Genomic DNA, 441,175 nt, shown 5'->3' on the forward strand with positions numbered 1-441,175 from the left:
GGGTGCCGGTGACGGTCACGTGATCGGTGCGGACGAAGTCGCAGCGCAGCGCGCGCAGGCGAGAGGCCAGCACGGCCAGCCGCCGCGGCTGCAACCAGTCGTCGCCGTCAAGGAAGCAGAACGTCTCGCCCTCGACGAGCGCGAGACCCTGGTTGCGGGCGCTCGCCAGGCCGCGCGGCGTCGGGTTGTGCACCACCCTGGCGCGCGGGAACCGGTCGGCGTAGTGCTGCATGAGAGCGCGCGTGTCGTCGCGGGAGCCGTCGTCGATCGCCACGAGCTGCAGATCGTGCGGGTCGTCGAACTGCCGGGTGAGGGTCTCGAGGGTCGTCCCGATGTAGGGTCCGGCGTCCTTCGCGGGAAGGATGACGGTGACGAGGGGCGTGCGCACGGAACTCCCGGGGTGGGCGGTGTGCGGAGATCGTCGCAGTCGCGCGTGTCCGGTCGGCGACGTCACGGTGAACGGCGGGTGACGCGAGGCGCGGCAGGCACAACGCTGAGGTGTGGTCCGCACCCGAACGAACCACACCCCCAGTGCGTTGCACTGCCGGGTGCGAGCACCCGGGAAACCGACACCGTGCGGTGCCGGCCCACCCCGCGGTTTACTGGCCCCCACCAGCGGGCCGAGGGGTGTGCGTCGAGAGCGACTCCATGAAGATCAACACTCAACACGTAACATGATACATACCTCTCCACGAGATGCCGAATCGATGCGGGGAGCCGCGTCGATTGGCGCGGTCACCCGGCATCCGCGACCATGGACCCCATGCTCTGGCCGTTCGGAACGATCTGGCGACCGGTGCGACGGCGCCGCCGGAGCACCGGGATCGACCTGCGCTGGCTGTCCGCGCGCACGTGGACAGAGCGCTGGTATCCCCAGGGCATCGACGTGGGCCGGCTGCGCGGACGACGCACGCTCGCGGTGAGCTGGTTCCGCCAGGACAGGGCGGGCCGCCACCTCGCCTCCCGGGTCACGATGATCGACCTCGACCGGTCGCGTCACCTCGACGTGGTGCTCGCCGTCCCCGGGGAGGACGGCCGCCTGGAGCCCGCCCCGATCCACGCCGGCGGCCTCGCGTGGTTCGACGACCGCTTGTTCGCGGCGGCCACGGGCCAGGGGATCTGGGAGTTCGACCTGGCGCGGCTCCGCCGGGTGCGCGGCTCCGACGCCCACCGCCTGGCCGGGAGCCGCCGCCGCGGCGGTCGCAGCACCGTGCTCGTCGCCGTGCGCACGGCGCAGCACCCGGTCGACCTCCGCTGCTCGTTCCTCGGGCGGGTGTTCACGGCCGACGGCACTCCCCTGCCCCGTGTGCTCATCGGCGAGTACCGCGGGAACGACCGCGGCGTGGTCGGCGAGTTCGACATCCCGAGCGCCGCGCAGCCCCGCTTCGTGGAGCGCGACCGGGTCGCGCCCGGCCTCCGGCACCTGCAGGGCGCCGTGCGCTGGGGTGAGACGCGCTTCGTGTCGCAGTCCGATCTGCTGCACCCCGGAGCCCTGTGGACCGATCGCGACGGTTCCTGGCGGCGACACCCCGTTCCGCTGCCCGCCGGATGCGAAGACCTCGCCCTCGACCCCGAGGCGGGGGTGCTGTGGACGCTCGGCGAGCACCCGTGGCGACGCGTCGTCCGCGGCATCCCCTTCTCCGCGCTCGACCTCCCCGGGTGAGCGGCGGCGGCTGGCACATCGGCGGGCGAACGTAGACTGAGGGAGTGAAGAAGCCCGCCCCCCTCCTCGTCTACACCGTGCTGCGCCTGCTGGCATTCCTCGTCCCGCTGGCGATCCTGTGGTTCTTCTTCCCGATCTTCCGCGAGTTCTGGTGGCTCGCCGCCATCTTCGCCGCCCTCATCGGGGCGAGCATCTCGATGCTGTTCCTGCGCACGCCGCTGTCCGACGCCTCGGCGCGTCTGCACGAGCGGCGCGAGGGCCGCGTGTCGGGTCAGCAGGCCGATGCCGATGCGGAGGACGAGGCGATCGACGCCGCCCCCGACGAGACCCGCCGCGACTGAGCCCTTCCGCGGTCAACCGACGGACGCGGAGATCGCGACGGACGCCCGGATCACGACGGACGCCGAGACCAGCCGATGAACGTCCAGATCAGCCGACGAACGCCCAGAACAGCGCGCCCGCGTAGAGCAGCGACGTGAGCGAGGTCAGGGCCAGTGCCGTCACCAGCTCCCGCGGCTGACGGTACGTCCAGACGATCAGCACGGCGGGCAGCCCCGCCAGCAGCGCGAGCAGCGCGATCCACGCGATCGGGAACAGCAGCGCCAGGAACACCGCGATCCCGAACGGCGCGAGGACGAACAGGGTGAACAGCACCTGGGTCGCACGCCGCCCGATCAGCACCGTGAGCGTGCGCTTGCCGACGGCGCGGTCCTGCTCGATGTCGCGGAGGTTGTTCGCCAGCAGCACCGCGCACGCGAACAGGCCGGCCGCGATCGCCCCCAGCCACGCCTGCTGCGGGAGTGCGAAGATCTGCACCCACGTGGTGCCGAGCGTCGCCACCAGCCCGAAGAACACGAAGACGAACACCTCGCCCAGGCCGTAGTAGCCGTAGGGGCGCTTGCCGCCCGTGTAGAACCACGCCGCGACGATGCACGCGGCGCCGACGGCCAGCATCCACCACTGCTCCGTGCGCACCACGATCGCGAGGCCGACCGCCGCGGCGAGCGCGAAGAACACGAGCCCGATGATCAGCACGGTGCGCGGCTTCACCCGCCCGGAGGCCGTCAGCCGCGCCGGACCGACACGGTGGGCGTCGGTGCCGCGGACCCCGTCGCTGTAGTCGTTCGTGAAGTTCACGCCGATCTGCAGCAGCACCGCGACCGCGAGGCAGGCGAGGGCGATGACCCAGTGGAACTCCGGCCCCGTGCTGCGCGCGGCGCCCGTGCCGATCACGACCGGCGCGACCGCCAGCGGCAGGGTGCGCAGTCGTGCGGCGCCGATCCAGTCGGAGACGGTGACCGGACCGGCCTCGACCACGGGCCGCTTGGCCGGGTTTCCGCTGGTGTGCGGTCGGGTTCGGGTGCCGCTCTTCTTCTTGCGCCGGGAGGATGCTGCCACGCACGAAATCCTAGTCCGCGCGGCGAGGGGACCCTCAGCGGTGCGGGTTGCTGTCCTTGCCGTCGAGCCACAGGGTGTCGGACGCATCGCTGTGGGAGCCTGCCGTGCCGACGTGCTTGTCGCTGATCTTCGGTCCCTTGAGGATGACGTGGGTCATGGCCTGCGCGTGACCGTGGCCGAGACCGTACTCCTGCTTGAGCCACGTGAGCACGACCGTGGACTTCGTGCCCTCGTCGAAGCCCTGGGCGCGGGCGAGCTCGATGAACTGGCGGGGCGTGAGCCCGGTCTGGGTCTCGACCTTGTCGAGGTAGGCCTGGAAGGACATGGGTTCTCCTGATCAGTCGTTGTCGAGGAAGGTCTGGACGATGGTGGCGGAGGCGTGGATGCACAGGATGCGCAGCAGCCCCTCCCCCGCGTTCGTGAAGCCGTGCGGCGTGAAGGCCGCGACCGTGGCGGTGTCGCCCGGTCCGGCGAGGAGGGTCTGGTCGCCGACGCGGAGGCGGACGGTCCCCTCCAGCACCACCCAGGTCTCCGAGTACGGGTGCCAGTGCAGCCCTGGACCCTCGCCCGGCTGATTCTCGACGAAGAAGTAGGAGACGTCGGCGCCGTGCTCGGCCCCGACGAACCGGCGGCTGCGGCCGGTGCCGATGCGGAGGTCGGCGTCGCGGACGAGCGACGAGGGAGCGGGTGTGGTGGTCATGTGCCCAGTCTCGACAGCGCACCCGCGGGCCCCTAGTGTTTCGATGTGGATCGAAACACGGCACCCATCGAGGGGCGGGAGCACCCGGATCACCGGGTCGAGTTCCACCTGAGTCCCGGTGACATGGAGGCGGTGCGCTTCGGTGTCTCCCCCGGCCACGAACTGGCCCACGCCGTCCGCGCTCTCCTCCGCTTGGCGGCGCATCCGCTCCAGTGGGGGTGGCTGCGCGGCGTGCGCGAACGGCTGCCGCGCGACGGCTTCGCGCTGCTCGCCGCGGTGATCGGCGACGACGGCTACCTTCCCGACTTCCTCACCACGACCCCGCGGTGGGACCTCACCCCGGAGGCGGAGCTCGCGGCGTTCCGCACGACCGCGCTGGAGCCCATGCGCGTGGACCTCGGAAAGATGGTGCAGCGCTCCGCCGGCCGTCGACGCGAGGCGCTGCGGGACATGCGGGACGATCCGGCGCGGGCCAGGGCGCGGATCGCCGACGCCTGGTCGGAGCTGTGGGAGGTGGCGCTGGACCCGGTCTGGCCGCAGCTCGAACGACTCCTGCGCGCGGACATCGCGGTGCGGGCGCGCGCGATCGCCACGTCGGGCATCGCGGGGATGGCGAGCGACCTGCATCGGCAGGTGTCGTGGGGCGACGGCGCCGTGCGGGTGTCGCTGCGGCGGCACAGCGAGCGGGTCGACTGCCGCGGCAGCGGACTGGTGCTCGTGCCCTCCGTGATGTCGTCGTGGGGCTGCATGGTGCTCACCGAGCCGCCCGCGCAGCCGACCCTCTTCTATCCGGCCCGCGGGGTCACGGCCGGGTGGGCGCGCGACACCACCGAGGTCGAGTCGGCCCTGGGTGCCCTGCTCGGCCCGGCCCGCGCCGGCATCCTGCTGCGGGCGGGCGCCGAGCGCACCACGTCGCAGGTCGCCGTGGAGGCCGGGATCGCGGTGTCGACGGCGTCGCACCACCTGACCGTGCTGCGGGAGTCGGGGCTGATCGCGAGCGAGCGCCGCGGCAGCCGCATGCTGCACCTGCGCACCCCGCTCGGCGAGGCCGTGGTCGGCGCGGCGCTCTGACGCGGGCGGGTCAGCGCGCGGTCGTTCGACCGCGCAGACAGCGGCGACGCGACGCGGATGCCGGCCGACGGTGCGCGCTGCGGCGGTGGACTACTCCCCGGCGCCGACCGGGATGATCGGGCGGTGCTCGTAGTAGGTCTGCAGCACCACCGTCGTGCGGGTGCTCACGTTGGCGGCGAGCCGGACGTCGCGCACGAGCTGCTCCAGGTCGCGGGGGGTCGGAACGCGGACGAACAGCATGTAGCTCGCCTCCCCCGCGATGGAGTGGCAGGCCTCGATCGCGCCCAGGTGCTCGAGCAGCTCCGGCGCGTTGTCGGGCTGGGCGGGGTCGAGCGGGGTGATCTCGATGAACGCCGACAGCGGAGTGCCCACCTGCTCCGGGTCGAGGATCGCTCGGTAGCCGGAGATCACCCCGCGCGTCTCCAGGCGGCGCAGGCGGGACTGCACGGCGGAGACCGAGAGGCCGACGGCCTCGGACAGCTGGGACAGCGTGGCGCGGCCGTCACGGGAGATCGCGGCCAGGATCGCGCGGTCGACAGAATCATCCATGGCTGTAAGATTATCGTCAGGATTCCGTATTCGCCGGAATCTTTCCGTTAAACACTGCGATCGGAGGTTCCGATGTCCCTCGTTTCCGCCAACAGTTCCGCTGTCCAGGCCATCGTCGGCGAACCCGAGGTCGTCGAGGACGCGTCGACCGCCGAGCAGTCCGCCGCCTGGACCCAGCTGAAGTCGGCCGCCATCGCGCTGCGCGAGCTGCAGATCAAGGACGGCTCGATCCCCGAGGCCGCGCACCACGACGACGCCCGCGCGCTCGTCGGCGCGATCACCGCGAGCATCCGCGCACTCGCGCCCGCCTTCCCGCACGATGCCGACTACCTCGCCGCGTCCGTCGCCGACTTCGAGCGCTGGGCGTCGGAGGACTTCGGCGTGCCGGACTTCCTCGACTCCCTCGTGGCCTTCCAGCCGCAGCAGCACCGCATCGACGGCATCCGCCACCTCGTGGTCTTCCCGATGTACACCCAGAACGGCTCCAGCGATCGCCTGGTCGAGGCGCTGATCGTCGAGACCATCTGGCCCGAGTTCATCGCCGCGCTCGAGGCCGGCGACTACGGCAACAAGCTGTTCGTCTCGCTGCGACTCGTCGACTTCACCCCGGGCTACGACACCAACTCCGCCGTGCTGTTCCCCGAGACCGTCGCCATGCGCGAGATCCCGACGTTCACGTGGGGCGCCATCTTCCAGGACCGCGAGGCCGCCCGCTACCGCCGGGTCGTGCGCGCCGCCGCCGGGATCACGAACCTGGAGCTGCCGGAGCGCGCCGCCGCGATGCTCGACGACCAGGAGATGGCCGAGAAGACGTTCGTGATGTGGGACATCATCCACGACCGCACGCACATGCGCGGCGACCTGCCGTTCGACCCGTTCATGATCAAGCAGCGGATGCCGTTCTTCCTGTACTCGCTGGAGGAGATGCGCTGCGACATGACCGCGTTCCGCGAGTCGGTCAAGATCGAGCGCGCCCTCGACGCCCGCGTGGCGGCGGGCGAGGAGCTCACCGAGACCGAGCGCGAGATGCACGAGTACGCGCACCTGGTGCAGTACGCCGTGATCTTCGACCGCATCTTCCGCTTCGCGATCACCGGCACCCGCGTCCGCAACTACGACGCGGTGGGCGGCCAGCTGCTGTTCGCGTGGCTGCACCAGCGCGGCGTGCTGCACTGGACCGACACGGCCCTGGCGTTCGACTGGGACAGCGTGCCCGACGCGGTCGTGGCGCTGGGTGATGCGATCGACGACCTGTACTGGCACTCGATCGACCGTCCGAAGGTCGCGCACTGGCTCGCCGCCTACGACCTCGTGCGCGGCACGCTCACCCCGCACCCCGCCTCGCAGTGGGCACGCGGACTCTCGGACGAGATCCTCGCCGGCGCCCCGAAGGGCTACACCGACGCGGTGATGGACGACGAGTTCCCCCTGTCGATGTTCTTCGAGACGCTCGACAAGAAGATGAAGCCCGTCATCGAATCGACGGTCGGCATCCGCGGCACGGACGACTGATCCGCACCGCCACCGTTGTGACGCTGGGGCGCACAGCCTCTGCGGCCGGAGACCCGAATCCGGGTCCGGCCGCAGAGGCCTTCTCGACAGGAGGAGAGTGATCGCATGACCGACACCACGCCGCACGGACCGCGCGGACGCACCGTGCTCCTGGCCGGGGCCACCAGCGCCGCGGGACTCGCCGTCACCCGGGCCCTGCACGACGCCGGCGCACGGGTGGTCGCGACCGGCCGCTCGGCCGAACGCCTCACCCCTCTCGCCGACGCGGGAGCCGAGACCCGGGTGGCCGATGCGACCTCCCTCGCGGAGATGACCGCGCTCGCGGAGCGGCTCGGACCCGTCGATGCCGTGGTGCCGCTCGTGGGCGGCTGGCGCGGCGGCGGAGGTCTCGCGGGACAGAGCGACGAGGACTTCGACGCGCTGCTCCCGGCGCTCGAGGCGGTGCGGGCGACCAGCCGGGCCTTCGATGCGGCCCTGCGCGCCTCGCCGGCCGGGCGGTTCGCGGTCGTGTCGTCGACGGCGGTCGCGCGCCCCCTCGCCGGTGGCGCGAACTACGCGGCGGTGAAGGCGGCGAGCGAGGCGTGGACGCGCGCGGTCGCGCACGGGTACGCGAAGGCCGCGCGCGACGCCGGCGAGCCGCTGCGCGCCGCCGCGGTGGTGTTCCGCGCGAAGGCGCTCGACCCCGCCGCCCTCGCCGCCCGGGTCGCGGCGTTGTGGGAAGACGACGCGGCCGAGCTCAACGACCGGATCATCGACCTGGACTGAGCCTCCGACGTCGCGCGGACTACGGGCGACGGACGGGCGGGCTGCGGACGCGCGGGCTGCGGACGCGCGGGCTGCGGACGGCGGGCTGCGGACGGCGGACGGGCGGGCTGCGGGCGGGCGGGCTCCGGGCGGGGCTGCGTCCGTGTGGGTCAGCGGGACTCGGGCGGGATGCCGCGGACGACCGGGGGCGCATCGGGGTGATGGCCGTGCGCGCGGCCGTCGCGCGCGTCGCCCGTCTCCTGCCGCTCACCGAGAGGATCGTGTGCCGCGGGGTCGGTGCCCTCGTCCGTCGCGTCGGGCGCCTGATCCGGCGCCGTCGCGTACAGCTCGGTGAGGTGACGGTACGACCGCGTGAAGAACGCCAGCGTCGCCGCGACGACCATGATCAGTCCTGCGAACAGGCAGATGAGGGCGATGCCGCGCGCCTCGCCCTCGCCGAGCAGCCACCCCCACTGTCGCTGCCCCTCGGCGGTGTCCATGTACGGGATCACGACGTACTCCGCGATCGGCGCGATGAGGAAGGCCGTGATCGGGGCGGCCGCGGCCTCCATCGCCGCCGCCGTGCCGAACACCCGCCCCTGTCGCGTGAACGGCACGACCTTCTGGATGACCGTCTGCTCGGCGGCCTCGACCGGAGGGACCAGCGCCATGTACACCCACATGCCCAGCACGTACAGCGGCCACCACTCGCGCAGCATGAAGATCGCGCCGAGGAGTCCCATCGCGATCACCACGAGCAGCATCGTGCGCACCGGTTTCTTGCCGAGGCCGAACTTCGCGACCAGCCCGCCGCCGATGAGGAAGCCCGTGGAGGAGAACGCGAGCGCGAAGCCCCACATCTGCGCATCGAACAGCGTGAGGCCGTACGGGTCCATGAGCGCCATGTAGACGCCGCCGATGAGGTTGTTGAACGTGGAGAACACGATGAGGGCGAACAGCCCGGGCGCCTGCCGGATGGCCTGCACGCTGCCGCGGAAGTCGACCGCGCTCTTCGCCTCGGGGTCGACCTCCGGCTCGGACTCCGGGATGCGGATGAACAGCAGGTGCGCGAAGGTGAGCGCCATCGCCACGATCGCGATCCCCAGCGTCCACCCCATGCCGAGGAACCCGATCGACAGGCCGGAGAACACGCTCGTGACCAGGAAGGCGATGCCCTGCACCGTGCCCACCAGGCCGTTCGCGTTGGCCCGCTTCTCCTCGGGCACCAGCAGTGTCACCGTGGTGGACAGCGCGATGTTGCGCAGCTGCTCGATCACGCCGCCGAACAGGATGATGCCAGAGAACAGCCAGAACCACGGGCCGCCCAGGTCGAGCAGCGCCGCCTCGGGCTGCCACACGTAGAGCACGCCCGCGATCAGGAACGCCACCGCCGAGATGACGCTCGACAGCAGCATGACCCGGTGCTTGCGGTGCCGGTCGACGATCGTGCCGAAGAACATCGCGAAGAACGCGACGAACAGCATGTAGGCGCCGCCGATGATCCCGGTGGCCAGCACCGACCGCGTCTCGATGTACACCCAGAACGTGAGGGCGAACCAGAGGAAGCTCGTCGTCACGTTGGCGATCAACGTGTTGACGAGGACGTTCGCGAAGGCCGTCTTCGCCGCGGTGCGCTCCATGGGTTCGAGGGTAGGGCGGGGCTCGGACATCCGGTAGGGGAACCGCGATTAGGCTTGACCGGTGAGCATCCCCCATGACCCCGCTCTGCGGGGCTTTGCCAGCGACAACTACTCCGGCATCCACCCCGAGGTCCTCGCCGCGATCGCCGCCGCGAACGGTGGCCACCAGGTGGCGTACGGCGAAGACGCCTACACCGCCCGCCTGCAGGAGGTCTTCCAGCAGCACTTCGGCGAGGGCGTCCAGGCGTTCCCGGTGTTCAACGGGACCGGCGCGAACGTCACCGGCCTGCAGTCGATGCTGCCGCGCTGGGGTGCCGTGATCGCCGCATCGACCGCGCACATCAACGTCGACGAGGGTGGCGCGCCCGAGAAGATCGGCGGCTTCAAGCTGCTCACCGTGCCCACCGACGACGGCAAGCTCACCACCGAGCTCATCGACCGCGAGGCGTGGGGCTGGGGCGACGAGCACCGCGCGCAGCCGCTGGTCGTGTCGATCACGCAGTCCACCGAGCTCGGCACCCTCTACACGGCCGACGAGATCCGCACGATCGCCGACCACGCGCACGAGCGGGGCATGAAGCTGCACCTCGACGGCGCCCGGCTCTCCAACGCGGCCGCCGCACTCGACCTCCCGCTGCGCGCCTTCACGCGCGACGTCGGCGTGGACGTGCTGACGTTCGGCGGCACGAAGAACGGCGCCATGCTCGGCGAGGCCATCGTGGTGCTGAACCCCGCCGCCGCCGACGGGCTGCCCTACGCCCGCAAGTTCAACATGCAGCTGTCGTCGAAGATGCGCTTCGTCTCGGCGCAGCTGATCGCGCTGCTCGAGGGCGACCTGTGGCTGCGCAACGCCCGGCACGCGAACGCCATGGCCGCCCGGCTCCGCTCCCGCATCGAGGCGGGGCTCGCCGACGGTTCCGTCGCCGGTGTCGAGTTCACCCAGCCCACCCAGGCCAACGGCGTCTTCGCGACGCTGCCCGAGGGCGTTGCCGACCGGCTGCGCGACGTGTTCCGCTTCTACGACTGGGACGCGGCCCGGCGCGAGGTGCGGTGGATGTGCGGCTTCGACACCGAGGAGTCCGACGTGGACGCCTTCGTCGACGCGCTCGGACGCCTCACCACCGCCTGAGCGGTCTCAGTCGTCGACCACGCGCGTGAACTCCTCGCGCGTGGTGCGCAGGTGCGCGCGCATCGCCGCATCGGCCGCGTCGGCGTCGCCCCGCCGCACGGCATCGAGGATGCGCTCGTGCGCGTGCCAGCTGGACTCCTTCACGAAGTCGAAGCTCATCAGGTCGACGGGCTCGAACATCCGCACGCGCGCCTCTTCCACCGCGTCGCGCACGAACGTGTTGCCCGACGCCGCGGCGAGCGCGAGATGGAAGTGCGTGTCGGCGATGCGGGACTCGGCCTTGGTGGCCGCCCCCGCCAGCTCGCTCTGGGCGAGGGTCATCGCCTCCAGATCCGCCGTGCTGCGTCGCGCCGCCGCGAGCGCCGCCCCACCGGACTCGACGATCTCGCGGAACTCGGTGAGCTCGCCGATCTCGGCCGAGCGCGTGCGCACCTCGTCGCGGATGAGCCGCGGATCCAGCGCCGCGTCCTGGACGATCGCCCCGCCGGACGCTCCCCGGGTGATGACGATCTGGCCGCTCCCCTCCAGGATGCGCAGCGCCTGCCGCAGCGTCTCGCGCGAGACGCCGAGCTGCTCCGCCAGACGCCGCTCCGGAGGCAGGCGGTCGCCGGGGCGGATGCGGCCGAGCGCCATCTCCCGGCGCAGGAACCCCGCCACGGCCTGATAGCCCGACACGGGGTGCAGCACGGCGCGGGAGAAGTCGTGCGGCGCGTCGTCACGCTCGCCCATGGCCACTCCTCCGGTCAGAGGGGAAGACCGGCGCGGTCCGTGCCGACGACCTGCTTCCCCGTGAAGAAGTCAAGCACATCGTCGTCGCCGTGCCCGCCCAGGCCGCTCGCGCCGAAGAAGCTCTGCGCGGAGGCCGGCGACATGTCGAGCACACTCGTGCCGTTGACCTTCACCTCGCCCGCGACCAGGCGGGTGCCCAGCGCCGCGGCCCCCTCCTGATCCGCCCCGAACACGTAGCCGGCGAGGCCGACCTGGCCGGTGTTCGCCAGGCGCACGGCCTCGTCCTCGTCGTCGTAGCCGCCCACGAGCAGCATCGGCCCGAACACCTCGTCCGCGAGCCCCGGGCCGTCGAGCACCGCCACCGTGGGGGCGAAGAACCATCCCCGTTCCGGCACCGCGGACACCCGCAGCAGCTCGGCGCCGGCGGCCGCCAGCCGGTCCCGCTGGTCGTCGAGCTCGTCCCGCCGGGCGGCGAAGGCCACCGGGCCGACCTCGGTCGCGTCGTCGAGGCTGGATCCGATGGTCCGGCGGGCGAACGCCGCGATGAGCAGACGGGCCAGCTCGTCGCGCCGGGCGCGGTCGACCAGCACTCGACGCGGAGCCTCGCACCACTGCCCCGACAGCTTCAGGACGCCGTCGGCGAGCGCCTCCGCCGCCTGCTCCAGGTCGGCGTCGGCCCGCACGATCGCGGCGTTGTTCGAGCCGAGCTCCAGCTGCAGCCGGGCGAACCGGGGCGCGGCCGCGGCGGCGATGGCGCGGCCGGTCGGCGTGGAGCCGGTCATCGAGATCGCGGCGATGCGCTCGTCGGCGACCAGGGCACGGCCGACGCCGCCGCCGCCCTGCACGAGTCCGACGACACCGTCGGGAATGCCCGCCTCGTGCACGCCCTCCAGCAGCAGCTGCGCGCTCCACGGCGAGAACGACGAGGGCTTGAGCACCACGGTCGCTCCGGCGGCGAGCGCGAAGGCGGTCTTCTTCACGGCCATCGCGCTCGGCGCGTTCCACGGCAGGATGAGCGCGGTCGGTCCCCACGGCACACGGTGCAGTCGCACGCCGCCCTGCTCTGCGGGGAGCTCCGCGACGTCCCCGCGGACGGCGGCTCGGCGGCCGGCGTCACGCAGGGTCGCACCGTTGGCCCCGCCGAAGAGCCGTGTCACCGCGAGCGGCACCCCGCTGTTGAGCGCGTCGAGGCGGGCGATCTCCTCGGCACGGTCGTCCAGCCACGCGGCCAGCGCCCCTAGCCGGACCGCGCGCTCTTCGGGAGCGAGACCGCGCCAGCGGCCATCGTCGTGCGCCCGACGGGCGGCGGAGACGGCCCGGTCGACCTGCTCCAGGGAGCTGGAGGCGGTGGGCACGAGGGCCTCGCCGGTGTTCGGGTCGTGCAGCCAGGAGCCGTCGGCCTCCGGACTCTCCTCGGCGACGCCGCCGATCCAGGTGCGCAGGGCGGGGAAGGTCATCTCAGATCCGATCGAAGTAGCGGTGCAGGTCCCAGTCGGTGACGCGGGACATGAAGGTGGACCACTCGTGGTCGAGCAGGATGCGCTGATGCGAGATGAGCTCCGGCGTCAGCAGCTCCTGCACGAACGCGCTCTCGGCGAAGAGCGCTCCCGCCTGCCGCGGGTCAGCGGGCATGGCGCTGTCGCCGGGGAGGTCGTAGGCGCTGCCGCGCACCGGATCGCCGAGCTCGGCCCCCGTCCGCATCCCGTCGCGGGCCGACGCGAGGATGCCCGTGAGCGCGAAGTACGGGTTGGTGTCGGCGCCGGGCAGGCGGAACTCGAACCGGAGCGCCTGCGGCGAGTGTCCGACCACACGCACCGTGGTGGTGCGGTTGTCGAAGCCCCAGGTGCGCCCGCTGCCGGCGACGTCGGTGGAGTTGCTGCGGCGGTACGAGTTGACCGTCGGGGCGTACCACGCCATCAGCGCCGGCGCGTGCTCCAGCGCCCCGGCGATCGCCGAGCGCATGCGGGGGCTGAGGTGATCGGGGTCGGAGTCGTCCCAGAAGAGTGCCGTGCCCTCGTCGTCGACGAACGACACGTGCACGTGGCACGACGAGCCCGGCTGGTCGTTGAGCGGACGCGCCATGAAGGTCACCGACATGCCCGCCCGGGCGGCGGTGTCACGCACCGCGAGCTTGTACAGCGCGTGCCGGTCGGCCATCTCCAGCGGGTCGCCGTACTCGAACGTCATCTCCCACTGCCCGAGACCCCACTCGCTCTGCGCGGCCTCGACGAGGATGCCGCTCGCGCGCAGGTCGGACCGCAGCCTCTGGAAGAACGGCTCGTAGAGGTTGCCCTCGTGGATCATGAAGTCGGAGGGGGTGAGGGTCGTCGGATCGAGGTCGCGGAACCCCGAGCGGCGCAGCTCCCGCGGGTCGTTGCGGAACAGGTAGAACTCCAGCTCGGTGCCCGCGAGCGGCGTGAGACCGAGGTCGCGCAGGCGCGCCAGCTCCTGCTTCAGGATCACCCGCGGCGACAGCGGCATCGGCTCGTGCGTGTGCACGTCGACCGGGTCGGCGAGGCAGATCGCGACACCCTCCAGCCACGCCGCAGGACGCAGGGTGTCGAGGTCGGGGAGCAGCGTGACGTCGGGCACGCCGTTGTGCATGCCGCACAGGGCGAAGCGGTTCTGGTCGATCAGCTCGAGCCCCTGATCGATGTCCCATGCCCACGCGCAGGTGCAGATGTCGACGCCGTTCGCCACGACCCGGCCGAAGCCCTCGACGGGGATGCGGCGACCGACGAGCCGACCTTGGAGGTCGGGCGTCGCGACGATCACGGTGCGGATCCCCGCGGCCTCCAGTTCGTCCGGCGCCAGGCGCACGTCGTCGATCATCGCGTCAGCCACCCTCCGTCGACGGGGAGCTGGATGCCGTCGATCCAGGACGCCTCGTCGCTGAGCAGCCAGGATACGGCCGCGGCGATGTCGCTCGGCAGGCCCACCCGCGGCACGAGCAGCCGCTGCTTCATGAACTCCAGCGCCTCGGGGCTGGTGACGCTCTCGTAGTCGAAGAAGTCGGTCGCGATGGGGCCGGGGGCGACGCAGTTGACGCGGATGTTCTTGGCCGCGAGCTCGACCGCGAGCGCCTTGGTGAGCATGGGCACGCCGCCCTTGCTGGCGTTGTAGTGCGGCTGCGCGGTGCCGGTGCTGGTCACCACGACCAGTGCCTCCACGGTGGAGAGGTTGACGATGGCGCCGCCGCCCGACTCGGCGATGAGCGGCGCCACCTCCTGCGCCACGAGGAACTGGCCCTTGAGGTTGATGTCGAAGACGAAGTCCCACGCCTCCTCGGTGAGCGTCTCGAACGAGTGCTCGGTGACCACGCCGGCGTTGTTGACGAGCAGGTGCAGGGCTCCCCACGCCTGGGCGGCCTGCGCGACCGCGGCGCGGATCTGCTCGCGCGAGCGCACGTCCACCACCGCCGCGAGCGCCGTGCCGCCGGTCGCCTCGATCAGGCGCACGGTCTCGGCGGCGCCCTCGGCCGAGACGTCGGTGACGAGGATGCGTGCCCCCTCGCTCGCCAGGCGGAGGGCGGTCTCGCGGCCGATCCCGGATCCTGCGCCCGTGATGAAGGCGTTCCTGTCTGCGTGTCGCATGGTGTCTCTCCTTGTTCGTGCGTCTGCGGCGCCTAGGCGACGCTCTCGGTTGCGGGGGTGGGGGCGACCGCGGTGTGCGCGGACGCCTGATCGACGAGCCAGTCGAAGACCGGGTCACCGCCGAAGGTCTCGGGGTGCCACTGCACGCCCACCACCGGCAGCCCGTCGAGCTCGATCGCCTCGACGACGCCGTCGGGCGCCCAGCCGGTCACGGTCACCCCGGCGCCGGGGGCGTCGACCGCCTGGTGGTGGAACGAGTTCACGCGGGTGCTCTCGCCGTAGAGGCCGTGCACGACGCTGCCCTCTGCCGTGCGCACCTCGTGCACCCGGTGGGCGCGGGGGTAGGCGTACGAGCCGTGCGACTCGCCCTCGCCCGCGGCGAGGTGCTGATGCAGGGTGCCGCCGCGGACCACGTTGAGCAGCTGCGCTCCCCGGCACACCCCCAGCAGCGGCAGCGCGCGCTCGATCGCGGCGAGGATCAGCCCCGACTCGAACTCGTCGCGTTGCGGGTCGACGAGGGGCGTGAACGGGCCGGGGGTCTGCCCGTACCGGCGCGGGTCCACGTCGTCGCCGCCGACGATGACGACGCCGTCGAGCCGCGCCACGAGTTCGGCCGGGTCGGCATCCATGGGCAGGTGCACGGGGAGGCCGCCGGCGCGGAGCACCGAGGTGGCGTACTCGCTGAGGTACGCCTCCAGCGGGGCGTCGGCGAAGCCGTACGGGGCGCCGATCGCCGCGCCGCTGGTGCGACGACCGGAGATGCCGATCAGGGGCCGGGGCAGGGCGGGGAGACTGATGATGTCCATCCTTCGGTTTCGGGGTCAGGCGTTCTCGTCGAAGCGCCGCACGATCTGGGCGTAGGCCGCCGGTGCGCTCGCCCGCATGATCGCCGCCTGCACCAGCCCGATCACCGGGGCGATGATCACGACGGCGACGAGGGTGATGCTGATGACGCCCCACGCCGGGTTGCCGTCGGCGTCGACGTCGCTGACGAGCAGCGGGAAGTTCGCGGCGATGAGCACGGCGGATACCGCCAGCCCGAGCAGGCCGAGGCCCGGGGCGATCACGGTGTGCCAGGGGCTGCGCAGGGCGCGGGTGCGGGCGAAGTACACGATCACGGCGAGGCAGGTCACGGCCATGAGGATCACGATCGCGAGGGTGCCGATGCCGGCGAACCAGGAGAAGATGTTCTCCGGCGCGAAGCCGAGGATGGCGAGCAGGGCGATCGCGACGCCCGAGGTGGCGACCTGCACGAGCGAGGCGACGTGGGGCGATCCGTGTCGGGTGTGCACGCTGCCGACGCGGTCGGGCAGCACGCGGGCGTTGGCCATGGCGTGGTGGTAGCGGGTGAGCACGTTGTGCAGCGAGAGCACCGCCGCGAACATGCTGCCCAGGAACAGCAGGGCCACGGCGACCGAGCCGACCGGGCCGAGGTACTGCTCGGTGACGCGGGTGATGAGGGTCGTGGGGTCGGCGGCGGCTTCGTCGATCACGTCTCCCTCCCCCACGCCGACCACCACGGTCCAGGCGGCGAACGCGTAGAAGACGCCGATCACGATCGCGGAGGCGTAGGTGGCGCGCGGGATGGTGCGCTCCGGCGTGCGCACCTCGTCGCGGTACACCACCGTGGACTCGAACCCGATGAAGCTGGCGATGGCGAACATCAGCCCGAGCGCGGGTGCCCCGGAGAGCACGTTCTGCAGGACGAACGAGCCGAAGGTCACGCCGTCGGCTCCGCCGGTGACGAGGATGACGAGCCCCAGCAGGACGACGATCCCGATCTCGGCGAGCAGCACCACGACGAGCACGCGCGAGCTGAGCTCGATCTGCCGGTACCCGAGCGCACCGACCAGCGCGACCGAGACCAGGGTGAGCAGCCACCAGGGGATCTCGGGCCCGCCGAGCAGCGCGATGCTCGATGAGATGGTGGCGCCGAGGTAGGAGAACACCGCGATCTGCACGGTGGTGTAGCAGACCAGGGCGAGGTAGGCGGCGGCGAGGCCGGGGGTGCGACCGAGTCCGTGCGTGATGAACACGAAGAAGGAGCCGGCGCGGGGCAGGTAGCGGCTCATCGCGGTGAGGCCGACGGAGAAGAGCAGCAGGATCACGGTGGCCACGAGGAACATGACCGGGAAGCCGATCCCGTTGCCGAGCAGGTAGCCGATCGGCACGATGCCGCCGACCACGGTGAGGGGCGCGGCAGCGGCGATCACCATGAAGGTGACGGCCACCGCCCCGAGGTTGCCGCGGAGGTTGCGCTCGCGGGGTTGTTCTGCGGAGGGCGACGTCGTTGTCGAAGCATCCATGTCGAAGCATCCTTTGCCGATTGGATCAATGGTCTAATCTTTAGCCCATTGATCGGCGACAGCGCAAGACTTTTCCACGTAACGGCGATCATCCCCGTCCGCCGAGGCACGACGAACAGCGCGACGCCCCGCTCCCGGGGCCGTCAGCGCGCGGTCAGCGCAGCAGGCCCAGGCTCGCCAGGGCGTGCCGGATGAGCGTGCCCCGGCCGCCCTCCATCTCGGCGGCGACCGCGTCGGACGCGGCGGCCTCGGGAGAGAACCAGGTGACCTCCAGCGCGTCCTGCCGCGGCTCGCACGTCCCGGTCACCGGCACCACGAACGCCAGCGACACCGCGTGCTGGCGGTCGTCGTGATAGGCACTGACCCCGGGGATCGGGAAGTACTCCGCCACCGTGAACGGCAGCGGCTGCGGGGGAAGGAGCGGGAAGGCCATGGGCCCCAGGTCGTTCTCGACGTGACGGAACAGGGCGTCGCGGATCGTCTCCCCGAAGCGCACGCGACCCGACACGATGGTCCTGGTCATCTCCCCCATCGGCGTGGAGCGCAGGAGGATGCCGATCTCCGTGACCTGACCGGAGCCGTCGGTGCGGACCGGGATCGCCTCGACGTACAGCATGGGAAGGCGTCGACGCGCCTCCTCGAGTTCCACGTCGCTGAGCCAGCCGGGGTTCGCGTCCGGCGCCGGCGGAGTGGCGTCGCGGAACGCGCCGAGGCCCTCGTCGTCGGGCTCCGGATCGGGATCGGGTGTGCGCACCGCCATGCGTCCTTTCTATCAGCACCCTCCGACGAGGGACACCGGCGGCGCGTCGGTGCCGCCTGGCAGGATGACGGGGTGAGTGAGATTCTGACGATCGACGACACCGCCACCCGCTGGTCGACGGCGGAGCGCGCCGGGCTCCCCCTCGTGGTCCTGCTGCACGGGTACGGCGCCGACGAGCACGACCTGTTCGGGCTCGTCCCCTACCTGCCCGGCGGACTCGCCGTCGCCTCTGTCGCCGCACCGCTCGCGCCGCCGTGGCCCCAGCCCGGACGCTCCTGGTACCCGATCGAGGGCCTGGACGGGCGCAGCTCGACCGCCGTGACGCTCGCGGCGGAGGCGTTCCTCCGCTGGCTCGACGCCGCGGCGGGCGACGCCCCGTCGGTCGCGCTGCTCGGGTTCTCGCAGGGCGCGGCCGTGTCACTGCAGGCACTGCGGCTCGCGCCGGAGCGCTTCGACGCCGTGGTCGCACTGAGCGGCTATGTCGCACCGGAGCCGCTGCCGGGCGACGACGCCCTGACGGAGCTCCGGCCCCGCGTGTTCTGGGGGCGCGGCACGCACGACGACGTGATCCCTCCGGCGCTCATCGACCACACGGCCCAGTGGCTGCCGTCGCACGCCGAGCTGTCCGGCCGCGTCTACAGCGGCCTCACGCACAGCATCTCCGAGGACGAGCTCGGCGACGTGCACCGCTTCCTCACGACCTGGGTCGACGGGATCGACGCGGATCAGGCGGAGGGGTCCCGCCCGTCCTGACCGCGCTCCCCCGGGACTCCCGGGTCGACCGGAGTTCCCGGGTCCGCCGCAGCTTCCGGGCGCTCCCGCTCACCCCCGTCCACCCCGTCCTCCGGATGCCCCGGGTCTCGCTCGCCGTCCGGCCCGCTCGGGTCCGCCCGCTCGGAGCCGCGGAAAGCGACCGAGAGAGCCACGCCGATCGCCAGACCGATGCCGATGCCGAGGGCCCAGTTCTTCATCGCCATGCCGAGGGACACGCCGATCGCCACGCCGAGCGCGAGGCCGACGCCGAGGCCGGTGCGTGCCCGGAGTTCCTCCGGGCTGGGGTTCCGATCCGCCATGCCTCCCACGCTACGCATCCGTCGCGGTGCCGGCATCCCCCGTGCGACGGAGGCGCGACACGCCCGGGAGTTGCGAACGCCGACACGCCCGGGTATCGTCGTGGCGTCCTGTCCGCCGTGTCTGGAAGTCCTTTGATCTGAATCGTCGCCTCCGCGCTCCTCTTTCCGCGCGCTGACCCGACGATCGCCGACTCCCCGGCAGACCCCGCCCTCCGGGTGCGACCCGTTCGCGCCACCCCGGGCCCCGGTGTCAGTGCACCCCCGCACTCGACAGGAGACACCCCGTGTCATACCCCACCACCGTTCATCCCTCGGTCGTGCTCGACCGCCTCACCTACACGTGGCCCGACGGCTCGGTCGCACTCGACGGCGTCTCCGGAGCCTTCGGGTCCGGGCGCACCGGCCTGGTCGGACGCAACGGCGCCGGCAAGTCCACCCTGCTGCGCCTGATCGCCGGCGAGCTCACCCCCACGTCCGGATCCGTCTCCACCTCCGGCGAGGTGGCGTACCTGCCGCAGCAGTTGACGCTCGACGTCGACCGCCGCGTGGCGGAGCTGCTCGGCGTCTCCACCGCGCTCGACGCGGTGCGCGCCATCACCGCGGGCGACGTCGATCCCGCGCACTTCGACGCGGTCGGCGACGACTGGGACATCGAGGCGCGCGCGGAGGCCTCCCTTGCGGAGGCCGGACTCGCCCCCGCGTTCCTCGATCGCACCGTGGGTGAGCTGTCGGGCGGCGAAGCCGTCCTCGTCGCGATCGCCGGGATCCGCCTGCGGCGCGCGCCGATCACGCTCCTGGACGAGCCGACCAACAACCTCGACCGCGACGCCAGGGCGACGCTCGGCGCGATGGTGCAGGCGTGGAAGGGCACGCTCATCGTGGTCAGCCACGACCTGTCGTTGCTCGAGCTGATGGACGACACCGCGGAGCTCTACGGGCAGACGTTGAGCGTGTTCGGCGGGCCGTACTCCGAGTGGCGCGCGTGGCTGGACGCCGAGCAGGACGCGGCGCGGCAGGCCGAGGTCGCCGCGGCGCAGGCGCTGCGCAAGGAGAAGCGGCAGCGCATCGAGGCGGAGGTCAAGCTCGCCCACCGCGCCCGCACCGCCAAGAAGGCCGAGGTCGAGAAGCGCGTGCCGAAGATCATCGCACATGGCAGGAAGATGGCCGCCGAGGTGTCGGCGGGCAAGCTGCGCACCGAGGTCGGGGCGAAGGAGGAGGCGGCCCGCGCCGCGCACGACGAGGCCGGGCGCCGGATCCGCTCGGACGACACCATGAAGATCGAGCTCCCCGACCCGCAGGTCTCCCGCGCGCGCCGCATCGCCGAGCTCGGAGACGGCGAGCGCTCCTGGATCGTGCAGGGCCCCGAGCGCGTGGCGCTGATCGGTCGCAACGGCGCCGGCAAGACCACCCTGCTCGAACAGCTCGTCGCCAGCGGTGTTCGCGCCACAGGAGATCGGGACCCCATCGCAGCGGCTCCACCCGGTGTGGCCGATTCCGGGCCTGACCTCCCGAGGGACGACCGGCCGGAGTTGCGGGCGGAGGCGTTCACCGACCGGATCGGCTACCTTCCGCAGCGCGTGGACGGCCTCGACGAGGGCGCGTCGGTGTTCGACAACATCGCCCGCCGGGCCCCGCACGTGCCGGAGAAGGAGCTGCGCAACCGCCTGGCCCGGTTCCTCCTCCGTGGAGCGACCGTCGAGCGCCCGGTCGCGGCGCTGTCCGGGGGCGAGCGGTTCCGCGTGGCGCTGGCGAGACTCCTCCTGGCGGACCCGGCGCCCCACCTGGTGGTGCTGGACGAGCCGACCAACAACCTCGACCTGGACACGGTCGATCAGCTGGTCGAGGCGCTGCGCACCTATCGCGGCGCCGTGCTCATCGTCAGCCACGATGATGCGTTCCTGCGGCGACTCGACCTCGACCTCACCCTCGAGATCGACGCGGAGGGTGCGCTGCAGGAGACGGCGCTCCCGCCGTCGTGAACGCCCGGGTCCCGCGGCGTCGTCCGGCGGCGCGGGACCCGCACGCGACTCAGACCGACACCGCCAGAGGCACGGCGACGACTGCGTAGAGGATGCCGAGCAGAAGGGTGTGCACGACGCAGAAGCCCACGGCCTCGGTCACTCGTCCCGGCGCCGCGAAGTGCGCGACGAGCAGCCGCGCGAACCTCATCGGGCGCGCGAGGTCCCACGAGTTGAAGCGGATGTGACGGCCGAGATAGATGCCGAACGACACGAGCACGAGAACGGCGGCGACCACCAGCCAAGAGTCCGCACGGGTGAAGGGGGCGGCGTCGTCCTCGTACCAGATCGCCACCACGAGCATCTGGACCACGAAAACGTTGACGAGCGCGTTCAACACCCCGGACATCGCCAGTGCCAGGGTCGCGACGATATCGAACCACAGCGGCACCACGTCGCCCTCGCGGCGGTGCGTGAAGTTGAGCTCCGTGATCAGGTAGGCCGAGTTCGGCAGGAGCAGTAGCCACACCACGGCCCCGATCACCAGGATGATCCAGGGGACGGGCGACGAGGCGCGGGCATCGACGGCGACCTCGATGGCGAGGGTGGCCGCCAGAACCAGGGCCGGCGCGGCAGACAGCGCCAGGTTCAGCACCATAGGCCGATACAGCGGAACGCGATACACCGGCGCGCGCAGCAGGACCAGGGCGAGCGCATACAGGTTCAGAGCGACCACCCCCGCCCCCATCAGCAGGACCGCCGTCACGGCGTCGGCGTGGGGGTCGGGACGGCGTGCGAATCGTCGTGCTGCGTGTCATCGGGACGAGCGGTCGCCGCCGCGGGCTTCTTCGCCGCCTTCGCCGCCTCCCGGGCGGCATCGGCCGCGGCCTTCGCGGCTGCATCGGCGGCCTGTGCCTCGTCGAGGTGCGCCTGGGCGATCGCCCCCGTGACGACCGCCGCATAGATGTCGCCGCCCGCGGGTTGCGGATGGATGCCGTCGCCGGCGAGGTCGTCAGGGTAGGGCGTGATGGCACCGTCCCAGTCGGCGACCGTGACGTTCGGATACGCGGCGGCGAAGTCGGCGAGCGTCGCGTTGCCGCCCGGGATCCAGCTGCGCTGCGCGTGCGCGTTCACGAACACCAGGGTGCGGTCCGGGCCGACGATCCCGAGGATGTCGGCGAGCAGGTCGGGATCGACGCCGCCGTTGGTCGCCAGCCCCACGACGACCGTCGGACGCAGGGCACCGTCATTCGCGAGCGACGACAGGATGCCCGTGGCCGGCCACATGCTGCGCGAGACCTGGGCGTCGATGGCGATGCCGGGCAGCGCGTTCTGCAATTCGGGCGCGGCGGCGAGCATGACCGAGTCGCCGACCGCCGTGATGTCGGTGCCGAGGATGGGCGGCGGCGTCGCCGCGGTGCTGGTCGGCGAGGGCGAGGGCGAGGGCGTCGGACCGGAGTCGGCGCCGGAACCCGTCTGCGGCGACGCGGCCGGGGCGGGGGCGGCGTGGGCGATCGCCTCGCGGCCGCGCTCGACGAGGGCCTCGGCCGCCGAGGCGTAGTCATGGCCGATCGCGATGCCCGCGCTCGCGACCGCCAGCACCCCGACCACGAGCGCCGGCAGCACGACGTGTCGACGGGGAAGCGGCGGATGCACGCGCAGGCCGCGCCGGAAGGGTGTCTCGACGAAGGCGTAGGAGAGCGCGGCGACGAGGATGGACAGCGCCGCCGTCACGACCGCGACGAGCAGTGGCTGCGCCGCGAGCGGAGTGGCCCCCAGGATCAGCAGCAGCGGCCAGTGCCACAGGTAGACCGCGTACGAGCGCTCGCCCAGCCAGGACAGCGGGGCCGCATCCAGCACACGGCCGAGCGGCGGCACCGTCGCCGCCGACCAGATCAGGCCGAGAGCGGCGAGGCTGGCCAGCGCGAGGCCGCCGTGCGCGGCAGCGGGAGATGCGTCCGACAGCACCACGGCGAGCGCGACCAGCACGCCGAGCGAGGCGACGCCGAGAGCCGTCCGCGCCACGGCCTGCCGACCGGTGGCCATGCGCACCTCTCCCGCTCCCATCCCGACGGCGAGAGCGACGCCCAGCAGCAGTCCGAACGCGTGGGTGTCGGTGCCGAAGTAGGCGCGGGTCGGCGATCCCAGCGGCGGCGCCGACAGCAGCACCATCGCCCCCGCTGACAGCACGGCCAGCACGAGGGCGAGGACGACGACGGTGCGGCGACGCCAGCGCACGACCACCAGCAGCAGGACCAGCAGCAACGGCCAGATCAGGTAGAACTGCTCCTCGACCGCCAGCGAGCACAGGTTGGTGAACAGGTCGGGCTGGTCGGCTTGGAAGTAGTCGCCGTCCGCGGCGATCGCCAGCCAGTTCGAGCTGAACGTGAGAGCGCCGATCAACTGACGCCGGATGCCCGACAGCAGGTGCGGAGCGACCAGGAAGGCGAGCGGGATGCAGACGGCCAGCACGAGCGCGAGTGCCGGCAGGATGCGTCGGGCGCGCCGCGCCCAGAACGCGCCGAGCGACACCCGGCCGGTGCGCGCGCGTTCGCGCAGCAGGAGTCGGGTGACGATGAAGCCGCTCACGACGAAGAAGACGTCGACGCCGATCAATCCGCCGGGCACCGCAGCGGGGAGGAGGTGGTAGCCGAGGACGGCGACGACGGCCAGGGCGCGCAGTCCGGTCAGCCCGGAGACGCGAGAGGAGGGGGACGCCGAGGCGGCGGAGGAGGAGGCGAGGAGAGGCATGAGGATGTCACTTCGATTCGGACGGTAACACGCTAGACGTTACCCGGTATTCCTGAGTGCGCCCCTGTCGCGCCGGGGCGAGCGCCCGTCGGCCCCAATGTCGGCGGCGTCCACGAAGATGGGGGGATGAGCGATGTGCTCGAACGCTTCACGCCCGCCACCCAGGACTGGTTCCGCGGCGCCTTCACCGCGCCCACTCCCGCTCAGGCGGGGGCGTGGGAGGCGATCTCGGCGGGCAAGCACGCGCTCGTGGTCGCGCCGACGGGCTCCGGCAAGACGCTGTCGGCGTTCCTCTGGGCGATCGACAGCGTGTTCCGCGAGCGCGCCGAGGCGCCCGTGGACGCAGACTCCGGGCGCACGCGCATCCTCTACATCTCCCCGCTGAAGGCGCTGGGTGTCGACGTCGAGCGCAACCTGCGGTCCCCGCTGATCGGGATCGGGCAGTCCGCGCGGCGACTGGGGCTCGCCGCCCCCGCGGTCACGGTCGGGGTGCGCTCGGGCGACACCACCTCCAGCGACCGGCGCAAGCTCGTGTCCGACCCGCCCGACATCCTCATCACCACACCCGAGTCGCTGTACCTGATGCTCACCAGCCGCGCCGGGGAGACCCTGCGCGACGTGCACACCGTGATCATCGACGAGGTGCACGCCGTGGCAGCCACCAAGCGTGGCGCGCATCTGGCGGTCAGCCTGGAACGCCTCGACGCGCTGCGGGCCGCGCACGGCAACGAGAAGCCGGCGCAGCGGATCGGGCTGTCCGCCACCGTGCGACCCCTCGACGAGGTCGCGCGGTTCCTCGGCGGAGCCGACCCGGTCGAGATCGTGGCCCCGCCGGCGTCCAAGACGTTCGAGCTGGGCGTGGTCGTGCCGATGGACGACATGACCAACCCGCCGCCGCCCCCCGGTGCGCCGCCCGAGGCACCGGGGATCGACGCGGAATACACCGAGGTGACCGGTTCGGTGTGGCCGCACGTGGAGGAGGCGATCGTCGACCGCATCCTCCAGAACAACTCGACGATCGTGTTCGCGAACTCCCGCCGCCTCGCGGAGCGGCTGACGGGACGCCTCAACGAGATCTACTCCGAGCGGATCGGGGTCGCGCTTCCCGACGCGTCCGTGCCCGCGGCGATGATGGCGCAGGCGGGGGCGACCGCGGGAGCGGATCCGGTGCTCGCGAAAGCCCATCACGGTTCGGTGTCGAAGGAGCAGCGGGCGCAGGTCGAGGAGGAGCTGAAGTCGGGCGTGCTGCGCTGCGTCGTCGCGACCAGCAGCCTGGAGCTGGGCATCGACATGGGCGCGGTCGACCTGGTGATCCAGGTCGAGGCTCCGCCGTCCGCCGCGTCCGGGCTCCAGCGCGTCGGGCGCGCCGGGCACCAGGTGGGCGAGATCAGTCGCGCCGCCCTGTTCCCCAAGCACCGCGGCGACGTGCTGCACACGGCGATCGTCACGGAGCGCATGCTCGCCGGCAAGATCGAGGCCATCCAGGTGCCGCGCAACCCGCTCGACATCCTCGCGCAGCAGACCGTGGCGGCGAGCGCCCTCGGTGCCATCAGCGTCGAGGAGTGGTTCGAGACCGTGCGGCGGTCCGCGCCGTTCCAGTCCCTTCCGCGCTCGGCGTACGAGGCCACGCTCGACCTGCTCGCCGGCCGCTTCCCCTCGGACGAGTTCGCCGAACTGCGGCCGCGTCTGGTGTGGGATCGCGACGCGGGCACGCTGACCGGTCGCCCCGGGGCGCAGCGCATCGCGGTGACCAGCGGCGGCACGATCCCCGACCGCGGGCTGTTCGGGGTGTTCGTCGCGGGCGAGTCGACCGGGGCGCGGGTCGGCGAGCTCGACGAGGAGATGGTGTACGAGTCGCGCGTGGGCGACGTGTTCACGCTCGGCACCACGAGCTGGCGCATCGCCGAGATCACGCACGACCGCGTGAACGTGATCCCCGCGTACGGCCAGCCGGGCAAGGTGCCGTTCTGGCACGGTGACGGGATCGGCCGGCCGTTCGAGCTCGGTGAGGCCCTGGGCGCGTTCTCCCGCGAGGTCTCCTCCGCCTCACCGGAGAAGGCGCAGCAGCGGCTGATCGAGGCCGGGCTCGACGAGCAGGCGCGCGCCAATCTGATGGCCCACCTGACCGAGCAGCGCGAGGCGACGGGCACCCTGCCGACGGACCGCACCCTCACGGTCGAACGCGGTCACGACGAGGTCGGCGACTGGCGCGTGATCCTCCATTCCCCGTACGGCATGAAGGTGCACGCGCCCTGGGCCCTCGCGATCAACGCGCGGGTGCGCGAGCGGCTGGGCGTCGAGGGCTCCGCCGTGGCGAGCGACGACGGCATCATCGTGCGCATCCCCGACGCCGAGGCCGAGCCGCCCGGCGCCGAGCTGTTCGTGTTCGACCCCGACGAGCTGGAGCAGCTCGTGACCCAGGAGGTGGGCGGTTCGGCGCTGTTCGCCTCCCGGTTCCGCGAGTGCGCGGCGCGGGCGCTGCTCATGCCCCGCACGAACCCCAACCGGCGCACGCCCCTGTGGCAGCAGCGGCAGCGGTCGGCGCAGCTGCTCGAGGTCGCCCGACGGCACCCCACGTTCCCGGTGATCCTGGAGACGCTGCGCGAGGTGCTGCAGGACGTGTACGACCTGCCGTCCCTGCGCAAGCTCGCGACCGCGATCGGCGACCGCCGCGTCCGGCTCGTGGAGACCCAGCCCGGCCAGCCCTCCCCCTACGCCCGCGACCTGCTGTTCGGGTATGTCGGCGCGTTCATGTACGAGGGCGACTCGCCGCTGGCCGAACGCCGGGCGGCCGCCCTCTCCGTCGACCCTGCGCTGCTGGGCGAGCTGCTGGGCACGGTGGAGCTGCGGGAGCTGCTCGACCCCGACGTGATCGCGCAGTTCGAGCGCGAGGCGCAGCGCCTCGACCCCGAGCGGCGGGTGCGCGGTCTGGAGGGCGTGGCCGACCTGCTGCGCATGCTGGGCCCGCTCGACGCCGACGAGGTGTCGGCGCGACTCGACCCCGACTCGACCGCCGGCGCCAGCGCCGCGACGCTGCTGGATGAGCTGATCGGCGCCCGCCGTGCCATCCCGGTCACCGTGGCCGGTGTCGCCAGGGTGGCCGCGATCGAAGACGCCGGTCGGCTGCGCGACGCCCTCGGCGCGGCCCTGCCCACGGGGATCCCGGTCGCGTTCCTCGAGCCGGTCGCCGATCCCCTGGGCGACCTGGTGGCGCGGTACGCCCGGACGCACGGGCCCTTCACGACCACGGCCGTCGCGACCCGGTTCGGTCTCGGCGCCGCGGTCGCCCGGCACACGCTGCAGCGCCTGGAGACGAACGGTCGTCTGACCAGCGGCTACTTCCTGCCGACCGCGGCGGGCAGCGGCGACGACCTCGAGTGGTGCGACACCGAGGTCCTGCGACGGCTGCGCATGCGCTCGCTCGCGGCGATCCGCGGCTCCGTCGAGCCGGTGTCGCCGGAGGCCTACGCGCGATTCCTGCCCGACTGGCAGCACCTCGGTCGGCCGCTGGAGGGCATCGACGGCGTGCTCACCGTGATCGAGCAGTTCGCGGGCGTGCCGATCCCCGCGAGCGCGTGGGAGTCGCTCGTGCTGCCGTCGCGGGTGCGCGACTACTCCCCCGCGATGCTCGACGAGCTCACGGCCGCGGGCGAGGTGATCTGGTCGGGCCACGGCACGCTTCCGGGCCGTGACGGCTGGGTGTCGCTGCACCCCGTCGACCTCGCCCCGTTCACGCTTCCCGAGCCCGACGCCGAGATCGCCGCGGACTCCCTGGAGGCCCGGCTGCTCGACGCCCTCGCCGCGGGCGGCGCCTACTTCGCGGCGCAGCTGAAGGACATGTCCGGAGCCGAGAACGAGCAGTCGGTGCTCGAGGCGCTGTGGGCCCTGACCTGGTCGGGGCACGTGACGAACGACACCTTCGCGCCCATCCGCTCGCTGCTCGCGGGCGGGTCGCAGGCGCACAAGGTGAAGCGGCGTGCCCCCCGCGCGCGCACCTACCGCGGGATGTCGCTCACGCGCACGGCACCGCGGCCGACCTCGATCGGCGGACGCTGGTCTCTGCTGCCGGCGATCGAGACGGATGCCGCGCGACGCGCCACCGTGACCGCCGGGCTCCTGCTCGACCGCTACGGCGTGGTGACCCGCGGCGCGGTGCAGGCGGAGGGCGTGCCCGGCGGTTTCGCCCAGGCGTACCGCGTGCTGGCGGGCTTCGAGGAGGCGGGACACTGCCGGCGCGGTTATGTGATCGAGAAGCTCGGCGCCGCGCAGTTCGCGGCCTCGGCGACGGTCGACCGGCTGCGCACCTACGCGGGGCTCGCGGATCCGCCGCCCCGCACGGCCGTGACCCTCGCGGCCACCGACCCCGCGAACCCCTACGGCGCCGCGCTCGGCTGGCCGAAGCTCGACGGCGTGTCGCACCGGCCCGGGCGCAAGGCGGGCGGTCTCGTGGTGCTGGTCGACGGCGCGCTGGTGCTGTCGCTCGAGCGCGGCGGGCGCACGGTGCTGTGCTTCACCGACGACCCCGAGGTGCTGCGCGCCGCGACCGCCGACCTCGCGGCGACCGCCCGCGACCGCCGCCTCGACACCCTCACGGTGGAGAAGGTCAACGGCGAGGGCGTCTACGGCACCGAGCTCGCGGCCGCCCTGCAGGAGGCCGGGTTCGTGCAGACGCCGCGGGGGTTCACGCTCCGCAAGGCCGTCTGAGCACTCCCGCGCGCTCGTCGCCGCCACCCCGCCCGCCCGACACCTACCCTGGAGCCATGGTCAGAGAGTTCAGCGCCGGCGTCCGCACCCTGTTCCGCGGCTTCGGTGTGTGGCGCACGCGCCCGGGGCTCATGGCGCTCGGGCTGATCCCCGCGGTGATCGCCGTGATCGTGCTGGCCGCCGCGATCATCCCGCTCATCATCGGGATGCCGTCGATCTCGTCCTGGCTGACGCCGTTCGCCGACCGGTGGGGCGAGCCCTGGCGCGGTCTGCTGCGCACGGCCGTCGGTCTCGTGGTGGTCGCGGCCGCCCTGGCCCTGGCCAGCTCGGTGTTCAGCGCCCTCACCCTCACGATCGGCGACCCGTTCTACCAGCGCATCTGGCACGCGGTCGAGGTCGACCTCGGCCACCCGCCCGCGACGGACGGCGGCGGGTTCTGGACCACCGTCGGCGAGGGCCTGCGGCTGGTGGTCCTCGGCATCCTGATCGCGCTGCTCGTGCTGGTGCTCGGCCTGATCCCGGCGGTCGGCGGCGTCCTGGCCCCGGTGATGGGCGTGATCCTGACCGGACGGCTGCTGGCGCGCGAGCTGACCGGGCGCGCGTTCGATGCGCGTGAGCTCAGCCCGTCCGACCGCGCTGTCCTGTTCTCCGGCAGCAGGGCGCGCGTGCTGGGCTTCGGCGTCGCGACGCAGCTGTGCTTCCTGATCCCCGGCGGCGCGATCGCGGTGATGCCCGCTGCGGTCGCCGGGAGCACGATGCTCGCCCGCGACATGATGACCCGCCGGCCCCTGCCCGCGGCGACCGCCCCGTCCGATGCCGCCGCTCCGCCCGCCGTGACGCCGCCCTCACCGGACGGGAGGCGCTGATGCCCGAGGGCGACACCGTCTTCCGCACCGCACGGCGTCTCGACGAGGCACTGGCGGGTGCCGAGGTCACGCGCTTCGACCTGCGCGTGCCCCGCTTCGCGACGGTCGACCTGACCGGACAGCGCGTGCACGCGGCGGTGCCGCGCGGCAAGCATCTGCTGCTGCGCATCGGTGACAGCACACTGCATTCCCATCTGCGCATGGACGGCGCCTGGTTCGTGTACCGCGCCGGCGAGAGGTGGCGGCACCCGGCCTTCAAGGTGCGCGCGATCGTGGGCACCGCGGAGCGTGAGGCCGTCGGCGTGGACATCGCGGAGGTCGAGGTCGTCCCCACCCGCGACGAGGGTGAGCTGGTGGGCTACCTCGGACCGGATCCGCTCGCCGCGGACTGGGATGCGGCCGAGGCCGTGCGACGACTCGGTGCCGACGCCCGCAGCATCCACGTGGCGCTGCTCGACCAGCGAAACGTGGCCGGGTTCGGGAACGAGTACGCCGCGGAACTCCTGTTCCTGCGCGGAATCCTCCCGACGACGCCGACGGCCGACGTCGATGTGGCCGCGCTGCTCGACCTGGGTGTGCGCACCATCCGCGCGAACCGCGACCGCCGCCACCGCACCTTCACCGGCATCGATCGTCCGGGCCAGGGGACATGGGTGTACGGACGTGCCGGACGCCCGTGCCGCCGCTGCGGCACCCTCATCCGACGGGGCGAGCAGGGCGCCGATCCCACCCGCGAGCGCATCACGTTCTGGTGCCCGCGCTGCCAGCGCTGAGCCGCATCCATCCGGGGGAATGAAAACACCCCGCCCGTGGTTGTTGATATATCCGGAGAACTCCGGAACACGGGAGGAATCGTGGGCAAGAACTACGTCGACATCGAGAACGACCACGGGGCGACGCTGCGGTACCGCAAGCACGCCAACGGTCGGGGTCTCGTCGCGCACGGCGCGAAGGTGCACCCCAAGGCACACATCGAGGCGGGCGCCTACATCGAACCCGGCGCGCGCGTCGGGGCGGGAGCCATCATCGCGCGCGGGGCGTGGATCGACGAAGACGCCGTGATCGGCGAGGGCGCGTACATCGACGCGCACGCGCACGTGGGACCGGGGGCGGCGGTGGGCGACCACGCGCACGTCGGCGTCCGCACCGACATCGGACCCGGCGCCCGCATCGTTCCCGGCGCCCGCATCGGCGACGACGAGACGGTCGCCGCCGGCCTCACGGTCGCCACGGATCAGAAGGGCCTCTGGCTGGCCGCCTGACCGCGACTCGGGCAGGGCCGGGCCGCACCGGGCATCACCGCCCGGCGGACGGTCACTCGCCGTCGGACGAGGATCGCCGACCCGTCATCACGAGGTCGAACGTGCTGCTGTTCGTGCCCAGGTAGTTCACGTGGACGGAGGCGGCCACGACGTTCTCGCCGTCGTGCAGCAGGCCCCGCGGCACGGTGAACGTCACGGGGTCGTCCGTGGCGTTGTCGGTCGAACGCCCGACGTCTGCGAACGTCTCACTCGTGGGCTTCTTCGACGCGAGGTGCGAGGTGCCGATCAGGGCGCCGTTGACCCAGACCGCGACGCCGTCATCGGCCCTCGTGCTCACCGTCACCGTCGACAGCTCCTCGACGTCGTCCAGCTCCACCGTCTTCCGGAACAGCATCGCCCGCGCGCGGTTCTCCGGCGGCGGGCCGAGGTCGATCGGCGTCTGCACGCCCTTGCCCCACCCGAGCGGGGCCGTGCCGGTCTGCCAGTCGTCGTCGTCGAACGCCGCGCTCTTCCACCCGCGCGGCCACGCGCCGAGCTCGTTCCACACCTTCCAGTCCGACCCGCCGCGCAACAGCACCCGGTCGTCCGTCGGCGTGAGGTCGAGCGGGAACGTGAAGCGGCCGTCGTAGTCCTTCTCGTACTGCCGCAGCGTGGGCGAATACGTGTGGGCATCGACCGTGCCCGCGGCCGGGTCGACGGTGTAGTACCGCAGCCACCCGTCGCCGCCGTTGGCGCGGCCCTGGTAGTTCGACAGGATCTGCGGCACGGGGCGCCCGCACGCGTTGAGGTCGCTGCGCCGCGCCTCGCCCGCGTCTCCCACCGCCCAGTGCCCGTTGACCACCATCGCGATGGAGCAGTTCTGCGAGATGAAGTCCCGCCACAGGTCGACCTCGGTCACCGGGGTCACGTCGGTGCGCTCGGTGGCGGTCGACCGCGCGCCGCCCGTGGTGATGAGACCGTGGACGGCCAGGATCACCGTCCGGTCGGGGTGCGCGTCGATCACGCGCTGCGCCCAATCCAGTGCGTACGCGGGCGTCTCGTACTCGAGGCTGAGCAGCAGCAGCTTCGTGTCGCCCACGGTCAGCAGGCTGTAGTTGTCCTTGTTCTGGCGGTCGATGCCGTCCTGGCCGAACTGGTCTTGACCGAGGTACCCGCCGTACGACACGGTCGCGCTGTTCCAGGTCGCATCGGCGTAGCGGCTCGGCGGGAAGTACTCGTCGTACGTGCTCGACTCGCCCGTCGTCACGTCGAGGTCGTGGTTGCCCGGCAGCACGGAGCTGGGCACCCCGGCGTCGTCGAGGATCGCCATCGCGCGGCTCGCGCGCTCCCACTGGTGCACGTCGGGCCAGGAGTCGACGAGGTCGCCCACCTGGATCACGAACTTCGTGTTGAGCTGCTCACGGGTGTCGACGATCCACTGCGTCTGCGCGTTCAGGCTCTGCGCGAGCTCGTCCGAGACGGTGTACTTCTGCGTGTCGGGCAGCACCACGATCGTGAAGGGCTCCGGACGCTCGCGCTCGTCGTCCCCGGCGCTCGTGATCGCCGCCGGGGAGGCCAGCACGAGTCCCCCGAGCACGGCGAGCACCCCGCCGAGCACCCGCACACCGCGGCTCCTGCGCATCGCAGAGCGCATCTCCCCACCCCCGTTCGCCGTCGATCCCCACGATCGACCGCCCGCCCTCTCCGTCCCACAGCGGAGGTGCATCCAGGGTCACAGGTCGGACGCCGAATGCACAACGGGCAGTATGACAGGACCACGCCCGATCAGAGCAGTCGGCGCTCCGACGCCCACGCGGTGAGCTCGTGCCGGGACGACAGCTGGAGCTTGCGCAGCACCGACGACACGTGCGTCTCGACCGTCTTGATGGAGATGAACAGCGCGGCGGCCACCTCCTTGTAGGCGTAGCCGCGGGCGATCAGCCGCATGACCTCCTGCTCGCGCGCCGACAGCCGATCGAGCTCGTCGGTCGCGGTGGCCGTCTCCCCGGCGACCGCGCCGAACGCGTCGAGCACGAACCCGGCCAGGCGCGGCGAGAACACCGCGTCGCCCTCCGCGACCGCGTGCACGGCCGCGCTCACCTCGCCGCCCGACGAGCCCTTGGTGATGTAGCCGCGGGCCCCGGCACGGATCACCCGCACCACATCGGCGGCGGCATCCGACACGCTCAGCGCGAGGAACCGCGTGCTCGACGGCAGCGATCCGCGGATCACCGCCTCTCCCCCGGTCGCGTCGTCGCCCGCACCACCGGGAAGGTGCACGTCGAGCAGCACCACGTCGGGCTGCGTCTCGGCGATCACCGCGACCGCGGATGGCACGTCCGCCGCCTCGCCCACCACGGTCACGCTCGCGTCGAGGTCGGCGCGCAGCCCGGAGCGGAAGATCGAGTGGTCGTCGACGATCACGACGCGGATGCGGTCAGCCACGGGTCTCCTGTCCGAGCGGGGTCCGGTCCTGCGCGGGAGCCGCCGGCAGGGTGAGGTGCACCTCGGTGCCGCCGTCGTCGCTGCGCACCGCGCCCGACCCGCCCGCCCTGCGCATGCGGCCGATGATCGACTGGCGCACGCCCAGGCGGTCGCCGGGCACGTCGTCGAGGCGGAAGCCGCTGCCGCGGTCGCGCACGTACACGTCGACACCCCGCGCGCTGCCCTCGATGTACACCGCGACCTCGCCGCCCGCATGCCGTGCCGCGTTCAGCATCGCCTCGCGGGCGGCCGCCGCCAGCTCCCCGCTCGCCCGCTCCGCGGACAGCCCGGCCGACACCACCTCGATGCGCACCGGGTGGTCGAGCTCGAGCGCGGCGGCGTAGTCGCGCAGGTCGGTGGACAGGTCGCTGTCGGCCGGGGCGTCGCCGTCGTACAGCCAGGCGCGCAGCTCGCGCTCCTGCGCGCGGGCGAGCCGGGCGGCCTCGCTCGATGCGCCGGCGCGGTTCTGGATGAGCGCGAGCGTCTGCAGCACGGAGTCGTGCAGGTGCGCCGCCATCACGCTGCGCTGCTCCTCCCTGATGCGCCGGATGCGCTCGCCCGCCAGCTCGCGCCACCGCGGGATCAGGGACGACGAGACCACCGCGATCAGCCCGCCGAGCGGCAGCAGCGCCAGGGCCACCCCGGAGCGGGCGATGGGCCAGGACAGCAGCAGCAGTGAGACGAGCCCGAGGAGCAGCACGGCGAGGATCCGCACCCACACGGTGTGCCGGGGGCCGCGGGCCGTGTCGGTGCGGTCGATCAGCGTGGCCCAGAGCCCGGCGGCGGTGGCCCCGAGGGCGGTGCCGCCGACGACCACGGCGGCGACCGAGGGCGGGATCGACCCGTCGAGCGCCTCGCTCCCACCCCGCCACACCACGATCACGAGGGCGCCCACCGCGGCCGGGGCGAGCAGCAGCCACGCGACGGGAACGCGACGGGTGGGCGCGGCCTCCCCCTCCGCCCACGGCATGAAGGCCCAGCACCACGCATACAGCAGCACGCCGGCGCCGCCACACAGCGTGAGCGCGAGGAACAGCGCCCTGACCATCCACGCGCGCACACCCAGGTGGCGCGCGAGCCCGGCGCTCACCCCGGCGACCAGGCAGTCGCGGTCGCGCGCCAACGGCGGCCGCGTCGACACGGGGACGCGACCGGCGGGCGCGGGGGCGGACGCCGAGGAGGACATACCGTCATCCAATCATCCGTCGCGCCGTCCGGGGGCTCCCCCGACGCGGAACCAGGGTCCGCTCAGGGGTTCCCCCGATGGTCGCCCGGCCGCGGCGGACGGCAGGATCGAAGCATGACGATTCCGACCGCTCCCCCGCCGCCCGCCGATCCCGACACCCCGGTCGACGGCGCCGCGCCCTCCGGACGCACCGCTCCCCGCGGCGCCGAGCGCTTCCTGCTGTGGGTCGCCGGTCTCGGGGTCGCGCGCTCCGATGGGTGGCTCGGCGGCGTCGCGGCCGGCATCGCCGCACGGCTGCGCATCGACCCGCTGATCGTGCGCGGGGTGCTCGTGGTGGCCGCGCTGTTCGGACTGCCGGTGATCTTCCTCTACGCCGTCGCCTGGGCGCTGCTGCCCGACACCGACGGCCGTGTGCACCTGCGCGACCTGCTGGAGCGCCGGTACGAGCCGGTGCAGCTGGGCATCCTCGCGATGGCGATCGTCGGCCTCCTGCCCACCGCACCGCTCACCGGGCGGCTGTTCGGGCTGGGCTACGAGAGCTGGTCGGCGCTGTCCCTCTTCAGCTGGATCGTGGGCCTGGTGCTCGCGGCCGGCCTGCTCTTCCTGATCGTGCGCGCTGCGAGCCGCACCCCGGGCGCTTCCGCGCCGGACCTGCCGATGGCTTCCGCAGGTCAGGCGGCCCCGGGCGCGTCCGCCCCCCTCGCGGGTTCGGGTCCCGCCGAGGGGGCGGACGCCACCTCCGTCCCGCCGTCGACGCTCGACTCCGCGGCGGCGACCCCCGCGGACACCGAGCCGCTCGCCGACACCGGCCTCCTCCCGCCCGCCCCTCCCGCGCCCCTGCCGCCCGGAGCGAACGACCCCGCCGCGCTGGAGGCGTGGCGCGCGCAGCACGCGGCCTGGAAGGAGCAGGACCAGGCGTGGCGGCGCCAGCAGCAGGATGCGGAGCGTGCCGCCAGGGATCAGCTGCGACGGGAGCGCCAGGCCGAGGCCGCGGTGTTCGCCGCGGAGGCCGCCGAGCGACGACGCGTCCGCCGGGCGTCGAACCCGCGTGCCGGTTTCGCCGCGGTGATGGCCGCGCTCGGACTCGCGATCGTTGTCGGTGCGGGCGTGGGGCTCGCGGTGGGCGAGGGCCTGGGCGGAGCGCTCGGGCTGCTGTCGGCCGCGCTCGTGCTCGCGGTGTCGATGATCGTCGCCGGGGCACTCCGGCGCCGCAGCGGCTTCCTCGCGTTCGCGACCATCGCGGCGCTCGTCGGCGGCCTCGTCGCGGGCGGCTTCGCGGCGGTGCCCGGCACCACGCTGGGGTACGCGTCGATCTCGAACAACCAGCCGGCGCAGGTGCGTCAGCCGTTCGGCGACCTGTACGTGCAGCTGCACGCGCACGACGACGGACCGCGGCCCATGCTGATCGACAAGGGCTCCGGTCGCACCGAGATCTTCGTGGACGAGGGAGTGCGCCTGGCGCTGCGCGGCACGGTCGGCGACGACGTCGAGGTGAGCTGGATCCGCGTCGACCCCGAGGCCGGCCGCATCACCGACAGCGGCACCTGGCCCCTCACGCGCGACGACGGCACCTGGACCGTGTCGGAGGACATCACGTCCGGCTCCGGTTCGCCGACCACCGTGCAACCCGTCACCATCCACCAGACCAGCGGCGTCATCGCCATCACGGTCCAGGAATCACCGGAGGACGACCGATGAGCACCGACACGATCACCACCCCGCGCACCCGCTGGACCGCCATCATCTGGGGCGTGGTGCTGGCCGCGATCGCCGGAGCCGCCCTGTGGGTGCTCGCCGACGACGACCGCCGCGCCGCCCTCGCCGACGGAGTGGGCACCCTCACGCCCGCCACCATCCTCACCGTGGTGCTGCTGAGCGCCGGTGCGCTGCTGCTGGTGGGTGGAGCCGCCGGGCTCGTGCGGCGGGGCCAACGCCGGCGGACGGAGGGCGTCGCGGCGTTCGCCCCCGATGCGGCCGAGGCGCCGGTCGCGCACACCGCCGAGTAGCCTGGACGGCATGGCGCACCAGGGACGACGACCCGCGAAGGGTTCCGGCAAGGGCACGCCCCCGCGCCGGAACCGGGCCGTCCCCGGTGCGCGTCCGCGCCCCGGGGCGTCGAAGAAGGCCCCGGCGCCCGCGACCCGCAAGGTCGTGTTCGACGCCGCACCCGCCGCGGCGGAGGAGCCACGCACGTTCCGGCTGGGCGCGGTGCCCGGGGCCACTCCCGGCACCTGGATCGACCGGTGGAAGCAGCGCCTCCCCGACGTGCCGCTCGAGCTCGTCCCGATCGAGGTCGCCGCGCAGCGCTCGGCTCTCGACGACCTCGACGCCGCCCTCGTCCGCCTGCCGCTCGACGACGCGTCGTTGCACGTGATCCCGCTGTACGACGAGGTGCCCGTGGTCGTGTCCGCCGCGGACTCCCACCTGATGGCCGCGGACGAGCTCACCCCGGACGACCTGGACGGCGAGGTGCTCATCGCGCTGAGCGACGACGTGTGGGGCGGCCTCGCGCTCCCCGGGACGACGGCCGCGCGGTTCGCACCCCTCGCCACGTCCGACGCGATCGCCACCGCCGCCTCGGGCGTGGGCGTGGTGATCGTGCCGATGTCGCTCGCACGCCTGCACCACCGCAAGGACGCCGACCACCGCGTGCTGGCGGGCGGCCCCGTGTCGACCGTCGCGCTGGCCTGGCGCCGCGACCGGACGACGCCCGACGTCGAGGCGTTCGTCGGGATCGTGCGCGGACGCACCGCGAACTCGTCCCGCTGAGCGCGTCGGCGCCGTCCCGGCCCCTCGTTAGAATCTCCTGATGGCCTCGCTCCTCTATGTCTGCGTGCGTCCCGAGGTCGGGGCGGCCGACGCCGAGCACGCCTCCTTCCGCCGGGCGCTCGGCGTGGACGTGGTCGACCGGCTCGACCTCCTGCATGAGCCGCTGAGCCCCGCGCATCTGGAGCGCTACCGGGGCATCGTGATCGGGGGATCGCCGTTCAACGTGAGCGACCGGGTGAAGAGCCCGACGCAGCAGCGCGTGGAGGCCGATCTGGAGACGATCGCGCACGCCGCGACCGCGGCCACCGTGGCGGCGTTCTTCACGTGCTTCAGCATCGGCGTGCTCACGCGGATGCGGGGCGGCGAGGTGGTCACGACCATGCCGGAGCCGGCGAGCGCGACCGTGATCCGCACGACGGCGGAGGGCGACGCCGACCCCGTGTTCGGGCCGAGCGGGCCCGCGCTCACGGTGTTCACCGCGCACAAGGAGAGCGCCGCGGCCGTGCCTCCGGGCGCGGTGCTGCTCGCCACGAACGACGCCTGCCCCGTGCAGGCCTACCGGGTGGGGTCGCACCTGTACGCGGCGCAGTTCCACCCGGAGCCCACGCCGCGCGACTTCGCCGACCGGATGACGTTCTACCGCACCACGGGCTACTTCGACCCCGAGCGGTTCGACGCCGTGCAGCGGGAGGTGCTCGCGGCGTCGGTGACCGAGGGGGCCGCGCTGCTGCGACGCTTCGCGGAGACCTTCGCCTGAGCCGTCACCGCGCCCTCACGCGGAGGCGCCACCGCGCAGCAGCTCGATCCGCTCGCGGAGATACGACTCCAGGGGCATGAAGCCGCCCGCGGTGCTCCACCGCACCGACGGCACCCCATCGACGAGGGCGAGCGGGCCTGAGGAGCCGCCCGCGTCCACCCCGGCGACGTCGATCACGCTCCAGCCCACGTGCACCACCTCGCCCTCCCGGAAGCCACCGCGCAGGGCCTCCGCTCGGCGCTCGGCGCGCGCCCGTGCCGACTCGGCCGTGTAGCCGCGGCGTCCGGGGTCGGCCGCCCGCAGCACCTCGGCGGTGGCGAGGGCGTGCGTGTCGGTGAGCAGCAGCACGCCCAGATGCCAGGCGTCCCCCACGCGCACGATGCGGCGGCCGCGCCAGCGCGACTCCCGTTCCTCGCCGAGCCCCTCGCGCGGCACCCCGGCGAGCGCGGCCACCGCGTCGGTCAGCAGGGCGGAGGCGGAGGTCACAGCTCCCCCTGCCTGGTGCGGTCGGCGAGGGCGGGCCCGACCACCGGAGCGCGGTCGCCGCGGAGGGTCATGCCGATCAGCGGGTACAGCAGCACGGACAGCATGCCGGCACCGACGAGCGCCGCGGCCGTGCCCGTGTCGAGCATGTCCTGATCCACGCCGATGCCAGTGACGGCCACGATGATGGGCAGACCGGTCGCGGCGAGCAGGCCCAGGGCGGTGCGGTCGCGCAGGCCCGCTCCCGTCGGCGCGGACAGTTGTGCGGCCGACCCGCGGAACACCAGCAGCGCGACCAGGAACACCGGCACCAGCGCCAGTGCCGTCGGCGACGACCGCAGCGCGTCGAGGTCGAACGTGACGCCGGTGTAGAGGAAGAAGATCGGCACGAGGAAGCCGAACGCGATCGCCTCGATCTTGCTCTCCACCTCCTCGGCGTCCTTCTTCGGGGCCCGCGCCATGATGATCCGCCAGATCGCGCCAGCGACGAACGCCCCCAGCAGCATGTCGAGGTCGAGCATCACGCTGAGTCCGACCAGGGCGGCGATCAGCAGGATCACGAACCGCACCCCGAACTGGTCGGAGGTGTGCAGCGTCGCCCGCACGATGCCGTGCAGTCGCCCGTGCGGCATGCGGTGGGCGATCAGGACGGCGAGTCCGGCGAGCACCACGAAGGTCAGCAGGACCGCGGTCGCCAGGGGCGTGGTCCTGGTGCTGAGGAACAGGGAGATCGCGATCAGCGGCAGGAACTCCCCGACCGCCCCGATCGTGCTGATCGCCCGGCCGAACGGGGTGTCCAGCTCCCGCGCATCGCGGAGGATCGGCATGAGGGTGCCGAGGGCGGTGGAGCTGAGGGCGATCCCGATGACGACCATGCCCTCCCCCGGCGCGAAGAAGAACCCGAGCCCGATCCCGAGCAGCACGCTGAGCAGCCACCCGAGCGACGCCCGCGCGAGCGGCTTCCCGGCGACCGTGCGGAAGTCGATCTCGGAGCCGGCGACGAAGAACAGCACGGCCAGGCCGAAGTCGCTCAGCTTCTCCAGCAGCGGACCCGGCTCGACCCAGCCGAGCACGGCGGGGCCGACGAGGATCCCCAGCACGAGCTCGAACACGATGATCGGCACGCGCACGAGCGGCCGGACGCCCCGGGCGAGCAGAGGGGCGGCGACCGCCAGCAGGGGGATCAGCACCAGGCCGACGTCGCTCGCGTCCACGGTCTCAGGGTAGCGACGCCCCCGGCGATTCGCTCCCCGCCCGCGCGACACGGCAGAATCGAGGCACACCCTGGAGGAGCCCCCATGAGCCAGCCCGATACCGCCCGCCTGCTGATCGCCTGCGACGACCAGCCCGGCATCGTCGCCGCGGTCGCCGGCGTGCTCGCGCGGCACGGTGCGAACATCATCTCGCTCGACCAGCACTCCACCGACTCCGAGGGCGGACGCTTCTTCCAGCGCACCGTCATCCACCTCCCCGGTCTGGCCGCCGCGCGCCCCGCGCTCGAGGCCGACATCGCCGACGTCGCGGAGCGCTTCGGCATGGAGTGGTCGCTGCACGACGTGTCCCGGCGCAAGCGCGTCGCGATCTTCGTGTCGAAGTACGACCACTGCCTCATGGAGTTGCTGTGGCGCACGCAGCGCGGGCAGCTCGACATCGACATCACCATGGTCGTGTCGAACCATCCCGACCTCGCCGAGGCCGTGCGTTCGTTCGGCGTGCCGTTCGTGCACATCCCCTCGGGCGACAAGCAGGCCATGGAGGAGCGACAGCTCGAACTGCTGCAGGGCAACGTCGACCTGGTCGTGCTCGCCCGCTACATGCAGATCCTCACGGACGACTTCATCACGCGCCTCGAAGCCCCCGTCATCAACATCCACCACTCGTTCCTGCCCGCGTTCATCGGCGCCAACCCGTATGCCAGGGCCAAGGAGCGCGGCGTGAAGCTGATCGGGGCGACCGCGCACTACGCCACGGCCGACCTCGACGAGGGGCCGATCATCGAGCAGGACGTCACGCGGGTGACGCACTCCGAGTCCGCCGCCGAACTGCAGAGCCGCGGCGCCGACGTCGAGCGCCTCGTGCTCGCCCGGGCCGTGCAGTGGCACGCCGAGGACCGCGTGATCGTGCACGGCCGCTCGACCGTCATCCTCTGACCCGCTTCACTCCCCCGGGAGCCCGGCGAGCACGTCGACGGCGAGACCGTGGGACGCCGCGGTGGGGAGTGACGGTCGTACCTTCATGCCGAGTCCTATAGGAGCGGCATACAACGACTGAAGTCGGCCGCACAGTATCACGTTACAGGTGATATGTCTGTAGGCCGAAGACCCTACATGCAGTTTCTGGCTCCCGTCTAAGAATGGGAACGGAGAGTCGACCTGGCCTCCGTATCAGAAATGGAGACGAAACGATGAGGACAAAGAGAACGACGAGACTGGCGATCTATGCTGCGCTTCTCTCCGGTGCGCTCGTGGCATCCGGAGTCACGGCGGCCAGCGCGGAGGAACGTGATCCTGTAGCGGATGCCATCGCACAAGCGCCGCTGAACGCACAGGTCATCAACGATCAGCACGAGTCGGCTTCGGTCGACTTGAGCACAGGGGAGGGCGCCCTGGTGGCGGAGAACGCACACCATCAGGAAGCGAGCATTTCGTACGACCTCGACTCGGGACCGTCGCTCACGCTCACAGCTCAGGACAGCAGAAGTTCAAACGGCGCGGATACCACCGCGCAGGTGCTCTCCGATGGGAGCGCGCGGCTTCTGACGGTATTCACTGACGCTGATTCGAATCTCGTGTCCAAGTACGCTACCGAGATTCCGGAAGGGTGGGCTGCTCAGAAGCGTTCAGATGGAGGCTACGACATCGTTCCCGGCCCTGTTCTCCGTGACGCTCTGGGGAAGCACGGACTCAGCGGCGAATTCGTTCTGGCAACAATCGACGCTCCCTGGGCCGTCGATGCCAACGGCGCGGAAGTTGCAACGTCCTTCGAGCTCGTCGGGAACCAACTCCTGCAGAGAATCAAACCGGACGCGAACACCGCTTTCCCCGTGACCGCTGATCCTCGCGTCGTTGGCCACGGTTACTACTTCTCGATCTATTACAACAAGTCCGAAACCCGAAGCATGCGAGACACAGGCGCCGTTGTCGGGTTCATTCTCGCCGCGGGTGCAGCGATCGCAGCGCTGCCTGGCGGGGTAGCTGTCAGCGCCGTGCTGTACACGGTTGGTGCGGGCGCAGTTGCGGCGATCGCGACCGTGGCAGGCAACGCGTCCGGCGAAGGTCGCTGCCTCAAGCTCGACGTCCCGTCGTTCATTCCCACGAGCGTGAAGTGTTAGGTTTGCCCGCATGCTCTGGGTGATGATGTCTGCGATGTTCTTCTTGGTGGTGTTCTTCGCCATCGCGAGCAGGTCACATAAGAAGCACCGCAAGAACCGACGTACGCCGCGCGAGTAGAGCCGGCAGTGGGCGTAGTTCCGCAGCGATCGCCCGCGCTTCCGCCCGACGGGAGTGCGGGCGTTTTGCTGCACAGACCGACACGGGTGCACTGAGATCGCCAACGAATCACTCCCAGGCATGCCGGTTTTCCCGAATCCGGCTATCAAGCTCAGAGGTCGCACGGGATAGTCGATCAGGCAGCCTCTCGTCCCGGATCCACTCGACGAGGACACGCCCATCGACAAGCCCGGCGGCGAGCTCGGCGAACACGTCGGCGGCGGTGGTGCCGCGGGCGAGCGGAGCCGCCTGACCCAGCCACAGCGACTGCAGCTCGCCGAGGTTCTGCTCCCCGGCCGCCGTGCGGAAGCGCCCCGTGAGCCAGTTCTGCATCGGGAAGGGCGCGATGGTGCCGCTCGCCTCGATCGCCCGCACGGCGCGGTTGCGGGCGCCGCGCGCGAGCCGTCCGCTCATCGCCCGGGTCAACACGGTGTCGTCCGCCGCGGTCGCGCGGATCGCGTCCCGGTGCGCCGCGGTCGCCGCGGACTCGTCCGTGGCGAGGAAGGCCGTCCCCACCTGCACGCCGGCGGCACCGAGGGCGAGGGCGGCCGCGACGCCGCGGCGGTCCGCGATGCCGCCCGCCGCGATCACCGGCACCCCGACCGCATCCACTACCTGCGGCACGAGCGCGAACGTCCCCACCAGGGACTCCTCGGCGGGACGCAGGAACGACACCCGGTGTCCGGCGGCCTCCGCTCCGGTCGCCACCACCGCATCCACACCGGCCTCGGCGAGCGCGACGGCCTCCGCCACCGTCGTGGCCGTGCCGACGATCCGGATGCCCCGGTCGTGAGCCTCCGCGACGACCTCGGGCGACGGCACGCCGAACACCACGCTGAGCACCGCCGGGGCGACCGCCCAGATCGCGTCGAGCTGCTCGTCGAGCGGCGGGACGTAGCGCTCCGGCCGCGTCGGCACGGCGACCCCCACGGCCTCGTAGAACGGCTGGAGCGCCTGGGCGAAGACCGTGTGCTGCGGGTTGGGCTCGACCTCGTCCCCGGTCGGCAACCAGATGTTCAGCGCGAACGGCCGGTCGGTCGCGGCGCGCAGCTCGGACCCGGTCGCCCGGATACGGTCGCCGTCGTAGCCATAGAGGCCGAACGACCCCAGGCCCCCGGCGTTGCTCACGGCCGCGGTGAGCGCGACGGACGACAGCCCGCCGAAGGGACCGAGGACGATCGGGTGCGTGATGCCGAACAGGGTGCGCAGGTCGCTCATGCTTCGACGTTACGCCCGCGGCGGACGGCCGCGGGCGGGACGACGCCCCCTGCTAGCCTCGGTGGCAGAGAGCGGGGTGTGCACATGCGGCAGTGGATCGGGCAGATGCTCGGCATCGTCGCGACCGCGCTCGGGCTCGTCGCTCTTCCCGATGCCACCGCGCTCGGGCTCGCCGTGGCCCTCCTCGCGGTCACCGCGATGACCCTCGCCGTCGTGCTGAGCGTGCGTCAGCGACCGGAGGCCGACGCCCCGCATCCCCTCCGCGCCATCGACGTCGGCACTCTGCTGCCGCAGAGCGACCCGGATGCCGCGGGGCATCCGCGTCCGCGGGCGCCGGGAGTCGCGATCGCCGCGTAGCCCGTTCCGACGGGAGCGCGCGGCCTTCGCCGACCCTTCCCGACCTCACGAACGGACACCCGTGGACATCTTCGCCTTCCCTCCCCTCGCCGCGCTCCTGAACGCGGCCTATACGGCCCTGACCGGCCTCTCCACCGCCCTCGAGCCCCTCGCCGGCCCGTCCGCCGCGGCCCTCGCCGTGGTGCTCGTCACGCTCCTGGTGCGTGCCCTCCTCATCCCCGTCGGCATCTCGCAGGCGAGGGCCGAGCAGACCAGGGCGCGCCTCGCTCCCCGGCTGCGCGAACTGCAGCGTCGGCACAAGAAGAACCCCGAGCGGCTGCAGAAGGAGATGATGGAGCTCTACCGCTCCGAGAACACCTCGCCGTTCGCCGGGATGCTCCCCGTGCTGGCCCAGGCCCCGGTCGTCGGGCTGCTCTACACGCTGTTCCTGCGACCCGAGATCGCCGGACACCCGAACGACCTGCTGGCCCACGACCTCTTCGGCGCCCCGCTGGGCACGAGCCTGGTCTCCGCACTGTTCGGCGGCACCGCGACCCCGGCGACGTTCGCGGTGTTCGGGGTGCTGCTGGCGGTGATGATCGCGGTCGCCGAGGTCACCCGGCGCGTGTTCCGCCCCGCGCCCGTCGAGGGCGACGACTCGCCGCTCAGCTCGCCCGGGGTGCTGCGGGCGATGTCGGCGCTGCACTACCTCACGGCCGTGTTCGCGGCGTTCGTCCCGCTCGCGGCCGCGCTCTACCTCACGGTCACGGTCGTGTGGACGCTCGTGCAGCGCGTGGTGCTCCGCCGGCGGTTCCCCCTGCCGGAGCCCGCCGCCGCCCGCGCGTGACCTCGGGGTCAGTCAGGCAGCGGGATCGGGGCGGTGAAGGGGCCGGACGGCTCCTCACCCCTCCGGCCCCGGCGCACGCCGAGGGTCGTCCCCACGCTCGCGGCGATCACGAGCGCGACGGCCAGCAGCCGCAGCACCGTCGCGTCCTGCCCCAGGAGGAGCCATCCGGCCAGCGTCGCGAACGCGGGCTCCAGGCTCAGCAGCACCCCGAACACCCGCTGCGGCAGGCGACGCAGCGCCGCCAGCTCGAAGCTGTACGGGATGACCGACGACAGTACGGCCGTCACCGCGGCCAGCAGCAGCAGCGACGGGTCGGCGGCGACCGTCGCGGCCGCGGGCACACCCACGGGGATCAGCAGCACCGCCGCCACGACGAGCCCCATCGCGAGCCCGCTGCTGCCGGGGATGAGGGCTCCGACGCGGGCGCTCATCCGGATGTACATCACCCAGAAGCCGGCCGCGATCAGGATGAACACCACGCCGAGCGGGTCGAGGGGATCCGCGCCGATCAGGCCGTCGATGCCGAGCAGCGCCATGCCAAGCAGGGCCACCGCGACCCAGACGGCATCGGCGAGCCGCCGGGTGAGCACGGCCGCGAGCACGAGCGGGCCGAGGAACTCGATCGCCACGGCCGGCCCGAGCGGGATGCGGTCGATGGCGGCATAGAAGAAGCCGTTCATCGCGGCGAGCGACACCCCGAAGAGCACGGCCGCGAGCCACTGCTGCCGCGTCCACCCCCGCACCCTCGGGCGCACGAGCACGACCAGCAGCACCGCGGCGATCGCGACCCGCAGCGAGGTCACGCCCCAGGGGCCGAGGACGGGGAAGAGCTGCGCGGCGACGGCGGCCCCGAACGGCAGCGAGAGGCACGAGCCGATGACGAGCGCGACCCCCACGAGGGTGCCGGATGCCGCGGGTTTCTGCACCATACGAGCTTAGGCGGCGGGAGCCCGTCGCCCCGCCGCCCACGCAGCTCGATGGGGCCTCAGAGGGCCTTGCCCCCGGTCACCGCGACGACCGTGCCCGAGACGTACGACGACTCCTCCGACGCGAGGAACACGTAGGCGCCGGCGAGTTCGGCCGGCTGTCCGGCGCGTCCGAGCGGGGTGTCCTGCCCGAAGGTCTCCAGGCGCTCGGGACCCCACCCGGTGGCGGGGATCAGCGGCGTCCAGATCGGCCCGGGCGCCACAGCGTTCACGCGGATGCCGCGCGGGCCCGCCTCCTCGGCGAGCGCCTTCACGAACGCGACCTGCGCGGCCTTCGTCATGGCGTAGTCGATCAGTCCCGGCGAAGGCTGCGCCGACTGCACCGATGAGGTGACGATGATGCTGGCGCCGGGCTCCAGGTCGGGGAAGGCGGCGCGCGCGGAGAAGATCAGCCCGGCCAGGTTCGTGTCGAACACGCGGCGCATCTTCTCGGTGTCGAGGTTCTCGAAGCCGTCGATGTCGTGCTGGTAGGCGGCGTTGAGCACCAGGACGTCGAGTCCGCCGAGCTCGGTCCGCGCCCGGTGCACCGCGTCGGTCGCGAAGGCCTCGTCCCGCACGTCGCCGGGGATGCTGACGCCGGTGCGTCCGGCCTCGCGCACGAGGGCCAGCGTGTCCTCCGCGTCGTCCTGCTCCTCGGGCATGTGCACGATCGCGACGTCGGCACCCTCCCTGGCGAAGGCGATCGCGACCGCGCGGCCGATGCCCGAGTCACCGCCGGTGATGAGCGCGCGTCGCCCCTCGAGCCGTCCGTGGCCCACGTACGAGGACTCGCCGTGGTCGGGTTCGGGCGTGGTGCGCTCGGTGAGTCCGGGCTGATCCTGGCTCTGCGCCGGGAAGCCCTCCTCGCGGTGCGCGTGCCGGGGGTCAGTGAGGCCGCTGTCGCGGGTGGTGTCGGTCATGTCCGCTCCTCCTGTGTCGAGTGGCTGTCGTGTCGTGCTCGGATCGAGCATCACGGCAACCGCCGACCGGGGGCAGGGGGTTGACACCTCAGAGCGGCGGTGTGACCGGGGTGTCTCCGCCCGGCTGCTCGCCCGCCTCCGCGGGCTCCGGCACCAGGTACAGGCCGCTGGGGGCGTTGGCGGTGAAGGCGAGCGCCTCGATCCAGGCGCGGTTGATCGAGGGCTGCCGGCTGCCGAAGTACTTGAAGACGAGCGAGCTGCCCGGCTGGATCCACACCGTGGTGCGTCCGCCGCCCACGCTCGCGTCCTCACGCCAGCTGAACGGGAACGGCTCCCCCCGGCGCAGCTTCGCCGTGATCACGAGCTGCAGGTGCGTGAGGGCGCGATCCTCGATCTCGCTCTTCACGCTTCCTTCGTAGATGAACTTGCCCATCGGGTGATGCTCCTCGGTCGATCCGGTTCCCGCCCGGCCACCGCCGGGATCGTGCCCTGGGGGTAGCGTAAGCCCTCGCCCCGGGCGGGCCGCAACTCCGCGGGCCGAGTGGCTGCCTGGAGCGCGCGAGGCACGGAAGTCAAGCCCCGCGCGCGGGAAGCCGGAGCGGACTAGCCTCGGGGCCATGACACCCGAGGAGGGCACCGCCATGAACGCACGCCACATCGACGACCGTCCCGACGAGGGCTACACGCCCGGCACCACCCACGCCGAACGGGGCGCCGGCAACCCGCGCCTGCGCGTGCGCCGCGACGACGAGCGCACCGAGTTCGCCCTCGACGTCGACGAGGTGCGCATCGGATCGGCGGCGGGCAACGAGCTGCGCCTCGCCGACACCGAGCCCGTGCACGCCACGGTGGTGCACGACGACCGCGACGAGTACGTGGTGACACTGCACGCCGACGGGGAGATGAACTCGAACCCCGACGCCGACGCCACGCACCCCGGCGAGCGCACCGAGACGCTGCGCACCGGCTCGCGGTTCACGGTCGGCCCGTGGGAGCTGGTCTTCGCCCGCGACGAGTTCGCCGACCACGGGCGCCCCTACGGCGGACGCCTCGGCGGGGAGTACTCCGACCAGCCGCTGCAGCCGCCGCGCCCCGACTACGACGGCGACGGCGAGCGCGCGCCTCAGTCGGACTCCGACGCCGAGGTGTGATGCGGCGTCCCCACGGGCTTCGATTCGGCTGACCCGCGCTGACGCAGGTAGATCGCGAACGCGACCATGGTGCCGACGGCCAGGAACTCGGACTGCCAGTTCTGCAGCGTCCGATCCCAGAAGTCGGGCGAGACCACGTAGTCCAGCCAGGTGATCGCCGCCGCGCCGTGCTGCGCGTTCTCCGCGTTCATCACGACGGTCCCGGCGAGCGACTGCGCCAACCACGACAGCAGGAACACCGCCCCCATCACGATCAGCAGCGAGTTGCCGAACACGGCGGCGCGCCACCCGCCCGCCCTGGCCCATCGCGGGGAGTCAGGGCGGGCGTGGCGTCCCACCAGCTGATCCGCGTCGCTCCCCGGACCCTCGTCTCCCGGTTTCTTCGACTCGGGTGAACCGCGCTGCACGAACCAGATCGTCGCAGCGATGAACAGGAAGAACTGCAGGAACTCGGACTGCCAGTTCTCGGCCACGTCGACCGCGAAGTCCGACGACCACACGAAGTCGAGGAAGCCGATCGTGGCCTGCCCGTGCTCCACGAGCTCGTCGTTGTTGCGCAGGTATCCGGCGATCGACTGGCCGATCAGCGCCGCCGCGAACAGCGCGAGGAAGAACAGGCTGAGGGCGTGATCCCTGATCCGGCTCCGCACGGTCATCGACCTCCCAGCGGCAGCGCGATCATGATCGCCAGCCCGACCGCGATGATGCCCGCCCACGTCCAGAAGACCGCGCGCATCCCCGCGGTGTCCCGCGTCTGCTCTCCCATGTCCGCCTCCTCGCGATGTCCGATGGACCGACCCTCGCCGGACCGGACGACCACCGGCAGGGGCTTGACGCCGTCGCTCTCCTTGTCAATCCCCTGCGTCCGTGTCGCCCCGTCCCCTACCGTCGGATCAGGCGCCGCGGCGGGACGCGTGGCGCGACGACCGAGATGAGAGGATCGCCCATGACGCGCACGTCCGAGAGCAGCGAGCGATGACCGCGCCGAACGAGACGCCCGAGCTGGAGCGGCTGAGCGAGCTCGCCCGCACCCGCGGTCTGCGGGTGAGCGTGGCGGAGTCGCTCACGTCCGGGCGGCTCGCGAACACCATCGGCGCCGGGGAGAGCGCGTCCGACTGGTTCGCGGGCGGCATCGTGGCCTACTTCACCGAGGTCAAGGAGCGGGTGCTCGGTCTCACGCCGGGAACCGACCCCACCTCCGCGGCGTGCGCCGAGCAGCTCGCCACCGGGGCCCTGCGGCTGTTCGAGGCGGACATCTGCGTCTCGACCACGGGTGTCGGTGGCCCGGGCCCCGAGGGCGGCCACCCCGCCGGCACCGTGTACCTCGGCTGGGCGACCGCGGAGGACTCGGGCCACCGGCGGCTCGCGCTCACGGGCGACCCCGACGAGGTGCTGTCGGCGAGCGTCGACGCCGCGGTGCGGCTGCTCGCGTTCCACGCCGAGGGCCTGCACCCCGCGGGGCCCCGCCGCGGGTCGGGCGGCGAGGACTAGCGGCCCGGCACGAGGCCGATGCGCAGCGGGGCTCCGGGGGCCGCCGCTTCGGTGAGGGCCGCGTCGATGTCGAGCAGCGAGCGCACGGCGCCGACCGCGTCCGCGAAGGGGTAGGCGCGGCCGCGACCGGCGAGGAACGCGACCGCGTCGGCGAGGTCCTGCGACGTGTAGTTGTGCATCCCGGTCACGGTGACCAGGCGCCGCACCACGGCCTCGGCATCCACGGGCACCGGCTCGGCGGGGAACACGCTGCCGACCAGCACGACCGTGCCACCCACCGCGACCCCGGCCAGTGCCTCCGCGACCGCGTGCCCCGACGCCTCGATCACGACGTCGGGCTCCCGGTCGAGCGCGGTGGCCCCGAAGCGCGCGGCGAGGGCCCGTCGCGCGGGGTCGGGGTCGCGCACCTCCACCACCGCCCCGTGTTCGACGGCGATCGCCGCGGCGGAGAGCCCCACCAGCCCGGCGCCGTGCACGCGCACCGTCGCGCCGTCGAGGGGCATGTCGCGCGCGGCCCTGGTCACCGCGGCCCACGCGGTCGCCGTCGCACAGCCCGCCGGCGCGAGCACCGCGGCGGGCAGTGACTCCGGCACCCGCGCGACCGCCGTCCCCGCGCGCAGCTGCACGTGGCTGGCGAACGCGCCGGTGAGGTCGCCGTGCACGCCCACCCTGTCGTGGCCGTACTTGCCCAGGTCGCGGCACTTCTGGGTGAGCCCGCGGCGGCAGCGGTCGCACGTGCCGCACGACACCGTGACCGACCACACCACGCGGTCGCCGAGGCGCAGCGGGGCCCCGTCGGTCGCGTCCGCTCCGGCGTCGCCGAGCGCGATGACCCGCCCCACGCTCTCGTGCCCGAGCACGAGCGGGGTGGGGGCCGCGCGCCGCCCTTGCACGGTGTGCACGTCGGAGCCGCAGATGGTCGACATCTCGACAGCGACCAGCACGTCGTGGTCGCCGAGGGCGACGCCGGGCACCGCGATGGTCTCGTGCGGGTGCCCGTCGCCGATCCACACCATGGCGGTGGCGGCGGGGCGCAGGGCGACGTCCCTCCGGTGACCGGGCGGGCGGATCAGCACGGTTCCCATGGCCGGATGCTCAGCGCGCGGAGACGGTGGGCAGCAGGTCGCGCTGGGCGAGCGCGCCGCGCAGGGCGGTGACGTCGGCGAGCACGGCGTGGGCTCCCGCGCCGCTCAGGGCTGCGCGGTCGTGCGCGCCGGTGAGCACGCCCGCCACGAACCCGGCCCCGGCGCGGCGCCCGGACTGCACGTCGCTCACGGTGTCGCCGATCACCGCGACCGCGTCCACCGCCGAGGCCCCGCAGCGCAGCAGCGCGGCGAGCACGAGGTCGGGCGCCGGACGGCCACGACCCGCGTCCACGGGCGAGAGCGCCACGTCGACGAGGTCTCCCCATCCGAGCCCGTCGAGCAGCGCCTGCCGGGTCACTGGTGCGAACCCGGTGGTCAGGACCACGGCGAGTCCGGCGTCCTTGAGCCCCTGGATCGCGTCCGCGGCCCCGGGGATCTCGGTCACGCCGTGTTCCGCGACGATCTCCGCATAGGCGTCCTCGAACGCGGCGGTGGCGCGCTGCGCGGCGGCGAGGTCGCCGTCGGCGAGGTGCAGGAAGACGTCGAGCTTCGACTGACCCATGGTGGCGCGCACGTGGTCGAGCGCTTCCTCCCACGGCAGCCGCGCGGCCACCCCGGTGCGCTCGGCGGCGCGCTGGAACGCCTGCTCCACCACGCCGTCGTCGCGCACGGTGGTGCCGGCCATGTCGAGGACGACGAGTTCGATCGGAGTGGTCATGGTGTTCCTTCCAGGGCGGGTGCCCGGCCGAGGGCCGAGGCGAGGGTGAGCTCGGCGAGTCCGAGCCCGCAGGTCATGCCGATGCCGGTGGTCGCGGCGATCACCAGGGTGCCGTCGTCGCCGCGGTCGACGAGGAACTCGCCCGGGGCCTTGGCGTACACGCCCTGCCACCGCTCGATCACGCGCGGCTCCGGCATGTCGAACAGCGCCAGAGCCTCCGCGAGGAACGCGGCGAACGCGGCCTCGGGCTGGAACGGCGCGGGAGCGGTCGCGGTCGCGTGCGAGTCGCCCAGGATCAGGGTGCCGTCGGGCAGCTGCGTGTACATCTGGTTGAGGTCGAGCGCGGCGAGGTCGGGGCGTTCGGCGTGCAGGCGCTCGCGCAGCGCCGCGGCCTGCGGGGTCGCGGCGAACCGGCCGTAGCGGATGAGCGACCACCCGGTGAGCAGGGGCGCGTCGAGCGGTCGCGGGAGGGTCGCCGCGACCCGCATCATGTCGAGGGCGCAGCGGGCGACACCGTGCCGCTCGGCGACCTCGGGCAGCAGCTGGTCGAGGTCGTGGTTCACGGCGACGACCACGACCCCGGCATCGATGCGACCGCGCGTGGTCTCGACCCGTCCGTCGGCGAGGCGGGTCGCGGCGGTGCGGAAGCGGAAGTCCACACCGTTCGCGGCGAGGTGGCGCACGATCGCGGCGGCCGCGGTGCGCGGATCGGTCTGCAGGTCGGCATCGATGAGCGCGCCACCGTGCAGCCCCTCCGCGCGCAGCGGCGCCCGGCGGCGCAGTTCGGCGCTGTCCAGCATCCGGATGCCGCCATCGTGCGCCGCGGCCTCCAGCACGTCCAGCTCGTCCCGGTGCCTGGCGGCCACGAGCGTGCCGGACTCGCGCAGCCAGAACCCGGCGTCGCGGGCGAGCCGCAGCCACAGCTCGCGCGAGGTGTCGGCGTAGCGCCGCGCGTCTCCGCCCTGGGCGCCGATGCACAGGTGCCCGAAGTTGCGCACGGTCGCACCGACGGGCCGGTCACTGCGGTCGAGCACGATCACGCGCAGCCCCCGGCGGACGGCGGCGTACGCGGCGCCGAGCCCCACGATGCCCGCACCGATCACGACCACGTCGGCGGCGTCGTTCGCGCGGGTCATCGGAACACCTTCCTCATCCACATCGCGAGACCCTCCACCGCGAGCACGGTCACCAGGATCATCAGGACGATCGCGGTCACCGTCTCGTAGCGTGAGCCCTGGCTGGCGTTCAGCAGGTAGTACCCCACGCCGCCACCGCCGACGATGCCCAGGATGGTGGCGGCACGGATGTTGGTGTCGAGCATGTAGAAGCTGTGCCCGATCAGCGCCCTGGTCCCCTGCGGCACGGTGGCGGCCGCGTAGGTCTGCAGGCGGGTCGCACCGACCGCACGCAGTGCGCGCTCCGGTCCGCGGTCGACCTCTTCGAGGGAGTCGGCGATGAGCTTGCCCAGCAACCCGATGCCGCCGATCGCGAGCGCGATGACGCCGGCCTGGGCGCCCAGTCCCGTGATGACGACGAGCACGATCGCGAGGATCAGCTCCGGGATGCCGCGGATGCCGACGAGCAGCAGGCGCGCGGTCCCTCGCGCGGCTCCGTTCGGGGCGACGTTGCGGGCGGCGAGCGAGCCGAGCAGCAGGGACGGCAGCAGGGTGAGCACGGTCGCGGCGAGCGCGATCGCGACGGTCTCGCGCATGGCCTCCAGCATCGCGGGCGCGTCGTAGTTCCCGAACGACGGCGGCCAGAAGCGCGCGGCGACCTCGGGGAGCTTGGCCCAGAACGTGAAGAGGTCGAGCCAGGTGATCTGGCTCACCGCGACGCTGCCGATCACGACCAGGACGGCGGCGACCCCGGCGAGGGTGTGGCGCACGCGCTGCGCGGTCCAGGGGCGGCGGAGGGCGGTCTGCGGTGTCGCTGCCCACTCCGACCGGGCGGCGGTGGGCGCGGTCGTGCGGCGCAGCCGGGGGTGCACCAGGCGGTCCATCCAGGAGCGCGTCTGCCGCTGCTCGCCCAGCATGGCCCCGCGCACGAGGCTCGACACGACCTCCATCGCGATGCACAGCGCGAAGATCACGAGCGCGATGCCGAGACCCTTGCCGTAGTTGAGCGCCTTGAACGCATACGACATCTCCAGACCGAGCCCTGCGACGCCGACGTAGCCGAGGACGACGCTGCCGCGCAGGTTGATGTCGTTGCGGTGCAGCACGGTCGCGACCCAGCTCGGCAGCACCTGCGGGAGGATGCCGGCGGTGAACTCCTGCAGCTTCGAGCCGCCCGCGGCCCGGATCGCCAGCCGCGGACCCTCGTCGATCTGCTCGATCGCGTCGGCGAACATCTTGGAGATCATGCCGATCGAGTGGATGCCGATCGCGAGGATGCCGGGCAGGGTGCCGAGCGAGAACATCAGCACGAACGCCATCGCGAGCACCACGTCGGGCAGGGCGCGGGTCAGCACGCCGACGAACCGCGCCGCGGCGCGCCAGCCCGCTCCCGGGGTGGTGTTGGAGGCGGCGAGGTAGGCGATCGGCACCGACAGCACCGCGGCGAGCAGGGTGCCCACGAGCACGAGGCCCACCGTCAGCGCGATGAGCCACAGGAGCTCGCCGGGCTCCGGGAAGGAGAGGCCGCCGACGCGGGCCAGGAAGTTCTGCGCGTTGCCCCAGCTCTGCACCATCGCGGGGATCGAGATGTCGACGTCGCGCACCGCGAGCACACCGAGCACGACGAGCGCGACGAGCGTGAGTCCCGCGGCGATGCGCTCCGGCGAGGGCCGGCGCCGGGGCGCACGGGCCGCGACGGTCGCTCCGCCCGATCCGGTGGGGGCGCCCCCGCGCGGTGCCGCGCCGCCGCGGGTGCCGGGCGCCGCCGCCGTGTCCAGGGCCGTCATGCCACGCCCGCCGGGGTGGCTGCGTCGGCGAGCTCGACCTGCACGGCCGTGATCTCTGCGGTCGTCGTGGCCACACGTCCGTAGATCTCCATGACCTCCGCCTTGCTGAGGCCGTCGGTGGGGGTGTCGAGCACGACCTCGCCGTGCCTCAGCCCCACGATGCGGTCGGCCCAGCTGATGGCGAGGTCCACCTGGTGCAGGCTGCACACCACGGTGAGCCCCTCGTCGGCGGCGATGCGGCGGATGAGGGCCATGACCTGCTCGCTGGACTCGGGGTCGAGCGAGGCGACGGGCTCGTCCGCGAGCAGGATGTCGGGCTTCTGCATGAGCGCACGGGCGATGGCCACGCGCTGCTGCTGTCCCCCGGAGAGGGTGTCGCTGCGCTGGTACGCCCGGTCGAGCAGCCCGACCCGGTCGAGGTGTTCGAGAGCGGTCAGCCTCGCGCTGCGGGAGTAGCCCCAGAGCCCGAGGCGGGGGCCGCGCACGCGCGAGAGCGAGCCGGTGAGCACGTTCTCCAGCACGGTCAGCGACGGCACGAGCTCGAACTGCTGGAAGATGAAGCCGACGCGGCTGCGCAGGTCGCGCAGCGCCCGACTGCGGAGCGCGGGGACCGCGGCGCCGAGCACGTCGACCGTGCCGGCGGTGGGCACCTCGAGCCCGTCGAGGTGTCGCAGGAGCGTCGACTTCCCTGAGCCGGACAGGCCGAGCAGCACCACGATCTCGCCGCGGGCCACGGTGAGCGACACGTCGCTCAGAGCCGTGGTGCTGCCGAAGGTCTTGGTCACGCCGTCGAGGCGGATGAGGGTGTCGGTGGCCGCGGTCATGGCATCTCCTTGTCGTGCGGTCGGGTCGGGTGGGAGGCCCTTCGTCCCGCTGCGCTCGCTCAGGAACCGCAGTCGGGTTCCTGAGCGAGCGCCGGCGAGACGACGGGCGTGTCAGGCCGTCAGGCCTTGCACTGCTCCGCTTCGGTCTCGGCGCAGATGTCGCGGATCAGGTCGTAGTACGCGTCGTCGACCGGCTTCGTGGCGTAGAACACGCTGCGGAACGCGTCGGAGTCGGCGCCGTCGATGCCCGCGGCGATGATGTCGTCGATCGTGACCTCGCCGAGCGCGTCGACGAGCTCCTGCGCGACCTCGTCCGGGAGGGACGAGGAGTAGACCAGGGGCGCACCGGGCACCATGGTCTCGTCGATCACCTTCACCTTGTCGGACTTCTCGACCTCGGAGTCCTCGGCGAACCCGACCTCGCACTCGACGCCCTCGCCGACCTTCTGCACGCTCACGTCGTGCTTGCCCGCGAAGACCGGCGTGATGTCGGCCTGGGGGTCGATGCCCGCCTCGAGCAGGTTGTAGGAGGGGAAGAGGTAGCCGGAGGTCGACGACGGGTCGACGAAGCAGACCTTCTTGCCGGCGAAGTCCTTCAGGCTGGTGATGTCGCTGTCGGCGGGGACGATCGCCTGCGAGTAGTAGCCGGGCTCCTGGCCCTCCTCGGTGATGATCGACGAGATGGGCGTGAGCTTCGCGCCGTTGTTGGTGGCGGTCACGTAGGTGAAGCCGGAGAACGACGCGACGTCGACCTTCCCGGCGACGGCGGCCTCGATCAGCGCGGCGTAGTCGGTGGACTCGTGGTACTCGACGGTCTTCCCGGTGACCTCGGCGATGTAGTCCATCAGGGGCTGGTAGTTGGTCTCGGTGTCGACCGAGTCGGGCACGACGCCGAAGACCAGCGTGTTCTCGTCGACGGCGAACCCGCTCGCGCCGGCGGACTGTGCGTCGCCGGGGGCGTCGGTGGCCTCGGCCGTTCCGGCACAGGCGGCGAGGCCGAGCGCGAGGATCGCAGCGCCGGCGAGGGCGGGGAGAGCACGGAGCTTCATGGTGGACCTTTCAGGGTGGGAGGGGTGATCCTCGACGACTCTGACAGGCCCGGTCTTCAGATGTATACCTATCTCGGAAGAGTTCAGGGCGCGTTCACCCGCCATTCGCCTGGGTGAACACTCACCGACCATCCGCGGCCTCCGCCCGATGGCGAAGTAATGTACCTATGTGGCCGAAGCTGTGTACACCCAGATCGCCGACGACCTGCGCGCCCGGATCACCGACGGCACGCTGCGCCCCGGCGACGACGTACCCACCGAGGCCGAGCTCGCCGAGCGCTGGCACACCTCCCGCGGCCCGATCCGCAACGCGCTCGCGGCGCTGCGCGCCGAGGGGCTGATCGAGACCGGTCGCGGACGCCCGGCGCGCGTCGTCGCGCGCAAGGCGAACCAGGCGGTCGACGTGTCAGTGCCGTTCACGCGCTGGGCGCGCGAGCTCGGCGTGACCCCCGGCGCCGAGACGCAGGAGCTCAGCCTGCGCCGCGCCGGCGACCTGGGTCCCGCGCTCGGCGTGGGGCGCGACGACACCATCGTCCGCGTCGTCCGCCTGCGCCTCCTCGACGGGCGGCCGACCATGCTGGAGCGCCTCGCCTACACCGAAGACGTCGGGCGTCGGCTGTTCGAGGTCGATCTGGACGAGGTCTCGATCACCGAGTACCTGGCCTCCCTCGGGCATCCGATCGTCACGCTGCGGCACGAGATCGATGCGGTCGCAGCCGACGAGCAGGACGCGAGCCTGCTGCGGGTTCCGCGGGGCGCACCGATCCTGCGACTCACGCGCACGTCGCGCGACGCCGACGGACGCGTCTTCGAGGCCTCGGAGGACCGCTACCTCAGCGAGGTGGTCCGGTTCACGGTGGCGGCGTCCGGCATCTCGACCGATGGGCACTTCATGCGCGCCGTGGGTGCGTGAGGAGAGGGATTCGGCCGCAATGGAAAGGGGCCGGAAACAGATTCGCGATCGCGGGCACGGGAGTGTTCAGAAGCCAGAAAGATCGCGCCCGCGATCGCAGCGCTGGGGACGCTTTATCTGGGGAGCTTTCAGCATATGCCGGTGCGAATTGGGCTCTGAAGTGCCGAAAGTCGAGACCTTTTTAGACTTTCGTCTAGGTCTGTTCGCGCGCACGCAGCGCACTCTGCCACTGTAGCGCCTCAGGCCACCGGCAGTGCGGCCGACACGAGCCAGTGCCCGTCGACCTCCCCCGCGCTGAACTCACCGCTCGCGCCCATGACGCGCTCGGCCATGCGGCCGAGGCCCGTGCGACTCGACGAGAGCTCGCGGCGGGGCGTGGTCGGAAGGGGACTGCGCAGGGTCAGGTGCGCGGTGTCGTCGTCCACGGCGAGACGGATCTCGACCGTGCCCTCGCCGGCGTACTTCAAGATGTTGGTGGCGGACTCGCGCACGATGCGCGCCAGCACGATCTCCACGGCGCGCGGGATGCGCTCGTCGCCCGGGTCGCCTTCGCACACCACCGTGTGCCCGGCGGCCGCGAACTCGGTGCGTGCTTCGTCGATCGCCGCGACGAGGTCGCCCGTCGGCATGCCTGCCGACCGGGGCCCGTCGTCGGCCAGTTCGATCACGAACCGGAGATCGGTCATGGCCTTGCGCGCGGCCACCCGGATGGCCTCACGCGAATCGTCACTGGTTCCGGGGTCCTCGAGCATCTGCACGTGCAGCGACACCACCGTGAGGTGGTGCGCGATGCTGTCGTGCAACTCGCCGGCGATCCATCGCCGCTCGGCGAGCACTGCTTCGCGTTCCTGTTCGGCCGCTGCCTCGAGCTGACGCTCCAGGCGGCTGCCGCGTGCGAACGCGATCCGCAGCGCGAAGCCGACGGCTCCCGCGACAGCGGCGAAGACGAGGTAGATGGCGACGTTCACGCCGGCGTCGGCGTCGCGCATGGCGACGACGGCGGCAGCGACGAGGAACGCGCCGGTGTACGACAGGATCAGCGAGGTCCAGCCGAGTCGCATGACCAATCCGGCCGCGACAGCGGCGGCGGTCAGGACCTGGTACTCGGTTCCTGCCAGAAAGGAGAGCGCGAACACGACGCCGAGGGCGCATGTCGCGATGAGGGGCTTCCAGAGATAAAGGGCGAAGACTGCCGTCGAAGAAATGCTCACCACGAGGACGGCCGGGTTCACACCCGGAGTCACGATGAGGCCGATCAGATCGACGGCGATAGTGATGGAGATGATCACCAGAACGACGATGCGTTCGATAGCGGTGAGTTTCTCACCTCGGACCAGCCGGAGTGTATCCGCAGACCCGCGAATCGAATGGTCGAAGGCCATGGTTCACTATCTCCTATTCGCCAGGTACTCTAGCGGACGAGACCAAAGAACTTGCTAACCTGCTGCCAGAAAGTCATTACGTTCACCTCCATTTTGTAGTCGTTTGTCGATGTCTGTATTCATCTTCTCGACGACGCTGAGCGCGCACATCTGTCTTGAGTCCAGACCTCGATGGCCAAAGGTCTACAGCGCGGATCCGCGGGTGCAGCGCGGTTAGGCTTCCTCCATGCAGGAAATCCGCGTCGTGATCGTCGATGACGATCCACTGGTCCGCTCCGCGCTGTCCCACTTCGTGTCGCGCGCGCCGGAGATCACGGTCGTGGCGCAGGCGGAGGACGGTCGCGAGGCCCTCAGCACGGTGGAGCGGGAGAAGCCGGACGTCGTCATGATGGACGTCCAGATGCCCGAGATGAACGGCATCGAGGCGACGGCGGCCATCGCGCAACGGTGGCCCGATGTGCGGATCCTCGCCGTGACCACCCTCGACGGCAGCGACACGGTCCTGCCGATGCTGAGCGCCGGGGCGTCGGGCTACCTGCTCAAGGACTCCAGCGCGGAGGACATCGTGACCGGCGTGCGCGAGGTGTTCGCCGGCCAGAGCTCGCTGTCCCCGCGCATCGCCTCCATGCTGATCCGGCACGTGCGCGACTCCACGCCCGCCGCGACCGCCGCCGATGCCCTCGAACCGCTCACGGACCGTGAGGAAGAGGTGCTGCAGTGCCTCGCGAAGGGCATGTCGAACGCCGAGATCGCCAAGGCGCTCATCGTGTCGGAGGGCACGGTCAAGGCGCACCTCGGGCGCATGATGTCGAAGTGGCACCTGCGCGACCGCGTGCAGATCCTCGTCACGGCCGCGCACGCGGGACTGGTCACCTTCCGCTGACCCCGTGCCTCGCGCGGCACGCGGGCATTCCGCTGGCGCACCGCGCGCGCCGCGGGGATCCGGGAGAGTGCTCACACCTGCATCCATCTCCGGACCGTCGGCGTCGACGGTCCGAGGGCTGTCGTTCTTCCACCCCGCGCCATCTCCAGAATGGAACCGCGGGGGTCACAGCGCAAGCAGCGCGATGCCGGTCAGCACGATGAGCGAGGCGCCCACCCGCCACCCTGGCCGCGACTCCCTGAGCACGACCGCGCCGAACAGGCTCACCAGCACCACGCTCACCTCGCGCAACGGCGCGACCAGCGCGACCGGAGCGATCTGGATCGCCGACAGCACGAGGATGTACGACAGGGGCGACAGCACACCGAACGCCAGGATGCGGCGCCACTGCGCACGCCCGAGCGCCCACACCGCGGGCCAGCGGCGACGGACCGCGATCGAGTAGAACGGCACCTGCAGCAGGGTCGTGCCCACCATGAAGGCCACCGGCGACAGGCTCCACGTGCGCACCGCATGCGTGTCCCAGATCGTGTACACCGCGATCGCCACGCCCGTCAGCAGCCCGAACACCAGGCCGAGGTCGACGCCCCGCCCTCCGCCGCTCCCCCGGTCGACCAGCCCGACCGCCACCACGCCGACGATCACCGCGGCGACGCCGACCAGGGCGATGCCCGACGGCCGCTCCCCCAGCAGCACCACCGCGACGATCACCGACAGGAAGGGACCGGTCCCGCGCGCCGTCGCATACACGGTCGACAGGCTGCCCTCGCGATAGCCGCGCTGCAGCACCGCCATGTACACCACGTGCAGCACGGCCGAGACACCCACCCCGAGGGCGAACGAGGCGAGGTCGGACGTGCCGAGGCCCCCCGTGAACGGCACCGCCCCGATCCACACGGCCGTGCTGGCCACCGCGCCCCACCACAGGAACGGCGAGCCGGCGCGGCTGATGCCGTGCGCGATCACGTTCCAGGCGGCGTGGGCGACGGCGGCACCGAGGACCAGGACGAAGGCGAGTGGGGACACGACAGACCCTTCCGTTCGGCGCAGGCACGACGAACAGGGTCCTCCGGGCTTTTGTCCTGTCAGATGACGGCCCGCTCACGGGAGCGGACCGTGGCGCCGCTCGGACCAGACGGGTGCGGACCCCGGAACCCTAGGCGCTATCGGGACCACCCTAGCCGTCCGAGGTGAACCGGAGGGGAACGCCGGTCGCGACTACGCTCGAAAGACACCCCGCGCAGGAAGGTCATGCCCATGCCCGTCACCCCGGTCGCTCTCGCCCACGCCGATGACCTCGCCGACTTCGTCGCCGCCTCCCCCTCCAGCTATCACGCCGCGGCCGAGGTCGCCCGTCGCCTGGAGGACGCCGGGTTCACGCGGCTCGACGAGCACGACGCGTGGCCGTCCGCCGCGGGCGGGCGGTACGTCGTGGTGCGCGACGGAGCCGCGATCGCCTGGGTCGTCCCCGCCGACGCCACCGCGACCACGCCCGTGCAGGTCTTCGGCGCCCACACCGACTCCCCTGGCTTCAAACTCAAGCCGCAGCCCACGACCGGTGTCCGCGGGTGGCTGCAGGCGGCGGTCGAGGTCTACGGCGGCCCGCTGCTGAACTCCTGGCTCGACCGGGAGCTGCGCCTCGCCGGTCGCCTGGCCCTCGCCGACGGCCGCGTCGTGCTCGCCGACACGGGCGCCCTGCTGCGACTGCCGCAGCTGGCGATCCACCTCGACCGCGGCGTGAACAACGGCCTCGCGCTCGACAAGCAGACCGAGACGCAGCCCGTGTGGGGACTCGGCGACCCGTCCGAGGCGGACATCCTCGCGGAGCTCGCGGGCTCCGCCGAGGTGTCGGCGTCTGACATCCGCGGCTACGACGTGGTGGTGGCCGATGCGGCACGCGGCGCGGTGTTCGGCAAGGACAGCGCCTTCTTCGCCTCCGGTCGCCTGGACGACCTCGCCTCCGTGCACGCCGGCGTGGTGGCGCTGCAGGCGCACGAGCCCGCCGCTGGTGCGCCGATCGCGGTGCTCGCCGCGTTCGACCACGAGGAGCTCGGGTCGGAGTCGCGCTCCGGCGCGGCCGGCCCGTTCCTGGAGGACGTGCTGGAGCGGGTCTACGACGGGCTGGGCGCCGACGCGTCGGCCCACCGTCGGGCCTACGCCGCGTCGTGGTGCCTGTCGAGCGACGTGGGCCACTCGGTGCACCCCAACTACGTCGGCCGCCACGACCCCGTGGTGCAGCCGGTGCTCGGCTCCGGCCCCATCCTCAAGCTCAACGCCAATCAGCGCTACGCCACGGACGCGGTCGGCAGCGCCGCCTGGCGGGAGTGGTGCGAGCGCTCGGGCGTCGCCACGCAGGAGTTCGTGTCGAACAACGGCGTGCCCTGCGGCTCCACCATCGGACCGATCACGGCGACGCGCCTGGGCATCCGCACGGTCGACGTGGGCATCCCGATCCTGTCGATGCACTCGGCGCGGGAGCTCGCCGGCGTGAGCGACCTGCACGACCTGACACGCGTGGCCGGAGCGTTCTTCGCCGGCTGAGCCCCGCACCGGCGCAGCAGTGCCATCATGAGCAGATGACCGACATCAGGCCGGCTCTCATCGAGCGCGCAGGCATCGAGATCATCCCCGAATCCGAGCGGACCGCGAAGCCGCGCGACCTCTTCTGGCCGTGGTTCGCCGCGAACGTGTCGGTGTTCGGCATGTCGTACGGCTCGTTCGTGCTCGGCTTCGGCATCTCGTTCTGGCAGGCGACGCTCGTGTCGGTGATCGGCATCGTGGTGTCCTTCCTGCTGTGCGGGCTGATCGCGATCGCGGGCAAGCGCGGCTCCGCGCCGACCATGGTGCTCTCGCGGGCGGCGTTCGGCGTGCAGGGGCAGAAGATCCCCGGCATCGTCTCCTGGCTCACCTCGATCGGCTGGGAGACGTTCCTGGCGATCATGGCCGTGCTCGCCACCGCGACCGTGATCACGCAGCTCGGCGGCGACGGCGACAGCCTGTGGCTCAAGATCGTCGCGACCGTCGTGGTGGCCGCGCTCATCGTCACGGCCTCCGTGCTGGGCTATCACACGATCATGCGCCTGCAGTCGGTGCTCACCTGGGTCACCGGCGTGGTGACCGTGCTCTACATCGTCCTCGCGATCCCGAGCATCGACCTCGGCGTGGTGCTCGCGCGTCCGGACGGCGGCATCGGGCAGGTGATCGGCGCACTCGTGATGGTGATGACCGGGTTCGGCCTGGGCTGGATCAACATCGCCGCGGACTGGTCGCGCTACCAGAAGCGCACGGCCTCCGACGGCGCGATCGTCGCCTGGAACACGATCGGCGGCTCGGTCGCGCCGGTCATCCTCGTCGTGTTCGGCCTGCTGCTCGGCGGCTCCGACGACGACCTGCTGAACGCGATCGCGGCCGACCCGATCGGCGCCCTCGCGAGCATCCTCCCCCTCTGGGTGCTGGTGCCGTTCCTGCTCACCGCGGTCCTGGCCCTCGTGTCGGGCGCCGTGCTGGGCATCTACTCCTCCGGCCTGACCCTGCTGAGCCTCGGCATCCGCATCCCGCGCCCGTCGGCGGCCGCGATCGACGGGGTCATCCTCACGCTCGGCACGATCTACGTGGTGTTCTTCGCGACCGACTTCCTCGGCCCGTTCCAGAGCTTCCTCATCACGCTCGGCGTGCCGCTCGCCTCCTGGGCCGGCATCCTGATCGCCGACATCCTCCGCCGCCGCGCCGACTACGACGAGCAGGCGCTGTTCGACAGCCGCGGCCGCTACGGCGCCTGGGACTGGACCTCGATCGTCACCCTGGTGGTCGCGAGCGTGATCGGCTGGGGATTCGTGCTCAACGGCTTCGCCGAGGCCGCCCCGTGGAACAACTGGCAGGGGTATCTGCTGTTCCTGGTCGGCGGCGCTGACGGCGACTGGGCGTACGCCAACCTCGGGGTGTTCTTCGCGCTCGTGCTGTCGTTCGTCGTGACCTGGTTCGCCAGGGCGGGGAAGATCCGCCGGCAGGAGGCGGCGTGACCACGACCGCCGGCCCGGGTTCACGGGACGCCTGGCTGGTCGTGATCGACCCTCAGCACATCTTCGCCTCGCCCGACTCCGCGTGGGGGTCGCCGTTCTTCGACGACGCGATGGGCAACATCCGGCGGCTCGCCGACGCGTTCGGCGACCGCGTGCTGGTGACGCGGTGGCTGCCCACGGCCGACCGCTCCACCTCCTGGGGCGACTACTTCGCCGCGTGGCCCTTCGCCGACCGCCCGGCCGACGACGCACTGTTCGACCTGGTTCCCGCGGCGCGCGGGCTGTCCCCGCACCCGACGCTCGACCTGCCCACGTTCGGCAAGTGGGGCGCGGAGCTGGAGGCGGTGGTGGGACACGGCGCGCCGGTGGTGCTGGCCGGCGTGTCCACCGACTGCTGCGTGATCTCCACGGCGCTCGCTGCCGCGGACGCGGGGGCCCTGGTGACCCTGGCCGCCGACGCCTGCGCCGGTTCCACGGCGGAGAACCACGCCGCCGCGGTGCAGGTCATGAGCCTCTACCCGCCGCAGATCACGGTCGCCGAGACGTCCGCCCTCCTGTCTCGCTGACCCCGCCTGCGGGGTGGAGGACGGGCCGCGCGAGGCCCACCCGGGCGCGTTTTCGATCCGGCACCGCGACCGGGGCACCGCGACCGGGGCACCGCGACCGGAGCGGACGGGGTCAGGCGGCGGCGCGGACGGCGGCGGCGATGTCGGCCGGGGAGCCGCGCCAGGGAGCGCCGTGCCCGGGGAGCACCCACGACGCGTCGAGCGCGGCCAGCCTGTCCAGCGACGCCAGGGCCTCTGCGGGTGCATCCGTGAAGGGAGCCGGCTGGGCACCCTCGCGCCCGGTGAGCACATGCCGCGTCGTGAGCGCGTCGCCCACGAACACCGCGTCGACCGCCGGCACGTGCACCGCGATGCTGCCGGGCGAGTGGCCGGGCAGACCGACGACCACCGGGGCGCCGGGCAGGTCGAGCACCGCGCTGTCGTCCACCTCGACGACCGAGGCGACGTGCGGCGTGCGCAGCGCGTTCTTGCGCAGGCCGTAGGCGAGGAAGCCCAGCATCGGGAGCGGGCGCGCGGGCCCCATCGGCGTCCGGGGCTTCTCGCCCGTGCGCACGCGGTGGGCGTCGGCGGCGTGGATGATCACGGGCACGCCGGTCTCGCGGCGCAGGCGTTCGGCGAACCCGATGTGGTCACTGTCGCCGTGGGTGAGCACGAGACCGCGGACGTCGGACAGCGGACGACCGATCGCGGACAGCTCGTGCTGCAGGTCTTTCCAGTGTCCGGGCAGACCGGCGTCGATGAGCGTGATGCCCCCGGGCAGGTCGATCAGGTACGAGGCGACGATGTCGTTGCCGAGGCGGTGGAGGTGCGGGGCGAGCTGCATGGCGGGTCCTCTCGGATGATTGCGATAGCTACGATACGTAGCTATGATGGCTACTGTCAATAGCCATCACTGGAGGATGCATGCCGACCCCCGAACGCACCACGACCGACGCGATCGTGACCGCCGGACGAGAGATCCTCGAGGCGTCCGGTCCCTCGGGCCTCACGATGCAGACGGTGGCGACGCGCGTCGGCGTGCGCGCCCCCTCGCTCTACAAGCGCGTGAAGGATCGCGAGGCACTGCTCGCCGCGGTGGCGACCGCCACGGTCGACGCGCTGGGCGAGCGCCTCGAGGGGGCCGGCGACGACCTCGCCGAGCTCGCCACCGCCTACCGCGCCTTCGCGCACGCGCACCCCGAGGGCTTCCGGCTGATGTTCGCCGCACCCGTGCCGCAGGAAGCCCTCGAGCGCTCGGCGGCACCGGTCATCCGGGCGTGCGCGACCACGGTCGGCGACGACGACGCCCTCGACGCCGCCCGGCTCTTCACCGCCTGGGCGACCGGGTTCCTGCAGATGGAGCTCGCGGGCGCCTTCCGCCTGGGCGGCGACGTCGACCGCGCCTACGCCTACGGCCTGCGGCAGCTCATCGGCGGCCTCTCCCGCTGAGCCCCTCCCCGGGCCCGGGCCCGCAGGGACGGCCGCGATCGCACGGAGCGCCAGGACACACCCGCCCGCACCGGCGATTCGACCGGTCGGAATACTGGCACACTGTTGCCGGGAGGGTCCATGAGCACCGATGCGCACACCGGAGAGTCCGTCCACCCCACGAAGGCCCGGAAGCCCTGGCACCGCACGAAGGTGATCGTGGTGATCGTGGTGGCCGTCGCCGCCGTGGTCGCCCTCATCAGCAGCCTCACCCCCTGGCCGTCCGCCATGGTCATCCGCGCGGTGTTCACGAAGGGCGGCGACGAGACCGCCGCCGAGATGGACAAGCACGTGCCCGACGCCGCGCTCGACGTGCAGCAGGGGATCGCGTACGGCGACGCGGGCACCGACACGACGATGGACGTGTTCCGCCCGGCCGACGCCGACGGTCCACTGCCGACCGTGGTGTGGATCCACGGGGGCGCCTGGATCTCGGGCGAGAAGGAGAACGTCGACCCGTACCTCCGGATCCTCGCGGCCGAGGGCTACACGACCGTCGGGGTGAACTACACGATCGGGCCCGAGGGCGTGTACCCGCTCGCCGTGCGGCAGCTCGACCAGGCCCTCGCCTACATCGACGAGCACGCCGCGGAACTCGGCATCGACCCCGACCAGATCGTGCTCGCGGGCGACTCCGCCGGCAGCCAGCTCGCCAGCCAGATGGCCACGCTCATCACCAACCCCGACTACGCCGAGATCGTCGGCATCGACCCGTCGCTGAAGGCCGACCAGCTCGCCGCCACGATCCTCAACTGCGGCGTGTACGACCTCGCAGCCCTGGCCGAGCTCGACGGCATCGCCGGCTGGGGCCTCAAGACCGCGATGTGGGCGTACTCGGGCACCAAGACCTGGGCGGAGGACTCCACCGGGTCGACGATGTCGACGCTCGACTGGGTCACCGCGGACTTCCCCGCCACCTACATCTCCGGCGGCAACGGCGACGGTCTCACCTGGCTCCAGTCGATCCCGATGGCGAAGCGCCTCGAGTCCCTGGGTGTGGAGGTGACGACGCTGTTCTGGCCGATGGATCACGAGCCCGCCCTGCCGCACGAGTACCAGTTCCACCTCGACCTGCCGGATGCCCGGACCGCTCTGGACGAGACGATCGCGTTCCTGGCGAAGCACACCACCCGCTGAGAACATTTCACTCCTGTGACGGTCGCCACGAAAGTGATATGTTTTCCGCATGCACCCGGAGAACCAGCGCGCCCTGGAAGACGGCATCGTCACCGACCTCACCGGACGGATGACCTACGGCTCGTACCTCGCCCTGGATCAGCTGCTCACCGCACAGCACCCCGTGAGCCAGCCGGAGCACCACGACGAGATGCTGTTCATCATCCAGCACCAGACCACCGAGCTGTGGCTCAAGCAGGTGCTGCACGAGCTGTCCTCCGCGCGCACGCTGCTGGCCGCCGACGACCTGCGTGAAGCCCTCAAGCGCATCGCCAGGGTCAAGAAGATCCAAGACGTGATGACGCAGCAGTGGTCCGTGCTCGCCACCCTCACCCCGACCGAATACGCGCAGTTCCGCGGCTCACTCGGCACCTCGTCCGGCTTCCAGTCGGTGCAGTACCGCGCCGTGGAGTTCGCGCTGGGCAACAAGAACGAGAAGATGCTCGGCGTCTTCCGCGACCATCCCGCGAACCTGGCGCTGCTCACCGCCGAGTGGGAGAAGCCCACGCTGTACGACGAGTTCCTGCGCTACGCCTCCCGCCGCGGACTACCCGTTCCGGCCGAGATCCTCGACCGCGACGTGCGCGAGCCCTACCGCGAGACCCCGGCGCTGGTCCTCGCGATCCGCGCCATCTACCAGGACCCCGGCACGCACTGGGACCTGTACGAGGCGTGCGAAGACCTGGTCGACCTCGAGGACAACTTCCAGTTCTGGCGGTTCCGGCACCTCAAGACCGTGTCGCGCACGATCGGCATGAAGGTCGGTACGGGCGGCTCCAGCGGCGTCGGATTCCTGCAGCGCGCCCTCGACCTCACGTTCTTCCCCGAGCTCTACACCGTCCGCACCGAGATCGGCGGCTGAGATGCACGCCGCGACGTACTTCGACGGCACCCGGTGGCGCGAGGGCGTCGTCGAGGCGACCGCGGAACACGTGCGGCTCCGCGCCGAGACTCCTGCCCCCGGCCTCCCCCGCGTCCCCGGCGGGGTCGTCGGCGGCTTCACCGACCACCACGTGCACCTGCAGCTCGTCGACCACGCCCTGCTGCGCACCTCGCGCCTCGCCCGGGTCGACGACCTGGGCGGGAACCCCGCGGTGCTGCGTGAGCTCGCGGTGCACAACTCGGCCACCCCCGATCACGCCGTCGAGGTCCGGTACGCCGGAGCGTTCCTCACCCCGCCCGGCGGCTACCCGTCCGACCGCGACTGGGCCCCCGCGGGATCGGTGCGGGAGGTCGCGGACGAGGCTGCCGCCGTCGCCGCGGTCGAGGATCTCGCGGCCGCCGGGGTCGCCCTCCTCAAGGTCGCCGGCAACAGCACGGCCGGTCCGGTGTTCGCCGACGCGGTCGTCCACGCGATCATCGAGCGCGCGGACGCGCACGGCCTGCCGGTGGTCGTGCACGCCGAGGGCCCCGGCGAGGCGCAGCGGGCCGTACGCCTCGGAGCCGCCCGCCTCGCGCACGCGCCGTTCACCGAGCGCCTCGACGACGCCGAGGTCGCCCGCCACGCGGCCTCGGTCTCCTGGATCTCGACCCTCGCGATCCACGACCCCGCCGCCCTGCGCATCGCCGTCGACAACGTGCGACGGTTCCACGCCGCCGGGGGCACCGTGCTCTACGGCACCGACATGGGCAACGGCCCCACCCCGGTCGACCTCCACCCCGCCGAGCTCGACGCCCTCCGCCGCGCTGGGCTCGACGACGCCGCCCTGCTGCGCGCCCTCGCCCCCGTGGACCCGCGGCAGCCCGGCGCGCTGCTGCTCCTGCTCCCGGACGGCTCGACCGATCCGTTCGACGCCCGCCCGCTGACCGCCGCCGACCTGAAGGTGTGACATGACCGACCGTTCCTCCGACGCCGCCCTGCTCGACGCCGCCCGTGCCCTCGACGCGGCCGACCCGCTCGCCGCGCAACTCGACGCGTTCGCAGAGGCGCCGGGGGTCACGGCCTACCTCGACGGGAACTCCCTCGGCCGCCCCCTGCGGGACATGCCGGAGAAGCTCGCCGCGTTCGTTCACGAGGACTGGGGCACCCGGCTCATCCGCTCGTGGGACGAGCAGTGGATGGCGCTGCCGATGCGCCTGGGCGACCGCATCGGCGAGGTCGCGCTCGGGGCGGCCGCCGGGCAGACCGTGGTGGCCGACTCGACCAGCGTGCTCATCTACAAGCTCATGCGCGCCGCGGCCGCCGCCGACCCCGCCCGCACGGAGCTCGTGATCGAGACGGGCAACTTCCCCACCGACCGGTTCCTCGCCGAGGGCGTCGCCGCCGAGACGGGGCTGACCATCCGCTGGCTGGAACCCGACCCGGTGCACGGCGTGACGGTGGACGACGTGACGGCCGCGGTGTCCGACCGCACCGCGCTCGTGTCGCTCAGCCACGTGGACTACCGCTCGGGCGCGCTGGCGGACATGCCGGGCATCACGGCGGCGGCGCACGAGGCGGGGGCGCTCATGATGTGGGACCTGTGCCACTCGGCCGGCGTCGTGCCGATGCAGCTGGACGCGTGGGGCGTCGACCTCGCGGTCGGCTGCACCTACAAGTACCTGAACGGCGGCCCGGGCTCCCCCGCGTTCGCGTACCTCCGCCACGGGCTGCAGGGGGTGCTCCGGCAGCCGATCCAGGGGTGGTGGAGCGCGGAGGACATCTTCGCGATGGGGCCGGAGTACGTGCCGAGCGGCGACATCCGGCAGCTGCTCAGCGGCACGCCGCCCGTCACCTCGATGCTCGCGATGCAGGGGATGCTCGACCTGATCGAGCAGTCGACGATCGCGGGGGTGCGGGCCAAGTCGCAGTCGCTGACCGATCTCGCGGTGCGCGCGTACGACGAGGTGCTCGCCCCGCTCGGCGTGCGGCTGCTGAGCCCCCGCGACTCCGCGCGACGCGGCGGGCATGTGACGATCGGCCACCCCGACTTCCGCGACGTCACCCGCCGGCTTTGGGCGGACGGCATCATCCCCGACTTCCGCTTCCCCGACGGCATCCGCCTCGGACTCTCCCCGCTCAGCACCTCGCACGTCGAGACGATCACGGGCGTGCTGGCCGTGCGCGACGCCCTGGAGCCCGATGACGACTGAGGCGGCGCCGACCGCCGTGCGCGACGACATCGATGCCCGCCCCGGCAGCACGGCGTCGCTGCTGCGGACGCTGATCGGGCTGTATCTGCGGCCCCTCGGCGGCTGGATCTCCGCCGCGCATCTCGTGCACCTCGCGGGCGAGCTGGGGATCCCGGCCGCCCAGGCCCGCACGGGCGTGACGCGCCGGAAGCAGAAGGGGCTGCTGCTGGCCGAGCGCGGCGAGACCGCGGGATACCGCCTGAACCCGGAGGCGCTGCCCATGCTGGAGCGCGGCGACCGGCGCATCTTCACCATGCGGCAGATGGGCGACACCGACCCGTGGTGCCTGGTGTCGTTCTCGATCCCGGAGAGCGCCCGCAGCGTGCGGCATCAGCTGCGTCGCCGGCTGCAGTGGATCGGCGCGGGCGTGGTGTCGCCCGCCCTGTGGATCTGCCCCGGTCACCTGCGCGACGAGGCGACGCAGATCCTGGAAGAGCTCGGCGCGCGGCAGTGGGCGACGCTGTTCGACGCCGTGGCCCCCGCTCCCGCCGGCACCCTCGTGGAGGCGGCAGCGCAGTGGTGGGACCTGGGTGCGCTGCGGACGGAGCACCTCACCTTCCAGGCGTCGCTCAGCACGCTGCCACCCGAGCCGTTCGCCGCGTACGTGCACCTGCTCGACCGGTGGCGCGTGCTGCCCTACACCGACCCCGGGCTGCCCGCGTCGATGCTGCCGGCGGACTGGCCCGGCGCCCGCAGCGTGGAGCGGTTCACGGCGCTGTCGGCCGAGCTGTCCGCGCCGGCGCTGGCGCACGTGCGCGCCGTCACGGCGGCCGCGGTGGATCGGGCGGATACCCCGGATCCGGCGGTGGCGGACCGGCGCTGAGGACGCACCGGCCCGCCGCCCACGGCCTCAGGCGGTCCCGGCCACCTCGGCCAGGAACCCGGTGACGTGCTCCTGCAGCCGGACGATCCGCAGGTCGCGCGCGAGCTCCCGGTCGTAGCCCTGGTACGCGAGGGGCGGCAGCATCCGCACCGAGCGGTTGCACTCGAACCCGGCGCAGGCCAGCACGCCGACCGAGTCGCCCTTGCGTCCGGCCGGACCGGCCTTGCGGGCGACGAACAGCTGCACGTCGCTGCGGAGGGTCACGTCTTCGCACCAGGAGCACTGGGCGCGGGCGAGCACCCGCTGTTCGGCGCGCTGCAGCAGCACGCCCACCGGGGCATCGTCGACCCAGGTCACGACGTAGGCGCGACGGGGCTGCTTGGGGTCGGTCCAGCCGAGGAAATCGAGCCGATCGAAGTCGATGTCGGCGAAACCGGCGGGCAGGGTGAGGTCGGAGACCTCCTTGCGGGAGGCGTTGAGGAAGGAGGCGCGGATGTCGCGCTCGTCGAGGGGACGCATGGGAGTGTGCTTTCGGACGGTCGCCGTGCGGCGATTCGGGTCAGATGGAGGACCCCGGACAGGAGCCGGGTACGGTGCAGCACCGGGGACGGGGGTTCCGCCTCCGGCCGGTCCTCAGCCTCTGCCCGCGGCGCTGAACGCGCCTGCGGCTCCGCTCCGCGCCCCGAGGGCGCTCATCGACGACAGCACCCGGCGAGCCTACACCCGATTGTTTCGCCCGATGTCGCCCGCCCTCGCGTCCCGCCGCCCGCGCCGCCTACTGTGGCCGGAACGCCGAACCGAAGGAGACCACCGTGTCCACGTCGCCCCACCGCCTGTCACCCCTCGAGGTGAGCGAGCGTGCGACGTGCATGTGCCGCGCGGGTGGCCGCTGCTCCTCCATCGCACCGGGACACGCGCTGCACCTGATCCAGGCACGCCTGGCCGCCGCCACGCCCGCCGACTGGGCGGACGCGCTGGTCGAGTCCGCCGATCCGGTGACCGGCGACCTGGTCGTGCGCACCCTCGACGGCACCGCGCACGCCCTGTGGAACGGCTCCGGCGCCGCGCTCGAAGCGGCCGTCGGCACCCCCGTCGCCCTCCACCTCCCCTACGGCGTGCTGGCCGTGGGAGACGCGCGCTTCAACGTCGCCACCGTCTGACGGCGACCGTCCTGCCGCGTCAGGCGCTCGCCATCATCATGTCGCGCACGGCCATGCACGCGTTCATGCACGCCTGGCACGCCTGCGCGCAGAGGCGGCAGACGTCGCTGTGATCGGCGTGCTGCATGCACTCGTCCATGCACATCTGGCACATGGCGATGCACGCGTCGAGCATCGCCATCATCGTCGCGGGGGTCATGCCCTGCATCCGCAGCATCGACCGCATCATCGTGTGGCACATGTCGGCGCAGTTCATGCACGCGGGCGCGCAGTCCATCAGCTGCGTCGAGCACACGGTGCACGCCTGCTCGCACGCGGCGCACGCGTCCATGCAGGCCTGCAGCACCGCCATGTCCATCATCGCCATGTCGGGCATCGACTCCATGCTCTTCGACATCGCGCCCATCATCGTCGCGTCCATCGGGCTCCGCTCCCTTCGTCGAGGACAGCGGGCAGGACCACCCGCCTGGCGCCAGGCTAGCCGCTGCGGGGGCTCGCGTCGATGGGGGCGGAACGCTGACACGGCAGGGAGCGATTGTCAATCCCGTGGACCCTCGTCACGGCCGATGCGAGGCTCGGAGAGCAATCGATCCGCCGAGGAGAGGAGCCCCACATGAGTGGCGCAGACGACATGAAGAACTCCGCCGAGAAGCTGGGCGGGAAGGTCAAGGAGGGCGTGGGCAAGCTCACCGACAACGAGAAGCTCGAGGCCGAGGGCCAGGCGGATCAGGTGAAGGCCGACGCCAAGCAGGCCGGCGAGAACGTGAAGGACGCCGCAGGCAAGGCCGGCGACAGCGTCCGGGACGCGTTCGACCGCTGATCCCGCCCCGCTGATCCCATGAAGAGGGGGAGGCTCGCCGGACCGGCGAGCCTCCCCCTCCGCACACGGGTCAGACCTTGCGGCTGCCGCTGATCGCTCGGATCAGCCAGGCGATCACGGCGATAGCCAGGAGCACCAGACCGACCCACAGCAGGAACTGGAGCGACTGCACCAGTCCTCCGGTGATCGCGAGGATCACGGCGATGACGATGACGATGATCAGGAGGATGTTCATCGGTCTTTCCCTTCTCTGGGGGCGCGGGCGCCCGACTGCGGTGCCCTCACGCTAGACCGCACGGACACCCTCGTTCGAGGGGGTTGACTTCCACCCTCCGAGTGCGCGAAGGAGCAGAGCAATGCCAGGAGCACGCAACAACTCCCTGAAGGACCCGGAGCTGTACGAAGAGCTCCGCGACGACGGAGCCTCGAAGGAGAAGGCCGCACGCATCTCCAACGCCGCCGCCAGGGACGGCCGCAGCACGGTCGGCCGCCGGGGCGGGAAGCACGGCGACTACGAGGACTGGACGGTCGCCGAACTGCGCAAGCGGGCCAAGGAGATCGGACTGACCGGCTACAGCGGGAAGCGCAAGGCGGAGCTCATCTCCGCTCTGCGTAACCACTGAGGCGGGATGGCGCGCTTCGGGATCGAGGAGGAGTTCCTCCTGCTCGATGAGAACTCGCTGCTGCCCGTCGGCCTGTCCGGCGACGTCCTGGAGCGCATCGGCGACCGCCCGCTGACCGGGCGGGTGACTACGGAATACCTGGCGTCGCAGCTCGAGTGCCTCACCGAGCCGGTGTCGACCGCGGAGGCGGCGCGGCGCCAGTTGCGTGGCCTGCGCAGCCTGCTGGGCGAGCACGCACGCGCCCTCCACGCGGTGGCCGCCCCGACCGGGAGCCCGTTCACCACCGCGCGCTCGCCCCGGCTCTCCCCGTCACCGCACTACGACGACGTGGCCCGGCGGCTCGCGCACCTGACCCGCGAGCACGAGGTGAACGGCCTGCACGTGCACGTCGAGGTGCTCGACGAGGAGGAACGGGTGCGCGCGCTCAACCGCCTGCGCGGCTGGCTCCCGCTGCTGCTCGCGCTGAGCGCCAACAGCCCGTTCGCCCACGGCCTCGACGCGGGCTTCGCGAGCTGGCGGAGCATGCTCATCCGGCGACTGCCCTCATCGTGGTGCCCACCGCGGTTCCACGACCTCGACGACTACCGCGCCCGGGTCGGGCAACTGCTCGCCCTGGGCACGATCGGCGAGGCCAGCTCGTTGTCGTGGGCGGTGCGGCTGTCCGAGCGATACCCCACCGTCGAGGCACGGATCGCCGACGCGCAGCTCACCGCCGACGATGCCGTGCTGTCGGCGCTGCTGTGCCGGGCGATCGCGCTGAGCACCGAGCAGCGGCTGGCCGAGGAACGCATCGACGCCCTGGACGCGTCGGTGTGGACGGCGGCGCGGGCCGGGATGGGCGCGCGCATCGTCGACCCGCTGTCGGGCGAGGTCGCCGACGCGTGGGCGGTCGCGGAGGGCCTGCTCGCCGAGATCCGCCCGGTGCTGCAGCAGCTCGGTGACGAGGCCGCGGTCGACGAGGCCCTGGGACGCCTGCGCGCGGAGGGAACCGGCGCCGAGCGGCAGCGGACCGCCTACCGCGACGGCGGTCGCGAGGGGCTCACGGAACTGCTCCGCGCGGGGACGGCGACCGCGTCGGCCTGACCCGCCCCGGCGTCCGCGGCCGGGAGTAGGGTCGGCTCGTGGCCTCCTTCGCCCCCCTCCAGCGGCTCGTCATCGCGATCGCGGTGCTCGCGTCCTTCGTGACCTTCCTCGACGGCACGGTGGTGAACGTCGCGCTGCCCGCCATCAGCCGTGAGCTCGGCGGCGGCATCACCACGCAGCAGTGGGTGGTCGACGCCTACCTCATCACCCTGAGCGCGCTGATCCTGCTGGCGGGGTCGCTGTCCGACGCGTATGGCCGGGTGGTGGTCATGCGCATCGGCCTGATCGCGTTCGGCATCGCCTCGATCGCGGTCGCCGCGGCGGTCGACCCGCTCATGCTGATCATCGCCCGCGCGGCCCAGGGCGCGGCGGGTGCCCTGCTCGTGCCGAGCTCCCTGGCACTGATCACGGCCACGATGCGCGGCGACGTGCAGGCGAGGGCCATCGGCGTCTGGACGGCCTTCACGACCGCGGCGCAGCTCGTCGGGCCGCTGCTGGGCGGGCTGTTCGTCGACTTCCTGTCGTGGCGGTTCGTGTTCCTCATCAACGTGCTGCCCATCGGCGTCACGCTGCTGCTGCTCGCTCGGCTCCAGCTGCCCGAGCGGCCCCGCGGCGTCGGGGTGGACTGGTGGAGCGGTGCGCTGTGCGCCGTGGGACTCGGCGCGGTCGTGTTCGCCCTGATCGAGCAGCCGAACCTCGGATGGGGCTCGCCCGCGATCTGGGTCCCTGCACTCGCGGGCGCCGCCCTGTTCGCGGCGTTCCTGCTGCGCCAGCGCCGCTCGGCCGCCCCGCTCATGCCGCTGTGGCTGTTCCGCGTGCGCGACTTCGGCTGGGGCAACCTCGCGACGCTGTTCGTGTACGCCGCGCTCTCGCTCAACGGCTTCGTGGTCGGGGTGTACCTGCAGCAGGGCGCCGGGCTCAGTGCCACCGCCGCGGGTCTCGCGAGCCTGCCGATGACGATCCTCATGATCCTGGTGAGCTCGCGCGCGGGAGGGTGGGCGGGGCGCTGGGGTCCGCGCATCTTCATGACGATCGGCCCGCTGATCATGGCGGCCGGTGCGCTGATGCTGCTGACCGTGTCCGCCGAGTTCGACTACTGGTGGCAGGTGCTTCCCGCCATGGTCGTGATGGGGCTGGGCCTCTCGCTCACGGTCGCTCCGCTGACGGCCGCGATCCTCGGCGCGATCGACGAGAACCACTCGGGCATCGCCTCGGCCGTGAACAACGCGGTCTCGCGCGTGGCCGGGCTCCTGGTGGTGGCGATGCTGTCGACGATCGTCGGCGGCGCCCTCGACCTCGACGGTTTCCACAGCGCCGCCTGGGTCACGGCCGCGCTCCTGGTGCTGGGCGGCGTGGTGTCGTGGATCGGCATCCGTCGCAACCCGTCCGAAGACCCGACGGCCTCCGCGGAGGGCGCCCCGGCTCCGGCCCCGCCCGTGCCCGGTCGCGGCTGAGAGCACGAGACGTCCGCGCGCAGGAGCGCGGTCGCTGCATGCCTCCCCGACGGCTCGGCGTCAAGTCCCTGGCTCCGTTCGCGCGCCCGCGCGATGATGCCGGTGATCGATCCGATGGGAGCCCCTCCACATGACCGTCTCCACCCTCGACACCGACACCGCCGTCGGATTCTCCCCGCGCGGCCCGCTGTCGGCCGCCGTGCTGTCCTGCCTCGTCCACGGCGACGACAGCGTCGACCTGCCGGAGCTCGCGGCGACCGCCGTGGCCGAGACCACCGACGTCGTCCGCGACGACGACATCCAGCTCGCCCTGTTCGTGCTGTACGCGTCGTCGTACGGATCGCTTCCCGCGCTCGACGCATCGCGGGAGTGGGACGCGGGCGTCATCACCGCCCGCCGCCTCCTGGAAGACGCGTTCGAGGCGGCCCTGCGCGAGACCGTGCCGGTGCCGGAGCTGCCCGAGCCGACGGTCGACGCGGTGGGCCGGGCCCTGTTCGCGCTCGCCGCCGCCGACACCGGACCGAGCGTGGCGCGCTACATCGCCAAGAAGGCCACGCGGGAGCAGGCGGAGGAGTCGCTGATCCTCCGCTCGATCTACACGCTGCGCGAAGCCGACCCGCACTCGTGGGCGATCCCGCGTCTGACGGGCCGGGCGAAGGCGGCCCTCGTCGAGATCCAGTCGGACGAGTACGGCGGCGGCCGGCCGCAGCGCGTGCACGCGGAGCTGTACGCCAGGGCCATGCGGGCCGCCGACCTCGACGACACGTACGGCGCCTACGTCGACGACGCCCCCGCGATCACGCTCGCCTCGCACAATCTGATGACCCTGTTCGGGCTCAACCGCCGGCTGGTCGGCGCGATCGTCGGGCACCTCGCCGCGTACGAGATGACGTCGTCGATCCCGTGCCGCTTCTACGCGGACGGGCTGCGGCGCCTCGGCTTCACCGACGAGGTGGCCGCCTACTTCGACGAGCACGTGGAGGCCGACGCGGTGCACGAGCAGATCGCCGCGCGCGACCTCGCCGGCAGCCTGGCGGAGGACCGCCCCGAGGTGCTCGGCGACATCGTGTTCGGGGCCGCCGCGTGCCTCACCGTGGACGGCTGGGCGGGACAGCACATGCTCGACGCCTGGGCGGCCGGCGCCTCGGCGCTGCGCGGGCGGGAGTCGTCATGAGCGGTCGCGACGAGCCGGTCACCGTCACCCCATACCCGGACGGGCCCCTGCTCGTCCGCGGCGACATCGAGCTGCGGTCCGCGGACGGCGCGCTGATCGACCCCGGCCGCCGCACGGTCGCGCTGTGCCGCTGCGGCCTGTCCGCCGTGAAGCCGTTCTGCGACGGCACTCACAAGGCGGCCGGCTTCCGGACCGACGACGAGGGGCCGCGTCAGCCCTCCGGCCAGTAGTAGCTGTCGGGCAGGGCGCGCGCGCCGAAGATCGCCTGCCCGACCCGCACGCACGTCGCCCCCTCCTCGACCGCGATCTCGTAGTCGCCCGACATCCCCATCGACAACTCCCCGTCGCCGATCAGGTCGGGATCGTCCGCCCTGGCGCGGTCGCGGAGCTCGCGCAGCACGCGGAAGCACGCGCGCACCCTGGTCTCGTCCGGGGTGAGGATCGCGAGCGTCATGAGCCCGCGCACCCGCAGCGACGAGTACACCGGCAGTGCCTTCAGGAACCCGGACAGCTCCGTGGGCGGCATGCCGAACTTCGAGTCCTCCGCGGAGGTGTTCACCTGCACGAACACGTCGAGACCGCGACCGGCCGCCTGCAGCCTTCGGTCCAGCGCCTCGGCGACCCGGAGCCGGTCGAGTGCCTGGAACTCGTGCGCGAACGCGGCGACATCGCGCGCCTTGTTGGTCTGCAGGTGTCCGATGATCGCCCACGAGACGTCGAGGTCTTCCGTCTCACGGTGCTTGCGCACGGCCTCCTGCACCTTGTTCTCGCCGAGGAGCCGCAGCCCGGAGTCGATCGCGATGCGCACCCGCTCGGTCGGCACGGTCTTGCTGACCGGCAGCAGCCGCACGCTCGCGGCATCGCGCCCGGCGCGGTCGGCGGCGGCGTCGATGCGCGCGCGGACGGCGGCGACGTTGGCTCGGAAGTCGGCGACGGTGGTGGCCGTGGGGTAGCGGGCGGAGGCGTTCTCCTCGTCGACTGACTTTGACATAGGCCAAAATCTAACATAGCTTCGAGTCACGCCGCGCGCCCGCCGGCCGTCGCCCTCTCTCCGAAGGAGTCCGCCCATGACCGTGCCCGGCCTGTTCTCCGACACCGCCCTGATCACCCCGCGCCTGCGCACCGAGGTGCCCGGCCCCCGCAGTCGCGCGCTGCACGAGAGGCGCCTGCGCGTCGTGCCCCGCGGCGTCGGCAGCGTGCTGCCGGTCTACATCGAGCACGCCGACGGCCCCTGGGTCACCGACGTCGACGGCAACCGCTTCCTCGACCTGGGCAGCGGCATCGGCGTGACCACGATCGGGCACACCAACCGCGCGGCGGTCACCGCGGCGGCGGATCAGCTCGACCGCGTCACCCACACCCTCTTCACGGTCACCCCCTACGAGGGCTACGTGCACCTCGCGGAGCTGCTCGCCGCGCACACCCCCGGCGACCACGAGAAGCGCACGATGCTCGCGAACTCCGGCGCCGAGGCCGTCGAGAACGCCGTGAAGATCGCCCGCAGGCACACCGGCCGCCGCGCCGTCGCCGCCCTCGATCACGCGTTCCACGGCCGCACGAACCTGGCGCTCGCGATGAACCACCGGGCCGTGCCGTACGGGGCGGGCTTCGGCCCGTTCGCGCCCGATGTGCACCGCGTCCCCAACTCCTACCCGTACCGCGACGGCCTGAGCGGCGCCGAGGCGGCGGCCCGCACGATCGGCTACCTCGAGCAGCGGATCGGCGCGGGCGACCTCGCCGCCGTCATCGCCGAACCCATCCAGGGCGAGGGCGGCTTCGTCGTGCCCGCCGACGGCTACCTGCCCGCGCTGCAGGAGTGGTGCACGCGCCACGGCGTGGTCTTCATCGCCGACGAGATCCAGACCGGCCTGGGCCGCACGGGCACCTGGTTCGCAAGCGAGCACTTCGGCCTCGTGCCCGACATCGTGCTCACCGCGAAGGGCATCGCGGCCGGACTGCCGCTCGCGGGAGTGACCGGCCGCGCCGAGATCATGGACGCACCGGACCCCGGCGGACTCGGCGGCACGTTCGGCGGCAACCCCGTGTCGATCGCCGCGGCCGTCGCGGTGTTCGACGAGCTCGCGGAGGGCGAGTTCTTCGACGACGCTGACCGCATCGGCGCGCACCTGCGGGCACGGCTGACCGAGCTGGCGTCGCGCCACCGGATCATCGGCGACGTCCGCGGGATCGGGGCGATGCAGGCGTTCGAGCTGAGCGAGCCCGGCACCACGCGGCCCCTCGCGGGTGCCGCGACGGCCATCGCGGAGTTCGCCGCGCAGCGAGGCATCCTGCTCCTCACCGCGGGCAGCGACGGCAACGTCATCCGTTTCCTCCCCACGCTCACCACGACCGACGCGCAGCTCGACACGGCGGTGAGCGTGATCGACGACGCCCTCGCCGCACTCGGCTGACCGCGACTCCCACCCGACCAGGAGACCCATGAGCGCATCGACCCCCACGCGCACCGCCCTCGCTCTGCGCCATGTCGCGTTCGAAGACCTCGGCATCCTCGCGCCGCTGCTGGAGGAGCGCGGCTACCGCGTCCGGTATCACGACGCCGGCGTCGACGAACTCGACCGGGCCGAGGTCGCCTCGGCTGATCTGGTGGTGGTGCTCGGCGGCCCCATCGGCGTGTACGACGACGACCGCTACCCGTTCCTCGCCCCCACGAAGGACGCCCTGTCGGCACGACTCGCGGCGGACCGTCCCACGCTCGGGATCTGCCTCGGCGCCCAGGTGCTCGCCGAGGCGCTGGGGGCTCGGGTCGCCCCGACGGGCGGCGTCGAGATCGGGTACGCGCCGGTGGACCTCACCCCGGACGGGCGCACCTCACCGCTGTCGGCGCTGGACGGCGAGCCCGTGCTGCACTGGCACGGTGACGCCTTCGAGATCCCCCCGGGCGCGCGCCACCTCGCCCGCACGCCCGGCTTCCCGCACCAGGCGTTCTCGCGGGGTCGTGCACTCGGGCTGCAGTTCCACGTCGAGGCCGACCACCGCACGATCGAGCGCTGGCTGATCGGCCATGCGCACGAGCTGCACCACCGCGGCATCGACCCCCGCTCGATCCGGAGACAGGCGGCCGCGCACGGCCCCCGACTCGAGCACCGCGCGCGTACGGCGATCGGAACCTGGCTCGACGAGGTCGAGCCCGCGCACTGAGAAGGGGCCGGATCCCCCGCGGATCCGGCCCCTTCCCGCGTCGTCACGCGGCGCGACGCAGCGGCACCGTCGGGAAGTCGATCGGCACGTCGAGCGCGAGGTTCACGTAGTTCGTGAACAGGTTGAGCGCCACCTGGCCGATCGTCTCGACGATCTCCTCGTCGCTCCAGCCCTGGGCGCGCACGGCGTCGACCTCGGCGGAGCTCACCTGCCCGCGCTGCTCGACCACCGCGAGCGCGAAGGTCAGCAGGGCCGCGGTGCGCGGGTCCTCCGAGGTGCCCTCCTGCGCCGCGGCGAGCGCGTCGGCGGAGAGCCCGGCCTTCTTGCCCAGCGCGGTGTGCGCCGCGAGGCAGTAGCCGCACGAGTTGCGGTTGGCGACGGCCACCGCGATCTGCTCGCTGAGCGCGGCTCCGAGCGAACCGCCCCCGTAGGCGCCGAACGCGCTCCACATGCTGGTCAGCGCGGCCGGGGAGTTCGCCACGGCCCGGAACATGGCGGGGACGGCGCCGAACGCGGCACCGATCTGGTCGAGCTGGTCCTTGACGGGTCCGGTGGCGGCGTCATGGTCGATGAGAGGGACATTGGGCACGGGATGCTCCTTTGTTCGATCGGGCCGGGTGTCGACCCGCCCTCAGTCTTCTCGAATCCCCCGGACGATACGCATCACCCGGTCTTGCATTCACCGCAGATCGTCCAGAGAATGAAGAGGTGCCACCCCTCGACCGCCTCACACCCCTGCTCGATCGGTTCCGCGTGCGCACGCGGCTCTTCCACACCGGGCCCCTGTGCGGAACCACGGAGTTCGCGGCGAGCCGAGGACAGGGGTTCCTGCACGTGCTGCGCCGCGGCGAACTGGAGCTGACGTATCCGCGCGTCGACGGCGGCCGTGCGCGCGAGCGCATCACCCGCCCGAGCCTGCTGTTCTTCCCCCGCCCGCTCGACCACACGTTCCTCAACGCCCCGACCGCGGAATCCGACTTCGCGTGCGCCACGATCGACGTCGACGGCGGTGCCACCCACCCCCTCGTCCGCACGCTGCCGCCCGTGATCGTGCTGCCCCTCGACGAGGTCGCCACCCTCTCCCCCGCGCTCGACCTGCTGTTCGCCGAGGTCGACAACGTCCGCTGCGGTCGCCCGCTGCTCGCCGACCGCCTCTTCGAGGTCGTGCTGATCCAACTGCTGCGGTGGATGCTCGACCACCCCGACGGCCTCGCCCTGCCGCCCGGGCTGCTGCCGGGCCTCGCCGACGAGCGGCTCGCCCCCGCCCTGGTCGCGATGCACGAGGCCCCCGGAGAGGCCTGGACGCTGGAGGCCCTCGCCCGCCGCGCCGCCCTGTCGCGCAGCGCCTTCGCGGCCCGCTTCAAAGAGGTCGTCGGCCGGGCGCCGGGCGACTACCTCACCGAGTGGCGGCTCACGATCGCGCAGGAACAGCTCCGCGCGGGCATGACGGTCAGCGCGGTCGCCGCGGAGCTCGGCTACGCGAGCGCCTCCGCGTTCTCCCGGGTGTTCACGCAGCGTCTCGGCCACTCGCCGCGTGCGTGGCTCGGTCTCGCCGCGTAGCCTCAGCCGCCCGCCGACATCGTGGCGGTGAGCCCGGAGACGACGCGGTCGAGCTCGCCCTCCGTGAGCGAGGGGTGCACGGGGATCGACAGCACCTCGGCCGCGGCCCGCTCGGTCTCCGGCAGCTCCACGCCCTGCGCGTAGCGCGTGAGAGACGGCAGTCGGTGGTTCGGGATCGGGTAGTACACGCCCGTGCCCACGCCGTGCTCCTCGCGCAGCGCCTCCCGCACGCGGTCGCGCTCCCCGTCCGCGATGCGCACGGTGTACTGGTGGTACACGTGCTCCGCCCCCTCCGCGACCCGCGGCACGGTGAGCCCGTCGATGCCGTCGAGCGCGGCGTCGAGCACGGCCGCGTTGCGCTGCCGCTGCGCCGTCCACGCCGCGACCTTGCGCAGTTGCACCCGGCCCACCGCCGCGTGCACCTCGCTCATGCGGTTGTTGTAGCCGACGATCTCGTTGGCGTACTGCGTCTCCATGCCCTGATTGCGCAGAAGCCGCACACGGCGGGCGATGCCCTCGTCCGCACAGGCGACCATGCCGCCCTCGATCGCCGTCATGTTCTTCGTGGGGTACAGGCTGAACATCGCGAACGACCCGATCGTGCCGGCAGGGCGACCCCGCCACGACGCGCCGTGCGCCTGCGCGGCGTCTTCGAAGATCGCGAGGCCGTGCGCCGCGGCGACCTCTTCGATCCCGTCGACCAGGAACGGGTGGCCGTACAGATGCACCGGCATGACGCCCTTCGTGCGCGGAGTGACGAGTGCGCGCACGTGCTCCGGGTCGAGGGTGAAGTGCACGGGCTCGATGTCGGCGAACACCGGGGTGGCGCCGGCGAGCACGACCGAGTTCGCGACGGCGGCGAACGTGAACGACGGCACGATCACCTCATCCCCCGGCCCGACGCCCGCCGCGATCAGTCCCAGCAGCTGCCCGCTCGTCCCGGAGTTCACGGCCACGGTCGTGCGCCCGCGGAGGAACTGGGCGGCGAACTCCTCCTCGAACGCCGCGACCTCGGCGCCCTGCGCGAGCATGCCGCTGCGCAGCACCCGCTCGACCGCAGCCACCTCCTCATCGCCGATCAGGGGTTTCGCGGCGGGGATGAGCTGGTCGTGCATGGCGGTGTCCTTCGTCGTCTGGGTCGGCTCGGGCGAGCCGGTCTGGAGGTGGAGGCAGGAATCGAACCTGCGTACACGGTCTTGCGGACCGCGACCTGGCCACTCGGTCACTCCACCGGGTCTCTACGGCGTCAGCTCCCCGGCGGAGAGTAGCCCTGGAGGAACCCGCCGAAGCGCCGCAGTGCATCCACCAGCACCGGCGCCTCCGGCAGGAACGCGATCCGCAGGTGGTCGGGCCGCGGCCAGTGGAACCCGCGGCCGTGCGCCAGGAGGATCCCTTCCGCGTCGAGCAGGTCGAGCACCAGACGCTCGTCGTCGAGCACCGGGTAGCGCGCGGGGTCCAGCCGCGGGAAGAGGTAGAGCCCGCCGCCCGCCTCCGTCACCTCGACACCGGGGATCGCCCGCAACGCGGCGGTGGCGGCGTCGCGCTGCACCGTGAGCCTGCCGTCGGCGGCGACCAGGGCGTCGAGCGAGGTGTCGTGCTCCAGCGCCGCGGTGATCGCGTGCTGCGCCGGCACGGAGGCGCACATGCGCAGCGAGGCCAGCAGCCGCAGTCCGGACAGGAACGGGTCGTCGAGCGCGAAGCCGCAGGTCACCGCCCACGCGGCGCGGTACCCGGCGACGCGATGGGTCTTGGACAGTCCCGCGAACGTCACGCACGGCTGATCCGACGCGACCGCCGCCATCGACAGGTGCGCGTGCCCGGGATAGACGACCCGGTCGTAGATCTCGTCGGACAGCAGCAGGAGCCCGTGCCGTCGCGCCAGCTCGGCGATGCCCTCCAGCGTGCGCCGGTCGTACACCGCGCCCGTGGGGTTGTTCGGGGTGATGACCACGATGGCCACCGTGCGCGGGCTGATCAGCGCGGCCATCGCGTCGAGGTCGGGCAGCCAGCCCTCCTCCTCGACGCAGGGGTAGTGCACCGCGGTGCCCCCGGCGAGCACCGTGGACGCCGTCCACAGCGGGTAGTCCGGACTCGGCACGAGCACCTCGTCACCGGGTTCGAGCAGCGCCTGCAGCACGAGGCCGACCAGCTCGGAGACGCCGTTGCCCACCGTGACGTCGTCGAGGTCCACCCGCGGGAAGCCCGTGCGCCGGGCGTAGTGCGCCGCGATCGCCTCCCTGGTCTCGACCAGGCCGAGCGACTCGGAGTATCCGTGCGCGTGCGGCAGGGCGGCCCGCAGCGCCTCCACGATCACCGTCGGCACCTCGAACCCGAAGGGCGCCGGGTTGCCGATGTTGAGCCGCAGGATCTCCTCCCCGCGGGCCTCGAGCTCCGCGGCCCGCGCGGCCACCGTGCCGCGCAGGTCGTACTGCACGCCGTCGAGCCGCGACGAGCGCCCGACGCGCAGCACCCCGGTCATCCCGCGGACTCCCGCCCCGCGACCGTGACGACCGCCGCGACATCGTCGGCCAGGCGCTGCAGGTCGTCGTCGTCGAGGTCGTGCACCGTGAGGCGGAGGTGGCGGGCGCCCGGCCCCCCGTGCTCGAGCGCGAAGTCTGCTCCCGAGCGCACGAGCCAGCCGCGCGCGGCGAGACGTTCGGCCGCGCGCGCGGCATCGTCGTGCGCGTCGAGCCACACGTTGAGCCCGGCCCCGTCGTCGGCCGCGATCCCGCGCTCGCGCAGCAGTGCGACGAAGTCGGCGTGGCGGGCGGCGTAGTGCGCGCCGGCCCTGGCGATCTGCTCCCGCACATCGGCATCGCGCAGCATGCCGGCGGCGAGACGCTGCATCACGTGACTGACCCACATCGTGCCGGGGCTCAGTCGCAGGGCCAGGCGTCCGGCCGTGACCGGGTCAGACGCCGTGACAGCGAGACGCAGGTCGGGCCCGAGGAACTTCGACACCGAACGGACCAGGGCCCAGCGCTCATGGGTGGGGGCGATGATGCTGGCGTAGGGCGTGGGGGCGAGCAGCGAGAAGTGGTCGTCCTCGATCAGCAGCACGTGCGGGTAGGGGGCGAGCACGGCGCGCAGTTCGGCCGCGCGCGCGGGGGTGATGCTCGCGCCCGTCGGGTTGTGGGCGCGGGGCGTGCAGACGATCGCCCGCACCCCGCTGTCGAGGGCCGCGCGCACGCCGTCGACCGTCATCCCCTCGGCGTCGACCGGGATGGCGACGGGGGCGTATCCCGCGAGCCGCGCGGTCTGGATGCTGGAGAGGAAGCACGGGTCCTCCAGCCCGACGCGGTCACCCTGCACGAGCGTCTGGGCGAGGAGCCGCTCGACCGCGTCGACCGCCCCCGCCGTGACCGAGAGCCGGAACGGGCGCGGGTGGTCTTCGGCGATCCACGTGGTCGCCCATTCCGCGAGCTCGGGGTCGATGACGGACTCGCCGTACAGCACGTGCTCGGGGCGCACGGTCGCGAACGCCGCGGCGAGGTCGGGCAGCAGCGCCGCCTGCGGGTTGCCGCTGCCGATGTCGCGCAGCACGGTGCCCGGCGTGAAACCCTCGTCGGGACCGGTCCCCGGGCCGAGCACGGTGGTGCCGGTGCGCCCGCCGGTGGCCGCGATGCGCGCGACGACGAGGGCCCGGTAGGCCGCCAGCACCGTGTTGCGGTTGACGCCGAGGCGCTCGGCGAGGGTGCGCACGGGCGGCAGCTGGTCGCCGGCGGCGAGGGCGCCGCGCTCGACGAGGTCGCGGATGCTGTCGGAGATCTCAGCGGCGGTCGACCCGGCGATCCGGTCGTGGAGGGGATCGCGCGAGTCTTCCGAGGCCATGCCTCGACCGTAGGCCAGATATTGACCTATGTCAAAGTCGGGCTAAGGGCGGTCGTCCACCTCCACGCCGTCCTCCCGCTCCTCCTCACCAAGGTCGGTGACGTCGACCTCCGGGGCGTCGCCCTCGCCGTTGTTCGCCGTCGGCGGTTCACCGTGGAACCCGGTCGTCTCGTCGCGTCGCTGATCGGACATGTCTCCTCCTCGGGGTCGGATGTCCCAGCATCGGCCGACCGGACCTGCGCGCACCAGCACCTTGACAGGACGCGCGAGCGTGCGGCACCCGCGCAGGTGGAGCCCAGGGAGGGGCGATACCGTGCAGGGGACCCCCGCACGATCACCGCGATCCCCCGACAGAGGACACGATGACCCACGGCACCCTCGCCCTCGCCGCCCCCCAGTCCGGATACGAGGGCTTCATCGGCTGGGTCCTCAGCCTGATCGAGTCGCTCGGCGAGATCGGCGTCGGGCTGGCCGTGCTCATCGAGACCTTCGTGCCGCCGATCCCCTCGGAGGCGATCCTCCCCGCCGCCGGCTTCCTCGCGTACGACGGACGTATGAGCGCCTGGGGCGCCTGGGCGGCCGCCACGATCGGCGGTCTCGTCGGGGCCTGGATCTGGTACGCGATCGGTGCCGCGATCGGCCGGGACCGCACACGACGCCTCGTCGGTCGCATCCCCCTGCTCGACCACGACGACTTCGACAAGGCGGAGGCGTTCTTCCAGCGGTGGGGTGGCCGCGCGGTGCTGCTCGGCCGGTGCGTGCCGCTGGTGCGCTCCTTCATCTCCATCCCGGCCGGCATCGAGCGCATGGCCCTGTGGCGCTTCACGCTCTACACCACCATCGGGTCGGCGGTGTGGAACGGCATCTGGATCGGCCTGGGCTTCGCGTTCGGCCCCGCGATCCGCCCGATCCTGGAGCAGTGGAGCGGCCTGCTCTCCGACATCGCGGTCGGCGCCATCGTTCTGCTGCTCGTGGTCTTCATCGCGCTGCGCATCCGGCGGCGGATGCGCGAGGCGGCCGCGCGGCGCGAGCAGGAGGAGGGGCCGGCCTGACGCCGACCCCTCCCGCCATCAGTTCCCGGAGCGCACGCCCTCGAGCGACGGGTAGTCCACGTACCCCTCGGCCGTGGAGCCGTAGAAGAGCTCAGGACGCGGCTCGTTCAGCTCCGCGCGGGTGCGCCAGCGCTCCACCAGGTCGGGGTTCGCGATCACCGGGCGGCCCGCCGCGACCGCGTCGGCCCACCCCTCCGCCACCAGCTCCTCCGCGGACTCCCGCGTGGTGGGCACGCCGAAGCCCGTGTTGACGATCAGCGGCGCGCCCGCCACCCGGCGGAGGTGCTGCACGAGGTCGCCCGATGGCTCGGCGTGGAGCACGTCGAGGAACGCGAGGCCGAGCGGCGCGAGCCCCTCGGCGACCGCGGTATAGGTGGCCCGCACGTCATCCGCGTCGTCTTCCAGAACACCCTGGATGCCGTGCTGCGGCGACAGGCGGATACCCGTGCGGTCCGCGCCGACCGCGGCCGCGACGGCCGCCGTGACCTCGATCGCGAAACGCGCGCGGTTCTCGGGCGACCCGCCGTAGCGGTCGTCGCGCACGTTCGACACCGGCGACAGGAACTCGTGCACCAGGTAGCCGTTCGCGCCGTGTACCTCGACCCCGTCGAAGCCCGCGGCGATCGCGTTGCGCGCGGCCTGTGCGAACTGCTCCACGACCACGGGGATCTCGTCGAGCGTGAGCGCGTGCGCGACGGGAAGGTCGCGCTTCCCCTCCGGCGTCCGGGTCTGGCCGGGGGCGGCGAGGGCGCTCGGCCCCACGACGCGCGGCTCACCCGAGATGGCGGGGTGCCCGACGCGTCCGCCGTGCATGAGCTGCATCACGATCGTGCCGCCGGCCGCGTGGACGGCGTCGGTGATGCGACGCCACCCCTCGATCTGGGCGGGGGTGACGATGCCCGGCTGACCCGGGTAGGACATGCCCTCACGGGCGGGCCAGGTGCCCTCGGAGACGATGAGGCCCTGCCCGGCCCGCTGGCGGTAGTACTCCTCCATGACCGGCGTCGGCACGCCGTCGGCGCCGGCACGGGTGCGCGTGAGGGGCGCCATGACGACGCGGTTGGACAGCGGCAGGGCGCCGAGGACGGCGGGGTCGTAAAGAGTCACAGTGGGGACCAATCCCCGCAGCGCCCGCGGTATTCCCGCTTAGCCGCCGCCGAGGTCGGCCAGCAGGGTCGCGAAGTGGTCGAGGTCGGCGGTCGACCACTTCCGCAGTCGTTCGCCGATCCGCCCCTCGTAGCGGGAACGCGCGAGTGCCACCCGCTCCTGCGCGAGGGGCGTCGCCACGAGCCGACGGGCACGACGGTCCTCCGGGTCGGGGATGCTCTCGACGAGCCCGAGCTGTTCGAGCTGCCGCACCTGCCGGCTGACGGCGGACTTGTCGGTCTGGAGCCGCTCGATGAGGGCACCCGCCGTCGCCGCCTTGCCCGACAGGATCGAGGTGAGCACCTGATAGCCGAGCGGCTGCAGCTCGGGGTGCACCGTCACCGCGGCCTCGCGCCAGGCGACGCGGATGCGGGCGATCAGTCGCCCGAGCTCGTGCTCGACGCGCACCACGGCGGCGTGATCGACGTCGATCTCCGACGACGCGGAGGTGTCGACGGCGCCCTCGCCGGGGGCGGGGTCGGACGGGGCACTCATGCCGCCAGTGTACGGCGAAGCCCCGCCACCTCCGGGGTGGCGGGGCTTCGCACGGGCGGCGTCACACCTCCGACAGCAGCCGGAAGGCCTTGGACGCGGCCTCGATCTCGCGCGGCGTGAGCTGGTCGATCACGGCCCGCAGCCGGGTGCCGTACTCGCGACGGACCTCGGCGAGCGCGGTGCACGCCCCCGGGGTCGCGGTGAGCACCCGCAGCCGCCCGTCACGCTCGTCGGGATGGGAGTCCAGCAGCCCCAGCTCCTCCAGCATCCGCACCTGGCGGCTGACGACCGACTTGTCCATGTCGAAGCGCTCGGCGAGCTCGTGCGCATTGGCCGACCCGGCCCTGTCGATGAACGTGAGCAGCTTGTACCCCGCCACCGGGAGCTCCGGGTGGACCCGGGCTGCGGATTCCTTCCACAGCGACCGGGTCCGCGCGAAGATCAGGTTGAGGTGCGCCTGCAGGTCGCTGAGCGCCGTGTCGACGTCGGCAGTGCCGACCGCGTCGGGGGCGATCATCTCAGCGCTCCCGCGTCCGATCCTCGCGCTCGAGCACGCCCACCGTTCCCGTGCTGGTCGCCGGCTCGGCCCGCGTGGTACGGATCATGCCCGTGGAGAGCGAGGCGCCCACCTCGGCCTCCGACACCTCGATGACCGACTCCTCGGCCTGCTCGCGCAGCTGCTCCGCGGCGTTCTTGGTGGACAGCGGCTTGTTCTTGATGAACGCGATCGCGATGATCGAGATCACGGCGAGCGGGATGGCGATGATGAACGCGTCGGCGATGCCGTGGCCGTAAGCGCTCTCGACGATCGAGCGGATGGCGTCGGGCAGCTGGCCCACCTTCGGCACGTCGCCCGAGGCGAGGTGCTTCAGCGCGTCGACCTCCGCCTGACTCGACGGCGTGAAGCCCTCGAGCCCGTCCTTGACGTACGTCGCGACGCTCGAGGAGAGCAGCGATCCCATCACGGTCACGCCGATGGTGCCGGCGATCGTGCGGAAGAAGTTGACGTTCGACGACGCGGCGCCGAGCTGACGCGGATCGGTGTCGTTCTGCACGATGAGGGTGAGGTTCTGCATGACCATGCCGAGGCCGGCCCCGAGCACGAACATGTAGACGGCGACCAGGATGAACGGGGTGTCGTAGCGCAGCGTGGACATGAGGCTCACGCCGACCGTGGCGAGCACGGAGCCCGTGAGCATCCAGCCCTTCCACTTGCCGAAGCGGCTGACCAGCTGGCCGATGATGATCGACGCACCCATCTGCCCGATGATCATCGGGATGGTCATGAGGCCGGACTCGGTGGGCGTGGCGCCACGGGCGAGCTGGAAGTACTGCGCGAGGAACACCGAGGTGGCGAACATCGAGACGCCGATCGCGATGGAGGCGATGACCGACAGCGTGAACGTGCGGTTGCGGAACAGCGACATCGGCACGATCGGCTCCTTCACGAAGAACTCGACCGCCACGAACCCGGCGATGGCGACGCCGGCGATCACGGCGAGCACGATGCTCGTCGAGGAGTCCCAGTCGAACTGGTTGCCACCCATCGACACCCAGATGAGGAGGCTGGACACGCCCACGGCCAGGAGCACGATGCCGAAGTAGTCGATCGACACCTTCGTGTCGCGCTGCGGCTTGGGCAGGTGCAGCGTGAACTGCAGCAGCACGAGCGCGACGATCGCGAACGGGACGCCGACGAAGAAGTTGGCGCGCCAGCCCCACGCGTCGGTGATGACGCCGCCGAGCAGCGGGCCGCCGATGGTGCCGAGGGCCATGATCCCGCCGACGACGCCCATGTACTTGCCGCGCTCGCGCGGCGAGATGATGAGGGCGACCGCGATCATGACCAGCGACATGAGCCCGCCGACGCCGATGCCCTGGATCACCCGCACGGCGATGAGCATGTTCGTGTCGGTGGAGAACCCGGCGATCACGGTGCCGACCGTGAAGAGGATCAGCGAGATCTGGATGAGCACCTTGCGGTCGACGAGGTCGGCGAGCTTGCCCCAGATCGGGGTGGAGACGGCGGTGGCCAGCAGGCTCGCGGTGATGACCCAGGTGTACTGGGACTGCGTGCCGCCGAGGTCGGCGATGATGACCGGCATCGAGGTCGACACCACGGTGCCCGAGAGCACGGCGACGAACATGCCGACGATGAGGCCGGAGATCGCGGTGAAGACCTCGCGGGCCGAGCGCGTGGCGTCGGCCGGAGAAGAAGAGGTGTGTGACAAGGGGGAACGCTCCTGCGTAGAAAGTTGATCGAGATCAACCATACGCCGATGGTTGCGAAAACGCAACTATCCCGGGAGTCCCGTCCGCGTCAGCCGCAGAACGCCCCCAGCGACTCGTGCAACTGCTCCACGGCCTGGATCGTCTCCGGAGACTGGAGGTCTCCCAGTCCATCGATCTGATCGGCACCCGAGGCGATCACGTCCCCCAGGTGGCCGTCGATCCCGGCCGCCAGATCGTCGAGCGTCGCCACCAGCCGATCGCGCGCGGCATCCGCCTGTTCCGCGGTCGCCCCACCCTGGTCGAGCAGACCCTGGTACTGCGCGTAGGCGTCGTCGATCGTGGCGCACGCGCCCTGCACATCGACCCCGAGGGCGTCGCCGGCCGCCTGGGTGACCTGCGAGCAGCCCGCGAGGAGCCCGGCGGCGAGGAGGAGGGGGACGACGGCGAATCGGCGCATGACCCGAGGGTAACCCGGGCCACCTGGACCGATCCTGACCCGCCGCCCCCGCGGGGTCAGCCGCCCGACGGGTTGTCGAGCGGGCGCCCCTCGTCGTCGGTGGTCTCGCGCTCCAGCACCTCGTCCGTCGTGTCGCCGCCCTCGTCGGGAGCGCCACCCGAGGCGGTGTCGGCCTCTTCGTCGGCCCCCGGCGTGCCCTGCGTGTTCTGCGGATCACTCATGTCGTGCCTCCTCTGTCTGGTGCCCCGACGCTACGCGCGCGACCACGGCCGAGCGCAGGGGCTTGACCGCCGTCGCGCCAGGCCCCACACTCCCGCGAGCACGAGCCCGCCCGTCGAGCACCCAGGGGTCAGTCGGCCCAGAGCCGCTCGATCGGGACGGCCGCGCCCAGGATGCGCTCGGCGGCGCGGTGACCGGACAGCATCGCGGCCGGCACGGTCGCGGGGTCATCTGTCCAGGTGGCCTCCCCGGCGAGGTGCAGCACGCCCCCGATCGGCGTCGCGAGATCGTCGTGGTCGGCGGTCGTGGAGCCGAGCGTCATGTACGCGTACGAGCCGTGCGCGAACGGGTCGTCCTGCCACGCGGTGCGGTGCACGGCCACCGGCTCCACGGCCCGGTCGCCGTACAGCCGCCGCAGCTGCGCCATGACCGAGGCCACGACCTGCTCGTCTGCCCAGTCCCTCGTCGCGGTCGCCGCCGGCCCCGCCGCGAAGGTCAGCAGCGTCGGACGCCCGTGCGCCGCGGTGAGGTCGTACCAGGAATGCCACCAGCGGCCCTCCGGGCCCTGCTGCCGGATGGCGTAGACGCCCTCATCCCAGAACCGCTCGGGAAAGCGCAGGAACACCTTCTCGAACGCGTTCATGCGCAGCCGTCCGAGCGCGTCGGCGTTGGCCGAAGGCAGCGGGGGCACGATGTCGACCGCCCCGGAGTGGAGCACCCCGACCGGCAGCGTCACCACGGCGGTGTCGCCCGCGAACACGCCGCGCCCCGTGTGCACCAGCACCCCGTCGGTCCAGTCGACGGCCGTCACCACGTGGCCGAGCCGCACGTCGAGACCCTGCGCCAGCCGTTCGGGCAGCGCGCCGTACCCGTCGGGGAACACGACCTCGTCGCCGTCGATCTGGTCGTCATCGAGCCCGTGCGCCGCGAGGCCCTCGATCCACGCGCCGTACTGCTCCTCCGCGCGGTGCTCCAGATACTCGCGCACGCGCTGGGTGCGATCCGCATCCCACCCCTGCCGCGCCAGGGCCTCCTCCGTGGCCTCGCGGTACGAGGCCTCGGGCGCCGACGCCGCGATGACCTCGGGCAGGACGGCATCGACCGCGTGCACGTCGGCCGCGAAGGCACGGGCGGCCTCATCGGGCAGCCGCCGCCCGTCCACGCCGTAGTTCGCGATCGGACGACCGTCGACCTGGTAGCCGCCCACCGTGAACTCGACCGTGCGCATGCCGAAGGCCGCGGCCGCCGCCGCCACCGGGCTCCCGTCGACGCCGTGGATCCACGAGGCGCCGAGGTCGGTGGCGCCGTCCGTCCGATCCGTGTGCACGCGACCGCCGACGCGGTCCCGAGCCTCCAGCACGACCACCGTGCGCCCGGCATCCTGCAGCAGCCGTGCCGCGGTCAGTCCCGCGACCCCGGCTCCGACCACGACCGTGTCGACCCGTTCCATGATTCCTCCCGCGGCGGGACATCGGCGTCCTCGCCTCGACGATACCCATCGCCGCCCGCCGCCACCCCTACTGTTGACGTCAGCCGGCAGCGCCTCGCCGCGCGGACCGGTTTGGAACCGGATGCGGCCGGGATGCGGATACCTCTTGTGACCAACGACAACGACATCATCCGTGACTCGCTCACGTCGGCGGAGCGCTTCGCCGAGATCTTCGAGCGACATATCACCGCCGTCACCGCCTACGTCGCGCGGCGGGTCGGCCCCCACGCCAGCGACGACATCGTCAGCGAGACCTTCCTCGCCGCGTTCCGTCGGCGCAAGCGCTACGACATGACCAGGACCTCCGCGCTCCCCTGGCTCATGGGGATCGCGACCAAGGTGCTCGCGCAGCACCGGCGGGCGCAGGCCACGCACTGGCGCGCACTGCACGCCGCGTTCGGCGCCGGCGACGAGGACACGGTCGACGACCTCGACCGCTCGATCTCCCGGCTGGACGCCTCGGCCCAGCTGGAGGATCTGTTCCCCCGGATCGCCGCACTGTCGGCCAGGGACCGCGAGGTGCTGTTCCTGCACGCCTGGGGCGATCTGACCTACCCGGAGATCGCCGCGGCGCTCGGCATCCCCATCGGCACGGTGCGCTCCCGGCTGAGCCGCATCCGCGCGAAACTCTCCGCGCCCCCACCGCCGGCACCCGCGCGCCTCGCGCACGCCCCCCGCTCGGCCACCACACACATCCGCTACGCAGAGACGGAGTCCGCTCATGGACATCTTTGACCAGGTCAGGGAGATCCGGCCCACCTATCCCACCTCCCCCCAGGCGCCCCGCCGGGCGCTGCACCAGGAGATCGCCCGCTCCCGGCGCTCGCGCCCCCTCCGCCGCATCGCGGTGGTCTCGCTCGGCGGTGCCGCCGTCGCCGCCGCCGTCGTGACCGCCATCGCCGTGGCGCCGCCCGGGGTCGTCAGCCAGCCACAGGCCGCGTCGGCCGCCGAGTACCTCACCGAGACCGCCGCGTCCATCAGGGCCGCCGCGGCTGCGGCCCCCGCCTCGGAGATGACCGCGGTCACCATCACCACCAGGCACCTCGGGATGGTCGGCGGCCCGAACACCGTGTTCGCACCCTTCGGCGACATCCGCGCCGGAGCCACCGGCGCCGTCGTGTCGCAGTGGAGCGGCACGTACCGGCTCGACGCCGACGGCACCCTGCACGTCACCGACCAGATCCGCTTCCACTCCACCGACGTCTACGGAGACGAGGCCGCCGTGGCGGCCGCGTGGAACGACTACTACGGCAGCACGGAGATCGGCCCCCTCGGCACGCCACCCGTGGCCGAGGACCCGCACTCGGCGGACTCGCCGCCGGAGACGCTCCCCGTGTCGCCCGCGGACTTCCCGCACGATCCCGCCGCCTTCCTCGAGGCCTGGACCCAGGGCATGAGGGATCTGATGGACGCGGAGATCGCCGAGTCCGCGGAACTCGTCGACGGCGACCTGGAGGCGAGCGGGATCCTCGACCGGACGTACGAGCGGTACGACGTGCCGGCCGCCGAGCACATGCTCTCCACGCTCTCCACCTCGACCCTGCTGCACACGGGATCGCCGGAGTACCGCGCGACCTTCCTCGAAGCCCTCGCCCTCGCTCCGGGCATCACGGTCGAGGAGGACTCCACGGCGGTCAAGGTGCTCGCCTACGCCTCCGACGAGCAGCGCTATCGGCTGTCGATCGACCCGGCGGCCGGTGCCGTCGTCCAGATCGACGAGTTCCTGCTGGCCGTGCCGGGACAGCTGTGGAACCGCCACACGAAGGACGACCCGCCCGTCGAGGTCGGCTCGGCCCCGTTCCTGCCCGACGGCATCCCCTCCCGGTCGAGCACGTTCCGCTCCGCTCCTGCGAGCTGAGCCGCCCTCGCCCCACGGCGCCCCTCCCCGGTCCACCGGTGGAGGGGCGCCGTCGTCGCCCCTCCACCGCGCAGACCTCATCTATTGTTGAGGTCGAGCGAAGGGAGCGCACGATGGAACCCGAAGACCTGCTTCCGATCGGCGAGGTCACCCGGCGCACCGGCGTCGCCCCCTCCGCGCTGCACTTCTACGAGCAGCTCGGCCTCATCTCGTCGACGCGCACCGCGGGGAACCAGCGCCGCTACCGCCGGCACATGCTCCGCCGCGTCTCGCTGATCGTCGTCGCCAAGCGCATCGGCATCCCGCTCAGCGAGGTGCAGGAGCTGTTCCAGACGCTGCCCATCGACACGCCGCCCTCGCACGCCGACTGGCGCCGGGTCGCGAAGCTGTGGCGCACACAGCTCGAGGAGCGTCGCACCCAGCTGGAACACCTGCAGCGCGAGCTCACGGGGTGCATCGGCTGCGGCTGCCTGTCGCTCAAGGCGTGCCGCCTGCTCAATCCCGACGACACCCTCGGCGACGACGGTCCGGGCCCCCGCCGCATCTGACCGGGCACGCCGCGCTCGACGTTCGTCCAGCGCGGATCCGACGATCGGCCAGACCTCTGCGCCGGGCCGCCAGGCCGTCCGAACGGCGTTGTGCCGGTAACGAGTAACCCTTTACCTTCTAGACGGCACACGTCCATCCGTGTTGCCGTCCTCACGGTCGCGGGCTGTCCCGACAGCCAGGCGCGGGTGCGCGTCCGCGAGGGAACCGATCATCACGTCGTCGCACGGTGTCGTCGCGCCGGCGTGATCGACCAACCATTGAAGGGATACCCGTGGATTCCACAGCAGCAGTACTCTCGCGACCACCCGGTCGCGTGCGCCGATTCACGAGCATGCTCCTGGCATCGCTCTTCGTCACCTCGGCACTGGTCGGGGTGAGCACGCTCGGAGGCCCCGCTCCGAGCGCCGAGGCCACCCAGAGCTGGGGCACGACGACGCTTCGTCAGACCAACCAGTTCTTCGCCTATGTCAACGCCGGCGAACAGCTCACCGGCGACATCTCGAAGCTCGTGCGAGGGGTCGATCCCAGTCGGCCACGCTCCGGGCCACATCGCCGTCCGGTGAGACGTTCGAGTGCACCGTGGCCGCCGACGCGGTCGTCGGCACCGCCTGCACGTTCGGCACCCAGACGGCGGCGGTCAGCGGCATCTGGACGATCGACTTCGTCCGTCCCGTCGCCGACTCGCAGGCCGCCGCCGGCACCTTCCAGTGGAACATCACCGTCAGCTCGGGCGGCACGCCGATCCCCGGCCGCGTGTGGTCCGACGACTTCATCATGGAAGACACGGAACCGGCGACCTTCGACCTCTGGTACGTCGGCTCGACGGGCTACCAGTACCGGTCAACGTACTCGGACTTCCGCGGCATCTCGAGCCGGTTCCAGGTGAACCAGTTCGGCAACGTGCTGCCAGGGACGTGCACGCCGTACTACGGCAGCGCGGCCATGGGAGCGCCCACCGGCTCGGAGATCCCCGGCATCGAGCCGAGCGACTCGTGCGGTGTGCCGTACCACATCTTCTTCGAGACGCCCGCGGCCGACCTCCCCGCGTCGGCTTCTGCCGTGGACGGCAGCCACTTCGTGCTGCCCGCGCCGGAAACACCCGACATCTCCGGCTTCGCGTTCGCGCCCGCCGGCAACGACACGCGCGCCGGCACGTTCACCTTCACCACGAGCGGTCACGTCGGTTCGGTCGACCTCTGGGTCGACGCGGACGCCGACGGCTTCTACGGAACCGCGGGCGATCGCCTGATCGCCGTGGCGGTCAACGGGGACGGCGTGCAGACGGTGTCCTTCGACGGACTCGACGCCTTCGGAGCACCGATTCCCGCGACGACGCAGTTCGCCGCGCGCGCCGGTATCTCCAAGGCGGGTGAGATCCACTTCGTCAACTCCGACATCGAGAGCCGCGGCGGCGTCTCCGTGACCGCGATCAACGGCCCGGCGGCCGGGTCGTCCACCCTGTACTGGAACGACACGACCCTGGAGCTCGCGAATCACCGCACGGACTGCCTTCCGCCCGTGATGGACGGACGGGCGGGGACCGCGAGCGCTGTCCCCGGCGGCGTGCACGGCTGGCCCTGCGACTTGAGCATCCAGCCCAACAACGCGAACAACGGCGTCGACGGCCCCTGGGGCGACGTGCGCCACATCGACGACTGGACCTTCACGCCGGTCGACGAGCAGGAGCAGATCATCGTCGCACCCGCGGCGAACTACACCGTGGTGAAGTCGTCCGACCCGGCCGACGGCGAGTCGGTCCAGTCGGGTGATGTGGTGACCTACACGATCGACGTGGCACAGGTGGGCAACGTCCCCGCGGACGCCACGCTCACCGACGACCTCGCGAACGTGCTCGACGACGCCGCGTACAACGGCGACGTCACCGCCAGCACGGGAACGGTCGACGTGACCGGAACCACCCTGTCGTGGAACGGCACCCTCCCCGTGGGCGGGACCGCGACGATCACCTACTCCGTGACCGTCGACGACATGTCCGACCTGCCCGCGGGCGACTACAGTCTCGGCAACGTGGTCACCAGCCCCGGCTGTGCGACCGCGGACGACTGCTCGACGGTGCACCCGATCGGCGCGTACTCCGTGGTGAAGACCTCGGACCCTGCGTCCGGCACGACCGTGTCCGATGATCAGAAGCTGACGTTCACCGTCACCGTCACCGAGACCGGTCAGGGTTCCGTGGACGGCGCGACGCTGACCGACGACCTCTCCGACGTGCTCGACGACGCCACCTGGAACGACGACCTCGTCGCCTCCGCCGGCACGGTGTCCTTCGACCAGGACAGCGAGCAGCTGGACTGGTCGGGCGATCTGGCCCCCGGCGCCGTCGTGACGATCACCTACTCGGTGACCGTCACCGGAGACGGCGACCAGTCGCTGATCAACCAGGTCACCAGCCCCGGGTGCGCCTCGCCCGAGACGTGCGGCACGACGCACCTGTACGGCACCTACTCGGTGGTCAAGGAGTCCGACCCCGCGTCGGGCACCGACGTGGCCCCCGGTGACACCATCACCTACACGGTGACCGTCACCCAGGCGGGTACGGGCGCGGTCGACGCCGTGCTCACGGACGACCTGACCGGGGTGCTCGACGACGCCGTGTGGAACGGCGACCTGGCGGCCGACCTCGGCACCGCGTCGTTCGATCCCGCGACGAACGCCTTCACGTGGAACGGCACGCTCCAGCCGGGCGAGGTGGCCACGATCACCTACTCGGTCGGGGTCAGCGGCGCCGGAGACACCGACCTGCTCAACGTCGTCACCAGCCCGGGCTGTGCCACCGCCGACGTCTGCTCCACGGAGCACTTCGTCGGGGCGTACTCCGTGGTCAAGACGTCCGACCCCGCACCGGGGACGGCCGTCGAGCCGGGGGACGTCATCACCTACACGGTGACGGTGACGCAGACCGGCAGCGGGGCGGTGCAGGACGCCGTCCTCACCGATGAGCTGCCCGAGGTGCTCGACGACGCCACCTGGAACGACGACGCGGAGGTCTCCGCGGGTGACCTCGACTACGACGAGGACACGCAGGAGCTGAGCTGGACCGGCGACCTGGCCGTGGGCGACGTCGTCACGATCACCTACTCGGTGACCGTGACCGCCGCGGGCGACACCAGCCTGACCAACACGGTCACCAGCCCGGGCTGCCTCACGCCGGAGGACTGCACGACGAACCACCTCGCGGGTTCCTACTCCGTCGTGAAGGACTCCGATCCCGCCCCGGGCACCGACGTCGCCACGGGTGACACGATCACCTACACCGTGACCGTCACCCAGTCGGGCCTCGCCGCCGTGACGGGCGCGACGCTCACGGACGACCTGTCCGAGGTGCTGGACGACGCCACGTGGGACGACACGACCACCGCCACCAGCGGTGCCGCGACGTTCGACCCGGCGACGGCACAGCTCGCCTGGACGGGCGACCTGGTTCCCGGCGCCGTGGTGACGATCACCTACTCGGTCACCGTCGTCGAGGGTGGCGACACGACGCTCACCAACGTCGTGACCAGCCCCGGCTGCGAATCCGAGTCGGTGTGCACCACCGAGCACTACACCGGCACCTACGCCGTCGTGAAGAGCTCGGACCCGGTGTCGGGCACGACGGTCGCGGCCGGCCAGGTGATCGACTACACGATCACGGTCACGCAGGACGGTGCCGGATCGGTGGCCGCACTGCTGTCGGACGACCTGACCGGTGTCTTCGACGACGCGTCGTACAACGGCGACGTGGCGGCGAGCCTCGGCACGGTGGCGATGGACGGCGCGAACCTCACCTGGAACGCGACGCTCGCGCCCGGCGAGATCGCGACGATCACGTACTCCGTGACCGTCGGGGCGATCGGATCGGGTGACGGGCAGCTGCCCAACGTGGTCACGAGCCCGGGCTGCCAGAGCGAGACCGACTGCGCCACGGTGCACCAGGTCGGCGCGTACACCTTCGAGAAGACATCGGACCCCGCACCGGGACGGGTCGACCGCGGCGACGTGATCGACTACACCCTGACGGTGCGCCACACCGGCGTCGGACCGATCCCCGGTGCGCGGATCCTCGACGATCTGACCGCGGTGCTCGACGACGCCACGTACAACGACGATGCGGTCGCGTCCGCGGGGACCGTGACCCGTGACGGCGTGGACCTCACCTGGACCGGCGACCTCGTCGCGGGTGACGTGGTGACGATCACCTACTCGGTGACCGTCACGGGCAACGGCGATGGCGACATCGACAACGTCGTCACCACCGACGACCCGCGCGGCGGCTGCGCGGCCAACGAGCCGTGCCGCACCGAGCACGACGTGCCGCCGATGCCGGGCCTGGCCACCACCGGTGGCGAGCTGCCGGTGTGGTCGGTGCCGATCGCGCTCCTGCTCCTGCTGGTCGGCAGCGGCGTGTACGTCGTCGCCCGCCGTCGTCGGAGCGACATGAACGCCGAGTAGTCGACGGTGCTCGACGGGAGCGGGGTGGCCATCCGGCCACCCCGCTCTCGTCGTCTGCGGAGCCGCTTCGACGCATGCCGTGCGGCGTATGCGGGCCGGGTTAGCCTGAGGACAGCGATCGGCATCCGCCCTTGGCTTCCACAGCTCAAGGGCTCCCGATCGACAGGAGAGCATCATCTCTCTCACCCGAACCGCCTCCCCCGCCTCCACCCTCGGCCCCGTCCGCCAGACCTACGCGGGCACCGCCGAATTCCCCCCGATGACACGGGCGTACCGCGACGTGCAGCAGGTGGTGAAGGAGACCGGGCTGCTGCAGCGCACCCCCGTGTTCTACTCGCTCGTCGGCGGCGCCCTGCTGCTGGCCCTCGCCGGGTGCGTCACCGGCTTCCTGCTGCTCGGCGACAGCTGGTTCCAGCTGCTCATCGCGGCGGCGCTAGGCATCGTCTTCACGCAGATCGCGTTCCTCGCGCACGAGGCGGCGCACCGGCAAATCCTGTCGTCCGGTCCCGCGAACTTCCGCCTCGCGCGCATCCTCGCCGGGATCGTCGGCATGAGCTACCACTGGTGGGACTCGAAGCACACCCGCCACCACGGCAACCCGAACCAGGTCGGCCGTGACCCCGACATCGAGGTCGACACGATCTCCTTCCTCGAGACCGATGCCGCGCAGTCCCGCGGCCTCGTGCGGCTGATCACCCGCAAGCAGGGCTGGCTGTTCTTCCCGCTGCTCACGCTCGAGGGCCTCAACCTGCACTACATCGGCCTCAAGCACCTGCTCACCCGCAAGAACGTGAAGGGCCGCTGGATCGAGCTGTCGCTCATCGTCGCCCGGTTCGCGATCATCCTGATCCCGGTGTTCCTGATGCTGCCGCTCGGGATGGCGTTCGCGTTCCTCGGGGTGCAGCTCGCGGTGTTCGGCGTGTACATGGGCGCGTCGTTCGCCCCCAACCACAAGGGCATGCCGATCATCGCGCCCGACGCCAAGCTCGACTTCTTCTCCAAGCAGGTGCGCACCTCGCGCAACATCCACGGCGGCCGCTGGGTCACCTGGCTCATGGGCGGCCTGAACCACCAGGTCGAGCACCACCTGTTCCCCAACATGTCGCGCCTGCACCTGGCGAAGGCGCGGGAGATCGTGCGCGACTACTGTGCCGCCAACGGCATCGCGTACACCGAGACGAGCCTCGTGCGCTCCTACGCGATCGTGATCGACTACCTCAACCGGGTGGGGCTCGCCGCGCGCGACCCGTTCGACTGCCCCGCCGCCGCCCAGCTGCGCCGCGCCTGACCGCCGCCGGCCGACCGGGGGCGCCCTCGCGGCGCGGGAGAATGGACTCCATGTCCGCGCGTTCTCCCCAGCGACTGCTCTCCTCGGTCCGCCGGCTGCTGCACACCGACCCGTCGAGCGTCGCGCACACCGAGGCCCTGCCCGTCATCGACGAGCGCACCGTGCCGCGCGTGCTCGACCTCGCGACCCGCATCGGCGAGTCGATGTTCGCGGTGGGGGCGTCCGCGCACGAGGTGACCCTCGCGATCACCCGCGTGTGCGAGGCCTACGGGCTCAAGGGCGTGCAGGTCGACGTCACCTACAACTCGATCACGGTGTCGTTCCACCTCAGCGGGGAGGTGTGGCCGGAGACCCTGGTGCGCGTGGTGCGGGTCGCCGCCCCCGACCACGCCAAGCTGCAGCGCGTGCAGGCCCTGGTCGCCGACATCGACGCCGGGCTCGACCTGGAGTCGGCCCGCACCGCCTTCCGCGTGATCCGGCGGATGCCGTTCCGCTACCAGCAGCCGGTCGTGATCGTGGCCCGTGCGCTGCTCGCGGTGGGCGTGAGCATCATGCTGGGCGCCTCCCCGATCATCGTCGGGCTCACGTTCGTCGCGGCCCTGTGCGCCGCGCTCACCCAGGCCGGGCTCGCGCGGCTGCGGGTGCCCCTGTTCTTCAGCCAGATCGCGGGCGGGTTCGTGACGACGGTCGTCGCGGTCGCGGTGTCCGCGCTGGGCAGCGCCGGCGTCGAGCCCTTCGTGGGCATCCGGCCGTCGATCATCGTCGCGTCCGGCATCGTGCTCATGCTCGCCGGACTCACCGTGGTCGGTGCAGCGCAGGACGCGATCGACGGTTTCGCGCTCACCGCGGGCGGTCGCATCCTCGACCTCACGATGCAGACCCTCGGGGTCGTGATCGGCATCCTCGTCGGACTGGAGCTGGGCGGCGTGCTCGGCTTCACGATGGGGCTGCCCGACGACCCCGCCCCGTTCGGGCCGCTGCTGAACCAGTTCGCCGGTGCCGTCATCATCGCGGTCGCCGTGGCGGTGTTCAACGGCGCGGGACTGCGGATCATCCTGGTGAGCGCGCTGCTGAGCGCCCTGACGCTCGCCGGGTACGCGGGCACCGTGGCGCTGCACCTCCACCCCGCGGCGGCGAGCGCGGTCGGCGCGCTGCTGGCGAGCTTCGTCGGCATGCTGATCGCGCACAACCTGCACGTGCCGTCGGTCGCGGTGACGACGGCCGCGATCGTGCCGCTCGTGCCCGGGGTCGCGGTGTTCCAGGGGCTGCTGGAGATGGTGCACGCGGCGGGCACTTCCGCCGGGATGCTCGCCACGGGCGGCTCGCTCATCGACGCCGCGGTGATCGGCATCGCGCTCGCCTCCGGCGCCTCCCTCGGCCTCTACCTCGGCACCCCCGTGCGGGCGACCCTCGCGGGCGTCGCGAAAACCAGGGCGCGCGTGCGGCGCTGACGCGGGCGCGGCGGCTCAGGTCGCGCGAGGGGTCGCGGTGAGGTCGAGCGCCCACTCGTTCACGGTGAGGTCGGCCCCGCGGAACCGCTCGGTCGCCACGCCCACGAGCTCGAACCCGCCGCGGCGGCACACCGCGTTGGAGGCCGGGTTGTCGACCGCGGGGAACGCGAGCAGCAGCCTCCGGCCCTCGTGGTGCTCGCGCGCCTCCGCGACGAGGAGGGACAGCGCCCGCGCAGCGACCCTCCGCCCCTGCGCCGCGGGCAGCACGAACCACCCGGTCTCCCATGAGGGGCCCGCGCTTCCCTCGACCTTCCACCGCCCGATCGAGCCGAGCGGCGTACCGCTCTCGTCGACGATCGCGAACATCCGCGCCTCGCCGTCGCGCTGCAGCCGGAGGTACCGCTCGTGACGCGCCAGGATCTCCGCCTCGCTCTCCGGTCCGTTGAGATGCGCGGTCATCTCCGGGGTGTTGGCGGCGTGCAGCAGCGGCAGGTCGGCGGGCGACCACGGCCGCAGGGCGAGGGTGTCCATGCGGGGAGTCTGCCGTCGACCTCCGACATCCGCGACCGATGTCGGAGGTCGCGCCTACCGTCTCCCGCATGCCAGATCCCGTGCCGACGTGGTGGGCGAGACGCCAGTTCTCGCGCGGTGCCGCCGTGCCCTACGCGGTGGGCACCTACCGGTCGGCGTGGTCGGCGTATCCCGAGCTCGTCCGCCAGTACCACCCGGAGCTGAACCACGGCATCGCGCTGTCGCAGGTGCCGCTGGCCGCCGACGTGCTGCTGTGCTGGGAGTGTCCGCTCGGGCACCGGTTCGCGGCCACCCCGACCGAGCAGCGCGAACGACCGGGGCGCGTGCGGCGGCGTTCGTCGTGGTGTCCGGAGTGCTCCGCGCTCGCCCGCCCGCAGCCGGTGGTGCTGGGCGAGGCTCGCGCGCTGCCCGCCCGCCCGAAGAAGCCCGCCCCCGCGCTGTGCACGAAGACCCCCGACCTGCCGAAGGGCACCCCGTTCCTCAGCGCGTGCGCGCCGAAGCCCGCGTCGGCGGCCGAGGCGAAGCTGCGCGCGATGCTGCGCGACCGGCTGGAGTTCACCGATGGCCTCAACGCGATCAAGGTCGTGTGGCCGTTCTTCCGGCACGCCGAGGTGTGGCCCGACATCCTGCTGCCCGAGCTGCGGGTCGCGATCGAGTACGACTCCGTCGGCCGTCACGGGCTCGAGCACGTCGGCAAGCGCGAGGAGGCCGACCGCCGCAAGGACCGCGCGGTGCGGGGCGCCGGCTGGGAGGTCGTGCGGCTGCGCACCGGTCCGCTCGAACCCCTCGGCCCGTACGACGTGCAGCTCACGGGGCTCGGCCGGGCGGCGATCGATCGGCTCGTCGAGCGGCTCCGCGAGATCCGGGGCCCGCTCCTCGTCGACCCGTATCTGCGCGCGTGAGCGCCGCGCTCCCCCGGCGATGTCCCGCGCTTGGTAGCCTGACGACCACCCCGACCCGACCCCGAAAGGCCGCCCCGATGCTCGGCGAGACCGTCACCCTGAACGCCGAGCGCGGCGTCACGCTCACCTGCTACGTGCAGCCCGTCGACGGCGAGTTCGCCGGGGTCACGGCGCGCCCGGCCGTGCTGATCCTCCCCGGCGGCGGCTACCAGTACTGCAGCGACCGGGAGGCGGATCCCGTCGCCTACCCGTTCCTCGCGGCGGGGTATCAGGCGTTCGTGCTGCGCTATTCGGTCGGCGATCAGGGAGCCTGGCCGCGCCCGCTCGACGACTACGAGCAGGCGATGGCACAGCTCACGGCGAACGCCGAGGCGTGGCACCTCGACCCGACGAAGATCGCCGTCATCGGGTTCTCCGCCGGCGGGCACCTCGCGGCGGTCGCGGCGACCATGGCCGAGCACCGGCCCGCCGCCGCGATCCTCGGCTACCCGGTGATCCTGCCGGAGATCGCCGACCGCTGCCGACCGGGCATGCCCTACCCGGCGGAGCACGTCACGGCCGACACCGCCCCCACCTTCCTCTTCCACACGCGCGACGACGACGTGACGGTCGTGGAGAACACGCTCGCCTTCGCCTCCGCGCTGGCCGGAGCCGGAGTGCCCTTCGAGGCCCACGTCTACTCGTACGGTGCCCACGGTTTCTCGACCGGGGCGGCGCACCTGAACCCGCGCCCCCTCTCGCCGCGCGCCCGGAGCTGGGTTCCCGAGAGCATCGCGTGGCTCGACGAGACCCTCGGTGCCCTCACCGCCTCCGGCATCGGCGAGCCGCGGCTGTCGTCCGATAGAGCGACGGGCGGGCGCACACCCGCGTGATTCCGGGACTGGCCGAACGGTCGAGTCCGCACTTCCTCCGGGATGTTGAACCGCACGCCGCCCGCGCGCTTGACTCGGCGTCATGACACACAGCGCCAAGCAGGACTTCGGTGACTTCGTCGCCGAGCACCGCCGCGGGACGGCGGCGGTCCGGCAGCTGAACGTGCTGCTCACGCTGGTCGTGGGCACCGTCGCGATCCTCCTGTTCCTGCTCATCCTGCTCGCGGCGCTCGGTCGGGCCGACCGCTGGGCGACCGTCGCCGTCCCGATCGCCGCGATCGCGCTGATCCCGGTCTGGATCGCGGCGCTGGTCATCCGCTACCTCCCGCTGAACGGACTCGGGATCGCCGCGATCGTCACGGCGATCGGCGCGGTCGCGACGCTCGTGCTCGATCCGGCGATCACGTCGATCCTCGGCGAGCCCGCACCCCTCCCGGCCGATCTGTCGCGCTGGCAGTCCGACACGATCGACGCGAACGTGCTGTTCCTCGTGGTCGCGGGGCTGGTGGTGGTGAGCGCCGCGCTGGGCGTCGCCTCCGTGGTCCAGGCGCGCATCACCCGGGCCGAGGCCAGGGCGCTGCGCACGCCATCGGGTCGGGTCTGACGCGGAACTACTCGGACGCGGACCCCCGGGCGGAGGGTGCCGTCCGTCCGCCCGCGGACTCGTCCGGCGGTGTCGCCCCGACCGCAGCGTCCGCGGCGTCGGCGGGGATCTCCCGCACCCGGCGCAGCGCCGAGAGCAGGACATAGCCGAGCTGCGCGGCGAACACCCCGGTGCACAGCACGATGCACGCGTCGACTCCTACCCCGGCGGCGACCACGGCCCCGAGCGCCGCGCCGACCGGGCGGGCCCCGTACGTGGCGACGACCAGCACCGACGACACCCGGCCGATCATCGACACCGGGGTCACCGCCTGACGCAGCGACGTCGTGCCGATGGTCCACAGCACCGGCCCGAGCCCGAACAGCAGATACGCCGCGAACGCGAACGCCGGCGCCGGCACCCACAGCGTCGCAGCCATCAGGAGCGCGGCGGCGAACCCGCCGAGCGGCCCCAGCATCGTCAGAGCGCCGAGCGCGAACCGTCGCGACAGCACCGGGGCGAGCAGTGCGCCGATCACCATGCCGCCGCCGTACACGGCCATCGCGGCGCCGACCGTCGCGGGGGTCATGCCGAGGCGGTCGAGCGTGTAGACCACGAACACCGACTGCAGCAGAAACCACCCCACGTTGAACACGAAGGAGGTCACGATCATCGGCCGCAGCAGCGCATGCGAGAACGCGAAGCGCAGTCCCTCGCCGATGTCGCGCCAGGGTGTCGTGCGGGGTGCGGCCACGCGGGCGGGGATGTCGGTGCGCGCGAGCACGGCCAGCGCGGCCAGGCAGGCGACGGTCGCCACGACGAACGCGGTGTCGGCGCCGCCCAGCGACACGATGGCACCGGCGACGGCCGGCCCCCCGATGAACGCCGCACTGCGCCCGAGCTCCAGCCACCGGTTCGCGTCGACCAGGCGATCGCGCGAGACGGTGCGCGGAACGGCGGCGGGCACCGCGACGCTGATGCCCATGGTGCCCACGGCTCCCGCGAAACCGAGGGCCAGCAACGACTCGAAGCGCAGGGCGTCGAGGGCGAGGAGGACGATCACCGCCACGAGCGTGCTCGCGCGCAGCGCCTCGGACAGCAGGAGGAGCCGGCGCGGAGACGAACGGTCGACGAGGAGCCCGAACGGGATGGCGAGCAGCAGGAACGGGAGGGTCTGCGCGACCTGGAGCAGCGCCGTGCCCGCGGCGTCGGCGCCCAGCAGCAGCACGGCAGTGAGCGGGACGGCCACCAAGGGGATCTGCTCGGCGAACTGGGTGAGGACGCTCGACCAGGACAGTCGCGTGAACGCCGGAGGCAGCGGAGGGCGGGGGGATCGCGGGTGCATCCCCTCAGCCAGCAGTCCGCCGCCCGAGGTTCTGGCGGGTATCGGACGCGGCATTCCCCACGGCGGCCGCGGATAGGTTGGGAGTCCCACCCGGAAGGACACCCATGACCCCCGTCGTCACCGCCCTCGACCATGTCCAGCTGCCCGCGAAGAACCTGGACGAGGCCATCGGCTGGTACTCGGACGTGCTCGGTTTCCGCGTGCTCACGCACTACGGGACCTACGCCATGCTGCGCCTGGACCCCGGCCTCGACCTCATGCTCTGGGAGGCGGCGGAGTACACGCCGATGCGGGTCACCGTGGACGGCGACACGAAGCCGGCCCTCTTCCTCAAGACGGAGCGCTTCGACGACCTGGCCGCGCGGCTGCGGGCGTCCGACACGCAGATCGCCAGCATCGAGGACCTGGGCTTCGCGCGGTTCCTGAAGTTCTGCGACCCGAGCGACAACTTCCTGGGCGCGATCGCGTTCGCGGGGGAACCGTCCAACGGCAGCGAGAGCGGAACGTCCGCGGGCGCAACGTCGGAGTGAGCGCGAGCCCCGGCGGGTGAGCGCAACCGGCTTGCGCGATCTTGCAAGGACTTGCGTACACTGAGCGCATGTCGAAGCGTCTGGCAGAGGTGGCCCGCAAGGTCGGCGTGAGCGAGGCGACGGTCAGCCGCGTGCTCAACGATAAGCCCGGCGTCTCGGACGCCACCCGGCAGGCCGTGCTCACGGCGCTGGACGTGCTGGGCTACGAGCGGCCCACGAAGCTGCGCGGCGAGCGGGCGCGCCTGGTCGGTCTCGTGCTGCCGGAGCTGCAGAACCCGATCTTCCCCGCGTTCGCCGAGATCGTCGGCGGTGCGCTCACCCAGAACGGCTACACGCCCCTGCTCTGCACGCAGAACGCCGGCGGGGTCACCGAGTCCGACTACGTGGACCTGCTGCTCGCCCAGCAGGTCTCGGGCGTGGTGTTCCTCGGCGGCAACTACACCCAGGCCGACGCCGCACACCAGCACTACGAGCGCCTGCGGGCGGTGAACCTGCCGACCGTGCTCGTGAACGCGCGCGTGCCGGAGCTGCCGTTCCCCACCGTCTCCACCGACGATGTCGCCGCCGCGGAGCAGGCCGTGCTCCACGTGCATCAGCTCGGGCACCGGCGCATCGGTCTGCTGCTCGGGCCGGACGACCACATCCCCTCGCGCCGCAAACTCGACGCCGCCCGCCGACTGCTCGACCAGCTCGGCTCTCCGCTCAGCGACGAGCTCGTGGCGCGCGGCCTCTACTCGCTCGAGTCGGGCCAGGCGGGGGCCGCGCGACTGTTCGCCGCCGGAGCCACGGCCCTGGTGTGCGCGAGCGACCCGATGGCGCTCGGGGCCGTGCGCGCCGCCCGCCGAGCCGGGCTGTCCGTGCCGGGCGACGTGAGCGTGGTCGGCTTCGACGACTCGGCGCTGATGAGCTGCACCGAGCCGCCGCTGACCACCGTGCGCCAGCCGATCGAGTCGATGGGCCGGGCCGTGATCGAGCTGCTCCTCGCGCAGATCGCGGGCACGCCGCAGGCCGCCGACGAGCTGCTGTTCGAGCCCGAGCTCGTGCTGCGCGCCTCCACCGGTCCGCTGCACTGAATCGGCGGCGTTCCGCCGCTCCTCCCCCGCGGGCTCCCCCGGGGGCTTTCGCACGCCCTCGAGTCCTTTCTGTTTTTCATTCTTTTGTCCGGTTCTTGCGTTAATCTCTTCGGAAAGCTACATTCAACTCATCACCGTCGATGAGGAGACCCGTGGACACCGACGTTCTGCGCAGCACCGCCCCCGCTTCCCGGCCCGTCCCCCCGACGGACGAGGGCTGGTGGCGCACCGCGGTGATCTACCAGATCTACGTGCGCAGCTTCGCCGACGGGAACGGCGACGGCATCGGCGACCTCGCCGGCGTCCGCTCCCGCCTCGGGTATCTGAAGAGCCTCGGCGTGGACGCCCTCTGGTTCACCCCCTGGTACCGCAGCCCCCTCGCCGACGGCGGCTACGACGTGCAGGACTACCGCGCCATCGACCCGCGCTTCGGCACCCTGGAGGAGGCCGAGCTGCTGATCGCCGAGGCACTCGAGCTCGGCATCCGCACCATCGTCGATATCGTGCCCAACCACATCTCCGACCGCCACGAGTGGTTCCGGCAGGCACTGGCCGCCGGCCCCGGCAGCCCGGAGCGGGAACGGTTCTGGTTCCACCCCGGCCGCGGCGCCGACGGCTCCGGCATCCCCACCAACTGGGTGTCGAGCTTCCAGGGCGAGACCTGGACGCGCACGCGCAACGCCGACGGCACACCGGGCGAGTGGTACCTGCACCTGTTCACGCCGCAGCAGCCCGACCTCAACTGGAACCACCCCGACGTGCGCCGCGAGCACGAGGAGGTGCTGCGCTTCTGGTTCGACCGCGGCGCCGCCGGTGTGCGCATCGACTCCGCCGCCCTGCCGGTGAAGGACCCCGCGCTGCCCGACCTGCCCGCAGGCTCCGCCCCCGCGGAAAACCACCCGCACATCGACCGCGACGAGCTGCACGACATCTACCGCGAGTGGCGGGCCGTGGCCGACGACTACGCCGGAGAGCGCGTGCTCGTCGGCGAGGTGTGGCTCGACGACGCCGAGCGCTTCGCGCGGTACCTGCGACCCGGCGAGATGCACACGGCGTTCAACTTCGGGTTCATGACCCAGCCCTGGGACGCCGCGGCCATGCGCGCCTCCATCACCCGCACCCTCGCCGAGCACGCACCGGTCGGCGCCCCCGCCACCTGGGTGCTGTCGAACCACGACGTCACGCGCCCCGTCACCCGCTACGGGCAGGCCGACTCGTCGTTCGCGTTCGAGCGCAAGCGCTTCGGCACCGCGACCGACACCGCGCGCGGGCTGCGGCGAGCGCGCGCCGCAGCCCTCCTCGTGGCGGCGCTGCCCGGCAGCCTGTACGTGTACCAGGGCGACGAGCTGGGGCTGCCCGAGGTGGAGCTGCCGCTCGACGCGATCGAAGACCCGATGCACTTCCGGTCGCACGGCGTCGACCCCGGCCGCGACGGGTGCCGGGTGCCGCTGCCGTGGGCGGGCGACGCGAGCCCGTACGGATTCGGCGGTGCCCCGTGGCTGCCGCAGCCCGCCGACTGGGCCGGGCTCACGGTCGACGCGCAGGAGCTCGAGCCCGCCTCCACCCTGCACCTCTACCGCGCGGCCATCCGGCTGCGCCGCGAGGTGCGCGACCTGGCGAACGGCGAGCTGTCGTGGCTCGAGCTCGGATCCGACGTGCTCGCGTTCCGCCGCGGCGACGACACCGTCAGCATCACCAACCTCGGTGCGACGCCGATCCCGCTCCCCGCCCACCACGCGGTGCTGCTGTCCAGCACGCCCCTCGACGGCACCCTGCCGGCCGACGCCACCGCGTGGCTCACGCTGCGCCCGGCGCGCACCGGTCGCGCGCCCCACTGACCCGCACCACCCGATCCGCATCACATGGAAGGACAGACGATGAAGTCACCGAAGAAGGCCCTTGTCGCCGGGATCGCCGTGCTCGCCACGGCGGGCGCACTGGCCGGATGCTCCGCGAACGACACCGGTTCCGGCTCCGACGGCAGGCTCGAGCTGCGCGTCGCGACGTTCCCGCCCGGCGCCGACGCCGCCGCGTACGACGCGTTCGCCGCCCAGGAGAAGCAGTTCGAGAAGGAGCACCCCGACATCGACATCATCGGTGTCGAGTACGAGTGGGAGGGCCCGACGTTCGCCGTGCAGCTCGCGGGCGGCAGCCTCCCCGATGTGTTCACCGTGCCGTTCACCGACTCCAAGACGCTGCTGGAGAACGGCCAGCTCATGGACGTGACCGACGCGATCGACGAGCTCGGGTACACCGACAAGTTCAACCCGATCATCCTCGAGGGCGTCACGGGCGACGACGGCAAGATCTACGGCTTCCCCCGCCAGGCCTACGCCGCCGCGCTGCACTACAACCGCGACCTGTTCGAGCAGGCCGGACTCGACCCCGACGACCCGCCGCAGACGTGGGACGAGATCCGCGAGGCCGCCAAGGCCATCACCGACGCCACCGGTAAGGCCGGCTACGCGCAGATGGCGATCAACAACACCGGCGGCTGGCAGCTCACCTCGCAGACCGTCGCGCGCGGCGGCCGCACGCAGACCGACAACGGCGACGGCACCGCCGAGTCCACGATCGACAACGACGCCACCAAGGCCGCCCTCCAGTTCCTCCACGACGTGAAGTGGGAGGACGGGTCGTTCGGCTCCAAGGTCGACCTCGACTGGGGCACCATCAACCAGGAGTTCGCCGCGGGCAACATCGGCATGTACACCTCGGGCTCCGACATCTACACCGCCCTCGTGCGCGACTTCGGCATGGACTCGGAGATCTACGGCATGACGGTCGTGCCGATGGAGGGCGACGACCCCGGCACGCTCGGCGGCGGCGACATCGCGGTGATCAGCCCCACGGTCGACGACGCCACCAAGGACGCCGCTGTCACCTGGATCGACTGGTACTACATGCAGAAGCTGATGGACGAGGACGCGGCCGTGCAGGACGCGAAGACCCTCGACGAGTCGGGGCAGGCCGTTGGTACCCCGCTGCTGCCGGTGCTCAGCCGTGAGCTGTACGACGAGTCGCAGGTGTGGATCGCGGACTACATCAACGTTCCGGTCGACCAGATGAAGCCGTTCAGCGACCGCATCTGGGACCAGACGCCCGTGGGCGAGCCGAAGGTGAAGACCCAGGAGGTCTACGCGCTGCTCGACGCGGTGGTGCAGACCGTGCTCACCCAGCAGGACGCCGACATCGACGCCCTGCTCGCCCAGGCGCAGACCGACGCCCAGGCGAAGCTCGACGAGTAACGCTCCATGACGATGACGCTCCCCGAGCAGCGGGCGGCGGCGGACACCCCTCCGCCGCCCGCTGTGCGCCCGACCCGTCGCCGCTCGCCGCTCACGTGGCTGCGCGGCGGCGGGCTCGCGAACCTCGTGTTCGTGCTGCCGATGCTGTTCGTGTTCGTGTTCTTCTCGTGGTCGCCGATCGTGCAGTCCGTGATCATGAGCCTGCAGAAGACGAACCTGATCGTCTCCGAGTGGGTCGGGTTCGACAACTACCTCGCGGTGATCGGCGACCCGGAGCTCGGCCGTGCCGTGCTCAACACGCTCTGGTTCGCGGTGCTCGCGCTGCTGTTCGGCTTCCCGCTGCCGCTGCTGATGGCCGTGCTGATGAGCGAGGTGCGGCGCGGCAAGGGCATCTACTCCGCCCTCGCCTACCTCCCCGTCGTGATCCCGCCCGTCGTCGCGGTGCTGCTGTGGAAGTTCTTCTACAGCGCCGACCCGTCCGGCGTGTTCAACACCGTGCTCGGGTGGGTGGGCATCCCGCCGCAGCCGTGGATCCAGGACGCGGTGCAGGCGATGCCGTCTCTCGTGCTGGAGGCCACCTGGGCCGGGGCCGGCGGATCGATCATCATCTACCTGGCCGCGCTGCTCGGCGTGCCGCCTGAGCTGTACGACGCGGCAGAGGTCGACGGCGCCGGCATCGCGAAGAAGGTGTGGCACGTCACGCTGCCGCAGCTGCGCGGCATCCTCTTCATCATGCTGATCCTGCAGGTGATCGCCACCGCGCAGGTGTTCCTCGAGCCGTTCCTGTTCACGGGCGGCGGGCCGGCGGGCGCGACCAAGACCGTGCTCCTCTACATCTACGACAAGGCGTTCCGGAACAGCCTGGGCGGCGACTACGGCGAGGCCACGGCGGTCTCGGTGCTGCTGGCGATCGTGCTGGCCGTCCTGTCCTGGCTCTACTTCCGACTGACCGACCGCTGGAGCACGACGTGAGCCTCACCACCCGCCTGTCCTCCCGCGCCGCGGAACGAGCGGCCGCCCGAGCCGCCGACGCCGTGGGCGACCGCACCGTGATCTCCGCCTCCGAGCGTCGGCGCCCCGGCATCCGCGTCGGCCTCACCCTCACGCACGTGTTCCTCGCGGTGGGTCTCGTGGTGGCCGGTCTCGGGCCGATCCTGTGGCTCGCGAAGTCCGCCGTGACCCCCACCCAGGACACCCTGCAGCAGCCGTTCGCGCTGTGGCCGAACGGCATCGACTGGGCGAACCTGGAGACCGCCTGGAACGACATCCACATCGACCAGTACTTCCTGAACACGGTGGTGATCGCGCTCGGCGCGTGGTTCGTGCAGCTGTTCGTCGCGACCACGGCCGGGTACGCGCTGTCGGTGCTGCGACCCCGCTACGCGCCGATCCTGAACGCGCTCGTACTGGCGACGCTGTTCATCCCCGGGATCGTGCTGCTGGTGCCGCTGTACCTGACGATCGTGAACCCGCCGCTGCCCGGCGACGTGAACCTGCTCAACAACTACCTCGCGGTGTGGCTGCCGATGGGGGCGAACGCGTTCAACATCCTGCTGGTGAAGCGCTTCTTCGACTCGCTGCCGCGCGAGGTGTTCGAGGCGGCACGCACCGACGGTGCCGGGCCGTTCCGGCTGTTCTGGTCGATCGTGCTGCCGATGTCGAAGCCCATCCTCGGCGTGGTGTCGGTGTTCGCGATCATCGCGGCGTGGAAGGACTACCTGTGGCCGATGCTGGTGCTGCCCGACCCCGCGGTGCAGCCGCTGTCGGTGCGGCTCCCGGCGGTGCAGTCGCAGACCGAGCTCGACGTGTTCCTCGCGGCCCTCGCGATCGCGACGCTCATCCCGATCGCGATGTTCCTGCTGTTCCAGTCGGTGTTCCTGCGCTCCGCGGGACTGGGCGGCGCGGTCAAGGGCTGACCGCGCCCCGACGGGGCCGGCGCCGCGACCGTCGCTCAGTGGCCGTGTGCGAGCTGCTGCACGACGACGACGAGAGCGCCGAGCCCCACGAGGATCCCCATCGCGATCAGCTGCTTCCATCCGCTCAGGCCCGTGCGGCGGACCGCGACGTAGCCGATGACTCCCAGGATCGCCAGGTACACCACCGACGCGATGGTGAGCGCGGTCTGCAGCTCGATCCAGTCGAGCACCGCCGCCAGCAGGACGAGCAGCGGGATCGCGGCAGAGCCGATGGCGGTGCCGGTGAGCCGGAGCAGCTCCGTCAGCTCGGCCCCGCGCGGGAAGCGGCCGTGGGTCGCGAGGTGCGCGATCAGGTCGGCCGCGAACCCGGCGAGGGCGATCGCCACGATGCCGACCAGCAGGGTGACCGTGGCCCGCGCGGCGCTGGTGTGCTCCGCGTTCGCGTTCTGCACGAGCACGATGGCGAGCCCGGTGAAGGTGGCGTACACGCGCTCCTTGAGCGCGGCCCGCTCGACGGCCTCGTCGCGCGGCGGCCGAGAGGGGGCGGGTTCCGGCGAGCTCATGTGCGGGATGCTACCAACACGGGACGGCGTTCAGGCGGCCTGGGTGGCCTCGGGCTCAGGCGAGGAAGGAGCCGAGCGCGTCGAGGAGCCCGCGCGTCCCGGCCTCGCGCCCTGGTCCGTCGTCCCAGAACCGGTCGAGGAAGACACCGTGCTCGGTGTGGGTGAAGCGCGTGCCGAGGTCGACCGCCTCGAACTCCAGGGATGCGACCGAGGTCGACATGTGCTCCCCGTCCAGCCACATGTCGTACGCGGTGACGATCCGCACCCGGTCGACGATGTCGGTGTAGGTGGCCACGTACCGCGACACGGGTCCGTCGTGGAACCGCCCCTCGTGGACGTCGCGCCCGCCGACACGGAAGTCGAACGCCCACTCCCGCTCCTCGATGGCGTCCGCGTCGCCCCACCATCCGCGTTTCTGGTCCTCGTCCGCGAACGCGGCCCACACCCGGTCGAGTGGAGCGGGGTAGTCGCGGGTGAGGGTGAATCCGGAGTGCGCGAGCCGGTGCTCCGTCGTCATCGCGGTGCCCTATCGCGTCAGGGTGACGTGGACGACGCCGCTCTCGGCCGCTTCCGTCGTCACGGTGTAGGTGTTCTCGAAGCCGGTCAGGTCGTCCCACAGGCGGTATCCGCGGCCGAGGAAGAGCGGCGCGACCAGGAGGTGCAGGTCGTCGACGAGTCCCGCGCGCAGGAACGCCTGCGCCGTGCGGTACCCGCCGCCGATCCGCACGTCGAGGTCGCCGGCGGCGTCGGACGCCTCGGCGAGCACGTCCTCGATCGCGGCGTCGCGGAAGTGGAACGTGGTGCCGCCGTCCATCGGGATCGATGGGCGGGGGGCGGTGCGGGTGAGCACGTACACGGGGGTGCCGAATGGCGGGGTGTCGCCCCACCAGCCCTTCCAGTCGGGGTCGTCGGGGTGGGAGTGGAGGCCGAACATCCCCGCGCCCATGATCTCGGCGCCGACGCCCTGGAAGAAGGCGCGGGCGTAGCGGTCGTCGACACCGGTGGTTCCGGTGCCGCTGGTGTCGCCGAAGATCCTCTCGCGGAACGTGCGGGTGCCCGCGTAGGCCGCGGTGAGGCGCCCCCAGTCCTCCCCCATGGGGCTGTCGGGTGTGAGGTCGGAGGGCGTGTAGCCGTCCAGGGAGGCGAACAGGTCCATGCGGACGCGGGTCATGTCAGTGCTCCTTCGGGGCGGTGCGGGCGAGGTGGATGCCCAGCCGGTCGGCGCTGTGCTCGGCCGGTGTGCGCTGCTGGCCGAGCCAGAGGTGGAGCACGTCGAGGCCGCCGGGGCGCAGGGTGACGGTGCGGACCCTGCCCTGCTTCTCCGACGTGATCACCCCCGCGGCCTCCAGGACTCCGAGGTGCTGCAGCAGCGAGGGCAGCGTCATCGTGAACGGCGCCGCGAGCTCCGAGACGATGGCGGGCGATGAGGCGAGCCTCTCGACGATCGCCCGGCGCGTGGGGTCCGCGAGGGCGCGGAGCACGGCGTCGAGGTCGTCGGGATACTTAGGCATATACCTAAGTATTAGGCGGGGTGCCTCTCCCGTCAAGACCCTTCGCCGACGCCGAAAGAGGCGAGCGCCTCGTCCACGACCTTCGCCGGGACACCGATGGCGGTGTGACCGTCTTCGATGTCCCACAGCGTGTTCTGCAGCAGCCGCGCGCGCGTCCACGCGGCGGCGCGGCGGCGATCCAGGTCGAGCATCTCGGTCAGGATGTCGAAGCGGCGGCGCACGAGACCCACGGCGTCGGCCGCCCCGCCGGCACTCCACCGGCTGTCCAGGGCGGGCCAGAGGTCGAATCCGGGATCGCCCACGAGCGGCTCGGGGTCGATCGCCAGCCACGGCGCACGGTCGGCGGCGAGCACGTTGCCGTCGTGCAGGTCCCAGTGCAGGAGGCGATCTCCGGGCTCGGGCTGCACCTCCGCGACGGTGCGCACCCACCGGTCGAGCCGCGTGCGGTCGTCGCCGTCGAGCACCCGCGCCGCGGCCGGCGCCGCCTCGATCATCTCCGCCGCGACCACCCCGAGGCGCGGAAGACCCTCGGGGGCGGGTGCGCGATGCAGCTGCCGCAGCAGGTCGCCGATGACCCGGACGACCTCGTCGTCGTCGTCGATCGCGGCGAGTGGTCGCTCGGCATCCAGGCGCTCGAGCAGCATGGCACCCCGGGTTTCGTCGCTGTCCAGAAGGCGGACGGCACCCCGTCCGTCCCAGCGGGTGAGACCGAGGATCGCCGCCGTGGTCTCGGGGCGCGGCACCTGCAGCTTGAGCGCGGCCGGGGCGCCCTCCTCGCCGCGCACCGGCACGACGATGCCCGCCTCCCCCGCCCGCACCTCGCCGTCGGGTCGCAGCGCCCACCGCTGGAAGAGCTCGCGCGCGACCGCGGGGACGGCGCTCACCCACTCCCTGGTCGCGGCGTCGCCGGCCTCGAACCGCTCGCGGATCGGACGCGGAAGAGCGAGTCGGTCCTCGTTGGTCATGCTCGCCAGTCCATCACAGCGCGGTCGGCACGTCGCGTCGATCCCGGTCCGCGGACCCCTGGGCCTCCTCCGGGATCCGTCGCCGCAGCACGACCCCCGCGACGACGAGCGCGACGCCGAGGACGCCCGCGATCGCGAGGGCTCCGACCGCGAGCCCGTCGCGGAGTGCGACCCGCTCGTCGGCGCCGGCAGCGACGAGCGTCGACGTGACCGCCCCGCTGAGAGACGCGACGACCGCCGTCCAGACCGCACCGCCGATCATCCCGGTCGAGTTGGCGAGCCCTGACACCACGCCGACCTGGTCCGGCGCGGCGCCGGACATCGCGAGGCCCATGATCGGCGGGAGCACGGTGCCGATGCCGAGGCCCAGCAGGAGCAGCGGAACGAGCACGTCCGCCAGGTAGCCCCCGTCGACGGGCACGTGCGAGAGCAGCAGCGCACCCGCCAGGAAGACCAGGAGTCCCAGGACGAGCGCGATCCGCTCGCCGAAGCGCGCCGTGACGAACGGGGCGAGGAGGATCGAGGCGATCGCGGTGACGACCGTCAGCGGAACGAACGACAGCGCCATCTGCATCGGGGCGTATCCGAGCACCTGCTGCAGAAGCAGGGTCGCGAGGAAGAAGGAGCCGTAGAGGGCGCCGGTGACCAGGAACTGCACGACGTTCGCTCCCGCGACGTCGCGATCCTTCAGGATGCGCAGGGCGAGCAGTGGCACCCGCGCGGTGCGCTGCCGCACGACGAACGCGATCAGCAGGACGACGGCGACGCCGAGGGCAACGAGGGTCTGGCCGCCCCAGCCGAGGTGCTCGGCCGTGATGACGCCGTAGACCGACAGCGACACCGCCGACACGAGCAGACCGGCACCGAGGATGTCGAGTCCGGCGGTCAGACCGGGGCCGCGACCGCGGGGCAGCAGACGCCAACCGACGACGAGGCTGAGCAGTCCGATCGGGAGGTTGATGAAGAACAGCCACTGCCAGCTGGTCAGCTGCATCAGCACCCCGCCCACGAGGAGCCCGAGCGCACCGCCCCCGGCGAACGTGAAGCTGTAGAACCCGATGGCCCGCGTCTGTTCCCGCTGGCCGGTGAACATGGTCACGATCAGGGCCAGGGTGACCGCGGTGATCATCGCAGCGCCGCCGCCCTGGGCGAAGCGCGAGATCACGAGCATCGTGGCGTTCGACGACAGCCCCGCCGACACCGAGGCGACGGTGAAGACGGACACGCCGATCAGCAGCACGCGCCGATGCCCGATCAGGTCGCCGAGGCGTCCGGCGAAGATCAGCAGACCGCCGTACGCGAGGAGGTAGGCGTTGATCACCCAGGACACCCCGGCCTGGGTGAACCCGAGTTCGCGCTGCATCACCGGCAGCGCGACGTTGACGATGGTCTCGTCGAGGACCGTCATCAGGGTGCCGATGCAGAGGACGCTGAGCGCCGTCCAGCGGGCGCGGGCGGAATTCATGGTGGTGGCCCTTCGATAGGGAAGTGAGGTGGTCAGACAGTAGCAGATGATCTATTTCTAGACGATATAAGTGCGATGCTATTCTGTCGACATGATCGCGCGCACGGTGAGCGACCTCGTGGTGCAGCTGCAGCTGCTGACCCGGTCGATCGAACAGCAGGCCACCGCGCAGTTGGAGACGCAGGACACCACGCTGCGCACGGTGAGCGTCCTCCTCTGCGCCGCAGCCGGCGAGAAGACGCAGAAGGAACTCGCGGAACTGGCCTGCCTCGACAAGTCGACGATGGTGAACACCCTCGATGCCCTCGAACGCGCGGGACTGGCCGAGCGGCGCGTCCTGGCGGAGGACCGCCGTGTGCGGATCGTGGAGGTCACCGACCGAGGGCACGCGATCGTGTCGTCCACCGCCGGCGCCCTCGACGACCTCTATTCGTCGCTGCTCGACCGCCTCCCGGAAGAGGACAGGGAGCCCTTCCTGCGCTCCCTGTCCCGGCTCACGCAGGCCCCGTCGCCTCAGCCGGCGGACGCCGTCGCAGGCTGACGGGCCGGTCGCGTGGCCCTGACCATCGCGTATCCCCACGTCGCGAGACCGAGCAGCGGACCCCAGAGCCAGAACGGGAACATGAGCAGCAGATAACCGGTCTCACCGATCGATCCCGTCCCCTCGACCGCGAACTGCAGCCCGGCAGCCGTGAACAGGACGCTCACGACGCTCGCGGGGATGATGGCCAGCGCGGGCGGGACCCGTCGCCCTCCGAGGCCGGCGAGGCTGCGCGGGAACCGGAGACCCCACGGACGGATGAGGCCCAGCGTGAGCACACCGCCCGCCAGCATCCCCGCACCGAGCACGAGACCCACCACCCGGACGGTGGGCTCTGCGGCGAAGAGTTCCGCGCTCCCCCCGAAGAGCGGCCACGGCGTCAGCCAGCTTGCCCGCGCGACGACATAGGGCAGGGCGCAGGCCCCCGCGGCGACCGTGAGCGACCGGCGGTGTCGGAGCACCGCGATGGCCAGCCGCCCCCGGGCACCAGCGGCCTCGCCGATGGTCCAGATCAAGAGACCGGCGGACGCGACGACGTGGACGAGCGGGACGGCGGCGCCCGGGAGCATCGCACCGAGTGCCTCCGCGACCCGCGGCACGAGCTCGCCCGATCCGGTCGCGAGCGCCGCCGCGGCGACACCGATCAGCCCAGCCCCGAGCAGAAGCCCCCTCCAGGGACGGCGAAGCGCCACCAACACCACCAGGGCGACGATTCCCCCGACCACGCTCACCGCGAAGGCGTACCCCGCAGCCGGGATGATGCCGCCGGGCGTCGTCAGTGCAAGCAGCAGCGCGGCGACCAGCGCCGCCGTGCGGACGAGCCACGGAGGAACACTGCGGAACACCGCCCTGGCGACCAGCGCACCGACCGAGAGGACGAGCGCGGCCAGCGCACCGATGAGCGAGAGGGCGCGTTCGACCCCGGCGCCGAGGTGGCCCGCGAGACTGGAAGGCAGCGGATCGATGCCCGGGACGACCATCGTCGCCAGGGTGAAGGCGGCGACGGCCAGGGCGCCGGCGGCCACGGCGACGAGAGTGCAGAGAGTGACGGGGCGACTCAGAGGTGACATGCCTCCACGCTAGGAATCCGCGGATCCCCCGACCTCGCCCGCAGGAGGCGTCACCCTCACCCGTCCGGGTGATCCTTCCGGGCCCGCCCGGTCACCCGCGCGGACGCAACAGCCCGTTCTCGTACGCCCAGATGACGACGTGCACGCGGTCGGGCACGTCGAGCTTGGCGAGCACCGCCTTGACATGCGTCTTCACGGTGTTCGCCGACAGGAAGAGCCGACGCGCGATGTCGTCGTTCGAGGCGCCGGTGGCCAGCGCGCGCGCCACCTCCCGCTCCCGCGGGCTGAGCTGTGCCAGCACCTCGGCCGGATCGACCGTCGGTGGGTGCCCCGTCACGCACGAACCCCAGCAGCGCCGCCGTCGCGCGCGGCGACAGCACGGACCCCTCCTCGGCCACCGTGACCGCGGCGTCGGCGAGCGCCTGCGGTGTCGCATCCTTCGTGAGGAAGCCGCTCGCGCCCTCGCGGATCGCGGCGTACACGTACTCGTCGAGGTCGAACGTGGTGAGGATCAGCACGCGGAGGCGGGGACGGATGCGCAGGATCTCGCGCGTCGCGGCGATCCCGTCCATCCCGGGCATGCGGATGTCCATCAGGACCACGTCGACGGCGTGGGCGCGGACGTGCTCGACGGCGGCCTCGCCCGACGCGACGGCGACGACCTCCGCGATGCGCGCGTCCCGTTCGAGGGCCAGCGCGATCGCGGTGCGCAGCAGCTCCTGGTCGTCCACGAGCAACACCCGCACACTCATGCCGCGCTCCGCGTCACAGGGAGGTCGACCTGCACGCACCAGCCCGCGGGACTCCGGGGTCGTGCGGTGAGCGTGCCACCCGCCAGCCGCACGCGTTCGGCGATCCCGATCAGCCCGATGCCGCTGCCGAGGTCGGACTCGGCAGGACCAGTGCCGCCGTCGTCGGTCACCGTCGCCCGCAGCCGGCCGGGGAGCCAGCGGAGGCGCACGTCGATCACGACCGGGGCCGACGTGTGCCGCAGGGCGTTGGTGAGCGCCTCCCGCACGGCGTGATGCAGCGCGAGGGCGGCGTCGGCGCGCAGCGGACCCCGCTCGCCCGACTCCTCGAGCAGCGCCCGCACCGACGGAGTGCGCACGCTCTCCACGAGGGCCGCGAGGGAGTCGACCGTGGGCAGCGGTTCACGCGGCGCCTCCGGTGCCACGGTCGACCGCATGCTGCGCAGCGCCTCCCGGCCGGTGTCGACGACGATCGCGAGGGAGGCGTCGCTGCGGGCGGGATCGTCGTCGCGCGTCAGCCGAGCGACCTCCGCCTGGGCGATCATGACGGTCACGGCGTGGGCGACGACGTCGTGCAGGTCCCGGCTGATGCGGGCGCGCTCATCCGTGATCGCACGCGCGACGCGGGCCGTGGCGCGCTCCTCCGTCTGATCCCTGCGCACGCGGACGACGAGGCCGAGCGCCCAGGCGGCCGCGATCGCGCCGCAGAGGCCGACGAACGTGCCGAGCCGGAAGTCGCCGAGGTGCGGTTCGACCACCGCGATGAGGGCGGCGCCGCCGATGCCGCCCGCCAGCGCCAGCATCGGGAACGGCCGACGCGAGCGCGCGGCCACCTGGCCGACCACCAGCAGGTAGGCCGCGGCCGACGGCAGGAAGGCGGTGGGGACGGCGGCGGTCTGCGACAGGAGGACGAGGACGAGCATGACCGCGTCGGCGGCGGCGAGGGCGGCGAGGGGATGACGGATCGCGACGAAGGTCGCGGCATGCACGAGCAGGCAGAGGGTGACGACGATGGCGAACGCGAACGGCTCGGGGCGGAACGCCGGGTCCCCCAGCACGGCGAGGCTCGATGGCAGCAGCACGATTGCGGCGATCACGGCGACGAGGAGGTCCACGCGCACCCAGGCGCGCCCCGTCGACTCGACCGCCCTGGTGTCCGACCTCATCGTCCTCATGCTTCCATCCCGCGGGCTCGCGCGGCTCACCCGGACGGGTGAGTTCCGCGGCCTCCGCCGCCGTGCCCACCCGGTGTCGCGGCGGATGGGCGGAACCCGCGGAGGGCCGCGTCCAGCGCCCCGCGCATCGCGGTGCGCCTCCCCTCACCGTCGACGCCGCGGAGAGCGGCGTCGATTCCGGCGCCCTCGACCGCTCCCAGCGCCGCTCCCACCATCGGCGCGACGTCGGCGGCGCCCGCGTCGGTGCGCGCCGAGATCTCCCGGGTGAGCGCGCGCGCCAGCGCCAGGAGCTGAGTGGCGAGGGCGCGCGGGAACTCGCCGCGAGCCCCGAGGGCCGCGCGGATCGATGCCTGCCGAGCGAGCGCCTCGTCGGTGGTGGAGGCGTCGATGAGCACTCGCAGGGCCTCCTGCACGCGGTCGGCGGCGTGCGGTGAGGCACTGTCGTGGGCGGCGCCCAGGGCGAGCGCCGTGAAGTCGTGCACGTGGGCGAAGAGCACGTCCTCCTTCGCGGGGAAGTGCACGTAGAAGGTGCGCTCCGAGACGTTCGCGTGGCGCGCGATCTGGGCGACCGTCGTGGCGTCGTACCCCTGGGCGTGGAAGAGCTCGGACGCGCTGGCCAGCACGGCCTGTCTGGTCCGCCGGCGTCGGGCCTCGTGCCCGTTCTCGTGCGCCTCTCGCATGGGTCGAGCCTAGCGTCGCCCCGCCATAAGTTTGCAGATCTGCAATCTTTCGTCCATGCTGTGATCATGGATGCCGACCCCCGCCTGTACGTGGTCACCGGAGCGGACTCCGGCCTCGGCCGCGCCGTCGCCGACCGGCTCTCCGCTCAGGGCCGGGTGATCACGTGCGGCATCGGCGACACGGTCGACGTCCGTGCCGACCTGGCGACGCCCGAGGGCCGCGCGCGGCTGCGCATCGAGGTCGACGCGCGCAGCGGCGGCCGCGTGGACGGCGTCGTCGCGGCGGCCGGCATCGGCGCACCGCGGGTGGAGACCGTGGCCCTCAACTACTTCGGCGCCGTCGCCGTCCTGGAGGACCTGCGGCCGCTTCTCGCCCGGTCAGCCGCCCCCGCCGCCGCCGTCGTGTCCTCGTCGTCGACGCTGAACCGCGGGAGCGGGGCACTGGTGCGGGCGTGCCTGCGGGGCGATGAGGCGACCGCGCGGCGCGTGGCCGCAAGGCTCATCCGCACGCGCCGCGGCAGCCAGCTCTACCGCTCCAGCAAGATCGCTCTCAACCAGTGGATCCGGACCGCCTCCGTGCGGCCGGAGTGGGCGGGTCGCGGCATCGTCGTGAACGCGGTCGCACCGGGGATCATCGCCACGGAACTGGTGATGCGGAACTGGGAGCGCGAGCGGCGCCTGCTGGAGACGGCGCTGCCGCAGCCGCTGGGGGCACCGGGGCCGGTCGCATCCGTCGCCGCCCTGCTCGCCCATGCCGTGTCCGCCGAGAACCGCTTTCTGACCGGCCAGGTCATCTACTGTGACGGCGGGACCGATGCCCTGACGCGGGGCACCCGACCGCAGCGGATCTTCCTGCGCTACCGCCCCCGCGAGATCCGGACACTGCTGCGGGAGTCGCGCCGGCTCAGCGCGCCGCCGTCGCCGACCCGCCCGGACCCCGCTCGGGGGGCGGGCAGCTGAAAGGATGTGTCCATGATCGAGGTGGACGGTGTCACGGTGCGCACGGGCGACCTGACCCTCCTCCCGGCCGTCACGGTGTCCGCGCAGCGGGGCTCCGCGCTGGTGATCCGCGGGGCGAACGGCTCGGGCAAGTCGACGCTGCTGCGTGTGCTGGCGGGCACCCGCATGCCCTCGCACGGCCGTGTCCGCATCGGCGGAGAGCCGGTGGCGCCGCGTGATCCCGGGTTCCGCCGCCGCGTCGCCGCGATGATCGGCCTGCCGCCGACCGCGCCCGACCTCACGGTGTTCGAGCACGCCCTCCTGGTGGCGACGACGTGGACGGCCGATGCCGCCGGCGCCGCGGAGCAGGCGCGGCGCGTGCTCGCCGAGCTCGGGCTCACCCCCCTCGAGCAACGTTTCCCCCACGAGCTGTCGTCCGGTCAGACGCAGCTGTTCGGCATCGCGCTCGTGCTCGCGCGGCCGTTCGAGGTGCTGATCCTCGACGAGCCGGAGCAGCGCCTCGACCCTGAGCATCTGGAGACGATGATCGGCGTGCTGCGGGCGCGCCGCGCCGACGGTGCCGCCGTGGTCGTGTCGACGCACAGCCCCACGCTCGCGGAGGCGATCGCCGACCAGACGCTCTGGCTGGACGCGGCAGCGTGAGCACCCGCGTCACCGCGGCCGTGCGGGTCTGGCGTTCTCGGAGCGCCCGCACCCGTGCCGACCACGCGTACGCAGCGTACCTCGGGCTGCTGGTGGCGCTGGTGGCGGTCGTCCCCCTCGTCCGCGCAGCGTGGCTGGGTCTGACCGGTCCGCAGGCGACGCTCGCGCTCACCTCGGGCGAAGCGCCTGGCGCGACCGTCGCGATCGTCGCCGGGCTGTGGGGCGGGGCCCTGCTCTGTGGCCCGAAGAGGGGACCGGCACTGCGGGCACCGTTCCTGACGCATGCCCTCGCCTCCGCCGAGCTCGGCAGGACGGACGTGTTCCGTGGTCCGGTGCTGCGGGCCGGCGTCGTCGTCGCGACCCTGACCACCGCGTCGGCGGCGATGGTGGGCCTTGCCGTGGCCGCGAGCCATGGAACCGGGATGCTCGATGTCACCGTGTTCGTCGTGGCGGGCGCGCTGGTCGGCGTCATCGCGACGATCCTGTGGCTGATCGGCCAGGTGTTTCCTCGCGCGGCGTTGCCGGGTGCGGCGGCGGTCGTCGCCCTCGGCGCCGCGACCACGGTCACACCGGGTCTGCGGCCGTTCACGCCCTGGGGCTGGGCCGGGCTCGCGTTCCCCGCCGGCGACGCACTTTCCGCGCTCGCCGCGCTGGTCGCGCTGAGCGCGCTGGCCACCGCGCTGTCCACGACGGTGCCGATGCTGCTGGATCGGTTGGAGCTCACCGAGCTGCTCGCCCAGTCGCTGCGCTGGGACTCGGCGACCGTGCGGGCGACGGGGATGGACTTCGGGGCCGCGGCCGCGGTCTACCGGACTCCCCCGCGGTTCGGTCGACGGCTTCGTGCCGTGCGGCCGCACCGATGGTCCGCGGTCGTGGTGCTGCGCAGCGACGCGATCGGAGCCGTGCGCACGCCCGGTCGGCTCCTCCTCGGTGTGGTCGCCGTTGCCGGCGCCGGCGTGCTGGGCGCGTTCGCCGTGGGCGCGTCGGGGCAGCAGTGGGCCTGGGGTGCGGCGGCCGGCGTGCTCCTGTTCGCCGGGCTCGGTCCCCTCACCGACGGGATCCGGCACGCCGTGGCCGCGGCCGCCGATCTGCCGCTCTATGGGATGAGCGACGAACGACTCCTCGCCGGACACGCCCTCTTCCCGGTGTCCGTCTCGACCGCCGTGCTGCTCGTGGTGGCGGCCGTGTGCGCGGCCGCGACGGGGTCGACCGTCTGGCCACCGGTCCTCGGAGTGCTGCTCCTCGGACTGCTCGGGGTCCTCACGCGGCTGGCGACCGCACTCCAGGGGCCGCTTCCGCCCGCGCTGCTCGCGCCGATGCCGACGCCGATGGGCGACCTCGGCGGCGCCGTGCGCTTCGCCTGGGCGCTCCAGGGGGTGCTGCTCGCGGGGCTCGCGGGCGCCGCGACCGCGATGATCGCCGTCACGCCCGGTCTCGCACTGGGGACCGCGGTCGTCCTGATCGGGCTCTGCGTGCGCCGCTGGCGCCACCGGTACTAGGACCACCGGTGCGGGCCGTGCCGAGCGTGCCGAGACCCGGCCGCGGTCAGCTCAGGCGCTCCGTCAGGTGCACCGTGACACTGTCGCCGTCGGTCTTGCCGATGCGCCGGCGGACGGCGGCCGCGACGGGGAGCTTGTGCGTGCCGTCGCCGAGGGCCATGAACGCGCCGCGGAAGGGTTCGCCGTCGACCGTTCCCGCGACCTTCACGAGGCCGCGCGTTCCGAACACCGTCGCGGAGTCGGGCAGTTGCACGCACGTCCAGGTGTCGCCGTCGCGGACCTTGCCGAGCGTCGCGGTGAAGGTGATGTCGAGCGGAGTGCTGTTCGTCATGATCGCTCCCGTGCAGTTCAGAGGAAGAGCCCGACGATGGCGCCGGTGAGCACGAGCTTCACGACCCAGTCGAGCAGGTGGACACCGGCCGCGGGCACGGCCGTGTTCTCGTGGATCACGCCGCCCGAGAGCAGGGTGAGGGGAAGCACGGAGAGCGCGAGCCCGAGCAGCGCTCCGGCTCCGGCGCCGTGCCACCCCGCGGTCGCCATGAGCCCGGCGATCAGCCCGGCGGCGAGCAGGCTGCGGACGACGACCGTGAGCATCTGCACGGCGACGGGGAGCCCGGGGCGCGGGGTGCTGGTCCGTGCGATGAGCGTCGAGACCGCGGGGATGGCGTAGAGCGCGGCGCTGGCGAGGAACGAGGCCACCGTGGCGAGGGCGATGCCGAGGACGATCATGAGCGGCTCCTTTAGTACCGATTGGTACGAAACTACGCTCGGCATAGAGAACTGTCAAGTACTAAAGTGGGCGGTATGACCTCGCGCGCCTCCGGCCCCGGCCGCCCGCCCGGACTCACCGGCGACGCCCTCCTCGCCACCGCGCGCGACGTGTTCCTGGAGCACGGATATGCCGGGGCGTCCATGGAGGAGGTCGCCCGACGGGCCCGCATCTCCAAGGCCTCGCTCTACCGTGACCACTCCTCCAAGACCGAGCTGTACACCGCGGTCGTGCGGCAGTGGGCGGCCGCGGGCCGCGACGCGATGCGCCCGGCGCTCGAACGGCTCGCCGCCGACGACGATGTGCGCCGCGGCCTCACCGAGCTCGCGGAGACCATGCGCGCGGGGATCCTGAGCGAGCCCGTGCTGCGGATGCGACGCCTCGTGATCGCCGAGGCCCCGGCCCACCCCGAGGTCGCGCGGCTCTACCTCGAGGAGAGCTGGAACCGGAACATCCAGAACCTCGCCGACACGCTCGCGCAGCTCCCCGTCGACCGCGGGCTGCAGATCGACGATGCGCACGCCGCGGCCTCCGAGTTCACGTGGCTCGTGATCGGGCCCGCCCTGAACGCGCAACTGCTGGGGGTCGACGAGACGGGCGGCCCAGCGCCCCGCGCGGTGGACGCGTTCCTCGCCCGCTACGGACGGCCCTGACCCGCGCCTGCATTGTCCTCCGTCGGCGCGGATCTGGAAAGGCCCTCAGTTCGCCCCCGGGTGCGGGGCCACGCTGGCCGGGCTCTCCGCAGCCCCGAGAGCCACGTCACGACACGGACGAAGCGAGGTGATCAGCCCGACCCCGATTCACTGCGACACCCCATCGACGTTTCACATCGCTGAAAGGAAGAGGAAATGAGAGCAGTCGTCTACGAGGGTCCGCGCTCGGTCAACGTCACCGACGTACCGGACGCACGGATCGAACGTCCGACGGACGTACTCGTCCGGATCACCACCACGAACATCTGCGGGTCGGACCTGCACATGTACGAAGGCCGCACGAGCTTCGAGACCGGCCGATGGTTCGGTCACGAGAACCTGGGCCAGGTGATCGAGGTCGGCGACGGAGTCGACAAGGTGAGGGTGGGCGACTACGTCGCGATCCCCTTCAACGTCGCCTGCGGGCACTGCAAGAACTGCGAGCGCGGCTTCACCAACTACTGTCTGACCGCGCAGCCGGTGCCCGAATGGGCGGGTGCCGCGTACGGCTTCGCCGACATGGGTCCGTGGGCGGGCGGGCAGGCCGAACTCCTGCGCGTGCCGTGGGGGGACTTCAACTGCCTGCGACTGGGAGAGGATGCCGAGGAGAAGCAGAACGACTACGTGATGCTCGCCGACATCTTCCCCACCGGCTACCACGCCACCGAGCTCGCGCACGTGAAGCCCGGCGACCAGACGGTCATCTACGGAGCGGGGCCCGTCGGATTCATGGCGGCATACTCGGCGATCATCAAGGGCGCCGGCAAGGTCATGGTCGTCGACCGGCACCCCGACCGCCTGCGGAAGATCGAGGAGAACGGAGCGATCGCGATCGACGACTCGGCGGTGGATCCGGTCGAGGCGGTCACCGAGATGACGATGGGGCTCGGCGCGGACAACGGATGCGAGTGCGTCGGCTATCAGGCCCACGACCCCGGCGGCGCCGAGGATCCCACCCTCACGCTGAACCGGCTCGTGAAGTCGGTGCGGTTCACCGGTGAGATCGGCGTGGTCGGGGTGTTCATCCCGCAGGACCCCGGCGCCTCGGACGAGCTGGCGAAACAGGGCAAGCTCGCCTTCGACTTCGGGGAGTTCTGGTTCCGCGGCCAGAAGCTCGGCAGCGGCCAGTGCCCGGTGAAGAAGTACAACCGGGCGCTGCGCGACCTCATCGCCGGAGAGAAGGCGACGCCGTCACGGATCGTCAGCCACGACCTCTCCCTCGAAGAGGCCCCGGAGGCGTACGAGCACTTCGACAAGCGCGACGACGGCTGGACGAAGGTCGTCCTCCACCCCGACCAGGCACCGGACGCGGCGTGACGGACCGGGACTGAGTCGCAGCAGGAGTCGAACAGGAGGGTGAGGCGATGGCGACGAGCGGCGCACCGGAGCCCCGACCGCAGAAGGGCCGCAGCACGCGCGCGGAACCCGGACGCGCCGTGGCGTTCAGCGACGCGATCATCGCGATCGTCATCACCCTCCTCGTGCTCGACCTCCGACCACCCCGAGCGGAGCCGGGCGAGCTGCTGACCGCGCTGCTCGAGGAGTGGCCGACCTACCTGGCCTATGCGGCGTCATACGCCTACCTCGCCGTCATCTGGCTGAATCACAAGGCCGCCTTCACCCGCATCCGCGAGATGGACCGCGGTCTGCAGTGGGCGAACCTCGGCATCCTCGCAGCCCTGGCCCTGATCCCGTGGCCCACCGCGGTGATCGCCGAGACGGCGCGGACGGGCAACCTCACCGACGAGCGGATCGCGGTCGCGCTGTATGCCCTCATCGGAGCCCTGCTGTGCTCGGCCTGGCTCGTCTTCTTCTCGCATCTGGCGCGGCATCCCGACCTCACGAACGACGACGTGGAGGACTCGTACTTCGCGCACGAGCGACCGCGCGCGCTCATCGGCGTCGCCCTCTACCTCGCCGCCGGGCTGCTCGGAGTCCTCGTGCATCCGCTGGTCGCGTCCGTGATCTTCCTCGCCATCCCCGTGTTCTACGGCATCACCAGCCACGGGCACGACCGGGCGCCCCGGCCTTTCCCCCGGGAGAAGCAGGACGAGCGTTGACCCCAGGACGGGACGAGGGTGACGGTGGGCTGTGACCCCCGTCCTGGGCCACGCATCATCAGCGCGTGAACAAGAGGACACCGGCCAAGATCGCCGCAGTGACCCCGATCAACGCGGGCCATCCGCACCAACTCCCCTTCGGGGGCCTGCCGGTCGCCGGTGGCATGCCCAGCCGCGCTCGGATCGCGTCTGCCTTGGCCTCGAGCTCTTCCGAGCGATCCTGCAGGTGGAGGGGGGACCCCTCCGGCCATCGCATTCGATCGCGCGAGATGCTCTCGAGTTCGATGCGGATCTCCTCCAGCTCCCGCCGAAGCTCAACGGCCTCTTCGGGGTCGATCTCGTCGTGCCGGTCGTGAGTGTTCACCGTGTCGTCCATCTCGCATGAGCGATGCCCCGGGAGAAACGTGGGCTCTGACCCCTAGATCCTCGCCAGGATGTCCGCCTTCTTCGCCGCAAACTCCTCCTCCGTCAGCACGCCGGCGTCACGGAGCGCCGCGAGCTGCTGCAGCTGAGCGGTGAGATCCGGCGCAGCGGCCGCCGGCGCGGGAGCGGCGGACATCGGCGCCTGAACGACCACCGGTGCCGAGGCCTTCGCCTCCTGCTCCTGCATTGCGCCGAGGATCACCGAGCGGAACTGCGCCGCCTCGTCCCTGCTCACTCGGAAGGTGATCGTGTTCACCGCGGCACCCGCCGAGGTCTGCACGTCGACGGCGTAGTACTTCAGGCCGTCCTTGCGGCTCGTGACATTGGTGACGTGCTTGAGCAGAACCATGTCGTGCTCGTCCTTGCCGCCCTTCACCCCGGTCGCCAGCAGCGAGACGCCACCGGTGAGCACTCCGGCAGTGATCTTGCCGCCGGAAACCCCGCGCGGGCGCTCCCACTCGAGCCGGTCCGCCCACAGGCGCACCTTCGCGTTCCGGCCGTCAATGTGGCTCTCCAGCTCGATGATCGGCCGCGGCTCTGCGGCTACCGTCATCACAGTTTCAGCCGGGGCCACGGACGCAGCGGGTGACACCCCAGGGACCGCGGCGCGCGCCTTGTCCATGCCCGCCTGGGCCGCCTGCGAGGCGGCATCCTTCACCTTGTCGAACAGGCCCATGTCTTCTCCTTCGTGGGGTCTCTCTCAGCTGAGAGTAGCGGAGGCCATCCGCGTGCTCGCGTTCCGTCTGGGGTCGGGCAGCACCCGATATGCTCGCGATGACCCGGCAGTGCGCTGTCCTCCCGGGATCTGGGAGGAGAGCCCGATGATGACGAACGCTGAGGTGCGCCCTGAAGCTGCCGCCGAGACGGTGAAGTACGAGACCAGGAGCGTTCAGACGGTCCGCGGCACCGAGAAGCTCATGACCGCGAAGTGGGAGAAGGACGGCTGGGAGCTCGTCACCCAGAAGACCGGCAGGATCCGCACCGAGCTCGTCTTCCGCCGCCCCAAGCCGCCGTTTCCGTGGAAGCCGCTCGCGATCATCGGCGGCGCGCTGGTGGTCCTCGGCATCTTCATCGGGATCATGGTCGCGGTCACCGGCGATGACAAAGAGGGCAGCCCGGCACCGGCAGACACTCCCAGCTCCGAAGCCGTCGCGCCGCGAGACGAGCCGTCGACGGAGCCCGAGGAGCCCACCGTGACGGCTCCCGCCGAGGAGACTCCGCTGACGATCGAGAACAACGCCGACCTCGCGGCGCTGCTCACGGGTCCCCAGGACGGCCCGACCGTTGAGGCCTTCGCCGCGCAGTACGCGGGCCAGCTGATCGAGTTCGACGGCGCGATCGGGGCGATGAACCCGCATGAGGGCTTCACGACCCGCTACGACATCCTCATCGCGAACGGCGACTACAGCGAGACCCATTCGAACGGTGGTCCGAGTTTCCAGTTCCGCGACGTCAACATCACGAACGACCTGCACCTGACCGATGACGCGCCGGACACGATCGGCGTCGGCGACAACCTCCACGTCATCGCTCGCGTCGGCTCGATCGACGGTCAGCTCTTCCTTCTCGAGCCGGTACAGACCAGCGTGCGCTGAGCCGCCATCGCCCGGAATGGCGACCGGCGAACGACAGATCGATCCGCTCAGCACCGGCGCATTACCGGAACCGTCACCCCGGACAGGACGAAGGCCCCGCATCCAGAGGAGTCGGGGCCTTCGTGGTGGCGGTGACGGTGGGATTTGAACCCACGGTAGGGGGTTACCCTACACAACTTTTCGAGAGTTGCACCTTCGGCCGCTCGGACACGTCACCGCGGATCAGTTTACGACACACGGGGCGGCCGCGCGAATCGAGCGGTCACCAGGCCGCGGCGACCGCGGCGTGGGTGCGGAGGATGCCCTCGGTCGAGCCGGCGGGGGCGCGACCGATGCCGCACTCGGTGGCGACGCCGAACGCCGGCACGTACGGGGCCGCTGCGGCGATCCGTCGACGCGCGCCCTCCTCGCCGTCCTCCCGGTGCACGAGGCCGAGGTACAGCTCGTCCACGGGCTCGAGCTGTGCGAGCGGGGCGAAGTAGGCCGCGTCGTCGTGGGCGATCGGCACCGGGAGGTGCAGCCACGTGAGCGGTCGGGAGCTCGCGGCGGCCACGGCGTTCGCGTAGCGCACGAGGTTCCCGGCGTCGGACGGCTCGAAGAAGTGCTTCTCCCCCGCGTCGCCGTAGCAGAGGTGCACCCCCACCTCGACGTCGGCGGGCACCGCGTCGACGAGGGCGGCGAGGCGCGACACCAGCCCGTCGAACGGGTCGCCCGGCCACCACGCCTCCATGACCGCGCCGTAGCCCGACGCGCGTTCGATGATGCCCATCTCGCTGGCCACGTCCCACTGCACGGCGAGGTCGTGGTGCGGGATCCCGGCGAGGATCTCATCGAGCTCGCGCAGGATGGCCGCGGTGTACACCGGCTCGATCGCCGCGCGGTCGTCGCCGTGGAAGAACGAGGAGATCACGGCGAGCGGCGTGGGCAGCGACACCTGGAACCGGGTGCCCGGCGCCACGGCACCCTCCTCGCGGAGCCGGGTGAACAGGGCATACGACTCGAGAGCCGCCTCGGCATACCCGAGCGGGGGCAGCTCGATGCGCGCGGGGTCGACGCCCTCGGCGAGGCGGAGCCCCCGCGCGTCGATGCCGGCCGGGAAAGGGATGGGCTCGTCGCCGATCCGCTCGATGCCGTCGGCCCGGCCGATCACGTCGGGCTGGAACATGATCCAGTGGAACCGCTTGCCGACCTCGCCGTCGGGGAGGCGGCGCAGCCTGTCGCCCAGCAGCTCCGCCGCCGTGCGCATGGTGGTCTCGGCGTCGTCGTAGTTCACACTGCCCACGAGAAGGGCACCCTGGGGCTGCGTCATCGCCCCAGGATATCGGTGGGGTGCGGCGCGACCGCCCGCGCCTTTTGCCCGGTCGTGGCGCCCGGCACCTCCGCACCAGCCGGTTAGGATTGCCTAAGAACCCGCCGTCTTGGGGTGGCATCGACGGGAAGGACAGCAGCATGGCATTCATCACCTCGGAGGCTCTCGCCGACACCGGCTACGTCGTCCTCGACGACGACACGAGCCCCATCGATCCCGCCGAGTGGCGCGACCTGGAGTACGTCGGCTGGCGCTCGTCCGGCATCACCCGCTTCGCCCCGCTCACCAGCTACGCGGGCGACATCGACTGCAACGGCTTCTGGAACCGCACGCCTCCCCGCACCGACAAGGACGGCGTGTGGATCGACGCGCAGGTCGCGATCGCGCCGACGCTGCAGAGCCGGGCGCTGGAGCCGGGCGCGGGCATCGGCCGGTGCCGCGTGATCGAGCTGCAGCCCAACGACTACGCCGACGCGATCTACAACCTGCACCAGGACGACAACAACCGGCTCAACGAACCGGGCACGGGCTGGGTGGTGCGCGGCTACGTCAACCTCACCGACGACACGGAGTCGATGCTCATCCTCCGTTCCGACCGCTTCGACCCCGCGACCGAGGTGCGTCTGGCCCTGCACGCCGGCTCCCGCATCGTGATCGACACGCAGCAGTTCTGGCACGCCGTGTGGCACCGCGGCGCGGCCCCGCGGTACGCCCTCATCACGTCGTGGACCAGCGGCCCCGAGCTCGACGCCTACATCGCCGCGCACCACGGAGACCCGCACCCGCCCACCGTCGAGCTCGACCCGCGCCTGGTCGAGGCCGCGCAGGTGGAGATGCACCGCCGCATCGAGGAGCGCCGCCGCGCGTTCGAGGCGCAGGGCATCGTGATGGAGCCGCCCGTCGACATGAGCGTCTGACCTCGATGTCCCGCCGCGACGCCGGTCGCGCGACGCCTCAGAGCGTGCGACCGCCGTCGAGCCGCACCACCCGGTCCACCGTTCCCGCGGGGGGATCCACGTGCGAGATCAGCAGCACCGTCTGGGCGCCCGCGGCGTCGAGCAGGTCGCGCAGCAGGGCGTCCGAGGCGTCGGGGTCCACGCCAGCGGTCGGCTCGTCGAGCACCAGCACCGGGAACCCCCGGAGCAGCGCGCGGGCGAGGGCGATGCGCTGCGCCTGGCCGCCCGACACCAGCGCCCCGCGGTCGCCCACCCTGGCGTCGAGGCCCCCGCGCTCGCGCGCCCACGCCCCGAGCCCCACGCGGCCGAGCGCGTCGAGGAGCTCCGCGTCGGTCGCGGTGTCCCTGGCGAACAGGAGGTTCTGCCGCAGATCCTCGTCGAACAGCTGCGGGTGCTGCTCGCACAGGCCGATCGTGCGGCGCAGCGCCGGACCCGACAGTGCCGCGGCGTCGCGCCCGTCGATGCGGTACTCCCCTGTCACGCGGAGGAACCCGACCAGGGCGGCCGCGAGCGAGCTCTTGCCCGCACCGCTCGGACCGGTCACGAGCACGCGCTCCCCGGGCCGGAGGTCGAGGTCGACGCCGCGCAGTGCCGGAACCCCTCCGGGCCAGTGCGCCGCGACCCCGCGGAGCGTGACCCGCGGTGTGCCGTCGAACGCGACATCCTCCCCCGCGTCCGTCCGCAGCTCCGACGGCATGCGCTCCGGCAGCACGTCCACGATGCGCTCGGCGCTCGCCCGCACGCTGCGCCACGAGGCCGCGGCGATCGGCACGGCCCCGAACACCTCGAACACCACCATCGGCACGAGCACCGCGACCGCGAGCCACGGCGCATCGATCGCCCCGGTCGCGAGTCCCGGCGCGGCCGCCGCGAGCGCCCACACCGACGCAGCCCCCGCCACGAGCGACACGGTGCCCGCGGCGACGGCCTGGGCGACCGAGGCCCTGCTCACGACCCGGCGCAGGGCGGCGTCGGCCACCCGGATGCGCTCGCGCGCCTGGCCCTCCGCCGCGTAGGCGAGCAGCACGTCGAGACTGCCGAGGTAGTCGACCAGTGCCGCCGACACCTCGGCGCGACGGGCAGACACGGCCGACTCGGCCCGGGAGCCGAACACCCACCCGAGCCCGATCGCGGCGAGCGCGGCGACGACCAGGCACACGGCGAGGGTCAGCGCGGCCGCGGGCGACACGAAGGCGAGGAACCCCACAGCCCCCACGGCGACGAGCGCCGACACCGCGAGCGGCTGCACCACCCGCAACGGCAGGTTCTGCAGATTCTCCACGTCGTCGACGAGCGCCGTGAGCACCTGTCCCCGGTCGGTCGCGCCGAGCCCCGCGGGAGAGAGCGGGATGAGGCGGCGCACCAGGTCGGAGCGCGTCGAGGCCAGCTGCCGCAGCGCCGCATCGTGCCCGCTGAGCCGCTCGAGGTAGCGGGTCACGGCGCGGGTCACGGCGAAGAACCGCACCCCGACCACGGCCACCGACAGCGGCACGAGCGAGTCCACGATCGAGGCGCTCACGATCAGCCAGCCGCTCACCGCGAGCAGGCTCACGGCCGCGCCCGCCGACAGCACGCCCCAGATCAGGCCGGGCAGGAACCGCGCGACGGGCGGCTGCGCCAGGCGGAGCACCTCGCGCACCCGCCGGGCCCTGGTGGTCTCGCTCATGCGCTCACCCCCAGGGCGACCACGCGGTCGGCGATGTCGCGCGCCGACCGGCGGTGGGAGACCAGCACCACGGTCGCTCCGGCGTCCGCCCGCGCGCGCAGCGAGGACCACAGCCGCTCCTCCGTGGCGGGGTCGAGCGCGCTGGAGGGTTCGTCGAGCGCGAGTACGGCGTGCGGCATCCCCGCCTGGCGGTAGAGCGCCCGCGCCACCGCGACCCGCTGCGCCTGCCCGCCCGACAGTCCGCTGCCCTGCACGCCGAGCTCTCGCGCGGGGTCGATCCCCTCGGCGCAGGCGGCGTCGAGCGCCCTCCGCACCCGCTCGGCATCGGGCTCCGGGTCGCCGAGGGCGACGTTGTCCGCCACCGTGCCGCGGATGAGCCCGGGCGTCTGGCCCGCCCACGCCAGCCACTCCGACGACGCGAGGCCGCGGACGTCACGCCCGGACCACGTCGCCTCGCCCGCGAACGGCACCGCGCCCCGCAGGGCCGCCAGCAGACTCGACTTGCCCGCGCCGCTCGGCCCCTCGATGAGGGTGATGGTGCCGCGCTCGGCGGTGAACGACACGGGCGGCAGGTCGCGCACGCGCAGCTGCTCCACGACGAGGGCGCCGTCCGTGGGGGTTCGCGACTCCGGAGAACGGACGGCGGCTGCGCCGGGGACCGCGCCGGAGGCGCTCACCGCGGCAGGCGCTCCCGAGTCGTGTACGCCGGAGCCGTCGCCCCGCGCCTCGTCGAGCACCGCGAACACGTCCTCGGTTGCGGCGACCCCCTCCGCCGCCGCGTGGAACTGCACGCCCACCTGCCGGATGGGGAGGAAGGCCTCGGGCGCCAGCAGCAGCACGAACAGCCCGACCTCGAGCGTGAGCTCGCCCGACAGCAGCCGGAACCCCACCGCGACCGCGATGAGCGCCACCGCCAGCGACGACAGCAGCTCCATGGAGAAGCCCGACAGGAACGAGAACCGCAGCACCTTCATGGTCTCGCGACGGTAGTCGTCGGCGGTGGCCTCGATGCGGTCGGCCGCTCGGGCGTCGCGGCCGAACAGGCGCAGCGTCGACAGTCCCTGCACGGTGTCGGCGAACCGGGCGGCCAGTCGCTGCAGCGTCTGCCACTGCCGCTTCTGCACGGTGCGGGTGGCGATGCCGATCAGGATGAGGAATAGCGGGATGAGCGGCAGGGTGATGAGGGCCGTGAGCCCGCTCGGCCAGTCCTGCCACCACATGACCGCGACCAGCACGGGTGTCGCGATCGCCGTGAGCACCAGCTGCGGGATGTACCGGGCGAAGTAGGCGTCGAGCGCCTCCAGCCCGTGCCCCGCGGTCACCGCGAGCGCCGTCTGGTTCCGCTGCGCCAGCCACCCCGGCCCGAGGCGCCCGACGGCCGCCACGAGCGCGGAGCGCAGCTGCATGCCCGTGCGCGCGGCCGCCCGTGTGCCCGCGGCGTCGGATGCGGCGATCAGCACCCCGCGCACCAGGGCCGTCGCGAGCAGCGTGAGCAGCACCACGGTGACGTCTCGGCCGGCGATCGCTCCCGTGATGGCCTCGGTCAGCAGCCAGGCGAACGCGATCGTGACCGCGGTCTGGGCGACGCCGATCACCGCGGAGGCCGCGAGGTACCCACGGGCGGCGGCCGCGTAGCGCAGCAGTCTCGGGTCGACGGGGTTCATGCGGGGGCGATCATCGGGGGCGGGGCAGGGTCACGCGTGGGCCGGCGCCCCCTCGATCGAGCTGCGGGTGACGCGCTTGCGGAACACCCAGTATGTCCAGGTCTGGTACGCGATGACGAGCGGCAGCGCGATCAGCGCGGTCCAGGTCATGATCTGCAGCGTGTACGGGGTGCTCGACGCATTCGCGATCGTCAGGCTGAACGCCGGGTCGATGGTCGACGGCATGACGAACGGGAACAGCGCGGCGAACAGCATCACCACGGCCGTCAGCACCGTGACGATGCCCGCGGTGAAGGCCTGGCCGTCTCGGCCCCGCAGCGACAGCACGATCGCGGCGAGGAGCGACACCGCGGCGATGGCACCGGCACCCGCGACCAGCCACAGCAGCGGCGCCTCCCGCCCCGCGGCGAGGAAGTAGGTCCACAGCACCGTCGCGGCGGCGGCGATCACGGTGGGCACGGCCGCGCGGGCGGCGAGCTTCCGGGCATCGGCGTGCACCTGCCCGTCGGTCTTGAGCGCCACGAACAGCACGCCGTGCAGGAAGAACAGCAGCAGGGTGGTCACGCCGACCAGCAGCGCGTACGGGTTGAGCAGCGAGAAGAAGCCGCCGACGTAGATGTGGTTCTCGTCGATCGCGACGCCCTGCACGATGTTGCCGAAGGCGACGCCCCACAGCAGCGCGGGCACGACGGAGCCGATCACGATCATCCGGTCGAAGCCCTGCTTCCACTTCCTGCTCTCCCGCTGATGGCGGTACTCGAACGAGACGCCGCGCAGGATGAGCGCGAGCAGGATGAGCAGCAGCGGCAGGTAGAACCCGCTGAACAGGGTGGCGTACCACTCGGGGAACGACGCGAACAGCGAGGCGCCGGCGACGATGACCCACGTCTCGTTGAGGTCCCACACCGGGCCGATCGTGTTGATGACCTGCCGGCGGGAGACGTCGTCCTTGCCGAGGAACGGCAGCGACATGCCGACGCCGAAGTCGAATCCGTCGAGCACGAAGTACCCCACGAAGAGGAAGGCGACGATCCAGAACCAGAGCGTTGCGAGATCCATGATGCTCCTTCCTCTCAGTACACGACCGACGGCAGCTGAGCCGTCTCCTCATGGGGCTGTTCATCGGTGTCCGGCCCCTTCTGGGCGGCCTTCACGATCAACCGCACCTCGACCACCGCGAGGGCGGCGTAGATCGCGGTGAAGGCGATCAGCGAGATGAGCACCTCGACACCGCTGACACCGGGCGAGACGCCGTCTCGCGTGGACATCAGCCCGAACACGATCCACGGCTGCCGGCCCATCTCGGTGAACACCCAGCCCATGATGTTGGCGGCGAGCGCGAGCGGGAACGACCAGATCGCGACCTTCCACATCCACGGGGCGACCGGCTTCTTGGCGTTCTTGCGGGTGACCCAGAGGCCGGCGACCGCGACGAGGGCGGCGGCCATGCCGAGGCCGATCATCCAGCGGAACGACCAGTACGTGACCCACAGGATCGGGGCGAAGTCGGTCAGGCCCGTGGCGGCGTAGGTCTGGGCGTACTCGGCGTTGAGGTCGTTGATGCCGTGCACGCACGCGTCGAGCGTGTGCGTCGACAGCAGCGACAGCAGGTATGGGACGCGGATGGAGAACAGCTCGGAGCTGCCGTCCGGCGTGCCGAGCGTGAACAGGCTGAACGAGGCGTCCGGTCCGCACACGGTGTTGAACGTCGCCTCGGCGGCGGCCATCTTCATGGGTTGCGCGGCGTACATCGCCAGGCCCAGCTGGTCGCCGGTGAGCACCACGCCCGCGGTGGAGAAGATCATGGCCCACAGCCCGAACTTGAGCGAGACGCGCATGGTGTCGAAGTGCTGGCCCCGCGCCAGGTGCCAGGCCGAGACCGAGATGACGACACCGGCGGCGAACATGAGCGCGCCGAAGATGGTGTGCGGGAAGGCGGCGAGCGCCACGGGGTTGGTCAGCAACGCCCAGAAGTCGGTGAGCTCGGCACGGTTGGTCGCCTCGTTGAACGTGTAGCCGACCGGGTTCTGCATGAACGCGTTCGCCGCGATGATGAAGTACGCCGACAGGATGCTGCCGATCGAGACGCACCAGATGGTCGCGAGGTGCAGCTTCTGCGGCAGCTTGTCCCAGCCGAAGATCCACAGGCCGATGAAGGTCGCCTCGAAGAAGAAGGCGAGGAGACCCTCGAAGGCCAGCGGGGCTCCGAACACGTCGCCGACGAAGCGGGAGTAGTCCGACCAGTTCATGCCGAACTGGAACTCCTGCACGATGCCGGTGACCACGCCCATGGCGAAGTTGATCAGGAAGATCTTGCCGAAGAAGCGGGTGAGGTGGAGATACTGCACCTTGCCGGTGCGCACCCACGCCGTCTGGAAGATCGCGGCCACCAGGGCCATGCCGATCGTCAGCGGCACGAAGAGGTAGTGGTAGACGGTCGTCAGCCCGAACTGCCATCGGGACAGGACGAGCGGATCAAGCCATTCCATGCGCGACTCCTCTTCTGTCGGACTGCTGCGTCGTGGTGTCGCGCAGCTGCACCGTGCACTCCGATGGGCTCTGAGCGTCGCGCACGCACGCGGCGACGAGCGGTCCCCCGGCCTCGGTCAGCACGCTCTGCATGAGGCCCAGGTGCACCTGGCACAGGAGCGGGCGGTCTTCGGGACGGCCGGCGGCGTGCGGGCACGGGCTCAGGTCGACCGTCAGCACCCGGTCGTCGACGACCGGTTCGAAGCCGCTCTCCTCCAGGTGCTCGACCAGGGCGTCGAGCTGGTGCACGGCGTCACGGCCGAGGGCGCTCGGGGCCGCGGAGGGCACCACGCTGCGCAGCAGGTCGCCGCGACGGGCCGCCGCCTTGGCCTTGTCCCTGGCGACCGGGCTCGATGCGTCGGACGCACCGGTCGCGGCGCGGTAGAGCGTGCGCGGGCGGCCGCGGGTGGTGCGGTGCTCCACCTCGGGGATCACGTAGCCGCCCTCGATGAGGCGCTGCAGATGCTCGCGGACGGTGTTGGCGTGCAGGCCGGTGGCCGCGCACAGTTCGCCGATCGTGAGGTGCCGGGACGCACCGGTCACCCCCGCCTCGAAGAGCAGGTGCAGGATGCGCACCCGGGAGTAGCTCGAGATCGGTCCGCAGACGGACCCGCCGTTGGACATGTCTCCATTATTCTGGCGATCCACACCCCTGTTGGGGCACCGGGCCGTGAATAATCACCCGGGCGATAGGGATGTCTGATCCCGCCGATAGCCTGGGGGCATGGCCACCCGGAAACCCGCTCCCCCTGCGTACGTGTGCACGGAGTGCGGGTGGACGACGGCGAAATGGGTCGGCCGCTGCGGCGAGTGCCAGCAGTGGGGAACCGTGCAGGAGCAGGCCGCCCAGACCGGCATCCTCCGACGCGTGAACGCCCTCGCACCCACCGCCGATCGCGCCGCCCGACCGATCACGCAGATCACGACACAGGACGCACCCCGGCGCACGAGCGGGGTCGGCGAGTTCGACCGCGTGCTGGGCGGCGGCATCGTGCCCGGCGCCGCCATCCTGCTCAGCGGCGAGCCGGGCGTCGGCAAGTCCACGCTGCTGCTCGAGGTCGCCGCGCAGGCGGCACGTGCCGGGCGGCGGGTGCTGTACGCGAGCGCCGAGGAGTCCCCCGCTCAGGTGCGGCTGCGCGCCGAGCGCACCGGTGCGCTGCACGACGAGCTGTACCTGGCGAGCGAGACCGACCTCGCCACGATCCTCGGTCACATCGACGAGGTGCAGCCGCAGCTCGTGATCGTCGACTCCGTGCAGACGGTGTCGTCGTCGCTCACCGACGGCGCGGCGGGACAGCCCAGCCAGGTGCGCGAGGTCGCCGCGACCCTCATCCGCGTCGCCAAGGAGCGGGACCTGCCGATCATCATCGTCGGTCACGTCACGAAAGACGGGCAGGTCGCCGGCCCCCGCGTGCTGGAGCACCTGGTCGACGTGGTGTGCCACTTCGAGGGCGACCGGCAGACGTCGCTGCGCTTCATCCGCGCGCTCAAGAACCGCTTCGGGCCGACCGACGAGGTGGGGTGCTTCGAGATGACCGGCGACGGCATCGCCGAGGTGCCGGATCCGTCCGGGCTCTTCCTGTCTCAGGGGGCGTCCGAGCCCGGCACGTGCGTCGCGATCTCGCTGGAGGGCCGCCGCGCGCTGCCGGTGGAGGTGCAGGCGCTCACGGTGCCCAGCAACGCCCCGAACCCCCGGCGCATCGTGCACGGCCTCGACGCGTCGCGCGTCGCGATGGTGCTGGCCATCCTGGAGCGCCGGGCCGGGGTGCCCACGGGCAGCCTCGACGTCTACGTCTCCACGGTGGGCGGCGTGCGGTTCACCGAGCCCGCGGCCGACCTCGCGATCGCGATCGCGGTGGCGGGGTCCATCCAGATGATCTCGGTGCCGCGCACGGTCGCCGCGGTGGGCGAGCTCAGCCTGGCGGGCGAGGTGCGGCCGGTCACGCAGGCCGCGCAGCGCCGGACGGAGGCGGCGCGACTGGGCTACGAACAGGTGGTCGACGACCGGTCGAAGACGCTGCGCGCCGCCCTGGGCGACATCCGCTCGCGGAACGCGGCCCGGCGTCCCGACCGCGACATCCCGCCGTTCTGAGCCGCGGCGCCGCGATCAGGCGTCGAGCGCCTTGAGCAGCTCGACCGGATCCGCCTGCATGGGATGGGGACCGGCGATGTCGAGGAACACGGTCGTGATGGGGTGGGCGGAGAGGAATCGCCGCAGCCAGGCCGCGTCGTAGATGCCCACACCGGGCGGCAGGTTGGCCGGCTTGTTCTTCGCGTCGCTGAAGAGCAGCAACGCCAGGTCGCCCGTGTTCGGGTCGCGGTACGTCCACACCTCGCCGCCGTCGAGCGGGTTGTCGCGCGCACCGGGCTTGATGAGCGGGACGACGGTCGTGCCGTGCCGCAGGGCCAGGGCGACCGCAGCCACGTCCTGCTTCTCCAGGGCCACCGCCAGCGCCTCGGACCGGAAGTCCTCGGGTGCGGGCTTCTTCTTGCCGGACTTCGCCTTCTTCGCAGCCATGTCTCCAGCTTAGGCATCGACACGACGAGCGCGGCTCCACGGCGACCTCCGGCCGGCGCGGGAAAAAGATTGGGGCCCTCTCGAGTCCTCCATTGGGGACTGGGGTACTCGAGAGGGCCCTCGGACTCTCGAGCGGCGGTGTCGAAGCGCTGGGGACGCTGTAGTTCGACGCCACTGGGGATGGCTTATGCCGCATAGGCGGAGAGTCATGTCTATGGTATCCCAAAGAACGACTCGTGTCAGCACAAGAGGCCCTCCGACGCGAAGGTCGCCGCAATTCGGATCGGTTGCCGCAGCAGACGAAGCAATCCGAAGCCGCACGGCCGGATCGCCCGCAAAGCCGTAGCGTGCGATCAGTAGAGCAGGAACTGCGCCGTCGTGGCGCTGGGGAAGCCGCCGATCGACACGGCCACATGGTACGACGCGCCGCCACCGGGCGCCCGCTGCCGGTTCTCCTGCGCGCACGTCTCCACGCTCGACCGGGTGCGGTCCCACACCACGGGCTCCTTGCTCACCACGGTCGATCCGGCGGTGAGCGTCGCGATCATGCTGCTCGGGTTCTCCTGGCAGTCCGTCGACCGCCACCACACGTCCGCGCCGCTCGACACCGTGAACACCTGGGTGCTCGACCCCACGTCGATCGTGCAGTCCGTGGTGCCCTTGTTCGTCAGCGAGATCGACAGGCGCGGGGTGACGCCCGCCGCGTAGGTGTCGGCGTCGGTGACAGCCGTGACCTCGATGTTCTTCGCCTGGCAGGCCACGACAGCGGGCGTCTCGGAGGCGCTCGGAGTGGGCGCCGGGCTCGCGGAACCCGTGGGCGGCGGCGGCGTCTCGGTCGTCGAGGAGGACGTCGGCGCCGGGGTCGCATCGGTCGCGGCGGCCCAGGGGCGCGCGACCAGCAGCCACACCGACACCCCGATCACCGCGAGGACCAGGATCAGCCCGAGCAGCACCACCAGACGCCGACGACGGTAGACGGCGGCGGAACGACGGGGCATGGTTCCAGGTTAAGCGATCGAGCCCCGCGATCCTGGGAGGCGTCGTGCGCCCGTCGGGCCTCAGAGCACCTTGAGCATCCGGGTGTTGCCGAGCGTGTTCGGCTTGACGTGCGCCAGGTCGAGGAACTCCTCGACACCCGCGTCTCCACTGCGCAGCAGCTGCGAGTACACGTCGGGATCGACGACCTGCTCGCCGATGGGGGTGAAGCCGCGGCGGCCGAAGAAATCCACCTCGAACGTGAGGCAGAACAGGCGCGTCAGTCCGAGTGCGCGCGCGTTCTCCTCCAGGCGCTCGACGATCGCGCGACCGATGCCGTGGTGCAGCCAGTCGTCGCGCACGAGCAGGGTGCGCACCTCGCCGAGGTCCTCCCAGATGACGTGCAGGGCGCCGCAGCCGATCAGCTCGCCGTCGGCCTCCGCCACCACGAACTCCTGCACCGCGCCGTACAGCACCGCCAGGTCTTTGCCGAGCAGGATGCGCTGCTCCACGAGCGGCTGGAGCAGGTTGCGGATGCTGACGATATCGGCGCTGCGGGCGGGCCGGACGATGTAGTCGCTCACCCGACCAGCCTAGAACCGCACCCTCCGTGCGCCTCCCAGACACGAGGAAGGGGCGGATGCCGCAGCATCCGCCCCTTCACGTCCGGGCTCACGACCCGGGTGGGATCAGTCGTTGCCGGTGATCGCCAGGTCGGGCGTGCCGGCGATCGCGCCGCCGCCGGTGTTGACACCGACCGCAACCTTCTCGCCGCGCGGACCGTGCTCGAACAGGAACTCCCCGTCCTTCGCGTCGACCTTCACGTGATCGCCCGAGTCGAGCTCGCCGTGCAGGATCTTCTCCGACAGACGGTCCTCGATCTCGTGCTGCATCGCGCGACGCAGCGGCCGGGCGCCCAGAGCCGGGTCGAAGCCGATCTCGATCAGACGCTCCTTGGCGGCCTGCGACAGCTCGATCGTCATGTCGCGGTCGAGCAGACGCTCGCCGAGGCGCTTCGTGAACAGATCCACGATCTGCACCAGCTCGTCCTTGCTCAGCTGCGGGAAGACGATGATGTCGTCGACACGGTTGAGGAACTCGGGCTTGAAGTGCCGCTTGAGCTCTTCGTTGACCTTGCCCTTCATCCGCTCGTAGCTGGTGGCGTTGTTGCCCTCGATCTGGAAGCCCACGGGACCGCCGGCGATGTCGCGTGCACCGAGGTTGGTGGTCATGATGATGACCGTGTTCTTGAAGTCCACGATCCGACCCTGACCGTCGGTGAGGCGACCCTCTTCAAGGATCTGCAGCAGCGAGTTGAAGATGTCGGGGTGGGCCTTCTCGATCTCGTCGAACAGCACCACGCTGAACGGCTTGCGCCGCACCTTCTCGGTGAGCTGACCGCCCTCTTCGAAGCCGACGAACCCGGGAGGGGCACCGAACAGCCGCGAGACGGTGTGCTTCTCGCCGAACTCGCTCATGTCGAGCGAGATGAGCGCGGCCTCGTCGTCGAACAGGAACTCCGCGAGCGCCTTGGCCAGCTCCGTCTTTCCGACGCCCGTGGGGCCGGCGAAGATGAACGAACCGGAGGGGCGCTTCGGGTCCTTGAGGCCCGCACGCTGACGACGGATGGTCTTGGAGAGGGCCGCGATGGCCTCCTCCTGACCGATGACGCGCTGGTGCAGCGCCTTCTCCATGAAGACGAGTCGGCTGGACTCCTCCTCGGTCAGCTTGAACACGGGGATGCCCGTGGCCTGCGCGAGCACCTCGGCGATCAGGCCCTCGTCGACGACCGCCTGGGTCGCGACGTCGCCCGCACGCCACTGCTTCTCGAGGCGCAGCCGCTCGGCGAGCAGGCTCTTCTCCTCGTCGCGCAGCGACGCGGCCTTCTCGAAGTCCTGCTCCTCGGAGGCGAGCTCCTTCTGCTCGCGCACGGCGGCGATCTTCTCGTCGAACTCCCGCAGCTCGGGCGGGCTCGACAGGATCGACAGACGCAGGCGCGCGCCGGCCTCGTCGATCAGGTCGATCGCCTTGTCGGGAAGGAACCGGTCGGAGACGTAGCGGTCGGCGAGGTTCGCCGCGGCCACGATCGCGCCGTCGGTGATCTGCACCTTGTGGTGCGCCTCGTAGCGGTCGCGCAGCCCCTTGAGGATGTTGATCGCGTGCGGCAGCGTCGGCTCGTTCACCTGCACCGGCTGGAAGCGGCGCTCGAGAGCGGCGTCCTTCTCGAAGTGCTTGCGGTACTCGTCGAGCGTGGTGGCGCCGATCGTCTGGAGCTCACCGCGGGCGAGCAGCGGCTTGAGGATGCTGGCCGCGTCGATCGCGCCCTCGGCGGCACCCGCACCCACGAGGGTGTGGATCTCGTCGATGAAGACGATGATGTCGCCGCGCGTGCGGATCTCCTTGGTGACCTTCTTCAGGCGCTCCTCGAAGTCGCCGCGGTAGCGGGAACCGGCGATGAGCGAGCCGAGGTCGAGCGAGTAGAGCTGCTTGTCCTTCAGCGTCTCGGGCACATCGCCCTTGACGATCGCCTGCGCCAGGCCCTCGACGACGGCGGTCTTGCCGACGCCGGGCTCACCGATCAGGACGGGGTTGTTCTTGGAGCGGCGGGAGAGGATCTGCATGACCCGCTCCGCCTCCTTCTCGCGCCCGATCACCGGGTCGAGCTTGTTGTCGCGCGCGGCCTGGGTGAGGTTGCGACCGAACTGGTCGAGCACCGCGGAGCCACCCTGGGCGCCGGCGGGCGAGTCGTTGGTCTGCGCGCCGACCGACGCGGGCTCGCGGCCCGGAGCGCCGGACAGCAGCTGGATGACCTGCTGGCGCACCTTGTTGAGGTCGGCGCCGAGCTTGACCAGCACCTGGGCGGCCACGCCCTCGCCCTCACGGATGAGGCCGAGGAGGATGTGCTCGGTGCCGATGTAGTTGTGGCCGAGCTGCAGGGCCTCGCGGAGGCTGAGCTCGAGCACCTTCTTGGCGCGCGGCGTGAACGGGATGTGGCCGGTCGGCTGCTGCTGACCCTGGCCGATGATGTCCTGCACCTGCTCGCGCACGGCGTCGAGGGAGATGCCGAGCGACTCCAGCGCCTTGGCTGCGACGCCCTCGCCCTCGTGGATGAGGCCGAGCAGGATGTGCTCGGTGCCGATGTAGTTGTGGTTGAGCATCTTCGCCTCTTCTTGGGCGAGGACGACCACTCGACGGGCTCGGTCCGTGAATCTCTCGAACATGTTGACTCCTTATTCGCACGGGGCGAAGACGCATGAAGCGCTTGTACATCGAGAGTAACGACCAGGAATGCCGGGTATGCCCGTGTTCGCCGTGGGCATAGCGGGGGCTTGACCCGTTTATCGACAGTCGTTATGTTAACGAAAGTCGATAACCCCCCGATCTCCAGGAGGAGCCCATGCTCGCCACGGACAGACGACCCTCGCTCGCCGACGGCATCGCCCTCGGACTGATCGCGACCGGAGCCGTGAGCGTCGGAATCGGTGCGATCGTCGCCGTCGCCCAGGCCGCCGCCACCCTGTTCTCGCCGTCGCCGACGATCGCGATGCCCGTGCACGACGTCGACCTCATCGCCCTCGACGGCGTGGCCGGGATCGAGGGCGCCACCGTCGACTCCGCACTCGTCACCCTCACCGCGCCGCCCACCGCCGCCCGCTGGCTGCTGCTGCTGGAGACGGCGCTGCCCGCGCTCGCCACGGTCGCCCTGTGCGCGGTGGTCTGGTGGCTGGGCGTGTCCCTCATCCGCTCCCGCCCGTTCCGCGCCTCGCTCGGGTGGATGTTCGCGGTCGCCGCCTGCCTGCTGATGGCCGGCACGCTGCTCGGGCAGTTCGCCGGCGGCATCGGCCGGGCCGAGATCGTGAAGGATCTGGCCGCGACCGAACCCGGCGTCGAAGACGTGCTGTGGACGCTGCTCGTGCAGTTCGACCTGGCACCCGTGGGGTGGGCGTTCGCCCTGGCCCTCGTGGCGGGCGTGTTCGCCGTCGGCCGCCGCCTGCAGCGCGACACGGAGGGGCTGGTCTGATGATCACGTTCGGCTCGGAGGCCGTCTGGCCCTCGCTGCTCAACATCGCGATCGCCCTCGCCGTCGGCGCCGCCGTCGTCGCCCTCGTCGTCTGGAACAGCCGCCGGCGCGGCAGCCGCACGGTCACCCTCGATGCGGCGCTCACGCTGTCGGGATGGTGGGTGATCCTGTCGGCACTCGGCGCGATCGCGGTCGTCGTCAAGGCGTTCGCGGTCGACTGGGCAGAGCTGCACGGGCGGACCGTCGTCTTCCTCGACTGGCCCGCCGCCCTCCCCTGCTCCGAGTTCGGCGACGGTGCGCACACCGCCCTCACCTGCGGCGGCACGGAACTGACGGACTTCACCGTGGGCAACGCCTCGCTCGGACTCCGCCTCCTCGCCGCGGCGGCACAGCTCAGCAGCCTGGCGCTCGCCACGGTGCCCGCCGTGGTCCTCGCCCTCATCTGCTTCCACACGCTGCGCGGGCGCGCGTTCTCCCTGGTCGTGACCCGTGCCCTCGTCGGCGGCGCGGTCGCGCTCGTGGTGCTCGGCGTGGCATCCGACCTGTTGAACGGGATCGCCGCCACGGCGGGCCTGCGGGAGGCCCTCCCGATCGGCAGCCCGTGGTACCCCGCGGCGTATCAGCTCACCGTGACGCCGCTGCCGTTCGCCGCCGCGCTCGGCCTGCTCGCCCTCGCCGCCGTGTTCCGGCAGGGCATGCGCCTGGAGCAGCAGCGTGCCGCCCTGGAGAAGGAGACGGAGGGGCTGGTGTGAGCCCGGCCGAGAGCGACGAGGAGTTCACCGGCATCCACTGCCGCCTGGACGAGCTGCTCGCCGAGCGCGGCATGACCCTCACCGAGCTGAGCGCCGCGGTCGGCGTGAGCATCGTCAACCTGTCCGTGCTCAAGAACGACCGTGCCCGCGCGATCCGTTACTCCACGCTGCGGGCGATCTGCGAGGCGCTGGAGTGCGACGTGGGCGACCTGCTCGTGCTCGCGGCCCGCTGACGCGGAGCATGGATGCGCCTCCGCACGCAAGCCCCTTCTATGAATCTGCTGTGGCGCACTAGCGTCGTCCGCATGAAGAAGCCAGCACCCGCGGCCCGCCCGGCCGCCCGCCTCGCTGCCCTCGTGCCCGCCGTCGCGCTCGCCCTGTCCCTCGCCGCGTGCGGCGGACCGGCCCGCCCGTCGTCCGACGAGGTGGCCGAGGGGATCCAGAAGGTGTTCGCCGGCACGAGCCAGGAGCAGGCGATGACCGACGAGGCCGCCAGCTGCCTCGCCGACGCCCTGGTCGACTCCGAGCTGAGCGACGAGACGCTCACCTACATCGCCAACGGCGAAGACAAGCAGAAGGACGAAGCCGACAAGGCGCTCACGACGCAGATCATCACCGACAACCTGAACGAGTGCGTCGCGCCCTGACCCCCCGAACCCGGAGCATGACGGCTGCGGAGGGGCGGCCGTCATGCTTCGTCATATCCGCCCAGGGAATTCCCAGCCAGCTCTAGCGTTGAGCCTCATGGCGCGCATCCCGGCGCGCCGCGATCTCTGGAGTCCCCACCTCGATGAGCACCACCGCACGCGCCCAGAAGGCGCCAGACACCCGCGGGCCGGTCCGGAAGCTGCTGACCTCGTTCGGCTTCCAGATCATCGCCGCCCTCGTCCTCGGCATCGCCGCCGGCCTGATCGGCCGTCAGCTCGGCGCCACAGCCGAGAACCCCACCGGCCTGTCCGCCACGCTCGACACGATCGGCAGCTCCTACGTCACGCTGCTGCGCGCGGCGGTCGTCCCGCTGATCTTCACCGCGATCGTCGCGAGCATCTCCAACCTGCGCCGCGTGCAGAACGCGGCACGCCTGGCCGGTCAGACCATCCTGTGGTTCGCGATCACCGCGTTCATCGCCGTCATCATCGGCATCGGGCTCGGCCTCGTGATCCGGCCGGGCAACCGCGCCGGCGAGGGCCTCGAGCCCGGCGACCCCTACACGGTCGGCACGTGGTGGAACTTCCTCCTCGGCCTAATCCCCCAGAACTTCCTCGGCCTCACGGTCAGCACCTCCCCCGGCGCGACCGAGGGCGCGTTCACCTCCACGGTGGGCTTCAACATCCTGCAGGTGATCGTCGTCGCCGCGGTCGTCGGCATCGCCGCTCTCAAGGCGGGCAAGAAGGCCGAGCCGTTCCTCGTCTTCACCGAGTCGCTGCTCAAGGTCATCCAGCGCGTGCTGTGGTGGATCATCCGCATCGCCCCGATCGGCACGTTCGGCCTCATCGGCTCCGCCGTCATCAAGTACGGCTGGGAGAAGCTCGCGTCGCTCGGCTGGTTCGCCGCCGCGATCTACATCGGCCTCGCTCTCGTGCTGTTCGTGGTCTACCCGATCCTCGTGCGCACGCACGGCCTGTCGATCAAGCAGTACTTCTCGGGCGTCTGGCCCGCGGTGCAGCTCGCGTTCGTGAGCCGCTCCTCCATCGGAACGCTGCCGCTCACGGAGCGCGTGACCGAGCGCAACCTCGGCGTGCCCCGCTCGTACGCCTCGTTCGCGGTGCCGCTCGGCGCGACCACGAAGATGGACGGCTGCGCCGCGATCTACCCGGCCATCGCCGCGATCTTCGTCGCCCAGTTCTTCGGCATCGAGCTGAACTTCGTGCAGTACCTGCTGATCGTGATCGTCTCGGTCGTGGGCTCCGCCGCCACCGCCGGCACCACGGGCGCGGTCGTCATGCTCACGCTCACGCTGTCAACCCTGGGTCTGCCGCTCGAGGGCGTTGGTCTGCTGCTCGCGATCGACCCGATCCTCGACATGGGCCGCACCGCGGTCAACGTCGCGGGCCAGGCGCTGATCCCGACCATCGTCGCCAAGCGCGAGGGCATCCTCAACGAGGAGCTCTACAACGCGCCGCGCGAGGGCCTGCCGTTCGCCGATGACTCGTCCGACGACGACGCCCCCGAGGCCGACGCCGCCTCGGACAGCGCGCCGGAGCCGGCCGGCGCCCGCTGACCCGTCACGCCGGAACGCCCCGTCTCCTCCGGGAGGCGGGGCGTTCTCGTGTGCGGGGTGCGAGGCGACCGCGTCAGACGCGGCCCTGCTGACGCGTGGCGCCGCGCGTGTCCATCGCCAGCTCCTCCGCATCCATCGCGGTCAGCAGCTCCCGCATGACCTCCTCGTCGAGGTTGCCCGCGTCGCGCTCGGCGACCAGGATCTCCCTCCGCACCTGCAACCACCCCTTCGACAGCGCGACCAGGTCGTCGAACGACGGACGGCTCGAGGTGTCCTCCACCCGCTGCGCCTCGTCGGTGTCCTTCTCCACCCTGGTCATGCGCTTCGTGAAGGCGTCGAACACGCTCAGGTCGACCGCACCGTGCTTCTGCTCCCACTCGACGCGCTTCTGCGCCAGGTACTCCTTGCCCGCCTCCCGGCTCTTGGCCTTGACCGCCTCGAGCGCGGCCTCGTCCTTCGCGTGCTCGGCGTCGCCCCGGATCCCGAGCCGCCGGATGAGCAGCGGCAGCGTCAGCCCCTGCAGCAGCAGCGTGCCCACCGTCACGATGAACGCCACGACGACGATCGCGTGCGAGGCCTCGGTGTCGAGCGTCGCGAGGTCGGCCGCGGCCACCGCGATCGCGAGCGTGACCACGCCGCGCATCCCCGCCCAGGAGATCACGGCGTTGTCCTTCCACGTGAGCTGGAGTCCGGCCATGCGCTCCCGCACGATCTGCGTGCGCAGCTCGTCCGCGCTGTACTGCCGCCAGCGCCGCGACCGCCGCCGACGCTCGTCGAACTCCCCCGAGGCGATCCCCCGGTCCATGCGCGCGAGCCGACGACGGTCCTGGAAGTTCGCCCACGCGCTGGTGGGGTAGATGTACAGGGGCCGCACGAGCAGCACCACCACCAGCACGGCGAGGGACAGCAGCAGGATGCGCCCCACGGACTCGCTGCTCAGGTCGCGGAGCACCCGCGGGAACTGCAGCCCGATGTACGCGAACACGAAGCTCTCCAGCAGCAGGTCGGCCGACAGCCACAGTGGCGCCTCCTGCTGCCTGGTCGTGTAGTCGGTGCGCGGGGCGTTGAACCCCACGTACAGTCCCATCGCCACGACCGCGAGCACACCGGAGCCCAGGAGGTGCTCGGCGATGCCGTACGCCCCGAACGGCGCGAGCAGCCCGAACGTGCCGATCACGACGGGGTCGCTGATGCGCATGCGCAGCTGGTGGAGCACGATCCCGAACACGAGCCCGACCGCGACGCCGACGCCCACCGCGACCAGGAACTGCCAGACCCCGTCCCACACCGTCAGGGTGGCTCCGGCGAGGATCGCGGCGAATACGCGGTACAGCGTGAGCGAGGTGGCGTCGTTGATGAGGCTCTCGCCCGACAGCACCGTCATGATGCGCCGCGGGAGCCCGAGACGGCGGCCGATCGCGGCGGCGGACACGGCATCGGGCGGTGCGACGATCGCCCCGAGCAGCAGCGCACCGGGGAGGGTCAGCGACGGCAGGATCCACCACGCCACGAGGCCGACCGCGAGCGCGGTGAGCAGGACGAGCCAGATGCCGAGCCGTCGGATCTGCGGCAGGCTGCGCTTGAAGCCGACGAACGACACATCCAGCGCGGCGGAGTACAGCAGCGGCGGCAGCACCAGGCCAAGCAGCAGGTGCCCGTCGATGGACAGGTCGGGCACGATCGGCAGGAACGAGGCGGCGAGCGCGACCACCGTCACCAGCAGCGGCGCCGGCCACCCGCGCCAGCGCGCGAACGCGGCCACGGCGACGGCTCCGACGAGGACGTAGAAGATCCCGGCTTCCATGGGGGAAGCGTAGCGTCGTCCGAGGACGGGTCAGCGGGCGGGGCGACGCCGCGCGGGCGTGCGGGCGGTCTCCGCGTCGAGCGCGTCGCGGAGTCCGGCATTCTCGTCCTGCAGGTCGAGCACACGGGCGATACCGGCGATGTTGAGCCCGTCGCCGCGGAGCTCGGCCGCGCGTCGCAGCCGCTCGATGTCGTCGTCGCTGTAGCGGCGCGTGCCACCGTCGCTGCGGGCGGGGACGAGCAGCCCCTTGCTCTCGAAGAGGCGGATGGTCGCCTCCGGCAGGTCGACGAGCTGGGCAGCCACGGCGATGCCGTAGACGGGTGTGCGCGAGTCGCGTGCGGTCATCCTGACGTGTCCTCGGATCGGGGTTGCGAGATCGGTCATCTCGTTCTATAACAAATCTATACCCCACGTGCAGATAATCTGCACACCACCTCAGCCCATACGGGCCGCACGAAAGGAGAACCTCATGGCACTGACCTTCGATCCCTTCAGCCAGCTCGATCGCTTCGCCGCGAGCGTGCTGGACTCCGTTCGCGCACCCCGGTCGATGCCGGTGGACCTGTACCGCGACGGTGACCGCTACATCCTGCACGCCGACCTCCCCGGCGCCGACCCGGGCTCGATCGACGTCGACCTCGACGGCGGTCAGCTCACCATCCGCGCCCAGCGCACCGCCGACACGCGCGAGGGCGTGCGGTGGCTCGCCCGCGAACGCGGCGCCGGCTCGTTCCTGCGCCAGTTCTCGCTCGGCGACGGCGTCGACCTCGACAGCATCAGCGCCTCCTACGAGAGCGGGGTGCTGTCGGTCGTGATCCCGGTGAGCGAGCGCGCCAAGCCGCGCAAGATCGTCGTGGAGTCCGGCGAGCAGCGCCAGGCCATCGACGCCTGACCCGCGGGGGCGGCGCCCACGCGCCGCCCCCGTCCTTCCCTTTCCTCCTCCCCGCAGAAAGGACGACCCATGGCCCTCTCCCCCACCCTCGATCGCTTCCTCGCCGGCATGGAGTACCCGGCGACGCGCGACGACCTGCTGCGCGAGGCCACCCGCGACGGACTCGACGCCGACGACCGTGCCGTGCTGCGCACCCTCCCCGAGCAGAGTTACAGCGCCGCCTGGCACATCCGCTACCGCCTGGCCCGCGCCGCGCTCCGCGAGTCGCTGACCCCCGCCGCCCGGGCCGCCTGAGCCCGCACCCGCGCGGTCGCGTCACGGACGCACCGGTGCGAGGCCGGGAATGCGCGCGCGACGTCTCGGGTTGCACCCGGGGATGAACGACGTCGCCCTCTCCGTCCTCGACCTCGTGCCGGTCCGCTCCGGCCAGACCAGCGCCGAGGCCATCGCCGCCTCCCTCTCGCTCGCCGAGACCGCCGACCGTCTCGGCTACCGCCGCTACTGGTTCGCGGAGCACCACAACATGCCCGCGGTGGCCTCGACCACGCCCCCGGTGCTGATCGCCGCGGCGGCCGCGCGCACCCGACGGCTGCGCCTGGGCTCGGGTGGCGTGATGCTGCCGAACCACGCACCCCTCATCGTCGCCGAGCAGTTCGCGGCGCTCGAGGCCATCGCGCCGGGACGCATCGACCTCGGTCTCGGCCGCGCGCCCGGCAGCGACCCCGTCATCACGCAGCTGCTGCGCGGCAGCGGCACCACCAGCGACGTCGAGCAGTTCCCGCGTCACGTGCAGGACATCGCGGCGCTCTTCTCCGCCGACGGTGCCACGGTGCGCTTCACGTCGGGCGGCGAGTACACCGTGCGGGCCACCCCCGCCGCGACCGGCGTGCCCGAGGTGTGGCTGCTCGGGTCGAGCGACTACTCCGCGCAGCTCGCCGCCTCGCACGGACTGCCCTACGTGTTCGCCAACCACTTCTCCGGCCAGGGGCTGGAGCGCGCGCTCGACCTGTACCGCACGAACTACCGCCCCAGCGAGGAGCACCCGGAGCCGCGCACGTTCCTCACCGTCAACGCGGTCGCCGCCCCCACCGCGGACGAGGCCGAGCAGCGCGCCCTCCCCCAGCTGCGGATGATGGCCCGGCTGCGGCTCAACCAGCCCCTGGTGGCGCTGGAGACCGTGGAGCAGGCACTCGCCGCGGCCTCCGACGCCGCGACCGACCAGGTCGTGCAGGCCGCCCGGTCGCGGTGGTTCGTCGGCACGGGCGAGTCCGTCGCCGCAGAGGTGCGGGCCTTCGCCACGCAGCACGGCGTGGACGAGGTCATGCTCTCGCCCGTCGCCGGAGCGTTCGAGGCCGAGCCCGCCGACACCTCGCCCGGACGCACGCAGACGCTCGAGCTCATCGCGACCGCCTGAACCCGGCGCGAGGGGCTGGCCCCGGCCGACTCCGAGGCGTAGCCTCAGCGGCAGAGAGAGGGGTTCGACGATGAGCACCAGGACACTCGCACTGTGGGTCGCCTACGGCCCGAACGGCGTGGTCGGCAGCATCCGCCATGACGACGAGGGGTACGCGGTCACGATGGCCGGGGCGGACGCCGTGGCCGGGACCTACCCGAGCCTCGCGTCGGCGAAGGGGGCACTGCATGCGCGCATGGCTCCCGGCAGCGCGTGGCCGCTGTTCCAGGAGCACTGACCACCGCGACCGTCGCTCGAGACGCGCCGGGGCCCTCGGTCCCGGCACGTGCTCGAGCCCCGAAGCCCGGGGACGGGTGTCAGGACTCGGGCTCGCCGGAGAGGATGCCGCGCAGCCAGTCGCGTGCCTCGATGAACACGTCGTCGGAGTAGCGGTCGGGGTACTGCACGATCTGCCGGTCGGCACGCGGGTACGACCCGAGGAACACCACGCGCGGGCTGAAGCGGCGGATGCCGAGCAGGGCGTCGGCCATGCGCTCGTGCTCGATGTGACCGTCGGCGTCGATCACAAAGCGGTAGCGGCCGAGCTCGTCGCCGATCGGGCGGGACTCGATGAGCGAGAGGTTGATGCCGCGGGTGGAGAACTGCTCCAGCATCTCCAGCAGCGAGCCGGGGTGGTCGTGGGGCAGCTCCACGATGAGGGAGGTCTTGTCGGCCCCGGTCGGCTCCGGGGAGCGCGTCGTGCGGGTGACCAGCACGAAGCGCGTGACGGCGGCCGCGTTGTCGCCGATGCCCTCTGCGAGCACGTCCACGTCGTAGTGCTGCACGATGCCGGGGGCCGCGATCGCCGCCTGGGCGGGCAGCGAACCGTCGAGCACGCCGATCGCCGAGGCCACGTTGCTCGCCGCCGGCACGTGTGAGTGCCGCGGCAGGTGCTCGCCGAGCCAGCCGTGGCACTGCGCGTACGCCACGGGGTGCGCCGCGATCACCTCCACCTGGTCGAGCGTGGTGCCGCGCGGGGCGACCAGGACGAAGTTGACCCGCACCAGGTACTCGCCGATGATGCGCAGCCCGGGGAGCGTCGCCAACGCGTCTTGCGTGGTGGAGACGCCGCCCTCGATCGAGTTCTCGATCGCGATCATCGCGGCGTCGCTGCGGCCCTCCAGCACGTCGTCGAGCGCCTCGCCGACGTTGTGCACGGGACGCCACACCTGCCCCCTGGCCTCCGCCACCTGGTCGAGTGCCGCCTCGGTGAAGGTTCCGGCTGGTCCGAGATAGCTGTAGGTGCGGCGATCGGTCACGGCGTTCAGCCTAGCCCTCGCTCGCGCACCGGCCTCCCGGATGTCAAGCGGATGCGCGCATCCGGATCACGGGGCAGACTGAGAGGATGAGCAGTCGTGCCGGCCTCCCCGCGGAGGAAAGTGACCTGATCGACGTCGACGAGCTGATCGCCGCCTACTACGACCGCGTGCCCGACCCGACGGTCCCGGCCGAACGGGTCGTGTTCGGCACCAGCGGCCACCGCGGCTCCTCGCTGACGAAGAGCTTCAACGAGAACCACATCCTCGCCACGACGCAGGCGATCGTCGACTACCGCGCCGCGCAGGGCATCACAGGGCCGCTGTTCCTCGGCCGCGACACGCACGCCCTGTCGCTGCCTGCCGAGCGCAGCGCGATCGAGGTGCTGCTCGCGAACGGCGTGGACGTGCGCGTCGACGCCCGCGACTCCTGGGTGCCGACGCCCGCCCTGAGCCACGCGATCCTCACGTACAACAGGGGTCGCGCGACCGACGACCCCGGCCGGGCCGACGGCATCGTGGTCACCCCGTCGCACAACCCGCCCCGCGACGGCGGCTTCAAGTACAACCCGCCGCACGGTGGTCCCGCCGACACCGACGCCACGGGCTGGATCGCCGACCGCGCGAACCAGCTCATCGCCGACGGCCTCACCGAGGTGAAGCGCGAGCGGTTCGCCGACGTCGACTGGGACGCGATCACCGGGTACGACTTCCGCGACGCGTACGTGCGCGACCTGCCGTCGATCATCGATCTCGACGCGATCCGCAGCGCGGGCGTGCGCATCGGCGCCGACCCCCTCGGCGGGGCGTCGGTGGAGTACTGGGCGCTGATCGCCGAGATGCACGACCTCGACCTCGACGTGGTGAACCCCGAGGTCGACCCGACCTGGCGTTTCATGACCCTGGACTGGGACGAGAAGATCCGGATGGATCCGTCGTCTCCGTCGGCGATGGCGTCCCTGGTCGCCCGCAAGGGCGACTACGACGTGCTCACCGGGAACGACGCCGATGCCGACCGGCACGGCATCGTGACCCCGGATGCGGGGCTCATGAACCCCAACCACTACCTCGCCGTCGCGATCGACTACCTCTTCTCCCACCGCGAGCAGTGGCCGCGCGACGCCGCAGTCGGCAAGACCCTCGTGTCGTCGATGATCATCGACCGGGTGGCGGAGTCGCTAGGCCGCCGTCTGCTGGAGGTGCCGGTCGGGTTCAAGTGGTTCGTGCCCGGGCTGCTCGACGGCACGGTCGCGTTCGGCGGCGAGGAGTCGGCCGGTGCGTCGTTCCTGCGCCGCGACGGCTCCGTGTGGTCGACCGACAAGGACGGCATTCTGCTGTGCCTGCTCGCGGCGGAGATCATCGCGGTCACGGGCAAGACCCCGTCGGAGCGCTACGCCGAGCTGGAGCAGGCGTTCGGCGCCTCGGCGTATCAGCGCGTCGACGCCCCGGCGACGCCGGAGCAGAAGGCCACGCTGGGCAAGCTGGCGCCGGAGTCGGTCACCGCGACCACGCTGGCCGGCGAGGACATCACGGCGAAGCTGTCGCACGCCCCAGGCAACGGTGCGGCGATCGGCGGGCTCAAGGTGCAGACCGAGCACGCGTGGTTCGCCGCCCGCCCGTCGGGCACGGAAGACGTCTACAAGCTCTACGCCGAGAGCCTGCGCGGCCCGGAGCACCTCGCCGAGGTGCAGGAGGAGGCCCGCGCCGTGGTGTCCGCCGCTCTCGGCGACTGACACCCGGGCGACCCCGGCGGGATCGGAACGGCCCCGGACGCGGGTGGGGACGTTCGCGATCCCGCGCAGGGGTGGGACCGGAGGGCGGGGCGGTTCAGTCCGCGTCGGTGGAGGAGCCGAGCAGCTCGCGCACGCGACTCGACACCCGGTGGAACTCCGGCGTCTCCAGCACCTCGGCGTACCCGCGGCGGGCCGGGAGGTCGACCCGGTGCTCCTCCAGGATCCGGCCGGGACGCGGACTCATCACGATGACGCGGCTCGCGAGGTAGACCGCCTCGGCGACCGAGTGCGTCACGAGCAGGACGGTGGTCCCGGTGGCGCTCCAGATGCGGTTCAGCTCCACGTTCATGCGCTCGCGCGTCAGGGCGTCGAGCGCACCGAACGGCTCATCCATGAGCAGCACCCGCGGCTCGTGCAGCAGCGCGCGGCACAGCGAGACGCGCTGCTGCATCCCGCCCGAGAGCTCGTGCGGCAGCGACTTCTCGAAGCCGGTGAGACCGGTCATCTCGATGAGCTCGTCGGCACGGGCCTGGGCCTTGCGCATGTCCATCCCGCGCATCTCGGCCTGGAGGAGGATGTTGCCGCGGACGCTGCGCCATTCGAGGAGCGCCGCGCGCTGGAAGACGTACCCGATGTCCTGCCGGGGACCGCGGACCTCGTCCCCGCGGAGGCGGATGCTGCCGCGGCTGGGAGCGGTGAGTCCCGCCACGGCTTTGAGCAGCGTCGACTTGCCGCATCCGGACGGGCCGGCGATGGAGAGGAACTCGCCCTCCTCGACGCGCAGGTCGACCCCCTCGAGCGCGGTGACCTGACGGCGCTTGGAGGCGAACGTGATCGCCAGGTCGGAGACCTCCAGCGCGGGGCCGGTGGGCGTGCCCGCCGTGGCGCGCGCCTGCTGATCGTGGGTGAGCATGAGATCCGACCTCACTTCCCGGGGGTGAACGCGTCGTCGTAGTAGGTCTCGACGTCACCGTCGCCGGAGATGAGGCCCGCCTTCGACAGCACCTCGAGCGTGGCCTCCCAGTCCTCGGCGGCATTCGCTCCGGGAGCCTGCCCCTCGGTGGCGTCGGTGTGCAGCAGCTCGATGGTCTCCTCCCACTGGTGCAGCAGCACCTTCTGGGCCGGCATCTGCGGGTCCTTGCCCTCCATCGCGGCGACCGCGGCCTCCGGGTCCTCCTGCGCGGCCTCGAACGCCTCCGAGGTCGCGGCGACCAGCGCCTCGACGAGTTCCGGGTCGTTCTCGATCGTGTCGTTCGGGGCGATGAGGCCGTTGCTGAAGAAGTTCAGCCCCGCGTCGGAGTAGCGCAGGTACTCGACGTCCTTGCCGCTCTTGTCGGCGATGGTCGGCCCCTGGTCGTGGGCGAACCCGATGAGCCCGTCCACCTGGCCGGAGAGCATCGCGGCGATCTTGCCCGCGGCGTCGAGGTTCTGCTGGGTCACGTCGCCCTCGTCGAGCCCGACCGCCTCGAGGTACATCGGGAACGTCGTGGTCGGAGCGTCGCCGGCGGAGACCGCGATGGTCTTGCCCTTCAGGTCCTCCGGACCGGAGATGCCGGAGTCAGCGAAGACCTGCACGGCCGACGGCGTCGTCTGGAGGAAGACGCCGACGCTTTTGATCCCGACGCCCTTGTCGATGTTCGCGAGGACGGCGGGGGTGTCGGCCCAGCCGAAGTCGACCTGGCCCTGTCCCACGGCCTGGGCGGTCTTGGTCGAGCCCTGCCCCGCCTTGATCGTGAGGTCGATCCCGTGCTCCTCGAAGATGCCCTGGTCGACCCCGTAGTAGAACGCGGCGTGCTCGCCGTAGGGGTACCAGTTGAGCATGAGCGTGACCGGGGTGAGCGCGTCGGTGTCGTCGCCGCCCTCGCCCGCCGGGGCCGAGGAGCCGCCGCACCCGGAGAGGGCGAGCACCGCCGCGGACGCGAGGGCGATGGAGCTGAGGATGGTGCCTGACTTCTTCATCAGTGCCTTCTTTCGTGGGTGCGAGGGGGGTCAGAGTCGGACGGTGGCCGCGGCGACGTCGCGCTTGGACGCGTGCCACGGGATGAGGAAGCGCTCGGCGACCTGGATGATGCCGAAGAGGATCACGCCGAGAAGCGACATGATGATCAGCGCCGCGAAGAGCATCGCGGTGTCGAGGTTGCCGTTGGCCTGCAGGATGACGTAGCCGAGCCCCTCGTTCGCGCCGACGAACTCGCCGACCACCGCGCCGGTCACCGCGAGCGTGGCGGCGACCTTCAGTCCGGACAGGAGCTCGGGGAGAGCGGCGGGCAGCCGCACCTTGAGGAAGGTCTTGAAGCGGCTCGCTCCCATGGTCGACGTGAGCTGGAGGATCTCGGGATCGACGGTGCGCAGACCTGCGAGGCCCGAGATGACGACGGGGAAGAACGCCATGAGCACGGCGACGAGGATCTTGGGCTCGGCGCCGAACCCGAGCCACACGACGAACAGCGGCGCGATCGCGATCTTCGGGATGACCTGGGCGAACAGGATCACCGGGTAGAGCGTCTGCTCCAGGCCGCGGGAGTAGACCATGAGCACCGCCACGAGGACGCCGACGACGACCGCGATGACGAATCCGATCACGGTCTCGTAGGTCGTGACCCAGGTGTTCTGCGCCAGGTAGGCCGCGTTGTCGGTGAAGGCCGCCCAGGTGTCGGCGGGCGACGGGATGATGAACGCCGGCACCCACCCGAGGCTCGTCGAGACCCACCACAGGGCGATGACCGCGAGCACGAAGACGAGCGGGTGCCAGTGGCGGCTCCACCAGCGGACGATGCCCGCGGGCTCGGGTCGGTCGGCGGCCAGCGCCAGGGTCATGGTCGCGTTGGGGGCAGACGACATGTGGTCCTCGACATCTTCGTGAAGGATTCGGGAAAGCGCATTCCCGAGCGATGTTGCGAGTCTATGCCGCCGGTTCGCTCGTGTCAACGCGCGCGGTTCGTCGAGGCGCGTGAGCTCGGGGATCCCCGACGGGCGTGCGGTCACCGGGAGCGCGCGAGGGCGGCGCCGGCGACGCGGAGCCAGCGGGCGGGGTCCGCGAGGGCGCTCTCCCCCGAGCCGGCGAGGACCGTGAGGGAGACGGTCGCGGCGAAGATCCCGACGTCGGCGTCGGGCGTGATGCGCCCCGCCGCGAGCAGGGGGCGTGCGCCCGCCGCGGCCGCCATCCCCGCGAGGAACGACGGCACCTTCCCGTCGCCGGACTGGCCGTCGTACGACCCCTCGCCCGTGACTACCACGTCGGCGCCCCGGACGGCGTCGGCGAGGCCGATGAGCTCCGCCACCTCGGCAGCCCCCGGGGCGAGGACAGCACCCCAGCGCACGAGGGCCGCCCCGGTGCCGCCCGCCGCTCCGGCGCCCTGGTGCTCCGCGTCCACGTCCAGCAGCGACGCGAGCCGGGCGAGCGCCGCGTCGACACGGGAGATGTCGCCCGGATCGGCCAGGCCCTTCTGCGGACCGAAGACCGCCGCGGCGCCGCGTGCGCCCGTGAGCGGATTCGTCACATCGGTGAGCACCCGCACCTCGGGAGCCGCCCGCAGGCCGTCGAGGTCGACGGCCGCGACGTCGTCCAGGCCCCGGGCTCCGGGCGCGACCGGGCGTCCCGCGCCGTCGAGGAAGCGGGCGCCCAGAGCGGTGAGCATGCCGATGCCGCCGTCGGTCGACGCGCTGGAGCCGATGCCGAGCACCAGCCGCGAGACGCCGTGGTCGAGCGCGGCGACGATGGCCTGCCCGAAGCCCGTGGTGTCCGCGTCCCACGGACGCGGCGCGGCGAGCAGCTCGATGCCCGACGTGGAGGCGATGTCGACCACTCCGGTGCCGTGCGGCGCACCGTCGTCGGGCGGCAGGAGGAGCCAGGACGTGTCGTGCGCGTCGCCGGCGGGACCGGTGACGCGCACGGGCATGCGCCGCGCCCCGGGGACGGCCGCCGCGAACGCCGCCACCGTGCCCTCCCCGCCATCGGCCATCGGGCGATGCACGAACTCTGCGTCGGGCTCGACCTCCGCCCACCCCTCGGCGAGTGCCTGCGCCGCCGCAGCCGCGGTGATGCTGCCCTTGAAGCTGTCGGGCGCGAGGACGACCCGGGTCACGCCGCTCCCGGGGTGCTGTCGCGCACGACCACCTCGAGCGCGAGCGGCGGCTGGGTCCAGTCGTCGTCGACGATCGCCCGGAAGGCCTCGTACCCGGCGTCGCTGAGCGGCACCCGGACCGTGGTGAGCGCGGGGGTCACATCCCGGCTGGACGGCACGTCGTCGAAGCCGCACACCGCGATGTCCGCGCCGACCTCGCGCTGCGCCGCACGGATCGCCGCCATCGCACCGATGGCCACCACGTCGCTGATCCCGAACACGACCGTGCCCGTCGGCACGCCCGCATCGAGGGCCGCGGTCATCGCCGCCGCGGCGGACTCGCGTCGGAAGTCGCCGCGGACGGTCTGCGCCACCGCGCCGCCGCCCTCCTCGAAGCCCGCGCGGAACCCGGCGAGGCGGTCGTCCGAGGTGCGCACGCCCTCCGCCGCCCCCACGAGAACGGCCGAGCGGTACCCGAGCTGTGCCATCCGGCGGCCGAGGGCCGTGGCACCGGCGCGGTTGTCGATCTCGACGCGGCGCGCTCCCTCGGCCTCCGCGCCGAAGGCCACGACACGTCCGCCGAGTCGGATGAACTCCGCGAGCTCTCGGGCCGTCTCGGCCTGCCCCTCCTCCTGCGTGCGTGACGCGGCGAGGATGAGGCCCTGCGGCCGCTGCCCGCGCAGAGCCCGCACGATCCGCGCCTCGCGGGCGGGATCGCGCTCCGTGATCGCCACGGTGACGACGAGACCCTGCTCGTCGGCGCCGCGCGCGACGCCCGAGGCGATGAGACCGAAGTAGGGATCGGCGATGTCGGCCACGAGGAGGGCGATCACCGGCGAGCGCCCCCGTGCGGTCGCTTGGGCCGAGACGTTGGCCGTGTAGCCGAGGGTCGCGGCGGCGGCCTCCACCCTCTCGCGGAACGCGGCAGCGACCTTGCGCTCTGACCCGTTGAGCACCCGCGAGGCCGTCGCGAGCGAGACGCCGGCCTCGAGGGCGACGTCGTGCAGGGTGGGCGCCGGACCGCGGGCGTGGCGAGGACGACGCGCGGTCGGCGGCTCCGCCGGGGCGGCTGGCGTGGTCATGCCCAGAGCCTACCGGCGGGCGCCTCGGGCCCCTCGGCCGGGGTCATGCGGGCCGGCCGAGGTAGGCGCGGAGGGCGGCGGCCTCCCCCGCGAGGTGCGCGGGGTCGTCGTCCGGGACGAACTCGAGCAGGGCGTCGCGGGGCGGTCGCTCCGCCGCAGCCGCCTCCGCGGCGACGCGCGTCCACAGCGCCTCCCGGGTGCGCAGCGGGTGCCGCTCGGTGCGCGGCCACCAGGAGAACACGTGCACGGCGCTCACGTGGGCGGCGAGCCGCCGGTACTCCTCGAGCGCCTCGGCATCGGGAGCCCCGACCGTCGGCTGCCAGTAGCTCGACAGCGCCGGATGGCCGACCTCGGCGAGCACCCGGAGGGCGGCCTCGGCCGTGTCGGCGAGGGTGCCGGAGTGGAACTCGAGGGCGAGCCCGATCCCGCGGGCGGCCGCCTCGACCGCGGCGGCGCGGAGGCGCGTGACCACCTCGGCGCGCTCGCGAGGCGTCGCCGCGGCGGCTCCGGTCGAGCCCGCCCACACGCGCACACGGTCGGCCCCGAGCGCGGCGGCGCTGTCGAGCACGGCCGTGAGAGGCTCGGCCGACCCCGCACGGAAGTACGACCCGTAGGACGCGACCGCGAGCCCGGCGTCGGCCGTGAGCCGCGCCACCTCTTCGGCACGCGCGACATCGCCGGGCGGCACGTGCACGTCACCGCCCCACTCGATCACCTCCAGGCCCGCGGCTGCCGCGAGGGCGACGATCCGGGCGGGCTCGAGCGCGCGGAACGTCACCGAGCACAACCCTGGGCGCATCCCCGTCATGGCCTCATCATCTCAATCCCCCTCGTCGACGGGACCCGGTCACGGTGGCACGACCGGCGGTCATCGCAGGTGCGGGGAGACGGTCGCGGCGAACGACTCGGCCGTGCGCCGGACCACGGCGCGCGGATCGGCGGCCCAGACGTCCGCGCGGAAGATCTCGACCTCGATGTCCCGGTCGTAGCCGGTCGCCCGCACCGCGCGGGTGAGCACGCCGAAGTCGATCACCCCCTCGCCCGGATAGTGCCGCGACAGCAGCGGGTCGGCGGCGAGCGGCGTCTTCCAGTCGCACACCTGGTACGTGGCGATGCGGCCCTCGCGCCCGGCGCGCGCGATCTGATCGAGCACCTGCGGGTCCCACCAGATGTGGAAGGTGTCCACGGCGACCCCCACCACGGCCGGGTCGAAGTCGGCGGCGATGTCGAGCGCCTGTCCGAGCGTCGACACCACGGCGCGGTCCGACGCGTAGAGGGGATGCAGCGGCTCGATCGCCAGGGTCACGCCGGCGCCGCGGGCATCGTCGGCGAGAGCTCCGATCGCGTCACGCACGCGCTCCCTGGCGCCGACGAGGTCGCGCGACCCCTCGGGCAGCCCTCCCGCGACGAGCACCAAAACCGCCGTCGACCCCTCGGCCCCCGCCGCCGCGAGCGTCGCGGTCTCCTCGATCGCCCGCCGGTTGTCGTCGAGCGCGGCCTCGCGCGCGGGGCCGGCCGGGAGCGTGAAGAAGCCGCCCCGGCAGTGCGTGCTGAAACGCAGCCCGGAGTCGGCGAGCATGCGCGCCGCCCCCGCGAGGCCCACGTCCTGCACGGGCTCCCGCCAGAGGCCGATCGCCGGGAGCCCGGCCTCGGCCGTGACCTGCAGCGCCGTGGCGAGGTCGGCGTGCTTGATCGTGGCCTGGTTGAGGGAGAGACGCGGGTCGGGGAACGGGGCGGTCATGCGTCGACGCCGTTCAGCCGGAGGAGGCCGTGCCACCGCTCACGGGCGAGCTCCGGCCGCTCCAGGGCGAGCGCCGCGTTCGCGAGCTCCACGACGCGACTGAGGTGCGGGAGGCTCCGGGCGGAGTGGAGTCCGCCCACCATCTGGAACGCCGGCTGATGGCCGTTGAGCCACGACAGGAAGGCCACGCCCGTCTTGTAGTAGTAGGTCGGCGCGGCGAACACCTGCCGGCTGAGCTCCTCGGTGGGCCCGAGCAGTGCGAGGTAGCGGTCGGGGTCGTCCGCATCCAGCGCCTGGATCGCCGCCGACGCCACGGGGGCGATCGCGGCGAAGGCCCCGAGCAGCGCATCCGAGTGCCCGTGCGAGGCCGGCGTCGCACTGCCGGAGCCCAGGCTGTCGCCGCCGATGAGGCCGACGTAGTGGAAGTCGTCGCCCGTGAACATCCGCACGCCCGCGGGGAGCCGGTCGCGCACCCAGACCTCGGAGTCGGCGTCGAGCAGGCTCATCTTCACCCCGGCGATCGCGTCGGGGTGCTCGGCGATGATGTCGAGCAGCACTCGTGCCGCTTCTTCCCATCCGGCCGAGCCGTCCGCGGCCGCCGTCGGCGCGAAGTACCCGGCCAGCTCGGGGTCGAACGCGGTGCCGAGCCAGTGCAGCACCACGGGCGCGGACGCGCGGGACAGCACATCCCGGTACACGCGGCGGTAGTCGTCGGCGCTCTCGGCCGCCCTGGCGAGGTGTCGCGACGCCATGAGCACCGGCCCCGCTCCCTGCTCCTCGGCGAAGTGCAGCTGCTCGACGTACGCGTCGACGATGCGATCGAGCGGGATGTGCGCGTCGTCGACCTGATCGGTGTTGACCCCGACCACGACCGACCCGCCCTCCTCGCGGGCGACCTCGGCGCTGCGGGCGATGAGCTCGCGCGTCGCGACCGCGTCGAGCCCCATGTTGCGCTGCGCGGTGTCCATCGCATCCGCGACGCCGAGCCCCCACGAGTACACGTTGCGGCGGAACGCGAGCGTCGCGTCCCAGTCGATGTCGGCGGGGCGTCCGGGGGTGTTGTCGGCGTGCGGCTTCGGCACCACGTGGGCCGCCGCGTACGCCACCCGGCTGCGCAGTGGTCCGTCCGGCCGGGTCACGGCGTCGGGCGCACGCAGCTCGACGCCGGAGGTGCGCCCGTCGGCGGCGAGCAGACGGAGGGCGCTCATGCCCGGTCCAGCGTCAGCGGTTCGAGCACGATCTTGCGGCCCTCGGCGCTGGACGCCAGGCCGGCTTCCGCGAACTGCACGCCGCGGGCCCCCGCCAGCAGGTCGAACGGGTAGTCGGTGCCTTCGACGTAGGACACCAGGTACTCCTCCCACTGCTGCCGGAAGCCGTTCTGGAAGACCTGGTTGGCGGGCACCTGCTGCCAGTCGGCGTCGTAGTCGTGGTCGTCCTCCAGGTCGGGGTTCCACACCGGCTTGGGGGTGGCGTTGCGGGGCTGGATCTTCGCGCCGAAGAGTCCGACCACCGCGGAGCCGTGCGTGCCGTCGACCTGGAACTCCACGAGCTCGTCGCGGTTGACGCGGACCGTCCACGAGGAGTTGATCTCGGCGACGACGCCGCCCGCCAGCTCGAAGATGCCGTACGCCGCATCCTCGGCCGTCGCGGTGTACTGCTCGCCCTTCTCGTCCCAGCGGTCGGCGATGTGCACGGCCGCCTGGGCGTAGACGCTCGTGACCTCGCCGAAGAGGTTCTCGAGCACATAGTTCCAGTGCGGGAACATGTCGGTGATGATGCCGCCGCCGTCTTCCGTGCGGTAGTTCCAGCTCGGTCGCTGCGCGGGCTGCCAGTCGCCCTCGAACACCCAGTAGCCGAACTCGCCACGCACCGACAGGATGCGCCCGAAGAATCCGGAGTCGATGAGGCGCTTGAGCTTCTGCAGGCCGGGGAGGTAGAGCTTGTCGTGCACGACGCCGGTCTTCACGCCGGCGTCGCGGGCGAGCCGGGCCAGCTCCAGCGCCTCCTCCAGCGACTCGGCGGTGGGCTTCTCGGTGTAGATCGCCATGCCCGCGGCGATGGCTTTGCGGATCGCGGAGGCCCTGGCCTTCGTCACGAGGAAGTCGGCGTAGATCTCCCACTGCGGGTCGGCCAGCGCGGCGTCGAGGTCGGTCGTCCAGTCGGCGATGCCGTGGGCTGCGGCGAGTTCCGCCAGCTTGGCCTCGCTGCGGCCGACGAGGATCGGCTTCACGGTGACCCGCGTGCCGTCAGCGAGCTCGATGCCGCCCTGGTCGCGGATCGCGAGGATCGAGCGCACCAGGTGCTGCCGGTACCCCATGCGCCCGGAGACGCCGTTCATGATGATCCCGATCTCGCGGGTCGTGGCCTGTGCCATCTCGGTCCGTTCCTTTCGGTGGAGGGGGATGCGCGGCCCGGATTCGAGGATGCGGGTAAGCGCTTTCCGAGATCATGGCACGAGAACGTCCACCCCGCAACCGCGGCGGACCTCGGGCGCGCACGGCCGGCCGCATCACCGCGCCGCCCGCCGGGTCACGCTTCCGGCGGCGACCCCGTGCTGGCGCGCACGTGCAGAGCCGGGGCCAGCGCCACCCGCTCCGCCGGGCGATCGATGCCGTCGCGCAGGCGGTCGCGGAGCAGCTCCACGGCGCGGCGGCCCACCTGCGGCTTCGGCGGGCGCAGCGCGGTGAGGGGCGGGGCCCCGTTCATCGCGATCTCATCGTCGTAGGCGAGGAGCGACACGTCGCCCGGCACCCGCCACCCCGCATCCACCAGGTGCTGCTGCAGCAGGAGCGCCTGCGGGTCGGAGTGCACGAGCAGCGCGGTCGTCGCCGTCGCCCGGATCTCGTCGAGGAGCGCGGCGACGAAGGGCCCCACCGCCGATCGACCCATGCGGTCGAGGGCGACCTCGCGGTCGACCCCCGGCTCGAGACCGAGCTCCTCGACCGCACGGCCCCACCCGCGGCGCAGGGCGGCGGAGGTCGGCGACTGGGGCGAGGTGAGGATGCCGACCCGCCGATGGCCGAGGCCGGCGAGATGACTCGCGGCGAGCGCTCCCCCGAACGCATGATCGGTGACGACGCTCTCGAGACGCGTCAGCGCGAGCACGTCGGGCGCGCGACGCTCGACGAGTACGACGGGCAGGGGCAGCGCATCCAGCCAGGCGAGGAGGGCATGACCGTCCGCGCCCGCGGTCTCGGGAGCCACGATCAGCCCGTGGACCGTCCCCGACGCGACCAGGGCGGAGATCTGTCGGCGCTGGTCGGCGGCCGCATAGCTCGCCCCCCGGAGCACGATCTGCGTGTCGGTCTCGATCCCCGCCACGCGGGCGCCCTCCACCACCTGCGGCCAGTAGTAGCTCAGCGACGGCACCACCATGCCGAACCGTCGCGGAGCGGACAGCGGCCGAGTCGCGGCCGGGTCGAGGGTGCTGCGGAGCGTGGCGCCGCCGTGCACGCGCGTGAGGAGCCCCCGCTCCGCGAGGTCGGCGATATCGCGGCGGATCGTCAGCTCGGCCACGCCCAGGTCGCGGGCGAGCGCCGACACCCGCACGGCCCCCGCGCGCCGCAGCTCGTCGAGGATCCGCTCGCGGCGGGAGATGCCGAAGCGCGGCGCCTCCTCCCCGCCGCTCACGTCGCGGCCTCCCCGTGCGTCGTGGATGCACGGCACCGCTCGGCCGAGCGGGCGCGGTGTGGGATCGGCATCGGGACTCCTTGTTCGAGTGTGTTCGATCATGACAGACCGTGTTCGTTTCCGTTGCGCGCACCGCCCCGCCGTCCTTCACTGGAGCGGCGCCGACGTCCGTCGCGCAGGCCCCGAGGAGACCATGTCCGCCCGCCCCACCGTCCTCGTCGCGATGTCCCCCGATGCCTGGGACCTCCTGTTCGACGGCCCCCGTCGCAACCGGCTCGCGGCTCTCGCCCTGATCGACGACCCCGTTCCCGTCACCGCCGTCGACGCCGCCGCCCCGCAGGAGCGCCTGGCCCGGGTGGAGGCGCTCGTCACGGGGTGGGGCGCGCCCGCGCTCGACGAGGCGGCCCTGGCCCGGCTCCCCCGGCTGCGCGCGGTGTTCCATGCCGCCGGGAGCGTCCGCGGCCTCGTGTCCGAGGCACTGTGGCACCGCGGCATCCTCGTCACCTCCGCCGCCGACGCCAACGCGGCCCCCGTCGCCGAGTACACCCTCGCGATGATCCTCCTCGCCGGCAAGCGAGCCCTCGTGCCCCTGCGGACGGCCGACCCGCAGCACGACCTCCGCACCGGCGCCCGCGTCGGCGGTCGCATCGGCAACCTCGACCGGACGGTCGGCATCGTCGGGTTCTCGCGCATCGGCCGGCGCGTGGTGGAGCTGCTCCGGCCGTTCCCCGGCATCGAGGTGCTCGTCGCGGATCCGTTCGCCGATGCGGCCGAGGTCCGGGCCGCGGGCGCCGAGCTCGTGCCGCTGGCGACGCTGCTCCCCCGCGTGGACGTGCTGTCGCTGCACGCTCCGGCGCTCCCGGCGACCCGCGGCATGATCGGACGCGCACAGCTCGCCGCCCTCCGCGATGGCACGACCATCATCAACACGGCCCGCGGAGCGCTCCTCGACCACGACGCCCTCGCCGACGAGTGCGCGGACGGACGACTCGACGCCGTGCTCGACGTGACGGAACCCGAGCCCCTGCCCGTGGACTCGCGGCTGCTGCAGCTGCCGAACGTCGCGGTCACCCCGCACCTCGCCGGCTCGCTCGGCAGCGAGACGCGGCGGCTCGCCGATGCGGCCCTCGACGAGCTGGAGGCCTGGATCGCCGGGGCTCCCCCGCTCCACCCCGTGCGCCCGGCCGACCTGGAGCACGGCGCGTGAGCACTCTCCCCCTCCCTCCGGAGGACCGCGACCTGTCGCCGTACACCGGCTGGGGTCGCGCGCACCTCCAGACGGTCGCCGACGCCATCCTCGACGGGGCCGCCCGGCACGCGAGCCCCACGGGCGCCGGTGTGCGCTATCCGGGCCGCCCTGGCGGGTTCGGCCCCGCGGTCGACGCCCTGGAGGGCTTCAGCCGCACCTTCCTGCTCGCCGCGTTCCGCATCGCCGGAGACCCCGACGGCACCGGCGACCTGGCCGCGCGGTATGCGCGCGGACTCGCCGCCGGAGTGGACCGGGGGAACCCGGAGCGCTGGCCCCGGCCCGACGAGGTCGATCAGGCGAAGGTGGAGGCCGCAGCCCTCGCCGTCGGGCTCCACCTCACGCGGGACACCGTCTGGGCTCGACTCGACGACACGGCACGCACCCGCACGATCGACTACCTCGCCGGGTTCATCGGAGGCTCGTACCCGCCGAACAACTGGGCCTGGTTCCGCATCCTCGTCGAGCAGTTCCTGGAGAGCGTGGGCGGCCCGTTCTCGACCGAGGACCGCGGGGCCGACTTCGCCCTGCTCGACGGGTTCGAGCGGGCCCACGGCTGGACCTCCGACGGCGCCGCGCGCTCGTTCGACCACTACGCGGGCTGGGCGCTGTCCTTCTATCCCGCGATCTGGGCCGACATGGTCGCCGACGATCCGCGGCACAGCGCCCGGATCGCCCGCTCCCGCGCCCGCCTCGACGACTACCTCGACGACGCCCTGCACCTCGTCGGCGCCGACGGCGGACCTCTGATCCAGGGCCGCAGCCTCACGTACCGGTTCGCGTCGGCGGCGGCGGCGGGCGCTGCGGCCTTCACGGGCGGATCGCGGCACGGCCCTGGCCTGCTGCGCCGCGCCATCAGCGCCCAGGTGCGGCACTTCGTCGACCGCGGGACCCCGGACGCGTCCGGCGTGCTCCCGCTGGGCTGGCACGGCGCGTGGCGGGCGCTCGCGCAGGACTACTCGGGCCCGGGGTCGCCGTCCTGGGCGGCGAAGGGGCTGTTCGTGCTCGCGCTGCCCGCCGCCCATCCGGTATGGACGGCCGTGGAAGAACCGTTGCCCATCGATGCGGGATCGTTCGCGCGGGTACTCGCCGCGCCCGGGTGGCTCGCGAGCGGCACCCAGGAGGACGGTGTCGTGCGCATCGTCAACCACGGCACCGACCACGGCGTTCCGGGAGAGCGGCATCCGGACGCGCCGCTCTACGCGAAGCTCGGCTACTCGACGGCGACCGCGCCCGTGCTCCGCACGCCCGGACTGACGGAGCCGCTCGACGGCACCGCCGCCCTGGTGCGGGACGGTCGCCCGAGTCACCGCTCCGGCTTCTCGACCGGGACGCTCTGCGAGCACGAGGGCACGCTGCTCGGCGGGTCGTCGGGGCGGGTGCACTGGCACCAGGAGTTCGTGTCGGCGTTCGACGTGGGCGGCGGTGCGGCGGCGCGCGTCACCGAGACGGGGCCGGTGCTCGACGTCGTGTCGGTCGTGCGCGGCGCCTGGGAGGTGCGGCTGGTGCGTGTCCGCGACGCGGAGGGGGAGGCGGCCGCGACGCGGGTGCGGGAGGGCGACCAGCTGCGCGTCGGGGGATGGGCGCTGTCGGGAGAGGATCTCGTCGAGGACGGCCCGGGGAGCGTGTCCGCCGGAGCCGAGGCGGGGAACGCGTCGCACGGCAGCGGGCGGCCCGGCGGTCGCGCGCCCGCGCGGCACAGCCGCCTCGTGGAGCTGCACGGCACGGACGGGGCGGCCTCGGGCGTGCGGGTCGAGTCCGACGTGACGCCCCTGGCCCCGCGGACGGCGACACCGTGGCTCACCGTTCCGGCGCGCCCGGGGGCCTGGGTGGCGGTGGGGGTGCTGCTCGGCGTGGCCTCGGCGTCGCCGCAGCTCACCCCGCAGGAGGGCGGGTGGCTGGTCGTGTGGGCGGACGGGTCGACGACCGCGTTCGACGCGGAGGAGCTGCTGCCGCCCGGCTGACCTCAGCGGTGCGCGGTGCTGTCGCGCACGAGCAGCCGGGTGGGCACGATCGCACGGTCGCCGTCCGCCGCCGGGTCCGCTCCCTCGATCGCCGCGACGAGGGCCCCCACCGCCCGCTGTGCGAGAGCGGAGAAGTCCTGGCGGATGGTGGTGAGGGGCGGCAGGTAGTCCGCGGCATCCGGCACGTCGTCGAACCCCACCACGCTCACGTCCGCGGGCACACGGCGTCCGGACTCCGCCAGGGCCCGCAGCAGACCGAGAGCCATCTGGTCGTTCGCGCAGAACACGGCCGTCGCGGGAGCCAGCGCGGCGCCTGCCGCGAATCCCGACCGCGAGGTCCAGTCGCCGCGGACCACCGCGGGCGCCGCGATCCCGCCCGCGGCGAGCGCCTCCCGCCATCCCCGCTCGCGCTCGGCGGCGGCGAAGGAGTCGGCGGGCCCGGCGAGATGGTGCACGGTGGCGTGTCCGAGGCTCAGCAGGTGCGCCGTGGCCGCGGCCGCCCCTCCCGCGTGATCGCTGTGCACGACGATCGCCCCGGTCTCGGCGGGCGCGTCGACCACCACGAGCCGCAGACCCGGAGGCCGCGGGGCGGACGGCACGAGCGCGGAGGCCTCGTTGAGGACGACCGCGCCGTCGACGCCCTGGTCCGCGAGCTGGGCGAACGCCGCCTCGACGCCCTCGGACGCGGTGACCACGGTGAGGGCGTAACCGCGTTCGGCCGCCGCCTCGGCCGTGGCCTGCAGCATGCGGGAGTTGCCGATCGTCGCGAGGGTGGTGACGACGAGGCCGATCGTGTGCGAGCGGCCCGTGCGCAGGGCTCGCGCGGCGCGGTGCGGCCGGTAGCCGAGCTCTGCCATCGCCGCCTCGACGCGGGCACGCGTGGCCGGATCGACCCGCGGGCTGCCGTTGACGACGCGCGACACCGTCTGGCCCGAGACTCCGGCGCGCGCGGCGACCTGGGCCATGGAGACGCGGGCGGCGTCCGGCGCGGCGGATGCGGAGGCGGGGGTGTCTCGTGCCACGCGTCCTCCGTTCACAACTCCGTCATGTTGACGTTATCACGCGCGGAGACCTACCATGTTGACGTGAACACGCCCGATTCCCCTGAGATGCGGACGCAGGTCCTCGGTGCCGGCGTCGTCCGCCGCGCCACGACCCTCGCCGACGGCCGCGACCTCTTCTACTACGACGACCCCGGCACCGCCCTCGGCGCGGAGCGAGCCGTCGACGCCCGCACCCTCGCCCCGCGACCCGACACCGCGACCATGCGGCTCGACGTGCTGACGGGCGACTGGATCACGGTCGCCGCGAATCGGCAGAACCGCGTGATGATGCCGAGCGCCGACGCCGACCCGCTCGCCCCGCAGACCCCGGGCAACCCGTCCGAGGTGCCGTCGCGCTACGACGTCGCCGTGTTCGAGAACCGCTCCCCCGCGTTCGGCCCCGCGCTCGCCGAGGCCGTGGGCGCCGCCCCCGCCGCCGCCGACGCCCCGCGCGGGCTCGACGACCTCGACGCCCCGGGCCTCGGCCGCACCCGCACCGCGGTCGGACGCTGCGAGGTCGTGTGCTTCAGCCCCGAGCCCGCGGGATCGTTCGGCACCCAGACCGTCACGCGCGCCCGGACCGTGATCGAGGCGTGGGCCGACCGCACCGAAGCCCTCTCCGCGCTGCCCGGGATCCAGCAGGTGTTCCCGTTCGAGAACCGCGGCGCCGAGATCGGGGTCACGCTGCCCCACCCGCACGGCCAGATCTACGCCTACCCGTACGTGACGCCGCGCACGACCCGCACGCTCGACATGATCGACCGCACCGCGCCCGACCTGTTCGCCCGCATCCTCGACACCGAGCAGAGGTCCGAGCGCGTCGTGCTCCGCGGCGAGCACTGGACCGCGTTCGTGCCCTTCGCCGCCCGCTGGCCGCTGGAGGTGCATCTGATGCCGCACCGCCACGTGCCCGACCTCGCCGCGACCACCGACGCCGAGCGCGACGAGCTCGCCCCGCTCTACCTGCGCCTGCTGCGCGGGGTCGACGCGCTGTACGACACCCCGACGCCCTACATCGCCGCGTGGCATCAGGCTCCCGTGCGCGTGGGCCGCGACAGCGTGCGCCTGCACCTGCAGCTGACGAGCCCCCGCCGCGCCGCCGACCGGCTCAAGTACCTCGCCGGCTCCGAAGCGGCGATGTGGGCGTGGGCCGCCGAGGTCACGCCGGAGCAGGGGGCCGAGCGCCTCCGCGACGCCATCGCCCGCACGGACGCCGTGGACGGAGTCTCCGCATGACCGCGGTGCGGGAGGCCGAGGCCCAGTTCGCGACCCTGACCGGGCACGGGCCGGACGGCGTGTGGTCGGCTCCCGGTCGCGTGAACCTGATCGGCGAGCACACCGACTACAACGACGGCTTCGTGCTGCCGTTCGCGATCCCGCAGCGCACGGCTGCGGCGGTCGGCGGGCGCGACGACGGTCGGCTCCGCGTCACCTCCACGTTCGCGGACGAGCCCGTGGAGGTCGCCCTCGACGACCTCGACCGCCTGTTCCCCACCGCGCCCGGGAGCCGCCCCGCGGTGCCGGAGTGGGCCGCGTACCCGCTCGGGGTGGCGTGGGCGCTGCGCCGGGCGACGGGGGTGCCGGGCCACGGCGCCGACATCGCGATCGCGTCGACCGTGCCGGTGGGCGCCGGGCTGTCGTCGTCGGCCGCGATCGAGGGCGCCACGTCGTCCGCGCTGAACGAGCTGTGGGGCACCGGGCTCGACGCGGTGGCCCTCGCGCGCATCGGTCGCACGGCCGAGAACGAGGCGGTCGGCGCCCCCACCGGGATCATGGACCAGATGTCGTCGATGCTCGGCGAGCCCGACGCCGCGATCTTCCTCGACTGCCGCTCGCTGGAGGCCGAGGTCGTGCCTCTGGGCATGGCCGCGGCCGGGCTGTCCGTGCTGGTGATCGACACCCGCGTGAAGCACGCCCACTCGACGGGCGGCTACCGCGCGCGCCGCGAGTCGTGCGAGCGCGGCGCCGCGGCGCTCGGGGTGCCCGCGCTGCGCGACGTCGCGGTGGCGGACCTCGCCCGCGCGCAGGAGCTGCTCGACGACGAGACCTTCCGCCGCGTGCGCCACATCGTCACCGAGAACCAGCGCGTGCGCGACACCGTCACCGTGCTGCGGGCGGAGGGCGCGCGGGCCATCGGCGGCCTGCTCGTCGCCTCGCACGCCTCGATGCGCGACGACTTCGAGATCTCCACCCCCGAGCTCGACGCCGCGGTCGACGCCGCGCTCGCCGCCGGTGCCCTGGGGGCGCGCATGACGGGCGGCGGCTTCGGGGGCGCGGCGATCGCGCTCGTGCCGCGCGACGAGGTCGAGGCGGTGACGACCGCCGTGCGCGCCCGGTTCGCCGAGGCCGGATACGCCGAGCCGCACGTGTTCACCGTCAGCCCGTCCGCAGGTCCGCGCCGCGACGCCTGACACAATGAGTGGTCGAGCCGCCACGGTCGCGGCAGGAGAGGAACGCATGTCCTGGATCGTCACCGGCGGCGCCGGCTACATCGGCGCCCACGTGGTCCGCGCTCTCGCGGAGGCGGGTCTCACCCCGGTCGTGCTCGACGACCTGTCCAGCGGCGTCGCCTCGTTCGTGCCGGAGGGCGTGCCGTTCGTGCAGGGCAGCATCCTCGACCGCGACCTGGTCGAGAAGGCCCTGCGCGACCACGACGCCGACGGCGTGATCCACGTGGCCGGGTACAAGTACGCGGGGGTCTCCGTGCAGCGCCCGCTGCACACCTACGCGCAGAACGTCGAGGGCACCCGCGTGATCCTGGAGGCCATGCAGCCCGCCGGCGTCGCGAACATCGTGTTCTCCTCCTCGGCCGCCGTGTTCGGCACGCCCGACGTGCCGCTCGTGGTGGAGGACACCGCCAAGAAGCCGGCGAGCCCCTACGGGGAGTCGAAGCTGATCGGCGAGTGGCTGCTGCGCGACCAGGCCATCGCCACCGCCGACAGCGAGCGGCCGCTCCGGCACACCTCGCTGCGCTACTTCAACGTCGTCGGCTCGGCCGACCCCGCGGTGTACGACGTGAGCCCGCACAACCTCTTCCCGATCGTGTTCGAGGCGCTGCTGGAGGGCCGCACCCCGAAGATCTTCGGCGACGACTACGACACCCCCGACGGCACGAACGTGCGCGACTACGTGCACGTGGGAGACATCGCCGCCGCGCACGTGGCAGCCGCGCAGCGCCTCGCGGCGGGCGAACCCATCGAGCCGGCGTACAACCTCGGCTCGGGCGACGGCCTCAGCGTGGCGCAGATCATGGACGCGGTCGCCCGGGTCACGGGCATCGACTTCACGCCCGAGGTCGGCCCTCGGCGCCCGGGCGACCCCGACCGCATCGTGGCCACCGGAGAGCTCGCAGCGCGCGACCTCGACTGGCGCATGCGGTACACGGTCGACGAGATGGTGCGCACGGGCTGGGAAGCACGGCGGGCCGCCGGCGCCTGAGCCTCACACGTCGCGGGTGCGGATGGGGTAGAGCCAGAAGCACAGCCACGCGAGCGCGGTGAACCCCAGCGGGATCACGGCCAGCATGAGCCGGATGGCGCCGTCGACCGTGTCGGGCTGCGCCTCGCCGAGCGTCGCGTCGAACCCCGACGCCGTGAGCACGACCGCCGCGACGATCGCCTGCAGCACGACGGAGCCGCGGACGACGAAGCCGTTGACGCCGAAGTACGCGCCCTCCCGCCGATGCCCCGTGCGCGTCGCGTCGTCGTCGATGATCTGCGCCAGCACGACCTCGAGCAGTTGCAGCAGCCCGCCCACGCCCACACCCACCGCGACGCCGACGAGAGCCGCTCCGAGCACCGACGTGGGGATCAGATACCCGAGCACCGCGACCCCGAACACCGCCACGCTCCACAGCAGGGCCGTGCGGGGGGAGGTGCGGCGGACCACCGTGCTCCACAGCACGATCGACGGGATCGCGGTCACGAAGATCGCGCCGAGCAGCAGGCTGCCCTCCCCCTCCGCCGCACCCAGCGAGTACCGCACGTAGAACGGGACCGACGCGAGGATCACCGCGATCGAGGTCTGCACGCACAGCGACCCCAGCACGTACGGCACGAACGCCCGATTGCGGAACGTGTAGGTGAGCTGGTCGCGCCAGCGCATCGCCTCCGACGCCGCCTCCGGCACGCGCCGCTCGATCATGCCGCCGAAGAACGACCACGCCAGCAGCACGAGGCACACCCCGGACAGCACGAGCGCCATGCCCGGCCAGCCGATCGCGTCGTACAGTGCCGGGGCGCCCGCCGTGCCGAGCACCATGCCGAGGATCGCGAAGATCTGCCGCGGCACGTTGCCCCGCGCGCGCTCCTCCGTCGTGCGGAAGATCTCCGGGAACAGCGCCGAGATGTTGAGCACCACCACCACGAACGCGATGTCGTAGACCGCGACCACCACCAGGAACCAGGCGATGAGGCCGTCCGCGGGCAGGTCGGGCGGCATCCACACCAGCGCGAACGCCACCACCAGCGGCACGATGCCGAGGCCGATCCACGGGATGCGGCGGCCCCACGGCGTGCGGATCCGGTCGGACAGCGCGCCCACCAGCGGGTTGAGCGCCGCGTTCAGGATGCCGTGTGCGACCATCGCGACGGCCACCCAGGTGGCGGGCACCGCGAGGTGCGACACGTAGAAGTAGACGACGAACGCGGAGAACGTCTGCGTCATCAGCTGCGTGGGGAACCCGGACGCCCCGAACGCGATCGACTGCGCCCGCGTCGGGGCCGCGTCGAGGCGACGGTCGCGCAGCCGGTCCGCGAGCGCCGTCACCGGGCCGCCCCGCGCTGCAGGTCGCGCAGGTCGCGCCAGCCGACCCGCACGAGGCCCTCGTCGTCGATCGTCTGCTCCACGAGCGGGTCGTCGAGCAGCCGCAGCTCGTAGCCGCGCTTGGCCGCCCCGAAGTCGACGGCGGCGCGCAGCTCGGCGCCGTCGGTCATCGGGTGCAGGTAGATCTCGGTCACGCCGGGCGGCACGGCCCGCAGCACGTCGAGGAACCCGTCGCGCACCCGCTCGTACGTCTCCTCCTGCGCCGTGCCCTCACCGGCCAGCTCGAACGGGTGCGTCCACAGCCGGTCGATGATCTCCACGCCGAGCGCATCGGCGGCGGCCGTGGCCTCCGCGAGCTTCGCCTGCAGCTCCTGGTCGGCTTCCGCGCCCTCCCGGTACCGCGGAAGCCGGAACGGCAGGCCGAGCCGGGCGGCGAGCTCGAACACCGGCCGCAGGAAGTCACGCCCGCTCTGCAGTCCGTAGACCGAGCCCATGTGGTTGTCGAGGTGTGTGACGTCGACTCCGGCGTCGAGCGCGGCCTGCACCTGCGCCGCCAGCTCGGCGGCCACGTCGGCCTCGGATGCCCCCTGCTCGACCGCGGCGACCTCGTTCGGGAAGAAGCCGTCGCCGTCGACGAGGGTGGTGCCGGGGCCGGTGAGCGGACGCCACCGGTAGCGCCGCCACTCGCTGGTGAGCACGAGGTGCACGCCCACATCGAGGTCGCGTCGACCGGCGGCGAACGCGAGCGCCTCGGGCGCCCAGGCGCACGGGACCATGACGGTCGCGCTGTCGATGCGGCCCCGCTCGAGGAGGCTCCCGATCGCCGTGTTCGCCGCGTGGCACATGCCGAAGTCGTCGGCGTTGAGGATGATCGCCCTGGCACCGGACGGGAGGCCGAGCCGGTCGGCGAGCGGGGGCGGAGTGGTCATGGCGGGTCCTGTCGTGGTCAGCGGCCGGGTCGCGGGGTGGCGGCCGCGGGGGTGAGGAGACGGGAGAAGACGAGCGCGCGCAGGGCGGAGGCCGCCTCGCCCACGACCCCGACGAGCGGAGCCTCCGGGCCGAACGCCGAGACGAGGAACCGGAGCGGCAGCTGCGCGGCGAACTCCTCCGCGACGCGGTCGACCGCCTCCACGAGCGCGGGGTGCGCGGCCTCGCCGCCGAGGATGAACGCTTCGGGGTCGAGCACGAGCGCCACGGTGCCCGCCGCCACCACCAGGCGCCGGCCGATCTCGGCCACCAGCTCGCGCGCCTTCTCGTCGCCCTGCTGCGCGGCTTCGAGGTGGGCCAGCAGCGGCGCCCGCACGTCGAGACCCAGACCGAGCGCGAGGTCGTGCACCACCTCCTCCCCCACGACGGGGGCGCCGATCGGCAGCGGCGACTGCGGCAGGTACATGATCTCGCCCGCGACACCCGAGAAGCCCCGGTGCAGCAGCCCCTCGATCACGATGCCCGCGCCGAGGTCGTCGTCGAGCAGGAACAGGGCGAAGCTGCTCAGCTCGGCCCCCGCCCCCGCCGTCAGCTCCGCGAGCGCGGCCAGGTTCACGTCGTTCTCCACCTGCACGGGGCACCCGAGCGCCGTCTGCAGCGCCGAGCGGAACGCACCGCCGTCCGGGCCCTGGTCGTCGCGGATGCCTCCGTCGGCCGTCACGATGCCGGGCACCCCGACCACCGCGAGGTGCAGCGGGCCGCGCGTGGACTCACGGCACGATGCCACGAGCCCGGCGATGTGCCCGACCCGGTCCCCGGACGAGGGGAACGGCGCGTGCTGTTCGGCCCGCACGGTCCCGGTCGCATCGACCAGCACGACGTGGGCGGCATGATGGTCCACGTGCACCGCGGCGGCGACCCCGAGCAGCGGGTGCAGGGCCACGCGCCCCGCGGCGGGACCCCGCGCACCGCGGTCGACGCCGGCGGCCGCCACCGCACCTCCCGCCTCCAGCATCCGCAGCACCTGGGTCACGGCCGTGCGCGACAGCCCGGTCGCCGCCATCAGCTCCGCGCGCGTCTGCGGACCGCTGTCGGCGAGCCGCTCCAGGATCGCGCGGCCGTTGAGCGACCGGAGCAGGCTCTGCGGTCCGGCAAGGGGTCGTGACATGCGGCTGATCCTCGGAGGTGTCGATGCTCGTGGTTCGGCTCGGGTGCCCGGCCAGCATGCTACATCCGGCCGCGTGCGTCCACCCCGATTCCGCCGTCGCCGCACGCACGTAGGGTGGAGGGATGACGTCCTTCGTGATCCGCGACGCCCGCGCCGACGACGCCGATGCCGTGGCCCGAGTGCACGTGCGCTCGTGGCAGACCGCCTACCGCGGCCTGATCGACCAGGAGGTGCTCGACGGGCTCTCGGTCTCGGAGCGCGCCGAGGGGTGGCGGCGGATCTTCGCCGACCCGCTGCCCACGAGCCTGGGCACGCTGGTGGCGGTGCGCGACGGCGCGGTGATCGCGTGGGCGTCGTTCGGCTCGGGGCGCGACCCCGACGGTCTCGACGACGCCGAGCTGTACGGCATCTACGCCGACCCGGACACGTGGTCGACGGGCGCGGGTCATGCGCTGCTCGAAGCCGCGGAGGCCCGCATGATCGAGGTCGGGCACACGCGCGGCTACCTGTGGGTGCTCGACGGCAACGACCGCGCCGACGGGTTCTACGCCCGGCACGGGTGGGAGCTCGACGGGGCGACCAAGATCGACCAGCGCCCGCAGTTCACGCTCCGCGAGCACCGCCGCGTCAAGCTCCTCGGCCCGCGCTGAGCCCGGACGGCCCGGGGCCGCCCGTCAGTCGATCGCGCTCATGACGTGCTTGAGGCGGGTGTAGTCGTCGAAGCCGTACTGGGACAGGTCCTTGCCGTAGCCGGAGTGCTTGAAGCCCCCGTGCGGCATGTCCGACACGAACGGCAGGTGGGTGTTGATCCACACGCACCCGAAGTCGAGGTCGCGCGAGAACCGCATCGCCCTGGCGTGATCCGTGGTCCACACCGATGCCGCGAGCGCGTACGGCACGCCGTTGGCGAGGGCCAGCGCCTCCTCCTCGGTCTCGAACGACTGCACGGTGAGCACGGGTCCGAAGATCTCGCCCTGCACGACCTCGTCGTCCTGCCGCACACCGGTCACGATCGTCGCCTCCCAGAAGTAGCCGCGGTCGCCCTGCCGGCGGCCGCCGGTGGCCACGGTGGCGTGCGCGGGGAGGCGGTCGATGAAGCCCTGCACCTGGGCGAGCTGGGCGGCGCTGCTGAGCGGTCCGTAGAGCACGCCCCGGTCGTGCGGGCCGCCGGTGCGCGCGTGCGTGCGGGCGCGGGCGACCAGGGCCGCCACGAGCTCGTCGTGCTTGGACGCGTGCACGAGCACCCGGGTGGCGGCCGTGCAGTCCTGCCCTGCGTTGAAGAACGCTCCGGCGACGATGCCCTCCACGGCGCGGTCGAGCGCCGCGTCGGCGAACACCAGTGCGGGGGCCTTGCCGCCGAGCTCCAGGTGCACGCGCTTCACGTCGTCGGCGGCCGATCGGGCGACCGCCATGCCCGCGCGCACCGAGCCGGTGATCGCGACCATCTGCGGCACCGGGTGGGCGATCAGCGCGGCGCCGGTGTCGCGGTCGCCCAGCACCACGTTGAACACGCCGGGCGGGGTGTGCCCCGCGACGATCTCGGCGAGCAGCAGCGTGGTGAGCGGCGTCGCCTCCGCGGGCTTGAGCACCACGGTGTTGCCCGCGGCGAGCGCCGGCGCGATCTTCCACACCGCCATGTTGAGCGGATAGTTCCACGGGGTGACCTGCGCGATCACCCCGATCGGCTCGCGGCGCACGAACGACGTGTGTCCGGCGACGTACTCCGCGGCGGCCCGCCCCTCGAGGCTGCGCGCGGCACCCGCGAAGAAGCGCAGCTGGTCGATGGACTGCTCGATCTCGTCGGCGACCAGCGTGGCGCGGGGCTTGCCGGTGTCGCGGGACTCCAGGTCGGCGAACTCCTCCGCCCGCTCGGCCATCTCGTCGGCGATGCGGAACAGGGCGAGCTGGCGCTGCGCGGGCGTGGTGTCACGCCACTCGGGGAACGCGGCGGCCGCGGCGGCGACGGCCGCGTCCACGTCGGCGGTGTCGGACAGGGGGATCTCGCCGTACGGCTCCTCGGTCGCCGGGTCGATCAGCGGCAGCCGTCCCGGTCCGTGCGCGGGCACGGCGCGGCCGCCGAGGAAGTTGTGCAGGGGCTCGGTCGTCGTCGACGGGGTGTGCATGGCGCCATGGTAGCCACTCGAACGCGGAATCTGAAGGATGACGAGGGTCGAACGACGGAATCAGTTGCGACAGCCCCCTGAGAATGTCACTATCGGTACATGACTACGACGCCGCAGCCGCCCCTCGACGACATCTCCAAGCGCATCGTCGAGCTGCTGCAGGATGACGGCCGCCGTCCCTACTCCGAGATCGCGCGCGAGGTCGGACTCAGCGAGGCCGCCGCCCGCCAGCGGGTGCAGCGCATGACCGAGGCCGGGATCATCCAGATCGTCGCCGTCACCGATCCGCTCCGGCTCGGCTTCCGGCGCATGTCGATGATCGGCATCCGCGTCTCCGGCGACCCCCGCGCGATCGCCGAGGAGCTGACCGCGATCACCGAGCTCGCGTACGTCGTCGTCACGCTCGGCACCTTCGACATCCTCGTCGAGGCGGTGTGCGAGGACGACGACCACCTGATCGACCTCATCGCCACCCGCATCCGCACCATCCCCGGCATCGTGCAGACCGAGAGCCTGCTCTACGCCGGACTGTACAAAGACCTCTACAACTGGGGAACGCGCTGACGCGTCCCCGCACCCGGGAGTGAACATGGGCACCACGGTCTTCGAACGCCGGCGTCCCGCGCCGTCCGTCATCGACGAGTCCCTGCGCGACACCGCCCTGTCGGTCTTCTGGCTCGACGACGTCGACCGCCCGACGCATCCTCCGCTGCGCGGGACGGCGCACGCCGACCTCGCGATCGTCGGCGGCGGCTACACCGGGCTGTGGACCGCGATCAGGGCGAAGGAGCGCGACCCCGGGCGCACGGTCGTGCTGCTCGAGGCCTCGCGCGTCGTCTGGGCCGCGTCGGGGCGCAACGGCGGCTTCTGCGAGGCCAGCATCACGCACGGCCACGAGAACGGCGTGAACCGGTGGCCGGAGGAGATCGACCGGCTCGAGGAGCTGGGGCGGCAGAACCTCGACGGCATCGAGGACACCGTGCGCCGGTACGCCCTCGACGCCGAGTTCGAGCGCACGGGCCAGCTGGCCGTGGCCGTGGAGCCGCACCAGGTGGAGTGGCTGCGCGAGGAGGAGGGCTTCCTCGACCGCGACGCGGTGCAGGCCGAGGTGCACTCCCCCACGTTCCTCGCGGGCGCGTGGGATCGGGAGAGCACGGCCCTCGTGCACCCCGCCAAGCTCGGCCTGGAGCTCGCGCGCCTGGCCGTCGAGCTCGGCGTGCAGATCCACGAGCACACGATGGTGCGCCGCATCGAGGGACCCGACGCCGGCCCGGTCACCCTCGTGACCGACGGCGGACGGGTGACCGCGGAGAACATCGCCCTCGCCACGAACGTGTTCCCTTCGCTGCTGAAGCGCAACCGGCTCATGACGGTGCCCGTGTACGACTACGTGCTGATGACCGAGCCGCTGTCGGCGGAGCAGCTCGACGCGATCGGCTGGCGCAACCGCCAGGGCCTCGCCGACAGCGCCAACCAGTTCCACTACTACCGGCTCACCGCCGACGACCGGATCCTGTTCGGCGGCTACGACGCGGTCTACCACTTCGGCGGCAAGGTGCGCCCCGCGTACGAAGACCGGATGGAGAGCCACCGACGCCTCGCCTCCCACTTCTTCACCACGTTCCCGCAGCTCGCCGGGCTCCGCTTCACGCACCGCTGGGCGGGGGCGATCGACTCCTCCAGCCGGTTCTGCGCGTTCTTCGGCACGGCCCGCCGCGGACGCGTGGCCTACGCCACGGGATTCACCGGGCTCGGGGTGGGCGCCGCCCGGTTCGCCGCCGACGTGATGCTCGACAAGCTCGCCGGGGAGGAGACCGAGCGCACGGACCTGCGCATGGTGCGCGAGAAGCCGATCCCGTTCCCGCCCGAGCCCGCCGCCTCGATCGGCATCAACCTGGTGCGCGCCGCGATGGACCGCGCCGACCACGACGGGGGACGACGCGGCCCGTTCCTGAAGACGCTCGACGCCCTCGGCATGGGGTTCGACTCGTGACCGCGCTGACACCGGGCACGCCCGTGGACGCGCGCGCCGTCGCCCTCGCGCACGAGCCCCTGCCCGCGGACGAGGTGCGCGACGGAGCGCCGACCGCGGCGTACGCCGTGCTCGACGCCACGGACGGGACGGAGATCGGCGTCTGGGAGATGACGCCGGGCGCCGCGAGCGACACCGAGGAGGACGAGGTGTTCGTGGTGCTGTCTGGCCGCGCGACCATCGAGTTCACCGAGCCCGCGCTGCCGTCTGTCGAGGTCGGGCCCGGGTCGGTGATGCGCCTGTCGGCCGGCATGCGCACGGTGTGGACGGTGACCGAGACGCTGCGAAAGGTCTCCCTCGCGGTCTGAGCCTCAACCGCGACGGACCTCGGCGTGCGGCATGCGCTCCGCCATGATCCGCACCGCCTCTGGATTGTCGTCGACCAGCACCGCGTCACGGCCCAGCGCCGACGCCACCGCCCCGGTCGTGCCGCTGCCCGCGAAGAGGTCGAGCACGCGATCGCCCGGACGGCTCGACGCCGTGACGATGCGCCGCAGGATCCCCTCGGGCTTCTGCGTCGGATAGCCCGTCTTCTCGCGACCCGTGGTGGGGACGATGGTGTGCCACCACACGTCGGTGGGGAGCTTGCCGCGCGCCGCCTTCTCCGCCGTGACCAGACCGGGAGCCATGTACGGCTCGCGGTCGACGTCGTCGGAGTTGAACACGTACGTGCGCGGGTTCTTCACGTACACCAGGATCGTGTCGTGCTTGGTGGGCCAGCGCCGCCGCGACTTCGCCCCGTAGTCGTAGGCCCAGATCAGCTCGTTGAGGAAGCAGTCCCGCCCGAACACCGCGTCGAGCATCACCTTGGCGTAGTGCGCCTCCCGGTAGTCGAGGTGCAGATACAGCGTGCCGTCGTCGCCCAGGAGCCGCCACGCCTCCTCCAGCCGCGGCATCAGGAAGGCGCCGTAGTCGTCGAAGCTGTCGTCGTACGCGCGGAGCATGCCCCGCACCCGCTCGTACGCGTGGCCGTGGAACCCGTGCCGCACCTCGGCCTCCGCCGCCGCGGGTTCGGAAGTCCGCGGATCTGCCTCCGCATCAGGCCCGTCGGCACCGGGGGCCTCCGGGTCGGCGGGGTCGTGAGGAGTCGTGAACGTCCGCCGTGCGGTCACGACCTGCCGCTCGCGCGCCCGCCCGGTGTTGAACGGCGGATCGAGGTACACCAGCGTGAACGATCCGGACGGCAGGGTCGCGGCGACGGCGAGGTTGTCGCCCTCCACGATCTCGACCGCACCCCGCGGCGCCCCCTCCGCGGCGACGGGACGGCCCGCGCCCGCGTCCGAGGTCGTCACGGCACCCGGTGCAGCCACGCGTCGGTGGAGAACTTCGACTCCACCAGAGCCTCGGCGTCGGCGTACTCCTCCGGCGTGATCGTGCCGTCTTCGGCGGACGTGAGCGAGCGGAACGTCTCCACGAACCGGTCGATGATCTCCGCCCGCTCGAGCCCGGTCTGGCTGCGCAGCGGGTCGACGCGCTTCGCCGCCGACGTGGTGCCCTTGTCGCTGAGCTTCTCGCGGCCGATGCGCAGCACCTCGGTCATCACCTGACCGTCGATGTCGTACGACAGCGTCGCGTGGTGCAGCACCCCGCCGTTGGCGAGACGCTTCTGCGCGGCGCCGCCGATCTTGCCGGTGGGGCTCGCGATGTCGTTGAGCGGCTGGTACACCGCGTCGATGCCGAGCGAGCGCAGGGCCTGCAGCACCCAGTCGTCCAGGAACGCGTAGGAGTCGGCGAAGGTCATGCCCGCCACGAGCGACGCCGGCACGTACAGCGAGTAGGTGATGATCTGGCCGGCCGCCATGAGCATGGCCCCGCCGCCGGAGATGCGGCGCACCACGTCGAACCCGTGCCGGGCCGCGCCCTCCGGGTCGACCTCGTTGCGGTACGACTGGAACGAGCCGATCACGACCGCCGACTCGTCCCACTCCCAGATGCGCAGCGTGGGACGACGACGCCCCTCGCCCACGCGCGACGTGAGCACCTCGTCGAGCGCGAGGTTCATGCGCGGGGAGACGGCCCTGTCGTGCACGATCTCCCAGTCGAAGTCGCGCCAGCCCGGCGCGGTGACCAGGGCACGTCGCACGGCGGTGCCGACCGCCTCCGGCGTGAAGCCGAGCAGCTGCGCCCCCTCGGGGAGGGCCCCGCGGACGGCGGCCGCGATCGCGGAGGCGTCGGACTCCACGGGCAGACCCTCGACCGCCGCATTGATGTCGTCGAGCGCCGAGTCCGGTTCCAGGAAGAAGTCGCCGGCGAGCCGGAACCGCGCGATCCGGTCGTTCTCCACCTCGAGGTCGACGACGACGAGCTTGCCCCCAGGGACCTTGTATTCACCGTGCACGACTCCAGCTTAAGGCGCGCCGTGCCGCGCGGGTCAGCCGCCGAGCACCACCACGCGCTCCCCCGCGCGGATGGGCGTGGAGTAGCGGTTGCCCGGTGGCGGCAGCGGGCACACGAACTGGTCGGAGAACGCGCACGGCGGCAGGTAGGCGCGCGTGAAGTCGAGCACCGCCGTCCCGTCCTCGGCGGGCTCGTCGATCGGGAGGAAACGGAACCGGTACGTCTCCAGGCCGCTGGTGCCGTCGGAGAACACCGCGCTCAGCGTGCCCTGACCGGTGCGGGTGACCGTGAGGGTGTGCGGGGCTGCGGCGAGCGTGAAGTGCAGGCGCCCCGCCACGTCCGTCTCGCGCGAGGCGCCGTCGACCGAGGTCACCAGGATCCGCTCGCCCGGCGTCGGCTCGAACGTGGCTGGCAGCCGCCACCGCTCGTCCGGGGCGTAGGCGTCGATCGCCGTGAACCACTCCCGCTGCGGGCGCGCGGGGTTCCACACGCGCAGCGCGATCGCTCCGTTGCGGTCGAACACGCGCAGCTCGCGGCGACCCAGACGCAGGGTCTGGGTGCCACGGAGGGTGACGCTCGACCCCGCCTGACCGAGCTCGGTGCCGCGGATGCCATCGTCGCCGGCGAGGGCCCAGAGCCCGGGGATGCCGTCGACGGCCGCGGGCTCGCTGATGAGCCAGTTCGTGGACTCGAGCGCGGACGGCCCGTACTCCGCGCCGGCGTAGCGCTCGCGCGCCGCATGCCATTCGTGCCAGTCGCTCCGGAAACCCATCGCCGCGCGCCCTCCCGTCCCTGCTGCGGATGAGCCCGAATCTAGGTCGCCGACGCCGGGCGCGGCGCGCTCGCGTCACACTCCTTCACCGCGCGTCATCCCGCGTCACAGTCCGCCTCGGTCGCGTGCGGGTCCGGGTGCGGACGGGCCGGTGCGGGTGCGAAAAGGGGCCCACGAGGCCGGGCGGAGGGCCGATAACGACCTCGCACCGGGGTCGCCGCCCGGCAGCGGGGGTGTCAGCGGGCGGGGATGTGCGCGTCGAGCCACGCGAGCACGTCGGCGCGCACCTCGTCCTGCTGCTGCTCGTTGAAGATCTCGTGGCGGGCGTCGGGGTACACGAGGGTCGTGACGTCGGTGAGGCCCGAACGGCGGCGGTACTCGTCGGCGAGCTTGTGGACGCTGCGCGGACCGCCGACCGGGTCGTCGCGGCCGACCAGGAGGAGCATCGGCAGGTCGCGGGCGAGGTGCTTCGCCGGACGCCCGTAGAGTCGCGCCGCGTCGAGCGGACCGAAGAGCTTCAGCAGGGGCACGCCCGTGGTGAGCGGGTCCTCCTCGAAGGACTTCCACACCGCGGGGTCGCGGCTCAGCCACTCGTATCCGGTCGCGTCGTCGGCGGCCCACGCGGCGTTCAGCGGCGCGGGGTTCAGCGACCGCGGGGTCCGCAGTGCCGAGCCGGAGAGGATCACCGCGTCGTACGCCTCGGCGTGCTCGTTCACGAGCATCTGCGCCAGGAACGACCCCCACGAGTGCCCGAGGAGCACGAGCGGCAGGCCGGGGTTCTCGTCGCGGATGATGCCGGTGAGCTGCCAGATCGCGTCCTTCGCCGCCCGGAGTCCGCCGGGGCCGAGCCGCCCCAGCTTCTCGGGGTCGCCGTGCTGACGCAGACCGGTGCGCCCGTGGCCGCGGTGGTCGTCGGCGTACACGTGGAAGCCCGCGCCGGTGAGCGCGGCGATCAGCGCGGGATAGCGGCCGGCGTGCTCGCCCACGCCGTGCAGCAGCTGCACGACGCCGCGGGGCTCGCCCGCAGCCGGGTAGACGTCGTAGACGATGGCGATGCCGTGGGAATCGGTGAACTCGCGGGTGTCGGTCACGCTGCGACCCTACCGGTCGCGCCCCGCGAGCGCGTCCCTGATCGCGACCGCGATGTCGCGGTCGGTGACCTCGTAGCCGCCCACGCCGTCGGACGCCGAGCCCATGCGCACGCCGCCCTCGGCGACGACCGTGCGCTTGGCGGAGAAGTGGAGCGCGTCGATGCCGGTCTCGGCGAGCACGGGGGCACTCGCGACGTCGACGCCGCTGCCGGCCATGACCTCGATCGCGCCCTCGGCCGCGGCGACCAGGGCGCGCAGCGTGTCGATGCCGTCGATCGCGGCGGACGCTCCGCCCGAGGTGAGCACGCGGCGCAGCCCGAGCTCGCGCGCGCTGCGGAGCGTGGCGACCGGGTCGGCGGTCACGTCGATGGCGCGGTGCAGCGTGACGGGTGCTCCCCCGGCGGCGTCGCGGAGACGGGCGACGGCGTCGCGGTCGAGGCGGCCGGCGGCGTCGAGCACGCCGATCACGACGCCCGCGGCCCCCGCGGCGATCGCGTGGCGCACGTCGCGCTCGGCGACCGCGAGCTCGTCGGCGTCGTAGTGGAAGTCGCCGGCGCGCGGACGGATCAGCACGTGCACCTCCGGCCCGTCCGCGGCGGCGGCGAGCGCGAGCTCCACGGTCCCGGGCGAGGGGGTGAGGCCGCCGAGCGCGAGGGCCGTGGCGAGCTCGACACGGGCGGCGCCGATCTCTGCGGCGATGCGCACTCCGGCGGGGTCCTGGACGGCGAGTTCGAGAGCGAGGGTACGGGTCACCCGTCCATTCTGCCGGGTGGATGCGCGACGGCCCGCCCACGACGCCCGAATATTAGATAGACTAACTAAGTATGTCTGCGCCCGATGATCTCCTCGCCCTCACCGCCACAGACCTGCGCCTGGCCACGTTCCGGCTCGCCCGCCGCCTCCGCTGCGCCCGCGCCGCCGACACCATGAGCGACACCCAGCTCGCCGTGCTCGCCGATCTGCGCATGAACGGCCGGCGCACGATCTCCACCCTCGCCGAGCGCGAGCGCGTGACCGCCCCCTCCATGACCAGCATCGTCAACGGGCTCGAGGAGCAGGGCTACGTCGCCCGCACGCCCGACGAGGACGACCGCCGGCGCGTGCAGGTCGACATCACGCCCGCCGGCGCCGAGATCGTGGTCGAGACCATCCGCCGCCGCGACGAGCTGCTGGCCGACATGCTCCGCGAGGTCGACTACACCGAGGCCGAGCTCGCGATCCTGCGCGATGCGAGCGCCCTGATGCGGAGGGTGGTCGAACGATGAGCGCCATGTTCCGCTCGTTCGCGAACATCAACTACCGCATCTGGTTCGCGGGCGCCCTGGTCTCCAACGTCGGCGGCTGGATGCAGGCCACCGCGCAGGACTGGGTCGTGCTGACCGAGCTCACCGACAACGACGCGACCGCGATGGGCATCACGATGGCCCTCCAGTTCGGGCCGCCCCTCGTGCTCGTGAGCCTCACCGGCTGGGTGGCCGACCGCTTCGACCGCCGCCGCATCCTGCTCGCCACGCAGGGCTCGCTGCTCGCGCTGGCGATCGCCGTCGGCTCGCTGCTGCTGGCCGGCGTCATGACGCTGCCGATGATGTTCGCCTTCGCGCTCGGCTTCGGCATCGTCAACGCGTTCGACGCCCCGGCCCGCCAGGCCTTCGTGTCCGACATGGTCTCCGCCGCCGACACCTCGAACGCGGTCGCCCTCAACTCCGCCTCGTTCAACCTCGCCCGCATGGTGGGCCCGGCCGTGGGCGGCCTCCTCATCGTCGCGATCGGCTCCGGGTGGGTGTTCATCGCCAACGCCGCCACCTTCCTCGCGATGATCCTGGCCCTGCTGCTGATGCGCGCGAACCTGCTCGCCCCGCGGCCCAAGCACCGCAACCGGGGCGGGCTGGCCGAGGGCTTCCGCTACGTGTGGGCGCGCAGCGACCTCAAGGTCGTGTTCGTGACGGTGTTCCTGATCGGCGCGTTCGGCATGAACTTCCCGATCTTCGCCTCCACCATGGCCCTCGAGTTCGGTGCGGGAGCCGACGGCTACGGGGTGCTCAGCTCGGTGCTCGCGATCGGCTCGCTGATCGGCGCGCTGCTCGCCGCCCGCCGCGACACCGCGCGCGTGCGGGTCGTGATCCTCGCCGCGGGCGGGTTCGGCATCGCCGCGTTCGTGTCGGCCGCCATGCCGAGCTACCTCGCCTATGCCGTGACCCTCACCTTCACGGGCTTCATGATCGTGACGCTGCTGACCACGGCGAACGGGTACGTGCAGATCACGACCGACCCGGCGCTGCGCGGACGCGTGCTGGCGCTGTACATGGCCGTGATCATGGGTTCGACCCCGGTCGGCGCGCCGATCGCCGGGTGGGTCGCCGACACGTTCGGCCCCCGCGCCGCGATCATGCTGGGCGGCACGGCGGGCTTCGTCGCGTGCGCCATCGGCGTGCTGTGGGTGCTCACCTCCGGGCGCCTGCACCGGCACGAGACCAGCCGCTTCCTGCTCACCCTCGACGAGACGCGGCCGCTGCGGGTCGTGCAGCCCGTCGAACCGGTCGACTTCACCGAGAAGGCGACCGTGACCACGCCGATCCGCACGGTGCGCCGCGACGACGGCGAGTGACGACCGCGGCGTTTTGTCAACGCCCTCCGCGTCATCCGCCCCACGCCGTACGGTCGGGCCATGGACGACAACATGAGCACCCCCCACCCCCAGGACCCGGCCGAGGGCGCGCCCGACGTCGACGTGCCCCAGGAGGACGGCCAGGGCGACGGCACCGGCGGCGCGATCCAGGGCGACAGCTCCCGCGGCGAGTCGACCGGCGGCGCGATCCAGGGCAGCTCCGGCCCCGGTCACGCCCCGCTCGGCGGCTCGGAGAACACGGAGGACGGCCTCGACGCGGACAACCCCGCCGAGGAGGACACCCTGAAGACGCTCGACCCGGACAACCCGCCGGCCTGAGCGCTCCCGCACACGGAACCGCGGACGGGACGACCGGAGACCGGTGCCCGCCCGCGGATCCTTCGCGTGCGTGTGAGGCGCTCAGCCCGCCAGCACGAGCTTGAGCTGCTCGACCGCCCAGTCGAGCTCGGTCGCGCGGATCACGAGCGGCGGGGCGATGCGGATGGTCTGGCCGTGCGTGTCCTTCACGAGCACACCCCGCTCGGACAGCTTCTCCGCGACCGCGCGGCCCGTCCCGATCGCCGGGTCGATGTCGACGCCGGCCCACAGCCCCGCGATGCGCACCGCAGTCACGCCGTGGCCGATGAGCGGCTGCAGCGCGGCCTCCAGGTGCGCACCCAGAGCCCGTGCGCGCTCCTGGAACTCGCCCGTCTGCATCATCTCCACCACGCGCAGCCCGACCGCCGCCGCGAGCGGGTTGCCGCCGAACGTCGATCCGTGCTCGCCCGGGCGGATCACGCCCAGCACGTCGCGGTCGCCCACCACGGCCGACACCGGGAGGATGCCGCCGCCGAGCGCCTTGCCGAGCAGGTACAGGTCGGGCACGACGCCCTCGCGGTCGCACGCGAACGTCTCGCCCACGCGGCCCAGTCCCGCCTGGATCTCGTCGGCGATGAACAGCACGTTCTTCGCGTCGCAGATCTCGCGGATGCGGCGCAGGTAGCCCTCCGGCGGGATCACGACCCCGGCCTCGCCCTGGATCGGCTCGACCAGCACGGCCGCGGTGTTCTCCGTGATCGCGGCCTCGATGGCGTCGGCGTCGGCGAACGGCACCCGGTCGAAGCCCGGCGTGTAGGGGCCGAAGTCGTCGTGCGCGGTCTCGTCGTCGCTGAAGCTCACGATGGTGGTCGTGCGCCCGTGGAAGTTGCCGTTGGCCACCACGATGCGCGCCTCACCCTCGGGGATGCCCTTCACGCGGTAGCCCCACGCGCGGGCGACCTTGATGCCGGTCTCCACGGCCTCGGCGCCGGTGTTCATCGGGAGCACGAGCTCCTTGCCGCACAGCTCGGCGAGCGCCGCGGCGAAGGGCTCGAGCGTGTCGCTCTGGAACGCCCGGCTCACCAGGGTCACGCGGCCGAGCTGCTCCGTGAGGGCGGCGACCAGGGCGGGGTGGCGGTGACCGAAGTTCACGGCCGAGTAGGCGGCGAGCAGGTCGAGGTAGCGCTTGCCCTCCACGTCGGTGACCCACGCGCCCTCGCCCCGCGCGATCATGACCGGCAGCGGGTGGTAGTTGTGCGCGACGTGCGGCTCCGCGTGCGCCGTGACCTCAGCGGCCGCCGCGGTCACCGGCTCGACCGCGGTCACTTCGCACCGCGCAGTTCGAGCGTGCAGCACTTGATGCCGCCGCCGCCGAGCAGCAGCTCGGACAGGTCGACCGTGATCGGGTTGTAGCCGCGCTCGCGCAGCTGCTGCTCGAAGCCCTTCGCGCGCGGGGAGATGATCACGTTGTAGCCGTCGCTGGACGAGTTGAGGCCGAACACCGCGCCGTCCTCGTCGGACACCAGGATCGCGTCCGGGAAGCGCCGCTCGAGCTCGGCCCGGCTGGCGTCGTCGAAGGCACCGGGCAGGTAGGCGATGTTGGCGCGCTCCGGGCCGCCGTTCTCCACACCCTGCACCGGGTCGAGCACCGCGATGGCGGTGTCGAGGTGGTAGAAGCGCGGGTCGACGAGGTTGAGCGACACGACCTCGCGGCCGAACACCTCACCCACCTCGCGGTGGCTGTCGCCTGTGGAGCGGAAACCGGTGCCGGCGAGAATCACGTCACCCACCAGCAGGAAGTCGCCCTCACCCTCGTTGACCTCTTCGGGCAGCACCGTGTCGTAGCCGTTGGCGCGGAACCAGTCGGCGAACGCCGGGGCCTCGCCCTGACGCTCGACGAAGCGGAACTCGGGCACGTACGCGCGGCCGTCGATCAGGAAGCCGCCGTTGGCCGTGTAGACCATGTCGGGGTATCCGGCGAGCGGCTCGATCAGCTCGACCTCGTGGCCCAGCTCGACGTACAGGTCGTACAGCTTCTGCCACTGCTCGACCGCACGGGCCGTGTCGGTCGGCTTGGCCGGCTCCATCCACGGGTTGATCGAGTAGTTCACCGTGAAGTGCTCTGGACGGCACATCAGGTAGTGGCGGCGGTGCGCGGTGCGCGCAGGGGCGGTGGTGACGGCGGTCTCCGGCGTCGACATGGATGCTCCTCGTGTGAACGGGCGCGGCGGACGCTGTCCAGGGGCCCGGCGGTCCTTCGACCCGTCGCTCGCGCGGGAGCGGGTGCGGGGAAGATGCGACTCGGGCACGCCGGTGACCATTGTGCCACCCGCGCCTGACCGCCCGCCAGATCCCGCGCCGCCGCGCTCAGGTGCCGCGCACGACCAGCTTTCCGACCACGTGCCCCTCCTGCAGCCGGGCGAGCGCGGCCCCGGCCCCGGCGAAGTCGTAGGTCTCGGCGATCACCGGCACGAGGCTGCCATCCGCCACGAGCTCGAGCAGCCGGGCGAGCACCTCGGGCCGGGGCGTCGCCGCGAGCGGGCGGATGCGCCGCGACCCGAGCGACAGCACGACCGCCCTCAGCATGCGCGGGATCGGACCCAGCACGGGCCCGCCGTCGCCGGTGACCAGCACCACGCGGCCGCCGGGCACCACCAGTCGCTGCAGCTGCCGCAGCGGGATGCCGCCCGCGACGTCGATGATCGCGTCGAAGTGCCCCGCGGGCAGCTCGCGCAGGGGCGTGACCCGGTGGTCGAACGTGCGCACGGCCCCGAGGCGTTCGATCAGCGGCTGGTTGCGGTCGCGGCACGACGCCCACACCTCGGCCCCGCGCAGCGCGGCGAGCTGCACCGCGAACGTGCCGACCCCGCCCGACGCCCCGATCACCAGCACCCGCGGGGTGCCGCCGTGCAGTCCGACCCCGCCGAGGTCGAGCGCCTGCCACGCCGTGCCCCCGGCGACCGGGAGCGTGGCGGCGACCTCGGGCTCCACGCCCGGCGGCAGCGGCACGAGCCGGGCGGCCGGCACCCGCACGTACTCCGCGAGACCTCCGCCGCCCACGAGCTCGCCGACCACGTGCTCGTCGAGCTCGGCGCCCACCACGTCGGGCCCGACACCCACGACCGTGCCGACGACCTCCATGCCGCGCACGGGATGCTTCGGCCGGGTGAGCCCGAACGCCGGTCGCACGAGCAGCGGATCGCCGAGCAGCAGCCGCACGTCGCCCGCATTGAGCGCGGTGGCCCGCACGCGGAGCAGCACCTCGCCGTGGTGCGGCTGCGGCAGGGGGAGGCGTTCGAGCGCGACTCCGTCGGCGGGGCCGTAGGTCTCGCGACGCCAGGCAGCCATGCGGGCGGTCATGCGGAACCTCCGGGGGCGCTCGGATAGGAGAACAGCTCGTCGAGCCCGACGCCGAAGGCGCGAGCGATCTGGAACGCGAGCTCGAGCGTGGGCGAGTATTTCTGCTGCTCGATCGCGATGAGCGTCTGGCGCGTCACACCGACGGTCTTGGCGAGCTCGGCCTGGGTGAGCCCTGCCCGCTCGCGGTGGGCGCGGATGCTGTTGGAGACGAGGGTGGGCTTGACCATCACACGAGCCCCCGCCGGTAGGCGATCACCCGGGCGATGCCGCCGACCACCGCGGCCACGAAGAACCCGAGGAACATCGTGTTCGCGATCCAGAAGACGTCGGCTCCGATCCCGCACAGCACGATCACGCCGAGTCCGGCGATCGCCACGAACGCCTGCTCCACGCGGGCGCCCATGCGGCCGATGTCGCGGTCGCGGATGTCGGAGCGGCCGACGCCGTCGGGGTCGCGCATCCCAGCCAGGATGCCCCAGGCGACGCTGAGCAGGATGGTGCCGACGATGCCGCCGCCGATGCTCCAGAGCATGAGCGGGAACCAGTCGACCGCGGTGAGCGGCCCGCCCGCCGCCTGCTGCAGCACGAGCACCACGTAGGCGACGAGCACGATCGGGCTGATGATGAGCCCCGCCCAGACATTGCGTTCCTCGTAGACCATGACGCCCTCCGAATGTAAAGGATTCTTGACATGAGGCTACGCCCGGCGGGTGCTCGTGTCAAGAATCTTTTACACACCCGGCGGTGCCGGATCGAAGACGCGCCGGACACGCCCGCGGAACGCACCTTTTCGACCCCGCGCCGGTGGGCGCGGCGGGCGGGGGCGGGGTCAGATGACGGGAGCACTCCAGGGGTCGAGGTTGCCGTAGCGGTGCGCCGTGATGGAGATCGACTGCTCGTGCACGAACGGGAGCAGCTCGATGCGGGCGGCCGCGGTCACCTCCGCGTCGTACACCGCCAGGTCGGGGTCGCCCGCGGTCGCCGCCGCCAGCGACGCCCGCAGCGTCGCGACCGCCTCCCGGCCGCCCACCAGACGCACCCGGTCGTACCGCGCGCCCGCGCTCGCGCCCTCCGCCGGCTCCTCCTCCGCGGGCAGCAGGCGCTGCATCCACTCCTCGTCCGACTCCAGGAAGACCACCGCGTCGAGGTCGCCCAGCGCGTGCCGCACCCCGGCCGGGAGCCCCACCGGGGTGGAGAGCACGAAGCCCGCCCCCGCGCGGACCCCCGCGATCACGACCCGCAGCACGTCCTGCAGGCGTGCGTCCTCGGTCGCCCTGATCTCCACGTGCCCCGGGCGGTAGCGGAACAGGTTGCGCTCCACCTCCAGCCGCGACACGTCGCGCACCCGCCCGAACTCGCGGTCCCAGGCCAGGGCATCCGACAGGGCCGCGCGCCGCAGCCACTCGAAGGCCTCGTACGCCAGCGACGGCTGCGCCGACTCGATGAGCGCCGTGATGCGCGAGTCGAGTCCCCGCAGGTGCAGGGTGCTCGATGCCGCGCCCCCGGGCTGCGAGCGCCACGTGCCGAGGCCGATCAGGTGGTTCGGGCCGCCCGGCTTCGCACCGGGGCCGACCGACGACCGCTTCCAGCCGCCGAAGGGCTGCCGCTGCACGATCGCCCCCGTGGTGCCGCGGTTGACGTAGAGGTTGCCCGCCTGCACCCGGTCGAGCCAGAGCGACAGGTCGTCGGGGTCCTGCGTGTGGAGCCCGGCCGTGAGGCCGTACGCGACCGCGTTCTGCAGCTCGATCGCGCGCGCGAGCGTGGGCGCGTGCATGATGCCGAGCACCGGGCCGAAGAACTCCTCGAGGTGGAAGCGCGACCCCGGCTGCACGCCCACGCGCACGCCGGGCCGCCACAGTCGTCCGCTCTCGTCGCCGTCCACGGGGGCGGGCTCGATCAGCCACCGCTCGTCGCCCTCCAGCTCGGTGAGCGCCCAGGCGAGCTTGCCCTGCGGCTGCTCGATCACGGGGCCCACCTCGGCCGACGGATCCGCCGGCCAGCCCACGCGCAGGGAGCGGACCGCGTCGGCGAGCTGCCGGGCGAAGCGCTGCGAACGGCCGACCGGGCCGACGAGGATCGCGAGGGAGGCGGCGGAGCACTTCTGCCCCGCATGCCCGAAGGCGCTCTTGACCAGGTCGGCGACGGCCAGGTCGAGGTCGGCGGACGGCGTGATGATCATGGCGTTCTTGCCGCTGGTCTCGGCGAGCAGCGGCAGGTCGGGGCGCCACGAGCGGAACAGCGCCGCCGTCTCCCACGAGCCGGTGAGGATCACGCGGTCCACGGCCTCGTCGGTGATCAGCGCCCGTCCGAGCTCGCCCTCCTCGATGTCGACCAGGGCGAGCACCTCGCGCGGCACGCCGCCCTCCCACAGGGCCTCGGCGAGCGCGGCGGCGCAGCGTCGCGCCTGCGGGGCGGGCTTGAGCACGACGCCCGAGCCGGCGGCGAGCGCGGCGAGCACTCCTCCGGCCGGGATCGCCAGCGGGAAGTTCCAGGGCGGCGCGACCACGGTCACGCGCGCCGGCTCGAACACCGCACCGGAGATCGCGTCGAGCTCGCGGCACGTGGAGGCGTAGTAGCGGGCGAAGTCGACGGCCTCGCTGACCTCCACGTCGGCCTCGGCGAACACCTTTCCGGTCTCCGCCGCGGCCACCTCGATCAGCTCCCCGCGCCGACCGTCGAGCGCGGCGGCGGCCCGCAGCAGCACCTCCGCGCGCTCCGCCGCCGGACGCGAGCCCCACGACGCGGCCGCGGCGCGCACGCCCCGCACGAGGCGCCCGAGCTCGTCGGCGTCGTCCACGCGGGCGGCGGCGAGCACGGCCTCCCCCACGGTCGAGTCGGCCAGGCGACCGCGGATCCCGTCGGCCCATTCCCGGTTGGCGGGCAGCGCGAGGTCGGTGTCCTGCGCGTTGGCGAAGCCCGGAGCGCCGCCCGTGTCCTCACCGCGCTCGCGGGCCGCGTACACCGCCGTCTCCAGGAAGGCCCCGGTGTCCGCGCCGTCGGTGCCGCGGGCGATGCCCAGCACCGCCTGCGTCAGGTCGGCCTCGGGGATCGGGGCCGCGGCGGTCGGGCGGACCGACTCGTGCACGGGTGCGAGCCGGTCCTGCGTGCGGCGCGGTCCGCGGAGCAGGGTCGCGTCCGTGGAGCGGTCGAGGGCGTCGAGGAACCGGTCGCGCTCCCGGGCGAACAGCCCCTCGTCCTCGTGTAGCCGGAAGGCCGCGGACAGGAAGTTGTCGGACGACGCGTTCTCCTCCAGCCGCCGCACCAGGTAGCTGATGGCCACGTCGAACTCGGCCGGGGCGACCACGGGCACGTACAGGAGCACCGCCCCGACCTCGCGCGACACGGCCCGCACCTGGCCCTGCGCCATCCCGAGCAGCATCTCGAACTCGATCGCGTCGCGCACGCCGCGCTCGCCCGCGAGCAGCCAGGCGTAGGCGATGCCGAACAGGTTGTGCCCGGCGATCCCCAGCTTCACGGCGGAGGTGTGCGCGGGCGTGAGCGCCCAGTCCAGGCAGCGGAGGTAGTTCGCGTCGGTGTCGAGCTTGGTGTCGTAGGTCGCGGGGGTCCAGCCGTGCAGCCGCGCCTCGACGTGCTCCATGGCGAGGTTCGCGCCCTTCACGAGCCGCACCTTGATGCGGGCACCCCCGTGGGCCACGCGGTCCTGCGCCCACGCGGTCAGCTCCTGCAGCGCGGGCAGCGCGTCGGGCAGGTAGGCCTGCAGCACGATGCCGGCCTCCAGCCGCGCCAGCCGCGGATCCTCCAGCAGCCGCGTGAACACCGCGATCGTGAGGTCGAGGTCGCGGTACTCCTCCATGTCGAGGTTGATGAAGGTGCCGTCGTCCGCCGCGGTCAGGTACAGCGGCAGCAGACGCTGCACCACGCGGTCGACGACGGCGTCGAACCCCCACATCGAGATGCGGCTCATGATGGCCGACACCTTGACCGACACGTAGTCCACGTCGGCGCGGCGGATGAGCTCGTGGATGCCGTCGAGCCGGCGCTGCGCCTCGGCCTCGCCCAGCACCGCCTCGCCCAGCAGATTGAGGTTGAGCCGCGAACCCGAGGCACGCAGCCGCTCGATCGCGGGGCCGAGCTTGGCGGGACGCGCGTCGACCACGAGGTGCCCGACCATGTCGCGCAGCGCCCGCCGCGCGATCGGCACGACCGGGGTCGGCAGCACGGGCGCGACACCCCCGCCCAGACGCACGGCCGAGCGCAGGTACCAGGGCAGGAACTCGGGCACGATCGGCGCGATGCGGTGCAGGCGGGCGGCGGCCGCGGTCAGGCTCTCCGGGCGCATCACCCCGTCGACGAAGCCGAGCGTGAAGGGCAGGCCGTTCGCGTCGCGCAGCACCCCGGCCAGGCGTGCGGCCGCGGGGTCGACGTCGGCCGCCGCGGCCTCGATCACCCAGCGGCGCGCGAGGTCGATCGCACGGTCGGAGAGGGGGGCGGACGACGCGGCATCCGGCGGGAGCTCGGCCATGATCCTCAGCCTATGACCGGGCCCCTGTTTCGGCGGGAGCCCGGGCCGCACGACCTCGCCCCTATGCTGTTGCCGTGACCACGACACCGCCGGAGGGGACGGCGCCGCAGGGCCGCAGCGACGCGTCCGCCGCCCGGGCCAGGGTGCTGGGGTGGGCGCGGCGCAGCATCGACCTGATCCCGACCCCGTGGCTGCTCACCGGCGCGGGGGCGCTGCTCCTCGCCGGCACCGCGGTGTTCGGCGGGCTGGAGGCGGCCGCGGTCGACCCGATCCCCGAGGTCGCGGTGGGTGAGACGTACGCGGGGTCCGACCTGGAGCTGACGGTCGTGGCGGTGGAGCTGCGCGACGACCGCGGGCAGACGTGGGTGTTCCCCGAGGAGGAGAAGGGCGAGCGCGTGCTGGTGGTCACGGTCGACGCGGTGAACACCTTCCACGCCCCGCGCGGCTCGACCTCGGGCGTCCCCGAGTCGGCGGTGGTCGACGGCATCCGCATCGAGGGCCTCGACGAGAAGGGGCAGGTGTCGCGGGCCGACGACGGACGCGGGGCCCCGACGCTGCAGCCCGACGTCCCCGCACGACTGCTGCTCGCCTGGCTCGTGGGGCCGGACGACTACCGGGAGGGCGAGGAGCTCACGCTCACCCTGCCGGACTCCACGCACGCGGTCGGCTCGCGGGTGATCCGCGGGGACTACTGGACCGACGTGCGGGTCGGCGCGACCCTCACGGCGCGGATCGGGGAGGAGACGGCACCGTGAAGAAGCACGTCCTCGTGTGGCTGCTCACCGCGGCGCTGCTCGCCGGCGCGTGGGTGGTGTCGAAGGTCACGCTTCCGGACGACGCCGCGACGGCCGCGTTCCCCCGGGTCACGCGGATCGGCGAGGAGGCCGCCGTGCGCAACCTCGTCGTGACGATCACCGACGTGCGCCTGGCCGACCGGGTCGAAGACGCGGACGGCTGGTCGGCCGACGGCACCTGGCTGGTGGTCGACCTGGAGGCCGCGTCCGCCGTGACGCAGGACCTCAGCACCCTCTCGCTCGCGCAGCTCACCATCGGCGACCGCACGTTCAGCGCCACCGATCGCGGGACGACGTTCGCGCAGCAGCGGCTGGTGACCGGCGTCCCCCGCGCGGGGAGTCTGGCGTTCGAGCTGCCAGACGACGTCACGGACGACCGCGCCACCCTGCGCCTCGGGGTCGCGGGCGCCGGCATCGGCGAGGTCCTGCTCGACGGGGTCGTCGACCTGCCGCTCGACCTCGCCGACCTCCCGGTCGAGGCCGCCATCCTCCTCGACGAGAACGGGTGGGCCCGCGGATGACGATCCCGCCTCCGCCGCTCCCGCCCGCGCCCACGGTCGAGCCCGCACCGGTGCCGCGTCGGCCGTCGTGGTGGCGTCGCAACGCCGTCGCGCTCGTCGCCCTCGCGGTGCTCGCCCCGGTCACCGCTGCGGCCGTCGGCTGGCAGGAGTGGTATCAGTACTTCGGGTTCGGGGCCAGGGCGGTCACCGCGATCACGGTCGACGAAGACGCCTCGGCCGACCTCGCCGGAGCCGAGTGGGGTCCGGTGCGCGGGGGCGAGATCGACGACGTGAGCGGCCTCGACGTCCCCGACGGCACGCGGCTGATCGCCGTGGCGGTGCCGGTCGACGCGAGCACCGCGGGCATCGGCTGCGAGACCCCGAAGCTGGTGGAGCGGGCGACGGGCCGCGAGTGGCGCCCCGTGCGTCTGGAGATCGGGCTGCTGTCCGACCCGGACGAGCCGGAGACGTGCCTGAGCGCAGAGGCCGGGGAGTACGAGCTGGTCGTGCCGTTCGTGGTGCCGGACGACGCGGAGGGCCCGTTCTGGGTGGACGTGCGACCCTACGACGCGGGCGGCTCGTTCCTCAGGTTCGCGTTCGAACTCTGACCCCCCACGGCATCGCGCGGCGGGGCGGCGACGACGGCCGCGGCGACCGCGTCGACCGAGGAGGGCAGCAGCCCCGCGGCATCGGCGACGGCGCGCATCTCCGCCTCGGCCGCGGAACCGGTGGTGGTGTCGGAGCGCTCCTGCTGCTTGCGTCGCAGTCGCCCGAGCGTGGCGTCGTACGCGCCGCTGATCACGGCGATGCGCACGGGCTCGATCAGCAGCATCGGGACGAGGGACACGAGGGGCGTCGCGACCGCCCAGAAGACGAAGTCGTGCGGACCGATCAGGCGGGTGAGACCGAAGGCCAGGTACGACTCGAGCGCCTTCACCACCACGTACAGCAGGGCGTAGGACGCGACCAGGAGCGGGCCGGCCCGCCACATCAGCAGCAGCGCGCGACCGATCGGGCGGAACCGGGCGCCGAGTTCGTCGCCGAGGTCTCTGAGCCGGCGCACGAGCGGGTTGGGGATGGCCTCGGCGTGCTGACGGAACCGCGACAGGAACCGGCTCTCGACGCGCAGCTTCTCGGCCACGATCGCCTGCCCGAACACGACGCCGGCGATCGTGAGCCACGCCAGCGGCGCCAGCAGCACCGGACCGGCCTCCGACAGCACCCAGCCGACCCCGTCCCACAGCCACCGCAGCGGCGCGACCGCGTCCAGCAGTCCCTCGCGCACGTCTTCCAGGACCGCCATCGCGGCTCGGCTGTCGACCCAGGCCTTGATCGCGTCGAACACGTCGCCGAGCACCATGACCGAGAAGAACACCCAGACGACCTCGAAGTACACCGCCACGGGCGAGAGCCAGGCGGCGAGTTTCGGCGACCACTTCGACCACGCCCATCGCCCGGCGAACGCGACGACGATGATCGCGATCGTCCAGACGTTGAGGGGCAGGTTGAGCACCGTGTCCTCGGAGCCGACGGCCGGTTCGCCGTTGACGCTCGCCGTCCAGATGATCCCGGAGCGCACCTCGAGGGCACGGGCCGAGTAGGTGCGCACGTCCTCGCCGAGCAGGCCCTGCGCCCAGTACACGGCGAAGAAGGGGAGGATCCCGGCGAGCAGCGCGGTGAGGAACGTCCGGCGCCGGTCGGCGGCGGACTCCGGGAGCGGGGCGACCTCCTGCAGGTTGCGCAGCCCGTCGCGCAGCACCAGGAACATGGCCACCAGGCTGACGAGCCGGGCGAGGATCGCGATGGGCAGCACCAAGAAGCCCAGCGTGGCCGAGGTGGCACCCACGAAACCGGCGATCTCGGTGATCACGTAGTGCACGAGGACCCCGGCCAGGTACCACGCCATGAGCGCGGGCCAGTGCCGCAGCAGCACGCGCCCGGCGGTCGTCAGGATGGCCAGCACAGCGTCAATATATCGGCAGTGCGCCCGCCGCGCGCCTGATCAGTTCCAGACGCTGGGGGCGGGCGTGCGCACGGGCGGGAGGGCGGACGCCGCCGCCCAGTCGTGCACCCAGGCGTCGATCTCCGGCACGCCCTCCGGCTTGCCGACCGCGGCGAACAGCTCCTCGTTGCTCACGGTGCCGCCCGTGCGCCGCAGCACGCGCGCCCGCACGATGGCCCTGGCGTACACCTCGCCGTCGACCACGGCCCGGTGCTCCAGGAACAGCGCCCTGTCGTCGTGGCCGATGAACCGCGACTGCACCTCGAAGCGCTGCCACAGCTGCAGCGACTTGCGGAACGTGATGGTCTCGCTCGAGACGACCGCGTACCAGCCGCGCTGCTTCATCACGTCGAACAGCCCGGTGCGGATCAGGTGATCCCAGCGGCCGAGGTCGAACAGCGACAGATAGCGGCCGTTGTTCATGTGCCGGAGGATGTCGAGGTCGGTGGGGAGGGTCGTGACGGTGACGCTGCTCACCGCGGTCGGGTCGAGGGTCTTCCCCTGCCGCACGCGACGCCGCGCGCCGAGGATCACGAGGAGGGTCCGCCAGATCACGTTCACGAGGGACGATCGTAGCCAGCGGCGCACGAACCGTGAATATCGTTGTGCGGTTCCTCCAGGCCGTTCACCCGCGCGTCACCCCGCTCCGCGCCGATTTCGAGTTTTCACGGGCCGCGCGTAGAGTCACCGCATGAGCGCCGAAGCCCAGCCCGAAGTCATCGTCCGTCCGGTCCGTGATGTGGATGCCGAAGCCCTCGGTCGCGTGCACGCGCAGTGCTGGCACGAGACCTACGATCACCTGATCAGCAAGGCCGCGCTGGAGAAGGTCTCGCCCCGCCGCATGGCCGAGCTGTGGACGCACTGGGCCGCCCAGGGCCCCGACTTCAAGATGAACGCGGCCCTCGTCGACGGCGAGATCGTCGGCTTCGTCGGCTCCGGCCCCGCCCGCGACAAGGACGCCCCCGCCTTCCGGGAGCTCTACTTCATCTACCTGCTCGACGCGTACCACTCCACCGGCATCGGCCAGAAGCTGTTCGACGCCGCAGTCGAGAAGGACGAGCCGCTCTACCTGTGGGTCGCGGAGGACAACCCCCGTGCGCACCGCTTCTACACGCGCAACGGCTTCCACCTCGACGGCGCCTCGCACACCGAGCCCTTCCTCGGCGAGACGCTCACCGAGGTCCGCTTCGTCCGTCCCTGACGCGTTTCGACCGGGAGAACCCTCGTGACGGCGGCGATCCTGGTCGGACTCACGGGCGGGATCGCCGCGGGGAAGAGCACGGTCGCGCGCGCCCTGGCCGCGCACGGTGCCCGCATCGTGGACGGTGACGCGGCCGCCCGTGCCATCGTCGATCCCGGCACCACGGACGGCGCGGCGCTGCTCGACCGGATCACGGCGCTGCTCGGGGCCGAGGTCCGCACGGCGGACGGGTCTCTCGACCGGGCGGCGGTCGCGGCACGCGTGTTCGACGATCCCGCCCTCCTCTCCCGCTACAACGCCCTGCTGCGCCCGGCTCTGCTGGCCGAGGTGGCTGCGCGCATCGCCGAGGCCCGCCGCGAACCGGGTGTCGTGGTGCACGAGATCCCGCTGCTCAGCCGCACCACCGCCCCCCTGCCCTGGACGTACGACCGGGTCGTGACGGTCGAGGCCGCCGAGGCCATGCGCCTGCGCCGGTTGCGGGAGGAGCGGGGGCACGATGCGGCCGAGGCCGAGCGGCGGCTCCGCGCACAGGGCGCCGAGGCCGACCGGATCGCGATCGCCGACGAGGTGCTGCGCACGGACGGCACCCTCGCCGACACTCTCGCCGCGACGGCCGTGCTGTGGGAGCGGCTCAGCGCTGCGCGTCCGCCGCGGTGACGATCTCCGCCAGCGCGCGCTCGACATCGCCCCGGTCGTAGCCGAGCAGGGCGGTCTCCACGGGGTCCGGCTCGTACGCGATCACCGCGCCGCGGCCCTGCACGATGAAGCGGTCGGGCTGGAACGGATGCTCCTCGTCGCGCTCCTCGATCGTGTGCGCGCTGCCGGCGGCGTCGGCGAGCAGCTGGAAGTAGTCGCGATACGTGAGGTTCGCGTCGCCCACCAGGTAGGCCCGCCCGCCCTCGCCCGCATCGAGCGCGCCCTGCACGGCCTGCGAGAGCGAGCGCACCGACAGGTAGTTGGTGCCGCCCGGCGGGGCGAACAGCGCGGGTTCGTCGAGCTCGCCGCGCGTCCACGCGATCATGCGGGCGAACCGCCGCAGGCCGCGCTCATCGGCGCCGACGATCGACGGCGGGTTCAGGGTGATCGCCGCGAAACCGTCGTCGCTCAGGGCGCGGGTGCGCTCGTCGGCGTCGCGCCGCGCCGCCACGTAGGGGATCCGCTCCGCCCACTCCGGGTGCAGCTGGTGGTAGTAGCTGCCGATCTGCACGAACCGGCCGACGCCCGCGGTCTTCGCGAGCGCGGCGAAGCGCGGCACCCCGACGCTCTGCGTGCGCTCCCAGAACGCGTCGTCCTCCTGCGCGGCGGGCACGTGGCGGATGTCGTTGCCCGCCGCGAACACGACCGCGTCGAAACCGTCGAGCAGCGCGGCGGACCCGGCGTCGGTGTAGTCGCCCCGGAGGCGCGGCATCCCGGCGATGGCCCGGGGGTCGCGCTCGGACGGCTCGCGCCGCGCCATCACGGTCACCGCGTCACCGCGCGCGGCGAGGTCGGCGGCGACGTGACTGCCGATCATCCCGGTCGCGCCGACCACCAGCACCCGGCTCATGCGAACACCGCCCGGCCGTCGGAGATCACGGGCGTCCCGTCGCGCCGCAACTCGAAGTCGCCGCCGTGCCACGACTCGACCTCGAGCACATCGCCCGGGATGACCGGACCGCTGAACCGGCCCCGTAGCGAGCGGAGGTCGGCCGGATGCGCGCCCTGCTCGGAAGCGAGGACGAGGGTGGTGGCGGCGAGCGTGCACAGCCCCTGGAGGATCGGCACGGTCTGCCCGATCCGCGCGGACGCCGCGGGATCGATGTGGATGTGGTGGCGGTCGCCGGTCAGCCGGTACAGGGCGGCCTGCGTCGGGAACGTCGTCACGGCGGCCGTCGCACCCACCGGTCGCTCGTCGGTGGCAGCCCGCGCCGGGCCCCGTCCCCCACCGAACCCGCCCGCACCGGGCGCGAACAGTGACCAGGTCGCGGTGAACTCGGCGCACTCCACGATCACGTCGAACACGGCCGCGGAACCCTTGTCCCACACGTCGCCAACGCGGGCGGACAGCCGCAGCTCGCCCGAGCGCGGCAGCGGCCGGTGCACCTCCAGCGTCTGCGAGCCGTGCACGGCGCGGTCGTCGAACGCCCCCGCCTCGGCGAGCACGTCGGGCGCCCACTGCGCGAGCGTCAGCCCGAACGACGGGAGCACGCGCAGACGGTCCTCGAACACGAGATCGAGGTCGGTCGCGGCGGCCCCGACCGACAGCGCGTAGAGGATCGCGTCGCGCTCGTCGTAGCCGACTGTCCGCTCGCCGAGGTCGCGCCCGGCCCAGTCGCCCGCGCTCATGCGCCGTACACCGGCTCGGGGGCAGCAGCTTCGGCGACCAGGGCCCGCACCGCCTCGCCGACCTCGGCCGCGTCCCACCGCCGATCCCGGTCACGCCGGGGCCCGTGCCGCCATCCCTCTTCCAGGCAGAGGCGGCCGCCCTCGATCTCCAGCACGCGGCCGGTGACGTCGCAGTCCGCGCTGGCGAGCCAGGCGACCACGGGCGAGACGTTCGCCGGGTCCATGCGATCGAAGCCGTCCGCGGGCGCGGCCATCGCGTCGGCGAAGGGCCCCTCGGTCATGCGCGTGCGGGCGGATGGGGCGATCGCGTTGACGTGCACGCCGTACCGCTGCAGCTCGGCGGCGGCCACGAGGGTGAGGGAGGCGATGCCGCCCTTCGCGGCGGAGTAGGCCGCCTGCCCGATGCTGCCCTGGAGCCCGGCGCCGGACGAGGTGTTCACGACGCGGGCGACCGGCTGCCGCCCGGCCTTGGCCTCGGCACGCCAGTGCGCGCTCGCGTGGCGCAGCGGCGCGAAGTGCCCCTTGAGGTGCACGCGGATCACCGCGTCCCACTCGTCCTCGCCGGCGTTGACCAGCATGCGGTCGCGCACGAACCCGGCGTTGTTCACGAGGATGTCCAGTCGTCCGAACGCCGTGAGCGCCTGCTCGACGAGGGCCCCGGCCTGCGCGAAGTCGGCGATGTCGGCGCCGTTCGCGATCGCCTCTCCCCCGGCGGCCTCGATGAGCTCGACGACCTCCTGCGCCGGACCGACCGAGACGCCGTCACCGTCGAGGGTCGTGCCGAGGTCATTCACGACCACCTTCGCCCCCTGGCGCGCGAGCTCCAGCGCGTGCTCTCGGCCGAGGCCGCGACCAGCACCGGTGACGATGGCCACGCGGCCTTCGAGTATTCCTGCCATGGTCGACTCTCCTTCGAGCGGCGTCGGCGGACGCGGGTGGGATGCGCCCGAGCATACCAACCAAGCAATTGCTAGGGCAAATGCACGGTGAGGGTTCCGTCGATAACCAAGCAACTGCTAGGGTGCTTGAGCAAACGTTAGGTTAGGTGTCCGATGACGATCACTTCCGCCCTGCACCCTCGCGGCGTCCGCACCGTCACGATGGACTACCCGCCGGTGAACGCACTCCCCGTCGCCGGGTGGTTCGACGTGGCCGCCGCGATGCGCGAGGCCACGGCCGACGCCGAGACCCGCGTCGTCATCCTCCGCGCCGAGGGCCGCGGGTTCAACGCGGGCGTCGACATCAAGGAGATGCAGCGCATCGAGGGCTTCTCCGGCATCCTCGGCGCCAACCGCGGCTGTTACGAGGCGTTCAAGGCCATCTACGAGTGCGCCGTTCCGGTCATCGCCGCCGTCAACGGTTTCTGCCTGGGCGGCGGGATCGGCCTCGTCGGCAACAGCGACGTGATCGTCGCCTCCGACGACGCGACCTTCGGCGTGCCCGAAGTGGACCGCGGCGCGCTCGGCGCCGCCACCCACCTGGCCCGCCTCGTGCCGCAGCATCTGCTGCGCTCGCTGTACTTCACGAGCCGCACGGTGACGGCGCAGCGTCTCGCGGAGTTCGGATCCGTCGACGCGGTGGTGCCACGCGCCGACCTCGACGCGACCGCGCTCGCGCTCGCGGAGGAGATCGCCGCGAAGGACCCGCGCGTCATCCGCGCCGCCAAGGAGGCGCTGAACGGCATCGACCCGATCGACGTCAACCGCAGCTACCGGTTCGAGCAGGGCTTCACGTTCGAGCTCAACCTCGCCGGCGTCGCCGACCAGCACCGCGACGCGTTCGTCGCGACCGGCGAGAACCTGACGACATGACCACCGCCGGATCCGCCGCCGATCTCGCGCCGCTGATCCGCGACGGCATGACGATCGGCGTCGGCGGCTGGGGTTCACGGCGTAAGCCGATGGCCCTCGTGCGGCAGATCGTGCTCTCCGGGGCGCGCGACCTGCGCATCGTCAGCTTCGGCGGACCGGACGTGGGCCTGCTCTGCGCCACTGGCCAGGCGTCCGAGATCGTGCACGGGTTCGTCTCGCTCGACAGCATCGCGATCGACCCTTACTTCGCGGACGCCCGGCAGTCCGGCGCGGTGCGCAGCGTGGAGTACGACGAGGCGATGCTGGTCGCCGGACTCCGCGCCGCCGCCCGGCGCCTGCCCTTCGAGGCCACCCGGGCGGGGGCGGGCTCGGACGCCGTCAGCCGCAACCCCCAGATCCGCACGATCACATCGCCCTACGCCGACGCCGAGGTGCTGGTGGCGATGCCCGCCGTGCCCCTCGACCTCGCCCTGCTCCACCTCGACCGGGCCGACGCCGCCGGCACCGCCGTGTGCCTCGGGCCGGACCTGTTCTTCGACGACCTGTTCGCGGGCGCGGCGGCGCACACCGTGGTGAGCGTGGAGGAGGTGGTGGACACCGCCGCGCTGTGGACGGGGCTCGGCCCCACGGCGCGCTTCCTCGACCGCACGCTCACCGACCGGATCGTGCATGCCCCGGGCGGAGCCGGGTTCACGGCGCATCCGCCCCATCACGACCGCGACGAGGAGGGGCAGCGCGCCTACGCCGCCGCGGCCGCCTCGCCCGCGGACCGTGAGGCGTATCTGACCCGGTTCCGGGCGGGCGAGCTCGCCCCGCGGACGAGTGAGGCGGCGACACAATGACGGCCACGCGCGCCGAGGTCGCGATCGCCGCGTGCAGCGACCTCTTCCGCGGCGCGGGCACGATCCTCGCGAGCCCCGTCGGCATCGTGCCCACCGTCGGGGTGCGGCTCGCGCGGCTCACGCACGCGCCCGGCCTGCTGCTCAGCGACGGCGAAGCCACCCTGTACGCCGACACCCCCGCCGTCGACGAGCCGTTCCGCGAGCCGGAGGCGCCGCTCCCCTACGCGCAGCTGTTCGAGCTGATCGCCCGCGGTCGCCGCCACGTGATCATGGGGGCCGCACAGCTCGACCGCCACGGCGACCAGAACCTGTCCGCGATCGGCGACCGCGACCGTCCCACCCGGCAGCTGCTCGGCGCCAGGGCCGCCGCCACGAACACCGTCAACCACGCGACCAGCTACTGGGTCGCCCGCCACAGCCCGCGCGTGTTCGTGGACCGGGTGGACGTGGTCACGGGCGTCGGGCCGGCCAGGGCGCGCACGGCCGGGGCCCACCGCTTCCACGACGTGCGCCGCATCGTCACCGACCTCGCGGTGCTCGACCTGACCGGCCCCGGCGCCACGGTCGCCCTCGTCAGCCTGCACCCCGGCGTGACCCTCGACCGGGTGGTCGCGGCCACCGGCTTCCCGCTGCACATCCCCGCCGTCGTCCCCGAGACCCGGCAGCCCACCGCCGAGGAGCTGCGCCTGGTGCGCGAGCGTCTCGACCCCCGCGGACTCCGCGACCGAGAGGTGATCGCATCATGACCACGCCCCCGCAGCTCTCCACGCCGCTCACGCGCCTGACCGGCGTCGACCATCCGATCGTGCAGACCGGCATGGGCTGGGTCGCCGGCGCCCGCCTGGTCACCGCCACCGCGCAGGCCGGAGCGCTGGGCATCCTCGCCTCCGCCACCATGACCATCGACGAGCTCGAACGGCAGATCATCGAGGTGACCGAGCGCACCGACCGGCCCTTCGGCGTGAACCTGCGCGCCGACGCCGGGGATGCCACCGAGCGCGTCGAACTGCTCATCCGGCACGGCGTGAAGGTCGCCAGCTTCGCTCTCGCCCCACGACGCGAGCTGATCGAGCGACTCAAGGACCACGGCGTGGTCGTGATCCCCTCGATCGGGGCCGTGCGGCACGCCGAGAAGGTCGCGGCGTGGGGTGCGGACGCCGTGATGGTGCAGGGCGGTGAGGGCGGCGGTCACACCGGTGCCGTGCCCACCTCGATCCTGCTGCCCTCGGTGGTCGCGGCCGTCGACATCCCCGTGATCGCGGCCGGCGGCTTCCACGACGGACGGGGTCTCGCCGCCGCGCTCGCGTACGGCGCCGCGGGGGTCGGGATGGGCACGCGGTTCCTGCTCACGAGCGACAGTTCGGTGCCCGAGGCCGTGAAGCGGCGATACCTCGACTTCGGGCTGGACGGCACGGTCGTCACCACGAAGGCCGACGGCATGCCCCACCGCCTGCTGCGCACCGAGTTCGTGGAGGGACTGGAGGGCGGAAGCGGGGTGTCCCGCCTGCTGCCGACGCTGCGCCGGTCGTGGGAGTTCAAGAAGCTGAGCGGCCTGAGCTGGCCGCAGCTGGTGCGGGATGCGGTGTCGATGAAGAAGGCGACCGGGCGCTCCTGGACGCAGATGACCCTCGCCGCGAACACTCCGATGCTGCTGAAGGCCGGGCTCGTCGACGGCGACACCTCCGCGGGCATGCTCGCCGCCGGCCAGGTGGTGGGGCTGATCGACGACCTCCCCAGCTGCGAGGAGCTCGTCGACCGCGTGGTGCGCGACGCCGTGGCCCACCTCCGCGCCGCCGCCTCCTGCGTCCTCGCCTGAGCCCCGGGGAGCCGCGCCCCCCGGGGCCCGGACGCACGCCATCCGCGGGTCGTCCGTCGTCAGGCCCGGATGCGCAGCCTCAGAGGCGCTCGATGATGGTGACGTTGGCGAGACCGCCGCCCTCGCACATGGTCTGCAGACCGTAGCGACCGCCGGTGCGTTCGAGCTCGTTCAGCAGCGTCGTCATGAGACGGGTGCCCGTCGCGCCGATCGGGTGACCGAGGGCGATGCCGCCCCCGTTCACGTTCACCTTCTCGTGCGGCACCCCGGTCTCGCGCATCCAGGCGAGAACGACCGACGCGAAGGCCTCGTTCACCTCGAACAGGTCGATGTCGTCGAGGCTCATGCCCGTGCGCTCCATCGCGTACCGCGTGGCGGGGATCGGCGCGGTGAGCATGAACACCGGGCTGTCGCCGCGCACCGACAGGTGGTGGATGCGCGCGCGGGGCGTGAGCCCGTGGTCCTTCACCGCCTGCGCGCTCGCGACGAGCACCGCGCTGGAGGCGTCGCTGATCTGCGAGGCCACGGCAGCCGTGAGCCGTCCGCCGGGGGTGAGCGTCTGCAGGCCCGCCATACGCTCGAGCGAGGTGTCGCGGCGCACGCCCTCGTCGCGGTCGAGCCCGTTCAGCGGGGCGATCTCGCCGTCGAACCGACCCTCGTCCTGCGCTCTGGCCGCCCGCTGATGGCTCTCCAGCGCGAACCGCTCCATCTCCTCGCGCGTGATGTCCCACTTCTCGGCGATCATCTCCGCGCCGACGAACTGCGAGATCTCCTGCCCGGGGTAGCGCTCCTGCCAGCCCGGCGACTCGGCGAACGGCGTGGTGAAGCCGTATGCCTCGCCGGCCACCATGGCCGAGGAGATCGGCAGCTGCGACATGTTCTGCAGACCGCCGGCGATCACCAGGTCGCTGGTCCCGCTCATCACGGCCTGCGCGGCGAAGTGCACGGCCTGCTGGCTCGAACCGCACTGCCGGTCGATCGTGACGCCGGGCACGTGCTCGGGGAAACCCGCGACGAGCACGGCGGAGCGACCCACGTTGCCCGCCTGTCCTCCGATCGTGTCGGTCGCGCCGATGATCACGTCGTCGAGCGCGCCAGGGTCGATGCCCGTCCGCTCCACGAGCGCCTTCAGGCTGTGCGCGCCGAGGTCGGCCGGGTGGATGCCGGACAGCGAGCCGCCCCGCTTCCCGACGGGCGAGCGGACCGCGTCGACGATGTATGCCTCTGCCATGGTGTTCCTTCTCTCCGGGTTCACGCGTGCTGACTGCTGACGGCGACGACCTCGCCGGTCATATAAGAGGAGTATGCGCTGGCGAGGAACACCATGACGTTGGCGACCTCCCAGGGTTCCGCGGCCCGGCCGAACGCCTCGCGCGCTTTCAGCTGCTCCAGCAGCTCGGGCGAGGTGACCTTCTCCAGGAACGGGTGCATCGCGAGGCTCGGTGACACGGCGTTCACGCGGATGCCGTGCGGCGCGAAATCCATCGCCGCGCTGCGGGTGAGCGCCATCACGCCGGCCTTCGCGGCGGCGTAGTGGGCCTGCTCCACCTGCGCGCGCCAGCCGATCACGGACGCGTTGTTGACGATGACGCCGGCCGTGCCCGCCGCGACCATGCGGCGGCCGACCGCGCGCAGGCACCGGAACGTGCCGGTGAGGGTCACGTCGATCACCCTGTCCCACTGCTCGTCGGTCATGTCGAGGATCGACACCGACCCGCCGAGCCCGGCGTTGTTGATCATCACGTCGATCGCGCCGCCGTCCTCCGCGAGGTCGAGGAGGGCGGCGACCTGGTCCTCGACGGTCACGTCGCACACGGCGGTGCGCACGCGGTCGGCGCCGAAACGGTCACCCAGCTCGCTCTGCGTCTCGGCGAGGCGGCCGGCGTGCGTGTCGCCGAGCACCACGAGCGCCGCGCCCTCCTCCAGGCAGCGGACCGCGGCGGCCTGACCGATGCCGGCTCCGGCGGCGGCCGTGATGACGACGCGCTTCCCGTCGAGCAGGCCGTGACCGGGGACGTAGGCGGGGGCGGAAGAGCTCATGGGCGGGCCTCTCGGGGTAGGCCGAGCACGCGCTCGGCGATGACGGTGCGCTGGATCTCGTCGGAACCGCCGTAGATCGTGTCGGCGCGGCTGAACAGGAACAGCGTCTGCAGGTCGTCCAGCGCGTAGTCCGCGCCGACCCGCAGGGCCTCGGGTCCGGCGACCTCCATCGCGAGCTCGCCGAGCGCGCGGTGCCAGTTCGACCACAGCAGCTTCGCGACGGAGGCGCCGTCGCCCTGGGCACCGCCGAGCGTGCGGAGGGCGTGCTGGCGGATCACCTCCAGGTCCATGCGGGCGCGCACGAGGCGGTCGCGGATCACGGCATCGTCGATCGCGCCGGTGCGCTGCGCCGTCTCGATCACGGCGTCGAGCTCGCGACGGAACGCGATCTGCTGCGCGAGGGTGGAGACGCCGCGCTCGAAGCCGAGGGTCGCCATCGCGACGCGGAAGCCGTTCCCCTCGCCGCCTACGACGAGGTCGGCATCGGTGCGGGCGTCGTCGAAGAACACCTCGTTGAACTCGCTGGTCGCGGTGAGCTGCAGGATCGGGCGCACCTCGACGCCGGGCTGGTCCATCGGCACGAGCAGATACGACAGACCCTGGTGGCGGCTCGATCCCGGTTCGGTGCGGGCGATCACGAAGCACCAGTCGGCGTGCTGCGCGAGGGACGTCCACACCTTCTGCCCCGTGACGGACCACTCGTCGCCCGTGCGCTGAGCCTTGGTCGCCACCGCGGCGAGGTCGGATCCGGCGCCCGGCTCCGAGTAGCCCTGGCACCACAGCTCCTCGACCGCGACGATGCGCGGCAGGAAGCGGGCCTGCTGCGCGGGCGTGCCATGCGCGATGAGGGTGGGGCCGAGCAGCTCCTCCCCCAGATGGTTCACGCGGGCGGGGGCGTCGGCGCGGGCGTACTCCTCGTGGAAGATGACCTGCTGCGCGATGCTGAGTCCGCGGCCGCCGTGCTCGACCGGCCAGCCCACGCACGTCCACCCCGCAGCGGCCAGGTGCCGGTTCCACTCCAGGCGCGCCTCGAAGTCCTCGTGCTCGCGACCGGAGCCGCCGCGGCCGCGCAGCGCGGCGAAGCGACCGGTGAGGTTCTCTTCCAGCCAGCCGCGGATCTCGGCGCGGAATCGCTCGTCCGCGTCGTGCTGCGTCGCGTCCATCTGTGCTCCTCATCGAGTCGTGGTCTTCGGCGGACCGTTCCCGTATAGTATCAAACTAAACCAAGCGATTGTTTGGTTTCGCTCCCGGGAGTTCAGAGAGGAACCCGCCATGACCGACGACTCGGACGCCGTGGTCACCTACGAGGTGCGCGGCGCGACCGCGATCATCCGGCTGAACCGCCCCCAGTATCGCAACGCCCAGAACTCGAAGGTCACCTACGCCCTCGACGCCGCGTTCACCCGCGCCGTGGACGACGACGCCGTGAAGGTCATCGTGCTCGGCGGGAACGGGAAGCACTTCTGCGCCGGGCACGACATCGGCACCCCCGAGCGCGACATCGACCAGAGCTTCGAGCGCAGGGCCGTCATCTGGTGGGACCACGTCGGAGCCCAGGGCGTCGACTCCCGCTTCGCCCGCGAGTCCGAGGTCTACCTGGGGATGTGCCGCCGCTGGCGCGAGATCCCCAAGCCCGTGATCGCGATGGTGCAGGGTGCCTGCATCGCCGGAGGGCTCATGCTCGCCTGGTCGTGCGACTTCATCGTCGCCTCCGACGACGCGTTCTTCCAGGACCCGGTCGTCGCGATGGGCATCCCCGGCGTCGAGTACTTCGCACACCCCTGGGTGACCAACCCCCGCGCGGCCAAGGAGATGCTGTACACCGGCGACCGGATGCCCGCCGCCCGCGCGCACGAACTCGGCATGGTCAACCACGTCGTCCCGTCGTCCGAGCTGGAGCAGCGCACGCTCGAGCTCGCCGAGCGCATCGGCCGCATGCCCCGACTCGGGCTCGCCCTCGCGAAGAAGGCCGTGAACCAGGCGGAGGATCTGCAGGGCCTGCGCCCCGGCATGGACTCCGTGTTCGGGCTGCACCACGCCGCCCACGCGCACAACGCCGAGGTGGGCGGCGACTCCCTCGGCGGCGTGGACGTGCGCACCATCAAGGCCGACACCGCGGACGGAGCATCCCGATGAACCTCGACCTCACCCCCGCGCAGGAGGCCTTCGCCGCGGAGGCGCGCGCCTGGCTCACCGAGCACGTGCCGTCCACACCGCTGCCCTCGATGGACACGGCCGAGGGCTTCGCGGCGCACCGCGCGTGGGAGGCCGAGCTGGCGGAGGGCCGCTGGTCCGTCGTCTCCTGGCCCGAGCAGTACGGCGGCCGCGACGCCGGAATCACGGAGTGGGTGCTGTTCGAGGAGGAGTACTACCGCGCGGGCGCCCCGACCCGGGTGGCGCAGAACGGCATCTCCCTGCTCGCGCCGATCCTGTTCGAGCACGGCACCCCGGATCAGCACGAGCGGTACCTGCGCGCCATGACCGACGGCTCGCTGATCTGGGCGCAGGCGTGGTCGGAGCCCGGAGCGGGCAGCGACCTCGCCGCGATCCGCAGCACCGCCCGCCGCGACGACGACCGCGGCGGATGGGTGCTCAACGGCCAGAAGATCTGGAGCTCGCGCGCGGTGTGGGCCGACCGCGGGTTCGGCCTGTTCCGGTCCGACCCCGAAGCGCAGCGGCACCGCGGCCTGACGTACTTCCTGTTCCCGATGGACGCCGAGGGCATCACGGTGCGGGCGATCGCCCAGCTCGACGGCACGACCGGGTTCGCCGAGATCTTCTTCGACGACGTGTTCGTGCCCGATGAGGACGTGCTGGGCGCTCCCGGCGACGGATGGCGCGTGGCCATGAGCACCGCGGGCAACGAGCGCGGACTGTCGCTGCGGGCGCCGGGACGGTTCCTCGCCGCGACCGACCGCCTGATCGCACTGCAGTCCGAGCGGGGCGCGACCGGCGAGGATGACGCCGTGGTGGACGCCTGGATCGGCGCGGAGGCCTACCGGCTGTTCACGTGGCAGACCGTGAGCACCCTGCTCGACGGTGGTGCGGTCGGCGCGGAGGGCAGCATCAACAAGGTGTTCTGGTCGGAGCTCGACGTGCACATCCACGAGACCGCGCTGCGCATCCTGGGACCGGAGTCCGAGCTGCGCGGGGAGTCGGCGGTCGACGGCGGGCGCTGGGTCGACGACTACCAGTTCGCGCTCGCCGGTCCCATCTACGCGGGCACCAACGAGGTGCAGCGGAACATCATCGCGGAGCGGATCCTCGGACTCCCCCGCGGCGGAGACGGAAGGCGCGCCTGATGCGGTTCCTGCCCACGGAAGAACAGACCGCGTTCGCGGAGGCCATCGACGAGATCGTGGAGGGCGCGGGCGGCGCCGACGTCGCACGTGCCTGGGCCGACGGCGACACCGCCCCCGGGCTCGCCCTGTGGGCGCAGTTCGCCGAGCTCGGGCTGCTGGGGCTGCGGGTGAGCGAGGAGGCGGGCGGCTTCGGCGGCACCCTCGGCGACCTGGTGGTGGTGTTCGAGCGGCTCGGCTACCACGGCGTGCCCGGCCCCTACCTGGAGACGGTCGCGCTGCTGCCCTCCCTGGTGGACGACGGGACGCGGCAGGCCCTCGCCGCGGGAGCCATCGCCACCGCGGCGGTCGACGGTGTCGCTCCCGCCGCCGTGGACGCCGCCGTGGCCACGCACCGCTACCTCGTCCGCGGTGACGCGCTGCACGAGGGCGAGCCGGGCGCAGAGCTGACCTCGGTCGCGCCCACCCGGCGTCTCGCCCGGCTCTCCCCCACGGGAGCCTCGACCCCGCTCGTGCCCGGCGCCCTCGACGCGGCCCTGAACGAAGCAGCCCTCGCCGCCGCCGCGCTGCTCGTGGGCGCGGGAGAGCGGCTGCTCGCGGAGGCCGTGTCGTACGCGAAGGTGCGCGAACAGTTCGGCCGTCCGATCGGGGAGTTCCAGGCGCTCAAGCACCAGCTGGCGGATGCGCGGATCGCGCTGAGCTTCGCGCGGCCGCTCGTGTGGAACGCGGCACTGCGCGCCGACGAGCCCGACGAGGACCGGGCGGTGTCGGCCGCCAAGGTCGCCGCGGGCGACGCCGCGCTGCGCGCCGCGCGCACCTCGCTGCAGGTGCACGGCGCGATCGGCTACACGGCCGAGCACACGCTGCGGATCTGGCTGGGCCTCGCGCCCGCGCTGTCCGCGGCGTGGGGCACGCCGGATTTCCATCGGGCGCGCATCGCCCGCGACATCCTTCCGAAGGAGCGGTGATGTCTTTCGAACCCGATGAGGATCAGCAGGAGCTCGTCGCCCTCGTGCGCGGGATCCTGAGCCAACGCGCCGACAGTGCGGCGACGCGTCGGGCCCTGGAGTCGGACCAACGGTTCGACGCCGACCTGTGGCGTCTGCTCTGCGAGGAGATCGGCATCGCCGGCATGGCCGTCCCCGAGGAGCACGGCGGCGCCGGCTTCACACTGCGGGAGGCGCAGCTGGCGCTGGAGGAGATCGGCTACGCGCTCGCGCCGTCGCCGTACCTCGGCTCGGTCGCGATCGCGGCGCAGGCGATCCTGGCCGCGGGCGATGCGGAGGCGTCCGCCCGACTGTTGCCCGGCATCGCGGAGGGATCGTCGGCGGCGGCGCTCGTGTGGGCCAACCCGTCCGGACGCTTCGCCCCCGACCGCATCGACGTGCACGCCGAGGCCGACGGGGAGGCGTGGACGCTCACCGGCACGGCGGGCTTCGTGCTGGACGGGCTGCCCGCCGACGTGCTGGTCGCGGTGGCCCGCACCGCCGACGGCCCGCGTCTGTTCGAGGTGCTCGACGTCGCGGCGGTCGCGCGCGAGGACGACCCGACGATGGACCAGACCCTGCGGCTCGCGACCCTCCGGTTCGACGGGGTCCCTGCCCGTCCGCTCGGCGACGGCGATCCCGCCGTGCTCGACGACGTGCGGGCGCTCGCGCTCGCGGCGGTCGCGGCGGTGCAGGCGGGCACAGCGGCGCGGGCCCTCGACGACACCGTGGCCTACGCGCAGCAGCGGGTGCAGTTCGGACGACCCATCGGCTCGTTCCAGGCGCTCAAGCACCGCATGGCCGACCTGCACGTGCGGGTGGAGGTGGCGCGCACCGCGTCGCGCGCGGCCGCCGACGCCCTCGCGTCCGGCGCCCCCGACCGCGCGGAGCTGGCCACGATCGCGAAGGCCGTGTGCTCGGAAGCGCTCACCCGGGTCGCGGGAGAGATGATCCAGCTGCACGGCGGGATCGCGATCACGTGGGAGCACGACGCGCACCTGGTGTTCAAGCGCGCGCACGCCCTCGGCACCCTGTTCGGCACCCCGCGCGAGCTCCGCGCCGCCGCCGAGCCCTGGGCCCTCGCACGCCTCTGACCGCAGCCCTGGCGGCGGCCTCAGCGGCGGAGCGGGGTGGTCTCGGTCCAGTCGGTGTACTTGCGGCGCTCGCGGAACAGCCAGCGGCCGTCCACCCGCACGAGGTCGTCGTCGTAGCGGTCGGCGAGGGTGAAGCGGATGCGTCCCTCCGAGGTCTCGCGGATGTGGTGCGACAGGCAGGCCGTATGCACCCGGGCGGTGTCGCCTCGCACCTCCACATCGCTCGGAGACAGCGCGTGACTGGTCGCCACGAAGGCCGTGAGGGCCTCGAACGCCGCGACCAGCTCCGCCGTCCCCCGCGGCGTCTCGGCCGGGTGATCGGCACGCGGCCGATACAGGAGCATCCGCCCGTCCGGCACGAACAACGACGCCATGTCGGCGAACCTCCGCTGATCGGCGTAGCGCCCGTACCGCAGGATCGTGCGGGTGATGTCGAGCCAGTCCGCGAACTCGGCCGTGCTCACCGGGGTCCCTCCGCGCGTCGACGGTGCAGCGGTGTCGCGGCGTCCGCGGCCCAGGTGGTGCGTCGGCGGTCAGGCTCCGCAGCCGGCAGCGGCTCCACCGCCACCAGGGTCTCACGGCTGCGCCGGGCGAGCTCCTGGTAGATGCGCACGCCGTTCCGCTTCCACTCCTGCGCGTCGTCGTCGAGGAGCCCGACCACCCGCGCCGGGGCTCCAAGCGCCTTCGACCCGGGCGGGATCACGGTGCCCGCGGTGACCACGGCACCTGCGCCCAGCAGCGCGTCCGCCCCGATCTCGGCGCCGTCGAGCACGGTGGCCCCGATGCCGATCAGCGCGAACGACCCGATGCGGCAGCCGTGCAGCACCGCACCGTGGCCGACGTGGCTGTGCGGGTCGAGCACCGCGTCCGCACCGGGGAACGCGTGGATGACGCACGAGTCCTGCACGTTCGACCCCTCCCCCACGACGATGCGACCGAAGTCTCCGCGCAGGCTCGCGAAGGGTCCGATGTAGCAGCCGCGACCGATCACGACGTCACCGATCAGGCTCGCGGTCTCGTGCACGAACGCGGTCGGGTCGACCACCGGCACCACGCCGTCGAACGCGTACGACGGCATCAGGCGACCTGACCGCCGTCGATGACGAAGTCCTGTCCGGTGCAGTAGCTGCTGGCCGGGCTCGCGAGGTAGGCGACGAGTGCCGAGATCTCCTCGGGCCGGCCCGCGCGCGGGATGGGGATGCGTGAGATGAACCCGACCCCCGCCCGGGTGTCCTCGGTGATCATGGGCGTGTCGACGGCGCCGGGACACACGGTGTTCACGCGGATGCCGCTGCCCGCCAGCTCGCGGGCCAGCGCGTGGGAGACCCCCCGCAGCCCCCATTTCGACGCCGAGTAGGGCACGCGGTTGGCGTAGCCGGCGACCCCGGCCGTCGAGGCGATGTTGATGATCGAGCCGCCGTCGCCCAGGAGCGGGAGCAGCGCCTGCACGCCGAGCATGGGGCCGATGAGGTTCACGTCGAGCGTGAGACGGATGACGCGCTCGGCCGTTTCCGCGAGCGGTCCTTCGGGGCAGAACCCGGCGTTGTTCACCAGCACGTCCACGTGGCCGAACCGCTCGCGCGCAGCCTCGGCGACCGCGCCCCACGCGTCGGCGGAGGAGACGTCGTGCGCGAGGCCGATCGCGCGATCGCCGTACGCGGTCGCGACCTCCTGCACGGCCGCCCCGTCGAGGTCGGTCAGCACCAGGTCGGCGCCGAGCTCGTGGAACAGAGCGGCGTGCGAGCGGCCCTGCCCTCCGGCGGCGCCGGTGATGACGGCGACGCGTCCGGTCAGGTCGATGACGGGTGTTGCACTCATGGGGTTCCTCCGCGATAGTGATCGAACAAACGTTTGCTTGAGAGATGGGAGACGGCATGCCGCGCCTGCACCACATGGGCATCACCGTGAGCGACACGGCGGCGGCCGCCGCGTTCTACGCCGCCGCGACGGGCGGCACGGTGACCGGCCCCCTGGTCAAGAGCGGCCCCGCGGTCGAGGCCGCAACCGGACGCCCCGGTGCCGAGATCCTGCTCACGTTCGTGCGGCTCGACGACGGCGTCTTCCTGGAGCTCGCGGAGTACCGCGGGGTCGACGCTGCGCGCATCGACCCGCACAACGGCCACATCGGCGCTGCCCACCCCGCGATCACGGTGCCCGACATCGCGCAGAGCCTCGCGCGGCTGGCGGAGCTCGGCCACCACCCGCTCTCGGCGGTCATGACCGCGACGGCCGGACCGCTCGACGGCTTCCGCTACGTGTACGTGCTCGGGCCCGACGACGTGCGGGTCGAGCTGCTGCAGGAGCCTCATCCCGGCACCGCCTGACCGGCGCCGTCGAGCAGCCGCAGGTCGGCGGGGTCCAGCGTCAGCTCGACCGCCGCGACGGAATCCCGCACGCTCTCCGGCCGGCTCGCACCGGGGATCGGGATCAGCACGGGCGATCGTGCGAGCAGCCACGCCAGCACCACGCGCTGCGGGCTGACGTCGGAGCGCGCCGCCACCTCGGCCACGGGCGCCGCCGCCCCGCCGAGCGCCTTCGCCTGGCGCATGCCGCCGAGCGGACCCCACGCGAGGAACGCCAGGCCGTGCTCCTCGCAGCGCCGCAGCACGGGCTCGCTCGACCGCTCCAGGAAGCTGTACTCGTTCTGCACGCTCACGAGCGCGTCGCCGAGGACGCCCCGGGCGAGGTCGAGCTGCGCAACGTCGACGTTCGACACCCCGACCCGCACCACGACCCCGTCGTCCACCAGCTGCCGCAGGGCCCCCATCGAGTCCGCATAGGGCACGCGCACGTCGGGCCGGTGGTGCTGGTAGAGCGGGAGCGCGTCGAGTCCGAGACGCCGCGCCGAGGCACGCGCGGCGGCGGCGAGATGCGCGGGCGTGCCGTCCACCCACCACGTCGCGGCGGGCCCGCGCGTGTGGCCGCCCTTCGTGGCGACGACCACGCGGTCCCTCGCGTCGGGGTGCCGGCGCAGCGCCGCGGCGAGGGCGCGCTCGTTCACGCCCATCTCGCTCGACGGTCCGTACGAGTCGGCGGTGTCGAACAGCGTGATGCCGGCATCGACCGCGGCGTGCACGGCGCGGACGCCCCGCTCGACATCCGACTCCGGGGTCTGCGTGAGCGTCATCGCGCCCATCCCGAGCGCCGAGACCCGCAGGTCGCCGAGCGCGCGCTGCGGCATCATCGGCCCACGACCGTCCAGCCACCATCCACCGGCAGGCACTGGCCGATCACGTGCGTGGCATCGCGCAGCAGCCAGATGATCGCGGCGGCGATCTCCTCGGGATCGGCGAGACGGCCGCGCGGCGTGCGGCGCTCGACCGCGGCGAGGTCGTAGCCGCCGGCCACCAGCTCCTGCACCATCGGGGTGAGCGTGTGGCCGGGGGCGACCGCGTTCACGCGCACGCCGAGCGGCGCCCACTCGACCGCGAGGTTCTCCATCAGCTGCCGCTCCGCCGCCTTCGCCGGACCGTAGTCGGCCTGGTTCGCCCAGCCGCGATAGGCCGTGGTCGACGACACCATCACGATCGACCCTGGTTCTCCATCGAGACGCCGCACGAGGGCCCGCGACACGGCGAGCGCCCCGACGACGTGCACGTCGTACAGCAGCCGCAGCCGGTCGAGGCCGATCTCCAGCGCGGGCATGTACGCCCCGCGGATTCCGTGGCACACGACCACGCCGCCCACGGGCGCGCGTTGCCAGGCGCGTTCCATCGCGGCCTCGACCGCCGCCTCGTCACGCAGGTCGACCGCCTCGGAGCTCACGTCGTCGTGGGCGCTCGGGCTCAGGTCGAACACCGTCACGGTGAGTCCGCGCTCGCGGAGCAGCCGCACCACCGCGTCGCCGATCCCGCTCGCTCCCCCGGTGACCACGACGTGGTCGGCGGGTCGATCCTGCGCCTGCTCCGGCATCATCCAGCTCCCTCGCTGCTCGCCCTCCCGGGCATGCTACTGTGATTCCCAAACAAGCGCTAGGTTTAGCGTCGGTCGCGCGAAGGAGCGGGAATGGCGGACAAGCAGGTCAGCATCGAGGAGGCGATCGGCACCCTCGAGAGCGGGATGACGGTCGGCATCGGCGGGTGGGGGTCGCGGCGCAAGCCCATGGCCCTGGTGCGCGAGATCCTGCGCCGCGACATCACCGACCTCACCGTGGTGGCCTTCGGCGGCCCCGACGTGGGGCTGCTCGCCGAGGCCGGGCGCATCCGTCGCCTCGTCTACGGCTTCGTGTCGCTCGACAGCATCCCGCTCGATCCGCTGTTCACGCGGGCGCGCGAGCGCGGGGCGATCGAGGTCGAGGAGTACGACGAGGGGATGTTCGTCGCGGGGCTGCGTGCCTCGAACGCCCGCCTCGACTTCCTCCCGATCCGCGCGGGCCTCGGCTCCGACGTGCTCCCGGCGAACCCTCGGCTGCGCACCGTCCGCTCCCCCTACTCCGACGCCGAGTACGTCGCGATGCCGGCGCTCCCCCTCGATGTCGCCCTCGTGCACGTGAACCGCGCCGACCCGCAGGGCAACGCGCAGTACCTCGGCCCCGACCCGTACTTCGACGACCTGTTCGCGATGGCCGCGCAGCGCACGATCGTCTCGGCCGAGAAGGTCGTGCCGACCGCCGCACTGCTCGACGAGGGCTCGTTCCACACGCTGCTGTTCAGCCGCCTCTACGCCTCCGCCGTGGTCGAGGCACCACGCGGGGCGCACTTCACCACGTGCGCGCCCGACTACGACCGCGACGAGGCGTTCCAGAAGCACTACGCCGCATCCGCCAAGGACCCCGACGCGTGGGCGGAGTTCGCGCGCACGTACCTGCACAGCGACGAGGCGGGGTACCACGCCGCCGTCGCCCGCTTCCACGCCGACCGAGGAGAGTCATGACCACCGTCGCCCCCACGCCCGCGACCGTCGCCACCACCGCCGAGGTCTGCGTCGCGGCCTGCGCCGACACCTACCGCGACTCCGGCGAGGTGCTCGCCCACGCCGTCGGGATCATCCCGTCCCTCGGCGCCCGTCTGGCCAAGCTCACCACGGCGCCCGACCTGGTGCTCAGCGACGGCGAGGCCTTCTTCCTCAGCGGTCCGCCGATGCCCGGCGACACCGCAGCCCCCGCACCGACGATCGAGGGGTGGGCGCCGTTCCGCCGCATCTTCGACATCCTCGCGACCGGCCGACGCCAGAGCATGATGGGCGCCAGCCAGATCGACCGGCACGGCAACCAGAACATCTCGCTCATCGGCGACTGGGACCGCCCCACCAAGCAGCTGATCGGCGTGCGCGGGGCTCCGGGCAACACGGCCAACCACCGTGTGGACTACTGGGTGGCCCGGCACAGCCCCCGCGTGTTCGTGGAGTCGGTGGACATGGTGTCGGGTGTCGGCACCGACCGTGCGGCCGAAGCCGGGCTGGAGCACCACCGCCTCGGCGTGATCGTCACCAACCTCGCCGTGCTCGGCTTCGACGCGGACGGCATCGTGACGGTGCTCTCGGTGCACCCCGGCGTCGACCCGCAGCTCGTGGCGGACAGCACCGGCTTCGCGCTGGATGCGAGCGCCGCACCCCTCACGCGCACGCCCGACGCGGAGGAGCTGCGGCTGATCCGCGACGTGCTCGACCCGCGCGGCACCCGCAGCCGCGAGGTCGCAGACTGACGCGGGCTCCGCTCAGTCGGAGAGGAGGCCCTTGTGCAGCAGGTCGAGGAAGTTGTCGGTCAGGCTGGCGGCGGTGTGCCCGCGGCCGGGCCGGTACCACGCGACCGTGGACCACACGGCGTCGCGGATGAAGCGGTAGGCGATGGGCGCGTCGATGGAGTCGCGGAACACGCCGACCTTCTGCCCTTCACGGATCTGCGACAGCCACAGCTCCTCGATGCGCTCGCTGTTCTCGCGCAGGAACTCGAAGCCGGGCTGGCGGCCGAGGAACGACAGCTCGTTCTGGTAGAGGCCGACCGCGTCGGGCTGGCTCTCGATCGTCGTGAAGGCGTGCGCGATGAGCTTGTCGAGGATGTCGCGGGGGCTGCCGCCCTCGGCCACGATCTCCTCGAACCGATCGAGCAGCCCGGTCATGAAGCTGCCCAGGATCTCCTGGAGGATCGCCTCCTTGGAGGAGAAGTGATGGTAGAGGCTTCCGGAGAGGATGCCGGCCTCGTCGGCGATGTCGCGGACCGTGGTCGCGGAGTACCCGCGCTTGGCGATCAGGCGCGCGGCGATCGAGAGGATCTGATCGCGCCGCTCGGAGCTCTGCTCCTGGCGGCCTCCGCTTTTGGTCGTTGCCATTGCTGCTCCTTCACAGAAAATCTCACAAGCGCTTGCTCAAGTGTGCCGCATGCGAGCGGTTTCCCGAAACATCCCTTCGGAGTGTACGCATGATCTGGGAAAGGACGTCCATGACAGTCTCGGAAGCCACCACGGTCCCCGCCCTCCTCACGGAGATGGCGGCGCTCGGCGATCACCCCGCCATCGTCGACGGCGACGTGACGATCGGCTACGCCGAGCTGCGGGACCGCGTGGAGGACGTCGCCCGCGCCTACCTGGCGCAGGGCGTGGCGCCCGGCGACCGCATCGGTCTCTGGGCGCCCAACCGGTACGAGTTCATCCTCGCGATGCTCGGCGCCCAGCTGGTCGGGATCGCGGTCGTGCCGTTGAACACCCGCTTCACGGGTCACGAAGCCGCCGAGATCCTCGCCCGCTCCCGCGCCACCGCGCTCGTGCTGGCGGACGGCTTCCTCGGCAAGTCCTACAGCGAGATGCTGCGCGATGCAGCGGCCGAGCGCGGCGGGGACGGCCCGGTGTTCCCCGGGCTCCCGCACCTCCGCACCGTGGTCTGCCTGGACGGCGACGGTGCCGGCGGGCTGCTGTCGTGGGACGCCTTCCTCGCCGGCGGTGGAGCCGTGGCACCGTCACGGGTGGCCGAAGCTGCCGCGGCGGTCGGTCCGGACGACATCATGGACGTGCTGTTCACCTCGGGCACCACGGGCGTGCCCAAGGGCGTGCTCAGCGCGCACCGGCAGACCCTGTCGGTCGCGCGCGCCTGGGGCCTCGGAGCCCGCCTCACGCCGGAGGACCGCTACGCCGTCGTGAACCCCTTCTTCCACGGCTTCGGCTACAAGGCGGGCATGATCACGTCGCTCATGGCCGGCACCACGATCTACCCCCTGGCCGTGTTCGACGCCGACCGCCTGCTCGACCTCGTGCAGTCCGCCCGCATCAGCGTGCTGCCCGGCGTGCCCACCATCTTCACATCGCTGCTCGACCACCCCCGCCTCAGCGAGTACGACCTGTCGTCGCTGCGGTTCGCGATCGCCGGGGCCACGGCCGCCCCCGCGACGCTCTTCCACGACATGGTGAACGTGCTCGGCTTCGAGACCGTGGCCCAGGCGTACGGCCTCACCGAGTGCGTCGTCGCCACCCTCTCCCGCCCCGGCGAGTCGCTGGAGCACACGGCCCAGACCACCGGACCCGCGGTCGAGGGCGTGGAGATCCGGGTCGTGGACGAGAAGGGGAACGACGCGGGGGTCGACGTGGACGGCGAGATCCTGCTGCGCGGCCCCAATGTGATGCTCGGCTACTTCGAGGACCCGGCCGCGACCGACGCCGTGCTCGACGCGGACGGCTGGTTCCACACCGGCGACGTCGGCCGTCTCGACGAGCACGGCTGCCTCAAGATCACCGACCGCCTGAAGGACATGTTCATCGTCGGCGGCTTCAACGTGTACCCCGCCGAGGTCGAGAACGCGCTGCGCAAGCACCCGGCGGTGAACGAGTCGGCCGTGATCGGTGTGGACGACGACCGGCTCGGCACCGTCGGCCGCGCCTACGTGCTGCTGCTGCACAACGCGGAACCGCGCCCCGACGCCGCCGAACTCGAGACCTTCTGCCGCCGGCACCTGGCGAACTTCAAAGTGCCGCGCGAGTTCGTGCTCGTGGAGGACTTCCCCCGCAACGCCACCGGCAAGATCCTCAAGTCCGAGCTCCGCGACCGCGCCTGACCCGCCGCGGTCGATTGGCCCGCGCGACCCCCGGCCGGTAGCCTTCGAGGTCGGCCACGGGGAAGGACGGGGATGCGGGGACACGACCGATCGGCGGGGATCACGCGACGCACGGCGATGCGGGCGGCGGTGTGGACGGTACCGGTGGTGGCGGTGACCTGCGCGGCGCCACTGGCGGCGGCGTCCACCGCGCGCCCGGCGGTGCAGATGCTGCCCGTCACCATCGACCGCGCGACCTTCACCTGGCCGGGAGCGGTGGTCGGCAACCCTGGGACGACGCCGATCACCGTGACGTGGTCGGTCGCGGTGTCACCCGAGCTGGACTGGATTACCGGGCCCACCACGGGCTCGACGACGGTCCCGCCCGGCTCGTCCGCCACCATCGCGGCGGGGGTGCAGGGATTCCCGGTCGCCGCGGCGTGGCCCACCACGCTCACCCTCACGGTGCTGCGCGACGGCGGCAGCGAGGATCACAGCCTCGTGTTCCAGGCCGAAGAGGCCTGACCGGGATCCGGGGCTTCAGCTCAGGCGCTCGAGCACCATCGCCATGCCCTGGCCACCCGCGGTGCACATGGTCTCGACCGCGAACTGCTCGTCTCGCTCCCGCAGCGCGTTGATCGCCGTGGTCGTGATGCGCGCACCCGTCATGCCGTAGGGGTGGCCGAGGGCGATCGCGCCGCCGTTGACGTTCACGCGCTCCGGATCGATGCCGATGTCCGCGATGGACGGCACGACCTGGGCCGCGAACGCCTCGTTGATCTCCAGGAGGTCGATGTCGCCGATGCTCATGCGGGCGTGGGCGAGCGCCCGCTCGACGGCCTGCACGGGACCGAGCCCCATGATCTCGGCCGACAGCGCCGACACCCCGGTCGACACGATGCGAGCGAGCGGGGTCAGCCCCAGCTCGGCGGCTCGGGTGTCGCTCATGACCACGAGCGCCGCCGCCCCATCGTTCAGCGCGCAGCAGTTCGCGGCCGTCACGGTGCCGTGCGGGCGGAACACGGGCTGCATCCCGCTGATGCCGTCCAGGGTCACCCCCGCGCGGGGGCCGTCGTCGGCCGAGACTAGCGTGCCGTCGGTCAGACGCACGGGAGTGATGTCCTTCTGCCAGAAGCCGCGGGCGGCCGCGGCCTCGGCACGGTTCTGGCTGAGCACGGCCCACTCGTCCTGGTCGCGCCGGGAGACGCCGCGGAACGAGGCCACGTTCTCGGCGGTCTCGCCCATCGCGATGTAGATGTCGGCGAGCTCGCCGCGCGCGCGCGGGTCGGACCACACGAACTCCGGGTCCTGCGCGTCCCGGGCGGTGCGGGCAGCGGCGTCGGCCCACCGCGGGTTCTTGGTGTCGGGCATGCCGTCGGCCTTGCCGGACCCGAACTGCGACACCGCCTCGACCCCGGCCGACACGAACACGTCGCCCTCGCCTGCCTTGATCGCGTGGAAGGCCATGCGAGTGGTCTGCAGCGAGGACGCGCAGTAGCGGTTGACGGTGGCGCCGGGCACGCCGTCCCACCCGAGCTGCAGCGCGACCATGCGGCCGATGTTGTACCCCTGCTGACCGGCCGGCTGCGCACACCCCATCATCAGGTCGTCGATCTCGGCGGGGTCGAGTCCCGGCACGGCTTCCACGGCGGCGCGCACCATCTGCGTCGCGAGGTCGTCGCCGCGCATGTCCTTCAGGCTGCCCTTGAACGCGCGGCCGATGGGCGAGCGCACGGCGGAGACGATGACGGCTTCGGTCATGAGGGGGTTCCTCCAGAGTCGGGCAGGCTGTCGGCCTGCCGCACGATGTCGGCGTTCGGGGTGTGGGCGAGGAAGGCCGGCCATTCGCCGCCGCCGTCGACCGGGATCACGGCACCGGTGAGGTGCGCGGAGAGGGGGGAGGCGAGCACGACGCACACGGCCCCGAGTTCGGCGGGGTCGGCGAGACGTCCGCGCGGGATGGTGCGCGCGATCTCGGCGTATTGCTCGGGCGTGCCGTAGTGATCGGCGGCGCTCTCGGTGTGCACGAGCCCGCTGCTGACCGCGTTGACGCGGATCTCGGGGGCCCACTCGACGGCGAGGCTGCGGGTCAGGCTCTCCAGTGCCGCCTTGGCCGCCCCGTAGACGGCGGTGCCCGGACTCGGACGGCGCGCACTGATCGAGGTGATGTTGACGACACTGCCCTTCGCTGCGCGCAGAGGCTCGAACGCGGCGCGCGTGGCGACGGCGGCCGAGAGGAAGTTGATCTCGGTGATCGCCTGGAAGTAGCGGGGCGAGCCCGCCTCGAACCGGCCGAAGGGGGAGCCGCCGACGTTGTTGACGAGTACGTCGAGCCGTCCGTGGCGCTCGGCCACGTCGCGGATCCACGCCTCGTTCTGCGCCGCGTCGCGCACGTCGACGGGGCGGAAGGAAGCGCGGCGCCCGTCGCGCTCGGGAACCCCGTCGGGCTCGGAGCGCCCGCAGAACTCGACCTCGGCCCCGGCGTCCAGGAACGCGTCGACCACGCCCCGGCCGACACCGCGACCGCCGCCGGTGACCGCGACGACCTTCCCCGCGAAATCGATGACCAGACTCACTGCGCACTCCTCCGTACCGCGCTCCGGTGCGACGGCCTGTCCATGCTACCAACCAAATGCTAGGTTTGTTGCATGGGTCACGAAGACGTACCTCCCCGCTCTCCGCGCACGATCGTCGTCACCGGCGGTGCGCTCGGCATCGGTGGCGGCATCAGCCGCCGCTTCGCCGCTGAGGGCGACCACGTGGTGCTGGTCGACATCGACGCCGACGCCGCTGAGGCGACAGCGTCGGAGATCGAGGAAGACGGCGGGAGCTGCACCGCGCTCGTCGGCGACATCACCCGGGACGACACGGTCGCCCGCCTGGCGGCCCACGTTCAGGAGCAGCACGGTCATGCGGAGGTGCTCGTCAACAACGTCGGCGACTTCCGCCCCGCGAAGTCATTCTTCGCCAAGAGCCCACCGGAGCAGTGGCAGCGGTTGCACGAGCTGAACCTCTGGCACGTGTTCGCGGTGACGCACGCCCTGCTGCCCGGAATGATCGCGGCCGGCCGCGGCAGCATCGTGAACGTGTCCACCGTGGAGGCCTTCCGCGGCATCCCCGGCAACGCGGTGTACTCCGCCTACAACGCCGGCGTGTCCGCCTTCACCAAGAGCCTGGCGGTCGAGCTCGGCCCCTCCGGCATCCGCGTCAACGCGATCGCCCCCGACCTCGCCGACACCCCTCAGACACCGGCCGAGCTGATGCTCGCCGGACGCGACCCCGCTCTGCTGCGCTCCTGGCTCCCTGCCGGGCGCTTCGGTCGACCGGAGGACTTCGCGGGCGTGGTGGCGTTCCTCGCCTCCGACGACGCCGCCTTCGTGACCGGACACACCATTCCGGTCGACGGCGGCACGCTCGCCGCCTCCGGCTGGTACGGCCGCGCGGAGGGCCGCGGCTGGACCAACCTGCCGGATCGAGCATGAACCTCGCGGAGCTGGTCGATCGTCAGGAGATCCACGCCCTCGTGCTCCGCTACTGTGCTGCGGTCGACCGGGCGGATTGGGGCGCGGTGCGTGCGGTGTATGCCACGGACGGCGTCGACCACCACACCGGTTTCTCCGGTGACGCCGACGCCTACGTGGCCTGGTTGCGCGAACGGACCGCGGTCTTCGACGGCACTGCGCACCTCACCGCCAACCACACGGTCGAGCTGCTCGGCGACCACGCGTACGCGGAGACCTCCGGCACCGCTGTGCACTGGGGATCCCCGGCCGAAGACGAGACCCGCAACTTCACGAGCGGCTTCCGCTACCTCGACCACCTGCGCCGCGACCCGGACGGCTGGCGGATCGTCGAGCGCCTCGCGGTGCGCGACTGGACCCGGTCCGATGCCGGGCGCCTGCGCGATCCCGAGGGCGACGGCCCACGCGGACGGCGAGGACCGGACGACCCCTCCACCGCGTTCCGGGAGCGGGTGCGGACGACAGCCGAGAGCGCGAGGAGGATGACATGACCGCGGACATCGAACGGCGGCTGCGGCTGCTGGAGGACCGCCTGGAGCTCATCGACCTGGAGGCGACGTACGCGCGCTCGTTCGACGAACGCGACGGCGCCGCGTGGAGCGCGCTCTTCACGGACGACGGGGTGTACCAGTCCCGGCCCGTAGGCGACGCGCCGCCCGTCACGTTCGTACAGGGTCGTGTTGCGCTGGAGGCGTTCTGCCGCGACGCCCCGTTCTCGGGCATCCACTTCCTGCACCTGCCGCAGCTGCGGTTCGACGGCGACCGGGCGACCGCCCGCGTGCACCTCGAGTTCCACGGCGACCACCCGGCAGACCCGGGCGCACCCCGCGTGGCGATGCGCGGGTACTACGACGTGGCGTATCGCCGGGTGGACGGTCGCTGGCGCATCGCCCACCGCGTCACCACGGCGTTCGGACGCGAACAGACAACGGTGCTCGGCTATCCGCCCGCGGCCGTGCTGCCGGATTGATCCGAGCGGAGGTCGGGCGAGATCACGGTCAGGCGTGGCCCCTGTCAGACGGGGAGGACGAGCCGGAACCGCTCGCAGAGCACGGGCATGTCCGGGGCGTAGCCACGCGGGTTCTCGGAGTGGGTGCGCCAGTAGCGCTCGTGCACCTCGCGCCAGTGCTCCAGCGTGCGGTCGCCCTCCCCCTCGGCGAAGGCGTGCGCGGCATCGACCCGGTCGAACGGCACGACCTCGAGCGCGGTCGTCTCGATCACGGCGCGCGGCTCCCCGCGTCCGTCGAGGATGATGCTGAACTCGCCCACCTCGGGCAGCGGGTCGCCGGTTGCCTCGTAGTCCCACAGCGACGACGCGGTGCCGACCTTCACACCGGCGAGCACCAGCGCGAGCAGCTCGTCGGCGTGCGCCGGGGTGGCACCGAACGCCCATGCCTCCGGCACCGCTTCGGGAAGGTGCGGCAGCGCCGCCCTCGCGTCGCGCCAGTACTGCTCGATCCCCGCACCGTCATCCACCCGCCCAGACTAGCGGCGGACACCCCCGGGACCGCCTGCCGTCACGCGACCGCGCCGAAGTACGCCCGCTGCAGATCCTCCAGGGACACGTCGGCCGCGGCGCCCGCGAGCGTCGTGCGGCCCATCTCTATCACGGCCACCTCGTCGGCGATCGCGACGGACTCCTGCACCGCCTGTTCGACGAGGAGGATGCCGATGCCGGTCGCCTTCAGCTCGTGCACCCGCTCCATGACCTCCTTCACGATCACGGGGGCCAGGCCCTGGCTCGGCTCATCGAGGATCAGCAGTTTCGGCTTCGCCATGAGCGCCTGCCCGATCGCGAGCATCTGCTGCTGTCCGCCCGACATGCTCGCAGCCGGGAGGGCCCGCTTGCTGCCGAGGATCGGGAACAGCTGGTAGATCTCGTCGACCGAGGAGGCGAGGCCGCGCTTGCCGAGGCGTCGCGAGAAGCCGCCGAGGATCAGGTTCTGCTCGATCGTCAGCTCACGGAAGACCTTCTTGCCCTCCTGCACGTAGGAGATCCCGCGCGCGACCCGCTTGTGCGGCGCGTCGGCGAGGGGCGCCCCCAGGTAGGAGACGGACCCGCCCGTGACCCGGTTCAATCCGGTGATGGCACGCAGCGTGGTGGTCTTGCCGGCGCCGTTGCGACCGAGCAGCACCGTGATCTCTCCCGACCGCACCGTGAGCGACACGTCGCGCACCACGGTCAGGTCGCCGTAGCCGGTCTGCAGCGCCGACACCTCCAGCAGCACGTCACTCATGGTCGCCGCCTCCCGCCGCGTTGGTCTCCGCCGTGACGCCGAGGTACTCCTCCATCACGCGCGGGTTGCTCTCGATCTGCTCCGGTGTGCCGTGCGCCATAACCGCGCCCTGGGCGAGCACGTAGATGTCGTCGGCGAGACGCAGCACCAGCTGGAAGTTGTGCTCCACGAGGATCACGGTCATCCCGGCGTCGCGCAGCCGGCGCACCAGGCTCTCCAGCACCTCCAGCTCGTCCTCGTCGAGGCCGGAGGCGACCTCGTCGAGCAGCACGACCTGGGGCGAGGCCGCGAGGCTGCGGGCGACCTCCAGCAGGCGGCGGTTGCCGAGCGGGAGGGAGTCGGCCGGCTCGTCGCGCTGCGCGCTCAGCCCGACCAGTGCCAGGGCACGTTCGGCCGCCGCGCGGTTCTCCCGACGCGCCCGCCAGAACGACGGCAGGCGCAGCACCGACGCGAACACGCTGGCGCGCTCGGTCGCGTAGCACCCGGCCTGCACGGCTTCGAACACGGTGAGCTTCTCGGGGATGTTGGGGGTCTGGAACGTGCGCGACACTCCGGCCCGCGCGACCCGATACGACGAGAGCCCCTGGATGGGCCGCCCGTCGAGCTCGATCGTGCCGGCGTCGGTGCGGTAGAACCCCGAGATCATGTTCAGCAGCGTGGTCTTGCCCGAGCCGTTGGGCCCGATGATCGCGGTGACCGCGCCCGGCGCCGCCTCGATCGAGACCTTCGAGAGCGCCTGGTTGCCACCGAACGCCTTCGAGACACCGTCGGTGCGCAGCAGGGCGCCGTCGAGCCTCTCGACGTCGGCCGGGGCTGCGGGCACGGGCTCGATGCCGACCCTGCGCTTCGCAGCGATGTCGGCCTTGCGCACGAGGCTGCGCACGAGCCCGGAGAGACCGCCGGTGAATGCGACCCCTCCGATGAGCAGGAACGCACCGGAGATGATGAGGCCGAACTTGCTGAAGTTCGTCGACTGGTTCATGCCGAACTGCAGCACGGCCGCGCCGATGAGCGCCCCGTAGATGCTTGCGGATCCGCCGAAGATCGACGCCGCGAGCACCGTCATCGCGAAGGAGAACGCGAACGCCTCCGGCGAGATGAACAGGTCGAGGTTGGCGAACAGCACGCCCGCGATGCCGGCCGGCACCGCGCCGATCGCGTACGCGGTGAGCTTGGCGCGGAAGACCGAGATGCCCATGGACGACGCCAGCACGGGGCTCTGCTTGAGCACGCGCAGGGCGGTGCCGTGGTCGGACACGACGAGGTTGCGGATGAGGGCGAACACGACGATCGCGATCGCGACGATCAGCACGTAGTACGTCCGCCCGTCGATCATCTGCCCGAAGGAGGTCGCGGGCATGATGCCGGCCAGGCCGTTGCGACCGCCGGTCTCCTCCTTGAAGATCGACAGCACGTCGGGGACGATCAGGATCAGGAAGAACGAGGTCATCGCGAGCGACCAGCTGCCGAGCCGGAGCCCGGGGATGCCGGAGATCAGGCCGACGATCAGGGCGGCCCCTCCGCCGATCAGCAGTTGCAGCCAGATGTCGGTCACGCCGGCCTTGTTGGCGAGACCCGCCGCGTAGGCACCGGCGGCGTACATGGCGACCTGACCCATCGCGAGCTCGCCGGCGTAGCCGAGCGAGAGGTTCAGGCCGAGCACGATGAGGGCGAGGATGAGCGTGAGCTCGATCTGCCGGGTCGCGCCGTAGTTGAGCCCCAGGAAGGGCAGCACGAGCAGCACCGCGCCGATGGCGAGCGGCCAGAGCCACCCGGGGACGGCACGCAGTTTCAGCCAGAGAGCGGCCATGGTCACACCGTCCGTTCCACGCGACGGGTGAAGAGCCCCGTCGGTTTGACCATCAGGATCACGATCAGGATGAAGAACACCGTCAGCCCCGCGTAGTCCGCGCCGATGTAGCGCGTGGCGAGGGCCTCGGCGAGTCCGACGATCAGCCCCCCGACCAGCACGCCGCCCAGCGACCCGAAGCCGCCGATGGCGAGCACCACGAAGCCCTTGAGCGCGAGCGAGGCGCCGAGGGTCGCGACCGCGTAGGTCTTGGGCCCGACGAAGACGCCGAGGAACCCGGCGAGCACCCCCGTGAAGATGAAGGCCAGCAGGGCGAAGCGCCGCACGTTCACGCCGCGCAGCTGGGCCGCCTCCCGGTTCTCGCTCATGCCGAGCAGGGCGATGCCGGTCATGCTCCGCTTCGCGAACTGGGTGAGCACCACCACGAGCACGATCACGAGCACGATCAGGGCGATCTCGACGGGGTACACGCGGCCGCCGAGGAACTCGAGCACCTGGTCGCCCATGAAGAAGGGGACACGCTTGGGCTCACCGCCCCAGATCACCTGTGCGACGCCTTCCATGATGATCGACGCGCCGAGCGTGGTGACGAGCAGGTTGTGCGGGTCTTTCACCGGTCGGATGGCGACGCGCTCCTCCAGCGCGGCGATCCCGCCGACGATCACGGCCGCGCCGATCGCGACGAGCCACCAGGGCAGACCCCAGACGACGATGCCGACGTACGCGAGGAACGCACCGAGCATCATGAGCGCCGCCTGGGCGAAGTTGAAGGTCTTCTGGGAGAGGAAGACGATGTTGTAGCCGATCGCCACCAGTGCGTAGATCGCACCGAGCGCGAGGCCGGACCAGATGATGGTCATTGCGGTCGGGTCCTTCCATCATTGTGGCTTCGAGGCGGCGGGCTCCGTGTGCCGACGGCTCGGATCCGCGGGGGATCCGAGCCGCCGGCCGTGGTCGCTCGCCGGCCGGGTCAGGGCTGGAACTGACCGTTGACGAGCTCGCCCGGCGGGATGAACGCGAACTGGTCCGGGCTCACGTGCGGGCTGTGCGCGTCCTTCTCGAACGCGTAGTTGGCGAGGATCGCCGTCTCGGCCGCCTTCTGCACCTCGGGGTCGATGAGCGCCTCGACCAGGGCGTCGGGGTCGTCGATGCCACCGGCCTTCTCCGCGGCGGCCTTGAACAGCAGCGCCGAGTCGTAGTTGTACGCGAGGATCAGCGACGACTTGATGTCGCCCGCGGCGAGCATGCGCTCCACGGCGTCGTTGACCTTGGTGTCGTCGGGGTTGTACTGGGTGCTGGAGTACACCTGCATGGTGAGGTTCTTCACCTGATCGGTGCCGAGCACGCCGTCGGGGGCGGGCGTGGCGATCAGACCGGTCGCGGCGACGGAGGAGTTGCCCATCACCGGCACGTCCCAGCCGAGCTTCTCGAGGCTCTGCAGCACGTAGCCGAGCGGGGCGCCGTAGGCGTCGAGAACGAGCACGTCGGGGTCGCCCTGCTGGAGCGCCGACAGCTGCGGGGTCATGTCGAGCGCGGCGTTGTCGAAGCCCTCGTTGCCGGTGACGGTGAAGCCCGCGTCGGCGAAGGTGGTCTCACCGAGCTGTCCGAACAGCTCGCCGTAGGCGCTGGAGCCGTGCAGGATGGCCACGTCCTCGTAGCCGCGATCCTCCATCTCGGCGACGAACGAGCCGAGGTAGTCGGGCACGGACGCGCTCAGGTCGAAGCTGTAGGGGTTGACCGAGGGGTCGCCGGAGCCGGTGGTCGGGCCGATGTTGAACGACACGATCTGGTTCTGCGTGAGGATCGGCAGCATCGCCTCGGTGATGGTGGAAGGGCCGGAGTTCATCACGAGGGCGGGCTTGCCCTCGGTGGCGATGTACTCGCGCAGCTTGGTGACGGCGACGGTCGGGTCGGCGTTGTCCTCCAGATGCGTGATCTCGACCTCGCGGTCGAGGATGCCGCCCATGTCGTTGACGGCGTCGACGGAGGCGAGGGCTGCCGTGACGGCGGTGGTGGCGTTGTCCGCCAGGATGCCCTCCGCGCCCATGCCGCCCAGCACCACGATCTTGATCGGGTCGCCCCCGGCGTCCCCGCCGCCGCTGTTGTCGGCGTCCGCATCGCCGCCGGAGCAGCCGGCGAGCGCCATGGACGACACCACGATCCCTGCGGCGACTGCCGCGAGCCTCTTGAATCGCATTTCCGAACCTCTCTCATCGTTGAGTTAGAGCGACCAAACGCTTGCTTAGTAAATCACACTCGGATCACCCGGACAATGCCCAACCGGTCAATTGCTTGGTTGATGACGGAACTGCTGTTAGATTCGCCGCTCATGGACACTCAGCAGAGCATCGACGCCCGCCAGCCCTCCCCCCTCGACGGCGTCGCCGTGGTGACGGGAGGCACCGGAGGGATCGGCTCGGCGATCGCGCGCAGCCTGGCCGCGGCGGGCATGCGCGTGGTCGTCACCCACCGCTCCGTGCCCGCCCCCGAGGTGCGCACGGCCCTGGGTGCCGACATCGAGCTGCACCGCCTGGACGTGCGCGACGAGGAGGCCGCCCGCGCCCTCGCGGACGACCTCGTGGCGCGCCACGGTGCGATCCACACGGTGGTGCACGCCGCCGGTCCCCACGTGCCGATGGTGCACCTGTCGAAGGTCCCCGTAGCGCAGTTCGCCCGCCAGGTGGACGACGACCTCGTGGGCTTCTTCACGATCGCTTCGGCATTCCTGCCCGCCCTGCGCCAGGCGTCCGGCTCGCTCACGGTCGTGACCAGCGCCGGCACCCGCCGATACCCCGTCCGCGACGGGCTCTCGGTGGCCCCGAAGGGCGGGGTGGAAGCACTGGCGCGCGGGCTCGCCGCGGAGGAGGGCCGCTTCGGCGTGCGCGTGAACGCCGTGGGCCCCGGGATGCTGTGGGACGGCATGTCGGCCCGCCTCATGGCCTCGGGCGACCTCGACCAGCGGGCGCTCGACGTGGCCATGGCCAACATCCCGATGCGCCGCTTCGGCACCGCGGACGACATCGCCGCGGCGGTCTCTTTCCTCGCGTCGCCCGCGGCCGGGTTCATCACGGGGCAGAAGCTCGACGTCGACGGGGGCTTCGGGCTCTGAGCCCCGGGGACGGTCACGCGCGGCCCGGCGTCATCGCATGCCCTGCAGGCGCTCGAGCAGCCAGTCGATGCGGGCGGCCTCGTCGCGGTTGAACCGCTCCGCCCACTCCAGGGCGACCCCGGAGAACCGCCACGCCTCTTCGCGCTCGGCTCCCCTGGCGTGCGCCCCCGCGTCCTCAGCGGTCCGCAGTGCCTCGTCGCGGTAGGCGGTGAGCGCGGCGCGCAGGCGGTCGAGATCGCCGTTGTGCGCGGCCCACAGGCGCAGGATCTGCGGGTGCTTGAGCACCACCGGCTCGGGCGGCACGTCGTCGGTCCAGCGCCGCATGTGGTCGCGTCCGAGCGGGGTGATCGCGTACAGGCGCCGGCTCTTCGCGGCGTGCGTCTGCTCCACCCGGGAGACCGCGAGGCCGAGGTCCTCCAGCCGGCGCAGCTCGGTGTAGATCTGGCTCTGCGACGGAGCCCAGTAGAAGAACGCGAGGCTCTGGTCGGCCCACTGCTTGACGTCGTAGCCCGACAGCTCGGTGTCGAACGACAGGATGCCCAGGACGGCCCAGCTCGTGGCGGGCAGCTCCGGCAGCTCCGGGGTGTTCTCGTGATCGGTCACTTGACCTCCTCGTCGTTGAGTGAGATATTCCTGATCGTACTATGACTAACAGTCATACCGACGCCGATCGAAGGAGATCAGGTGGACGAGACGACCCGGATGCTGGACCTGCTCAACGCGACGTTCCCGCCGATCTGGACGATGGACCCGCTGGCGGGACGCGCCGCCGTGGATGCGCGCATCCGCCCCGCCGCGAACCTCGACGACGCCGACGCGGAGGACGCGGTGGTCGCGCGCGGCACGCACCCGATCCCGATCCGCGTGTACCGCCCCGCGACGATCCGCGATGGCGCGCCCACCACCGTGTACGCGCACGGCGGCGGCTTTCTGCACGGCTCGATCGCCGGACACGACGGCTTCTGCCGGCGCTGGGCGCGGGAGACGGAGTCGATCGTCGTGTCGGTCGACTACCGGCTCGCGCCGGAGGCAGGACCCGGCGCCGCCCGGGACGACCTCGTGGCCGCCGCGGACTGGGCGGTGGCGGCGGGCCTCGCGCCGCACGGGCTGCTCCCCGCAGGGGACAGCTCGGGGGGCAACATCGCCGCCGGCGCCGCGATCGCCCTCCGCGACCGCGGCCACAGCCCCGTCGTCGGCCAGGTGCTGCTGTACCCGTTCCTGGACCCGGCCATGGCCACGGAGAGCCATCGCACGCGAGCCGCGGGGTACTTCGTGACCGCCGAGCTGCTCGCCCACTACTGGCGCACCTTCCTCGGTGACACCGCCGACCGGGTCCACCCCGACGTCACGCCGCTCGCGGTCGACGACCTGGGCGATCTGCCGCCCGCCGTCGTCGTGACCGCCGGGCTCGACCCGCTGTGCGACGAGGGGGCGCTGTACGCCCGGCGTCTCCGCGCCGCCGGGGTGCCCGTGGTCGAGCGACACCATCCCGACCAGTTCCACGGATTCCTCACGATCCCCGGCTACGGCCCCGCCGCGTCCGCCGCGGCCCTCCTCTGGAGCGACGTGCGCGCGCTCACCCCCACCCCTGCGAAGGAGCAGACATGACCACCCAGCACGACCTCCTCGTCGTCGGCGCCGGCCTCGCCGGGCTGTACACCACGATCCACGCCGAACGGGCCGGGCTCGACGTGCTCGGGCTGGAGGCCGGCGACGACGTGGGAGGCACCTGGTACTGGAACCGCTACCCCGGTGCGCGGTGCGACGTGGAGAGCATCGACTACTCGTTCTCGTTCGACGACGAGCTGCAGCGCGAATGGCGATGGACCGAGCGCTATGCGACACAGCCCGAGATCCTGCGCTACCTGAACCACGTGGCCGACCGCTTCGACGTGCGCCGCCACTACCGGTTCGGGCAGCGCCTGTCCGCCGCGACCTGGGACGAGGGGCTGCAGCACTGGGAGGTGCGCACGGAGACCGGGCTGACGGCGACCGCGCGGTGGCTGGTGATGGCGACGGGCGGGCTCTCGAAGCCGCAGCTGCCCGATCTCCCCGGGCGCGACACCTTCGCCGGCACCGTGCTGCAGACCTCCGCCTGGCCCGAGGGCCCGGTCGACCTGCGGGGGCGGCGCGTGGCCGTGATCGGCACGGGGTCGTCCGGTGTGCAGGCCATCCCGCTGCTCGCGGAGCAGGCGTCCGAGCTCACGGTGTATCAGCGCAGCGCCAACTACAGCGTGCCCGCGTTCAACCGTCCGATCGACGACGAGGAGTGGGCACAGCAGCAGCGGGCCCTGCCGCGACGGCGCGAGCTGTCGTGGAACGGTGCCGCGGGCTCGCCGTGGACGAGTCATCCCGTGCCCTTCGCGGAGACCGGCGAGGAGGAGCGGCGGGCGGTGTTCGAGGAGAGCTGGACCCGCGGCGGCGTGCTGTTCGCGAAGGCGTTTCAGGGCCTCACGGTCGACCCGGTGATCAACGACGCCGCGCGGTTGTTCTTCGAGGAGAAGCTCGCCGAGCGGGTGCATGATCCCGAGGTGCGCGCGACGCTGACCCCGCGCGATCACCCCGTGGGCACCAAACGCATCTGCACGGACTCGGGCTACTACGAGACGTTCAACGCCCCGCACGTGACGCTCGTGGATCTGCGCACGGAGCCTCTCGCCGAGGTCACCCCGACCGGCATCCGCACGGCCGCCCGGCACCGCGAGCACGACGTGATCGTGTACGCCACGGGCTTCGACGCCATGACCGGGGCCCTGACGGCGATCGACATCCGGGGCCGCGAGGGCCACTCGCTGCGCGAGGACTGGAGCGGCTTTCCCTCCACCTACCTCGGTATCGGACTGCCCGGGTACCCGAACCTGCTGGTGCTGAACGGCCCGGGCAGCCCCAGCGTGCTGTCGAACATGGCGCTGACGTCGGAGCAGCAGGGCGACCTGGCGCTGCGGATGATCGCGCACTGCCGTGACCGCGGGTTCACGTCGATCGAGGCGCGCGCGGATGCGGCGGAGGCGTGGACGGCGCACTCCCTCGAGCTCGCCGACCGCACGCTGTTCGGCTCCGCACCCTCGTGGTACACCGGCGCCAACATCGCGGGGAAGGCTCGCGGCTTCCTGCCGTACATCGGCGGCTTCAAGGCCTACATCGACCGGTGCGAGGAGGTCGCCGCCGCCGGATTCCGCGGTTTCGTGCTGTCGTCGCGCTGATCGCGCAGTCTGGCTGGCCTTCGGACGACCTCGCCGCTAGAGTCAAACAAGCAAATGCTTGGGCAAAGGAGCGCGGGATGAGTGCCATCGACCTCGGATTCACCACGGGAGACGCGGTGCTCATCACCGGCGCGGGCAGCGGCATCGGCCGGGCGACCGCCGTGCGCGCGGCCGAGCTCGGACTGGCCCTGAGCCTGTGGGATCTGAACCCCGAGGGACTCGAGGAGACCGCGACGCAGGTGCGCGCGATCGCCCCCGCGGTGCACACCTGGGTGGCCGACGTGTCGGACGATGCCGCCGTGTCCGCGGGTTTCGCCGACGCCGCCGCCACCCTCGGCCCGGTGCGCTACCTGCACAACAACGCCGGCCCCGCGTCTGCTTCCACACTCCCCTTCGACCGTGCCCTGGAGATCTGCGTGGGCAGCGTGCGCCGTGTGACCGACGCCTGGGCGGCGGCCGGTCCCGGCACCGGCGCCGCGATGGTCGCCACCACCTCGGTCGCCGGCAACCTCGTGGGCACCGACAGCGCGTGGTACTCCGCCGCGAAGGCCGCCATCATGGGCTACGTCCGCCACCTCGCCGCCCACCGCGCCCACGAGTTCCGCTCCAACGGCGTCGCGCCCGGGATGACCGACACCCCGCGGCTCGCCGGGTTCGCGAGCAGCGAGACCGGACAGCGTGTCCTCACGCGCATTCCGCTGAAGCGCATGGCCACGCCCGACGACATCGCCTGGGCCACACTGTTCCTGCTCTCGCCGCTCGCGGGCTACGTCAACGGCGTCTTCCTCCCGGTCGACGGGGGCTGGACGGTCACCCAGTGAGCGCGGAGCCCGAGCGCCCGGTGCTGCACTCCCACACGACCCGCCTCAGCTACGCGGACACCGACCCCGCGGGGATCCTCTACTACGCCGCCTGGTTCCCGAAGATGGAGGCGCTGCAGTCGGAGTTCCTCTATCTGCAGGGGCTACGGCAGGACACGCTGGTCGAGCGCTTCGGGTGGTGGACGGTGTCACGCGCCACGACGTGCGAGTACCTTGCCGCAGCCCGCCTGTTCGACGAGGTGCGCATCGACCTGCGTCTGGGACGCATCGGCGCCTCGTCATTCCGGTTCGCGTTCCGCATGACCCGACTCGACGACGACGTGCCGGTCGCGCGCGCCGAGAACACGGTCGTGACGGTCTCCCCCGCGCAGGAGCCCGTGCGCATCCCCGCCGACCTGCGCGCGCACCTGGAGCGCTGGGCGGGACGGGGCGCCGCATGAGCGTCGACCTGCGCACGATCGGCGACCGTCAGGAGATCGCGATGCTGCTCGCCCGCATCGCCCACCTGGCCGACGCGGGAGACCCCGCGGAGTACGTGCGGTGCTTCACTCCGGACGCGGTCTGGGACCTCACCGACGCGACCGACCTGCCGATGGACGTGCAGACGATCTCCGGGAGGGCGGCGCTGCTCGCGGGCGTGCACGAGCGCCGTGCGGCCGGCATCCAGGGCCCGGGCACCCACACGCGGCACGACGTGTCGAGCATCGCGGTCGAGGTGGACGGCGACCGGGCGCGGTCGCGCGCCTACTTCCGCTACTACCGCGGCACCGACGGGGCGCCGGTGCTCGCGGCGATGGGGGTGTACGCCGACGAGTTCGTGCGCGACGGCGACCGCTGGCTGCTGCGGCGACGCGTGATCAGCCGGGGCTGAGCCACGCGCGGGCCCGGCCGCTGCGTACGAGCTCGCGGTGCATCTCGGTCTGCCGCAGCGCGGAGTGCAGCCAGAATCCGTCGAGCCCCTGCCATCCCGCGGTCCACGTGAGGCGCTGCGCGTACTCCCACACCGGGCTGTCGCCGAGCTCGTCGACCAGCGCTGCCACCTCGGCCGTGCGACGCAGATGGTGGGCCGCGATCCGAGCCCGCCGTTCCCTCAGCCCGGTGAACCGGAACTCGTGGCCGGGCAGCACCGTGAAGGCGTCGAACGGCGCCAGGCGGTCGAGCGAGTCGAGCAGGTCGCCCAGGGGCTCATCGCCCGGCAGCACGCCGATGCCGACACCCGAGTAGATGCGCGGCAGCACGTGATCGCCCGTGAACAGCAGTCGCGCCTCTCGGTCGGCGAGGCAGACGTGACCGCCCGTGTGCCCCGGGGTCGCGACGACCTCGAGGCGCCGCCCGCCGAGGTCGAGCACGTCGCCGTGGGCGAGCAGCACGTCGGGCTCCACGTCGCCGGTGAGGGACGGACGCGTGAACGACGCCAGGAGCTCGGCGTGGCGATCGCGGGGGACGCCCCAGCGCTCGACCGTATGGCGGTAGGCCGCGGGGTCGGTGGCCGCGGGATCGACCACGACACCCAGCACCCGTCGCTCGGCGGACGACATCGCGATGCGGGCTCCCGTGCGGTCGCGGAGCCGTGCGGCGAGCCCGAGGTGGTCGGGGTGGTGGTGGGTCACGACGACCGTCGCGAGCTCGGACAGCGCGCGGCCGGCGGCGGCGAGCGCTTCCTCGATGCGGGACAGGTTGCCCGGGGTGTCCCACCCCGGATCGATCAGGTGCACGCCGTCGCCGCCGAGCACGGCGTAGGCGAGCGTGCCGGGCAGCGTACCCTCGGGGATCTCGACCGGGATGCACCACAGGCCGGGGGCGATCTCGGCGGGCGGGCGCAGTTCGCCGCGATCCCACGCCGTCCGCTCCGCCTCGTCGACGGGGACCACGTCGTCCGCTACCGCGTTCATGACATCACCCTAGCAATCGCTTGTTCATTTCACGAGATCCGGCTAGCCTGACGCCTGGGACGCGGTCCCGCGAGCGGGACGGTGACAGTGGAGTCGGGACGAGAGCGCCACGAGCGCGCAGTGGTCGCACTGCTCGCCGCATGCGGCATGCTGACCTCCCTGCAGTTCACGCTCATCGTGCCCATCCTGCCGCTCATGCCCGCCCTGCTCGGCACCACGGCCGCCGATGCGTCCTGGCTCATCACGGTCACCCTGCTCACCGGGGTGGTCGGCACACCGGTGGTGACGCGGCTCGCCGACCTGCACGGCCGCCGGCGGATGCTGCTCGTGGCCATGTCGCTGCTCGTCGCCGGATCGGTCATCGCGGCCGTCGTGCCCGGATTCCTCGCGGTGCTCATCGGCCGGGCGCTCCAGGGATTCGGCACCGCCGTGGTGCCGATCGGCATCGCCCTCCTGAGCGCCCTCGTCTCCCGCCGCCGCGCCGTGCTCGGCATCGCCCTCATGAGCGGCACGCTCGGCATGGGCTCCGCGCTGGGCCTCGTGCTCGCCGGGCCGCTGCTCGCGTGGGGCGGACTGCCGGCCGTGTTCTGGTGCTCCGCCATCGTGGGCGCCGTGTTCTGCGTGCTCATCCGGCTGCGCATCGATGAAGCCCCCACGCGACCCGTGCGGGGATTCGACGGCATCGGGGCCGTGCTGCTCGCGCTCGGGCTCACGGCCCTGCTGCTCGCCATCTCGCGGGGTCAGTACTGGGGATGGGCCAGCGTGCCGACGCTCGGACTCGCGGCACTCGCGGCCGCGGCACTGCTCGCCTGGCTGCTGTGGGAGCGACGGCACCCGGCACCGCTGATCGACGTGCGCACGAGCCTGCGCGCACCGATCCTGCCGATCAACGTGGCCTCGTTCTTCGCGACGGCCGGCATGTACGCCAACCACCTGCTCACCACCCAGGAGGCCCTGGCACCCGCCGCGACCGGCTACGGCCTGGCCACCACGACCGCCGCCGCCGGGCTCTTCCTGCTGCCGTCCGCCGTGACGATGATCGCCCTCGCGCCCCTCGCCGCCCGTGTGATCAGCCGCTTCGGCGGGCAGCGCGCACTGCTGCTGGGGTCGTCGCTCATGGCCGCGGCGTTCCTGCTGCGGATGCTGTTCCACGGCGCGGCCCTGCCCGTCCTGCTCGGCTCGGCACTGGTCGGCGCGGGGGTGGCGTTCGCGTTCGCGGCGATGCCGTCGCTCATCACCGCCTCGGTCCCTCCAGACGAGGTCGCCACCGCGAACGGTGTGAACTCGGTCATCCGCACGCTGTCCGGCGCGGTCGTCGCCGCTCTCTTCGCGTTCGCGATCACCGCCCTGCCCTCGGCCGCCGATCCGTCCTTCCTGTCCGAGCAGGCGCTTCTGCTGTGCTTCGGCGCCGCAGCGCTGTGCGGTGCCGTGACCGCCGTGCTCGCCACCGTCCTCCGCCTCCCCCGTCTCCCGGAGTCGCCATGACCCTGTTCTCGCCACTGACCCTGCGCTCCGTGACGCTGCCCAACCGCATCGGGATCTCCCCCATGTGCATGTACGCGTCCCGCGAGGGCTTCGTGACCGACTTCCACGTCGCGCATCTCGGACGCTTCGCCCTGGGTGGTGCGGGGCTCGTGATCGCCGAGGCGACGGCCGTGCATCCGCGGGGCCGCATCTCGCCGTTCGACGCGGGACTGTGGAGCGACGAGCAGGTGCCGGGGTGGGGTCGGGTCGCCGAGGTCGTGGGTGCCGCGGGCGCCGTTCCCGGGGTGCAGCTGGGTCACGCGGGGCGGCGGGCAGCGGTGCGCGAGCCGTGGCGGGCCGGTGCACCCCTGGACGAGACCGACGCCGCGGTCGGCCACGGCCCCTGGCCCCTCGACGCCCCGAGCGCCCTGGCGGCAGGACCGGGCCACGCCGTGCCCGCGGCGGTCACCGCGGCCGACATCGCCCGCTCCGTGCAGGACTGGCACGACGCCGCGGTGCGGGCGGTCGCCGCGGGGTTCCGCTTCGTCGAGCTGCACGGCGCCCACGGCTACCTGCTGCACTCGTTCCTCTCCCCCGTGTCGAACCGTCGCACCGACGCGTACGGCGGCAGTCCGCAGAACCGGCTCCGCTACCCGCGCGAGGTGGTCACCGCCGTGCGGTCGGCGATCGGCGACGGCATCCCGCTGTCGTTCCGGCTGTCCGCGGTCGACGGCGCCGCGGACGGACTGGGCATCGACGACACGGTCGGCATCGCGCGCGCCCTCGCCGCGGAGGGCGTGGACCTCATCGACACCTCGTCCGGGGGCATCACCACCGACCGCTCGACGGACACCAGGGTCCGCCGCGGCTTCGCCTTCCACGCCGACTTCTCCCGCCGCATCCGCGACGAGGCCGGGGTGCCGACCGCGACGGTGGGCCTGATCGTGGACCCCGTGCAGGCCGATCGACTGCTCGACCACGGCGACGCCGATCTCGTGCTGCTCGGCCGGGAGGCGCTCGACGACCCCAACTGGCCGCATCACGCGCGCGCGGCGCTCGGCGACGACAGCCACGAGGGATGGGACGTGCGGTTCGGCAGCGCCCTCGGTCCGCGCGCGCGGACGCTCGCCCGGCTCGCCGCCGCGGGTGAGACCCCGCTCTCGCGCTTCGAGGGCTGAGCCGGAGCCCGAGCACTCAGGGAGCGAGCAGCTCTCTGGCGACCGCATCCCCGTCGAGCAGGTGATTGCGGCGCTCCCGCACGCGCCATCCGTTCGTCGTTCGCACCAGCTCCCACCGGTTGGCGCTGACCCGCTCCGCTTCCCAGTGGTCGCCGTCGCGCAGCAGCACCACGGAGTGCGTCACGGCCACCGCCGTGTCCCCGTCGATCTCGATCCGAGGGGCGGAGAGTACGTGCGCGCAGCCGCGGCGCAGATACTCGCGGTGCGACGGCAGGTCGACCAGGGTCCGGATGCCGTCCGCGTCCAGAACCGTGTCGTCGAAGCGGTAGGTGCCATCCGCCGCCCAGAGCGCCGAGACCTCGGCGGCGTCCGCGCTGTCCACGGCGGGCCCGTACCGCGCGATCAGCTCGGCGATCTCTGCGCGGTCCTCGAGCGCCCGCAGCCGCCGTTCGAGATCGGCGCTCACCAGTCCTGCCACGGGATGATCGTGTGCACCGGGGTCGACAGCACGACCTCGCCCGCCCCGGGGAACCGCTCTTCCACGGCGCGCAGAGCCGGGGTCACGAGGTCGGGATCGTCCTCCAGATAGAGCAGGCGGAGGCGCAGGGACCCCGGCTCATCGGCCGGGCTCTCGTCGAACGGCAGGGAGGAGTGCCGCTGCGGGTGGCTGTACGAGAAGGTCCAGGCGCCGGCGACGCCGTCCACGTCGAGCAGGGCCGGGATGAGTTCGCGGTCCTCTCGCCGATGCGCCTCGTGGGCCTTGTGGCCATGCGGCTCGGCGAAGCGGGTGGCGGTGAGGTGCAGTCCGCGGTTCGGGCGGTAGGGCAGCACGTCGGGCGACACCAGAGCGCGCGGGGCGGCATAGCCCTTCACCGGACGGAAGAACGCGAGCAGGGGGCGCTGGATGCCCGGGAGCAGCGGCCCGCGACCCCACTGGAACGAGGCCTCCCCGAGCGCATCCCACGCGGCGACGGACTCGTCGACCGGGTCGCGGAACCAGTACATGGCGACGAAGTCCACAGCGCCGGCGAGTGACCCTGTGGCCAGACCATCACCCGTCGGTCGCACTTCCCACCGGTCTCCCCCTGCGACGCCGGGCAGGGCGAGGTTCTCGGGCCGGTGGTCGAGCTGATGCCAGCGGTTGTACTCGGCGTGCTGTGAGCGGTCGTCGAGACGGACGAAGGAGAAGAAGGCGAGAGGCAGCGACACGCCCCAGTCAAGCGTTTGCTTGGTGACCTGTCAACACCCGCTCACCTTGGGCGATCAGCGACCGGAGACCTTGCCGAAGAGCTTCGCGATCGGGGCGAGCACGAGCGGACGCGCCGCCGCCCATGCGCCCGCGATCACGACGAGCGAGAGCACGAACACCCAGAACCCGGTCCAGGTCGCCGCATCCTGCGCCGCGAACATGTGGTTGAGGTTGCGCTGGAACCCGGTGAGCATCACGAGTGCCACGTGCACGACGATGAACGCCACGAAGTACAGCATGATCGGGAAGTGCAGCGCGCGTGCCCACTCCACCGGGTACGCCTTCGACAGCCGCTCCGCCCTCTTCGGCCACAGCCCCGACATGCGGAAACCGGTGGCGGCGGCGAGCGGCGCCGCCACGAAGACGGTCACGAAGTAGGCGAGCTGCTGCAGGCTGTTGTAGTTGTTCCAGCCGTTCTCGTGCGGCCAGTCGAGCGAGACGTACTGCAGGGCCGCCGACAGCGCGTTCGGGAAGACCTCCCAGCTCGTCGGCACGATGCGCACCCAGTGCCCGGTGACGAAGAGCAGCACCACGAAGGCCACGCCGTTCACGAGCCACAGGATGTCGAGCGCCTGGTGGAACCAGAGGTTCAGGCTGATCTTTCCCTTGGGGTTGTTCCGCGGCGTCCAGAACACGGTCGGCCGCTTCTCGGTGCGCACCTGCAGACCCGAGCGGATTATCAGCACGATCAGGAACATGTTGAAGAAATGCGCCCAGTTGACCCACGGCGCGAAGCCCGGCTCGACCGGGATCGCCGGCTCGTACTCGCCGGGGAACGCTGCCAGGAAGTCCTGCATGAACGGGGCGCTCAGCAGTGCCCGCACCAGCGCGACGGCCGCGCCGGCCAGCACGCCCAGGGCCGCGGCACCGAAGAGCCCCGCGATCGCCTGCGTCCAGGTCGGGCGGCGGCGACCCGTGTCCGGAGAGGTCGTGAGGTGACGCGGCGCACGGCCGTTCCACACCGTCCGCGTCCACGGCAGCGGCGTCGCGAGGTCGGCGGCCGGCACGATCTCCGTCGTGCTCGGCGTCGCGGCGGCGGGAACGGCAGCGGCAGCGGGAGCGGTGGCGGCGGGAGCGGTGGCGGCGGCAGCGGTGGCGGCGGGAGCGGCGGCAGCGGCGGGAGCGGCAGCGGAAGCTGCAGCAGCGGCGGCGGCGGGAGCGGCAGCAGCGGCGGGAGCGGCAGCAGCAGTGGCGGCGGGAGCGGCAGCAGCGGCGGGAGCGGCAGCAGCAGTGGCGGGCGACGGCACGGTCCCGGCGGACGACGGCACGGTCCCGGCGGGCGGCCATGGCTCGCCACCGGCGACGCGCGGCAGACCCCGGCGCACCGTCGCGGCGCCGGGTGTGGTCGCGGGGGCGGACGGCGCGCCGCCCGCGATCGAGGCTCCGGGCGCATCAGTCGCGGCACCCTCGGCGGGCAAGGCGACCGCGGGTGCCGCGGCACCGGGTGCAGCGATCCCGGGTGTGACGGCACCGGGCGCAGCCGTCACCGAAGCAGCGGCACCGGGCGCAGCCGTCACCGAAGCGGCCTCGGGAACGGGGGCGGGCTCGGCGCCGGTCGCAGATCCGAGCCCGGCGGAGGCCGACGCGGGCGGCCAGGGCTCTCCGCCCGGAACGCGCGGCAGGCCTCGACGAAGACGCGACGGCCCGGATGCGGCCGTCGCGGGAGCCGGCGCGGCGACAGAGGAGGCCGCGGAGCTCGTGCTCGGCTCGGCCGGCGGGGTCGTCTCGGCGCTGGTCTCGATCACGGGCGATGCGGCCGCGACGCCGACACCGCTCGCGCCTTCCTCCGCGGCCGCGGAACCGACAGCGGCCCCGGACTGCGCCTGCGAGGCGGAGAGGGCCACCGACGCCTCATCCGCACCGACGGAGGCCGCATCCGCGACCTCGACGGACACGTCGGCCGGCGGCCACGGCTCGCCACCGGGCACACGCGGCAGACCGCGTCGCAGCATCCGCGTGGCCATGACTACTTCTTCCGCGCCTCGAGCGCGGCGATCACCTGCGGCACGATCGTGAACACGTCGCCGACGATGCCGAAGTCCGCGACGTCGAAGATCGGCGCCTCCGGGTCTTTGTTGATCGCCACGATGTTCTTCGACGTCTGCATGCCTGCCCGGTGCTGGATCGCGCCGGAGATGCCGAGCGCGACGTACAGCTGCGGCGACACCGAGACACCCGTCTGCCCGACCTGGTGCGACTGGGGGATGTAGCCCGCGTCGACGGCCGCGCGCGAGGCGCCGACCGCCGCACCGAGGGCGTCGGCGAGCTCCTCGACGAGCACGAACTTCTCCTTCGACGCCAGACCGCGCCCGCCGGAGACGACACGGGTCGCCCCGCGCAGCTCGGGCCGGGTCGACGTGGCCTCGACGGCTTCGACCGGACCGGCGGTCGCCGCGACCGCACCCGACGGGGCGACCGTCAGCTGCTCGACCTGCGGGGAGGCGACGGCCTCGGCCCGCGCGTCGACCGCGCCCTGCCGCACCGTGACCACGAGCGTGCCGTAGGTCGCGGCCGCATCGACGAGGTAGGCCCCGCCGTACACCGAGTGGTGGGCCACGACGCCCTCCTCGTCGCGGGAGACCCCCACGGCGTCGACGGCGAGCGCACCGGGGAGGCGCACCGCGAGGCGACCGGCGACGTCGCGTCCGGAGATCGAGTTCGACACGAGCACCGCATCGGGCTGCACCTGTGCGACCGCGGCCTGCAGGGCGTCGACGAGCGGCACGGTGAGCGCGGTCGCATCGCCCTCGGCGGTCAGCACGACGGCGGCACCGGCGGCCGCGGCCTGATCCACGGCCTCCTTCCCGCCGCCCACGACGAGAGCCACGGGGGTGCCGATACCGGCCGCAGCCCCCAACAGAGCGGCGGTGCTGCTGGCGGCGTTGCCCGACGGGTCGAGGTCGACCAGGACGAGGATCGGGTTCTCGGGGTACGCCATGTCACACCAGCCTGTTCTGCACGAGGAAGTCGACGAGCTTGTCGGCGGCATCGCCCTCGTCGGTGATCTTGACGCCCGCGGCGCGCGGCGGCTTCTCCGCGACCGCGGTCATGATGGTGCGGGGCGCCGCGGCGGGGTCGGCCGACACGTCGAGGTCGGCGAGGGTCACCACCTCCAGCGGCTTCTTCTTCGCCGCCATGATGCCCTTGAAGTTCGGGAACCGGGCGTCGGGAAGCGCCTCGGTGATCGAGATGACCGCGGGCAGCGGTGCCGTGACCTGCTGTCCGCCGAAGTCCGCACCGCGGGTGCCCGAGACGCCGTCCGCCGTGATCTCCACGGACGTGAGTGCGGTGGCCTGCGCCCAGCCCAGGTGCTCGGCGAGCATGGCGGGAATCACGCCGCCGGAGCCGTCGGTCGAGAGGTTGCCCGTGATGACGAGGTCGGGGGCGCCACGACGGATGGCCGCGGCGAGGACCTCCGCGGTGAGCCCCAGGTCGGCACCGGCGAGCTGCTCGTCCGCGATGTGGATGGCCGAACCGGCACCGATCGCGAGCGCGCGGCGCACGGACGCGGTTGACCCCTCGGGTGCCATGGCGACGGCGACGACCTCGGTGCCCTCGTTCTTGTCGGCGTAGCTCAGGGCCACTTCGAGGGCCCGCTCCGTGATCTCGTCGAGCACGACGTCTCCGGCCGCACGATCCGCGAGCCCCGTCTCGAGATCCAGCTTGCGATCGCCATAGGTGTCCGGCACCTCTTTGACCAGGACGAAGATCTTCATCGAATGCTCCTCACGACACGGCGAGTCTATCGGCATGGCGGTCTATGTAGCCAAAAACCGAGGAAACCCCCGGCTGCGGCCCGCGAATCCGCGGTGAATGTATACATAACCGACAGCCACGCCCTGCGCGACCGCGTCCGAGGCAACCCGCGACACGCCGGTACCGTAGAGACGTGGTCCGCCCTCGCCCTCTCCCCGTCGATCCGCTCGCCGAAGCCAAGCGGCAGTGGGTGGCGCACGGCTGGACCGACGCGGCCGACGGCATGACGGTCGTCACCTCGGTCATGCGCGCGCAGCAGCTGCTGCTCGCCCGGGTCGACGCGGCCCTCAAGCCCTTCGCGCTGAGCTTCGCGCGGTATGAGGTGCTGCGGCTGCTCGCGTTCAGCCGCACCGGGCGGCTTCCGCTGTCGAGCGTCGTCGCGCGCCTCCAGGTGCATGCGACCACGGTCACCAGCACCGCCGAGCGCCTGGTCCGCGACGGCCTCGTCGTGCGCGAGCCGCACCCGCACGACGGCCGGGCCGCGATGCTCGCACTGACCGCGGAGGGACGCGACCTGGTCGAGCGTGCCACCGCCGCGCTCAACGCCGACGTGTTCGCCGACCCCGGCCTGAGCCACGACGACGCCGCCGAACTGGTCGCGATCGTCGCCCGCATGCGCCGCGACGCCGGGGACTTCATCGACCCCCGCCCCCTCCCCGAGCCCCTCTGATGCCCCGGTTCGTGATCGAGACCGTCGTCGCCGCGCCCCCGCAGGAGGTGTTCGACGCCGCGCTCGACCCGGCCCTGCACCTCGCGTCGATGGCCCGCTACGGCGAGACGATGATCGAGGAACCCGCGGGCGGCCGCTTCTCCGAGGGGTCGACGGTGACCTGGCGCGCGCGGCACTTCGGCATCCCCTTCCGGCTGCGCTCCGTGGTCTTCGACATCGAGGCGCCGTCCCGGTTCACCGACCGCCAGCTCCGCGGGCCGTTCGGCGACCTCCGGCACGAGCACGTCTTCGAACCGCATCCGCGCGGCACCCTCATGCGCGACACCATCGCGTTCCACTCGCCCCTCGGGCCGCTCGGCCGCCTCGTCGACGCCCTGGTGCTCGGCCGCTACATGGAACGGCTCATCCGCGAGCGCAACGACGCCCTGGTCGCTGCGATCGAGGGGCGGCGGGCGTAACCTCTGGGCATGAGCGAACTGCGCCTGCACACCGTCCTCACCGGTCGCGGTCCCGCCGCGGCGATCCAGCTCACCGACGAGCAGGTCGCCTCGTTCGGGGCCGGCAAGAGCTTCCCCGTCGCCGTCACCATCGGCGGCCGCACCGCGCGACTGCGGCTGGCCCGCATGGGCGGCGAGAACCTCATCGGCTTCAGCAAGGCGGTTCGCGCCGACCTCGGGGTGGAGATCGACCAGGAGGTCGACGCCGTGATCCGCCTCGACACCGCCGAGCGCACCGTCGACGTGCCGCCCGCGCTGGCCGAGGCGCTCGACGCCGACCCCGCCCTGCGGGCGGCCTTCGACGCCCTCTCCCCCAGCGCCCGCAAGGAGCACGCGCGCGCGGTCGCCGAGGCCAAGCAGCCGGCGACGCGCGACCGCCGGATCGCGAAGATCCTCGACGGTCTCCGCGGCTGACCGTTCACAGCCCTCAGGACCCCGGGCGAACCGGCGCCACACCGCGCGGTGCGCGCAACAGTCCCGCGTCTCTGAGGAGCCGTGAACCAGGGTCAGCGGTTCTGGAAGTCGGGCTTGCGCTTCTCGCGGAACGCGGCCATGCCCTCCTTCTGGTCGGCCGTGTCGAACAGCGCCGCAAACGCCTCCTTCTCATGAGCGAGGCCCTCCGCGAGCGTGGTCTCCATGGCCGCATCGAGGGCGGCCTTGGCGGCGTACACCGACGGCAGCGACTTCGCCGCGATGCCGTCCGCGAGCGCGGTCGCCTCGGCCAGCAGCTCCGCCGCGGGCACGACGCGCGACACCAGTCCCGCCCGCTCGGCCTCCTCCGCGCCGAGGAAGCGGCCGGACAGCACGAGCTCGGCCGCCTTGTAGTAGCCGACCGCGCGGATGAGCCGCTGCGTGCCGCCCATGCCCGGGATGACCCCGAGGTTGATCTCGGGCTGTCCGAACTGCGCGGTGTCGGCCGCGAGAATGATGTCGCACATCATGGCCAGCTCGCACCCCCCGCCGAGCGCGAAGCCCGACACCGCGGCGATGACCGGGGTGCGCACGGCGGCGAAGTCCCGCCACGCCCCGAAGTGATCCGTCTCGCGCATCTGCGCCGCCGACATCCCCTCCATCTCCTTGATGTCGGCTCCGGCGGCGAACGCCTTCTCCGAACCCGTGACGACGATCGCGCCGATGCCGTCGTCGGCGTCGAAGGCGAGCGCGGCGGCCGTGACCTCCTCGGCGACGGTGCTGTTCAGCGCGTTGAGGGCCTGCGGGCGGTTCAGGGTGATCCATCCGACCCGTCCGCGCTGCTCCACCAGGATCGTCTCGTACTCGGTCATCTGTCTCCCTCTCCGTCGTGGTTCTGCTTCAGTATCGCCCGTCGCGTCGGTCGCCCCGTCGCCGGCGCTCCCGCTCGGGCACCGGTCGTCCGGTCGCCGGCGCTCCGCGCTCCGCGACGGGGGTGCTACACGCGGTCGTCGCGGATGTCGGTGATGATGCCGGAGAAGTCGCGCGTGGCCCCGTCGCCCGCGGCGTACGCGGCGTAGAGCTGCTGCGCGAGCCGGCCCATCTTCGCGTCGGTGGAGGTCTGCTCGATCGCCTGCAGCGCGAGCCCGAGATCCTTCGCCATGAGCGCCCCCGCGAAGCCGGGCTGATAGTCGCGGTTGGCGGGGCTCGTGGGCACCGGACCGGGCACGGGGCAGTTCGTCGTGATCGACCAGCACTGCCCCGACGCCTGCGACACCACGTCGAACAGCGCCTGGTGCTCGAGCCCCAGCCGCTCGCCGAGCACGAACGCCTCCGCCACGGCGATCTGCGACACCGCGAGCACCATGTTGTTGCAGACCTTCGCCGCCTGGCCGAGACCCGAGCCACCGCAGTGCACGATCCGCTTGCCCATGACCTCGAGCAGCGGCAGTGCCGCCGCGTAGTCCTCGTCCGAGCCGCCCACCATGAACGCCAGCGTCCCGGCCTCGGCGCCCACGACCCCGCCGGACACCGGGGCGTCGATGTTGCGGTGACCGGCGGCGAGCGCGAGCGCGTGCGCGGCGCGGGCCTCGTCGACCGCGATCGTGGACGACTCGATGAACAGGGTGCCGGGGCGCGCCGCCGCCAGCAGCTCGGTGCGATACGCCTCGATCACGTGCTTCCCGGCGGGGAACATCGTGATCACGACCTCCGCGTCGGTCACGGCCTCCGCGCCGCTGGCCGCCACCAGGATCCCGGCCGCCCGCGCCGCCTCCACGGCCGCGGGCACGAGGTCGAAGCCGTGCACCTCGTGTCCCGCCGCGACGAGGTTCTTCGCCATCGGCAGGCCCATGTGGCCGAGGCCGAGGAAGGCCACGCGGGTCATGAGGCGCTCCGCATCGACGCCGACCCCGCCGGCCGCAGCATCTCCCGGCCGACGATGAGTCGCATGATCTCGTTGGTGCCCTCGAGGATCTGGTGCACGCGCAGGTCGCGGACGATCTTCTCGATGCCGTAGTCCTGCAGGTAGCCGTAGCCGCCGTGCAGCTGCAGCGCGCGGTTGGCGACGTCGAAGCCGGCGTCGGTGGCGAACCGCTTCGCCATGGCGCAGCGCATCGTGGCGTCCGGCGCCTTCGCGTCCACCGCCTCCGCACCGTCGCGCACCATGAGCCGCGCGGCCTGGAGGTCGGTGCGCATGTCGGCGATCGCGAACAGGATCGACTGCTTCTCGGCCAGCGGCTCCCCGAACGCCACCCGCTCGTGCACGTACTGCACGGCGCGGTCGAGGGCCGCCTGGGCTCCGCCGAGCGAGCAGGCGGCGATGTTGAGGCGCCCGCCGTTGAGCGCCGACATCGCGATCGCGAACCCGCGACCCTCGTCGCCGAGCATCGCGGCCGCGGGCACCCGCACGCCGTCGAGGATCACCTGCCGGGTGGGCTGCGCGTGCCAGCCCATCTTCTTCTCCGGGGCGCCGAAGCTCAGCCCCTCGGCGTCGCCCGGCACGAGGAAGGCGCTGATGCCGCGCGCTCCCGGCTCGCCCGTCCGCGCCATCACGACGTACACGGCCGCCTCGCCCGCCCCCGAGATGAACTGCTTGACGCCGGTGAGCAGGTAGTCGTCGCCGTCGCGCACGGCGCTGGTCGCCACGTTGGCGGCGTCGGATCCGACCCCCGGCTCGGTGAGGCAGTAGCCGCCGAACTCCTGCATGGCCGTGAGCTGCGGCAGCCAGGCGGCACGCTGGGTGTCGTCGCCGTAGGTGTCGATCATCCACACCACCATGTTGTGGATGGAGATGTAGGCGGCGACCGCGGGGTCGGCCTTGGCGAGCTCCTCGAAGATCGCGACGGTGTCGACGCGTGACAGGCCGGTGCCGCCGTACTCCTCGCTCACGTAGATGCCGCCGAGCCCGAGCTCGCCGCCGCGGTTGAGCGACTCCCGTGGGAACAGGTGCTTCTCGTCGCGCTCGGCGGCCTGCGGGGCGAGCTCGGTCTCGGCGAACTCGCGGACGGCGTCGAGGATGGCCTCGCGCTCCTCGGCGGTGGTGGTGACGCTGGTCATGGTCATGTCGGTTCCTCGGGCGATCAGTGCATGGTGGGGATGACGAAGCTGGCGCCGTCGCGGATGCCGCTGGGCCAGCGACTCGTCACCGTCTTGGTCTTGGTGTAGAAGCGGAAGGCATCGGCGCCGTGCTGGTTGAGGTCGCCGAAGCCGCTGCGCTTCCAGCCGCCGAAGGTGTAATACGCGATGGGCACCGGGATCGGCACGTTCACCCCGACCATGCCGACCTCCACACGGGCGGCGAAGTCGCGGGCCGCGTCGCCGTCGCGCGTGAAGATCGCGACACCGTTGCCGTACTCGTGCTCCGACGCCATCCGCAGCGCCTCCTCGTAGTCCGCGGCCCTCGCGATCACGAGCACGGGACCGAAGATCTCCTCACGGTAGATCGCCATGTCGGTCGTCACGTGGTCGAACAGCGTCGGCCCGAGGTAGAACCCCTCCTCGTGCCCTGGCACCGTGAAGCCGCGGCCGTCGGCGAGGAGCGTCGCCCCCTCGTCCACGCCCTGCTGGATGTAGCCGGTGACGCGGTCCACGGCGTCGCGCGAGACCAGCGGGCCGTAGTCGACGTCGGCCGCGAGCGAGGGCCCGACCCGCAGCTGGGCGACCCGCTCGACGAGCTTGGCCGCGAGCGCGTCCGCCGTCTCCTCCCCCACGGGCACCGCGACCGAGATCGCCATGCAGCGCTCGCCCGCCGAGCCGTAGCCCGCGCCGATCAGCGCGTCCACCGCCTGGTCGAGGTCGGCGTCGGGCATCACGATCATGTGGTTCTTGGCCCCGCCGAAGCACTGCGCCCGCTTGCCGTGCGCGGCCGCGGTGGCGTAGATGTACTCGGCGATGGGCGTCGAGCCCACGAAGCCGACCGCGCGGATCCGGTCGTCGCTCAGCAGCGTGTCGACCGCCTCCTTGTCGCCGTGCACCACGTTGAGCACCCCCGCCGGGAGCCCGGCTTCGAGGAACAGCTCCGCCAGCCGGACGGGCACCGAGGGGTCGCGCTCGCTGGGCTTGAGCACCACGGCGTTGCCGGCGGCGAGCGCGGGCCCGGCCTTCCACAGCGGGATCATGGCCGGGAAGTTGAAGGGGGTGATGGCGGCGACGACACCCAGGGGCTGTCGCATCGAGTACACGTCGATGCCCGCGCCCGCGCCGGTGGAGTACTCCCCCTTGAGCAGGTGGGGCGCTCCGGCGGAGAACTCGATCACCTCGAGGCCGCGCTGGATGTCGCCCTTCGCGTCGTCGACGGTCTTGCCGTGCTCGCTCGCCAGCAGTTCGGCGAGCGACTGCATCTCGCGCTGCGCCAGGTCGAGGAACCGCAGCAGCACCCGCGCGCGCTTCTGCGGATTGGTCGCGGCCCAGGCGGCCTGCGCCTCCTCGGCGGTGGCGATCACGCGGCGCACCTCCTCGGCGGAGGCGAGCGGCACGCGCGCCTGCACCGCGCCGGTGCTCGGATCGAAGACGTCGGCGAAGCGTCCGTCGTCGGGGGTGAGAAGCGTTCCGCCCACGAAGTGCGGGATCGTACGGGTCATTGTGTGACATCCCTCCGTGCCGTCGTTGGCACATCGCAAGTTTACTCCGGCGTCCGTGAAAATACGAGGACGTCCTTGTATCTCCGCGCACGGCCGGTCCCCACCCCGAGCGGCGCCGTTCGCACCCCGTTCACCCGCGCGTCACCTCGGCCGATTACAACTGCAGGTGCACGGACAGTGACTCAGACCGGATCGGGTAATCGCGTCCTCCGTGCGCACGGTGAGCGCTCTCGCTCCCGTCGCGGCCCCCAACGCCGCGTGACCCCCGCCGAATCGGGTCGGCGGGGGTCTTCTCCGTGCGGACGCCGCCGCGCTCCGGCGAAATAGAATCGTGCTGGCGCCGCGACCCTGGCGCCCCCACCCCACCCGGCGTCCGCACCCCGATGCCCCCACCCCCGAGGACCGCACCATGTCCGCAACCGCCCCCGTGTCCGAGCCCGTCACCGTCTCCATCCGCCGCGAGGTCGACCCCGAGCGCATCGCCGAGGCGACCGCCTGGGTGCAGACCGGCGTGAACCTGGCGACGAAGTACCCGGGCTTCCTCGGCTCGGGGTGGGTGCGCGCGGGCGAGGACTCGCAGGTGTGGCACATGCTCTACCGCTTCGCGAGCGAGGAGTCGCTGACTGCCTGGGAGCAGTCGGGCGAGCGCACCTGGTGGCTCTCCATGGGCGAGGGCTTCGTGCGCAGCGAGCGCTCCAAGCGCCGCACCGGCATCGAGGGGTGGTTCGACGAGCCGTCCACGGGCTCCATCCCCGTGGTCGAGCCCGACGGCACGACCACGGTCGCGGTGGCCCCCGCACCGCCGCGCTGGAAGCAGGCGGTGTCGATCTGGCTCGGCTTCTTCCCCGTCAACCTCGCCTTCACGTACGCCATGAGCCCGGTGCCGGGATGGGACGGCCTGCCGATCTGGCTGCGCGTTCTCGCGACCACGCTCGTGCTCACGCCGATCATGACCTACTGGGTGCTCCCCTGGGTCACCCGCTCGCTGCGTGGCTGGCTCGCCCGCTGACGCTCACGCGCCGTCCGGCGTGACATTCTTCTTCCCCGGCTCGACGAGCGACAGCGGATCCGCGATGTCCTCCAGCGACTTGCCCGCCGCGCTCACCCCGAACACCCCGCAGACCACGCCGCCGAACATCATGATCGCGGCACCGAGCACGTAGCCCCAGAAGAGCGGGCCGCGGTCGCCGGACTCGGCGCTCGCCCCGATCAGCGCCCCGTAGAGCACCGGCGCGATCGCGCCGACGAGCTGGCCGATGGAGAAGACGTACGAGATCACCTGACTGCGCAGCTCCAGCGGGAAGATCTCGCTCACCGTCAGGTACGCGGCGGACGCACCGGCGGAGGCGAAGAAGAACGAGGCGCACCAGAACGCCGTGTGCGTCGCCGCGTTCAGAACGCCCGCGTTGAACAGGAAGGCGCTGACCAGCAGGATCAGCCCGGCGAGCACGTACGTGCCGAACAGCATGCGGCGCCGGCCCCACGTGTCGAAGAAGTGGCCGAGGATGAGGGCGCCGGCGAGGTTGCCGACCGCGAAGACGATGAAGTACTGCGAGGCGGAGGCGGGCGGGGTGTCGTAGAAGTTCTCGAGCACCAGCGCGTAGGTGAAGAAGATCGCGTTGTAGAGGAACGACTGCGTCACCATCATCGTGATGCCGACCAGCGTGCGACGCGGGTACTTCTGGAACAGCACCTTCGCGATCACCAGGAACGGCACGCTGCCGTACTCCTTGACCGTGATCGCCTTGTCCTCGTCGACCGGGTCGATCGTCTTGCCCTCCTTGCGGATGCGCTCCTCGATCGCGTCGACGTTGCGCTCCGCCTCCTCCTCACGGCCGTGCGTCATCTGCCAGCGCGGGCTCTCCGGGATGTGCCGACGCAGCCAGATGATCAGCAGGCCGAGGATCGGACCGACGAAGAAGCTGAGCCGCCAGCCCAGGTCGGCGGGCAGGAGGTCGGTGTTGAGGAAGAACATGTTCGCCACGGCACCCAGGGCCGCACCGCCCCAGTAGGTGCCGTTGATCGCGATGTCGACACGGCCGCGGTACTTCGCCGGGATGATCTCGTCGATCGCGGAGTTGATGGCGGCGTACTCGCCGCCGATGCCCGCGCCGGCGACGAACCGCCAGATGTAGAAGAACCACGGGGCGAACGCGAGACCGGCCACCGCGGAGCCCACGAGGTAGACCGCCAGCGAGATCAGGAAGAGGTTCTTGCGGCCGAGGCGATCGGCGAGGCGGCCGAACACCAGCGCCCCGAACACCTGGCCCAGCAGGTAGCACGTGCCGGCGAGACCCACCTCGGCCGGGCCCATGCCGAGGGTCTCGGCATAGCCGTTCGCGGCGACGATCTGCACCTCGAGCCCGTCGAGGATCCACGAGAAGCCGAGGCCGACGACGATCATCCAGTGGAAGCGCGACCACGGCAGCCGGTCCATGCGCGCCGGGACGAGCGACCGGACCTCCTTGACGGTGACCTCGGATGCGGACATGAACCCTCCTTCGTGCGGGGCGCGAACGGCCCGCATCCGGTTCTACTCCGCCCGGGAATTCGCCGCATCGCCTTGACCCCGAGGGCTCCATCACGCTACAGCGCCGCCGAGAGCCCTCGGCGGCGCTGTCAGATCCTGCTCGCGGCGGTCAGGCCGACGCCTCCTCGGGGCGCTCCTGCACCTCGATCGCGGCGGTGTCCGGCGTGTACCCCTCGACGTGCCGCTCCTCGGCTCCGACGTACGCCGAGAGCGGCCGGATCAGGGCGTTCGACGACTGCTGCTCCAGGATGTGCGCCGTCCACCCCGTGATCCGCGCCGCGACGAACAGCGGCGTGAAGGTCAGGGTGTCGAAGCCGATCAGGTTGTAGGCGGGGCCCGACGGGTAGTCCAGGTTCGGGTAGATGCCCTTGCGCTCCACGAACTCGCCCTCCAGACGCTCGTAGAGCTCGGCCACCTCCGGGCGGTCGTAGTGGCGCACCAGGGTGTCGAGCGCGGCCTTCATGGTGGGCACCCGCGAGTCGCCGCGCTTGTAGACGCGGTGACCGAACCCCATGATCTTGCGCTTCTCGGCCAGCGCCTTGTCGAGCCACTCGGTCACGCGGTCGGCCGCGCCGATCTCGTCGAAGATGTGCATCACGGCCTCGTTCGCACCGCCGTGCAGCGGGCCCTTGAGCGCCCCGATCGCCCCGACGACCGCGGAGTACAGGTCGCTGAGCGTCGAGGTGATCACGCGCGCCGTGAAGGTGGACGCGTTGAAGGAGTGCTCCGCGTAGAGCGTCATCGAGCGGTTGAACGCATCGACCACCACCGGGTCCTGCTCCTCGCCGAACGTCATCCAGAGGAAGTTCGCCGCGTAGTCCAGGTCGTCCCGCGGCTCGACCGCCGGCAGGTCCCGCCGCCGCCGCTGCCCGTAGGCGACGATCGCCGGAAGGGCCGCGAACAGGCGCAGGCTGCGCTCCAGGTTGACCTCGGGCGTGCCGACCGCATCGAGCACGTTGCGGATGCCGGCCGTCTCGACCGCGCCGATCACGCTCACCGCCGTGCGGACCTCGTCCATCGGGTGGGCGTCCAGCGGCAGCCGGTCGATCGCATCCTTCACCTCGGGCGTGAGGGCGCGGTGCCGCCGCTCCTCCAGCCGGAACGCCGCGAGCTCGTCCCCCGTGGGCAGCTCGCCGTTCCACAGCAGATACGCGACGGCCTCGAACGGCTGCGTGTCGGCGAGTTCCTGCACCGGGTAGCCGCGGTACAGCAGGCTGTTCGTCTCGGGGTTGACCTTCGAGATCGCGGTCGTGTCGACGACGACCCCCGCGAGGCCCTTCTTGATGTCCGGCTCGGTCATGCTCACTCCTTCGTGATGGTGAAGTTGAAGACCCCGGAGTCGAAGTGGTTGTACGACTCGTAGTCGATCAGGTCGTAGAGATCGGCGCGGTGCTGCATCTCGCCGAGCGTCGAGGTCAGATGCCCCTCGTCGTTCAGCGTATCGAGCGCACGGCCCGCGGCGCCCATCGCGATCCGCAGCAGCGACACCGGCCAGATCACCATCCGCACCCCGGCGCTGCGGAGCTGGTCGACCGAGAACAGCTCGCTCTTGCCGAACTCGGTCATGTTCGCGAGGATCGGCACGTCGAGCGCCTCCGCCATCGCCTCGAACTCGTCGAGCGTGCGCATCGCCTCGGGGAAGATCGCATCGGCACCCGCGTCGACCAGGGCCTTCGCGCGGTCGATCGCGGCGTCCAGTCCCTCGATCGCCCGGATGTCGGTGCGCGCCATGATCAGGAAGTTCTCGTCGCGGCGGGCGTCGGCGGCGGCACGGATCCGCTTGATCGCGGTGTCCTGATCGACCACGCTCTTGCCGTCGAGGTGACCGCAGCGCTTCGGGTTGATCTGGTCCTCGATGTGGGTGCCGGCGAGTCCCGCGTCCTCCAGCTCCTGAATGGTGCGGGCCACGTTCATGGGCTCGCCGAAGCCGGTGTCGGCGTCGACGATCGCGGGCAGGTCGGTCATGCGCGCGATCTGCTTGGCGCGTCCGGCGACCTCGGTCAGCGTCGTGAGGCCGATGTCGGGCAGCCCCAGGTCGGCGGAGAGCACCGCGCCCGAGATGTACACGCCGTCGAACCCCTTCTGCTCGATCAGCCGGGCGCTGAGCGGGTTGAACGCGCCGGGGAACCGCAGCAGCTCGCCCGAGGACAGGCGCTCCCGGAACAGCCGCCGCTTCTCGGCGGGCGTGACGGTGGAGTACAGCATCAGAACAGGCCTCGGGGAGCCGGGGCGGCGTCGAGCACACCGGGCTTCGCGACGATCGACAGCTCGGCGACCTCGGCGGCCGTGAGCTCGGGGAGGCGCTGCACGAGCTCCAGGAACCGGTCGATCTCGGCCGGCTCCAGCACGGGCTCCGCGAGCAGACGGAACTTCGCGATGTAGTCGGCGCGGGCGAACGGTCGCGCGCCGAGCGGGTGCGCATCGGCCACGGCGATCTCGTCGACCACGGTGCTGCCGTCGGTGAGGCGGATCTCGACGCGACCGCCGAACGCCTTCTCGTCCGGATCCTCCGAGTGGTAGCGGCGCGTCCACTCCGGGTCCTCGGCCGTGGTGATCTTGTGCCACAGGGCGACCGTGTCGGCGCGGCCCGCGCGCTCCGGGGCGTACGAGTCGACGTGGTGCCAGCCGCCGTCCTGCAGCGCGACCGCGAAGATGTACGGCACCGAGTGGTCGAGGGTCTCGCGCGACGCGGTGGGGTCGTACTTCTGCGGGTCGTTCGCGCCGGAGCCGATCACGTTGTGCGTGTGGTGGCTGGTGTGGATGACGATGGACTCGATGTTCGCGGGGTCGCGGAGGGCCGGGTTCGCGAGGCCGAGGCGGCGGGCGAGGTCGATCAGCGCCTGCGCCTGGTACTCCGCGGAGTGCTCCTTCGTGTACGAGTCGAGGATCGCGCGCTTCGGCTCACCCGCGGCGGGCAGCGGCACGTCGTACGCGGCGTCCTTGCCGTCGAGCATCCAGGCGATCACGCCGTCCTCGCCCTCGTAGATCGGTGCCGGGCTGGTCTGTCCGCGCATCGCCCGGTCGACCGCCTCGACGGCCATCTTGCCCGCGAAGGCCGGGGCGTGCGCCTTCCACGTGGAGATCTCGCCCTTGCGGCTCTGCCGGGTCGCGGTGGTGGTGTGCAGCGCCTGGCCGACCGCCTGGTAGATGGTCTCGACGTCGAGGTCGAGCAGGGTGCCGATGCCGGCCGCGGCCGACGGGCCGAGGTGGGCGACGTGGTCGATCTTGTGCCGGTGCAGGCAGATCGCGCGCACCAGGTCCATCTGGATCTCGTAGCCGGTGGCGATGCCGCGCACGAGCGCCCGGCCGTCCTTGCCCGCGTGCTGGGCGACCGCGAGGATCGGCGGGATGTTGTCACCGGGGTGCGAGTACTCGGCGGCGAGGAACGTGTCGTGGTAGTCGAGCTCGCGCACGGCGACACCGTTCGCCCACGCCGCCCACTCCGGGCTGGTGCGGTGGTCGAGCGCGGCGCCGAACAGGTTCGCCCCGGCACCCCCGGTCGACACCGGGTGGCTGAACGCCTGCGCGCGGGCGGCCACGATGGGGGCGCGGGTGAGCGAGGCCGCGGCGACGGCGGCGTTGTCGATGATGCGGTTGACGATCATGTCGACGACGGGCTGCTCGACCTCGACCCGGTCGACGGCGACCTCGGCGATCTTCCACGCGAGCTGGTCCTCGCGGGCGAGGTTCTCGGAGCTGGCGTGCACGCGGACGTGGTGGGTGACGGTCATGAGTGTCCTTCGCTGTCGGGGAGGGAGTCGAGGATGCCGGTGAGCGCGTTGTGCAGGTGCACGTGCGTGGCATGGGCGGCCAGGTCGCCGTCGCGCGCGGCGAGCGCCTGCGCGATCGTGCGGTGCTCGGCGGCCGACGCGGCGAGCCGGGCGGGCTTGTCCTTGGCCATGCGCCGCACCCGCACCAGGTGCGTGCGCACGGTGCGCAGGGCCGCGGCGATGTAGTCGTTGTCGACGGCGTCGTCGAGGGCCGCGTCGAAGCGGGCGATCAGGGCGTAGTAGGCGTCGCGGCCCGCGGCCCGCGTCAGGTCGACGTGGGAGAACTCGTCGGCGAGGGCGGCGAAGAGATCGGCGTCACCCCGGGCGGCGGCGAGGCGGGCCGAGGTCTCCTCCAGCGCGCGGCGGATCTCGAACAGCGAGCGGATGTCGTCGGCGTCGAGGGCGGCCACCACCGTGACCCGGGGGGACTGCTGCACCACCAGTCCGTCGGCGGCGAGGCGGCGGAGGGCTTCGCGCATCGGGGTGCGGCTGACGCCGAGGCGCTCGGCCTGCTCGACCTCGCCCAGCACGAACCCCGCGGGGAGGGCGCCCGACTGGATGCCGTCGAGGAGGGCCGCATAGGCGCGATCGCTCGCGGACGTGCGCTCGACAGGGAGAACCATGCCCTCAGTGTATACATAAACCCGCTCGAGGTGGGCGGGCGGCCACGTTCAGGCTGTATTCGTATACATAGGCTCGGGCGCGGCGACCCGCGGCTCGCCGAGCTTCACCACGACCACGCCGGCGAGCACGAGCACGCCCCCCAGCGCCTGCAGCGGGCCGGGGAGCTGGTCGAGCAGCAGCCACCCGAACAGCAGGGCGGCCACGACCTCGGCGAGCGCGACGAACGAGGCGAGACGCGAGCCGAGCATCCTCGTGGACACGATGCCGAGCACGTAGGCGAGCGCCGTCGCGATGAGCCCGATCGCGACGACGGGCACGAACCAGGGAACCGTGCCGAAGCGGTACGCGACATCGGCCGTCGTCCACGCGAACGGCAGCACCCCGACCAGACCGGCGAGGGCCAGACCGACGGCACCGAGCAGGAGCCCGCTCCCGGCGAGCGCGATCGGCGGGAGTCCGGTGTCGGCCTTCGCCGAGAGCACGAAGTAGCTCGCCGCCCCCACCATCGCCCCCAGCGCCCAGAGCACGCCGACCACGTTCACCTGCGCACCGGTGACGATGTCGAGCATCAGCACGAGTCCGACGAAGGCGATCCCCGCCCCGAGCACGCTGCGCCGTGTCGGTCGCTCGCCGCGGCGCAGCCACAGCCAGAGCAGCACCGCGACCGGAGCCGTGTACTCGATGAGCAGCGCGATCCCGACATCCATGACGGCGACGGCCTGGAAGTAGCAGAGCTGAGTGGCCGCCACGGCGAGCAGCCCGTAGGCGAGGACCATCCCGGCGTTCCGGCGGAGGGCGCGCCACCGCCCCCGCAGCGCCAGGAGGGTCGGGAGCAGCAGGACGAGCGCGGCGACCCCCACCCGTACGGTGACGGCCGCGCCGGGCGTCCACCCCGCGTCGATGAGTCCGCGCGCCCACGCCCCGGAGGAGCCGAACGCGAACGCGGCGGCGACGGCCAGCGGGAGCCCGAGACGCACATCGCTCCGCGTGCGGTTCCTGTCATCCGCCACGGTGCTCATGGACGATGACGCTACTCGCGGACGGAGTAAGATGTCAACATGGTCTTCACCGATGACACCGAGGATGCGCTGCGCGCGGCGGTCTGGCTCGCGAACTCCGCCGAAGAGCCCGACACCCTCGTCGACATCGACGACGAGAAGACGTTCCTCGAGGTGTTCCCCTACACCGGGAGGCTCGACCGCGACGGCGTGGAACTCGACGACCTGCGCGCCCTCCGCCCGCGGCTGCGAGCGATGCTGCTCGCCCCGCGCGACGAGATGGCCGCACACGTGAACGATGCCCTCGCCGAGCTGCAGCTCACTCCGCGGCTGGTGCGGCACAACGGAGCGGACTGGCACCTCCATGCGGTGCACGACGAGCGGCCGCTCGCCGAGCGCGTGCTCGTCGAGACGGTGATGGCGCTCATCGACGTGATCCGCGCGGACGAGGGCTCGCGCCTCACGGTCTGCGAGGACGACACCTGCCAGGCGATCGCACTCGACCTCTCCCGCAACCGCTCCAAGCGGTACTGCTCCACGACGTGCGCGAACCGCAACGCGGTCGCGGCCTACCGCGCTCGGCGCGCACACGCCTGACACCGACGCCTCGCCGGTCGCCCGCGCCCGTCTCGCGCAACTCCTGAGCGAGTGAGCCCATCTCGTTCCACGGCCCCTGAACAGCGACCGTCCTTCGTCCCGCTGCGCTCATTCGCGGATCGACTGCGCTCTTCACAAACGATTATCGATTAGTGTAATGTCGCCAGCGGCCCTCCCTCATGCATCAGGAAAGGATCAACGATGATCAAGGCCCGACTCCTCCCCCTCGTCGGCATCGCGGCAGTGTCCGCGCTCGCCCTCGCCAGCTGCTCCACCCCCGCCGGAGACGACGGCGGCTCCTCCTCGGAGGACGTCGAGGTGCGCATGCTCGTCAACGTCACCCCGAACCTGACCGAGGAGTTCTGGAACGACCTCGTCGCCCCGTTCGAGGAGGCCAACCCGAACATCGACGTCGTCATCCAGAACCCCGGCGCGGAGGGCGTGGAGGCCGCCGTGCCCCGCCTGCTCGCGGCCGGCGACGCCCCCGACGTCGTGCAGTCGATCGCCCCGACGACGAAGCTCGCGCCCGAGCTCGTCGACCTGTCCGGGTACGAGTGGGCCTCGTCCGGTCCCCTCGCCGACCAGTACTCGATCGACGGCAAGAACTACATGGCCGGGATCGGCGTGCAGCTGCAGAGCCTGTTCTTCTACAACAAGACCGCGTTCGAGGAGGCCGGCATCACCGAGCTGCCCACCACCGTCGACGAGCTCACCGAGGCCCTCGGCAAGCTGAAGGCGGCGGGGTGGACCCCGATCCAGACCGGCGGCGACTGGATGAGCAGCCACACGCTGCAGGCCCTCGGCCTGCCGACGATCATCGCCGAGGACCCGGAATGGTTCCAGAAGATGTCGTCCGGCGAGGACACCTTCAGCGAGACCTACGGCGACGCGGTCGAGACCTACGCGGAGTGGGTGTCCGAGGGCTACATCCCCACCGACGCGCTCGGCATCAAGTACCCCGACGCCGAGCAGGCGTTCCTGTCGGGCAAGACCGCCGTGTACTCGATGGGCAGCTGGTTCGCCGGCACGCAGGCCAAGGCCGCCGAGTCGGCCGACATCGGGGTCTTCCGCGCCCCGTCGTTCGAAGGCGACGAGCAGCCCGCGATGGGTGCCAACATCGCCAGCCCGTACTCGATCCTCAAGTCCAGCGAGCACCAGGACGCCGCGGCGAAGCTCGTCGAGTTCCTCACCACCGACCAGACCGCGGTCAGCGACCAGCTGGCGGTCGACGGCAACTTCCGCGACGGCTACGAGTACGACATGACGCCGCTGGGCGAAGAGCTGCTGCAGATCGTCGCCGACACGCCCGCCGAGGCCTACACCCCCACCGGCGGCGGCTACGGCGAGCGCACGCTCCCCGACGGCTACCCGGGCGAGATCAACACCCAGACCCAGGCCCTCATCGGCGGCGCCTCCGCCGAGCAGGTGCTGAAGGCCATGGACGACTGGTTCGCCGCGAACGCCGGCTGACCGCTCGAGGCGCCAGGGACCGCATCCGTCCCTGGCGCCTCCCCGGCGCCGCATCCGCGCCACCCCCACCAACGCGCCACCGAGAACGAGAGTGCCGCCATGACTCCGCCCACCACGACCGCGCCGCCCCCGGCCGCGGCGACCGCCCCGACAGGACCATCGACGCCGATGAGCTCGACCCCCGCCCCCCGCAAGCGCTCCGCGCTGCAGCGGTGGCGGCACCGCCTCCCCGGCATCCTCATGGGAGGGCCCGCCGTGGCCGTCTTCCTGGCGATGTTCGTCATCCCGATGATCCTCGCCGCGGTGCTGAGCTTCACGGACTGGAACGGGTACAGCCTCAACTTCACGTTCGTCGGCTGGGAGAACTACATCAAGGCGTTCCGCAGCCCCCGCTCCACCCAGGCCGCGATCTTCACCGGCATCATCGCCGTGGTCGGCACGATCCTCTGCAACGCCATCGGCCTCGCGATCGCCGCGCTCATCGCCGGTCCCGGCCGCTCGAACACGATCCTGCGCACGATCTTCTTCTACCCGTACGTCATCAGCGCCCTCATCATCGGGTTCCTGTGGTCGGCGATGCTCTCCCCCAGCGGCGCCGTCAACGGGTTCCTCACCACCGTCGGCCTGCCCGCGATGCCCTTCCTCACCGACCCCACCTTCGCGAAGGCGAGCGTGATCTTCACGATCGTGTGGTCGCACTTCGGCTTCAACATGATCCTGTTCCTCGCCGGCATCAAGTCGGTGCCCGCCGAGTACTACGAGGCCGCGACCGTGGACGGCGCCTCGCGCTGGCAGCAGTTCCGCTCCATCACCCTGCCGCTCATCGCGCCGGTGTTCACCGTGAACCTGGTGCTGACCCTCGTCGGGCTCCTCAAGGCCTACGACGTGGTGCTCTCCCTCACCGACGGCGGCCCGGCGGGCTCCACCCAGACGATCGTCTACCAGATCCTCAAGGACTCGTTCGCGAACTCGGCCCTCGGGTTCGGCGCCGCGCAGTCCATGATCCTCCTCATCGTCACCGCGGTCATCGGTCTCGCCGTCACGCTGGTGCGACGCCGCTCCGAGAAGAAGGCGACCGACTGATGAAGCAGACCCGCAACCGGCCGGCGCTCGCGGTGAGCGCGATCCGCTGGATCGTCCTCGGCGTCGTGGCGATCACCATGCTGATCCCGATGTACACGATGGTCATCAACGCCTTCAAGCCGCAGGCGGAGATCATCGAGAACCCGCTCCTGATCACGCCGCAGATGTTCACGTTCGAGTACCTGTGGGAGGCGATCACGAGCAGCAAGTTCAACGTGATCGCGGCCTACGGCATCACGCTCCTGTTCGTCGTGCTCGTGAACCTCTGCTGCATCGCCCTGGCCGCACCGGTCGCCTACGTGATCGCCCGCGGCCGCTCCAAGTGGCACCTGGGGCTGCTGCTGCTGTTCGTCTCCGGCCTGTTCATCCCGGGGCAGGTCACGCTGATCCCCGTCGTGTTCGTGCTGCGGGTGCTCGGACTGATCAACACGATCCCGGGCTTCATCCTCTTCGAGACGGCGGCGACGCTCCCCGTGACGATCTTCCTGTTCACCGCGTACCTGCGCAGCGTGCCGCGCGACATCGACGAGGCCGCGTCCCTCGACGGCGCCGGTCCGATCCGCGCCTTCTGGGCGTGCGTCTTCCCGATCATGAAGCCGGTCGTGGCGACGGCGGTGGTGCTGAACTCGATCGGCGTGTGGAACGACTTCGTGAGTCCGCAGATCATCCTCGGCCCCAGCTCCGGCATCTACACCGTCACCACGGGTGTGTACGCCGCCGTCGGGCAGTTCTCCACCGACTACACGCAGGTGTTCCCGACCCTGCTGCTCGCCGTGCTGCCCGCGATGGTGTTCTTCATCGTCATGCAGCGCCACATCATCGGCGGCCTCGTGGCCGGCGCGACGAAGGGATGACCGTGCCCGCGCATCCGCTCACCCGCCCCCTGCGGGCGATCCCGGCCTGGGCCGTGCTGCAGCGGCGCCTCTTCGCCGAGATCGAGGAGGCCCGCCGCGTCTTCCGCGACCGGTACACGCTCCCCGACGGCCGCCTCCGCGGCGTCGCCGAGTTCGTGGACCGCGACGGGGTCGACGACCTCTACGAGCCGTTCTTCAACTGGCCGGCCTTCTACCTGCTCGGCGGGCCCGACGAGGTGCTGGCCGACGCCAAGCGGCACTGGGAGGGCGTGACGGTGCAGCTCGCGGAGGCGGGCATGCTCGCCGACGAGTACGACAACGGCTACGACTGGTTCCACCAGGGCGAGTCGCTGCTGCTGTTCGCGGGCATCTGCCAGGCCGACCCGGCCGACACGGCGTTCGCGGCGCGCGCCGCCCGGTTCTCCGCGCTCTTCACCGATCCCGCGAAGGGCAACTACGACCCGGAGCACACCATCATCCGCGCACCGCACAACGGTGCCCTGGGCGCTCGACCGGGCCTGGACGAGAAGATCGTGCCGTATGTGGCCGACCGGGCCGAGATGCGACCCTACGGTCTGCCCCTGCACGGGCTCGACGGCATCCGCACCTGGGACGACCTCGCCGACCCGGACAACGCGCACCGCATGGCCGAGGAGATGCAGCGTCGCGCCGCGGGCGACATCGCCGTGAACCTCGCCGCCACCTCGCTCGCGGCGAACCGGTGGCTGTACGACGGCGACGCCGCCGCGGCCGACTGGATCGAGCAGTACGTCGACGGGTGGCGGACACGGGCCGACGGCGGGCTGCTCCCCGACAACGTCGGCCCCGGCGGCACGGTGGGCGAGCTCCACGACGGGCGCTGGTGGGGCGGCCACTACGGATGGGCGTGGCCGCACGGACTGCACTCCGTCGGCATGAGCGCCCTCATCGGCGCCCTCAACCACGCGCTCGTCACCGGCGACGATGCCGCCCTCGACCTCGTGCGCACGATGCTCGACACCGTGCTCGCGGAGGGCCGCACGGGCACCGTCGCCGACTCGACCTACAGCCTGCGCGGCGGCTGGATGGCCCGGCTCGGAGCCGCAGCCACGCAGCCCGGGGTCCTCGTGCCCTACCGCCACGGACCCGACGGGTGGTTCGACTTCGGTCCGCTGCAGCTCGACCTGCCGCTGTGGCTGTGGTGGTGGTCGCGCTCGACCGCTGACCGCAGCCGCCTGGAGCGCGCGATCGCGGGACTCCCCTCCTCCGCCGACCCCGTCGCGCCCTTCCGCGACAAGGAGGAGGCGGGGCACGAGGCGGGATGGTTCGCCTATCTCCGCGGAGAGCTGCCGGAGTACCCGGTGCGGGCGCTGGAGATGGCGCTCGGTCAGGTCGCGCGGCGCACGGCCATGATGCTCGCCGACGACCGCGATCCGGATGCCGCACACCTGCACTTCTGGCAGCGCGTCAACCCCGTCGTGACCGAGGTGCTCACGCAGCTCGTCGCCGGGGCCCCGCAGGTGCTCTACAACGGCGGGCTCGGGTTCACCGCGCTCCGCTACGAGGACGCCGACCGCGGCCGGCCGGGGCTCCCGCCCGACGTCGCCGCGCTCGTGCACCGCCTCGACGACCGCGGGATCGGCGTGCAGCTCGTGAACACGTCGGCCGTGCACACCCGCACCGTGCGGCTGCGCGGCGGCCGCTTCGGCCTCGACCGCATCGTGGAGGTGACCGCGACCGCGGAGGACGCCTCGGGCTGGCCCGGCGCCTCCGGCACGTACGCCGGACCGGAGGGCGAGATCGTCACGCACACCCTCACCTGCGACGACGACCTCGTCTTGACCCTGCCACCGGCGCACCTCGCCGACCTCGACCTGACCATCGCGCGCGCGACCGGCTCGCCGCGCCACCTCTTCCCCGAAGGAGCCGCATGAGCGACCTGATCCGACCCGACTTCCCCCTGCCCGTGCGGGGGGCGGCGTACCAGCGGCCGTCGCGCGACGTGCTCGACTCCTTCGACGCGATCTCCGCGGCGACCGCCTGCGCCAAGCTCCACGGCCTCGGGATCCGCCGCAGCTACATCGAGGGACCGGAGCCGCTGAGCCTCGGCCAGCGCATGGTCGGCTCCGCCCTGACGCTGCAGTTCATGCCGCAGCGGGAGGACATGGCCTCGGGCGACGGCCAGGAGTACGCCGAACGGCACACGGCCCTGTGGCACGTGCTCGAAGCGGTGCAGCCGGGGGACGTGCTGGTGATCCAGGCGTACGGCAGCCGCTTCTCCGGCTGCGTCGGCGACATCCTCGCGCGCTACTTCGCCCGCAAGGGCGGCGCGGGCATCGTCGTGGACGGGCGCATCCGCGACGCCGGCCGCATCCGCGAGCTCGGGATTCCCGTGTGGTCGACCGGCACGACCCCGCACTACGCCTCGCAGTCGGAGCTCGTGCCGTGGGCGTTCGACGTGCCCGTGGCGGTGGGCGGTGCGCTGTGCATGCCCGGCGACCTGGTCGTGGCCGACGACGACGGACCGGTCGTAGTTCCGCAGGCGATGGCGCCCCAGGTGGTCGAGGACGCGCAGGATCATGAGGAGTGGGAGGTGTTCAGCCGCAAGCGCCTCGACGAGGGCGCCCGGCTGAGCGACTACTACCCCCTGACCCCCGACAGCCGCGAGGAGTACGAGGCATGGCGTTCCGTCCGCAGCTCCGTCCTCTGAACCCGGCCGCCGCCGCCCGCGGCGACGCCGGGCTCGGCTGCGCCCCGATCGGCAACCTGTTCGCGCCGGTGCCGGACGCGGATGCCGTCGACACCGTGCACGCGGCCCTCGCCCGCGACGTGCGGTTCTTCGACACGGCGCCGCTGTACGGCTCGGGAGAGAGCGAGCGCAAGCTCGGCCTCGCCCTGCGCGGCGTGCCCCGCGACGACTACGTGCTGGCGACCAAGGTGGGACGGGTGCTCGTCGACGCCGAAGGCGCCCCGGTGCGCGGTGCGGCGAGCGGGCACGATTCCGTGGTCGACCTCAGCCGCGACGGCATCCTCCGCAGCCTCGACGGCAGCCTCGCCCGCCTCGGCGTGGACCGGGTGGACGTGCTGCACCTGCACGACCCCCTCGATGTGGAGGCCGCGTTCGCGACGGCCTTCCCGGCCCTCCTCGACCTGCGGGACCAGGGCGTGGTGCGGGCGATCAGCGTCGGTCTCGGGCGCCTCGACCCGCTGGAGCGCTATGTGGCCGAGGTGCCGCTCGACGTGGTGATGGAGGCCGGGCGGCTCACGCTGCTCGACCGCACGGCGCTCGACCGCCTCGTCCCCACCGCTCGCGCACGGGGCATCGGTGTCCTGGCGGCGGCGGTGTTCAACTCCGGCATCCTCGTCGACCCGGTCGGCTCGCCGTTCTACGAATACAAGCCGGCGCCCGCCGCGCTGCAGGAGAGGGCGCTGCGACTGCAGGCCGTGTGTGCGGCACACGACGTGCGGCTGGCCGACGCGGCCGTGCAGTTCCCGCTGCGCCACGGCGCCGACGCGGTGGTCGTGGGCGCGCGGACGCCGACCGAGGTGCACGCGTTCGTCGACGGCCTCGACGCCGCGCTCCCCGCGGCGCTGTGGGATGCACTCGACGCGGAGGCCGTGTGAGCGGGCGGCGACGGCGGCTCCCCCGTGCCGCGGGCGCCGCCGTCGTCGCGGTCGCCGCCTGATGGCGCCGCACGGGACCTGACATGCGGATCGTCGATGCCCACGTGCACGTCTGGGATGTGGACGCCGTGCCGATCCCCTGGTTCCGCGACGCCCTCGACCTCCCGCGGCACGCCTCCGCCGTCGGGCTCGGACGGGAGCTGACCGCGGCCGGTGTCGCCTCCGCGATCGCGGTGCAGGCCGCGGACTCCGTGGCGGAGGCGGAGTGGCTGACCGCGACCGCCGCGCGCGACCCGTTCCTGCGGCGCGTGGTGCTGCAGTACTCCCCCGCGCCCGGAAGAGCGGCCGGTGCGACCGGCGTCGCCGTCACCCCCGCGGTCGTCGGCGTGCGGGCGGCGGTGCCCCAGTTCGCCGCCGACCTGTCCGACGTGGACGGCCTCGACGCGCTCGCCGACCACCTCGGCGCGACCGGCCGTGCGCTCGAGCTGCTGATCCGGCCGGAGCAACTGCCCGCCGCCGCCACCCTCTCCCGCCGGCACCCGGGCACCGCGATCGTGGTGTGCCACCTGGGCCTCGGGGCGCGGACGCCCGACGGCACGTGGCGGGCAGCACTGGACGAGGCCGCGTCGGCGCCGGGGGTGTCGGCGAAGGTCTCCGGGCTCGACCTCTCGGCCCGCGGCGCGGAGGAATCGCGCGGCCTGCTGCGGCTGGCGTTCGACCTCTTCGGCGCGGAGCGGCTGGCGTTCGGCAGCGACTGGCCGATGTCGACGCGGAGCATCGGCTATGCGGACGTGCTCGCCGCGACGCGCGCGGCGCTGCCCCGCCTTTCCGGCGCCGAGGAACGGGCGTTCTGGTCCGCGACCGCCGACCGCCTCTACCCCACGGGCGCCTGACCCCCGCCGTCTGTCTCGTCGCGCGGCGGCTGGCACGGAGTCGCGGGACGGCGCGGGAGGGTCAGGCGTCGTCGAGGAGGGTGCCGGCGGCGTGGCGACGGAACAGCGCGGACGCGGCCTCGACATCGCCCGCGTCGAGCACGTCGAGCAGCCCCTTGTGCCAGTCGGCCACCTCGTGCCAGTCGCCGGTGAACGTCGGGTCGCCCAGCACGTGCATCACCCGCAGGCTCGGCTCGAGCAGATCCCACATCCGCGGCAGGTACACGTTGCCGCTCGCCTCGATCACGGCGCGGTGGAACGTGAAGTCGAGCTCGCGGAAACGGGCGAGGTCGGCGGATTCGGCCGCCTCATGCATCTGCGCGATGAGCGACACGAGCTCGTCGCGGCGGGCGGCGTCGAGCGCGCCACACGCGAGCCGGCCGGCCAGGCCCTCGAGCTCGACCCGGGCGACCTTGGCCTGCTCGGCCTCCTCGGCGGAGTAGCTCGCGACGAAGTTGCCCTGGTGCCGCACATGCGACACGAGCCCCTCGTGCGCGAGGCGCTTGAGGGCGTCGCGCACGGGAGCCTGGCTCACCTGGAGCTGTCGCGCGAGCTGGGACTCGACGAGCTGCTCGCCCGGGGCGAGGGTCGACTCCTTGATCATCGCCTTGATCATCGCGTAGATCTGATCCGACAGCAGTCCTCGCTGCAGTCCCGCTGTGCCCAGAGCATCCGTCATGACCATCAGTCTACGTCCATTATCGACTATCGCTAATGGACGCGGCCGTGCGCCAGGCCTCGGCGATCAGCGCCGATCCGCGCGGCGTCGGATGCACGCCGTCCGGGGCGAGCTCCGCCACCGGCTGCCGTGTGGCGGCGGCCGTGAGCACCTCGTGGAGCGGCACGAAGGCGGCGCCATGCGACGCGGCCAGGTCGCGCACGACCGCCCGCTTGCCGTCGAGGTCGTCGAGCCACTCGCGCTGCTCCTCCGTCACCGGAAGGAAGTACGGCTCCATGAGGATCAGGCGGGGGCCCCGCTCCCCGGCGACGCCGGCCAGCAGCGGGTCGAGCGTCGCCCGGAACTCCTCCGCCGACGTCGGGTCGTCGCTGTCGAACCGCCGCCACATGTCGTTCACGCCGACGTACACGGTCAGCAGCTCCGGCGCGGTCGGCAGGAGCTCGGAGTCCCACCGGGCGGCCAGGTCGCGCGCACGGTTCCCGGCGATGCCGCGGTTCCGCACGGTCGCGCCGGCCGCCCGCAGCTCCGGGGCGAGGAGGGCCACGTAGCCGTCACCGAGGGAGTCGGGGTCGGCACGGTCGCGCCCCGCATCCGTGATGGAGTCTCCGATGAACGTCACTCGCACCGGGGCACCTCTTCCTCATCGTCCTTGAGCTTGGGCTTGACCGAGGTCTCCAGTTCGACCGTCGCGCCCGCGTAGGTCACGGTCAGCGTCTGGTGCGGACGCACCTTGCTGCTGTCGAACCCGCTCACCATATCGGCCGTGACCTGCTGCGTCGTGAGGGTGCCGTCGCTCCAGCGCACCCCGAGGATCATCCCGGTGACGTCGAGCTCCTCGCCGCGCAGGTAGCGGGTCTTGGGGTCGGCCTCCGCGGCCCAGCAGATGCCGGTCACGCTCGCGGGCGGCGGCGTGGGGCGCACGGCGAGGGCCGTCGTCTTGCCGTAGTGGTACACGTTGAAGAAGCCCTCCGCTCCGATGCGCAGGTTCTCCCGCGCATCGACCATGCTCCACACGGTCACGCCGTCCACCCGGAACACGATGCGCGTGCCCTCGCCCTCCGCGAGCGCGCCGAACTCGATGCGGTGCGAGGTGTCGGGGGCGATGACGGTGTTGGGGATCGCGTCGAGCATCGTCTGACCGGGGGTCCAGCTCTGGAACTCGATCGTGTCCTGCTTGATCACCACGAGGTACCCGGTGTTGGAGTTCTGCCACGCGGGCACACCGGTCTGGTCGGACCGCGCCTGGAAGCCGTACCACCCTCCGGAGAAGGCACCGAAGTCCGCGTCGAACTGCAGGAGCGTATCGCCGAAGCGCTCGCCCTCGTAGCCGTGCACCCCCTCGCCGCTGATCACCACGCCCGCGTCGTCAACGGCGATGTGGTCGGATGTGCTCCAGGCCGCGGGGTCCTTCAGCTGCGCGTCGAGCCGGGTCGTCGGGTACTCCGCGTCGGCGACGGTGACCGTCAGGGTGTCGCTGAACGCGGGGTCCGCGACCGAGGTGGCCGTGATGGTCGCGGTGCCCGCGGCGACGGCGGCGATGCGGCCGTCCGCCACCGTGGCGACCGCGGGGGCGTCGCTGGTCCAGGTCACCCTGGCGTCGCTGGCGTCCTGCGGGGCGACCGTCGCGGCGACCGTCCGCCGCTCCCCCACCGAGAGCGCCACCGCGTCGGCGTCGAGGGTGACCCCGGTCACGGGCACCCCGGAGAGGGAGAACCCGATGTCGTCGAAGTCCAGCGACGGGTAGTTCTCGACGTAGAAGCCCACGCGACCGGCCGCACCCGGCGCGGGATCGGCCCCCTCGAGGGCGATCGCGCCGTTGACGGAGATGCGGATCCGCCCGTCCTGGACCGCGATGCGCACGTGCGAGGTCGCACCGGGGACGAGGCCCTGCTCGGCGGGCACGACCTTCTCGGCGACCACCTGCCAGGCGTCGTCGAAGATGGTCCAGGTCGGGCCGGCCGCGGCCTGACGGAAGCGGATGTAACCGCCGCCCTTGCCGTTGCGGTCGTACACGATGAGCCCCGCGTTGGTGGGCGTCGTCGCCGGTGTCGTCACGTCGAAGTCGAGCACGAACTCGGTGAAGTCGCGCGGCAGGATGCTGTTCGCGCCCTTGAGGATCCGGTAGACCTTGTCACCCGTGGCGTCGGCCTGGATGCTGCGGTTGGGGTCGGTCGCCCAGCCGTTCGATCCCGACTCGAAGTCGGTGAAGTGCAGCACGCCGTCGCCCTCCTCCACGATCACCTCGATGGTCGCGGTCTTGGCGGCGTCGGCCTTCGCGGTCGCCGTGATGGTCGTGGTGCCGGGGCCCATGCCCAGCACGACGCCCGTGTCCTCCACGGTCGCGGCGGCGGCGTCGGCGGAGGCGTAGGTCACCGCGGTGTCGTCGGCGTTCCAGGGCAGCGGCACGGCGCGCACGCGCACCTGGTCGCCGGCGTCGATCGTGACCGAGTCGCTGTCGAACGCGATGTCCTCCAGCGGGACGGACTGCGGCTGCTGCGTCTGGCCGATGTGTCCGTCGACCCCGATCTCACCGAACGCGATCGCCTCGAAGCCGGGGATCTGGTCGAACACGGCGGCGTCGGCCTTCAGCGTGTAGTCGCCGCCGGCGGCGTCGACGAACCCGGGGTCGGCGTCGGCCACCCAGTTGTCCTCGTAGTTCAGCAGGTTCTTGCCGTCCTTGGCGCCGTGCTCGTTGACGCCCGCCATGCGGGGGCGGTTCGGGTTCCAGACCACGTTCTCGGCGAACGTGCTGTGGTTCGGGAAGTAGTGGTCGTCCTCGAAGAAGTGCCCGAGCTCGGGGTACTTCTCCAGATACGGCGTGCCGACGAAGTCGTTGTTGTCGGCGAACACCTGCTGCCAGGCGGGCATGTAGTCCTTGTCGACGACGTTGCCCTCGTGGTCGCCCATCCACTGCTCGTAGTTGTCGTAGGGCGCGTAGGCGTCGACGAAGACGTTGTTGCGCGCCTCGATGTAGTCGGCGGATCCGCTCTTGATGGCGCCGTTGCCCATGTTGACGAACACGTTCTTCTCGATCGTGAGGTCCCACGTGAAGTTGTCGGCGTAGATGCCCTCGACGCCCGCCATGCCGGCGCCGATGTCGTGGAAGTAGTTCTCCCGGAAGACGTGTCCGCGCTGCTGCGGCGTCTTGCCGGAGTTCATGTAGATCGCGCCGAGGTCGTGGAACTGCTTGCAGACGTCGTACACCTCGTTGCGCTCGAAGAGGTGGTCGTTGCCGTGCACGATGATGCCGGGGTGCGGCGCGTCGTGGATCTCGTTGTTCTTGGCGACGTTGCCGACCCCGTCGAACATCACACCGGGGTTGTAGGCCTTGTGGTAGTAGGCGAAGTCGGCGATCTCGGAGTTCTCGACCCGGTTGCGGCCCGGCTCGAGGGTGGTCTTGTCGCCGCCCTGGAGCACCACGCCGACGCCGCCGACGTGCGTGAGCCGGCTGTCGGTGACGGCGTGGTCGCGGCCGCCGCGGTTCACCGGGATGCCGTCGTAGGTGTAGCGCCCCGGCGAGTTGATGAGCACGCCGCCGTCGGTGAAGTTGCGGATGTCGCTGTGCGAGATCGTGACGTGGGAGCCGCCGAGGATCACGGCGGCGGTGGCGCGGCCGTACTCCAGGACGAGGTCGTCGAAGTTGACGTACGACGCCCCGTCGGCGCGCAGCATCGGCTCGTCGAGCGTGGTGACGGTGACGTCGCCGCGTCCGGACGTGAAGGCGGCGTTGGGGATGAGGTAGAGCTTCCCCGCCGCGCGGTCGATGTAGTACTCGCCCGGTGCGTCGAGCTCCTCCAGCAGGTTCTGCGCGAAGTGGAAGTCGGGGAACCAGCTCTTCATGATCCCGGACATCTCGCCGTAGCGGAGGGTGATCGTCTTCGCCGCGGTGTCGATGCTCTCGATCTTGTTGTACGACCACTCCCAGCTGTAGCCGAAGATGCCGTCCAGCCACACGTCGTCGGCCTGGGTCCAGTACTGGGGCCGGTCGTAGCCGTACGTGAAGGTGCCGCCGCGGTTCTGCAGATCCGGGTCGTTGCGGTCGGGGCCGACGTCGATGATGTCGCCCATCTGCACGGTGGGGGTGGCGGCGTCGGCGTTGGGCCAGCGCGCGAGCGTCATGCCCTGCCCGTCGATGAAGAGCTCCATCGGCGGGGTGGTGCTGACGTCGTTGGCCTTCCAGTAGCCGTGGCGGCTGAGCTGGCCGTAGTCGGTGATGCCGAGGCCGGCGAGGTCGACCGCGACCACCTGGTCGCGGGCGGCGGGGTCGATGATCCGGTCGGTGACGGCGGCGTCCTCGACGGGCGCGAACTCGTCGCGGGGCAGCGCGCGACCGCCGGTGAGCGTGGCGGTCTCGCCCGGATAGGAGCGGTAGGTGATCGGAGCGTCGGCGGTACCGGAGTCCTGCTCGCCGATCTCGAACGAGGCGCTGCGCGGGTACTCGCCCTCGCGGAGGTAGACCGTGAGGCCGTCTGCGGGGATCTGCTCGTCGGCTTTGAGTGCCCGGATGCGGTCCCTGGCTCCCTCGAGGGTGGCGAGCGGGTCGTCCTTGGTTCCGGCGGCGTCGTCGTCACCCCCCGGTGCGATGTAGAGGGCGTCGTCGTCGACCGCGGCCGACGCCGCGGGGGCGACGCCGAGGGCGGATCCGAACACGGCGGCCAGGGCCAGTCCTGCCAGCACACGCTTCATTGCGTCTCCGAACTCTCGATTCCCGCGCGAAGAGCTCGCGCGGTGCCGCAGCGGGCGGCTGCACAGGACCCTACCCAATCGATAATCGACTATCAAGGATCGATTCTTAAGCATGTGCAGCGCTTCACAGATTTCACAGTTCATACCAATTCATCACTCTTGGGCTCTCCGGTTGACGAGCCCGTAATCTGCCGGAAATACTGAGGAAGCCCGAGACCGCACCGCGAGCGTGCGGACACATCACCCCAGGCCAAGGATGACCTAGATGACAGAACAGACCATTTCCTCACAGATAGGAACAGGTCGCCGCCCCCGTCGCCTCTCCGACGGGATGTTCGCGCTCCTCCTCACGGCCCCCGGCCTCGCGCTCCTCGCCGCGGTCGTCGTGTACCCGCTCATCACCGCGCTGATCACCGCGTTCTACAAGCAGAGCCTCGTCGAACCGGGACGCGAGTTCGTCGGCTTCCAGAACATCGTCGACGTCCTCACCGGGGAGTTCGTCCAGCTCCTCGTGCAGACCCTCGTCTTCACGCTCGGCACGACCATCGCGCCGTTCGTCATCGGCTTCGGTCTCGCGCTCGCCCTCAACACGCGCATCCGCGGTGCCAAGGTGCTGCGCGGCCTCATGCTCATCCCCTGGCTGATCCCCGGCGTGGTCGTGTCGTTCCTGTGGATGTGGATCTTCAACGCCAACTACGGCGTGCTCAACGCGGCCCTGGAGACCGTGGGACTCATCGACTCCCCGCAGGCGTGGCTCGCGAACCCCACCACCGCCATGATCGCCGTCATCGTCGCGAAGACCTGGCAGTCGTTCCCCTGGATGATGGTCATGCTCCTCGCCGGCCTGCAGACCGTCCCGATCGAACTGCACGAGGCCGCGGAGATCGACGGCGCCGGGACCATCCGCCGCTTCTTCTCCATCACGGTCCCGCAGATGAGCGGCATCATCGGGCTCGTGATCCTGCTGGAGTTCATCTGGAACTTCCAGCACTTCGACATCATCTACGTCCTCACCGGCGGCGGCCCCGCCGGCTCCACCCAGACCTTCGCCACGGCGGTGTACGAGACCGCGTTCGACGGCTTCGACCTCGGTCACGCCGGCGCGATCGGGCTCCTCTGGATGGTCCTGCTGATGGCGCTCGTCGTCGTCTACGTCCGCCTGTCCGAAAAGGGAGAGAAGCGATGACCGCCGTGCTGACCGAGGAGACGGTGACCGCCGTCGCCGCCCCGCCCGCTCCCCCGCGGCGCCGCCGCGCCCGCGCCGACCGCCGCGCCTCCACCATCAGTGCCTGGATCGCCGTGGTCGTGTTCGGCGGGTTCGCGCTGCTGCCCGTGTACTGGCTGCTCGCGACCTCCCTCACCCCGCGCACCGAGGTGTTCAGCTACCCGCCCAAGCTCTTCCCCACGGAGATCACCTTCGAGGCCTATGCCGCGCTCGCGAACAACCCCGCGCTGTTCGGCTACCTCCGCAACAGCATCGTGGTCTCGGTCATCACCGCGATCCTCTCGGTGCTGGTCTCCGCCTACATGGGCTACGCGTTCTCGAAGTTCCGCTACCGCGGGCGCCGCAGCCTCATGTACTTCGTGCTGGCATCGCAGATGTTCCCGCAGGCGCTGCTGCTCATCACCCTCTACGCGGTGTTCTCGGCCTACGGGCTGCTGAACACCTACACGGCGCTGGTGCTGTCGTTCACCACGTTCACGCTGCCGCTGTGCGTGTGGATGCTGAAGGGCTTCTTCGACACGATCCCGGACGAGCTCATCGAGGCCGCCCGCGTCGACGGCGCCTCCCGGATGCGCATCATCCACTCGATCGTCCTGCCGCTCGCGGCCCCCGGCCTCATCGCCGCCGGACTGTTCGCGTTCGTCCGCGGCTGGAACGACTTCATCTTCGCCCTCACCCTGGCCGGACCCGACAAGCAGACCCTGCCGCCCGGCCTCGTCAACACGTTCATCGGCGAGGCGTCGACCGCCTGGCCGGAGCTCATGGCGGCCTCGCTCGTGGTCTCGCTCCCCGTGGCCATCGCGTTCATCGCCCTGCAGCGCTTCCTCGTCGGCGGTCTCACCGCCGGCGCGGTCAAGGGCTGACCCGCACCACCCCTCACCCGCAGTCCCTCGAAGAAGAGAGAGCACCCCCATGTCCGAGAACACCACCGTCTCCCGTCGCCAGCTCCTCCAGTTCGCCGGGCTCGGCGCCGCCGGCCTCCTGCTCGCCGGCTGCATGCCGAGCGGCGGCGGCAGCGGCTCCACCAGCCCCGCGTCGTCCGCCGGCTCCGCCTTCGGCACCGGCGACTTCACCGCCACCGACTTCTCGTTCTCGAGCTGGTCGCTCACCGAAGAGGCCGCGGCCCCGGCCACCCGCGCCCTGCTGGAGGGCTACACCAGCGCCCAGAAGGTCGGCATCACCGAGGTGTCGTTCCCCTACAACGAGTACTTCAAGCAGCTCATGCTGCAGGTGCGCGGCGGGCAGTTCACGGGCGCCGCCCACGTCGACGTCGCCTGGCTCGCCTCCCTCGCCGCCCTCGGCAAGCTCGAAGACGTCTCGGCGCTCACGAAGGACCGCGGCTACACGGCCTCCAGCCTCGAGGCCACTCAGCTCGACGGCGTGCAGTACGCGTTCCCGTGGACCATCGGCGCGATCGGCCTCATCACCAACTCTGAGATCCTCGACAAGGCCGGCATCTCGCAGTTCCCGACCACGGTCGACGACTTCGAGTCGTCGCTGAAGAAGCTCAAGGGCCTCGGCGGCGGGCTCATCCCCTACGCCGCCTCCACCAAGGCCGCCCAGCTCAAGGACATCCTCATCTGGATGCAGACCTTCGGCAGCGACCTCGTCAAGGACGGCGAGGTCACGATCGGCGACGACGCGAGCATCGAGGCGGTGTCCTGGTACAAGTCGCTGTACGACCAGGGCCTCATCGCCGCCGACGTCGACCGCTTCGACGCCCGCTCCCTGTTCGCGCAGGGGCGTGCCGCCATCTACGACGACGCCCCGGTGGGCCGCGGCTCCGTCACCAAGGACTCGCCGGACCCGGACCTCGCGTCCAAGCTCGTGCCCGAGTCGCGGCCGGTCCTGAAGAAGGGCGACACCCCGCGCGCGCTCGTCTGGGGCGGCGCGATCGCGATCGTCGGCGGAGGCGAGGGCGACAGCGCGCGCACCGCCGCCGACTTCGGGCAGTGGGCCACGAGCGACCTCGACGCCGTGCTCGGCGACTACGAGCTGCGGGGCCTGCCGCCCGTGACCGAAGAGGCCCAGACGTCCGAGGTCGTCTCGTCCGATGCGTTCGGTGCCCGCTTCGCGGAGAAGATCACCGCGACCGCCACCACCAACCCGTTCTGGCAGTTCCCCCAGTACGCGCAGATCGAGACCGCCATCGCCGACCGCGTGCAGGCCGTGCTCGTGGGCCAGCAGAGCGCCAAGGACGCCATGTCCCAGGCCGGCGACGAAGCGCAGAAGCTGCTGGGCTGAGGCCGCCGCCATGTCCTTCCGCTCGAAGACCGGCGCCGCCGTCGCCGCCGTGGTCGCCGCCGTCGCGCTCGCCGTGCCCGCACAGGCCGACGTCACGACCACCACCGTCGAGACCCTGCCCGTCACGGTCGACAGCTCCAACCAGTCCGGCTGGTGGAACCCGCTCGTCGTCGTCGGCGACCGCACCTTCTTCGCCTACAACGTGCCGGGCTCGGTCGCCGCGAAGCACCGGGTGAACGTCGCCGTGCGCACCGCGGACGGCACGTGGACCTCGGGGTGCCTGAAGCTCGCCACGGGCGTCTGCGCCGAGTACGACGACGACAACGGCCACAACCAGCCGTCGCTCGCCGTCGACGGGGACGGACACATCCACGCGTTCGTGTCGATGCACCACGAGCCCTGGAAGTACTTCCGCTCCACGACGCCGTTCGACGTCACCTCGCTCGTCGACGTCAGCGCCGAGATGCCCGACGCCGGTGCCGCGATCTCGTACCCGGTGACCGCCCAGGGCGCGGACGGGGACGTATGGCTCATGGTCCGCGTCGGCGCCGACCCGCAGGCCCGCAGGGACGGCGTGCTGTACCACTACGATCCCGCCGTCGGCACGTGGGCCCGCGAGACCGTGATCGCCGCCGCCGTCAACCACTCCTTCTACCCGGACGACCTCGAGGTCGATGCCGACGGCAGGGTGCACGTGCTGTGGGAGTGGGGGCCCTGGCCCGCCGACCCCTACCGTCACCTCGGCTCGTACGCGGTGTACGACCCGGCCACGGGCGGCTTCCGCGACGTCGCCGGCCAGGCCCTGCCCACCCCGATCCGTCCGGACACCCCCGGGGCGGTCGTGTGGCGCGGGTACGAGCAGGGCGAGACCATCGGCGACGCCGTGCCCGCCGTGCAGACCGCGAAGATGGCGATCGCCGACGGCGCGCTGGTCGGTGTCACGTACCGCTACGCCGACACGACCGAGAACGACTTCGACGTGCGCTGGGCCACCTGGAACGGCTCGGCCTGGACGAGCGAGACCCTCGTGGACACCGGCGCCCTCGGCAGCGGCGTGCAGACGATCGCCGCGCTGGACACCACGACCGCGGGCTCCGAGACCCGTGTCTACGCCGTGGTGTCGGTGCAGGACTGCGGAGTGACCCGCACGCAGACGGTGCTGCTGTCGCACACGTCCGGCGCGTCAGGCTGGGCGGTCGAGGCCGTCGGCGACCCGGTCACCGGGCAGCAGCGCCTCCGGGCGGCCACGCGCGATGACGGCACCGATGTGGTGTACCTGAGCGCACCCGCGGTTCCGGGCGGCGGCACCCTCCGCCACGCCGAGGTGCCGCGCGACGGGCAGCAGGGCGGCACCTCCCTCGCCGCGATCGTGTCCGCCCTGCGCGGCGACGCCGGCGGCTGCACGGACACGGGCTCGTGACCACCGCCGCCTCCGCAGCCGCCCTCTGAGCGGCACCCCTCTCCCCACCCCCGAAAGGACCCCCATGCGCACCCAGACCGTCGAAGCCGACATCATCGTCGTCGGCGGCGGCCTCGCCGGAGTGAGCGCCGCCGTCGCGGCCGCCCGCCTCGGCCGACGTACCGTGCTGATCAACAACCGGCCGGTGCTCGGCGGCAACTCCTCGTCGGAGGTGCGGGTGTGGGTGTGCGGGGCGACCGCGCACGGCAATCAGCGCTGGGCGCGCGAGACCGGGATCATCGGCGAGATGTACCGCGAAAACCAGTACCGCAACCCCGAGGGCAACCCGGTGTACTGGGACGACGTGGTGCTCGACATCGTGCGCCGGGAGCCCCACCTCACCCTCTTCCTCAACACCGAGGTGCTCGAGGCCGAGGCCACCGGACCCGACGACGCCCGTCGGGTCCGGTCGGTCACCGGGTGGACGATGGGCTCGGAGATCCGCACGGTGTTCCGTGCACCGCTGTTCATCGACTGCACGGGCGACGGCCTGGTGGGGCGCCTGGTCGGTGCGCGGCACCGGCTCGGCAAGGAGAGCAGGAGCGAGTTCGGCGAGGACTGGGCCCCCGAGCAGCCGGTGCGGGAGTTCCTCGGCTCGACGCTGCTGTTCTACACGAAGGACCTCGGGCACCCGGTCAAGTACGTCGCCCCCGAGAGCGCGAAGGACATCTCGACGACGCCGATCCCGTCCTCCCGCATCATCCGCAGCGGCGACAGCGGCGCCCACTACTGGTGGATCGAATGGGGTGGCACGCTCGACATCGTCGACGACAACGAGGCGATCCGCGACGAGCTGCGCTCGGTGATCCTGGGCATCTGGGACCACATCAAGAACTCCGGCGAGTTCGACGCCGACACCCTCACCCTGGAGTGGATCGGGAACATCCCCGGCAAGCGCGAGTACCGCCGCTTCATCGGCGACTACACGCTGCGCCAGCAGGACATCCTGGAGCAGACGTCGTTCGACGACGGCATCGCGTTCGGCGGCTGGTCCATCGACCTGCACCCCGCCGAGGGCATGTACGCGACGGGCGCCGGCGCGGTGCAGCGCTTCTCCGACGGGGTGTTCGAGATCCCGTTCCGGTCGCTGTACTCCGTCAACGTCGACAACCTGCTCATGGCCGGTCGCGACATCTCCGCGACGCACATCGCGTTCGGTGCCGCGCGGGTCATGGCCACCTGCGCCGCGATGGGTGAGGCCGCGGGCACCGCCGCCGCCCTCTGCTATGCGTTCGACGCCACCCCGCGCGAGCTGTACGAGCAGCACCGCGCGGAGCTGCGCCAGACGCTGCTGCGCGCCGACGCCAGCCTCATCGGCGTCGCCAACGAGGACGACTCCGACCTCGCCCGCACCGCGGCCGTGACCGCCTCCAGCACGCTGCGCACCATCGGCACCGCGGCGAGCGCCACCGCGGACGCCGTCCCGCACGCGCTCGTCGAAGACCTCGGCATCGTGGTTCCGGTGCATCCGCGACTGGAGACGACCGAGCTCCTGCTCTCCGCCGAGGCCAACACGCAGGTCACCGTCGAGGTGTGGTCGACGGGTCGCCCGCAGAACGTCGTGCCCGCGCGGCTCGAGCACCGCACCGTGGTGGAGGTTCCGGCCGGCGGACCCTCGTGGGTGCGCGCGGACACCCCGTTCGCCCCGGACGAGCCCCAGAACGCGATCGTCGTGGTGAGGGCCGCCCCCGGCGTGCACGCGCACCTGACGTCTCCGCTGCCGCCCGGCGTGCTCACGCTGGTGCACCGCGTCGACAACGACGACCGCAACGTCGAGGTCGACCGCGACGGCCTGCTGGTGCAGTGGCCGACGAAGCCCCTGCGCGGACGCAGCCCCGTGTTCCGCACGAGCCCGCCCTCGGAGGCGCTGGCCCCGGAGCGGGCGACGTCGGGGTACAACCGGCCCTTCGGCGGACCCCACCTGTGGGCGTCGGACCCCGCGGCGGACGGGCCCGCCTGGCTCCGGCTGGACTGGGAGCACCCCGTCGAGGCCGCGGAGGTGCGTCTGGTGTTCGACGACGACGTCGACCTCGAGCTCAACACGCTGCACCACCACCGCAGCCCCGACGAGGTGATGCCCCCGCTCGTGCGCGACTACCGCGTCGAGGTGCAGGCGCCCGGTGCGGGCGAGTGGCGCGTGGTCGCCGAGGAGCACGACAACCGCCATCGACTGCGGGTGCACCCGCTCCCCGCCGACCTCGGGCCGTTCACCGCGGCGCGCCTCGTGGTGGAGCGCACGAACGGGGCCGCGGAGGCCAGGGTCGTCGCGTTCCGGGTGCAATCGTGACGGAGAGCGCTAACGTGAAGGGCATCCGCCGGCACGGCGGCGACCGTCGTCCCTCCAGGAGGCCGCAGGTGACCACCTCGCCCGGCGGCCGCGTGCTCCCCGCCGCGCGCGCCACCCGCACGGGCCTCATCGCGCTCGCGGTGCCGCACCTGGAGGAGCCCTACTTCGCCGAGCTGGGGTCGCGCATCGTGCGCGCCGCCGATGAGCGCGGTCTCGCCGTGCTCATCGTCCAGACCGAGGGCGACCACGGCCGCGAGATCGACGTCGCGAACGGTGTGGGGCTCCCGCCGATCGACGGTCTCATCCACATCCCGCGCTCCCTCACGGTGGCCGACCTCACCCGCCGCACGTCGCCGGGCCCGCTCGTGCTGCTGGGCGAGCACATCCAGGTGAGCCCGTTCACGCACGTGACGATCGACAACCGCGCGGCGGCGTTCACGGCCACCGAGCATCTCCTGGCGGTCGGCTGTCGTCGCATCGGCTTCGTCGGGCGCCGCGACGCGCGCCCCTCGGATGCGGCGGACCGGCGGCACACCGGATACCTGGAGGCCCTCGCGGCCGCGGGGCTTCCCGCCGACCCCGTCCTCACCGCGCAGGTCGATGCGTTCACGGCGGAGGAGGGCGAGCGGGTGGCGGGCGCCATGGCCGCCGCGATCTCCGACCTCGACGGCCTCGTGTGCTCGAACGACTCGGTGGCCCTCGGCGCTCTCGCTGCCCTGCAGGGGCGGGGGCGACGGGTGCCGGCCGATGTCGCGGTGGTGGGGATCGACGACATCCGCGCCGCGCGCTTCGCGGTCCCCGCGCTCACGACGATCGCCCCCGACCACGAGAAGCTCGTCGATGCCGCGTTCACCGAGCTGGAGCGTCAGATCGCCGCCCCGCCCGGAGCCGACCTCCCGGTGCGGCACGTGACCGTCGATGCCCGGCTCGTCCGTCGGGCGAGCACGGCTCGATGACCGTCGCGGACTCAGTCCGCCAGGGCCGTGGCGAGCGCCCGCTCGTCGCCGGCGTCGCGCGGCGCGAGGTGCAGGGTTCCGACGTGGGCGTCGAGCGCCTCCCTGGCCGCGTCGTCGAGCCCGTCGTCGGTGATGAGACGGTCGATGTCGCTGAGGTCGGCCACCGTCGTGAGACCGACCACGCCCCAGCGGTCGTGCTCGGCGAGCACCACGACCTCGCGGCCGGCGGCCATGAGCGCGCGGTTCGTCTCGGCCTCGAGCAGGTTCATCGTGGTCATGCCCGCCTGCACGTCGAGGCCGTGCGCGTCGAGGAAGACGAGGTCGCAGTGCAGGTGCTCGAGCGCGCGCACGGCCACGGGGCCGACGAGGGCCTGCGACGGCGTGCGGACGCCCCCGGTGAGCACGACGGTCTGCGTGTAGGGCGCGTCGGCGCGTTCGGGCGGCGAGAAGAGGTCGGACACCGGGAGCGCGTTGGTGACGACCGTGAGCTCGGGGACCTGCACGAGCGCGCGCGCGAGGGCGAGCGCGGTGGCTCCCCCGGAGATGCCGACGGCCATGCCGGGCTCCACGAGCGCGGCGGCCGCGGCGACGATCGCGCGCCGCTCGTCCGAGATCGCGGGAGCCGGGAGCAGCCGCTGCGGGCCGCGCACGCGCACACCCCCGCGGATGCGCTCGACGGCGCCTTCCTCGGCGAGCTGGTCGATGTCGCGCCGCACCGTCATCTCGCTCACCTGCAGCGTGGCGGCGAGTTCGCCGATGGAGGCCGTACCGCGGTCGCGGGTGAGGGCGAGGATGCGCTCGCGTCGCTCCGTGACCAGCACGCGGTCTCCTTCCGGTGGGGCCTCCAGTCTGCCACGCGCCCCCACGGCCCGCCGCGGTCGACCCACCCCCGCCCGCCCCACTCCCGGAACAGGATCCCCGACGTCGCATGACCCTCCCCGAGCCCTACGCCACCTGGTTCCCCGCTGCCGCGTTCGACGGCCGCTACGGACGCACCGAGGCCGACCTGCGCGCGGTCCCGCCCGCGCCCGCCCCGCCGGGTTTCGCGGAGCGGTGGCGGCGCTGGCGCCGTGAGGCCGCCGCGGTGGACGCGGCTCCCGTCGTGCTGTCGTCGGCGGTCGAGCACGGGCGGAGGGTGTCGGTGGTCGAGCACAGCGGCGTCGACGGCGTGCGTCTGCGGGCCTGGGTCGTGGAGCCCCTCGACGGGCGACCGCGGGCCGGCGTCGTCCACAGCCACGGCTACGGCGGCCGCGAGGAGGTCGACCTCGCGCGCGTGCCCGAGGGCCTCGCGGCGATCTTCCCGGTCGCCCGCGGCCTCGGCGCCCTCAACGCCGGGGTGGGCGCACCCGAGTCGACCGCGGAGCACGTGCTCGCCGGCATCGACGACCCGGAGCGCTACGTGCTCGGCCTCTGCGCGCGCGACCTGTGGTTGGCGGCCGACGCCCTGTCCGCCCTCGTCGGGGAGCTGCCGCTGTACTACGTCGGTGAGAGCTTCGGCGGCGGCATCGGTGCGCTGGCGCTGCCCTGGGACGAGCGCTTCGTGGGCGCGACGCTCATCGTGCCGAGCTTCGGGCAGTACGACGAGCGCCTCGCCGTGCGGTGCCTCGGCAGCGGCGAGACCGTGCGGCAGCACGTGCGCCGCCACCCCGAGGCGCGGGAGGTGCTGCGCTGGTTCGACTCCTCCACGAGCATCGGCTTCGCGCGCATGCCGGTGCGCGTGGAGGCCGCCCTGTGGGACCAGTACGTGCCGCCGCAGGGGCAGTTCGCCGTGGCCGCCGGTGCCCGCGAGGTCGAGCTCGCCGTACTCCCAGCCGGGCACGCCGAGTACCCCGGGTGGGCGGCCGTCACGGCGGCGGCGATCCGCGAGGGCCGGGAACATCTGGAGCGCGTGCTCGCCCGGTGAGCGCCCGGAGATGCCGCAGGCGCGCACGCGGGTCCGCGCACGCGAGCACTGGACGCAACCTGTCATAACAGGTACAGTGAGCTTGTCATTACAGGTTGCGCAGCGCCGCAGCATCCCGTCCGAGGAGCATCGATGCCCGAGTACCAGACCCCGCCGATCCCGCCGATGGCCATCACCTTCGACGCCGAGAAGCTGACGCTCTCCCCCGAGGGCCCCACGCTCACGCGGCGGATGTCCGACCTCGAGGGCCTGTTCCGGGATCACGACGCCTGGGCCGCCTCCGCATCGGGCGACGACCCGGTGGTCTACACCGTCGTCAGCTCCCCCGTGCCCGAGGTCGACCGCGAGCTGCCGCAGTCGATCACGACGATCATGCCCGGCGACACGTCGGGCGAGCTGTGGATGACGAAGGGCCACCAGCACCCCGACCACCAGGGCGAGATCTACCTGGCGCTGAAGGGCCGCGGCGGACTGCTCATGTTCGACGGCGAGCGCACCGAGTGGCTCGACATGCTCCCCGGCACCATCGGCTACATCCCCCCGGGCTGGGCGCACCGCTCGGTCAACACCGGCGACGAGCCCTACGCCTTCCTCGCCGTCTACCCGGGCGGCGCGGGGCACGACTACGGGTGGGTGCTGGAGCACGGCATGGGCTCGCGCGCCTACCGTGCGGAGTCCGGCGTCGACCTGCGCCCGTACGCGGAATAGGCTCCGGCCATGCTGATCGCGCACGACCTCGGCACCACCGGCAACAAGGCCTCGCTGCACCATGACGACGGCCGCCTGATCGCCGCGGTCACGGTGCCGTATCCCGCACACTTCGCCGCGGGCGGGATCGCCGAGCAGAACCCCGACGACTGGTGGAACGCGGTCGTCGCCGCCACCCGCAACCTGCTCGCACGCACGGCCACCGCACCCTCCGACGTCGCGGGGCTCGTGGTGAGCGGACAGATGATGGGCGCCGTGCTGCTCGACGGCGACGGCGAGCCCGCGCGTCCCGCCATCATCTGGGCCGACACCCGCGCCGGTGCGCAGCAGCGCGAGCTCGAGGCCGTGCTCGGCGCCGAGCGGGCGTACGGCATCCTCGGCCACCGCCTGAACCCCACCTACTCGGTCGAGAAGATCATGTGGGTGCGCGACAACGAGCCCGACGTGTGGTCGCGCGTGCGCCGGGTGTGCGTCGCGAAGGACTTCATCGTGCTGCGGCTCACCGGGCGCCTGGCCACCGACCGCTCCGACGCCTCGGGCATGAACGCCTACGACCAGGCCGCCGGCACGTGGTCGAGCGAGGTGCTGGCAGCCGCTCGGCTCGACCCGGCCCTGTTCCCCGAGATCCTGGAGTCGACGCAGATCGCAGGTCCCCTCACCCCCGCGGCGGCCGAGGCCCTGGGCCTGCACACCGGCGTGCGCGTGGTGATGGGCGGCGGCGACGGACCCCTGGCCGCGGTCGGCTCCGGCGTCGTGGCCCCCGAGGACGGCGCCTATGTCTGCCTGGGCACCTCGTCGTGGATCTCGTTCGCGGCGGACGCCCCGCTGCACGACCCGGCCATGCGCACCTTCACGTTCGACAACGTCGTGCCCGGCTCGTTCGTCCCGACGGCCACCATGCAGGCGGGCGGCGCGTCGGTGCAGTGGATCGCGGAGGCGCTGTCGCCCGATCCCGCGCACCCCGAGACCGGGCGCCTGACCGCCGAGGCCTCGGCCGACGTCGACACCGACGACCTCTACTTCCTCCCCTATCTGCTCGGCGAGCGCTCTCCGCTGTGGGACCCGGACGCCCGCGGGGCGTTCGTGGGTCTCGCGCGCCATCACGGCCGGGCGCACCTGGTGCGGGCCGTACTGGAGGGCACCGCGTTCAACCTGCTCACGTGCATCCAGGCGTTCCGGGAGTCGGGCGCCGTGATCGGCCGCATCGACGCGGTGGGCGGCGGGGCCCAGAGCGACGTGTACCTCTCCGTGCTCGCGGACGTGTGGGGCGTGCCCGTGCGGCGGCGCACGATCGTGGAAGAGGCGAACAGCCTCGGCGCGGCGGTCACCGGAGCCGTGGGTCTCGGGCTCACCGACTTCTCGGCGGCGCGGGCGCTGAGCGAGGTCACAGCCGAGTTCACGCCCGACCCCGCCCGGCACGCGGTGTACGCCGAACGGCATGCCCGGTTCGCCGACGCCTACACCGCGCTCGCGCCCTGGTTCGCCGGACGGCCACGCTGATGGGCGTCATCCTCGTCACCAGTCGCTCGTTCTCCGACGGCGACCTCGACCTGGTGGAGCGCGCGGCGCGGGCGGGGCACCGCATCCTCCGCGGGCCCGCGCATCACGACCTCGACGAGCTGCGGTCGCTGCTGCACGGCGCCGACGCGTGGATCGCGGGCACCGGTCCCGTGACCGAGGCGCACCTCGCCGCGGCACCGAAGCTCAAGGTGGTGGCGCGCTACGGCGTGGGCACCGAGGCCGTCGATCTCGCGGCGGCCCGGGAGCGCGGCATCCCCGTCACGAACACCCCGGGCGCCAACGCCGACGCGGTCGCCGACCACGCGGTGGGACTCATGCTCGCGGCACTCCGGTTCGTGCCAGACGGCGACCGCCGGGTGCGAGCGGGCGACTGGGGTGTGCGGCGCGGCCGCGAGCTCGGCGCCGCGACCGTGGGCATCGTGGGCTTCGGCCGTATCGGCCAGGGTGTCGCGCGGCGCCTGAGCGGCTTCGGCTCCCGGGTGCTCGCGGCCGACCCGTTCCTTCCCGTCGAGCTCGTGCGGGCGCAGGGCGCGGAGCCGGTCCCGTTCGACGAGCTGTTCCGCGCGGCCGACGTGATCACCCTGCACGCCCCGGGCGGACAGCGGCTGGTCGACGCCGAGCGCCTCGCGGACATGCGCCGCGGCACGGTGCTGGTGAACACGGCCCGCGGCGACCTGGTCGACGAACAGGCGGTGGCCGAGGCCCTGCGCGACGGCACGCTCGCCGGCTATGCGGCCGACACACTCGACGGCGACACCGCCGCCCACGACAGCCCGCTGCTCGCGGCCGATCTCGTCGACCGCGTGATCGTCACCCCCCACCTCGGCGCGCAGACCACCCAGGCCGTCGACAACATGGGCTCCCTGTCGCTCGACGACGTGATCGCCGTGCTGCGCGGCGCCGAGCCCGCCCACCCCGTGCCCGTTCCCCAGGAGATGCGATGACCACCACCGCCGACACCGCGGCACCCGCCGCGGACACCGCCACCGCCGACTACATGGGGTTCGTGGGCGTGACCACCGCCTCGTCGTCGATCATGAAGGTGTTCCCGCTGTGGGCCGACATCCTCGACCTCCCGACCCGCAGGCTCGTGGGCCACGACCTGCCGATGGACGCCGACCCCGCGCAGTACCGCGCGATGGTGGAGCAGATCCGCGACGACCCCCACCACCGGGGCGCCCTGGTGACCACGCACAAGATGAATGTGTACGCGGCGGCGTCCGACCTGTTCGACGAGCTCGACCCGTTCGCGGTGTCGTGCTCCGAGATCTCCAGCATCGCCAAGCGGGGCTCGCGCCTGTCGGGCCGCGCGAAGGATCCGATCACGGTCGACCTCGCCCTGAACGACTTCCTGCCCGCCGACCACTTCGCCCGCACCGGGGCGGAGGTCGTCATCCTGGGTGCGGGCGGCTCGGGCACCGCGCTCAGCTGGGCCCTCGCGGAGCGCACCGACGCCCCCGCCCGCATCACGGTGACCGCGCGCACGCAGGACAAGCTCGACCACCTGCGCGAGGTGCACCGCCAGCACGGCACCCCCGACGACCTGCTGCGCTACGTGGTGACGGAGACGCCGGAGGAGGCCGATGCGCTGGTGGCGGCGGCGCCCGCGGGTTCCGTGATCGCGAACGCCACGGGGCTCGGCAAGGACCGTCCCGGCTCGCCGCTCAGCGACGCGGTCGTGTTCCCCGCGGGCGCGTACGCGTGGGAGTTCAACTACCGCGGGTCGCTGGAGTTCCTGCACCAGGCCGAGGCGCAGCGCGCGTCGCGCGACCTGCACGTGGTCGACGGCTGGCGCTACTTCATCCACGGCTGGTCGCAGGTGGTGGCCGATGTGTTCGAGCTGGAGCTGACGCCCGAGACCGTGGAGCGGCTGGCCGCGGCAGCGGAGTCGGTGCGCTGATGCCCGTCGTGCGCACGGTGCTCGGCGACGTCGACGCGTCGGAGCTCGGGCGCGTGAACTACCACGAGCACCTGTTCCAGGTGTCGCCGCTGCTGCCGGGCGACGAGCTCGACGACGAGCAGGCGTCGGGCGACGAGGCGGCGGCGCTGCAGACGAGCGGCTTCGACGCGATGGTCGACGCCACGCCGTTCGGGCTCGCCCGGAACCCGGAGGCCGTGGCCCGCATCAGCGCGGCGACCGGACTGGGCATCGTCGCGACCACGGGGCGGCACCGCGAAGCCCACTACGGCGACGACCACCCGATGCAGGTGTGGGACGCGGAGCGGCTGTCCGCACTGTTCGTGGCGGACCTCACCCGCGGCATGCCCGCCTCCGACGACGCGGTGTTCGCCGCACCCGACGTGCCCGTCGCGACCTCGCCCGCGGGCGCCCCGGTGCGCGCGGGGATGCTCAAGGCGGGCATCGACTATTGGCGCATCAGCCCGTTCGAGCGCACGACCCTCGACGCGGTGGCGGCCGCGCACCGCGAGACCGGTGCCCCCGTCATGGTGCACCTGGAGTTCTGCACGGCGGCGCACGAGGTGCTCGATCTGCTCGCGGCCGAGGGCGTGGCGAGCGATCGGGTGGTGCTCGCCCACGCCGACCGCGACCCCGACCCCGGACTTCACGTGTCGCTCGCGGAGCGCGGCGCCCACCTCGGCTACGACGGCTTCGCCCGTCCGCGCACCCGATCCGACGCGGAGCTGCTGGCCCTGACCGCCGCCGTGGTGGAACGCGGCGCGGGCGACCGCATCGTGCTCGGCGGCGACGTCGCCCGGCGCACGCGGTACATCGCCTACGGCGGGATGCCCGGGCTCGCCTACCTCGGCGACCGGTACCTGCCGCGACTGCGCGACGCGGTCGGCGATGCGGCCGTGCAGCGTATGCTCGTGCACACGCCCGCACGACTGCTCACCCTCGACCACTGAGACCGCGCCGCCCGACGCCGTCTCGTCGCCTCCACCCGAGGAGCCCCCATGACCGAACCCACCATCCTGCACGCCGTCTTCACCGCGAAGCCCGGGGCAGCCGACCGGGTCGCCGCACTCCTGCGAGAGTTCGCCGAGATCGTCCGCGCCGAGGAGGGCAACGTGGTGTTCGACGCCACGCGACTCGTCGACGACCCCGACCGCTTCTTCGTATACGAGGTGTACCGCGACGAGGCCGCGTTCCAGGAGCACCTCGCGGCGTCCGCCGGGGTCCCGTTCAACGCCGCGCTGCAGGAGCTGATCGTCGAGCCGGCCTCGATCCTCACCTTCCTCCGCCGCGTCTGAGCCCCTGTCCGAGGTGCGCGCGCGGGCTCCTGTGGACAACCCGGACCGACGCGCCGGCGTTGCACGTACCGTGGCCCGGTGACTCGTCCCCACTCCCTTTCGACGCGCTCCCTCGCCGCCCTCGCCGTCTCCCTCGTCCTGCTCACCGGCTGCACTGCCGATCCGAAACCCTCCCCGTCTCCGACGCCGACCCCGCTGTTCGCCTCGAAGAAGGACGCCTTCGCCGCCGCCGAGGCCACGTATCGCGCCTACAACGACGCCGGCAATGCGACCGTACTGACCGACGCGAGGACATTCGAGGACGTCTACAAGTGGTTGCGAGCAGACGCGCTTTCCTCTGCCAAGAAGGCGTACAGCTACTACGACGCAGAGGGATGGAGGCGGGTCGGCGAGACCACCTTCGATCACTTCACCCCCATCTCCTACGACGGCGAGGACGTGACCGCCAGACTGTGCATTGACGTGTCGCACGTTGATGTCTTGGATTCCACCGGAGCGTCCGTCGTGTCGACCGACCGGCAGCCTCGGCAGGCACTGGAATTGCAATTGAAGCCTGCGCTGACGAGCACAGGATTGGCGATCGTTTCGAGTGATGCAACCAAGGAGCTCGAATGCTGACGTCGACAGTGGCGCTGCTTGCCCTGCTTTCTCTGACGACCACCGTTCCGCCGACATCGCCACCCCCGGGTGGCGGTGAAGAATCAGCCTGGCTATCGACCGTCGGTACGTCCAGCCTCACCGTCACCGCAACCCAGACCACCCCCGCACCGCGCGGCGACAGCGCTCCCCGCGGTCGGAAGAACGGCAGCGCCGCGCCGAAGCCGGCCGACCCGTGCGCCACTGTGCCGTACCCGTACAAGGCTTCGTGCGGGATCTACGGTGTCCGTGTCACCAGCGCCGACGGCGACCCGCTCACCATCTCGGATCTCGCCCGGTTCGCTCCCGAGCCGGTCGCCACGGCGGCCGAGCCGGGTGGGGTCGGGGTCGCGGGGCTTCCGACGAACTTCGTCACCGCCGCGACCGCGCACACGCAGCAGGGCACCATCCTCGACCTGGCCGTCACGGTGCGCTTCACCCCCGTCGCGTTCGACACCACGTTCGGCGACGGCACCAGCGCCACCACCGCCACCGGGGGCCGCACCTGGGCCGCCGCCCACCAGCCGCAGTTCACCCCGACTCCGACGAGCCACGTCTACCGCGACCGCGGCACCTACACCGCCGTCACCACGGTCCGCTACACGGCAGAGGTCGACCTGGGCAACGGCTGGTTCCCCGTCGCGGGAGAGCTGTCGGTCGCCGGGCCCGCCCAGGGCATCCGCATCTACGAGGCCACGTCCGCTCTCGTCCGCTACACATGCGACGAGCAGCCCACCGCAGCCGGCTGCTGATCCTCCCGTCCCGTCGCCGCCGCAGGGGGGGCGTCGACGGAGACCGCCGGGGTGTCCTCCGGCCTCCCCTGCTCAGGTCGAGTCGGCGACGGGCGTGTGCGCGCGGATCAACAACACGGTTGCAATCCCGTCAGCTCGGCAGTCGCGGGTCCCGGAGCGATGCGATCGCCTGGACCAGGCTCTCGTGGATGTAGTCCAACTCCGGCGATGTGAAGCTCGACCAGTCCTCGGCGGTGTCGGCGCCATCCGTGGACCAGGCCTCGTCTTCACCGCTCGTGTCGTCGGTCTGCTCCTGGGCGGCGTGCCGGTAGACCCACCAGAGGTTGCCCGAGGGGTCGACGAACCGCGCAAGCGTGTCACCGAAGAAGTCGGTCGGTGTGGTCACGACGCGGGCGCCGAGGGCGACGGCCCGCGCCAGCGTCGCCTCCACGTCGACGACGTACACCTGGAGGAACCCGGGGGTGAACGGCCAGTCCGGCTTGCGGTCGGCGACCGTGATCATCGAGTCCCCGATGCGCAGCTCGGAATGCAGGATCAGGCCGTCGGTGTCGAGCGTTCGCGCCTGGGGCACATCCGAGGCATCGAAGACCTCGATCACGAAATCGATGATGCGGGCGGCATCGTCGGTCAGGAGGAAGGGGTTGACGGTGTTCGACCCGGCAGGAACGGGAGCAGGTGTGGGCATGGTGCATCCTTTCGTTCCGCACAGGATGCCGTGCACCGCGGTCAGATCCTGTCCTGATGATCCTCCCGTCCCGGAAACACGAAGCCCCCCGCCGCAAGGCGAGGGGCTCCGTGGTTCAGCGGGTTGTCACTCGTAGAGCACCGCGGCGATCTTGTCGTCGTCGATGTTGTTCTTGTCGTACCAGTAGGAACCGGTGTCGTAGAACTCCTCGACGTCGTCGCCGTTCGCGGCGTCGTATGCGGCCTGCACGACCTGCGCGCCGATGCCGATCGGGTCCTGCGTGATGGCGCCGGCCATGGTGCCGTCCTTGATCGCGTTGATCTGCGCGGCGCCGGAGTCGAAGCCGACGATGGTGATCTTGCCCTTCTCCAGGCCCAGCTCGTTGACGGCGTTCACGACACCGATCGCGGAGCCCTCGTTGGTGCCGTAGATGCCCTTGAGGTCGGGGTGGGCGGCGATCAGCGTCTTGGCGATGTCGGCCGACTTGAGGTGGTCGCCGTCACCGTACTGGATGTCGACGATCTCGATGTCGGGGTAGTCCGACTCGATCTTCTCGACGAAGCCGTCGCGACGCTCGACACCGGTCGAGTTGATCTGCGAGTGGCCGACGATCGCGACCTGCCCCTCGCCGCCGATCAGCTCGGCCATGTGCTCGGCCGCGAGCGCACCGGCGACCTTGCTGTCGGTCGCGGAGAGGCTCAGGCCCACGTCGCCGTCGCACGGGGCGTCGAAGTAGACCACCGGGATGTCCTTCGACTTCGCCTGCTCGAGCGGGGCGACGCACGCCTCGGGGTCGAGCGCGGCGTAGGCGATGGCGTCGGGGTTCTTGTCGATCGCGGCGGTCAGCATCTCGAGCTGCTGCGCGATCTCGGTCTCCGCGGCGGGGCCCTCGAACGTGATCTTCACGCCGAGCTCCTCGGCCTTCTGCTCCGCACCCTTCTTCACGGCCTGCCAGAACTGGTGCTGGAAGCCCTTCGAGACGAGCGCGATGTACATCTCGCCGTCGCCGCTGCCGCTGCCGGAGCCGGAGCCTTCCTCGATGACGTCGCCGCCACCGCCGGCACAGCCGGCGAACACGAGCGCGGAAGCGGCCACGAGGGCTGCGAAGGCGGTCTTCTTCCCGAATTTCATGAAAACTCCATTGTTTGAGTACGAGCCGGATGGTTCTGTGTGATGCCGGCCAGGGCCGACTGTGGGACATTCCTGGTGCCTGTGCGGAGGGACTCCGCGGGTCCGGCCGGGGCCGGGTGGGGCGGCGGCGGGCACGGGTTTCGCCGCCGCCCTGGTCTCAGGTGCGCTGCCGGTTGCGCAGCGAGTCGAGGAAGACCGCCAGCAGCACGACCACGCCGACGACGATGTTCTGCCACTCGGTCTGGATCGACATGATGCGCAGTCCGTTCACGAGCACGCTCATGATCAGCGCGCCGATCACGGTGCCGAGGATCGAGCCGCGTCCGCCGAGGAGCGAGGTGCCGCCGATGATGACGGCCGCGATGGCCTGCAGCTCGTACCCGGTGCCGATCTGCGGCTGGGCGGAGTCGAGGCGCGAGGCGATCACGATGCCCGCGACTCCGGTGAAGGCCCCGGCGAACATGTAGATGAGGATCGTCCAGCGGCGCGTGTTCACACCGGAGAGGCGGGTGGCCTCCTCGTTCGAGCCGATCGCGAAGGTGTAGCGGCCGAGGAGCGTCTTCGACAGCACGAGGTAGGCGACGATCGCGAGGGCGGCGGTGATCAGCACGGCGTTGGGGATGCCGGGGATGATCACGCCGAGCGCGATCTTCTTGAAGTCGGGCGCCGAGGTCGAGAAGTAGATCGGCGCGACGTTCGAGATGACGAGGGCGAGGCCGCCGGCGATCATCATCATCGCGAGCGTGGCGATGAACGGGGGAAGGCGGAGGAACGTGATGTTCACGCCGTTGATGAGGCCCATCAGCACCCCGGTCGCGATGCCGCCGATCACGCCCAGCCAGACGGGGAGGCCGAGGTTGGTGACGATCACGCCGGTCATCACGGCGCACAGGGCCATGCCGGTGCCGATCGACAGGTCGATGCCGCCCGTGATGATGACGAACGTGGTGCCGAGGGCGAGGATGCCGATGACCGCGGTCGACAGCAGCACGGTGGCGATGTTGCTGAAGGTGAAGAAGTTGGGGCTGGCGATCGAGAAGAAGATGACCAGCACGATCAGGGTGCCGAAGGCCAGCGACTGCTGGAACTGGCGCTTCAGGAATCCGCCGATGTCGCGCTTGTCGGTGTTCTCGTTCACGGCCGTCTGGATGATGGTCGTCGTCGACCCTCCGGGCTGCTGTGGGGTGCTCATCAGTCTTCCTCCCCGTGGGCTGCGAGTTGCATGATCTTCTCCTGGCTGGCTTCCTCGTTGCGGAGCGTCCCGGTGATGCGCCCGTTCGCGAACACGGCGATGCGGTTCGCGACGCGCAGGATCTCGGGGAGCTCCGACGAGATGACGATGATGGACTTGCCGCTGTCGGCGAGCTGCTGCATGAGGCGGTAGATCTCCTCCTTCGCGCCGACGTCGATGCCTCGCGTCGGCTCGTCGAAGATGAGGATGTCGCAGTCGCGCATCAGCCACCGGGCGATGACGACCTTCTGCTGGTTCCCTCCGGAGAGCAGCTTGACGACCTGGTTGACCGAGGGGGTCTTCACGCGCAGCTGCTGCACGTACTCCTTGGTGCGGTTCTTGGCCTTGCCGTCGCCCATCCAGCCGATGCCGTTGGCGTAGCTGCCGAGCGAGGCGAGCACGGTGTTGAACGTGACGTCCTGTTCGAGCATGAGCCCGAGCAGCTTGCGGTCTTCGGAGAGGTAGCCCACGCCGTGCTTGACCGCGTCGGCGGGCTGGGCGATGCGCGCCTGGCGCCCGCCGATGGTGATGGTGCCGCCGTCGCGGTGGTCGGCGCCGATCACGGCACGGGCGGTCTCGGTGCGTCCCGCGCCCATGAGGCCGGCGAACCCGAGGATCTCGCCCTTGTGCAGCTGGAACGACACGTCTTTCAGGAGGGTCTTCGTCGACAGCCCCTGCACGTCGAGCACGACCGGGTCGTTCAGGTGCTCGCGGGCCTGCGGGCGGGTCCCCTCGTCGATCACGCGGCCGACCATCATCTCGATGATCTTCGGGATCGTGATCTCCGCCTTGTCGAGTGATCCGATGTATGTGCCGTCGCGGAGGACGGTCACGCGGTCGGCGAGGCGCCGCAGCTCGTCCATCCGGTGTGAGATGTAGACGATGCCGGTGCCGCGCGCCTTGAGCTGCTCGATCAGCACGAACAGCGTCTCGACCTCGCTGTCGGTGAGGGCCGAGGTGGGCTCGTCCATGATGAGCACCTTGGCGTTGAACGACAGTGCCTTGGCGATCTCGACCATCTGCTGCTCGGCCACCGTGAGCTCGCCGACGAGCTGTCGCGGGTTGAGGTGGATGCCGAGGCGCTGGAGCAGCTCCGCCGTCTGCGTGTTGAGCTTGCGCTCCGACAGGAACGGGCCGGTCGTGGGCTCGCGGCCGACATAGATGTTCTGGGCGACGGTGAGGTCGGGCATCAGGTTGAGCTCCTGATGGATGATCGTGATGCCGAGCTCCTGCGCCTGCAGCGGGCTGGTGAGCTCGACCTCGCGGTCCTCGAACGTGATGGTGCCCTCGTCCTTGGTGTAGATGCCGGAGAGGATCTTCATCAGCGTGGACTTGCCGGCGCCGTTCTCTCCCACGAGCACGAGCACCTCGCCCTCGCGCACCTCGAGGTGCACATCCTTCAGCGCCTGCACGCCGGGGAATCCCTTGCTGATCCCCTCGACCCTGAGGATGGGTCCACTCATGCGCTCACCTGCTTCCTTGGAGGTCGTCTCGCGATTGGCGGATCATTCCGCCGTAAACATCGGATCAATTCTGCGTCCTGCACCCGGGCTGGTGCAAGTTGTATCTAAATGTATCTAAAGATCATTCGATCGGGAAGACCTGTAATAACATCTTGATCTCGACCGAGGATCCCGTCGCCGCTGACCCGGCTCAGTGCAGCCGGATCGAGTCGACCGCCACGAGCTTGTCGCGGATATAGGCGTTGGCGTGCGCGCCGAGCTCGTCGTTGTCGGTCCAGAGGTTGCGCCAGATGCCCAGCATGCGACTGAGGTCGGGAGCGACCACCGCCGACGAGAACGACTCGAAGACGATCGGCCCGTCGTAGCCGATGCGGCCGAGCGCCTTGAAGAACGTGTCGAAGTCGACCGTGCCGGTGCCCAGATACCCGCGGTGACTCTCGCCGATGTGCACGTACCGCAGCGCCGGAGCCGCGTCGAGCACCGGGGCGAACATGTCCGACTCCTCGATGTTCATGTGGTACGTGTCCAGGTGCACGCCGAGGTTCGGGCGGTCCACCTCCGCCAGGTACGCCAGGGCCTGCCGCGCGGTGTTGAGCACGTTGGTCTCATAGCGGTTCACCACCTCGAGCGACACCGAGACCCCGCGCTCGGCGGCGTGGTCGGCGACCCGGGCGATCGTGCGACGGCTCGACGCGAGCCCCTCCGGTGTCACCGGGTCCATGTACTTCTGCATGGCGCTGTAGATCACGCCGCAGAAGTGGGTCCCGCCCAGCTCGGCCAGCACGTCGACCGCGCGCAGCAGCAGCGCCTCACCGGCCGCGACCACATCCGGGTCGGAGCTCGTGACGTCGGTCTCCGCGGAGAGCCCGAGGGAGGCACTGACCGCGAGACCGTGCTCGGCGAGGGCGCCCTTCGCCGCCGCGACGTCGAACGTGAACGGGTCCATCAGCGGGAACTCGATCAGGTCGAACCCGGCCTGCTTCGTCTTCTCCACCGCGAGGCGGATGCCGTCGGCGTCGAAGGTTCCGGTCCAGACGAGTCCGTGACAGCCGATGTTCATGAGACCTCTCCCGGCGGGTGTGCGGCACCGTCGCCGTCCGGACTTGGCACGTTCCAATTCCGGGTTCGACACACGTTAGGTCCGACGGCGACGGCCTGTCAAGAACTTTCTTGGCACGTTGCAATCCCTCGGCTAGCCTGGTGTCGCCGCCGGGGTCGCCTCGGCCCGTATCGACGAAGGAGACCGATGCCCGCCAGCGTGAAAGACGTGGCCGCCCTCGCCGGCGTCTCCTCCTCGACGGTCTCCAACTACCTCAACCACCCCCACGTGCTCGGGGAGGGCAGCCGGGAGAAGGTGCGGGCGGCCATCGAGCAGCTGGGCTTCGTACCGAACGAATCGGCACGGCAGCTGCGGGCGGGGTCGAGCAAGGCCCTGGCGCTGATCCTCCTCGACGCGTGGCTGCCGTACTTCCACGAGCTGTCCCGCGGTGTCGACGACGTGGCGCGCGAGGGCGGCTGGTCGCTCTTCTTCAGCAACAGCGACCGGGATGCCGACCGCGAGCAGCGCAACATCGACATGTTCGAGGCGCATCGCGTGCAGGGCATCGTCATCTACCCGCTCGGCGACGTGGTGCCGCGCCTGGAGCGACTCGCCGATCGCGGCATCCGCTCCGTCGTGGTCGGGCCGATCCGCGAATCCGCCACCGTCGCCTCCGTGCTGTTCGACGACCGCGCGGGCGGACTGCTCGCCGGCGAGCACCTCGTCGACCTCGGGCGGCGGCGCATCCTCTTCCTGGGCAACCCCGCGGTGACCGAGTCGAACGACCGCCTGGCGGGACTGCGCGACGCCACGGCGGGCACGGGCGCGGAGGTCGAGGTGCGGGAGGTCGGGCACCTCGCCACCGAGGACGGACTGACCGCGGGGGCAGAGATCGTGGCGCAACCCGCGGACGAACGGCCCGACGCGATCTTCGCCGCGAACGACATGGTGGCGCTCGGCGTGCTGACACAGCTGCTGCGGCACGGCATCCGCGTGCCGGAGGACATCGCGCTGGTCGGCTTCGACGACGTGGCCGAGGCGCACCAGAGCGTCGTGCCGCTCACGAGCGTCCGCCAGCCCGGCTACGAGATCGGTCGCGCGGCCGGTGCAGCGCTGCTGGCTCAGCTCGCCGACCCCGCGGCTCCCCCGCCCGCGACCCCGCCGTTCCCCGCCGAGCTCATCATCCGCGAATCCACCCGCGGCCGCTGACCCGCATCACACCGCACGCACCGTGGGCGCCGGATCCGGGTCACACCTCCGGAGAAGGGGCGCGTCCGGCGCCGGTAGCGCGCGGGAGGCCGGGTGTCCCCGCTGTTCCCCTGAGTTGTGAGCCGATCGTCAGGCGGAGGGGTGGCCGACGACGCCCTTGCGGAGCAGCGCGTTGCCGTACTTGCGGGTCTCGCCCGTGCGCACCAGGAGATACGCGTCCTTCGCGACGTCGTAGTACGCGAAGCGCTCCACGAACCGGGTCGTGTCGACCGCCGTGCCCGCCGCGTCCATGAGCTCGCGCTGCACGTCGAGCACCTCGCCGTCGGCCGACGCCATCAGGTCGAGGCCGGGCGCATCGTCGAGGGGCAGCACCGTGCGGATCGCCGCGACGACCTCGGGCGTCGTCGTGCCGGGGAGGTCGACCACCCGGGCGCCCAGCCCCCACGCGGGGAAGTGCGCATCGGCGACGACCACGGCGTCGGAGTGCCCCATGCGGTCGAGGTGCAGCAGCAGTTCGCCGGTCAGCAGCGGGTGGATTCCTTCGAGCACGAGGGCTCCTCTCGGGTCAGGCGGGGATGAGACCCTCGGCGGCGAGGTTCTCCCACAGTGCGGACGGGATCTCCCGCGCAGCGTACTCGGCGTTCTGCGTCAGCTGTGCGGGGCGACTGCCGCCCACGACCACCGAGCGCACCACGTCGGACTGCAGCGGGAACTGGATCGCGGCCGCGGGCAGCGGCACCCCGTGGTCGGCGCACACCGCGGCGATGCGCACCAGCCGGTCCCACAGCTCGTCCGGCAGCTGCCCGTACTCGTAGCGTCCGTCGCGCCGCGGCTCGTTCGACGCGAGCAGCCCGGAGTTGAACACCGAGGCCGCCACGATGCCGGTCGAGGTCTCGCGGCACGCCGGCAGCACGTCGACCGCGGCGGGCTGTTCGAGCAGCGTGTACCGCCCGGCGACCATGACCAGGTCGAGGTCCGCGGCCCGCACCGACGCGGCGAGCGCCTCCGACACCATCGAGCCGATGCCGATCGCGGTCACCTCGCCGTCCGCACGCACCTGCTCCAGCGCGGGGAGGGCCTCCGCCAGCGCGAGGTCGAGGTCGTGGCGCTCGGGGTCGTGCAGGTAGAGCAGGTCGATGCGCTCGATGCCGAGGCGTTCGCGCGACTCGTCGAGGCTCGTGCGGATGCCCTCCGCCGAGAAGTCCCACACGCGCTGCAGGGTGTCGGGCACATGGAAGTCGTTCGCGGTGTCGAGACCGCCCGCGTGGTCGGGGTTGGGGCGCAGCAGCCGTCCGACCTTGGTGGACAGCACGTACTCGTCGCGGGGCTTCGTGCGCAGGAAGGCTCCGAGACGACGCTCGGACAGCCCGAGCCCGTAGTGCGGCGCGGTGTCGTAGAAGCGGATGCCGCTCTCCCACGCCGCATCCAGCACGGCCCAGGCGTCGTCGTCGGACAGCTCCCGGAACAGGTTGCCGACGTTCGCGGCACCGTAGCCGAGCGTCGGGACGGCCAGGCGGTCAGGCACCGACATGCGCACCCGTCCAGGTGTACTCGGCGATGCTGTCGGTCTTCATCTCCATGCCGGTACCCGGCGCGGTGGGCGCCATGTACGAGCCGCCCTGGATGTCGGTCGGCACGACGAAGTGCTCGTGCAGGTGGTCGACGAACTCGATCAGCCGGCCCTCGCGCGTGCCCGAGACGGCGACGAAGTCGAACATCGACAGGTGCTGCACGGCCTCGCACAGCCCGACGCCGCCGGCGTGCGGGCAGACCGGCACGTCGAACTTCGCGGCGAGCAGCAGGTTCGCGATGTTCTCGTTGACCCCGGCCACGCGCACGGCGTCGATCTGCATGACGGAGATCGCGTCGGCCTGCAGCAGCTGCTTGAAGATCATGCGGTTCTGCGCGTGCTCGCCGGTGGCGACGCGGATGGGCGCCACCCCGCGGGCGATCTCGGCGTGCCCGAGGATGTCGTCGGGGCTCGTGGGCTCCTCGATCCAGGCGGGGTGGAACTCGGCGAGGGCGTTCACCCACTCGATCGCCTCCGATACCTCCCAGCGCTGGTTGGCATCGATCGCGATCGGGAAGTCGGGGCCGCAGACCTCGCGCGCCTTGCGGAAGCGGCGGATGTCGTCCTGCAGGTCGGCGCCGACCTTGAGCTTGATCTGCGTGAAGCCGTCGGCCATCGCCTCGCGCGCCAGGCGTTCGAGCTTCTCGTCGGAGTAGCCCAGCCACCCCGGGCTGGTGGTGTAGCCGGGGTAGCCGGTGGCGAGCAGCTGCTGCTCCCGCTCGGCGCGACCGGGCTCGGCGGCGCGGAGGATGTCGAGCGCCTCGTCGCGGGTGAGGGCGTTGGTGAGGTAGCGGAAGTCGACCAGGTCGACCAGCTCCTCCGGCGTCATCCGGGCGAGGAGCTGCCACAGCGGCAGGCCCGCGCGCTTGGCCTTGATATCCCACAGCGCGTTGATCACGGCGCCGATGGCCATGTGCATGACGCCCTTCTCCGGCCCGAGCCAGCGCAGCTGCGAGTCGCCGATGATCTCGCGGAAGGTGCCGCCCATGTCGTCGAGCAGCGGCTCGAGCTCCCGGCCGACCAGGTGCCCCGCGAGGGCGTCGATCGCAGCCACCTGCACGTCGTTGCCCCGTCCGATCGTGAACACGAACGCGTGCCCCTCGATGTCGTCCTCCGCATCCGTGCGCACGATGACGTACGCGGCGGAGTAGTCGGGGTCGGGGTTCATCGCGTCCGACCCGTCCAGGCTCAGGGACGTAGGGAAGCGGATGTCGGTGGTGTCGAGGGCGACGATACGGCTCACGGGATTCCTCTCCATGCACGGGACTTCTTCCGTGCGGATCCCTTGGAGTGTAAACATCCGATGTCTATACTGTCAACGAGACCGGCCGCCGCAGAGCGGCTTCCCGAACGATCAGGAGAATCATGAAGTTCGCGCGGCTCGGCACCCCTGGGGCGGAGATCCCCGTCCTCGTGGAGGGTGACCGCTACCTCGACCTCCGCCCACTGACATCCGATGTCAACGGCGACTTCCTCGCCGGAGACGTCGCCGCCCGCGTCGCCGCCGCGCGCGACGCCGGAGAGCTCCCCGAGCTGCCCGACGCTGCGGGGATGCGCGTCGGCGCCCCCATCGCCCGCCCCAGCGCGGTCATCTGCATCGGCATGAACTACGCCGCGCACGCGGCCGAGTCCGGCTCCGAGCCGCCGACCATCCCGATCATCTTCCTCAAGACCCCGAACACCGTGGTCGGCCCGAACGACACCGTCACGATTCCGCGCGGCAGCGAGAAGACCGACTGGGAGGTCGAGCTCGGCATCGTGATCGGCGCCCGCGCCGCCTACCTCGACTCCCCCGACGAGGCGATGGCGCACGTCGCCGGCTTCGTCGCCGCGAACGACGTGTCGGAGCGCGACTTCCAGATCGCGGTGTCGGGCGGGCAGTGGTCGAAGGGCAAGATCGCGTTCGGCTTCAACCCCACCGGACCGTGGCTGGTCACGCCCGACGAGGTGGACCACCGGGCCCTCGGCCTCCGCAGCTTCGTCAACGGCGAGCCGCGGCAGGACTCGAACACGAGCGACATGATCTTCCCGGTCGAGCAGATCGTGCACCACCTGTCGCAGTACGTGACGCTGGAGCCCGGCGACCTGATCCTCACCGGCACCCCGCAGGGCGTGGCCCTGTCGGGCAAGTACCCCTATCTCGCCCCGGGCGACGTGGTGGAGATCGAGATCGACGGCCTCGGCCGGCAGCGACAGGAGTTCGTGGCATGGGAGGCGCAGAAGTGAGCGGAACGATGGACGGCCTGGTGGCGATCGTCACGGGCGGAGCCTCCGGCATCGGCGCGGCGATCGCCCGCCGACTGCACGACGACGGCGCCACGATCGCCGTGCTCGACCGTGACACGACGAACGCCGACGAGAGCTTCGCCGCGTTCACGGCCGACGTGTCCGACCGCGCGAGCGTCGACGCGGCCGTGGCCGCGGTCGCCGAGCGCTTCGGCCGCATCGACATCGTGGTCAACAACGCCGGCATCGGCGCGCAGGGCGACATCGCCGCGAACGACGACGACGAGTGGGCGCGCGTGCTCTCGATCAACGTGACCGGCATCGCCCGCGTGACCTCGGCGGCACTGCCGTGGCTGCGGAAGTCGCCCGCCGCCGCCGTGTGCAACACCGCGTCGATCGCCTCCACCACCGGCCTCCCGCAGCGCGCGCTCTACTCCGCGTCGAAGGGCGCCGTGTCGGCCCTCACCCGCGCGATGGCCGCCGATCACCTGCGCGAGGGCATCCGCGTCAACGCCGTGAACCCCGGCACCGCCGACACCCCCTGGGTCGGGCGGCTGCTCGACTCCGCCGCCGACCCCGAGGCCGAGCGCGCCGCCCTCGAAGCACGACAGCCCCACGGACGGCTCGTCAGCCCGGACGAGGTCGCCGCGGCCGTCGCCTACCTGGTGGGACCGGGCGCGGGCTCGACCACGGGCACGTTCCTCGAGGTGGACGGCGGGATGGCGCAGCTGCGGCTCCGCCCCGAGTGACCTCGCACCCTCCTCGACGAGAGGGCCCGGCGACTCCCTGAGACGCCGGGCCCTCTCGCGTGCGGCCTGAGGTGCGGAGTCGGTGCGGGATCGAAAACGTGCCGCGCAGGGGCTTCGGGGGTGACATATCGCACGCGCACCGCGCGACGGGATGGGGCGGACGGGGCGGGGGGTCAGAGGCGATAGAACGCGGCGGCGGTGTCGTGGAAGAGGGCGGTCCGGTCGATGCCGCGGGAGTCCGCCCACGTCGAGACCGCGTCGGCCCAGCGGCTGCGGGCGGTCGGCTGATACGTCGACGGGGCGTCCGAGGCGGCGTCCGGGGCGGCGTCCGTCCCGGCGGGGCCGACCGCGGAGACCGGCCAGTCGGTACCCCACATCAGGCGCTCCGGCCCGAAGACGTCGGCCGCGGTGTCCAGGAACGGCTCGAGCTGCGCGAGGCTCCAGTCACCACCCGCCTCCGCCGGAAGGCCCGACACCTTGCAGTACACCTGCGGGTGGCGTGCGAGCTCGGCGAGGTCACGCTCCCACTCCGCGGTCGGGGCCAGCGGAGCGTGCGCGGTGCCGACCGCGGGCTTGCCGAGGTGATCCAGCACCATGCGCAGCTCGGGGATCGCGGCGGACAGCCGCGCGACGTCGGGCAGCTGCCACGACCGCACGCACGCGTCGAACGCCCAGCCGTGGGCCGCGACCTCTCGCGCGCCCGTCACGAACGCGGACGACAGCGCCACCGCATCCGGCTCGTCCTGCAGGATGTGCCGCACGCCCACCACCAGCGGCTCCGCCGTGAGGCTCTCCAGGTGCACGGTCGTGTCGGTGCCGCGGTCGAGTCGGGCACCCGCGACGATGCCGACCACCCCGAGCCGCTCGGCCTGTCCCGCGACCCACCGCACCTCGTCGAGCTCGTCGTCGACCGCGGTGCCCGCCTGCACGAAGATCGCGCGCTCCTCGGTCGACCCGTCGATGCGGGCGCTCTCGATCTCCTCCGCGGCGAACCGCCCGGCGAGGGGCCCCTCCAGCCACGAGTAGGTCAGAACCTCCGGGTCCCACAGGTGCAGGTGCGAGTCGAGGGTGCGCATGCCCCCATCCTGCCGTAGACATCCGATCACTGTGCAAGGATGACGCCATGGCTGTCACTGACGAGGCGATCGAGAAGATCAAGGCGATGATCGTGTCGGGCGAACTGGCGCCCGGCGATCGCCTGCCCCCGGAGAAGGAGCTGTCCGAACGACTCGGGCTCTCGCGCAACTCGATGCGCGAGGCGGTCAAGGCGCTCGAGGTGATCCGCGTGCTCGACGTGCGCCGCGGCGACGGCACCTACGTCACGAGCCTGGAGCCGCATCTGCTGCTCGAGGCGATCGCGTTCGTGGTCGACATGCACGACGACGACTCGATGCTGGAGATGTTCGCGGTGCGGCGGATGCTCGAGTCGCAGGCGACCGGGCTCGCCGCGACGCTCGGCAGCGAGGAGGCGATCGCGGCCGTGCAGGAGGAGGTCGCCGGCATCGACGCCGGCGTGAGCATCGAGGAGCTCGTCGACCACGACATCCGCTTCCACCGCGACATCGTGGCGATGGCGGGCAACGCCTATCTGGCCAGCCTGATCGAGCACCTCAGCAGCCAGACCGTGCGGGCTCGCGTGTGGCGAGGGCTCACCGAGGGCGGCGCGGTCGAGCGCACGCTGTCGGAGCACCGCGCGATCGCCGACGCCATCGCCCAGCGCGACTCCGCTCTCGCCACGTCGCTCGCCACGGCCCACATCGCGGGCGTGGAGCGCTGGCTGCGGCAGGCCGCGACCGCCTGAGCCGCACCGCGACGGAGCGAGCGGGGCGGGTCAGGCTCCCAGGCGCACCATGGCCGCGTCGAACTCGGCGGCGGAGGTGTCGCTGACCGGATTGGACAGCACCTGGTCGAGCACGTCGGGGGCGGCGGTGAAGTAGGGCACGCCGGCGCGTCGGAGGCCGACCAGATCCTCCGCCGACCGCAGCGACGCGGCGAGCACGTTCGAGTCGGTCCCCGCGCACATCTCCTGCATCCGCGCGATCACGACCTCGCCGTCGACGCCCGCGTCGCGCATCCGGCCGAGGTAGGGGGCGAGGTACCGGGCGCCGATCGCGGCGCCCGCGAGGGCCTGTGCCACGGAGTACACGGCCGTGACGAGCACGGTCGCCCCGTCGCGCACGAGGGCGGACGCGGCCGCGAAGCCGTCGGGCGTGGCGGGGACCTTCACCGCGACCCGGTCGCCCAGCGCCCGGATGCCCTCGGCGTTGCGCAGGAAGGAGGCGGTGTCGCCACCCCAGGTCTGGAAGAACACCTCGCGGGCACCCTCCTCGACCCATCGGGCGTAGAGGTCGGGGATCTCCGCGGCGGTGCGGCCGCCCCGTTCGAGGATCGTGGGGTTGGTGGTGACCCCGTAGACCACGCCCGCGGCGAGCAGCCGGGAGACGCGGTCGACGTCGGCGCTGTCGACGTACAGGCGGGGCGCGATCGGGGTCATCGGGGTCTCCTCGCGGGAACCTGTCGTTACAGGTTCGGTTTCGGCTAATGTAATGACAGCTCCGAGCCTAGTCAACGCCACCGGAGCGCCCGCGCTGTCGAGGAGGATCAGGAGCGAGATGACACCCGCACACCCCGGCGACCGCACCGGCGTCGTCATCGTCGGCAGCGTCACGGCCGACGTCACCACCTTCTCCGGTCGGCTGCCGGCCCGCGGCGAGACCATCCTGGGCGACGAGTTCACGCTCATGCTCGGCGGCAAGGGGGCGAACCAGGCGGTCGCGGCCGGACGCTCCGGTGCACGCACGAGCTTCGTCGGCTGCGTGGGAGACGACCTGTTCCACGACCTCGTGGTGGACGGGCTCACGGCCGCCGGCGTCGACCTCACCCACCTGCGCACGGTCCCCGGCCCCACGGGCATCGCGCACATCCGCGTCGACGCGTCGGCGCAGAACGACATCGTGATGGTGCCGCTCGCGAACGCCGCGCTCAGCACCGCGCAGATCGACGAGGCGCTCACCGCCCTCGCCCCCACCACCTCCGTCCTGCTGACCCAGCTGGAGACGCCGTCGGCGCTGACCGCCCACATCACGGCCCGCGGCCGGGAGCACGGCATGACCGTGATCCTCGACCCCGCCCCCGCCGCGGAGCTCCCGCCCGCCCTCTGGCGCAGCATCGACATCGTCACGCCCAACGAGACCGAGGCGTCGCTCATCAGCGGCATCGAGGTGACCGACGCGGCGTCGGCCGAGCGCGCGGGCCGCTGGTTCCTCGCCCAGGGCGTGGGCGCCGCGGTCGTCACGCTCGCCGGCCAGGGGTCGTGCGTGGTCACCGCGGAGGGCGCGACGGTCGTCCCGCCGTTCCCTGTCGAGGCCGTCGACACCACGGCCGCGGGCGACGCCTACGCGGGCTACCTCGGTGCCGCCCTCGCGAGCGGCAGCACCCTCACCGACGCCGTGCGCCTGGCGACCGCCGCCGGCGCCCTCGCCGTCACGAAGCAGGGCGCGTCGCCGAGCCTTCCGCACCGCGCCGAGGTCGACGCGTTCCTCACCGAGCGCGAGACCGCCCCCGTCGCGAACTGACCAGCCAGGAGCACCGATGCGCAAGACGTCCACCACGATCAACCCCGCCCTGTCCCGGGTGATCAGCGAGACCGGCCACACCGACACGATCGTCGTGACCGACGCCGGCCTTCCCATCCCCCCGGGGTCGGAGCGCATCGACCTGGCCTACCGCCCGGGCGCCCCCGCCTTCCTCGACGTGCTCGACACCGTGCTCGCCGAGCTTGTGGTGGAGGGCGCCACGGTATCCGCGGAGGTCGCGGAGAAGAGCCCCGAGGTGCTGGACGCCCTGCGCGAGCGCTTCGCCGGGATGGGCTTCGAGATCGAGCTGGTGCCGCACGTCGAGTTCAAGCAGCGCACCCGCACGGCACGGGCGTTCGTGCGCTCCGGCGAGTTCACCCCGTATGCGAACGTGATCCTGCACGCGGGGGTGGCGTACTGATGACCACCGTCGAGGACGCGATCGACCGCCACTCCGCCGCCCCCATGTACGACCAGCTGCGGCAGCTGATCATCGACGGCATCGCCCGCGACGGCCTGCAGCCCGGCGACCCGCTGCCCGGCGAGCACCGCCTGTGCGAGCGCTACGGCATCTCGCGCACGGTCGTGCGCCAAGCGCTCGCGCAGCTCGAGCACGAGGGGCTGGTCGAGCGGGTGAAGGGCAAGGGCACGTTCGTCTCCCGCCCGCGCACGAGCGAGAGCCTGGTGCACACCCTCGTCGGCCTGTACGACGACGTGGAGCGTCGCGGCGGGCACGTGCACAGCGACGTGCTGCGGCACGAGCAGACCGTGGCCGACGAGGAGGTCGCGCTGGCGCTGGAAGTGCCGGTCGGGTCGCCCGTGGTGGCGCTCGAGCGGCTGCGGCACGTCGACGGGGAGCCCTGGTCGCTGTCGACCACGTGGATGCCCGAGGCCGTCGGCGGGGTCACGCTCGGCGCCGACCTGACCGAGGGGTCGCTGTACCGGCTGCTGGCGATGCACGGCATCGTGGCGACGCACGGCGTGCGCTCCGCGGAGGCGACCGTCGCCACGCACGAGCAGGCGCAGCACCTGGGCGTCAGCGCCGGCTCGGCCCTGCTCCGGCTGCGCAGCGTCAGCCGCAGCGAGGACGGCACGCCCATCGAGTACTTCATCGCCTACCACCGCGGCGACCGTTCGCGCTTCGAGTTCCAGTTGCAGCAGGAGCAGTCGCAGGCGTCGCTGCTGCACGTCGACGGCGACGGCGGGGCCTCGCCCGCGGGTACCGTCGGCTGAGGGCAGCCCCACTACGCTCGAAGACATGAGCGACTGGACCAGCACCGCGATCGCCCTGCTGGAAGCCGACGCGAACCGCAGCGCCGACACGCACCTGCACCTGTTCCCGCTCCCGGCCGAGTGGGGCATCGACCTGTACCTGAAGGACGAGTCGGTGCACCCGACGGGCTCGCTCAAGCACCGGCTGGCGCGGTCGCTGCTGCTGTACGGGCTGGTGAACGGGCGCATCCGCGAGGACACGACGCTGGTGGAGTCGTCGAGCGGGTCGACCGCCGTGTCCGAGGCGTACTTCGCGCGGATGCTCGGTCTGCCGTTCATCACCGTGGTACCCCGGTCGACCGTGCAGGAGAAGATCGACCTGATCGAGTTCTACGGCGGGACCTGTCACTTCGTGGACCGCGCGGAGGACATGTCGCCGGAGGCCCAGCGCCTGGCGTCGGTGTGCGGCGGCCACTACCTCGACCAGTTCACGTTCGCGGAGCGCGCGACCGACTGGCGCGGCAACAACAACATCGCGGAGAGCGTGTTCAGCCAGCTCGCCCAGGAGCGGCATCCGATCCCGCGGTGGATCGTCATGGGTGCGGGCACCGGCGGCACGAGCGCGACCTTCGGCCGCTACGTGCGCTACCGCCGGCACGACACCCGGATCGCGGTGGTCGACCCCGAGGGCTCCGCCTTCTACGACGGCTGGGCCGGGACCGTCGACCCGCCCGCCGGGCGCCCGAGCCGCATCGAGGGCATCGGCCGCCCCCGCGTGGAGGCATCCTTCGTCCCGACCGTGATCGACGAGATGATCCAGGTGCCCGACGCGGGCTCGATCGCCGCGATCCGCCTGCTGCGCGAGCGCACACTGCACTGGGCGGGCGGCTCCACCGGCACCAACCTCTCCGGTGCGTTCCAGCTCATCGCCCGCATGCGTGCCGCGGGCGAGACCGGCAGCGTCGTGACCCTCATCTGCGACAGCGGCGTGCGCTACGCCAACACCTACTACTCCGACGAGTGGGTCGCGCAGCAGGGGTGGGACCTCGCCCCGCACCGCGCCCGCCTGGAGCACTTCCTCGCGACCGGGGTCTGGGCGGACTGACGCTCGCGGTGCCGGGTCAGCCGAGCTCGCCGGAGCCGTAGGGTCGCACCGGCTGCTGCTTCTGGAACTCGTATTCCCCGCCCTGGCGCCCTCCGAACGGACGACCGTGGTCGGCGAACTCCTCCCGGTAGTAGGCGAGGCGCCAGGTACCCAGCTCGATCCGCGAGCCCGTGCGGAGGATGCGCGCGCCGTCCGAGCTGTGCGGCAGGTTCGGCCACCCGCCGCCGGTGGGGGCGTGCGGGTACAGCACGTACTCGTCGTCCTCGTTGTGCCGGATCTCGGCGTGCACCGCTTCGAGTCCGTCGAGCCGCAGATCAGCGTCGGGACTCGAGCCGATCACGGTCCGGTCGGGCAGCAGGTCGAACTCGCGCGGACGACTGCGGTCCCAGTCGCCCGAGCCGACCGAGAAGATCAGGCGCGGGCGTCCCGAGCCGGGCAGGTAGTGCGTCGTGGTCACGCGACGGCGGACGTGGCGCACCACGGTGGGCACGAGCGGGAACAGCGTGCCGGGCGGGATGGAGAGCAGCGAGCCGCCGCCGCCGCCGCGGTCGCGGTCGCGGTCGCGGCGCTGCAGTTCCGTCAGCAGCGTGGTGAGGTGGCCGAGCCGGATGTGCGGTGATCCCGCGACCGCGCGGCCCACGGGTCCCGACCGCACGTCGCCGAACTCCACCAGGGTGCCGCGCGGTCCCTCCACCCGCACCCGGATGCCGCGGCGCGCGAGGCCGTCCGCGACGGGGGCGAGCTGCGCGAGGTCGCGGCGACCCATGCCGCCGAGGGTGGACGTGTCCGCGATCGTGACGACGACCTCGCGTCCCGCCGCGTGCACGGTGAACCGCGTGGGGCTGTCGTCGTCCGGGCCGCGGTGCTCGACCTCCAGGTCGATGTCGAGGCGGATCATGGTCGTATCCGCTCAGGCGGCGTGCGGTCCGTCGGTGGCGCGGTCGCTCGTGGTCACCCGCAGGGTGCCGTTGAACTTCCAGGTGGCGCGGGGCGCGTCGGGGCCGATGTCGCGCGGCACCTCGACGGTCATGTCCTCGAAGGTGTAGTTCACCGCCGCTCCTCGGCCGGTCAGGTACGCCCACATCTCCCGGCCGAGATCGGTCCAGTCGGTGATGGAGGCGCCGGTCGGGCCGGTGGAAGACGAGAACAGTTCGGCGGGGTGGTTCGTGTCGCTCATGGCGTGCTCCTTTGCCGGGTCCGGGTGTGTGGATGCGATTATGCGCGCGGTCCCGGTCGAAGTCCATCAGTTTCTGGGCACCGTCTAAAAAAGCACCACCGGAACCGGAGAGTGTGGACAAGATCGGGTTCGGGTGCATCCGCCGACCGCCCTGGCCCGGAATAAGGGGGCAATGGGTGGCGACCGCCGCCCCTGTTCAAGGAGGAGCATCGTGCGAAGAATCACCACAGCCGGCCTCGTCGTCGGACTACTGGCCGCAGCGGCCCTGGCCACGCCCGCGACCGCCGCGACCACCGGCAGCGCCCAGCTCTCGGTGCTGCACGCCATCCCGAACACCCCGGTCGACGTGTACGTCAACGGCGAGCGCACCATCGACGACTTCCAGCCCGGCTCACTGGCCGGTCCGCTGGAACTCCCCGCCGGCAGCTACGAGGTCGCGCTGACCGCGCCGGACGCGGCCGACGCGAGTGCGCCCGTGCTCGGCCCGGCGACGCTGACCCTCACGGCCGGTGCCAACTACACCGCCGTCGCGCACCTCACCGAGGCGGGCGACCCCGGGCTGAACCTCTTCACGAACGACACGTCCCCCACCGCACCCGGCCAGGGGCGGCTCACGGTCCGTCACGTCGCGGCCGCGCCCGCCGTCGACATCCTCGCCGGCGGCTCACCGGTGGTCGAGGATCTGACCAACCCGAACGAGGCGACGCTGAACCTGCCCGCCGGGAACGTCTCGGCCGCCGTCGCCCTCGCCGGCACCACCGACCCCGTGCTCGGCCCGCAGGACGTGGCGGTGCAGGACGGCGTGCTCACGATCCTGTACGCGTGGGGCAGCGCCGAGGAGGGCACCCTCGCCATCGCCGCACAGACGGTCTCGGGACTGCACACCAACCCCGGCGGCGTGCCCTCCGGCACCGCGGGCTACGCGGCGCAGCGGGACGCCGACACCGCCATCGTCCTGGCGACGGCACTGATCGGCCTGGCGATGATCGCGGCTGCGGGTGCGACCGTCGCCGTGCGCCGTCAGCGGATCGCGCGCCGATGAGACCGGGGGCGCTGCGCCGCCGCATCCGGCGAGGACTCCTCGCCGGATGCGGTGCCGCGTGCGCGGCGCTCCTGATCGCCTGCACCCCCGTGGGGGCGGGCGAGGTGATGACGTCGGATCCCCCCTCCGACCCCCCACGCTCGCCGTCGCCCGCCCCCACCTCGACGCTGCGCCCGGAGACGCACTCCGCCGAGCTGCCCGCACCGCAGCCCACGACCCCTCCGACCCGGCTGCGGATCCCCGACCTCGGCGTCGACATGACCGTGGTCGACGTGGGAGTGGAGCCGACAGGGCAGATGCAGCTCCCGGAGGACCCGGCGGTGGCGGGGTGGTACCGGTACGGCGCCGATGCCGCCAGCACGGCCGGACTCGTCGTGCTGGCCGCGCACGTGGACGCCGTCGGATACCCCATCGGCCCGCTCTCCCGGTTGCGCGAGCTCGGCGCCGGAGCGACCGTCGAGGTGACCGACGCGAACGGCGTGCCCCGGACCTACGCGGTGGAGTCGCTGGCCTTCTACGAGAAGGCGGCTCTCCCCACCGGGGAGCTGTTCGCCAGGGAGGGCCCGCCCGGCCTGGTCCTCATCACGTGCGGAGGACCCTTCGACAGCACGACCGGTCACTACCGCGATAATGTCGTCGCCATCGCACGGCCCGCCTGACCACCCGCACCCGACGCCCCGAACGGAAGGGAGGCGCGCATGACCTCCGCGGACGACCCCGACGACGAGACGCAGCTCAACGAGCGCTTCGTCCGGGGCGACGAGGATGCCCTCGCCGAGCTGTATCGGCGGTGGTCGCCGGTGGTGTTCACGCTCGCGTTGCGCTCCCTCGGCGATCGCGCCGACGCCGCCGACGTGACCCAGCGCACGTTCGTGTCGGCCTGGACGTCGAGAACGGGGTACGACCCGTCGAAGGCGCGCCTGAGCACGTGGCTGGTGACCATCGCCCGGCGCCGCATCGCCGACATGCACGAGTCGCGGGCCCGCATCCAGCGGCTGCAGGAGGAGATGATGCGCGTCACCTCTCCCGACGATCTCGTCAGCGCACCGGTCGACCTGTCGCAGTCCATCCTGATCGCGAACGAGATGCGGCAGCTGCGACCCGAGGCGCGCGAGGTCATGCGGCTGGCGTTCTTCGACGACCTGACGCACGAGGAGATCGCCCGGCGGCTGGACATGCCTCTGGGTACCGTGAAGAGCCACATCCGCCGGAGTCTCTCCCGAATGCGCGACCGATTGGAGGTCAACCGTGTCGCACCTTGACCCCGAGCAGCTTGCCCTGCTCGCACTCGGCGAGCCGGTCGCCTCCGAGCGCGAGCGCGCGCACCTCGACCAGTGCCGGGCGTGCGCTGCCGAGATCGCCGACCTCGCCCACGCGGCGGGTGTCGCGCGGTCGACCGTCGCCGACGCGGAGCTGGAGTCGCCGCCCGCCGACGTGTGGGCGCGCATGCACGACGAGCTGGGCCTGCCGGAGCGGCTCCGGGCCGACCCTCTCCGCCCGGCGGAACCGACAGCGGGCGAGCCGCCCTCCGCTCCGCGCCCGCAGCGCAGAACCGCCGCCCGCTGGTGGGTGCTCGCCGCCGTCACGGTCCTCGTCGTCACCGTGGGCGTGAGCACGTGGACGGCGATCTCGGCCGCGCTCCGGCCGGTCACGGTCGCCACGGCGACGCTCGACCCGTTCCCCGACCACCCCGATGCGATCGGCACGGCAGAGGTGGACGAGGACCGCGACGGCGCGCGCACCCTCACGGTGTCGCTCGACGGCGAGGTCGGGTCGGAGGACTACCGGGAGGTCTGGCTCATCCGCAACGACGGGAAGGCGCTCATCAGCCTCGGCGTGCTCGACGCCGCGACCGGCGCATTCGCCATCCCCGCCAACGTCGACCTCGACGAGTACGACCTCGTCGACATCTCGTTCGAACCCGTCGACGGCGACCCCGCCCACTCGGGGAACTCCATCGTGCGCGGCACGCTCGACTTCAGCTGAGCGGAGCGCACGACGCCCGCGTCAAGGGCATGTCCCGAACGCCGAACGCCCCCTACGCTGAGGCCATGACCACACTCATCCTCACTGTCGCGGGTGCCGACCGGCCGGGACTCGTCGCGGCGGTCGCCGACGTCGTCGACGCCCACGGCGGCAACTGGGAGAACAGCTCGCTGACCGAGCTCGCGGGAACGTTCGCGGGCGTGATCGAGGTGTCGGTGCCGACCGACCGCGCGGGCGACCTGGAGACCGCGCTCCGGGCGATCCAGGGTCAGGGGCTCTTGACGCTGTCGGTGCTCACCGGGACCCGCGGCGTGGCGGAGGAGGACGAGGAGCGGCTGCTGGTGATGCAGGTGCTCGGCAACGACCATCCCGGGATCGTGCGGGAGGTGTCGGCCGTGCTGAACGCGCACGCGCTGAGCATCGAGGAGCTCGCGACCGAGACCCGCGATGCGGCGATGGCGGGCGGACGGCTGTTCGAGGCGTCGGTGATCGCGAAGGTGCCGCCGACGGTCGACCTCGACGCACTGCGGGCCGACCTGGAGCGACTCGCGACCGAGATCCAGGTCGACATCACCCTCGGCTGAGCGGACCCCGCCGGCGCGCACTCAGGCGGACGGCGTCTCCGCGGTCGGGACGTCGTCGAGCCCGGAGTACCGCCGCACCCAGTACTCGGTGTACGCGACGTGCGCGGATGCCGCGGCCGACGCGGCGACGGGATCGGCGGCGGCGAGTCCCCGCAGGATCGCGCGGTGCCCGGCGTCGGAGTGCACCTTGAGCTCCGCGGCGTCGTCGGGCTCCGAGATGCGGTACGCCCGGGAGCGGGAGCGCAGCACGTCGATCAGGCTGGTGAGGGCCTCGTTGCCCGCGACCGCGGAGATGCGCATGTGGAACTCGTGGTCGAGGCGTGACTGCGCCTCGAAGTCGGTCGTGGCCTCGATCTCGTCCAGCACCGCGGCGAGCGCGGCCACGGTGTCCGCGTCGATGCGGGCGGCCGCGAGTGCGGCGGCGTGGGGTTCGAGCACCCGGCGCAGCTCGGTCAGCTCCAGCACTCCCGCCATGGGCAGCAGCCCGACGGTGAGCGACAGACTGCCGATGAGGTCGGCCGCGCGCAGCTCGCTGACGTAGCTACCCGAGCCGTGGCGCGTCTCCAGCACGCCCAGCGCCGCGAGCGTGCGGATGGCCTCGCGCAGCGATCCGCGGGAGACGCCGAGCCGTTCGCACAGCTCCCCCTCGCTGGGCAGGCGGTCGCCGGGGCGCAGCGCACCGTCGGCGATCAGCGCCCGCAGGCCGTGCAACGCCGTGTCGAGTGCGCTCATCGTCATCCTCCCTGACACCCCCGCCCCTCGTGCAGTCTGTCGGAACCGCTCCACGCGACAAACTCGTATGACAACTATGTTTCATCTTCGCGGATTCGTAGCCAAAATCGGGGCCTTGTGGCAAAGTTGTGCAACAACTCGCCCCCACTCATCGATGAGGTCCGATGCCCGCTCCGCTGTTCCCCGCTCCGCTCACGCTGAACTCCGGCCTGCGAGCACGCGACGCCTGGCCTCTCGACCCCGCGGTCGTGCACCTCAACCACGGGTCGTTCGGCGCGGTGCCGTCGGTCGTGGTCGCACACCAGGACGCCCTGCGTCGCCGCGCCGACCTCAGCCCGGTCGAGTGGTTCCCCCGCATCGCCGAGCGCGTGCAGGACGCCAGGGAGCGCACCGCTCCGTTCGTCGGCGCCCGGGCGGACGACAGCGTCTTCGTGCCCAACGCCTCCGCCGCGGCGACCGTCGTGTACAACGCGCTGCGACTCGAGCACGGCGACGAGATCCTGGTGACGGATCAGGGCTACGGCGCGATCACCATGGGGGCGGAACGCCTCGCCCGCCGCTTCGGGGCGACCGTCCGCACCGTCGCCCTCCCGCTGCTCGCGCCCGACGACGAGATCGTGCAGCTGTTCGCCGACGCCCTCACCCCGCGCACCCGGCTGATCGTCGTCGACCAGATCACCTCGCCCACCGCCCGCCTGCTGCCCACGCGCCGCATCGCCGACCTCGCGGCCGAGCGCGGCGTGCGCACCCTCGTCGACGGCGCCCACGCCCCCGGCCTGATCGCCGACGCCGCCGCGGTCGCGGGCGGCGACTGGTGGTTCGGCAACCTGCACAAGTGGCCCTGCGCCCCCCGCGGCTCGGCCCTGCTCGTCACGGCAGCACCCGACCGCGACGAGCTGTGGCCGCTGATCGACTCGTGGGCCGCCCGCGAGCCCTACCCCGGGCGCTTCGACACCCAGGGCACGATCGACGCCACGACGTACCTGGCCACCCCCACCGCGGTCGAGTTCATCGAGGCCGAGTTCGGGTGGGAGCACGCCCGCGCCGCGATGGCCGAGCGCGCCGACGCCGGGGCCGAGCTGATCGCCGAGGCGCTGCGCCCGTACGGCGACGAGGATCCGCTCACCCCGCTGCCCTCCCCCGTGCCGTCCATGCGCCTGATCCGCCTGCCGCTCGGGCTCGGCGCGACGCGCGAGGAGGCCGACGCGCTGCGCATGGACCTGCTCGACGAGGTCGGCGTGGAGACCGCCTTCACGAGCTTCCGCGGGGTCGGCTACTTCCGCCTCTCCGCGCACCTCTACACCGAGGCCTCCGACGTCGAGGCGTTCGTCGAGCGCTGCATCCCCGCGATCCTGCGCCGCGCCGGCATCCGCCCCGCCGACGCCCTCATCCTCCCCTGACCACCCGCACGACCCGACCCACCCGAAACACACCCACCCATCCCCCACCGAGAGGCACATCGTGAAGAACAAGATCTTGACGACCGCAGCGGGAGTCGGCACCGTCGCCGTCCTCGCACTCACCGGCTGCTCCGGAGGCTCCGGCTCGTCCGGCGGCGACGGAGACGTCACCCTCCAGATGGTCGAGAGCCTGACGAACCCGGCGCGCACCGAGCTCATCCGCGGGCTCCTCGACGACTTCGAGAAGGAGAACCCCGACATCACGGTGAACCTGGTCTCGCCGCCCACCGAGCAGGCCGACCAGAAGATCCAGCAGATGCTCCAGTCCGGCAAGGGCGTCGACGTGCTCGAGGTGCGCGACATCACGGTCGGTCCGTTCGCCAACAACGGCTGGCTGTACGACCTCGGCCCCGACCTGAAGAAGTGGGACGGCTGGGACGCGCTGACCGACAACGCCAAGTCCGCCGGCGTCGCCGAGGACGGCAAGAGCTACTTCGTCCCGTACGGCTTCTACGGCCTGTCGCTGTTCTACCGCACCGACCTCGTGGAGGAGGCGGGCTTCGACGGTCCCCCGCACAGCTGGAAGGACCTGCTGGAGCAGGCGTCCGCGATCCAGGATCCGTCGAACAACATCTACGGCTACGCGTTCCGCGGCGGCCAGAACGCCAACAGCAACGTGGTCGCCGCGATCGAGGCCTACACGATCGACGGGCTCGACACGGAAGATGCGTTCCTCATGGAGGACGGCTCGACGATCTTCGCCGCTCCCGAGGCGCAGGAGGCGGTCGACGACTACTTCGACCTCTTCAAGGAGGCGTCGCCGCCGTCCGCCGTCTCCTGGGGCTACCCCGAGATGGTCGCCGGCTTCACCAACGGCACCACGGCCTTCCTGCTGCAGGACCCCGAGGTGATCGCGACCGTGCAGGACTCCTCCCTCACCGAAGACCAGTGGGACACCGCTCCGCTGCTCGTCGGCCCGTCGGGCAAGGCCGCGCAGCCGCTCGCCGTCGCCGGCTGGGGTGTCGCGAAGAACAGCGAGCACACCGAGGCGGCCGTGAAGCTGGTCGAGTTCCTGTCGTCGGCCGAGCCCGCGACCGAGTTCGCCCAGGCCAACAGCCTCGTGCCGATCATCGCCGCCGCGGCCGACGACGAGTTCTACTCCACGGGCCCCTGGACCAGCTACGTCACCATGACCGAGGACCCGGACACCTACGTCAACGTGCGCCAGCCGCGCGGCGTGAGCTGGTGGACCGAGTGGATCCAGAAGTCCGACCAGGACGTGCAGAGCGTGCTGCTCGGCAACATGTCGACGAAGGACCTGCTCGCCTCGTGGGATGCGTTCTGGACCGAGAAGTACGCCGCGGAGAAGGGCTGACCCGTGGCCCGCACCATCCGTGAAGGGGGCTCCGTCGGCACTGCCGGCGGGGCCTCCCCGGCACGCGGACGGCGTCGGCCGTTCCGCGGCCGTCACGCCCTGACGCTGCTGGCGTTCCTCGCCCCGGCGATCGTGTTCGTCTGCTGGTTCACCTACTGGCCCATGCTGCAGGGCGCCCGCATGGCGTTCCACGACTGGAACCTGTGGGACCTCACGTCGACCCCGTTCGTCGGCTTCGACAACTTCCTCGCCGTGTTCCGCGACCCGGCGTTCCCGACCGTGGCGTGGAACTCCGTGCTGTGGGTGGTCGGCTCGCTCGTGCCCCAGCTCGTCATCGGCTTCCTCATCGCGCTGGCCCTGCGCAAGCGGTTCCGCTTCCGCGGGCTCTACCAGGCGCTGGTGTTCTTCCCGTGGGCGGTGTCGGGCTTCCTCATCGGCATGCTGTTCCGCTGGATGTTCAACGCCGAGTTCGGCGTGGTCAACGACCTGCTCATGAAGGCCGGCCTCATCGACGCCCCCCTGCCCTGGCTGGCCGACCCGAAGCTGGCGATGTTCGCCGTCATCGTCGCGAACATCTGGTACGGCGTGACGTTCTTCGCGATCATGATCCTCGCGGCACTCCAGTCGGTGCCCGACGAGATGCTGGAGGCGGCGAGCCTCGACGGCGCCGGCAAGGTGCGGCAGCTGTTCTCGATCATCATCCCGTACATCTCGATGACGCTGCTGCTGACGATCCTGCTGCGCGTGATCTGGATCTTCAACTTCCCCGACATCATCTACGCGATGACGAACGGCGGCCCGGCCAACCAGACCCACATCATCACGACGTGGATGATCAACTACACGCAGCAGGGCAACTACGGCATCGCGAGCGCCATCGGGCTCATCGTCGTGGCGTTCCTCATGGTGTTCTGCGCCTTCTACCTGATGGCGATGCGGAGGGTGCAGCGATGACCATCACCTCGACCACCCGGACCGGTTCCTCGATCACCGAGACCCGTCGGATCACGGTGCCCGACCCGAAGGCCGCTCCGCGACCGAGGCCGCGGGTGACCGTCGGCGGTGTCGTGCGCGTGGTCGGGCTGGCCCTGTGGCTCCTGATCACGCTGTTCCCGCTGTACTGGATCACGCTCACCGCGTTCAAGTCGCCGGGGACCATCAACCGCTTCCCGATCGAGTACTGGCCGAGCGAGCCCTCGTTCGACAACTTCACGAGCCTGTTCGAGAAGAGCTCGTTCGGGGTCTTCCTGGCCAACTCGGCGATCGTGGCGGTGTCGGCCGGAGCCGTCGCGACGCTCATCGCCCTGCTCAGCGCCTACGTGCTCGCGCGCTTCGAGTTCCGCGGCAAGGGGGCGATCCTCATCGCGTTCCTGCTGACGCAGATGATCCCCGCGTTCATCGCCCTCGGCCCGCTGTACTCGATGATGACCGACCTGGGCCTCGTCGACACCAAGCCCGGACTCATCCTCGTCTACATCGCGATCTGCATCCCGTTCTCCACCGTGATGCTGCGCGGCTTCTTCGAGAACGTGCCCGACGCGCTGGAGGAGGCGGCGATGATCGACGGCTGCTCGCGCCTGGGAGCCCTGTTCCGGGTGCTGGTGCCGGTCATGACGCCCGGCATCATCGCGGCGTTCATCTTCAACTTCGTCAACTGCTGGAACGAGCTGTTCCTGTCGGTCGTGCTGATGAACACCGACGCGAACCGCACCGTGCCCTCGGCGCTGAACGGCTTCATCTCCACGTTCAACATCGACTGGGGCTCCATGTCGGCCGCGGCCGTGCTGACGATCCTGCCGACCATGGTGATGTTCGCCCTCGCCAGCCGCTGGATCGTGCAGGGCCTGACGGCCGGCGCCGTGAAGGAGTAGCCCGCGCGCGGACGAAGGCCCCCTCTCGCCCATCGCGGGAGGGGGCCTTCGCCTGCCCCGGTCAGACCAGGCGGGACTTCGGGGACACGGAGTACGTGTGCTCGGCGTCGCGGTTCACCGTGTCGCCCAGGGCCTCGTCGATCGCGGACAGCGTGTCGGCGTCGAGCGTCACGCCCGAGGCCTTGACGGTGTCGGCGAGCTGCTCGGGCCGGGAGGCGCCCACCAGGGCCGCCGCCACGTTGGGGTTCTGCAGCACCCACGCGATCGCGAGCTGCGGCATCGTGAGCCCCGCCTGCTCGGCGATCGGCTTGAGACGCTGCACCGCGGTGAGGATGTCGTCCTGCAGGAAGCTCTGGATGAACCCGGCCCCGGAGTTCTGATCGGTCGCGCGCGAGCCCTCCGGCACCGGCTGCCCCGGCAGGTACTTGCCGCTGAGCACACCCTGCGCCATCGGCGACCACACGATCTGCGAGATGCCCAGCTCCTCCGACGCGGGCACGACCTTGCCCTCGATCACGCGCCACAGCATCGAGTACTGCGGCTGGTTCGAGATGAGCTGGATGCCGAGCTGCGTCGCCAGCGCGTGACCCTCGCGCAACTGCTCGGCCGTCCACTCCGAGACGCCGATGTAGAGCGCCTTGCCCTGCCGCACGACGTCGGCGAACGCCTGGAACGTCTCCTCCAGCGGGGTCTCGTAGTCGAAGCGGTGCGCCTGGTACAGGTCGACGTAGTCGGTGCCGAGGCGCTTCAGCGAGCCGTTGATCGACTCCATGATGTGCTTGCGGCTCAGCCCGGTGTCGTTCGGGCCCTTCGGGCCGGTCGGGAAGTAGACCTTCGTGAAGATCTCGAGCCCTTCGCGGCGCTGGCCCTCGAGCGCCTTGCCGAGCACGACCTCGGCCGCCGTGTTGGCGTAGGTGTCGGCGGTGTCGAACGTGGTGATGCCGGCGTCGAGCGCCGCATGGACGGTCTTGACGGCCGCGTCGTCTTCGACCTGCGAGGCGTGCGTGACCCAGTTGCCGTAGGTGATCTCCGAGACCTTGAGACCACTGTTGCCGAGATAGCGATAGTTGACCATGGATCAACGCTAGTCCCGGCGGCGGACGCTCAGGCCGGTCGGCCGAGGGATTCCCGATACTCGCCCCACGCCGCGCCCAGGCGGTGCACCCCTTCCGCGAGCACGTCATCGGGCGCCGTGAAGGGCAGGCGCACGTGGTCGTCGGGGGCTGTGGGGGACGCGGCGAAGGCGGCGGTGCCGGCGATCGAGACGCCGTGGGTCGCCGCGACGCGGGCGAGAGCCGACGCGGCCCCCCGGGGCAGCGCGGCCCACAGCGCCAGTCCGCCCCGCGGCGCCACGTACGTCCAGTCGGGCAGGTGCTCGGCCATCAGGTGCTCCAGCAGCCGCAGCCGCTCCCGGTGCACGCGGCTGTTGGCCCGCCGCAGCTCGTCGGCGTGCGCGATGAGGTCGAGCGCGAGCAGCTGACCGGGCACGCTCGTGGACTGGTCGGCGAGCTGCCGGGCGCCGCGCAGACGCCGCACCAGCACCGGGTCGGCACGCAGCCACCCGATCCGCAGCCCCGCCCACGCCCACTTCGACACCGACTCGACGACCATCACGGGGGCGTCCGGTCGTTCCGAGGCGAGCGTGGGCGGCACGACCCCGTCGAACGAGATCCCCGCGACGACGCGGTCCTCGATCACCGGCACACCGTACTGCGCGGCGAGCTCGGCCACGCGGTGCCGGGCCGCGGCGGGCAGGCGCGTGCCCGTGGGGTTCTGGTGGTGGGGGTTGAGCGCCACCAGCACGGGGCGCAGCCGGGCCATCGCCTGCTCCAGCGCGACCACGTCGAGGCCGTCCGTGCCCATCGGCACCCCCTGGACGGTGCCGCCGCGCAGCCCCACGCTGTCGGTCACCCCGGGCCAGGTGATCTCCTCCGCGAGCACGATGTCGCCCGGCTCGACGAGCGCGTTCACCACGAGGCTGATCGCCTGCTGCGCGCCGTGCGTCACCAGGATCTGCTCGGGCGTGGTGGGCGTGCCCTCCGCGCGGTACATCTCGGCGATCAGCTCGCGCAGCACCGGGAGCCCTGCGGGGTCGGTCTCGGGCAGCAGCGCGAGGTCGAGACGCGGCTGATGGTCGCGGATCAGCTGCACGCCGAGCTCCGGGATCTGCGGCACCGTGCGCAGCAGGTCGATCGTGTTCGGCACCGCGGAGAACAGGGCCTCGCCGCGACCGGGACGCGCAGGGGCCGAGGGGGCACCGGTCCCCGCCACGCGGGTGCCGCTCCCCTGCCGCCGCTCCACGAGCTCCTGCTCCGCGAGCACGGCGTAGGCGGAGACGACCGTGCCGCGCGACACCGACACGGCGGACGCCAGGGAGCGCTCGGCCGGCAGCCGGTCGCCCGCGCGGAGCTCGCCACCCGCGATCAGCGCCGAGATGCCGCGCGCGAGCCGGGTCGCCAGCGTTCCGTCGCCGTGGGTCCAGCGGCCGAGCCGAGCGGCCAGCCCCTCGGTCGACACCTCGCCCGCTCGCACCAGCGGAGTCGCGCGACCCGGGGCCGATCCGTGGTCCATCGGCGCCGCATTGGCCCTGTCGTCCGTGTCCATGTGACCCGATTCTGGACCAATGGACACCTCCACCACTACTCTCACGCCGGATCTGGGGCCAATCCCCGCGGATTGGACCATCGACCGGTTGCTCGCTCACCTCGCCGACGACCGTGCGCTCGACGACCCCGCGCTGGTCGGCCCCCTGCGCCGCCTCGACGCCGCGATCACGGGGAGCGACGGCGGGCGGCCGCTCGCCGCGATCGTGCTCGTCCGCTCCCTGGTCCTCGCCGTCGCCGCGACGCCGGCCCTCCGCGCGCGGACCCTGCACGACGTGCTCACGTCCGCCCGCACGCGGGGTGCCGGGGTGCCGCGCGACGCCCGGGCCCCGCACGTCGCCCCCGCGCATCGCCCCGCCGCTGCCGCGGACACGGGCACCGCGGGGCCGTTCACGGCACCGGGCTCCCCCGCCGGCGCACGGACCCCCGTGCGGGACGCGGATCCCTCAGCCAGCGCGGGGCGCGCGAGCGGCCGCGAGCGTCAGGTGGCCTGAGCGCCCGGGGTCGTGACGATGTCGGCGCGGTCGCGGAAGCCCTCGGCCGTCACCCGGTCGAGCGCCACCTGCTTGCGGATCGCGACGGCCTTCTCGTACAGGCTCGGGTCGCCGTAGCTCGTGAGCACCTTCACCAGCACCGGCAGCAGCTCGATCATGAAGAACAGCGCGGCGATCAGGATGTGCGCCCACAGGATGGCCGGCTCCTTCTCGCTGAGCCGGTTGAGTCCGCTGATCTGGCTGAGCAGCCCCACCGCACCCGCGTTGCCCTGCGCGACGGCATCCGCGCGGGCGTTGTACGCGGCGAGCGCCTGGTCATACGTCTCGCGCGCGGCCGGAAGCTCGTCCTTCGCCTGCTGGCGGTTCTGCGTCTCGGAGGTCGAGGTGTTCTCCTTGGCGGCGGTGCCGGCGGCCGCGAGCTCGTCGTTGGCCGTGCGCAGCTGGGCGGCCAGCGCGTCGTAGGTCTGCTGCGCCTCGGCGAGCTGGGCCTGCGCGGCCTGCGAGCTCGCGCCCTCGCCGTTCACCCCGGTGCACCCGGGGACGGTGCCAGCGCCCTCGCCCGTCAGCTCGCACTGGTAGAGCACGCGCGCCTGGTCGATCACGGCCTGCTGCGCGGTCATCTTCGCGGTGAGGTCGTCGACCGTGGCCTGCGCGGCCGACTCGCTGGCGGACGACGAGTCGGTGCCCGCGACGATCCCGGTCGCCGCCTGGTTCTCCAGCTCCGAGACCCGCTCGGAGGCGGCGTCGAGGGCCTTGCGCTCCGGGCCCGATTCGAGCGCCTCCTGATCGGACTGCGCCTGGACGATGTTGGTCGCGGCGACCTCGCGAGAGATGTCGTTGTGGAAGATCTGCAGCACGAGCGGCTCCGCCACGACGAAGCCGATGATGGCCGCCATGATCACCCGCGGGATCGCCAGCCCGATGAGCTTCCACACGTTCCTGGTCGACGTCATGGTCGAGGTGAGGAACCGGTCGAGGTTGAAGATGATGAGCGCCCACACCACCGCGAGCGGCACCGCGAGCCAGATCGCGGCCTGCACACCCGTGGTCAGCGCGAACAGCATCGAGATCGCGGACACCAGTGCGGTGCCGGCGAGCACGAAGAACATCTGCACGAAGCGGGGCGTCTCGCCGGGCACGCGGTCGAGGATCTCGCCCTCCGCGCCGCCGAGGATCGCGAGGGCGCGGAGTCGCTCGGCGGCCGTGCGGCGACGACGGGGCGGGCGGGCGCGACGCGCGCGGGCCGGCTGCTCCTCGGTTGCGGCATCGGCGTCGGCGTCCTCCGTCGTCCGCACGGACTCGGCACGCTCCGGAGCGTCGACGAAGGGGTCGGGGTCGGGTCCCGTCGGCTCGAACTCGCGCAGGAAGTCGAGGTCATCCGTCTCGGCGTTCGGGTCGCCGTCGAGGATGATCCGACCCTGCGAGTCGAAGCGACCCGGGCGATGGGCGGAATAGGGCATCCGGACAGGGTACGAAGCCCGCCTTGGAGTCGCTCTCAGGAAAGCCCTGTTCAGGCCATCGCGGCGGCGGCGGCCTCGTCCTCGGTGGTGGCGACGAGCTGACCGCACGCCCCGTCGATCTCCTTGCCGCGGGTGTCGCGGAGGGTGGTCGGGATGCCGGCGTCGTTGAGGCGGCGCACGAACTCGTCGGTCACGTCACGCTCGGACGAGGTCCAGATCGACCCGGGCGTCGGGTTCAGCGGGATCGGGTTGACGTGCACCCAGCCGCGACCGCGCTGGTTGAGCTTCTCGGCCAGCAGGTCGGCGCGCCAGGCGTGGTCGTTCATGTCCTTGATGAGCGCGTACTCGATCGACACGCGGCGGCCGGTCTTGGCGTAGTAGTCGTAGGCGGCGTCGAGGGCCTCGTCGACCTTCCACCGCGAGTTCACCGGGATGAGCTCGTCGCGCAGGTGGTCGTCGGGCGCGTGCAGCGACAGCGCGAAGGTGACCGGGATGTTCTCGTCGGCGAGCTTCCTGATCGCGGGCACGAGGCCGACCGTGGAGACCGTGATGCCGCGGGCGCTCATGCCCAGGCCGTCGGGCTGCGGCGCGACCATGATGCGCACCGCATCCATCACGCGCTTGTAGTTCGCGAGAGGCTCGCCCATGCCCATGAAGACGATGTTCGACACGCGCTCCATCGAGTGGTCGTCGCGCTTCTTGCCGCCCAGCTCGCCGTTCGCGATCGCCCGGTTGGCCCGCACGATCTGCTCGATGATCTCGGCGGTCGACATGTTGCGGGTCAGCCCGGCCTGGCCGGTCGCGCAGAACGGGCAGTTCATGCCGCAGCCGGCCTGGCTCGACACGCACAGGGTGATGCGGCCGGGGTAGCGCATGAGCACCGACTCGACGAGAGCGCCGTCGTGCAGGCGCCACAGGAACTTGATCGTGTCGCCACGGTCGGTCTCCAGCCGGCGCACCTCGGTCATCAGCGGCGGGAGCATGCCCGCGACCAGCTCGTCGCGGATCCCGGCGGGGAGGTCGGTCATCTCGGCCGGGTCGGACGTGTAGTGGCGGAAGTAGTGGGTGGCGAGCTGCTTGGCGCGGAAGCCGGGCAGCCCGAGCTCCTTCACCTTCGAGATGCGCTCGGCCGGGGTGAGGTCGGCCAGGTGCACCGGCGGCTTGCCGCGCTTGGGGCTCGCGAACTGCAGCAGCGGACGGCCCTCGGCGTCTTTCTTCTGCGTCCAGCCCTCGGTCGCCGGGCGCACCTGGGGGGCACGGGTCTCACGGATCGCCCCCGAGCGGGACGACGCGGGCGCTGCCTGGGGGCGCGTCTCGCGCGTGCGGGGGTTCTCAGTCATCCTTCCAGGATACCGGGGGCCGGGTGGGAGGCGGCTGGGCCGGATCAGCCGAGCAGCGGGCGCTGCGCCGTGCGCTGCTGCTCGTACTCCGCGCGGGCCCGCCGGGCGCTGTCGGTCGACGCGACCTCGGCGACCGGCACGTCCCACCAGCCCTCGCCGTCCGGCGCATAGACCGTGGGGTCGCTCTCCACGTGGATCACGGTCGTGCGCTCCGCCGCCTTCGCCGCGCGCACCGCCGCCCGCAGGTCCTCGATCGCGGAGGGACCGGGGGCGACCTCGATCACGTCGACGCCGTAGCTGCGCGCGTTCATGGCGAGGTCGACCGGCAGCACGTCGCCGTGCTGGAAGCTGCGGGCCTGCGCGTCGTACCGGCGGTATTTCGTGCCGAAGCGCTCCGACCCGACCGTCTCGGACAGGTGCCCGATCGACGCGAAGCCCTGGTTCTGGATGAGCACCACGATGAGCTTGATGCCCTCCGCCACCGCCGTCGCGAGCTCGGAGCTGAGCATGAGGTAGGAGCCGTCGCCGACCATCACCACCACGTCGCGGTCGTCGCCCGCCGCCTCCAGGCCGCGCTTGACGCCCAGCCCGCCCGCGATCTCGTAGCCCATCGTGGAGAAGGCGTACTCCACGTGGTAGCCGAGCGGGTCGCTGACGCGCCACAGCTTGTGCAGGTCGCCGGGCAGCGAACCCGCGGCCTGCACGATCACATCCCGGTCCGCGACCTCGGCCCGCACCGCCCCGATGATCTCGGGCTGCCCCGGCAGGTCGCGGCCGGTCGGGGCGAGGGCGGCGTCGACCGTCGCGTCCCACTCCCGCTTCTGCGCGGCGGCCTCGTCGGCGAGCTCCGTGCGCACGCGGGTGCCGCGCAGCTCGGCGGTCAGCGCCTCCAGCGCCTCCCGGGCGTCGGCGATCACCGGCAGCTGCGTGCCGTGCTTGTAGGCGTCGAACGGGGCGACGTTCACGTTCACGAACACCGCGTCGGGGTGCTGGAAGGCCGACCTCGACGCCGTCGTGAAGTCGCTGTACCGCGTTCCGACGCCGATGATCACGTCGGCCTGGGCCGCGAGCCGGTTCGCGGCCGTGGAGCCGGTGGCGCCGACCCCGCCCAGATACTGCGGGTGATCCCATGGCAGCGCGCCGCCGCCCGCCTGGGTCGTGCCGACGGGGATGCCGGTCGCCTCGACGAAGTCGCGCAGCGCGCCCTCCGCCTCGGAGTACAGCACACCGCCGCCCGCGATGAGGAACGGCCGCCGCGCCCCGCGGATCGCGGCGACCGCCCTGGCCAGGGGTCCGCGCTCGGGGAGGGGCCGGCGCACGTGCCACTCCCGCTCCTGCAGGAACTCGACCGGCACGTCCAGCGCCTCGGCCTGCACGTCTTCCGGCAGCGCGATCGTCACGGCCCCGGTCTCGGCCGGATCCGTGAGCACCCGCAGCGCGGCGAGCGCCACGGAGAACAGCTGCTCCGGCCGCTGCACCCTGTCGAAGAACACCGACACCGGGCGGAAGGCGTCGTTGACGGTGAGCCCGATGTCGTGCGGTCGCTCCAGCTGCTGCAGCACCGGGTCGGCGACGCGCGTGGCGAAGGTGTCGCTGGGGAGCAGCAGCGCGGGCAGGCGGTTGGTGGTCGCCAGGGCCGCACCGGTGAGCATGTTCGTGGCGCCGGGGCCCACCGAGGCCGTGCTGGCGAACGTCGCGCGGCGGCGGTGCATCCGTGCGAACCCGACGGCCTGGTGCACCATCGCCTGCTCGTTGCGCGCCTGGTGGTACGGCATCAGCTCCGGCTGCTCGAGGTGGTACTGCTGCAGCGCCTGCCCGAGACCGGCGACGTTGCCGTGGCCGAAGATGCCGAACATGCCGGGGATCGTGCGCTCGCGGTGCTCGCCGTCGACCGTCCACTGCTGCGCCAGGAACTCCACCAGCGCCTGGCCGACCGTCATCCGCCTCGTCCGCATCACTGCGCTCCTTCTGCTCGATAGGGAAGCCGCGGGTCGATGTCCTGCCCGCTCCAGCTGTCGCGCACCCACGCGTGCGCGGGGTCGTCGGTGATGAGCCACGAGCGCTCCGGGTCGGGGCCCGCCATCACGTTCAGGTAGTAGAGGTCGTAGCCGGGGGCGGCGACCGCTGGCCCGTGATAGCCGTAGGGCACGAGCGCGACATCGCCCGTGCGCACCATCGCCGAGACGTCGATGTCGCCCGCGTCCGAGGAGTAGGTGGCGAACATCCCGAACGCCGCGTCGGCCGACGCCGCCTGCCCGCCGTCACGCGTGGGCGCGGCCTCGAAGTAGTAGATCTCCTCCAGGCGCGACTCCCGCCCCGGCACCCGGGCGTCGTGCTTGTGCGGCGGGTACGACGACCAGTTCTCCGCGGGAGTGAGCACCTCGCACACGATCAGGCGCTCCGCGTCGAGGGTCGCCGGGGTGCCGAAGTTGTGCACCTGCCGGCTCGACCGCCCCGCCCCGCGCAGCTCGACCGGGGTCTCATCGGCGCGGAGGTGCCTGGTGGGATGCACGACCGTCGTCGGGGCGGAGGCCACCGCGACCCGTCCGGTCCCGCGGATCACGGCGGTCGCGGCGCACGAGAGGTACAGCACGTCGGTGGGACCGTGGAACACGGAGGTCCGTCCGGCGAGGGTCGTCTCCGTCGTCGCGCCGCCCTCGGTGTGCGTCACCGTGAAGGAGCCGGAGAGCGGGACGACGATGCGCTCGACCCCGGTCTCGGCGAGCGCGAGGCTCTCCCCGTCCGCGAGCACGCCCACGCGCAGGCCCGTGTGCGCCCACCCCGGCAGCGCCTCGTCGACCACGCTCTCCCAGCCGTCGCGGCCGAGGGCACCGCGCGGGTGGAACCACGGATCGTTCGCGGTCATGGCGCCTCCTGTCGGTGTCGATCGGATGGTCGGTGTCGTCAGCGGTTCTGCGGGAAGCCGAGGTCGATGCCGCCGTGGGTGGCGGGGTCGAGCCAGCGGCTGGTGACGGCCTTCTCGCGGGTGAAGAAGTCGAACCCGTGCACACCGTACGCCTTGGCGTCGCCGAACAGCGACGCCTTCCACCCGCCGAACGAGTGGTAGGCGACGGGTACCGGGATGGGCACGTTGATGCCGATCATGCCCACCTGCACCTCGTGCTGGAAGCGGCGGGCCGCTCCCCCGTCGTTCGTGAAGATCGCGGTGCCGTTGCCGAAGCGCCCGGAGTTGATCAGGTCGACGCCCTCCTGGAACGTCTCGACCCGCACGACCGAGAGCACCGGGCCGAAGATCTCCTCCGTGTAGGCGCGGGAGTCGGTGGGGATGTCGTCGATCAGGGTGGGGCCGAAGAAGAAGCCGTCCTCGCGCCCGTCCACCGTCAGGCCACGGCCGTCCACCACGATGCGGGCGCCGTCGGCCTCCGCGATGTCGACGTAACCGGAGACCTTCGCCCGGTGCTCCGCGCTGATCAGCGGGCCCATGTCGGGCTCGCCGGTGCCGTCGCCCGCGCCGTCGCCCACCCGCAGCGTCGCGATCCGCTCGGTGATCTTCGCGATGAGCTCGTCCGCGACGGGCTCCACCGCCAGCACGACCGACACGGCCATGCAGCGCTCGCCCGCGGCACCGAAGCCCGCGTTCACGGCCTGATCCGCGACCAGGTCGAGGTCGGCGTCCGGCAGCACCAGCATGTGGTTCTTCGCACCGCCGAGGGCCTGCACGCGCTTGCCGGTGCGCGACGCCGTCTCGTAGATGTACTGCGCGATGGGCGTCGATCCCACGAACGAGATCGACTGCACGATGTCGCTGTGCAGCAGCCCGTCGACCGCCTGCTTGTCGCCCTGCAGGACCGTGAACACCCCGGCGGGCAGCCCCGCCTCGGCCCACAGCTCGGCCAGCCACAGCGCGGCGGACGGGTCCTTCTCGCTCGGCTTGAGGACCACCGCGTTGCCCGCCGCGATCGCCACGGGGAAGAACCACATCGGCACCATCGCCGGGAAGTTGAACGGCGAGATGATGCCCACGACACCCAGGGGCTGCTTGAGCGAGTACACGTCGATCCCGGTCGAGGCGTTCTCCGAGTAGGCGCCCTTGATCAGGTGCGGGAACCCGGTCGCCAGCTCCACGACCTCCTGTCCGCGCAGGATCTCGCCCATCGCGTCGGAGAGCACCTTGCCGTGCTCGGCGGTGATGATCGCGGCGAGCTCGCCCTTGCGGGCGTTCAGCAGCTCCCGGAACGCGAACAGCACGCCCTGCCGCTTCGCGATCGACCACGTGCTCCACTCCGCGAAACCGCGCTCCGCGGACGCGAGGGCCGCGGCGATCTCGGCCTCGTCGGCGAGCGCGACCCTGGCGGTCTCGGCGCCCGTGGCGGGGTTGAACACGGGGGCGGTCCGCCCGCTGGTCGAGGCGTGCGGGGCACCGTCGATCCAGTGGCCGATGACGGGGGTGTCGGAGCTCATGCGGGTCCTTCGGGATCAGGCCGACAGGCCGGGGTGGACGAGGGAGGCGGCGACGTCGATGGCCGCGGCCACGTCGATGTCGGCGGAGTACAGCAGCGTGCGGCCGACCGTGAGGCCGCGCACGCCGGGGAGCGACAGGGCGTCCTCCCACGAGGAGAACGTGTCGTCGGGGTCGGCACCCGCGTCGCCGCCGAGCAGCAGCACGGGCAGGGTGGTCGCGGCGAGCACGCGCTCCATGTCGTCGACCACGGGCAGCTTGAGCCACGTGCTCGCGCTGCTGGCGCCCAGACCGCTCGCGATGGCGATCGACAGCATCACGGCGTCGGGGCTGAGGTCGTTGACGATACGGCCGTCGACGCGGCGGCTCAGGAACGGCTCGAGCATGATCGGCAGGTCGGCGCGGGCCGCCGCGGTCACCGCGTCGGCCGTGGAGGCCAGGGTCGGCGCCGTGCCGTCGTCGTCGAGGTTCACGCGCAGCAGCGCCTTGGCGAAGTCGATGCCCGAGTCCACCATCGCCGGCACGTCGTACCCGGTGTAGCGGTCGTCCATCTCGAAGCTCGCACCCCGCAGCCCACCGCGGTTCATCGAGCCGACCACGATCTTGTCGTCGAGCAGGCCGAGCACGGCCAGGTCGTCGATGATGTCGGGCGTGCCGAGCACCCCGTCGACGCCCGGGTGGCGCAGCGCGATCGCGAGGCGGTCGAGCAGCTCGTAGCGGTCGGCCATGGCGTAGGGCTCCGCGCCCACTGCGAGGGCTCCGCGTGCGGGATGGTCGGCCGCGATGATGAACAGCCGTCCGTCGCCGCGGATGATGTCGCGGCGGCGGCGCGCGGCCAGCAGCTCGCGGATCGCCCGGGGGGACTCGGCCCGCACGGTGCGCAGTCGCTCGAAGTCCTCTTGCGTCAGTGCTGTCATGTCACGCATCTCCGTTCACGACCTCCGCGATCTCGCGCTCGGTCGGCATCGCCGTGGAGCACTCGCGGCGGCCGGCGACGATGCCGCCCGCCACGTTGGCCCACGTCAGGGTCTTCTCCAGCGGCCACCCGGCGAGCAGCCCGTGGCACAGCGCACCGCCGAACGCGTCGCCCGCCCCGAGGCCGTTGACCACGGCGACCTGTCGCGCCGGAATCTCGACGCGCTCCGTGGCGGTCTTGGCGAGCACGCCGCGGGGGCCCTGCTTCACGATCGCGAGCTCCACGCCGCGGTCGAGCAGGGCGTCGGCGGCGCGCTCGGGATCGGTCTCGCCGACGGCGACCTCGCACTCCTCGCGGTTGCCGACGGCGACCGTGGCGAAGCCCAGCGCCCGCTGGACCCACGGGCGTGCGGCCTCGGCCGACTCCCAGAACATCGGGCGGTAGTCGAGGTCGAACACGGTGTGCGCCCGGCGGCCGCGCTGTTCCAGCAGCTCCAGGTGGGTCGTGCGGCTGGGGTCCTCGCTGAGACCGGTCGCGGTGAACCACACCAGGGCCGTGTCGCGCACGGTGTCGGCGTCGACGTCGTCCGACCGGAGCTGGAGGTCGGGCGCCGACGGCTCGCGGTAGAAGTAGAGCGGGAAGTCGTCGGGCGGGAAGATCTCGCAGAACGTGATCGGGGTCTTGTAATCGGGGTCGGTGGCGACGAACCGGCTCGACACCCCGAGGCGCTCCAGCTCGTCGCGCAGGTACTGCCCGAACGGGTCGTCGCCCACACGGGAGAACAGCGCGGTGTCGTGGCCGTACCGGGCGGCGGCGACCGCGACGTTGGCGGCGCTGCCGCCGAGGTACTTGCCGAAGCTCGTGACCTCGCCGAGCCCCACGCCGTCCTGCAGCGGGTACAGGTCGACGCCGAGGCGTCCGATGCTGAGGATCTCGGTCGCCCGTGGTCGCTCGCTCATCGCCCCGCCTCCTCTCGCTGCATTTGTCCTAACATTAGCACTATTGCGCTCCCACCCGTGCGGCCGTCACCGGATCGCGCGCCGCAGGCTGACCACGCCGCCGCCCGCCACTCGCGCACCGCGGGTGTCCAGGGCGTCCTCCTGCACCTCACCGCGCAGATCGGTACGCGCCCACGCACCCTCGGCCGCGAACGCCAGGTCGCGCTCGCCGTCGAGGTAGTTCACGAAGCGCAGCTCGGCCTCGTCGTCCACGCGTCGCGCCGACTCGAGCACCACGTCACCCGACAGCTCCGCACGGAACGCGGGCTCCGGCAGCGGCCCGTCCGTCTCTCCGGTGCCCCGCACCACGAGCGGCTCGTGCCGGAACAGGTCGGACGCCCGCACCGCCGTCGCATCGTCGGCACCGACCAGGATCGCCAGCTCGGTGTGCACCGGCACCCCGAGGTACTGCGCGCCCGGCACCGGGATCTCGGAGCCGGCCGGCTCATCGCGCAGCGGGTGCAGGTTCACGCTCATCATGCCCACCGAGCGCGACAGCGTCACCGCGAGGGCGTCCTGCTCCCCCGCGGTCGAGACGAGCTCGTACTCCGACAGCTTCTGCACCAGCACCGCCGTCGAGCCCGCCGCGGCGAACCGGTACGCGGGGTAGGTCGGCAGCGGGAACTCGCCCCAGCCGCCCTCGGCCTCGCGCCCGCGCACCGTGAGCCCGTACTGACCAGCGCTGCGCGACGACTCCAGCCCCGCGGCCCCGGTGGGCACGAGCACCCGCAGCCGGTGGTCGGACGCGGTGTTGACGTAGTCGATGCCCACCCGGAGGAAGCCCTCGCCCTCGCGCAGCTCGACCGTGGTCTCGGTCACCAGCGGCACGGTCGCGGCGCCGCGACGACGGTCGGCGTCCAGGCGCTCCGGCAGGTCGTACACGCGGCGGATGCGCAGTCGCCCGCGCAGCGGCCCCTCCTCGACCACCGTCACCTCGACCGATGCCGGGGCGGTCACGGCGGAGGCGGGGTCGACCGGCCCGTAATTGTACGAGTCACCGCAGTCGCCCTCGTCGACCAGGGCCAGGGCGCCGTCGATCGCGGAGCCGTCCGCGCCGTCGATGCGCACCGTGCCGTCGGGGTTCACGGTCGCGGTCAGCGCCGCGTTCGACAGCGAGGTCGCGCTCACCCGCACGGGGTCGAGGGGCGCGGGGGCCGAGGTCTCCGACACGGCCGCGAGCGCGACACCGTCGAGGTCGACCGCGAGCAGCGCCCGGTGCCGCGGATCCGCGATGGTCTCCACGTGCCACAGGTCCTCGCCCGCGGCATCGGCGGCCACGCGCTCCTCCAGCTCGACCGTGAACGCGGCCAGATCCCACACCCCGCGGGGGCTCTCGGCCACCTCGAAGCGCAGCGACCGCTCGCCCCACGCGTAGCCGTTGATCTGCTGCCCGAACAGCTCGCGCCCGTGGATGCGGCGCAGGAGCTTGGGCAGGTCGGCCGTGCGCAACTGCTCGTCGCCCAGCACCGTGGGCAGCGGGTCGAGCACCTGCACGCCGGGGGCGAGGGTGGCGGGATCCACACCGTGCAGCGTGACCTCCACCTGCGCGCGCCGGGCGAAGCCGGACGGGTTGAACACCAGGTGCTGAGCGGGGCTCACCGACACCGCGAGGTCGCGCAGCACGCTGTCGATCACGCCGCGGGCGATGTGCCCGGCGGTGTGGATGCGGGTGCCCACCTGCTCCGCGGTGCTGTCGACGCCGCAGCCGGTGACCGAGTCGTGCGCGGTGCTCTCCACGAGGCGGTACCACGCCGTGTCGAAGAACGAGCGGTGGTCGCGCGTGCCGTACAGCAGGTCGAGCCGTTCGGCCGCGGCGAGCGCCTGCTCCGAGCGGGCCATCTCGCGCTTGAGGTTCGTGCGGATCGAGAAGACGCCGGGCAGCAGGTTGCCGCGGGCGTGCGAGCGCATCTCCCCGCGCACCTGGGGCAGCGCGGCGAGCGCGTCCGCGTCGGTCGCGTAGCGCGCGAGGTGCTCGTCGAGCGTCGCGATCGACAGACGGGGCTCACCGCCGGCCGCGTCGTAGTCGCGGATCACCTCGGCCAGGTCCTCCGGGGGCGCGGAGTGGTCGGTGCCGAGCATCGCCAGCACGGGGTCGTCGCCGTACCACGACGCGGTGCGGGCGGCGTAGTCGGGGGCGAGCGCGGGGAGCTGACCGGGCAGGGCGAACATGTCGAGGCCGTTGCCGTAGCCGTCGAACAGGTACTCGCAGCGCACCGCGTCGCCGTTGGGCGCGACCCAGGAGAACGCGTGCTCCTGCACGTCACCGGGCACGCCGCGCCACAGGGCGCTGTGCCGGATGCCGAAGCCCGCCAGGATCTGCGGCATCTGCGCCGCGTGGCCGAACATGTCGGGCAGGTAGCCGACGGGCATGGTGCGGCCGAGGCGGGCGCTCGCGGCGCGGCCCAGCTCCAGGTTGCGCACGATGGTCTCGCCGTCGCAGCCGAACTCGTCGAGCAGGATCAGGAAGGGGCCGATGCTCAGCTGCCCGCTCTCGACGAGTGCCACCACGCGGTCGCGCATGTCCGGGCGCATCTCCAGGTAGTCCTCGATGGCCGCGGCCTGCCCGTCGAGCGTGAACCGGTACGACGGCTCCGCCTCGAGGATGCCGATCAGGCGGTCGAGCATGTGCACGAGCCGCAGGCGGAACACGTCGTGCGGCTCGTACCACTCGCGGTCCCAGTGGGTGTGGGGGACGACGACGATCTCACTGCTCACGGGCGGGGACTCCTGTATCTCGGGGGGTTCGGGCGGCGCTCAGGCGCACAGGGCGGCGATGCTGCGGTCGGGGTGCAGCAGGTAGTACGGGCCGGCGGCGGGATCGCCGGAGAAGGAGGCGCGGTCGCCGTGCACGGCACGACGCTCGCCCGCACCGTCGACGAGGATGAGCCCGTCGGCGTCGATCGCGAGCAGGTCGCCGTCCACGCGCAGCAGCACGGGCGCGGTGAACAGCTCGGGCACGGTGAGGCCGTCGCGCACGGCGACGCCGCCCATGATCGCGGTGCGGCCGGCGGCGACCCCGGCGAGGATCGCCTCGGCCGAGTCGTCCTCCGCCGCGACCCACGTGGTGGGCGTGCCCGGGCCGACACCCTGACTCCGCATGTGGAAGTCGGCGCCTCCCAGCAGCACGGCCCCCTTGTCCCAGCGCTCGTGGAACGCGAGGGGCGAGGTGGCGATCAGCTCGCGGTACCAGGTGGAGTGCCACAGCTCGATCGCCCGGGGCGTGCGCTCCAGCGGGTGCAGCCACGAGCAGTCGCCCGAGATCGGGTGGTTCACGCTGAGGACACCGCCCCGGCGCTCGACCTCGTCGACCCACTCCTGGGCCGGACGGCGGAAGTCGATCCAGCCGATGTCGCCGAACGCGTTCGCGTGACCGCGGTGGGTCGTGACCTCCTGGCCGGGCAGCAGCGTGATGCCCTGCTGCGCACCCACGACCGGGAGGTGCGCGTGGTGGCTGGTGGTGTTGTGGTCGGTCACGGACAGGAAGTCCAGGCCCGCCCGCACCCCGAGCGACGCGAGCCCCGCGATGCTCTCGTGCCCGTCGGAGTGCAGGGTGTGCGCGTGGAAGTCACCCGCGTACCACCGCAGTCCGGCGTCCGCGGGCAGCTCGCGGCTGCTCCCCCGGGGCACCCCGTCGATCCGCGCGGGCACCGGGCCGTGGTCGATGCCCGACTCCGCGGGGAGCAGCACCTCCACGGTCGCGTCGGTCCCGCCCGCGGGGAGCCGGTGCACGCCGAGGATCACGTGCCACTCCCCCTCCTCCGGGCGACCGGGGAGGTAGCCGGGCGTGGCGTCGTCGGCGCGGATCACGAAGTCCTGCCGCGAGCCGCCCGACCATCCGCGCCACCCCGCCGCACCCTCGCAGCCGAGGTCGATCACGGCCGCCTCGGTGTCGTACGACAGGCGCACCTCGAGCGAGTCCGTGCCGGGCGGCACCTCGAACGGCACGCGCACGTAGCGGTCCGCGTTCTGGATCTCGTGCGTGAGGCGCAGGGTGGTGCGGATCGCGGCCATCAGCCGATCCGCTCGGTGGTCTCGGTGTCGAACAGCAGGGCGCGGTTGCGCTGCGGCACGATCCAGCCGCGGTCGCCCGGCTGCGGCTCGAGCTCCTCGGGCACGACGACCTGCAGCTTGTGGTCGCCGGAGCTCACCAGCACGAGGCTGGTCGCACCGAGGGTCTCGGTCACCACGACCTCTGCGGCGATGCCGTCGGCGACGGGCTCGGTCGACCAGCGCACGTACTCCGGGCGGATGCCCCAGCTCACGGCCTGCCCGTCGCGCACGTCCGCGGCAGCCTCGGCGGGCACGGGCACGTCGGTGTCGCCGATGCGCACGTGGCCGCCGGTGACCGTGGTCTCCAGCAGGTTCATGGGCACGGAGCCGATGAACCCCGCGACGAACGTGTTGTTGGGGCGGTGGAAGATCTCCCGCGGCGAGCCGATCTGCTGCAGCTTCCCGGCCTTCATGACCGCGATCCGGTCGGCGAGCGCGAGCGCCTCGGCCTGGTCGTGCGTCACGAACACGGTGGTCACGCCGAGGTCGCGCTGCAGCTCCTTGAGGAACGTGCGCGCCTCGAGCCGCAGCCGGGCGTCGAGGTTCGACAGCGGCTCGTCCAGGAGCAGCACGTCGGGCCGCGTGGCGACCGCGCGGGCGAGGGCCACGCGCTGCTGCTGCCCGCCCGAGAGCTGGCCGGGGCGACGCTCGATGAGGCCGTTCAGCGACAGGCCGTTCGCGACCGACTCGGCCGTGGTGCGGCGCTCGTTCTTCGCGACGCGGCGGATGCGCAGCGGGTAGGCGATGTTGTCGGCCACGTCCATGTGCGGGAACAGCGCGTAGTCCTGGAACACCATGGCCACGCCGCGCTCACCCGGCTCGGCGTTCGTGACGTCCTTGTCGCCGATCGTGAGGCGGCCGGACGTGATGCTCTCCAGGCCGGCGATCGAGCGGAGCAGCGTGGTCTTGCCGCAGCCGGAGGGACCGAGGAGGGCGAAGAACTCGCCGTCGGCGATCTCGACGTCGACGCTGTCGACGCCGCGCACCCCGCCGGGGTACTCCTTGACGAGTTGGGTTGCAGTGATGGCGGCCATCAGGACTTGATCCCTCCGTGGAAGCGGAAGCCGTAGCGGCGGTTGACGAAGAAGTAGATGAGGAGGACGGGCACCGAGAAGACCAGCGAGAACGCGGAGATGAGCCGCAGGTCGGCCTGGCCGCTCTCGGTGTAGAACGTGTACATGAGCACGGCGGCCGGCTGCATGTCGGGCGTGCGCAGCAGCAGGAACGGGACGAGGAAGTTGCCCCACACCTGCACGATGGTCCAGATCGCGATGAACGCGAGCCCGGGCCGGGCGATCGGCACGACCACGTCCTTCAGGATGCGGAAGGGCCCTGCGCCGTACAGTCGCGCCGACTCCTCGTACGACTTCGGGATCGAGTCCATGAAGTCCTTGAGGATGAAGATCACGGTGGGCAGGATGCCGCCGGCGAGCACGAGGATCACCCCGACGTGCGTGTTGATGAGCTGCAGCTGGTTGATGAGCTGGAACGTGGGCACCATGGCCGCGGTCCCCGTCACGATCGACGACAGCAGCAGCAGCCCGTAGAGGATGCCGTCGCGGCCGGGGATGTTGATGCGGCTCATGGCGTACGACGCCAGCGCGCCCAGCACGATCACCAGCGCCATCGTGCCCACGCCGAGGATCAGCGAGTTCAGGATCGACTTCAGCGCGTAGGGGTTCTCCGCCAGGCGCGCGAAGTTGTCGAGCGTCCAGTCCGGCCACGACACCGTCAGCGACGGGGTCGCGTCGAACGGTGCGAGGATCAGCCAGACCATCGGCAGCGCGAAGAACAGCGACACGATCACGAGCACGAGCGTGAACAGGATCCGCGAGACGAAGTGGGTCACGGACCGGTCGCGCGCGACGGTCTTGATGGTCGACATCATGAGCGCACCTTCTTCTTCTTCGGATTCGCACCCCGGGAGACGCGCGTGTACATCAGCGCGATCACGAGGTTGATCAGGAGCATGATGAGCGAGATCGCCGCACCGAGGCCGAGCTGTCCGCCCGGGATCGCGGTCTGGTAGATGTACACCGAGAGGATGTCGGTCTGCCCGTTGGGGCCGCCCGCGGTCAGCAGGTACGGCGTGAACGTGTTGAACGTCCACAGCGTGATCAGCAGCGTGTTGGTGAGCAGGTGCCCCTTGATGTTGGGCAGGATCACGTCGCGCAGCTGCTGCCACGTGTTGGCGCCGACCATGCGGGCGCTCTCCAGCTGCGACGGCGGCACGGCGCTGATGGCGGACGAGAACAGCTGCATCGAGAACGCGGTCCCGACCCAGATGTTGAAGATGATGATGCACTCCATCGGATGCTCGATCAGCCAGGCGGCACCCTCGGTGCCGAGCAGGGCGTTGAGCGTGCCGGTGCGGCGGTCGAGCAGCGCGAGCCACAGGAACGAGGCGACCGAGGCCGGGATGACCCAGGCCGCGAGCACGAGCGTCTCGATGAAGGTCTTGATGCCGGGACGGACGTTGCGCAACATCCACGCCAGCGCGAACCCGAGCACGGTCTGCCCGATGATGCCCGAGACGAGCACGAACACGAGCGTGAGCCACAGGGAGTTCCAGAACCGCGGGTCGTTCAGTGCGGTGGAGAAGTTGTCCAGGCCGACGAACTGCGGGTTGGCGGCCGCGAAGCCGGTGAGCCGGTAGTTCGTCATCCCCAAGTAGACCGTCCAGATCGCGGGGAAGAGGAGGAACAGGCCGATCAGGAGGAGCCCGGGGGCCGCGAACAGCGTCGCCCTGGCGCGCCCCAGACCGGCGACGTCCTCCGCGCGGCGCCGGCGGGGAGCGCGGACGCTCCCCGCCGGCATCGTTGCATTCGTCATGGTCACTCGGAGATCGCGTCCGGTCCCACGACGCCTTCGAGACCACGGACGTAGGTCTTCAGCGCATCGTCGACCGAGGTTCCGGTGGCGACGTCGAGCGTGGCCTGCTGCAGCAGCACCGACACCTGCGGGTACGCGGCGAGACCGGGGCGGTACGCCGTGATGGGCAGCACCTCCTGGCTCACGAACGTCAGCATCGGGTCGGACGACAGCAGCTTCTCGTTCACGTCGTCGCGCGGCGAGATCGCGAGCGTGCCGGCGGCACGGGCCTCGTATGCCTCGGGCGAGTTCATGAACGCGAGCAGCTCCCACGCCAGCTCGGCGTGCTTCGAGTTCGGGTTGAGCACGCGGCCGGTGCCGCCCGACATCGACACGAAGTCCTGGCCCTTGATGCCCTCGCCAGGCTCGACCGCGGGGATCTTGGCGTAGCCGACGACCTCGTCGCGGTTGGCCATGGGCGCGGTGCCCACACCCTCCGCGGGGTTGATCACGGAGCGCCAGAAGTAGTCGCCCTCCAGGAGGATGCCGATCTTGCCCTCGGCGAACAGCTGGAACGACGTGTCGCGGCCGGAGGCCTCCTGCTGCAGCACGGGGTCGCCCAGGCCCTCATCGACGTAGATCGTCTTGTAGAGGTCGAGCACCTCCTGCATGCCGTCGGTGGCGCCGATCCACTTGCCGTCCTCGTACACCTGCTCGCCGGTGCCGACGAGCATCGGGAGCAGGCCCTGCATGGTCGTGGCCTCGCCCATCGCGGTGCCGGCGTTGAGCTGGATCGGGGTCACGCCGTCGATCTTCTTGAGGTCCTTCGCGGCATCGAGGATGTCGTCCCAGCTCTCCGGCGCCCAGTCCTCGTCGAGGCCGGCCTGCGCGAACAGGTCCTTGTTGTAGTAGAGCACCCGGCCGTCCGCGCCCTGGGGCACCCCGTAGCGGTCGCCGTCGAACGACAGCGCGCTCTGCACGGCGTCGGGGATCTGTCCCCAGCCGTCCCAGTCGTCCACGGCGTCGCCGCCGACCTCGGCGAGCGGCTTGATGTAGCCGGCCTCGGCGAACTCGCCGACCCAGATGCCGTCCATGCCGATGATGTCGGCGCCCTTGCCGGACTGCAGGTCGAGGGCGATCTTCGTCTTGTAGTCCTCGTCGTCGACGCCCTGCGGCTGGAACTCGACGGTGACGTCCTTGCCGTCCTCCTTCATGGCCTTCTCGAACTCGGGGACGACCCAGTCCGCGATCCAGTCGGCCTCGGCGGCGTTCTTGCCTCCCGTGATGGAGTTGGTGGTGAGCGTCAGGGTGACGGGCCCCGTCGACTCCTCGGCCTCGGGCTCCGATCCTCCGGAGCAGCCGGCCAGCACGACCGCACCGACGGTGGTGAGGGCGAACGCCGCGAGCAGGCGGCGCTTTCCTTGCGTGACCATTTCCGACCTTTCTTGTCGTTGATCGCCGAGCGGTGGCGCTCGGATTCGGGTGTTGCGGGATGGCTACTGCGCGGCTTCGGCGCCCGGGTCGAGCGCGTGGCCCTTCGAGACCGCGAGCGCGCGGATGATCCGCTGCCCGACGCGCACGTCGGCGACCGACTCCTCGACGCTCGCCCCGTCGGGGCGTTCGCCGCGGACCAGGGCCGCGAGCGCGTACAGCTCGTTCTCGAATGCTTCCTGTTGCATCCACCGCGATTCGCTCACGCGGATGCCGAGCTCCGGGTGACTCTCGGTCACGCGGAGGATGGTGGGGAGGTTCGTCACGTAGGGCACGCCGAACACGAGCTCGATCGATCCGGCCTCGTGGTGGAACGTGACGGTCTCCTGGTAGTCGGGGTAGCCGTCGATGTAGTGCCAGTCGACGGTCCACGGCGTCTCGTCGCGGGCGAGGGTGCCGCGCACGTGCACGGAGCCCGGCATCTTCGGGCCCCAGTGCTGCGCGAACGCGACCTCGCCGAGACCACCGACGAGCGACCGGAGCAGCCCCACGTCGTGCACGATCGAGCCGAGCACGACGTTGGTGTACAGCGTGCGGAGGTCGACGGGGAGGTCTGACCCGACGGCACCGTCGACGATGGCGGCTGTGGCGGCGATCAGGGGCTCGATGGTGTCGCGGGGCACGTCGCCCGTGGGAGCGGCGAGCCGCGCGTAGGCGAGCTGCGAGCCGTCGAGCGGGTGCATGACCTGCACGTCGATCGCGCGCAGGGTCACGTCGGCGAGCAGTTCCTTCGCGCGCAGCGACGCGGTGTCGTACTCCTTCATGTAGCCGACGCGCACCCAGTCGCGCAGGTCGACGCCGGCCTCGCGCCCGTACGCCGTGAGCTCGTCCAGCTCGGCGAGCGAGTAGGCGAGCGGCTTCTCGGCGAGCACCCGGATGCCCGCCCGCACGAGCCGCAGGGTGTCTCCCGCGTGCGAGCCGGTGGTGGCGAGGATGGCGGCGTCCACGTCGAGGTCGCCGGCGGCCGTCGCGGCCACGAGCTCGTCGACCGAGGTGAACTGCCGGGCGGACGGCACGCCGTAGCGGGCGCCCATGTCGGCGGTGCGCGCGGCGGACAGGTCGACGAGCGCGGCGATCGCGAAGGCCTCGGCGTTGCGGCGCAGCAGCGGCAGGTGCACGCTCTGGCTGATCGCGCCGAGTCCGATCACGGCGACGCGGGTGACGGCGGCGCTCATGCGAACCACCGCCGCAGGGCCTCGCGGTTGGCGGCCTGCTCGGCCACGGCGCGCTCCACGTCGGCGGTCGAGCGCGGCACCACGTCCTGCTCGACGATCAGCCATCCGGAGTACCCGCTCGCGACGATCTCGTCGAGCAGGGCGTCGACGGCGAGGTCGCCCTCCCCGAGGGGTACGAACACGCGCTTCTCCCACACCGAGCGCATGGGGTCGTCGGCGGCCAGGGCGTCGTGCAGCAGGGCGGTGCGGGCGTCCTTCAGGTGCAGGTGGTTGATCCGCTCGCGCCAGCGCCGGTAGTCGGGCAGGGGGTCGCCGCCGCCGATCAGCAGGTGACCGGAGTCGAACGTGAGGTCGACGTCGGTGGAGGCGAGTAGCGCGTCGATCTCCTCCGGCGTCTCGACGTGCGTGCACGCGTGGTGGTGGAAGGTGGGCTCGAGGCCCCGGTCGCGCACGCGCGCGGCGGCGCGGTTGACCCGGTCGGCGAACCGTTCCCACGCGGCACCGCGGAGCGTGAGCTCGGGGGCGCCGCCCGGGCGGGCCTTGCGGGCGGGGCTGCCGGAGTCGGCGAGGGTGGGCAGCGGTGCGAGGTCCTGGCCGCGCTCGGCGGCGGTGACGAACACGTCGAGCGTGCGGTCGAGGCCTGCCAGCGCGGCGGCGAACTCCTCGTCCTCGCCCGCGAACGGCAGGTCGACCCAGCCGCCGGCGAGGTCGAGGCCGTGGCGGGAGAGGCGCTCGTCGAGCTCGGCGCCCTGGCCGAGGAGACCGACGGGGCCCAGGTCGATGCCCTGGTATCCGGCTTCGCTGATCCAGCGGGCGAGCTGCTCCCCGTCGGGGAGGGCCACGAGGTCCGGTCGAGCGAGTTCGAAGACTCCGTAGCTCACCGGCGCGTTCGCGATGCGGATCACGCGTTGTCCTTTCTCCATTGAATGGTCGAACCCTGGGTTCGTCTCGAATGTTAGCAGGTCATGACATATGCATCAATCGTCCTCGGAGAAGCCCTGCACCACGACCGAGCGCACCCCGTCGAGGCGGGCGATCGCGTCGATCAGCTCGGAGCGCGACCCCGGCTCGGCCTCCGCGAACTCGAGCGTCGCCCGCATGTCCGCCTCACCGTGGATGCGCGCAGCACCGAGCAGTGTGGCGGGCAGCCCCCGCCGCTCGGCCGCCGCCAGCACCTCGCGCAGCGCGCCGCGGTCGGCCTCGTACTGCAGGGTCACGCGCAGGCGCTCGGGCTCGGGGCGCACGCGGTCGCGCAGCCGCGACAGCGGGCCGACCGTGAGGAGATGAAGACCCGTGCCCGCGATCGCGAGCAGGGGCATGTTCGCCCCGCAGGCCATGCCGATCGCCGCGACCACCCAGATGGTCGCGGCCGAGGTGAGCCCGGACACGGCGTTGTTGCGCACGAAGATCACGCCGGCGCCGAGGAACCCGATCCCCGACACCACCTGCGCCGCGATGCGCGAGGGATCGACGGCCACCTCCGGCCCGAGCACGCCCTCGAAGCCGTAGGCCGAGATGAGGGTGAAGATGGCCGAGCCCAGGCCCACCAGCACGTGCGTGCGCAGCCCGGCGTTCTTCTGCTTGCGGGAGCGCTCGACACCCACGGCCAGCGAGAGCACGAACGCCAGCCCGAGGAGCCCGAGCTCGACGAGCAGGTGGGGATCCCACCCGAAGCTCACGCTGCTCCCGTCATGTCAGCACAATAGCACTTTAAGCATCTCGGAGGTCACCCGCGGTGCCATCCTGCGCGGGCGCGGCCGGGATCCGCGGAATACTGCGCCTCGACGCCGTCTGGAGACGCTCGTATGATTGTCGCTACAATGTGACTCCCCAACCCAGAGCGGAGCATCCATGGCCGATGTCGTCACCCCCTGGCCCCACGAGCTCTTCGCGGACATCGACCGCACGGGGCCCGTCCCGCTCTACTTCCAGGTGTCCACACGACTCCAGAGCGCGATCCAGTCCGGCGCGATCCCCGCGGGCGCCCGCCTGGAGAACGAGGTCTCGATCGCGGAGCAGCTCGGACTCTCCCGCCCCACGATCCGTCGCGCCATCCAGGAGCTCGTCGACAAGGGCCTGCTCGTGCGCCGCCGCGGCATCGGCACCCAGGTGGTGCAGGGCTCGGTCACGCGGCAGGTCGAGCTGACCAGCCTGTACGAAGACCTGCAGAGCGCGAACCACGAGCCGGGCACGCAGGTGCTGACCCACGAGATCATCCCCGCGACCGACGAGGTGGCCCTCGCGCTCGGGCTCGAGCCGGGCACCGAGGTGCTGCATCTGCGCCGCAGACGAAGCACCGACGGCGTCGCGGTCGCGGTGCTCGAGAACTACCTCCCTCGCGAGCTGGCCGACATCTCGACCGAGCAGCTGGAGTCGCGCGGCCTCTATCAGGTACTCCGCGCCCGGGGCGTCGCGATCCGCATCGCGAAGCAGAAGATCGGCGCCCGCCGCGCGGAAGACGACGAGCCGGAGCTGCTGGAGATCGAGGCGGGCGGCCCCGTGCTCACAATGGAGCGCATCTCGTTCGACCAGTCCGGCGCCGCGATCGAGTTCGGCCACCACTGCTACCGCCCCGACCTCTACAGCTTCGAGACGACGCTCGTCGCCAAGTAGCACAACTTGTAATGACAAGTTGTGGTGCGGAAGAATGGACGCATCCCTCGATCAAGGAGCGCCATGTCCGACCGTCTCGCCCGCGCCCGCACCACCGGCGTCCTCGCCGTCCTCCGCGCCCCCTCGCCCGAACTCGCCCTGGAGGCCTCGGAGGCGATCATCCGGGGTGGAGTGACCGGCATCGAGGTCACCTACTCCACACCAGACGCCCCGGCCGTGATCCGCGAGCTGATCGCCCGCCACGGTGACGCCGCCTACATCGGCGCCGGAACCGTGACGACCCCCGCGCAGGCCGCACAGGCCGCCGACGCCGGGGCCGAGTTCCTGGTGAGCCCCGGCACGCTCCCGGCCCTCACCCGCGCGATGCTCGACACCGGCCGCGTCGTGATGACCGGCGCCCTCACGCCCACCGAGGTCATGGGCGCGCTGGAGCTCGGCGTCGACGTCGTGAAGATCTTCCCCGCCTCGCTCGGTGGCCCGGCCTACCTCGGCGCTCTCCGCGGCCCGTTCCCCGACGCCCCGCTCATGCCCACCGGCGGCGTCAAGCCCGACAACCTCGCCGACTGGTACGCCGCGGGTGCAGTCGCGGTGGGCGCCGGCGGCGACCTCGCCAACGGCGCCTCGATCGCGGCGTCCGACTGGGCCGACCTGGAGCAGCGCGCCGCCCGGTTCGCCGCCGCGCTCGCCTCCGTCCGGGACTGACGCTCCCCCACCTCCGGGCCGTTTGGTATACCAGAGGTATGCGGATGCGGCGGGGCGTGCTCTGGGCGGCCCTCGCGGGGGTCGCCCTGCTCCCCTCGGCGTGCACGGCGACCACCGCCACGCACCCGACCGCACCCACCACGGAGGCTCCGATGACCGATACCACGCCCGCCCCGCGCGACGCCACGTCCGCCCTGCTCGACGCCGCCGCCCGCGGTGACGCCGCCGACGTCCGGGTTGCGCTCGACGCCGGTGCCGACATCGAGGCCCGCGGCGAGGGCGGCATGACCGCACTGGTCGCGGCCACCAAGGCGAACCACGTCGAGGCCGCCCGCGCGCTGATCTCCGCGGGTGCCGACGTGAATGCGAAAGACGACATCCAGGACTCGGCCTATCTGTACGCGGGTGCCCGCGGTCACGACGAGATCCTGCGCCTCACCCTCGACAACGGCGCCGACCTGACCAGCACCAACCGCTTCGGCGGCACCGCCCTCATCCCCGCGTCGGAGCGCGGACTGCTCGACACCGTGCAGATCCTGCTCGATGCGGGCGCCGACCCCGACCACGTGAACAACCTGGGGTGGACGGCGCTGCACGAGGCGATCGTGCTCGGTGACGGCTCGGGGCGCTACGTCGCCGTGGTGCGCGCCCTGCTCGACGGCGGCGCCGACCCGACCATCCGCGACGGCGACGGCGTGCTGCCGCTCGACCTCGCGACCGCCCGCGGCTTCGAAGACATCGCGGACGAGCTGCGCCGGTGATGGCGCTCGACGCGTGGGCCTGGGCGGCGCTCGGCCTGGCCGCGGTCGTGATCGGCATCTCCAAGACCGCGCTGCCCGGCGGCAGCATCCTCGCGATCGCGCTGTTCGCCGCGGTGCTGCCCGCCCGCACCTCGACCGCTGCCACGCTGCTGCTGCTCATGGTGGGCGACGTGTTCGCGCTCCTCGCCTACCGTCGGCACGCCCACTGGCCGACACTGCTGCGACTCGCCCCCGCCGTCATCGCCGGACTGCTGCTCGGCTTCGCCTTCCTCGCCCTGACGGGCGACGACGTGGTGCGGCGCGCGATCGGCGTGATCCTGCTGCTGATGATCGCCGTCACCCTGTGGCGACGATGGCGGCAGTCGCGCGTCGACACGACGGTCACGCCCCGCGGCGGACTCGTGCTCGCCGGCGCCTACGGCACCCTGGGCGGCTTCACGACGATGGTCGCCAACGCCGGCGGACCCGTGATGTCGATGTACTTCCTGGCGACGCGCACCCCGATCCAGGTGTTCCTGGGCACCTCGGCCTGGTTCTTCGCGATCATCAACGTGATCAAGGTGCCGTTCCTCGCCGGCATCGGACTGTTCACCGCGCCGGTGCTGCTGACGGACGCGCTGCTCGCGCCGCTGGTGGTGCTCGGCGCCCTCCTCGGACTGCGCGTGGCACGACGGCTCGATCAACGGGTGTTCGACCGCATCGTGATCGCGCTCACGATCCTGGGCGCGCTCTACCTGCTCTTCTGATCCCGCGCGGACCGGGTCAGTCGAGGAAGATGTCCGGGAACAGGGCGCTGTCGGGGGTGCCGGGCACGGCGGCGTAGCGCGAGAAGTCGGTCACGCCCTCGGCCTCCAGCACGTCCTCCACGATGAGCGACTGCCCCGTGGTGGTCGCGGCCGGCCGGCACAGCACCGCGTAGGCGGCGTCGGCGTAGATGTCGGCCGTGCGGCTCGCGGCCATCACCCTGTCGCCCCCGAGGAGGTTCTGCACGGCGGCGGTCGCGATGGTCGTGCGGGGCCACAGCGTGTTGGCGGCGATGCCGTCGCGCGCGAACTCGGCCGCGAGCCCGAGCGTGACCATGGTCATGCCGAACTTCGCGAGCGTGTAGCCCGTGTGCGCCCCGAGCCACTTCGGGCTGGGGTTCAGCGGCGGCGAGAGCGACAGGATGTGCGGGTTCTCGGCGTCCTTCAGGATCGGCACGGCCGCCCGCGACAGCATGAACGTCCCGCGCACGTTGACGTCCTGCATCAGGTCGTACTTCTTCGCCGAGAGGTCGAGCGAGCGCGACAGGTCGATCACGCTGGCGTTGTTGATCACGATGTCGATGCCGCCGAACTCGCCCTGCGTCTTCATGACCGCTTCGGTGATGTCGTCGTCCTCGCGCACGTCGCCGACGATCGGCAGCGCCTGGCCGCCGGCCGCGCGGATCTGCTCGGCCGCGGTGTGCACGGTGCCCTCGAGCTTCGGATGCGGGGTGTCGGTCTTGGCGAGCATGGCGATGTTGGCGCCGTCGGCGGCGGCGCGCAGCGCGATCGCGAGGCCGATGCCGCGGCTGCCGCCCGACATGAGGATGGTCTTGCCGGCGAGTGACATGGGTTCTCCTTCGGGGCGGGTGGTCAGCGCGGTGCCATGCGGATGGCGCCGTCGAGGCGGATGGTCTCGCCGTTGAGGTAGCCGTTCTCGACGATCTGCTGCGCGAGGGCGGCGTACTCGTCCGGTCGGCCGAGGCGGGCGGGGAACGGCACCTGCTGGCCGAGCGAGTCCTGCGCCTCCTGCGGCAGCCCCATCAGCATCGGGGTCTCCATGATGCCGGGGGCGATGGTGCACACGCGGATGCCGTGTCGGGCGAGTTCGCGAGCGATCGGGAGGGTCATGGCGTGCACGCCGCCCTTCGACGCGGAGTACGCGGGCTGCCCGATCTGACCGTCGAACGCCGCGACGCTGGCGGTGTTGACGATGACGCCGCGCTCCTCGTCGTGCAGTTCGTTCTTCGCGATCACGGCCGCGGCCTGCGAGATGACGTTGAAGGTGCCGACGAGGTTGATGCGCACGATCCGCTCGAAGTCGGCGAGCACCGCGGGGTTGCCCTCGCGATCGAGCACCTTGGCGGGCGGGGCGATACCGGCGCAGTTGATCACCACGCGCAGCGGGGCGGCGGCCTGTGCGGCGGCGACCGCGGCCGCGACCTCGTCGACGCTCGTGACGTCGGCGGGCACGAAGATCCCGCCCAGCTCCTCCGCGATCTCGGCACCCACCGAGGAGGGGAGGTCGATGATCGTGACGTGGGCTCCGGCCGCCGCGAGGCGACGCGCGGTGGCGAGCCCGAGGCCCGACGCCCCTCCGGTGACGAGGGCGCCCTGTCCGCTGATCTGCATGTGAGGTTCTCCTTCGAACGTCGTGCGACATGCCTGAAACGCAGTCCCAGCCTAGGTGGTTCCTGGTTCCAGGACGAACCCGGGCCGCGGTGGTGCCGGTGCGACCGGGCGTGAGGGGACGGCGTCGAGGCGAGCCTACGACACCGCCCGTCCGGAGACGGCGTCCGCTCCTCGCGCGACCGGTCGGCCCTGAGCGTCCGCCCGTCCGGCAGGATGGGAGCATGACGATCCCCGCCGAGTCCGTCGTCGTCCCCGACCGGGTGCGCGAGCTGTCCCGCGGAGCAGACCTCGTCTGCGTCTGGCGGAACGACGACGGCGGTCTCACGTTCCGCGCGACCGGCGTCGGCGAGCCGTTCTACATCAAGTGGGGTCCGCGCAACCTCGAGTCCACGCTGCGCGACGAGGCCGAGCGGATGCGCTGGGCCGCGCGGTGGATCAGCGCGCCGACCGTGCTGGACAGCGGCGAGGACGAGACGCACGAGTGGCTGGTGACGGCGGCCCTCGACGGCCTGAGCGCCGTGGATCCCCGGTGGACGGCCGAGCCCGCGACCGCCGTGCGCGCGGTGGGCGAGGCGCTGCGGGCGCTGCACGACGCGCTGCCCGTGGCCGAGTGCCCGTGGGAGTGGAGCGTGCCGTCGCGCATCGCGAACGCGGAGCGCCGGGGCATCGTGGTGCCGGAGTCGCTGCGCACTCCGCCGCCGATCGACCGCGCAGTGGTGAGCCACGGCGACGCCTGCTGCCCGAACACCCTGATCGGCACGGACGGCCGGTGGCTCGCGCACGTGGACCTCGCGCAGCTGGGCGTCGCCGACCGTTGGGCCGACATCGCCGTGGCCGCCATGAGCACCGGGTGGAACTACGGCCCGGGGTGGGAAGACGCCCTCGTCGAGGCGTACGGCCTCGAACCCGACCGGGAGCGGATGGCGTACTACCGCGACCTGTGGAACGCCACCTGACCCTCCCGGCCGGCGGCGCGCAGGTCGGGATGCGGCAACGAACTCTCGACATCTGATGTCTGATCTGGTGTCATGGGTGGGACGACCCCCAGGAGGCCTCATGCACCTCGATCCGTCGCCACCCGCTCCCGTCGCCGGGTTCGCCGAGACACTGCGGGAGGCCATCGCGGCCCGCGGCACGTCCCTCGCGCAGCTGAGCGATCGGCTCCGACGACACGGGAACCCCGTCTCGATCGCCACCCTCAGCTGCTGGCAGAACGGCACGCGGCAACCCGAGGGGGTCTGCTCGCTCGCGGCGGTCGAGGAGCTCGAGACGCTGCTCCTGCTCGACAGCGGCACCCTGCAGCGACGCATCGGACACAGCCGCCGCGCCGGACGTCCGCCCAAGCCGCGGGCACCCTGCGAGGACTGGACGCGGGAGGGGCCGATCCTCGACACGTTCCGCGCGCTCGGCATCGACCCCGCGGCGTCGTTCAACACCCACTCCGTCCACGCGGTCTGCACCACCGACGCGCACGGCCTCGTCGACACCATCCACTACCGCGCGATCCTCCGGCCCCCCAGCGGACGGGCCGGCCTCATCCCGTACATCGACCTTCCCGGGGTGCCGACCGACGTGTGGCCCGAGCTGACCGCGGTGACCGGGTGCCGCGTGGTGCAGCGCCACGCGCACTCCTCCCGCATGGCGTTCGGCATGCTCCTCGCCGTCGACGATCCGCCCGAGCAGCGGCAGTCCGCGCTCATCGAGTTCACCCTGCACTACCCGCTCCCCTACCCGCGCGACCGGCTCGTGACCTACGCGAGCATGTACCGCACGCCCGAGCTGCTCCTGCACGTGGACTTCGCGCGGTCGCCGTCGCCCACCTGGATCGAAGAGGTCACGATGGTCGGCGGCGAGGAGGAGATCGTGCCGCTGCCTCCCGCGAACCGTACGGCCACCACCGTGCGCTCGGGGTTCGCGCCGGGGCTGATCGCGCTCCGCTGGGGGTACGGCTCCCGCGAAGACGGCGCCGACCCGCTGCCCCTGTGACGGGCGGCGGGTCGGCGTCGGTTCCGGGCGCTCAGGCCTCCGGGTGGGCGTCGCTGGGCAGGCTGCCGTCCGCCGGCCGGCGGTCCCACGACGGACGGCGCACCGCGTAGAACACCAGGGGCGGAGCACCCAGCACCACGATCACCGCCCCCACGATCCACGGGTAGGCCGCGGGCGGGAACGCGGTGAAGCCGTCCGGCGGGATGAACGCGAGGAGGAACGCGGCCAGGCAGGCGACGAAGCCCACGCCGGCGACCAGCGGCAGCCCCTTCACCCGGTACGCGCGCTTCACGTCCGGCGCCTTCCGCCGCAGCACGAGGGCCGAGGCGAACATCAGCATGTACATGACGAGGTACAGCGCGGCGGCCATGTCGATCAGCGCGACGAAGGCCGCGCTGACGTTCGGCACGATGATGAAGATCGCCGCGAGCACCGTCACGATCGTGCCCTGCAGCATCAGGATGCCCGACTGCACGCCCGCCTTGTTCCTCTTCTGCAGCAGCGGCGGCAGCAGCCCCGTCTCCGCGGCGGCCAGCACGCCCTTCGACGGGCCGGCGACCCAGGTGACGACCGAGGCGAGGGCGCCCGCGGCGATCAGGGCCGACACCACCGCGGTGGCCCAGCCCATGCTCCAGTGGTCGAAGTACTCCCCGAACGCGAGCATGATGCCGTTCGTGAGACCGAGCTCCTTCGGCGGCACCGCGACCGCGATCGCGAGGGTCGGCAGGATGAACACGAGCAGGATGAGCGCCGCCGCGAGGAACACCGAGCGGGGGTAGCCGCGGCCGGGGTCCTTCATCTGGTTCACGTGCACCGCGTTCACCTCCATACCGGCGTAGGCCAGCACGTTCGACACGATCAGCACGATCGAGGCGAGCCCGGTGAACGGCGGGATCATCGCCGACGCCTCGAGGGGGACCTGGCTCTTCTCGCCGCTGAACACCCAGACCGCGCCGAACACGATCAGCAGCACGGCGGGCAGCAGCGTGCCGAGGATGCCGCCCCATGAGCCGAGCTTGGCGAACAGGTCGCCGCCGCGGAGGGTGACCAGCGTCGCACCCCAGTAGCAGACGATGATCACGACCGCGGTGAAGAAGCCCGAGCTCGACAGCGACGGATCCAGGAAGACGAACGCGAGCGCGCCCGCCACGAAGGCGAGCTGGGTGGGGAACCACACCACGTTCTGGATCCACTGGAGCCACACCGCGGTGAACCCCCAGCGGTTGCCGAGGGCTTCGCGCACCCAGACGTAGACGCCGCCCTTCCACCCGGTCGCGAGCTCGGCCGCCACCAGCGCCGTGGGCACCAGGAACAGGATCGCCGGGATGAGGTAGAGCATGATGCTCCCGAGGCCGTAGACCGCCATCGCCGGCAGGGAGCGCAGGCTCGCCACCACGACGAGCGTCAGCAGGGCGAGCTGCCCCACCCCCAGCACGGCCACCGCGGGCCGGGAGACGCGGGTCGACGGGGTGACGGCGGGACGGGGGGCGTGTTCGGCACCGTGTGCAGACATGACCCGCGCCTCAGTGGTGGAACGCCGAGTCGGGGTGGTCGCCCGGCATCGGCGCGGTGAGGGCGTCGAGGTGCGCGACCTCGGCGGTGATCGCGTCGAGCAGTTCGGCGGCCAGGTCCATGCTGAGGCCGTTGCGCACCACGATGCGCTGCACCGTGAGCTCCTCCAGGTCGGCGGGCATCGGGTAGGCGGGCACGAGCCAGCCGCGCATGCGCAACCGATCCTGCAGGTCGTACAGGGTCCAGTTGTCGGTATGCCCCTGCTTCAACCGCCACGCGAACACGGGGATGTCGCTGCCGTCGTTCCACAGCTCGAACGCGTCGAGCTTCGCGATGCCCGCCGACAGGAACTTCGCCACGTCCTGCGACGCCTGCTGCACCGCCCGGTACCCCTCGAAGCCGAGGCGGAGGAACAGGTAGTACTGCAGCAGCACCTGTGCGCCGGGGCGCGAGAAGTTCAGTGCGAACGTGGGCATCTCCCCGCCGAGGTAGCTGACCTGGAACACGAGGTCCTCCGGCAGCCACTGGGCGTCGCGCCACACGACCCACCCGAGTCCGGGGTACACGAGCCCGTACTTGTGGCCGGAGGTGCTGATGGAGTGCACCCGCTCCAGGCGGAAGTCCCACTCCAGGTCGGGCTGCAGGAACGGGGCGATCATCGCCCCGGAGGCGCCGTCCACGTGGATCGGGATGTCGAGCCCCGTGTTCTTCTGGATCTCGTCGAGCGCCGCCGCGATCTGCGCGACCGGCTCGTACATGCCGGTGTAGGTGACGCCCATGATCGCCACGACCCCGATCGTGTTCTCGTCGACGTACTTCTCCAGCTCGTGCCCGTCGAGCGTCTTGTGCTCCTCGCTGATCGGCACGAAGCGCGGCTCCACGTCGAAGTAGTTGCAGAACTTCTCCCAGCACACCTGCACGGCGCTCGACATCACGAGGTTCGGCGAGGAGGCGTCCTTCCCCGCGGCGCGACGCGCCTGCTGCCACCGGCGCTTGAACGCGAGCCCGCCGAGCATGCACGCCTCGGACGAGCCGATGGTGGACGTGCCGATGCTGCGGGCGGCATCCGGCGCATGCCAGAGGTTCGCGAGCATGTGCCAGCAGTTGTCCTCGATCGCGGCGGTCTGCGGATACTCGTCCTTGTCGATCATGTTCTTGTCGAACGAGGCCATGTACACCTGCTTGGCCTCGTCGTCCATCCAGGTGCTCACGAACGTCGCGAGGTTCAGACGGGCGTTGCCGTCGAGGATGGTCTCGTCCTCGACGATCTGCTTCGCGGTCGACGGGAGCGACTCGGCGTCGGGGATCACGTGTCGCGGTGCGACCGTGGCCTCCCCCGGCCGGGTGAAGATCGGCTGACCGTCGGTGGGTGCAGTGCTCATGTGCGGAGTCCTTTCGGCTGAGTCGGCTTCTCACTCCGTTCGTCACGCTAGCCACGGCGCGTTGACGTATCTCCCGCCCCTCGCGTAAACGGGGTGAGGCTCAGGCGCCGGGACCGAGGATGAAGTTCCAGGCTCCGGTGAGCACGGCCGCCGCGACCGCGATGCCGGAGATGGCCGCGCCGACCGCGAGCAGCAGCCACTCCGCCGCCCCGAACCGCGACTCGCGCGCCCACGTGCGGCGCCCCGGCGCTCCGAACCCTCGCGCTTCCATGGCCGTGGCGAGCTTGGCACCGCGGCGGATCGACAGCACCAGCAGCGCGAACGCCATCCCGAAGAAACGGCGGAGGCGTCCGCGGTCGGCCACCCCGCGTGCGCGCCGCGCCAGTTCGAGCGCCCGCCAGTCGTCGAGGAACAGTCCGACCATGCGCAGGCCCGCGAGCGCACCCAGCACGAACCGGGCGGGGAGGCGGAGGATCTGCCCGAGCCCGTCGGCGAGGTCGGTGGGGTCGACGGTCACGAACAGCACCACGGACGGCAGGGCGATCGCGAGCACGCGCAGCATCGTCGCCACGGCGAGGGCGAGCGAGCCCTCGCTGATGCGCAGCACGAACCAGTCCACGTACACGGTGCCGGAGGTCTCGCCGTACAGCGCGATCGTGAGCCCGGTGAGCGGCGCCGCGAGCCACACCGGCCACGTGCGCACCCAGAACTCCCGCCAGCCGATGCCCGCGAACAGGAACAGCACGAACTCGAGCGCCAGGGCCACCGCGGCCGAGACCGGGTCGAGCGTGAGGATGAGCGGCACGGCGATCAGCGCGCTCACGCCGAGCTTGGCGACCGGGTTGATGCGGGCCACCGCGCCGGTGCGGGCCTTCGCGTCGAGCAGGGTCACGGCATGCCGCCCAGGTCGAACCGGGTGGCGTGGAGGGCTCTGGCCACGTCGAGGTCGTGCGTGATCGCGACCACGGCCGACCCCTCGTCGCGCAAGGCCGCGAGCAGCGCGACCAGCTCCGCCCACGTACGCGCGTCCTGCCCGAACGTGGGCTCGTCCAGCACGAGCACCCGGGGGCGTGTGGCGATCGCGGCCGCGACCGTGAGGCGCCGCTTCTCCCCGCCGGACAGCGTGTACGGGTTCGCGGCCGCGAGACGGTCGAGGCGCAGGCGGGAGAGGAGCTCGTCGGTGCGCGCGGCGATCTCGTCCTCGGGGAGGCCGAGCGCGCGGGGGCCGACGGCGAGCTCGTCGCGCACGGTCGTGGCGAGCAGCTGATGCTCCGGCTCCTGGAACACCATGCCGACGCGGGTGAGCAGGTCGCGCGAGCTCCACCGGATGGGCGCGGGGTCGGCGCCGTCCGCGAGCTCGGGCGCGGCGACCACTGCTCCCCCCGCGGGCGGAAGGAGTCCCGCGAGCGTGAGGCCGAGCGTCGACTTGCCGGCGCCGTTGGGCCCGGTGACCGCGACGGCCTCTCCCGCGTGGACGTCGAGGTCGATGCCCGTGGCGACCGGGCGACCCTTCACCCGGGCGACCGCGAGCCCGCGCGCCGAGAGCAGCACCTCGCGGGGGGCCGTGCGCGGCGGCGGCGGGAACGCGGGCGGATACCCGGGGACCCACACCCCGTCGTCGGCGAGCCGCTGCCCCTGAGCCCCGAGCACCTCGTGCGGGGGGCCGTCGGCGACCACGCCGCCCTCGCCGATCACGATCACGCGGGTCATGAGGGGCAGCCACACGTCGAGCCGGTGCTCCACGACCACGAGCGTGGCGGGGTGGGTGTCGAGCAGGCGCGACACCGCGTCGCGCACCTCCGCCACCCCGTGCGGGTCGAGGTTCGCGGTGGGCTCGTCGAGCAGCAGCAGTCCGGGGCGCATGGCGAGGAGTCCCGCGAGCGCGAGGCGCTGCTTCTGCCCGCCCGACAGCGCCTTGGTGGGGTGGTCGAGCGGCACGTCGAGCCCCACGGCCTCCAGGGCGGCGGTGACGCGTGGCCAGATCTCGGCGCGCGGGATGCCCAGGTTCTCGCAGCCGAAGGCGACGTCGTCGCCCACGCGTGCCAGGATCACCTGCGAGTCGGGGTCTTGCAGCACCAGTCCCGCGCGACCCCGGGTGGCGGTCGCCGCGGCGCCGTCGACGAGCAGCCGGCCCTCGCTCTCGCCCTCCTCCTCGCCGCCCAGCACACCGGCGAGCCCGTGCAGCAGCGTCGACTTGCCCGCGCCGGATGCGCCGAGCACGAGCACGCGCTCGCCCGGCTCGATGCGGAACGACACGTCGCGCAGGGCCCAGGCGAGGCGACTCGCGTGACGCCACCCCCACCCTCGGGCCTCGACGGCGGCGGGGGTGGCCTGCTCGGCCCCCATCAGACGCGGACGCGCGCCTCGCGGCCGGAGCCGAACCGGTCGAGCGCGCCGGTCGCCGCGATGCCCCTGGCCAGAACCCACGACAGCGCCCCCGCGATCACCGCGCCGGAGACGACGGTGCTGAGCAGGTAGATCGTCGTGAACGCCGGGCCGGATCCGGCGTACCAGAGCACGAGGTTGTTGATGCCGCCCGCGAGCGCGGCGCCCGCACCGGCGAGGATCGCGACGGGCAGCGACCAGCGACGGTAGAAGAACAGCAGGAAGACGAGCTCGGCGCCGAGCCCCTGCACGAGCCCGGCCTCCAGGGTGAGGAAGCCGCCCCACTGGTTGCCGATGAGCGCCGAGACGACGGCGGCGAGCAGTTCGACGTAGATCGCGGCTCCGGCCTTGCGGATGATGAGTCCGCCGAGCACGCCCGCGAACAGCCAGGGGCCGTCGAGCAGGCCCTGCAGCCCGGGGAGCAGCGGTTCGAGGAGGGCCTTGGGGCCGAGGTAGCCGACGTTCCAGGCGAGGAAGATCAGGCCGGCGGCGACACCGAGGACACTGGCGACGACGATGTCGACGATGCGCCAGCGCAGGTAGCTGCGCGGCGCGGCCGCCGTCGAGGTCTTCGCGGATGCGGACGTGGACGTGGACGTACTCATAGGAACTCCTCCCTGCGCTGGCATGACCCAGATCAGGTTCGACGGTCGAAGCGCGATTCGCTCCCTCTCAGCCCGGCTCGCCGGACTCCCGTGGTTGTGCTGACGATCCTACCCGGTCCGCCGGTTGGCGCGTCGCCGCCCCGGCGCGGCCGATTCCCGGCCGGATTCGGTACCGTAAGCGGGTGACCGCATCCGATCCCGCCGGCGAGGCGACGGGCATCGGCGGCAACGGCCCCGCTCCGACTGCTGCCCCCTCCGACGACGCCCCCACGTCCGCGCTGCGCTCGCGGGCGCGGGTGACCACCACCCCACCGACCGGGAGCGATGACGCGGGCGACGACGCCGCGCGACCCCCGGCGCGGGTTCCCGCCGCCTCCGCCGTGTCGACCTCCGGTCTCGGCGCGCTGTTCGGCGACCGTGCGCGCACCGCGACCGCGACCGATGCCTCCGCGAACGGCGTCGCCACCGGAGGCGACGCGGACGGGAGCACGGACCGCCCCGCGGCCGAGACCTCCCCCTCCGCTGATCCCGCGATCGCGTCCGTCGCGTCGGCCCCGCCCGCCGCGGACTCCGCGTCCTCGACGATCACGGCAGCGACGCCGCCGCTGACCAAGCCGCCGTTCCGCGCGAGGGTCTCGGAGCCGGCTCCCCCGGCCGAAGACGACGATGCAGCGGTCGCCCTCCTGTCCGGTACGGCCGCGCAGTGGGCGGACGACGCGACCCCGGCGACCGCGCTGACCTGGGTGGATCCGGCCGATGTCGCGGCCCACGCTCCCGCCGTCTCGCTCGATGCCGAGCCGGAGGCGCAGACCGCCGAGGGGCTGTTCCGCGGGGCCCGGTTGCGTCCGGCCATCGCGCGCCCCGGCCTGCTGGTGCCGTTGGGGGTGCTGGCCGGGCTCGTCCTGGCCTATTCGGGCACGACGCTGCTGTGGCCGCTGCACGAGGTGCCCCCGGCGGTGGAGGCGGTGCAGTTCGAGACGACGCCCGCCACGGCCGCCGAGCTCACGTGGCCTGCGGAGGGCAGCGCGGCCGTGGGGGTTGCCGGCATGACCACGTCGGCGTCGATCCCGGATGCGGTGAGCATCGCGAGCATCACGAAGGTCGTCAGCAGCCTGATGGTGCTGGATCGGATGCCGCTCGCGCCGGGTGAGCAGGGACCGGAGTTCCGTTTCACCCGCGGCGACAGCGTGCGCTACTGGGACTATCGACGCCAGGATCAGTCGGCGCTCGACGTCCCGGTCAACGGTGTGCTCACGGAGTATCAGCTGTTGCAGGGCACGCTGCTCGGCTCGGCGAACAACTACATCGATCGGCTGGCCTCGGAGATCTGGGGGTCGAACTCCGAGTTCGCCAGGGCGGCCGAGGAGTGGCTGAGCGAGCGTGGTCTGACCGGGATCACGGTGGTGACGCCGTCGGGTTTCGATGAGCGCAACGTCGCGACGCCGGAGGCGCTGATCGCGCTGGGCGAGCTGGCGATGCGCAACCCGGTGTTCGCGGAGATCGTCGGCACCGCCTCGGTCGAGCTTCCGGGCGCGGGGACGGTCGTGAACACCAACGGCATGCTGGCCGATCCGGGCGTCGTCGGCATCAAGACCGGGACCCTGGTCGGGTGGAACCTCCTCACCGCGAAGGATGTGGAGGTGGGCGACACGACCGTGCGGCTGTTCGCGGCAGTGCTGGATCAGGCCGACGACGAGTCGCGGCTCGCGGCCACCCGCGCGCTGTTCAGTCAGGCGGAGGCGGAGCTGCAGACGGAGGAACCGGCCGTCGCCGCGGGCACGGTGGTCGGTCGCGTCACCACGATGTGGGGCGAGGAGGTGGATGTGGTCACCGCGGAGGACGCGGACGTCGTGCTGTGGAACGGTGCCGCCGCGACCGCGACCGCCGCGTTCGACCTGGGCGAGCGACGAGAGGCCGACGACCGCGTGGGCACGCTGACCACCACCGGGCCGCTCGACACGGCGGACACGGCCCTCGTGCTGCGCGAAGACGTGGAGGGCCCCAGTCCCTGGTGGCGCCTGACGCACCCGCTCGATCTGCTGGGCATCACCGTCCACACCGACTGAGCCAGGCGCCGCCGTTCACCGGCCGCGCAGACGACGACGCCCCGCTCCGAGGATCCGGAGCGGGGCGTCGTGTCGTTGGTGCGGGACCGCCGAGGCGTCAGTCGCGGGGCCCCGCGCCCTCGGCGCCGTCATCGAGCAGAGCTCGTGCGGCCGCGGCCTCCGCGGCCGGGACGTTCGCCCCGACCGAGGCTCCGGCGATCGCGTCGTCGGCCTGCTCCCGTGCCGTCTCGTCGGCGGCCTCCCCCGTGACGACCACGGGCGTGGAGCCCGTGAGGGCCTCCTCCGCGTCGAGGTCGGTCGCGGCCTGCTCGAACTGCGACTGGTAAAGCCGCCAGTAGGCGCCCTGCGCGGCGATGAGCTCGTCGTGCGTGCCCTTCTCCACGATGTCGCCGTGCTCCATCACGAGGATGAGGTCGGCGTCGCGGATGGTGGACAGGCGGTGCGCGATCACGAACGACGTGCGCCCCTGGCGGAGCGCGGCCATCGCGTGCTGCAGCAGCAGCTCGGTGCGGGTGTCGACGGCCGAGGTGGCCTCATCCAGGATGAGGATCGACGGCTGGGCGACGAACGCGCGCGCGATTGTGATCAGCTGCCGCTCACCGGCCGACACGTTGGACGCATCCTCGTCGAGCACGGTGTCGTAGCCCTCGGGGAGGGCGTGCACGAACCGGTCGACGTACGTGGCCTTGGCGGCGGTGAGCACTTCCTCGTCGGTCGCGGTCGAGCGACCGTAGCGGATGTTCTCGCGGATGCTCCCGGCGAACAGCCACGGGTCCTGCAGCACCATGCCGGTGCGCGAGCGCAGGTCGTCGCGCGTGATCTGCGAGATGTCCTGACCGTCGAGCGTGATGCGCCCGCCGCTGAGCTCGTAGAACCGCATGATCAGGTTGACCAGCGTGGTCTTGCCCGCGCCGGTCGGCCCGACGATCGCGACCGTCTGGCCCGGCTCCACCCGGAACGACAGGTCGGTGATCAGCGGTCGCTCCGGCGTGTAGGAGAAGGACACGTTCTCGAACTCGATCACGCCCTTGCCGTCGCCGAGCGGCGGGGCGTCGGCCTCGTCGGGCTCCTGCTCGTCGGCGTCGAGCAGGTCGAACACCCGCTCGGCCGACGCCGTGCCGGACTGCACGACCGCTGCCATGCCGCCCAGCTCCGACAGCGGCTGCGTGAACTGCTGCGAGTACTGGATGAACGCCTGCACGTCGCCGAGGCGCAGCTGCCCGCTCGCGACCATGAGGCCGCCGAGCACCGCGATGCCGACGTAGGTGAGGCTGCCGACGAAGGTCATGGCGGGCATGATGATGCCCGACAGGAACTGCGCCTTGAAGCTCGCCTGGAACAGCTCCTCGTTCTCGGCCTTGAACTTGTCGAGCGCGTCCTGCTCCCGACCGAACACCTTCACGAGCGCGTGCCCGGAGAAGGCCTCCTCGACGCGGGCGTTGAGACGGCCGACCTTGCGCCACTGGGTGCCGAAGGCCTTCTGCGAGCGCGGGCCGATGACGCCGAAGATCACGCCCATGAGCGGCAGCGCGACCAGGGCCACCAGTGCCAGCTGCCACGAGATCGAGAACATCATCACCAGCACGCCGACCACGGTGAGCACGGCGGTCAGGGCCCCGGAGAGGGACTGCTGCATCGTCTGGGTGATGTTGTCGATGTCGTTCGTGACGCGGGAGATCAGCTCGCCGCGCTGCACCCTGTCGAAGTACGACAGCGGCAGCCGGTTGATCTTCGCCTCGACGGCCTCGCGGAGACGCCACATGGTGCGCACCATGATGACGTTGATCACGTATCCCTGCAGCCAGCTCAGGAACGCGGCCACCACGTAGATCGCGAGGACGGCGGCGATGACCCAGCGCAGAGCATCGAAGTCGATGCCGTCGCCGACCCGGAAGTCGCCGAGGGCGCCGACCTGGTTGGCGAAGTCGTCCTGTCCCGCTCCGCGCAGCGCATCGACCACCACGTCCTGCGACGTTCCGGCGGGGAACCCGGGGAAGTCGCCGTTCGGCTGGCCGAGCTGGATGGAGATGAAGCCGCGGTAGACGATGTTGGTCGCCTCGGCCAGGACCTTGGGAGCTGCGACCGTCAGCACGACGCCCAGGGCTCCGAGGATCGACACGAACACGAACCACACGGCCGAGGGCTTGAGCAGTCCGATCATGCGGGCGAAGCTCGGGCCGAAGTTGTCGGCCTTGCCCGGCGCGACGCTGTCCCAGCCGCCGCCGTTCTGCCGTGCCTGCTCCGCGAGCTCGGCCTCGTACTGCTCTTCCGCCGTGAGCTCGCGCTCCTCGGTCTGCACCGGGGCCTTCCCCCGTCCGCGCTTCGGCGCGGCGGTGCGCTTGTCGTCCTGCGCGCTCATGCGTCCACCCCCAGCTGCGACTCGACGATCTCTCGATAGGTGCCGCTGGTCTCCAGCAGCTCCTCGTGCGTGCCGACGCCCACCATCGTGCCGCCCTCGAGCACCACGATGCGGTCGGCGTCGGTGATGGTGGAGACACGCTGGGCGACCACGATCTTCGTGACGTGCGGCAGCTCGCGCCACAGCGCCTGCCGCAGTCGCGCGTCCGTGGTCAGGTCGAGCGCCGAGAAGGAGTCGTCGAACACGAGCACCTTCGGCTGGTGCACGATGGCCCGCGCGATCGCGAGGCGCTGGCGCTGGCCGCCCGACACGTTCGTGCCGCCCTGGGCGATGCGGGACTCGAGCCCGTCGGGCATCTCCTCCACGAAGTCACGCCCCTGGGCGATCTCGAGCGCGTGCCACAGCTCCTCATCGGTCGCGTCCTCCCGGCCGTAGCGCAGGTTCGACGCGACGGTGCCGGTGAAGAGGAACGGACGCTGCGGCACCAGACCGATGCTGTCCCACAGCGCCTCCACGTCGGCCTCGCGCACGTCGGTGCCGCCCACGTGCACCGAGCCGCTCGAGACGTCGAACAGACGCGGGATGAGAGAGACCAGCGTGGTCTTGCCCGCACCCGTGGAACCCACGATCGCGACCGTCTCACCCGGCTGCGCCGCGAAGCTGATGCCGGTCAGCACGGGCGCGTCGGCGCCCGGGTAGGTGAAGGCGACGTCGTCGAACGCGACCGCACCCGGCGTCGGGAACTCGGTGACGCCGTTCGCGGGGCGCGTCATGGTCGACTCGGTGTTGAGCACCTCGCCGATGCGCTCGGCCGAGACGGCGGCGCGCGGGATCATCATCGCCATGAAGCTGGCCATGATGACGCCGCCCATGATCTGGCCGATGTACTGCATGAAGGCGAACAGCGTGCCCACCTGCACGGTGCCGTTGTTGACCTCGATGCCGCCGAACCAGATCACGGCGACCACGGTCACGTTGAGGATGAGCATGAACAGCGGGAACAGCAGCACGAACAGCGAGCCGACCTTGCGGCCGACGACCATGATGTCGGTGTTGGCTCCGCGGAAGCGCTCCTCTTCGATGCGCTCGCGCACGAACGCGCGGACGACGCGCACGCCGGTGAGCTGCTCGCGCATGATGCGGTTGACGTTGTCGAGCTTGCCCTGGTAGCTGCGGAACAGCGGCACCATGCGGCCGATCACGAGCGCGGCCAGGAGCAGGAGCACGGGGACCGACACGGCGATGAGCCAGCTGAGCCCGGCGTTGGTCTGCACGGCGAAGATGATGCCGCCGATCGCGAGCAGCGGCGCGGTGACGAGCATGGTCGCGCCCATCATCGCCAGCATCTGCACCTGCTGCACGTCGTTGGTGTTGCGCGTGATGAGGGAGCCGGCGCCGAACTGCGACACCTCGCGCTCGGAGAAGCCGCTGACCTTGCCGAACACGTCGGCACGGATGTCGCGACCCGCGCCCATCGCCGCGCGCGCGGCGAAGAAGGTCGCGATCACGGAGGCGACGATCTGGCCCAGGGAGACCGCGAGCATGAACAGACCGGTGCGCCAGATGTAGGCGGTGTCGCCCTGCGCGACGCCCTTGTCGATGATGTCGGCGTTGAGGCGGGGCAGGTAGAGGGTGGCAGCCGCGCTGGCGAACTGGAAGACCAGCACGGCCACGAGGAGCCACTTATATCGGGACAGATAGCGGAGGAGGATTTTTCCCAGCACAGGCGGACTTTCTAGGAAGGAGGAGGCGGCGGATCTCCCGGCAGACGGATGCCGACCGACGACCGGCCATAGGACAGCGTGCCACGAAGCGGGGACATTCGTATCCCCCTGGGGGCGGACCTTCGCTCACAGCGAACCGCATCCCGTGCGATCAGCACTTTTCTGCACGGTGACGAAGAAGGGCCCGCCGGAAGCCTGCGCGATCGCCGCCCGCGTCAGCGAGCGGACTGCCCCTCAGAACAGCGGCGGCTGCGGCGTGTAGTCGCGGGCCGGTGCACCCGCGTCCGCCGGCAGCTCGGCGAGGGTCGCCGGCTGCCACTTCGGGTTGCGGTCCTTGTCGACCAGCTGCGCGCGGATGCCCTCCACGAGGTCCGGGTGCTCGTTGACGAACCACAGCACCCGTCGGTACTCCCCCTCGAGCGCGGCGCGCAGTCCCGGCAGCTCCCGCGCCTCACGCACGGCGTCGAGCGTCACGACCAGCCCGGTCGGCGCGAGCCCCTCAAGGAGATCGGCCACGGCTGCGGCCTCTGTCGTGCCCTGCGCGTGCAGCCGCTCCAGGATCTCGGGCACGGTCGGCGCGGAGAACGCCTCGTCGATCCAGGCGCGCGATGCCGGGAGGGCCGACGGCTCCGGCGTCTCGTCGAACAGCAGCACGATCTCGCTGGGGCTCGTCGGGTCGGCGCGGTGCGCGAGCGCGTCGCGCAGGGCGTCGAGGCGGTCGGAGGGCACCACGTGGTCGGCGAACCCGAGGTACACCGCGTCGGCGGCGCTCATGGTCGCCCCGGTCAGCCCGAAGTACTCGCCGAACCGTCCCGGCGCCCGCCCGAGCAGCCACGTGCCACCGACGTCGGGAGTGAAGCCGATGCGGGTCTCCGGCATCGCGAGCTTCGACCGCTCGGTGACGATCCGGATGGCCGCGTGCCCGGCGAGCCCGATGCCGCCGCCCATCGTGATGCCGTCGGCCAGCGCCACGACCGGCTTGGGGTACTCGGCGATCATCGCGTTCATCGCGTACTCGGCGCGGAAGAACTCGGCCGACCGCTCGGGGTGACCGGACACGATCTGCTCGTGCAGGCGGCGCACATCGCCGCCCGCGCACATGCCGCGCTCGCCCTCGCCGTCGATCAGCACGATCTGCACGTCGGAGTCGTCACGCCACGCCACCAGCGCCCGGGTGATCTCGGCGATCATGTCCTCGTCGAGCGCGTTGATCGCCTCGGGGCGATTGAGGGTGAGCCGTCCGAGCGCTCCTTCCGTGCGGACGAGGACACGGGGGGCGGCAGAGGTATCGGTCACGGGTGCCAGGCTACCTTCTCACCAGGGGTGGAATTCCGCACGGAATGCGGGTTCCGGGGCGGTTTTCCGGCAGGATAGGGGGAACTGTTCATCGCGACGAGAGGTGCCGGATGCCTGAAGGACAGGTGCTCGAGTTCACGAATGTGACGAAGCGCTTCAACGAGGTGACCGCCGTCTCGGACTTCTCCGCCCGCGTCGAGCCCGGGGCCGTGACCGCCTTCCTCGGTCCCAACGGCGCCGGAAAGACCACGACTCTCCGCATCCTGCTCGGTCAGGTGCGTGCCACGTCGGGAACCGCCACGATCGGCGGCGTCGCGTATCCGGAGCTGCGCCAGCCGCTGCGCACGATCGGCTCCGTGCTGGAGGAGACGGTCTACCGCCCTCGCCGCACGGCCAGCCGGCAGCTGACCATCGCCGCGAAGGCCAACGGCATCCGCCTGTCCCGCGTCGACGAGGTCCTGTCGCTCGTGGGCCTGGAGAGCGAGGCCGATTCCCGCATCGGCGGCTTCTCCCTCGGCATGCGGCAGCGGCTGAGCGTCGCGCACGCGCTGCTCGGCGACCCCGGTGCCCTGGTCTTCGACGAGCCGGCGAACGGCCTCGACCCGGAGGGCATCCGCTGGATGCGTCTGCTCATGCGCCGTCTCGCGGACGAGGGGCGCACGGTCCTGGTGTCGTCGCACGTGCTCAGCGAGATCGAGCAGGTGGCCGACCACGTGCTGGTGCTGTCGAAGGGACGGCTGGTGCTGTCCAGCGGCATCGAGACCCTGGCGGACCCGGCCGGCGGCTCTGTCATCGTGGATTCCGTGGATCGTCCCGGCCTCACGACGGCGCTGGTGGCGGCGGGCTTCGACATCGAGGTGCTGCGCTCCGGGCTGACCGTGCGCGGAGCCGACGCGAGCACGGTGGGTGCCGTGGCCGCTGAGGCCGGCATCGCCCTCAGCACCCTCGTGCAGCGCGGGCCCACGCTGGAAGACGTCTTCATCGATCTGATGCGCGGTGGTCGCTTCGGCACAGCGGCGGACACGACCGCGGCCGCTGCGGGCGGGGCGGCGCCGGGCGAGACGGCAGCGACCGATACGAACCATGAGGCGAGCGATTCCTCCGCCGACGTGGCGACAGCGGGCGCCGGTGCGGCCGCATCGGCTCTGGCTGCCGGTGGTGCGGCCGCTCTCGCGGACGACCTCACCACCGAGACCGTGCCCGAGCCGACGGACGCCACGGCGGGAGCCGACGACGTGGACGAGCAGTCGACCGACGCGGAGCCCGCGTCGGAAGACCTCGTCGCCGCCGACACGGAGGACTCCGACGTGATCGAGACCGTGGCGGAGGTCACGGCGATCACGGGCCCGGTCGCGGTCGTCCCGGTGGAAGAAGACGTGCGTCCCGTGACGATGGAGGACGCGGCGCGGATCGGCGATGGCGATTCCCTGTCCGAGTCGCGCGCGGAGACGGCGACCTCGTTCGATGAGATCCTGTTCGGCGGCACCGCGCCGGTCCAGGAGGAGGAGCCGACCGAGCGGCCCACCCGACGCAGCCTCGCGCAGCTGTTCGCGACGACGCCGGAGTCCGCCGACGACGACCACAGCGCGTCCCCGGAGCATGTGTCCAGCGACGAGCAGGACTCCGAGGGTGATGTTCCGATCGGCTCGGACGACGCGGAGTCAACGGGCGGTTCGGCGTGGAGCACCGGTTCCGCACCGACCGAGGAGGGGGCGGACGAGGCCCCGGAGAACGGAGCCGAGGCAGACGAGACTCCGGAGAACGCAACCGGGGCAGACGGAACTCCGGTAGACGAGCCCGCGGACCACGAGCCCCTCGCCGACGATCAGGGGTCCGCGCTGGATTCCGTCGATGACGCCCACGACAGCGAGAGCCCGGCGGATGAGGCGCCGGCGGACGACACCGGGATCGCGTCCGACGAGCCCGCCGCAGATCCGGTTCCGGCGGACGACGAGCCGGTGAGCACCGCCGATGACGAGTCCATCGAGGAAGACCCCGCGGGCATCGAGTTCTTCGCCGAGCTGGACGACGCCGAGGAGGCGGACGAGACCGACGAGGCCGACCACGGCGACCACGGCGACCGCGATGCCGAGGAGGCTCCGCTCGAGGCGGTCGGCACGGACGGAGCCGAAACCCCGGACGAGGACGAAGACCCCCGCGCGGCCGCCGTCAGCTCCCTGCTCTCCGCCGCCGCACGCGCGTACTACGAGGACGAGCCGCGGGACTACCCGCTGAGCACCGCCGACAGCGTGCCCGCGACCGGCGCGCCGGGAGAGCCGCACGACGCCGGGGCCCACTGGAGCGTCGCGACCACCGGCGTGATCGACACGGTCCCGCTGGCGCGCGACACCGCGACCGATGGTCAGGACGACCACGGCACCGCCGACCCGCACCACCAGCCCCACGACGGTGTCGCCGAGGTGCAGGACGGCGAGGGGCACGAGAGCGAGGGGCACGCGGTGCCCGAGCACAGCGACGAGCACGACGGCGAGCACGACGACGAGCACGACGGCGAGAACAGCGACGAGCACAGCGAAGCGCACAGCGGCGAGCACAGCGGCGAGAACAGCGACGAGCACGACGGCGAGCACAGCGGCGATCACGACGGCGAGAACAGCGACGAGCACAGCGACGACGACCGTGACCGCGAAGGCCACGGACTCGACGACGGGCAGAGCGAAGGCCCCGGTCACGACGACGGGCAGAGCGACGCGCACGATCACGACGGGCACGATCGCGAGCAGCACACCGACGGCGACGAGCACCGCGGCTGAGCCCGAGACACGAGACGCCCTCCCGGCTACGGCCGGGAGGGCGTCTGTCGTTCGTGGGGCTGCTAGGCCGGCCGCGGGCGGATGACCGGACGACGGCTGCCCTTCGACACGGGCGTCGGTGCGGTGGCGACGATCTCCTCGACGCTCGCCGGCTCGTCCGACACCTCGAGCCGCAGCGCCTGCGTGAGTGCGAGGCCGTGCCGCGTGGTGAGGATCAGCCGGTTGTACTGCGGGTCGCCCTCGAGGTCGATCACGACGCTCGGGCGACGCCGCCGGATGAGCACGAAGTCGAGGGTTCCGGCGGCCTTCCAACTGCCGGCGGCGAGCACGGTCGGAATGTGGGTCCCGGGGTTCGGCACACCGCGGAGCCAGGTCCAGGCGTCGTCTGTCAGCTGCACCTTGGTGATGGTGTCGCGCGGGATCCGCACGTTCTCACGGTGGAAGGTGGCGGCACGTTCGATGGGCGAGAGCACGACTTCGAGTTGCGTCTGGTCCAGCAGCAACGTCACCATGCCCCTTAGTCTGCCAGCGCGGCGCTCCCGGTTGGCTGGAAGTTGCTCACAGGAAAGCAACGATCCGTTGTGGGCACGGATACATCAGGGCCGGGCGTCTGCCGCGGCCTGGGCCGCGAACGCCAGCGCCGCCTCGATGCGCTGCAACTCGTCCTCACCGTGCGCCGCCGTGAGGAACCACGCCTCGAAGACGCTCGGCGGAAGCGCGACACCGTGCTCGCGCATGGCGTGGAAGAACGCCGAGTAGCGGAACGACTGCTGCGCCTGCGCCTCGGCGTAGTCGCGCGGGATCGAGGCGCGGAACGAGGCGCTGAACAGGTTGCCGGCCGACGCCACCGCGTGCGTCACGCCCGCGTCGCTGAGGGCGGTGTCGAGCGCGGTCGCCACCCGGGTCGCCGCGGCGTCGACCGTGGCGTAGACCTCGGGCGTCGCGAGGCGCAGCGTGGCCAGACCCGCGGCGACCGACAGCGGGTTCCCCGACAGCGTGCCCGCCTGGTACACCGGGCCGAGCGGAGCCAGCAGGTCCATGACCTCGGCGCGACCGCCGAGCGCGGCCAGCGGCATGCCACCGCCCACGACCTTGCCGAACGTGATGATGTCGGGGAGGTAGTCCTCGCCCGCCGCGGCCTGCAGACCCCAGAACCCCGCCGGGTGCACGCGGAAGCCCGTCAGCACCTCGTCCAGGATCATGAGCGCGCCGTGAGCGTGTGCGGTGTCGGCGATCAGGCGGTTGAATCCGGGCCGCGGGGGGACCACCCCCATGTTCGCCGCGGACGCCTCGACGATCACGGCGGCGATGCGCTGGCCATGCTCGGCGAACACCGCGTCGAGCGCCTCGGGGTCGTTGTAGCGGATGACGAGCGTCTGTGCGGCGATGGGTGCCGGCACCCCGGCGGATCCGGGCAGCGCGAGCGTGGCGACGCCCGACCCCGCCTCGGCCAGCAGCCCGTCGGAGTGGCCGTGGTAGTGCCCGGCGAACTTCACCAGCAGGTCGCGACCGGTCGCGCCACGGGCGAGTCGGATCGCGGTCATGGTCGCCTCGGTCCCCGTGGACACCAGGCGCACGCGCTCGATGGGTCGGATGTCGCCGAAACGCACCCGGTCGGCGATCAGCGCGGCCAGCTCGACCTCGCCCTCGGTCGGGGCACCGAACGACAGACCCCGCGCTGCGGCGTCCTGCACGGCGGCGACCACCTCGGGCTGCGCGTGGCCCAGCAGCGCCGGGCCCCACGAGGCCACCAGGTCGACGTACTCCCGGCCGGCGGCGTCGGTGACGGTCGCTCCCTTCGCCGAAGCGAGGAACCGCGGCGTCCCGCCCACCGAGCCGTAGGCGCGCACCGGCGAGTTCACCCCACCCGGGATCACAGCGCGGGCAGCGGAGAACAGGTCGTCATTGCGGTCGGTCATGGCAGCTCCTCGGTGATGCGCGGAGCTCTCCCGGGCATCCCTTCCAGGCTAACCCGCCGTACCGACGCCGGAGTCCGCGCGGTGACGCCGCGGGGCGGTCAGCCGCGAAGCCAGCGGGCGGCGTCGGTCGCCCAGTAGGTCAGCACGGCGTCGGCGCCCGCGCGCCGGATCGACAGCAGCGACTCGAGGATCGCCGCCCGGCGGTCGATCCAGCCGTTGGCCGCGGCGGCCTCGACCATCGCGTACTCGCCGGACACCTGATACGCCCACACGGGCACGGTCACGGCGTCGCGCACCTCGCGCAGCACGTCGAGGAACGCCATCGCCGGCTTGACCATGACGATGTCGGCGCCCTCCTGCTCGTCGACCAGCGCCTCCCGCACGCCCTCGCGGCGGTTGCCCGGATCGAGCTGATACGTGCGCCGGTCGCCGGTCAGCTGGGAGTCCACGGCCTCACGGAACGGGCCGTAGAAGGCGCTCGCGTACTTGGCCGCGTACGCCAGGATCAGCGTGTCGGTGAAGCCCTCGGCGTCGAGCGCCCGGCGGATCACCGCGACCTGGCCGTCCATCATGCCGGACAGCCCGAGCAGCTGCGACCCGGCCCGCGCCTGTGCCAACGCCATCGAGGTGTAGCGCTCGAGGGTCGCGTCGTTGTCGACCGAGCCGTCCGCCGCGAGCACCCCGCAGTGCCCGTGATCGGTGAACTCGTCGAGGCAGAGGTCGGTCTGCACCACGAGCGCATCGCCCACCTCGGCCGCGAGGGCCTCGGTCGCGACGTTCAGGATGCCGCGCGGATCGTCCGCTCCGGAGCCGACCGCATCGCGCACCGCCGGGACGCCGAACAGCATGACCCCGCCGACGCCGGCCTCGGCCGCCTCGACGGCGGCGGCGCGCAACGAGTCGAGCGAGTGCTGCGCCACGCCGGGCATCGAGCCGATGGGCGCCGGCTCGGTCAGTCCCTCGCGCACGAAGAGCGGAAGCACGAGCTGACGGGGCTCGAGCGAGGTCTCGCGCACGAGGTCGCGGACAGCGCGGGACTGGCGCAGCCGACGGAGGCGGATGTCGGGGAAGCTCACGGCGCGAACTCGTCTGCCGCGTGCGGAAGCGTGAACTGGGACACGGCATCGATCAACGCGTCGATGGTCTGCCGATCGGCCACCACCGACACCGGCAGACCGGCACGCTCGGCATCCTTCGCGGTGCGCGGGCCGATCGCGGCGAGCAGGGTCTCGTCCGGGATGTCGGGGAACTGCTCGCGCACCTGCTCCGCCACCGAACCGCTCGTGATGAGGATGGCGTTGATGCGGCCGTTCTCCACATCGCGACGGATGCGCTCCGTGACCGGCACGCCCACCGTGCGGTAGGCGACCACACCGTGCACGTCGTGCCCGGCCTCGGACAGCATGATGCTCAGCACCGGCTTCGCGATCTCGCTGCGCAGCGCCAGGATGCGCCGGGGCTCCTGCTCGAGCGCGATCAGCTGCTGAGCCATGCCCTGCGCCGAGTTGTCCTGCTCGGGAACCAGCGCCACCTCGTAGCCCACGGCCTGGAGCGCTGCGGCCGTGGTCTCGCCCACCGCCGCGATCTTCGTGGACTTGGGCACGACCGCGCGATGCGCGAACAGCACGTCGACCGTGGTCGCACTCGTCACCGTCAGCCAGTCGAACTCACCGGCGGCCAGCTGCTCCAGCGCGCGGTCGAGCGTGTCCTGATCGGTCGTGGGGGCGAAGTTGATGAGCGGGGCGACGACCGGCACGGCGCCCAGGGCACGCAGGCTCGCGGCGACACTGTCGCCCCAGGGCCCGCCACGGGGCACGAGGATGCGCCAGCCGTCCAGCGGTCGGTCCTGCTTGGTTTCGGATGTGGTCATGAGAAATCGGGGTGCTCTCGGGGGACGAGGTCGGCCGCCCCTTGATCGAGCAGCCGACGGGCAACAGCGAGCCCGAGCTCGCGCGCTGCGTGCATCGGGCCTGCACCATCGGCAGCATCCGCTCCATTGCCACTGCCGTTCCGATGAATATACTCCCCGTTCAGGGCTTCCGTGACGTCGAGCCCGATCCGCCGACCCCCGTCCGGGGCGTACACGACCGTCCTGATGCGGATCTCGGCGCCCTCGACGCGTGCGTGCGCCGCCATGGGGGCTTGACACCCGGCATCGAGTCCCTCGAGAATGGCGCGCTCGACCGTGACGGCCAGTCGGGTGTCGTGATCGTCGAGGGCGGAGAGCGCCTCCCGCAGCTCCTCCGGGGCGTCCGCCCTGGTCTCCACCGCGAGCGACCCCTGTCCCGGCGCGGTCGGCCACTCCGCGAGCCCGAGCTCTTCGCGCTTCAGCGGCGAGTCGGTCCCCAGACGCGACAGGCCGGCGGCCGCGAGGATCACGGCGTCGAGCTCGCCCGAGGCCACCCGCGCGAGCCGGGAATCGACGTTGCCGCGGATGTCCACGACCTCCGCCTGCGGTGCCCGGCGCCGGACCTGGGCGATGCGTCGCGGCGAGCCCGTGCCGACGGTGCTGCCCGAGCCGAGCTCGTGCAGGGGCGCGCCGTGACGCGTGAGAACCACGTCCCTGGCATCCTCTCGGCGGGGCGTCGCGGCGATCACGAGACCCTCCGGCACGGCGGTCGGGAGGTCTTTGAGGGAGTGCACGAGGAAGTCGCAACGGCCGGCGAGCAGAGCCTCGCGCAGCCGGGTCGCGAAGACGCCCAGACCGCCGATCTCCGACAGCGACGCCCGATTGGTGTCGCCCTCGCTGGTGATCGGGACGAGCTCGACGGCACGCCCCGTGACCTTCTCGAGTGCGGCGGCGACATGGCCCGACTGCGCCTGCGCGAGCGCGCTGCGTCGGGTGCCGAGACGGATGGGGGTGCTCATGGTGCGGTTACTGCAGCACGTCGGCGATCTCGTCGAAGCGCAGACGGCGCCCCGTGTAGAAGGGCACCTCCTCCTTCACGAACATCCGCGCCTCGGTGTAACGGAGGTCGCGCATCATGTCGACCAGGTCGGTCACGTCGTCGGCCTCCATCGGCAGCAGCCACTCGTAGTCACCCAGCGCGAACGCGGCGACGGTGTTCGCGATGACGCCCGTGAACGCAGCGCCCTTGCGCCCGTGGTCGGCGAGCATCGCGCGGCGGTCAGCCTCCGGCGCCAGGTACCACTCCGGGGTGCGGACGAACGGGTACAGGCAGAGCCAGTCCTTCGGTGCGACGCCGCGGAGGAACCCCGGCACGTGCGAGCGGTTGAACTCCGCGTCGCGGTGCACGCCCATCACGTTCCACACCGGCAGCAGCGAGCGCAGCAGCTCCGTGCGACGGAGGCGGCGCAGCGCCTTCTGCAGCTCCTCGGCGGTGTCGCCGTGCAGCCACACCATCAGATCGGCGTCAGCCTTCAGCCCGGAGACGTCGTAGAAGCCACGGACGGTGACGCCGGAGTCCTCGATGTGCGAGACGATCGACTCGAGCTCCGTGGCGTCGTTCTCGGTGACGGGAGCATCGGGATTGCGTCGCCACACAGCCCAGAGGGTGAAGCCGGACGGGTTCTCTTCGCGCACTTCGGACATGATCCCAGTCTGCCCCTTTCACGGAGAAGCCCCTAATCAGGGGAATACCGCGAGGAACGGCCGACCGTCAGCGTGCGATGGCCCGAGCGATCGCCCACACGGCGCCGCCGACGACGGCGGCGATCCCGACGGCCGCGGCGACCGCGCCCACCGGGTTCCGATCGGCGAACGCGCGTGCCTTGACCGCGGCACGCGCCGACGCCTTCTCCACCCGGCGCGGGATGTTGCCCTTGATCTCGATCGCGGCGAGCGCCGCCTTCAGCTCGGCGCGGGCCGACGTCACGGGATCGACGATGCCCGCGGGGACGGCGGTGCGCGGCAGCGACTCAGGGGTGCTCATCGCCGGCCTCCTTCACGATTCGGATGTCCTCGGCCACGGCCTGCGCCGGGTTCTGGCGCTTGAGCACCTTGCGGAACTTGAGGATGCCGAGCAGCGCGAACAGCAGCACGGCGAGGATCAGGATGCCGAACACGGCGATCGCCGACAGCCACACGGGCCACCACGACGACAGGCCGGCGATCGCGAACACGAGGATCACCGGCACGGCCCAGAACAGGAAGAACAGGGCGACGAGGAACCAGACCGAGCCGATCCCCGCATCCTTTGCCGTGCGCGAGACCCACGCCTTGGCGGCGTCGATCTCCGCCTTCACGAGGTTGGTGACCAGCTCGGGCAGATCCCCGAGCAGGGTCAGCAGACTGTCGTCGGCGCGATCCCGGTATCCGCGGGGCATGTCAGTCGCCGGACTTCTGCGCTGCCGGCTTCGTCGCGGGCTTCTTCGCAGCGGGCTTGTCAGCCGCAGCGGCACGCTCCTTGACCTCGTCGACCGCGTCCTCCGCCGCCTCCGAGACCTCCTCGGCGGCCTCCTTGCCCGACGCGATCACGGCGTCGAGCTTCTGGCCGGGAGTGCCGTTGCCCGTGACCGACTTCACGATCTTCACCGCGCCCGTCCACACGGCACCCGGGACGGCCGCGGCCTTGTCGCCGACGAAGTCCTTGACCTTCTCCACCTGGTCCTGGACGGGATCCGTGTTCCAGACCTTGAGCCACTGCGTCCGGATCTGCTCGTAACGCTCGCGTCCGGCACGGGTGCCCAGCACATAGCCGACGCCGAGTCCGACGACGAGTCCGATCTTCCCCTTCATGGGGTCTCCTCACGTTGTTCCGGCGGTGGTCGTCCGGTTCGGACGCCGATCGCCGACGTCTCCGCCGCGATCAGGTACCCAGCGTAACCCCGTATGCCGATTTCGGCATCAATCCCGGCGAGGGTTGACAGCGGGCCCTTCGTCACTCACGCTTGTGCGCTTCGTGGTGCGCGGAGGTCGCCCGATCAGTCCCACAGGAGCGCGCGACGGAGGCGATCGGACGCCTCCGTGGCATCCGGGACCACCTGTGCGAGGCCGGTCCCGGCCACCCAGGCTCCGACCACCGCCAGGCCGGGGATCGCCTGGATCGCATCGCGCGCAGCCTGACGCCGCGCCCCCGATCCGAGGAGCGACGCGGGCTGCGACTGCACGAACCGTCCGCGGTGCCCTGCGATCACCTGGGTCGGCTCCAGCGGTACGCCGAGCAGCGCGGCCGCCTCCCGCCGCGCGAGGTCGATCGCCGCCGCGTCGTCGAGGGCGGCGGTGGCCGCGGGCTCCCCCTGCGCGCCGAACGACACCCGCACGACCTCCCTGTCGCCCGCGGCCTCCCGCACCCACTCCCACTTCGCCGTCGAGTGGGTGAGCGCCTTGGCCGTGTGGCTCCCGGGCACCGTGAGCACCCCGGTGCCACGCGGCACGCTGCGCAGAGCCGGGGCATCCAGCAGCAGCGTGACGATCTCGATCTCCGGGGACGCAGCCGCTTCGGCCAGAGCGAGCGCCGGCACCGCGTCGGCGAGCAGCTCCCGCGCCACGGACTCCGCGGTCGCGACGATCACGGCGTCCGCACGGAGAAGCTCCTCCACCGGCTCGTCCGTCACCGCGACGACGTCGGCCAGAGGCTCCGACTCGGCAACCCACGGCTCCGGCGTCTGCGTCGGGGCGTCGAGCTGCGTCGCGGCCGTGACCCGCCAACCGCCGTCCTCCGACACGACCGAGAGCACCCGCACTCCCGTGCGCACGGTCGCCCCGAGCTGGGCGAGGTCGTCGGCGATCGCGTCCACCAGCACGGTCATGCCGCCACGGAGGCCTTCCACCGCGGCGCCCGGAGCCTTCGCCCCACCGGAGCCGCCGTTCCCGCGCAGCGCCAGCACCGCGCCGGACAGCGAGCCGACGCGGGTCAGGGCGGCGTTCAGCCCCGGGGCGGCCACGTCGATGTCCACGTCGTCGGGCGACGCGGAGTACACGCCCGTCGTGACCGGGGCGACCAGGCGGTCGCGCACCTTCGGGCCCATGCGGGAGGCGACGAGCCGCCCGAGGCTCAGCTCGTGGCCGATGGTCAGCGGCGGCCGCACGCGGTCGAGGTAGGCGCGCCATGCCCCCGACCATCCGATGATGCGCCGCACGTCGTCCTGGAACGGGTTGCCGGGAATGCCGAGGACCCCGCCCACCGGGAGGGGAGCCGCACCCGTGCCGGGGATGCCGGAGAGCCAGGCGCCGCCCGCGCGAGGGGGCACGACCCGATCCGCGAGTCCGAGCTCGTCGACCAGGGCGCGGACGAGGCCGCCCCTGGTCGCGTAGCTCTCGGCGCCCGCATCGAGCGTCACACCGTCGAGCTCCACGCGACGCAGGGCACCGCCCAGCGCCTCGGCAGCCTCCAGCACCGTGACCCGCATGCCGACCTTGGCGCACTCGCGGGCGGCGACGAGACCACTCATGCCCCCGCCGATCACGACGACGTGCTTCTCCGCGGCGCGTGCGGCCAGGTCGGCCGGCTCGGCCGCGGACGGGTGTGCACCGGAGGGGTCAGGGCTCATGCCGTCCATCCTTCCACCGCGCCCGAGGGCGACGCGTGCTCAGGCGCCGTGCACCAGCTCGACGATGCGCGTCAGCTGGTCGGGGTCGGTCTCGGGCGGCACCCCGTGACCGAGGTTGACGATGTGCCCGCGGGCCGCACGACCGCGCTCCAGGACGTCGCGCACGTGCGCCTCCAGCACGGGCCACGGCGCCGCGAGCAGCGCGGGGTCGATGTTGCCCTGCACGCTCGTGTCCGGTCCGAGGATCGCCGCGGCCTCGTCGAGCGGAAGACGCCAGTCCACGCCGACCCCGTCGGCGATGCCGCCCAGGCGCATGTCGGCGAGGAACGGGCCGGTGCCGACGCCGAAGTGGATGGTGGGGACACCGATGCCGTCGAGCGCGGCGGTCGAATGCGGCGCCACGAACGTGCGGTAGTCGGCGGGGCTGAGCGAGCCGGCCCAGCTGTCGAAGAGCTGCACGACCCCGGCACCCGCGTCGCGCTGCGTCTCCAGGAATCGTCGGGAGACGCGGGCGAGCCACCCCGCCAGACGTTGCCAGGCGTCGGGGTCCGCGTGCATCATGCCGCGTGCCCGCAGGTGCTCCTTCGACGGGCCGCCCTCGACGAGGTAGGCCGCGAGCGTGAAGGGCGCGCCGGCGAAGCCGATCACCGGGGTGTCGCCGAGCTCCGCCGCGACGATGCCCACCGCCTCCGCGATCGCCGTGCCGTCGAGCGACTCCGGGTCGATCGCGGTGATCCGCTCGACATCGGCCCTCGTGCGCACGGGGTTCGCGAACACCGGCCCGCGCCCCGGCTCGATCTCCACCTCGACGCCGGCGAGGCGCAGCGGGATCACGATGTCGCTGAAGAACACCGCCGCGTCCACACCGTGCCGCCGCACCGGCTGCAGGGTGATCTCCGCCGCGAGGTCGGGCGTGAGGCAGGCGTCGAGCATCCGTGTGCCCACCCGCAGCTCCCGGTACTCGGGCAGCGAGCGGCCGGCCTGCCGCATGAACCAGACGGGCGTCGTGTCGGGGCGGTCACCCGTGAGGGCGCGCAGCAGCGGAGCGTCGGAAAGGGCCATGCCCCCATCCTCCCATTGCCCGGTTATGGGGCCGCCGAGTCCGCCTGTCCGAACGCTCCGGTACAATCGAGGGGTGCTGCTGTGTGTGACGGCGAGTCACAAGACCGCCTCCTTCGAACTGCTCGAACGCCTGAGCCGCACCCCCGACGACGTCGCCCCCACCCTGGTGGGCATGACGCCGTGCGTGCAGGGTGCCGTGGTGCTGGCGACGTGCAACCGGTTCGAGGCGTACGTCGAGATGGACGAGCCGATGACCGCCGCGGGCGCGATCGGCGTCGAGGCCGTGCTCGAAGCCGTCGAGTCCGCCACGGGCATCCCGGCCGCCGAGCTCGACGGCGCCTATACCGTCCACGCCGGGCGCCGGGTGGCCGAGCACCTGTTCTCCGTCGCCTCCGGCCTCGAGTCGGTCGTGTCGGGTGAGGGCGAGATCGCCGGCCAGGTGCGCCGGGCCCTGAAGTCGGCCCGCAAGGACGGCACCACCTCCCCCGAGCTCGAGCGCCTCTTCCAGCGCGCGAGCCAGGCGCAGCGCAAGGTCAAGAACGTCACCGCGCTCGGGCGCGCCGGTCGCTCGCTCGTGCGCCTGGCACTCGAACTGGCCGACAGCCGCATCGCCGACTGGTCCGCCGAGCGCGTGCTCCTGGTGGGCACCGGCGCCTATGCGGCCGTGACCCTCGCGACGCTACGCGAGCGCGGCGCGGTCGACATCTCCGTGTACTCGCCCTCCGGTCGGGCCGAGATCTTCGCGGCGAAGCACGGCATCCGCGCGGTCGCAGCCGCGGACTACGCCCGCACAGCCGCACACTCCAGCCTGCTCATCACCTGCACGTCCGCCACCGAACCGGTGCTGGGACCGGAGCACCTGCAGCTCCCCGTCGGTCTCGCCGCGGCCGGGTGCCCGGTGGGCTCGCACAGCCGGCTCGTGGTCGACCTCGGGATGCCGCGCAACGTCGACCCCGCTGTCGCGACCCTGGAGGGCGTGGCGCTGCTCGACCTCGAGACCATCCGCCTGCACGCGCCGCTCGAGGAGCTGCAGGCGACCGACGCCGCCCGCACCGTCGTTCGTGAGGCCGCGGACACCTTCCACGTCGTGGGTGCCCGCCAGAGCGTGACCCCCTCCGTCGTGGCCCTGCGGTCGCACATCTTCTCGCTGCTCGACACCGAGATCGACCGGGCCCGTGCGCGCGGCGACGAGGACGGCAAGGTCGAGCAGGCGCTGCGGCACCTCGTCGGCGTGCTGCTGCACACCCCGACCGTCCGCGCCCACGAGCTCGCCGCGGAGGGCAGGGCCGACGAGTTCGCCGCCGCGCTGTCCGCCCTGTACGGCCTCAGCCCCGAGGCCCCCGCCGCCGAGGACGCCGCCTCCGCCTGACGGCACGGTCGCCCGGGATCAGCGCGTAGCCGCTCAGCCGGAGGCGGCGACGCCAGTCATGCGCGAAGAACTACGGCAGCAGTGCGCAATCCGCAGCGGATGCCGCGAGACGAGCATCGAGAGTCAGCAATGAGCACTGCGCCGCGCGCGCGAGCACGAGGTACATCGCGTCATACGCGCTGACGTTGCACTGCACGGTCCTGCCACCGCCCCCGCGGCATCCGCCCGGGATGGGACACTGGGGGCATGGCCCTTCACATCACCGGAGACACCGCCGCCGACACCCTGCTGACCGAGAACCCGCTCGCGCTGCTCGTGGGGATGCTGCTCGACCAGCAGGTGCCCATGGAGACCGCTTTCGCCGGTCCGCTCAAGATCGAACAGCGCACCGGTGCGGCCGATGCCGCGGCCATCGCGGGGATGGCACCCGAGGAGTTCCTCGAGGCGTTCCGCCAGACGCCCGCCGTGCACCGGTTCCCCGGGTCGATGGCCGCCCGCGTGCAGACGCTGTGCCAGGCGATCGTCGACGAGTGGGGTGGCGACGCCTCAGCGCTGTGGACCGCGGGCGACCCGGACGGTGCGGAGGTGCTGAAGCGCCTGAAGGCACTGCCCGGCTTCGGTGAGCAGAAGGCCAAGATCTTCCTGGCGCTGCTCGGCAAGCAGTACGGCTTCACGGGCGAGGGCTGGCGCGAGGCCTCGGCGCCCTACGGCGAGGACGGCTCGTACCGCAGCGTCGCCGACATCGTCTCCCCCGAGTCGCTCACGAAGGTGCGCGAGTACAAGAAGGCGATGAAGGCCGCGGCCAAGGCGGCGAAGTGAAGCCCACGGGGAACGACGTCGCCGGGCTCATCGCCCGCTCCTCCCCCGCCGCTCGGCGCCGAGACGCGGAGACGCTCACCGCGCTCATGCAGGAGATCACCGGCCGCGAGCCGCAGACCTGGGGCACCATCATCGGCTTCGGCTCCTGCCACTACCGCTACCCGACCGGTACCGAGGGCGACAGCCCGCTCCTCGGCTTCGCGCCGCGCCGAGCCGCCACCACGATCTACCTCTTCGAGGGGACGGATGCGCACGCGGACGACCTGGCACGGCTCGGGCCGCACACCACCGGCGTCGGCTGCCTCTACCTCTCCGACCTGGAGCAGGTGGACCTGACGGTGCTGCGCGGGATCCTGGAGCACTCGCTCGCCTGGGCCGAAGCGGGCGGCGACGTGGGCGCGACGGTCACCGTCACCGGCTGACCGCACGCCCCCGCGGCCGCCGGGTCACGACGCCACCACGGCCGCACCCTCCGTCACACGGACCGCCGCGGCACCCTGCTGGCGCGCCCGCCGCAGCCACCGCCGGTCGTGGGTGACCGTGACGACCGCGGCCGGGTGGTCGTCGAGCGCCCGCTCCAGCTGCTCGACCAGCTCCGGGTCGAGGTGGTTGGTCGGCTCGTCGAGCAGCAGCACGTCGAACGTGGAGGCCAGCGCGATCGCGAGGTCGAGCCGGCGCCGCTGCCCGACCGACAGGGCCCGCGCCGGGCGCTCGATCTCGTCCTCGCGAAACAGGCCGTGGGCGAGCAGAGCCGCACGGGCATCGCTCGGGGGCACCGCCGCCCGTCGCGCGAACACCTCCACCGCGGAGCCGCGTGCGGCCGCCCCCACGTCTTGCCGCAGCCGGGCGACACGGAGTCCCGGGCGCCGGTCGATCGAACCCGATGCGGCGCTCAGCTCGCCCGCGAGGAGGTCGAGCAGCGTGGTCTTGCCTGCCCCGTTCGGACCGGTCACGAGCCAGCGGTCACCCGGCGTCACGGTCCACGCGGTCACGGTGAGCCGGCGGCCCGGCTCCTGGAACACGACATCGTGCAGCGTGACGAGGGCGTCGTCCTCGCCGGACGACTCCGCGTCCGGAGCCGGGCCGTCCGGCAGCACGAACCGCAGCGGCTCGGGTGGGGGCGGCGCCGGATCCTCCCGCAGCCGAGACAGTCGCTCCTTCGCCATGCGGATGCGGCCGACCGCGCCGTGGTCGCGGCTGCGGGCGCGGAAGGCGCCGTGACCGAAGCCGTCGAGCTCGAGCTTGCGCGGGATCGCGTCCAGGCGGAACGCGTTCGTCGCGAGCAGCTCCTCGGTGCGGGCGACCTCGGCCTTCCACGCCTCGTGTCGCTCCGCGAGTCGTCGTCGCTCGGTCTCCCGCGCCCGCAGGAACCCCGCGTAGCCGTCGCCGTAGCGGCGGATGCCGCCGTCACTCACGTGCACGACCGCGGTCGCGAAGCGGTCGAGGAAGTCGCGGTCGTGGGTCACCACGACCAGGGCCCCGCGATGCGCGGCGATCCGCTCCTCGACCCAGGCGAGCGCGTGCTCGTCGAGATCGTTGGTCGGCTCGTCGAGCAGCAGCAGCTCGGCGCGGGAGGACAGTGCCACCGCGAGCGCGAGCCGGGCACGTTCCCCGCCGGACAGCGCGGCCACGGGACGCGTGCGGTCCAGGGTTCCGACGCCGAGCTGGTCGAGCGCGACGTCGATGCGGTGGTCGACGTCATAGCCGGCCCTGGTCTCGAAACGGTCCTGCAGGTCGGATACGGCTGCCAGGCGCTGCGCCTGCTCGGCGGGAAGGGCCGAGGCGAGCTGCTCGTAGGCCCGCGCGAGCTCGCGTTCCAGCGCGCGCAGGTCGCCCAGCAGGTCGTCGATCGCCGCGGAGACCGTCGCCCCCGGCGGGAACTCCGGATTCTGGAGGGCGTGGGCCACACCGCCCGGGAGGTGCAGCCGCGCCTCCCCGGCGGTCGGTGCGAGCGTTCCGGCGAGCAGCTCGAGCAGCGTGGACTTGCCGGCGCCGTTGTCGCCGATGATCGCCAGACGATCCGCGGGACCGACGACGAGATCGATCCCGTCGAGCACCCGGTGCGCGGCGAAGCGCACGCCGGCCGCGCGCAGTTCACACACGCGGTGCGGACGGATCGCCGGGACGGTGGAGGGAGAAGGGGAAGGGAGTACAGGGAACATGAGGGGTCCTCGCTGCGGTGCGGACGGCACCGCGGATACGCGTCGGACGACGCAGGGAAACGGACCTCGATCGCGTCACAAGAGGACGCGTTCGCTCAGGACCCACCGCGGAGAAGACGTCTCGACGCAGTGTCCCGATCTAGCGAATCAGAGTACCCACGGAGAGAGACCGTAGCAGCCCCGGGCTCCCGACGCCAGGGTCGGCACGCGATCGCCCCCGCGCGTGGGGGCGCGGGGGCGATGATGGCACGAGCTCAGCGCGGGTCGGCGAAGAAGACCCGGAGGTCGGCGGCGAGCAGATCGGGGCGCTCCAGCGCGGCGAAGTGCCCGCCCTCGTCGAAACGGCTCCAGTGCACGATGTTGTCGTTGTCGCGCTCGGCGAAGACCCGGATGGTCTGGAAGTCGTCCGCGAACACCGCGACCCCGGTCCGCGCGTGGTTGACCTGCGGCTCGGCCTCGGCGCGCGCGTTCTCCAGGTAGCTGCGGCTCATGCCCGAGGCGGCGTTCGCGAACCAGTTCACGCTCACCTCCAGCAGGATGCTCTCCAGCGGCACGAGCGAGGTGCCGTTGCCGAAGGAGGTGAACAGCTCACTGTAGGCGAGGAGCCCGACCGGGGAATCGCTCAGGCCCACCGCGACGGTCTGCGGACGGGAGGCGTTCATCGCGTTGTAGCCGCCCACCGACTGGAACCACTGCATGTGCTCCAATCCCGCGTAGTCCTGCGGCTCGAGCTTCTCGAACTCCGCGGGGTCGCCCGACGGGAACGAGAACAGCTGCAGCACGTGCAGCCCGAGGAAGCCCTCCGGCGCCAGCAGCCCGAGCTCGCGCGCGACCATCGCGCCGTTGTCGGAGCCGTGGATGCCGTAGCTGTCGTAGCCGAGGCCGCGCATGAGCCGGTCGTACGCGGCGGCGACCTTCGCCACCGTCCACCCGGCGGAGGCGAGCGGCTGCGAGAAACCGTAGCCGGGGGCATCCGGGATCACGAGGTGGAACGCCTCCTCCGCGCGACCGCCGTGCGCCTCGGGGTCGGTGAGCCGGTCGATGAGGTCGAGGTAGTCGACGGAGGAACCAGGGTAGGTATGTGCGAGCAGCAGCGGGGTCGCGTTCTCGTGCCGCGAGCGGATGTGGAGGAAGCGGATCGTCTGGCCGTCGATCTCGGTGGTGAACTGCGGGTGGGCGTTGAGCCGCTCCTGCGCGGCAGCCCAGTCGAACTCCCGCCACGCGGTCAGCGCCTCGCGCAGGAAGTGGTTCGGGGTGCCGGCGTCCCAGTCGTCGACGGGCGCGGTGCGGGGCAGGCGCGTGCGGGCGAGGCGGTCGCGGAGGTCGGCGACCTCGGCGTCGAAGACGTCGACGGAGAAGGGGCGGAAGGCGAGGGTCGTGGTGTTCATGTCTCCGACGATAGAAGCCCATTAGGCTGGATACGTTCCTAATGATTCGGCGACTTTCGGAGGCCTCATGGCGGACCCGACCGCACGGCTCCTGGCGCTGCTCGCCCTGCTGCAGACGGGTTCGGAGCGATCCGGCAGCGAGCTCGCGCAGCGGCTCCGCGTCTCACCCCGCACCGTGCGCCACGACGTCGAGCGCCTCCGCGAACTCGGATACCCGGTCGACGCCCGTCGCGGCTCCACCGGCGGCTACCGGCTCGGGGCGGGCGGCAAGCTCCCCCCGCTGCTGCTCGACGACGAGGAGGCGGTGGCGGTGACCGTCGGCCTGCGCGCCGCCGCCGGCATCGCGGGCATCGCCGACTCCGGCGCGAGAGCGCTCGCCAAGCTCGAACAGGTCCTCCCCTCGCACCTGCGCCCCACCGTCGACGCACTGCGCACGAGCGTCGACCGCGCGCCGGAGAACAACGACACCGACGCGCCAGACCCGGAGGTCGACGCTGCCGTGCTGCGGGCCGTCGCGGGAGCGATCCGCGACCAGGAGTGGCTGCGCTTCGACTACGACGGCCGCCCCGTGCTGGTCGAGCCGTACCGCCTGCTCACCTGGGTGCGACGCTGGTACCTCGTGGCCCGCGACCCGCAGACGAGCGAATGGGGCACGTACCGCGTGGACTGGATGGAGCCGCGGATGCCGACGCGCCGCCGCTTCGACCCGCAGCCGTTGCCCGGGGGCGACTACACCGCGTTCGCCATGCGCACCATCGCCGTGAGCGGCTGGCAGGTGCACGCGCGACTGCGCATCGACGCGCCCGCCGAGGCCGTGCTCGACCGCATCCACGCCGCGGTCGGCGTGGTCGAGCCGGTCGACGAGGAACACTGCATCCTCGTCACCGGCGCCGACAGCCTCGACACGATCGCCGCCTACATCGGGATGCTGATGATGGACTTCACGGTCGAGTCGCCGCCCGAACTGCTGCCCCGACTCCAGCTGCTGTCGGAGCGGTATGCCAGGGCCGTCGCGGGCTCCTGACCCGGAGCTCAGGCCCCGCGCAGGCGCTCCGCGAGGTACGCGTGCAGGCCGTCGATCGGCACCCGCTCCTGCGCCATCGTGTCGCGGTCGCGCACCGTGACAGCCCGGTCGTCGAGCGAGTCGAAGTCGACCGTCACGCAGAACGGGGTGCCGATCTCGTCCTGACGACGGTAGCGGCGACCGATCGCGCCGGCGTCGTCGAAGTCCACGGCCCACGAGCCGCGCAGGGTGTCGGCAACCTCGCGCGCGAGCGGCGACAGGTTCTCGTTGCGGCTGAGCGGCAGCACCGCGGCCTTGACGGGAGCCAGACGCGGGTCGAGCTTGAGCACCGTGCGGGTGTCGGTGCCGCCCTTGGCGTTGGGCACCTGCTCCTCCACATACGCGTCGACGAGGAACGCCATCATGGCTCGCGTGAGGCCGAACGACGGCTCGATCACGTACGGCGTGTAGCGCTCGCCCGTCGCCTGGTCGAAGTAGGTCAGGCTCTGGCCGGACGCCTCGCTGTGACTGGAGAGGTCGTAGTCGGTGCGGTTGGCGACGCCCATGAGCTCGCCCCACTCCTTGCCCGCGAAACCGAAGCGGTACTCCACGTCGATCGTGCCGGCGGAGTAGTGCGCGCGGTCCTCCTCGGGCACGTCGAACTGCCGCATGTTCTCCGGGTCGATGCCGAGGTCGATGAACCAGTTCCAGCACGCCTCGACCCAGTGGTCGAACCACTGCGGGGCCTCGGCGGGCGGCGTGAAGAACTCGATCTCCATCTGCTCGAACTCGCGCGTACGGAAGATGAAGTTGCCGGGGGTGATCTCGTTGCGGAACGCCTTGCCGACCTGGCCGATGCCGAACGGCGGCTTCTTGCGGCTCGCGGTGAGCACGTTGGAGAAGTTGACGAAGATGCCCTGCGCGGTCTCGGGACGCAGGTAGTACAGGCCGGACTCGTCATCGACCACGCCGAGGTACGTCTTCACCAGACCGGAGAACGCCTTGGGCTCGGTGTACTGGCCCTTGGTGCCGCAGTTCGGGCACGGGATGTCGGCGAGACCGTTCTCGGCCTTGCGGCCCTTGCGCGCCTCGAAGTCCTCGATCAGGTTGTCGGCGCGGAAGCGCTTGTGGCACTGCAGGCACTCCACCAGCGGGTCGGTGAAGGTGGCGACGTGACCCGACGCCTCCCACACGCGCTTGGGCAGGATGATGCTGGAGTCGAGGCCGACCATGTCGCCACGGCCGCGCACGAACGTCTGCCACCACTGGCGACGGATGTTCTCCTTGAGCTCGGTGCCGAGGGGTCCGTAGTCCCAGGCCGACCGGGAACCGCCGTAGATCTCACCCGCCTGGAACACGAACCCGCGGTGGCGGGCGAGGGCGATGACCTTGTCAAGACGGGACTGTTCGGCCACGGTGGCTCCAATGGTCGGATGCGGAGAACGCCCGTGAGCACGGGCATCCCCATTCTATCGGTGGTCGCAGCGCGCCCCCTGGCCGCGGTCGCCGCCGGAGAGTACCGTCCCACGCATGAGCACCACCGAGCGACAGCCCGCTTCCCGCGACGAGGACACCCGCTTCTTCGGGCAGCCCTGGCCCCTCGTGCACGTCTTCGGCGTCGAGATGTGGGAGCGCTTCAGCTTCTATGGCATGCAGGGCATCCTGCTCATCTACCTCTACCACTCGGTCACGCAGGGCGGTCTCGGTCTGCCCGAGGCCACGGCCGGCGGGATCCTCGGCGCGTACGGCGGCTCGGTCTACCTCGCGACGATCCTCGGCGCCTGGCTCGCCGACCGGCTGTTCGGCTCGGAGCGCGTGCTGTTCGTGAGCGCGATGGTGATCGTCGCCGGGCACCTCGCGCTCGCCCTGCTGCCGGGCTTCGTGGGCGTCGGGGTCGGACTCGTGCTCGTGGCGCTCGGCTCCGGCGGCCTCAAGGCCAACGCGACCGCGGTCGTCGGCACCCTCTACGCCCCGGACGACGTGCGCCGCGACGCCGGGTTCTCGCTGTTCTATCTGGGCATCAACCTCGGCGCCTTCCTCGGGCCGATCCTCACCGGTCTGCTCCAGTCCACGCTCGGGTTCCACTGGGGCTTCGGACTCGCCGCGCTCGGGATGACGCTCGGCCTCGTGCAGTACGCGTTCGGACGGCGCGGGCTCCCGGACACGGCGCGCGAGGTGCCCAACCCGCTGCCCCGCTCGCGCTACCCGCTGGTGGGGATCATCGCGGGCGGCGCCGTGCTCGTCATCGCCGTGTGCGTGCTCACCGGGCTGATCCACGCCGACAACCTCGCACTCATCGTGATCATCGGCACGATCGTCGCGGCGATCGCCTACTTCGCGGTCATCCTGTCCAGCCACCGCATCGACGCCACCGAGCGCTCGCGCGTCTGGAGCTTCGTCCCGCTGTTCCTCACCAGCGTGGCGTTCTGGTCGTTGTACCAGCAGCAGTTCACCGTGCTGACCGTCTACTCCGACAAGCGCCTGGACCGGAACCTGTTCGGGTGGGAGATGCCGGTGTCGTGGGTGCAGTCCATCAACCCGGTGTTCATCATCATCCTGTCGGGCGTCTTCGCCGCGATCTGGACCAAGCTCGGCACCCGGCAGCCGTCGACGCCGGTGAAGTTCGGGCTCGCCGCCATCATCATGGGCGCGGCGTTCCTGCTGTTCCTGCCGTTCTCCGGGGGCGGCGAGAACTCCACGCCGCTGCTGGCGATCGTCGGCATCCTCTTCGTGTTCACGGTCGCCGAGCTGCTGCTGTCCCCCGTCGGGCTCTCCGCCTCGACCAAGCTCGCCCCCGCGGTGTTCCACACGCAGATGGTGGCGCTGTTCTTCCTGTCGGTGGCGCTGGGCACGGCGATCGCCGGGTGGCTCGTGCAGTTCTACGACCCCGAGAACGAGGTGCCGTTCTTCTCGATCCTCGGCGGGATCGCGATCCTCGTCGGCGTCGGGATGCTGCTGAGCGTGAAGCCGGTGCTGCGCCTCATGCGCGGCGTGCGCTGAGCCGCGCCGTCACCCGGCGAGGGGCTCAGGCGGTGAACAGGTAGCCGCGCCCCGACTCGAAACCGGCGATCCGCAGCCCGCTGCCGAGCAGACCCTCCATCTGCGCGCGCAGCCGCAGCCGCCACTCGTGCGCGGCCGCCGGGTCGGAGACCCGCATCGCCTCGATGTCGTCCGGGATCTCCAGGGTCTCCACGACATCACCATCGGCCGGGGGCTTGGCGATGTCGGCCAGCGCCCACTCGACATCGAGCCGGTCGCTCTCATCGCCCGCGTCACCGCCGCCGAAGATGCCGTAGCGGTTCACGGAGTAGCCGGTGGCGCGGGCCCCGAGCACCGAGAAGAAGAAGTGCGCGTTGCGGGCCACGAGCGGGTCGAACACCCACGTGATGCGGCCGACGTCGCGCGAGAACGCCCACTGCCGCTGGTGCTCCTTCAGCTCGCGACCCCAGCCGCGGCCCCGGTACTCCGGCAGCAGCGCCGTGATGTGCGAGTGCATCGCCCGGCGGGCCGGTTCGCCGAAGAACGCGATGGACGCGCCCACCATGCGCTCCTCATCGCCCTCGCCGTCGAAGAACCCGACGACGTAGTTGCCCGACTGCTGCAGGGCGCGGAGGGTGCCGGCATCGACCACGCGCTGCGGACCCCGGATGGAGTCGAGCAGGCCCTGCGCGTCGAGGATGAGTTCAACGGTGTCGAGGTCACGGATGGTACGCACGGCTCCAGTCTGCCCCTCCACGGCGGGTTCGCGGAAACCCGGGCGGGCCTCAGCGGTGCGGGAACGCCTCTCCCCCGCCCGCGGCGAGCGCATCGGCGACGATGCGGAGGTGCTCCGACGCCATCTCGGGCGGCAGCGGGGGCAGGATCTCGTCCCAGAACGCGAGCACCGCGCCGCGCCCCTGCATCATGCCGGCGGGGCGCCCCATCGCCCACATGTGGAAGTGCGCGGAACCATCGTTCCAGCGTCCGAAGTGACAGCGGGCGACCCCGGGGACGCTCTTCACCGCCTGCGACACCCGCTGCAGCAGCGGGCCCAGCGCCGCGAGAACGTCATGCGGGGCGTCCTCGAGCAGCCAGTGCTCGCGCGGGGCGACGCCGCCGATGAACGGCAGGCCGCCGACGTCCCAGCCGGCGCGCACCTGCCAGAGGTCGTCGTGCCAGATCGTGTGCGGGCTCGGACCGCAGTGCCCGCACTCGCGCGGGTCGAGCTCCCCCGCCCTCGGCTCCTCCGGCACCAGCATCGGCTCGAGCGGTCGCATCGTCACCGTCTCGAAGGCCCACGGCAGACCGTCGGCGAGCGCCGAGGCGTCGAGCACCTCTCCGATCGGCAGTCGGCGGTGGAACGGGGAATCGGCCGGGTGCTGCGTGGGTGGGGCGTCGTCGCTCATCCGTTCATGCAACCACGGCGCGGCCCACCCGGTCACACGGCGCGCAGGGCGTCGCGGTCGAGCTGCGCGACCGCGGTCAGCCCGGCGAGGCCGAGGGTGATGTCGAGCTCGGCGAGCACGTTCCGCACCACCTCGCGCACCCCCTGCTCGCCCGCGATGCCGAGGCCGTACGCGTAGGGCCGGCCGAGCGCGACCACCGTGGCGCCGAGCGCGAGGGCGATCGCGACATCGGCGCCGCCGCGCACCCCGGAGTCGAACACGATCGGCACCCGCCCGGCCACCTGCTCCGCGATCGTCGGCAGCACGTCGAGGGTGGGCACGGACCGGTCGATCTGGCGTCCGCCGTGGTTGGAGATCCAGATGCCGTCCACGCCCGCGTCCAGCGCGCGCTGCGCATCGTCCGGGTGCACGATGCCCTTGAGGATGATCGGCAGCGTGGTCCACTCGCGCGCCTTCGCGAGGTCGTCCCACGTGAGCGCGGGGGTGGAGAACACGTCGAGGAACGTCTCGACGGCCGCCCGCGGCAACGGCGAGCGCAGGTTGTCGCGCAGGCGTCCGCCCTCGGTGAGGGCCGCGCCCTTCCTGGCGATGCTGAGCGCGGCGGCGACTGCTGTCGGGGTGACCTTCACCGCGGAGGCGTCGCTCTTCGGGGCGGCCGCCCGCTGTCGCACGAGCTCGCGGAACACGGGATCGCTGGTGTACTGCGCGATGCCCAGGCCGCGGGTGAACGGCAGGTAGGCGAGGTCGAGGTCCCGCGTGCGCCACCCCAGCAGGTGCGTGTCGAGCGTGACGACGATCGCCTCGCAGCCGGACGCCGCGGCGCGGGCGAGCAGGGAACGGTTCAGGTCGTCCGACGACGACCAGTACAGCTGGAACAGGCGTGATCCGGATGGCGCGGCGGCGGCCACGTGCTCCATCGGGAGCGACGCCTGGTTCGACAGCGTGTACGGGACGCCGAGGGAGGCGGCGGCGCGGGCGACCGCGCGGTCGGCGTCGGGGTGCGCGAGCTCCATGACCCCGAGCGGCGCGAGGATCAGCGGGCTCGTCCGTCGTGTCCCGAGGAACTCGACGCCGAGGTCGCGTTCGCTGACGTCGCGCAGCGGCCGCGGCCAGACCTGCCATCGATCGAACGCCGCCCGGTTCGCCGTCACCGTGTGCTCCGCTCCCGCACCCCCGGCGATGTACGCGAAGGCCTCGGCGCTCAGCGTCTTCCGCGCCGCCTCCTCCAGCGCGGCCGGGGCGACCGGGACGGCCGGTCGGGTGCCGCTGATCCCGGCGCGATAGATGTCGGACTGGGTACGCCGGGAGATGCCGCGGTGGGCGGCGGGATCGTCCGGAGCGACGCTGCTCGTGACCATGACCACATGCTAGCCACGGCCGAACGGCCCCGCACCGCGCACGGGCCGATAGCCTGGGCCGGTGGGTGCGAGCGACGACAGAGCCAGGAAGCGCCTCTCCCGCACCCCGCCCCGGTGGGCGATCATCGCGGTGCTGGCCTTCGCGGGCCTGTGTTCGTCGTTCATGTTCACGCTCGTCGTGCCGCTGCAGGCCGAGCTGCCGCAGCTGCTGAACGCCTCGCGCGAAGACACCACGTGGGTCGTCACGATCACGCTGCTCGTCGCCGCCGTCGCCACCCCGATCTCGGGCCGCCTCGGCGACATGTACGGCAAGCGCCGCGTGGTCATCGTGCTGCTCGCGATCCTGATCCTCGGCTCCGTGATCGCCGCCGTGTCCGGCTCGATCGTCGGCGTGATCATCGGCCGCGCCCTGCAGGGTGCCGTGACGGGCGTGGTGCCGCTGGGCATCGCGATCATGCGCGACGTGCTCCCGCCCGAGCGCCTGGGCACCGCGGTCGCCCTCATGAGCGCGACCATGGGCGTGGGCGGCGCGATCGGCATGCCCGTGGCTGCCCTGCTCGCCGAGAATGCTGACTGGCACATGCTCTTCTGGCTCGCCGCAGCGCTCGGCGTCGCCGGACTCGCGCTCGTGCTCGCGGTCGTGCCGGAAGACGTGCTCCGCTCCCCCGGTCGGCTCGACGTGCTCGGCGCCGTCGGCCTCGCGATCGGCCTCACCGGGCTGCTGCTCTTCGTGTCGCGCGGCGCCGAGTGGGGCTGGACGTCGCCCGTGACCCTCGCGTGCGTGATCGGCGGCGTCGCCGTGCTGCTGGTGTGGGGCTGGTACCAGCTCAGGACGAGGGATCCGCTGCTCGACCTGCGCGTGGCCGCGCGGCCCGCCGTGCTGTTCACCAACATCGCCGCGATCGGGATGGGCTTCGCCCTGTTCGCGTCGAACGTCACGTTCCCGCAGATGCTGGAGATGCCGGTGGTCGGCGGCGGCTTCGGGCTCGACATGGTCGCGGCCTCGCTCGTGATCATGCCGGCCGGCCTGGTGATGATGGTGATCTCCCCGCTGTCCGGCTGGCTGGAGCGCACCGTCGGACCGCGCCCCCTGTTCACCGTGGGCGCGATCGCGATCGTGCTCGCCTACGTGTTCGTGCTGCTGTGGTCCACGGCCGTGTGGCACGTGTTCGTCGCGAACATCTTCATCGGCATCGGCATCGGCTTCACGTTCGCCGCGATGCCGATGATCATCATGCGCTCGGTGCCGGCGAACGAGACCGGCGCCTCGAACGGGCTCAACGCGCTGTTCCGCTCGGTGGGCACCTCGACCGCCTCGGCCGTGATGGGCGGCGTCCTCGCCGCCATGAGCATCGACGTCGACGGGGTGGCCGTCCCTACGCGCAGCGCGTTCGAGGTGTGCTTCTGGCTCGCGATCGCGGCCGGGGTGCTCGCGGTCGTGCTGTCGCTGTTCATCCCGCGGCGCCGCGCCGCCGAGCAGCATCCGTCGCTGCCCGAGTGACGCCCTCGGCGCGACGCGTCAGTGGGTGTACTCCATGAGCTCGACGCCCAGCACGCGGAACGCGTCGTGCGCGAGCCTCTCCAGTCTGTGCGCTGCGGGCGGGCCGGATCAATGGCGAATGCGACCCGATTGAGACCAGAGGACGTAGGTCACAACCCAGAATCCGGCATCGATTGCGAGCACGGACAGCAACTCGATCGATGCAGCCCAGAGCCCTACCGCAACGAAGAATCCCTGAAGGACGACGATCGGTGCGATGACAAGTGTCGCGAACAGCGCCGGCCTCATTCGTCTCCGTTTCATCGCTGGCAACTGAATCCAGTCGGCCCGACCAGCGGATAGATCCTCATCTGTCGGTTGTACGGGCATACCCCATTGGCGACGATGATTCCCACGATCATTGCGATCACAGCGGCACCGACGCCGCAACCGACACCGGCGGTGGTCGGCGCGAGCAGCGCACAGATCGCTGCGACCAACGCACCAGATGCGCCGGTCACCATTGCCTGTTGCTCGGCATTCGTGAGCTGAATGTACGGCCAGGGGTCAGCACCGCCAACCACCGCCGCCCTCATGAGGCCGCGGACCGCACTTCCCGCGGCCAGAGCCGTCGGAAAGACGATGGTCATCCCGGGCGCGAGCTCATAGGTGGAGACGACGCCATTGCGATCGATCTCCACCGACGAGGGTGCGTTCGTTTCTCGGAGTCCGTCGCGCAACTCTGCAAATGCCTCACTCAGTTCGGCGGGGCTTGCGCCAGCCTCTCCCAGAGACACAACCGCGAGGAACGCCTGCCCTTCGTCGCTGTTCAAGACCTCGCTCGGCACTGCAGCGAGATCAAACCGGTGCGCGTCGTGGTCGTAGGCGGCCACGAGTTGATTGATCCGCGATACAAGCGCATTGATCGATGCGTCCCCGCCCACCGCTCCTGCGGGAGGGGCACCTGCGACGCTACCGCTCGTTTTCGGCGTCGCCGCCACGTCTTCTCGCGCGCTGGCGGGCGACACCGTCGCGAGTGCCGTGCAAAGTACGACGGCAGCGCCGAGGAACATCTGCAAACCCCGCCTCATTGGTCGACCTTCCCGCTCGATCCCGGGACCCCGAAATCCGTTGAGCGCATGCTGATCTCCTTGAACTCTTCGGGCGTACCCGCATCGAGTTTGGACGAAGGGTGAGCGCAGTGGACCTGTAGAGTGTTACACGTCATGCGTCACATGTCTGTCCACCTTTCGGAGGACATGAGTGGCTGGTTCGTCGAGAGCTGCCCTGCCGGTCGCCTCAGTGGGTGTACTCCATGAGCTCGACGCCCAGCACGCGGAACGCGTCGTGCGCACGCAGGCGGTGCGTGATCGACAGGTCGTCGAAGCACACGATGAGCGCGTAGCCGACGCCCGCGCGCGGTCCCGCCAGCACGCCCGCCTCGGCGCGGACACCGCGGTCGCGGCCGGTCTTGTTCACGAACAGCAGCCCGTGCGCGTCGTGGTCGTGCGCGAACGGGTCGAGCCCGGTCGCGGAGGCCACCAGACTCAGGTCCTGGTTGAGGCTCAGCCACTCGGCCACCTGCGCGCTCACCGCGGCGTCGACCACCTGGGAGTTGACGAGCGCGGAGAACAGCCCGGCGAACTCGCGCGCCGACCCCACCGCCACCTGCGGCGCGTCGTCGGGGCCACGGCGGTCGCGGAACCGGTCGAGCAGCGCGGTGCGGCGCAGGCCGAGCCCCTCGATGCGCTCGCGCACCCGGTCGTGCCCGACCTTCTCCAACAGGATGTTGACCGCGATGGGGTCGCCCGCGGTCGCGGCCAGCACCGCCAGATCTTCCAGCGGCAGCGCGGGAGCCCGCAGGTGCCGCCACAACCCGGACGACTCGACCGCGTCGACGCTCGCGCGCTCCACGATCTCGAGCGGGTCGAGCGCTCCGGACTCGAACGCCGCCGCGACCTCGATCAGCAGCGGGACGACCCCGAGGCCGCCGACGGGCATGGTGACGTGGTCGTCGCCCGCCAGGACATGCACGTGCGAGTCGAGGTCGACCACGTGCACCGACACCTGGGCGCCCGCATCGGCCAGGCCCTCGAGAGCCTTGAGCGTGGCCGTGAACGATCGGCGGCCGAGGGCGGCCCGACGGGGCAGACGACGGCTCGTGCGCTGCTGCGAACGGCGCCCGCTCGATGACGCGGACGCGCCTCCCATCGACTCGGGGACCGGGGAGTTCCGGAACCCGTCGCCAGGCTCGAGTGCGGCCACGCGTGATCCTTCGGGAGGGGGCTGATCGGCATGCCAAGGGAGTCGCTCCCCAGCGGCAGGGCTATCGTAACCCCACCGCCGGGGGACACCTCACAGCCTGAGGAGAATGGTCACCAGATGGTCACCCGCGACGCCTCGGGCAGCCACAGGGCATCGTCCGGCGTCACGTCGAAGGCCTCGTAGAACGCGTCGATGTTGCGCACGATCTGGTTGCAACGGAACTCGTTGGGCGAGTGCGGGTCGATCGTGAGCAGCCGCAGCGTCTCCGCCTCCCGGCTCTTCTGCTGCCAGACCTGCGCCCACGACAGCAGCAGCCGCTGCACGCCCGTGTAGCCGTCGATGACCGGCGCCTCCTGCCCACCCAGCGACAGCTCGTACGCCTGGAGCGCGATGCCCAGACCGCCGAGGTCGCCGATGTTCTCGCCGATCGTGAGGGCGCCGTTCACGTGATGCTCCGCGTCCAGCCCCTCAGGGACGAGCTCGTCGTACTGGGCGATCAGCGCCTTGGTGCGCTCCTCGAACGCGGCGCGGTCGGCGTCGGTCCACCAGTCCTGCAGACGTCCGTCGCCGTCGTAGCGGCTGCCCTGGTCGTCGAACCCGTGACCGATCTCGTGTCCGATGACCGCGCCGATGCCGCCGTAGTTCGCCGCCGCGTCGCGACCCGCGTCGAAGAACGGATACTGCAGGATCGCGGCGGGGAAGACGATCTCGTTCATCGACGGGTTGTAGTACGCGTTGACCATCTGCGGCGGCATGTGCCACTCGGTGCGGTCGATGGGCCTGCCGACCTTGTCGATGTTGCGGTCGTGCTCGAAGGTCGCCGCGCGACGCACGTTGCCGAGCAGATCCTCGCGGTCGATCACGAGGCTGGAGTAGTCGCGCCACACCTCGGGGTGGCCGATCTTGGGCGTGAACGCGTCGAGCTTGGCGAGCGCACGCTGCCGGGTCTCCGCCGTCATCCACTCCAGCGTCTCGATGCTCTGCCGGTACGCCTCGATGAGGTTGCCGACGAGCTCGTCCATCGCGGCCTTCGCCGTCGGCGGGTAGTGCCGCTCGACGTACACCTTGCCGATCGCCTCGCCGAGCGCGCCCTCGGTGACCGAGACGCCGCGCTTCCAGCGCTCCCGGATCGTGGGGACGCCGGTGAGCTCGGTGCCGTAGAACGAGAAGTTCTCCAGCACCAGGTCGTCGGTCAGGTAGGGCGCGGCGGCGTGCACGACCTTGGCGCGCAGCCAGGCCTTCCAGTCGTCGAGGCGCTCGGCGGTGAGCAGCGCACCCAGCCCCTCGAAGAAGCTGGGCTGCGACACGACCACCTCGTCGAACGCGGAGGGGTTCGACGGCGTGACGGCCTCGCGCCACGGTGCGAGGTCGACGCCCGCGAGCTCCTGCAGCTCGTCCCAGGTCTTGAGGTTGTAGGTGGCGACCGCGTCGCGGCTGCGCACGTTGTCCCAGTGGTGGCCCGCGAGCTCGGTCTCCAGGGCGATGGAGCGTTCGGCCTGGTCCGCGGCGTCGGCGATGCCCGCCAGGGACAGCAGGCGCTCGAGGTGGGCGCGGTACGCGGCGCGCGTGTCGGCGAAGGTGTCGAGGCGGAAGTAGCTCTCGTCCGGCAGCGACAGCCCGGCCTGCACGAGCACCGGGATGTAGCGCTCCGGGTCTCCCGGGTCGCCGTCGACGTAGAGGCCGATCACCGCGGCGCGCCCGTCACGGTCGTACGCCCCCACGGTGCGCAGGAAGCCGGGGATGTCGGCGATCGCGTCGATCTCGGCGAGGGTCTCCGCGAGCGGCTCGACCCCGGCGGCCGCGATGCGGTCGGTGTCCATGAAGCTCGCGAACAGGTCGCCGATCTTGCGGGCGAGCGTGCCCTCCTCGGCGTCCTGCGACTCCTCGATGATCGTGCGGACGTCTTTCTCCGCCTGCTCGGCCAGCAGGTGGAAGGAGCCCCAGCGCGCCTTGTCGCCGGGGATCTCGGTGCGGGAGATCCAGGCGCCGTTCACGTGACGGTACAGGTCGTCCTGCGGGCGGATGTCGGGGCTGAACTCGTCGAGGGCGAGGCCCACGGGAAGCGCGTCGGTCATGCGCTCCAGCCTATGACGGGGGTCCCCCACGGTGTCGAGGGCGGACACGCCCCGACACGGATCAGCGCGGCCGTCGCCCGAACAGCCGGCGACGCGGACGCGCGGGGGCGGCCTCTGCCGACGATGCGACCCCGCGGGCGGAGCGGCGCTCGCGCCACGCGGCGACCTCGGCCTCCACGTCCCGCGGCGCCGTGACCACGGGCGGGCCGCCCTGCAGCTGCCGCCTGGCCTCGATCACGCGGCGGTTGAAGTCCTCGAGCACCGCCCGCACGTCGGACTCTCGTCCGAGGAGGTCGAGCTGTCCGTCGAGCTCGCGGTCCTCCGTGCGCAGCAGCAGCGCGGGCGGCCCGAGCCCGGTGAGGTTCTCGGTCTCGATCTTGCGCCGGATCCACCAGTCAGGGTCGTGGTGGGTGCCGAGCCCCTCGATGGGCTTGCCGGCACCGGGGAGGTCGTCGAAGTCGCCGCGGCGGATCGCCACCTGGATCGCGCTCTCGATGAACGCCGCCCGATCCACGGCCGCCGCCGCACCAGGCGTCGAGGAGACGGTCGTCTCGTCGTCGGCACCGTCGCCCTGCGACCGGCGGCGCCCGAGGTACCGCGCCGCCTCGTCTCGGGGATCGGACATGATGCACCTCCGCCGCATCCTGCTCTCCTCCAGCCTACGTGCGGTCCGGGGGCACGGCACGGGTGTCGGCGCGAGGTCATAGGCTCGGAGGATGGCCGCGCGCACCTCCCTCAACCGAGAGATCCTGCGACTGGCGGTTCCGGCACTCGGTGCGCTGATCGCCGAGCCGGCGTTCCTCATCGTCGACGCCGCGCTCGTCGGCCACCTCGGCACCACGCCGCTCGCGGGGCTCGGCATCGCCGGCGCCGTGCTGCAGACCATCGTGGGCCTGATGGTGTTCCTCGCGTACTCGACCACCCCGGCGGTCGCGCGGCGCTTCGGCGCCGGGCAGCCGGGCGAGGCCGTGTCGGTCGGGATCAACGGCATGTGGCTGGCCCTGGGCCTCGGGGCCGTGCTGGCCGTGATCGGTGCGGTGTCGTCACCGTGGCTCGTGTCGCTGTTCGGCGCGAGCGAGGCCGTGGCCGCCCAGGCCGACGAGTACCTGGTGATCTCGATGTGGGGGCTGCCGGCGATGCTCATCGTCTTCGCGGCGACCGGGCTGCTGCGCGGCATGCAGGACACGATGACCCCGCTCTGGATCGCCGGCCTCGGCTTCGGTGCCAACGCGCTGCTCAACTGGCTCTTCATCTACGGCTTCGGCTGGGGCATCGCCGGGTCCGCGGCCGGCACGGTCGCCGCGCAGTGGGGCATGGTCGCCGCGTACGTGCTGGTGGTGCAGCGGCTCGCCTCCCGCCACAGCGCCTCGCTCCGGGCGCAGCGCGACGGCCTGCGCAACACCGCCACCTCGGGCGGATGGCTGTTCCTGCGCACGGTCAGCCTCCGCGTGGCACTGATGGCGACCGTGGCGGTCGCGACCGGGGTCGGCACCGACGAGCTCGCCGGGTGGCAGATCGTGTTCACCATCTTCTCCGCGGCCGCCTTCGCCCTCGACGCCCTGGCCATCGCCGCGCAGGCGCTGATCGGCAAGGAGCTGGGCGCCGGAGACGAGCAGCAGGTGCAGCGCGTCCTCGGCCGGACGGTCGCCTGGGGCGCGTGGTTCGGCGTGGCGGTCGGCGCTGTCATCGCCGCACTGTCGGGCGTGCTCGGGATCGTGTTCACGGGCGACCCGCACGTCGCGGCACTCGTGCAGCCGGCGCTGCTGGTGCTCGCGGTCGCCCAGCCGATCGCCGGTGTCGTGTTCGTGCTCGACGGTGTGCTGATGGGCGCGAACGATGCGCGCTACCTCGCGATCGCGGGCGGCCTGAACCTGGTGCCGTTCCTGCCCGTGCTGTGGATCATCGCGGCGACGGGAGTGGACGGCGCGGCGGGCCTGATCTGGCTCGCGGTGGCCTTCTTCGGCGTATACCTGCTCGCGCGGCTCGGCACGCTCGGCTGGCGGGTGCGGTCGGGACGCTGGCTCTCCGCCGCCGCCTGACCGTCGCGGCGCGGCGGGCCGAACACGCGCGCCTCAGTCCGCGGCGTGGCGGCGACACCACTCGTACATGATCACGGCGGCCGCGGCGCTGGCGTTGATGGAGCGGGTCGAGCCGTACTGCGTGATCTCCACGTGCGCGGAGGCCGCGGCGAGCGCCTCGTCCGAGAGCCCCGGACCCTCCTGCCCGAACAGCAGCACGCACGCACGCGGCAGGTCCGCCCGGTCGACGGGGACGGCGCCCTCGACGTTGTCGACCGCGATCACGGGCAGCCCCTCCGCCGCGGCCCAGGCGGCGAACGACGCCACGTCCTCGTGATGCACGACGTGCTGGTAGCGGTCGGTGACCATGGCGCCGCGCTTGTTCCAGCGGCGGCGCCCGATGATGTGCACGGTGTCGGCGAGGAACGCGTTGGCGCTGCGCACGATCGAACCGATGTTCATGTCGTGCTGCCAGTTCTCGATCGCGACGTGGAACGGGTGCCGCCGCGTGTCCAGGTCGGCCACGATCCGCTCCATCCGCCAGTAGCGGTAGCGGTCGATCACGTTGCGGGTGTCGCCGTTGGCGAGCAGCTCCGGGTCGTACTGCTCCCCTTCGGGCCAGGCGTCCCGTCCTCCCGGCCACGGGCCGACGCCGTAGCCGGGCTGGGCGAGGGACCCGCCCGCGCCGTCCGGGACCGGGGCCGCGGAGTCGTCCGTCGCCGGGCTCTCGGGCGTGCGTGCATCCATCCCGCCAGGCTATCGCCGCCCCACTGCCGCCTGTCTCGGCGGAGCGATCGTCGTCACCGAGGTGGCCCAGATCCGGATATTTAGGCAAGCCGAAAAATGCGCTACGGTTTCGGTGTGCCGAAAAATCTCGTCGCCCCCGTGACACCGTCCGCCGCCACCGCCCCGCGCAGCCTGTGGCTGCTCGGCCCCGCCCTCGTGGCCGGTGTCGCGTATCTCGACCCGGGCAACGTCGCCAGCAACATGACCGCCGGCGCGCAATACGGCTACCTCCTGGTGTGGGTGGTCATCGCGGGAAACGTCATGGCCTGGCTCATCCAGTACCTCTCCGCCAAGCTCGGCGTGGTCACGGGGCAGAGCCTGCCGGAGGTGCTCGGTGCACGCCTGAAGCGCCCATGGGCGCGACGCGCGTACTGGCTCCAGGCCGAACTGGTGGCCATGGCGACCGACCTCGCCGAGGTGATCGGCGGCGCCGTCGCACTGTACCTGCTGTTCGACGTGCCGCTGCTCCTCGGCGGCCTGATCACCGGGGCCGTGTCGATGATCCTGCTCACCGTGCAGAGCCGCCGCGGCGCCCGCCCCTTCGAGTTCGTGATCATCGGACTGATGCTCGTCATCACGGTCGGCTTCCTGGCCGGCCTGTTCCTCGCCCCGCCCGACCCCGCGGGTGTCATCGGCGGACTCGTGCCCCGCTTCGAGGGCACCGGGTCGGTGCTGCTCGCGGCCTCCATCCTCGGCGCCACGATCATGCCGCACGCGATCTATGCGCACTCCTCGCTCGCCCGCGACCGCTTCGGGAGCGCGGGTCTGCCCCACGAGGAGGCCACGCGGACCGAGGCCTCCCGCATCCGCCGCCTGCTCACCGCCACGCGCTGGGACGTGTCGATCGCGATGGTCATCGCAGGGTCGGTCAACCTCGGCATCCTCCTGCTGGCCGCGGCGAACCTCGCCGGGGTCGAGGGCACCGACTCCCTGGAGGGCGCGCACGCCGCCCTGGCCGCCGGTCTCGGCCCGGTCGTCGCCACGTTCTTCGCGGTGGGGTTGCTCGCGTCCGGCCTGGCGTCCACCTCGGTCGGCGCCTACGCGGGCGCCGAGATCATGCACGGGCTGCTGCACGTGCGCATCCCGCTGCTCGCACGGCGGCTGGTGACCCTGATCCCCGCCCTCGCGATCCTCGGCCTCGGCGTCGACCCCACTCTCGCGCTCGTGCTGAGCCAGGTCGTGCTGTCGTTCGGCATCCCGTTCGCGCTCATCCCGCTGGTGGCGCTGACCGCGCAGCGGCGCACGCTCGGGGTGTGGGCCAACCGCGCGTGGACCACCATCGCCGGGGTCGTCGCCTCGGTGCTGCTCATCGCCCTCAACGCCGCGCTGCTCTGGCTGGTCCTGACGGGGGCATGAGCCCGGATAGGCTCGACACCATGCCCGCCGAGAACGCCCGCCGCACCGTCCGCATCCTCACCTGGATCGGAATCGCGACCGGGGTGATCGGGGCCGTGCTGATCGCGTTCCCGAAGGTCGTCGGCCCGCTCGGACCGTGGCTGCAGCTCGCCCTCGGCATCGCCACGCTCGTGCTCGCCTTCCGCGCGCGCAAGGTCGGGATCGCCGAGGTGGAGGGCTTCGACGGGCGCCTGTCGCTCGCCGCCGCCCTCCTCGGCTTCCTCGTGGTGTTCTTCGCGGGGCAGGTCGCGTTCGGCCTGCTGGTCGCCGTCGCGAATCCGTGACTCAGGCCGCGACGAACCCCGTCACCAGATAGAGCACGAGCGAGAGCCCGGCCGCGATCCCCGCGTAGGGCAGGATCGCCAGCATGAGGTTGATCGGCTTGATGCCGATCGAACGCGAGGCCAGGATGATGCCGTCGCCGTACAGGCACGTGGTGCTGCCGAGCGCGGCGCCCGAGAACACCGCGGCACCGGCCAGGATCGGGTCGGCACCGAGAGCGAGCGCCAGCGGCAGCACGACCGGGGTGATGACGGCCGCGAGGTCCCAGAACGACCCGGTCGCGTAGGCGTAGACGCCGCACACGGCGAACACGATCGCCGGCAGCAGGGCGGGGGTGAGCACGGGCTCGGTCACCTGGATCACGAACTCGGCGAGCTGCAGGGCGATGTTCATCTCCTGCACCATGAACGCGAGCACGGTGAGCACCATCACGAAGAGCATGCTCTCGATGCCCTCGAGCGCCGCGTCCAGCACGCCGCGCACCGAGAGCCGACGCTGCACGAGCACCAGCACGACCGTGACCGCGAGGGCCGCCGCGGTACCGGCGACCACGTTGGCGTCCGTCGCGATCGTGACGCCGACCAGCACGGCCATCGCGATCAGGAACGACCACGGCTGCGGCTTGCGCGCGGTGTCCGTGGTCGTCTCGAGCGCCACGGCGACGCGCTGCGCGGTCGAACCGTCCGCGTCGTCCGCGCGGAGCTCGGAGAGCAGCGCCGCGCCCTCGGCCCGGCGTTCGGCGTCTGTCGTGCCGAGCGGGAAGACGTCGCCGTCGCGCTCGGCGCGCAGCGCGTCCTTCTTGATCAGGCCGAGCTTCGGCAGCCAGCCGATGCTCATCAGCAGCGCCACCGCGATGGCCGCCCAGCCGAAGAAGATGAACGGGATGGACTGCAGGTAGGCCCCGAAGCCGCTGCCGCCGACGGTGACCCCCTGCGCCTCGAACAGGCCCGAGAAGAACAGTGCCCACGTCGACACGGGGACGAGCACGGCGATCGGGGCAGCGGTCATCTTCATGATCGCGCCGAGCTGGGTGCGCGGAACCCGGTAGCGGTCGGTCACCTGCTTCATCGACGTGCCGGTGGTGAGCACGTTGAGGTAGTCGTCGACGAACAGCACGATCGAGAGCAGGAACGTGAGCAGGGTCGACTTCCGCCGCGAGGTCACGAACCGCTCGACCCAGCGGGCGAAGTCGGTGACGATGCCCGACTTCTCGAACAGCATCATCAGGATGCCGAACAGGGCGACGATCAGCAGCAGCCACTGCGCCGTCTCGTTCGACAGGGCCTTGCCGGTGTACTCGACCCAGACGTCGAAGCCGCCCCAGCCGCCGAGGATCAGAGCTCCGGCGACGGTGCCGCAGAGGAGCGCGAAGAGGGTGCGGCGGGTGGCGACGGCGACCACGAGGATCACCGCGATGGGCAGGAGCGCGAGGGCGCCGAATTCGGGCATGGGGTTCACCTCGGTGTGAAAGGAAAGGGAGGGGGTGGTCGAGCCGGGGGTCAGGGCTCGACGCCGCCGACGACCGTCCGCTGTACGGGCAGGTCGGGGAGGTCGTCGGGTGCGACGTGCAGCGGGTTCTCCGCCCACACGGCGTAGTCGGCGCGGTAGCCGGGGGCGATGCGACCGAGGTCGCCGTCGCCCTGCGCCCGCGCAGCGCCCACGGTGTAGCCGTGCAGCGCCTGGTAGGGGGTGAGCACCTGGTGGGGCTCGAACACCGGGGCGTCGCGGTCGCCGGGGCGGCGGCGCAGCATGGCCCACGCGAGGCCGATCCGGGCGTCGTTCTGCGCGATGGGCCAGTCCGACCCGAGGGCGACCGGGGCACCCGCGTCCCAGTAGTCGCGCACGCGCCAGGCCCGGGCGGCCCGGGCGGGGCCGAGGCGCCGCGACCAGTCGTCGGAGGCGTCGGCCTTGCGCCACTGCAGGTGCAGCGGCTGCATCGATGCGGTGATGCCGGCGGCGGCGATGCGGGCGACGTCGCGGTCGGTCGTGGTCTCCAGGTGCTCGATGCGGTGCGGGGCTCCGGTGGCGCAGCGCGCGCCCGCGGCGAGGTAGGCGTCGACGACCTCGCCGACCGCGCGGTCGCCGATCGCGTGGGTCGCGACCTGGAAGCCGGCGTCGGCGTAGCGCCGCACGGTGCGGGCGTAGGCGGCAGCGTCCTTCCAGAAGGGCTCCGTGCCGCCGCCGGCCGTATCGGGTTCGTACAGCCACGCGGTGCCCGTCTCGACGACCCCGTCGGCGTACAGCTTCACGACGCCGCCGCGCCACCGCTCGCCGCGGCGGTCGCGCATCCGCAGGTTCTCCGCCGTGCGGTCGGCGTCGAACCCGGGCTCGTGGTCGATCGCGGACACGATGCGGAGGGGCAGACCCGGGCCGTGCTCGAGACCGTCGAGCAGGTCGAGCGTGGCGAAGCCGCCGTCCATGATGGTGCCGCCCGTGAGGCCGGAGTCCCGCAGTCCGCGCAGCAGCTCGTGGCCCGCCGCGAGGGTCTGCGTGCGGTCGAGGGCGGGGGCGGCGAGGCGCACGGGCTCGTACGCCGCGAGCTCGCGCAGCTCCCCGGTCGGCCGCCCGTCGCCGTCGACGACGATGCACGAGGAGTCGTCGGTCTCGCGGGGCCCGGTGATGCCGGCGCGGCGGAGACCCTCGTGACTGGCGAGCGCGGTGTGCCCGTCGAACACGATGAACAGGGCGGGGAGCCCGCGCACGGCGTCGTCGATCGCATCGGCGGTCATGGGGAGCTCGTGGAAGACGTTGTAGTCGAGGTTCCAGCCGCGCACCCAGGGGTCGCGGTCGTCGCGCAGCGCGCGGTCGGCCTCGGCGCGCAGAGCCGCCAGGAAGCCGGTGCCGGTGGTGATGCCGCCGAGGTCGACCCCGGCGGTGAGCTCGAGCCCCTGCAGCGGGTGGAGGTGGGCGTCGATGAGCCCCGGGGTGACCGCGGCTCCCGCGAGGTCGTGGACGACGGTGCGCGGGCCGCGCAGTTCCCGCACGAGCGCGTCGTCGCCCACCGCGAGGAAGCGGCCGTCGCGCACGGCGAACGCCGAGGCCTCCGGGCGGCGGGGGTCCATGGTCACGACGCGCGCGCCGGTGACGATAGTGTCGGCGTCGAAACCCGTCATGGCGTTCTTCCTCGAGCGAATTGAAAGAGTTTCAATAAAGTAGCAGACACCGAGCAGGAGTGAGCCACGATGACGACATCCCCGCGCAGCGTGGGCCGCCCGTCGACCAGGGTGCTCACCGAGGAGCGGATCCTCACGGCGGCGTTCCGGCTCAGCGCCGAGCGCACACCACGGCAGTTCACGATGACGGCGCTCGCGGAGTCCCTGGGCGTGCGCACCTCGGCGCTCTACCACCACTTCGAGAGCCGCGACGCCGTGATCCGGGCGATGCGCGGGCGGATCAGCCGCGACCTCGCCACCCCCGAGCCCGGGACCCTGCCACTGGAGGACGCGCTCCTCGCGTGGGCGCACAGCTACCGCGACGCCACGATCGCCGCACCCCAGACGATGGTCATGCTCGCCACCTCCCCCATCGACGCCGACGAGGGCTCGTTCGCCGACTACGAGCAGATCGCCCGCCTGCTCGCCGACGACGGCTGGCCCACCGACACCATCGTCGACGCGATCGTCGCCCTGGAGTCCTTCATCATCGGATCCGCCCTCGACGCCCTCGCCCCGGCGGACAACATGTCCCCCGGCGACCTCGCCCCCGCCTACCCGACCTTCGCCGAGGCCGAGCGCGCTCGCGCCCGCCTCAGCTCCGACCCCGCCCGCCGCACGTTCGAGATCGGCGTGCGCGCCCTCATCCACGGCCTCACCGCGTGGGCGCGCGCCGAAAGAGCCTCCGACGCCACCGCGTAGGCTGGACGGGTGGCCTCCCCCGCAGCTGACGACTACCTCAAGACCGTCTACGCCCACACCGAATGGCAGGACGCCCCGATCACCCCGTCGGTGCTGGCGGCCAAGCTCGGCATCGCCCCGTCGTCGGTCACCGAGATGGTGAAGAAGCTCGCCGCCGCGGGGCTCGTGTCGCACGTGCCCTACGGTGCCGTGCGGTTGACCGAGGCCGGGACGACCAGAGCCCTCGCGATGGTGCGGCGCCACCGCCTCATCGAGACCTGGCTCGTGCAGGAGTTCGGCTACGGGTGGGACGAGGTGCACGACGAGGCCGAGGTGCTGGAGCACACCATCAGCGACCGGCTGCTCGAGGGCATCGACGCCCGCCTGGGCCGCCCGCGCTTCGACCCGCACGGCGACGCGATCCCCGACGCCGACGGGCACATCGAGCGGGAGCCGTTCGTGCTGCTCGCCGACGCCGCGGAGGGGCACAGCGGTCGCGTGCTGCGGGTCGACGACCGCGACTCCGACCTGCTGCGGGCTTTGGAGGCGGAGGGGCTCACGGTCGGCAGCACCGTCGAGGTCCTCGCCGACGGCGTGCGCCTGGACGGCGTCGAGCGAGCCCTTCCCGACGGAAGCGCCGGCGTCGTGTGGATCACCGCCTGAGACCTGCCGGAAACACGCGGCCTCTAGGCTGAGCACATGGCACACCGTGACGACATCGAATGCTGGCTCACCGACATGGACGGCGTGCTCGTCCATGAGAACGACGCCATCCCCGGGGCCTCCGAACTGCTCGCCGGGTGGGAGCGCAACGACATCCCCTACCTGGTGCTGACGAACAACTCGATCTTCACCGCCCGCGACCTCTCCGCCCGCCTGCGGCAGAGCGGCCTGGTCGTTCCGGAGGAGCGCATCTGGACCTCGGCGCTCGCGACGGCCGACTTCCTGGCCCAGCAGCTGCCCGGCGGCTCCGCCTTCGTGATCGGCGAGGCCGGCATCCTCACGGCCCTGCACGAGGCGGGCTTCATCATGACCGAGACGAACCCCGACTTCGTGGTGGTCGGCGAGACCCGCAACTACTCGTTCGAGGCGATCACCAAGGCCATCCGTCACATCATCAACGGCTCGCGGTTCATCGTCACCAACCCCGACGCGACGGGGCCGAGCATCGACGGCGTGCTGCCGGCCACCGGCGCGATCGCCGCACTCATCACGAAGGCGACCGGCAAGGAGCCCTACGTGGTCGGCAAGCCCAACCCGATGATGTTCCGCTCGGCGCTGAACAAGATCGGCGCGCACTCCAAGAAGACGGGCATGATCGGCGACCGCATGGACACCGACATCGTCGCCGGCATCGAGGCCGGCCTGCACACCGTGCTCGTGATGACCGGCATCAGCGATCGGCGCAGCATCGAGCAGTACCCGTTCCGGCCCGACGAGATCGTCGACTCCGTCGCCGACCTGCTGCCGACCATCACCGCATCGATCCCCACGCTGGACGAGGACTGAGGTGGGCGCCCTCGACGACGGCGAGCGGATCGCGGCGGCCGACGCCGCGGCCTGGCGCGCCTGGCTCGAGGAGCACCACGAGCGCACCGCGGGCGTGTGGCTGCTGAGCGTGCGCGGCCGCTCCGCCGTCGGCGTCGGCTATGAGGACGCGGTGCGGCAGGCGCTGTGCTTCGGGTGGATCGACGGCCCGGTGCGCAGCTTCGACGACCAGACGAACGGCCAGTGGTTCTCGCCGCGGCGGCCCGGCAGCGGGTGGGCGGCGACGAACAAGGCGCGCATCGCCGAGCTGGAGGCCGCCGGGCTGCTGGCCCCCGCGGGCGTCCGGGCCCTGGAGGTCGCGAAGGCCAACGGCTCGTGGACCCTGCTCGACGGACCGGAGGCGGGCATCGAGCCGCCCGAGCTCACGGCCGCACTCGACGCGGACCCCGCCGCCCGTGAGAACTGGGACGCGTTCCCGAAGTCGGTGAAGAAGTTCGGGCTCACGCACATCGCGATGGCCAAGCGACCGGAGACGAAGGCCGCCCGCATCGCGAAGATCGTGGCGGACGCCGCGGAGGGGAAACGCCCATGACCCAGAACGACCTGCTGTTCCTCGTGCTGATCCTGATCGGGCTCACGTCGCTCACCGTGATCATCGTGCAGTTCGTGCGCTCCCGTCGCGGCCGCGGCTCGGACGACGGTCGTGCCGGCTGGTGGGAAGGCCCCTGGGACGACGACGACCGCAAGCGCTGAGCCCGCGGCCGTCGCCCCGGCCGCGGTCAGGACGCCAGCGAGGCCCCGGGGATCGCGGCCAGCAGCTCCCGCGTGTACGGGTGCTGCGGAGCGTCGAAGATGCGCTCCGGTGTGCCGCTCTCGACCACGACCCCGCGCTGCATCACGTGCACCTCGTCGGAGATCATCCGCACGACCGCGAGGTCGTGGCTGATGAAGAGGTAGCTGAGGCCGAGGCGCGTCTGCAGCTCCGCCAGCAGATCGAGGATCTGCGCCTGCACCAGCACGTCGAGCGCCGACACGGCTTCGTCGAGCACCACCAGCTCGGGTTCGAGCGCCAGCGCCCGCGCGATCGCCACGCGCTGCCGCTGCCCGCCGGAGAGCTCGTGCGGCAGCCGCTCGGCCATCGCGGCCGGCAGCGCCACCTGCTCCAGCAGCTCCAGGACGCGGGCGTGACGCGAGGCCGCGGTGCCGATGCGGTGCACGCGCAGCGGTTCCGCGATCGACTGCTCCACGGTGAACCGCGGGTCGAGCGAGGCGTAGGGGTTCTGGAACACCGGCTGCACGCGGCGGCGCAGGGCGAACAGCTCCTTGCGGCGCAGCGTGGTGGGGTCGAGCCCGTCGAACAGGATCGATCCGGAGGTGGCGTCCTCCAGCCCCAGCACCATGTTCGCGGTCGTGGACTTGCCCGACCCGGACTCCCCCACGATCGACACGGTCGTGCCGCGGCGGATCGTGAGGCTCACACCGTCGACCGCCGTGAAGGTCTGCGGCTCCCCGGCCTTGGCGCCGCGCACCGGGAACTCCTTGCGCAGGTCGCGGATCTCCACGAACGGCACGGCGTCGGTCGCGGCCGTGCGCGCGGGCAGGGCGTCACGCCGGGAGGAGAGGCTCGGCGCCGCGGCCAGCAGCTGCCTGGTGTACTCGTGCTGCGGGTTGCCCAGCACCTGGGCGGACGTGCCCTCCTCGACCACGCGGCCCCGGAACATGACCACGATGCGGTCGGCGCGCTCGGCCGCGAGCGCCAGGTCGTGCGTGATGAGGAAGACCGCGGTCCCGAGCTCGTCGGTGAGCTGGTCGAGCTGGTCGAGGATGCGGCGCTGCACCGTGACGTCGAGGGCCGAGGTGGGCTCGTCGGCGATCAGCAGCCGCGGCTTGCACGCGAGCCCCATCGCGATCAGCACGCGCTGGCGCATCCCGCCGGAGAACTCGTGCGGGTACTGCCGTGCGCGCCGGGCGGCGTCGGCGATGCCCACCATCTCCAGCAGCTCGACCACGCGGACCTTCGTCGCCTCGCCGCTGGTGTGACCGTGCACCTCCAGCGCCTCGCCGATCTGCTCCCCCACGCGCATGAGCGGGTTGAGGTTCGACATCGGGTCCTGCGGCACGAGGCCGATCCCGGCGCCGCGCAGCGAGATCATCGCGCTCTCGGGCAGCTCGGTCAGCTCGCGCCCGTCGAAGCGGATGCTGCCCGCCGTGATCACGCCGTTCTCGGGGAGCAGGCGGTTGACGGCGGCGGCGGTCGTGGACTTCCCCGAGCCGGACTCGCCGACCACCGCGACGGTCTCGCCCGCGGCGATGTCGATGTTCACGTCGCTGATCGCGGTGATCAGCTCGGAACCGGTCCGGAAGGCGACGGCGAGGCCGTCGATGCTCAGCACGGGCGGGGTGGTGCTCATGGGGTACTCGTTCCTTCGGGGTCCAGGAGGGCGGGCAGCGCCGCACGCCACAGGGTCTCGGTCGGGGCGATCTCGGCCGCGAGGAGACGGGTGCTCAGCAGCACGGCCGCGGTCCCCGTCGCCGGCACGAGGCCGAGCGCGCAGCCGGTGTAGCCCGGGTGCCACAGCAGACGGGTGGGGCGGCCGTCGACCGGCACGGTGTCGCTGCGCCAGCCCAGGGCTTGTCCGGCGTCCGGGCCGTCGCGGAAGAAGTCGGCGACCGCGTCGGGGTGCCAGAGGTCGGTGTGCCGGTCGGCGTCGGCGAGCGCGGCGCCGAGCGTGAGCAGGTCGTCGACCGTGCCGAACAGGCCCGCGTGTCCTGAGACGCCGCCGAGCGCGTGGAAGCAGTTGCCGTCGTTGACGCTGCCGGCGATCTCGTCCTCCCGCCACGGGAAGTGCCGGCGCGACGTGAGGATCGGGTAGGGGTCGCCCGTAGCCACCATGCGGCGCTCGGCGGCGTCGCCGATGCCGGAGGACGCGACGGGAGGGCCGACGGGGCCGTAGCCCGTGTGCGCGAGTCCCAGCGGCGCGGTGACGAGCTCCCGCACGGCGGCGTCGAGCGGAAGGCCGGTCACCGCGGTGATGAGGCGCCCGAGCAGGATGAAGCCCAGGTCGGAGTAGTGCCGCCCCTCGTCGAGGCCGTAGCGCAGCGGCAGGGCGTCCACGACCGCGTCGGCGGGGGCGGGGTCGAGGTACAGCGGCTGCCACTCCCACAGTCCGGCGCGGTGCTGCAGCAGGTGGCGCACCGTGGTGCCGGGAGCGCACGCGGTGCCCGGGAGGAAGCGGTCGACCGGGTCGTCGACGCCGAGGTCGCCCGTGCTCACCAGGCGCAGCAGAGCCGTGGTGGTGGCCGCGACCTTCGACACCGAGGCGAGGTCGAAGGCGGTGTCGCGCGTGACCGGGGTTCCCGCAAGGTCCGCGAGGCCACCCACCGCGACGTCACGCGAGGTGCGCGTGACCACCCCGGCGACCACCGCGCGGGGGGCGGTGTCGCCGCGCATCACCGCCGCGACGGCCCCCGCAGCGCTCGCGCCGCGCACCTGGCCTGCTCCGTGGCCGCTCACGACGCCGTCGCCTCCCCGAGCGTGAGCGAATCGATCGCCGCGACCGGCTCCGGCATGTGCAGCGGGCCGGCGCCGGGCGTGATCGTGCCGAGGATGCGGGGCTCGCGGGCGCCCGTGCCGCCGGGGACGATGGCGGGGACGCCGTGCATCGTGGACCAGCCGATGAGCGCGAGCAGGATCGCCTCCTTGCTGTCGGCGGGAGCCCCCAGCTCGTCGGCCAGCACGACCTCGGTCTCCGGCAGCGCGGCGCGCAGACCCTCGAGGATCAGCGGGTTGCGGCACCCGCCGCCCGAGACCGCGAGGAAGCCGATGCCCGCCGCGGCGACGTCGCGGGCGACCGTGCGGACCGTGAGCTCGGTGAGCGTGCGCACGACATCGGCGACCGGGATGTCGCGGCCCTGCGCGGCCAGGTGCTCGTGCACGTAGCCGAGGTGGAAGTGCTCCTTGCCGGTGCTCTTCGGCGGCTTCAGCGCATAGTACGGGTCGTCGAGGAGGGCCGACAGCAGCGCCTCGTCCACGCGGCCGGTGCGCGCCACGGCCGCATCGTCGTCGTAGCCGAGCGGGTTGAGCCCGTGCTCCACGATGACCGCGTCGACCAGCGCGTTCGCGGGACCGATGTCGTAGGCGACCAGGCCGTCCTGGCGCACGACCGTCATGTTCGAGATGCCGCCGAGGTTGAGGGCCGCCGTGACCCCGGCTCGTCCGCGCAGCAGCAGCTCGTCGAGGAACGACACCAGCGGGGCGCCGTGGCCGCCCGCGGTGATGTCGCGGATGCGGATGTCCGACACCACGGGCACCCCGACCCTCTCCGCGATCCAGGCGGGCTGCCCGATCTGCAGGGTCCCCAGGGCGTGGGCGCCGTCGACCCAGTGGTACACGGTCTGCCCGTGGGAGCAGATCGCGTCGACCCCGCCGACCTGCGCGGCGATGTCGGCCGCGACGTCGGCGAACGCCTGGCCGATGAGGGTGTCGAGCTCCGCGACCTCGGCGAGCGTGGTCGGCGCGGGCGGGAGGGCGGCGATCAGCCGGGCGCGCAGCTCCGGCGCGTACGGCACGCTCGTGGCCGCGAGCACGGTGCCGGTCAGGTCGACGCCGTGGTCGGTGAAGCCCCCGCTGGTCGCGAAGTCGACGACGGCGGCATCGATCCCGTCGTGCGAGGTGCCGGAGATCAGTCCGAGGACGCGCATCAGTTCTCCTCCAGTGCCGTGCGCAGGCGTCCGCCTGCCGCGGTGAGTCGGGTGGTGGCCGCGGCGAGGTCCTCGCCGCGGCGGATCATGATCGACGCGAGCTTCACGTCCCAGGCGGCGGTCTCCAGCGCCGCGACCGCGGTGTCGCGATCGACCTCGGCGATCGTGCGCACCATGCGGATCGCGCGCTCGCGGAGCTTGTGGTTCGTGGCCTTCACGTCGACCATCAGGTTGCCGTAGGCCTTGCCGTCTCGCACCATCGAGATGGTCGAGAACATGTTGAGCACGAGCTTCTGCGCCGTGCCCGACTTGAGGCGGGTGGAACCCGACAGCACCTCGGGGCCGACCTCGACCTCGATGCCGTGCTCGGCGACGGCGCTCAGCGGGGTGTCCGCGTTGCACGACAGCCCGATGCCCAGCGCCCCGCGCTCGCGCGCCCGGCGGACGGCCGCGACCACGTACGGGGTGCGGCCGCTCGAGGCGATGCCGATCACGGTGTCGAGCGGGCCGATGCCGGCGGCGTCGATCGCGGCGGCTCCGGCCTCGGCGTCGTCCTCCGCGCCCTCGACCGGGTTCACGATCGCGCCGGGCCCGCCGGCCATGATGGCGAACACCAGCTCGGGCGGCGTGCTGAACGTGGGCGGGCACTCCGAGGCGTCGAGCACCCCGATGCGACCGGGCGTCCCTGCCCCGACGTAGACGAGCCGTCCGCCCCGCGCCATGCGCTCCGCGGTGGCCTCGATGGCCGGGACGATCTGCGGCAGTGCGCGCCGCACGGCCGCGGGCACCGTGGCGTCGGCGTCGTTCATGGTCTGGGCGAGCTCCGCCACGCTCATCTGGTCGAGTCGCGCGTAGCGGGGGTCGCTGGCCTCGGTGGCGAGGGCGCCGAGATCCTCCAGGGTCATCGCTTCCCCCGGTTCCGCGGGTCGAGGCTGTCGCGCAGCCCGTCGCCCAGCAGGTTGAGCCCGACCACGAGCAGCACCACGACCACGCCGGGCGCGATCATGGTCCACGGCGCGATGGTGACGAGCGTGCGCGCCTCGAAGATCATCGAGCCGAGCGACGGCGCGGGCGGCGGCGTGCCGAGGCCGAGGAAGCTCAGCGACGCCTCGGTCAGCACGGCCCACGACAGCGACAGCGTGACCTGCACGATGATGATCGACGTGATGTTGGGCAGCACGTGCCGGAACATCGTGGCCATGCGGCCCTGCCCCGTGCTCTTGGCGGCCTTGACGTACTCGACCTCGCGCAGCGACAGCACCGGGCCGCGCGTGACGCGGATGAAGATCGGCACGTAGACGATCGCGATGGCGACCGCGATCGTGAACCAGTTGCGGTCGAACACCGAGGCGAGCGACAGCGCCAGCAGCAGCGGCGGGAACGCGAACAGGACGTTGGTGACCGCGGTGATCGCACCGTCGGAGATGCCGCGGTAGAAGCCGGCGATGAGGCCGCAGACCGTGCCGACCACGGTCGCGAACGCCACCGCGACGACCGAGATCAGCGCCGAGTTCGCGACGCCGGCGGCCACGCGCGAGAACACGTCGCGGCCGAACTGGTCGGTGCCGAACCAGTGCACGGCCGACGGCGGCTGCAGGCGCGAGGGCGGATCCTGCGCCAGCGGGTCGAAGGGCAGCAGGCCGAACGCCGACACGACGCTGAGCACCGCCAGCAGGAACACGATGATGAGGCCGGCGAGCCCGCTGCGGCTGCGCAGCAGGAGACGCACGCGCTCCATGGTGCGCCCTCCGCCGGGGGCGAGGGCCGGGGTCTGAGAGATGTCGGTCATGCGGCACGCACCCGGGGATCGATGACCCGGTACAGCAGGTCGGTGAGCAGGTTGACGATGACGAAGGCGAGCGCGATCACCAGCACGGTGCTCTGCACGAGCGCGTACTCCTTCTGCTGGATGCCGAGCAGCACCTGACGGCCGATGCCGGGGAGCGAGAAGATCTGCTCCACCACGACGGCGCCGCCGAGCAGGTAGCCGAACTGCAGGCCGGTCATGGTGACGATCGGGACCAGCGCGTTGCCGAGCACGTGGCGCACCTGGAGGCGGCGCGGCGGCACGCCCTTCGCCCGGGCCGTGCGGATGAAGTCGTTCGCGCGGATCTCGAGCACGGCGGTGCGGGTCGTGCGCATGATGGGCGCCGCGATGCCGAAGCCGAGCACGATCGACGGGAGCAGCATCTGCTGCAGGTTCAGCAGCGGGTCGTCGAACAGCCGCGCGTAGCCCTGGCCGTTGGGGTTGAAGCCGAGCGACTGCGCCAGGATCGCCAGCAGTGCCGTGCCGAGCAGGAACGCCGGGATGGAGAGGCCCGCGAGTCCCACGACCTGGCCGACGCCGTCGCGGAGCGAGTCCGGCTTGGAGGCCGACAGCATGCCGAGCGGGATGCCGATCGCGAGGGCGATCACGATCGAGAGGATCGCGAGCTCGAACGTGACGGGCAGGGCGGCCGCGGTGAGGTCGAGCACGCTCGTCTGCGCCCGCGACGAGAAGCCGAGGTTGCCGGTGAAGATGTTGCCCAGCCAGGAGAAGAACTGCACGAACAGCGGCTGGTCCAGGCCGTAGTAGGCCTCGAGAGCCTCACGCTGCGCCGGGGTGAGCGCGGCGGCCTCGGTGCCGAGTCCCGAGCTGATCTGGTCGCCGGGGATGGCGCGCAGCATCAGGAAGACGAACACGGCGACCCCGAAGAGGGTGCCGAGGGCTGCGAGGATGCGTCGCAGCACGCTGTTGCGGAGGAGCTGTCTGAACATGCGCGTGTGAGGGTGCCTGTCGTCGGAGGGGGACGGAGGGGGCGCGGGCGGCCGCGCCCCCTCCGGTCCGCTACTGGATGGAGGTGGTCCGCAGGTACTGCAGCGAGCCGTTCGCCATCGGGGTGAAGCCGTCCACGCTGGTGGCAGTGGCCGTGTAGGTGTAGCTGGTGAACAGCCAGATCCAGGCGGCGTTGTCCTCGAGGTTCTCGGAGACCTCGGCGTAGATCTCCTTGCGCTTCTCGGTGTCGGCGGTCTGGCGGCCCTCGGCGAACAGCGCGTCGAGCTCGGGCGAGGAGTACCCCGCGACCTTGTTCAGGTTGCCGGTGCTGGTGAAGTAGCGCCCGTACATGCCGTCGGGGTCGGGGCGTCCGCCGTTGAGGGCGACCGCGGCGTCGAAGTCGGCGGCGATCCAGCGGTCGACGAACGCGCCGGACTCGAGCACCTCGAGGTCGAGCGTGATGTCGGCGTCGGCGAGCTGCGCCTTCAGGTTCTGCGCCTCGTTGACGGAGGTGGCGTACTCGCCCTGCGACACGATCGTCTTGATCGTGACGCCGTCCTCCTTGCCGGCCTTCTTCAGGTACTCGGCCGCCTTGTCGAGGTCGCGCTCGGGGCACGGGCGCGCGTCGGGGTCGGACTTGAACGCCGGCGACGTGATGGGCCCGGTGACCTCGCCCTCGCCGAGCGCGGCGGTCTCCAGCACCTCCTCGCGGTCGATCGCGCACTGGATCGCGAGCCGCACGTTCACGTCGGCCAGGTCGCCGCGCGTGGCGTTGAGCTGAAGGGCGTGGTAGCTGAGCTGCGGGGTCGTGGCGACCTCGACGTTCGCGCCCTCGGCGGTCTGGGCGACCAGCGGGTCGTCGAACACCGCGAGCTGCACGTTGCCGGACTGCATGGCCGATACGATCGACGACTCGTCGGGGATCACGCGGAACTCGACCGTGTCGAGCAGCGCCTTGTCGCCCCAGTAGTCGTCGTTCTTGGCGAGCGTGAGCGACTGGCTGGCGGTGCGGTCCTCGAGCACGAACGGGCCGGTGCCGTTCGGGGTGGTGTTGAGCGCTTCCTCGGTGTCGTCGGAGGAGAGCATGGCCATGTTGATCACGGCGAGGTTGGCGGGCAGGGCCGCGTCGGGGGCGCTGAGGGTGAGGGTGACGGTGGTCTCGTCGGTCGCCTCGACCGCGGTGACGGACGCCAGCGAGCTGCGCGCGACGGCCGCGGTGGCCTCGGCGGCGATCGCGTCGAGGGAGTACTTCACGTCTTCGGAGCCGAACGTGCTGCCGTCGGCGAAGGTGACGCCCTCGCGGAGGTGGAAGGTGACGGTGAGGCCGTCTTCCGAGACGTCCCACGACTCGGCGAGGCCGGGCACCACGTTCAGGTCCTCGTCGAACTCGGTGAGCGTGCCGTACAGGTTCTGCAGGACGTTGACCGCCTGGAACTGCGTGGCCTTCCACGGGAAGAGGGTGTCCGGGTCGCTGGTGACGCCGATGACGAGGTCGCCGCCCGCGGTGCCGCCCTCGGAGGGCGAGGGGTTCGACGCCGGCGCGGAACACCCGGTGATGACGAGCGCCATCGCGACGCCCGCGGCGGAGAGAGCGCCGAATGACGCCCGCCGTACTGTGCTCATGCTGTTTCCTCCTGGCTGGGACCGCGTCGCCCTGGCTGGGTTCAGGCGATGCTGCCTGACGTCCCGTGAACATCGTCGGTCTGGGTGGTACCAAAAGTACACGAAGGTCGCTGTCGGTGTAACAGAAGTTCCTCTACTGTTATGAACACCGATCGGAGAACACATGTCCCACGACGCCGCCCGCGACGACGCCGGCGCTCCCCCCGTGCTGGTGCGCATGCGGGCGATCCGCCCCGAGCTCCGCCCGAGCGAGCAGCGCATCGCCGATCTCTTCCTCGCCGACCCGGCCGCCACCGCCGGCCTCTCGGTCGCCGAGCTCGCCCACCGCTGCGACACCTCCACCACCTCCGTCGTCCGCTTCTGCAAGCGCCTGGGATACGAGCACGTGCGCGAGCTGCGCAACCACGTGCTGCGCGAGGTGGAGCGCGAGACGTACGACACCGCCGCGCTCCCCGCCGTGTCGGGCGACATCGACCGCAACGACACGCTCGCCGACATCGTGGCGAAGGTGTCCCTCGCCGAGACGCTGTCGCTCGCCGACACCGCCAAGGTGCTCGACACCGAGTCGCTGCGCGCCGCGGTCGAGGCGATCACGTCGTCGAGCCGCGTCGACATCTTCGGCGTCGGGGCCAGCTCGATCGTCGGCCTCGACCTCCAGCGCAAGCTCACCCGGATCGGGCGCACGGCCCTGGAGTGGTCCGATCCGCACGCCGCCTGGACCTCCGCCGCCACCCTCGGCCCCGGCAACGTCGCCATCGCGGTGTCGCACAGCGGCGCGACCACCGACACCATCGAGTTCCTGCTCCTGGCCCGCAAGGCGGGGGCCACCACGATCGCTATCACCAACCATGCGGGCGCGCCGCTGGCCGGGCAGGCCGACATCGTGCTGACGACCGCCGCGCGCGAGACCGGGTTCCGCTCCGGCGCGCTCGGCAGCCGCATCGCCCAGCTCATGGTCGTCGACTGCATCTTCATCGGGGTCGCCCAGTCGAACTACGACCGCTCGATGGAGGCGCTGCGCGACACGTTCGCGGCCGTGCACCACGTGCGCGCCAACGGCGCATGACGGGCGCGGACGGCCGGATCCGCCTCGGCCTGTTCAGCGCGTTCGCGGGACTCGGCGTGACCGCGGCGTTCGTCCCCGCCGTGCTGCCCTCGGCGCAGCGGGACATCGGCGCCGACCTCAGCGCCGCGGTGCCCGTGCTCTTCGCCGGGCTGCTGGTGGGCGTGCTGGCCTCGGGTCCGCTGCTGACGCGGAAGCCCCCGCGCACGACACTGCTGCTCGGCAGCGCCCTGCAGGCCGTGGCGCTCGTCGCCGCCGCGTGGGCGGGCGATGCGGTCGTGTTCATCGCCGCCGCCGCCGTCGCCGGGTTCGGCTTCGGGCTCGTGGAGGCCTCGGGCTCGGTGGCCGCGAAGGCCGCGAGCACGCGCAGCGCGACCGGGCTGCTGAGTGCGCTGATGGGCACGGTCGCCGTGTGCGCCGCGGCCACCCCGCTCGCGGTGGTGCTGGGAGCGCACACCCGTCCGCTGCTGGCCCTTCTCGCCGCGGTGCCGCTGGTGACCGTGTCGGTGCTCATCGCGCCCGTGCCGACGGTCGCCGCGAAAGCCCCGGCGCCGCGTGACGTGCGGTCGCTCGCGGTGCTGCTGCCGTTCGCGCTCGCCCTGCCGCTCTACGTGGGGGTCGAGACCGTGCTCTCCGGCTGGTCGGCCGTGATCCCGGAGCGCGTGCTCACGCTCGAACCGGCCGCGGCCGCGCTCGGCACCTCCGCGTTCTGGGGCCTGATGGCGGCGGGCCGTTTCGGGGCAGCGGCCCTGCGCCGCGCGTCGGTGCCCCCGCTCGCGATCCTGGTCGCGGCCACGGCGGGCGCGGCCGTGCTGATGGGCGTGGCCGGCGCGCTCGTGGGCCCTCAGCCGGTGGGAGCGCTCGTGGCCCTGGCGGCGGTGGTCGTGCTGCTCGCGCCGAGCTACGGCCTGATCCTCGGTCTCGCCCTCGACCGCCTCGACCCCGCACGGAGCGCCGCCGTGACCGGAGCCCTGGTCGCCTGCGGCGCGGTGGGCGGCACCTTCGTGCCCACGCTGATCCTGCTCATCGGTCGGGATCCGGCGGCTCCTGCGACCTTCGTCGTCTCGGCCGTGCTGTGCGCTGTCGTCCCGGTCCTGATGCTCGTGACGTCGCGCTCCGGACGGCGCGTGTCGGCGACCGGCTGAGGCGCTCCTCCTCCCCCATCCGCGCCTCTCTCCCCTTCCTCACAGATGCCGGGATTCCGGGAGTCGCCACACCCGCGGCGACGTATCGTCGAAGACACACCGCACCCGAGGAGAGCATCCGTGTCCACCGACAGCCTGACGGTCGTCATCAGCGCGATCGGCATCGTGCTCACCCTCGGCACCGGCATGTTCGCCGCCATGGCCTGGGTCGTGCGCCGCATCGATGCCGTCGACGCGAAGCTCACCACCCGCATCGACGCCGTCGACGAGAAGCTCACCACCCGTATCGACAGCGTCGAGGACAAGCTCACCACCCGCATCGACACCGTCGAGGAGAAGCTCACCACCCGCCTCGACGCCGTCGGCGCCGACGTCACCGACCTCAAGATCGCCGTCGCCCGCCTCGAGGGACCACCCCGCCACCTGCTGACCGCCGCGCGCTGAGGGCGTGCGCGTGAGGGTTCAACGGAGCGCGAGGGCGGCGGCGCCGATGAGGGGCCCTTCGTCGCCGAGGCCCGAGCGCACGGCCCGGGTACGCCGGGAGTACGGGTGCACGGCGTGCGCGGTGAGCGCCTGCTGCACGAGGTCGATGTAGTCGGACGACACCCGCGAGAACCCGCCGCCGATGGCCACCACGTCGAGGTCGACCAGGGTCGCGGCGTCCGCGAGCGCTTCGCCGACCGCGCGGGCCGAGCGCTCGATGGCCGCGCGGGCGATCGCGTCTCCGGCTGCCGCGTCGCGCGCGAGGTCCTCCCCCGTCGCGCCGGTCCACCCCTGCTCCTGCGCCCAGGCGGCGCTCGCGGGGCCGGAGGCGATCTCCTCGAGCGTGAGCCCTCCCTCGCGGCGCACCTGACCGAGGTGACCCGCGTTGCCGGTGGCTCCCGGGATGTAGGCGCCGTTCACCACGAAGCCGCCGCCGACGCCCGTCGACACCACGATCGACAGCGAGGCCCCCGCGTCACGGGTCGCCCCGAGCCACGACTCCGCCAGGGCGAGGGCACCCCCGTCGTGGCCCAGCGTCGTGGGAAGGTCGCGGCCGAGCACCGCCGTCGCCGCGTCCCGCACCGCCGCCGCGAGGGCGAAGCCGTGCGCGAGCGGCATGTTCACCGGCTCGATGGTGCCCGCGACGCGATCCACCGGACCGGCGCTGCCGATCCCCGCCCCGACGAGTTCCGCGCCGGCCGGCAGTGCGGCCAGGGCATGCCGCACGATCGCGTCGACCGCGGCGGCGAGGGCCGGGGGCGTGGCCGCGCGCCCGGTGGGCTGCCGGCTGCGGCTGCCTTCGACGAGCACGCCGTCCGCCGAGACGAGGGCGGCCTCCATCTTGGTGCCGCCGACGTCGACGGCCAGGGCGTAGCGGGTCACTGCGGGTCGAGCCCGAGGTCGTCGAGGTCGAACGCGGCGCGCCACTCCAGCCCCTCGGCTTCGATGGCCGCCTGCGCTCCGGTCTTGCGGTCGACGATCACGGCGACGGCCACGACCTCGGCGCCCTCCGTGCGCAGCGCCTCGACGGCCTTGAGCGCCGACTGCCCGGTGGTCGACGTGTCCTCCAGCACGACCACGCGCTTGCCCTTCACGTCGGCGCCCTCGATCTGACGGCCGCGGCCGTGGTCCTTGGGCTCCTTGCGCACGACGAACGCGTCGAGCGGACGGTCGGTGCCGACCGAGGCGTGCAGCACGGAGTTCGCGATGGGGTCGGCGCCGAGCGTGAGACCGCCGACCGCGACGACGTCGAGGTCGGCGATCAGGTCGAGCATGATCCGGCCGATGGCGGGAGCGGCGCGGTGGTCGAGCGTGAGCTTGCGCATGTCGACGTAGTAGGTGGCCTTCTTGCCGCTGGAGAGGGTGAAGTCGCCGTGGAACACCGCCTCGTCGGTGATGAGGTCGAGGAGGGTCTGGCGGTCTGCGTCGAGTGCGGTCACGGCATCCAGTGTAGGAGGCCGCAACTAGGCTGGACGCATGCGCTTGGCCACCTGGAACGTCAACTCCATCCGCACCCGTGTCGCCCGCACCGTCGAGTTCGCCGTCCGTGAAGACATCGACGTGCTCGCGATGCAGGAGGTGAAGTGCAAGCCGGAGCAGTTCCCCTTCGCCCCCTTCGAGGAGGCCGGCTACCACGTCGAGGTGCACGGCCTGAACCAGTGGAACGGCGTCGCGATCGCCAGCCGCCTGCCCATCACCGACGTGCGCACCGCGTTCGACGGCATGCCCGGTTTCGCCAAGGGTCACGAGGGCCCCGACGCTCCGCAGGAGGCGCGCGCGCTCGGGGTGATGGTCGACGGCGTGCGCGTATGGAGCCTGTACGTGCCGAACGGGCGCTCCCTCGACGACCCGCACTACGCGTACAAGCTGCACTGGCTCGAGCAGCTGAGGCAGTCCACCGCGGCCGAGCTGTCGGCGAACCCCGACCTGCCGCTCGCCCTCGTCGGCGACTTCAACATCATCCCGTTCGACCACGACAACGGCGACCCCGACATCGTGGTGGGCCGCTCGACGCACGTCTCGCCCGCCGAGCGTGAGGCGTTCTTCGCCCTGGCCGATGCCGGTGTCACCGATGTGGTGCGCCCGCTGCTGCCCGAGGGCTACACCTACTGGGACTACCAGCGGCTCAAGTTCCCGCGCAACGAGGGCATCCGCATCGACTTCATCCTCGGTTCGAAGACGCTGGCCGACGCGGTCACCGGCGCGTCGATCCATCGCAACGAGCGCAAGGGCGAGCAGCCCAGCGACCACGTGCCCGTGGTGGTGGACCTCGACTTCGGCGGAGCAGACGCCGACGACGACCTGCCGATGATCTTCTCCTGACGGAGCGCGACGACGTGCGACTGATCGCGACCGATCTCGACGGCACGCTGCTCGACCCCTCCTCCTCCGTGACACCGCGCACCCGCGCGGCGCTCGACGCGGCGCGGGAGCGGGGCATCCCCGTGGTGCCCGTCACCGCGCGCCAGCCGATCGGACTGCGCGCGATCGCCGCCGACGCCGGATTCGACGGGTGGGCGCTGTGCAGCAACGGCGCCTACGCGGTGCACCTCGGCGACGGACGGATGCTGTTCGCCGAGGAGCTGCCGTCCGACACGATCCGCACGCTCGCCGATGCCCTCCGCGCGAGCATCCCCGGGCTGCTGTTCGCGAGCGTGCGCGAGGGCGGCGAGACCTTCGTCGCGCAGGACGGCTACGCGGCGATCGCGAGCCTGTCCGACCACAAGCGCGATCCGGCGACGATGGGCGGCGTGCCGCTGGAGCAGGTGCTCGCGGCGCCGAGCCTGAAGCTCGTGATCCGCCACCCGGAGCTCGCACCCGCCGCACTGTTCGACACGCTGCGCTCGCTCGGGCTCACCGGCTTCGAAGCCACCCTGTCCGGTGCGCCGTTCGTGGAGGTGATGGCCGAGGGCGTGACGAAGGCGACCGGGCTCGCGCGGCTGTGCGCGCACCTGGACATCGACCGCGCCGAGGTCGTCGCGTTCGGCGACGCGCTGAACGACGTCGAGATGCTCCGCTGGGCGGGGCGCGGGGTGGCGATGGCGCACGCGGAGCCCGTGGTGCGGGACGCCGCCGACGAGGTCACCGCGACCAACGACGAGGACGGCGTCGCGCGCGTGATCGAGCGACTGCTGGGCTGACCCGCCTCAGGCGCCGAACGTGCCGACCTCCGGGGTGCGATCGGTGCGGCCGTAGCGGAGGAGCATCACGCCCGCGTCGTCGACGACCGGCGGTTCGAGCAGTCGCAGCACCGACGGGAGCGCTGCGTCGTCGAACACCTTCTTCCCCGTGCCGAGCAGCAGCGGGTACACCCACAGGTTGAGCTGATCGAACAGCCCCTCGGCGAGCAGGGTGTGCACGAAGTCGATGCTGCCGATCACGTGCACCTCGCGGTGGGTCGCGCGCAGGCGGGCGATCTCGGCGGCCAGGTCGTCGCCCACGCGCGAGCTGCCCTGCCAGTCGAGCGCGAGGTCGGGGTTCCGCGACGCCACGTACTTCGGCACCGCGTCGAAGAGCCGGCCGATGTGACCCTCCTCGCCATCGGTGTGCTGCGGCCAGTACGAGGCGAAGATGTCGTAGGTGCGGCGGCCGAGCAGCAGCGCGTCGAGGCCCCGCATCCCCGCGTCGACCTCGGCGCCCATGCCGGGTGAGGGGTAACCGGCCTGCCATCCGCTGAACCGGAATCCGCCCGAGGTGTCCTCCCCCACGCCGCCGGGGCCCTGGGCCACGCCGTCGAGGGTGCTGAACAGGTCGATCAGGATGCGACCGGGTGCGTCTTCGCTCATGTCACTTCTCCGTTCTCGTCGAGGGAACTTCATCCTCCTCCGCGGCACCCCACGCCCGCAGCGCCTCGATCGCCTCCCGCAGTGCGAGCCCGCGGTCGGTGAGCGCGTACGCCCGGGTGTTGTGCCGGAGCGGCAGTCGCGCGAGCACCCCGGCGGCCTCCAGCTCGCGCAGGCGCGTGGCGAGGATGTTCGTAGGGACTCCGAGGTCGCGCTGCAGATCGCCGTAGCGCTGGGGTCCGTCGAGCAGCCGCTCCACGATCAGCAGCGCCCAGCGCGCCCCGACCACGCCGAGCGCGGCACCGAGGTCGCTCACGCGTCGGCGTCGGCGTCCGGCTTCATCCAGAACGGCGAGTAGTGGTAGCCGTCGGGGTCGTCGAACTGGCGCTGGTACATGAAGGGGTAGTCGTCGGTCTCGCCGATGCGGCCGCCCGCCGCTCTCGCGCGCTCGACCAGCTCGTCGACCGCCTCGCGGCTGCCGAGGTCGAACGAGACGGTGACCTTGGACGGGGTGTCGGGGCCGCCGACGAGCTCGTCGACGCCGCCGACGCTGGCGTACATCTCGCGGCTGCCGAGCATGACGTACTGCCCGGGCGCGATGGCGAAGCACGACACGTTGTGGTCGGACATCTCCTCGTTGAGGGTCCAGCCGATGGCCGTGTAGAAGGCGGTCGCGCGTTCGACGCTCTCGACCGGGCAGGTGAGGAAGAGGCTCATGCGGTGATACTTGCAAAAAACAAGTGCGCGGTCAAGACCCCTCCGCGCCGCCTCCGCCGTCCGGGGGATGCGGCCCCGCCGAACGCCGCCCTACGGTGGAGGGATGCCCTTCACCCGCACGCCGACCGAGCGCGACCGCCGCGGCGACCTGCTGCTCGCCGGGGTGCTGTTCGTCGGCGCGATCCTGAGCGCCGCGCTCTCCTCCATCGCCCAGGTGTACGGCGACGAGCAGGCCCCGCTGTGGACCGCCCTCCTCTACGCCGTCGTGGTGTCCGGTCCGCTCGCGTTCCGTCGACGCTGGCCCGGCACCGTGGCCGTGGTCGTATCCGTCGCCTACTTCGCGGCCGTCACGATCCGGGTACCGGAGATCTACGTCGGCAACATCGCGATGTTCATCGGCCTCTACACCGTCGGCGCGTGGATGAACGACCGGCGCCGCGCCCTCATCGTGCGCGTGGCGATCATCGTCGGGATGTTCGTGTGGCTGCTCCTCACGATGTACCGCGACGCGATCAGCGAGGCGGACAAGGCCGAGGTGGTGGCCGGGGCGATGTCGCCCTACGTCGCCTTCATGCTGATCCAGATCCTGCTCAATGGGCTCTACTTCGGCGGGGCCTACTACTTCGGCGAACGGTCCTGGGCCGCCGCCGAGCAGCGGTCGGTGCTGGAGCAGCGCACGACCGAGCTGGAGCGCGAGCGCGAGGTGACGGCGGCGCAGGCCGTCGCCCTCGACCGGGTGCGCATCGCCCGCGAGCTGCACGACGTGGTCGCCCACCACGTCTCGGTCATGGGCGTGCAGGCCGGCGCGGCGCGCCTGGTGCTGGCCCAGGACCCCGCGCGGGCCGCCGAGATCCTGTCGGGCGTCGAGGGCTCGGCGCGCGACGCGATCCACGAGCTGCGGCAGCTGCTGGAGACGCTGCGCACGCCCGGCGGTGAGACCGCGGACGGCGCCTCGACGCTCGGGCTCGACGACATCGCCGAACTCGCGGAGGCCTCGACGGCCGCGGGACTCCCCACCGCGTACACGGTCGTCGGCACTCCGACCGCGGTGCCCTCGGTGGTCGCCGTGAACCTCTACCGCATCGCCCAGGAGTCGCTCACGAACGCCCGCCGTCACGCAGGACCGGGAGCCACGGCCGATGTGCGGGTGCGCTACGACGACGACGGCGTCGAGGTGGAGGTCGTGAACACCGGCCGCGCGATCGCCCAGTTGCGACCGGGCCTCGGGCAGCTCGGGATGCGGGAGCGCGCGACGGCCTCGGGGGGCACGCTGGAGGTGGCGCCGCGGCCGTCCGGCGGGCTGCGCGTGCGGGCCCGGGTGCCCCTCGCCCCGGTCGCGGCGGGAGCGAGCCGATGAGCGCCGGCGCCATCCGCGTGCTGCTCGTGGACGACCATGCGCTGCTGCGCACCGGGTTCCGCACGATCCTGGAGACACAGCCCGACATCACGGTGGTGGGCGAGGCCTCGACCGGAGCGGAGGCCGTGGCCCAGGCGTCCGCCCTGCTCCCCGACGTCATCACGATGGACGTGCAGATGCCCGACATGGACGGCATCGAGGCCACCGAGCGGATCGTCGCGGATCCGGCGGTCCGCGCGGCCATCGCGATCATCACGACGTTCGACCGCGACGACTACCTGTACCGCGCGCTGGATGCCGGGGCCAGCGGCTTCCTGCTGAAGAACGCCGGGGCGGAGGACCTGATCGCCGCGGTCCGCGCCCTCGCCGCGGGTGACGGCATGCTGGCGCCCGAGGTGACGCGGCGCGTGCTCGCCCGGTTCTCCGCGGTGCCCGCGCCGGCCCCCGCGTCGCCCGCGCCGGTGCCGAGCTCCGCACGCACGAACCCCGCGCTCGCCGAGCCGCTCACCGAGCGGGAGGCCGAGGTGCTCGCGCTGCTCGCGGATGCCCGCAGCAACGGCGAGATCGCGCGGGCGCTGTACATCGGCGAGGCGACCGTGAAGACGCACGTGTCGCGCATCCTGCAGAAGCTCGGCGCGCGCGACCGGGTGCAGGCCGTGGTGCTCGCGCACCGGCTCGGGCTCGCCTGACGCGGCCGGGGACCGGGCTCCGCGATAGCCTCTGAGCCATGCCGGAAACCGCTCCCCTGTCGCGCCCGATCCTGGCCGGGGTGGTCACGGCACTGGTCGGTTTCACGAGTTCGTTCGCCGTGGTGCTCGCGGGACTCGACGCGATGGGCGCGACCGCGGCGCAGGCGGCCAGCGGGCTGCTGGCGGTGACGGTGACCATGGGCATCGCGTGCGTGGTGCTGGCGTGGCGCTACCGGATGCCGATCACGGTCGCGTGGTCGACCCCCGGCGCCGCGCTGCTGGCCTCCACCGGGGCGATCGAGGGCGGATGGCCGGCGGCCGTCGGGGCGTTCCTGGTCACCGCGGCCCTGATCCTGCTCACGGCGCTGTGGCCCGCGCTCGGCGCCCTGATCGCCCGCATCCCTCCGTCGATCGCGCAGGCCATGCTCGCCGGGGTGCTGCTGCCGCTGTGCCTCGCACCGATCACGGGCGTCGTCGCGAACCCGTGGGGCGTGGTCCCGGTCGTGCTCACGTGGCTGGTGTTCGCGCGCCTCGCGCCGCGCTGGGCGGTGCCGTTCGCGTTCCTCGCCGCGGCCGCGGTGGTCGCGGTGACCCTGGTGGCGGAGGGCGACGCGGTCGACCCCGCGGTGCTGCTGCCCCGGGTGGAGCTGACCGCTCCGGTGTTCACGGTCGGGGCGCTCGTGGGCGTCGCGCTGCCGCTGTTCATCGTGACCATGGCCTCGCAGAACGTGCCGGGCATCGCGATCATGCGCAGCTTCGGGTACGAGGTGCCGTGGCGTCCCGCGATGCTCGTGACCGGGCTCGGCACGGCGCTCGGCGCCACCGCGGGCGGACACGCGATCAACCTCGCCGCGATCAGCGCGGCCCTCGCGGCCTCCCCCGATGCCGATCCCGATGCGCGGCGCCGCTGGGTCGCCGGGGTGTCGACCGGGGTGTCGTACCTGGTGCTCGGCGGGTTCTCGGCGGCCTTCGCGACGCTCGTGGTGCTGGCCCCCCAGGCCGTGATCCCCGCCGTGGCCGGGCTGGCGCTGTTCGCCGCGTTCGGCTCGGCCGTGCAGCAGGCGATCGACGACCCCGGCGAGCGCCTGCCCGCCGTCGTCACGTTCCTCGTCGCCGCGTCGGGCATCGCGGTGCTGGGTGTGAGCGCCGCGTTCTGGGCACTGGTCGCCGGCCTCCTGGTGCGCACCGTGCTGCACGCCTTCCACCGCTGATCCCCTCCGCCCCACGGCTGAGGAGGGAAGGTCCGCCGCACGGGGGATGCCCTGGAACACGGGGCTCCGTAGCGTGAGGGGCATGACAGGACTGCTCGAACTCTCCGGCATCACCAAGAGCTACGGCTCTCGGCGCGTGCTCGACGACGTCTCCTTCACGGTCGCCCCCGGGCGCCTGACGGGCTTCGTCGGCGGCAACGGCGCCGGCAAGACCACCACCATGCGGATCGTCCTCGGACTGCTGTCGTCGGACGGCGGCCGCGTCGACCTCGATGGCGCCCCGCTCACCACCGCGGACCGCCGCCGCTTCGGCTACATGCCCGAGGAGCGCGGCCTGTACCCGAAGATGAAGGTGCTGGAGCAGATCGTGTATCTCGCGCGACTGCACGGCTTCGCCAAGCAGGATGCCACCGCGCGCGCGACCGCGCTGCTCACGGAGCTCGGGCTCGGGGAGCGGCTGAACGACACGATCGAGTCGCTGTCGCTCGGCAACCAGCAGCGCGCGCAGATCGCCGCCTCCCTCGTGCACGACCCCGAGGTGCTGATCCTCGACGAGCCGTTCTCCGGGCTCGACCCGCTCGCGGTCGACGTGGTCGCCGGTGTGCTGCAGTCGAGCGCCGCGAAGGGCGCCTCGATCCTGTTCTCCTCCCATCAGCTCGACGTGGTGGAACGCCTGTGCGACGACCTCGTGATCCTCGCCGGTGGCACGATCCGCGCCGCGGGGTCGCGTGACGCCCTGCGCGCCGAGCACGCCCGCGACCGCTACGAGCTGGTGTCGGCGGGTGACGCGGGCTGGCTGCGCACCGAGCCGGGTGTCACCGTGATCGACTTCGAGGGCGGCTACGCCCTGTTCGACGCCGACGGTCCGGAGACGGCGCAGCGCGTGCTGCAGTCGGCGGTCGCCCGGGGCGACGTCGCGAGCTTCGCCCCCAAGCACCCGTCCCTCGCCCAGATCTTCAAGGAGGTCATCCAGTGAGCGCCCCCACCCCCTCCCCCACGCGCACGCCCAGCGGCATCTGGCTCGTCGCGGAGCGTGAGATCGGCTCGAAGCTGCGCAGCAAGGCGTTCCTGATCTCCACCGGGATCCTGCTCGTGCTCGCCCTCGCGGGTGTCCTGTTCGGCGGTTTCGCGAGCAAGAACACCGAAACCATGCCGGTCGCGGCGACGGCCGACACCGCCTCGGTCGTCTCGGCGATCCCGAACGTCGAGGTCACCACGGTCGCCGACGAGGCCGAGGCGGAGGAACTGGTCCGCGCGGAGAAGGTCGACGCGGCCGTGCTCCCGGCGAGCGGCACCGAGGGTCACACGGGTTACTCGATCGTCGCCCTGCAGGATGCTCCCGGCTCGCTGGTGTCGGCACTGTCGCTGTCGCCCGAGGTCGTGATCCTGGAACCGGTCACCACCAACCCGCTGCTGCGGTACTTCATCGCGATCGCGTTCGGCCTGGTGTTCATGATGGCCGCGGCGACGTTCGGCGGCACGATCGCGCAGAGCGTCGTCGAGGAGAAGCAGACCCGCGTGGTGGAGGTGCTGCTGTCGGCCATCCCCGCGCGCACCCTGCTGGCCGGCAAGGTGGTCGGCAACACGGTGCTGGCGATGGGGCAGATCCTCGCGCTGGCGGCCGTGGCGACGATCGGCCTGATCGTCACGGGTCAACGCGAGGTGCTGACCACGCTCGGTGCCCCGATCCTCTGGTTCGCGGTGTTCTTCCTGTTCGGGTTCATCCTGCTCGCGGCGATGTTCGCCGCGGCGGCCTCGATGGTGTCGCGCCAGGAGGACATCGGCTCCACGACCACCCCGATCACGATGCTGATCATGGCGCCGTACATCCTGGTGATCGTGTTCAACGACAACCCGCTGGTGCTGACGATCATGTCGTACGTGCCGTTCTCCGCCCCGGTCGGCATGCCCATGCGGCTGTTCGTCGGCGAGGCGCAGTGGTGGGAGCCGCTGCTGAGCCTCGTGATCCTGCTCGCGAGCTGCGTGGCCGCGATCGTGATCGGCGCGAAGATCTACGAGAACTCGCTGCTGCGAATGGGCTCGCGCGTCAAGCTCTCCGAGGCCCTGCGCGGCTGATCCCGCACGAGGAAGCCCCCTGCACCGCGGAGGTGCAGGGGGCTTCGGCGTGTGTGCGGCGGCGGGTCAGATGACGCCGTCGGACAGCGAGGTCGGGTTGCCGAAGCGGTGGTTGGTGATCGACACGGCCTGCTCGTGCAGGAACGGCAGGATCTCCACGCGACCCGCACCCGTCACCGCGTGCGACCACACGGCCACATCGGGCGAGCCCTCGAGCGCCTGGTACAGCGCCGTGGCGTCGCCGCCCACGAGCCGCACGCGCTGCCACGACCGGGCGCCCTTCGCGTAGCGCTTGGTCCAGGCCGCGTCGGACTCCGTCTTCACGGCGACCCCGGCGCCGGAGAGGGCCTTCGCCACGCGCGACGGCAGCGCCGCGGCCGACACGGTGAACGGGCTGCCGCTGCGCAGGGCGGCCGCGAGCACACGCACACCGTCGACGAGCGTCGCGCCCTCCGCGAGGCGCACGTCGACGGCGACCGGGCGGTAGCGGAACACGTTGCGCTCGACCCCGAGGCCGGACTTGTCGCTGACCGCCCCGAACTCGTCCACCCAGGCGCGCTCGTCGGAGGCGGCCGCGCGGTGCAGCCACTCGATCGCGGCCGGGTCGAGCTCGGGCGCGGCGGCCTCGAGCAGCCCCGACACCGCGGGGGTCATGGCGGCACCGGGCGCGGCGGCGGGCAGTTCGGCCGCCCGCCACTCGCCGAGGCCGAACAGGTAGTTCGGGCCGCCCGCCTTGGCGCCGGCGCCCACGGCCGAGCGCTTCCACCCGCCGAACGGCTGCCGCTGCACGATCGCGCCGGTGATGCCGCGGTTCACGTACAGGTTGCCCGCCTCGACCCGGTCGAGCCAGGTGGCGACCTCGGCGGAGTCGAGCGAGTGCAGGCCGGCGGTGAGGCCGTAGTCCACGGCGTTCTGCAGGCGGATGGCCTCGTCGAGGTCCTTCGCGTGCATGATGCCGAGCACGGGGCCGAAGAACTCCGTGAGGTGGAAGTACGAGCCCTCGCGCACACCGGTCTTCACGCCGGGGGTCCACTGCTTCCCCTCGTCGTCGAGCTTGCAGGGCTCGACCAGCCAGCGCTCGCCCTTGTCGAGCGTGGTGAGCGCCGTGAGCAGCTTGCCGTTCGCGGGTTCGATGATCGGGCCCATCTGCGTGGCGGGGTCGTCGGGGAGCCCCACGCGCATCGAGGTCACGGCGTCGACGAGCTGCCGCTCGAACCGCTTCGAGTCCGCGACCGAGCCCACGAGGATCGCGAGGGAGGCGGCGGAGCACTTCTGTCCCGCGTGGCCGAAGGCGCTGCGGGCGACGTCGGCGGCGGCCAGGTCGAGGTCGGCGGAGGGTGTGACGATGATCGCGTTCTTGCCGCTGGTCTCGGCGAGCAGCGGCAGGTCGGCCCGGAACGAGCGGAACAGCTGCGCGGTCTCGTAGGCGCCGGTGAGGATGACCCGGTCGACCTGCGGGCTGGCGACCAGGCGGGTGCCGAGGTCGCGCGAGGCCAGGTCGACGAGGGCGAGGAGGTCGCGCGGCACACCAGCGGCCCACAGCGCCTCCACCATCACGGCACCGCAGCGCTGCGTGAGCTTGGCGGGCTTGATGATCACACCGGAGCCCGACGCGAGGCCGGCCAGCACGCCGCCCGCGGGGATCGCGACGGGGAAGTTCCAGGGCGGTGTGACCACGGTGACCTTCGACGGCACGAACTCCGCGCCCGTCACGGCCTCCAGGTCCTTCGCGCGCTCGGCGTAGTAGTGGGCGAAGTCGATGGCCTCGCTCACCTCGGGGTCGGCCTCGGCGATGGTCTTGCCCGCCTCGTTGGCCATGATCTCGATGAGCTGTCCCCGGCGCGCGGCGAGCTCGTCGCCCGCGCGGTGCAGCACGGCGGCACGCTCGGCGGCCGGCAGCGCCGCCCACCGCTCGGCGGCGGCGGTCGCGGCGGTGAAGACCGCGTCGAGCTCGGCCTCGGTCTCGATGCGGGCGGCGGCGATCGCGTCACGCCCCAGCGTCGTGGAGACGGAGCGGCGCAGGATGTCGCGACCCCAGGCGCGGTTCGCGGCGAGCGCGGGGTCGCTGTCCGGCTGGTTCGCGAAGCCCTCGGTCACGCCGGCGGGGCGCTCGTCCGCCCGGTTCTGCGTGCGGTGCGGTGCCGGAACCCGCTGCGACTCCGGCAGCCCGGCGTCGGCGGCGAGGGCGGCGAGGGAGCGCTCGAACCGCTCGCGCTCACGCGTGAGCAGGGTCGGGTTCGACGCGAGTTCGAACACGGCCGACATGAAGTTCTCCGGGCTCGCGTTCTCCTCCAGGCGGCGCACGAGGTAGGCGATCGCGACGTCGAACTCGGCGGGGTTCACGACCGGCGTGTAGAGCAGCAGGCGGCCGACGTCCTTGCGCACGGCCTCGGCCTGACCGGTCGCCATGCCCAGCAGCATCTCGTACTCGACCGCGTCGGTCACGCCGCGCGCCTTCGCGAGGAGCCAGGTGTAGGCGATGTCGAACAGGTTGTGTCCGGCGACGCCGATGCGCACCGCGTCGAGGCGCTCGGGGGTCATGGCCCAGTCGAGCACCCGCTTGTAGTTCGTGTCGGAGTCCTGCTTGGTGCCGTAGGTCGCGAGCGGCCACCCGTGCACGGTCGCGTCGACCTCTTCCATCGCGAGGTTGGCGCCCTTGACGACGCGGACCTTGATGGGCGCCCCGCCCTTGGCCCGGCGGGCGGTGGCCCACTCCTGCAGGCGCTGCATGGCACCGAGCGCGTCGGGCAGGTAGGCCTGCAGCACGATGCCGGCCTCGAGGTCCTCCAGCCCGGGCTGGTCGAGGATGCTCGTGAAGGCCGCGATCGTCAGGTCGAGGTCGCGGTACTCCTCCATGTCGAGGTTGATGAACTTGGCCTTGCCCGCAGCCTCCGCCTTCGCGGCGAGCCGGTAGAGCGGCGTGAGCTTCTCGACCACGTCGGCGACGGCCTCGTCGAACGACCACATCGACAGCTGGCTGACGACGCTCGACACCTTGATCGACACGTAGTCGACGTCGGGGCGGGCGAGGAAGTCGTACGTGCCCTGCAGGCGGCGGCCGGCCTCGCGCTCGCCCAGCACGGCCTCGCCGAGCAGGTTGAGGTTCAGGCGGTTGCCGGTCTTGCGCAGCTTCGCGATCGCGGGCCCGAGCTTCGACGGGGTGGCGTCGAGCACGAGGTGGCCCACCATCGCCCGCAGCACGCGACGCGAGATGGGGACGACGACGCCGGGGAGCTTGGGCGCCCAGAAGCCGCCGGCCTTGATCGCGGCACGCAGGTAGCCGGGCAGCAGCGTGGGGGTGATGTCGCTGAGCTCGGCGAGCTTGCGGCCGGCGACGCGGAGGTCTTCCGGACGCATGACGCCGTCGACGAAGCCGACCGTGAAGTCGAGACCGTTCGGGTCTTTGAGCACCTCGGAGAGGCGCTGAGCGGCGGGCTCGACGGGGTGGGTCTCGCTCTCGGCGAGCCAGCGCTGCACGAGTGCGGCGACCTCTTCCGTGCGGGGCGTGGTGTCGTCGATGACGGTCATGGGCGGGGTTACCTTCCTCGGCAGCGCACACCCGGGTGACGTGTGCGGCTGGATCATTGTCCAGCCGCTCGGTAGGCTCCGTCTATCAACCGATTCGAGTGGATTCTGTTCACTCAGACTTAACGGACGCGAGGCCCCGTGCTCGACATCACCCGCCTGCGCATGCTCGTGGAGCTGTCGCGTCGTGGCACGCTCTCCGCGGTCGCCGACGCACTGTCCTACAGCAAGGCCTCGGTGTCGCAGCAGCTCGCGGCCCTCGAGCGCGACGTGGGCGTCCCCCTGCTGCGCCGGGTGGGGCGCGGCGTGCAGCTCACCCCGCAGGGCACCGTGCTGGTGACCGAGGCGATCGGCATCCTCGACCAGCTCGAGCACGCCAGGGTCGCGGTCGCGGAATCGCTCACCGAGGTGACGGGGACCGTGCGTCTGGCCGTGTTCCAGTCCACCGCCCACTCGCTCCTGCCCCGCGCCCTCGCCGCGCTCGCGGAACGTCACCCCGCCCTCCGGGTCGAGGTGACCGAGCGCGACCCGGAGTCCGCCCTCGACGCGGTCTCCGGCCGGGAGGACGACCTCATCCTCGCCGAGCAGTATCCGGGGCACAGCCGTCCGATCCACGCCGATCTCGACCGGGTGGCGCTCGCGCACGACGCGATCGCGCTCGCCCGGCGCCCCGGTTCCCCCGCGCACGGCGACCCCGCGACGACACTCCGGTCGACCAGCACGGCCCCCTGGGTGCTGGAGCCGGCGGGCACCGCCTCGCGCGCCTGGGCCGAGCAGCTGTGCCGCACCGCGGGGTTCGAACCGGACGTGCGCTTCGAGCTCGCCGACCTCACGGCGCACATCCGCCTGATCCACGCCGGGCTGGCCGTCGGGCTGCTCCCCGAGCTGGTGTGGGCGGGCGACACCCCGACCGTCGACCTCTCCCCGCTGCCGCGCTCCCCGCGCCGCGAGATCTTCTCCTCCGCGCGACGGGTGTCGGCCGCCGCCCCGTCGATCCGCGCCGTGCGGGCCGCCCTCGCCGACGCCGCCTCGCACAACCTCCTCGACTGATCCGCCCGGTCATCCGCGAGGAGGACGCGCCCCGGAGAGCCCCGGGCTATCCTCGGCAAGATGTCGCTCTTCCCTCCCCGCCTCCCGGCCGCCCGGCACTTCGCCCTCACCTGGGGCATCACGGAGCAGTACGGGGGGATGACGAGCGCGATGCTGCGCCGGTCCCGCTCGTTCCGCCGGATCGGGGGCGTCGACGTCGACCTGCTGACGCTCGACGACGGCCCCGACTACCCCGAGCTCTCGGAGCGGCTGCGGGCGAAGGGCGAGCTGATCGACGGGCTGCGCATCCGCAACCTGTGGGACGAGCTGCGCGCCACCCCGCCCGCACCCCGGGGCGTCATCCCGACGCTGCCGCCGCTGCTGGCCCCGGAAGACGACGACACCGTGCGCGAGCACGACGGCGTGGTGCTCAGCCGCGCACGCCGAGACGGGGACGGACACCTGTCGGTCGACCGGTTCCGCCGCGACGGCTCCCTCCTGGCGACCGAGCGCGAGGGGGCGGAGCGGCGCGTGGTCGTCTACGGCGTCGACGGGACCCCGCTGCGCTCCTGGCGCACCAGCTGGGGGCTGTACCGCTGGTGGTTCGACCGCCTGACGGCGGGGCGCGCGAGCTTCCTGCTGGTCGACTCGAAGACCGCCGCGCGACCGGTCGCGGGATACCGCCGTGACCACGTGACGACCCTGCACGTCGTGCACGCCTCGCACCGGGTGGCCGGACGCCCGCGGACGCTCCGCGCCTCCCGGGAGGGCGTCCTGCGGCGCGCGGGAGACTTCGACGAGATCGTGGTGCTGACCGAGCGGCAGCGCAGCGACCTCGTGGAAGACCTGGCGGCCCTGGGCGTGCAGGCCCGCGTGCGCACGATCCCGAACGAGGTGACGCTGCCGCCCGCGGTCTCCGCACCCCGTCCGGCCACGCGCGGCGTGGTGGTCGCGTCGCTGGACAAGCGCAAGCGCCTGGGCCACGCGATCGAGGCGCTCGCGAAGGCCCATGCGGCGGACGCCCGGATCGAGGCCGACGTCATCGGCGAGGGTCCGGACGAGCCGACGCTCGCGGCGCGCATCCGCGATCTCCGCGCCGAGGAGTGGATCCGGTTGCGCGGCTTCGACCCGCACGCACGGGAGGAGTTCGCGACCGCCGGGTTCAGCCTGCTCACGTCGACGTCGGAGGGGCTGCCCCTCGTGCTCGTGGAGAGCATGGCGGCCGGGTGCATCCCGCTCGCCTACGACATCCGCTACGGCCCGGCCGACATGATCCGCGACGGGGTGAACGGCTTCCTGCTCCCCGAGGGCGACGTGGACGGGCTCGCCCGGCGGATCGCGGGGCTCGCCGCGATGCCGCCCGGGCGGGTCGAGGGCATGCGGAGGAAGGCGCGGGCCAGGGCGGCCGAGTTCTCCGACCGGGCGATCACCCGGCGGTGGGCGCGCGAACTCCGGGCCGCGTACGACGCGAAGCTGCTGACGGCCGCACGGGAGGCGCCGATGGGCGTGCGGGCGCGGCGACTCGCGGGCGTGGTGCGGCGCCGGGCCCGGTGGGCGCTCGGCCGCTGAGCATCCGCCGCTGACGCGCGGGAATATGCATGCGCATGTATGAGTTGGGTGGGGAGTAGCCCGGACGACGGCGTCCGATCCATCCCGCCGTCCGAAAGGCACTTCCGTGAGCACTCCCGTCATCGACCGCACCGCCCCGACCGAGCACCCCGTCCTCGACGTCCTCGCCGGCCGCTGGAGCCCCCGCGCCTACGACGCGCAGAACGCGATCGACGAGGACAAGCTCGCCACCGCCCTGGAGGCCGCCCGCTGGAGCCCCTCCGCCAACAACACCCAGCCCTGGCGCTTCCTGGTCGCCCGTCGCGGCACCGCCCTCCACGCGCAGATCGTCGACGCGCTGATGGGCTTCAACCAGGCGTGGGCCGGCAACGCCGCGGCGCTGATCGTCGCGATCGCCGAGACCGAGACCGCCGACGGCACCCCGCTCACCCACGCCCTGTACGACCTCGGCCAGGCCGTGGCCCACCTCTCCGTGCAGGCGCACCATGACGGCCTCGTCGTGCACCAGATGAGCGGCTTCGACCCGGAGGTCGTGCGCGAGTTCGCCGACCTGGAGCCGCGCTTCACCCCCACCACCGTCATCGCGCTCGGCGAGCTGGGCGACATCGCTGCGCTGCCGGAGCCGCTGCAGGAGCGCGAGGTCGCCCCGCGCGTGCGTCGCCCGATCGCGGAGACCGTGCTCCTCAGCGCCTGAGTCGCGCGCACGCCGGCGCTCCGCCGCGACAAGGCCCGGTCCCCGCACGGGGCCGGGCCTCGCCGTATCGGGCGGCCTTTTGTGAGGGGTGCGGCACGACCCCCCGCACCTACAATCGTCGGCATGGCATTCCAGCGCAGGGTCAAGTCCGTCGAGCAGTCGATCGCCGAGACCCACGACGAGCAGAGATCGCTGAAGCGATCCCTCGGCGTGTGGGATCTCGCCGTCATGGGTGTCGCGGTCGCGGTCGGCGCCGGCATCTTCTCCGTCGGCGCCGAGGCCTCCGCGCGACACGCGGGCCCGGCCGTCATCATCTCGTTCATCATCGCGGCGGCCGTCTGCGGTCTCGCGATCCTCTGCTACGCGGAGTTCGCCTCCTCCATCCCGGTGGCCGGGTCCGCATACACGTTCACGTACTCGACGTTGGGCGAGTTCCTGGCCTGGATCATCGGCTGGGATCTCATCCTCGAGATGCTGATGGCCTCCGCGGTGATCGCCAAGTACTGGGGCGTCTACCTGGGCGACGCCGTGTCGCTGTTCGACCTGCAGATCCCGATGACGCTGCAGCTCGGCCCGCTCAGCTTCGACTGGGGTCCCGTCGTGATCGTGGCGATCTTCACCGTGCTGCTCGCGCTCGGCACGCGGCTGTCCAGCCGCGTCAACAGCGTGTTCACGGTCATCAAGGTCGCGATCGTGCTGTTCGTCATCGTCGTGGGGCTGTTCTTCATCAACGGCGCCAACTACACCCCGTTCGTGCCGCCGGCGCAGCAGGGCGTCGCCTCGGAGAGCGCCTGGACGCAGTCGCTGTTCTCCTTCATGACCGGCGCCGACCCGTCGATCTACGGCGTGTTCGGGATCCTCAGCGGCGCGGCCCTGGTGTTCTTCGCGTTCATCGGGTTCGACGTCGTCGCCACCAGCGCCGAGGAGACGAAGGACCCCAAGCGCACCGTGCCGCGTGGCATCATCCTCGGGCTCGTGATCGTGACCGTGCTCTACGTGCTGGTCGCAATCGTCATCACCGGGATGGTGTCGTACACCGAGCTGGCCAAGCTCGACGAGCCGTCGCTGTCCAGTGCGTTCGAGCTGGTCGGGGCGACGTGGGCGGCGCAGGTGATCGCGATCGGCAGCCTCGTGGGGCTCACCACGGTGGTCATGGTGCTGCTCATGGGTCTGGCGCGCGTGGTCTTCGCGATGAGCCGTGACGGCCTGCTGCCCCGCTCGCTCAGCGTGACCGACGCCAAGCGCGGCACCCCCATCCGCATCCAGCTGATCGTCGGGGTGGTGATCGCGATCATCGCCGGATTCACCGACGTGCAGGTGCTGGGCGACATGATCAACATCGGCACCCTCTCGGCGTTCGTGCTCGTGAGCATCGGGGTGCCGATCCTGCGCAAGAGCCGCCCCGACCTGGAGCGGCCGTTCACGGTGCCGCTGTCGCCCTGGCTCCCGTGGATCTCCGCGATCGCCTGCTTCTGGCTGATGCTGAACCTCAGCACCGAGACCTGGGTGCGGTTCGCGATCTGGCTCGCGCTGGGCCTGGTGATCTACTTCGCCTACTCCCGCCGGCACTCGCTGATCGGCCGGGAGCTGGAGCGCGACGCCCTCGGCGGCCTCCGCAGCCGGCCGTCGGACTGACGGCGAAGAGCCCCGCCCCGGGTTTCCGGGACGGGGCTCTCGTGTGGCGACGGAGTCTCAGTCATCGAGCAGCTCGGCCTCGATCACGTCGTCGTCGTCCTCCGCGGGCTCGGGCTCGGGGGTCGTCGACGTGAGCACGAGTCCCGAGCCGTCGGCCGCCACGTCCACGCGGACGGTGTCGCCGTCGCGCACGCCACCCGAGAGCAGCGCCGTGGCCAGCTTGTTCTGCACCTCGGTCTGGATGAGCCGGCGCAGCGGCCGCGCACCGAACATCGGGTCGTAGCCGCGTTCGGCGAGCCACGCCCGGGCGTCCGGGGTGACGGCGAGCGTGAGCCGGCGGTCCTTGAGCCGGTCGTGCAGCTGATCGACCGACAGCTCCACGATCTGCGCGAGGTCGTCCTCGCTCAGCGCGCTGAACATCACGATGTCGTCGAGCCGGTTGAGGAACTCCGGGCGGAACGCCTGCCGCACCAGCGCCATCACCTGCTCGCGCTTCTCGTCGGGCGAGAGCACGGGGTCGATGAGGATCGGCGAGCCGAGGTTCGAGGTGAGGATCAGGATCACGTTCGAGAAGTCGACCGTGCGACCCTGACCGTCGGTGAGGCGGCCGTCGTCGAGCACCTGCAGCAGCACGTCGAACACCTCGGGGTGCGCTTTCTCCACCTCGTCGAGCAGCACCACGCTGTACGGGCGCCGCCGCACGGCCTCGGTGAGCTGGCCGCCCTGCTCGTAGCCGACGTACCCGGGAGGGGCGCCGACGAGCCGGGAGACCGAGTGCTTCTCGCCGTACTCCGACATGTCGATGCGCACCATGGCGTGCTCGTCGTCGAAGAGGAACGCGGCGAGCGCCTTGGCCAGCTCGGTCTTTCCGACACCGGTCGGCCCGAGGAACAGGAACGATCCGGTCGGACGGCCGGGGTCGCTGATGCCCGCACGGGAGCGGCGCACCGCGTCGGACACGGCCTTCACGGCGTCCTTCTGGCCGATCAGCCGCTTGCCGAGCTCGTTCTCCAGGTGCAGCAGCTTCTCGCTCTCGCCCTGGAGCAGACGCCCGACGGGGATGCCCGTCCAGGCGGCGATCACCGCGGCGATGTCCTCCTCGGTCACCTGCTCGTTCACCATGCGCGGCTCGGTCGAGGTGGTCGCCTCCGCCTGCTCCGCTTCGGCGATCTCGCGCTCCAGCCGCTTGATGGTCTCGTACTCGAGCTTGGACGCCTTCGTGTAGTCGGCGTTGCGCATCGCGAGGTCGCGCTGGGTGACGGCGTCGTCGAGCTGCTTCTTCAGCTCGCCGACGCGGTTAAGCCCCTGACGCTCGCGCGCCCAGCGGGCCTCGAGGCCGGCGAGCTCCTTCTCCAGCTCGACCAGGTGCTCGCGCAGCGCGCCGAGGCGCTCCTTCGAGGCGGCATCCTTCTCGCGCTTGAGGGCCAGCTCCTCCAGCTTGAGCCGGTCGACCTGACGCTTGAGCTGGTCGATCTCGACCGGGGAGGAGTCGATCTCCATCTTGAGCCGCGACATCGACTCGTCGATCAGGTCGATGGCCTTGTCCGGGAGCTGCCGAGCGGGCAGGTACCGGTTGGACAGGGCGGCGGCCGCCACGAGGGCGCTGTCCGAGATCGTCACCCCGTGGTGCGCCTCGTAGCGACCCTTGAGGCCGCGGAGGATCGCGATCGTGTCCTCGACCGAGGGCTCTCCCACGTACACCTGCTGGAACCGGCGCTCCAGGGCCGCGTCCTTCTCGATGAACTCGCGGTACTCGTTGAGCGTGGTCGCGCCGATGAGCCGCAGCTCGCCGCGGGCCAGCATCGGCTTGAGCATGTTGGAGGCCGCGACGGAGCCCTCCCCGCCGCCCGCGCCCATGAGCACGTGCAGCTCGTCGATGAAGGTGATGACGCGCCCGTCCGATTCGGTGATCTCCTTGAGCACCTGCTTCAGCCGCTCCTCGAACTGCCCGCGGTACATGGCACCGGCCACGAGGGCGGAGATGTCGAGGGTGACGAGCTCCTTGTCCTTCAGCGACTCGGCCACGTCGCCCGCGACGATGCGCTGCGCGAGCCCTTCGACGACGGCCGTCTTGCCGACGCCGGGCTCGCCGATCAGCACCGGGTTGTTCTTGGTGCGACGCGTGAGGACCTGGCTGACGCGTCGGATCTCGCTGTCCCGTCCGATGACGGGGTCGAGCTTGCCCTCGCGGGCGCGGTCGGTCAGGTTGATGCCGAACTGCTCGAGGGCGGACTGCTGTTCCTGGTTCGGGGATCCGGTCTGCGGGGTGGTCATGCGCTCCTCCTGGAGGTACTCCTTCTGGTCGGCCCCGCCGCCGAAGTCCGGGGACGGGATGAAAAGTTGAGCCGTGTTGACTCAAGTTTACCATTCCGGGGGTCGCGCCTCCAGCCCGTCGTCACCCCTCCCGGACGATGGCATCCCAGACCGCGGCGGCGACCTCGCGCTTCGACCCCGACGCGGTGCCGGCCGCGGTACCGCCAGGACCGAGGATGTGCACGGTGTTCTCCGCGCGCTCGAAGCCGCGGTCCCAGCCGACCTCGTTCACCACCAGCAGGTCGACCCCCTTGCGCTGCTGCTTCGCGCGGGCGCGGTCGAGCATCTCGGCCTCGTCCTCCGGCGTCTCCGCGGCGAACGCGATCACGAGCTGCCCCGCGCGCCGAGCGGCCGCGAGCCCGGCGACGATGTCCTCGTTCTCCACGAGCTCGATCGGCGGCACGCCCCCGGTGTCCTTCGTGAGCTTGCGCGCCGACACCTCGACCGGGCGGTAGTCGGCCACCGCCGCCGCCATGACCACGACCTGGGCGTCCGCGGCCGCCTCGGCCATCGCGGCGGACAGCTCCGCGGCCGTGCCGACCGTGACCACCCGGATGCCCGGATGCCGCGCGGCCTCGCACACGTCGCCCGACACGTTCGCCGCCACCAGGGTCACCTCGGCTCCGCGGGCGGCGGCTTCGGCGGCCAGGGCGACCCCCTGCCGCCCGCTGGAACGGTTGCCGAGGAAGCGCACCGGATCGATCGGCTCGCGCGTGCCACCCGCCGACACCACCACCCGGACGCCGGCGAGGTCGCCCGGCGTGAGGAGGGTCTGCGCCACCGCGAACACCTCCTCCGGCTCCGCCATCCGCCCCGGACCGCTGTCGCCACCCGCCAGCTCGCCGTCGGCCGGACCGACCACGTGCACGCCGCGCTCACGGAGCGTTCCCATGTTCGCCTGCGTGGCGGGGTGCCGCCACATCTCCGCGTGCATCGCCGGGGCCACCAGCACCGGCGCCTCGGTCGCGAGCAGGGTGGTGCCCAGGAGGTCGTCGGCCAGCCCGGCGGCCATCTTCGCGAGCGTGTTGGCGGTCGCGGGCGCCACCACCACGAGCTCCGCGGCCTGCCCGAGCGCGACGTGGCGCACCTTCGCCACATCGTCGTGCACGCTCGTGGTGACCGGGTGCCTGCTGATCGCCTCCCACGTCGGCAGCCCCACGAAACGCAGGGCGTCCGCCGTGGGCACCACTGTCACGTCGTGACCCGCCTTCGTCAGCAGGCGCACCAGGTGCACCGTCTTGTAGGCGGCGATGCCGCCCGTGACCCCCACCACGATGTTCACGTCTCGATTCTGCCCCAGCCCGCCCCCGCCCGGGCCTGCAGGATCGCAGCGGGGCCGGGGACGCCGGCCCCGCGCACGTCGTCGACGCCGCGCCGGGAGGGCCCCGGCGCGCGCGGGCGACCTAGACTCGGGAGAGTGTGCACGGTCGTGATCGATGTCGAGACTGCCGGTTCGGCACGGCTCCTGGCCGTGCGAGACGAGGATCCCCACCGCGAGTGGGACGCGCTCGGCCCGTGGTGGCCGGAGCAGTATCCGGGGGTGATCGGCATCCGCGACCGCCGGGCGGGCGGGGCCTGGCTCGCGGTGAACCCGCAGGAGCGCCGCCTCGCGGTGCTGCTCAACCGTGCCGACGTGAACGACCTCCCCGGCCCCGCGGCATCGCGCGGATCGCTGCCGCTCGAATCGGTGTCGGGCCGTTCGCCGCAGGGCCTCCCCCGCATGCACGGGTTCAACCTGCTCGAGGTCGGGCCCGACGGCGCGCGGGTGGTGTCGTGGGACGGCGCGACGCTGCGCGAGACCCCGGTGACGCCCGGAACCCACATGATCGCGCACGACGACCTCGACGACGAGCAGACGCCGCGCATCACCGCGTGGCTGCCGGAGTTCCGCGCCCTCGGGCCCGCCGCGGCGAGCGCCGACTGGGTCGCGGAGTGGACGGCGCTGCTCGGGGCCTCCGCGGAGCTGTCACCCGAGGACGACCGCGCGATCATCCGCGACAACCGTCCGCACGGGTATCCGACGCAGTCACTGCTGTACGCCGTGGCCGCGGTCACCCCCGCGGGGGTCGAGGTGCGCGACGTCACCCTCCCGTCCCCCGCGCACTGGACCGCCTGACCCCCGGCGCCCTGACCCACGGCGCCCTGGCCCGCGGCGCCCTGGCCTTCCGGATCGAAACCGCGCCTTCCCGCGCCTCCCCCGGCCCGTTATCCACCCCGCACCGCCCGGCACCGACCCGGCGCGCCCGCGACTCAGGCCGCGGGCACCGCGTCGTCCGCGCAGGAGAACCGCGCTCGATAGGCCGTGGGCGTCACGCCGAGCACCCTGGCGAAGTTCTGCCGCAGCACGGCCGCCGAGCCGAAGCCGCACTCGCCGGCGATGTGCTCGAGCGGCAGGTCGGTGCGCTCCAGCAGACGCTGCGCGTGGATGATGCGCTGCCGGGCGAGCCACGCGGCGGGTGTCGCACCGTACTCGGCCTTGAAGCGCCGCGCGAACGTGCGGGGCGACATGAGCGCCCGGCCGGCGAGGTGGTCGACGCTGAGCTCCTCGCGCAGGTTCTCCACAGCCCAGTCGGCGACCGCGGCTAGGGAGTCCGACGGCGCCACCGGGATGGGGCGGTCGATGAACTGCGCCTGACCGCCGTCGCGCTGCGGCGGCACGACCATGCGGCGGGCGATGCGGTTGGTGATCTCGGCCCCGAGCTCCTGGCGCAGCAGGTGCAGGCACGCGTCGATGCCCGCGGCCGTCCCGGCACTGGTGATGATGCGGTCGTCCTGCACGAACAGCACGTCGGGGTCGATGTCGATCCGCGGGTACATCTCGGCCATGGTGTGCGCGTACATCCAGTGGGTCGTGGCACGGCGCCCGTCGAGCACCCCGGCCGCCGCGAGGATGAACGATCCGCTGCACACGCTCATGACCCAGGCCCCCCGGTCGACCGCGGCGCGGGCGAGATCGGTCAGACGCTCGTCGATACGACCCCAGGTCGAGCGGGGCACGGGGCAGAACACCACGAGGTCGGCTTCGTCGGCGAAGGTCAGGTCGTGCTCGACGTTGACGGAAAAGCCGATCTTGGAGCGCACGACCCCGGGCTCCGGCGCGACGATGCGGAAGTCGAAGTTCGGCACGCCGTCGTCCGAGCGGTCGAGGCCGAACGCCTCGCACGCGACACCGAACTCGAAGGGGGCGAATCCGTCCTGGATGACGCAGGCGACCGTCTTCATGCACTCTCCCGGTTGGCAGTTTTCTGTCGTAGAGGGTCGTTTCTGCCACTCGTGGCCGTAACCCGCTGCGCGTAGCTTTTCTGCCATGATACTCATCATCGCGCTTCTCGCCATCGCCGGGTGGGCGGTCGTCGCCACGATCATCGAACTGCGCCGCGACGGCTACCGCCCCACCCCGACCGACTGGAGCCGGGTCTCCGGTCGCGACGTGTACCAGCAGGCCGAGCCGGGTCACGGCTACCGCTGACCGTCGCACAACCCCCTCGTCGCGCCACGGCGGCGCGGCTACGCTCGGGGCATGAGCGACCCCCAGCAGCCCGCCGAGTCCGCACCCGTGCCACCGCCCCCCGCCCCTCCCCTCACGGCCGAGCCGCGCTACCCCGCCGCGCCGCCCCCGGGGTACCCGAGCGCCGCGCCCTCCTTCCCCCACCCCGCCGCATCGCCGGCCGCCCCCGCCTCGACGACCGCGGCTCCCGGTGCGACCGGCCCGACCGCGAACCCGTACGCCACCGCCCCGTCCGCGGCCCCGGACGGCACCCCCTACCCGCCCGCGTACCCCACGGCCGTCACGCCGGGAGGCCCCGGGTACCCGCAGTTCCCGGTCGGCGCCCCGCCCCGCACCGCCGCCGACCGTGGCAGCTCGCTCGGCCGGGTGGCGTTCATCGTCGCGGTCGTGGTGTTCGCCCTCGACCTGCTTTTGATCCTCGGGCGCCCGTTCCTCTACATGGGCGACCGCGTCTACTCGCTGATCGGATTCGTCGAGGGCGCGTCGTCCGTCGTCGGCTTCCTGGGCTACGCGGTCGCGCTCGTGCTGGGCATCGTCGCCGCGCGCCGCCCCGGCTCCCGGCTGTTCGCGGGGATCGCGATCGGCATCTCCGGCGCCGGACTGCTCGGGATCGTCACCGTCTGGCTGGCCTCGATGTTCTACCGCTTCGTCTGATCGACGCCGAGGGTCCCGCTCACCGGCCGTCCCGCACGCGCTCGTACACCGCGACCATGGCGGCGGTGCGCGACGACTGGCGGAACGCCTCGGCGACCGCCGGAACGGGGGACGGAGCGGCGCCCGCGGCGATGTCGGCGGCGGCACGACGCAACGTCTCCGCGAGGGCCGCGGTCCGCTGCGCCTCGCGCTCGCGCTCCGACGCGGTGGGGTCCGCCTCCGGTACGGCCCACAGCCCGCCCTCGAGCTCGGCCGCGATGTCGGGGTCGCACACCACCGAGGGCGTGCCGAGCGTCGCGGCCTCAAACGGGGTCATGCCCTGCGTCTCGAAGCCGATGGAGGTCTGGACGAGCGCGTCGGCGTCGGCGATGCGCGCGAGCGTCTGCGCGTAGGTGAGGCGCCCCGCGAAGGTCACGCCGTCGCGACCGGCGACGATCCGTTCCGCGGCCGCGCGCTGCGCGCCGCCCCCGATGACCTCCAGGTCGGCGTCGACGCCCGAGGCCACGAACGCCTCCAGGAACGGCAGCAGGCGCTTCTCCGGGCTCATCCGTCCGAGCCACACGAAGCGCGGACGCCCCGGGCGGCGCTCGGCGGGCGCCGCGGCGAGGGTGCTCGCCCGCACGTCGTCGTCGATGCCGTTCCAGATCACGTCGACGTGCGGGAACACGCCGTTCTGCTCCAGACGCCGGGCGAAGTGACCGGAGGGCGCGGTGACCGCCGAGGCCCCGGCCGCGAGCCCGCGCAGGTACGACCAGCCGTCACTGCCCCCCACGCGGATCCCGATGCCCCGCAACGCGCGGCGGCGCCACGCGTTGAGCACCGCGAGCACGGGACGGTGCAGCGGGGTGACCGCCGCGAGGCCCACATCGACGCGGTTGTGCATGGTGTGCACCACGGGGAGCCCGTGCCGCTGGGCGTAGCGGTGTCCGATGAACGCCCCCCAGAAGTCGGCCTGCACGTGCACGAGGTCGACGGGAGGGCGCTGCGTCATGGCGCGGTCGAGGGCGCGGTCGGTGGCGCGGCCCGGCCAGCTCATCGCGTACTCGCGGTCGAGTGTGATCGGGACGGACGGGAGGTCGACGTAGGCACCGGCCGGCACGTCACCCTCGGGAACGCGGTGCGCGTGCATGCGCGGCGCGACCACCGTCACGGTGTGCCCCGCCCTCTCCAGAAAGGTCCGCTGCAGCCGCATCGACACCTGCGCGCCACCGAGGGAGTCCAGGTGCTGATCGCCGAAGAAGACGATGTGCATGCGGTTACTCCGGCAGCGGCTCGTCGCGGTACAGCGCCTCGAAGGTGTCGAGCGTGCGGTTGATGTCGTGGATCGCGACGCCGTCGAGCGAGGCGTGCTGCATCCGCTCGTACTCGCCCGGCGAGGCGGTGAGGACATCGGTCAGTCGCGCGGCGAGCTCGTCGACGTTGCCCGGCTCGAACAGGTGGCCGTTCTCGCCGTCGTGCACCAGGTGCGGCAGGGCCACCGCGTCCGCGGCGACGATCGGCAGCGCCGACGCCATGGCCTCCATGGTCGCGATCGACTGCAGCTCGGCGATCGATGCGATCACGAACAGGCTCGCGCGCGACAGCAGGGCGCGCAGCTCCTCGTCGGTCGTGCGGCCGTGGAACGTGACCCGGTCGGCGAGACCGAGCTGCGCGGTGAGGCTCTCGAGCTGCTTGCGCTGATCTCCGCCGCCGACGATGTCGAACGTCGTGTTCAACGCGGGGTCGAGCTTCGTCATCGCCTTGAGGATGACCTCGACCTGCTTCTCGGCCGTGAGGCGCCCGACGAACACCAGGCGGTTCTCCTCGCGCGGCGCGATCACCGGCGTGTACTGCGAGCGGTC

Annotated in this window: 435 protein-coding genes, 2 tRNA genes, 1 pseudogene and 1 riboswitch (2 of these 439 only partly in view); of the genes and pseudogenes, 204 read left to right on the forward strand and 234 right to left on the reverse strand. The window is 72.0% G+C overall.

Annotated features, from left to right (window positions below):
- Positions 1-388 carry the 5' portion of a glycosyltransferase family 2 protein gene (locus ACFWCH_RS01450; RefSeq protein WP_247637678.1) on the reverse strand. 593 nt of this gene lie to the left of the window's left edge, so only the first 388 of its 981 coding nucleotides appear in the window; it begins with the start codon at positions 386-388; the stop codon falls past the left edge of the window.
- Between the two features lie 375 nt (positions 389-763).
- On the opposite strand from ACFWCH_RS01450, the gene ACFWCH_RS01455 reads away from it, so the two are divergent.
- Positions 764-1,663, forward strand: a complete 900-nt coding sequence (locus ACFWCH_RS01455; RefSeq protein WP_136028657.1) for a hypothetical protein — start codon at positions 764-766, stop codon at positions 1,661-1,663.
- A gap of 44 nt (positions 1,664-1,707) precedes the next feature.
- Complete coding sequence (locus ACFWCH_RS01460) at positions 1,708-2,004, forward strand: DUF4229 domain-containing protein (protein ID WP_136028656.1); 297 nt, start codon at positions 1,708-1,710, stop codon at positions 2,002-2,004.
- Between the two features lie 88 nt (positions 2,005-2,092).
- On the opposite strand, the gene ACFWCH_RS01465 is transcribed toward ACFWCH_RS01460, so the two are convergent.
- The 3 genes from ACFWCH_RS01465 to ACFWCH_RS01475 are packed head-to-tail and all read right to left on the reverse strand — an operon-like array spanning position 2,093 to position 3,761.
- Positions 2,093-3,061 carry a 1,4-dihydroxy-2-naphthoate polyprenyltransferase gene (locus ACFWCH_RS01465; protein ID WP_247637679.1) on the reverse strand — a complete coding sequence of 323 codons (969 nt, stop codon included), beginning with the start codon at positions 3,059-3,061 and terminating at the stop codon, positions 2,093-2,095.
- Between the two features lie 34 nt (positions 3,062-3,095).
- Entirely contained in the window at positions 3,096-3,386 is a 291-nt protein-coding gene (locus ACFWCH_RS01470; RefSeq protein ID WP_247637680.1) for a DUF4287 domain-containing protein, read from the reverse strand.
- 12 nt (positions 3,387-3,398) lie between these two features.
- Entirely contained in the window at positions 3,399-3,761 is a 363-nt protein-coding gene (locus tag ACFWCH_RS01475) for a cupin domain-containing protein (protein WP_378802737.1), read from the reverse strand.
- Positions 3,762-3,806: 45 nt separating this feature from the next.
- Here ACFWCH_RS01475 and ACFWCH_RS01480 point away from each other — a divergent pair, with 45 nt between their 5' ends.
- Positions 3,807-4,832 carry a DUF5937 family protein gene (locus ACFWCH_RS01480; protein WP_378802739.1) on the forward strand — a complete coding sequence of 342 codons (1,026 nt, stop codon included), beginning with the start codon at positions 3,807-3,809 and terminating at the stop codon, positions 4,830-4,832.
- 90 nt (positions 4,833-4,922) lie between these two features.
- Here ACFWCH_RS01480 and ACFWCH_RS01485 read toward each other — a convergent pair whose 3' ends face one another.
- On the reverse strand, positions 4,923-5,381 hold the full coding sequence (locus ACFWCH_RS01485) for an Lrp/AsnC family transcriptional regulator (RefSeq protein ID WP_136037198.1): 459 nt from the start codon (positions 5,379-5,381) through the stop codon (positions 4,923-4,925).
- Positions 5,382-5,453: 72 nt separating this feature from the next.
- On the opposite strand from ACFWCH_RS01485, the gene ACFWCH_RS01490 reads away from it, so the two are divergent.
- On the forward strand, positions 5,454-6,893 hold the full coding sequence (locus tag ACFWCH_RS01490; protein WP_378802740.1) for a DUF6421 family protein: 1,440 nt from the start codon (positions 5,454-5,456) through the stop codon (positions 6,891-6,893).
- A gap of 105 nt (positions 6,894-6,998) precedes the next feature.
- Positions 6,999-7,658 carry an SDR family NAD(P)-dependent oxidoreductase gene (locus ACFWCH_RS01495; RefSeq protein ID WP_378802741.1) on the forward strand — a complete coding sequence of 220 codons (660 nt, stop codon included), beginning with the start codon at positions 6,999-7,001 and terminating at the stop codon, positions 7,656-7,658.
- A gap of 149 nt (positions 7,659-7,807) precedes the next feature.
- Here the strand turns inward: ACFWCH_RS01495 and ACFWCH_RS01500 are convergent, their stop codons facing one another.
- On the reverse strand, positions 7,808-9,277 hold the full coding sequence (locus ACFWCH_RS01500) for an MFS transporter (RefSeq protein WP_378802742.1): 1,470 nt from the start codon (positions 9,275-9,277) through the stop codon (positions 7,808-7,810).
- A 61-nt stretch (positions 9,278-9,338) separates the two neighbouring features.
- Here ACFWCH_RS01500 and ACFWCH_RS01505 point away from each other — a divergent pair, with 61 nt between their 5' ends.
- Positions 9,339-10,406, forward strand: coding sequence for a low specificity L-threonine aldolase (locus ACFWCH_RS01505; RefSeq protein ID WP_136033116.1), 1,068 nt, complete (start codon positions 9,339-9,341; stop codon positions 10,404-10,406).
- 6 nt (positions 10,407-10,412) lie between these two features.
- Here ACFWCH_RS01505 and ACFWCH_RS01510 read toward each other — a convergent pair whose 3' ends face one another.
- From ACFWCH_RS01510 to ACFWCH_RS01540, 7 genes are all read right to left on the reverse strand, one after another.
- Positions 10,413-11,135, reverse strand: coding sequence for a FadR/GntR family transcriptional regulator (locus ACFWCH_RS01510; RefSeq protein ID WP_378802743.1), 723 nt, complete (start codon positions 11,133-11,135; stop codon positions 10,413-10,415).
- A 14-nt stretch (positions 11,136-11,149) separates the two neighbouring features.
- Entirely contained in the window at positions 11,150-12,592 is a 1,443-nt protein-coding gene (locus ACFWCH_RS01515) for an aldehyde dehydrogenase family protein (protein ID WP_378802744.1), read from the reverse strand.
- Between the two features lies 1 nt (position 12,593).
- A complete protein-coding gene (locus ACFWCH_RS01520; protein ID WP_378802745.1) occupies positions 12,594-13,967 on the reverse strand; it encodes a glutamine synthetase family protein in 1,374 nt (457 codons plus the stop codon).
- Positions 13,964-14,728, reverse strand: coding sequence for an SDR family NAD(P)-dependent oxidoreductase (locus tag ACFWCH_RS01525; RefSeq protein ID WP_136033124.1), 765 nt, complete (start codon positions 14,726-14,728; stop codon positions 13,964-13,966). The genes ACFWCH_RS01520 and ACFWCH_RS01525 overlap by 4 nt, the downstream gene beginning before the upstream one ends.
- A 32-nt stretch (positions 14,729-14,760) precedes the next feature.
- Positions 14,761-15,534 carry a gamma-glutamyl-gamma-aminobutyrate hydrolase family protein gene (locus ACFWCH_RS01530; RefSeq protein WP_136035653.1) on the reverse strand — a complete coding sequence of 258 codons (774 nt, stop codon included), beginning with the start codon at positions 15,532-15,534 and terminating at the stop codon, positions 14,761-14,763.
- A gap of 15 nt (positions 15,535-15,549) precedes the next feature.
- A complete protein-coding gene (locus tag ACFWCH_RS01535) occupies positions 15,550-17,034 on the reverse strand; it encodes an APC family permease (protein ID WP_136044473.1) in 1,485 nt (494 codons plus the stop codon).
- A gap of 154 nt (positions 17,035-17,188) precedes the next feature.
- Positions 17,189-17,794: a DUF4916 domain-containing protein gene (locus ACFWCH_RS01540; RefSeq protein WP_136044474.1), complete on the reverse strand. Its 606-nt coding sequence runs from the start codon at positions 17,792-17,794 to the stop codon at positions 17,189-17,191.
- Positions 17,795-17,866: 72 nt separating this feature from the next.
- Between ACFWCH_RS01540 and ACFWCH_RS01545 the strand changes: the two genes are divergently transcribed.
- The gene (locus ACFWCH_RS01545) at positions 17,867-18,547 is read left to right on the forward strand and encodes an alpha/beta hydrolase (protein ID WP_378802747.1); all 681 of its coding nucleotides are present in this window, start codon (positions 17,867-17,869) and stop codon (positions 18,545-18,547) included.
- On the opposite strand, the gene ACFWCH_RS01550 is transcribed toward ACFWCH_RS01545, so the two are convergent.
- A complete protein-coding gene (locus tag ACFWCH_RS01550) occupies positions 18,520-18,867 on the reverse strand; it encodes a hypothetical protein (protein WP_378802748.1) in 348 nt (115 codons plus the stop codon). The genes ACFWCH_RS01545 and ACFWCH_RS01550 overlap by 28 nt on opposite strands.
- A gap of 284 nt (positions 18,868-19,151) precedes the next feature.
- Between ACFWCH_RS01550 and ACFWCH_RS01555 the strand changes: the two genes are divergently transcribed.
- Complete coding sequence (locus tag ACFWCH_RS01555) at positions 19,152-20,846, forward strand: ABC-F family ATP-binding cassette domain-containing protein (RefSeq protein ID WP_378802749.1); 1,695 nt, start codon at positions 19,152-19,154, stop codon at positions 20,844-20,846.
- Between the two features lie 49 nt (positions 20,847-20,895).
- Here the strand turns inward: ACFWCH_RS01555 and ACFWCH_RS01560 are convergent, their stop codons facing one another.
- Both ACFWCH_RS01560 and ACFWCH_RS01565 read right to left on the reverse strand, forming a co-directional pair.
- Complete coding sequence (locus ACFWCH_RS01560; RefSeq protein ID WP_378802750.1) at positions 20,896-21,591, reverse strand: DUF1361 domain-containing protein; 696 nt, start codon at positions 21,589-21,591, stop codon at positions 20,896-20,898.
- Positions 21,588-23,576, reverse strand: a complete 1,989-nt coding sequence (locus ACFWCH_RS01565) for an acyltransferase family protein (RefSeq protein ID WP_378802751.1) — start codon at positions 23,574-23,576, stop codon at positions 21,588-21,590. The genes ACFWCH_RS01560 and ACFWCH_RS01565 overlap by 4 nt, the downstream gene beginning before the upstream one ends.
- A gap of 126 nt (positions 23,577-23,702) precedes the next feature.
- On the opposite strand from ACFWCH_RS01565, the gene ACFWCH_RS01570 reads away from it, so the two are divergent.
- From ACFWCH_RS01570 to ACFWCH_RS01585, 4 genes are all read left to right on the forward strand, one after another.
- Positions 23,703-28,280, forward strand: a complete 4,578-nt coding sequence (locus tag ACFWCH_RS01570; RefSeq protein ID WP_378802752.1) for an ATP-dependent helicase — start codon at positions 23,703-23,705, stop codon at positions 28,278-28,280.
- Between the two features lie 56 nt (positions 28,281-28,336).
- Entirely contained in the window at positions 28,337-29,146 is an 810-nt protein-coding gene (locus ACFWCH_RS01575) for an EI24 domain-containing protein (RefSeq protein ID WP_378802753.1), read from the forward strand.
- Positions 29,146-29,919 carry a DNA-formamidopyrimidine glycosylase family protein gene (locus ACFWCH_RS01580; protein WP_378802754.1) on the forward strand — a complete coding sequence of 258 codons (774 nt, stop codon included), beginning with the start codon at positions 29,146-29,148 and terminating at the stop codon, positions 29,917-29,919. The genes ACFWCH_RS01575 and ACFWCH_RS01580 overlap by 1 nt, the downstream gene beginning before the upstream one ends.
- A gap of 81 nt (positions 29,920-30,000) precedes the next feature.
- Positions 30,001-30,408, forward strand: a complete 408-nt coding sequence (locus ACFWCH_RS01585) for a DapH/DapD/GlmU-related protein (protein ID WP_136033147.1) — start codon at positions 30,001-30,003, stop codon at positions 30,406-30,408.
- Between the two features lie 52 nt (positions 30,409-30,460).
- On the opposite strand, the gene ACFWCH_RS01590 is transcribed toward ACFWCH_RS01585, so the two are convergent.
- From ACFWCH_RS01590 to ACFWCH_RS01600, 3 genes are all read right to left on the reverse strand, one after another.
- Entirely contained in the window at positions 30,461-32,029 is a 1,569-nt protein-coding gene (locus tag ACFWCH_RS01590) for a metallophosphoesterase (RefSeq protein ID WP_378802755.1), read from the reverse strand.
- Positions 32,030-32,172: 143 nt separating this feature from the next.
- Entirely contained in the window at positions 32,173-32,832 is a 660-nt protein-coding gene (locus ACFWCH_RS01595) for a response regulator transcription factor (RefSeq protein ID WP_136037183.1), read from the reverse strand.
- Positions 32,825-34,057 (reverse strand): PspC domain-containing protein, encoded by a 1,233-nt coding sequence (locus tag ACFWCH_RS01600; protein WP_378802756.1) that lies wholly within the window; start codon positions 34,055-34,057, stop codon positions 32,825-32,827. Before ACFWCH_RS01600 ends, ACFWCH_RS01595 begins: the two co-directional genes overlap by 8 nt.
- Before the next feature lie 114 nt (positions 34,058-34,171).
- Between ACFWCH_RS01600 and ACFWCH_RS01605 the strand changes: the two genes are divergently transcribed.
- The 4 genes from ACFWCH_RS01605 to ACFWCH_RS01620 are packed head-to-tail and all read left to right on the forward strand — an operon-like array spanning position 34,172 to position 37,583.
- A complete protein-coding gene (locus ACFWCH_RS01605; RefSeq protein WP_378802757.1) occupies positions 34,172-35,755 on the forward strand; it encodes a PspC domain-containing protein in 1,584 nt (527 codons plus the stop codon).
- On the forward strand, positions 35,752-36,063 hold the full coding sequence (locus tag ACFWCH_RS01610) for a hypothetical protein (protein ID WP_378802758.1): 312 nt from the start codon (positions 35,752-35,754) through the stop codon (positions 36,061-36,063). The genes ACFWCH_RS01605 and ACFWCH_RS01610 overlap by 4 nt, the downstream gene beginning before the upstream one ends.
- A gap of 10 nt (positions 36,064-36,073) precedes the next feature.
- Positions 36,074-36,826 (forward strand): LysR family substrate-binding domain-containing protein, encoded by a 753-nt coding sequence (locus ACFWCH_RS01615; protein WP_378802759.1) that lies wholly within the window; start codon positions 36,074-36,076, stop codon positions 36,824-36,826.
- 40 nt (positions 36,827-36,866) lie between these two features.
- The gene (locus ACFWCH_RS01620; protein WP_136033159.1) at positions 36,867-37,583 is read left to right on the forward strand and encodes a GMP synthase; all 717 of its coding nucleotides are present in this window, start codon (positions 36,867-36,869) and stop codon (positions 37,581-37,583) included.
- 15 nt (positions 37,584-37,598) lie between these two features.
- On the opposite strand, the gene ACFWCH_RS01625 is transcribed toward ACFWCH_RS01620, so the two are convergent.
- Together ACFWCH_RS01625 and ACFWCH_RS01630 are read right to left on the reverse strand one after the other, a co-directional pair.
- Positions 37,599-38,069 (reverse strand): glutaminase, encoded by a 471-nt coding sequence (locus tag ACFWCH_RS01625; protein WP_136037328.1) that lies wholly within the window; start codon positions 38,067-38,069, stop codon positions 37,599-37,601.
- On the reverse strand, positions 38,066-39,280 hold the full coding sequence (locus tag ACFWCH_RS01630; protein ID WP_378802760.1) for a cation:proton antiporter: 1,215 nt from the start codon (positions 39,278-39,280) through the stop codon (positions 38,066-38,068). Before ACFWCH_RS01630 ends, ACFWCH_RS01625 begins: the two co-directional genes overlap by 4 nt.
- An 84-nt stretch (positions 39,281-39,364) precedes the next feature.
- On the opposite strand from ACFWCH_RS01630, the gene purU reads away from it, so the two are divergent.
- On the forward strand, positions 39,365-40,216 hold the full coding sequence (gene purU, locus ACFWCH_RS01635; protein ID WP_136037330.1) for a formyltetrahydrofolate deformylase: 852 nt from the start codon (positions 39,365-39,367) through the stop codon (positions 40,214-40,216).
- A 254-nt stretch (positions 40,217-40,470) separates the two neighbouring features.
- Positions 40,471-41,397 carry a hypothetical protein gene (locus ACFWCH_RS01640; protein WP_378802761.1) on the forward strand — a complete coding sequence of 309 codons (927 nt, stop codon included), beginning with the start codon at positions 40,471-40,473 and terminating at the stop codon, positions 41,395-41,397.
- 226 nt (positions 41,398-41,623) lie between these two features.
- Here the strand turns inward: ACFWCH_RS01640 and ACFWCH_RS01645 are convergent, their stop codons facing one another.
- A complete protein-coding gene (locus tag ACFWCH_RS01645) occupies positions 41,624-42,772 on the reverse strand; it encodes an NAD(P)H-dependent flavin oxidoreductase (RefSeq protein ID WP_378802762.1) in 1,149 nt (382 codons plus the stop codon).
- Between the two features lie 84 nt (positions 42,773-42,856).
- Here ACFWCH_RS01645 and ACFWCH_RS01650 point away from each other — a divergent pair, with 84 nt between their 5' ends.
- On the forward strand, positions 42,857-43,129 hold the full coding sequence (locus ACFWCH_RS01650; protein WP_378802763.1) for a DUF6412 domain-containing protein: 273 nt from the start codon (positions 42,857-42,859) through the stop codon (positions 43,127-43,129).
- A 61-nt stretch (positions 43,130-43,190) separates the two neighbouring features.
- A complete protein-coding gene (locus tag ACFWCH_RS01655) occupies positions 43,191-43,955 on the forward strand; it encodes a membrane protein insertase YidC (protein ID WP_136045592.1) in 765 nt (254 codons plus the stop codon).
- An 8-nt stretch (positions 43,956-43,963) separates the two neighbouring features.
- Here the strand turns inward: ACFWCH_RS01655 and ACFWCH_RS01660 are convergent, their stop codons facing one another.
- From ACFWCH_RS01660 to ACFWCH_RS01670, 3 genes are all read right to left on the reverse strand, one after another.
- Positions 43,964-44,881, reverse strand: coding sequence for a DMT family transporter (locus ACFWCH_RS01660; RefSeq protein WP_378802764.1), 918 nt, complete (start codon positions 44,879-44,881; stop codon positions 43,964-43,966).
- Between the two features lie 59 nt (positions 44,882-44,940).
- Positions 44,941-45,840: an SDR family oxidoreductase gene (locus tag ACFWCH_RS01665; protein ID WP_136035562.1), complete on the reverse strand. Its 900-nt coding sequence runs from the start codon at positions 45,838-45,840 to the stop codon at positions 44,941-44,943.
- Positions 45,841-45,928: 88 nt separating this feature from the next.
- Positions 45,929-46,273 carry an ATP-dependent DNA ligase gene (locus ACFWCH_RS01670; RefSeq protein WP_136033177.1) on the reverse strand — a complete coding sequence of 115 codons (345 nt, stop codon included), beginning with the start codon at positions 46,271-46,273 and terminating at the stop codon, positions 45,929-45,931.
- Positions 46,274-46,457: 184 nt separating this feature from the next.
- Between ACFWCH_RS01670 and ACFWCH_RS01675 the strand changes: the two genes are divergently transcribed.
- Positions 46,458-46,991, forward strand: coding sequence for a hypothetical protein (locus tag ACFWCH_RS01675; RefSeq protein WP_240744624.1), 534 nt, complete (start codon positions 46,458-46,460; stop codon positions 46,989-46,991).
- Here the strand turns inward: ACFWCH_RS01675 and ACFWCH_RS01680 are convergent.
- Positions 46,964-47,647 carry a site-specific recombinase gene (locus ACFWCH_RS01680; protein WP_168443062.1) on the reverse strand — a complete coding sequence of 228 codons (684 nt, stop codon included), beginning with the start codon at positions 47,645-47,647 and terminating at the stop codon, positions 46,964-46,966. The two genes, ACFWCH_RS01675 and ACFWCH_RS01680, sit on opposite strands and share 28 nt — an antisense overlap.
- A gap of 319 nt (positions 47,648-47,966) precedes the next feature.
- Here ACFWCH_RS01680 and ACFWCH_RS01685 point away from each other — a divergent pair, with 319 nt between their 5' ends.
- Positions 47,967-48,482 (forward strand): CinA family protein, encoded by a 516-nt coding sequence (locus ACFWCH_RS01685; RefSeq protein WP_136033179.1) that lies wholly within the window; start codon positions 47,967-47,969, stop codon positions 48,480-48,482.
- Here the strand turns inward: ACFWCH_RS01685 and ACFWCH_RS01690 are convergent.
- From ACFWCH_RS01690 to ACFWCH_RS01715, 6 genes are all read right to left on the reverse strand, one after another.
- Positions 48,479-49,567, reverse strand: a complete 1,089-nt coding sequence (locus ACFWCH_RS01690; RefSeq protein WP_378802765.1) for an alcohol dehydrogenase catalytic domain-containing protein — start codon at positions 49,565-49,567, stop codon at positions 48,479-48,481. The genes ACFWCH_RS01685 and ACFWCH_RS01690 overlap by 4 nt on opposite strands.
- A gap of 10 nt (positions 49,568-49,577) precedes the next feature.
- Positions 49,578-50,285 (reverse strand): HAD family hydrolase, encoded by a 708-nt coding sequence (locus ACFWCH_RS01695; RefSeq protein ID WP_378802766.1) that lies wholly within the window; start codon positions 50,283-50,285, stop codon positions 49,578-49,580.
- Positions 50,282-51,421 (reverse strand): TIGR03364 family FAD-dependent oxidoreductase, encoded by a 1,140-nt coding sequence (locus ACFWCH_RS01700; RefSeq protein ID WP_378802767.1) that lies wholly within the window; start codon positions 51,419-51,421, stop codon positions 50,282-50,284. Before ACFWCH_RS01700 ends, ACFWCH_RS01695 begins: the two co-directional genes overlap by 4 nt.
- The gene (gene phnE / locus ACFWCH_RS01705; RefSeq protein WP_366626527.1) at positions 51,418-53,187 is read right to left on the reverse strand and encodes a phosphonate ABC transporter, permease protein PhnE; all 1,770 of its coding nucleotides are present in this window, start codon (positions 53,185-53,187) and stop codon (positions 51,418-51,420) included. Before phnE ends, ACFWCH_RS01700 begins: the two co-directional genes overlap by 4 nt.
- Positions 53,184-54,011, reverse strand: a complete 828-nt coding sequence (gene phnC / locus ACFWCH_RS01710) for a phosphonate ABC transporter ATP-binding protein (RefSeq protein ID WP_247637705.1) — start codon at positions 54,009-54,011, stop codon at positions 53,184-53,186. The genes phnE and phnC overlap by 4 nt, the downstream gene beginning before the upstream one ends.
- A gap of 119 nt (positions 54,012-54,130) precedes the next feature.
- Entirely contained in the window at positions 54,131-55,060 is a 930-nt protein-coding gene (locus tag ACFWCH_RS01715; RefSeq protein WP_136036454.1) for a phosphate/phosphite/phosphonate ABC transporter substrate-binding protein, read from the reverse strand.
- A gap of 169 nt (positions 55,061-55,229) precedes the next feature.
- On the opposite strand from ACFWCH_RS01715, the gene ACFWCH_RS01720 reads away from it, so the two are divergent.
- On the forward strand, positions 55,230-55,973 hold the full coding sequence (locus ACFWCH_RS01720; protein WP_240744676.1) for a GntR family transcriptional regulator: 744 nt from the start codon (positions 55,230-55,232) through the stop codon (positions 55,971-55,973).
- A gap of 239 nt (positions 55,974-56,212) precedes the next feature.
- Here ACFWCH_RS01720 and ACFWCH_RS01725 read toward each other — a convergent pair whose 3' ends face one another.
- On the reverse strand, positions 56,213-57,262 hold the full coding sequence (locus tag ACFWCH_RS01725) for a sensor histidine kinase (RefSeq protein WP_378802768.1): 1,050 nt from the start codon (positions 57,260-57,262) through the stop codon (positions 56,213-56,215).
- A 319-nt stretch (positions 57,263-57,581) separates the two neighbouring features.
- On the opposite strand from ACFWCH_RS01725, the gene ACFWCH_RS01730 reads away from it, so the two are divergent.
- A complete protein-coding gene (locus tag ACFWCH_RS01730) occupies positions 57,582-58,238 on the forward strand; it encodes a response regulator transcription factor (protein WP_240744674.1) in 657 nt (218 codons plus the stop codon).
- 165 nt (positions 58,239-58,403) lie between these two features.
- Here ACFWCH_RS01730 and ACFWCH_RS01735 read toward each other — a convergent pair whose 3' ends face one another.
- Positions 58,404-59,264: an EamA family transporter gene (locus tag ACFWCH_RS01735; protein WP_378802769.1), complete on the reverse strand. Its 861-nt coding sequence runs from the start codon at positions 59,262-59,264 to the stop codon at positions 58,404-58,406.
- Between the two features lie 231 nt (positions 59,265-59,495).
- On the opposite strand from ACFWCH_RS01735, the gene ACFWCH_RS01740 reads away from it, so the two are divergent.
- From ACFWCH_RS01740 to ACFWCH_RS01750, 3 genes are read left to right on the forward strand one after another with little or no spacing between them, the layout of a single operon-like run.
- Complete coding sequence (locus ACFWCH_RS01740; RefSeq protein ID WP_378803833.1) at positions 59,496-60,779, forward strand: M18 family aminopeptidase; 1,284 nt, start codon at positions 59,496-59,498, stop codon at positions 60,777-60,779.
- A 35-nt stretch (positions 60,780-60,814) separates the two neighbouring features.
- Positions 60,815-62,257: a purine-cytosine permease family protein gene (locus ACFWCH_RS01745; protein WP_378802770.1), complete on the forward strand. Its 1,443-nt coding sequence runs from the start codon at positions 60,815-60,817 to the stop codon at positions 62,255-62,257.
- The gene (locus tag ACFWCH_RS01750; RefSeq protein WP_136034854.1) at positions 62,254-62,823 is read left to right on the forward strand and encodes a cysteine hydrolase family protein; all 570 of its coding nucleotides are present in this window, start codon (positions 62,254-62,256) and stop codon (positions 62,821-62,823) included. Before ACFWCH_RS01745 ends, ACFWCH_RS01750 begins: the two co-directional genes overlap by 4 nt.
- A gap of 112 nt (positions 62,824-62,935) precedes the next feature.
- Here ACFWCH_RS01750 and ACFWCH_RS01755 read toward each other — a convergent pair whose 3' ends face one another.
- Positions 62,936-63,646, reverse strand: a complete 711-nt coding sequence (locus tag ACFWCH_RS01755; RefSeq protein WP_378802771.1) for an MBL fold metallo-hydrolase — start codon at positions 63,644-63,646, stop codon at positions 62,936-62,938.
- Between the two features lie 80 nt (positions 63,647-63,726).
- Here ACFWCH_RS01755 and ACFWCH_RS01760 point away from each other — a divergent pair, with 80 nt between their 5' ends.
- The 6 genes from ACFWCH_RS01760 to ACFWCH_RS01785 all read left to right on the forward strand — a co-directional run bounded on the left by ACFWCH_RS01760 (position 63,727) and on the right by ACFWCH_RS01785 (position 69,400).
- Positions 63,727-64,251, forward strand: a complete 525-nt coding sequence (locus ACFWCH_RS01760; RefSeq protein ID WP_378802772.1) for a TetR/AcrR family transcriptional regulator — start codon at positions 63,727-63,729, stop codon at positions 64,249-64,251.
- 120 nt (positions 64,252-64,371) lie between these two features.
- Positions 64,372-65,427 (forward strand): alpha/beta hydrolase, encoded by a 1,056-nt coding sequence (locus ACFWCH_RS01765; protein WP_378802773.1) that lies wholly within the window; start codon positions 64,372-64,374, stop codon positions 65,425-65,427.
- A 49-nt stretch (positions 65,428-65,476) separates the two neighbouring features.
- Positions 65,477-66,328: a tryptophan 2,3-dioxygenase gene (locus ACFWCH_RS01770; protein WP_378802774.1), complete on the forward strand. Its 852-nt coding sequence runs from the start codon at positions 65,477-65,479 to the stop codon at positions 66,326-66,328.
- A 1-nt stretch (position 66,329) separates the two neighbouring features.
- Complete coding sequence (locus ACFWCH_RS01775) at positions 66,330-67,295, forward strand: hydrolase (RefSeq protein WP_378802775.1); 966 nt, start codon at positions 66,330-66,332, stop codon at positions 67,293-67,295.
- Position 67,296: 1 nt separating this feature from the next.
- A complete protein-coding gene (locus tag ACFWCH_RS01780) occupies positions 67,297-68,538 on the forward strand; it encodes a kynureninase (RefSeq protein WP_378802777.1) in 1,242 nt (413 codons plus the stop codon).
- Positions 68,528-69,400 (forward strand): PaaX family transcriptional regulator C-terminal domain-containing protein, encoded by an 873-nt coding sequence (locus ACFWCH_RS01785; protein WP_378802778.1) that lies wholly within the window; start codon positions 68,528-68,530, stop codon positions 69,398-69,400. The genes ACFWCH_RS01780 and ACFWCH_RS01785 overlap by 11 nt, the downstream gene beginning before the upstream one ends.
- A gap of 27 nt (positions 69,401-69,427) precedes the next feature.
- On the opposite strand, the gene ACFWCH_RS01790 is transcribed toward ACFWCH_RS01785, so the two are convergent.
- Positions 69,428-69,919, reverse strand: a complete 492-nt coding sequence (locus tag ACFWCH_RS01790) for an FBP domain-containing protein (protein ID WP_378802779.1) — start codon at positions 69,917-69,919, stop codon at positions 69,428-69,430.
- Positions 69,920-70,212: 293 nt separating this feature from the next.
- Here ACFWCH_RS01790 and ACFWCH_RS01795 point away from each other — a divergent pair, with 293 nt between their 5' ends.
- The gene (locus tag ACFWCH_RS01795) at positions 70,213-70,560 is read left to right on the forward strand and encodes a hypothetical protein (protein ID WP_136034834.1); all 348 of its coding nucleotides are present in this window, start codon (positions 70,213-70,215) and stop codon (positions 70,558-70,560) included.
- Positions 70,561-70,579: 19 nt separating this feature from the next.
- Here the strand turns inward: ACFWCH_RS01795 and ACFWCH_RS01800 are convergent, their stop codons facing one another.
- Positions 70,580-70,981, reverse strand: a complete 402-nt coding sequence (locus tag ACFWCH_RS01800) for a hypothetical protein (protein WP_136036669.1) — start codon at positions 70,979-70,981, stop codon at positions 70,580-70,582.
- A 192-nt stretch (positions 70,982-71,173) separates the two neighbouring features.
- On the opposite strand from ACFWCH_RS01800, the gene ACFWCH_RS01805 reads away from it, so the two are divergent.
- Positions 71,174-71,380, forward strand: a complete 207-nt coding sequence (locus ACFWCH_RS01805) for a CsbD family protein (protein ID WP_136034830.1) — start codon at positions 71,174-71,176, stop codon at positions 71,378-71,380.
- A 70-nt stretch (positions 71,381-71,450) separates the two neighbouring features.
- Here ACFWCH_RS01805 and ACFWCH_RS01810 read toward each other — a convergent pair whose 3' ends face one another.
- Positions 71,451-71,615, reverse strand: a complete 165-nt coding sequence (locus tag ACFWCH_RS01810; RefSeq protein WP_017829325.1) for a hypothetical protein — start codon at positions 71,613-71,615, stop codon at positions 71,451-71,453.
- Between the two features lie 121 nt (positions 71,616-71,736).
- Between ACFWCH_RS01810 and ACFWCH_RS01815 the strand changes: the two genes are divergently transcribed.
- The 5 genes from ACFWCH_RS01815 (at position 71,737) to ACFWCH_RS01835 (ending at position 75,944) form a co-directional block, all read left to right on the forward strand.
- On the forward strand, positions 71,737-72,003 hold the full coding sequence (locus ACFWCH_RS01815; protein ID WP_136034827.1) for a Rho termination factor N-terminal domain-containing protein: 267 nt from the start codon (positions 71,737-71,739) through the stop codon (positions 72,001-72,003).
- A 6-nt stretch (positions 72,004-72,009) separates the two neighbouring features.
- The gene (locus ACFWCH_RS01820; RefSeq protein WP_378802780.1) at positions 72,010-73,086 is read left to right on the forward strand and encodes a YbdK family carboxylate-amine ligase; all 1,077 of its coding nucleotides are present in this window, start codon (positions 72,010-72,012) and stop codon (positions 73,084-73,086) included.
- 38 nt (positions 73,087-73,124) lie between these two features.
- Positions 73,125-74,540 (forward strand): MFS transporter, encoded by a 1,416-nt coding sequence (locus ACFWCH_RS01825; RefSeq protein WP_378802781.1) that lies wholly within the window; start codon positions 73,125-73,127, stop codon positions 74,538-74,540.
- 130 nt (positions 74,541-74,670) lie between these two features.
- The gene (locus ACFWCH_RS01830; RefSeq protein ID WP_136036666.1) at positions 74,671-75,714 is read left to right on the forward strand and encodes an iron-containing redox enzyme family protein; all 1,044 of its coding nucleotides are present in this window, start codon (positions 74,671-74,673) and stop codon (positions 75,712-75,714) included.
- A complete protein-coding gene (locus ACFWCH_RS01835; RefSeq protein WP_136034818.1) occupies positions 75,711-75,944 on the forward strand; it encodes a CDGSH iron-sulfur domain-containing protein in 234 nt (77 codons plus the stop codon). Before ACFWCH_RS01830 ends, ACFWCH_RS01835 begins: the two co-directional genes overlap by 4 nt.
- Here ACFWCH_RS01835 and ACFWCH_RS01840 read toward each other — a convergent pair.
- Positions 75,926-76,705: a YggS family pyridoxal phosphate-dependent enzyme gene (locus ACFWCH_RS01840; protein ID WP_378802782.1), complete on the reverse strand. Its 780-nt coding sequence runs from the start codon at positions 76,703-76,705 to the stop codon at positions 75,926-75,928. The genes ACFWCH_RS01835 and ACFWCH_RS01840 overlap by 19 nt on opposite strands.
- Positions 76,706-76,781: 76 nt before the next feature.
- Here ACFWCH_RS01840 and gabT point away from each other — a divergent pair, with 76 nt between their 5' ends.
- Both gabT and ACFWCH_RS01850 read left to right on the forward strand, forming a co-directional pair.
- The gene (gene gabT / locus ACFWCH_RS01845; protein ID WP_378802783.1) at positions 76,782-78,125 is read left to right on the forward strand and encodes a 4-aminobutyrate--2-oxoglutarate transaminase; all 1,344 of its coding nucleotides are present in this window, start codon (positions 76,782-76,784) and stop codon (positions 78,123-78,125) included.
- A gap of 28 nt (positions 78,126-78,153) precedes the next feature.
- On the forward strand, positions 78,154-78,873 hold the full coding sequence (locus ACFWCH_RS01850) for a glutamine amidotransferase (protein ID WP_206252764.1): 720 nt from the start codon (positions 78,154-78,156) through the stop codon (positions 78,871-78,873).
- Positions 78,874-78,916: 43 nt separating this feature from the next.
- On the opposite strand, the gene ACFWCH_RS01855 is transcribed toward ACFWCH_RS01850, so the two are convergent.
- On the reverse strand, positions 78,917-79,462 hold the full coding sequence (locus ACFWCH_RS01855) for a carboxymuconolactone decarboxylase family protein (protein ID WP_378802784.1): 546 nt from the start codon (positions 79,460-79,462) through the stop codon (positions 78,917-78,919).
- 119 nt (positions 79,463-79,581) lie between these two features.
- Between ACFWCH_RS01855 and ACFWCH_RS01860 the strand changes: the two genes are divergently transcribed.
- Positions 79,582-80,433, forward strand: coding sequence for an AraC family transcriptional regulator (locus tag ACFWCH_RS01860; protein ID WP_136034807.1), 852 nt, complete (start codon positions 79,582-79,584; stop codon positions 80,431-80,433).
- A gap of 2 nt (positions 80,434-80,435) precedes the next feature.
- Here the strand turns inward: ACFWCH_RS01860 and ACFWCH_RS01865 are convergent, their stop codons facing one another.
- The 5 genes from ACFWCH_RS01865 to ACFWCH_RS01885 all read right to left on the reverse strand — a co-directional run bounded on the left by ACFWCH_RS01865 (position 80,436) and on the right by ACFWCH_RS01885 (position 84,456).
- Entirely contained in the window at positions 80,436-81,548 is a 1,113-nt protein-coding gene (locus ACFWCH_RS01865) for a DegT/DnrJ/EryC1/StrS aminotransferase family protein (RefSeq protein WP_136036661.1), read from the reverse strand.
- A 43-nt stretch (positions 81,549-81,591) separates the two neighbouring features.
- Positions 81,592-81,665, reverse strand: a tRNA-Cys gene (locus tag ACFWCH_RS01870).
- Positions 81,666-81,679: 14 nt separating this feature from the next.
- Positions 81,680-82,912 carry an aminotransferase class I/II-fold pyridoxal phosphate-dependent enzyme gene (locus ACFWCH_RS01875; RefSeq protein ID WP_378802785.1) on the reverse strand — a complete coding sequence of 411 codons (1,233 nt, stop codon included), beginning with the start codon at positions 82,910-82,912 and terminating at the stop codon, positions 81,680-81,682.
- Entirely contained in the window at positions 82,909-84,264 is a 1,356-nt protein-coding gene (locus ACFWCH_RS01880) for an aminotransferase class I/II-fold pyridoxal phosphate-dependent enzyme (RefSeq protein ID WP_136034802.1), read from the reverse strand. The genes ACFWCH_RS01875 and ACFWCH_RS01880 overlap by 4 nt, the downstream gene beginning before the upstream one ends.
- 42 nt (positions 84,265-84,306) lie before the next feature.
- The gene (locus tag ACFWCH_RS01885; protein ID WP_168387185.1) at positions 84,307-84,456 is read right to left on the reverse strand and encodes a hypothetical protein; all 150 of its coding nucleotides are present in this window, start codon (positions 84,454-84,456) and stop codon (positions 84,307-84,309) included.
- A 170-nt stretch (positions 84,457-84,626) separates the two neighbouring features.
- Between ACFWCH_RS01885 and ACFWCH_RS01890 the strand changes: the two genes are divergently transcribed.
- Positions 84,627-85,316 carry a DedA family protein gene (locus tag ACFWCH_RS01890; protein ID WP_206252757.1) on the forward strand — a complete coding sequence of 230 codons (690 nt, stop codon included), beginning with the start codon at positions 84,627-84,629 and terminating at the stop codon, positions 85,314-85,316.
- A gap of 18 nt (positions 85,317-85,334) precedes the next feature.
- Here the strand turns inward: ACFWCH_RS01890 and ACFWCH_RS01895 are convergent, their stop codons facing one another.
- From ACFWCH_RS01895 to ACFWCH_RS01925, 7 genes are all read right to left on the reverse strand, one after another.
- Positions 85,335-86,423, reverse strand: a complete 1,089-nt coding sequence (locus ACFWCH_RS01895; protein ID WP_206252755.1) for an alkene reductase — start codon at positions 86,421-86,423, stop codon at positions 85,335-85,337.
- A gap of 39 nt (positions 86,424-86,462) precedes the next feature.
- The gene (locus tag ACFWCH_RS01900; protein ID WP_136036657.1) at positions 86,463-86,957 is read right to left on the reverse strand and encodes a MarR family winged helix-turn-helix transcriptional regulator; all 495 of its coding nucleotides are present in this window, start codon (positions 86,955-86,957) and stop codon (positions 86,463-86,465) included.
- 61 nt (positions 86,958-87,018) lie between these two features.
- Complete coding sequence (locus tag ACFWCH_RS01905) at positions 87,019-87,474, reverse strand: MarR family winged helix-turn-helix transcriptional regulator (RefSeq protein ID WP_136034793.1); 456 nt, start codon at positions 87,472-87,474, stop codon at positions 87,019-87,021.
- Between the two features lies 1 nt (position 87,475).
- Positions 87,476-89,104: a DHA2 family efflux MFS transporter permease subunit gene (locus ACFWCH_RS01910; RefSeq protein WP_378803834.1), complete on the reverse strand. Its 1,629-nt coding sequence runs from the start codon at positions 89,102-89,104 to the stop codon at positions 87,476-87,478.
- Positions 89,105-89,277: 173 nt separating this feature from the next.
- Complete coding sequence (locus tag ACFWCH_RS01915) at positions 89,278-89,646, reverse strand: hypothetical protein (protein WP_136034789.1); 369 nt, start codon at positions 89,644-89,646, stop codon at positions 89,278-89,280.
- Between the two features lie 56 nt (positions 89,647-89,702).
- Positions 89,703-89,867, reverse strand: coding sequence for a hypothetical protein (locus tag ACFWCH_RS01920; protein WP_206252752.1), 165 nt, complete (start codon positions 89,865-89,867; stop codon positions 89,703-89,705).
- Between the two features lie 128 nt (positions 89,868-89,995).
- A complete protein-coding gene (locus ACFWCH_RS01925) occupies positions 89,996-91,315 on the reverse strand; it encodes an NAD(P)/FAD-dependent oxidoreductase (RefSeq protein ID WP_136034786.1) in 1,320 nt (439 codons plus the stop codon).
- A 147-nt stretch (positions 91,316-91,462) separates the two neighbouring features.
- Here ACFWCH_RS01925 and ACFWCH_RS01930 point away from each other — a divergent pair, with 147 nt between their 5' ends.
- From ACFWCH_RS01930 to ACFWCH_RS01955, 6 genes are all read left to right on the forward strand, one after another.
- Positions 91,463-92,089 carry an RNA polymerase sigma factor gene (locus tag ACFWCH_RS01930; protein WP_205814380.1) on the forward strand — a complete coding sequence of 209 codons (627 nt, stop codon included), beginning with the start codon at positions 91,463-91,465 and terminating at the stop codon, positions 92,087-92,089.
- The gene (locus ACFWCH_RS01935) at positions 92,076-93,212 is read left to right on the forward strand and encodes a hypothetical protein (RefSeq protein ID WP_136034781.1); all 1,137 of its coding nucleotides are present in this window, start codon (positions 92,076-92,078) and stop codon (positions 93,210-93,212) included. The genes ACFWCH_RS01930 and ACFWCH_RS01935 overlap by 14 nt, the downstream gene beginning before the upstream one ends.
- Positions 93,213-93,325: 113 nt before the next feature.
- Entirely contained in the window at positions 93,326-93,760 is a 435-nt protein-coding gene (gene soxR / locus ACFWCH_RS01940) for a redox-sensitive transcriptional activator SoxR (RefSeq protein ID WP_136034779.1), read from the forward strand.
- A 580-nt stretch (positions 93,761-94,340) separates the two neighbouring features.
- The gene (locus tag ACFWCH_RS01945; protein ID WP_378802787.1) at positions 94,341-98,213 is read left to right on the forward strand and encodes a hypothetical protein; all 3,873 of its coding nucleotides are present in this window, start codon (positions 94,341-94,343) and stop codon (positions 98,211-98,213) included.
- A 259-nt stretch (positions 98,214-98,472) separates the two neighbouring features.
- Complete coding sequence (locus ACFWCH_RS01950; protein WP_136034775.1) at positions 98,473-99,501, forward strand: acyl-CoA desaturase; 1,029 nt, start codon at positions 98,473-98,475, stop codon at positions 99,499-99,501.
- A 50-nt stretch (positions 99,502-99,551) separates the two neighbouring features.
- The gene (locus tag ACFWCH_RS01955) at positions 99,552-100,952 is read left to right on the forward strand and encodes a threonine/serine exporter ThrE family protein (RefSeq protein WP_136036643.1); all 1,401 of its coding nucleotides are present in this window, start codon (positions 99,552-99,554) and stop codon (positions 100,950-100,952) included.
- A gap of 15 nt (positions 100,953-100,967) precedes the next feature.
- Here the strand turns inward: ACFWCH_RS01955 and ACFWCH_RS01960 are convergent, their stop codons facing one another.
- On the reverse strand, positions 100,968-101,483 hold the full coding sequence (locus ACFWCH_RS01960) for a GNAT family N-acetyltransferase (protein ID WP_247637728.1): 516 nt from the start codon (positions 101,481-101,483) through the stop codon (positions 100,968-100,970).
- A 68-nt stretch (positions 101,484-101,551) separates the two neighbouring features.
- Here ACFWCH_RS01960 and ACFWCH_RS01965 point away from each other — a divergent pair, with 68 nt between their 5' ends.
- The 3 genes from ACFWCH_RS01965 to ACFWCH_RS01975 all read left to right on the forward strand — a co-directional run bounded on the left by ACFWCH_RS01965 (position 101,552) and on the right by ACFWCH_RS01975 (position 103,861).
- A complete protein-coding gene (locus ACFWCH_RS01965) occupies positions 101,552-102,385 on the forward strand; it encodes a zinc-ribbon domain-containing protein (RefSeq protein ID WP_378802788.1) in 834 nt (277 codons plus the stop codon).
- A gap of 77 nt (positions 102,386-102,462) precedes the next feature.
- Positions 102,463-103,257 (forward strand): alpha/beta hydrolase, encoded by a 795-nt coding sequence (locus tag ACFWCH_RS01970; protein ID WP_378802789.1) that lies wholly within the window; start codon positions 102,463-102,465, stop codon positions 103,255-103,257.
- A gap of 82 nt (positions 103,258-103,339) precedes the next feature.
- The gene (locus ACFWCH_RS01975) at positions 103,340-103,861 is read left to right on the forward strand and encodes a hypothetical protein (RefSeq protein WP_378802790.1); all 522 of its coding nucleotides are present in this window, start codon (positions 103,340-103,342) and stop codon (positions 103,859-103,861) included.
- A 7-nt stretch (positions 103,862-103,868) separates the two neighbouring features.
- On the opposite strand, the gene ACFWCH_RS01980 is transcribed toward ACFWCH_RS01975, so the two are convergent.
- Complete coding sequence (locus ACFWCH_RS01980) at positions 103,869-105,185, reverse strand: MFS transporter (protein ID WP_378802791.1); 1,317 nt, start codon at positions 105,183-105,185, stop codon at positions 103,869-103,871.
- Positions 105,186-105,289: 104 nt separating this feature from the next.
- Here ACFWCH_RS01980 and ACFWCH_RS01985 point away from each other — a divergent pair, with 104 nt between their 5' ends.
- The 6 genes from ACFWCH_RS01985 to ACFWCH_RS02010 all read left to right on the forward strand — a co-directional run bounded on the left by ACFWCH_RS01985 (position 105,290) and on the right by ACFWCH_RS02010 (position 111,952).
- Positions 105,290-105,715 carry a VOC family protein gene (locus tag ACFWCH_RS01985; RefSeq protein ID WP_378802792.1) on the forward strand — a complete coding sequence of 142 codons (426 nt, stop codon included), beginning with the start codon at positions 105,290-105,292 and terminating at the stop codon, positions 105,713-105,715.
- 68 nt (positions 105,716-105,783) lie between these two features.
- Positions 105,784-106,788 carry a LacI family DNA-binding transcriptional regulator gene (locus tag ACFWCH_RS01990; protein ID WP_136035510.1) on the forward strand — a complete coding sequence of 335 codons (1,005 nt, stop codon included), beginning with the start codon at positions 105,784-105,786 and terminating at the stop codon, positions 106,786-106,788.
- Between the two features lie 140 nt (positions 106,789-106,928).
- On the forward strand, positions 106,929-108,626 hold the full coding sequence (locus tag ACFWCH_RS01995; RefSeq protein ID WP_378802793.1) for a glycoside hydrolase family 13 protein: 1,698 nt from the start codon (positions 106,929-106,931) through the stop codon (positions 108,624-108,626).
- A 39-nt stretch (positions 108,627-108,665) separates the two neighbouring features.
- Positions 108,666-110,036, forward strand: coding sequence for an ABC transporter substrate-binding protein (locus ACFWCH_RS02000; protein ID WP_247637734.1), 1,371 nt, complete (start codon positions 108,666-108,668; stop codon positions 110,034-110,036).
- Positions 110,037-110,042: 6 nt separating this feature from the next.
- Positions 110,043-111,008, forward strand: coding sequence for a carbohydrate ABC transporter permease (locus tag ACFWCH_RS02005; protein ID WP_205812595.1), 966 nt, complete (start codon positions 110,043-110,045; stop codon positions 111,006-111,008).
- Entirely contained in the window at positions 111,005-111,952 is a 948-nt protein-coding gene (locus ACFWCH_RS02010) for a carbohydrate ABC transporter permease (RefSeq protein WP_206252735.1), read from the forward strand. Before ACFWCH_RS02005 ends, ACFWCH_RS02010 begins: the two co-directional genes overlap by 4 nt.
- A gap of 35 nt (positions 111,953-111,987) precedes the next feature.
- Here the strand turns inward: ACFWCH_RS02010 and ACFWCH_RS02015 are convergent, their stop codons facing one another.
- From ACFWCH_RS02015 to ACFWCH_RS02040, 6 genes are read right to left on the reverse strand one after another with little or no spacing between them, the layout of a single operon-like run.
- Entirely contained in the window at positions 111,988-112,515 is a 528-nt protein-coding gene (locus ACFWCH_RS02015) for a hypothetical protein (protein WP_136034750.1), read from the reverse strand.
- Between the two features lie 55 nt (positions 112,516-112,570).
- Positions 112,571-113,032 (reverse strand): SRPBCC domain-containing protein, encoded by a 462-nt coding sequence (locus tag ACFWCH_RS02020; RefSeq protein ID WP_136034748.1) that lies wholly within the window; start codon positions 113,030-113,032, stop codon positions 112,571-112,573.
- A gap of 9 nt (positions 113,033-113,041) precedes the next feature.
- Positions 113,042-113,686, reverse strand: a complete 645-nt coding sequence (locus tag ACFWCH_RS02025) for a dihydrofolate reductase family protein (protein ID WP_378802795.1) — start codon at positions 113,684-113,686, stop codon at positions 113,042-113,044.
- 1 nt (position 113,687) lies between these two features.
- The gene (locus ACFWCH_RS02030; RefSeq protein WP_136034744.1) at positions 113,688-114,026 is read right to left on the reverse strand and encodes a helix-turn-helix transcriptional regulator; all 339 of its coding nucleotides are present in this window, start codon (positions 114,024-114,026) and stop codon (positions 113,688-113,690) included.
- A gap of 32 nt (positions 114,027-114,058) precedes the next feature.
- A complete protein-coding gene (locus ACFWCH_RS02035) occupies positions 114,059-114,991 on the reverse strand; it encodes an aminoglycoside phosphotransferase family protein (RefSeq protein ID WP_378802796.1) in 933 nt (310 codons plus the stop codon).
- A 13-nt stretch (positions 114,992-115,004) separates the two neighbouring features.
- Positions 115,005-116,456 (reverse strand): DHA2 family efflux MFS transporter permease subunit, encoded by a 1,452-nt coding sequence (locus tag ACFWCH_RS02040; RefSeq protein ID WP_378802797.1) that lies wholly within the window; start codon positions 116,454-116,456, stop codon positions 115,005-115,007.
- Positions 116,457-116,547: 91 nt separating this feature from the next.
- On the opposite strand from ACFWCH_RS02040, the gene ACFWCH_RS02045 reads away from it, so the two are divergent.
- Positions 116,548-116,997, forward strand: a complete 450-nt coding sequence (locus ACFWCH_RS02045; RefSeq protein WP_136034738.1) for a MarR family winged helix-turn-helix transcriptional regulator — start codon at positions 116,548-116,550, stop codon at positions 116,995-116,997.
- Here the strand turns inward: ACFWCH_RS02045 and ACFWCH_RS02050 are convergent.
- The 5 genes and pseudogenes from ACFWCH_RS02050 to ACFWCH_RS02070 form a co-directional block, all read right to left on the reverse strand.
- On the reverse strand, positions 116,970-118,067 hold the full coding sequence (locus ACFWCH_RS02050) for a hypothetical protein (RefSeq protein ID WP_378802798.1): 1,098 nt from the start codon (positions 118,065-118,067) through the stop codon (positions 116,970-116,972). The genes ACFWCH_RS02045 and ACFWCH_RS02050 overlap by 28 nt on opposite strands.
- Positions 118,068-118,158: 91 nt before the next feature.
- Complete coding sequence (locus ACFWCH_RS02055) at positions 118,159-118,503, reverse strand: response regulator transcription factor (RefSeq protein ID WP_378803835.1); 345 nt, start codon at positions 118,501-118,503, stop codon at positions 118,159-118,161.
- Between the two features lie 31 nt (positions 118,504-118,534).
- Positions 118,535-118,819, reverse strand: a pseudogene (locus ACFWCH_RS02060) (response regulator transcription factor); the annotation flags it as partial.
- Positions 118,816-119,982: a sensor histidine kinase gene (locus ACFWCH_RS02065; RefSeq protein ID WP_378802799.1), complete on the reverse strand. Its 1,167-nt coding sequence runs from the start codon at positions 119,980-119,982 to the stop codon at positions 118,816-118,818. The gene ACFWCH_RS02065 and the pseudogene ACFWCH_RS02060, both read right to left, overlap by 4 nt.
- Before the next feature lie 35 nt (positions 119,983-120,017).
- Positions 120,018-120,671, reverse strand: a complete 654-nt coding sequence (locus ACFWCH_RS02070) for a TetR/AcrR family transcriptional regulator (protein ID WP_378802800.1) — start codon at positions 120,669-120,671, stop codon at positions 120,018-120,020.
- A gap of 66 nt (positions 120,672-120,737) precedes the next feature.
- Between ACFWCH_RS02070 and ACFWCH_RS02075 the strand changes: the two genes are divergently transcribed.
- Genes ACFWCH_RS02075 through ACFWCH_RS02085 form a run of 3 tightly spaced genes read left to right on the forward strand, consistent with a single transcriptional unit; the run spans position 120,738 to position 123,772 of the window.
- Positions 120,738-121,631, forward strand: coding sequence for an SDR family oxidoreductase (locus ACFWCH_RS02075; RefSeq protein ID WP_378802801.1), 894 nt, complete (start codon positions 120,738-120,740; stop codon positions 121,629-121,631).
- A 12-nt stretch (positions 121,632-121,643) separates the two neighbouring features.
- Entirely contained in the window at positions 121,644-122,273 is a 630-nt protein-coding gene (locus ACFWCH_RS02080) for an ATP-binding cassette domain-containing protein (RefSeq protein WP_378802802.1), read from the forward strand.
- Positions 122,270-123,772 (forward strand): hypothetical protein, encoded by a 1,503-nt coding sequence (locus ACFWCH_RS02085; protein WP_378802803.1) that lies wholly within the window; start codon positions 122,270-122,272, stop codon positions 123,770-123,772. The genes ACFWCH_RS02080 and ACFWCH_RS02085 overlap by 4 nt, the downstream gene beginning before the upstream one ends.
- Before the next feature lie 46 nt (positions 123,773-123,818).
- On the opposite strand, the gene ACFWCH_RS02090 is transcribed toward ACFWCH_RS02085, so the two are convergent.
- Together ACFWCH_RS02090 and ACFWCH_RS02095 are read right to left on the reverse strand one after the other, a co-directional pair.
- Complete coding sequence (locus ACFWCH_RS02090; RefSeq protein ID WP_378802804.1) at positions 123,819-124,103, reverse strand: DUF1905 domain-containing protein; 285 nt, start codon at positions 124,101-124,103, stop codon at positions 123,819-123,821.
- 17 nt (positions 124,104-124,120) lie between these two features.
- Positions 124,121-124,501: a DUF1761 family protein gene (locus ACFWCH_RS02095; protein WP_136034719.1), complete on the reverse strand. Its 381-nt coding sequence runs from the start codon at positions 124,499-124,501 to the stop codon at positions 124,121-124,123.
- Between the two features lie 75 nt (positions 124,502-124,576).
- Here ACFWCH_RS02095 and ACFWCH_RS02100 point away from each other — a divergent pair, with 75 nt between their 5' ends.
- The 3 genes from ACFWCH_RS02100 to ACFWCH_RS02110 all read left to right on the forward strand — a co-directional run bounded on the left by ACFWCH_RS02100 (position 124,577) and on the right by ACFWCH_RS02110 (position 127,293).
- Entirely contained in the window at positions 124,577-125,194 is a 618-nt protein-coding gene (locus tag ACFWCH_RS02100; RefSeq protein ID WP_136034717.1) for a TetR/AcrR family transcriptional regulator, read from the forward strand.
- 195 nt (positions 125,195-125,389) lie between these two features.
- A complete protein-coding gene (locus tag ACFWCH_RS02105; protein WP_378802805.1) occupies positions 125,390-126,550 on the forward strand; it encodes a glutathione-independent formaldehyde dehydrogenase in 1,161 nt (386 codons plus the stop codon).
- Between the two features lie 47 nt (positions 126,551-126,597).
- Complete coding sequence (locus ACFWCH_RS02110) at positions 126,598-127,293, forward strand: TMEM175 family protein (protein ID WP_378802806.1); 696 nt, start codon at positions 126,598-126,600, stop codon at positions 127,291-127,293.
- Between the two features lie 58 nt (positions 127,294-127,351).
- Here the strand turns inward: ACFWCH_RS02110 and ACFWCH_RS02115 are convergent, their stop codons facing one another.
- Positions 127,352-127,669 carry a hypothetical protein gene (locus ACFWCH_RS02115; RefSeq protein ID WP_378802808.1) on the reverse strand — a complete coding sequence of 106 codons (318 nt, stop codon included), beginning with the start codon at positions 127,667-127,669 and terminating at the stop codon, positions 127,352-127,354.
- 42 nt (positions 127,670-127,711) lie between these two features.
- Positions 127,712-128,392 carry an SHOCT domain-containing protein gene (locus ACFWCH_RS02120; RefSeq protein WP_206252715.1) on the reverse strand — a complete coding sequence of 227 codons (681 nt, stop codon included), beginning with the start codon at positions 128,390-128,392 and terminating at the stop codon, positions 127,712-127,714.
- 145 nt (positions 128,393-128,537) lie between these two features.
- On the opposite strand from ACFWCH_RS02120, the gene ACFWCH_RS02125 reads away from it, so the two are divergent.
- The gene (locus tag ACFWCH_RS02125) at positions 128,538-129,311 is read left to right on the forward strand and encodes a DUF4839 domain-containing protein (RefSeq protein ID WP_378802809.1); all 774 of its coding nucleotides are present in this window, start codon (positions 128,538-128,540) and stop codon (positions 129,309-129,311) included.
- Positions 129,312-129,437: 126 nt separating this feature from the next.
- Here ACFWCH_RS02125 and ACFWCH_RS02130 read toward each other — a convergent pair.
- Positions 129,438-129,528, reverse strand: a tRNA-Ser gene (locus tag ACFWCH_RS02130).
- Positions 129,529-129,573: 45 nt separating this feature from the next.
- On the reverse strand, positions 129,574-130,620 hold the full coding sequence (locus ACFWCH_RS02135; RefSeq protein WP_136044461.1) for a hypothetical protein: 1,047 nt from the start codon (positions 130,618-130,620) through the stop codon (positions 129,574-129,576).
- Positions 130,621-130,760: 140 nt separating this feature from the next.
- Between ACFWCH_RS02135 and ACFWCH_RS02140 the strand changes: the two genes are divergently transcribed.
- The gene (locus ACFWCH_RS02140; RefSeq protein WP_378802810.1) at positions 130,761-131,537 is read left to right on the forward strand and encodes a hypothetical protein; all 777 of its coding nucleotides are present in this window, start codon (positions 130,761-130,763) and stop codon (positions 131,535-131,537) included.
- Between the two features lie 37 nt (positions 131,538-131,574).
- Here the strand turns inward: ACFWCH_RS02140 and cydC are convergent, their stop codons facing one another.
- From cydC to ACFWCH_RS02165, 5 genes are read right to left on the reverse strand one after another with little or no spacing between them, the layout of a single operon-like run.
- Positions 131,575-133,242, reverse strand: coding sequence for a thiol reductant ABC exporter subunit CydC (gene cydC / locus ACFWCH_RS02145; RefSeq protein WP_378802811.1), 1,668 nt, complete (start codon positions 133,240-133,242; stop codon positions 131,575-131,577).
- Complete coding sequence (cydD, locus tag ACFWCH_RS02150) at positions 133,239-134,906, reverse strand: thiol reductant ABC exporter subunit CydD (protein ID WP_378802812.1); 1,668 nt, start codon at positions 134,904-134,906, stop codon at positions 133,239-133,241. The genes cydC and cydD overlap by 4 nt, the downstream gene beginning before the upstream one ends.
- Positions 134,907-134,936: 30 nt before the next feature.
- Positions 134,937-135,965 (reverse strand): cytochrome d ubiquinol oxidase subunit II, encoded by a 1,029-nt coding sequence (gene cydB / locus ACFWCH_RS02155; RefSeq protein ID WP_378802813.1) that lies wholly within the window; start codon positions 135,963-135,965, stop codon positions 134,937-134,939.
- A gap of 14 nt (positions 135,966-135,979) precedes the next feature.
- On the reverse strand, positions 135,980-137,395 hold the full coding sequence (locus ACFWCH_RS02160) for a cytochrome ubiquinol oxidase subunit I (protein ID WP_136034689.1): 1,416 nt from the start codon (positions 137,393-137,395) through the stop codon (positions 135,980-135,982).
- On the reverse strand, positions 137,382-138,059 hold the full coding sequence (locus ACFWCH_RS02165; RefSeq protein ID WP_136034687.1) for an ArsR family transcriptional regulator: 678 nt from the start codon (positions 138,057-138,059) through the stop codon (positions 137,382-137,384). The genes ACFWCH_RS02160 and ACFWCH_RS02165 overlap by 14 nt, the downstream gene beginning before the upstream one ends.
- 100 nt (positions 138,060-138,159) lie before the next feature.
- Here ACFWCH_RS02165 and radA point away from each other — a divergent pair, with 100 nt between their 5' ends.
- Positions 138,160-139,527 carry a DNA repair protein RadA gene (radA, locus tag ACFWCH_RS02170; RefSeq protein WP_136034686.1) on the forward strand — a complete coding sequence of 456 codons (1,368 nt, stop codon included), beginning with the start codon at positions 138,160-138,162 and terminating at the stop codon, positions 139,525-139,527.
- Positions 139,528-139,542: 15 nt separating this feature from the next.
- Here the strand turns inward: radA and ACFWCH_RS02175 are convergent, their stop codons facing one another.
- The 4 genes from ACFWCH_RS02175 to ACFWCH_RS02190 all read right to left on the reverse strand — a co-directional run bounded on the left by ACFWCH_RS02175 (position 139,543) and on the right by ACFWCH_RS02190 (position 144,149).
- Positions 139,543-139,953 (reverse strand): dehydrogenase, encoded by a 411-nt coding sequence (locus ACFWCH_RS02175; RefSeq protein WP_136034683.1) that lies wholly within the window; start codon positions 139,951-139,953, stop codon positions 139,543-139,545.
- A 353-nt stretch (positions 139,954-140,306) separates the two neighbouring features.
- Complete coding sequence (locus ACFWCH_RS02180; RefSeq protein ID WP_378802814.1) at positions 140,307-140,951, reverse strand: hypothetical protein; 645 nt, start codon at positions 140,949-140,951, stop codon at positions 140,307-140,309.
- Positions 140,952-141,011: 60 nt separating this feature from the next.
- Positions 141,012-141,512, reverse strand: a complete 501-nt coding sequence (locus ACFWCH_RS02185; protein WP_136034679.1) for an amino-acid N-acetyltransferase — start codon at positions 141,510-141,512, stop codon at positions 141,012-141,014.
- Positions 141,513-141,617: 105 nt separating this feature from the next.
- Positions 141,618-144,149 (reverse strand): ATP-dependent Clp protease ATP-binding subunit, encoded by a 2,532-nt coding sequence (locus ACFWCH_RS02190; RefSeq protein WP_136034677.1) that lies wholly within the window; start codon positions 144,147-144,149, stop codon positions 141,618-141,620.
- A 176-nt stretch (positions 144,150-144,325) separates the two neighbouring features.
- Here ACFWCH_RS02190 and ACFWCH_RS02195 point away from each other — a divergent pair, with 176 nt between their 5' ends.
- The 5 genes from ACFWCH_RS02195 (at position 144,326) to ACFWCH_RS02215 (ending at position 147,922) form a co-directional block, all read left to right on the forward strand.
- A complete protein-coding gene (locus ACFWCH_RS02195; RefSeq protein WP_378802815.1) occupies positions 144,326-144,949 on the forward strand; it encodes a hypothetical protein in 624 nt (207 codons plus the stop codon).
- Entirely contained in the window at positions 144,949-145,701 is a 753-nt protein-coding gene (locus tag ACFWCH_RS02200) for a hypothetical protein (RefSeq protein WP_241115082.1), read from the forward strand. Before ACFWCH_RS02195 ends, ACFWCH_RS02200 begins: the two co-directional genes overlap by 1 nt.
- On the forward strand, positions 145,698-145,934 hold the full coding sequence (locus ACFWCH_RS02205) for a helix-turn-helix transcriptional regulator (RefSeq protein WP_136034669.1): 237 nt from the start codon (positions 145,698-145,700) through the stop codon (positions 145,932-145,934). Before ACFWCH_RS02200 ends, ACFWCH_RS02205 begins: the two co-directional genes overlap by 4 nt.
- A 72-nt stretch (positions 145,935-146,006) precedes the next feature.
- Positions 146,007-146,348, forward strand: a complete 342-nt coding sequence (locus ACFWCH_RS02210; RefSeq protein ID WP_136034667.1) for a hypothetical protein — start codon at positions 146,007-146,009, stop codon at positions 146,346-146,348.
- A 143-nt stretch (positions 146,349-146,491) separates the two neighbouring features.
- On the forward strand, positions 146,492-147,922 hold the full coding sequence (locus ACFWCH_RS02215; RefSeq protein WP_378802816.1) for a dicarboxylate/amino acid:cation symporter: 1,431 nt from the start codon (positions 146,492-146,494) through the stop codon (positions 147,920-147,922).
- Between the two features lie 73 nt (positions 147,923-147,995).
- Here ACFWCH_RS02215 and ACFWCH_RS02220 read toward each other — a convergent pair whose 3' ends face one another.
- Positions 147,996-149,726, reverse strand: coding sequence for a cation:proton antiporter (locus ACFWCH_RS02220; protein WP_378802817.1), 1,731 nt, complete (start codon positions 149,724-149,726; stop codon positions 147,996-147,998).
- Positions 149,727-149,756: 30 nt separating this feature from the next.
- The gene (locus ACFWCH_RS02225) at positions 149,757-150,071 is read right to left on the reverse strand and encodes a MerR family transcriptional regulator (protein WP_136035688.1); all 315 of its coding nucleotides are present in this window, start codon (positions 150,069-150,071) and stop codon (positions 149,757-149,759) included.
- Positions 150,072-150,195: 124 nt separating this feature from the next.
- On the opposite strand from ACFWCH_RS02225, the gene ACFWCH_RS02230 reads away from it, so the two are divergent.
- The 4 genes from ACFWCH_RS02230 to ACFWCH_RS02245 all read left to right on the forward strand — a co-directional run bounded on the left by ACFWCH_RS02230 (position 150,196) and on the right by ACFWCH_RS02245 (position 152,309).
- Entirely contained in the window at positions 150,196-150,618 is a 423-nt protein-coding gene (locus tag ACFWCH_RS02230; protein WP_136034660.1) for an Hsp20/alpha crystallin family protein, read from the forward strand.
- A gap of 69 nt (positions 150,619-150,687) precedes the next feature.
- Complete coding sequence (locus ACFWCH_RS02235; protein WP_136034658.1) at positions 150,688-150,912, forward strand: DUF2795 domain-containing protein; 225 nt, start codon at positions 150,688-150,690, stop codon at positions 150,910-150,912.
- Between the two features lie 82 nt (positions 150,913-150,994).
- On the forward strand, positions 150,995-152,032 hold the full coding sequence (locus ACFWCH_RS02240; protein WP_136034656.1) for an LLM class flavin-dependent oxidoreductase: 1,038 nt from the start codon (positions 150,995-150,997) through the stop codon (positions 152,030-152,032).
- Positions 152,033-152,102: 70 nt separating this feature from the next.
- Positions 152,103-152,309: a methyltransferase gene (locus ACFWCH_RS02245; protein ID WP_136035692.1), complete on the forward strand. Its 207-nt coding sequence runs from the start codon at positions 152,103-152,105 to the stop codon at positions 152,307-152,309.
- A gap of 79 nt (positions 152,310-152,388) precedes the next feature.
- Here ACFWCH_RS02245 and pheA read toward each other — a convergent pair whose 3' ends face one another.
- A complete protein-coding gene (gene pheA / locus ACFWCH_RS02250) occupies positions 152,389-153,339 on the reverse strand; it encodes a prephenate dehydratase (protein WP_136034649.1) in 951 nt (316 codons plus the stop codon).
- A 77-nt stretch (positions 153,340-153,416) separates the two neighbouring features.
- On the opposite strand from pheA, the gene pgm reads away from it, so the two are divergent.
- Positions 153,417-155,060 (forward strand): phosphoglucomutase (alpha-D-glucose-1,6-bisphosphate-dependent), encoded by a 1,644-nt coding sequence (gene pgm, locus ACFWCH_RS02255; protein ID WP_136034647.1) that lies wholly within the window; start codon positions 153,417-153,419, stop codon positions 155,058-155,060.
- 94 nt (positions 155,061-155,154) lie between these two features.
- Here pgm and ACFWCH_RS02260 read toward each other — a convergent pair whose 3' ends face one another.
- From ACFWCH_RS02260 to ACFWCH_RS02305, 10 genes are all read right to left on the reverse strand, one after another.
- A complete protein-coding gene (locus tag ACFWCH_RS02260; RefSeq protein ID WP_378802818.1) occupies positions 155,155-155,973 on the reverse strand; it encodes an ABC transporter ATP-binding protein in 819 nt (272 codons plus the stop codon).
- Positions 155,974-155,984: 11 nt separating this feature from the next.
- Positions 155,985-157,019 (reverse strand): ABC transporter substrate-binding protein, encoded by a 1,035-nt coding sequence (locus ACFWCH_RS02265; protein WP_136045507.1) that lies wholly within the window; start codon positions 157,017-157,019, stop codon positions 155,985-155,987.
- Between the two features lie 30 nt (positions 157,020-157,049).
- Complete coding sequence (locus ACFWCH_RS02270; RefSeq protein WP_136034641.1) at positions 157,050-157,901, reverse strand: ABC transporter permease; 852 nt, start codon at positions 157,899-157,901, stop codon at positions 157,050-157,052.
- A 140-nt stretch (positions 157,902-158,041) separates the two neighbouring features.
- Positions 158,042-159,145, reverse strand: a complete 1,104-nt coding sequence (locus tag ACFWCH_RS02275) for a glycerate kinase (protein ID WP_378802819.1) — start codon at positions 159,143-159,145, stop codon at positions 158,042-158,044.
- Complete coding sequence (locus ACFWCH_RS02280) at positions 159,142-160,206, reverse strand: LacI family DNA-binding transcriptional regulator (RefSeq protein WP_378802820.1); 1,065 nt, start codon at positions 160,204-160,206, stop codon at positions 159,142-159,144. Before ACFWCH_RS02280 ends, ACFWCH_RS02275 begins: the two co-directional genes overlap by 4 nt.
- 43 nt (positions 160,207-160,249) lie before the next feature.
- Entirely contained in the window at positions 160,250-161,014 is a 765-nt protein-coding gene (locus ACFWCH_RS02285) for a sugar phosphate isomerase/epimerase family protein (protein ID WP_378802821.1), read from the reverse strand.
- 60 nt (positions 161,015-161,074) lie between these two features.
- Positions 161,075-161,947, reverse strand: coding sequence for a sugar phosphate isomerase/epimerase family protein (locus ACFWCH_RS02290; protein ID WP_206252664.1), 873 nt, complete (start codon positions 161,945-161,947; stop codon positions 161,075-161,077).
- Positions 161,944-163,155, reverse strand: coding sequence for a DUF993 family protein (locus tag ACFWCH_RS02295; RefSeq protein ID WP_378802822.1), 1,212 nt, complete (start codon positions 163,153-163,155; stop codon positions 161,944-161,946). The genes ACFWCH_RS02290 and ACFWCH_RS02295 overlap by 4 nt, the downstream gene beginning before the upstream one ends.
- Entirely contained in the window at positions 163,152-164,321 is a 1,170-nt protein-coding gene (locus ACFWCH_RS02300) for a Gfo/Idh/MocA family protein (protein WP_378802823.1), read from the reverse strand. Before ACFWCH_RS02300 ends, ACFWCH_RS02295 begins: the two co-directional genes overlap by 4 nt.
- Before the next feature lie 155 nt (positions 164,322-164,476).
- A complete protein-coding gene (locus ACFWCH_RS02305; RefSeq protein WP_378802824.1) occupies positions 164,477-165,577 on the reverse strand; it encodes a substrate-binding domain-containing protein in 1,101 nt (366 codons plus the stop codon).
- A gap of 193 nt (positions 165,578-165,770) precedes the next feature.
- Here ACFWCH_RS02305 and ACFWCH_RS02310 point away from each other — a divergent pair, with 193 nt between their 5' ends.
- Positions 165,771-166,784, forward strand: coding sequence for a hydroxyacid dehydrogenase (locus ACFWCH_RS02310; RefSeq protein WP_136035415.1), 1,014 nt, complete (start codon positions 165,771-165,773; stop codon positions 166,782-166,784).
- Positions 166,781-168,787 (forward strand): DUF2264 domain-containing protein, encoded by a 2,007-nt coding sequence (locus tag ACFWCH_RS02315; protein WP_378802826.1) that lies wholly within the window; start codon positions 166,781-166,783, stop codon positions 168,785-168,787. The genes ACFWCH_RS02310 and ACFWCH_RS02315 overlap by 4 nt, the downstream gene beginning before the upstream one ends.
- A gap of 2 nt (positions 168,788-168,789) precedes the next feature.
- On the opposite strand, the gene ACFWCH_RS02320 is transcribed toward ACFWCH_RS02315, so the two are convergent.
- A complete protein-coding gene (locus ACFWCH_RS02320; RefSeq protein ID WP_378803836.1) occupies positions 168,790-169,752 on the reverse strand; it encodes a LacI family DNA-binding transcriptional regulator in 963 nt (320 codons plus the stop codon).
- Between the two features lie 144 nt (positions 169,753-169,896).
- On the opposite strand from ACFWCH_RS02320, the gene galT reads away from it, so the two are divergent.
- The 3 genes from galT to galE are packed head-to-tail and all read left to right on the forward strand — an operon-like array spanning position 169,897 to position 173,268.
- Positions 169,897-171,066 (forward strand): galactose-1-phosphate uridylyltransferase, encoded by a 1,170-nt coding sequence (gene galT, locus ACFWCH_RS02325; RefSeq protein ID WP_378803837.1) that lies wholly within the window; start codon positions 169,897-169,899, stop codon positions 171,064-171,066.
- Entirely contained in the window at positions 171,063-172,241 is a 1,179-nt protein-coding gene (galK, locus tag ACFWCH_RS02330; RefSeq protein ID WP_378802827.1) for a galactokinase, read from the forward strand. The genes galT and galK overlap by 4 nt, the downstream gene beginning before the upstream one ends.
- Positions 172,242-172,287: 46 nt before the next feature.
- On the forward strand, positions 172,288-173,268 hold the full coding sequence (gene galE / locus ACFWCH_RS02335) for a UDP-glucose 4-epimerase GalE (protein WP_378802828.1): 981 nt from the start codon (positions 172,288-172,290) through the stop codon (positions 173,266-173,268).
- Positions 173,269-173,271: 3 nt separating this feature from the next.
- On the opposite strand, the gene ACFWCH_RS02340 is transcribed toward galE, so the two are convergent.
- Genes ACFWCH_RS02340 through ACFWCH_RS02350 form a run of 3 tightly spaced genes read right to left on the reverse strand, consistent with a single transcriptional unit; the run spans position 173,272 to position 176,689 of the window.
- Positions 173,272-174,597, reverse strand: a complete 1,326-nt coding sequence (locus ACFWCH_RS02340; protein WP_136045196.1) for an MFS transporter — start codon at positions 174,595-174,597, stop codon at positions 173,272-173,274.
- Positions 174,594-175,523 (reverse strand): polysaccharide deacetylase family protein, encoded by a 930-nt coding sequence (locus ACFWCH_RS02345; RefSeq protein WP_378802829.1) that lies wholly within the window; start codon positions 175,521-175,523, stop codon positions 174,594-174,596. Before ACFWCH_RS02345 ends, ACFWCH_RS02340 begins: the two co-directional genes overlap by 4 nt.
- 17 nt (positions 175,524-175,540) lie before the next feature.
- Positions 175,541-176,689 carry an ROK family protein gene (locus ACFWCH_RS02350; RefSeq protein ID WP_247637787.1) on the reverse strand — a complete coding sequence of 383 codons (1,149 nt, stop codon included), beginning with the start codon at positions 176,687-176,689 and terminating at the stop codon, positions 175,541-175,543.
- A gap of 122 nt (positions 176,690-176,811) precedes the next feature.
- Between ACFWCH_RS02350 and ACFWCH_RS02355 the strand changes: the two genes are divergently transcribed.
- Positions 176,812-177,339, forward strand: a complete 528-nt coding sequence (locus ACFWCH_RS02355; RefSeq protein WP_378802830.1) for a GNAT family N-acetyltransferase — start codon at positions 176,812-176,814, stop codon at positions 177,337-177,339.
- Between the two features lie 24 nt (positions 177,340-177,363).
- Here ACFWCH_RS02355 and ACFWCH_RS02360 read toward each other — a convergent pair whose 3' ends face one another.
- Positions 177,364-178,812 (reverse strand): gamma-aminobutyraldehyde dehydrogenase, encoded by a 1,449-nt coding sequence (locus ACFWCH_RS02360; RefSeq protein WP_378802831.1) that lies wholly within the window; start codon positions 178,810-178,812, stop codon positions 177,364-177,366.
- Positions 178,813-178,911: 99 nt separating this feature from the next.
- Between ACFWCH_RS02360 and ACFWCH_RS02365 the strand changes: the two genes are divergently transcribed.
- From ACFWCH_RS02365 to ACFWCH_RS02375, 3 genes are read left to right on the forward strand one after another with little or no spacing between them, the layout of a single operon-like run.
- Positions 178,912-179,376 (forward strand): Lrp/AsnC family transcriptional regulator, encoded by a 465-nt coding sequence (locus tag ACFWCH_RS02365; protein WP_378802832.1) that lies wholly within the window; start codon positions 178,912-178,914, stop codon positions 179,374-179,376.
- Between the two features lie 25 nt (positions 179,377-179,401).
- Entirely contained in the window at positions 179,402-180,805 is a 1,404-nt protein-coding gene (locus ACFWCH_RS02370; protein ID WP_378802833.1) for an NAD(P)/FAD-dependent oxidoreductase, read from the forward strand.
- Positions 180,802-181,152: a cupin domain-containing protein gene (locus tag ACFWCH_RS02375; protein WP_247982233.1), complete on the forward strand. Its 351-nt coding sequence runs from the start codon at positions 180,802-180,804 to the stop codon at positions 181,150-181,152. Before ACFWCH_RS02370 ends, ACFWCH_RS02375 begins: the two co-directional genes overlap by 4 nt.
- A 3-nt stretch (positions 181,153-181,155) precedes the next feature.
- Here the strand turns inward: ACFWCH_RS02375 and ACFWCH_RS02380 are convergent, their stop codons facing one another.
- The 5 genes from ACFWCH_RS02380 to ACFWCH_RS02400 all read right to left on the reverse strand — a co-directional run bounded on the left by ACFWCH_RS02380 (position 181,156) and on the right by ACFWCH_RS02400 (position 185,797).
- The gene (locus tag ACFWCH_RS02380) at positions 181,156-182,154 is read right to left on the reverse strand and encodes a DNA-methyltransferase (RefSeq protein WP_378802834.1); all 999 of its coding nucleotides are present in this window, start codon (positions 182,152-182,154) and stop codon (positions 181,156-181,158) included.
- Complete coding sequence (locus ACFWCH_RS02385; protein WP_136028538.1) at positions 182,133-183,182, reverse strand: biotin/lipoate A/B protein ligase family protein; 1,050 nt, start codon at positions 183,180-183,182, stop codon at positions 182,133-182,135. Before ACFWCH_RS02385 ends, ACFWCH_RS02380 begins: the two co-directional genes overlap by 22 nt.
- A gap of 33 nt (positions 183,183-183,215) precedes the next feature.
- Entirely contained in the window at positions 183,216-183,953 is a 738-nt protein-coding gene (locus ACFWCH_RS02390; RefSeq protein ID WP_378802835.1) for a DUF1684 domain-containing protein, read from the reverse strand.
- Between the two features lie 236 nt (positions 183,954-184,189).
- Positions 184,190-185,044, reverse strand: a complete 855-nt coding sequence (locus ACFWCH_RS02395) for an alpha/beta fold hydrolase (protein WP_378802836.1) — start codon at positions 185,042-185,044, stop codon at positions 184,190-184,192.
- A 9-nt stretch (positions 185,045-185,053) separates the two neighbouring features.
- Positions 185,054-185,797 carry a copper homeostasis protein CutC gene (locus tag ACFWCH_RS02400; RefSeq protein WP_378802837.1) on the reverse strand — a complete coding sequence of 248 codons (744 nt, stop codon included), beginning with the start codon at positions 185,795-185,797 and terminating at the stop codon, positions 185,054-185,056.
- Between the two features lie 71 nt (positions 185,798-185,868).
- On the opposite strand from ACFWCH_RS02400, the gene ACFWCH_RS02405 reads away from it, so the two are divergent.
- Genes ACFWCH_RS02405 through ACFWCH_RS02415 form a run of 3 tightly spaced genes read left to right on the forward strand, consistent with a single transcriptional unit; the run spans position 185,869 to position 187,988 of the window.
- Positions 185,869-186,309, forward strand: coding sequence for a MarR family winged helix-turn-helix transcriptional regulator (locus ACFWCH_RS02405; protein ID WP_136034152.1), 441 nt, complete (start codon positions 185,869-185,871; stop codon positions 186,307-186,309).
- Between the two features lie 5 nt (positions 186,310-186,314).
- Entirely contained in the window at positions 186,315-187,649 is a 1,335-nt protein-coding gene (locus tag ACFWCH_RS02410) for an MFS transporter (RefSeq protein ID WP_136034163.1), read from the forward strand.
- A 60-nt stretch (positions 187,650-187,709) separates the two neighbouring features.
- Positions 187,710-187,988, forward strand: coding sequence for a hypothetical protein (locus ACFWCH_RS02415; RefSeq protein WP_136034150.1), 279 nt, complete (start codon positions 187,710-187,712; stop codon positions 187,986-187,988).
- Positions 187,989-188,069: 81 nt separating this feature from the next.
- Here ACFWCH_RS02415 and rocD read toward each other — a convergent pair whose 3' ends face one another.
- From rocD to ACFWCH_RS02445, 6 genes are all read right to left on the reverse strand, one after another.
- Complete coding sequence (rocD, locus tag ACFWCH_RS02420; RefSeq protein WP_378802838.1) at positions 188,070-189,293, reverse strand: ornithine--oxo-acid transaminase; 1,224 nt, start codon at positions 189,291-189,293, stop codon at positions 188,070-188,072.
- Positions 189,290-190,168, reverse strand: coding sequence for a dimethylargininase (gene ddaH, locus ACFWCH_RS02425; RefSeq protein WP_136034148.1), 879 nt, complete (start codon positions 190,166-190,168; stop codon positions 189,290-189,292). Before ddaH ends, rocD begins: the two co-directional genes overlap by 4 nt.
- Positions 190,169-190,334: 166 nt before the next feature.
- A complete protein-coding gene (locus tag ACFWCH_RS02430) occupies positions 190,335-191,327 on the reverse strand; it encodes an NAD(P)-dependent alcohol dehydrogenase (RefSeq protein ID WP_206252632.1) in 993 nt (330 codons plus the stop codon).
- Entirely contained in the window at positions 191,324-191,554 is a 231-nt protein-coding gene (locus tag ACFWCH_RS02435; RefSeq protein ID WP_378802839.1) for a helix-turn-helix transcriptional regulator, read from the reverse strand. The genes ACFWCH_RS02430 and ACFWCH_RS02435 overlap by 4 nt, the downstream gene beginning before the upstream one ends.
- The gene (locus ACFWCH_RS02440) at positions 191,554-191,988 is read right to left on the reverse strand and encodes a hypothetical protein (RefSeq protein ID WP_136034142.1); all 435 of its coding nucleotides are present in this window, start codon (positions 191,986-191,988) and stop codon (positions 191,554-191,556) included. Before ACFWCH_RS02440 ends, ACFWCH_RS02435 begins: the two co-directional genes overlap by 1 nt.
- 168 nt (positions 191,989-192,156) lie before the next feature.
- Entirely contained in the window at positions 192,157-195,810 is a 3,654-nt protein-coding gene (locus ACFWCH_RS02445) for a proline dehydrogenase family protein (protein ID WP_378802840.1), read from the reverse strand.
- A 74-nt stretch (positions 195,811-195,884) separates the two neighbouring features.
- Here ACFWCH_RS02445 and ACFWCH_RS02450 point away from each other — a divergent pair, with 74 nt between their 5' ends.
- The 3 genes from ACFWCH_RS02450 to ACFWCH_RS02460 are packed head-to-tail and all read left to right on the forward strand — an operon-like array spanning position 195,885 to position 197,712.
- Complete coding sequence (locus ACFWCH_RS02450) at positions 195,885-196,565, forward strand: hypothetical protein (RefSeq protein ID WP_168442887.1); 681 nt, start codon at positions 195,885-195,887, stop codon at positions 196,563-196,565.
- A complete protein-coding gene (locus tag ACFWCH_RS02455; protein ID WP_136034136.1) occupies positions 196,562-197,125 on the forward strand; it encodes a DUF4352 domain-containing protein in 564 nt (187 codons plus the stop codon). The genes ACFWCH_RS02450 and ACFWCH_RS02455 overlap by 4 nt, the downstream gene beginning before the upstream one ends.
- Positions 197,122-197,712, forward strand: a complete 591-nt coding sequence (locus ACFWCH_RS02460) for a hypothetical protein (protein ID WP_136034134.1) — start codon at positions 197,122-197,124, stop codon at positions 197,710-197,712. Before ACFWCH_RS02455 ends, ACFWCH_RS02460 begins: the two co-directional genes overlap by 4 nt.
- Here ACFWCH_RS02460 and ACFWCH_RS02465 read toward each other — a convergent pair.
- Both ACFWCH_RS02465 and ACFWCH_RS02470 read right to left on the reverse strand, forming a co-directional pair.
- Positions 197,667-199,067: a hypothetical protein gene (locus tag ACFWCH_RS02465; RefSeq protein ID WP_136034132.1), complete on the reverse strand. Its 1,401-nt coding sequence runs from the start codon at positions 199,065-199,067 to the stop codon at positions 197,667-197,669. The two genes, ACFWCH_RS02460 and ACFWCH_RS02465, sit on opposite strands and share 46 nt — an antisense overlap.
- A gap of 39 nt (positions 199,068-199,106) precedes the next feature.
- Positions 199,107-199,667, reverse strand: coding sequence for an acyl-CoA thioesterase (locus ACFWCH_RS02470; RefSeq protein WP_136034130.1), 561 nt, complete (start codon positions 199,665-199,667; stop codon positions 199,107-199,109).
- 130 nt (positions 199,668-199,797) lie between these two features.
- Here ACFWCH_RS02470 and ACFWCH_RS02475 point away from each other — a divergent pair, with 130 nt between their 5' ends.
- Entirely contained in the window at positions 199,798-200,307 is a 510-nt protein-coding gene (locus ACFWCH_RS02475) for a GNAT family N-acetyltransferase (RefSeq protein WP_136034128.1), read from the forward strand.
- A gap of 24 nt (positions 200,308-200,331) precedes the next feature.
- Complete coding sequence (coaE, locus tag ACFWCH_RS02480; protein ID WP_206252619.1) at positions 200,332-200,964, forward strand: dephospho-CoA kinase; 633 nt, start codon at positions 200,332-200,334, stop codon at positions 200,962-200,964.
- On the opposite strand, the gene ACFWCH_RS02485 is transcribed toward coaE, so the two are convergent.
- The 3 genes from ACFWCH_RS02485 to ACFWCH_RS02495 are packed head-to-tail and all read right to left on the reverse strand — an operon-like array spanning position 200,939 to position 203,531.
- Entirely contained in the window at positions 200,939-201,853 is a 915-nt protein-coding gene (locus ACFWCH_RS02485; protein WP_378802841.1) for an NAD-dependent epimerase/dehydratase family protein, read from the reverse strand. The genes coaE and ACFWCH_RS02485 overlap by 26 nt on opposite strands.
- Complete coding sequence (locus tag ACFWCH_RS02490; protein WP_136034123.1) at positions 201,850-202,632, reverse strand: MaoC/PaaZ C-terminal domain-containing protein; 783 nt, start codon at positions 202,630-202,632, stop codon at positions 201,850-201,852. Before ACFWCH_RS02490 ends, ACFWCH_RS02485 begins: the two co-directional genes overlap by 4 nt.
- Positions 202,629-203,531 (reverse strand): SDR family oxidoreductase, encoded by a 903-nt coding sequence (locus ACFWCH_RS02495; protein WP_136034121.1) that lies wholly within the window; start codon positions 203,529-203,531, stop codon positions 202,629-202,631. Before ACFWCH_RS02495 ends, ACFWCH_RS02490 begins: the two co-directional genes overlap by 4 nt.
- A gap of 153 nt (positions 203,532-203,684) precedes the next feature.
- On the opposite strand from ACFWCH_RS02495, the gene ACFWCH_RS02500 reads away from it, so the two are divergent.
- From ACFWCH_RS02500 to ACFWCH_RS02515, 4 genes are read left to right on the forward strand one after another with little or no spacing between them, the layout of a single operon-like run.
- Complete coding sequence (locus ACFWCH_RS02500) at positions 203,685-204,443, forward strand: enoyl-CoA hydratase family protein (RefSeq protein ID WP_136034119.1); 759 nt, start codon at positions 203,685-203,687, stop codon at positions 204,441-204,443.
- Positions 204,440-205,285, forward strand: a complete 846-nt coding sequence (locus tag ACFWCH_RS02505) for a CoA transferase subunit A (RefSeq protein ID WP_136034117.1) — start codon at positions 204,440-204,442, stop codon at positions 205,283-205,285. Before ACFWCH_RS02500 ends, ACFWCH_RS02505 begins: the two co-directional genes overlap by 4 nt.
- Complete coding sequence (locus ACFWCH_RS02510) at positions 205,282-206,031, forward strand: CoA-transferase (protein WP_136034115.1); 750 nt, start codon at positions 205,282-205,284, stop codon at positions 206,029-206,031. Before ACFWCH_RS02505 ends, ACFWCH_RS02510 begins: the two co-directional genes overlap by 4 nt.
- Positions 206,028-207,101: a nitronate monooxygenase family protein gene (locus tag ACFWCH_RS02515; RefSeq protein ID WP_136034114.1), complete on the forward strand. Its 1,074-nt coding sequence runs from the start codon at positions 206,028-206,030 to the stop codon at positions 207,099-207,101. The genes ACFWCH_RS02510 and ACFWCH_RS02515 overlap by 4 nt, the downstream gene beginning before the upstream one ends.
- 79 nt (positions 207,102-207,180) lie before the next feature.
- On the opposite strand, the gene ACFWCH_RS02520 is transcribed toward ACFWCH_RS02515, so the two are convergent.
- From ACFWCH_RS02520 to ACFWCH_RS02530, 3 genes are read right to left on the reverse strand one after another with little or no spacing between them, the layout of a single operon-like run.
- Positions 207,181-208,332 carry an acetyl-CoA C-acetyltransferase gene (locus ACFWCH_RS02520; RefSeq protein ID WP_136034111.1) on the reverse strand — a complete coding sequence of 384 codons (1,152 nt, stop codon included), beginning with the start codon at positions 208,330-208,332 and terminating at the stop codon, positions 207,181-207,183.
- Between the two features lie 20 nt (positions 208,333-208,352).
- A complete protein-coding gene (locus ACFWCH_RS02525) occupies positions 208,353-209,141 on the reverse strand; it encodes an SDR family oxidoreductase (protein WP_136034109.1) in 789 nt (262 codons plus the stop codon).
- Positions 209,138-210,304 carry an acyl-CoA dehydrogenase family protein gene (locus ACFWCH_RS02530; RefSeq protein WP_136034106.1) on the reverse strand — a complete coding sequence of 389 codons (1,167 nt, stop codon included), beginning with the start codon at positions 210,302-210,304 and terminating at the stop codon, positions 209,138-209,140. Before ACFWCH_RS02530 ends, ACFWCH_RS02525 begins: the two co-directional genes overlap by 4 nt.
- A 109-nt stretch (positions 210,305-210,413) precedes the next feature.
- On the opposite strand from ACFWCH_RS02530, the gene ACFWCH_RS02535 reads away from it, so the two are divergent.
- Genes ACFWCH_RS02535 through ACFWCH_RS02550 form a run of 4 tightly spaced genes read left to right on the forward strand, consistent with a single transcriptional unit; the run spans position 210,414 to position 214,520 of the window.
- The gene (locus ACFWCH_RS02535; protein WP_136034104.1) at positions 210,414-211,277 is read left to right on the forward strand and encodes an enoyl-CoA hydratase; all 864 of its coding nucleotides are present in this window, start codon (positions 210,414-210,416) and stop codon (positions 211,275-211,277) included.
- The gene (locus ACFWCH_RS02540) at positions 211,274-212,443 is read left to right on the forward strand and encodes an acyl-CoA dehydrogenase family protein (protein WP_136034102.1); all 1,170 of its coding nucleotides are present in this window, start codon (positions 211,274-211,276) and stop codon (positions 212,441-212,443) included. Before ACFWCH_RS02535 ends, ACFWCH_RS02540 begins: the two co-directional genes overlap by 4 nt.
- Positions 212,443-213,408 (forward strand): acyl-CoA dehydrogenase family protein, encoded by a 966-nt coding sequence (locus ACFWCH_RS02545; protein WP_378802842.1) that lies wholly within the window; start codon positions 212,443-212,445, stop codon positions 213,406-213,408. Before ACFWCH_RS02540 ends, ACFWCH_RS02545 begins: the two co-directional genes overlap by 1 nt.
- Entirely contained in the window at positions 213,408-214,520 is a 1,113-nt protein-coding gene (locus ACFWCH_RS02550) for an acyl-CoA dehydrogenase family protein (RefSeq protein ID WP_378802843.1), read from the forward strand. Before ACFWCH_RS02545 ends, ACFWCH_RS02550 begins: the two co-directional genes overlap by 1 nt.
- A 20-nt stretch (positions 214,521-214,540) precedes the next feature.
- Here ACFWCH_RS02550 and ACFWCH_RS02555 read toward each other — a convergent pair whose 3' ends face one another.
- The 3 genes from ACFWCH_RS02555 to ACFWCH_RS02565 are packed head-to-tail and all read right to left on the reverse strand — an operon-like array spanning position 214,541 to position 216,338.
- Positions 214,541-214,984 carry a nuclear transport factor 2 family protein gene (locus ACFWCH_RS02555; RefSeq protein WP_378802844.1) on the reverse strand — a complete coding sequence of 148 codons (444 nt, stop codon included), beginning with the start codon at positions 214,982-214,984 and terminating at the stop codon, positions 214,541-214,543.
- Positions 214,981-215,598, reverse strand: a complete 618-nt coding sequence (locus tag ACFWCH_RS02560) for a gamma carbonic anhydrase family protein (protein WP_136034094.1) — start codon at positions 215,596-215,598, stop codon at positions 214,981-214,983. Before ACFWCH_RS02560 ends, ACFWCH_RS02555 begins: the two co-directional genes overlap by 4 nt.
- Positions 215,598-216,338 (reverse strand): SDR family NAD(P)-dependent oxidoreductase, encoded by a 741-nt coding sequence (locus ACFWCH_RS02565; RefSeq protein WP_378802845.1) that lies wholly within the window; start codon positions 216,336-216,338, stop codon positions 215,598-215,600. The genes ACFWCH_RS02560 and ACFWCH_RS02565 overlap by 1 nt, the downstream gene beginning before the upstream one ends.
- Before the next feature lie 44 nt (positions 216,339-216,382).
- Between ACFWCH_RS02565 and ACFWCH_RS02570 the strand changes: the two genes are divergently transcribed.
- The gene (locus ACFWCH_RS02570; protein WP_136034090.1) at positions 216,383-216,844 is read left to right on the forward strand and encodes a VOC family protein; all 462 of its coding nucleotides are present in this window, start codon (positions 216,383-216,385) and stop codon (positions 216,842-216,844) included.
- Here the strand turns inward: ACFWCH_RS02570 and ACFWCH_RS02575 are convergent.
- Both ACFWCH_RS02575 and ACFWCH_RS02580 read right to left on the reverse strand, forming a co-directional pair.
- Positions 216,826-217,704, reverse strand: a complete 879-nt coding sequence (locus ACFWCH_RS02575) for an aldo/keto reductase (RefSeq protein WP_378802846.1) — start codon at positions 217,702-217,704, stop codon at positions 216,826-216,828. The genes ACFWCH_RS02570 and ACFWCH_RS02575 overlap by 19 nt on opposite strands.
- Positions 217,701-218,435 carry an SDR family NAD(P)-dependent oxidoreductase gene (locus ACFWCH_RS02580; protein WP_205812726.1) on the reverse strand — a complete coding sequence of 245 codons (735 nt, stop codon included), beginning with the start codon at positions 218,433-218,435 and terminating at the stop codon, positions 217,701-217,703. Before ACFWCH_RS02580 ends, ACFWCH_RS02575 begins: the two co-directional genes overlap by 4 nt.
- A gap of 90 nt (positions 218,436-218,525) precedes the next feature.
- Between ACFWCH_RS02580 and ACFWCH_RS02585 the strand changes: the two genes are divergently transcribed.
- Both ACFWCH_RS02585 and ACFWCH_RS02590 read left to right on the forward strand, forming a co-directional pair.
- The gene (locus ACFWCH_RS02585; RefSeq protein ID WP_378802847.1) at positions 218,526-219,392 is read left to right on the forward strand and encodes a CoA transferase subunit A; all 867 of its coding nucleotides are present in this window, start codon (positions 218,526-218,528) and stop codon (positions 219,390-219,392) included.
- A complete protein-coding gene (locus tag ACFWCH_RS02590) occupies positions 219,389-220,162 on the forward strand; it encodes a CoA-transferase subunit beta (protein ID WP_136034087.1) in 774 nt (257 codons plus the stop codon). The genes ACFWCH_RS02585 and ACFWCH_RS02590 overlap by 4 nt, the downstream gene beginning before the upstream one ends.
- A gap of 12 nt (positions 220,163-220,174) precedes the next feature.
- On the opposite strand, the gene ACFWCH_RS02595 is transcribed toward ACFWCH_RS02590, so the two are convergent.
- The gene (locus tag ACFWCH_RS02595; protein WP_136034085.1) at positions 220,175-220,786 is read right to left on the reverse strand and encodes a TetR/AcrR family transcriptional regulator; all 612 of its coding nucleotides are present in this window, start codon (positions 220,784-220,786) and stop codon (positions 220,175-220,177) included.
- Positions 220,787-220,896: 110 nt separating this feature from the next.
- Here ACFWCH_RS02595 and ACFWCH_RS02600 point away from each other — a divergent pair, with 110 nt between their 5' ends.
- Entirely contained in the window at positions 220,897-222,498 is a 1,602-nt protein-coding gene (locus ACFWCH_RS02600) for an AMP-binding protein (RefSeq protein WP_247637801.1), read from the forward strand.
- A 72-nt stretch (positions 222,499-222,570) separates the two neighbouring features.
- On the forward strand, positions 222,571-223,002 hold the full coding sequence (locus ACFWCH_RS02605; RefSeq protein ID WP_378802848.1) for a hypothetical protein: 432 nt from the start codon (positions 222,571-222,573) through the stop codon (positions 223,000-223,002).
- Positions 223,003-223,017: 15 nt separating this feature from the next.
- Here ACFWCH_RS02605 and ACFWCH_RS02610 read toward each other — a convergent pair whose 3' ends face one another.
- Both ACFWCH_RS02610 and ACFWCH_RS02615 read right to left on the reverse strand, forming a co-directional pair.
- Entirely contained in the window at positions 223,018-224,238 is a 1,221-nt protein-coding gene (locus ACFWCH_RS02610; RefSeq protein ID WP_378802849.1) for an acetyl-CoA C-acetyltransferase, read from the reverse strand.
- A complete protein-coding gene (locus ACFWCH_RS02615; RefSeq protein WP_378802850.1) occupies positions 224,235-225,053 on the reverse strand; it encodes an SDR family oxidoreductase in 819 nt (272 codons plus the stop codon). The genes ACFWCH_RS02610 and ACFWCH_RS02615 overlap by 4 nt, the downstream gene beginning before the upstream one ends.
- A 72-nt stretch (positions 225,054-225,125) precedes the next feature.
- Here ACFWCH_RS02615 and ACFWCH_RS02620 point away from each other — a divergent pair, with 72 nt between their 5' ends.
- The 3 genes from ACFWCH_RS02620 to ACFWCH_RS02630 are packed head-to-tail and all read left to right on the forward strand — an operon-like array spanning position 225,126 to position 226,968.
- Entirely contained in the window at positions 225,126-225,959 is an 834-nt protein-coding gene (locus tag ACFWCH_RS02620) for an SDR family NAD(P)-dependent oxidoreductase (RefSeq protein ID WP_136034075.1), read from the forward strand.
- Entirely contained in the window at positions 225,956-226,489 is a 534-nt protein-coding gene (locus ACFWCH_RS02625; protein WP_247982246.1) for a nuclear transport factor 2 family protein, read from the forward strand. Before ACFWCH_RS02620 ends, ACFWCH_RS02625 begins: the two co-directional genes overlap by 4 nt.
- Positions 226,486-226,968 (forward strand): nuclear transport factor 2 family protein, encoded by a 483-nt coding sequence (locus ACFWCH_RS02630; protein WP_247982247.1) that lies wholly within the window; start codon positions 226,486-226,488, stop codon positions 226,966-226,968. The genes ACFWCH_RS02625 and ACFWCH_RS02630 overlap by 4 nt, the downstream gene beginning before the upstream one ends.
- A gap of 44 nt (positions 226,969-227,012) precedes the next feature.
- Here ACFWCH_RS02630 and ACFWCH_RS02635 read toward each other — a convergent pair whose 3' ends face one another.
- The 5 genes from ACFWCH_RS02635 to ACFWCH_RS02655 form a co-directional block, all read right to left on the reverse strand.
- A complete protein-coding gene (locus ACFWCH_RS02635; RefSeq protein ID WP_247637805.1) occupies positions 227,013-227,474 on the reverse strand; it encodes an ASCH domain-containing protein in 462 nt (153 codons plus the stop codon).
- A 41-nt stretch (positions 227,475-227,515) separates the two neighbouring features.
- Positions 227,516-228,235, reverse strand: a complete 720-nt coding sequence (locus ACFWCH_RS02640; RefSeq protein ID WP_136034066.1) for an ABC transporter ATP-binding protein — start codon at positions 228,233-228,235, stop codon at positions 227,516-227,518.
- Positions 228,228-230,045 (reverse strand): ATP-binding cassette domain-containing protein, encoded by a 1,818-nt coding sequence (locus ACFWCH_RS02645; RefSeq protein WP_136034064.1) that lies wholly within the window; start codon positions 230,043-230,045, stop codon positions 228,228-228,230. The genes ACFWCH_RS02640 and ACFWCH_RS02645 overlap by 8 nt, the downstream gene beginning before the upstream one ends.
- Positions 230,046-230,047: 2 nt before the next feature.
- A complete protein-coding gene (locus ACFWCH_RS02650) occupies positions 230,048-230,905 on the reverse strand; it encodes a branched-chain amino acid ABC transporter permease (protein WP_136034062.1) in 858 nt (285 codons plus the stop codon).
- 110 nt (positions 230,906-231,015) lie between these two features.
- The gene (locus ACFWCH_RS02655) at positions 231,016-232,242 is read right to left on the reverse strand and encodes an ABC transporter substrate-binding protein (protein WP_136034060.1); all 1,227 of its coding nucleotides are present in this window, start codon (positions 232,240-232,242) and stop codon (positions 231,016-231,018) included.
- Between the two features lie 132 nt (positions 232,243-232,374).
- On the opposite strand from ACFWCH_RS02655, the gene ACFWCH_RS02660 reads away from it, so the two are divergent.
- Positions 232,375-233,154 (forward strand): SDR family NAD(P)-dependent oxidoreductase, encoded by a 780-nt coding sequence (locus ACFWCH_RS02660; RefSeq protein ID WP_136034058.1) that lies wholly within the window; start codon positions 232,375-232,377, stop codon positions 233,152-233,154.
- Positions 233,155-233,184: 30 nt separating this feature from the next.
- Here the strand turns inward: ACFWCH_RS02660 and ACFWCH_RS02665 are convergent, their stop codons facing one another.
- Positions 233,185-233,757, reverse strand: coding sequence for a PadR family transcriptional regulator (locus ACFWCH_RS02665; protein WP_247637806.1), 573 nt, complete (start codon positions 233,755-233,757; stop codon positions 233,185-233,187).
- Positions 233,758-233,838: 81 nt separating this feature from the next.
- Here ACFWCH_RS02665 and ACFWCH_RS02670 point away from each other — a divergent pair, with 81 nt between their 5' ends.
- From ACFWCH_RS02670 to ACFWCH_RS02690, 5 genes are all read left to right on the forward strand, one after another.
- Positions 233,839-234,762, forward strand: coding sequence for an alpha/beta hydrolase (locus tag ACFWCH_RS02670; protein WP_247637807.1), 924 nt, complete (start codon positions 233,839-233,841; stop codon positions 234,760-234,762).
- The gene (locus ACFWCH_RS02675; protein ID WP_247637808.1) at positions 234,759-236,357 is read left to right on the forward strand and encodes an NAD(P)/FAD-dependent oxidoreductase; all 1,599 of its coding nucleotides are present in this window, start codon (positions 234,759-234,761) and stop codon (positions 236,355-236,357) included. Before ACFWCH_RS02670 ends, ACFWCH_RS02675 begins: the two co-directional genes overlap by 4 nt.
- Positions 236,358-236,434: 77 nt before the next feature.
- The gene (locus ACFWCH_RS02680; RefSeq protein ID WP_247637809.1) at positions 236,435-237,178 is read left to right on the forward strand and encodes an SDR family NAD(P)-dependent oxidoreductase; all 744 of its coding nucleotides are present in this window, start codon (positions 236,435-236,437) and stop codon (positions 237,176-237,178) included.
- Complete coding sequence (locus tag ACFWCH_RS02685; RefSeq protein ID WP_378802852.1) at positions 237,175-237,618, forward strand: acyl-CoA thioesterase; 444 nt, start codon at positions 237,175-237,177, stop codon at positions 237,616-237,618. Before ACFWCH_RS02680 ends, ACFWCH_RS02685 begins: the two co-directional genes overlap by 4 nt.
- Positions 237,615-238,049, forward strand: coding sequence for a nuclear transport factor 2 family protein (locus ACFWCH_RS02690; RefSeq protein WP_136034047.1), 435 nt, complete (start codon positions 237,615-237,617; stop codon positions 238,047-238,049). Before ACFWCH_RS02685 ends, ACFWCH_RS02690 begins: the two co-directional genes overlap by 4 nt.
- On the opposite strand, the gene ACFWCH_RS02695 is transcribed toward ACFWCH_RS02690, so the two are convergent.
- A complete protein-coding gene (locus tag ACFWCH_RS02695) occupies positions 238,036-239,070 on the reverse strand; it encodes an MBL fold metallo-hydrolase (protein ID WP_247982254.1) in 1,035 nt (344 codons plus the stop codon). The genes ACFWCH_RS02690 and ACFWCH_RS02695 overlap by 14 nt on opposite strands.
- A 120-nt stretch (positions 239,071-239,190) precedes the next feature.
- On the opposite strand from ACFWCH_RS02695, the gene ACFWCH_RS02700 reads away from it, so the two are divergent.
- Together ACFWCH_RS02700 and ACFWCH_RS02705 are read left to right on the forward strand one after the other, a co-directional pair.
- Positions 239,191-240,555, forward strand: coding sequence for an MFS transporter (locus ACFWCH_RS02700; RefSeq protein WP_247982255.1), 1,365 nt, complete (start codon positions 239,191-239,193; stop codon positions 240,553-240,555).
- On the forward strand, positions 240,552-241,712 hold the full coding sequence (locus tag ACFWCH_RS02705; protein WP_206252593.1) for an NADH:flavin oxidoreductase/NADH oxidase: 1,161 nt from the start codon (positions 240,552-240,554) through the stop codon (positions 241,710-241,712). Before ACFWCH_RS02700 ends, ACFWCH_RS02705 begins: the two co-directional genes overlap by 4 nt.
- 16 nt (positions 241,713-241,728) lie before the next feature.
- Here ACFWCH_RS02705 and ACFWCH_RS02710 read toward each other — a convergent pair whose 3' ends face one another.
- Genes ACFWCH_RS02710 through ACFWCH_RS02730 form a run of 5 tightly spaced genes read right to left on the reverse strand, consistent with a single transcriptional unit; the run spans position 241,729 to position 246,677 of the window.
- Positions 241,729-242,190, reverse strand: a complete 462-nt coding sequence (locus ACFWCH_RS02710; protein WP_136034428.1) for a nuclear transport factor 2 family protein — start codon at positions 242,188-242,190, stop codon at positions 241,729-241,731.
- Positions 242,175-242,921 (reverse strand): hypothetical protein, encoded by a 747-nt coding sequence (locus ACFWCH_RS02715; RefSeq protein ID WP_136034426.1) that lies wholly within the window; start codon positions 242,919-242,921, stop codon positions 242,175-242,177. Before ACFWCH_RS02715 ends, ACFWCH_RS02710 begins: the two co-directional genes overlap by 16 nt.
- Before the next feature lie 54 nt (positions 242,922-242,975).
- Positions 242,976-244,925, reverse strand: coding sequence for a cytochrome b/b6 domain-containing protein (locus ACFWCH_RS02720; RefSeq protein ID WP_378802853.1), 1,950 nt, complete (start codon positions 244,923-244,925; stop codon positions 242,976-242,978).
- Between the two features lie 2 nt (positions 244,926-244,927).
- Positions 244,928-245,899 carry an electron transfer flavoprotein subunit alpha/FixB family protein gene (locus tag ACFWCH_RS02725; protein ID WP_247637814.1) on the reverse strand — a complete coding sequence of 324 codons (972 nt, stop codon included), beginning with the start codon at positions 245,897-245,899 and terminating at the stop codon, positions 244,928-244,930.
- A 1-nt stretch (position 245,900) separates the two neighbouring features.
- Positions 245,901-246,677 (reverse strand): electron transfer flavoprotein subunit beta/FixA family protein, encoded by a 777-nt coding sequence (locus tag ACFWCH_RS02730; RefSeq protein ID WP_136029550.1) that lies wholly within the window; start codon positions 246,675-246,677, stop codon positions 245,901-245,903.
- Positions 246,678-246,850: 173 nt separating this feature from the next.
- Between ACFWCH_RS02730 and ACFWCH_RS02735 the strand changes: the two genes are divergently transcribed.
- The 3 genes from ACFWCH_RS02735 to ACFWCH_RS02745 are packed head-to-tail and all read left to right on the forward strand — an operon-like array spanning position 246,851 to position 248,298.
- Positions 246,851-247,387, forward strand: a complete 537-nt coding sequence (locus ACFWCH_RS02735) for a MarR family winged helix-turn-helix transcriptional regulator (protein WP_136029549.1) — start codon at positions 246,851-246,853, stop codon at positions 247,385-247,387.
- Complete coding sequence (locus tag ACFWCH_RS02740; RefSeq protein ID WP_136029547.1) at positions 247,387-247,845, forward strand: SRPBCC family protein; 459 nt, start codon at positions 247,387-247,389, stop codon at positions 247,843-247,845. Before ACFWCH_RS02735 ends, ACFWCH_RS02740 begins: the two co-directional genes overlap by 1 nt.
- A 9-nt stretch (positions 247,846-247,854) precedes the next feature.
- Positions 247,855-248,298, forward strand: a complete 444-nt coding sequence (locus tag ACFWCH_RS02745; protein ID WP_136029545.1) for a YdeI/OmpD-associated family protein — start codon at positions 247,855-247,857, stop codon at positions 248,296-248,298.
- 92 nt (positions 248,299-248,390) lie between these two features.
- On the opposite strand, the gene ACFWCH_RS02750 is transcribed toward ACFWCH_RS02745, so the two are convergent.
- From ACFWCH_RS02750 to ACFWCH_RS02765, 4 genes are all read right to left on the reverse strand, one after another.
- Positions 248,391-249,167 carry an enoyl-CoA hydratase-related protein gene (locus tag ACFWCH_RS02750; RefSeq protein ID WP_378802854.1) on the reverse strand — a complete coding sequence of 259 codons (777 nt, stop codon included), beginning with the start codon at positions 249,165-249,167 and terminating at the stop codon, positions 248,391-248,393.
- A gap of 125 nt (positions 249,168-249,292) precedes the next feature.
- Positions 249,293-250,180, reverse strand: a complete 888-nt coding sequence (mmsB, locus tag ACFWCH_RS02755) for a 3-hydroxyisobutyrate dehydrogenase (RefSeq protein ID WP_247637816.1) — start codon at positions 250,178-250,180, stop codon at positions 249,293-249,295.
- Positions 250,177-251,358 carry an acyl-CoA dehydrogenase family protein gene (locus tag ACFWCH_RS02760; protein WP_136029539.1) on the reverse strand — a complete coding sequence of 394 codons (1,182 nt, stop codon included), beginning with the start codon at positions 251,356-251,358 and terminating at the stop codon, positions 250,177-250,179. Before ACFWCH_RS02760 ends, mmsB begins: the two co-directional genes overlap by 4 nt.
- A 17-nt stretch (positions 251,359-251,375) precedes the next feature.
- Positions 251,376-252,875 (reverse strand): CoA-acylating methylmalonate-semialdehyde dehydrogenase, encoded by a 1,500-nt coding sequence (locus ACFWCH_RS02765; protein ID WP_136029537.1) that lies wholly within the window; start codon positions 252,873-252,875, stop codon positions 251,376-251,378.
- Positions 252,876-253,284: 409 nt separating this feature from the next.
- On the opposite strand from ACFWCH_RS02765, the gene ACFWCH_RS02770 reads away from it, so the two are divergent.
- Complete coding sequence (locus ACFWCH_RS02770; RefSeq protein ID WP_205812669.1) at positions 253,285-253,884, forward strand: antibiotic biosynthesis monooxygenase; 600 nt, start codon at positions 253,285-253,287, stop codon at positions 253,882-253,884.
- 3 nt (positions 253,885-253,887) lie between these two features.
- Here ACFWCH_RS02770 and ACFWCH_RS02775 read toward each other — a convergent pair whose 3' ends face one another.
- The 6 genes from ACFWCH_RS02775 to ACFWCH_RS02800 all read right to left on the reverse strand — a co-directional run bounded on the left by ACFWCH_RS02775 (position 253,888) and on the right by ACFWCH_RS02800 (position 260,818).
- Positions 253,888-255,366 carry an MFS transporter gene (locus tag ACFWCH_RS02775; protein ID WP_378802855.1) on the reverse strand — a complete coding sequence of 493 codons (1,479 nt, stop codon included), beginning with the start codon at positions 255,364-255,366 and terminating at the stop codon, positions 253,888-253,890.
- 148 nt (positions 255,367-255,514) lie between these two features.
- Positions 255,515-256,705, reverse strand: a complete 1,191-nt coding sequence (locus tag ACFWCH_RS02780) for a bifunctional 2-methylcitrate synthase/citrate synthase (RefSeq protein WP_136029533.1) — start codon at positions 256,703-256,705, stop codon at positions 255,515-255,517.
- Positions 256,706-256,707: 2 nt separating this feature from the next.
- The gene (prpB, locus tag ACFWCH_RS02785; RefSeq protein ID WP_378802856.1) at positions 256,708-257,610 is read right to left on the reverse strand and encodes a methylisocitrate lyase; all 903 of its coding nucleotides are present in this window, start codon (positions 257,608-257,610) and stop codon (positions 256,708-256,710) included.
- Positions 257,610-259,136, reverse strand: a complete 1,527-nt coding sequence (locus ACFWCH_RS02790; RefSeq protein ID WP_136045048.1) for an MmgE/PrpD family protein — start codon at positions 259,134-259,136, stop codon at positions 257,610-257,612. The genes prpB and ACFWCH_RS02790 overlap by 1 nt, the downstream gene beginning before the upstream one ends.
- Positions 259,133-259,798 (reverse strand): GntR family transcriptional regulator, encoded by a 666-nt coding sequence (locus ACFWCH_RS02795; protein WP_136029526.1) that lies wholly within the window; start codon positions 259,796-259,798, stop codon positions 259,133-259,135. Before ACFWCH_RS02795 ends, ACFWCH_RS02790 begins: the two co-directional genes overlap by 4 nt.
- A 48-nt stretch (positions 259,799-259,846) precedes the next feature.
- Positions 259,847-260,818, reverse strand: a complete 972-nt coding sequence (locus ACFWCH_RS02800; protein ID WP_378802857.1) for a DMT family transporter — start codon at positions 260,816-260,818, stop codon at positions 259,847-259,849.
- A gap of 39 nt (positions 260,819-260,857) precedes the next feature.
- Between ACFWCH_RS02800 and ACFWCH_RS02805 the strand changes: the two genes are divergently transcribed.
- From ACFWCH_RS02805 to ACFWCH_RS02840, 8 genes are all read left to right on the forward strand, one after another.
- The gene (locus ACFWCH_RS02805; protein WP_378802858.1) at positions 260,858-261,394 is read left to right on the forward strand and encodes a CGNR zinc finger domain-containing protein; all 537 of its coding nucleotides are present in this window, start codon (positions 260,858-260,860) and stop codon (positions 261,392-261,394) included.
- A 201-nt stretch (positions 261,395-261,595) separates the two neighbouring features.
- Positions 261,596-262,864 carry an ABC transporter substrate-binding protein gene (locus tag ACFWCH_RS02810; RefSeq protein WP_378802859.1) on the forward strand — a complete coding sequence of 423 codons (1,269 nt, stop codon included), beginning with the start codon at positions 261,596-261,598 and terminating at the stop codon, positions 262,862-262,864.
- A 99-nt stretch (positions 262,865-262,963) separates the two neighbouring features.
- Complete coding sequence (locus ACFWCH_RS02815; RefSeq protein WP_206252580.1) at positions 262,964-263,947, forward strand: carbohydrate ABC transporter permease; 984 nt, start codon at positions 262,964-262,966, stop codon at positions 263,945-263,947.
- Positions 263,947-264,801: a carbohydrate ABC transporter permease gene (locus ACFWCH_RS02820; RefSeq protein WP_136029520.1), complete on the forward strand. Its 855-nt coding sequence runs from the start codon at positions 263,947-263,949 to the stop codon at positions 264,799-264,801. Before ACFWCH_RS02815 ends, ACFWCH_RS02820 begins: the two co-directional genes overlap by 1 nt.
- On the forward strand, positions 264,798-266,714 hold the full coding sequence (locus tag ACFWCH_RS02825) for a hypothetical protein (protein ID WP_378802860.1): 1,917 nt from the start codon (positions 264,798-264,800) through the stop codon (positions 266,712-266,714). The genes ACFWCH_RS02820 and ACFWCH_RS02825 overlap by 4 nt, the downstream gene beginning before the upstream one ends.
- Positions 266,711-267,490, forward strand: coding sequence for a ribonuclease activity regulator RraA (locus ACFWCH_RS02830; protein ID WP_378802861.1), 780 nt, complete (start codon positions 266,711-266,713; stop codon positions 267,488-267,490). Before ACFWCH_RS02825 ends, ACFWCH_RS02830 begins: the two co-directional genes overlap by 4 nt.
- Positions 267,460-268,404 (forward strand): aldo/keto reductase, encoded by a 945-nt coding sequence (locus ACFWCH_RS02835; protein WP_378802862.1) that lies wholly within the window; start codon positions 267,460-267,462, stop codon positions 268,402-268,404. Before ACFWCH_RS02830 ends, ACFWCH_RS02835 begins: the two co-directional genes overlap by 31 nt.
- Positions 268,405-268,487: 83 nt before the next feature.
- Positions 268,488-269,297, forward strand: coding sequence for an amidohydrolase family protein (locus ACFWCH_RS02840; protein WP_378802863.1), 810 nt, complete (start codon positions 268,488-268,490; stop codon positions 269,295-269,297).
- A 61-nt stretch (positions 269,298-269,358) separates the two neighbouring features.
- Here ACFWCH_RS02840 and ACFWCH_RS02845 read toward each other — a convergent pair whose 3' ends face one another.
- From ACFWCH_RS02845 to ACFWCH_RS02855, 3 genes are read right to left on the reverse strand one after another with little or no spacing between them, the layout of a single operon-like run.
- On the reverse strand, positions 269,359-270,015 hold the full coding sequence (locus ACFWCH_RS02845) for a GntR family transcriptional regulator (RefSeq protein WP_136044536.1): 657 nt from the start codon (positions 270,013-270,015) through the stop codon (positions 269,359-269,361).
- A 19-nt stretch (positions 270,016-270,034) separates the two neighbouring features.
- Positions 270,035-270,634, reverse strand: a complete 600-nt coding sequence (locus ACFWCH_RS02850; protein ID WP_378802864.1) for an SGNH/GDSL hydrolase family protein — start codon at positions 270,632-270,634, stop codon at positions 270,035-270,037.
- A complete protein-coding gene (locus ACFWCH_RS02855; RefSeq protein ID WP_378802865.1) occupies positions 270,631-274,701 on the reverse strand; it encodes an Ig-like domain-containing protein in 4,071 nt (1,356 codons plus the stop codon). Before ACFWCH_RS02855 ends, ACFWCH_RS02850 begins: the two co-directional genes overlap by 4 nt.
- A 331-nt stretch (positions 274,702-275,032) precedes the next feature.
- On the opposite strand from ACFWCH_RS02855, the gene ACFWCH_RS02860 reads away from it, so the two are divergent.
- The 6 genes from ACFWCH_RS02860 (at position 275,033) to ACFWCH_RS02885 (ending at position 282,872) form a co-directional block, all read left to right on the forward strand.
- Positions 275,033-275,887 carry a carbohydrate ABC transporter permease gene (locus tag ACFWCH_RS02860; protein WP_205812600.1) on the forward strand — a complete coding sequence of 285 codons (855 nt, stop codon included), beginning with the start codon at positions 275,033-275,035 and terminating at the stop codon, positions 275,885-275,887.
- Positions 275,884-276,789, forward strand: a complete 906-nt coding sequence (locus ACFWCH_RS02865; protein ID WP_136029501.1) for a carbohydrate ABC transporter permease — start codon at positions 275,884-275,886, stop codon at positions 276,787-276,789. Before ACFWCH_RS02860 ends, ACFWCH_RS02865 begins: the two co-directional genes overlap by 4 nt.
- Before the next feature lie 49 nt (positions 276,790-276,838).
- Entirely contained in the window at positions 276,839-278,170 is a 1,332-nt protein-coding gene (locus ACFWCH_RS02870; RefSeq protein WP_136035244.1) for an extracellular solute-binding protein, read from the forward strand.
- Between the two features lie 10 nt (positions 278,171-278,180).
- Positions 278,181-279,590, forward strand: a complete 1,410-nt coding sequence (locus ACFWCH_RS02875; protein WP_378802866.1) for a BNR-4 repeat-containing protein — start codon at positions 278,181-278,183, stop codon at positions 279,588-279,590.
- Positions 279,591-279,654: 64 nt separating this feature from the next.
- On the forward strand, positions 279,655-281,916 hold the full coding sequence (locus ACFWCH_RS02880) for an FAD-dependent oxidoreductase (RefSeq protein WP_378802867.1): 2,262 nt from the start codon (positions 279,655-279,657) through the stop codon (positions 281,914-281,916).
- Positions 281,917-281,984: 68 nt separating this feature from the next.
- A complete protein-coding gene (locus tag ACFWCH_RS02885; protein ID WP_378802868.1) occupies positions 281,985-282,872 on the forward strand; it encodes a LacI family DNA-binding transcriptional regulator in 888 nt (295 codons plus the stop codon).
- An 11-nt stretch (positions 282,873-282,883) separates the two neighbouring features.
- Here ACFWCH_RS02885 and ACFWCH_RS02890 read toward each other — a convergent pair whose 3' ends face one another.
- Positions 282,884-283,693, reverse strand: a complete 810-nt coding sequence (locus ACFWCH_RS02890; RefSeq protein ID WP_136029496.1) for a DeoR/GlpR family DNA-binding transcription regulator — start codon at positions 283,691-283,693, stop codon at positions 282,884-282,886.
- A 107-nt stretch (positions 283,694-283,800) separates the two neighbouring features.
- Between ACFWCH_RS02890 and ACFWCH_RS02895 the strand changes: the two genes are divergently transcribed.
- From ACFWCH_RS02895 to ACFWCH_RS02935, 9 genes are all read left to right on the forward strand, one after another.
- A complete protein-coding gene (locus ACFWCH_RS02895; RefSeq protein ID WP_378802869.1) occupies positions 283,801-284,775 on the forward strand; it encodes an acetylxylan esterase in 975 nt (324 codons plus the stop codon).
- Between the two features lie 132 nt (positions 284,776-284,907).
- Complete coding sequence (locus tag ACFWCH_RS02900; RefSeq protein WP_247637830.1) at positions 284,908-285,483, forward strand: glucose-6-phosphate isomerase family protein; 576 nt, start codon at positions 284,908-284,910, stop codon at positions 285,481-285,483.
- Positions 285,484-285,492: 9 nt separating this feature from the next.
- Positions 285,493-286,983, forward strand: coding sequence for a xylulokinase (gene xylB, locus ACFWCH_RS02905; RefSeq protein ID WP_378802870.1), 1,491 nt, complete (start codon positions 285,493-285,495; stop codon positions 286,981-286,983).
- On the forward strand, positions 286,983-287,948 hold the full coding sequence (locus tag ACFWCH_RS02910) for a phosphoglycerate dehydrogenase (RefSeq protein WP_378802871.1): 966 nt from the start codon (positions 286,983-286,985) through the stop codon (positions 287,946-287,948). Before xylB ends, ACFWCH_RS02910 begins: the two co-directional genes overlap by 1 nt.
- Complete coding sequence (locus ACFWCH_RS02915; RefSeq protein WP_136029488.1) at positions 287,945-288,904, forward strand: shikimate dehydrogenase; 960 nt, start codon at positions 287,945-287,947, stop codon at positions 288,902-288,904. The genes ACFWCH_RS02910 and ACFWCH_RS02915 overlap by 4 nt, the downstream gene beginning before the upstream one ends.
- Positions 288,904-289,872 carry a phosphotriesterase gene (locus ACFWCH_RS02920; RefSeq protein ID WP_378802872.1) on the forward strand — a complete coding sequence of 323 codons (969 nt, stop codon included), beginning with the start codon at positions 288,904-288,906 and terminating at the stop codon, positions 289,870-289,872. Before ACFWCH_RS02915 ends, ACFWCH_RS02920 begins: the two co-directional genes overlap by 1 nt.
- A 48-nt stretch (positions 289,873-289,920) precedes the next feature.
- Entirely contained in the window at positions 289,921-290,217 is a 297-nt protein-coding gene (locus ACFWCH_RS02925; RefSeq protein WP_136029484.1) for a putative quinol monooxygenase, read from the forward strand.
- A 78-nt stretch (positions 290,218-290,295) separates the two neighbouring features.
- Entirely contained in the window at positions 290,296-290,835 is a 540-nt protein-coding gene (locus ACFWCH_RS02930) for a hypothetical protein (RefSeq protein WP_378802873.1), read from the forward strand.
- 224 nt (positions 290,836-291,059) lie between these two features.
- A complete protein-coding gene (locus ACFWCH_RS02935; RefSeq protein WP_378802874.1) occupies positions 291,060-291,605 on the forward strand; it encodes a hypothetical protein in 546 nt (181 codons plus the stop codon).
- Between the two features lie 130 nt (positions 291,606-291,735).
- Here the strand turns inward: ACFWCH_RS02935 and ACFWCH_RS02940 are convergent, their stop codons facing one another.
- From ACFWCH_RS02940 to ACFWCH_RS02960, 5 genes are all read right to left on the reverse strand, one after another.
- Positions 291,736-292,290, reverse strand: a complete 555-nt coding sequence (locus tag ACFWCH_RS02940; RefSeq protein WP_247637837.1) for a glyoxalase/bleomycin resistance/extradiol dioxygenase family protein — start codon at positions 292,288-292,290, stop codon at positions 291,736-291,738.
- A gap of 126 nt (positions 292,291-292,416) precedes the next feature.
- The gene (locus ACFWCH_RS02945) at positions 292,417-293,421 is read right to left on the reverse strand and encodes an ABC transporter substrate-binding protein (RefSeq protein ID WP_136029478.1); all 1,005 of its coding nucleotides are present in this window, start codon (positions 293,419-293,421) and stop codon (positions 292,417-292,419) included.
- Between the two features lie 157 nt (positions 293,422-293,578).
- Entirely contained in the window at positions 293,579-294,613 is a 1,035-nt protein-coding gene (locus ACFWCH_RS02950; RefSeq protein WP_206252545.1) for an ABC transporter permease, read from the reverse strand.
- Positions 294,613-296,115 (reverse strand): sugar ABC transporter ATP-binding protein, encoded by a 1,503-nt coding sequence (locus ACFWCH_RS02955; RefSeq protein ID WP_378802875.1) that lies wholly within the window; start codon positions 296,113-296,115, stop codon positions 294,613-294,615. The genes ACFWCH_RS02950 and ACFWCH_RS02955 overlap by 1 nt, the downstream gene beginning before the upstream one ends.
- Positions 296,116-296,305: 190 nt before the next feature.
- Positions 296,306-297,175 (reverse strand): sugar phosphate isomerase/epimerase, encoded by an 870-nt coding sequence (locus ACFWCH_RS02960; RefSeq protein WP_136044847.1) that lies wholly within the window; start codon positions 297,173-297,175, stop codon positions 296,306-296,308.
- A gap of 186 nt (positions 297,176-297,361) precedes the next feature.
- Between ACFWCH_RS02960 and ACFWCH_RS02965 the strand changes: the two genes are divergently transcribed.
- Entirely contained in the window at positions 297,362-298,363 is a 1,002-nt protein-coding gene (locus ACFWCH_RS02965; RefSeq protein WP_378802876.1) for a LacI family DNA-binding transcriptional regulator, read from the forward strand.
- 129 nt (positions 298,364-298,492) lie between these two features.
- Here ACFWCH_RS02965 and ACFWCH_RS02970 read toward each other — a convergent pair whose 3' ends face one another.
- Genes ACFWCH_RS02970 through ACFWCH_RS02980 form a run of 3 tightly spaced genes read right to left on the reverse strand, consistent with a single transcriptional unit; the run spans position 298,493 to position 301,176 of the window.
- Positions 298,493-298,912, reverse strand: a complete 420-nt coding sequence (locus ACFWCH_RS02970) for an RbsD/FucU family protein (RefSeq protein ID WP_136044849.1) — start codon at positions 298,910-298,912, stop codon at positions 298,493-298,495.
- A gap of 16 nt (positions 298,913-298,928) precedes the next feature.
- A complete protein-coding gene (locus ACFWCH_RS02975; RefSeq protein WP_136029468.1) occupies positions 298,929-299,894 on the reverse strand; it encodes an aldo/keto reductase in 966 nt (321 codons plus the stop codon).
- Positions 299,881-301,176, reverse strand: coding sequence for an L-fuconate dehydratase (locus ACFWCH_RS02980; RefSeq protein WP_136029466.1), 1,296 nt, complete (start codon positions 301,174-301,176; stop codon positions 299,881-299,883). Before ACFWCH_RS02980 ends, ACFWCH_RS02975 begins: the two co-directional genes overlap by 14 nt.
- Before the next feature lie 122 nt (positions 301,177-301,298).
- Between ACFWCH_RS02980 and ACFWCH_RS02985 the strand changes: the two genes are divergently transcribed.
- Positions 301,299-302,159: a fumarylacetoacetate hydrolase family protein gene (locus ACFWCH_RS02985; RefSeq protein ID WP_136029464.1), complete on the forward strand. Its 861-nt coding sequence runs from the start codon at positions 301,299-301,301 to the stop codon at positions 302,157-302,159.
- Positions 302,141-302,908: an SDR family oxidoreductase gene (locus tag ACFWCH_RS02990; protein ID WP_136029462.1), complete on the forward strand. Its 768-nt coding sequence runs from the start codon at positions 302,141-302,143 to the stop codon at positions 302,906-302,908. The genes ACFWCH_RS02985 and ACFWCH_RS02990 overlap by 19 nt, the downstream gene beginning before the upstream one ends.
- Positions 302,909-303,081: 173 nt before the next feature.
- Here the strand turns inward: ACFWCH_RS02990 and ACFWCH_RS02995 are convergent, their stop codons facing one another.
- Positions 303,082-303,984, reverse strand: a complete 903-nt coding sequence (locus ACFWCH_RS02995; RefSeq protein WP_136029460.1) for an amidohydrolase — start codon at positions 303,982-303,984, stop codon at positions 303,082-303,084.
- Positions 303,985-304,031: 47 nt separating this feature from the next.
- Here ACFWCH_RS02995 and ACFWCH_RS03000 point away from each other — a divergent pair, with 47 nt between their 5' ends.
- Positions 304,032-304,709, forward strand: coding sequence for a FadR/GntR family transcriptional regulator (locus ACFWCH_RS03000; RefSeq protein WP_136029458.1), 678 nt, complete (start codon positions 304,032-304,034; stop codon positions 304,707-304,709).
- Between the two features lie 30 nt (positions 304,710-304,739).
- Here the strand turns inward: ACFWCH_RS03000 and ACFWCH_RS03005 are convergent, their stop codons facing one another.
- Complete coding sequence (locus tag ACFWCH_RS03005; RefSeq protein ID WP_168387190.1) at positions 304,740-305,402, reverse strand: transaldolase family protein; 663 nt, start codon at positions 305,400-305,402, stop codon at positions 304,740-304,742.
- A 118-nt stretch (positions 305,403-305,520) separates the two neighbouring features.
- On the opposite strand from ACFWCH_RS03005, the gene ACFWCH_RS03010 reads away from it, so the two are divergent.
- Genes ACFWCH_RS03010 through ACFWCH_RS03025 form a run of 4 tightly spaced genes read left to right on the forward strand, consistent with a single transcriptional unit; the run spans position 305,521 to position 308,800 of the window.
- A complete protein-coding gene (locus tag ACFWCH_RS03010; RefSeq protein ID WP_136029454.1) occupies positions 305,521-306,483 on the forward strand; it encodes a ribokinase in 963 nt (320 codons plus the stop codon).
- 16 nt (positions 306,484-306,499) lie between these two features.
- Positions 306,500-306,904, forward strand: a complete 405-nt coding sequence (gene rbsD / locus ACFWCH_RS03015; RefSeq protein ID WP_136029452.1) for a D-ribose pyranase — start codon at positions 306,500-306,502, stop codon at positions 306,902-306,904.
- A complete protein-coding gene (locus ACFWCH_RS03020) occupies positions 306,904-307,716 on the forward strand; it encodes a GntR family transcriptional regulator (protein ID WP_136029450.1) in 813 nt (270 codons plus the stop codon). Before rbsD ends, ACFWCH_RS03020 begins: the two co-directional genes overlap by 1 nt.
- 25 nt (positions 307,717-307,741) lie before the next feature.
- The gene (locus ACFWCH_RS03025) at positions 307,742-308,800 is read left to right on the forward strand and encodes a PLP-dependent cysteine synthase family protein (protein WP_136029448.1); all 1,059 of its coding nucleotides are present in this window, start codon (positions 307,742-307,744) and stop codon (positions 308,798-308,800) included.
- A gap of 16 nt (positions 308,801-308,816) precedes the next feature.
- Here ACFWCH_RS03025 and ACFWCH_RS03030 read toward each other — a convergent pair whose 3' ends face one another.
- Together ACFWCH_RS03030 and ACFWCH_RS03035 are read right to left on the reverse strand one after the other, a co-directional pair.
- Positions 308,817-309,698 (reverse strand): FHA domain-containing protein, encoded by an 882-nt coding sequence (locus tag ACFWCH_RS03030; RefSeq protein ID WP_378802877.1) that lies wholly within the window; start codon positions 309,696-309,698, stop codon positions 308,817-308,819.
- A 12-nt stretch (positions 309,699-309,710) separates the two neighbouring features.
- A complete protein-coding gene (locus ACFWCH_RS03035) occupies positions 309,711-309,977 on the reverse strand; it encodes a hypothetical protein (RefSeq protein ID WP_136029443.1) in 267 nt (88 codons plus the stop codon).
- 211 nt (positions 309,978-310,188) lie between these two features.
- On the opposite strand from ACFWCH_RS03035, the gene ACFWCH_RS03040 reads away from it, so the two are divergent.
- From ACFWCH_RS03040 to ACFWCH_RS03060, 5 genes are all read left to right on the forward strand, one after another.
- A complete protein-coding gene (locus ACFWCH_RS03040; protein WP_136045316.1) occupies positions 310,189-311,019 on the forward strand; it encodes a DUF4397 domain-containing protein in 831 nt (276 codons plus the stop codon).
- Positions 311,016-311,678, forward strand: coding sequence for a class F sortase (locus ACFWCH_RS03045; protein ID WP_240744502.1), 663 nt, complete (start codon positions 311,016-311,018; stop codon positions 311,676-311,678). The genes ACFWCH_RS03040 and ACFWCH_RS03045 overlap by 4 nt, the downstream gene beginning before the upstream one ends.
- Positions 311,679-311,717: 39 nt before the next feature.
- Positions 311,718-312,281 (forward strand): RNA polymerase sigma factor, encoded by a 564-nt coding sequence (locus ACFWCH_RS03050; protein WP_136036703.1) that lies wholly within the window; start codon positions 311,718-311,720, stop codon positions 312,279-312,281.
- Positions 312,268-313,005, forward strand: a complete 738-nt coding sequence (locus tag ACFWCH_RS03055) for an anti-sigma factor (RefSeq protein ID WP_378802878.1) — start codon at positions 312,268-312,270, stop codon at positions 313,003-313,005. Before ACFWCH_RS03050 ends, ACFWCH_RS03055 begins: the two co-directional genes overlap by 14 nt.
- A 65-nt stretch (positions 313,006-313,070) precedes the next feature.
- A complete protein-coding gene (locus ACFWCH_RS03060) occupies positions 313,071-313,589 on the forward strand; it encodes a glycine cleavage system protein R (protein ID WP_378802879.1) in 519 nt (172 codons plus the stop codon).
- A gap of 21 nt (positions 313,590-313,610) precedes the next feature.
- On the opposite strand, the gene ACFWCH_RS03065 is transcribed toward ACFWCH_RS03060, so the two are convergent.
- The gene (locus ACFWCH_RS03065) at positions 313,611-314,321 is read right to left on the reverse strand and encodes a FadR/GntR family transcriptional regulator (RefSeq protein ID WP_136029435.1); all 711 of its coding nucleotides are present in this window, start codon (positions 314,319-314,321) and stop codon (positions 313,611-313,613) included.
- 164 nt (positions 314,322-314,485) lie between these two features.
- Between ACFWCH_RS03065 and ACFWCH_RS03070 the strand changes: the two genes are divergently transcribed.
- The 4 genes from ACFWCH_RS03070 (at position 314,486) to ACFWCH_RS03085 (ending at position 318,967) form a co-directional block, all read left to right on the forward strand.
- Positions 314,486-315,721 carry an aminotransferase class V-fold PLP-dependent enzyme gene (locus ACFWCH_RS03070; protein WP_378802880.1) on the forward strand — a complete coding sequence of 412 codons (1,236 nt, stop codon included), beginning with the start codon at positions 314,486-314,488 and terminating at the stop codon, positions 315,719-315,721.
- 61 nt (positions 315,722-315,782) lie between these two features.
- Positions 315,783-317,096 carry an ABC transporter substrate-binding protein gene (locus ACFWCH_RS03075; protein ID WP_378802881.1) on the forward strand — a complete coding sequence of 438 codons (1,314 nt, stop codon included), beginning with the start codon at positions 315,783-315,785 and terminating at the stop codon, positions 317,094-317,096.
- A gap of 3 nt (positions 317,097-317,099) precedes the next feature.
- Positions 317,100-318,050 (forward strand): carbohydrate ABC transporter permease, encoded by a 951-nt coding sequence (locus ACFWCH_RS03080; RefSeq protein WP_136029429.1) that lies wholly within the window; start codon positions 317,100-317,102, stop codon positions 318,048-318,050.
- The gene (locus ACFWCH_RS03085) at positions 318,047-318,967 is read left to right on the forward strand and encodes a carbohydrate ABC transporter permease (protein WP_205812679.1); all 921 of its coding nucleotides are present in this window, start codon (positions 318,047-318,049) and stop codon (positions 318,965-318,967) included. Before ACFWCH_RS03080 ends, ACFWCH_RS03085 begins: the two co-directional genes overlap by 4 nt.
- A gap of 61 nt (positions 318,968-319,028) precedes the next feature.
- Here ACFWCH_RS03085 and ACFWCH_RS03090 read toward each other — a convergent pair whose 3' ends face one another.
- Together ACFWCH_RS03090 and ACFWCH_RS03095 are read right to left on the reverse strand one after the other, a co-directional pair.
- Positions 319,029-320,042 (reverse strand): aldo/keto reductase family protein, encoded by a 1,014-nt coding sequence (locus ACFWCH_RS03090; protein ID WP_136036085.1) that lies wholly within the window; start codon positions 320,040-320,042, stop codon positions 319,029-319,031.
- A gap of 29 nt (positions 320,043-320,071) precedes the next feature.
- Complete coding sequence (locus ACFWCH_RS03095; RefSeq protein ID WP_378802882.1) at positions 320,072-321,571, reverse strand: PLP-dependent aminotransferase family protein; 1,500 nt, start codon at positions 321,569-321,571, stop codon at positions 320,072-320,074.
- A gap of 19 nt (positions 321,572-321,590) precedes the next feature.
- Between ACFWCH_RS03095 and ACFWCH_RS03100 the strand changes: the two genes are divergently transcribed.
- Positions 321,591-322,064 (forward strand): hypothetical protein, encoded by a 474-nt coding sequence (locus ACFWCH_RS03100; RefSeq protein ID WP_378802883.1) that lies wholly within the window; start codon positions 321,591-321,593, stop codon positions 322,062-322,064.
- On the opposite strand, the gene ACFWCH_RS03105 is transcribed toward ACFWCH_RS03100, so the two are convergent.
- The 16 genes from ACFWCH_RS03105 to ACFWCH_RS03180 form a co-directional block, all read right to left on the reverse strand.
- Complete coding sequence (locus ACFWCH_RS03105; RefSeq protein ID WP_136033389.1) at positions 322,052-323,524, reverse strand: DUF4407 domain-containing protein; 1,473 nt, start codon at positions 323,522-323,524, stop codon at positions 322,052-322,054. The two genes, ACFWCH_RS03100 and ACFWCH_RS03105, sit on opposite strands and share 13 nt — an antisense overlap.
- A gap of 50 nt (positions 323,525-323,574) precedes the next feature.
- Positions 323,575-324,864, reverse strand: a complete 1,290-nt coding sequence (rlmN, locus tag ACFWCH_RS03110) for a 23S rRNA (adenine(2503)-C(2))-methyltransferase RlmN (RefSeq protein WP_205828305.1) — start codon at positions 324,862-324,864, stop codon at positions 323,575-323,577.
- A gap of 44 nt (positions 324,865-324,908) precedes the next feature.
- The gene (gene iolD, locus ACFWCH_RS03115; RefSeq protein ID WP_206252521.1) at positions 324,909-326,819 is read right to left on the reverse strand and encodes a 3D-(3,5/4)-trihydroxycyclohexane-1,2-dione acylhydrolase (decyclizing); all 1,911 of its coding nucleotides are present in this window, start codon (positions 326,817-326,819) and stop codon (positions 324,909-324,911) included.
- Positions 326,819-327,730 (reverse strand): 5-deoxy-glucuronate isomerase, encoded by a 912-nt coding sequence (iolB, locus tag ACFWCH_RS03120; protein WP_378802884.1) that lies wholly within the window; start codon positions 327,728-327,730, stop codon positions 326,819-326,821. Before iolB ends, iolD begins: the two co-directional genes overlap by 1 nt.
- Positions 327,731-327,768: 38 nt before the next feature.
- A complete protein-coding gene (locus tag ACFWCH_RS03125; RefSeq protein WP_136033383.1) occupies positions 327,769-329,286 on the reverse strand; it encodes a CoA-acylating methylmalonate-semialdehyde dehydrogenase in 1,518 nt (505 codons plus the stop codon).
- A gap of 15 nt (positions 329,287-329,301) precedes the next feature.
- Positions 329,302-330,201 carry a deoxyribose-phosphate aldolase gene (locus ACFWCH_RS03130; protein ID WP_206252520.1) on the reverse strand — a complete coding sequence of 300 codons (900 nt, stop codon included), beginning with the start codon at positions 330,199-330,201 and terminating at the stop codon, positions 329,302-329,304.
- A gap of 1 nt (position 330,202) precedes the next feature.
- Complete coding sequence (iolC, locus tag ACFWCH_RS03135) at positions 330,203-331,159, reverse strand: 5-dehydro-2-deoxygluconokinase (protein WP_378802885.1); 957 nt, start codon at positions 331,157-331,159, stop codon at positions 330,203-330,205.
- Between the two features lie 66 nt (positions 331,160-331,225).
- Positions 331,226-333,913: a hypothetical protein gene (locus tag ACFWCH_RS03140; protein ID WP_378802886.1), complete on the reverse strand. Its 2,688-nt coding sequence runs from the start codon at positions 333,911-333,913 to the stop codon at positions 331,226-331,228.
- A gap of 39 nt (positions 333,914-333,952) precedes the next feature.
- Complete coding sequence (locus tag ACFWCH_RS03145) at positions 333,953-335,209, reverse strand: CehA/McbA family metallohydrolase (protein WP_168442871.1); 1,257 nt, start codon at positions 335,207-335,209, stop codon at positions 333,953-333,955.
- Positions 335,209-336,282 (reverse strand): ABC transporter ATP-binding protein, encoded by a 1,074-nt coding sequence (locus tag ACFWCH_RS03150; protein WP_136033373.1) that lies wholly within the window; start codon positions 336,280-336,282, stop codon positions 335,209-335,211. The genes ACFWCH_RS03145 and ACFWCH_RS03150 overlap by 1 nt, the downstream gene beginning before the upstream one ends.
- On the reverse strand, positions 336,282-337,136 hold the full coding sequence (locus ACFWCH_RS03155) for a carbohydrate ABC transporter permease (RefSeq protein WP_205812745.1): 855 nt from the start codon (positions 337,134-337,136) through the stop codon (positions 336,282-336,284). Before ACFWCH_RS03155 ends, ACFWCH_RS03150 begins: the two co-directional genes overlap by 1 nt.
- On the reverse strand, positions 337,133-338,080 hold the full coding sequence (locus ACFWCH_RS03160) for a carbohydrate ABC transporter permease (RefSeq protein ID WP_378802887.1): 948 nt from the start codon (positions 338,078-338,080) through the stop codon (positions 337,133-337,135). Before ACFWCH_RS03160 ends, ACFWCH_RS03155 begins: the two co-directional genes overlap by 4 nt.
- Before the next feature lie 2 nt (positions 338,081-338,082).
- Complete coding sequence (locus ACFWCH_RS03165; RefSeq protein WP_378802888.1) at positions 338,083-339,492, reverse strand: extracellular solute-binding protein; 1,410 nt, start codon at positions 339,490-339,492, stop codon at positions 338,083-338,085.
- Between the two features lie 63 nt (positions 339,493-339,555).
- Positions 339,556-340,725, reverse strand: coding sequence for a Gfo/Idh/MocA family protein (locus ACFWCH_RS03170; protein ID WP_378802889.1), 1,170 nt, complete (start codon positions 340,723-340,725; stop codon positions 339,556-339,558).
- Positions 340,722-341,630 carry a sugar phosphate isomerase/epimerase gene (locus ACFWCH_RS03175; RefSeq protein WP_205828304.1) on the reverse strand — a complete coding sequence of 303 codons (909 nt, stop codon included), beginning with the start codon at positions 341,628-341,630 and terminating at the stop codon, positions 340,722-340,724. Before ACFWCH_RS03175 ends, ACFWCH_RS03170 begins: the two co-directional genes overlap by 4 nt.
- A 72-nt stretch (positions 341,631-341,702) precedes the next feature.
- A complete protein-coding gene (locus ACFWCH_RS03180) occupies positions 341,703-342,404 on the reverse strand; it encodes an MgtC/SapB family protein (protein WP_136033363.1) in 702 nt (233 codons plus the stop codon).
- Between the two features lie 172 nt (positions 342,405-342,576).
- On the opposite strand from ACFWCH_RS03180, the gene ACFWCH_RS03185 reads away from it, so the two are divergent.
- From ACFWCH_RS03185 to ACFWCH_RS03200, 4 genes are all read left to right on the forward strand, one after another.
- Positions 342,577-343,338: a GntR family transcriptional regulator gene (locus tag ACFWCH_RS03185; protein WP_136033361.1), complete on the forward strand. Its 762-nt coding sequence runs from the start codon at positions 342,577-342,579 to the stop codon at positions 343,336-343,338.
- Between the two features lie 63 nt (positions 343,339-343,401).
- Positions 343,402-344,040, forward strand: coding sequence for a bifunctional 4-hydroxy-2-oxoglutarate aldolase/2-dehydro-3-deoxy-phosphogluconate aldolase (locus tag ACFWCH_RS03190; protein WP_366626490.1), 639 nt, complete (start codon positions 343,402-343,404; stop codon positions 344,038-344,040).
- A gap of 38 nt (positions 344,041-344,078) precedes the next feature.
- On the forward strand, positions 344,079-344,801 hold the full coding sequence (locus ACFWCH_RS03195; RefSeq protein WP_378802890.1) for an ankyrin repeat domain-containing protein: 723 nt from the start codon (positions 344,079-344,081) through the stop codon (positions 344,799-344,801).
- A complete protein-coding gene (locus ACFWCH_RS03200) occupies positions 344,798-345,547 on the forward strand; it encodes a sulfite exporter TauE/SafE family protein (protein WP_378802891.1) in 750 nt (249 codons plus the stop codon). Before ACFWCH_RS03195 ends, ACFWCH_RS03200 begins: the two co-directional genes overlap by 4 nt.
- Before the next feature lie 16 nt (positions 345,548-345,563).
- Here ACFWCH_RS03200 and ACFWCH_RS03205 read toward each other — a convergent pair whose 3' ends face one another.
- Positions 345,564-346,394, reverse strand: a complete 831-nt coding sequence (locus tag ACFWCH_RS03205) for an NAD(P)-dependent oxidoreductase (RefSeq protein WP_136033357.1) — start codon at positions 346,392-346,394, stop codon at positions 345,564-345,566.
- Positions 346,395-346,417: 23 nt separating this feature from the next.
- Positions 346,418-347,176: an SDR family NAD(P)-dependent oxidoreductase gene (locus ACFWCH_RS03210; RefSeq protein ID WP_378802892.1), complete on the reverse strand. Its 759-nt coding sequence runs from the start codon at positions 347,174-347,176 to the stop codon at positions 346,418-346,420.
- A gap of 221 nt (positions 347,177-347,397) precedes the next feature.
- On the opposite strand from ACFWCH_RS03210, the gene ACFWCH_RS03215 reads away from it, so the two are divergent.
- Both ACFWCH_RS03215 and ACFWCH_RS03220 read left to right on the forward strand, forming a co-directional pair.
- Positions 347,398-348,132 (forward strand): phosphotransferase, encoded by a 735-nt coding sequence (locus ACFWCH_RS03215; protein ID WP_378802893.1) that lies wholly within the window; start codon positions 347,398-347,400, stop codon positions 348,130-348,132.
- A gap of 100 nt (positions 348,133-348,232) precedes the next feature.
- Positions 348,233-349,162, forward strand: coding sequence for a hypothetical protein (locus ACFWCH_RS03220; RefSeq protein WP_136033351.1), 930 nt, complete (start codon positions 348,233-348,235; stop codon positions 349,160-349,162).
- Positions 349,163-349,193: 31 nt separating this feature from the next.
- Here ACFWCH_RS03220 and ACFWCH_RS03225 read toward each other — a convergent pair whose 3' ends face one another.
- The 5 genes from ACFWCH_RS03225 to ACFWCH_RS03245 form a co-directional block, all read right to left on the reverse strand.
- On the reverse strand, positions 349,194-350,675 hold the full coding sequence (locus ACFWCH_RS03225) for an amino acid permease (RefSeq protein ID WP_206252507.1): 1,482 nt from the start codon (positions 350,673-350,675) through the stop codon (positions 349,194-349,196).
- A 10-nt stretch (positions 350,676-350,685) separates the two neighbouring features.
- Entirely contained in the window at positions 350,686-352,056 is a 1,371-nt protein-coding gene (locus ACFWCH_RS03230) for a glutamate decarboxylase (protein WP_136033349.1), read from the reverse strand.
- A gap of 100 nt (positions 352,057-352,156) precedes the next feature.
- Positions 352,157-352,948, reverse strand: a complete 792-nt coding sequence (locus tag ACFWCH_RS03235; protein WP_206252502.1) for an energy-coupling factor transporter transmembrane component T — start codon at positions 352,946-352,948, stop codon at positions 352,157-352,159.
- A complete protein-coding gene (locus ACFWCH_RS03240; protein ID WP_378802894.1) occupies positions 352,945-354,402 on the reverse strand; it encodes an ABC transporter ATP-binding protein in 1,458 nt (485 codons plus the stop codon). The genes ACFWCH_RS03235 and ACFWCH_RS03240 overlap by 4 nt, the downstream gene beginning before the upstream one ends.
- A complete protein-coding gene (locus ACFWCH_RS03245; RefSeq protein ID WP_136033345.1) occupies positions 354,402-355,046 on the reverse strand; it encodes an ECF transporter S component in 645 nt (214 codons plus the stop codon). The genes ACFWCH_RS03240 and ACFWCH_RS03245 overlap by 1 nt, the downstream gene beginning before the upstream one ends.
- Positions 355,039-355,148: riboswitch (TPP riboswitch) on the reverse strand. (Overlaps the previous gene by 8 nt.)
- 80 nt (positions 355,149-355,228) lie before the next feature.
- Here ACFWCH_RS03245 and ACFWCH_RS03250 point away from each other — a divergent pair.
- Positions 355,229-357,112 carry a D-alanyl-D-alanine carboxypeptidase gene (locus tag ACFWCH_RS03250; RefSeq protein WP_378802895.1) on the forward strand — a complete coding sequence of 628 codons (1,884 nt, stop codon included), beginning with the start codon at positions 355,229-355,231 and terminating at the stop codon, positions 357,110-357,112.
- 97 nt (positions 357,113-357,209) lie between these two features.
- Here ACFWCH_RS03250 and ACFWCH_RS03255 read toward each other — a convergent pair whose 3' ends face one another.
- The 3 genes from ACFWCH_RS03255 to ACFWCH_RS03265 all read right to left on the reverse strand — a co-directional run bounded on the left by ACFWCH_RS03255 (position 357,210) and on the right by ACFWCH_RS03265 (position 362,491).
- The gene (locus tag ACFWCH_RS03255) at positions 357,210-359,471 is read right to left on the reverse strand and encodes an ABC transporter ATP-binding protein (RefSeq protein ID WP_378802896.1); all 2,262 of its coding nucleotides are present in this window, start codon (positions 359,469-359,471) and stop codon (positions 357,210-357,212) included.
- The gene (locus ACFWCH_RS03260; RefSeq protein ID WP_136030718.1) at positions 359,468-361,195 is read right to left on the reverse strand and encodes an ABC transporter ATP-binding protein; all 1,728 of its coding nucleotides are present in this window, start codon (positions 361,193-361,195) and stop codon (positions 359,468-359,470) included. Before ACFWCH_RS03260 ends, ACFWCH_RS03255 begins: the two co-directional genes overlap by 4 nt.
- A gap of 234 nt (positions 361,196-361,429) precedes the next feature.
- Entirely contained in the window at positions 361,430-362,491 is a 1,062-nt protein-coding gene (locus tag ACFWCH_RS03265; RefSeq protein WP_136045115.1) for an enoyl-CoA hydratase/isomerase family protein, read from the reverse strand.
- A 110-nt stretch (positions 362,492-362,601) separates the two neighbouring features.
- Between ACFWCH_RS03265 and ACFWCH_RS03270 the strand changes: the two genes are divergently transcribed.
- The gene (locus ACFWCH_RS03270; protein WP_378802897.1) at positions 362,602-365,265 is read left to right on the forward strand and encodes an ATP-binding cassette domain-containing protein; all 2,664 of its coding nucleotides are present in this window, start codon (positions 362,602-362,604) and stop codon (positions 365,263-365,265) included.
- Between the two features lie 62 nt (positions 365,266-365,327).
- Here ACFWCH_RS03270 and ACFWCH_RS03275 read toward each other — a convergent pair whose 3' ends face one another.
- The 11 genes from ACFWCH_RS03275 to hemE all read right to left on the reverse strand — a co-directional run bounded on the left by ACFWCH_RS03275 (position 365,328) and on the right by hemE (position 374,699).
- Positions 365,328-365,777, reverse strand: coding sequence for a hypothetical protein (locus ACFWCH_RS03275; protein WP_136030722.1), 450 nt, complete (start codon positions 365,775-365,777; stop codon positions 365,328-365,330).
- A gap of 84 nt (positions 365,778-365,861) precedes the next feature.
- Complete coding sequence (locus tag ACFWCH_RS03280) at positions 365,862-367,184, reverse strand: glutamate-1-semialdehyde 2,1-aminomutase (protein WP_136036603.1); 1,323 nt, start codon at positions 367,182-367,184, stop codon at positions 365,862-365,864.
- A 98-nt stretch (positions 367,185-367,282) separates the two neighbouring features.
- Positions 367,283-368,260: a porphobilinogen synthase gene (gene hemB / locus ACFWCH_RS03285; RefSeq protein WP_378802898.1), complete on the reverse strand. Its 978-nt coding sequence runs from the start codon at positions 368,258-368,260 to the stop codon at positions 367,283-367,285.
- Positions 368,257-369,054 (reverse strand): uroporphyrinogen-III synthase, encoded by a 798-nt coding sequence (locus ACFWCH_RS03290; protein WP_136030727.1) that lies wholly within the window; start codon positions 369,052-369,054, stop codon positions 368,257-368,259. Before ACFWCH_RS03290 ends, hemB begins: the two co-directional genes overlap by 4 nt.
- Positions 369,051-370,052 carry a hydroxymethylbilane synthase gene (gene hemC / locus ACFWCH_RS03295; protein WP_136036605.1) on the reverse strand — a complete coding sequence of 334 codons (1,002 nt, stop codon included), beginning with the start codon at positions 370,050-370,052 and terminating at the stop codon, positions 369,051-369,053. The genes ACFWCH_RS03290 and hemC overlap by 4 nt, the downstream gene beginning before the upstream one ends.
- Before the next feature lie 7 nt (positions 370,053-370,059).
- On the reverse strand, positions 370,060-370,737 hold the full coding sequence (hemQ, locus tag ACFWCH_RS03300; protein WP_206252488.1) for a hydrogen peroxide-dependent heme synthase: 678 nt from the start codon (positions 370,735-370,737) through the stop codon (positions 370,060-370,062).
- Between the two features lie 67 nt (positions 370,738-370,804).
- Positions 370,805-371,077 (reverse strand): hypothetical protein, encoded by a 273-nt coding sequence (locus ACFWCH_RS03305; protein ID WP_136036607.1) that lies wholly within the window; start codon positions 371,075-371,077, stop codon positions 370,805-370,807.
- The gene (locus tag ACFWCH_RS03310; protein WP_136030735.1) at positions 371,064-371,471 is read right to left on the reverse strand and encodes a phage holin family protein; all 408 of its coding nucleotides are present in this window, start codon (positions 371,469-371,471) and stop codon (positions 371,064-371,066) included. The genes ACFWCH_RS03305 and ACFWCH_RS03310 overlap by 14 nt, the downstream gene beginning before the upstream one ends.
- Before the next feature lies 1 nt (position 371,472).
- A complete protein-coding gene (locus ACFWCH_RS03315) occupies positions 371,473-371,883 on the reverse strand; it encodes a hypothetical protein (protein ID WP_136036608.1) in 411 nt (136 codons plus the stop codon).
- A 185-nt stretch (positions 371,884-372,068) separates the two neighbouring features.
- Complete coding sequence (locus ACFWCH_RS03320; RefSeq protein ID WP_378802899.1) at positions 372,069-373,637, reverse strand: protoporphyrinogen/coproporphyrinogen oxidase; 1,569 nt, start codon at positions 373,635-373,637, stop codon at positions 372,069-372,071.
- 39 nt (positions 373,638-373,676) lie between these two features.
- Complete coding sequence (gene hemE / locus ACFWCH_RS03325; protein WP_378802900.1) at positions 373,677-374,699, reverse strand: uroporphyrinogen decarboxylase; 1,023 nt, start codon at positions 374,697-374,699, stop codon at positions 373,677-373,679.
- Between the two features lie 73 nt (positions 374,700-374,772).
- On the opposite strand from hemE, the gene ACFWCH_RS03330 reads away from it, so the two are divergent.
- The 3 genes from ACFWCH_RS03330 to ACFWCH_RS03340 all read left to right on the forward strand — a co-directional run bounded on the left by ACFWCH_RS03330 (position 374,773) and on the right by ACFWCH_RS03340 (position 377,309).
- A complete protein-coding gene (locus ACFWCH_RS03330) occupies positions 374,773-376,068 on the forward strand; it encodes a glutamyl-tRNA reductase (protein ID WP_378802901.1) in 1,296 nt (431 codons plus the stop codon).
- A 246-nt stretch (positions 376,069-376,314) separates the two neighbouring features.
- Complete coding sequence (locus ACFWCH_RS03335) at positions 376,315-376,887, forward strand: HhH-GPD-type base excision DNA repair protein (protein WP_136030746.1); 573 nt, start codon at positions 376,315-376,317, stop codon at positions 376,885-376,887.
- Positions 376,884-377,309 (forward strand): DUF1801 domain-containing protein, encoded by a 426-nt coding sequence (locus tag ACFWCH_RS03340; RefSeq protein WP_247637872.1) that lies wholly within the window; start codon positions 376,884-376,886, stop codon positions 377,307-377,309. The genes ACFWCH_RS03335 and ACFWCH_RS03340 overlap by 4 nt, the downstream gene beginning before the upstream one ends.
- Positions 377,310-377,333: 24 nt before the next feature.
- On the opposite strand, the gene ACFWCH_RS03345 is transcribed toward ACFWCH_RS03340, so the two are convergent.
- Positions 377,334-379,049, reverse strand: coding sequence for an ABC-F family ATP-binding cassette domain-containing protein (locus ACFWCH_RS03345; protein ID WP_247637873.1), 1,716 nt, complete (start codon positions 379,047-379,049; stop codon positions 377,334-377,336).
- A 254-nt stretch (positions 379,050-379,303) separates the two neighbouring features.
- The gene (locus ACFWCH_RS03350) at positions 379,304-380,437 is read right to left on the reverse strand and encodes an epoxide hydrolase family protein (RefSeq protein ID WP_247637874.1); all 1,134 of its coding nucleotides are present in this window, start codon (positions 380,435-380,437) and stop codon (positions 379,304-379,306) included.
- Positions 380,438-380,504: 67 nt separating this feature from the next.
- Here ACFWCH_RS03350 and ACFWCH_RS03355 point away from each other — a divergent pair, with 67 nt between their 5' ends.
- A complete protein-coding gene (locus tag ACFWCH_RS03355; RefSeq protein WP_247637875.1) occupies positions 380,505-381,461 on the forward strand; it encodes a YafY family protein in 957 nt (318 codons plus the stop codon).
- Between the two features lie 8 nt (positions 381,462-381,469).
- On the opposite strand, the gene ACFWCH_RS03360 is transcribed toward ACFWCH_RS03355, so the two are convergent.
- Positions 381,470-382,855 carry a glycine--tRNA ligase gene (locus ACFWCH_RS03360; RefSeq protein WP_136030756.1) on the reverse strand — a complete coding sequence of 462 codons (1,386 nt, stop codon included), beginning with the start codon at positions 382,853-382,855 and terminating at the stop codon, positions 381,470-381,472.
- Positions 382,856-382,970: 115 nt separating this feature from the next.
- Here ACFWCH_RS03360 and ACFWCH_RS03365 point away from each other — a divergent pair, with 115 nt between their 5' ends.
- Complete coding sequence (locus ACFWCH_RS03365; RefSeq protein WP_206252480.1) at positions 382,971-384,440, forward strand: peptide MFS transporter; 1,470 nt, start codon at positions 382,971-382,973, stop codon at positions 384,438-384,440.
- Positions 384,441-384,465: 25 nt separating this feature from the next.
- On the opposite strand, the gene ACFWCH_RS03370 is transcribed toward ACFWCH_RS03365, so the two are convergent.
- Genes ACFWCH_RS03370 through ACFWCH_RS03380 form a run of 3 tightly spaced genes read right to left on the reverse strand, consistent with a single transcriptional unit; the run spans position 384,466 to position 387,183 of the window.
- On the reverse strand, positions 384,466-385,155 hold the full coding sequence (locus ACFWCH_RS03370; RefSeq protein ID WP_136030761.1) for a GNAT family N-acetyltransferase: 690 nt from the start codon (positions 385,153-385,155) through the stop codon (positions 384,466-384,468).
- 49 nt (positions 385,156-385,204) lie between these two features.
- Entirely contained in the window at positions 385,205-385,825 is a 621-nt protein-coding gene (locus ACFWCH_RS03375; protein WP_378802903.1) for a hypothetical protein, read from the reverse strand.
- A 32-nt stretch (positions 385,826-385,857) separates the two neighbouring features.
- A complete protein-coding gene (locus ACFWCH_RS03380; RefSeq protein ID WP_378802904.1) occupies positions 385,858-387,183 on the reverse strand; it encodes an alpha-hydroxy-acid oxidizing protein in 1,326 nt (441 codons plus the stop codon).
- A gap of 61 nt (positions 387,184-387,244) precedes the next feature.
- On the opposite strand from ACFWCH_RS03380, the gene ACFWCH_RS03385 reads away from it, so the two are divergent.
- A complete protein-coding gene (locus ACFWCH_RS03385) occupies positions 387,245-388,684 on the forward strand; it encodes an MFS transporter (RefSeq protein WP_136030769.1) in 1,440 nt (479 codons plus the stop codon).
- Positions 388,685-388,983: 299 nt separating this feature from the next.
- Here ACFWCH_RS03385 and ACFWCH_RS03390 read toward each other — a convergent pair whose 3' ends face one another.
- From ACFWCH_RS03390 to ACFWCH_RS03405, 4 genes are all read right to left on the reverse strand, one after another.
- On the reverse strand, positions 388,984-389,742 hold the full coding sequence (locus tag ACFWCH_RS03390; protein WP_247637878.1) for a hypothetical protein: 759 nt from the start codon (positions 389,740-389,742) through the stop codon (positions 388,984-388,986).
- A gap of 220 nt (positions 389,743-389,962) precedes the next feature.
- Positions 389,963-390,928, reverse strand: coding sequence for a serine hydrolase (locus ACFWCH_RS03395; RefSeq protein WP_136045959.1), 966 nt, complete (start codon positions 390,926-390,928; stop codon positions 389,963-389,965).
- A 110-nt stretch (positions 390,929-391,038) separates the two neighbouring features.
- Positions 391,039-393,003 carry a M13 family metallopeptidase gene (locus tag ACFWCH_RS03400; RefSeq protein WP_136045958.1) on the reverse strand — a complete coding sequence of 655 codons (1,965 nt, stop codon included), beginning with the start codon at positions 393,001-393,003 and terminating at the stop codon, positions 391,039-391,041.
- Positions 393,004-393,064: 61 nt separating this feature from the next.
- The gene (locus ACFWCH_RS03405; protein WP_378802905.1) at positions 393,065-393,628 is read right to left on the reverse strand and encodes a DUF1992 domain-containing protein; all 564 of its coding nucleotides are present in this window, start codon (positions 393,626-393,628) and stop codon (positions 393,065-393,067) included.
- A gap of 91 nt (positions 393,629-393,719) precedes the next feature.
- Here ACFWCH_RS03405 and ACFWCH_RS03410 point away from each other — a divergent pair, with 91 nt between their 5' ends.
- A complete protein-coding gene (locus tag ACFWCH_RS03410) occupies positions 393,720-395,042 on the forward strand; it encodes an MATE family efflux transporter (protein ID WP_378802906.1) in 1,323 nt (440 codons plus the stop codon).
- A 33-nt stretch (positions 395,043-395,075) separates the two neighbouring features.
- Here the strand turns inward: ACFWCH_RS03410 and ACFWCH_RS03415 are convergent, their stop codons facing one another.
- Complete coding sequence (locus ACFWCH_RS03415) at positions 395,076-395,768, reverse strand: RNA methyltransferase (protein WP_136030783.1); 693 nt, start codon at positions 395,766-395,768, stop codon at positions 395,076-395,078.
- Between the two features lie 96 nt (positions 395,769-395,864).
- On the opposite strand from ACFWCH_RS03415, the gene ACFWCH_RS03420 reads away from it, so the two are divergent.
- Together ACFWCH_RS03420 and ACFWCH_RS03425 are read left to right on the forward strand one after the other, a co-directional pair.
- On the forward strand, positions 395,865-397,163 hold the full coding sequence (locus ACFWCH_RS03420) for an Nramp family divalent metal transporter (RefSeq protein WP_378802907.1): 1,299 nt from the start codon (positions 395,865-395,867) through the stop codon (positions 397,161-397,163).
- A 20-nt stretch (positions 397,164-397,183) separates the two neighbouring features.
- Positions 397,184-397,486 carry a hypothetical protein gene (locus ACFWCH_RS03425; RefSeq protein WP_136030785.1) on the forward strand — a complete coding sequence of 101 codons (303 nt, stop codon included), beginning with the start codon at positions 397,184-397,186 and terminating at the stop codon, positions 397,484-397,486.
- Between the two features lies 1 nt (position 397,487).
- On the opposite strand, the gene ACFWCH_RS03430 is transcribed toward ACFWCH_RS03425, so the two are convergent.
- On the reverse strand, positions 397,488-398,933 hold the full coding sequence (locus ACFWCH_RS03430) for a Na+/H+ antiporter NhaC family protein (RefSeq protein ID WP_136030787.1): 1,446 nt from the start codon (positions 398,931-398,933) through the stop codon (positions 397,488-397,490).
- 50 nt (positions 398,934-398,983) lie between these two features.
- A complete protein-coding gene (locus ACFWCH_RS03435; RefSeq protein WP_378802908.1) occupies positions 398,984-400,597 on the reverse strand; it encodes an amidohydrolase in 1,614 nt (537 codons plus the stop codon).
- Positions 400,598-400,666: 69 nt separating this feature from the next.
- On the opposite strand from ACFWCH_RS03435, the gene ACFWCH_RS03440 reads away from it, so the two are divergent.
- From ACFWCH_RS03440 to ACFWCH_RS03460, 5 genes are read left to right on the forward strand one after another with little or no spacing between them, the layout of a single operon-like run.
- Positions 400,667-401,338, forward strand: coding sequence for a TetR/AcrR family transcriptional regulator (locus ACFWCH_RS03440; RefSeq protein WP_378802909.1), 672 nt, complete (start codon positions 400,667-400,669; stop codon positions 401,336-401,338).
- A gap of 9 nt (positions 401,339-401,347) precedes the next feature.
- Complete coding sequence (locus ACFWCH_RS03445; protein ID WP_136044663.1) at positions 401,348-401,980, forward strand: metal-dependent transcriptional regulator; 633 nt, start codon at positions 401,348-401,350, stop codon at positions 401,978-401,980.
- 36 nt (positions 401,981-402,016) lie between these two features.
- Positions 402,017-402,826 (forward strand): HAD-IIA family hydrolase, encoded by an 810-nt coding sequence (locus ACFWCH_RS03450; RefSeq protein ID WP_136036235.1) that lies wholly within the window; start codon positions 402,017-402,019, stop codon positions 402,824-402,826.
- Between the two features lies 1 nt (position 402,827).
- Positions 402,828-403,397, forward strand: a complete 570-nt coding sequence (locus ACFWCH_RS03455) for a YdeI family protein (protein ID WP_136044664.1) — start codon at positions 402,828-402,830, stop codon at positions 403,395-403,397.
- Positions 403,394-403,558: a hypothetical protein gene (locus ACFWCH_RS03460; protein WP_378802910.1), complete on the forward strand. Its 165-nt coding sequence runs from the start codon at positions 403,394-403,396 to the stop codon at positions 403,556-403,558. The genes ACFWCH_RS03455 and ACFWCH_RS03460 overlap by 4 nt, the downstream gene beginning before the upstream one ends.
- A gap of 26 nt (positions 403,559-403,584) precedes the next feature.
- Here ACFWCH_RS03460 and ACFWCH_RS03465 read toward each other — a convergent pair whose 3' ends face one another.
- The 7 genes from ACFWCH_RS03465 to ACFWCH_RS03495 form a co-directional block, all read right to left on the reverse strand.
- Positions 403,585-405,216 (reverse strand): ABC transporter ATP-binding protein, encoded by a 1,632-nt coding sequence (locus ACFWCH_RS03465; protein ID WP_378802911.1) that lies wholly within the window; start codon positions 405,214-405,216, stop codon positions 403,585-403,587.
- Positions 405,213-406,319, reverse strand: a complete 1,107-nt coding sequence (locus tag ACFWCH_RS03470; protein ID WP_366626485.1) for a serine hydrolase — start codon at positions 406,317-406,319, stop codon at positions 405,213-405,215. The genes ACFWCH_RS03465 and ACFWCH_RS03470 overlap by 4 nt, the downstream gene beginning before the upstream one ends.
- Entirely contained in the window at positions 406,316-407,506 is a 1,191-nt protein-coding gene (locus ACFWCH_RS03475; protein WP_378802912.1) for an anhydro-N-acetylmuramic acid kinase, read from the reverse strand. Before ACFWCH_RS03475 ends, ACFWCH_RS03470 begins: the two co-directional genes overlap by 4 nt.
- Positions 407,506-408,411 (reverse strand): N-acetylmuramic acid 6-phosphate etherase, encoded by a 906-nt coding sequence (gene murQ / locus ACFWCH_RS03480; RefSeq protein ID WP_378802914.1) that lies wholly within the window; start codon positions 408,409-408,411, stop codon positions 407,506-407,508. Before murQ ends, ACFWCH_RS03475 begins: the two co-directional genes overlap by 1 nt.
- Positions 408,408-409,295, reverse strand: a complete 888-nt coding sequence (locus tag ACFWCH_RS03485) for an ABC transporter permease (RefSeq protein ID WP_136030808.1) — start codon at positions 409,293-409,295, stop codon at positions 408,408-408,410. Before ACFWCH_RS03485 ends, murQ begins: the two co-directional genes overlap by 4 nt.
- The gene (locus ACFWCH_RS03490) at positions 409,292-410,263 is read right to left on the reverse strand and encodes an ABC transporter permease (protein ID WP_136030810.1); all 972 of its coding nucleotides are present in this window, start codon (positions 410,261-410,263) and stop codon (positions 409,292-409,294) included. Before ACFWCH_RS03490 ends, ACFWCH_RS03485 begins: the two co-directional genes overlap by 4 nt.
- A 70-nt stretch (positions 410,264-410,333) precedes the next feature.
- On the reverse strand, positions 410,334-411,884 hold the full coding sequence (locus ACFWCH_RS03495) for an ABC transporter substrate-binding protein (protein ID WP_136035409.1): 1,551 nt from the start codon (positions 411,882-411,884) through the stop codon (positions 410,334-410,336).
- A 163-nt stretch (positions 411,885-412,047) separates the two neighbouring features.
- On the opposite strand from ACFWCH_RS03495, the gene ACFWCH_RS03500 reads away from it, so the two are divergent.
- From ACFWCH_RS03500 to ACFWCH_RS03510, 3 genes are all read left to right on the forward strand, one after another.
- Positions 412,048-412,950, forward strand: a complete 903-nt coding sequence (locus ACFWCH_RS03500; protein WP_136030814.1) for a MurR/RpiR family transcriptional regulator — start codon at positions 412,048-412,050, stop codon at positions 412,948-412,950.
- Positions 412,947-414,092, forward strand: coding sequence for an MFS transporter (locus ACFWCH_RS03505; protein ID WP_378802916.1), 1,146 nt, complete (start codon positions 412,947-412,949; stop codon positions 414,090-414,092). The genes ACFWCH_RS03500 and ACFWCH_RS03505 overlap by 4 nt, the downstream gene beginning before the upstream one ends.
- Positions 414,093-414,212: 120 nt before the next feature.
- Positions 414,213-414,536 carry a hypothetical protein gene (locus ACFWCH_RS03510; RefSeq protein WP_378802917.1) on the forward strand — a complete coding sequence of 108 codons (324 nt, stop codon included), beginning with the start codon at positions 414,213-414,215 and terminating at the stop codon, positions 414,534-414,536.
- 18 nt (positions 414,537-414,554) lie between these two features.
- On the opposite strand, the gene ACFWCH_RS03515 is transcribed toward ACFWCH_RS03510, so the two are convergent.
- Entirely contained in the window at positions 414,555-415,457 is a 903-nt protein-coding gene (locus ACFWCH_RS03515; RefSeq protein ID WP_378802918.1) for an ROK family protein, read from the reverse strand.
- Positions 415,454-416,014: an orotate phosphoribosyltransferase gene (gene pyrE, locus ACFWCH_RS03520; RefSeq protein ID WP_136036467.1), complete on the reverse strand. Its 561-nt coding sequence runs from the start codon at positions 416,012-416,014 to the stop codon at positions 415,454-415,456. The genes ACFWCH_RS03515 and pyrE overlap by 4 nt, the downstream gene beginning before the upstream one ends.
- Positions 416,015-416,051: 37 nt before the next feature.
- Between pyrE and ACFWCH_RS03525 the strand changes: the two genes are divergently transcribed.
- Both ACFWCH_RS03525 and ACFWCH_RS03530 read left to right on the forward strand, forming a co-directional pair.
- Positions 416,052-416,897: an exodeoxyribonuclease III gene (locus tag ACFWCH_RS03525; protein ID WP_136036466.1), complete on the forward strand. Its 846-nt coding sequence runs from the start codon at positions 416,052-416,054 to the stop codon at positions 416,895-416,897.
- A gap of 14 nt (positions 416,898-416,911) precedes the next feature.
- Complete coding sequence (locus tag ACFWCH_RS03530; protein ID WP_136028510.1) at positions 416,912-417,715, forward strand: HAD family hydrolase; 804 nt, start codon at positions 416,912-416,914, stop codon at positions 417,713-417,715.
- 6 nt (positions 417,716-417,721) lie between these two features.
- Here the strand turns inward: ACFWCH_RS03530 and ACFWCH_RS03535 are convergent, their stop codons facing one another.
- From ACFWCH_RS03535 to ACFWCH_RS03545, 3 genes are read right to left on the reverse strand one after another with little or no spacing between them, the layout of a single operon-like run.
- Complete coding sequence (locus ACFWCH_RS03535) at positions 417,722-418,360, reverse strand: dihydrofolate reductase family protein (RefSeq protein ID WP_136036464.1); 639 nt, start codon at positions 418,358-418,360, stop codon at positions 417,722-417,724.
- 1 nt (position 418,361) lies between these two features.
- The gene (locus ACFWCH_RS03540; RefSeq protein WP_136044179.1) at positions 418,362-418,673 is read right to left on the reverse strand and encodes a helix-turn-helix domain-containing protein; all 312 of its coding nucleotides are present in this window, start codon (positions 418,671-418,673) and stop codon (positions 418,362-418,364) included.
- Positions 418,670-419,074 (reverse strand): VOC family protein, encoded by a 405-nt coding sequence (locus tag ACFWCH_RS03545; protein ID WP_378802919.1) that lies wholly within the window; start codon positions 419,072-419,074, stop codon positions 418,670-418,672. Before ACFWCH_RS03545 ends, ACFWCH_RS03540 begins: the two co-directional genes overlap by 4 nt.
- 103 nt (positions 419,075-419,177) lie before the next feature.
- Here ACFWCH_RS03545 and ACFWCH_RS03550 point away from each other — a divergent pair, with 103 nt between their 5' ends.
- From ACFWCH_RS03550 to ACFWCH_RS03570, 5 genes are all read left to right on the forward strand, one after another.
- Positions 419,178-420,431, forward strand: a complete 1,254-nt coding sequence (locus ACFWCH_RS03550) for a sensor histidine kinase (RefSeq protein WP_206252442.1) — start codon at positions 419,178-419,180, stop codon at positions 420,429-420,431.
- Entirely contained in the window at positions 420,428-421,120 is a 693-nt protein-coding gene (locus ACFWCH_RS03555) for a response regulator transcription factor (RefSeq protein ID WP_247637894.1), read from the forward strand. The genes ACFWCH_RS03550 and ACFWCH_RS03555 overlap by 4 nt, the downstream gene beginning before the upstream one ends.
- 38 nt (positions 421,121-421,158) lie before the next feature.
- Positions 421,159-422,331 (forward strand): benzoate/H(+) symporter BenE family transporter, encoded by a 1,173-nt coding sequence (locus ACFWCH_RS03560; RefSeq protein WP_378802920.1) that lies wholly within the window; start codon positions 421,159-421,161, stop codon positions 422,329-422,331.
- A gap of 91 nt (positions 422,332-422,422) precedes the next feature.
- On the forward strand, positions 422,423-423,307 hold the full coding sequence (locus ACFWCH_RS03565) for an ABC transporter ATP-binding protein (protein ID WP_136028486.1): 885 nt from the start codon (positions 422,423-422,425) through the stop codon (positions 423,305-423,307).
- Positions 423,304-424,407, forward strand: a complete 1,104-nt coding sequence (locus ACFWCH_RS03570; RefSeq protein ID WP_247982337.1) for an ABC transporter permease — start codon at positions 423,304-423,306, stop codon at positions 424,405-424,407. Before ACFWCH_RS03565 ends, ACFWCH_RS03570 begins: the two co-directional genes overlap by 4 nt.
- Before the next feature lie 66 nt (positions 424,408-424,473).
- On the opposite strand, the gene ACFWCH_RS03575 is transcribed toward ACFWCH_RS03570, so the two are convergent.
- Positions 424,474-427,935: a proline dehydrogenase family protein gene (locus ACFWCH_RS03575; RefSeq protein ID WP_378802921.1), complete on the reverse strand. Its 3,462-nt coding sequence runs from the start codon at positions 427,933-427,935 to the stop codon at positions 424,474-424,476.
- A 138-nt stretch (positions 427,936-428,073) separates the two neighbouring features.
- Between ACFWCH_RS03575 and ACFWCH_RS03580 the strand changes: the two genes are divergently transcribed.
- The 4 genes from ACFWCH_RS03580 (at position 428,074) to ACFWCH_RS03595 (ending at position 432,859) form a co-directional block, all read left to right on the forward strand.
- A complete protein-coding gene (locus ACFWCH_RS03580) occupies positions 428,074-428,982 on the forward strand; it encodes a LysR family transcriptional regulator (protein WP_136035157.1) in 909 nt (302 codons plus the stop codon).
- Between the two features lie 60 nt (positions 428,983-429,042).
- Positions 429,043-430,530 carry a glycosyltransferase gene (locus ACFWCH_RS03585; RefSeq protein WP_378802922.1) on the forward strand — a complete coding sequence of 496 codons (1,488 nt, stop codon included), beginning with the start codon at positions 429,043-429,045 and terminating at the stop codon, positions 430,528-430,530.
- 106 nt (positions 430,531-430,636) lie between these two features.
- Positions 430,637-431,224, forward strand: coding sequence for a nitroreductase family protein (locus ACFWCH_RS03590; RefSeq protein ID WP_136035155.1), 588 nt, complete (start codon positions 430,637-430,639; stop codon positions 431,222-431,224).
- Positions 431,225-431,347: 123 nt separating this feature from the next.
- Positions 431,348-432,859 carry an APC family permease gene (locus ACFWCH_RS03595; RefSeq protein WP_136045401.1) on the forward strand — a complete coding sequence of 504 codons (1,512 nt, stop codon included), beginning with the start codon at positions 431,348-431,350 and terminating at the stop codon, positions 432,857-432,859.
- A gap of 57 nt (positions 432,860-432,916) precedes the next feature.
- Here ACFWCH_RS03595 and ACFWCH_RS03600 read toward each other — a convergent pair whose 3' ends face one another.
- Positions 432,917-435,133: an ATP-dependent Clp protease ATP-binding subunit gene (locus ACFWCH_RS03600; RefSeq protein WP_136035153.1), complete on the reverse strand. Its 2,217-nt coding sequence runs from the start codon at positions 435,131-435,133 to the stop codon at positions 432,917-432,919.
- Positions 435,134-435,254: 121 nt separating this feature from the next.
- On the reverse strand, positions 435,255-436,454 hold the full coding sequence (gene coaBC / locus ACFWCH_RS03605; protein ID WP_378802924.1) for a bifunctional phosphopantothenoylcysteine decarboxylase/phosphopantothenate--cysteine ligase CoaBC: 1,200 nt from the start codon (positions 436,452-436,454) through the stop codon (positions 435,255-435,257).
- A 135-nt stretch (positions 436,455-436,589) separates the two neighbouring features.
- On the opposite strand from coaBC, the gene ACFWCH_RS03610 reads away from it, so the two are divergent.
- Positions 436,590-437,288, forward strand: a complete 699-nt coding sequence (locus ACFWCH_RS03610) for an NRDE family protein (RefSeq protein ID WP_378802925.1) — start codon at positions 436,590-436,592, stop codon at positions 437,286-437,288.
- Between the two features lie 134 nt (positions 437,289-437,422).
- Here ACFWCH_RS03610 and ACFWCH_RS03615 read toward each other — a convergent pair whose 3' ends face one another.
- Positions 437,423-438,394, reverse strand: coding sequence for a GlxA family transcriptional regulator (locus ACFWCH_RS03615; RefSeq protein WP_136035150.1), 972 nt, complete (start codon positions 438,392-438,394; stop codon positions 437,423-437,425).
- 85 nt (positions 438,395-438,479) lie between these two features.
- Here ACFWCH_RS03615 and ACFWCH_RS03620 point away from each other — a divergent pair, with 85 nt between their 5' ends.
- Together ACFWCH_RS03620 and ACFWCH_RS03625 are read left to right on the forward strand one after the other, a co-directional pair.
- Positions 438,480-438,641: a hypothetical protein gene (locus ACFWCH_RS03620; RefSeq protein WP_378802926.1), complete on the forward strand. Its 162-nt coding sequence runs from the start codon at positions 438,480-438,482 to the stop codon at positions 438,639-438,641.
- 51 nt (positions 438,642-438,692) lie between these two features.
- Entirely contained in the window at positions 438,693-439,334 is a 642-nt protein-coding gene (locus ACFWCH_RS03625; RefSeq protein ID WP_378802927.1) for a hypothetical protein, read from the forward strand.
- A gap of 19 nt (positions 439,335-439,353) precedes the next feature.
- Here ACFWCH_RS03625 and ACFWCH_RS03630 read toward each other — a convergent pair whose 3' ends face one another.
- Both ACFWCH_RS03630 and ACFWCH_RS03635 read right to left on the reverse strand, forming a co-directional pair.
- Entirely contained in the window at positions 439,354-440,586 is a 1,233-nt protein-coding gene (locus tag ACFWCH_RS03630; RefSeq protein WP_378802928.1) for a glycosyltransferase, read from the reverse strand.
- 4 nt (positions 440,587-440,590) lie between these two features.
- Positions 440,591-441,175: the 3' end of a glycosyltransferase gene (locus ACFWCH_RS03635; RefSeq protein WP_136045519.1), read on the reverse strand. It continues 642 nt past the right edge of the window; 585 of the gene's 1,227 nt are visible here — the last part of the coding sequence; the start codon falls outside the window, past its right edge — the gene reads right to left on this strand; it ends in the stop codon at positions 440,591-440,593.

It is taken from the genome of Microbacterium sp. NPDC060132 (genome assembly GCF_042729675.1).
Taxonomy (GTDB): domain Bacteria; phylum Actinomycetota; class Actinomycetes; order Actinomycetales; family Microbacteriaceae; genus Microbacterium; species Microbacterium sufflavum.

Bases quoted from the DNA above. Each gene is read 5' to 3' on its own strand.
- iolD (WP_206252521.1), bottom strand. From the start codon at position 326,819: ATGCGGACGAGGCGGATGACGGTCGGCCAGGCGCTGGTGGAGTTCCTG.
- ACFWCH_RS02565 (WP_378802845.1), bottom strand. From the start codon at position 216,338: ATGAGTGCAACACCCGTCATCGACCTGACCGGACGCGTCGCCGTCATC.
- ACFWCH_RS01610 (WP_378802758.1), top strand. From the start codon at position 35,752: ATGAGCACCGACACGATCACCACCCCGCGCACCCGCTGGACCGCCATC.
- ACFWCH_RS02065 (WP_378802799.1), bottom strand. From the start codon at position 119,982: ATGAGGTCGGACACCAGGGCGGTCGAGTCGACGGGGCGCGCCTGGGTG.
- ACFWCH_RS02035 (WP_378802796.1), bottom strand. From the start codon at position 114,991: ATGACCAACGAGGACCGACTCGCTCTTCCGCGTCCGATCCGCGAGCGG.
- ACFWCH_RS02790 (WP_136045048.1), bottom strand. From the start codon at position 259,136: ATGACCGTCACCCACCACGTCCGCGTGCACGCCAGCTCCGAGAACCTC.
- ACFWCH_RS01485 (WP_136037198.1), bottom strand. From the start codon at position 5,381: ATGGATGATTCTGTCGACCGCGCGATCCTGGCCGCGATCTCCCGTGAC.
- ACFWCH_RS01775 (WP_378802775.1), top strand. From the start codon at position 66,330: ATGCACGCCGCGACGTACTTCGACGGCACCCGGTGGCGCGAGGGCGTC.
- ACFWCH_RS01810 (WP_017829325.1), bottom strand. From the start codon at position 71,615: ATGAACATCCTCCTGATCATCGTCATCGTCATCGCCGTGATCCTCGCG.
- ACFWCH_RS02995 (WP_136029460.1), bottom strand. From the start codon at position 303,984: ATGCGCACCCTCGACTCGCACCTGCACCTGTGGGACCCGGAGGTTCTG.
- ACFWCH_RS01455 (WP_136028657.1), top strand. From the start codon at position 764: ATGCTCTGGCCGTTCGGAACGATCTGGCGACCGGTGCGACGGCGCCGC.
- ACFWCH_RS02135 (WP_136044461.1), bottom strand. From the start codon at position 130,620: ATGACGCAGCCCCAGGGTGCCCTTCTCGTGGGCAGTGTGAACTACGAC.
- ACFWCH_RS02855 (WP_378802865.1), bottom strand. From the start codon at position 274,701: ATGAAGCGTGTGCTGGCAGGACTGGCCCTGGCCGCCGTGTTCGGATCC.
- ACFWCH_RS03560 (WP_378802920.1), top strand. From the start codon at position 421,159: ATGCCGGAAACCGCTCCCCTGTCGCGCCCGATCCTGGCCGGGGTGGTC.
- galT (WP_378803837.1), top strand. From the start codon at position 169,897: ATGCGGACGCAGGTCCTCGGTGCCGGCGTCGTCCGCCGCGCCACGACC.
- ACFWCH_RS02920 (WP_378802872.1), top strand. From the start codon at position 288,904: ATGCCCGTCGTGCGCACGGTGCTCGGCGACGTCGACGCGTCGGAGCTC.
- ACFWCH_RS03020 (WP_136029450.1), top strand. From the start codon at position 306,904: ATGACCACCGTCGAGGACGCGATCGACCGCCACTCCGCCGCCCCCATG.
- ACFWCH_RS01935 (WP_136034781.1), top strand. From the start codon at position 92,076: ATGGACATCTTTGACCAGGTCAGGGAGATCCGGCCCACCTATCCCACC.
- ACFWCH_RS02600 (WP_247637801.1), top strand. From the start codon at position 220,897: ATGACAGTCTCGGAAGCCACCACGGTCCCCGCCCTCCTCACGGAGATG.
- ACFWCH_RS03185 (WP_136033361.1), top strand. From the start codon at position 342,577: ATGGCCGATGTCGTCACCCCCTGGCCCCACGAGCTCTTCGCGGACATC.
- ACFWCH_RS02300 (WP_378802823.1), bottom strand. From the start codon at position 164,321: ATGGCACAGGCCACGACCCGCGAGATCGGGATCATCATGAACGGCGTC.
- ACFWCH_RS03245 (WP_136033345.1), bottom strand. From the start codon at position 355,046: ATGAGTACGTCCACGTCCACGTCCGCATCCGCGAAGACCTCGACGGCG.
- ACFWCH_RS02800 (WP_378802857.1), bottom strand. From the start codon at position 260,818: ATGAGCACCGTGGCGGATGACAGGAACCGCACGCGGAGCGATGTGCGT.
- ACFWCH_RS02180 (WP_378802814.1), bottom strand. From the start codon at position 140,951: ATGCCCCGTCGTTCCGCCGCCGTCTACCGTCGTCGGCGTCTGGTGGTG.
- ACFWCH_RS01865 (WP_136036661.1), bottom strand. From the start codon at position 81,548: ATGCACGACCAGCTCATCCCCGCCGCGAAACCCCTGATCGGCGATGAG.
- ACFWCH_RS03150 (WP_136033373.1), bottom strand. From the start codon at position 336,282: ATGGCCGCCATCACTGCAACCCAACTCGTCAAGGAGTACCCCGGCGGG.
- ACFWCH_RS02280 (WP_378802820.1), bottom strand. From the start codon at position 160,206: ATGACCACGCCAGCCGCCCCGGCGGAGCCGCCGACCGCGCGTCGTCCT.
- ACFWCH_RS02510 (WP_136034115.1), top strand. From the start codon at position 205,282: ATGACGGCCACGCGCGCCGAGGTCGCGATCGCCGCGTGCAGCGACCTC.
- ACFWCH_RS02675 (WP_247637808.1), top strand. From the start codon at position 234,759: ATGACCACCCAGCACGACCTCCTCGTCGTCGGCGCCGGCCTCGCCGGG.
- ACFWCH_RS02655 (WP_136034060.1), bottom strand. From the start codon at position 232,242: ATGCGATTCAAGAGGCTCGCGGCAGTCGCCGCAGGGATCGTGGTGTCG.
- ACFWCH_RS02500 (WP_136034119.1), top strand. From the start codon at position 203,685: ATGACGATCACTTCCGCCCTGCACCCTCGCGGCGTCCGCACCGTCACG.
- ACFWCH_RS02575 (WP_378802846.1), bottom strand. From the start codon at position 217,704: ATGATGCCGCAGCGCGCGCTCGGCGACCTGCGGGTCTCGGCGCTCGGG.
- ACFWCH_RS01600 (WP_378802756.1), bottom strand. From the start codon at position 34,057: ATGTCCTCCTCGGCGTCCGCCCCCGCGCCCGCCGGTCGCGTCCCCGTG.
- ACFWCH_RS03550 (WP_206252442.1), top strand. From the start codon at position 419,178: ATGCCCTTCACCCGCACGCCGACCGAGCGCGACCGCCGCGGCGACCTG.
- ACFWCH_RS02095 (WP_136034719.1), bottom strand. From the start codon at position 124,501: ATGATCGTCCTCGGCATCGCCCTCGCCACGGTGGCCTCGTTCCTCGCC.
- ACFWCH_RS02495 (WP_136034121.1), bottom strand. From the start codon at position 203,531: ATGGCAGGAATACTCGAAGGCCGCGTGGCCATCGTCACCGGTGCTGGT.
- ACFWCH_RS01785 (WP_378802778.1), top strand. From the start codon at position 68,528: ATGACGACTGAGGCGGCGCCGACCGCCGTGCGCGACGACATCGATGCC.
- ACFWCH_RS03270 (WP_378802897.1), top strand. From the start codon at position 362,602: ATGCCTGAAGGACAGGTGCTCGAGTTCACGAATGTGACGAAGCGCTTC.
- ACFWCH_RS02105 (WP_378802805.1), top strand. From the start codon at position 125,390: ATGAGAGCAGTCGTCTACGAGGGTCCGCGCTCGGTCAACGTCACCGAC.
- ACFWCH_RS01820 (WP_378802780.1), top strand. From the start codon at position 72,010: ATGGCGCGCTTCGGGATCGAGGAGGAGTTCCTCCTGCTCGATGAGAAC.
- ACFWCH_RS02100 (WP_136034717.1), top strand. From the start codon at position 124,577: ATGACCTCGCGCGCCTCCGGCCCCGGCCGCCCGCCCGGACTCACCGGC.
- ACFWCH_RS02580 (WP_205812726.1), bottom strand. From the start codon at position 218,435: ATGATGCCGGAGCAGGCGCAGGATCGACCCGCCGACCACGTCGTGGTC.
- ACFWCH_RS02265 (WP_136045507.1), bottom strand. From the start codon at position 157,019: ATGAAGAAGTCAGGCACCATCCTCAGCTCCATCGCCCTCGCGTCCGCG.
- ACFWCH_RS02825 (WP_378802860.1), top strand. From the start codon at position 264,798: ATGACCGTGCCCGCGCATCCGCTCACCCGCCCCCTGCGGGCGATCCCG.
- ACFWCH_RS02525 (WP_136034109.1), bottom strand. From the start codon at position 209,141: ATGAGCTCTTCCGCCCCCGCCTACGTCCCCGGTCACGGCCTGCTCGAC.
- ACFWCH_RS03475 (WP_378802912.1), bottom strand. From the start codon at position 407,506: ATGCGCGTCCTCGGACTGATCTCCGGCACCTCGCACGACGGGATCGAT.
- ACFWCH_RS02660 (WP_136034058.1), top strand. From the start codon at position 232,375: ATGGACACTCAGCAGAGCATCGACGCCCGCCAGCCCTCCCCCCTCGAC.
- ACFWCH_RS02070 (WP_378802800.1), bottom strand. From the start codon at position 120,671: ATGCGAGAGGCGCACGAGAACGGGCACGAGGCCCGACGCCGGCGGACC.
- ACFWCH_RS02740 (WP_136029547.1), top strand. From the start codon at position 247,387: ATGCCCCGGTTCGTGATCGAGACCGTCGTCGCCGCGCCCCCGCAGGAG.
- ACFWCH_RS02285 (WP_378802821.1), bottom strand. From the start codon at position 161,014: ATGACGGGGATGCGCCCAGGGTTGTGCTCGGTGACGTTCCGCGCGCTC.
- ACFWCH_RS02560 (WP_136034094.1), bottom strand. From the start codon at position 215,598: ATGCCGTCGTACGCGTTCGACGGCGTGGTGCCGGTGGTCGACCCGACC.
- ACFWCH_RS02160 (WP_136034689.1), bottom strand. From the start codon at position 137,395: ATGGAATGGCTTGATCCGCTCGTCCTGTCCCGATGGCAGTTCGGGCTG.
- ACFWCH_RS02990 (WP_136029462.1), top strand. From the start codon at position 302,141: ATGGGAGGCGCAGAAGTGAGCGGAACGATGGACGGCCTGGTGGCGATC.
- ACFWCH_RS02730 (WP_136029550.1), bottom strand. From the start codon at position 246,677: ATGAAGATCTTCGTCCTGGTCAAAGAGGTGCCGGACACCTATGGCGAT.
- ACFWCH_RS03495 (WP_136035409.1), bottom strand. From the start codon at position 411,884: ATGAGCACAGTACGGCGGGCGTCATTCGGCGCTCTCTCCGCCGCGGGC.
- ACFWCH_RS03545 (WP_378802919.1), bottom strand. From the start codon at position 419,074: ATGAGCCTCTTCCTCACCTGCCCGGTCGAGAGCGTCGAACGCGCGACC.
- ACFWCH_RS02120 (WP_206252715.1), bottom strand. From the start codon at position 128,392: ATGGGCCTGTTCGACAAGGTGAAGGATGCCGCCTCGCAGGCGGCCCAG.
- ACFWCH_RS03500 (WP_136030814.1), top strand. From the start codon at position 412,048: ATGTCCCACGACGCCGCCCGCGACGACGCCGGCGCTCCCCCCGTGCTG.
- ACFWCH_RS03485 (WP_136030808.1), bottom strand. From the start codon at position 409,295: ATGACCGACATCTCTCAGACCCCGGCCCTCGCCCCCGGCGGAGGGCGC.
- ACFWCH_RS02360 (WP_378802831.1), bottom strand. From the start codon at position 178,812: ATGCACACCCCGTCGACGACGACCGAGCCCCTGCACAACTTCCTCGGC.
- ACFWCH_RS02810 (WP_378802859.1), top strand. From the start codon at position 261,596: ATGATCAAGGCCCGACTCCTCCCCCTCGTCGGCATCGCGGCAGTGTCC.
- ACFWCH_RS01670 (WP_136033177.1), bottom strand. From the start codon at position 46,273: ATGGGCAAGTTCATCTACGAAGGAAGCGTGAAGAGCGAGATCGAGGAT.
- ACFWCH_RS03095 (WP_378802882.1), bottom strand. From the start codon at position 321,571: ATGGACACGGACGACAGGGCCAATGCGGCGCCGATGGACCACGGATCG.
- ACFWCH_RS03450 (WP_136036235.1), top strand. From the start codon at position 402,017: ATGGCACACCGTGACGACATCGAATGCTGGCTCACCGACATGGACGGC.
- ACFWCH_RS01535 (WP_136044473.1), bottom strand. From the start codon at position 17,034: ATGGATGCTTCGACAACGACGTCGCCCTCCGCAGAACAACCCCGCGAG.
- ACFWCH_RS03460 (WP_378802910.1), top strand. From the start codon at position 403,394: ATGACCCAGAACGACCTGCTGTTCCTCGTGCTGATCCTGATCGGGCTC.
- ACFWCH_RS01490 (WP_378802740.1), top strand. From the start codon at position 5,454: ATGTCCCTCGTTTCCGCCAACAGTTCCGCTGTCCAGGCCATCGTCGGC.
- ACFWCH_RS03290 (WP_136030727.1), bottom strand. From the start codon at position 369,054: ATGACCACATCCGAAACCAAGCAGGACCGACCGCTGGACGGCTGGCGC.
- ACFWCH_RS02895 (WP_378802869.1), top strand. From the start codon at position 283,801: ATGACCCTCCCCGAGCCCTACGCCACCTGGTTCCCCGCTGCCGCGTTC.
- cydD (WP_378802812.1), bottom strand. From the start codon at position 134,906: ATGAACCCCGTCGACCCGAGACTGCTGCGCTACGCGGCCGCCGCCCGT.
- ACFWCH_RS03575 (WP_378802921.1), bottom strand. From the start codon at position 427,935: ATGACCGTCATCGACGACACCACGCCCCGCACGGAAGAGGTCGCCGCA.
- ACFWCH_RS03335 (WP_136030746.1), top strand. From the start codon at position 376,315: ATGGCCCTTCACATCACCGGAGACACCGCCGCCGACACCCTGCTGACC.
- ACFWCH_RS03430 (WP_136030787.1), bottom strand. From the start codon at position 398,933: ATGCCCGAATTCGGCGCCCTCGCGCTCCTGCCCATCGCGGTGATCCTC.
- ACFWCH_RS02985 (WP_136029464.1), top strand. From the start codon at position 301,299: ATGAAGTTCGCGCGGCTCGGCACCCCTGGGGCGGAGATCCCCGTCCTC.
- ACFWCH_RS03010 (WP_136029454.1), top strand. From the start codon at position 305,521: ATGACACCCGCACACCCCGGCGACCGCACCGGCGTCGTCATCGTCGGC.
- ACFWCH_RS02055 (WP_378803835.1), bottom strand. From the start codon at position 118,503: ATGCGACACCGCAGGCGCTCGCCGACGCCGCGGTCACGGTGGCCGAGG.
- ACFWCH_RS01970 (WP_378802789.1), top strand. From the start codon at position 102,463: ATGCTCGGCGAGACCGTCACCCTGAACGCCGAGCGCGGCGTCACGCTC.
- ACFWCH_RS01955 (WP_136036643.1), top strand. From the start codon at position 99,552: ATGTCCGCGCGTTCTCCCCAGCGACTGCTCTCCTCGGTCCGCCGGCTG.
- phnE (WP_366626527.1), bottom strand. From the start codon at position 53,187: ATGACGGCCCTGGACACGGCGGCGGCGCCCGGCACCCGCGGCGGCGCG.
- ACFWCH_RS02940 (WP_247637837.1), bottom strand. From the start codon at position 292,290: ATGCCCACACCTGCTCCCGTTCCTGCCGGGTCGAACACCGTCAACCCC.
- ACFWCH_RS01905 (WP_136034793.1), bottom strand. From the start codon at position 87,474: ATGATCGCCCCCGACGCGGTCGGCACTGCCGACGTCGACACGGCGCTC.
- ACFWCH_RS02175 (WP_136034683.1), bottom strand. From the start codon at position 139,953: ATGGCTGCGAAGAAGGCGAAGTCCGGCAAGAAGAAGCCCGCACCCGAG.
- pgm (WP_136034647.1), top strand. From the start codon at position 153,417: ATGAGCAGTCGTGCCGGCCTCCCCGCGGAGGAAAGTGACCTGATCGAC.
- ACFWCH_RS01475 (WP_378802737.1), bottom strand. From the start codon at position 3,761: ATGACCACCACACCCGCTCCCTCGTCGCTCGTCCGCGACGCCGACCTC.
- ACFWCH_RS03535 (WP_136036464.1), bottom strand. From the start codon at position 418,360: ATGAGCGAAGACGCACCCGGTCGCATCCTGATCGACCTGTTCAGCACC.
- ACFWCH_RS03060 (WP_378802879.1), top strand. From the start codon at position 313,071: ATGACCACACTCATCCTCACTGTCGCGGGTGCCGACCGGCCGGGACTC.
- ACFWCH_RS03375 (WP_378802903.1), bottom strand. From the start codon at position 385,825: ATGAGCGACGACGCCCCACCCACGCAGCACCCGGCCGATTCCCCGTTC.
- ACFWCH_RS01575 (WP_378802753.1), top strand. From the start codon at position 28,337: ATGGTCAGAGAGTTCAGCGCCGGCGTCCGCACCCTGTTCCGCGGCTTC.
- ACFWCH_RS02630 (WP_247982247.1), top strand. From the start codon at position 226,486: ATGACCGCGGACATCGAACGGCGGCTGCGGCTGCTGGAGGACCGCCTG.
- ACFWCH_RS02720 (WP_378802853.1), bottom strand. From the start codon at position 244,925: ATGGCCACGCGGATGCTGCGACGCGGTCTGCCGCGTGTGCCCGGTGGC.
- ACFWCH_RS02830 (WP_378802861.1), top strand. From the start codon at position 266,711: ATGAGCGACCTGATCCGACCCGACTTCCCCCTGCCCGTGCGGGGGGCG.
- ACFWCH_RS02865 (WP_136029501.1), top strand. From the start codon at position 275,884: ATGACCGCCGTGCTGACCGAGGAGACGGTGACCGCCGTCGCCGCCCCG.
- ACFWCH_RS01815 (WP_136034827.1), top strand. From the start codon at position 71,737: ATGCCAGGAGCACGCAACAACTCCCTGAAGGACCCGGAGCTGTACGAA.
- ACFWCH_RS03555 (WP_247637894.1), top strand. From the start codon at position 420,428: ATGAGCGCCGGCGCCATCCGCGTGCTGCTCGTGGACGACCATGCGCTG.
- ACFWCH_RS01530 (WP_136035653.1), bottom strand. From the start codon at position 15,534: ATGGACATCATCAGTCTCCCCGCCCTGCCCCGGCCCCTGATCGGCATC.
- ACFWCH_RS03035 (WP_136029443.1), bottom strand. From the start codon at position 309,977: ATGAGCGACACGAACCACCCCGCCGAACTGTTCTCGTCTTCCACCGGC.
- ACFWCH_RS01985 (WP_378802792.1), top strand. From the start codon at position 105,290: ATGACCCCCGTCGTCACCGCCCTCGACCATGTCCAGCTGCCCGCGAAG.
- ACFWCH_RS03505 (WP_378802916.1), top strand. From the start codon at position 412,947: ATGACGGGCGCGGACGGCCGGATCCGCCTCGGCCTGTTCAGCGCGTTC.
- ACFWCH_RS02775 (WP_378802855.1), bottom strand. From the start codon at position 255,366: ATGTCCGCATCCGAGGTCACCGTCAAGGAGGTCCGGTCGCTCGTCCCG.
- ACFWCH_RS01875 (WP_378802785.1), bottom strand. From the start codon at position 82,912: ATGACCGGGGTGCTGCGCGTCGGGCGCTCGTCGCGGCTCGACGGCGTG.
- ACFWCH_RS03170 (WP_378802889.1), bottom strand. From the start codon at position 340,725: ATGAGCGCCGCCGTCACCCGCGTCGCCGTGATCGGACTCGGCGCGATC.
- murQ (WP_378802914.1), bottom strand. From the start codon at position 408,411: ATGACCCTGGAGGATCTCGGCGCCCTCGCCACCGAGGCCAGCGACCCC.
- ACFWCH_RS02080 (WP_378802802.1), top strand. From the start codon at position 121,644: ATGATCGAGGTGGACGGTGTCACGGTGCGCACGGGCGACCTGACCCTC.
- ACFWCH_RS02475 (WP_136034128.1), top strand. From the start codon at position 199,798: ATGAGCGCCGAAGCCCAGCCCGAAGTCATCGTCCGTCCGGTCCGTGAT.
- ACFWCH_RS02505 (WP_136034117.1), top strand. From the start codon at position 204,440: ATGACCACCGCCGGATCCGCCGCCGATCTCGCGCCGCTGATCCGCGAC.
- ACFWCH_RS02835 (WP_378802862.1), top strand. From the start codon at position 267,460: ATGGCGTTCCGTCCGCAGCTCCGTCCTCTGAACCCGGCCGCCGCCGCC.
- ACFWCH_RS03195 (WP_378802890.1), top strand. From the start codon at position 344,079: ATGCGGATGCGGCGGGGCGTGCTCTGGGCGGCCCTCGCGGGGGTCGCC.
- ACFWCH_RS03425 (WP_136030785.1), top strand. From the start codon at position 397,184: ATGCCCGCCGAGAACGCCCGCCGCACCGTCCGCATCCTCACCTGGATC.
- ACFWCH_RS02030 (WP_136034744.1), bottom strand. From the start codon at position 114,026: ATGCCTAAGTATCCCGACGACCTCGACGCCGTGCTCCGCGCCCTCGCG.
- ACFWCH_RS01755 (WP_378802771.1), bottom strand. From the start codon at position 63,646: ATGCAGCTCGCCCCGCACCTCCACCGCCTCGGCAACGACATCGTCGCC.
- ACFWCH_RS03275 (WP_136030722.1), bottom strand. From the start codon at position 365,777: ATGGTGACGTTGCTGCTGGACCAGACGCAACTCGAAGTCGTGCTCTCG.
- ACFWCH_RS01740 (WP_378803833.1), top strand. From the start codon at position 59,496: ATGCCCGTCACCCCGGTCGCTCTCGCCCACGCCGATGACCTCGCCGAC.
- ACFWCH_RS02390 (WP_378802835.1), bottom strand. From the start codon at position 183,953: ATGGGTTTCCGGAGCGACTGGCACGAATGGCATGCGGCGCGCGAGCGC.
- ACFWCH_RS03225 (WP_206252507.1), bottom strand. From the start codon at position 350,675: ATGTCTGCACACGGTGCCGAACACGCCCCCCGTCCCGCCGTCACCCCG.
- ACFWCH_RS02780 (WP_136029533.1), bottom strand. From the start codon at position 256,705: ATGACCGAGCCGGACATCAAGAAGGGCCTCGCGGGGGTCGTCGTCGAC.
- ACFWCH_RS02955 (WP_378802875.1), bottom strand. From the start codon at position 296,115: ATGAGTGGACCCATCCTCAGGGTCGAGGGGATCAGCAAGGGATTCCCC.
- ACFWCH_RS02770 (WP_205812669.1), top strand. From the start codon at position 253,285: ATGTCCGCAACCGCCCCCGTGTCCGAGCCCGTCACCGTCTCCATCCGC.
- ACFWCH_RS02005 (WP_205812595.1), top strand. From the start codon at position 110,043: ATGACGATGACGCTCCCCGAGCAGCGGGCGGCGGCGGACACCCCTCCG.
- ACFWCH_RS02260 (WP_378802818.1), bottom strand. From the start codon at position 155,973: ATGCTCACCCACGATCAGCAGGCGCGCGCCACGGCGGGCACGCCCACC.
- ACFWCH_RS02820 (WP_136029520.1), top strand. From the start codon at position 263,947: ATGAAGCAGACCCGCAACCGGCCGGCGCTCGCGGTGAGCGCGATCCGC.
- ACFWCH_RS02235 (WP_136034658.1), top strand. From the start codon at position 150,688: ATGGCCCTCTCCCCCACCCTCGATCGCTTCCTCGCCGGCATGGAGTAC.
- ACFWCH_RS01570 (WP_378802752.1), top strand. From the start codon at position 23,703: ATGAGCGATGTGCTCGAACGCTTCACGCCCGCCACCCAGGACTGGTTC.
- ACFWCH_RS01620 (WP_136033159.1), top strand. From the start codon at position 36,867: ATGGCCTCGCTCCTCTATGTCTGCGTGCGTCCCGAGGTCGGGGCGGCC.
- ACFWCH_RS01980 (WP_378802791.1), bottom strand. From the start codon at position 105,185: ATGCACCCGCGATCCCCCCGCCCTCCGCTGCCTCCGGCGTTCACGCGA.
- ACFWCH_RS01920 (WP_206252752.1), bottom strand. From the start codon at position 89,867: ATGAGTGATCCGCAGAACACGCAGGGCACGCCGGGGGCCGACGAAGAG.
- ACFWCH_RS01540 (WP_136044474.1), bottom strand. From the start codon at position 17,794: ATGGCGGTGCGCACACCCGATCCCGATCCGGAGCCCGACGACGAGGGC.
- ACFWCH_RS03345 (WP_247637873.1), bottom strand. From the start codon at position 379,049: ATGTTCCCTGTACTCCCTTCCCCTTCTCCCTCCACCGTCCCGGCGATC.
- ACFWCH_RS01910 (WP_378803834.1), bottom strand. From the start codon at position 89,104: ATGTTCGTCGCCGTGCTCTCGGGCACCGTGGTGTCGACCTCGATGCCG.
- ACFWCH_RS02925 (WP_136029484.1), top strand. From the start codon at position 289,921: ATGACCGAACCCACCATCCTGCACGCCGTCTTCACCGCGAAGCCCGGG.
- ACFWCH_RS03205 (WP_136033357.1), bottom strand. From the start codon at position 346,394: ATGTCACTCGCCGGCAAGACCATCCTCATGTCGGGCGGCAGCCGCGGC.
- ACFWCH_RS02415 (WP_136034150.1), top strand. From the start codon at position 187,710: ATGGACGACAACATGAGCACCCCCCACCCCCAGGACCCGGCCGAGGGC.
- ACFWCH_RS02725 (WP_247637814.1), bottom strand. From the start codon at position 245,899: ATGGCGTACCCCGAGAACCCGATCCTCGTCCTGGTCGACCTCGACCCG.
- ACFWCH_RS02200 (WP_241115082.1), top strand. From the start codon at position 144,949: ATGATCACGTTCGGCTCGGAGGCCGTCTGGCCCTCGCTGCTCAACATC.
- ACFWCH_RS03090 (WP_136036085.1), bottom strand. From the start codon at position 320,042: ATGGTCAACTATCGCTATCTCGGCAACAGTGGTCTCAAGGTCTCGGAG.
- ACFWCH_RS02090 (WP_378802804.1), bottom strand. From the start codon at position 124,103: ATGACGAACAGCACTCCGCTCGACATCACCTTCACCGCGACGCTCGGC.
- ACFWCH_RS02550 (WP_378802843.1), top strand. From the start codon at position 213,408: ATGTCTTTCGAACCCGATGAGGATCAGCAGGAGCTCGTCGCCCTCGTG.
- ACFWCH_RS03030 (WP_378802877.1), bottom strand. From the start codon at position 309,698: ATGATCCGCCTCGACATCGACCTGGAGGTCGAGCACCGCGGCCCGGAC.
- ACFWCH_RS02705 (WP_206252593.1), top strand. From the start codon at position 240,552: ATGACCCTGTTCTCGCCACTGACCCTGCGCTCCGTGACGCTGCCCAAC.
- ACFWCH_RS02595 (WP_136034085.1), bottom strand. From the start codon at position 220,786: ATGGCAACGACCAAAAGCGGAGGCCGCCAGGAGCAGAGCTCCGAGCGG.
- ACFWCH_RS01805 (WP_136034830.1), top strand. From the start codon at position 71,174: ATGAGTGGCGCAGACGACATGAAGAACTCCGCCGAGAAGCTGGGCGGG.
- ACFWCH_RS03155 (WP_205812745.1), bottom strand. From the start codon at position 337,136: ATGATGTCGACCATCAAGACCGTCGCGCGCGACCGGTCCGTGACCCAC.
- ACFWCH_RS02900 (WP_247637830.1), top strand. From the start codon at position 284,908: ATGCCCGAGTACCAGACCCCGCCGATCCCGCCGATGGCCATCACCTTC.
- ACFWCH_RS01790 (WP_378802779.1), bottom strand. From the start codon at position 69,919: ATGCGTCCCCTCGACGAGCGCGACATCCGCGCCTCCTTCCTCAACGCC.
- ACFWCH_RS02590 (WP_136034087.1), top strand. From the start codon at position 219,389: ATGACCACCGTCGCCCCCACGCCCGCGACCGTCGCCACCACCGCCGAG.
- ACFWCH_RS01925 (WP_136034786.1), bottom strand. From the start codon at position 91,315: ATGGAACGGGTCGACACGGTCGTGGTCGGAGCCGGGGTCGCGGGACTG.
- ACFWCH_RS02295 (WP_378802822.1), bottom strand. From the start codon at position 163,155: ATGAGCGCCCTCCGTCTGCTCGCCGCCGACGGGCGCACCTCCGGCGTC.
- ACFWCH_RS01715 (WP_136036454.1), bottom strand. From the start codon at position 55,060: ATGAAGCTCCGTGCTCTCCCCGCCCTCGCCGGCGCTGCGATCCTCGCG.
- ACFWCH_RS03315 (WP_136036608.1), bottom strand. From the start codon at position 371,883: ATGAAGGGGAAGATCGGACTCGTCGTCGGACTCGGCGTCGGCTATGTG.
- ACFWCH_RS02860 (WP_205812600.1), top strand. From the start codon at position 275,033: ATGTTCGCGCTCCTCCTCACGGCCCCCGGCCTCGCGCTCCTCGCCGCG.
- cydC (WP_378802811.1), bottom strand. From the start codon at position 133,242: ATGAGCGAGACCACCAGGGCCCGGCGGGTGCGCGAGGTGCTCCGCCTG.
- ACFWCH_RS01695 (WP_378802766.1), bottom strand. From the start codon at position 50,285: ATGACCACTCCGATCGAACTCGTCGTCCTCGACATGGCCGGCACCACC.
- ACFWCH_RS02025 (WP_378802795.1), bottom strand. From the start codon at position 113,686: ATGACCCGCGTCCGCATGGACCTGTTCGCCTCCCTGGACGGCTACACG.
- ACFWCH_RS02045 (WP_136034738.1), top strand. From the start codon at position 116,548: ATGATCGCGCGCACGGTGAGCGACCTCGTGGTGCAGCTGCAGCTGCTG.
- ACFWCH_RS02910 (WP_378802871.1), top strand. From the start codon at position 286,983: ATGGGCGTCATCCTCGTCACCAGTCGCTCGTTCTCCGACGGCGACCTC.
- ACFWCH_RS03630 (WP_378802928.1), bottom strand. From the start codon at position 440,586: ATGCACATCGTCTTCTTCGGCGATCAGCACCTGGACTCCCTCGGTGGC.
- purU (WP_136037330.1), top strand. From the start codon at position 39,365: ATGAGCCAGCCCGATACCGCCCGCCTGCTGATCGCCTGCGACGACCAG.
- radA (WP_136034686.1), top strand. From the start codon at position 138,160: ATGGCCACCCGGAAACCCGCTCCCCCTGCGTACGTGTGCACGGAGTGC.
- ACFWCH_RS01975 (WP_378802790.1), top strand. From the start codon at position 103,340: ATGACACACAGCGCCAAGCAGGACTTCGGTGACTTCGTCGCCGAGCAC.
- ACFWCH_RS01590 (WP_378802755.1), bottom strand. From the start codon at position 32,029: ATGCGCAGGAGCCGCGGTGTGCGGGTGCTCGGCGGGGTGCTCGCCGTG.
- ACFWCH_RS01995 (WP_378802793.1), top strand. From the start codon at position 106,929: ATGAGGAGACCCGTGGACACCGACGTTCTGCGCAGCACCGCCCCCGCT.
- ddaH (WP_136034148.1), bottom strand. From the start codon at position 190,168: ATGTCGACGCCGGAGACCGCCGTCACCACCGCCCCTGCGCGCACCGCG.
- ACFWCH_RS01770 (WP_378802774.1), top strand. From the start codon at position 65,477: ATGCACCCGGAGAACCAGCGCGCCCTGGAAGACGGCATCGTCACCGAC.
- ACFWCH_RS03410 (WP_378802906.1), top strand. From the start codon at position 393,720: ATGGCCGCGCGCACCTCCCTCAACCGAGAGATCCTGCGACTGGCGGTT.
- mmsB (WP_247637816.1), bottom strand. From the start codon at position 250,180: ATGACCCGCGTGGCCTTCCTCGGCCTCGGCCACATGGGCCTGCCGATG.
- ACFWCH_RS01760 (WP_378802772.1), top strand. From the start codon at position 63,727: ATGCCGACCCCCGAACGCACCACGACCGACGCGATCGTGACCGCCGGA.
- ACFWCH_RS01605 (WP_378802757.1), top strand. From the start codon at position 34,172: ATGACGATTCCGACCGCTCCCCCGCCGCCCGCCGATCCCGACACCCCG.
- ACFWCH_RS02110 (WP_378802806.1), top strand. From the start codon at position 126,598: ATGGCGACGAGCGGCGCACCGGAGCCCCGACCGCAGAAGGGCCGCAGC.
- ACFWCH_RS02690 (WP_136034047.1), top strand. From the start codon at position 237,615: ATGAGCGTCGACCTGCGCACGATCGGCGACCGTCAGGAGATCGCGATG.
- phnC (WP_247637705.1), bottom strand. From the start codon at position 54,011: ATGACCGCGGCCACCGACACCCTCATCCGCCTCGACGGCGTGACCAAG.
- ACFWCH_RS02370 (WP_378802833.1), top strand. From the start codon at position 179,402: ATGGGCACCACGGTCTTCGAACGCCGGCGTCCCGCGCCGTCCGTCATC.
- ACFWCH_RS02270 (WP_136034641.1), bottom strand. From the start codon at position 157,901: ATGTCGTCTGCCCCCAACGCGACCATGACCCTGGCGCTGGCCGCCGAC.
- ACFWCH_RS03220 (WP_136033351.1), top strand. From the start codon at position 348,233: ATGCACCTCGATCCGTCGCCACCCGCTCCCGTCGCCGGGTTCGCCGAG.
- ACFWCH_RS02290 (WP_206252664.1), bottom strand. From the start codon at position 161,947: ATGACCGCCCCGTTCCCCGACCCGCGTCTCTCCCTCAACCAGGCCACG.
- ACFWCH_RS02845 (WP_136044536.1), bottom strand. From the start codon at position 270,015: ATGACGGATGCTCTGGGCACAGCGGGACTGCAGCGAGGACTGCTGTCG.
- ACFWCH_RS01830 (WP_136036666.1), top strand. From the start codon at position 74,671: ATGACCGTCTCCACCCTCGACACCGACACCGCCGTCGGATTCTCCCCG.
- ACFWCH_RS02165 (WP_136034687.1), bottom strand. From the start codon at position 138,059: ATGTCCAACGGCGGGTCCGTCTGCGGACCGATCTCGAGCTACTCCCGG.
- ACFWCH_RS02015 (WP_136034750.1), bottom strand. From the start codon at position 112,515: ATGAGCTCGCCGGAACCCGCCCCCTCTCGGCCGCCGCGCGACGAGGCC.
- ACFWCH_RS03240 (WP_378802894.1), bottom strand. From the start codon at position 354,402: ATGGGGGCCGAGCAGGCCACCCCCGCCGCCGTCGAGGCCCGAGGGTGG.
- ACFWCH_RS02115 (WP_378802808.1), bottom strand. From the start codon at position 127,669: ATGGACGACACGGTGAACACTCACGACCGGCACGACGAGATCGACCCC.
- ACFWCH_RS01840 (WP_378802782.1), bottom strand. From the start codon at position 76,705: ATGTCAAAGTCAGTCGACGAGGAGAACGCCTCCGCCCGCTACCCCACG.
- hemE (WP_378802900.1), bottom strand. From the start codon at position 374,699: ATGGCCCTTTCCGACGCTCCGCTGCTGCGCGCCCTCACGGGTGACCGC.
- ACFWCH_RS02570 (WP_136034090.1), top strand. From the start codon at position 216,383: ATGGGAGACGGCATGCCGCGCCTGCACCACATGGGCATCACCGTGAGC.
- ACFWCH_RS02585 (WP_378802847.1), top strand. From the start codon at position 218,526: ATGGCGGACAAGCAGGTCAGCATCGAGGAGGCGATCGGCACCCTCGAG.
- galK (WP_378802827.1), top strand. From the start codon at position 171,063: ATGACCGCGGTGCGGGAGGCCGAGGCCCAGTTCGCGACCCTGACCGGG.
- ACFWCH_RS02320 (WP_378803836.1), bottom strand. From the start codon at position 169,752: ATGGCCCAGGTCGCCGCGCGCGCCGGAGTCTCGGGCCAGACGGTGTCG.
- ACFWCH_RS02530 (WP_136034106.1), bottom strand. From the start codon at position 210,304: ATGGACGCGACGCAGCACGACGCGGACGAGCGATTCCGCGCCGAGATC.
- ACFWCH_RS02430 (WP_206252632.1), bottom strand. From the start codon at position 191,327: ATGACCGCCCGCATGGCTGCCTGGCGTCGCGAGACCTACGGCCCCGCC.
- ACFWCH_RS01880 (WP_136034802.1), bottom strand. From the start codon at position 84,264: ATGGCCTCGGAAGACTCGCGCGATCCCCTCCACGACCGGATCGCCGGG.
- gabT (WP_378802783.1), top strand. From the start codon at position 76,782: ATGACCGTGCCCGGCCTGTTCTCCGACACCGCCCTGATCACCCCGCGC.
- ACFWCH_RS01765 (WP_378802773.1), top strand. From the start codon at position 64,372: ATGAGCACCGATGCGCACACCGGAGAGTCCGTCCACCCCACGAAGGCC.
- ACFWCH_RS02645 (WP_136034064.1), bottom strand. From the start codon at position 230,045: ATGGCCGCTCTCTGGCTGAAACTGCGTGCCGTCCCCGGGTGGCTCTGG.
- ACFWCH_RS03230 (WP_136033349.1), bottom strand. From the start codon at position 352,056: ATGAGCACTGCACCCACCGACGGTCAGCCGATCTTCACCCGGCCGGGG.
- ACFWCH_RS02355 (WP_378802830.1), top strand. From the start codon at position 176,812: ATGACGTCCTTCGTGATCCGCGACGCCCGCGCCGACGACGCCGATGCC.
- ACFWCH_RS02950 (WP_206252545.1), bottom strand. From the start codon at position 294,613: ATGAGCACCCCACAGCAGCCCGGAGGGTCGACGACGACCATCATCCAG.
- ACFWCH_RS01645 (WP_378802762.1), bottom strand. From the start codon at position 42,772: ATGAGCGACCTGCGCACCCTGTTCGGCATCACGCACCCGATCGTCCTC.
- ACFWCH_RS02535 (WP_136034104.1), top strand. From the start codon at position 210,414: ATGACCGACGACTCGGACGCCGTGGTCACCTACGAGGTGCGCGGCGCG.
- ACFWCH_RS02680 (WP_247637809.1), top strand. From the start codon at position 236,435: ATGAGTGCCATCGACCTCGGATTCACCACGGGAGACGCGGTGCTCATC.
- ACFWCH_RS03490 (WP_136030810.1), bottom strand. From the start codon at position 410,263: ATGTTCAGACAGCTCCTCCGCAACAGCGTGCTGCGACGCATCCTCGCA.
- ACFWCH_RS03255 (WP_378802896.1), bottom strand. From the start codon at position 359,471: ATGAGCGCGCAGGACGACAAGCGCACCGCCGCGCCGAAGCGCGGACGG.
- ACFWCH_RS01615 (WP_378802759.1), top strand. From the start codon at position 36,074: ATGGCGCACCAGGGACGACGACCCGCGAAGGGTTCCGGCAAGGGCACG.
- ACFWCH_RS03435 (WP_378802908.1), bottom strand. From the start codon at position 400,597: ATGACGGGTTTCGACGCCGACACTATCGTCACCGGCGCGCGCGTCGTG.
- ACFWCH_RS01675 (WP_240744624.1), top strand. From the start codon at position 46,458: ATGACACCCGAGGAGGGCACCGCCATGAACGCACGCCACATCGACGAC.
- ACFWCH_RS01690 (WP_378802765.1), bottom strand. From the start codon at position 49,567: ATGGGAACCGTGCTGATCCGCCCGCCCGGTCACCGGAGGGACGTCGCC.
- ACFWCH_RS02245 (WP_136035692.1), top strand. From the start codon at position 152,103: ATGAGCACCAGGACACTCGCACTGTGGGTCGCCTACGGCCCGAACGGC.
- ACFWCH_RS02075 (WP_378802801.1), top strand. From the start codon at position 120,738: ATGGATGCCGACCCCCGCCTGTACGTGGTCACCGGAGCGGACTCCGGC.
- ACFWCH_RS02460 (WP_136034134.1), top strand. From the start codon at position 197,122: ATGACGATCCCGCCTCCGCCGCTCCCGCCCGCGCCCACGGTCGAGCCC.
- ACFWCH_RS02040 (WP_378802797.1), bottom strand. From the start codon at position 116,456: ATGAATTCCGCCCGCGCCCGCTGGACGGCGCTCAGCGTCCTCTGCATC.
- ACFWCH_RS02545 (WP_378802842.1), top strand. From the start codon at position 212,443: ATGCGGTTCCTGCCCACGGAAGAACAGACCGCGTTCGCGGAGGCCATC.
- ACFWCH_RS03365 (WP_206252480.1), top strand. From the start codon at position 382,971: ATGAGCACCACCGAGCGACAGCCCGCTTCCCGCGACGAGGACACCCGC.
- ACFWCH_RS02000 (WP_247637734.1), top strand. From the start codon at position 108,666: ATGAAGTCACCGAAGAAGGCCCTTGTCGCCGGGATCGCCGTGCTCGCC.
- ACFWCH_RS02880 (WP_378802867.1), top strand. From the start codon at position 279,655: ATGCGCACCCAGACCGTCGAAGCCGACATCATCGTCGTCGGCGGCGGC.
- ACFWCH_RS03595 (WP_136045401.1), top strand. From the start codon at position 431,348: ATGGCATTCCAGCGCAGGGTCAAGTCCGTCGAGCAGTCGATCGCCGAG.
- ACFWCH_RS03065 (WP_136029435.1), bottom strand. From the start codon at position 314,321: ATGAGCGCACTCGACACGGCGTTGCACGGCCTGCGGGCGCTGATCGCC.
- ACFWCH_RS01665 (WP_136035562.1), bottom strand. From the start codon at position 45,840: ATGACCGACACCACCCGCGACAGCGGCCTCACTGACCCCCGGCACGCG.
- ACFWCH_RS02490 (WP_136034123.1), bottom strand. From the start codon at position 202,632: ATGAGCGCGGGCGACTGGGCCGGGCGCGACCTCGGCGAGCGGACAGTC.
- ACFWCH_RS02765 (WP_136029537.1), bottom strand. From the start codon at position 252,875: ATGACCCGTACGATCCCGCACTTCGTGGGCGGAACGCTTCTCACCCCC.
- ACFWCH_RS03105 (WP_136033389.1), bottom strand. From the start codon at position 323,524: ATGCCCTATTCCGCCCATCGCCCGGGTCGCTTCGACTCGCAGGGTCGG.
- ACFWCH_RS01470 (WP_247637680.1), bottom strand. From the start codon at position 3,386: ATGTCCTTCCAGGCCTACCTCGACAAGGTCGAGACCCAGACCGGGCTC.
- ACFWCH_RS03465 (WP_378802911.1), bottom strand. From the start codon at position 405,216: ATGAGCACCACCCCGCCCGTGCTGAGCATCGACGGCCTCGCCGTCGCC.
- ACFWCH_RS03420 (WP_378802907.1), top strand. From the start codon at position 395,865: ATGCGCTACGGTTTCGGTGTGCCGAAAAATCTCGTCGCCCCCGTGACA.
- ACFWCH_RS02220 (WP_378802817.1), bottom strand. From the start codon at position 149,726: ATGGAAGCCGGGATCTTCTACGTCCTCGTCGGAGCCGTCGCCGTGGCC.
- ACFWCH_RS03400 (WP_136045958.1), bottom strand. From the start codon at position 393,003: ATGACCGACGCGCTTCCCGTGGGCCTCGCCCTCGACGAGTTCAGCCCC.
- ACFWCH_RS02140 (WP_378802810.1), top strand. From the start codon at position 130,761: ATGGCATTCATCACCTCGGAGGCTCTCGCCGACACCGGCTACGTCGTC.
- ACFWCH_RS02625 (WP_247982246.1), top strand. From the start codon at position 225,956: ATGAACCTCGCGGAGCTGGTCGATCGTCAGGAGATCCACGCCCTCGTG.
- ACFWCH_RS02840 (WP_378802863.1), top strand. From the start codon at position 268,488: ATGCGGATCGTCGATGCCCACGTGCACGTCTGGGATGTGGACGCCGTG.
- ACFWCH_RS02975 (WP_136029468.1), bottom strand. From the start codon at position 299,894: ATGTCGGTGCCTGACCGCCTGGCCGTCCCGACGCTCGGCTACGGTGCC.
- ACFWCH_RS01960 (WP_247637728.1), bottom strand. From the start codon at position 101,483: ATGGACACCCTCGCCCTGCGGCCGTGGTCGCCCGCCGACCTGCCGCTG.
- ACFWCH_RS03440 (WP_378802909.1), top strand. From the start codon at position 400,667: ATGACGACATCCCCGCGCAGCGTGGGCCGCCCGTCGACCAGGGTGCTC.
- ACFWCH_RS02310 (WP_136035415.1), top strand. From the start codon at position 165,771: ATGTCCGCCCGCCCCACCGTCCTCGTCGCGATGTCCCCCGATGCCTGG.
- ACFWCH_RS03305 (WP_136036607.1), bottom strand. From the start codon at position 371,077: ATGAGCACCCCTGAGTCGCTGCCGCGCACCGCCGTCCCCGCGGGCATC.
- prpB (WP_378802856.1), bottom strand. From the start codon at position 257,610: ATGCTGTACTCCACCGTCACGCCCGCCGAGAAGCGGCGGCTGTTCCGG.
- ACFWCH_RS03130 (WP_206252520.1), bottom strand. From the start codon at position 330,201: ATGACAGCACTGACGCAAGAGGACTTCGAGCGACTGCGCACCGTGCGG.
- ACFWCH_RS02410 (WP_136034163.1), top strand. From the start codon at position 186,315: ATGTTCCGCTCGTTCGCGAACATCAACTACCGCATCTGGTTCGCGGGC.
- ACFWCH_RS02215 (WP_378802816.1), top strand. From the start codon at position 146,492: ATGAGCACCACCGCACGCGCCCAGAAGGCGCCAGACACCCGCGGGCCG.
- ACFWCH_RS01885 (WP_168387185.1), bottom strand. From the start codon at position 84,456: ATGTCCGATCAGCGACGCGACGAGACGACCGGGTTCCACGGTGAACCG.
- hemQ (WP_206252488.1), bottom strand. From the start codon at position 370,737: ATGTCCGAAGTGCGCGAAGAGAACCCGTCCGGCTTCACCCTCTGGGCT.
- ACFWCH_RS02435 (WP_378802839.1), bottom strand. From the start codon at position 191,554: ATGGTCAAGCCCACCCTCGTCTCCAACAGCATCCGCGCCCACCGCGAG.
- ACFWCH_RS03280 (WP_136036603.1), bottom strand. From the start codon at position 367,184: ATGACCGACCGCAATGACGACCTGTTCTCCGCTGCCCGCGCTGTGATC.
- ACFWCH_RS01900 (WP_136036657.1), bottom strand. From the start codon at position 86,957: ATGAGTGCCCCGTCCGACCCCGCCCCCGGCGAGGGCGCCGTCGACACC.
- ACFWCH_RS01515 (WP_378802744.1), bottom strand. From the start codon at position 12,592: ATGACCTTCCCCGCCCTGCGCACCTGGATCGGCGGCGTCGCCGAGGAG.
- ACFWCH_RS03005 (WP_168387190.1), bottom strand. From the start codon at position 305,402: ATGACCCCGATCGCGCCCCGCCTGTACGTCGACAGCGCCGACGTCGAC.
- ACFWCH_RS02650 (WP_136034062.1), bottom strand. From the start codon at position 230,905: ATGACCATCATCTGGTCCGGCCTCGCGCTCGGTGCGATCTACGCACTG.
- ACFWCH_RS02125 (WP_378802809.1), top strand. From the start codon at position 128,538: ATGATGACGAACGCTGAGGTGCGCCCTGAAGCTGCCGCCGAGACGGTG.
- ACFWCH_RS02520 (WP_136034111.1), bottom strand. From the start codon at position 208,332: ATGGCAGAGGCATACATCGTCGACGCGGTCCGCTCGCCCGTCGGGAAG.
- ACFWCH_RS02965 (WP_378802876.1), top strand. From the start codon at position 297,362: ATGCCCGCCAGCGTGAAAGACGTGGCCGCCCTCGCCGGCGTCTCCTCC.
- ACFWCH_RS03405 (WP_378802905.1), bottom strand. From the start codon at position 393,628: ATGTCCGATCCCCGAGACGAGGCGGCGCGGTACCTCGGGCGCCGCCGG.
- ACFWCH_RS01495 (WP_378802741.1), top strand. From the start codon at position 6,999: ATGACCGACACCACGCCGCACGGACCGCGCGGACGCACCGTGCTCCTG.
- ACFWCH_RS03310 (WP_136030735.1), bottom strand. From the start codon at position 371,471: ATGCCCCGCGGATACCGGGATCGCGCCGACGACAGTCTGCTGACCCTG.
- ACFWCH_RS03350 (WP_247637874.1), bottom strand. From the start codon at position 380,437: ATGAACACCACGACCCTCGCCTTCCGCCCCTTCTCCGTCGACGTCTTC.
- ACFWCH_RS03625 (WP_378802927.1), top strand. From the start codon at position 438,693: ATGAGCGACCCCCAGCAGCCCGCCGAGTCCGCACCCGTGCCACCGCCC.
- ACFWCH_RS02440 (WP_136034142.1), bottom strand. From the start codon at position 191,988: ATGGTCTACGAGGAACGCAATGTCTGGGCGGGGCTCATCATCAGCCCG.
- cydB (WP_378802813.1), bottom strand. From the start codon at position 135,965: ATGGATCTCGCAACGCTCTGGTTCTGGATCGTCGCCTTCCTCTTCGTG.
- ACFWCH_RS03355 (WP_247637875.1), top strand. From the start codon at position 380,505: ATGGCGGACCCGACCGCACGGCTCCTGGCGCTGCTCGCCCTGCTGCAG.
- ACFWCH_RS01640 (WP_378802761.1), top strand. From the start codon at position 40,471: ATGAGGACAAAGAGAACGACGAGACTGGCGATCTATGCTGCGCTTCTC.
- ACFWCH_RS03620 (WP_378802926.1), top strand. From the start codon at position 438,480: ATGATACTCATCATCGCGCTTCTCGCCATCGCCGGGTGGGCGGTCGTC.
- ACFWCH_RS03585 (WP_378802922.1), top strand. From the start codon at position 429,043: ATGTCGCTCTTCCCTCCCCGCCTCCCGGCCGCCCGGCACTTCGCCCTC.
- ACFWCH_RS01950 (WP_136034775.1), top strand. From the start codon at position 98,473: ATGACACGGGCGTACCGCGACGTGCAGCAGGTGGTGAAGGAGACCGGG.
- ACFWCH_RS02345 (WP_378802829.1), bottom strand. From the start codon at position 175,523: ATGACCACTCCGCCCCCGCTCGCCGACCGGCTCGGCCTCCCGTCCGGT.
- ACFWCH_RS02050 (WP_378802798.1), bottom strand. From the start codon at position 118,067: ATGTCACCTCTGAGTCGCCCCGTCACTCTCTGCACTCTCGTCGCCGTG.
- ACFWCH_RS01965 (WP_378802788.1), top strand. From the start codon at position 101,552: ATGCCAGATCCCGTGCCGACGTGGTGGGCGAGACGCCAGTTCTCGCGC.
- ACFWCH_RS03160 (WP_378802887.1), bottom strand. From the start codon at position 338,080: ATGACGAATGCAACGATGCCGGCGGGGAGCGTCCGCGCTCCCCGCCGG.
- ACFWCH_RS02870 (WP_136035244.1), top strand. From the start codon at position 276,839: ATGTCCGAGAACACCACCGTCTCCCGTCGCCAGCTCCTCCAGTTCGCC.
- ACFWCH_RS01520 (WP_378802745.1), bottom strand. From the start codon at position 13,967: ATGATCGACGACGTGCGCCTGGCGCCGGACGAACTGGAGGCCGCGGGG.
- ACFWCH_RS02805 (WP_378802858.1), top strand. From the start codon at position 260,858: ATGGTCTTCACCGATGACACCGAGGATGCGCTGCGCGCGGCGGTCTGG.
- ACFWCH_RS02225 (WP_136035688.1), bottom strand. From the start codon at position 150,071: ATGACCGCACGCGACTCGCGCACACCCGTCTACGGCATCGCCGTGGCT.
- ACFWCH_RS02695 (WP_247982254.1), bottom strand. From the start codon at position 239,070: ATGAACGCGGTAGCGGACGACGTGGTCCCCGTCGACGAGGCGGAGCGG.
- ACFWCH_RS01730 (WP_240744674.1), top strand. From the start codon at position 57,582: ATGCAGGAAATCCGCGTCGTGATCGTCGATGACGATCCACTGGTCCGC.
- ACFWCH_RS01510 (WP_378802743.1), bottom strand. From the start codon at position 11,135: ATGGGCGAGCGTGACGACGCGCCGCACGACTTCTCCCGCGCCGTGCTG.
- ACFWCH_RS03525 (WP_136036466.1), top strand. From the start codon at position 416,052: ATGCGCTTGGCCACCTGGAACGTCAACTCCATCCGCACCCGTGTCGCC.
- soxR (WP_136034779.1), top strand. From the start codon at position 93,326: ATGGAACCCGAAGACCTGCTTCCGATCGGCGAGGTCACCCGGCGCACC.
- galE (WP_378802828.1), top strand. From the start codon at position 172,288: ATGTCCTGGATCGTCACCGGCGGCGCCGGCTACATCGGCGCCCACGTG.
- ACFWCH_RS02445 (WP_378802840.1), bottom strand. From the start codon at position 195,810: ATGGCCGAGCTCCCGCCGGATGCCGCGTCGTCCGCCCCCCTCTCCGAC.
- ACFWCH_RS03190 (WP_366626490.1), top strand. From the start codon at position 343,402: ATGTCCGACCGTCTCGCCCGCGCCCGCACCACCGGCGTCCTCGCCGTC.
- ACFWCH_RS01835 (WP_136034818.1), top strand. From the start codon at position 75,711: ATGAGCGGTCGCGACGAGCCGGTCACCGTCACCCCATACCCGGACGGG.
- ACFWCH_RS02960 (WP_136044847.1), bottom strand. From the start codon at position 297,175: ATGAACATCGGCTGTCACGGACTCGTCTGGACCGGAACCTTCGACGCC.
- ACFWCH_RS02640 (WP_136034066.1), bottom strand. From the start codon at position 228,235: ATGAGTGACGTGCTGCTGGAGGTGTCGGCGCTGCAGACCGGCTACGGC.
- ACFWCH_RS03050 (WP_136036703.1), top strand. From the start codon at position 311,718: ATGACCTCCGCGGACGACCCCGACGACGAGACGCAGCTCAACGAGCGC.
- ACFWCH_RS01850 (WP_206252764.1), top strand. From the start codon at position 78,154: ATGAGCGCATCGACCCCCACGCGCACCGCCCTCGCTCTGCGCCATGTC.
- ACFWCH_RS01800 (WP_136036669.1), bottom strand. From the start codon at position 70,981: ATGGACGCGACGATGATGGGCGCGATGTCGAAGAGCATGGAGTCGATG.
- ACFWCH_RS01915 (WP_136034789.1), bottom strand. From the start codon at position 89,646: ATGCGCCGATTCGCCGTCGTCCCCCTCCTCCTCGCCGCCGGGCTCCTC.
- ACFWCH_RS02190 (WP_136034677.1), bottom strand. From the start codon at position 144,149: ATGTTCGAGAGATTCACGGACCGAGCCCGTCGAGTGGTCGTCCTCGCC.
- ACFWCH_RS03380 (WP_378802904.1), bottom strand. From the start codon at position 387,183: ATGGTCACGAGCAGCGTCGCTCCGGACGATCCCGCCGCCCACCGCGGC.
- ACFWCH_RS02230 (WP_136034660.1), top strand. From the start codon at position 150,196: ATGGCACTGACCTTCGATCCCTTCAGCCAGCTCGATCGCTTCGCCGCG.
- ACFWCH_RS01525 (WP_136033124.1), bottom strand. From the start codon at position 14,728: ATGCGACACGCAGACAGGAACGCCTTCATCACGGGCGCAGGATCCGGG.
- ACFWCH_RS02365 (WP_378802832.1), top strand. From the start codon at position 178,912: ATGACTACGACGCCGCAGCCGCCCCTCGACGACATCTCCAAGCGCATC.
- ACFWCH_RS01565 (WP_378802751.1), bottom strand. From the start codon at position 23,576: ATGCCTCTCCTCGCCTCCTCCTCCGCCGCCTCGGCGTCCCCCTCCTCT.
- ACFWCH_RS03100 (WP_378802883.1), top strand. From the start codon at position 321,591: ATGGACACCTCCACCACTACTCTCACGCCGGATCTGGGGCCAATCCCC.
- ACFWCH_RS02210 (WP_136034667.1), top strand. From the start codon at position 146,007: ATGAAGAAGCCAGCACCCGCGGCCCGCCCGGCCGCCCGCCTCGCTGCC.
- ACFWCH_RS03045 (WP_240744502.1), top strand. From the start codon at position 311,016: ATGAGACCGGGGGCGCTGCGCCGCCGCATCCGGCGAGGACTCCTCGCC.
- ACFWCH_RS02515 (WP_136034114.1), top strand. From the start codon at position 206,028: ATGACCACGCCCCCGCAGCTCTCCACGCCGCTCACGCGCCTGACCGGC.
- ACFWCH_RS01990 (WP_136035510.1), top strand. From the start codon at position 105,784: ATGTCGAAGCGTCTGGCAGAGGTGGCCCGCAAGGTCGGCGTGAGCGAG.
- ACFWCH_RS03615 (WP_136035150.1), bottom strand. From the start codon at position 438,394: ATGAAGACGGTCGCCTGCGTCATCCAGGACGGATTCGCCCCCTTCGAG.
- ACFWCH_RS03600 (WP_136035153.1), bottom strand. From the start codon at position 435,133: ATGACCACCCCGCAGACCGGATCCCCGAACCAGGAACAGCAGTCCGCC.
- ACFWCH_RS02405 (WP_136034152.1), top strand. From the start codon at position 185,869: ATGTCTGCGCCCGATGATCTCCTCGCCCTCACCGCCACAGACCTGCGC.
- ACFWCH_RS03145 (WP_168442871.1), bottom strand. From the start codon at position 335,209: ATGGCCGCGATCCGCACCACCCTGCGCCTCACGCACGAGATCCAGAAC.
- ACFWCH_RS02750 (WP_378802854.1), bottom strand. From the start codon at position 249,167: ATGACCGAGTACGAGACGATCCTGGTGGAGCAGCGCGGACGGGTCGGA.
- ACFWCH_RS01550 (WP_378802748.1), bottom strand. From the start codon at position 18,867: ATGGCGGATCGGAACCCCAGCCCGGAGGAACTCCGGGCACGCACCGGC.
- xylB (WP_378802870.1), top strand. From the start codon at position 285,493: ATGCTGATCGCGCACGACCTCGGCACCACCGGCAACAAGGCCTCGCTG.
- ACFWCH_RS01890 (WP_206252757.1), top strand. From the start codon at position 84,627: ATGACCCACGGCACCCTCGCCCTCGCCGCCCCCCAGTCCGGATACGAG.
- ACFWCH_RS01745 (WP_378802770.1), top strand. From the start codon at position 60,815: ATGACCGACATCAGGCCGGCTCTCATCGAGCGCGCAGGCATCGAGATC.
- ACFWCH_RS03125 (WP_136033383.1), bottom strand. From the start codon at position 329,286: ATGAGCTCCGACACCCCCGTCATCGGCCACTGGATCGACGGTGCCCCG.
- rbsD (WP_136029452.1), top strand. From the start codon at position 306,500: ATGCGCAAGACGTCCACCACGATCAACCCCGCCCTGTCCCGGGTGATC.
- iolB (WP_378802884.1), bottom strand. From the start codon at position 327,730: ATGACCGCGAACGATCCGTGGTTCCACCCGCGCGGTGCCCTCGGCCGC.
- ACFWCH_RS01685 (WP_136033179.1), top strand. From the start codon at position 47,967: ATGACCGCGCCGAACGAGACGCCCGAGCTGGAGCGGCTGAGCGAGCTC.
- ACFWCH_RS01500 (WP_378802742.1), bottom strand. From the start codon at position 9,277: ATGGAGCGCACCGCGGCGAAGACGGCCTTCGCGAACGTCCTCGTCAAC.
- ACFWCH_RS02945 (WP_136029478.1), bottom strand. From the start codon at position 293,421: ATGAAATTCGGGAAGAAGACCGCCTTCGCAGCCCTCGTGGCCGCTTCC.
- ACFWCH_RS01700 (WP_378802767.1), bottom strand. From the start codon at position 51,421: ATGACCCGCGCGAACGACGCCGCCGACGTGGTCGTGATCGGTGCGGGC.
- ACFWCH_RS02745 (WP_136029545.1), top strand. From the start codon at position 247,855: ATGAGCGAACTGCGCCTGCACACCGTCCTCACCGGTCGCGGTCCCGCC.
- rlmN (WP_205828305.1), bottom strand. From the start codon at position 324,864: ATGACTGAGAACCCCCGCACGCGCGAGACGCGCCCCCAGGCAGCGCCC.
- ACFWCH_RS03210 (WP_378802892.1), bottom strand. From the start codon at position 347,176: ATGCAGATCAGCGGACAGGGCGCCCTCGTCACCGGAGGGGCGTCGGGC.
- ACFWCH_RS03025 (WP_136029448.1), top strand. From the start codon at position 307,742: ATGAGCGACTGGACCAGCACCGCGATCGCCCTGCTGGAAGCCGACGCG.
- ACFWCH_RS03415 (WP_136030783.1), bottom strand. From the start codon at position 395,768: ATGGATGCACGCACGCCCGAGAGCCCGGCGACGGACGACTCCGCGGCC.
- ACFWCH_RS03215 (WP_378802893.1), top strand. From the start codon at position 347,398: ATGACGATCCCCGCCGAGTCCGTCGTCGTCCCCGACCGGGTGCGCGAG.
- ACFWCH_RS02540 (WP_136034102.1), top strand. From the start codon at position 211,274: ATGAACCTCGACCTCACCCCCGCGCAGGAGGCCTTCGCCGCGGAGGCG.
- ACFWCH_RS03165 (WP_378802888.1), bottom strand. From the start codon at position 339,492: ATGGTCACGCAAGGAAAGCGCCGCCTGCTCGCGGCGTTCGCCCTCACC.
- hemC (WP_136036605.1), bottom strand. From the start codon at position 370,052: ATGAGCACCCCCATCCGTCTCGGCACCCGACGCAGCGCGCTCGCGCAG.
- ACFWCH_RS02620 (WP_136034075.1), top strand. From the start codon at position 225,126: ATGGGTCACGAAGACGTACCTCCCCGCTCTCCGCGCACGATCGTCGTC.
- ACFWCH_RS02610 (WP_378802849.1), bottom strand. From the start codon at position 224,238: ATGACCGAAGCCGTCATCGTCTCCGCCGTGCGCTCGCCCATCGGCCGC.
- ACFWCH_RS03000 (WP_136029458.1), top strand. From the start codon at position 304,032: ATGGCTGTCACTGACGAGGCGATCGAGAAGATCAAGGCGATGATCGTG.
- ACFWCH_RS02240 (WP_136034656.1), top strand. From the start codon at position 150,995: ATGAACGACGTCGCCCTCTCCGTCCTCGACCTCGTGCCGGTCCGCTCC.
- ACFWCH_RS01580 (WP_378802754.1), top strand. From the start codon at position 29,146: ATGCCCGAGGGCGACACCGTCTTCCGCACCGCACGGCGTCTCGACGAG.
- ACFWCH_RS02195 (WP_378802815.1), top strand. From the start codon at position 144,326: ATGCTCGCCACGGACAGACGACCCTCGCTCGCCGACGGCATCGCCCTC.
- iolC (WP_378802885.1), bottom strand. From the start codon at position 331,159: ATGAGCGAGCGACCACGGGCGACCGAGATCCTCAGCATCGGACGCCTC.
- ACFWCH_RS02760 (WP_136029539.1), bottom strand. From the start codon at position 251,358: ATGACCATGACCAGCGTCACCACCACCGCCGAGGAGCGCGAGGCCATC.
- ACFWCH_RS03070 (WP_378802880.1), top strand. From the start codon at position 314,486: ATGCCCGCTCCGCTGTTCCCCGCTCCGCTCACGCTGAACTCCGGCCTG.
- ACFWCH_RS03085 (WP_205812679.1), top strand. From the start codon at position 318,047: ATGACCATCACCTCGACCACCCGGACCGGTTCCTCGATCACCGAGACC.
- ACFWCH_RS02350 (WP_247637787.1), bottom strand. From the start codon at position 176,689: ATGTCACGACCCCTTGCCGGACCGCAGAGCCTGCTCCGGTCGCTCAAC.
- ACFWCH_RS02485 (WP_378802841.1), bottom strand. From the start codon at position 201,853: ATGAGCCGGGTGCTGGTGGTCGGCGCGACCGGGATGATCGGCAGTCAC.
- ACFWCH_RS02875 (WP_378802866.1), top strand. From the start codon at position 278,181: ATGTCCTTCCGCTCGAAGACCGGCGCCGCCGTCGCCGCCGTGGTCGCC.
- ACFWCH_RS02815 (WP_206252580.1), top strand. From the start codon at position 262,964: ATGACTCCGCCCACCACGACCGCGCCGCCCCCGGCCGCGGCGACCGCC.
- ACFWCH_RS02915 (WP_136029488.1), top strand. From the start codon at position 287,945: ATGACCACCACCGCCGACACCGCGGCACCCGCCGCGGACACCGCCACC.
- ACFWCH_RS02795 (WP_136029526.1), bottom strand. From the start codon at position 259,798: ATGGTTCTCCCTGTCGAGCGCACGTCCGCGAGCGATCGCGCCTATGCG.
- ACFWCH_RS02605 (WP_378802848.1), top strand. From the start codon at position 222,571: ATGCGGGGACACGACCGATCGGCGGGGATCACGCGACGCACGGCGATG.
- ACFWCH_RS01680 (WP_168443062.1), bottom strand. From the start codon at position 47,647: ATGACCGTGCGGAGCCGGATCAGGGATCACGCCCTCAGCCTGTTCTTC.
- ACFWCH_RS02020 (WP_136034748.1), bottom strand. From the start codon at position 113,032: ATGACGACGGAGCACCGGCTCGCGCACTCCGGATTCACCCTCACCCGC.
- ACFWCH_RS03320 (WP_378802899.1), bottom strand. From the start codon at position 373,637: ATGAGCCCTGACCCCTCCGGTGCACACCCGTCCGCGGCCGAGCCGGCC.
- ACFWCH_RS01650 (WP_378802763.1), top strand. From the start codon at position 42,857: ATGCGGCAGTGGATCGGGCAGATGCTCGGCATCGTCGCGACCGCGCTC.
- ACFWCH_RS01780 (WP_378802777.1), top strand. From the start codon at position 67,297: ATGACCGACCGTTCCTCCGACGCCGCCCTGCTCGACGCCGCCCGTGCC.